Consider the following 453,360-nt stretch of genomic DNA (forward strand, 5'->3'; position numbering starts at 1 on the left):
ACACCCGGTCCCATTCCGAACCCGGTAGTTAAGCCCTTCTGCGCCGATGGTACTGCACTGGTTACGGTGTGGGAGAGTAGGTCGCCGCCGAACTTTACTTCCCTGAAGGGGCTTGTGATGCGGGGCACAACAACAGTGCTCAGATCACAGGCCCCTTTCAGCGTGTCCATAGTAGGAGGAATTGGTGTCTAGGTTCGGGGATCGTCCCGGCGACCGTCAGCGTGGCCAGGGAGACCGACCGCGCCGTTCCGAGGGTGGCCGTCCGGCAGGCGATCGAAAGTTCAGCAGCAACCGCAGCGACAACAAGAGCGGCAACTTCCAGCGCAACGAAGGCTCCGGCGACCGCCCCCAGGGCGGCGACCGCCGAGACGACCGCGGCAGTTCCGGCTCCGGTGACCGCAACTTCCGCGGTGACCGTCGAGACGACAACAACCGCACCGGCTCTCGTAACGAGGGCTCCGGCAGCCGTGGCGGCTACCGCAACGACCGCTCGGGTGACCGTCCCGGTTCCCGCAGCGAAGGTTCCGGCGATCGCGGTGGTTACCGCGGTCAGGGTTCCAGCGACCGTGGCGGCTATCGCGGCCAGGGCTCTAGTGACCGCGGTGGTTACAAGGGTTCGAGTGACCGTGGTGGCTCCAGCGATCGTGGCGGGTTCCGCTCGGACCGTTCGGGTGACCGTCCCGGTTACCGGGGTCAGGGTTCCAGCGATCGTGGTGGGTACCAGCGTTCCGAGGGTTCCGGCGATCGCGGTGGTTACCGTGGCCAGGGCTCTAGCGACCGTGGTGGCTTCCGCTCCGATCGTTCGGGTGACCGTCCCGGTTACCGCGGCCAGGGTTCCAGCGATCGTGGTGGCTACCAGCGTTCCGAGGCTTCCGGCGATCGCGGTGGTTACCAGCGTTCCGAGGGTTCCGGCGATCGCGGTGGTTACCGCGGCCAGAGCTCCAGCGACCGTGGCGGCAGCCGTGGCCAGGGTTCCAGCGACCGTGGCGGGTACCGCGGCGGCGAGCGCTCGGACCGTGGTGGCTACCAGCGTTCCGAAGGTTCTTCCGACCGTGGCGGCTTCCGGTCCGACCGCGGTGATCGCGGCGGCTCAAGCGACCGCGGCGGCTCAAGCGACCGCGGCGGCTCAAGCGACCGCGGCGGCTTCCGCCGTGATGACCGCTCGAGCGACCGCGGTGGCTACAAGGGTTCGAGCGACCGTGGTGGGTCCAGCGATCGTGGCGGCTTCCGCCGTGACGACCGCTCGGGTGACCGTCCCGGTTACCGCGGCCAGGGCTCGGGCGACCGCGCCGGCAGCCGTTCCGAGGGTTCCGGCGACCGCGGTGGCTACCGCGGTCAGGGCTCCAGTGACCGTGGCGGCTTCCGCAGCGACCGCTCGGGTGAGCGTGGTGGCTACCAGCGTTCCGAGGGTTCCGGCGAGCGCCGCGACTCCCGTAGCGGTGACCGTCCCGGCTACCGCAGCGACCGTTCCGGTGAGCGCGGCGGCTACCAGCGTTCCGAGGGGTCGAGCGATCGTGGCGGTTACCGCTCCGACCGCGGTGGCTCCCGCAGCGAGGGTTCCGGCGATCGCGGTGGCTACCGCGGTCAGGGCTCCAGCGACCGTGGCGGCAGCCGTGGCCAGGGTTCCAGCGACCGTGGCGGCTACCGCCGTGACGACCGCTCGAGCGACCGCGGTGGCAACCGCAGTGACCGTGGCGGTTACCAGCGCGACGACCGTGGGACCTCGCGTCCTGCGAACCCGAGCGACGACCGTCGTGACGAGCGCAGCCGCGAGCGTGCGGCGCGCTTCCAGGAGCGGCAGGCCGAGCAGGAGCCCGCGAACCAGAACGACGTCGACGCCGTCGACCAGGATGCGGCTGCCTCTGACGTGACCGCCGCCGGCGAGGGTGCTGCCCCCGCGCGCGCTGGTTACCGTCTGGGTGACGGCGCCGCGGCGACGCGCGCTGCTGCGGCTCGTGGCGAGGATGACGACGCTGACGCCGCCTCCATTGACGAGCAGAGTGCTGACGCCGCCTCCGCTGACGTGCAGAGTGCTGACGCCGACCACGCTGTTGACGCCGACGACTCCGATAACTCGGACGACGAGCGTGACTCCGACGACGAGCGCGACTCGGACGAGGTCCAGAGCGACACCGCGGACGACAGCCAGGCTGTTGCGGCCGGCGACGAGCCCGACGACGCCCCCGCCCCCCGTGGCGGCCGTCCCGAGCTTCCCGAGGAAGCCGACCTCTCGGCGCTCGACCCCGAGATCCGCGCCGAGCTCCGCAGCCTGCCCAAGGGCCTCGCGGAGATCGTCGGCCGGCACCTGGCCGCGGCCGGGCTGCTGATCGACGAGGAGCCGGAGCTGGCGCTCGAGCACGCCCGGTACGCGCGCAGCAAGGCGGCGCGTGTGGGTGTCGTGCGGGAGGCCGCAGGGCTGACCGCTTACTTCGCGGACGAGTGGGCCGAGGCTCTCAGCGAGCTGCGGGCCGCGCGCCGGATGATGACCGGACCGGGCCACCTCGCGATCATGGCGGACTGCGAGCGGGCGCTCGGCCGGCCGGAGCGGGCCATCGACCTGGCCAAGGACCCGGCGGCCAAGGACCTCAGCCAGGAGGACGAGATCGAGCTGCGGATCGTCGCGGCCGGTGCTCGCCGGGACATGGGGCAGCTCGACGCGGCCGTCGTGTCGTTGCAGGGTCCGGATCTCGATCCGGGGCAGCGCACGCCCTACTCCGCGCGGCTCTTCTACGCTTACGCCGACAACCTGGCCGCGGCCGGTCGGATCGAGGAAGCGGTCAAGTGGTTCCTCAACGCCGCCGAGGCTGACGACGAGGGGGAGACGGACGCCGCCGAGCGCGCGTTCGAGCTGACCCAGGAGGAGACCGCGCAGCAGTGAGCGAGACGTTGGTCGACAGGTACGACGCGTTGCTGATCGATCTCGACGGCACCGTGTACCGAGGGTCCGAAGCCGTGCCTGGTGCCGCCGAGGCGATCGCCGAAGCGAGAAAGCACGGCGTCGGGATCCGGTTCGTCACCAACAACGCATCTCGCTCGCCGCAGGCGGTCGCTGATCACCTCGTCGATCTCGGGTTCGAGACGAGCATCGACGAGGTGAGCACGTCGGCGCAGGCAGGTGCGGCCATGGTCGCCGAACGCCTGCCCAAGCGCTCCAAGGTCCTCGTCCTGGGCACGAAAGCGCTCCAGGCCGAGGTGCTCAAGCGCGGCCTCACGCCGACGGACTCGGCAGAAGGCGCTGTGGCGGTGCTGCAGGGCCTGAGCATGGACCTCGGCTGGCGCGAGCTGGCCGAGGCCGCCGTGGCCATCCGCACCGGCGCGCTGTGGGTGGCGTGCAACGTCGACGCCACCCTGCCCACCGAGCGCGGCCTGTTGCCCGGCAACGGGAGCCTGGTCGCGGCGCTGAAGACCGCCACCGACACCGAGCCGCTGGTCGCCGGCAAGCCCGCCACCCCGCTGCTGCAGCAGGCGGCGAAGGAGCTCGGCGCGAACCGGCCGCTCGTCATCGGCGACAGGCTCGACACGGACATCCTGGGCGCGGTCAACGCGGGGATGGACTCGCTGCTTGTGCTCACGGGTGTATCCACCGAAGAAGAGGCGCAAGCGCTTCCGGAAGAGCTCCGGCCCACGTATGTCGGCGCGGACCTGTCGGTACTCCATCGGCTACCGTAAGACCCGTGAGCTATCCCATGCCCGGACCGCCGCCCAACCCGGCTGACGCCATCGATGGCGCGCTGGCGAGGCTCGACGGGCTTGAGAACGTTCCCCTCGACGAGCACGTGGCGCGGTTCGACGCCGTGCACGCGACGCTCACCGACGCACTGTCGAGCATCGACAAGGTGTGATGCACAGTGCCTCGCAGGGTGCGGCTCGATGCCGAACTCGTGCGCAGGGGGCTCGCCAGGTCCCGTGAGCACGCCAGCCAACTCGTCGCGGACGGCCGCGTCACGGTGCGCGGCACCGTCGCGACGAAGCCCGCGACCGCCGTGGAGACCTCCGACGCGGTCGTCGTGAAGGACCTCTCCAACGACCCGAACTGGGCGTCGCGGGGCGCGCACAAGTTGATCGGCGCGCTGGACGGCTTCAAGATCGATCCTGCGGGCCGGCGTTGCCTGGACGCGGGCGCATCCACTGGCGGTTTCACCGACGTGCTCCTCAGGAAGGGCGCACGTCAGGTCGTCGCCGCGGACGTCGGCAGAGGGCTGCTCGACTGGAAGCTGCAGACCGACGACCGGGTCGTCGTGAAGGACAAGACCAACGTCCGCGCCCTCACACCCGAGGACATCGGCGGAAAAGTTGAACTCGTCGTAGCGGATCTTTCGTTTATCTCGTTGAGGCTTGTGCTTCCCGCACTGGCCGCGTGCCTCGACGAGGAAGGCGACCTGCTGCCGATGGTCAAGCCGCAGTTCGAGGTCGGCAAGGAACGTCTCGGCACCGGTGGTGTCGTGCGTGACCCGGAACTGCGCGTCGAAGCCGTGCTCGACGTGACCAAGGCGGCCGGGGAACTGGGTCTGGCGGTGCGGGGCGTCGTCGCGAGCCCGCTGCCCGGCCCGTCCGGCAACGTCGAGTACTTCCTCTGGCTGCGGCGCGGCGAACCCGCTGACGCCGTGGAGATGGTGCGCTCCGCCGTGGCAGAAGGGCCCCAGAATTGAGTCAGCGGGAAATCCTGCTGGTCGTCCACACCGGTCACCAGAGCAACATCGATCTCGCCCGTCAGGTCGCCGGCCGTCTCGCGGTCGGTGGCGTCACGACGAGGGTGCTCGACGACGAGGCGCGTGACCTCGGTCCGCAGTGCTGCACCAAGGTCGTGCCCTTCGACGACAAGGCGGCGGAGGGCACCGAACTCGTGCTGGTGCTGGGCGGTGACGGCACGCTGCTGCGCGGTGCCGAACTCGCCCGCCCGGCGCGGGTGCCGGTGCTCGGCGTGAACCTCGGCCGCGTCGGCTTCCTCGCCGAGGCGGACTCGGACGCGTTGCACGAGGCCGTCGGCCACGTCCTGGAGCAGGACTACTTCGTGGAAGAGCGGATGACGCTCGACCTCATCGCGAAGGTCAACGGCGAGATCGTCGCGGAGACCTGGGCGCTCAACGAGATCACCGTCGAGAAGCTGATCCGCGAACGCATCCTCGACGTCGTGGTCGAGGTCGACGGCCGGCCGGTGTCGGCTTTCGGCTGCGACGGCGTCATCTGTGCGACGCCGACGGGCTCGACGGCGTACGCGTTCTCCGCGGGCGGACCGGTCGTGTGGCCGGACGTGCAGGCGATCCTGGTGGTGCCGAGCAACGCGCACGCGTTGTTCTCGCGGCCGCTGGTCGTCTCGCCGAAGTCGCACGTGGCGTTCGAGATCGATCCGGCGGGCCACCCGGCCGCGCTGTCCGCGGACGGGCGGCGCACGTTCGAGCTGCCGGCCGGCGCGCGGATCGAGATCGTGGAGGGCGAGGTGCCGCTCAGGGTCGTGCGGCTGCGCCAGGCTCCGTTCACCGATCGGCTGGTCGAGAAGTTCGCCCTGCCGGTGAAGGGATGGCGGGGACCATCGGCAGGTTGATCGCGCCGCTCGGTGCGTCGGCACTGGCTCGCTATGGTGCCCGCGGAGAATTGTCGGACCCGACAAGTAAGGTTCGCCCTGTGCTGGCCGAGATGCGCATCAATGGCCTTGGCGTGATCGACGAGGCCACCCTTGAACTCGACCCCGGATTCACCGTAGTCACCGGTGAGACGGGCGCGGGCAAGACCATGGTCGTGACCGGGTTGCACCTGCTCGGCGGTGGCCGTGCGGAGGCATCGCGGGTGCGTACCGGAGCCGACAAGGCTGTCGTGGAGGGCCGTTTTCAGGCCCCTGCGGGCAGCCCGGCCGCGAAGGTGGCCGAGGAGGTCGGCGGCGAGCCGGACGAGGACGGTTCGCTGATCGCGATCCGCACCGTCGGCTCCGACGGTCGTTCGCGTGCCCACGTCGGCGGCCGCTCCGTGCCGGTCGGCGTGCTGTCCGAGCTGGCCGATCAGCTGATCGCCGTGCACGGCCAGAACGACCAGCTGCGCCTCATGCGCCCGACCGAGCAGCGTGCCGTCCTGGACCGCTTCGCGGCGGACGACGTGGCCGAGCCGCTGCGCGAGTACCAGCGCATCCGCGACGAGTGGCTGCGCGTCTCGTCGGAGCTTCGTGAACGCACCGAGCGTTCACGTGAGCTCGCCCGCGAGGCAGACCTGCTGCGGCACGGCCTGGCCGAGATCGACGCCGTCGACCCGAAGCCGGGCGAGGACGTCGAACTGCACGACGAGGCCCGCCGCCTGGCCGACGCCGACCAGCTGCGCGAGGCCGCGTCCGGTGCCCAGTACGCCGTGTCGGGTTCGCTGGAGGGCGACCCGGACAACCCCGGCGCGCTCGGCCTGATCTCCGAGGCCGCCCGGCGCCTCTCCACCTCCGAGGACCCGCGCCTGCGCGAGATGGAACCGCGTCTGGTCGAGGCCGCGACCCTGCTGGCCGACGTCGGCGCCGAGATCTCCGGCTACCTCGACCACCTCGAGGCCGATCCGGGCAGGCTCGAACAGGTGCTGCAGCGTCAGGCCGAGCTGAAGGCCCTGACCCGGAAGTACGCCGCGGACATCGACGGCGTGATCACCTGGGCGAACGACGCCCGCACCCGCCTGGGCGGCCTCGACACCTCCGAGGAAGCCCTGACCGCGCTGGCCACCCGCCGCGACGAGCTGGCGGTCGAGCTGGCCGGCCTGGCCGAACAGGTCACCGCCGCCCGCGTGGAAGCGGCCGCAGACCTGGGAAAGGCGGTGACCGAGGAGCTGGACGGCCTCGCGATGCCGCACGCCTCGGTCGAACTGGCCGTCCGCCCGCGCCACGCCGAGTCCGGCGACGCGCAGGCGCTGCCCGTCGGCCGCTCGGTGCTGCACGCGGGTGCCTCGGGCGTCGACGAGGTGGAACTGCGCCTGATCTCGCACCCCGGCGCCCCCGCGCTGCCGGTGCACAAGGGCGCGTCCGGCGGCGAACTCTCGCGCGTGATGCTCGCCCTCGAAGTCGTGCTGTCCCACTCCGACCCGGTGCCGACCCTCGTCTTCGACGAGGTGGACGCCGGCGTCGGCGGCCGGGCAGCGGTCGAGGTGGGCCGCCGCCTCGCGCGCCTGGCTCGCTCGCACCAGGTGATCGTCGTGACGCACCTGCCCCAGGTGGCTGCGTTCGCGGACCGGCACCTGGTCGTGGACAAGTCCGCGGACGGCACGTTCACGCGGTCCGCGGTGCGGCGCCTGGACGACACGCAGCGCGTGGTCGAGCTGGCCCGCATGCTGGCGGGCATGGACTCGACCGACACGGGCCGCGCGCACGCCGAGGAGTTGCTGGCGGCGGCCAAGTCGGACAAGTCGTCGGCTCCGGTGGTGCGGCGCCGCAAGAAGAAGGCCTGACTGCGCTAATCCGTCCGCCCTCGTCACCGGCATGCCTTGTATGGCTTGATGGTGGTGAGGGCGGCGGCGTGTCTGGTGCTCCTCCTGGCGTGGGTGCGGCGTGGGTGGCGTGACCGGTGCCCTTCCTGGCCTGGGCGCGGCGGGGGGTGGCGGCGTGCCTGATGTTCCTTCTAACGAGGGTGCGGCGGCGTGTCTGGTGCTCCTTCTAGCGTGGGCGTGGCCGGGAGCGGCGGCGTGACCGGTGCCCCTCCTGGCCTGGGCGTGGCGGGGTTTGCGGGCGTGCGCGGCGGAATGCGGCAACACGATCGAGTGATTGCCGTCCTGATCCAGGCCTGGCGGCGTCTGTACAGATGTCCGGATCTCATGGTCATCTCATCCGCAAATATGGAAGCGCGGGGGTGCGGCAGTGTTTGCTGACAACCGGCCCGGCACGCCAGGCGATGCCCGGCGGTGAGCAGGGAAGTCCGCCACGTCCAGCGCCGCTGTAACCGCCCAGGTTCGGCATGATGGGAACGTGACCGAGTCTCGGTCAGCGGACGCACACGGTGGTGCGGTGGAAGGTGGACTGGCTCAGTGACCACGCGCCGGGTGTTCGGGGCGGTGCTGGTGTTCGTCGCGGCCGGGCTGGCGGTGGCGGCGACGTTCTTGGCCGCCTACTCCGTGCAGGCCGATCTCGCGGGGCGGACGCTGCGGTTCGAGGCCACGTCGTGGGACATCGTCGAGGACGACTTCCGCGGTGCGCTGCAGCTCGCGCCGATCGAGTTCGCGGAGCCTGCTGTGGGGGCGGCGCTGGTGATGGCGTTGTCTGCGGCGCTTGCGTTCTGGCAGCCCGCGGCGCGGGTCGGGACGTTGCTCGGGGCCGGGGTGCTGGTGGGCGCGGCCTGGTCGGCGGTCGGGACTTTGCAGGGAACTGTGAAGCGGCTTGCGGGGCTTGAAGTGCCGGTGCCCCTTGACGTCCAGCAGGGGGACGGGGTCACCCTGCTGATCGTGGCGGCCGGGGTGGCGGTCGTGTCCGCTGTGCTGCACCAGGAGTTGCCGCGGGCCGTCAGGCGTGAGGGTGCCGCGGGCGGTGCGGTGATCCACCAGATCGACGACGAGGCGGACAACACCGAGACGCCGCCGTACGGATTTCCTGTGATTGTGGAGCCGAAGAGTGATTGATCGCCGGAAAGTCGCCATGGTCCTGTTGCTGGTGGGGGCCGGGCTGGCGGCCGTCGCGAGTTTTCAGGACACCTACAAGACCGTCTACCGCGACCGCGACTTCGGGCAGGAACAGACGATCTCCACCACGTTGTGGATCATCACGTCGGACATGCCGGCCAACAACGATCGAACCGCCTACTTCGCGGCCGGCTGGCCGGTGATGATCGCCGTCATCGTCATGGTTCTTTCGGTGGTGCTGATCGCGCGGGACAGGACAGCGCATGTCGGCCGTCCCTTGGCCGTGGGGGCGGCGGGGGCGTTGGCGGGGAGCGTGTTGTTCTACGTTCTTCAGCTCGAGCGGGTGAAAGCGATCTTGGCGGAGTGGGGGTCGGTGGGGAGCCAGTCGCAGGAGCTCAACTACCTCACCGGGAGCTACCTGCTGGTCGGGGCGGCGATCATCGGACTGGTCGGTGCCGCGCTCGCGCAGCAGAGGCAACAAGTGCAGCCGGAAGTAGACGATGACGAAGAAGAAGAGGTGGTCGTGCACCAGCTCGGCAACGACGACGACACACCGCCGTTCGGGATCGCGATGCCGCCCCAAGACGAGTACACGCCGCCCCAAGACGAGCTCATCTCGCCCCACGACGAGCCGATCCCGCTGCACGATGAGCTCATCCCCTTGCACGACGAGCAGCCGCCGCTCGACATCGACCAGCCGCTGCTCCCCACCGACCAGCCGCCCCACCCCGAACAGGAGAAGCGGTGATCGGCAGACCAACCGCCGTGGCCCTGATCGCGGCCGGCGTCGTGCTGACCGCGACCGCGATGGTGCTGCCGTGGTACTCGACCGCGTACGCAGGCAACGTCGAGGTCGTGGTCAGGGCCTGGGGCACAGAGGTCCTGAACAAGCCCGGCGACTGGCCCGCGGGGGATCTGTCGCCCTGGTACGGCATCCCCATCGCGGTCACGGCCGCCCTCCTCGTCGCCGGCATCTGGATCACGAGGGCGGCACTGGCCGGAGCCGCGGCCCAGCTCGGCGCGGTCGGCATCACCGCGGCGCTGGTCGTGTCGGAGCGCGGCCACGCGGTCGAGCAGCAGGGCGACTTCGCGATCGGCTTCGGGCTGCTGTTCCTCGCGATCGGCACGCTGATCGCGCTGACCGGCGCCATCGCACTCCAACGGGAGCCGGCATGAAACTCCCCGGCAGGAAACTCCTGAGCGCGGCACTGCTCGTCATCGCCGCCGCGGCCGCGACCACGGCGACGTTCCTCCCCCTGTCGGAACTTCTGATCCGCCTCGCCCCGGACCAGCCGCAGACGGAGTTCGTCACCACCGGCTGGCGCACCCACTTCGGCGCCACGACCGACGAGCACGGGCCGTTGTTCGCGATTCCGATCATCGCGGCCGCGCTGACCGTCCTCATCGGTGTCCGGTGGCGCAAAGTCGCATTCGCCGGAGCGGCGGCGCTTGCGGGCATCACCGGAATGCTGTTCGTCTATTTGCTGAACGCGATCAGCTTCCACAAAGCGGGCAACATCACCATCGATCCCGGCCTCGAAGCCGGGTTCGGCAACGGGATCTGGGTCCTGCTCGCGGCGGTCGTCGCGGCGTTTGGAGCCGTAGTAGTTCACCCCGACGACTGACCAGCGCAAATCGCCCGGCGTGCCTCACCTGTCGCGTGCGCACCGTGAGTCACTATCGGACGTATGAAGCTTTCCGGGTTGCTGAGCCGCACCAACCACGAACTTCCCGGTGTCACGGGCGTCGCGCGGGTCGATCGGCGTGCCAGTGACCTGGTGCGGCGCGTCAGTCCCGGTGACGTCGCCGTTCTCGATCTCGTCGACCTCGACCGGCGGACCGCGGAGGCCTTCGTCGCCGCCGAGGTCGTCGGTGTCGTGAACGCTTCTCCGTCGATTTCCGGCAGGTTTCCCAACCTGGGGCCGGAACTGCTGATCGAGGCGGGCATTCCGCTGATCGACAACGTCGGCGCCGCCGCGCTGCGGGAGATCAAGGAAGGCACCAAGCTCCGGTTGCACGAAGGCGTCGTCTACGCCGGGGAACGCGAGCTCGCGAAAGGGATCGAGCAGAACGCGGAAAGCATCGCCGACGCCATGATCGAGGCGAAGGCCGGCATGTCCGCGCAGCTGGAGGCCTTCTCCGCCAACACCATCGAGTTCCTGCGCCGGGAACGCGCGCTCGTGCTCGACGGCGTTGGGGTGCCCGAGGTGTACGTGCCGATGCGCGACCGGCAGGTGCTGGTCGTCGCGGGTGGACCGTCGCACGCCGAGCAGTTGCGCAAGCTCCGCAAGTACATCCGCGAGTACCGGCCGGTGCTGATCGGTGTCGACACCGGCGCGGACACGCTGCACGACGCCGGGTACAAGCCGGACATCATCGTCGGCGACCCCGACGGCATCGGCACCGCGTCACTGCGTTCGGCCACCGAGGTGGTCGTGCCCGCGCAGACCGACGGGCACGCGCCCGGCCTGCAGCGGATCCAGGACCTCGGGATCGGCGCGGTGACGTTCCCCGCCTCGGGCAACGCGGAGGACCTCGCGTTGCTGCTCGCCGAGGCGCACGGGGCTTCCCTGGTCGTCACGGTGGGGCTGCGCGCGACGTTGCGCGAGTTCCTCGACCGCGGGCACTCCGGTTCCAACCCCTCCACGTTCCTCACCCGGTTGAAGCTCGGCAGCAAACTCGTCGACGGGGAGGCCGTCGCGACCCTGCACCGCAGCCGGGTTTCGCTGGGCGTGATCGTCCTGCTGGTGTCCGCCGCCATCGTCGCCATGGTGGCGGCGCTGGGGGTGTCCGGCGTCGGTCACGTCTACGTCGACATCGTGGTCGACGGCTGGCAATCCGTCGTCAACTGGTTCAAGGGGTTCTTCTCGTGATCACGCTGCGCTACCACATAGTTTCCATCACCGCGGTGTTTCTGGCGCTCGCGGTGGGGGTCGTGCTGGGGTCGACCGCGATCAGCGGGCGGCTGTTGTCCGGGTTGAGCGACGAGCGGAACTCGTTGGCACAGCAGGTGAACGACCTGCAGAACGACCGCAACGCGTTGAACGCCAAGCTGTCCGAGGCGGACAAGTTCGCCGCGTCGGTCGGGCCGCTCGCGGTGAAGGACCGGCTCACCGACCGCACGGTCGTGCTCGTGACCACTTCGGACGCTCGTCCGTCCGATCGGGACGCGCTCACCGGACTGCTGAAGTCCGCGGGAGCGAGCGTCACCGGCGAGATCCAGCTGACCGACGCGTTCGCCGACCCGTCGCGCGGCGACCAGCTGCGCGACCTCGTGGCCCGGCTGCAGCCCGCGGGGTCGCAGCTGCCGACGGCCGGTGACCCCGGCACCCGCGCCGGTGGCCTCTTCGGCACGTTGCTGCTGCTCAACCCGTCCAACAACCAGCCGCAGGCGACCGCGGACGAGGCGGCCTCGGCGCTGGCCGGGCTCTCCAACGCGGGCTTCGTGAAGGCGACGTCCGGCGTGAAGCCCGCGCAGCTCGCGATCGTGCTGACCGGTGGGGCCGCGATCGGTGACTCCGCCGCCGACCGGGCCTCCACCATCGCCCGGTTCGCCACCCAGCTCGACCGCGCGGGTGCCGGTGCCGTGCTGGCCGGCGCGAACGGATCGGCGAACGGCACCGGCGCGATCGGTGTGGTCCGCGCGGACACCAACGCGACGTCCATCTTGTCCACGGTGGACAACTCCGACACCCCGGCAGGCCAGGTCGTCGTGGTGATGGCGCTGCGCGAACAGCTGGAGGGCCGCTCCGGCCGCTACGGCGTCGCGGGCAACGCCGAGGCGTCTTCGCCGGGCACGGCGGGCTAGTCGGTCCGCCACGGGCCGGGGAGCGTCGTCAGCAGGACGTCGAGTGCTTCCCGGCTGCGGGTCCTCGCCCACAGCCAGTCGCGGTGGTCGTCGCGCAGGATGATGTCCGGGCCCGCGAACCAGCGCGTGCCCGGACCGGTCTGCGGGATCGCGACACGGGTGTACCGGGCTTCCAGCGCGATGACGGCGTCGTCGTCGAGCTCCCGGTCGACGGTCTCGTCGCCGGCGAACAGCGACTCGGAGAGCACCAGCTCCGCGCAGGCGGTGGAGAAGCTCGGCAGCCACGGTTGCCAGCCCACGTTCCCCCAGTGCCGGAACACGGCCTCGGGATCGGTGCCGTCGAGCTTCACACCCCAGGACATGACGCCCTGGTTGTCGGTGCGGAACACGAGCACGTCCCCGTCGAGGCTCAACTCCGACGGCGTGAGCAGCCGGTCCTGGTTGCTCGTCAGGTCCGGACGTCTGCCGAACAACGCGTAGGCCTCGCGAAACGCCAGGGGGAGCCGGACGCCGAGCCGGTCCTCCGCGGCATCGAGATCGGCCTGGTTCCAGCCGTCGGCCGCTTCCAGCGGCTCTGCCCACTCGGCCGCGAAACCCTCGATGAAACGCCACGCCGCTGGACGGCCGTGCACAGCGTTCCCTGCCACGTCGAAGGTCACGTGACCACGATTCCTGATGCCGGGCCGTGCCGGGCGAGTTCGGGGAAACCCCTCACTGCGCCGATCGGGTGATGTGATCTGCCGGGTCGTGGTGCGCTGAGTGACCGTCGGCGTGTTAGCGTTATGGCCCGTGGATAGGGGGATTCGGCCCCCACGATTTTCACGGGAGCCCCGTTGGTGCAGCAGGCACGTACGACCAAGCACGTCTTCGTCACCGGAGGCGTCGCCTCCTCGCTCGGCAAGGGCCTGACGGCCTCCAGCCTGGGCCAGCTGCTCACCTCGCGCGGCCTGCGGGTAACGATGCAGAAGCTCGACCCGTACCTGAACGTGGACCCCGGCACGATGAACCCGTTCCAGCACGGCGAGGTCTTCGTGACCGACGACGGCGCGGAGACGGACCTCGACATCGGGCACTACGAGCGGTTCCTCGCGCGGGATCTGAGCGGCGACGCGAACGTCACCACCGGCCAGGTGTACTCCGAGGTCATCGCCAAGGAGCGCCGCGGTGAGTACCTGGGCGACACGGTCCAGGTCATCCCGCACATCACCGACGAGATCAAGCGCCGCATCCGCGCGATGGCCGAGCCGGACGCCGACGGCGTCACCCCGGACGTGGTCATCACCGAGGTCGGCGGCACCGTCGGTGACATCGAGTCGCTGCCGTTCCTCGAGGCGTGCCGCCAGGTCCGCCACGACGTCGGCCGCGACAACGTCTTCTTCCTGCACGTCAGCCTGGTGCCGTACCTGGCGCCGAGCGGCGAGCTGAAGACCAAGCCGACTCAGCACTCGGTCGCGGCGCTGCGCAACATCGGTATCCAGCCGGACGCGATCGTGTGCCGCGCGGACCGGGAGATCCCGGACGCGCTCAAGCGCAAGATCGGCCTGATGTGCGACGTCGACACGGACGCGGTCGTCGCGGCCGTGGACGCGCCGTCGATCTACGACATCCCGAAGGTGCTGCACTCCGAAGGCCTCGACGCCTACGTCGTGCGCCGCCTCGGCCTGCCGTTCCGCGACGTCGACTGGACGGTGTGGGGCGACCTGCTGGACCGGGTGCACAACCCGTCGGAGACGGTGAAGATCGCGCTGGTCGGCAAGTACGTCGACCTGCCGGACGCCTACCTGTCCGTCACCGAGGCGCTGCGTGCGGGCGGTTTCGCGCACCGCGCCAAGGTCGAGATCAAGTGGGTGCCGTCGGACGAGTGCCAGACCCCGGAGGGCGCGGCACGCGCGCTGTCCGGCATGGACGCCGTGCTGATCCCCGGCGGGTTCGGCGTTCGTGGCATCGAAGGCAAGATCGGCGCGCTCAAGTACACCCGCACGCGCGGTGTGCCGACGCTGGGCCTGTGCCTCGGCCTGCAGTGCATGGTCATCGAGGCCGCGCGCAACCTCGCGGGCATCGAGGACGCGAACTCCAGCGAGTTCGAAGAGGGCGGTGCACCGGTCATCTCGACGATGGCCGACCAGGAGGACGTGGTCTCCGGTCAGCGCGACATGGGCGGCACGATGCGCCTCGGCGCGTACATCGCGAAGCTCACGCCGGGTTCGGTGGTCGCTTCGGCGTACGGCTCGACCGAGGTCTCCGAGCGCCACCGCCACCGTTACGAGGTCAACAACGCCTACCGCGGCAAGCTCACCGACGCGGGCCTGGTCTTTTCCGGGGTGTCGCCGGACGGCCGCCTGGTCGAGTTCGTCGAGCTACCGGCCGACGTGCACCCGTTCTACGCGGCCACGCAGGCGCACCCCGAGCTCAAGTCGCGTCCCACGAAGCCGCACCCGCTGTTCGCGGCGTTCGTGAAGGCCGCGATCGACTACCGGATCGCCGACCGCCTCCCGCTGACGGCCGGAGCGTCCAAGTGACGTCCAGGCACGACTTCCGCACGGTCTCCAGCGAGGACGTGCACGTCGGACGGGTCGTGGCGCTGCGGATCGACGACGTCGAGATGCCCGGCGGCGGCACGGCCAAGCGCGAGATCGTCGAGCACATGGGCGCGGTCGCGGTCGTGGCGCTCGACGCCGCGGGCGAGGTCGTGCTGATCCACCAGTACCGGCACGCGCTCGGCAGGCACCTCTGGGAGCTGCCGGCCGGCCTGCTCGACCACGACGGCGAGGAGCCGGTCATCGGCGCGCGCCGGGAGCTGGCCGAAGAGGTCGGGCTCGACGCGGCGCGCTGGGAGACGCTGGTCGACGTGGCCGCGTCGCCTGGCTTTACCGACGAGGTCGTGCGCGTGTTCCTGGCGCGTGACCTGTCCGATGTGGAGCGTGAGGTGCAGAGCGAGGAGGAGGCGGATCTGGAGATCCACCGCTTCCCGCTCGACGAGGCCGTGCGGATGGTGTTCGCCGGCGAGATCGTGAACGCGTCGGCGGTCGCCGGGCTCATCGCGGCCCGCGAGGTGCTCGAAGGCCGGGCAGAGCCGCGGCCGGCCGATGCGCCGTTCCGCGACAAGCCGACCCGGTTCGCCGCGCGCAAGAAGTAAGTTGGACCGATGAAGACGCTGACGGGTGCCCTCGCACGTTTGAGGGCACCTTTCGGCGTTCTTGCCCTGGGCGGGGCGGGTGCTGTGCTGCTGCTGTTCGTCGACCCGAACCAGCCCGGCAACCTGCTGCCGAAGTGCCCGTTCAACTGGCTGACGGGGCTGAACTGCCCGGCCTGCGGTGTCACGCGCATGGTGCACGCACTGCTGCACGGCGATGTGGTCGCGGCGTGGCACTTCAACGCCGTGTTGCTCGCGTTGGGCGTGCCGCTGGCGGTGTGGCTGTTCGCGCGCTGGACGCGGGACAAGTGGACCGGGGAACGGCGATCCGTGCCGAAGTCGGTCGGTGTCGCCGTTCTGGTGATCGCTGCTGTGTGGGGCGTGGGCCGGAACCTCGCGGGGATTTAGTCCCGCAGCTTGCGGCCCTGCGCGTCCGTGCCGCCGTTGACCAGGATGATGATCCCGTCGATCAACGACCAGATGCCGCAGCCGCCGCAGGTCAGCAGCTGGGCGACGGCGATGCCGACGTGGCCGGTGTAGAAGCGGCCGATGCCCAGGTTGCCCAGGAACAGTTGCAACACGCCCGCGGCGATCTTCGACTTGTCCGACAGCGGCACCCCGGTGATCGGGTCGTAGCCGTACGGGGCGGCCGGGTTCGGGTAGCCCATGCCGGGCGGGGCCATGCCGGGCGGGGCCATGCCGGGCGGCGGTGGCGGCATGTACTGCGGGCCGGTGGGCGGCGGCGGGTAGTACGGCTGGGTGGGCTGCGGCGCGAAACCGGGAGGCGGCGGCGGGACGGCCGTGAACGGCACCGACGGCGGCGCGAGGAACGGCGGGTGCGGCTGCGGCAGGTCGCGGAACAGCTCGGCGAGCTCGAAGTAGGACTGCGCGCCGGACGCGCGGTTCACCCGTTCCTGGTACTCGCCGATGTCGAGCCGCGCCATCGCGAAGTGGTCGTTGAGCGCGGTGATCGCCTCTTCGCGCTGCTGGTTGCCGATGCGCTGCTGCTCTGGCCCGAATGCGTCTGACACGACTGCGCACGTTATCCGATGCAGCAGATCGATATCGGGAATACGCTGCGACGATGCTGGTCGGTGTCCCAAAGGAGATCAAGAACCACGAGTACCGCGTCGCGATCACCACGGCCGGAGTGGTCGAGCTGGTCCGCCGCGGGCACGACGTGGTGATCGAGCACGACGCCGGGGCCGGCTCGTCGTTCCCCGACCACGAGTACACAGCGGCGGGCGCGCGGATCGCGGCCACCGCCGACGAGGTGTGGGCGACAGCGGACCTCGTGCTGAAGGTCAAGGAGCCGATCGAGCCCGAGTACCACCGGATGCGCCGCGACCAGGTGCTGTTCACGTACCTGCATCTGGCGGCCAGTCCCGAGTGCACGAAGGCGATCGCTTCGGCGGGGATCACGGCCATCGCATACGAGACGGTGCAGCTGCCGGACGGGTCGCTGCCGTTGCTGGCGCCGATGAGCGAGATCGCCGGCCGGATGGCGGCCCAGGTCGGCGCGCACTGCCTGGAACGCGCCCAAGGTGGCCGCGGCGTGCTGCTGGGCGGCGCTCCCGGTGTGGCGGCCGGCAAGGTCGCGGTGATCGGCGCTGGCGTGGCGGGGATGAACGCGGCCACGATGGCCGTCGGCATGCAGGCCGAGGTCATCGTGCTGGACAACAACGTCAACCGGTTGCGGCAGATCGACTTCACCTACCGCGGGCACCTGCAGACCATCGCGTCGAACGCCTACGAGGTCGAGAAGGCCTGTCGCTGGGCGGACCTGGTGATCGGCGCGGTGCTCGTGCCGGGCGCGAAGGCACCGAAACTCGTCAGCAACGACCTGGTGTCCCGGATGCGGTCCGGCAGCGTGCTCGTGGACATCGCGGTCGACCAGGGCGGGTGCTTCGAGGACACCCGGCCGACCACGCACGACGCCCCGACCTACCGCGTGCACGACTCTGTGTTCTACTGCGTCGCGAACATGCCCGGTGCCGTGCCGAACACGTCGACGTACGCGCTCACGAACGTGACGCTGCCGTACGTCATCGCGTTGGCGGACAAGGGTTTCTCGCGGGCGATCGCGGAGGACCCGGCACTGGCGAAGGGAGTCAACGCCCTTGACGGCGAGATCGTTCTGGAAGGGCTGGCGTGATAGCGGACTTCGTGGCGAGCTATCTCGACCACCTCGCCGTCGAACGCGGCACCGCCCGCAACACGCTCGACTCCTACACCCGCGACCTGCGCCGCTACACCGAGCACCTGGAGGCGCTCGGGATCACCGAGCTCGGCGCGGTGACCGAGGCGCACGTCAGCGAGTTCCTGGCGGCACTGCGGGAGAGCGGGCTGGCCGCGTCGTCGGCGGCGCGGACTTTGGTGGCCGTGCGGGGATTGCACCGGTTCGCGCACCGCGAGGGCGTGGTGCCGCACGACGCCGCGCGCGCCGTGCATCCGCCGTCGCCGCCGAAGAGGCTGCCGAAAGCATTACCCGTCAACGATGTCCTGACGCTGCTCGACACCGTGGTGAATCTGCGGGACAAGGCGTTGCTGGAATTGCTGTATTCGACGGGCGCCCGGATTTCCGAGGTCGTCGGGCTCGACGTCGATGACATCGATGGCACGGAACGCACCGTGCTGCTGGACGGAAAGGGCGGGAAACAGCGGCTGGTCCCAGTTGGACGGCCGGCGCTGGCGGCGGTGGACGCGTACCTGGTCCGGGCGCGGCCTGCGTTGGCGGCCAAGGGACGTGGCACCCCCGCGCTGTTCTTGAACGCGCGCGGTGGACGGCTCTCGCGGCAGAGCGCGTGGACGGTTTTGAAGACCGCCGCGGAGGAGGCCGGAATCACCGCTGTGGTGTCTCCGCACACGTTGCGACATTCGTTCGCCACCCATCTGCTCGAAGGGGGTGCGGACGTTCGGGTGGTGCAAGAACTCCTCGGGCATGCATCGGTTACGACCACTCAGGTGTACACACTGGTAACCGTTACGACTTTGAGGGAGGTATACGCAACTGCACACCCTCGGGCCACTGGAACATGAGGCTTCCACGGGTACGGTGGGTAGGTGCCGAACTTGGACGAGCCGTCCCCACAGGCCATAGATCTAGCCGCAGTGCTGCACGCGCTGAGCGACCCGACAAGGCTCGCGGTCGTTCGCCAGATCCAGTTGAGCGGAGAGAGGCTGTGCGGGGCTTTCGAGGTCGACGTCGCGAAGTCGACTCTCTCCCAGCACCTGCGCGTGTTGCGCGAAGCGGGCATCACACGCACCCGCTGCCGCGGCAACCAGCGCTGGGTGTCGCTGCGCCGCGATGACCTGGATCTTCTGTTCCCGGGCCTGCTGGACGTGATCCTGACAGCCGCCGATAGGCGAACACGGACGGATGTGCCCGCTTAACTCAGTCTTGACAAACACCGGCGAGGCGCGTTGCCGCTCGCACGGGTGCGGCCTAGGCTGCGCCCGGAGAGACGACTACGAGCAGTGAGGGACGCCAGTCATGTCGACACCGGAGCACGCTTTCGCGCCCCGTGCCGATCTGAGCTTGGCACCGCACGCCGCGCCGGTGGACGACGTCGCTCAGGAGCAGGTCGACGGCATCGGCCCCACAGGCCGCCCGCGCCGCCACTTCCCCGATCCGCCGCCGCTGCTGCACCACGGCCCGGCGAAGATCCTCGCGATCTGCAACCAGAAGGGCGGCGTGGGCAAGACGACGTCGACCATCAACCTGGGCGCGGCGCTGGCGGAGTACGGCAGACGGGTGCTGCTGGTCGACTTCGACCCGCAGGGCGCGCTGTCGGTGGGCCTCGGCGTGCACCCGCACCAGCTCGAGACCACGATCTACAACGTGATCATGGAGGGCGACACCAGCGTCCGCGACGTGATCCGCCAGACCGTGGTCGAGGACATGGACCTGCTGCCGAGCAACATCGACCTCTCGGCCGCAGAGATCCAGCTCGTGTCCGAGGTGGGCCGCGAACACACGCTCGTGCGCACCCTTCGTCCCGTCATCGACCACTACGACTACGTGCTGGTCGACTGCCAGCCCTCGCTCGGCCTGCTCACGGTGAACGCCCTCGCGGCCGCGGACGGAGTGCTGATCCCGCTGGAGTGCGAGTTCTTCTCGCTGCGCGGGGTGGCGCTGCTCATCGACACCATCGAGAAGGTCAAGGAACGGTTGAACCCCAAGCTCAACATCACCGGCATCCTCGCCACGATGTACGACCCGCGCACGCTGCACTCGCGCGAGGTCATGGCACGCGTGGTCGAGGCGTTCGGCGACATCGTGTTCGACGCGGTAATCAACCGCACGGTGCGCTTCCCGGAGACCACCGTCGCCGGTGAGCCGATCACCCGCTGGGCGCCGCGCTCCGCCGGTGCCAACGCGTACCGCGCGCTGGCCCGCGAGGTGATCGCCCGGTGAACCGTCGCCCATCGTTGCCGGGCGCGGCCGAGCTGTTCCGGCTGACCTCTGCACCGGCCATCTCCGAAGAGATCGCTCCTGCCGAGGTCTCCACTTCGGACGTCACGCCGCTGCAGCGGCGCGGCTCCGGCCGGACCAAGCACACCACGAAGATCACGGTGTACGTGTCCGACGAGGAGCTGCTGGCCCTGGAACACGCGCGTCTGGCGTTGCGCGCTGATCACGGGCTGGGCGTCGACCGCGGCCGGGTCGTGCGTGAGGCGATCGCCATCGTGCTGGACGACCTCGAGACGCACGGTGACGCATCGTTGCTGGTACGCAGGTTGCGCGAGCAGTGACCGAGGACCCACCAGCTGAGGTCGCTCCGGACGACGGCAAGTTCAAGGTCAAGCTGACGAACTTCGAGGGGCCGTTCGACCTCCTCCTGCAGCTCATCTCGCAGCACACCCTCGACGTGACCGAGGTGGCCCTGCACACGGTCACCGACGACTTCATCGCGCACATCCGCGGCATGGGCGACTCGTGGGACCTCGACGAGACCACCGAGTTCCTGGTCATCGCCGCCACCCTGCTGGACCTGAAGGCGGCCAGGCTGCTGCCCGCCGGCGACGTCGAGGACGAGGACGACCTCGCGCTGCTGGAGGCCAGAGACCTGCTGTTCGCCCGGCTGCTGCAGTACCGCGCCTACAAGCAGGTAGCGGCGCTGTTCGCCGAGCTGGAGCGGGGCGCGTTCCGGCGGTACCCGCGTTCGGTGTCGCTGGAGCCGCGCTTCGAGGGCCTGCTCCCCGAGGTCATGCTCGGCGTCACGCCGCACAAGTTCGCGCTGATCGCGGCGGCCGCGTTCCGGCCGAAGCAGAAGCGCACGCTGTCGGTCGAGCACATCCACCAGCACCGGGTGTCGATTCGCGAGACCGCGGACCTGCTGCGGACGTTGCTGATCGAGCGGGGCACCACGTCGTTCTCGGACATCGTCGCGGACTGCACCGAGACCATGGAGGTCGTCGCGCGGTTCCTGGCGCTGCTGGAGCTGTACCGGGAGAGGTCGCTCGCCTTCGAGCAGGAGGATCCGCTCGGGCCGCTGCAGGTGATCTGGGTCGGCGGGACGTTGGAGGAAGCGCAGGCGCAGGTGCACGCCGGCGACGAGGATGAGGACTACGGCTGATGAGCGAGCCACTGGTTGGGCCGGACTCGGCCGAGGTTTCGAACCCTGGACCCGCGTTTGACGGGGAGGGGGGTGCGGCGGAGGCTGCCGAAACGGCGGAAAGCGATGCGGACCCCACGGGGGTCCCCCCGGTTTCCAGTCTATCGGGCGGCACCGACGAAAACGGCACGTCAGACGGCGGTCCTGTGGACAACTCGGCGGCTGAACCTGGCGCCGACCCCGCGCCGGAGCCCGAGCTGGAGGCCGCCGAGCCCGAGTCCGCAGCCGAGCCCGAGCCCGAGCCCGAGCCCGAGCCCGAGCCCGAGCCCGACCCCGAGCCGGAACCGGACCCCGAACCCACCGACCTAGCCTCAGCCGAAGACGCCGCCACCCTGGAAGCCCACCTCCTGGCAGCAGCCCCCGAAGAGCCGATCGAAGACAGCGGCCTCCCCGACCTGACCGAAGACCAGGAATTCGACGCAGCCCTCGAATCAGTCCTCCTGGTAGTGGACAGCCCGATCGCCGAAGACCAGCTCAGCACCGCCCTGGAGCAGCCGGTGAAGCGGGTCAAGGAGGCACTACGTAGACTCTCCACCCGGTACACCGAGTCCGGCAGCGGTATCGATCTGCGCAGGGCGGGGGACGGCTGGCGGTTCTACACGCGGGACCGGTACGCCCCGTTCGTGGAGAAGTTGCTGCTCGACGGCCAGCGCGCGAAACTCACCCGTGCGGCTCTGGAGACGCTCGCGGTGATCGCCTACCGGCAGCCTGTCACGCGGGCGCGGATCGGGGCGGTGCGCGGCGTCAACGTGGATGGTGTGATCCGGACCCTGGTCGCGCGGGGGCTCATCGAGGAGACGGGCACCGACAGCGACACGGGTGGGATCCTGTACCGCACGACCGAACTGTTCCTGGAGCGGTTGGGGCTCTCGTCGCTCGCCGACCTGCCGCCAATCGCCCCGCTCCTGCCCGAAGTGGATGCGATCGACGATGTCTGAGAACGAGGGCGTGCGCCTGCAGAAGGTGCTCGCGCAGGCGGGTATCGCCTCGCGCCGTGCTTCCGAGGAGCTGATCGAGCAGGGGCGGGTGCAGGTCGACGGCCAGGTCGTGCGTGAGCAGGGCCGCCGGATCGACCCCGAGACCGCCGTGGTCCACGTCGACGGCCTGCGGGTGCAGATCCGCGAGGACGTCGTCACGATCGCGCTGAACAAGCCGTTCGGGATGCTCAGCACGATGGAGGACGACCTCGGCCGTCCGTGCGTCGGCGACCTGGTGCGCAGCCGCAAGGAGCGCCTGTTCCACGTCGGGCGCCTTGACGCCGAGACCGAGGGGCTGCTGCTGCTCACGAACGACGGCGAGCTCGCGCACCGGCTGATGCACCCGAGCTACAACGTCAAGAAGACCTACCTCGCCGAGGTTCCCGGGCCGGTCGAGAAGGGCCTCAACCGGAAGCTCAAGGCGGGCATCGAGCTCGAGGACGGGCCGGTCAAGGTCGACTCGTTCAAGCTCATCAGCACCGTCCCCGGCAAGGCGCTCGTCGAGATCGTCGTGCACGAGGGCCGCAAGCACATCGTGCGCCGGTTGATGGAGCAGGTCGGCTACCCGGTGCAGTCGCTGGTCCGCGTCGCGGTCGGCGAGGTGCTCCTCGGCAACCAGCGTCCCGGCGCGATGCGCGTGCTCAACCGCCAGGAAGTCGGAAGTCTCTACAAGCTCGTCGGTATGTAAGTAGTGTTGGGCCCCTCCGGCCCCGACAACCGGAGGGGCACCCTGGCGATCCCCCGATCACCACCTGCAACGAGAAACGCTACGGCGATGACGTTGTAAGGGGTCGGCAGTGCGCATTGAACAACACGGTGTAGACAATCGGTCTCAGGGGGAGATCGACATGCCACGCACCGAACGTCCACTGGACAGCGAAGACACGGAACTTGGCCGGTTCGCCGCCGATCTGCGCACACTGCGTGAGAAGGCAGGCAAACCCTCCTATCGCGCGCTGGGTTCACGCGCGCATTACTCGGCCGCCACGCTGTCGGACGCCGCGGGCGGCAAGAAACTCCCCAGCCTCGCGGTCACGCTCGCGTACGTCACGGCGTGCGGTGGCGATCCACAGGAATGGGAACAACGGTGGCGCGACATCGCCGCCCCGCCCGAGCCGACCGGTGAAGCCCCGTACGTCGGGCTCAAGGCGTTCCAGAAAGAGGACGCCGACCGCTTCCACGGCCGCGAGAACCTCACCGCGAAGCTGGTCCAGCTCACCACCGGACGCCGCTTCGTCGGCGTGTTCGGCGCGAGTGGCTCCGGCAAGTCGAGTCTGCTGCGCGCGGGCCTGCTCCCGCGGCTCCCGCAGGCCCTGATCTTCACCCCAGGCGTGAACCCGCTCGACGAGTGCGCCGTCCGGCTCGCCCAGCTGACCGGGCACTCCGCGGTGGTCCTGCGCTCGGAGCTCACCGACCCGGAGGCGCTGGGCCTGCTGGTCAAGCAGCACGACGAGCAGCTCGTCCTGGTGATCGACCAGTTCGAGGAGATCTTCACCCTCTGCGGCCAGGAGCAACGCGACTGGTTCGTCAAGGCGCTGACGAGCGCGCCGCACGTGGTCGTCGGCGTGCGCGCGGACTTCTACGGCCACGTCGGCCGCCACCCGGAACTGGTCGAGGCACTGGAAGGCGCCCAGCTCCTCGTCGGCCCGATGACCACCGACGAGTTGCGCCGCGCCATCACCGAACCCGCCCAGCACGTCGGTGCCACCGTCGAAACGGCCCTGGTCACCCGCCTGGTGGCCGACGTGGCGGGCCAGGCGGCGGCGTTGCCGCTGGTCCAGCACGCGCTGGTCGAAACGTGGCACCGCCGGCGCGGCATGACGCTGTCGCTGGCCGGCTACGAGGAGGCCGGTGGCGTCGAGCACGCCATCGCGCGCACCGCCGAGTCCGTGTACGAGCGGCTCACCGAGGAGCAGCAGCAGATCGCGCGCGGGATCTTCCTGCGCCTGATCGCACTGGGCGAGGGCACCGAGGACACCAAACGCCGCGCCACCCGCGAGGACCTCGACGCCGAGGTCCTCGAACACCTCGCGAACGCCCGCCTGGTCACGCTCACCGAGCAGCACGCCGAGCTCACCCACGAGGCGTTGATCCGCTCCTGGCCCCGGCTGCGCGACTGGATCGCGGAGGACCGCGACGCGCTGCGCGTGCACCACCAGCTCACCGAGGCCGCCGCGGCGTGGGACGGCGACCGTGACCTCCTCTACAAGGGCGTGCGCCTGGCCCAGGCCGGGGAGCTGAACCCGGACTCGCTCACCGAACCCGAACGCGACTTCCTCACCGCGAGCCAGGCGGACGGCCGCCGCCGCACCCGTCGTGCCCGCGCGGTGGTCAGCGTGCTGTCGGTGCTGGTCCTGCTGCTCGCCGGCACGGTGGTGTTCGCGGTCGACAGGGCACGGGAAGCGTCGAGGCGTGAGGGCATCGCCGTCGCGGTGTCTGCCGCGACCCAGGCCAGGTCGCTGATGGAGCTGCATCCGGACCAGGCGGTGCGTCTCGCCCTCGCGGTGCACGCGGTGGCGCCGAGCGAGGAGAACCGGGACCTCCTGCTCACCGCCGATGCCGCGGCTCGCCGCAAGAGGCTGGAAATCTCGCCGTACCGCGGGACGTTCTCGAAGATCACCGGTGGCCGGTTCTACGTGGCGTCCGACGGAAGGGACCCGGCCCAGGTGCTGTGGGATCTGCGTTCGAACGCGTCGCGTCCGCACCTGACCCTGTCCGGCACCCCGGTTTTCGCCAGTGACGACGACCGTCGCCTGGTCGTGAGCAGGGACGGGGCCGACGAACTGCTCGACATCTCCGATCCCGGTCAGCCGCGCAAGCTCGCGGAGGTGCCTGCCGCGCTCAAGCCCAGCGAGGCGGACGGGGGGCTGAACACCTTCGCGGGTCTCGTGCCGACCCACGGGGGCAGCAACGTCCAGCCGACGGTCTGGCGGTACGACGGCTCCGGTGGTGTGCGCGAGATCGTCGTGCCCGGCGACAGGCGCGCGCGAGACCTGAGGCTTTCCCGGGACGGTAGAACGCTCGCGGTGGCGCGGGAAGGCAGCGACGGGGTGGAGCTCTGGCAGCTCGACGGGGATGCGCCGCGTCTGGCCGGCAAAGCCTCGGCGAACCCCTCCGGGAACCCGGTCGGGTTCAGCCCTGACGGCAGGTTCCTCCTGATCGCGACGTGGTGGGACGGGTTCGTCCAGGTGTGGGACGTCTCCGATCCGGCACACCCGATGCGGTGGGCGGACCTGCCCCAGCAGCAGAACGCGGGCCTGAGGTTCGAGTTCTCTCCGGACAGCGGCCGAGTGCTGCTCGCGAACGATCGGAGTGCCCGCGTCTGGGATCTGCGGCACAAGAACTCGGCCGAGCAGGTCGCCGCGTTCGAGAACCTCTCCGACGACATCACGGGGATCGACTTCTGGCCTGCTAGCAACGAGTTCGTCGCGCTGCTCAGAAACGACACCCTCTGGCCGTTGCGCACCGATGCCGACCAGGTCGTGCGGGACATGTGCCTCGGCGGCGCCGCTCTGTCGGACCCGGAGTGGCGGAAGTACTTCCCGGACGTGGACCGCGTGCCGGTCTGCTGAGGTGGGGCAGCCGTGGGTGGCGGATGGATGGGCCACCCACGGCCACACCGGCGCCGGTTCGGGGCGAAAGCACCGGGTCTTCCCCGTTGGTCGACGTTAGGGCGAACGGGTTGTTCACGGTCATGTGTTGGCCGCTGAACAAAGTTCTCTGAACAATGGCGGGATGCCGAGACGGGAACGCCCTCTCGACGAGGGCGAGAGCGGCCTCTTGCAGTTCGCGGCGGAATTGCGCCGGCTGCGGGAGCGCGCGGGCAGCCCCACCTACCGGGAGCTGAGCCGGCGGGCGCACTACTCGGCGGCGGCGCTGTCGGAGGCGGCCGGCGGGCGGAAGCTGCCGAGCCTCGCGGTCACGAAGGCGTACGCCAAGGCCTGTGACGCCGACCCGGACGAGTGGGCGCGGCGGTGGCGCGAGGTCGCCGACACGCAACCGCAGCCGGACAACGACAGTCCGTACGTCGGGCTCGCGATGTTCCAGCCCGACGACGCGCCGAGGTTCTTCGGCCGCGACCGGCTCACCGCGGAGCTGCTGACCACCACAAACCGCTGCACCGGAGTGTTCGGCCCGTCCGGCGTGGGCAAGTCGTCGCTGCTCAGGGCCGGTCTCGTCGCCCACACGAAAGAACCGGTCCTGCTCTTCACCCCCGGCACGAACCCGGTGGAGGAGTGCGCTGTCGCGCTCGCCCGGCTGACGGGAGCGGACGCCGTCGAGCTCGCGGACGAATTGCGCGATCCCGCCGTGCTGCACCGCACGCACCGCACCCTCGTGGTCGTCGACCAGTTCGAGGAGCTGTTCACGTTGTGCCGCAGCGAGGAGCTGCGGCATTGGCTCATCACGGCGTTGACGACGTGCGCCAAGGTCGTCATCGGGGTGCGCGCCGACTACTACGGACACTGCGCCCGGTACCCGGAGCTCGTCGAGGCCCTGCAGGGCGGCCAGATCATGGTCGGTGCGATGACACCGGACGAGCTGCGCCTCGCCATCACCGAGCCCGCCGCGCACGCCGGTGCCAAGGTCGAGACGGCGTTGCTGGCCAGGCTGATGGCGGACGCGGTGGGACAGGCCGCGGTGCTGCCGTTGCTGTCGCACGCGCTCAAGGAGACCTGGCAGCACCGCCGCGGCATGACGCTGACACTGGCGGGTTACGAGGAGGTCGGCGGCCTCGACCACGCCGTCGCCCGCACCGCGCAGGAGGTCTTCGACGGCTTCACCAGGAAGCAGCAGGCGCAGGCGAAACGGATCCTGCTGCGGCTCGTCACCGTCGAGGACACGAAACGCCGCGCACGCAAGGACGAGCTGGAGGCCGACGAGGACGTGCTGCAGGCGCTGGCCGCGGCCCGGCTCGTCGTCATCGACCACGACGGCGTCGAGCTCGCGCACGAGGCGTTGATCCGCGGCTGGCCGACGCTGACCGAGTGGATCGACGAGAACCGCGAGAACATCAAGGCGCACCGCGAGCTCACCGATGCCGCGCAGACCTGGGAGTCCCTCGACCGCGACGCGGGCGCGCTGCTGCGCGGCCGCCGGCTGAAGAACGTGCCCACCGGCCTGGTCCTGAACTCCGCCGAACGCACGTTCCTGGCGGCGAGCCTCGCCGCGGAGGAAGAGGTGACGGTCAGCGCGAGAAGACGCACGCGCAGGCAACACCAACTGCTGGCCGCCCTGGTGGCGCTGCTGGTCGTCGCCGCCAGCACGACCGTCTTCGCCTTGCAGGCCACCAAGAACGCCGCCGAGCAACGCATCAACGCCGCCGTTCTGAAGGCCGCGGGGGAGGCGGCGGCGTTGCGTTCCACGAACGCCGCCCTGGCCCAGCAGATCGCGCTCGCCGCGTACCAGCTCGTGCCGTTGCCTCAGGCGCGCAACGGTTTGCGCCAGGAAGACGTGTCCTCCCAGCGGCTGCGCGCCGCCGACACCGAGGTCACCGCCCTGGTGGTGGGCCCGACGCAGCAACAGGTCGCCACCGGCCACCGCGACGGCAGGGTCCTGCTCACCGCACTGGACGACCTGCCGTCGCCGCGCTCCTCCCACGAGGCCACCAGGCACGCCGGTGCCGTCACCGCGCTGGCGATGGACGCGACGGGCGGCCTGGTCGCGTCCGCGGGCGACGACGGCACCGTCCACGTCGTCGACGTCTCCCTCGGCAGGCCCCGCGAACTGGCCATGATCCCGGCGCACGCCACCACGATCGCCTGGCAGGGCACCACTCTCGTCACCGGTGACGACGGGGTGCTGAGCTTCTGGACGGACCTGGGCTTCGACCGCCCCCGCCTGCTCTCCACCGCCCGGTTGGACTTAGGACCGTTGGCGGGCATGGCTTTCCGCCCCGACGGACACGTGCTCGCCGCCGTGACCGCCGGCCGCGCCGTGCACCTCGTCGACGTGACCGAGCCGCACGACGTCAAACCCCTCGCGCTGACCGAGGAGTTCGCCGGCAGCGCCCAGTTCGCCGGCGAGAACCTCCTCCTGACCACCGGCAGCACGTCCGTGCACCTCTGGGACACCACCGACCCGCGCAACCCGGTGTTGCGCGCGGAGATCCCGTCCGGCGGCGGCACCGTGACGAGCGCCCGGCTGAGTGCCGAACGGCTCGCGGTGGCCACGGACGACGGCCTCGTGCGCGTCTGGAAGCTCGACGACGGCGAACCGGTGGAGCAGGCGCTGCTGCGCGGTCACGCCGGCGCGGTCACGGCGGTCGGCCTCACGCCGAAGGGCGACGAGGTCATCACCGGTGGCGCGGACCGGTCCGTGCGGCTGTGGGAGCTCGACCCGCGCGATCCGGCGGTGCGCATCTGCGAGCAGGCCATTCCGCGGATGACCCGGGAGGAGTGGGACCGGTATTTCGGCGGCCTCGACTTCGCCCCGCCGTGCCGCCCCTGAGAAACGAATTAACTGTGCGGGGTTGGTCGATCACCAAGAGGTCATCCAGAAAAAGAGTGATTGGTGGGGTGTTAGACGGAGGGCGAACCTCTGATGGACAATCCCGCCGGGAGGCGGCATGCCACGAGGGGAAAGACCGCTGGGTCCGGAGGACACCACGCTGCTGCAGTTCGCCGGTGACCTGCGACGACTGCGTGACCGGGCAGGCAAACCGAGCTACCGCGAGCTCGCGCGGCGGGCGAACTACTCGCCGACCGCGCTGTCCGACGCGGCCGGTGGGCGCAAGCTGCCCTCGCTGGCGCTGACCCTCGCCTTCGTCAAGGCGTGCGACGGCGACCCGTCCGGGTGGACCAAGCGCTGGCGTGAGCTCGCGGCCGAGCACGCGTTGCCGCCGCAGCCCAACTCCCCGTACCCCGGCGCCGCCCCCTTCACCGAGCACGACGCCAAGCGGTACTTCGGCCGCGAGCACCTGGTCGAGCAGGTGCTCGAGTCGATCGGCTCCAGGCCGTTCACCGCGGTGTTCGGCGCCTCCGGGGCAGGACGCACGTCGCTGCTCCACGCCGGTCTCAAGCCCGCCCTCGACGACGCCGTGGTGATCACCCCCGGCGAGCACCCGCTCGACGACCTCGCCGCCGTCCTCGCGGAGCTCTTCGAGAACACCACACCCGAACAGCTCGCCAGGGAGTTCGCGGCAGACCCGGACCACCTGCGCCTGCGCATCCGGCAGCACCGGCCGGGCCTCGTCCTGCTCGTCGACGACTTCGAGGAAGCGCTGGGCCAGGACGAGTTCGTCAGCGCGCTCACCCGCTGCCCGCACGTGGTGGTCGCGGTCCGCGCGGACTTCCGGCGGCGTTGCCACGAGCGGCTCGCGAAGGTGTTGTCCGGCAACGAGATCACCATCGAGCCGATGAGCGCGGACCAGTTGCGGCGCGCCATCACCGAGCCAGCCGCGAAGATCGGCGCCACCGTCGAGACGGCCGTGCTGACCCGCCTGGTCGCCGACGCGGCGAACCAGCACGCGCTGCCGTTGGTGCAGCAGGCGTTGGTGGAGACGTGGCGGCGCAAGCGCGGCATGACGTTGTCGCTCGCGGGCTACGAGGAGGCGGGCGGTGTCGAGCAGGTCGCCGCGCAGGCCGCGGACGCGTTCTACGCGGGCCTCGACGAGGCAGACCGGAGGACGGTCCGGCAGGTCTTCCTGAGGCTGGTCTCCGTGCAGCGCAACGGGATCGTGCATCGCCAGGGCCGCAGGCTCGACATCGGGCAGGAGCTCGTCGGCCTGCTCGCCAAAGCCAGGCTGGTGACGCTCACCGAGGACGGCGCCGAACTCGCCCACGACGCGGTGCTGCGCTGGCCGCTGCTCACCGGGTGGGTCGCCGAGGAGGGCGAGAACCTCCAGACGCACCAGCAGCTCGTCACCGCGATCGAGCTGTGGGAGGCGAGCGACCGCGACCCGCAGGCGCTGTACCGGGGTGTCCGCCTGCGCAAGGCCAAGGAGCTCGGCGACTTCCTGACGGTGCCGGAACGCCGGTTCGTCGACATCAGCACCAGGCGCGAGACCCGGCGCTCGACCGCGCTGGTCGCGGTGGCGGCCGTGCTGGTCGCGCTGGTGCCGGGCACGGTCGTCTACGCGCTCACCAACGAGCGGAAGATCACCGAGCTGAACGACTGGCAGCTCGGCGGCAGGGCGGTGGCCGAGTCCGAGGCGATGCTGGAGCAGCGCCTGCCGTACGCGGACAAGTTCGCCCTCGTCGGCTACAAGGTCGCGCCGTCGCCGGAAGCCGAGAAGGTGTTGCGGCTGGCCCGCGCGGTGGCGCGCGGAATCCCGTTCACCGGCACGCCGAAGGACGACGCCGCAGTGGTCGTGGCGCCGCGTGGCGAGATGGCCGCGGTTACCGACGAGGACGGCACGGACCGGATGTGGGACCTCGACGAGGACCGCGCGGTGCCCGGCAAGAAGTTCTTCGACCACCACCGGGTGGTCAAGCTCGCCGAGCGGCGCGCGATCACCAAGGACCAGACGACCGGCCGGGAACACCTGTGGGCCGTCAGCAACGCTCAGGACCTCACCTACCTGGCGCCGCTGCCGGACCGGTTCCGGACCCTCGACTTCAGCGCGAACGGCTCACGGGTCGTCGGCAAGGTCGGCGGCCCTGTCGACATCGGCCCGCCGGCGCCGGGCGCGTCGGAGAGCGCGGTGCTGCTCGACCTCGGCATCCCCGCGCAGCCGCGCACGCTGCCGATGCCGGTGCCCCACCCGGAGGCCGTCGCGCTGAGCCAGGACGGCCGTGAGCTCGCCACCGCCGTCTGGGACGCGGCAGCCGGCATCTCGACCGTCGAGTTCTGGCAGATCGGCGGCACGGTCGAACGTGCGGTGGCGTTGCCGCCCCAGCGGGTCTACGTCCGCGGGCTCACCTACAGCGCCAACGGCCGATGGGTCGCCGTCGAGCACTCGGCCGAGTCGATCGTCGACGTGTGGCAGCGCGTGCCCAGCGGCACGCCGGTGCAGCGGGCGCGGCTCGGCAGCGTGGTGCGCGCCGGCGGCGGCGCCAAGGTCACGTTCGCCGACGACGACCGCGTGGCCGTGGTGCGTGACAACGTCTTCGAGGTCCAGCGCCTCCACCCGTCCGACCGGCCCGCGGAGCGGCTCGCGCACGTCGTGGGGCACGGTCGTTCGGCGCCCGCGGTGTACCGGCCGCAGAACCAGGACTTCCTGGTGCGCGGCGGCGGCAGCGATCCCGAACTGTTGCCGTACGACTTCGACACCGGCCGGATCATCAAGAAGATGTGTGAAAAAGACGGCGCCAGGCTCACCGACTCCGAATGGGTGAAGAGCTTCGGCGAAGTGGAGCGCGTAGAGGTCTGCTGATGCGCCGCACAAGTGTGGGAAACAACCTGGAGTTGAGTCAGCACGCATTGTGATTGCGAGATCCACTCTCTAGGGTGACCGAGTGCGTGCGTTCACAAGGGGACTACTCGGCATCGCCGGGTTTCTCGTGCTCTGGGAACTCTTAGGACGCTCGCCGTTCATCCCCGCAGAGGCGCTCCCGCCACCGTCTGTCGTGGCCGGCGAGCTCGTCACGCAACTGACTTCGCCGGACTTCATCAGTCACGTCGTGGCAACGCTGCTGGCAGTGCTGATCGCCATCGTGATCGCCGTCGCCATCGCGGTGCCGAGTGGACTTGTGCTGGGCAGCGTTCCCGCGGTGCGTCACGCGACTCGGGCGATCGTCGAGTTCCTGCGCCCGATTCCTTCCGTGGCACTGATTCCGCTCGCGCTGGTGATGCTCGGCTTCGGACCGGAAACCAAGATCACGCTGGCCGTGTACGCGGCGTTGTGGCCGATCCTCTTCAACACCATTTACGCACTGGACGAACTGGACCCGCTTCTCGTTGACACCGCAAGGGTTTTCGGAACGGGGCGGGCCGGTGTGCTGTTCCTCGTCGCGCTGCCGAGCGCGTTGCCGTTCGTCCTCACCGGAATCAGGCTCGCGGCGACGACCGCGCTGATCGTGATGGTGAGCGTGGAACTGATGGCGGGCAGTCAGATCGGCATCGGCTACTTCATCATGGAGGCCCGCAGCGGGCCAGGCCGGATGGACCAGGTGCTGGTCGGCACCGTGGTAGCGGGCACGATCGGTGTCCTGCTCAACAACGGCCTCGAGCGCGTCCGCCGGCGTTGGGTGGCCTGGTGACCAAGTTCCTGCAGCGGTGGACCGTGTTCGCCGGGCTCGTCGCGGTGTGGCAGTTGCTCGGCTGGCTTGCCGACGACCCGTTCTTCCCGCCGCCGTCGGAGATTCTGACGTCCGCCTACGAGTGGCTGGTGCTCGAACCCGAGAACTTCACCGGCCACGTCGTCCCGTCGGTGGTGCGGCTGCTGTCCGGCTGGGCGATCGCCAGCGTGATCGGTGTGTCCCTGGGGCTCCTGCTCGGCCGGTCCGACCGGGCCATGGAGTACGCGGGACCGCTGCTGGTCTTCCTGCGCTCGATCCCGCCGCCCGCGCTGGTGCCGGTGTTCCTGCTGCTGTTCAGGGGCGGCACGTCGATGCAGCTCGCGACGATCGTGTTCGGCGTCGTCTGGCCGGTGCTGCTGAACAGCGTGGACGGCGCCCGCTCGGTCGACGTGACCAAAGTGGACACTTCCGCGGTATTCCAGATCCCGCGCTGGCAGTGGGTTCTGGGTGTGGTGCTGCCCGCGGCGTCGCCGAAGATCTTCGCCGGCCTGCGGGTCTCGCTGTCGCTCTCGCTGGTGCTGATGGTCATCTCCGAGCTCGTGGGCACGGACAACGGCATCGGCTCGCAGCTCATGCAGGCACAGCGCTCGTTCGACTACACGCGCATGTGGGCCGGGATCGTCCTGTTGGGCGTTCTCGGCTACGGACTCAACACCGCGCTTCTCGCGGTGGAACGCAGGGCGTTGGCCTGGCAACCGAGGAGTCGGGATGAGCAACATGCTTGAGGTGGCCGACCTGGGCCACACCTACGGCGATCACGAGGCGATCGGCGGCTTGTCGTTCACCGTGCGCGCCGGCGAGCTGGTGTGCGTGGTGGGACCGTCCGGCTGTGGCAAGTCCACACTGCTGCGCACGATCTCCGGACTCGTCGCGCCCTCGCGCGGTGACGTGTCCCTGCACGGCTCGCACCTCGCGGTGGTCTTCCAGGACTACTCGCGCTCGCTGTTCCCGTGGCTCTCGGTGCAGGGCAACGTGGAGTTCCCGTTGCGCTCACTGCCACGTGCCGAGCGCCGTTCCCGTGCCGCCGAGGCGCTGGAGTGGGTCGGCCTCGGTGCTGCTGCCCGCAAGCGACCATGGCAGCTCTCCGGCGGCATGCAGCAGCGCGTGGCGATCGCGCGCGCTCTGGCGTACCGGCCGGCGTTGTTGTTGATGGACGAGCCGTTCGCCTCGGTGGACGCGCAGACCCGGTTCGAGCTGGAGGACCTGTTGTTGCGGGTACGTCGTGAGCACGACACGACCGTTCTTGTGGTCACGCACGACATCGACGAGTCGGTGTACCTGGGCGACCGGATCCTGGTGCTGAGCGGTTCTCCCGCGCGCCTGGTGGCCGACCTGGAGGTGCCGCTGCCCGCTGAGCGCGACCAGGTGACGACGCGGACCGACGAGGGCTTCGTGGCGCTGCGGTCGAAGGTCGCGCGGCTGCTGAACGTCGGCAAGCCCACCATGGACGTGGAGAAGTGGGCGGCGGCTGAGCGCGAGTCGCTGAGCGAGACGGTGTCCACCTGACAGACTTTCCGGTGTGCCCGGCTGGAACCTGTTCCTCGTCGTCGACGCCGAGCCCGTAGAGGTGTCCGGCGGGCGCGACCGGGTGGTGCTGCTCGAGGGCAGGCGCCTGCTTGCGTTGCCGGACAACGGGTATCAGCTGCTCGTGGCGTGGGCCGCCGGTCCGCGCCGGGTGGTGCGCACACCTGCGCCGGTGCATCCCGATCAGGACATCATCGATACGTTCGTGAACTCGTACCTGGTGGACGCCGGCGTGCCGCCGCGGCCGCGCGGGTTCGCCTGGTACCTCGACCTGCCGCCCGGCGTCTCCCCGTCGGACGTCTGGGCCGCGGTCGATCCCGGTGGGGCGCACGGGTCTCCGGTGGATCTGCACCGCGTGCGGGAGGCGATGGAGCGGGGTCTGGCGGGGCTCTACCCGTCGGCCTGATCGACGACGCCAGACCAACGACCCCTGATCAACGACGCAGAACAGCCCCGGACACCCGCCGCGGTCCGGGGCTGTTCTGCGTCGCACGAGGGCCGTGCGAATGGGTGCGTGCCTGACCCCACTGGAGGGAGGGCAAAGGCCAGGCACGACGAGGAGGGTGTGCTGGCGCGGCTAGCGGCAGATCAGAGGTGGATGTCCACGTCGTTGCCGTTGCCGACCCCACCGTCGAGCACGTCGATGTCGCCGACGTTGACGTCGCCGACCACCTGGCCGATCGAGTTGTGGATGTCGCCGACCTGCGCGACGTCCTGGACCACGTTGTCGGTCACGTCGGCGACGTCCGCCACGTCGACGTCGGCAACGTCCTTGACCAGCACGTCGGTGTTCTTGACGAGCACGTCGGTGTCCACGAGGTCCTTGACGAGGACGTCGGTGTCGATGTCCTTCACCAGCACGTCGGCGACGTCCTTGACGTCCGCCACGTCGGTCACCTTGGCGACGACGGAGTTGTCCGAGACGTTCGAGACGACGTCGGTGCCCTTCAGAACGGTGGCGTCGAGGGTGTTCGACACGTCGCCCAGGTCGGAGAAGTCCTTGACCAGCGCGGTGATGGTCGAGGGCGCGGCGACGTCGGTGATCGTGGTGACGCCCTCGACGTTGCCCACGATGGCCGTCAGCTGGTCGGCGGCGGTCAGGTCGCCGGTCTCGGCGAGCAGCTGGTCGATGGCGTCGACGTTCACGACGGACGCGGCGTCGAGCACCAGCGGCAGGATGTCGTGGAGGTCGGCGGCGGTGATGTCGCTCAGACCGGCCGCGTCGAGGGTGCCCTCGGGGTCAGCCTGGAACTCCGCCCTGGCGTCCAGGTCGCCGAGCAGGGTGAGGGTGAAGTCGTGCAGCGTGGTCTGGGTGCCCATGGGGACTCAAGCTCCTGTAGGTGGATCGGGGGATGACGGGTTCAACCGTATGGAGGATCGGCATCCCCCGGCATCGGGTGTTGGCCCCAGATCGTGACGAAATGAGATCCCTAGGGGACGCGTGTCACCCGTTAGGGGTGCGGGGTTCTCACCCGCCAGGGTGGTTCTTCGAAGACAAATCAGCCCCGGACCTGAGTGGTCCGGGGCTGATTTGTCAGTGCGAGGTCAGAGGTGCAGACCCAGATCGTTGAGGTTGCCGACGCCGTGGTCCAGCACGTCGAGGTCGCCGACGTTGAGGTCGCCGAGGACGTTGCCGACCGTGTTGTGGACGTCGCCGACCTGGCCGACGTTCTGCACGACGTTGCCGGTCACGTCCGCCACGTTCGAGACGTCGACGTCCGCGACGTCCTTGACCAGGACGTCGGTGCTCTTCACGAGCACGTCGGTGTCGACGACGTCCTTCACGATGCCGGTGGTGTCGAGGTCCTTGACCAGCACGTCGGCGACGTTCTTCACGTCGGCCACGTCGGTCACCTTGGCGAGGACGTCGTTGCCGCCGACGAGGCCGGTGACGTCGGTGACGCCGGAGAGCGCGTCGGTGCCGCCGACGAGGCCGGTAGCGCCGGAGAGCGCGTCGGTACCGCCGACGAGGCCGGTAACGCCGGTGACGCTCGAGAGCGCGTCAGTGCCGCCGACGAGGCCCGTGACGCCGGTGACGCCGGAGAGCACGTCGGTGCCGCCGACGAGGCCCGTGACGCCGGTGACGCTCGAGAGCGCGTCAGTGCCGCCGACGAGGCCCGTGACGCCGGTGACGCCGGAGAGCACGTCGGTGCCGCCAACGAGGTCGGTAGCGCCGGTGACGCCCGAGAGGAGGTCGGTGCCCTGCAGCACGCCGTCGAGGGTGCCCGACACGTCGCCGAGGTCGGAGAAGTCGCCGACCAGGCCGTTGACGGCCGCGGGGGAGGCGATGTCCGTGACGGAGGTGAGGCCGTCGAGGTCCGCGATGGAGGCGGCGTCGAGCACCAGCGGCAGGATCTCCTCGACGTCACCCGCGGTGAGGTCGCCGAGCCCGCAGGAGCCGAGGACACCCTCGGGGTCGAGCTGGAACGCCTCGAGCGCGGCCGGGTCGTTCAGCAGGCCCAGGGCGAACTCGTGCAGCGTGGCCGGCTGGACCTCGACCGGCGCGGCCGGCGGGGTGGCCTGGGGCTCTGCCTGCTGCGGGGCCTGCTGGGCCTGCTGGGGAGCCTGCGGAGCGGCCTGCGCGCTGTCCTGCTGGATCATGAAAACTCGTGCTCCTGTGATGTCGCGGGGGGATGTCGCACCAACCTATTAAGATCGACACCCCCCAGGCATCGGGTGCAAGCCCTAGCTCGTGGCGGACCGAACTCCCTAGGGGCTCGCGTCACCCGTTAGGGGCCCACGTAGTTCTCGGCGAAGGTCGCGCGGTAGGCGGGCGACTCGGCCAGGTGCTCCAGGCGTGCCTGCGCCAACCGTCCGAAGAACGGTGAGCCGACATCGGTGTGGATCATGTTCACCATCCACTGTGAAAATTCCTGTGCGCGCCAGACCCGGCGCAGGCAGTCCTCCGAGTACGTCTTCAGACCGGTCTCGGATCCGGTGGCGTAGAAGGACATCAGCGCACGTCCGAAGGTCACGGCGTCGTTCATCGCGAGGTTCATGCCCTTGGCCCCGACCGGGCTGATGATGTGGGCTGCGTCACCCAGCAGGTAGAGCCGGCCGTACGACATGGGCTCCACGACGTGGCTGCGCATGTCCAGCACCCGCTTCTCGATGATCTTGCCCTCGGTCAGCGACCACGTGGAATCCTGCAGCGCGAACCGCTTGTGGAGTGCTTCCCACACCTGTTCGTCCGACCAATCGGCGGCATTGGTCCCGACCGGTACCTGGAGGTAGAAACGGGACACCGTCGGCGAACGCAACATGTGTCCGGCAAAACCGTCCTCGTGCAGCGCGTAAATGATGGCTTTAGTCGACGGAGGGGCCTCCGCAAGAATGGCGAGCCACTCAATTCCGTGCTGATGCTTGAATTCCGACAGCACCCCTTCGGGAATGGACGGCCGGCTCACCCCGTGGAACCCGTCGCACCCGGCCACGAAGTCACATGAAATTTCCTCGCGTATGCCATCTGCGCTGGTCCAGGCCACGGAGGGCGTGGACGACGTGATGTCCCGCAACTCGACGTCGCTGACCGAGAACCGGATGTCCCCGCCTGCGTCCACGAATGCGGCGATGAGGTCTTTGACCACTTCCTGCTGGGGGTAGACGTAGTGCTGGCGCCCCTCGTACAGATCGCTGTACGCGACCTGGAACGCCTGGCCGTTCACGCGGAATTCACACGTTCCGTGACGGTCTGCTTCCATCAGCAAACGATCTGCGAGTCCGAGCGACTCCAGCATGGTCACGGAGCGATGTTCCAGGACTCCTGCCCGTGGTCGGGTTTCCACGTGGGCACGACTACCTTTTTCGAGCACAAGGCAGTCGATACCTGACTGCTGGATCAGGTTTGCCAAGGTCAGACCGGCCGGCCCGGCGCCGACGACGGCTACAGCGCGCTTCAACTGGGGTTCTCCTAGCCCTAGACCTGCTGTGCTTAGATGCTCACCGCAGGTAGTGGACTGGAACCTGCTCGTGTCGGTCAACTGGGGTCTTTTGGAGCAGCATCACTACTCTGAGTGGTTGACCGTCGCGACCTCCCCGCAACGACGACACCGCTCCGACAGGAGAGTGCTCCCGATGACTCGAAGAGTCCGCCGTATGGCCGTCCGTGGCGTCGCCCTCGCCACGCTGCTCGCCACCGTGGCGAGCTGTGGACTGCTCGGCGGCAAAGAGCCGGCGCCCCCGGCCGATGCGAACGGCACCGGTCCGGTCGAGAAGGCCAAGATCACCCTGGGGGTCCTGCCGATCCTCGACGTGGCTTCCGTCCACGTGGCGATCAAGAAGAACTACTTCAAGGACGAGGGGCTCGAGGTCGAGCTCAAGACGATCCAGGGTGGTGCTCAGGCGATCCCCGGCCTGATCAACAAAGAGCTGGACATGACCTTCGGCAACTGGGTCTCGTTCTTCGCCGCGCAGTCGAAGGACGCCGCCAAGGCGGTCGACGGCATCAAGCTCATCGCCGATGGCTACCAGGCCAAACCCGACATGTTCCTGATCTTGGCCGCGGGTGACTCCGCCATCAAGAGCCCCAAGGACCTCGCGGGTAAGACCATCGCGATCAACACCTTCAAGAACATCGCCGAACTGACCGCGAAGGCGACTCTGGAAGCCGCGAACGTCGACCCGAAGTCGGTCACGTTCAAGGAGATGCCGTTCCCGGACATGCAGGCGGCTGTCCAGAACAAGACCGTCGACGCGGCCTTCATGGTCGAGCCGTTCATCACGCGCGCCCAGCGCGCCGCCGGTCAGATCAAGGTGCTCGACGCGGCGTCCGGCCCCACCGACGGCATTCCGATCGCGGGCTTCGCGACCAGTGGCAAGTTCGCCCAGGAGAACCCGAAGACGGTGGCCGCGTTCCAGCGCGCGATCGCCAAGGGCCAGGCCGACGCCGCCGACCGTCCCACGGTCGAGCCGCTGCTCGTCGAGTACGCCAAGGTCGACAAGGAAACCGCAGGCCTTGTCCACTTCGGCACCTTCCCGACCACGCTCGACGCGACGCGGCTGCAGCGGATCCCGCAGCTGATGCAGCGGTACGGGCTGCTGGACAAGGAGTTCGACGTCAAGCCGATGCTCATCCAGCCTTCCGGTAGTTGACGAACAGCGCGGGTGGCTGTGATCGCGCCGTGATCACAGCCACCCGCGCTGCGTCGTTTCCTCCGGATGAATTATCGGTCAGGGGCCGTTTAGTGGCCCTGGTCGAAAGTTGTTGATTCTCGAACCAGCTGTTTTGTCGTCCAAACGGCGGTATGAGAACCGACTGTTTTACACCAAGATCCACCAGGTTTGCAGCTATTCACGGGGCGGGGAGTGTTGACGGTGCGCGGTCGTGAGGGCCAGCGAGGCATCGACCGGTTCCGCCTACGCAACTGGCGGTTGCGGAGCAAGCTCGCGGTGGTGTTGCTAGTTCCTGCGTTGAGTACCGCGACTCTTGCGGGCCTGCGCCTGAACAACCAGCTCGACGACGTCGAGCTGTTCGGCGCCGTCCAGCGTGAGCTCTCGGTCAGCCATCAGGCGGCGAAGGTGGAGAACGCGCTTCAGGTCGAGCGCGACTGGGCCGTGCAGTGTGTTGCCGCCGGTAGGCAGAACGCGTGCCCTGAGCACGCCGCCCGCACCGGTGCCACCGACACGGAGATCGGGAAGTACCGGGACTCGGGCGCGACGGCCACGTCGCTGAGCGGGCCGCTGCGGGAGTCGTTCGGCAAGTCGCTGCAGTCGCTCGACGGTCTGGCCCCGCTGCGCATCACGTTGCTGAGCACCAAGTACCCGGACATGGCCGTGATCGGTGCGTACAACCAGATCATCGCCTCGCTCAGCCAGGTGCACCGTGCCGCGATCGCCAGCCTGAGCGAGCCGGAGATCGTTCCGCTGGTCGCTGCCGCGCAGGCGCTCTACCTCGCGCAGGAGCAGCTCGGCCAGCAGCACTCGATCCTCACGGCGACCGCGCTGCGCAAGGGTTTCGCGCCCGGTGGTGCGGACGAGCTGCGGTCGGCGCAGTCCCGGCTGGACGCCGCGTTCAACGAGTTCGACGACGTGGTCTCGCCGCAGAACCGGCAGAAGTTCCAGGACATCGTGTCCGGTGCCTCGGTGGACGGCCGCAACCGGCTCGTGAAGCTCGCGCTGGCGCAGGACGCCGACGACAAGCCGGTGACCATCACCGACGCCGAGGTGCTCAAGATCGGCCAGGACACCGCGAACCTCGTGCGCGAGGTGGCCGCGGACATGGAGGGTCAGGCCGACGCGGCGACCACCCGGCTGGCAGGCGAGGCCCGCCAGGCCGCCTGGCGTGACGCCGCACTGGTCGCCGTGTCGCTGCTGATCGCGTTCGGCCTGATGGCGATGGTCGCGCAGTCGATGCTGCGGCCGCTGCGCGTGCTGCGCCGCAGCGCGCTCGACGTCGCCCGCAACCAGCTGCCGGACGCGATTCGCCGAATCCGGTCGCACCGCGACCCCGAGCGTGCCGCCGAAGAGGCGATCGTCCCGGTGCCGCTCAACACGACAGAAGAGGTCGGCCAGGTCGCGCGGGCGTTCGACCTCGTGCAGCGCGAGGCCGTCCGGCTCGCCGTCGAGCAGGTGGCGCTGCGCGCGAACGTCAACGACATGTTCATCAACCTGTCGCGGCGCTCGCAGGCGTTGGTGGAACGCCAGATCAGCGTGATCGACCGGCTGGAGCAGGACGAGCAGGACCCCGACCACCTCGCGTCGTTGTTCGAGCTCGACCACCTCGCCACGCAGATGCGCCGCAACAGCGAGAACCTGCTGGTGCTCTCCGGCACGACCGTCAACCGCCGCGTCACCCGCCCGGTCGCGATCGCCGAGGTGCTCGGTGCCGCGGTGTCCGAGGTGGAGAAGTACGCGCGCGTCCAGATCGCCCCGACGCCGGACATGATGGTGCAGGGCCGCGTGGTCAACGACCTCGCGCACCTCATCGCCGAGCTGCTGGACAACGCGACGGCGTTCTCGAAGCCGACCACCAAGGTCACCGTGCGCACGATCGAGACCCGCAAGGGCGAGATCGCGATCCGCATCCACGACCGCGGCGTCGGCATGCAGGACGCCGACATCGTGGAGGCGAACGCCAAGCTCGCCGAGCCGCCGGAGGTCGACGTCTCGGTGGCCCGCGAGATGGGCCTGTACGTGGTCGGCCAGCTCGCGAAGCGGCACGAGATCCGCGTGACGCTCGGGAACAACGACGACATCGAGGGCGGCGTCACCGCCCAGGTGATCCTGCCGATCACGTTGCTGCACAAGGGCGCGCCGCCCGCACTGCCGTTGCCGAGCGCTGCTCCCGGCGCGACCGCCGTCGAGTCCACCGCGGAAGGCCTCGCGGGCGTGCCGAAGTGGACGCCGGAGTACCCGGTCGCGATGCCGGCCACCGAGTCCGGCGTGGAGGAGCCCTCCGGCCGGCATCGCATCGAGCAGACGTCCGCGGACGGTCTGTTCACCGCGCGGGTGGCGGCGGACGAAACGTCCTCTGAGGACGGTTATTCCTACGAGCCGCCGATCGAGCGTCCCGCGCCCGACCCGGCGACCGAGATCTTCCCGGCGATCCGGGACGAGGACATCTCCGTCGACGACCTGTCGCGGTGGTTCCAGACTCCGGCCGCGGCTGTTCCAGTGCAACCGAGTGCATCCACAGTGGACGTTCCGTCAGCGGAGCCGGAACGTGCGGAAGTAGAAGCAGAAGAAGAACCCGGCACGGTGAACGGCCTGCCCAAGCGGCAGCGTTCGGTGGAGACCGGGAAGACCGAGGCACCAACGGCGGTGCCGCGCGCGGTAGCCGACTACGCCGAGTCCGACTGGGGAGCGGCGGACGACGGCTGGCGCGCCGCCGGCGCGCTGGACAACGACAACGGCGCAGCCGCGCAGACGACGGAGAACGGCCTGCCCAAGCGCGTCCCGAAGGCGCGCCTGGTGCCCGGTTCGCTGCCGAAACCGTCGTCACCGGCACCCCAGCTGGCGACGGCGGGCATCCCCGGCCGGTCCGCCGACCGGCTGCGTCAGCGGTTCGCCACGTACCAGAAGGGTGTCCAGATGGGCCGTGAGTCGCTCTTCGACTCAGGCATCGGAGGCATCCCCGTGATCGCAGAAAGGGAACACCAGTGACGACCGCGACTGAGGAACTGGACAACTTCAGCTGGCTGGTCGAGGACTTCGTCAGCAGGGTCGCCGGTGTGGCGCACGCGATCGTCGTCTCCGCGGACGGTCTGCTGCTCGCTTCGTCGGACCGCCTGCCGCACGACCGTGCCGAACAGCTGGCGGCTGTGTCCTCCGGCCTGGTTTCACTGAACCTCGGCGCGGCGCGTTGCTTCGAGGCAGGTGAGGTGAAGCAGACTGTCGTCGAGATGGAACGAGGCTATCTTTTCCTGATGTCGATCAGCGACGGGTCGTGCCTCGCCGTGCTGGCCGCACCCAACTGCGACATCGGGCTCATCGGTTACGCGATGACCCGCCTGGTGGAGCGGGTCGGTCTCCAGTTGACGCCGGAGATCCGCGCCCAGCTGCACGTTTCCATGCGAGCCTGAGTAGAGAGAAGTTCCCCATGAGCAACGGTGCTCCGGGTCGTCCGGGGTCACCTGGGGTCGACCTGACCGCGATGTCGGCGAAGATCGTCGTCGCGGGCGGGTTCGGCGTCGGCAAAACGACGTTCGTCGGTTCGGTCTCCGAGATCACCCCGCTGACGACCGAGGCCGTCATGACCCAGGCATCGGTCGGCGTCGACGACCTGTCCGCGGTACCGGACAAGGTCACCACGACGGTGGCCATGGACTTCGGCCGCGTGTCGCTCGACAAGGACCTGATCCTGTACCTGTTCGGCACGCCGGGCCAGCACAGGTTCTGGTTCATGTGGGACGACCTGGTGCGGGGCGCGATCGGCGCTGTCGTCATGGTCGACACTCGCCGGATCGACGAGGCGTTCGCGCCCATCGACTTCTTCGAGGACCGCGAACTGCCGTACGTGATCGCGGTGAACTGCTTCGACGGACTGATGCACCACCGGGCCGAAGAGGTGCGGGACGCGCTGACGATCCCGTCGTCCGTGCCGATAATTCCTTGCGACGCGCGGAATCGGCAGTCGACGAAGCAGATCCTGATCGCACTCGTGGAGCACGCGTTACGCCAGCCTTCATTCGCCTGACCGGCGTCCGCGAGTACTACCGGGTTGGTGGTACTCGCGGGCGACGGCCGGATGTGGGTGTACAACGCGGCCAACAGCACCATCAGCCCGGCTTATGACGATTCCCTTTGTCTCCGGCGGATCTGCTCCGCTGACCGGTGCCGGCAACGCAACTCGCTCGTCTGGCGGCGATCTGTTCGTGGCGGAGGACAGCGCCGTTCCTCGTGATTCCCTGTCAGAGCAGCAGAAAGATCTCGGGCTCGACGGCAGTGGGCGGTTTTTCTCCTCGCCCCGCGGCACGTCCGGGAGCAGCAGCGCAGCGATCACCGCCGAAGTCTCTGGACCGTTCCGGTGCTGATTGACACTTGACTCTTCTTGTGCGCCAACGCTGCAGCGATACAGTCGAGGTGCAATTACCCTGCATTGCGAGGAGATTCCTGTGTTCCTGCGCAAAACAATTGCCGTGCTGGCCAGCGTCGCAGCCCTGTCTGTCGGCGTCGCTGGTACCGCTCAAGCGGCCCCGCGCACTCTTACGTACAACTCGAACGCCGTCACCTCCGCTGCCTTGAAGAAGGCCGTCGACGACGGTGCGAACGTGTGGAACACCCAGGTCGCGAACGTCCGCCTGGTCAAGACGACCGGCGCCGCGAACATCACGGTGAGCCAGGACAGCGGATGGCCTCGTGCCTACGTGGCCGGCCTCGGCCGTGGCCGCTGGGTCTTCGGCACTCAGGCGGTCACCGACGGGCACCACGTCGTCCGCATCGCGGCGCACGAGTTCGGGCACCTGCTGAGCCTGCCTGACCGCAGGACCGGTCTGTGCACCGACCTGATGTCCGGCGCCAGCGCCGGCACCAGTTGCAAGAACCCGATTCCGAGCGCCAAGGAGAAGGCCGAGGTCGAGGCTGCCTTCAGTCGCCTCGTCACCGTCGGGCCCAGCACGTTCGTGGATGCTGCCTAGGTAGATCGTGAGTGGTTGTGGTCGCCCCCTGACGGCCACAACCACTCATGACACCACCATGTCCACGCCGAGGGCGCGCAGCTCGTCCGGATCCCCTGGCCCGCCGATCACGTGCACGCCGGCCGACCGCAGCAACGGCACCAGCAGCGCCAACCCCTGCCGCGCCAGCCGTTCGGACGGCGGCTGAGCCAGCCGGACGCCCCAGATCGCGTTCCGGTCCACAGTGGACAGACCGGCGAACCCGCCGCCGAACTCGTGCAGCAGCACGTGCACGCCCATGTCGTGCAGCACTTCGAGGTTTTCCTCGCCGTCCGGCATGGACCGCACGTCCAGCGCCAGGAACAGCGATGAGGCCGGAAACGCGCAGGCCCGCAACGTGGCCCGCACGTGCGTTGCCAGATCCGGGTCCCGCGACTGGTCCTTGGACAGCCGGACCAGCACCGGTTCGCCGCGTGAGCAGGCGTCGTGCAACATCATCTGGCCCACGCGGGCCGCCAGGCCCAGCGCGTCGGCGTAGGCGACGACCTCGGCGTGCCGGGTGACGCCCCACCGCAGCGTCGCCTCGAGAAACGCCTGCCTGCCCGAAACCCACGACACCGGCGAGTACTCCACGGAGATCTCGCCGTTCTCGAAGGCTCCGGGCATCGAAGCGATCCGCGCGAACCTGGCGCGGTCGGCCACGTCCGCCTCGTGGTCGTAGATGCCCCACTGTCTCTTGCCGCCGTGCTCGGCCCGCCGCAACGTCGAATGTGCCCGGCGCAGCACCACCGTCGGATCGACGCCGGGGCCGACGGCGTGCACGAAGCCGATCGACGTCGACACCGCGACGCCCGCGCCCTCCAGGTAGACGGGCTCGGACAGTTCCTCGTCGATCAGCGCGGCCAGTGCGGCGACGTCGGGCGAGCCCTTGATCAGCACCACGAACTCGTCGCCGCCGACCCGTGCCACCACGGCGTCCGGCAGCGCCACCCGCAACCGCCGGGCGACCTCCGTCAGCACCGCGTCACCGGCGCCGTACCCGAGACCGTCGTTCACGATCGTCAGGCTGTCGACGTCCAGGTACCCCAGCGTGTGCGGCTCGCCGGAGGCCAGCGCCGACTCCAGCTTGTCCGTGAACGAGGCCCGGTTCGGCAGCCCGGTCAGCAGGTCCGTCAGCGACTGGTGCCGCAGCCACTCCTGCAGCATCCGCTGCTCGGTCACGTCCTCGATCAGCGCGACGTGGAACTTCGGCAGCCCGTCGGAGCCGCGCAGCACGGACAGCACGACGTTCGCCCACACCGTGTCGCCGTTGTTCCGCGTCAGCTGCCACTCGCGCCGGTTGGTGTCCACAGAGGACGCGAGCATCCGCTTGCACGCCGCCGCAAGCGCGGCCGCGTCCGTCTCGGCGAACAGCTCCTTGGGCATCTCCTCGTGCCCGAGCATCTGCGCCAGCGCGTCGTTCGCCTCCACCACCGCGCCGTGCAGGTCGAAGATCGCGATGCCCACCGTGGTCGACGCGAAGACCTGCGCGAACCTGGCCTCGCTGTCGTGCAGGTCGCGCTGCGCGTCCTCGACGGCCTTCAGCAGCGCGTTCTTGACCTTCTCCTGCTCGGCGAACAGCTGGTCGCGCGTCGCCCGCACGTACCCGGCGGCCAGCCCGCCCAGCACCTCCGCGGGGAACTTCGCCGACAGCACCTCCAGCGTGCGCCGCAACGAGTCCGGCCCGGTGAACCGCTTGCGCACCAGCCACTCGCCGACGCCCTCCGCCGCATCGTGCCCAGCGCGCAGCCGGGCGGCGTGCTCCTCGAGAAGCTGCGTGAGCTTTCGCCGGGACATCGGCGAGTACGCGCTCTCGATCAGAACAGCCGCCCAGCGCTGCGCCAGGGACGAGGTGGCCATCAGGGCTTGAGGCCCACCGCTGCGTAGAGGTTCGCCTTCGACGGATCGGAACCGACGTCCTCGGGCGTCTCCGGCCGCCACTCCGGCGTGAACACGATGCCCGGCTCGACGATCTCCAAGCCTGCCAGCATGTCCGTCACCTGGGCCTTGGTACGAGGCGTGATCGGCTCCGCGGTCTTCGCGAAGATCTCCTTACCGGCCGCCATCGCCGCCGGCATGCTGTCCGCGGTGAAGTGCGACAACGCCAGGTACGAACCGGAAGCCAGCGATTCCACGTAACGGGACAACACGCCCCACGGGTCGTCCGAGTCCGGGATGAACTGCAGGACGCCCACGACCAGCAGGCCGATCGGCTGCGAGAAGTCCAGCGACGCGGAAGCCTGCTGCACCACCTTCTCCGGCTCGCGCAGATCCCCCAGCAACGCGGTCACGTTCGGCTCGCCGGCCAGCATCAGCTCGGCGTGCGTGATCGCGACCGGCTCGAAGTCGACGTACACGACCTTCGAGTCGGGGGCGACCTCGTGCGCCACCTCGTGCACGTTGCCGACCGTCGGGATGCCCGACCCGAGGTCCAGGAACTGCCGGACGCCGAGATCCGCCAGCTCCAGCACGACGCGGCGCAGGTACGCGCGGTTGCGCCGGGCCATGTCCCGCACCGGCAGCACCTTGATCAGGGCCTCGGCTGTAGCGCGGTCGGCTTCGAAGTTGTGCCCGCCGCCGAGCAGGTAGTCGTAGATCCGGGCCGAACTCGGCACGTCTACGTTGACACCTTCCGGAACCCAGCTGACTCGATCGACCACAGCGACACACCTCTCGCGATGCGAATTCTGAGCGTCGATAACCCTACTGGCCGCACATGTAGGCCGAACGAGCGAATTCCAGCATCACTCGAATGGTGAGTCAGAGGATAAACCAATCGGTGCAACCGCTTGCGAACCGGAACTTCACCGGTCCGCGCGGTGCCGAGCCCATCACGAACATCCCCAGTTCATCGACCGCCGCCGTTTCGGCATCACCGTTCGGTGTCACCAGGGTGACCGAGCCGGACGGGGGCATCAGCTGGCCGGTGATCCCCACCGCCGACACCTCCACCTGCAACGACACGCCGTCCGCGTCGAACACCAGCTGACGCGCCGTCGCGGTCGCCCGTGCGCGGGCGAACAGCGTGTCGTCCAGCACGGAGTCGTACGACGTGATCAGCAGCAGTTCCTCGTCGATGTTCCGCCAGGTGAACGCCGCCTTGGCGGCCTCCACGAACTCCGGGGGAACCTCATCCGAAGGTGTGCTCAACGCGTCGCGCAAGGCGTCGAGCAGTACGTCGTCACTGTCCCAGTCGTGCCGCACCCAGCACACCTCCTCTCCTCGCCGGCGCTCCCAGGAACGCTGAGAGCGCTGGGGTTCTGCGCAACTTCTCCAGGCAGCGGATCCGCGTGGGGCCGATGCTGCCGACCGGCATCGCGAGCTCGTCGCTCACGACCTGGTAGCTCGGCGGCGGGTCTGTCATCAGCTTCGTGAGCAACCGCTTGCACTGGTCGGTGAGATCGGCGAACCCGTCCCGCAGCGCCTGCCGCCGCTCTACGGCCAGCAGATCCGACTCCACGTCCGCGTCCGGCTCCGCCGTCTCCAGCGTGTCCGACTCGGTCAACGGGTCGTACAGGTGCGTCCGCTGCTGCACGCGCAGCACGCGAAGACACTCGTTGCGGGTGGTCGTCATGATCCAGCCGGGCAGCGCCTCCGGCTCGCGGAGCCGTCCGATCTGCTCTACGAGCCGCAGCCACAGCGTCTGGTTCACGTCGGCCGCATCCGCGGGGCGCAGCCGGTGCTTGTAGATCACCGACACCACCAGCGGCGTGTAGCGGTCCACGATCTCGTTCCACGCCGACTGATCGCCCTCGGCCGCCGCGCTGACGAGCGCGGCGATCGGGGATCCTGAGGTCACGTCGACTCCTTGCGGTCACAACTTGCGGAGGCCGAGGTTGCTCCCCAGATACAACTATTTGACGAAAACACCGTAGCCGGGATGGAACTCGGCGTCAGCCAGAAGCTTGTCACGAGCCTGAGCTGCGGTGATGCCGTCCGAGGCCATCACGGCGGCGATCCGGCCTGTCACCCAGGGGGCGGAGAACGACGTGCCGGCCCAGTAGGCCCAGAGCGCGAACGGCGTCGCTTCCGTCTCTCCCGGCAGCTGCCACTCGCCCTTCATGTAGGTGGAGGGCCTGTTGCCGACGGCGCAGGCGTCGACCCAGTGGCCGAAGCTCGAGTAGCACGCGGGGATCAGCGTGCCGTCCCGGTTCTGGGCGAGCGCCGCGACGGCCGTGACGCCGCAGAGCGCCGCCGGCCAGCTGGGCCGCTGGTCGCCCCGGTTGCCCGCGGACGCGACCACGACGATGTCGCCCGGCAGGTTCTTGAGCGTGAGCCGCAGGGGCTCGGACGCCGCGTCGTCCTCGGTGTAGCAGCCGAGGGAGAGGTTCAGGATGTTGATCTTCTTCTTGCCCAGCTCCGCGATCTTGCGGCAGAGCGTCTCCTCGTCGCCGAGGCCGTTCGGGTCCAGCGCCACCTCGGGGTCGAACGCGACGCCGGGCGCGGCGCTCTGGATGACACCCGCGACGAACGTGCCGTGCCCGCCCTGCAGCGCGAACAGGTCGCCGCTCGCGTACGCCTTGTCGACGTCGTCGGCCTCCGCCGTGTACCGGTTCTTGAACCACTCGGAGTGGTCGCCCGCGGCGCCCTCGGAGATGCCGGTGTCGACGATGCCGACCCGGATCCCGGCGTGGCGCTCGTCGGCCTTGGGCGCCGAGACCGGGTCCGTCGGCCGCGGCCGGTCGCCGGGGCTGCCCATCACGTTGCCGCCGTGGCCCACGATGATGTGGTGCGGCTGTACCAAAGGCACTCGCTCGTTCGGCCAGTTCCGCTGGTCGCGCAGCAGCCGCACGATGCGAGGAATGTCGTCCGCGTTGTTCGGCAGGATCAACCGCGCGATTCCGGCGAATCCTTCGCCCGGCCGCGCGACGATATTGTTCTGCTTCAGTTTCTCGATCACCCGGTCGCGATCGGCGAGGCCGACCAGCAGCTGCCCGGGCCGATAAAGGAATTCACGCCCGCGTTCGGCGTGGAAGCGGATGTTCTTGTCTTCGGTGATGATCCGCTGAAAAGCCTTTTCGTAAAGCTCAGAACGTTCTGGCGATTTCGACACCACGGCCTCACAAAGCAGCGTTGACGGGCACCCCGACCGAGCTTGATCAAACTACCACACCCGATAAAGTGACGCCGTGACCGACTTTTCTGCGGAGGACGCGCTGGAAGCCAGGCAGCGCAACCCGCGCGAGGCCGTGGAGATGGCTCGCGCGGTGCTCCGCACGACCGAAGATCGTTCGGAATGGGCGATCGCGGAACGGGCGATCGGCCTGGCGCTGCGCGAGCTGAACGACTACAGCGGCTCGATCCGCCACCTCCGCCGCTCGATCGGCATCGCCACCGAGGCCGGCCTGCCCCGGCTGTCCGCTCTGGCCCAGATGAGCCTCGCGTGGGTGCTCGCCTACATCGGCAAGCACCGCGCCGCGCTGCGGGCGCTCGACCTCGCCATGCCGGAGCTCAACGGCGCCGACGCGGTGGTCGCGCTGAAGCAACGCGGCGTCGTCTTCCACTACCTCTGCCACTACGACGAGGCCCAGCGCGACTACACGGCCGCGATCTCGGGTGCCCGGCGGGTGGAGGACAAGCTGACCGAGGCCCGCGCTCTGAACAACCGCGGTCTCGTGCGCGCCTACGTCGGCGACATGCGGGAGGCCTCGGCCGACTTCGATCTCGCGGCGACGTTGCTCGCCGAGCTGGGACAGGACCTCGGCGTCGCGGACGTGCTCTGGAACGCGGGCATCATGGCGACCCGCGGCGGCGACGTCCCCGCGGCGCTGACCCTGTTCGACAAGGCCGACGGCGTCTACCGGAGGCTGGACGTGCCGCGCCCCGCCCTGCTGGTGAACCGGCTGGAGCTGCTGGTCTCCGTGCCGCTGGTGGACGAGGCCCGCGCGGCGGCGGACCGGGCGATCACCGAGCTGAAGGCGTTGAAGAACCCGTTCGCCGTGTCCGAGGCGCTGTACTTCCGCGCCCGCATCGCACTGCTGGACGACGACCTGGACGCGGCGAACTCGTTCGCCGCCGAGGCCCGCCACCGGTTCCGCCGCGAGCACCGCCTGCTGTGGGCCGCCGGCGCGCGTTACCTGGAGCTGCACGCGGCCGTGCTGCGCGGCGACCGCTCCCGGCCGTTGCGGCTGGCGTTGTCGCGCGTCGCCGGTGAGCTGGAGGCGATGGACTGGCGCCTGCCCGCGCTGGAGGCGCGCATCGACGCGGGCAGGGTCGCCGCCGATCTCGGCCACCGCGCCCGCGCGCTCTCCGAGCTCTCCCTGGCCGCCGTCTCCCGGTTGCGCGGCCCTGCCGGTCTGCGCGTGCGTGGCTGGTACGCGGAAGCGTTGCGCCGCAAGCTCTCCGGCGACGTCCGCGGCACGTCGTCGGCGCTGCGCCGCGGCATCGCGCTGCTCGACGAGTACCGGGTGTCCCTGGGGGCGGCCGAACTGCGGGCGATGACCGCCGCGCAGGGCCAGGCGCTGGCGGTGGAGGGCCTGCACCTCGCGATGGCGTCCGGCAACGCGGCCCGCGTGCTGTCGTGGACCGAGAGCTGGCGCGCGGGGGCGTTGCGGATGAAGTCCGTGTCGCCGCCCGACGACCCACGCCTGGAAGACGCTCTCGCGTCGTTGCGCGCGGTCACCTCCGACGTCGAATCCGCTGTGCTGGCCGGGAAACCCGCCGGTGCGTTGCGCGTCAAGCTGGTCCGCGCCGAACAACGCGTCCGCGACCTCACCCGCCAGCTGTCCGGCGGCGTGGCGATGTTCAAGCCACCACCGGTCGCGACGCTGGCCGCGGCGCTGGGTTCGTCCGCGCTGATCGAATTCGTCGAGTACGACAACTCGTTGATGGCGGTGGTGCTGGCGGACGGCCGCGCCTCGCTGCACACGCTGGGGGCGCTGGACGGCGTCGTCCGCGAGATCCGGCTGCTCCGCTTCGCCCTGCACCGCCTGGTGACCCTGCCGCCGCAGCTCCCGAACCTCGCCGTGGCGCGCTCCTCGGCCTCACACGCGGCCTCCTTGCTGACCACGCGGCTTCTGTCGCCGCTGGCCTCCCGCATCGACGGCCGCCCGCTGGTCGTCGTGCCGACCGGTGCGCTGAACGGCCTGCCCTGGGCGGTGCTGGACCGCCAGGTGACCGTCGCGCCGTCGGCCTCGGTCTGGCTGCGGGCGTCGTCGGTTCTCGATGCCTCCGGCGAACCCGTGCTGGCCGCCGGCCCGCGCATGGCCGCGGCCCCCGCCGAGATCAAGGCCATCAGCGCGCACGTGCCGGGCCGCGTTCTCGTTGACGGGGAAGCGACCGTGAGCGCCGTCGCGTCCGCAATGGACGGTGCCTCGCTGGCGCACATCGCGGCGCATGGCTCGTTCCGCGTGGACAACCCGCTGTTCAGCGCCTTGGAGCTGGCGGACGGACCGCTGACCGTTTACGACATCGAGCGGCTGCGCACCCCGCCGACCCTCGTGGTGCTGTCGGCGTGCGACACCGGCCAGTCCGCGGTGCGTCCGGGTGACGAGCTGATGGGCTTCACCGCGGCTCTGCTCGGGCTGGGCACCCGGACGCTGATCGCGCCGGTCGTGCCGGTGCCGACCGACGGGACCGCTCCGGTGATGATCGAGCTGCACCGGAAGCTGGCGGCGGGGATGACGCCCGCGGAGGCGTTGGCCGCGGTGCAGCGAGCCGCGGTCGACGACGCCACTTATGCTGCGGCCGTGGGGTTTGTCTGTTTCGGCGCGGGCTGAGTCACTTCGGCGGTGACTTGTAGAGCGACAGCGCGCTCTCCCCGGAACACCCCAGTTCGCCCGGCTGCACGTGCACCCGCCGCGGGTGCCACGCCGCCACCGTCCCGTTCGCGAGGCGCACCCCGGCCAGGCAGTCGCCGCCACCCTTGGCGACCACGCCGATGTCGCCGTCCCTGACGACGGCGTGGAGGCCCGGCTTGATCCAGGGGAGGCCGGTGGTCTCGTCGACCGGCACCGGTGGCAGCTTCGCGCGCAGTGCCCCGTCGACCTCGTCCGCGGTGGGCGTGGGCGGGAGCTCGGCGAGGATCGTCTTGAAGGCCTCGAGGTAGTTCTCCGGCACGCCGGTGCGCTGGACGGGTGGAGGCGTGATCGGCCTGGCGTCTTCGGGGCAGCGGACGCGTTCGGGGCCGTCGTCCATGACGCCGTAGTAGTTGAAGTCGGCGCGGTAGCACGCGGTGACCGGGTCCTTCTCCCAGAGGCGGAAGGTCGGCGAGGACTCGGAGGTTCCCGGGTCGTAGATGCGGAACACCAGGCTGGCGCGGGCTTTCGCCGCGTCGGTCGTCGGGCTGTCGGTGATCTCGACGATCGCGAAGTACTTCTGGTCGGTGTTGCCTTCCAGTGCGGAGCGGGCGTAGGAGTTGGCGTTCTCGCCGACCGGGTAGCCGATGCGGTCCGCGACCTCCTTGGCCTTCTTGTCGGTGTCGCTGTTGCCGTCCGGGCGCGTGATCACGTACGCCGTCACCCCGGCCGCGAGACCGGCCATTGCCACGCACGCCGTCGCCAGACGTGCGATCCCCCCACGCTTCATGTCGGCGACGCTAGTGGAGCGATCACCGCGAGCGCGCGAGTAGTTGTACTCAGCTCATTCCAGAACGGCGGCGTTTCGCATAGGTTGCTCGGCATGACAACGAGGTCGTGGTGGGGCTGGGGCAACGTCGAGGACGCCGTCACCCCTGATGAACGCCGTGCGCTGGTCGACAGGGTCCGTGCCGTTCTGCCGGACGCGGACCTGACGTTCCACTCGCCGCCGGATCCTGCGTCGCTGGACGTGCCGCCCTCCCGGATCCAGCCGCCCGGCGATCTCTACTCGACCGACGTGATCGACCGGCTCAGCCACGCGCGCGGCCAGGCCTACCGCGACGTCACCCGCAACCTCGCCGGGGACATCGGCTCGCTGCCGGACGCCGTGGCCCGCCCGCGCACCGAGCAGGACGTCGTCGACGTGCTGGACTGGTGCGGCTCGCACGACGTGGCGGTGATTCCCTTTGGCGGCGGCACTTCCGTCGTGGGCAGTGTCGAACCCCGCGACCTCGGCCGCGTGGTGACGCTGGACCTGTCGAGGCTGGACAAGGTGCTGGAGGTCGACGCCACGAGCCGCGCCGCGCGCATCCAGGCGGGTGTGCTGGGGCCGTCGCTGGAGTCGCAGCTCAAGGAGTCCGGGCTGACGTTGCGGCACTTCCCGCAGTCCTTCGAGTTCTCCACCCTCGGCGGCTGGCTCGCGACCCGCGCCGGCGGCCACTACGCCACGCTCTACACGCACATCGACGACCTGACCGAGTCGCTGCGGGTCGTCACGCCGGCCGGGATCTCCGAGTCGCGGCGCCTGCCGGGTTCGGGCGCGGGCCCGTCGCCGGATCGCCTCTTCCTCGGTTCGGAAGGCGCGCTCGGCGTGATCACCGAGGCGTGGATGCGGCTGCAGTCACCGCCAGTCCACCGCGCGGGCGCCTCGGTGCGGTTCGCGTCGTGGGAACGCGCCGTGGAAGCGACCCGGCTGATCGCGCAGTCGGGCCTGAACCCGGCGAACTGCCGGTTGCTCGACCCGGCGGAGGCGTTCCTCAACGCGGGTTCCGCGACCTCCGTGCTGGTCCTGGCCTTCGAGTCGGCCGACCACCCGGTCGACGCGCTGCTGGCCCGCGCGCTGGAGTTGTGCGGCGACGGCGAGGTGGTCGAGGGTGCGGCGCAGCAGTGGCGGAAGTCGTTCCTGCGCATGCCTTACCAGCGTGACGCGATGGCGCAGCACGGGATGATCACCGAGACGTTCGAGACCGCCTGCACCTGGGACCGCTTCTTCGACCTGCACACCGCGGTCGTCGAGGCCGCAACCCGCGTTCTGCAGGAGGTCTGCGGCATCGGCGTCGTCACGTGCCGCTTCACCCACGTCTACCCGGACGGCCCGGCGCCCTACTACGGCATCTACGCGCCAGGCCGGTGGGGCAGTCTCACCGCGCAGTGGGACGAGATCAAGGCCGCCGTGTCCGAGGCGCTGATCGCGGCCGGGGGCACCATCACCCACCACCACGCCGTGGGCCGCGACCACATGCCCTGGTACACGCGCCAACGCCCGGACGTCTTCGGCGCGGCCCTTTCCGGCGCCAAGGCCGCGCTAGACCCTCACGGCCTGCTCAACCCGGGCGTCCTCACGACACGATCGCACGCAGGATGAGCGCCGCGAAGAACACCAGCGTGAACGCCAGGTCCAACCCGAACCCACCGAACCGCACCGGCGGCAACACCCGGCGGACCGGCTCCAGCACGGGCTCGGTGACCGAGTGCGTGACCCGCCGCACCTTGAAGACCCAGTCGCTGCGAGCTTGGAACGTGATGGCCCAGTCCACGATCATCCGGCCGATCATCACGAGGATGAACAGCGTCAGCAGCCAATAGAGCACGAAGCCGATCACGCCGAACAAGGTGGCCTCCTAAATGTCCTGTACGTCCATGAAGCCACACGAATCTGAGAGGCGCCTGGCAACTTGCTGAGACAGTATTCAGCGCGTGGCATACGACGAAGGTTTGGCGCACCGCCTGGGCGAGTCGCTGAGCGGCCTGCCCGGCATCGACGCGAAGAAGATGTTCGGCGGCATCGCGTTCCTCTGGCACGGAAACATGCTGGTAGGAGTGATGGGCGACGACCTCATGGCCCGCGTGGGTCCGGAGGCGCAGGAGGACGCGCTGTCCCAGCCGGGGGCCCGCGTCTTCGACTTCACCGGGCGGCCGATGAAGGGCTGGGTGCTGGTGTCCGGTGAGGCTGTCGCCGAGGACGAGGCCCTGGAGGACTGGATCGGCCGGTGCCGTGAGTTCGTGGAAGAGCTGCCGGCGAAGTGAGCCCGGAGGATCGCGTCCGGGAGGCGTTGGCGGGGTACGGGCCGCTTCGCGAGGTGGAGGTGCCCGGCGGCCTGGTGTTCGAGTGGGACGGCGACCCGCTGGCCCGTGTCGTGGACGGCGAGATCGCCGTGCGCGCCCAGGACGGCTGGGCTGCGCCGGCTGGTGATCTCCAGGACGCGGTGAACCGTGCGGCCGGGATCGTGCTCGCGGAGTGCGTCGCCGGCTGGCACGAGCAGCTCCGCGCGGGTGGCGAGGAGGCGAACCGTGCCATGCTCGCGCTCACCCAGCACGAGCCGGATCGCGAGGCACTGCAACGACTCCTGCTCGCCCGCACCGGCAGCACCGACTTCTGGTTGCGTCAGCTCGCCTTCACCTGTCTCGGCCACGTCAGCAGGTTTGATCGCGCGGTGCTCCCCGAGGTGGTGTCGAGGCTGGAGGAGCTGCTCGAAGTTCCTGAGGTCGCCGAGCTGGCCAAGTTGACGTTGGAGGAAATCGAGATCTTCACCCACCCGTTCCGGCTGTTCCGGCGAGTCATTCCCTGGGTGATCTTCGTGCCGCCCGGCGACGAGGAGGTGCGCAGGCAGCTGGCGCTGGTCGAGGCCGAGGGAGGACTGGTGCAGCGCGTCGACGCCCGCTCTGCCGGCGAGGTTTCCGCCGAGACAGAGCGGGACGTCGTGATCGTCGTCGAAAGCGCGGAGCAGATGCCTTCCCTTCTCGCGTTCGTGCTCAAGCGCTGCGACGAGGCATACGACCGGACGCACATCGAAGAGGAAGACGACGTCTTCCTGCAGGATCCCGATGCGTGCTCAGTACATTTCGTCCTGGAGTTCGATGGCGACATGAGCGCCCTCGTGCCACAGCTGCAGCACGAGGATCTGACGGTCCACCACGAACCGCCGTACGTGCAGATCTGGTGAACCTCAGAACCGCACCAACGGACCACCCGTGAAGAACTCGTAGACGAAGTTCACGAAGAAGAACCCGAAGAACACGACGTTCAACCCCAAGATCACGTAGTGCCACCACCGAGGCCGAGCCGGCCGCGGCAGCCGCGAGTTCAGGTACATCAACGCGAACGGGAACATCAGCGCCCCGAGGTTCGACATGTTCGCCGAGATCTGCACCAGCTCCACCGGCAGCGCCAGGTGGATCGCGCCCGCGATGACCACGAGCACCACCAGCATGAACGGGTAGTAGAACCGCCGCGGGTCGTCCTCGATCCGTTTGCGCAGCCGCGGCGACACGGCGTGCATGGCATCGGTGAAGTTGCGCACCAGCGCCTCGAAGATGCCGAGTTGCGTGGAGAACAGCACGAGCACACCGACGACCAGCATCAGGTAGAACATGCCCTGCCCGTACAGGATCCCGAGCTGGGACGCGGAGAACGTCGGCACGTTCGCCGCGGTCGGCTGCTCGCCGGTCACCGCCACGATGTGGGCCATCAGCACGGTCGGCAGCAGCATGCCGAGCATCGCGCCGACGAAGAACACCGCCCACTGGTCGATCAGCAGCAGCCGGTACCAGCGCCGCCACAGGGACGCGTTCGCCGGGGTGTCCACAAAGGTCACGCCGACCGGTTTCAGCTCCTGCTTGCCGCCGCGCAGCCCCGAGATGAACCCGACCCGGTGGCCCATGCCGTAGCCCTTGTCGCGGTAGTGGTTCATCGCGTACCAGTTCAGCCCGGACGCCAGCGCGGTGAACCCGGCCAGGCCGCCCAGTTGCGTCGCCGTGATCCCGGACGGTGGCGCGGCCGGGGTCAGGAGGCCGCGCACGCCTTCCGCCCACACCGAGAACGGCACGATCGCCAGCGTCACGATGATCAGGACCAGCAGCAGGGCGCCGACCAGCACCCAGTTCGTGAGTTCCAGCGCCCGTGAGACCTTGCGGGCGCCCGCGGTGATCAGGAAGACCACCACCAGCAGGCCGATCGCCAGCAGCCGCACGTACTCGATCTCGTCCGGCCGGTGCACCCGGCCGGTGATCAGCGCGAAGAGTCCCTGTCCGGCGCCCGCCGCCCAGCCGCCGAAGATGAACGCGAAGTAGAAGAGCAGGAGCGAGACCGGCACCCAGAACTTCCAGCCCGGTGGCACGCGGCCCCAGCCGACGATCGGGACTTCGCCGGTCGCGACGACGTAGCGGGCGATCTCCACGTTGTAGAACGTCTGCAGCAGCGCGGACACCGTGATCACCCAGCCGATGCCGACGAAGCCGAACTTGCCGACCGCCTGCGGGCCGAGCAGCCATTCGCCGCTGCCGATCGAGATGCCGAGCGCGATCAGGCTCGGGCCGATGACGAACTGGACCACCTGCAGCGGCCCCAGCTTGCGAACTTTGAAGACTTCCTCGGGTTCGGGCAGGTCCGCCGTGTCCAGCGGTGGCCTGCTCACTCCGATTTGCATCGACGACACTGTCGACCTCCCGACACGTCGGGGATTGGAGCCCTCCACTCTTCCGAGGTGCCGGGGAGCAGGTCAACCAACGGTTGTACGCCGAACGGCTCACTCGGGGTGTCGCGACGACAACCGACTTTCGGACGTGTTGAGTTGGAGATCAACTACGTAGCGTGCCCTGCGGATTCCGAGAGAGGAAACAATCGTGCGAAGAGTTCTGGTGGGCGCAACAGCGCTCGCACTCGCGACCGCGGGCCTGGTCACACCGGCCGCCGCGACGCCGCCCGAGCAGCCCGACCTACAGGTCCAGCAGCAGAGCGACGAGCAGCCGCACGAGCTGGAGCTCAAGCGCCGCGCGCTCAAGCAGCAGGCGCTCGCCGAGGTGCTGACCGGCGAGGTCGCCACCGAGAAGCGCGGTACCAGCACCGTCGCGAAGGTCGGCAAGAAGCAGAGCAAGGACCAGTACGTCGAGCTCAAGCGGGAGAAGACCGACAAGATCTTCGTGATCCTGGCGGAGTTCGGCAACGAGCGGCACCCCGACTTCCCCGACCGCGACACGAACCCGAACACGCCGGGTCCGCAGCGGTTCGACGGACCGGTGCGCAACCAGATCCCCGAGCCGAACCGGGCCGTCGACAACACGACGGTCTGGCGTCCCGACTTCAGCCGCCAGTACTTCCAGGACCTGTACTTCTCGCGGAAGAAGGACGCGAACTCCGTCGCGAACTTCTACGACAAGCAGTCGTCCGGGCGCTACACGGTCGCCGGCACCGTCACCGAGTGGGTGAAGGTGCGCTACAACGAGGCGCGCTACGGCCGCAGCAACGGCTACCCGTGCAACGACAACATCTGCAACAACTCGCGTGAACTGATCAAGGACGCGGTCGACCAGTGGGTCGCCGACCAGCAGGCCGCCGGCAAGACCCCCGCGCAGATCAAGGCCGAGCTGGCCCAGTTCGACGAGTGGGACCGCTACGACTACGACGCCGACGGCGAGTTCAACGAGGCCGACGGTTACATCGACCACTTCCAGATCGTGCACGCCGGCGGTGACCAGGCCGACGGCGACCCGTGGCAGGGCGAGGACGCGCTCTGGAGCCACCGCGGCTACGCGTTCAAGAACTACAAGAACGGGCCGGGCACCAACAAGCTCGGCGGCGCGCAGATCGGCGACACCGGCCTCTGGGTCGGCGACTACACCGTGCAGCCCGAGAACGGCGGCATCGGCGTGTTCGCGCACGAGTTCGGGCACGACCTCGGCCTGCCCGACCACTACGACACCGCGGGCGGCGGCAACGGCGTCAACTGGTGGTCGATCATGGGTCAGAGCCGGGCGAACGCCCCCGGCGAGGCGACCGGTGAGCGGGCCAACGAGTTCTCCGCGTGGGACAAGCTGCAGCTCGGCTGGCTCGACTACGAGGTCGCGGTGGCCGGTCAGGAGCGCGTGTTCGAGCTCGGGCCGCACGAGTACAACACCGCGAAGGCCCAGGGCCTCGTCGTCGTGCTGCCCGACATCTCCAAGTCGTTCGACTACGGCGCGCCCTTCGCGGGCGCCAAGATGTGGTGGAGCGAGAAGGGCAACGACCTCGACCACTCCATGACCGCCCCCGTGGACCTGCGCGGCAAGACCACGGCGTCGCTGTCGTTGAAGGCGCGCTACGACATCGAGGTGGACTACGACTACCTCTACGTCGAAGCGTCCAATGAGGACGGCAGCTGGACGCAGCTCGACGGCACCGCGAACGGCGCACCGTTCCAGCGCGACTCGGCTGACGCGCCCGCGATCAGCGCCTCGTCCGGTGGCCAGTGGGTCGACGTGACCGTGCCGCTGAACGCGTACGCCGGCAAGAACACCAAGCTGCGCCTGGCCTACCGCACCGACGGTGCCCTCGCGCCGCAGGGGTTCTTCGCCGACGAGATCACCGTGACGGCCGACGGCGCCCCGGTGCTGACGGACGGCGGCGAGACCGCCGGCCAGTGGACCACGCGCGGGTTCCGCACGACCGGGGGCAAGGAGACGAAGGCGTTCGACCAGTTCTACGTCGCGTCGAACCGCACCTACGAGTCGTACGGCAAGTACAACAAGACCGGTCCGTACCGCTTCAGCTTCCCGGACAAGCCCGATCTCGTGGAGCACTTCCCGTACCAGGACGGGCTCCTGGTCTCGCTGTGGAACACCTCGTTCCTGGACAACAACGTGAGCGAGCACCCCGGTGAGGGCCTGATCCTGCCGATCGACGCCAACCCGGCCCCGCTGTACAACCTCGAGGGCCAGCGCTGGGCGCCGACGATCGGCGGCTACGACGCGCCGTTCTCGCTGCAGAAGTCGGACTCCTTCACGTTGCACGTCAACGGCAAGGCGTCCTACATCCGCGGTGCCGCGGCCCAGCCGGTGTTCGACGACACCAAGCAGTTCTGGTACGCGGAGCAGCCCAACGCGGGTGTGAAGCTGCCCGCGGCCGGCGTCGGCCTGCGGGTCGTGCGCCAGTCCGGCACGTCGATGACGGTGAAGTTGTACAAGACGAAGTAGCTTGGGCGGTATGACCGCTGCTTCCGACATGCTGGCCGTCGCCGTCGAAGAGGCGCGGATGGGACTCGCCGAAGGCGGAATCCCCATCGGCGCGGCACTCTTCGACGGCGACGGCCGTTTGCTCGGCCGGGGCCACAACCGGCGCGTGCAGGACGGCGACGCCTCGATGCACGCGGAGACCTCGGCCTTCCGCAACGCCGGCCGCCAGCGCAGCTACCGCGGCACCACCATGGTGACCACGCTGTCGCCCTGCTGGTACTGCAGCGGCCTGGTGCGCCAGTTCGGCATCTCGCACGTGCTGATCGGCGAGGCCACCACGTTCTACGGCGGCCACGACTGGCTGGCCGAGCACGGGGTCGGCATCACCATCGTGGACGACGCCAAGTGCATCGAGATGATGACGGACTTCATCGCCGCCAAGCCCGAGCTGTGGTTCGAGGACATCGGCCAGGATTGACCAACCCCGAGTCGTGTTTGGCGCGAAAAGCACGCTCGGGCCATCTAGCGGCACCAACGTCCCGTTCGCGCCATACGCTCCTCCGACACGAACGTGACGTTCAGGCCATCTAGCGGCCCGAACGTGCTTTTCGCGCCAAACCGCACTGGAGCACGCTCCAGGTCGTAGCGTGGCAGGCATGGCTGTAGTGCTGATCACCGGCGCCAACAAGGGGCTGGGCCTCGAAACCGCTCGGCAGCTCGTCGCCGCCGGCCACACGGTTCACGCCGGCACCCGCTCGGTCGCGCGCGGGTCGGCCGCCGAAGAGGTGGGTGCCCTGCCGGTCCAGCTCGACGTCACCGCCGACGCCTCGGTCGCCGCGGCGGCAGCGAGCATCGGGTCGCTGGACGTGCTGGTCAACAACGCCGGCATCGGCCCGGAATGGACACCTTCCGGCGTCATCGGGCCTGGCGAGGTGACCGCCGACCTCATGCGGCAGACCTTCGAGACGAACGTGTTCGGCATGGTCCGCGTGCTGCACGCGTTTCTGCCGCTGCTCCAACGGTCGCCGAACCCGGTCGTGGTCAACGTCAGCAGCCGCCTGGCCTCGCTGTCGTCGGCCGCGACGCCCGGCGCCCCCGGCAGCGGCTACCCCGGCGTCGCGTACCCGGCGTCGAAGGCCGCGGTGAACATGGTCACGGTGCAGTACGCGAAGGCGTTCCCGCGGATGCGGATCAACGCCGTCGAGCCCGGCTTCACCGCGACGGACCTGAACGGCGGGACCGGCAGGCAGACCGTCGAGCAGGGCGCCGAGATCATCGTGCGGATGGCGCAGGTGGGCCAGGACGGACCGACCGGAGGCTACTTCGACGCCTCCGGTGCCCTGCCCTGGTGAAGCCCTCGGTCAGGACGAGTAGCGCTGCACGGCCTCGCTCACCGACGACAGGATCGTGAAGACGGAATCGAGGCCCGTCGCCTCTATCGGGCGCAGGGCGGCGCGGCTGTCCGCGACCACCACGAACTCGACACCGGCACGAGAAGCACGTTGCTGGCCGAGCACGAGCGCCTCCAGCCCGGCGGAGCCCAGGAACTTCACGCCGCCCAGGTCCACGACGACCGCTCGGTTCGCCTCCACCACGTGGAGGTCGAGGGGCTCGGTCAGCTCGCTGCTGCTCGTGGTGTCGAGCTCGCCGGAAACGTGCAGCACTACGACGTCAGGCGCGACGGGGTCGACGGTCACAGACGCCAGTGCGGCGGGGTCGGGCACGCTGTCTCCTTTCGTCAGGCAGATCAGCACCCCACGTTAACGCGGCTCGAAACCGGCATCCAACGACCCCTCAGCGAGGTGCGGCCGGCCAGCAACGACTCGTGGACGTGCTGGGTCAGGCGTGCGTGCAGTTCATGGCACACGGTGAAGCCGAGCCGGATGTCGTCGGGCGGGCACTGCACGGGCAGCAGCTGCGCGAACGGGTCACCGCCGATCGTGTCGACCGCGGTGAGGAAGCCGACCAGGGCACCGACGAGTCGCTGGTGCAGGCCGAACAGGCTCAGGGCGTTCGCCAGCGCCAGGGTGGGCGCAGGCATCTCGTCGACGCTCGTGCCGCAGTCCAGGTCGCGCAACGTCACGGTGAACAGCACCGAGTGCGTCCGCTCGGACCGCGAGCCGTACAGGTCGCCCTGGATGTCGCGCAGCGCCTCGCGCATCTCCCGGCGCGGCCGCCAGAACGCGTGGTGCTGGCGGAGCTCGGTCAGCCCCTCTGCGGCCAGCGGGGCGGGCTGGGTGGACTCGGTCAGCGACCGCAGGCCCTCCTCCCAGCGGGCCTCCAGTGCCGCGTGGAACTGCGCCAGCGCCGGGTGGTCCTCCCACGCCGGGTGCACGTCGTCGAACCCGCGCATGCCCAGCTCGTAGCAGATCCACAACGACAGCTGCAGGTCGTCGTCGAGATAGGTCTCCCTGGTGCCGCCGCTGACGAGCAGAGCGGGTCGCGGCAGCGGGTCCACACGCAGTGCCGCGACTAGTGCGGCGCTCATGTGGCCGCGGGGAGCGGGGAGGCGCATCAGGTTTCCTCACGCGTTCGGGCGATCAGCATGTCCACAAGGGACTCGGGGTCCGGGCAGCGTCGTTGCCGGGCCGCACCGCAGCCGTTGTGGCGCAACCAGTCCATCTGGCGTTCCACAGTAGACAGAGTGCCGCGATCGCGCAGCGCGACCGCGATGTGCTCCAGCAGCTGTTCTGCTCGGTCGAACGCGGGGGAGAGTTTTCCGGTGTGTGGATCGGCGGCCAGTCCGTCGACCCCGTCGCGCGACGCCCGCCAATATGCCGCTCGCAGCACGGAATCGTCCACCCTCTGTTCGGAGGGTTCGGACACGACGAGACCCAGGACCAGTTCCGCGAGGAAGACCACTTCCGTTGCCAGTTGCGGAATGTCCGCGACGCGCACCTCGACCGTCGGATGCTCCGCGGAAGGACGCACGTCCCAGTACACCATCGCCCTGTCCAGCAACGCTTCGGTCGCGATGATGGCGTCGACGGTCTGGTCGTAGTGCTCTGGCCCGTCCCAGTGGGGAGGTGGCCCGCTCACCGGCCACCGCGACCACACCATCGACCGCCAGCTCGCGTACCCGGTCTCCTCTCCCTGATAGATGGGGGAGTTCGCACTCAACGCGAGCAGGGTCGGCAGCCACGCCCGCAGCTTGTTGGATGCCCGAAGCGCCTCCGCCTTGTCGGGGACACCCACGTGAACATGCAGTCCGCACGCACCTTGCCCGATGACGAGTCTTCGGTGGGAGTACTCGATCCGGTGATATCTGGGGTCATCCGTTCCGGGAGGGGGACCGGCCTCGCCGAGCGGCGGCATCCCGGTGGCGACCAACCGGCACCCGGACCGGTCCGCGGCGTCGACGAGGACCCGCCTGCCGAGCCGGACCTGCTCGTCCAGTTCCTCGAAGCTGTGCGTGACGCCGGTGGCGATCTCGATCTGGAACGGCGTGAGCTCACCTTGCACGTCCAGGTCACCGGGTGCGACCGCGTTCTGCTTGACCTGCGGTGCGCGGCTCACCGGCCGCCTGGTGCCAGGGTCCACCAGAAGGAACTCTTGTTCGACCCCAACCGTGTAGTGGTTCATCGGCGGGCGGGTACCCGGATGTCGTGCTGATCAACCGCGGAGTTGCCGCATGAGACTGCGCCGCAGCGACCCGGCAGGACCGGGCTGGACCCGCCGCCGGCACGGCGGCGGTTTCCGCTACCTGGACGCCGCCGGCGAACCGTTGCCCGCGGACGCTGTCGCGCGGATAAAAGCCCTGGTCATACCGCCTGCGTGGCAGGACGTCTGGATCTCGCCCCACCCGAACGGCCACATCCAGGCCGTCGGCGTGGACGACGCGGGCCGCCGCCAGTACCTCTACCACCCGCGGTGGCGCAGCGACCGGGACGCCGAGAAGTTCGACCGCGTGCTGCGACTCGCGCCGAAGCTGCGCCGGTTCCGCCAGCAGGTCGCGACCGACATGAAGAAGCGCGGCCGTCTCCGTCGGCAGGCCATCGCCCTGTCCGTGCTCGACCTCGGGTGCTTCCGGGTCGGCCACGAGGAGTACACCGAGGACAACGGCACGCACGGCGTCGCGACGCTGCTGTGCGGCCAGTTGATCGTGCGCGGGGACCGGGTGCGGTTCCGCTTCCCGGCCAAGAGCGGCGTCGAGGTGGACGAGGAGGTCACCGACCCGGCGCTGGCCCGTGCCGTTCGACCGTTGTTGCGCGGCAAGCAGGTGGACGCGCGCCTCTTCGGTGACCTCACCGCGGACGACCTGAACGAACGGTTCCGCGAACTGGTCGGCGACGAGTTCAGCGTGAAGGACCTGCGGACCTGGCACGCCACGGTGCTGGCCGCCCAGGCGTTCGCCGCCCGGTCGGAGCCGTCGAAAAGGCCGTCGAAAAAGGCGATCAGCGCGGTGATGAAAGAGGTCGCCTCGCAACTGGGCAACACGGCGGCCGTGACGCGGAAGTCCTACGTCGACCCGCGCCTCGTCGAGGCTTTCGAACGGGGTGAGGTGATCGGGCGCGGAGATCCCGAGCGCGCGGTCCTCAGATTGCTGCGGGAGTGACGGGAGTCAGGGCGTCCGGAGCGCGGCCGTCCGGTCGCATTGACGGCACCAGGCCGCACCCTGCGCCGCGGCCAGCGCCGCGAACCCGGCCAGCAGGTGCAGCGCGTTGCTCCCGGGGTTCACGTTCAGGAAGTTGACGACCTGGTCGTCGTACCGGGCGAGTCCGAGGCCGAACAGCACCAGGAACAGCACCGCCACCAGCAGCCCGGTTCCGCTCAGCGCCTTCAGCCGGGGAGCCGACAGCGCCAGTGCGGCACCGAACACGAGGTGGATGGTGTTCTGCAGCGGATTCACCCGCAGCAGCAGAATCGCGGTGTCGGACTCGCCGGCGAAAGACGAGAAGCCGGTCACGAAGAACCCGGCCACGCCCCAGAGCACGAGCAGGGCGCCAGTGCTGATCGCCAGCTTCTGGGGCCACCGCAACCGGTTCATGCGGTCAGTATCGCGAAAAACGGACATTCCCGCTCGTCCATTTCACTCGTCGGCCAGCAGATCGTTGCGCAGCTGCTCGAGGGACTTGGTGAGCAGGCGCGAGACGTGCATCTGGGAGATCCCGACGCGGCGCGCGATCTCCGTCTGGGTCAGCCGGCCGAAGAACCGCAGCACCACGATCGTCCGTTCGCGGCGGGGAAGCCCCCGCAGCATCGGCTGGAGCGCTTCGTGGATCTCGACGCCCTCGAGGGCCGGGTCGTCGACCAGCGAACCCTCGAGGGCGTCCAGCGGCGCGAAGGCGACGTTCTTCTCCACGCGCAGGCCCTCGTAGACGTCGGAGATCGGCACCGCGAGGTGCCGGGCGATCTCGGAGGGAGTGGGAGATCGCCCGGTCTTGTGCGACAACTCGGCGGTGGCCCCGTCGATCGAGTCGCACAGCTCCTTGAGGCGCCTCGGTACCCGCACCGCCCAGCACTGGTCGCGGAAGTGGCGGCGCACCTCTCCGGTGATCGTGGGCACGGCGTAGGACAGGAAGTCCGTCTGCCGGGTCACGTCGTACCGGTCGATGGCGTTGATCAGTCCGACCGCTGCCACCTGGGCGAGGTCTTCCATCGGCTCGCCGCGTTCGCTGAAGCGGCGGGCGATGTGCCGGGCGAGTGGGAGGTACTCGCGCACCAAGCGGTCCCGCAGCGCGTAGTAGCGCGCTGTTTCACGCGAGGTGCGGGCGAGCGTTTCGAAGGCCGCCTGCTGATCTGGGGTCAACGCGCACCCAGGTCAGCCCTGGGGCGGTGGCGTCACGTCGCCCCGCCACGCACCGGTCGCCGCACCGCGGTTCTCGATGAACTCCTTGAACCGCTTGAGGTCGCCTTCGATGCGGTGACCGACGACCCCCAAAGCGGCCCCGGCCTTCTCGGCGAGGGTCTCGGGGTCGTACTCCATCTGGAGATGCACCCGCGTCGTGTCGTTGTCCAGCCGGTGGAACGTCACCACGCCACCCTGCGGCGGCCCGTCGACCGTGGTCCACGCGACCCGCTCGTCGGCGTGCTGCTCGGTGATCTCGGCGTCGAACTCGCGGACGACCCCGCCGATCTTCGTGGTCCAGTGGGTCCTGGTCGGCGTGACCTGGTCGATCTTCTCCACGCCGTCCATGAACGCCGGGAAGGACTCGAACTGGGTCCACTGGTTGTAGGCCGTGCTCACGGGCACGTGGACGTCCACCGACTTCTCAATGGTGGTCACGAAACCTCCTCATCATCGGTTGTCGTCACCACCTGATTACCCAGATCACTCGCCGTTACACATCGCTTACCGGTCCACACTGGACGGTCACGCACCGTGCTGGACCAATCGCCATCTGCGCATCACGAAACCGCCCACAGTAGTCAAAACGCCTGTGATCCAGGTCATAATGATCGGCATTCCTGGGCCTAGGAGGCGCCGGTGCTCGAGGCGAACAACCTTGAGGTTGTCTACGACGACGTGATGCTGGTGCTCCGCGGCGTGAGCCTCAGGGTGCCCAAGGGCAAGATCGTCGCCCTGCTCGGAGCCAACGGAGCTGGGAAAACGACCCTGATGAGGGCGTTCAGCGGACTCCTCGACGTGCACGACGGGAAGGTCACCAAGGGCTCGATCACGCTCGATGGTGAACCGATTCACAAGCTGTCGCCGGCGAGGATCGCCGACCGGGGCATCAAGCAGGCGCTCGAGGGCCGCCGGATCCTCGCCGAGCTGACCGTCGAGGAGAACCTCAAGGTCGGCGGCCACGCCCGGCCCAAGACCCTCAAGAGCAACCTCGACCGCTGCTACGAGCTGTTCCCCCGCCTGCTCGAGCGGCGAAGACAGAGCGCCGGCTACCTGTCCGGCGGTGAGCAGCAGATGCTCTCGATCGGCAGGGCGCTCATGTCGGAACCGGAGTACCTGCTGCTGGACGAGCCCAGCCTCGGCCTCGCGCCGTTGCTCGTGCAGCAGATCCGCGACCTGGTCGTGAAGATCAACGAACAGGGCACCACGGTCCTGCTGGTCGAGCAGAACGCCAGCATGGCGCTCTCCATCGCCGACCACGGGTACGTGCTGGAGACCGGCAAGGTCGTCATGGACAAGCCGGCCGAAGCACTCATGGCCGACGACGACATCCGCGAGTTCTACCTCGGCCTCGGCACCTCCTCGTTCCGTGCGGTCAAGCACTACAAGCGCAGGAAGCGGTGGCTGTCATGAGCGTGCTGGAAGTCGGCAACGTCCGGCTCGCGTTCGACGGGGTGGTCGCCGTCGACGGGGTGTCGTTCACCGTCGAGGAGGGCGAGCTCTTCGCCATCATCGGCCCGAACGGCGCCGGCAAGACGTCCATCTTCAACGTCCTGTCCGGCGTGTACCGGCCGCAGCAGGGCGCCGTGCGGTTCCACGACCAGGACATCATCGGCATGCGCCCGCACCGCATCGCCGCCAGGGGCATGGCCCGCACGTTCCAGAACATCGAGCTGTTCTCGCACCTCACGGTCGTCGACAACCTCATGCTCGGCCGCCACAACCACATGAGGTACGGCGCGCTCTCGGCGTTCCTCTGGCTCGGCAAGGCGCGAAACGAGGAGCTGAAGAACCGGGCCGCGGTCGAGGACGTCATCGACTTCCTGGAACTGGAGCAGTGGCGCCGCTACCCGGTCGGCCTGCTGCCCTACGGCGTGCAGAAGCGCGTCGAACTGGGCAGGGCGCTCGCGATGGAACCGAAGCTGCTCCTGCTCGACGAGCCGGTCGCCGGCATGAACGTCGAGGAGACCGAGGACATGGCCCGGTTCATCCTCGACGTCCGCGAGGAGCTGAACATCGCGATGATCATGGTGGAGCACGACATGGGCCTGGTGATGGACCTCGCCGACCGCGTGATGGTGATGGACTTCGGCCGTCCGATCCGCACCGGCACCCCCGCCGAAGTGCAGGCAGACCCCGACGTCATCCGCGCTTACCTCGGTGAGCAGCACAAGAGCGTGACGTCATGACCACGACCGTCGTCACGCGGGTGAAGAACAGAGCAGTCAACACCCCCGATCAGATCGCGTTGCGCGCCAAGGACTTCGGCATCTGGCAGGAGGTCAACTGGGCCTGCTACTGGGCCAATGTCGAACTGGTCGGGCATGCGCTGCTCGCCCTCGGCCTGCAGCCGGGTGAACGGGTGGCGATCCACTCGGAGAACCGCCGCGAGTGGCTCTACGCCGACCTCGGCACGGTCGCGGCGCGCGGCGTCACGGTCGGGCTGTACCCGACGAACCCGGCCTCGGAGGTCGCGTACCTGCTGTCGCACTCCGGCGCGCGCATCCTCATCGCCGAGGACCAGGAACAGGTCGACAAGGCGTTGCTGGTGCTCGAGGACACCCCGGACCTGGAGTGGATCGTCTACCTGGAACCGCGCGGCATCAAGGGCCGCTACGACAACCAGAAGCTCCTCTCCTGGGACGACTTCCTGGCACTGGGCGCGCGGCACCGGGACGCGTTCGGCGACGAACTGGCCGAGCGGATGGCGCAGACCGAGCCCGACGACGTGATGACGTTGATCTACACGTCCGGAACCACGGGTCCGCCGAAAGGCGCGATGCTCACCGTGTCGAACGTCGAGTTCGCCGTCACGGTCCTGGTGGAGGGCGGTGGCTTCACTTCGCCGCCACCGTCCTCCACCGATGTCACGCTGTCGTACCTGCCGCTGTGCCACGTCGCCGAGCGGATCTTCACCACCTGGTTCAGCGCGGCGAGCGGCGTGCAGGTGCACTTCGCCGAGTCCATCGAGACGGTGCAGGCGAACCTGCGCGAGGTGCAGCCGACGATCCTGTTCGGCGTCCCGCGCATCTGGGAGAAGGTGCTGGCGGGCGTCACGATCGGCGTGTCCAGCGCTTCCTGGCTGAAGCGGACGACCACGAGGTTCTGGCTCAGGAGAGCCGAGACCATCGGCGAAACGCTCGTGCGGACCGGCGGCACGCACACCGCGCAAAGCAGGCTGATCTACGCGCTGGGCTGGCTGTTCTGCTTCCGTGCGCTGAAGGCCAGGATCGGCATGCGGCACGTCCGTTACGCCGCGTCGGGTGCCGCGCCGATCGCGCCGGACGTGCTGAAGTTCTTCATGGGCATCGGGGTGCCGATGCACGAGGTTTACGGCATGACCGAGAACACCGCCGTGGCAACGGGAAACCGGCCGGGCAAGGTCAAGGTCGGCACGGTCGGCGAGCCGCAGCCCGGCATCGAGCTGCGGATCGACGAGGAGACCGGCGAGATCCTCACCAGGCACGGCGGCACGTTCGCGGGCTACTGGAGTGATCCCGAGGCCACGCAACGGGTCGTGCAGGACGGCTGGCTGCACACCGGCGACGTCGGCGAGTGGGTCGACGGCACGCACGTGAAGATCACCGACCGGATGAAGGACATCATCATCACCGCGGGCGGCAAGAACATCGCGCCGTCGGAGCTGGAGAACGCGCTCAAGACCTCCCCGTACATCAAGGAGGCCGTGGTGATCGGCGACCAGCGGGCGTACCTCGTGGCGTTGATCGGCATCGAGCTGGACACGGTCGGGCACTGGGCGCAGCAGCGCAAGATCACCTACACCACCTACCGGGACCTGTCGGAGAAGGCCGAGGTGCTGGAGCTGGTGCAGAAGATCGTGACGGACGTGAACTCGCGGTTCGCGAACGTCGAGCAGATCAAGAAGTTCCGCATGTTCCCCAAGGAGCTCGACCACGAGGACGGCGAACTGACCGCGACGCAGAAGGTGAAGAGATCGGCGCTGGGCAAGATGTTCGACGACCTCGTCGAGTCCATGTACGGGGGAGCGCAGCATGGATGAGTTCCTGCAGTCGTTGATCCGCGGCCTCGGCACCGGGTCGATCTACTCGTTGCTCGCGCTCGGCTTCGTGATCATCTACAAGTCGACGCAGGTGATCAGCTTCGCGCAGCCCGCGTTCATGCTGGCCGGTGCGGTGCTGGTCTCGTACCTCTCACCCGCGGTGTCGTTCTTCGGCGCGGTCGTGGTGGCGGCGGCCGTGATCGCCGTGCTGGCGCTGGGCGTGGAACGCACGGTGCTGCGGCCGATGGTCGGCAAACCGGTGTTCGTCGTCGCGATCATCACCATCGGCGTGGACGTCGTGGTCAGGGTCGTGACGAACGCCTTCATCGGCCTCGACGTGCGCCAGGTCGGTGATCCGTGGGGCCTCACGACGATGTCGTTCTTGGGCGCCGAGGTGCAGCAGCGATACCTGGTGATGATCGGGACCACCGCGGTCGTCACGGTCGCGCTGTTCGCGTTCTTCCGCTACTCGCGGATCGGGCTCGCCATGCGGGCGGTCGCGTACGACCAGGAAGTCGCGCTGGCACAAGGCATCTCGGTCGGTTCGGTGTTCGCGCTGTCGTGGGCGTTGGCCGGTGGTCTCGCCGCGCTGGCCGGTGTGTTCGTGGCGACCGGCGCGGGCGTCGACCAGCAGCTGTGGATCGTGGCGCTGAAAGCGTTGCCCGCGATCATCCTCGGCGGGCTGGACTCGCTCGGCGGCGCGGTCGTCGGCGGGCTCGCGGTCGGTGTCGTCGAGTCGCTTTTCGGTACCTACCAGGGTGATTTCGCGCCGTGGCTCGGGCCCAACTTCGGGCTGGTCGCGCCGTACGCGTTGATGCTGCTGGTTCTTCTGGTCAGACCGTACGGACTATTCGGCAAGAAGGAGGTGGAACGGCTGTGAAGGGTCGTCCTGAGCTGTACACCTCATACGGGCAGGACATGGCGTTCCTGAACACGCGGCCGAAACGCGCGTGGACAGGTGGCCTAGTCGTGCTCGCGCTGGTGGTCCCGTTCCTCATCACCGACGACCTGCTGCAGTTGCTCGCGACCGGGTTCGTGGCCGCGATCGGTGCGATCGGGCTGAACATCGTCACGGGGTACGCGGGCCAGGTCTCGCTGGGGCACGCGTTCTTCCTCGCGATCGGTGCGTACACGGGTGCGGCGCTCTCGGGGCCGGAGGCCGGCCGGGTGATCGGGTTCGGTATCACGTCACTGCCGATCTGGCTGCTGGCCTCGGGTCTGGTGGCCGCGTTCTTCGGTGTGCTGGTGGCACCGGTCGCGGTCCGGCTGCGGGGCCTGTACCTCGCGATCGTCACGCTGGGGCTGGTCTTCCTGGGAGAGCACGTGTTCCGGGAGTGGACCTCGCTGACCGGCGGTCCCGGTGTCGGGCGGCCGGCGGCGATCCCGGAGCTGTTCGGGGTGCGGCTGGACCGCGACAGCGCGTTCTTCACCGCGGCGCAGCAGCTCTACCTGCTGATGTTCGTGCTGCTGGTGATCTTCGGTGTGCTGGCGAGGAACCTGGTGCGCTCTCGGGTGGGGCGGGCGTTCGCCGCCGTGCGCGACCGCGACCTGGCCGCGTCGGTCATCGGCGTGGACCTGACGAAGTACAAGGTGCTCGCGTTCGCGGTGTCCTCGTTCTACGCGGGTGTCGCGGGCGCGTTGTTGTTCGTGGTGAACGGGTTCTTCGATCCTGGCTCGTTCAGCCTTCTGCTGTCAGTGCAGTACATCGCGATGGTGCTCATCGGCGGCGCGGGCACCATCTCCGGAGCGATCATGGGCGCGCTCTTCATCACACTGCTGCCACGCATCACCAGGGAACTGCCCGCGGTGCTGCCGTTCATCAGTGGTGACGCCACCGGTGTGATCACGGTGTTCCAGCTGGAGGCCGTGCTCTACGGAGTGCTCATCATCGTGTTCCTCATCGTCGAGCCACGCGGGTTGTTCGGCATCTGGGTGCGCGTCCGCAACTACTGGCGCACCTGGCCGTTCTCGTACTGAGGAGAATCCCATGTCTGGTAAGCGATTGGCCGCTCTCTTCGTCGGCCTGTTGGCGATCGCCTCGTGCCGGGGCGGGGACGGCGCCGCGCCGCAGGAGGGCGCGGGTGGTGTCAAGGTCGACTTCGGCGTGACGAAGGAGGCGTGCCCGCAGGCCATCGACAAGACCAAGGGCTGCATCTACCTGGGCACGATCTCGGACCTGACCGAGGGTCCGTTCAAGACGCTGGCCGTGCCGATCACGGACGCGCAGAAGGCGTTCTGGAAGCGAGTCAACGACCGCGGCGGCATCGGCGGCTACGAGGTCGACGTCACGAAGTACGTCAAGGACAACAAGTACAACCCGCAGATCCACAACCAGGTCTACCAGGAGATCAAGGGCAACATCCTGGCTCTGACGCAGACCTTGGGCTCACCCACGACCGTCGCGATCCTGCCGGACCTCGAGAACACCCAGATGGTGTCCGTGCCGGCGTCGTGGACCTCGTTGTGGGGCTTCGAGGAGGTCGTGCTCGAGTCGGGCGCGAACTACTGCGTCGAGTCGATGAACTCGGTCGACTACGCCGTGGAGAAGCTCGGCGTGAAGTCCGTGATGGCCGTGCACCTCGCCGGTGACTACGGCGACGACGCGGCCGCGGGAGCGAAGATCGCCGCCGAGAAGCGCGGGCTGACGTTCGAGAACGTGACGACGCAGTCCGGCCAGGACAACCAGGGCGGCGCGATCGACGCCGTGGTGTCGAAGAAGCCCGACCTGGTGGTGCTGACCACCGGTCCGACCGACGCGGCCGTCATCGTCGGCCAGGCTGCCGCCCGCGGTTACAAGGGCAAGTTCATCGGCACCTCGCCGACGTGGAACCCCGGCCTGCTGAAGTCGCCGGCCGCGGCCGCGATCAAGGCCCTGTACCTGCAGTCGGCGCCGTGGAAGGCGTGGGCGACCGAGTCCGTCGGCCACACCGCGATGCGTGCCGCGCTGCCCGGCGTCACGCCGAACGACGGCTACACCGCCGGTTGGGTGTGGGCGTACCCGCTCAAGGCCGCGCTCGACAAGGCGGTCGCGAACAAGGACCTGACGCGCGCCGGACTGCTCGCGTCCGTGCGGCAACTCAGTTCGGTGGACTACGAGGGCATGCTTCCTTCGGGTGCAGGCAATTTCTCCGCTTCGCCCCAGGACGCACTGTTCCGTCAGACACTCATCTACCGGCCCGATGACGCCGCTCCGACCGGAACGACGCTGGTGGAGGAGTTCTTCACCGGTTCGACGGCGAAGGATTTCAAGTTCGAGAAGCCCTGTTACCAGTGAACCGAACGGGTGACGGGCGGCGCTGAGACCCGCGCTCTCTGGCTAGTCTCGCAGGTGAGCTGGTGTAGGAGGGTGTAGCGGTGTTGACGTGCGTCGAGGTTCGCCGTGCCGCCGGAGGCCTCCGATTGTTCGTTCGTCCCCCGGCCGCGTTGCGCTGGAGCGCGCGGCTGGGGTACGAGCGGGTGACGGAGCTGCTGACGGCGATTCGTCAGGCGGAGTCGTGCACGGTGCCGGACGTGGCACTGCGGTACGTGCCCGATCAGCGCACCGGGGAGGCCGTGCTCGCGTGCGCCACCGGGACCGTGGTTCTGGACGCTGACGACGTGTCCGCGTTGCACGACACGCTGCGCGCCCACATGCCCGACCGGATGAGGCCCCTGCCGGTGTAGCTGCCCGTAGGGGCAGCCGATCGTGTCCTCGAGGACGTCGGCGCGCTGGTCGTTCCCGGACGCGGGCCGCGCGATCGTGGACGGTGTGATCCACGAGGTTGACGAGGCTTTGCGCCGCCTGGTCCGCGACGAGGCGCTGCGCGGTTCCGATCTGGACGTCGCGTTCGACGCGCCGACCAAGGACTGGGCGGCGCGGCGCAACGCGCCCACCGTCAACATCTACCTCTACGACATCCGTGAGGACATCCGGCGGCGTCAGCGCGGGCTGCTCAACGAGTACGACGCGCAGGGACAGATCGCGGCACGGCATCTGCCGCCGCGGCACATGAAGCTGTCGTACCTGGTCACGGCGTGGACGCAGCGGCCGGAGGACGAGCACCGGCTGCTGTCGGACCTGCTTCGGGGATTCATGAGGTACGAGGCCGTGCCGCCGGGCCTGCTCAGCGGCACGATCGAGGAACTCGCGCTGCCCGTGCCGATGACCGTGGCGCTGCCGCCGCCGGAGGACCGGGCGTTCGCGGACGTGTGGAGTGCGCTGGGCGGTGAGCTGAAGCCGTCGCTGGACGTGGTGGTGTCGGCGCCGATGTCGTCCGGGCGCCAGTTCGCGGCCGGTCCGCCCGCACGGGAGGGCGTGCAGCTGCACACCGGCGACGACAGGGTGCGGCACAACGTCGACGCCGACGGGGTGTCGATGCGCCGGGCGGCGCCATGATCTTCGAGCGGATGGCGGGGCTGGAGCGGCGGATCCGGGTGGCGGTGGCCGCGCGCCGGGCGACGGATCCGAACCCCGACGACCCGTTTCGCGGGCTCTACCTGTCGGACGAGGTCATCGAGGCGTTGCTGGACAGCGGGAGGGAGCCGTTCGAGCCGTTCACCGAGACGTCGGCGGACGGCAGGCTCGGCAGGCTCGCCCGCAAGGCCCAACTGTCCGAAATGGACGTCGAGCTGCTCCTCGTGGCGCTCGCGCCGGACATCGACAGCAGGTTCGAGCAGTTCTACGGGTATCTGAACGACGACGTGACGCGGCGCAGGGCGACCGTCGGGCTGGCATTGCGGCTGTGCGGGCTCGCGGAGGCCTCGTCGCAGGGCCGGTCGCGGCTCGATCACGGCAGCCCGCTGGTGCGTTGCGGCCTCGTCACCGTGGAGGATCCGGAACGGCCGTTGCTCAGCAGGTCGTTGCGAGTGCCGGACCGGGTCGGCGCTCACCTGCTCGGTGACGACCGGCCCGATCCGTCGCTCACCGATTTCGTGACGCTGCCAGGGGATCCGGTGCCGATGCCGGGAGCCGACCGGCTGGCGCGGGGGATCGAACGCGGGGTGCGGCTCGTCTACCTGCGCGAACATCCCGGTGGTGGCGCGGCGGAACTGGCGGTGACGGCACTGGCGCAGGCGGGTTTCCCGGCGCTGCTGGTGGACGCGGCACGGCTGACCGACGCGCTCGCGGTGACCAGGGAGGCGTTGCTTCGCGGCGCGGGAATCGTCGTCGGGCCGGTGGACTCGGGCTTCACGCTGGATCCGTTGCTGCACGACGAGATCCCGGTGATCGCGTACGGAACCGGGGCGTGGGAGCCGCGCTGGACGCGGATGCCGCCGTTGCAGCACGACGCGGTGCAGGTGCCTTTCGACGTGCGGGTGGGTTTGTGGCGCTCGGAGCTCGACGGCAAGCTGGCGCACGGGATCGACCCCGCCGAGGTGACGGCGCACTTCGTGCTCGGGCCCACCCAGATCAGCAGGGCGGCGAGCGCGGCCACGGTCTCGGCGCTGGCAGACGACGGCCTGATCGACGTCGCGCACCTCAGGGCCGGCGCGCGCAGCCAGAACGCCGGTGGCCTGCAACGCCTGGCACGCCGGATCGAACCGGCGGTGGCGTGGCCGGACCTGGTGCTGCCCACGCCCATCACGGCGCTGCTGCACGAACTGGCCGCCAGGGCGAAGCACCGCGACCGCGTGATCGACGAGTGGCGCATGCGGCCCGGCGGCGGCAGGGGTCGTGGCGTGACGGCGTTGTTCGCGGGCGATTCGGGCACCGGCAAGACGATGTCGGCCGAGGTGATCGCCGCCTCGCTCGGCCTCGACCTCTACACGGTGAACCTGGCGACGGTCGTGGACAAGTACGTCGGCGAGACCGAGAAGAACCTGGAGCGGATCTTCGTGGAGGCGGCCGGGGTGAACGGCGTGCTGTTGTTCGACGAGGCCGACGCGATCTTCGGCAAGCGGTCGGAGGTCCGGGACGCGCACGACCGGTACGCGAACATCGAGAGTGCATACCTGTTGCAGCGCATGGAATCGTTCGACGGCATCGCGGTGCTGGCCACGAACCTGCGGGCGAACCTGGACGACGCCTTCACCCGCCGCATCGACGTGATCGTGGACTTTCCCCTGCCCGACGCGGATCTGCGCCGCGGGCTGTGGGACCGCTGCCTGGGCACCGCGGTGCCGCGATCGTCCGATGTGGACCTCGACTTCATGGCGGCGTCGTTCGAGCTGGCGGGCGGGCACATCCGGTCGGCGGCGGTGACCGCGGCCTACCTGGCCGCCGCGGCCGGGCACGTCGTAGGCATGGTCGAGCTGATCGGTGCCGTCGCGCGCGAGTATCGCAAGCTGGGCCGGCTGGTGGGGGAACGCGAGTTCGGCCGGTATCTCGACCTCGCCACCGAACGGCTGGTCGGCTGACATGAAAGGAGGTTGTGATGCGAGGGCATGAACACGAGCTCGAGACTTCCGACCGCCCCAAGGGTGATCGGCTCCCGCACGAGGAGACCGACCTGATGGGGCGCGCGGCCGTCGCCGGTCGTCCCGACGTGCTCGGGCCTGCGGGCATGCTCGGCCTGCAACGGGCGGTGGGCAACGCGGGCGTCGGCGCTGTGGTGGAGGAGGAACGCTCACCCGTGCACAACGTCATCACGTCCGGCGGGGCGCCGTTGGACACCGGGGTGCGCGAGGACATGGAAGGCCGGTTCGGCCAGGACTTCTCCGACGTGCGGGTGCACACCGGGTCTGAGGCGCACGAGTCGGCGAAGTCGGTGAACGCGCAGGCTTACACCGTCGGGTCGAACATCGTGTTCCAGAGCGACAAGTACAACCCCGGTTCAGACTCCGGCAAGCACATGCTGGCGCACGAGCTGACGCACGTGGTGCAGCAGCGGTCCGGGCCGGTCGAGGGCACCTCCGTTGGCGGCGGTGTGAAGGTCAGTGATCCGTCGGACCGGTTCGAGCGGGAGGCTGTCTCCACCGCGGACCGGGTCATGTCCGCGCCCGCGCCTGCTGTGCAGCGCTGTGAAGACCACGGCAGTCATGGTGACCACGGTGAAGCTGCTGTGCAGCGGGAGGAAGCGCCCGCGGAGGAGGAAGAGACCGCGCAGACGTTCGTGCAGCGGGCCGAGGAAGAGGAAGAAGCCGCCTCCGAGTGAGCCGTCAGCTGATCGGTGCCGGCGAGCCGGCCTCGGGGACCAGGACCGCGGGGGTGCCGGAACCGTCGGCGGGCACGGCCCAGACGTCGTTCAGGCCGTCGTCGCGCTGGATCCCGTAGCCGACGGTGCTGTCGTCGAGCCACGCCGGCTGGTCGTCGACGCTGCGGGTCTCGGCGAGCGGGGTGATCCTGCGCGTGGCCAGGTCGAGCACGGAGATCCGCCAGCCCTGCTGCGGGTCGCCGTTGACGGCGGCCTTGTAGGCGATGCGGGTGCCGTCGGGGGAGAGCGACGGGCATTCGACGTTGTCGATGTCCGTCGAGCGGACTTTGCGGGCCGCGAAGTCGCCCTCCATGAGATAGCGATGGCTGCCGGTGGACATGGTGGCGTAGAAGCGGTTGTCGTCCGCGGTGAACGTGACTCCCCAGAAGTTCGCGTCCACGGGCAGCTGGGGCAGGCCCTCGACGGTGAACTCCTCGAGCGACTCCACCTGCGTTCCGCTCTTGGTGTCCAGGATGCCCGTGCTCGTGGAGAACCCGTTGGCGGCGTAGGAATGCCCGTCGACGAACAGCGTCCACCCCACCATCCGGCCGCTGGCGGACACCCGCGTGCGGTTCGGGAACCCGGTCAGCGGGACCGTGCGCAGTTCCTTCAACTGGCTGTCCAGCACGGCCAGTTCGCCTGCTTTCAGCGCGCCGACCGGCCGCAGGCAGGAGATGGTGCCCGCGGCGGAGTAGACGCGGTCGCAGCGCTGCTCGGTGACCTCCCGCGAGCCGGCCGGATCGGTGCGGGACACGGTGGAGAGCTTGCCGTTGCTGAGCACCATCAGCCGCGGGCCGGTACCCGTGGGGACGGAGTGCGCGGCCTCGCCCGCAGGCGTGCCGGACAACACGGTGTAGGTGATCGCGACGCCGGCCAGCAACGCGGCGGCGATGACGGTGATCAGCAGGCGGTTCTTCATGCTTTGCGACGTCCCAGCAGTGCGGCGGTGCTGATCAGGGCCAGCACCACCGCGACCGCGGCGATCCTGGTGGCGGCTTCGGGGCTCCAGAACTGCCAGGCGACGCCGAACAGCACGGACGAGCCGAGATAGGCGATCGCCTGTCCACTTTGGATCAGCGCGATGCCGGTGGTGCGCAGTCGTTCCGGCAGGACCGGGCCTGCCAGCGCCATCAGCACGCCGTCCGTGGCCGCGTAGAAGACGCCGTAGAGCACCACGACGGCGACCAGCAACGGCCAGCCGCCGATCGGGCCGTGCAGGAGCAGGTAGACGACGGTCAGCGCGCAGTAGCCGCCCAGCATCACCTTGAGCCTGCCGACGCGGTCGGCGAGCGCGCCCAGCGGTGCGGCGAGCAGCAGGTAGACCAGGCTCGTACCGACGGCGAGCAGCGGGAACCAGCCGAAGGCCAGCCCTTCCCGCTTCTGCAGCAACAGGTACACGAACCCGTCGCCGATGGTGACCAGGCCGAGCAGCGCCGCGGCGAACACGATCTTCCGGACGGCCGGGTCCTTGAGCAGGCCGAGCTTCAGCGGTTCCTTGCGCTGGACGGGTTCTGGCCGGTCCCGCACGTAGAGGACCAGGACCAGCACACCGAACACGGCGATGCAGAAGCTGGTGACGAACACGGCGTCGAACGATTGGGCGCTCGCCGCGAGAACGGCCATCGCGACCAGTGGCCCGGCGAAGGCGCCGATGCCGTCCATCGCCCGGTGCACGCCGAACGCCCGTCCCAGGTCACCGCTGGGTGTGGACAACGTGATCAGCGCGTCCCGCGGCGCGGTGCGCAGACCTTTGCCCGCGCGGTCCGCGGTGATCACGAACCCGAGCGCGGTCAGCGAGTTGCCCGCGGCCAGCAGTCCGAGCTTGGCCACGGCGGAGATCCCGTAGCCGAAGCCCGCGACGGTCTTGCGCCGGTTGGTCCGGTCGGCGAGGTAGCCGCCGGCGAGCCGCAGCAAGGTGGTGGCGCCGGTGTAGACGCCGTCGATCAGCCCGTACGCCGCCGGGCTGAGCTGGAGGCCGATGACCAGGTACAGCGGCAGGATCGCAGCCACCATCTCCGACGAGACGTCGGTGATCAGGCTGACGGTGCCGAGCGCGAAGACGTTGCCGCTCAGCCCCTTCCAGGTCGCTGACTTGGGTCGGTCGATCGTTGAAAGGTACAACTCGGCCTCCAGCCAGGCGAGCGCGTCAGTGGCAGTTGGTGGTGCCGCTGTCGGTGTAGGTCTTGCCCGCCTCGGGGACGAACTGCCAGTCGAAGCTGTTGTTGTGCAGCGTCAGCTTCAGCACGCCGCGGGTGCCGGTGTTGCGCGCCTCGCTGTTCGGCTTGATCGTGCCGAAGCCGTAGGCTCCCGCGCCGCCCATGCCCGCGACGAACGTCCGGATGCCGCGTGCGTTGTCCAGCCCGCCGGTGGGGTTCTGCGGGGCGAACCGCTCGTACTGGTGGTTGTGCCCGAAGAGCACCAGGTCCGCGTTGGCGTCGTACAGCGCCTGGAACAACGGCCTGGTGGCCGTCGAAGGTGCGTGGTTGGCGCCGCTGGTGAACAGCGGGTGGTGCCAGTACGCCGCGGTGCACGGCTTCGTGCTCGCCGCGAGGTCGTTGCGCAGCCACTGCTCCTGCGCGCTGCCCGCGGACATGCTGATGTTGGAGTTCAGCGACACGATGTGCCAGTTGCCGATGTCGTAGGAGTAGTAACCCTGCCCCGACGGACCGGCCTGCGCCCCGAAGTAGTTGTAGTACCCGGTGGCGCCACTGGTGTTGTAGTCGTGGTTGCCCGGCGACGGCCGCGTGCGCGCCTTGTGCCGGCCCCAGGTGGGTTGGTAGTAGGAGTTGAACTCCGACGCGGTGCCGTTCGGGTAGACGTTGTCGCCGGTGGTCCAGACGGTGCCCTGGATGTTGTCCAGCAACGCGGCGGTGGCCGTGTCACCGGAACCCGAGTCGGCGATGTCGCCGGCGCCGACCCACACGGGGTCACCGGGCGGCGGCGTCGTGCCGCTGGTGACCACGAGCTGCGGCGCGGTGGCGCCGGACTCGCGCGAGTCGTAGTCGGCGCCGTCCGAACTGCTGGACGTGACACCGATGCTGAAGGTGCCGTTGCCGGTGACGTAGCTGGTCACATCGATCTCGTACCAGGCGTTGCGGGCCACGGCCCCGAGCGAGCCGAGCGTGGCGCCGTCGACGGCGGGCTGGTTGTTCCAGGTGACACCGGTCTCGGTCCAGCTGACGTTGGACATCGACCGGAACGTGCCGCCGTTCGGGCTTTCGGCGCCGGCGACGTCGTCGGTGTGGATGCGCAGCTTGACGCTGCTGACGGTGCCGCTGATTCCGGAGACGGCGAACTTGAGGAACGACCGCTTGACCGACGAGTTGTCGATGCCGAGCTGGCCGGCGGTGCCGTAGTTCGTTCCGGTGGCGGCGTTGTCGACGTAGGTGTCGGCGGTGGGGGTGAACGTGGTGGTGGCAGCCTGAGCTGCGGTGGAGGCGGTGAGTGTGGCCGCCGTGACGATGACGGTGGACAGCACGGCCAGTGGAGCCCTGCGACGTGACATGCCTGTCCTTGTGGTGGTGGGCGGACATGGGCCGTCGTGCAGGCTAGGCGCGCGGAGCATCGCTCTCCAATGATCGTTCGGCGGCAGTTCGATGAACGGTCGGAAAACCCCACCCGGGGGTGACTGCCCTTTCGGGCAGCCACCGGCTCCCTCCAGCACCGTCGCGGGGTCGTGTCGGGTTCGCCGTGATCGCCGCAGCATGTGTCGTACAGGGTTCCGTACGACATGGGAGGCCGTCGATGCCCACCTATCTCTCGCCGGGCGTGTACGTCGAGGAGGTGGAGGCAGGTGCTCGTCCGATCGAGGGCGTGGGCACCGCCGTCGCCGCGTTCGTCGGCTTCGCGGCCAAGGGGGACTACAACACCCCGACGCTGGTGTCGAACTGGGCGCAGTACACCGAGAAGTTCGGCGACTTCGCCGAGGGCTGCTACCTGCCTCTGGCCGTCTACGGCTACTTCCTCAACGGTGGCACCAACTGTTACGTCGTCCGCGTGGGCGGCACGAAGTCCCAGGCCGCGCTGCCCGCCGGCCCGCAGGCTCAGCTGGGCGGTTACAAGGTCTCGGCTCGTGAGCTCGGTGCGGGGACGCTCTCCGTCGAGGTCGGCGACCCGGCGGGGGAGAACCAGCCGGACGACCGCTTCTCGTTGCTGGTCAAGGACAACGGCAAGGTGGTCGAGACGCACCAGGTCTCCGCCAAGCGCGGCAAGGAGCACGTCGTCACCGTCGTGAACGCGGCGTCCAAGCTGATCACCGTGGCGGAGGTCGCCGGGGCTGCGGCAACTCGTCCGGACAAGGCGTCCGTGGCGCTGCGCGAGGCGCCGACGCCGCCGCCCGTGCCGCGCAAGGTCGTCCCGGACGACTACGTGGGCGACGTCGCCGACCGCACCGGTTTCGGTGGCCTGGAAGCCATCGACGAGGTCACGATGGTCTCGGTGCCCGACCTGATGAGCTCCTACCAGCGCGGGCTGATCACGCTGGAGGCCGTGAAGACCGTGCAGGCGGCCATGATCGCGCACTGCGAGCTCATGGGCGACCGCATGGCGATCCTCGACCCGCCGCCGGACCTCTCACCAGACGAGGTGAAGAACTGGAAGCAGGTCGAAGCGGGCTACGACTCGAAGTACGCGACGCTCTACTACCCGTGGATCAAGGTCTACGATCCGTCCACTTCGGACAACATCTACGTGCCGCCGTCGGGCCACATGGCCGGCGTGTGGGCGCGCACCGACGCCACCCGTGGCGTGCACAAGGCGCCGGCGAACGAGACCGTGCGCGGCGCCGTGGAGTTGCAGACCCAGCTGACCAAGGCCGAGCAGGAGCTGCTGAACCCGATCGGCGTGAACTGCATCCGTTCCTTCACGGGGCGGGGAATCCGCGTGTGGGGTGCGCGGACTCTCTCTTCCGACCCGGCGTGGCGCTACCTGAACGTCCGGCGGCTCTTCAACTACCTCGAAGAGTCCATTCTGGACGGTACCCAGTGGGTCGTCTTCGAACCGAACGACGACGCCCTGTGGGCACGCATCCGGCGCACCATCGCGGCCTTCCTGGTCATGGAATGGCGCAAGGGCGCCCTGTTCGGGCTGACGCCCGACGAGGCGTTCTACGTCAAGTGCGACCGCGAGACCAACCCGGCGGAGGGCATCGACCTCGGCCAGGTCGTCTGCGAGGTAGGCATCGCGCCGGTGAAGCCCGCGGAGTTCGTCATCTTCCGGCTAGCCCAGCTGCAGGGCGGCACCAGTCTGGTCAACGAGTAAAGGCGGTTCATCGACATGGCACTCCCCGATCTGGACGCGTCGGTAGGCCACTCGTTCGGCCTCGAGGTCGACGGCATCACGATCAAGCAGATCTCCGAGGTGACCGGCCTGAAGATGGAACAGGACGTCATCGAGCTCAAGCAGAACATGGCCGACGGCAAGTACGTCGTGAAGAAGCTGCCCGGCCGCATCAAGGCGGGCGAGGTCGTCTTCACCCGAGGCCTGACCGGCGACAACTCGTTCGAGAAGTGGGTGAAGGACTCCCGCTTCGGCAAGATGGGCAGCGCCCGCAAGAACGGCGTGGTCGTCGTCTACGACTACGAGGGCCAGGCCATCAAGCGCTACAAGATCGTGCGCTGCTGGCCGAAGTCGCTGGAGATCGGCACCTTGAAGGCCGGCGACACCTCCGTGCTGACCGAGAAGCTCACGGTCACCTACGAGGAGATGGACGTCGAGTGAAACGTTCTGCTGCTGCTGTCTCCATGCAGACCGAGTTCGCGTTCGAGCTGCCCCGCGGCTACGTCGACGACTCGGGCACCGTGCACAAGTCAGGCGTGATGCGGCTGGCAACGGCCCGCGACGAGCTGATCCCGTTGCGGGACGACAGGGTCCGCGAGAACTCGGCGTTCCTGACGGTCGTGCTGCTGGGCCGCGTCGTGGTCCGGATCGGCTCGGTGACCGACGTGCACGCAGGGATCATCGAGAACCTGTTTGCCTCGGATCTGGCTTTCCTGCAGGACATGTACCGCCGCATCAACAGCGAGGGGCACACGCGTTCCGCGGTGGCGTGCCCCTCCTGCGGTCACGGGTTCGAGGTCGACATCTCGGGTGGGCGCCTGGGGGAATCGTGACGTACGCGCCGGACCGGCTCTATTCGGAGGTCGCGTACGTCGCCTACCACTTCCACTGGTCGCTTGACTCCATTTTGGACATGGAGCATTTCGAGCGGGCTCGGTATGTGGAGGAGATCGGTCGCATCAACACGCGGATTTCTGCTGGTTCTGGTTCGGGGTTGGGTTCTGGGTTCGGTTCAGGTTTCGGTTCTGGGTTCGGTTCGGGGAGGTGAGTTCGTTTTGTGGCCCTTTCGACGGCGTCATGCCGATCCTTTGCCCGTTGTCCGGGCCGACTGGCGGGCTCTGCCGCCTATCCAGCGGGTTGTCGCGCCGCATCCGCTGATCAATCCGGTGTCGGGGTTCTCGTCGCGGTTGGCCGCCTGGCAGAACCCGTCTTTTCTTGCGCCCCTTGCGCATGCGGTGGGGCCGGCTGAACCTTCTGGGGCGATCTCGGACGTGGCCGCGCCTGCTGCTGACTCTGCTGGGTCTTCTGGGTCTTCTGGATGGAAGTCGGTGTGGCAGGCGACTCCTGAACCGGTGGTTTCGCGCAGCGTTGAGCCAGTCCAGCCGCTCCCGGTCCAGCCGCTCCCGGTTCAGCCGCTTCCGGTCCCGGCGCCAGCGCCTGAGGTCGTGCCTGTCAGCTCGCCACCAGCGAGTGAGCCGACTCCTGCTGTGCAGCGTTCCGTGCCGGAGGAACAGCCTTCCCCGGCGCCGGTTGCCCGGCCGAGGAGGTTGGGGCTGGGCGAGCCGATCTCCCCGTTGTTGCAGCGATCCGCCGAGCCCGGCGGCTCCACGCCACCTCCTGGTCTCGGCCTGCCTGTCGTCCGGCAAGCCGCCGAGCCCGACCCGGCGCAGTCGGCCCCCGCTTCGGCCCCGGTAGAGGGCTCAGGTGAGGGTGATCCCGGCGAGCCGGCGCCGATCGCGGGCTTCGCCGAGCCGGTACCGATCCTGGATCTGGCCGAGCCGGTCGCGGGCGATGACAGCTCGTCCGGGAGCGTCGGCGAGTCACCGGCCGATGTCGTTCAGCGCTCCGCTGACCTCGGCGGAAACGCGCTGCCGCTGGTGCAGCGATCGGCCGCGGACCAGGCCAAGGCGGCGGGACCGCCGGCGGTTCAGCGGGTTGTCGGTGCCGCAGCCGATACCTCGGCGGCAGCACCTGCCGTCAAGCAGTCCCACCCGCCAACGGAATCGTCCGGGCCCGCCGCACAGCGGCTTGTCGGCGATGCACCCGGCCTGCCGGTCGTGGCGCGACCTGATGCCGCCTCCGCGGAACCGACCGTGGCTGGCTTTGGTGAGCCGGTTGCGCAGCGGCTGGTTGGTGACGGGCCGAGCCTTCCTGTCGTGGCACGCCTCGAGTCAGGTGGTGCCTCGGCCGCGCCGCAGGCAACCACTTTCCAGCCCGTCACCATCACGCAGCCCGCTGCCTCCGGCCAGGCCGCTACGACCGGCCAGGCCGCCACCATCGCCGAGCGCGCGATCTCTGCTCAGGCTGCCATCACCGCCCAGCGCGCTATCGCCGGCGAGTCCGCTGCTACCGGCCAGGCTGCCACCGTCGCCGAGCGCCCGATCACTGCTCAGGCTGCCATCAGCGCCCAGCGCGCCATTACCGGCCAACCAGCCGCTACCGGCCAAGCCGCCACCACCATCCAGCCCGCTCCAGCCCTCGGAATGGCCGGTTCCGAACACGGCGCCGCCACCTTCGAGTCGGCCAGTTCCGACAACACCACGCTCGGGCTGACGGGCATCGACTCCGGGCTCGGGGCGACCGGCGGCACGACGTTCGCGTTGACGAAGGCCGGCTTCGGCGAACCCGTTGCGCAGCGCCTGGTCGGTTCGGCTCCGCCGATGGTCCAGCGGACCGCCGACTTCGGGCCAGCGCTTCCCGGCGTCAGCCAGGCACTTCCCTCCAGCGCCGACCGAACCAGCGAACCCGGCCCCGGCAACGCCCCCGCACTCGGCCTCGGCAGCGTGACCGGCCTCGGCAGCCAATCGGTGGCCCAGCGGACCTACGCCCCCCAAGCCCCGCCGGCCGCACCGCACCGCTCACCCGTGCCACAACTCTCAGCGCCGCCACAGCACGCACCCCTGCTCCAACGCGCAGCCCTGCTCCGACCCTCACCGCCGCCACAACTCTCAGCGCTGCCGCACCACTCACCCCTGCTCCAACCCTCACCCCTGCTGCAACGCACAGCCCAGCCCTCAGCCACGCCAGACCCCCCACCCCTACCGGTGGTGGTGGCGGCCAGAACACCCGACCCCACCCCGCCCCCCACCCCAGAACCCGCAGCCCACCCCCAGCCACCCCAGGTGATCCAGCGAGCCGAAGCCCCCCAACCCGACCCACAACCACAAGCCCCAGCCCAGAGCCAATCCCCAGAAGAGCTGCTCAGAAAACTGTACGACCCGCTGCTACGCCGGCTCAAGGCCGATCTGTGGCTAGACCGTGAGCGTCGCGGGGCGCTCACCGACCTGTGAGGACATGCGATGACCGCACCAGAGGAAGCCGTTGCCGTCTGCTTCAGCGTGCAGGTGGACAAGGACGACCTGGGGTCGTTCAACAGCTGTGAGGGGCTCGGGTGCGAGTTCGTCATCGAGCAGCGGGAAGAGGGCGGCAACAACGGGATGGTGTGGCAGCTGCCCACGCGCATCAAGTTCCCCAACGTGAAGCTCACGCGGCCGGTCACCAGGGACAGCCAGAAGATCACGAACTGGATCGCGGGCATGGCGGCGGGTGTGAAGCGCCGAACTGCGGTCATCGAGGCGAAGACCTTGGAGGGCAAGACGATTGCCAGTTGGTCGTTGGCCGAGGTGATCCCGGTTCGGTGGACGGGGCCGCAGCTCAGTGCGGAGCAGACGAAGGTCGCCACCGAGACGCTTGAGTTGGCGCACCACGGATTTCTGGACGCGCGATGACCGTCACGTTCACGTCGGCCGGGTCGGCGACCACGTCCAAGAAGATGGAGCACGCGTCCCTCACCGTGCACGAGCCGCCCAAGCCGGGCGGGCTGCAGAAGCCGGGGGCTCAGCTCACGGAGATCAAGTTCCAGTTCAACCCCAAGGAGCTCACGCTCGCCAAGAACGCCAAGTGGCAGCGGCAGACCCAGCCCAACGCGGCGAAGGCGGGCGTGCCCGAGTTCAAGGGGGCCGAGCCGGCCAAGCTCACGCTGGAGATCTTCCTCGACTCCACGGACACCATGGGCGACGCGACCATCAAGAAGGTCGAGCAGCTGTTCAACCTGACCGTGCCCACAAAGGACTCGCGGCAGAACGGCAAGGGCAGTCCGCCGTGGGTCATCTTCAAGTGGGGCACTACGACTGGCTTCCCTAGCTACGTCTCCAGCGTCACGGCCAAGTACACGCTCTTCACCCCGGGCGGTATGCCGGTCAGGGCGGTCTGCACGGTCAACCTGGAGGAGGTCAGCGGCGAACCCGGCGGTCAGAACCCGACCAGTGGCGCGCTGGCCGCGCGGGACGCGCGCACGCTCACGGCCGGTGACTCCCTGCAGAGCCTGGCTTACCAGGCTTACGGCAACCCGGAGTTGTGGCGCCACATCGCCGAGGCCAACGACATCGACGACCCGATGCGGCTCAAGCCCGGCACGACCGTCCTCGTTCCGGCGTTGGAGGAGATCCAGCATGGCTAACGAGAGCTTCGCCAACAACCTCGTCGTCGAGGTCGACGGGCAGCCGTTGCCCGCGGACGTCAAGCTGCTGCTGACGTACGCCTACGTCGACGACAGCCGGAACCTGCCGGACATGTTCGTGCTCAGGTTCCGCGACCCCGGCCATGTCGTGCTCACGAAAGGCCGGTTCGTCATCGGTGCCAAGGCGGCGCTCAAGGTGCAGACGGCGGATCCCGGCGCGGCCAAACCGCTGATGAGCGGTGAGATCACGGCGGTCGGCGTCGAGTTGGACGCCCAAGGGACGTTCACCGAGGTACGAGGCTACGACGAGGCGCATCGGCTGTTCCGCGGCAAGCGGGTCGCGGTCTACCCGAACATGACCGTCGGCGACGTCGTCCGCAAGGTCGCCGAACGTGCGCACATCAAGGTCGGCGACATCGACAACGTGCCTGGGTTCGGCGGACGGCCGGACACCCAGCTCAGCCAGGACAACGTCAGCGACTGGGAGTTCCTGAGCCGCCTCGCGCGGACGGTGGGCGCGCAGATCGCGGTCAAGGACGGCAAGCTCGACTTCAAGCTGCCCGAGCCGCCGACGAGCGCGCCGAAACCCAACGCCAAAGCCAAGTCGAACCCGCTCGTGCTCGAGATGCACAGCACGCTGGTGGCGCTGCGCGCCGGCATCACCACCGCGGGCCAGGTGCCCGAGGTTCAGGTCAGGGGCTGGGACTTCGAGAACAAGCAGGAGGTCCTGGCGACGGCGATCCCGAGCACCGCGGGCATCGACGTGCCGCAGGCCAAGCCGGCCGAACTGGCGGCGAAGTTCAAGGCGCCGCCGCACCTGGAAGCCGGTCTGCCGTACCGCACGCACGCCGAAGCCAAGACGGCGGCGGAGGCGCTGGCCGCCCAGCTCGGTGGCTCCTGCGCCGAACTCACCGGCGTGGCAAGGGGAAACCCGGAGCTCAAGGCCGGTACGGCGGTGGCGCTGGCCAACGTCGGCGAGCCGTTCCAGGGCCGCTACACGCTGACCAGCACGCGGCACCTGTTCGCCGAACACACCGGCTACACCACGGAGTTCACCGTCTCGGGCAAGCAGGAACGGTCGCTCTACGGGCTCGTCCACAGCACGAAGGACAAGCCGCTCAACGGACTTGTCCCCGCGGTCGTCACGAACGCCAAGGATCCGCTGCAGATCGGCCGCGTCCAGGTCAGGTTCCCGTGGCTCTCGCCGGACCTCACCAGCGTCTGGGCGAGGACGGTGCAACAAGGGGCCGGCCCGAACCGCGGCACGGTGATCCTGCCCGAGGTCGGCGACGAGGTGCTGGTCGGTTTCGAGCACGGCGACTTCGACGCGCCGTACGTGCTCGGCGGCCTCTACAACGGCAAGGACAAGCCGCCGAAGCTCGGCAAGCCACCGGTCGACGGTGCCAGCGGCGAGATCGCGGCCAGGGGGTTCGTGAGCCGCAAGGGGCACAAGGTCGAGTTCGTCGAGGACGACGGCATCGTGATCTCCAGCGGTGACGGGAAGTTCGTCGTCAAGCTCGACCAGAAGTCGCAGAACGTCGAGATCACCAGCGGCAAGACCATCAACGTCAAGGCGCAGAACGGGATCACCGTCGACGCGGGCACCGGCCCGCTGGAGCTCAAGGGGCAGAAGGTGACCGTCAAGGCGCAGACCGAGCTCAAGGCGGAAGGCGCGCAGGTCAAGATCGCGGGCCAGGCGCAGACCGAGGTCACGTCCGGCGGTGTGCTCACCGTCAAGGGCTCGATCGTCAAGATCAACTGAGGAACGAGAACCATGCCACCCGCAGCGAGAATGGGCGATCTGACCGGGCATCCCGGCGTCGTCACCGGCCCCGGTGTGCCGACCGTGCTCATCGGCGGCAAGCCGGCGGCGGTGGTCGGGGACCTGCACACGTGCTCGTTCCCGCCGCCCGCCGTGCACCCGCCGACGCCGATCATCCCGCCGTGCTGCCCGACCGTGCTGATCGGTGGCAAGCCCGCGGCCCGCGTGGGCGACATGTCCGGCTGTGGCGCGCCGATCCTGCCGCCCGGCTGCCCGACCGTCCTGATCGGAGGGTGAGGAAGTGGACTTCATCGGCAGGGGCGTCAGCTTTCCCGTCCGCACCGACGCGACGGGGTCGGTGGCGCTCGTCGACGGCGACCGCGAGATCGTGGAGAGCATCCGGCTGATCCTCGCGACCGCACCGGGGGAACGCCCGATGCGGCCCGAGTTCGGCTGCGCGATCCACGACCTCGTGTTCGCGCCCGCCGACTCCTCGACCGCCGGGCAGATCGCCTACGAGGTGCGGTTGTCGCTGGAGCGCTGGGAACCGCGCATCGACCTCGTGGACGTGGTCGTCGACTTCGCGGAGGCCGACAACGGCACCTTGCTGATCGACATCCGCTACACCCTCCGCGACGCCAACGATCCGCGCAACCTCGTCTTCCCGTTCTACGTCATTCCGCCCCATGAGGACGGTGCGTGATGCCGCTTCCGTTGCCGAACCTGGACGACAGGCGCTTCCAGCAGCTAGTGGACGAGGCCAAGCGCCGCGTCCAGCAGCACTGTCCTGAGTGGACGGACCACAACGTGTCCGACCCCGGTGTCACGCTGATCGAGGCCTTCGCGCACATGGTCGACGAGCTGATGTACCGGGTCAACCGCGTGCCGCAGCTGCACTACCTGAAGTTCCTCGACCTGATCGGCGTGGAGCTGTTCGCGCCGACCGCCGCACGCGTGGACGTCACCTACTGGCTCTCCGCGCCGCAGCCCGCGCCCGTCGAGGTCCCGAAGGGCAACCAGGTCGCGACCCAGCGCAAGGGCGTCGAGGACCCCGTCGTCTTCACGGTCGACCACCCGCTCACCATCGTGCCCTGCGAGCTCGCCCACCTGGCCACGGCCGCCGCGAACGGCCAGCCCGTCGACCGCACCGACGACCTCAAGGCCGCCAAGGAACCGTACGCGTTCAGCGAGCAGCCCGAACAGGGTGACGCCGTGCTGTTCGGGCTGTCCGCCGCGGTGCCGGGCTGCGCGGTGCTGCTCAGGTTCGACTGCGAGCCGATGGGCTCCGGCATCAACCCGGCCGACCCGCCGTGGGTGTGGGAGGCCTGGACGAGCGAGGGCTGGACGGCCTGCGAGGTCGACAACTTCACCAACGGCGGCTTCAACTCCGCCGGCGACGTCGTGGTGCACGTCCCGCCGGGCCACACCACGTCGATCCTCGTGCGGCAACGCGCGGGCTGGCTTCGGTGCCGCGCCGCCGAACTGTGGCAGGGCCAGCCGTTCTACCAGCGCTCGCCGCGGATTCGCGACGTCACCGCCGCCACCATCGGCGGCACGACCGAGGCCGTGCACGCGGACGTGGTCCAGGGCGAGACCCTCGGCGTCTCGGAAGGCGTTGCCGGGCAAGGGTTCCCGCTCGCCCGCACGCCGGTCGTCGCGGCCGGGCCGATCACCGTCGAGGTGGCGGCCGCGGACGGTTGGGAGGAGTGGACCGAGGTTCCCACGTTCGTCGAGTCGGGCCCGGACGACCGGCACTTCCTGCTCGACAACATCGAGGGCCAGATCATGTTCGGCCCGGCGGTCCGCCAGCAGGACGGGACCCTGCGGCACTACGGCGCGGTGCCCGCGAAGTCGGCGGCGATCCGCGTGCCCGAGTACCGCACGGGCGGTGGGCTCAGGGGCAACGTCGCACGCAACCTCGTGACCGTACAACGGGATCCGGTGCCGTTCGTGAGCACCGTGACGAACCGCAAGCCTGGCCGCGGCGGTGTCGCCGGTGAGTCGGTCGAGGACGCCGCGCTGAGGGGCCCGCTGTCGCTCAGGACGCGAGACCGCGCGGTGACCGCGGAGGACTACGAGATCCTCGCGCGGGAAGCCGCTCCGGAGGTCGCCCGCGTCCGTTGCGCGCCGGGGGACGACGGCGTGCGCGTGCTGGTCGTCCCGGCCGTTCCGGAGCACGAGGAACCGAACTTCGCCGCCTTCCAGGTCGACCAGGAGACCCTCGAACGCATCGCCGCTCACCTCGACGCGCGCCGGTGCGTCGGCGCGCGGGTGAGCGTCGAACCGCCGTTCTACCAGGGCATCACGGTCGTCGCGGACCTCAAGGCCCGCACCGGCACGCCGACCGAGGCGGTGCGCGCCAGGGCGATGGACGCGCTGGGCGACTACCTCGACCCGATCCGCGGTGGCGCGGACGGTGACGGGTGGCCGTTCGGCCGGCCGGTGCACTCGGGTGAGGTCTACGCGGTGCTGCAACGGATTCCGGGCGTCGAGCTGGTCGAGGACGTGCGGCTGTTCGCGGCGAACCTGCTCAGCGGGGAACGCGGTCAGGCGGTGCAGCGGGTGGACCTGCCAGCGAACGGTTTGGCCTTCTCCTTCGGCCACCAGGTCCGCGTGGCGAGGAGTTGAGCATGCGCAGGGTGATCAGGCCGCAGGGCCGAAGGGGGACGGGGAACTGGAATGCGTACGGCGATTGATGACCTCACTTCACCGCATCCGCTCGGCGAGCGCATGCCCGCCGTGTACGTCGACGACGACTTCACCCAGCGCTTCACCCAGGCGCTGGACGAGGTCCTCGCACCCGTCTTCACCGTGCTCGACTGCTTCGCCGCATACCTCGACCCGCGCATCGCGCCCGCGGACTTCGTCGACTGGCTCGCCGGCTGGGTCGCGCTCGACCTCGACGAGAACTGGTCCGCGACGCAACGCCGCGAGCTCGTCGCCCGCGCGGTCCGGCTGCACCGGTTCCGGGGCACCAGAAAGGGCCTGGCCGAGCACGTCTGGCTGCTCACCGGTGGCCGCGTCGACATCGCGGACAGCGGGGGAGTCGCCGTGTCGGCACGGCCGGGCGGGCCGATTCCCGGAAGTTCCCCCGCGCACGTGCTGATCCGCATCAGGGTGACGAACCCGGAGGCGGTCGACCGGGCGCGGATCACCGCGGCGGTGCGCCGGATGGTGCCCGCCCACGTCGCCACGACCATCGAGGTGACCACATGAGCGCACCGAGCAATCACCTGATCGTCTGTCAGACCTGCGGGGAGCACAACGCGCCGAACGCCGAGTTCTGCGGCAACTGCGGTGACTTCCTGAAGTGGACCGGCGCCCAGGTGCAGGCTGGCCCGGTCCGCCCGGACGCCCGGCCGGCGCCCCAGCAGACCCACCGTCCACAACGGACCCTCAAACGCCAGCCCCAGCCCGGCGACCTGATCTGCGGCCAGTGCGGCTCCGGCAACGTGCCGACGAGGAAGTTCTGCGGTGTCTGCGGCTACTCCCTCATCGACGCGGTGACGCAGAAGCAGCCCTGGTGGAAGCGCTGGCTGCCGAGGAAAGGTCCGAAGGTCAGGGAACGCGGCAGCCGCCCGCGCCGGGTCAGCAGGTTCGCGAAGGTCCGGCACGTCGTGGGCAGGGCGTTCCGGTGGGTGCTCGCGCTCGCGGTGCTGCTCTTCGGCCTGCTGTACGGGTTTTCCCAGCCGTTCCGCACGAACGTCAACACACGGGTGATCGACGCCAAGGACACTGTGGCCGGCAAGCTCTTCGAGGACTGGGTGCCGATCAGGCAGAGCTCGATCTCCGCCTCGCAGGAGCAGCCGGAGCACCCGGCGGGGTTCGCCATGGACCTCGACACAGGATCCTTCTGGGCCGCCAAAACCGATCCGAAGACGGCGGCGCTGACCATCCAGTTCGACCGCACGACCGACCTGCGCCGGTTGATCATCCACAGCGGTGATCCCAAGAAGTTCCTGGGTTCCGCGCGGCCGCAGCGCCTGACGCTGGTGTTCGACACCGGCGAGACCGACGACATCACGCTGACCGACACGCGGGAGAAGCAGGAACACGGGATCAAGAACGGCAACGGCGTCAAGCAGGTCCAGATCCTCGTCGCGGGCGTCTACCCGTCCACCGAGAGCACCGACACGGTGATCAGCGAGATCGAACTGTTCGAGAGGGAGGTGAAATGAAGCGTTCACTCACGTTGCTGATCGTCGCGTTGCTGGTGCTACCGGTGCCGACGATCAACGCCCAACCGGCTCCAGAGCCGGCGCCCTACCAGATCGGCTTCACCAGCGCCGAGGACGTGCACACCGTCGACAGCAACGGAAACGCGCGCACCAACCTCACGAACAACCCGCGCCCGCAGAGCGATCCGGCGTTCTCGCTGGACGGCACCAGGCTCGCCTACACCGACGACGGCCGCGTCATGATCGCCAACGCCGACGGGACGAACGCGAGGAGGCTCAACGCGGAACCGTTGCGGCAGATCCAGCCCGCGTGGTCCCCGGACGGCACCATGATGGCGGTCGTGACGCTGTTCCCGAACGGGGACGGCGCGCGCCCGGTCGTGCAGATCTACCGCGTCGCGGACGGCGTGCGCGTCGGCGAGATCACCGTGCCGCAGCACCTGGTCGGCGAGGACACCCAGCCGGACTGGTCCCCGGACGGCAAGACCATCGCGATCACCCGCCGCGCGCACAACTACACCCCGCCGCCACCGCCGATCACCCAGCCCGCCGTCGACCGTCCCGCGCGCCAGGGCAGCACGTTCTCGCTGGAGCAGGTCGTGAGCACCCCGCGCATCCCGCCGAAGCCGGACGTCGTGCTGCTGATCGACATCAGCGGCTCGATGGAGGACGAGCTCGAGGGCGTCAAGGAACAGCTGAGGAAGATCATCGGGCAGGTGCGCGCGGTGCAGCCGGAGACGCGGTTCGGCGTGGCCAGCTACGCCGGCTGGGAGAACACCGGCAAGGTCTTCACCGTGCACGTCCCGCTCACCGAGGACGTGGGCAACGGCGTCGACAAGATCGAGCTGATCCGCAACCAGGAATCGCACGAGGTGTGGGCGCACGCGCTGATCAGGACCGCCACCGACGCCTTCCAGTTCCGCCCCGACTCGAGCCGCGTCGTCGTGGTCATCGGGGATGAGCCGAGCACCGAGTACGAGCCGGAGGAGTCCGACACGATCGCCAACGCCATCACGGCGTTGAAGCGCGCCAACGTCCGGTTCGTCGGCGTCGACAGCGGTACCGACCGGTACGGCCTCGACTCCGGCGGGCAGGCCACCAAGATCAAAGAAGAGACCAAGGGCGCGCTGAAGCAGTACGTGAAGAACGGCGAAGAGGAGATCAGCAAGGCGATCCTGGACGGAATCAAGGACCTCCCGGTCACCGTCACCCCGGTTCCGGTGTGCGACAACGGACTCACGCTGGAGCTCACGCCGAACGCGCCGGTCGAGGTGCCGAGCGGGCACCCGGTGAAGTTCGCCGAGAAGTTCACGGTCTCCCCGAACGCGGTACCGGGCAGCACGTTGCGTTGCACCATCGAGTTCCGGCTCAACAACGAGACCGAACCCCGGCCGGGCCACGTCCAGACCGTCACCGTGCGGGTCACCGACCTGGTGCGGCCGCTGGTGACCGTGGACGACGTCACCGCGCAGGCCGGGAACGGCACCAGCGTGCCGGTCGAGTACCGGGCCACGGCGACCGACAGCCAGGGGCGGTCGCTCACCCCGGTCTGCACGCCCGCGTCCGGCACGAGCTTCCCGATCGGTGTCACGACGGTGACCTGCACCGCGACCGACCAGCAGGGCAACACCGGCAGCGACACCGCGGTGATCACGGTCGTCGCCGCGAACCCGAAAGGCACGCGGATCTGGCTCGTCACCCCGGACGGCGCCACCCAGACCGACCTGTCCGCGCGCGTCGGTGAACCGTGCGTCGGAACCGACGACGAACTGCCCGCGTGGTCACCGGACGGCAAACAGCTCGCCTACAGCCAGGACGACCGGATCTGCGTCGTCGCCGCGGATGGCACAGGCGCCCGCAGGGTCGCCGAGAACGGCAGCCCGGTCATCCGGCCGCGCCACCCGGCGTGGTTGCCCGACGGCTCGCGAATCGTGTTCCAGGCCGGCGATCTGGAGCTTCCGCCGGACCTGTGGACGGTGGCCGCACAGGGCGGTCAACCGGCGCTGCTCACCCGCAACGCGAGCCAGCCTGCCATCCGCCGGCTGCCGAAGATCTCGGTGACCGTGACCGCCACTCCCGCCGAGGTCCCGTTCAACGGCGCCACGACGATCGAGGCCGCTGTCACGAACACCGGCTTCGCGCCGGCACCCGCCACTCTCACCGTGACGCTGCCGCCTGGCCTGCAGGGCAACCCGATCGGTGGCGACCTCGGTCCCATCGCGCCGGGGGAGCGCAAGACCGCGACCGGCCAGGTCACCGGTGTCACCGCGGGCGAGCACGTCGTGACCGCCGCGGTCGGAGCGACCAGCGCCCAGGCGACCGTCAAAGTGCTGGAGCGCACCGGTTCGCTGTCGCTCGCGGTGTCGGCGGTCCCGCAGCCCGCGTTCGTCGGCGGTGACGCCGTGACCGTGCTCTTCAAGCTGCTCAACAGTTCCGGCTCGACCATGACCGACGTGCGGGTCGTCGGGTCCGCGTTCGGCTGCCAGCCGGAGTGCGCGGTCGGCACGATCGGGCCCGACGGGCAGGCCGAGGTGACGTTCACGATCCCCGCCACCGCGGCGGTCGACCGGGAGCTCGTCGGCGTCGTCATCGCCACCGGGCCGGACGAGAACGCGCTGGACAACGTGGCCGCCACCCAGATCGTGATCAAGCAGCCGACGCTGACGCTCGACCAGCAGGCGGGCGATCTCGGCGGTGTGGTCCTGGTGCAGGGCAAGGACTTCCCGCAGGGTGCCAAGCTCAGACTCACCTGGACCGCCGGCATCTCCGAGACACCGGGCGAGGTCGTGGCCACCGACGGGTCGTTCTCCGCGCAGATGCTGGTCTTCGACAACGACACCGAGGGGATCCGCCAGGCCCTCGCCGCTCCGGTCGAAGGCCCCAGGTTCGGCGAGGTCAAGTCACCCGACTTCCTCGCGCTGGCAAGGACTGTACAACCGGCTGACTTCGTCGGGCGCGGCTGACTTCCCCAACGGGCAGGAATGCGCGCACCCGGCCACGCCTCCACCGCCGCTGTGCGGTGACGGGAATCGAAGGAGACTGCTAGTCATGGGAGCAACAGCGACACTGTCCACTTCGGACCTGTCAGTCGCACCGGGCGGGGACGTCACCTGCCAGGTCGTGGTGCGCAACGCGGGCGAGCTGGTGGACCAGTTCACGATCGACGTCGTCGGCGATGCCGCGCCGTGGAGTCAGGCCGAACCGGCGGCCGTGAACCTCAACCCCGGCGAGTCCGCACCGGTGCTGATCAGGTTCGCGCCGCCGCGCGAGTCTGGGGTTTACGCGGGGCCGGTGCCGTTCGGCATCAGGGTCATCTCGCGCGAGGACCCGAACGGCTCGGTCGTCGAAGAGGGCGTCGTCGTAGTCGGTGCCTTCACCGACGTGGCCGCGGAACTGGTGCCCGCCAAGGCGGAGGGCGCCAGGAAGGCCAAGTTCGAGGTCGCGGTGGACAACGTGGGCAACGCGCCCGCGCTGCTGCGGCTGCGGGCGATCGACCCCGAGGACGAGCTGGACTTCCAGCTCGAGCGCACGGAGGTCGCGCTCCCGCCGGGCACCACGGCGTTCGTCCGCATGCAGGCGAAGCCGCGCAAGAAGTTCCTGCGCGGCGAGCCGCAGCGGCGGCCGTTCCAGGTCGAGATCACGCCGGAGCAGGGCGAACCGCTGGTAGCCCAGGGCACCATGGTGCAGCGCCCGTTGCTGCCGAAGTGGTTGCTACCGGTCCTGATCGCGCTGCTGGTGCTCGCGGGAGCACTGGTCGCGCTCTGGTACGCCGTGCTGCGGCCCGCCGTGACGTCCGCGGCCCGCGAGGCGATGCGGCAGGAGAGCGCGGAGATCAAGCAGAAGGCCGATGACGCGGCCAGCGCCGCCGGTGCGGCCAAGGAACAGGCCAAGGAGGCGGGCGCGAACGCGGGACAGGCCCTGGACGCACTGGGCATCAAGCCGGGCGATACCTCGGCGACGCCGACGCTGCCCAAGCCCGCCGCGAAGGGCGAGCCGCTGATCATCAGGCTGGACGCCACCGCGCAGATCGTCGCGAACGCCAGCGCGTTCACCGAGTTCACCTTCACCCACTCGGATCCGGAGAAGAAGACGTTGTACATGACGGATCTGTTCTGGGAGAACTCGAAGGCCGACTCGGGCACCGCCCAGGTCGTCCGGGACGTGAACGGGACGCGCACCACGATCCGGGTGGTCGGGCTCGGGAACGTCCGGGACCGCGACGAGCACTTCCTGGAGCCGCTGCGGATCCGGCCGGGCGAGAAGATCGTGCTTCGGGTGAGCTGCCAGAACCCGCAACCGAAGGGCGCTTGCACGCCCTCGGTCGTCCTCAACGGACGCGCGGAGTGAAGTCGGTTCCGGCCTTCGCCCTAGATGAGCCCTTCACGCAGGGCGAAGGCCACCGCGTGGGCGCGGTTGCGCAGCTGGAACCACCTCAGGCTCGACTCTCATCGGACGGGACTTCGATACAGGGCCTATATGAGCCCTTCACGCAGGGCGAAGGCCACCGCGTGTGCCCGGTTGCGCAGCTGGAACCGGTTGGTGATGTCGTGCAGGATCGACTTCACGGTGCGCTGCGAGTAGCACAGCCGCTCCGCGATCTCGCTGGTCTCCAGGCCGTCGGCGATCATGCGCAGCACCTCGGTCTCCCGGCTGGACATGCCGGCGAGGTTGAGCCCGTTGGGGCGCAACACGTTGCGCTGCAGCTGCGACACCCGGCCGAGCAGCCGGCCGAGCAGATCCGCGGGCAGCGAGCCCTCCCCGGCGTGCGCCGCGCGGATCAGCCGGACCAGCGTGTCCGGGGTGGCCTCGGAGCGGCGCAGCACGGCGGACACCCCGCTGCCGACGACGTCGAGCAGTTCGGAGTCGGCCACGTCCCCCGCGACGAGCACGATGCCGGGGTTCGGCTGGCACTGCAGCTTTCTCAGCAGTTGCAGGACGTTCTCGTCGAGACGTTCCGCGACGACGAGGGCGACGCAGCTCTCCGCGGTCTCCGGCTCGACGAGCCGGATCTCCGGGCGCGAGCGCAGCGCGACGATGACTCCGGCGCGGGTGATCGAATCCGTGGCGTGCAGAACTACGGTGACGGGTTCGGCGTTCATCAGCTCCCCTTCTGATTTCAGCCCATGAATCAACAACTGCCATCATCCTGCCCTGGCTGTCCCGGCCGGTATGGGCAACTATCCCGACCTGTCCCGAAAGAGGTTTAGCGCGAGCCCCAGCCGGCTTCGCGTGCCTTGTGCACGGCCTGTGCGCGATCTGCGACCTGCAACTTGCGGAGGATGTTGGACACGTGGTTGCGCACGGTTTTGGTGCTCAGGAACAACTCCCTGGCGATCGCGGCGTTGCCCTTGCCCGCGGCCATCAGGTTCGCGACCTCGCGTTCGCGCCCGGTCAGCTCCGGGAACGTGCTCGGACGTGGTGCGGTGGCGAAGAAATCGAGCAACCGCGTAGCCACGGCACGGCTGAAGATCGCTTCGCCGGCACCGACCGCGCGGACGGCGTCCACGATCTGCTGCGGCCGCGAGGACTTCACCAGATAGCCACGCGCGCCCGCGCGCATCGCCGCGAAGACCGACTCGTCGTCGTCGAACATGGTCAGCACGAGCACGCGTGCGGACGGCCGCGCGGCCACGATCCGGCGCGTCGCCTCGATCCCGCCGAGGTCCGGCATGTTGAGGTCCATCACGATCACGTCGGGCTGCAGCCGCCCGGCCAGTTCGACGGCGGCGGTGCCACCGGAGGCCTCGTCCACGACGTCGATGCCGTTGTCGATCAGGGCGGCCATCACGCCGCGGCGGAAGAGCGGGTGGTCGTCGACGACCAGCGCGCGCAGGCTCATGAGACGGGTATGGCCGCGGCGAGTCTGGTACCGCCGTCGGCTCCGGGCTCGACGCGACAGGTCCCGCCGAGATCGCCGGCGCGCTGCCGCATGGACGCCAGGCCGACACCGCCAGAGACCTCTGCAGCGGGGCCGACGCCGTCGTCGACCACCTCGACGCGCAGTTCGGCGTCGAACCACAGCCGCACCTGGCACGTCCGCGCGTCGGCGTGCGTCACCACGTTCGTCAGCGCCTCGCGGATGATCCGGTACGCCGCCACGCTCACCGCGTCGGGCAGTGGCGGGAGCTCGCCGAGCACCACGACGTCGATCGTGACGTGCAGCCTGGACCGCAGCGAGGTGACGAACCGCTCGACCGCCCCGGCCAGGCCGAACCTGGTCACCGAGGCAGGGCTGTCGTTCGCGACCAGCGCCTTGATGTCGTCGATCGCCGAGTGCATCTCGTCCTCGAGCAACGCGAGCAGCCTGGCCGCGCCGGCCGGGTCGGCGGTGAGCAGCCGCCGCGCCGAACGCAGCCCGAGGGCCACCGCCGCCAGCGACGGGCCGACGCCGTCGTGGAGGTCGCGCAGCACCGTGCGACGCGCCTCCGCCGCACTCCTGGCGCACGTTTCCGCAGGCAGGATGAATTGGCGGCGCATGCTCCCCTCCCTCCCCGATGATGAGGTCGTCAGCACGTCCACGCCCGTTTCCGGCGTTTCCGATCGTGTGACGACATGTCCCCTGAACGGCCCATTCGACGTCGATGTGGCCGTGGGTGACGATTCCTTTGCTCTCCGATGGAAGCGCTGGCGACCGTGATACAGCCAGATGGAAAAACCAAATGGCCCGGTGAGCGGTACGGATGTATTTGTAGGCCGAACGGCCCCTCCTAACCGGTATGGGAGTCGAGGTCCACGACCCTCGCTGGCTCGCCTTCGTGCCGGGAGCCGAGCTCGTGGTCGGGCTGGACGATGTGGGTGCGTGCGCGGCCGCCGGGCACCGGGTCACGGTGCTGATCGACCTCGTGCCGGACACCGTGCCGGCGCTGAGGGCGATGGCGGCCGAGGCCGTCGGCGAGGGCGCGCGCAAGGTCCGCGTGCGGCCGCACGGGGTGGACCGCGTCGATCTCGTCTACGCGGCCGTGGAGCTGAACCGGATCGCCGAGGACGACGCCGTCGAGGTGCAGTTCGACGTCACCTCGGCCGCGCTGCTGCGGGCGGACCCCGCGGCGTTCGTCCGGGTCGATCCGCTCGTGGTGAAGGCGGACGGGACAGTCGTGCCGATCTGCGCCGGGCTGGAGCGGTTCGCGCTGGGGGAGCTGGGGGACCTGGGGACGATCGACGCGCTGGTCAGGACGTGGGACCAGGAGCCGGTCAGGGACCTGTGCCGGGTCGCGCTGGGCCGCGCGCTCGCCGACACCGGGCCGCTGGTGTCCTGGTACGAGCACCTCACCCGGACAGCAGCCGCGCTGCCGGCCGGGTGTTGATCACCTGGTCCGCCGGGACACCGCACTCCTCCGCCCGCGCGCAGCCGTAGTTCAGCCAGTCCAGCTGGCCGGGCGCGTGCGCGTCGCTGTCGATCGAGAACGTGCAGCCGGCGTCGACCGCGAGGCTCAGCAGCCGGCGCGGGGGATCGAGCCGCTCCGGCCGTGAGTTGATCTCCACCGCGGTGCCGTGCTCGGCGCAGGCCTCGAAGACCCGTGCCGCGTCGAACTGCGACTCCGGGCGACCCTTGCCCACGACCAGCCGGCCGGTGCAGTGGCCGAGGATGTCGACGTGCGGGTTCGCCACCGCGTTGACCATGCGCCGGGTCATCTCGGCGCGCGGCATCTTCAGTTTCGAGTGGACGCTCGCGACCACGACGTCCAGCCGGGCCAGCAGGTCCTCGTCCTGGTCGAGCGAGCCGTCGTCGAGGATGTCGACCTCGATCCCGGTCAGGACCAGGAACGGCGCGAGCTCCACGTTCAGCTCGGCGACCACCTCGAGCTGCTTCTCCAGCCGTTCCCTGGACAGTCCATTCGCGACGGTCAGGCGCGGCGAGTGGTCGGTCAGCACCATGAACTCGTGGCCGAGGTCCCTGGCCGCCTCCGCCATGTCCCTGATCGGGCTGCCGCCGTCGGACCAGTCGGAATGGACGTGGCAGTCGCCTTTCAGCTTCGCGCGCAGCTCCTCGCCGCCGGTGATGTCGACGTGGCGCAGTTTCGCCAGGTACTGCGGTTCGCGGTTCGCGAGCGCGTCCAGCACGACGCCGGCGGTGGACTTGCCGACGCCCTTCAGATCGGTGAGCGTGCCGAGTTTCGCGCGTTTCGCGACGTCGTCCGGGTCCAGGTCGGCGAGAACGGCGGCCGCGTGGCGGAAGGCCTGGACGCGGTAGGTCGGCTCGCCGGCCCGTTCGAGGTGGAATGCCACCTGCTTCAACGCCTTGACCGGATCCATACCTCTTCCTACCCCATCCACCCCGGGTGTGCCTCTGTTTGCAAACCTGATCCGATCCACCAAGATGTTCGCCATGTCCCCACGTCCGGCCGGTGCCGCACCGGCGAACGGAGCCGGCTCGCGCCGCAAGCGGAGCAAGGGCGACCTGACGTCGCAGGCCATTCTGGACACCGCGGAACTGCTGCTCGAGACGAAGTCGCTCGGCGACATCGCGGTCGACGAACTGGCCTCGGGCGCCGGAATCTCCAGATCCACCTTCTACTTCCACTTCGAATCACGCGAAGCGGTGCTGTACGCGTTGTCCGAACGGGTCGCGGAAGGCCTCTACGAGTCCGCGGCGCTGTGGCTGCGGCGCGGCAGCGAACCACCGGAGGACTCGATCCGGCGGGCGATCTCCGGCACCGTCGCGTTGTGGCGGGCGCACGGCCCGGTCCTGCGCGCGGCGGTGCGTGCCCGCGACACGAGCGAGCTCGTGCGCGGGTTCTGGTCGGATGTGGCGCGCAAGTTCGTCGACTCGGCCGCACAGCAGATCGAGATCGAACGGGACGCCGGTATCGCGGTGCAGGGGCCGCCCAACGCGCGTGCGCTCGCCACCGTGCTCGTCTCGATGAACGAGTCCATGTGTTACAGCCTCTCGCTCTCGCGGAAGTCGGCCGCGAAGGACCGCGAGGTGGTCGAAACGCTGACTGCGGTGTGGCTGCGGGCCGTGTACGGGGTTCCCCAGTAGATAAGCGTTGCCAGTTGCTCGCTCGACGCGGTGTCGAATAATTTCGCCACCATGTCGAGCAACCCGTTTTCGCTGGTCGGGCACGTCGCGCTGGTCACCGGCGGCACCCGTGGCATCGGTCTGGAATCGGTGCGTGCGCTGGCCCGCGCGGGGGCGAGCGTCGCCGTGGTCGCGCGCACCGCCGAGACCACCAAGGAGGTCGCGGCGGCCATCGAGCGCGAGTTCGAGGTCGAGGCGCTGCCCGTCGTCGCCGACATCGGCCACGACGACGAGATCCCCGGCATCGTCTCGGCGGTGGCCGACCGGTTCGGCCGGATCGACGTGCTGGTCAACAACGCGGGCGCGGCGCCGCCGTTCGGTCCGCTGATCGACGTGTCCGCCAAGGCGTTCGACAAGATCATGGCCGTCAACGTGCGCGCGCCGCTGGCGCTGACCCGTGCCGCTGTCGCCGCGGGGCTGGGCTCGGGCGGCGGTTCGGTCGTCAACATCGTCTCCGCGGCCGGGCTGAAGGCCGAGCCGTACCTGGGGCTCTACTCCGCGGCGAAGGCGGCGATGATCAGTGCCACTCGGACACTCGCCCGTGAGCTCGGCCCGGCCGGGATCCGGGTGAACGCGGTGGCGCCCGGCGTGATCCGGACCGAATTTTCGGCCGCCATCGTCGGCAACGAGGGAATGCACGCGTCGGTGGTCGCGAAGACCGCCCTGGGACGCGTGGGGGAAGCGTCGGAAGTCGCAGGTGCCGTGGCGTACCTGGCTTCCGCGGCCGCTGCCTACACCACAGGTTCGATCATCGTAGTTGATGGAGGTACGGTCGCATGATGGAGCTGGTGCCGTTGGGAACCATGACGGCTACCCTGCGAAAGCCTTACCTGCTCCCGAAAACGCCAGCCGGTGACCGTTTGATCTACGAGGTCGGGGCCGCGAAGTTCGAGGGCGAGCGCTTGCGCGGCGAGATGCACGGCACGTCGTCGGCCGACTGGCTGACCATCGGGCCGAACGGCATCGCGACGCTGGATGTGCGCTCTGTACTGCGAACTCACGACGACGCGTACGTGTATCTGTACTACTCAGGGCGGGTTGACGTCTCGAATGGCTTCAACGCGCCGTTGTACGCGGCCCCTCTCTTCGAGACCGGTGACGACCGCTATCGCTGGCTGAACAGCATCCAGGCCGTCTCGAAAGGTGTGATCGACGGTCAGGTCCTGACCTACGAGGTGTGCGAAGTGCGGTGAATTTCACCAGACCTTCGGGGGTTCCGATGGGGTCTGCGACTGAGGAAGCGTCTGTCGCAGACCAACACATCGGAGGGGTACGCGTGAGGAAGCGTTGGGGCGCGACGGCTTTGGTCGCTCCGCTGTTCATGTCCCTGGTGGGAGCGGCGCAGGCGCAGGCCGGGCCGCTGGACGAGTACTACACCCAGACCGTCGCGTGGGCCGAGTGCCCGGCCGGCTGGGTGAACCCGTCGACGGGCATCGAGTGCGCCACGGTCATCGTGCCGATGGACTACAAGAACCCGGGCAACGGCAATCTGGAAATCGCGATCTCGCGCCGCAAAGCCACGGATCCGGCCAAGCGCAGAGGCGTGCTGCTGACGAACCCCGGTGGCCCCGGCGGTTCCGGCCTGGGCGCCGTGCACTGGTTCAACGGCCAGACCGACGTGCTGAAGATCTACGACGTCATCGGCATGGACCCGCGCGGTGTCGGCCGTTCCACGCAGCTGCGGTGCATCAGCACCCCGTCGGACGACGAGTTCCCCTCGCGCCCCACGGACTCGCAGCTCGCGAACTGGACCGACTACGCACGGGCCGTCGAGGCCAACTGCGAGCGCGGCGGCGGTGAGATGCGCCGGTTCGTGTCGACGATGAACACCGCCCGCGACATGGACGTCATCCGCGGCGCATTGGGGGAGAAGAAGGTCTCCTTCGTCGGCTACTCGTACGGCACGCAGCTCGGCGCCGTTTTCGGCTCGCTGTTCCCGAAGTCGCTCGACCGCAGCGTGCTGGACTCGGCCCTCGACCCGCTGAAGACGTGGCACGAGCAGGACGTCGACGTCGTGGACGCGATCGTCGACAACCTGAAGAAGTGGACCGAGTGGACGGCCGCGCGCAACAGCACCTACGGCCTGGGCACCACGGCCGCCGCGGTGCGCGGCGAGCTGGACAAGATCGCCGAGAAGCTGAAGGCCGGCCCATACGGCGGCTACCAGGAGGTCTCGTCCTTCGACTACGCCGTCGGCGCCACCCGCTACCGCCGTTCGTGGGCCGCGTTCTCCCGCCACATCGCCTCCATCAAGGCGGGTGCCGCGGACGCCGGTGAGGCTTCGGCGATCGTCGCCGCGCTGAAGAAGGGCGACATCGAGCCGACCTCGGCCGGCACCTACCAGGCCGTCACGTGCGAGTGGGACTGGTTCACCGACGTCAACACCTACTACAACGACATGAAGCGCTGGCGGGACACCAACCCCTACGGTGGCACCGTCGACTACATGGCGCCGACCAACTGCACGTTCCGCGCGTTCAAGCGCCCGGAGAAGATCCCGGCCATCACCCGCAAGTACCCGGCCGGTCTCGTCGTCAACTCCGACGGTGACACCCAGACCCCGCTGGCCAACGGCCGGGTCATGGCCGAGCACCTGAACGTGCCGCTGATCAGCGTGTCCAACGACGGTCAGCACGGCCACTACGCGTTGCGCCGCAACGCATGCGTCGACGCGCTGGTCAACAAGTACCTGGTGTCCGGCATCCTGCCGGCCTCGCGGGTGACCTGTGCGGGCACGGACATCGCGGAGACGGTGCCGCCGGGCGCGGCCGCGTCGCTGTCGGCTCAGTCGTCGGCTCGACCGCTGAGCGACATCCTGGGTGAGATCGCTGCGGAGACGAAGCCTTACTAGCCTGCTGGTTTGGCGCGAAAAGCACGTTGGTGCCGCTAGATGGCCCGAACGTGCTTTTCGCGCCGAAAACGACTTCGGGTGGAATGCTGGGCGCTGTGACGATCACGGTGCGGGCGGCGCTGCCGGGTGACGTGGCCTCGCTCGTCGAGCTGCGGCTGGCGAACGCGCGGGCGCACGTCGAGCTCGACCCGGCCTCGTTCCGGGTGCCCGTAGCCGATGCCGTGCGCCGGTACTTCGAGCACCTCCTGGACGGCTCGACCGTGCTGATCCTCGTCGCGGAGGTGGACGGGGAGGTCGCCGGGATGACCGAGATCGTTCCTGTGCCGCTGCCGCCCGAGCACCAGATCCTGATCGCCGAACCGACCGCTGATGTCCACACCGTTGTGCTCGAACGGTTTCGTGGCCAGGGCATCGGGCGGATCCTGGTGGAGGAGGCCGAGCGCGCCGCGCGGACGTGGGGCGTCAAAGCGCTCAACGCCGTGATCCTGACCCGCAACCGCGATGCCCTGCGCTTCTACGACTCGGCCGGTTATGGGCCGCGGGGAACGTTGCTGCGCAAAGAGCTTTAACGCTGTTGCATCGCGTCCAGCACGCGGGCCAGCTCCAGCCGTGACGACACGTGCAGCTTTGCGTAGATCCGCGAGAGGTAGACCTCGATCGTCCGCGGGCTGTAGTGCAGCGCGGCCGCGATGTCCCTGTTCCGCATCCCCTGCTGCACCAGCCGTGCCACGTTCTCCTCGGCTTCGGTGAGCAGTCCCGGTGCCTTCGAGCGGGCGCGTGGCACCTTGGCGCCCAGCGTCCGCAAGCGATTGCCTGCCTGACGCCGCAACCCGTGCGCGCCAAGCCGTTGGAAGCTCGTGTAGGCCTCGACGAGCACCGGCACCTCATCCGCCGACACCTCGCCCAGGGCGAGCTGCGCGCGAGCCTTCTCGAACTCCAGGCCGCCCAATGCCGCTTCGGACACCGCCTCCCGCAACAACTCCACGTCCTGCCGCACCACGCCGGTCACCCGCCGGATCGTGGTGCGCGACCACGGCGACACACGCGTGGACGATACGGAAGTCAAACGGTCCAACGCCTCCAGGGCCACGTCCTGGCGGCCCCGTTCGAGGTCGAGCTCGATCATCCGCGCGACCAGCACGCAGGAGTACGCGGCCTCCAGGCGAGTGCCGACGGCGCCGCTCAGCAGTGCGTAAGCCTCGTCGACCTCGCCGCGCGCGACCAGGTACTCGGCGAGCGCGGCGGCGTACAGCTTGGAGATGTTGACCGACTGCGGCGCCGGCAGCGCGGCGAGGCGGGCCGCGACGTCCAGCTCACCGCGCCACGTTCGGATCGAGAGCTCGATCGCCTGCAGGACACCCAGCGCCTGATCGGCCTGCGCGGCCTCGACGTCCGCCGTCCAGCGGCCGATGCCGTCCAGGGCCGCGTCCCAGTGGCCGCCCAGCCAGTCCAGGGCCACGCGGGAGGCGGCGCGTTCGGCGCGGAAGCCGTGCGAGCCCACCTGGTCGACCAGTTCCTCGGCGCGGCGCACCCGCCAGGAGGCGTCGTGGACCAGGCCGGCCAGCGCGGTGATCGAGGCGCAGACCGAGAGCGCCTGCAGTTCCAGCATCGGCTGGCCGTCGCTGCACGCCAGGGCCCGGTTCGCGTACTCGACCGTGCGGTCGTGCTGGAAGAGCAGCGACGTGAGCATCGCCAGGTGCTCGAAGACGATCACGCCCTCGGCCGGTGAGCTGATCGGCAACGCCTCGATGCGCGCGACTTCGGAGACGGCGTCGTCGTGGCGGTTGTTGTAGACCAGCAGAACGGCGCGTTGGGCTTCCAAAGAAGCGGGAACCGAACCGCGGGCGACCTCGACATCGGCCAGTTCCATGGCTTCCGCCGTGCGGCCGACCGTGAAGAGCGAGGAGATCACGGCCGTGGCGACGCGCGCGCGTTCGGGGCCGCCGGCCAACGACTCCAGCGCGGCCAGGCCGGGTTCGATCGCCAGCGCCGGACGGGAGGCGCGGGCCAGCACCCGGCACTGCAACGCCAGCAGCTCGGAGCGCTCAGGAGCGTTGCGCGGCAACAACCGCAGCGCCCGGCCGCACAGGGCGGCGGCGGTCTCCGGAGCGGACGAACGGGCCAGCGCGGCCGCCTCGGCCAGCACGGACACCGCCACCCGGTCGCCGGGCGCGGCCGACTCGGCGAGGTGCCACGCGAGCTGCAGCAGGTCCACGGGCAGGCCCTGCGCGCGATCGTCCAGCAGTCGTGCGGAGATCAGCGAGTGCAGGTGACGCCGTTGCGCCGGCCCGACCTCGTGGTAGAGCGCTTCCCCGACCAGCGCGTGCGAGAAGCGGTACCCGCGGTCGTCGTCGTGGACGACGATCTGCGCGCGCAGCAACTCGTCAAAGGCCGCGACGACCGTGCTCTCCGGCAGCGAGGCGACCCGTGCCAGCAACGAGATCTGGTCCAGGCGCACCCGGCGGAACACCGCGACGGCGCGCGCGACCAGCCGGGTGTCGTTCTCCAGCGGTGCGACGCGGCGCAGCACGGCCTCACGCCGGGTCAGGCGGATGGCGTCGGGGGAGACGGCGAGGCGGGCGCGGTTGCCGTCGACCGTCACCAGATCGAGTTCTCTCAGTGAGCGCGCGATCTCGGTGACGAAGAAGGGGTTGCCGTCGGATCGTTGCTGGACCTCGCGGGCAAGGCCCTCGTCGACCGGTGTCTGCAGCACCGATTCGACGATGCGCGCGACGTCCGCGCCGGAGAGCGGGGCGAGGTCGAGGCGCATAACCTCCGCGTGCTGCTCGACGCGGTCCAGCAGGCTTTCACCGGCCGCCGACCGACTCGCGGTGATCAGCACGAGAGGCGCCGCCGACACACGGCGCAGCACCAGGCTCAGCAGGGCGAGGGAGTCGTCGTCGACGTGGTCGAGGTCGTCGATCAGCAACGCGGCAGGTCGCGTCGCCGTCAGCTCGGTGAGCAGCCGCACGACCCGGTCGCAGGCGCGGCCGAACCACGCGCCGGAGTCCTCGGCCACCGAGATCTCCAGCGCCGCCAACGCATCCGAGCGGATCTTGTCCAGCGGCGGCGGCACCGCGGCCGACCGGATCGCGGCTACGACCGCGCCGTACGGGATGCGCTTGCCGAGCACGTCGGACGCCGAGGTCAGCACGCCGCAGTGGCGTTCCCGCAGCCGGCGGGCGATCTCCGCGAGCAGCGAGGTCTTGCCGATGCCCGGTTCCCCGCCGACCCGGACCACGACGAGTCCGGTCGCGGGCGCCTGATCGACGAGGTCGAGCACGGCGCGCAGTTCCGGTTCCCTGCCCCGGAGTTCGAATCCGGGGACGGCGCGGAGCGGAGTGTCGACGATGACGGCCTCCCGGCGAGCTTCGGCAGAGCACCGCTGAGTCTTCCATGTGGGTGTCGCAGAACGGCAAGTGCGGCGTTCCGTACCGGATCAGTCACTCTCAGTAGGACGGTTGCTCCGTGCGGGGCTCAACGCGTTAGCCGCTAAGTGTTCCCTACTGATACGTGGTTTCTCTCAGTGATGGCCTTGGGGCAACCGCTGCTTCCCCCCTTTGAGGAGGGTCAATGTCGATCCAGGGAACCTGCGCTCCACAGTTCGCCGGGGTGCGCACCGAGTTCGAACGCAACTTCGCCGAGCGCGGCGAAGTCGGCGCCTCCGTGCACGTGACCCTCGACGGCGAGCCCGTCGTCGACCTCTGGGGCGGTGCCGCCGACCCCGTCACCGGCCGGCCCTGGTCCGAAGAGACCATCGTCCACGTCTGGTCGTGCACCAAGGCCGCGACCGCGCTCTGCGCGCACATCCTCGCCTCGCGCGGCATGCTCGACCTGAACGCCCCGGTCGCGAAGTACTGGCCCGAGTACGGCGTCGAGGGCAAGGACACCACGCTCGTCCGGCACGTCCTCGCCCACCAGGCCGGCCTGCCCGCGGTCACCGAGTGGCTGCCCGCCGGGGCCTTCTACGACTGGGACCTGGTCACGGCCAAGCTCGCCGCCCAGAAACCGCTGTGGGAACCGGGCACGAGGCACGGCTACCACGGCCTGACGTTCGGCTTCCTGGTCGGCGAGATCGTCCGCCGCGTCACGGGTGTGTCCCTCGGCCAGTTCTTCGAGAAGGAGGTCTCCGGCCCGCTCGGCCTCGACTTCTGGATGGGCCTGCCGGAAGATCTCGAGCCCCACGTCGCCCCCACGATCCCGGTCGACCCGACGCAGCCGGGGATCCTGCTGCCGTCGCTGTTCATCACCGCGATGACGCAGCCAGAGTCGGTGCCCGGCCTGATGCTGCTCAACAACGGCGGCTACATGGCACCCGGCGAGTCCGACTCGCGCGCCGCGCACGCCGCCGAGATGGGCGCGATCGGCGGCATCTCCAACGCCCGCGGCCTCGCCGGCCTGTACCGCCCGCTCGCGCTGGGCGGCGCGTACAACGGCGTCCGGCTCGTGGACGAGGCCCAGCTCCCGCAGATGTCCACCGCCGTCGTGTCCGGGCTCGACGCCGTCGTCGGCGTGCCGTCGCGGTTCGCGCTCGGGTTCCAGAAGCAGATCGACAACACCTACCTGCCGCCCAACGACGCCGAGGGCCTGCTCATGTCCGAGGAGGCGTTCGGGCACAACGGGATGGGCGGCTCGCTCGGGTTCGCCGACCCGAAGGCGCGGATCTCGTTCGGGTACGCGATGAACAAGCAGGGGCCCGGGCTCGGGGCCAACGTGCGCGGGCAGTCCCTTGTGGACGCCGTCTACCGCTCGCTGGGCTACCGGAACACCGGCGGCGGCAGCTGGTTCTGAGCACCGGGCCGCGGCTCCAAGTGCACGCGGGGAGCTTTCGTGCGCTTGGAGCGCACGCGGGGGCCCCGCGTGGCGGCGGGGTGTGAGGCGAGGGCGTGGCTAGACGGGCGGGCCGAAGCGGCCGAGCCGTTTGCGCACGCCTTCCTGCTGGTACCGCGCAACGGTCTCGGCCAGCTGCTCGCACGCACGCTCGATGGCCTGCCTGGCCTCGTTCCGCTCGCTCGTGATGGCGCTGAGGATCAGCCCGGTCAGCGCCACCGACCCGTTGAACGCCTGCAGCACGATCATCGTCGTCAGCAGGCTGGCTTGGGAGAACTGGCCGCTGGCCGCGGACATCACGGCGGCCACCGAGATGATCGCGGCGCACGGGGCGGCGATGGCGTGCTGGAACCGCAGCGCCGCCCAGATCAGCATCGGGAACACGAGGAACAGCAGCCGCAGCTGCGAGGTCGTGACGTAGGAGGCGAGGATCGCCGTGACGACCAGGATCGCCCCCGCCTCTGCGAGCCGCCGGGGCGAGGCGCCCCACTGGCGGGGCAGGGTGAGCAGCAGCGGGGTGAACACCAGCACGCCCATCGCGTCGCCGGTCCACCACACCGCCATCACGGCCGGCAGGTCGTGCCACGGGATGTCGCCGCCGATCTTCAACGCCGCCGTGCCGACCGCCGCGCTGATCAGCATCGCGCCCAGCGCACCGGCGAACACGAGCAGCATCGCGTCCTTCAGGCGGTCCAGCTCCTGCCGGAACCCGAAGCGGGTCAGCAGGTACCAGGCGGCGAGCGGGGCGAGCGTGTTCCCGACGGTGATCATCGCGACCGCGCCCGCATCGGAGTCCAAAGCGACGTTCGCGCCGAACGCGCCGATGGCGATGCCCGGCCAGATCTTGCGGCCTGACATCAGCAGCGCCGCCACGGAGATCCCCGTGGGCAGCCACAACGGGGTGACCTGGCCTTTCACCAGTGCCAGGACCAGGCCCACCTTCGCCGTCGCGTAGTAGGCGATCGCTACCGCGACGATCGTGATGCAGGTGCGGAGAGCGGCGTTCACCGGCACAGCCTGCACCCGAGCACACCACATCGCCATACCTCGCCACGTGGCGTACCCACCTGGACTCGCACCGTTGGTACAGACGTGTTCACCTGCGCCGATCCTTAGTTGTCGTGGAAGCCGCACTACAGCAGGCCGCGCTGTGAACGTGAGATGGACTACATGCGCACAGCCGAGGCGGTCGACGAGATCCGGGTCGAGGACGGCGGGCGGCGCGTGGTGGTGGTCGCCGGCCGCCTGCACCTGCCGGTCTCCGCGGGTGTCACCGACGAGCAGGCGCTGGCACTGGCCAGAGCAGGCACAACGGCGTGGCACCTGCTCCGCACGTGCGCGCATCTCAGGCCGGACGAGTCGATCGTCGTGCACGAGGCCGCGAGCGAGGTCGGCGCGATCGCGGTCCAACTGGCCAGGAGCTTCGCCGCGGGCCGGGTCATCGCCACCGACTCGAGCCAGGCCCGCCGGCGCCGGGCGCTGAAGCTCGGTGCGGATGTCGCGATTGAATCCATTCAGGACGGACTGGCCGAACGCCTGATCGAGGCGAACGAGGGCAAACAGGTCGACGTCGTACTCGATCCAGGTGGCACGCTCAAGGCCTCGCTCGACGCGCTCGCGCCGTTCGGCCGGATCGTCTGCTATGGCGCTGACCAGGACGAATCCGTCAAGCTGACCGGTCTGCTCGGTGGTTCCCAGGCGGTCATCGGGTTCCGCTTCGAGCACACCCTCGAACGGCCGGACATGATCGCCAGGGCTGTCAGTGAGCTGTTCGGGTTGACCTCGGCTGGGCGATTGCGCCCGGTGGCAGGCGACTAGTACCCGTTGGAAGTAAGCCGGATAAGGGGACTCATGAGGACCGTATTCACGACCTGCCCGCTCTGCGAAGCGACGTGCGGGCTGGAGCTGACGGTCGAGGGCGACCGCATCACGAAGGTGCGCGGCGACCGTGAGGACGACTTCAGCAAGGGCTTCATCTGCCCCAAGGGCGCCTCCCTCGGCACGCTCGACGCCGATCCGGACCGCCTGAGCACGCCGCTGATCAAGAGCGACGGCGAGTTCCACGAGGCCACCTGGGACGAGGCCTTCCGCTACATCGACGAACGGCTGAAGGACTTCCCCGACCGCGACACGATCGCGATGTACCTGGGCAACCCGGTCGTCCACTCGCTCGCCGGCGGCCTCTACGCCGGGCCGCTGCGCAAGGCGCTGGGCAGCCGCAACGTCTTCACCGCCAGCACCGTCGACCAGATGCCCAAGCACGTCCAGGTCGGCCACATGTACGGCAGCATCTTCTCGATCCCGGTGCCCGACATCGACCGCACCGACTTCATGCTGGTGCTGGGCGCGGACCCGTTCTCGTCCAACGGCAGCCTGTGGACGGTCCCGGACGCGCCGGGCCGCTTCAAGGCCCTGCAGAAGCGCGGCGGCCGGTTCGTGGTCGTCGACCCGCGGCGCAGCCGCACCGCCCAGGCCGCCGACCAGCACGTCGTGATCCGCCCCGGCACGGACGTCTTCCTGCTGCTGTCGTTGATCCACGAGCTGTTCGCGCAGGACCTGGTCGATCTCAAGGACCTCGCCGCGCACGTCACCGAGCACTCGGGGATCCGCGAGCACGTCGCCGCGTTCACCCCCGAGGCCGTCGCCGAACGGACCGGCATCGACGCGCAGACCATCCGCGACCTCGCCCGGCAGGTCGCTCAGGCCGATCGTGCCGCCGTCTACGGCCGCATCGGCACCACGACCGTCGAGTTCGGCACGATCGCGAGCTGGGCGGTGGACACGCTCAACATCCTCACCGGCAACCTGGACCGGCCGGGCGGCGTGATGTGGCCGCTGCCCGCGCACAGCAAGCGCGGGCCGGGCCGCGGCCAGGGCTTCGGCATCGGCCGCTGGCACAGCCGGGTCAAGGGCCACCCCGAGGTGATGGGGGAGTACCCGGCAGTCACGATGGTCGACGAGATCGAGACGCCCGGTGAGGGCCAGGTGCGGGCGTTGTTCACGATCGGCGGCAACCCCGCCCTGTCGTTGCCGAACTCGACCAGGGTCAGCGACGCACTGTCCTCGTTGGACTTCATGGTGAGCGTCGACCCGTACCTCAACGAGACGACCCGGCACGCGGACGTCATCCTGCCGACGCCGCCACCGTCGCGGCGGGACCACTACGACATCGCCTTCCTCAACAACTCCGTGCGCAACGTCGCGAAGTACTCGCGCGCGGCGATCCCGTTGGAGGAAGGCAGGGTCGACGAGACGGACATCTTCTTCCGGCTCGCCACGATCTTCAGCGGCCTCGGGCCGGAGGCCGACCTCGACGCGCTGGCCGCAATGCAACTCAAGGGCCTCAAGGACAAGCTCGGCGTCGACTTCGAACCCGAGGGCGAGACCCGCGAGGAACGGCTGCTGGACCTCAAGCTCCGCACCGGCCCGTACGGGGTGTCGCTGAGGCAGCTCCTCGACAACCCGCACGGCATCGACCTCGGCCCGCTGACCTCGCGACTGCCGGAGGTCCTGCGCACCCCGTCCGGGAAGATCGAGCTGACCCCGCAACCGATCGTGGACGACCTGCCCAGGGTCAGGGACTCGCTGACGGCCAGGGAGACCGAGCTCGTGCTGGTCGGCCGGAGGCACCTGCGCACCAACAACTCCTGGATGCACAACGTGCCCGCGCTGGTGAAGGGCAAGCCGTTGTGCACGCTGCTGGTGAACCCCGGCGACGCGGCGCGGATCGGCCTCGTCGACGGCGCGACCGCCCAGGTCACCTCGCGCGTCGGCAAGATCGAGGTGCAGGTCGAGGTCACCGGCGACATCGCGCCCGGCGTGGTGTCGATGCCGCACGGCTGGGGCCACGACCAGCCCGGCACACAGCTCAGCGTCGCTCGTGAGCACGCCGGCGTGAACGTCAACCTCCTCACCGACGACCTCCGCATCGACCCGCTCTCGGGCACCGCCGTCCTGAACGGCACCCGCGTGCAGGTCGTGCCTGCCTGAAAATCTCGTCCCCCCGACGCGTAGGAGCCGCCATGACCGCCGGTGTCACCATCCCCAGCGCGGTGCAGACCATCCGCCGGATAGCCGACCTGCCGTTCCTGGCGGAGCAGGCGTACGGCGACGCGGCGGCGTGGCGGTTCAAGCAGAACGGGGAGTGGCGCACGCAGACCTTCGCCGAGGTCTCCGAACAGGTGCTCGATCTGGCGTCCGGGTTCGTCCACGCTGGACTGAAGGCCGGCGAGCGGGTCTGCGTGCTGGCGAACACCCGTCCGGAGTGGACGGCGGTGGAGCTGGCGGTGCTCGCGGCGGGCGGCATCGTCGTGCCGATCTACCCGTCGAGCACGGCGGAGGAGATCGCCTGGGTGGTCGGCGACTCGGGTGCGTCGATCGTGGTGGCCGAGAACGAGTCGCAGTGCGTCAAGGTCGATGTCGTCCGCTCCGAACTTCCTGAAGTGCGAACAGTCTTCACGATCGACCCCGCCGGTGACCGCCCGACGGTGGCCGAGCTGCAGGACACCGGCCGCACCTCGCCGCTGGCCGACGAGCTGGATTCCCGTCGTCACGCGATCAAGCCCGAGGACCCGAGCCTGATCATCTACACCTCCGGCACCACCGGCCCGCCGAAGGGCTGCATCCTGACCAACGCGAACTGGGTCGCGTTGTGCCGGGTCGCGGAGGAAGCCCGCATCGAGGCGATGACCGGCACCGTCTACCTGTTCCTGCCGCTGGCACACGTCTTCGCCCAGATCGTCATGTTCGGCACCATGTACCGCGGCGGCGAGCTCGCGTACTTCGGCGGTGACATGCAGGCGATCGTGCCGGAGCTGGCCGAGGTCCGGCCGACGTTCCTGCCGTCCGTGCCGCGCATCTTCGAGAAGATCTACACGTTCGTCACGTCCGCGGTGCCGCCGGAGCAGCTCTCCCAGGCCGTGACGCTGGGCCTGGAGGTCCGGCGCCGGCGTGCCGTCGGCGAACCGGTGCCGAAGGAGATGGCGGCGGCGTTCGAGCAGGTCGACGCGTTGTTCGCCAAGGTGCGGGCGGTGTTCGGCGGGAAGCTCGTGCAGGCGCTGTCCGGCGCCGCACCGATCTCCCGCGAGGTCCTGCAGTTCTTCCACGCGGCCGGGGTGCCGGTGCTGGAGGGCTACGGCATGACCGAGTCGACCGCGGTCGGCACGATCAACACGATGGAGAAGTTCAAGCTCGGCTCGGTCGGCGCGAGCGGCGTGGCGGGCCTGGAGATGACCGTGGCCGAGGACGGCGAACTGCTGATGCGCGGCCCGCACGTCTTCGCCGGCTACTGGCGCAATCCCGAGGCGACCGCCGCCACGATCCAGGACGGCTGGCTGCACACCGGCGACCTCGGCGAGATCGACGCGGACGGTTTCGTGTCGATCACGGGCCGCAAGAAGGACATCATCATCACCGCGGGCGGCAAGAACATCGCGCCGGCGAACGTGGAGAACGTCCTGCGCCAGTCCCGGTGGATCTCGCACGCGGTCATGTTCGGGGACCTCAAGCCCTACTGTGTGGTGCTGATCACACTCGATGCCGACGAGATCGGGCCGTGGGCGGCCGCGAAAGGGTTGCCCTCTGACATCGAATCGTTGGTGGGTCACCCGGACGTGCGTGCTCTCGTGCAGGAAGTGGTCGACGAGGCGAACACGCACTTCGCGAGCGTTTCGCAGGTGAAGAAGTTCGTTCTGCTGGCCAGGGACCTGTCACAGGAGGACGGCGAGCTCACTCCGACGTTGAAGGTGAAGCGCAACGTGGTGCATCGTCTTCACGCTGGGTTGTACGAAGGCCTCTACGAGTAACCCGTACGTACGAGAAATCCAAAAACAGGTACATCCACCCTGGCGGTTTCTGTCCGGTCAGGGCAGAGTGGGACACCAGCGGCGTTTGGCCCCCTCCCCCCTCGGGTCAGCCGCTTTGCGGCCCCGGCGTACGGCACACTCCCCCCAGGTGCCCTTGCCGGGGCCGCCTTGCTTTTGTGCCATGAGGGTGACCTTCATGGACCTCAGGTCCATGAAGGTCACCCTCATGGCTATTTGCGAGGCGGTGTCGTGGTCCCGCGCACGATCAGTTGCGTCTCCGCCACGATCTGCGGCACCTCGGTGTTGTCCGAGTCGAGCCAGTCCAGCAACAGGTTCACGGCCGTGCGCCCGGCCTGGGCAACGGGCATTGCCACCGTTGTCAGCGCGGGCGAGCACAGCGCCGCGTACGTCAGATCGTCGAACCCGGTCACCGACACGTCGCCCGGCACCGAGATCCCGCGGTCCCGCAGCCGCGCCAGCACGCCCAGCGCCATGATGTCGTTGTAGGCGATGATCGCGGTCGTGTCGGCGGCCACGGCCAGATCAGCCGCCTGCAACCCGCCCTCGTAGCGCGGCGCGAACGGCCCGAGATCGACCAGGTCCACCTTGTGCTGGGCCACCGCCGACAGCAGGCCGCGGCGACGCTCCTGGTTGGACCACGACGTGCGGGGGCCGTTGAGATAAGCGATCCGGTGGTGTCCCAACGCGACGAGGTGGTCGACGATCGCGTGCATTCCACCCGCCGAGTCCATCAACGCGGCCGGCACGCCCGGCAGCCGCCGGTTCAGCAGCACCAGCGACGTCGCGCTCGCCACCTCGTAGACCTGCGAGTCCTCCAGGCCGGGCGCGCACAGCACGACGCCGTCGACCTGCTTGGCCATCGCGTGCACGAGCTTCGCCTCGGCGACCGGGTCCTCGTCGCTGTCCGCCACGAACACCGCGTAGTCGGCCTGCATCGCTCGCGCCTGCACGGCCTTGAGCACGCCCGTGAAGAACGGGTTGTCGAGGTCGGGCACGACGATGCCGATGTTGCCGGTCTTGCCCGTGATCAGGCCGCGGGCCGCCCTGTTGGGCTGGTACCCGAGCTCGGTTGCGGCAGCCAGCACGCGTGATCTGGTCTCCGGGCGCACGAGCTCCGGAGACGTCAGCGCACGCGAAACGGTGGCGACCGATACGTGCGCCCTGCGAGCCACGTCGCGGATGGTGACTGCCACTTGTACCTCACCCTCAACTGCCGGTTGAAACAATCATGACGGGTCAGGCGCTAGGACGGTTCTTTGAGTCTGGTGACCAGCTGGGTCGGGTTCACGAACCGTAGTGCGATCACCAGCAGCAGGAGCATCGACCCGGTGTAGATGACCGCCATCGAGTCGACCATCTGCTGTGGCCGGATGCCCGCCGACGACATCGCCTCGTACAGCGACACGACCAGCGTCTGGCTGGTAGGGCCCGCGGTGAGGAACGTCAGTTCGAACATGCCCACCGTGCGTACCAGCACCAGGATCGACGCCGCCAGAATGCCTGGTACGAGCAGTGGCGCGAGCACCCGCGTGAAGATGGCGAAGGTGTTCGCGCCGCACATCCGGGCCGCCGACTCGATCTTGGTGTCGATCTGCTCGATGAACGGCGTCATGGTCAGCACGACGAACGGCACGGCCGGGACCAGGTTCGCCGCGATCACCCCGAACATGCTGCCCGCCAGCTGGAACTTGTAGAGCACGGTCGCGAGCGGGATGCCGTAGGTCATCGGTGGCATGAGGATCGGCAGCAAGAAGAGAATGTTGAGCAGCTTCTTGCCGGGGAAGTTGCGGCGCGCCAGTGCGTAGGCCGTAGGAACTCCGATTAGGACGGAGATGGCGACGACCGCGATCGCGACCTGGAACGTCACGATCAGCACGTCCAGCAACCGGTAGTCGCGCCACGCCTCGCCGTACCACTTGCCCGTGTAGCCGTCCGGCAGCCACGTGCCGAACCACGTCTCGGCGAACGAGTTGGTGACCACGGCGCCGACGATGCCCACGAGGTTGAGCATGAAGAAGATCAACGCGCCCCAGGTCAGCCACACGACCGGGCGAGCAGTGAGTTTCATCCCTTGCCTCCCGTCGCGCCGCGGTAGAGGGTCGTGCGCCAGATCAGCACCAGGCCGATGACGATGAGCATCACCAGCGCCATCAGCATCGCGATCGCCGAGCCCATCGCGAAGTCGTTGTCCCGCAACGCCGTCTCGTACGCGGCGATCGACATCACGTGGGTCTCACCGGCCGGGTTGCCGACCATCACCGCGCTGGGGAACACGGAGAACGCGAGCACGAACGACAGGCAGAACGTGACCGCGAGCCCCGGTGCCAGCAGCGGCATGGTGATCGTGCGGAAGCGCTGGCGCCGGGACGCTCCCAGCGTGGCCGCCGCCTGCTCCAGCGTCGGGTCGATGCCGGAGAGGTAGGACAGCGTCAGCAGGAACGCGAACGGGAAGCCGGTGATGATCAGGCTGAACAGCACGCCCCAGTAGTTGTGGGTGAGCCGCGCCGGTTCGTCCGCGCCGAGCGCCGTCCAGATGCGGTTGAACCAGCCCGTGGGGCCGAAGAACGCGAGCAGTCCCTCCGCCGTCAGCACGGTGCCGAGGGTGATCGGGACGACCAGCAGGGTGGTGAGCGCTTGCTTGCCGCGGAACCGGCCGCGCATCCGGAACGCGATCGGGATGGACGCCAGCACGTTGAACAGCGCCGCCGGCAGCCCGAGCCGCAGCGTGATCCAGATCGTTTCGGCCAGGTACTCGTCGGAGAAGAACGTGATGTAGTTCTGGAACGGGTTGCCGCCGCCCTTGGGCTGGAACGAGAGCTGCAAGCCGTACAGGAACGGGTAGACGAACAGCAGCACCACGAACACCGCGCCCGGCACCAGCAGCCACAGCACGCGGTCGACGCCCTTCTCGGCGAGCCGGTTCCGCAGCGATGCCTTTTCCAGAACGGCCGTCACGAGAACACCAGCACACGTTCGACAGGCACCTTCAACCAGATGATGTCGCCGGGAGCCAGCCGCGAGTTGGTGCGGACGTGCAGCTGTTCACCGTTGCGGAGCCGGGCCTCTACGGCTTGCTCACGGCCGTGGTACTCGACGATCTCGACGACGGCTTCGAGCGTGTTCTCCCCGGCTTCCGCGACGACCGTGAAGTCCTCCGGCCGCACCGCCGCGACGGCCGTGTCGCCGAGACTCTCCCGTTTGACGCCAACGAGTTCAAAACCAGCTTCGGTGCGGACGGTCGCGCGTTCGTCGTCCTGAGACGTCACGGTCACCGTGATCATGTTGCGGTAGCCCATGAATCCCGCCACGTACCGGTTGACCGGGTGCGCGTAGACCTCCTCCGGTGAGCCGATCTGCTGCACCTCGCCCAGCCGCAGCACGACCAGGCGGTCGGCGAGAGCCAGCGCCTCCTCCTGGTCGTGCGTGACGTAGACGGTGGTGAGCCCGAGCGACTGGTGCAGCCGGCGGATCTCCGTGCGCATCTCCAGCCGCAACGCCGCGTCCAGGTTGGACAGTGGCTCGTCCATCAGCACCAGCGGCGGTTCCAGCACGATCGCGCGGGCGATCGCCACGCGTTGCTGCTGGCCGCCGCTCAGCTGCGCCGGGAACTTGTGCTGGTGGTCCTCGAGCTGGACGAGGCGGACCGCCCGGTCCACCCGGTGGTTGAGCTCCGCCCTGCCCACCTTGCGCATGGACAGGCCGAAGCCGATGTTGCGGCGCACCGACATGTGCGGGAACAGCGCGTAGTTCTGGAACACCATGCCGAACCCGCGCTTCTCCGGCGGCAGGTCGTCGATCCTCTTGCCGTCCACCGTGATCCGCCCGCCGGTGAGCGGCAGCAGGCCGGCGAGACAGTTGAGCGCCGTCGACTTGCCGCACCCGGACGGCCCGAGCAGGGCGACGAACTCGCCGCCCTTGATCGTCAGATCCATGCCCCTGAGCGCCACGGTGTCGCCGAACGCGCGCTGCACGTGGTCCAGGTGCAGCTCGGCAAAACGTTGTCCCGTCACTTTTTGCCGATCTCCCGGTCCCAGCGCTGGAACGCCTTCACCTGCTGCGCCGCCGGGAGTGACTGCTCCTTCGGGTTCTCCTCGATGAGCTTGTCGTACTCGGCCCTGCCGAACTTCGCGATCGCGTCCTTCGACTCCTGCGGCGCCATGTCGAGCGTGACGCCCTTGACCGCGGGGCCGGGGTAGAAGTAGCCCTTGTCGTAGGCCTTCGCCTGCTGCTGGGGCTCCAGCATGAACTTGATCAGTGCGAGGTTCGCCGACAGCACATCGGCCGACACCCCCTTGGGGATCACGGCGTAGTGCGCGTCGGTCACCCAGTGGAAGTCCTTGAACGTCGCGATCTTCATGCCCGCCGGCACCGAGCCGAGCACGCGCGGGTTGATGTCCCAGCCGGTCGTCGAGGCGACCACGTGAGACGTGCCGTTCGCGAGGTTCTTCATGACGTCTGTGGTGCCGCCGGGGTAGTTGTCGACGTACTGCCCGAGGTCCTTCAGGTAGGCCCAGGTCTTCTCCCAGCCGTTCTCCGGGTCCTTCGGGTCCTTGTCGCCCAGCAGGTACGGCAGTCCCATGAGGAACGTCCTACCGGGACCGGAGTTCGCCGGCCGCGCGTACTGGAACTTGCCGGGGTTCGCCTTGGCCCACGCCAGCAGTTCGGCAGGAGAGGTCGGAGGGCTGGGCACCTTCGCCGGGTCGTACTCCAGCAGCGGACCCGCCGGGTAGTAGGTGACGGCGACGCCCTGACCCTGCGCGAGCTTCTGCATCTCCCACGCGGGCGGCAGGTAGGTCTTTTCGAGATCCGGGAGCTTCGGCGAATATTCGGGGAGCAGGGTGTGGACGAGCTTCTGCTCGATCACGCTGGCCAGTCCGTCGGTGCCGGTGAGCACCAGGTGGGTCTGCGAGGTGCCCGAGTTCTGCTCGGCCTTGAGCTTGCCAGGCATGTCCGGCGCGGTGGCCTTGGTGGCGTTCACTTTTGAGACGTAGTCAGGATGACTCTTGACGAACTCGTCGATCATGCCTTGAGTGAGCTGCAGGTTGCCGGCCACGTCGAGCACGTTCAGCTCGACGGGTTTCGACGGCTTGTCCGGGACCGTGGAGGGGGCGTCCTGCGCCTGAGGGGCCTGCGGCGCACCACACGCCGTGACCACCAGCAGAGCGGGGACGACGAGCTGCAACTTCCTTGTCCAGCGCATCTAGTGGCTCCCTAACTGACTCTGGACCTAGCGCTCGAAAACGTTTACGGTTTTTCTGTAACGGTCGAATGCCTACACCTGATCTCGTCAGCGAGTCAACAGGTAGATGAGCACTCCTCCGATGACTGGCCCGCCGCCTGGTCGAACGCACTGCCGCCGCACATCCCATCCCCCGACGAAAGTGGGAGGCTCCTGTGGCACCCCGTTCACGGCGGTTGCCGGCGAGAACCGGCATCCTGGCCATTGCGCTCGCAGTGGCGGTGACCTCGCTCGTTTCCGCGGCGCCTCAGGCGGTCGCCGCGGATGTCTTGCTGTCCCAAGGCAAGCCCACGACCGAGTCGGCTTCCGGTGGCGCGAACTACGTGTCCAAGAACGCCGTCGACGGCAATTCGGCGACGCGCTGGGCCAGCAAGTCGAACACCGATCCGGCGTGGATCCGCGTCGACCTCGGCGCGTCCGCGAACATCAGCCGGGTCCGGCTGCAGTGGGACCTCTCGTGCGCCAAGGCGTACCGGGTCGAGACCTCTGAGAACGACTCGAGCTGGACGTCGATCTACACGACCGCAGACGGCAAGGGCGGCGTCGAGGACCTGACGGTCACCGGGCGGGGCCGTTATGTCCGCATGTTCGGCACGACGCGGTGCCGCACCGGCACGTCGTTCGGCTACTCCCTGCAGGAGTTCCAGGTCTTCGGCAACAGCGGCCCGATCGACGGCGAGCCGCCGTCGGCACCGGCGAACCTCGTCGCCTCCGACATCAAGCCGGACTCCGCGAAGCTGACGTGGCAGGCCTCGACGGACAACATCGCGGTCACCTCGTACGAGATCTACAACCTCGGCCAGTTCGTGAAGTCCGTGCCCGCCACGCCGACCTCCACCACCATGGAGGGCCTGAAGCCGAACACCACCTACGGCTTCTACGTCAACGCGAAGGACGCGGCGGGCAACATCTCGCAGGCGTCCAACACGGCGGAGTTCAAGACCCCGCCGGCGCAGGACGACCCGATCCCGCCGACCGCGCCTAAGAACCTGCGCTCGACCGGCGTCACCGCCAACTCGGTGTCGCTGGCCTGGGACGCGGCGACCGACAACGTCGGCGTGACCCGCTACGAGATCTACACCGGAGCGACGAAGGTCGGTGACTCGACCGGCACGTCCGTCACGATCGGCGGGCGCAGCGCCAACACCGAGTACACCTTCACCGTCAAGGCTTTCGACGCCGTCGGCAACGCCGGCCCCGCGTCCAACGCCGTGACCGTGAAGACCCGCTCCGGTGGTGACCAGGTCGGTGCCGTCACGCAGATCGCGACGGACAACGACGTGCCGTGGGGCCTCACGTTCCTGCCCAACGGCGACGGCATCTACTCGCGCCGCGACGCGCAGGACATCGTGAAGATCACGCCGTCCGGCCAGAAGACCACGCTGGGCAAGGTTCCCGGTGTCTCCGGCACCAACGGCGAGGGCGGCCTGCTCGGCATCGAGCTGTCACCGACGTTCGCGGCCGACGGCCTGATCTACGTCTACCACACGGCTTCCGGCGACAACCGGATCGTGCGCGCGAAGATCGAGGGCAACTCGCTGACCGGCTGGCAGACCCTGCTGACCGGCATCCCGCGCAACAAGTTCCACAACGGCGGCCGCCTGCGCTTCGGTGCGGACGGCAAGCTCTACGCGGGCACCGGTGACGGCCAGAACGGCGACAACGCCCAGAACAAGCAGAACCTGGGCGGCAAGGTGCTGCGCCTGAACGCGGACGGCTCCGCACCGGCGGACAACCCGTTCTTCGGCGAAGGCGGCAACGCGCGGTACGTCTGGACCTACGGCCACCGCAACGTCCAGGGCCTCGCAGTGGACTCGCAGGGCCGCATGTGGCAGGCAGAGCTCGGCAACTCCAACATGGACGAGATCAACCTGCTGCAGAAGGGCGGCAACTTCGGCTGGCCGTCCTGCGAGGGCACCTCGGGTTCGTGCGGTGGCTTCGTCGCGCCGAAGAAGACGTTCTCGACCAGCTCGGCGTCCCCGTCGGGTCTCGCGATCGTCAACGACGTGCTGTTCCTCGCCGCCCTGCGCGGCGAGCGCCTGTACCGCATGCAGATCACCGGCTCGTCGGTCGGCACGACCACGTCGCACTTCCAGGGCACCTACGGCCGGCTGCGGACGCCGGAACCCGCCCCGGACGGTTCGCTGTGGGTCACCACGTCCAACGGTGACAAGGACTCCACCGCGGGCAACAGCAACACGAAGCTGCTCAGGGTCGCGCTGAACTAGCGGCTCAGGCAAAACGGAAGACCCCCGGACGATGCCGTCCGGGGGTCTTCCCACTTCAACATATAGCGCACCGGGGGTCTTGCGGCAAGACCCCGCCCGTGCCGCACACTCTCCGGCCTGAGCTGAATTCGGCGAAAACCTGGGGAGTCGCGAAGTGCGTGTTCTGTTGGCAGGGTGGGGTTCGCGCGGAGACGTCGAACCGCTGATCGCGCTCGCGGTGGCGGTGCGGGCGGCGGGCGCGGAGGCAGTGGTGTGCGTGCGGCCGGACGAGGAGTTCGAGCACAGGCTGGCCCAGTTCGAGGTGCCGTTCGTCCCGTTCGGACAGTCGGTGCGCGACCTGGTGACCGGCGGGCGAGCGGACCCGCCCACCGTCGCGGCCGCGCTGGTCGCCGAGTGGTTCGGCCCGGTCGCTCGCGCGGCGGAGGGATGTGACGTGCTGGTGGCGACCGGCCTGATGCCCGCGGGCGCGCGGACGGTGGCCGAGCACCTGGGCCTGCGCTACGTGCTCGCGGCGTTCCACGACATCTCGCTGCCGTCGCCGCACCGCGCGCCGTCGGGCTGGCCGGGCAAGCCGTTCCCGCCGGGGGAGACCGACAACCGGGTGCTGTGGCGCATCGACGCGGAGAACGTGCAGGCGATGTACGGCGCGCCCCTCAACACCCACCGGGCGGCGCTAGGCCTGCCGCCGGTGGACAACGTCCGCGATCACGTCTACACCGGCACGCTGCTGCTGGCGGCGGATCCGGTGCTCTGGCCGGCGCCGGAACTGACGAACCTCGACGTCACCCAGACCGGTGCGTGGATCGTGCCGGACTCCCGGCCGCTCGAGGCCGGCCTGGTGGCGTTCCTGGAGGCGGGCGAGCCACCGGTGTACGTCGGCTTCGGCAGCATGCCGATGCACACCTCCCGCGACATCGCCCAGGTAGCCGTCGACGCGGTCCGCGCGCAGGGACGCCGGGTGCTTCTCTCGCGTGGCTGGGCCGACCTGGCCCAGATCGACTCCGGCGACGACTGCTTCCTCGTCGGCGAGGTCAACCAGCAGGCGCTGTTCGGCCGGGTCGCCGCGGTCGTGCACCACGGCGGCGGGGGCACCACGACGACCGCGGCCCGCGCCGGTGCGCCTCAGGTGGTGGTGCCGCAGATCGTGGACCAGCCGTACTGGGCGCGCCGGGTCGCGGAGCTGGGCATCGGTGCGGCACACGACGGTCCGACGCCTACGTTCGAGTCGCTGTCCACCGCGCTCAAGACGGCGCTGGCTTCCGAGGTGCGCGACCGTGCTGCCGCGGTGGCGGCCGCTGTTCGCACCGACGGGGCGGCGGTGGCTGCGAAGGTGCTGGAGCAACTCCCTCGGCCGCAGACGAGTAAGTCCTGAGTCCGGGCGTGCGGGTGTCTGTTCAGACCGCCAACATGTCGGTTGCGATCAGCCGGTCCAGCTGAGCGGGTCTCTGTTGCGTTGGTGGGCGGCCGGGTTGCGTTGGCGGGTGGCGGTTGCGTTGGGGCGGCACGGCTTCGCCTTTCGCCGACCCGGCACATGCCCTCCTTCGTCGGGCGTGTGCCGGACCGAATTTCTGTGGTCGGCTTGCGTAGGTGGTTGCGGGGCGTGGTCCCGTGGCGTGCGTTGGCGTCTGGTGCGTGCGTGGTTCATAGGTGCGTGTTGCGTTGTCTAGAGAGAACGGTGCGCACGGTGCCATATGCCGTCTGACCTGGGGTTTCACCCGATCGTGCAATAGAATTCGAACACGTGTTCATGCCACAATGGACGCATGACCACATCAGCGTTGGGGCTTGCTTCCCCGCTTGAGCTCCTCGACGAGCTCAAGCGGAAAGTCCGTGCGCTGCAACAACTCCAGCACCAGGTGTTGACTATCGTCGGCGCGCTCGAACAGCAGGGTGCGGCGGAAACGTTGGGGTACAAGGATCTCGTCGAAGTCTTCAAGCACGTGCTTCGCTGGGATCCGAAGACCACCCGCCGCAAGCTCAAGCAAGCCCAAGCGCTCTGCCCCACGGTTACACCCACCGGTTCGACAATCGAGCCAGCACTACCGGGTGTTGCGGCTGCGATGGCGGCGGGCGAGTTGTCTGAAGACCATGTCGACGTGCTTGCCGAAGCCATGGCGGGGTTGCCCGCGGCGGCGGAGACCCATGTCGTGGAGTACGCGCGGCAGCACGAACCCCGCTCCGCCAAAGCGTTCTGCAAGGAGCTGGCCTACCGGCTCGACCAGGACGGGCCCGAGCCCGCCGAACCCGAACCGGTGCAGCCACGCAACGTGCTGCGGCGCAAGTGGCAGGGCGGCCGGTACCAGTTGTTCGCCGATCTCGATGCGGAGACCGGCGCGAAGCTGGACGCGTTGATCGACCCGCTGGCCAAACCCGAACCCGAGGATCTGCGGTTCGCGCCGGAACGGGAAGGTGACGCGTTCTGTGACGTCGTCGACCTCGCCCTGCGCGCCGAACGGCACCCCGGCTTCCGCAAGCACTGCCACGGCGGCGAACGCGTCCAGCTCACCGTCACGGTCAACTACGACGAACTCCGCAAAGGCATCGGCGCCGCCCGGTTGGACAACGGCAAACGCCTCCCGATGCGGCAGGTCCGCAAGATCGCCTGCGACGCCGGCGTCATCCCGATGCTGCTCGGCTCCCGCTCCCAGATCCACGACGTTGGCCGGAAGACCCGGGCCATCAACGCCGGACTACGCCGCATCCTCGTCGCCAGAGACAGAGGCTGCGCGCATCCCGGCTGCACCAGACCACCCAGTCACTGCGAAGCACACCACATCAAGTCATGGGCCGAGGGAGGCGAGACCAACGCCAAAAACCTCGTGCTCCTGTGCCGCAGACACCACGACCTGCTCCACCACTCCGACTGGCAAGTCCAGATGATCGGCGGAGTGCCCATGTTCCGGCCGCCCGCCTTCATCGACCCCCAGCGAAGACCACGTGAAACCCACTCCACGCCGCATGAGCGGACAGCCGGGAGGACGTGCTCGCTCTGACCGCCGCGATCGGGCACAACCGCGCCAACGGCCGGCCCGTCACCGATCCCTGGTCGCCTACGGCCACTGATCAGTCAGGACCTACTCGGACTAGTGGGCGTTGGGCTCCGGGTTCGTGCCCGGCCGTGACAGGAACTCGAAGTCGCAGCCTTCGTTCGCCTGCGTGATGTGCTCGTAGTAGAGGGCGCCGTACCCGCGTTCGAACTTCGGCGGTGGCGCGGTCCACGCGGTCTTGCGCCGCGCCATCTCCTCGTCGGAGATCTCGACGCGCAGCACCCGTGCCTCGACGTCCAGCGTCACGAGGTCGCCGTCGCGCACCAACGCCAGCGGCCCGCCGACGTGGGCTTCCGGTGCGACGTGCAGAACGCATGCGCCGTAAGAAGTTCCGCTCATGCGCGCGTCCGACACGCGCACCATGTCGCGGACGCCTTCCCGCAGCAGCTTGTCCGGGATCGGCAGCATCCCGTACTCCGGCATGCCGGGCCCGCCCTTCGGACCCCCGCCGGCCAGCACGATCACCGAATCCTTCGTGACCTCCAGCGAAGGTGAGTTGATGCGCGCCTGCAGGTCCTTGTAACCGTGGAAGACCACGGCGGGCCCGGTGTGCTGCCACAACGCCTGATCGGCCGCCACGTACTTGATCACCGCGCCGTCCGGCGCCAGGTTGCCGCGCAGCACCGCCAGCCCGCCCTCGGGCGAGATCGGGTCGTCCACCGCCCGGATCACCGCTGCGTCGTACACCTCGGCGCCTTCGAGGTCCTCGCCGAACGTCCGCCCGGTGACCGTGATCCGCTTCAGGTGCAACGAATCCCGCAGCTGGGACAACAACCCGCGCAGCCCGCCCGCGTAGTAGAAGTCCTCCATCAGGTGTTTGCCGGCGGGCTGGACCGAGGCCAGCACGGGGACTTCCCGTGAGAGCCGGTCGAAGTCGTCCAGCGACAACGGGATCTGCGAACGGCCGGCCATCGCGATCAGGTGGATGTACGAGTTCGTCGAGCCGCCCAACGCCAGCACGGTCCGGATCGCGTCCTCGTAGGCCTCCGGCGACAGCACATCGTTGATGGTCAAGCCTTCCCGGACCATCTCGACGACCCGCATGCCGGACGCGGCCGCCATCCGGTGGTGCGCCGAGTCGACGGCCGGAATCGACGACGCGCCAGGCAACGTGAGGCCCAGCGCCTCGGCGGCGGCGGTCATCGTGGAGGCCGTGCCCATCGTCATGCACGTGCCGGGGGAACGGGCCAGCCCGGACTGGATCTCCGACCAGTCCGCGTCGCTGATCGTCCCGGCGCGCTTCTCGTCCCAGAACCGCCACATGTCGGTGCCGGACGCGAGCTTCTGGCCGCGCCAGTTGCCGCGCAGCATCGGCCCGGCGGGCACGAACACCGCGGGCAGACCTGCCGAAGCCGCGCCCATCAGCAACGCCGGTGTGGTCTTGTCACAGCCACCCATCAGCACCGCGCCGTCGACCGGGTACGAGCGGAGGATCTCCTCCGTCTCCATCGACAGCATGTTGCGGTACAGCATAGGCGTCGGCTTCTGATAGGTCTCCGACAACGTGGAAACGGGGAACTCCAGCGGATAGCCGCCTGCTTCCCAGACACCGCGCTCGACCTGCTTGGCCCGCTCGCGCAGGTGCATGTGGCACGGGTTGATGCCGCTCCACGTGTTCAGGATCGCGATCACGGGCTTGCCGAGGTGCTCGGACGGGTTCAGTCCTAGCTGGCGCATGCGGGCGTTGTGCGAGAACGCCCGCAGCCCTTCGCCTTCGAACCACTCGGCGCTCCGGAGCTTCACAGCAGGCTCCACGAGTTGAGCAGCACACCCACCGCCGACCTGTCGGCCTCACTCAGAACGCTGGCAGGCGGGCGCACGTCCCGGCGGCACAACCCCAGCTGTGCCAAGGCTTCCTTCACCACGGACACGTTGTTCGCCGACTCGTTCGCGGCCCGCAGCTCCTCGAACCTCCGGATGAACTCCCAGAACTCCATCGCCGCACCGAACTCGCCGGCCTTCAGGGCGTTGAACATCTGCACCGACAGCTGCGGCGCGACGTTCGCCAGCCCCGAGGTGAAACCCGTTGCCCCGACGGCGAAGTAGCCGGGCGCGGACAGTTCGGCGAGCCCCGCGACCCAGGTCAGCCGGTCGAGCCCGGCATCACGGGCGACGGAGGCGAACCGGACCGGGTCCGGCACCGCGTACTTCACGCCGACGACGTTCGGGCACGCGTCCGCCAGGGCCGCGATCTGCGCGCCGCCGATCCGCGGGTTCCGCACGTACAGGATCACGCTCAACTCGGGCACCGAGGCGGCGATTGCTCGGTGGTAGCCGACCCAGCCGTCCAGCGACACGTACGGGTGCACCGGCTGGTGGATCATGATGCCCTGAGCGCCGGCCCGATCAGCGAACTTCGCGGCATCGATCGCGCTGTGGAGATCGTGCCCGACGCCGGCGACGATCGCGGCCCGGTCGCCGACGGCGTCCACCGTGATCTGCAGCGCCCGCTCGGTCTCCGCGGCGGACAGCGTGTAGAACTCGCTGGTGTTGCCGTTGGGCGTGACGACCGAGACGCCGCCCTCGACCATCCGGTCCACGATCGCGGCGTAGTTCTTCTCGTCGATCCCGCCGTCCGCGTCGAACGGCGTGACGGTGATCGCCACGACGGAGGCGAGCCGCTCGGAGAGGTCATCGAACGCCATCGGGAAACTCCTCGACTACTCGGTCGGCGAACGTCTGGATGTGGCGGCGGAGGAGCTCGAAGGCGAGGTCGACCTTGCCCTGCACGGCGGCGGCGAGGATCGCGCGGTGCTCGGCGGCCTCGTCGTCCCAGGTGGGGCAGATGCCCCAGCCCGCGACGGTGATCAGTGCGGCCTGGTCGCGCAGGCCGTCCAGGATCTGGATCATCAACGGGTTGCCGCATCCGGCGTAGAGCGCCCGGTGGAAGCGGCGGTTGGCGAGCGAGCGCCGGGCCAGGTCGCCGACGTCCTCCAGCGCGAGCGCGGCCTCGTCGAACGAGGCCCCGAGCAGGACCGAGCGCCGCAGCGCCTCGGGCTCCATAAGCATCCGCACGTCGTAGACGGAGGCGGCCATCCCGGCGTCGACCGTGCGGACCGCGGCACCTTTGTACGGGCTCATCACGACGAGCCCCGATCCGGCAAGCGTCTTGAGCGCCTCGCGCACCGGAGTCTTCGAGACGTTGAGCGCGGCGGCGAGATCTGTTTCCACGAGCGCCTGACCGGGCTTCAGTTTTCCGTTGAGAATCGCTTCTTTGATCGATTCCAGAACAAAGTCCGTTCGGGACGCGGGAGGCGCTTCCGTCCGGTCATACATCATATACGAGACCCTAGGAGCCGCTGATGGCCCAGGTCAACCGTCTTGTGTGGGCTGCGCAACGTACCTGTATCTGAGTTGAACCAACTCCCTCTTGGGCTCGTTTTGAAGGTGTCGGTCGCCGCAACTGCGCGGGACTGGAGAAGGAGAAATGAGTGAGTCGTTCCGCGTAAACCGTGTCCATTGCCGCGTCCGCCAGCGCATGGCACCGAACTTCCTGGACACCAACGAGTTGAACGAGATCGACACATGCTGATGGAAGAAGAACTGCCACCGGAGGCCGCGTTCGACGGCCCTCCGCCGGACGCGGACCACCTGCTGCAGCGCACGCTGGGCACGGTCCGCTCCGAGAGACGCGCGGCCGTGCGTCGCCGAGGGCGCACCACGGCCCTGACATCGACTTTCCTGGTCGCCGCCGTGCTCGCCGGGGGCGTCTGGCTGGGCCAGGGAATGGGGCAGGCCGGCGAGGTCCTGCAGGGTACTTCGGCCGCTGGGGCGCACATGGCCGTGCAGGTCACCGACACCGAGGGCGGACTGCGGCTCGTCGCGACCGTCGACGGCGTGCAGGACGGGGAAGCCTGCTGGCTGGTCGTGCACACGAAGGACGGACGAAGCTTCACCGCCGGCTCCTGGCGAGCCCACGCCGGTGAGGTGACGCTGGCCGGGTCCGCGATGGTGCGGGCCGAGGACGTGGCCGGGGTCAGCGTCGTGAACCACGATCGCCAGCCGCTGGTGACCGCGGGCCAGTGAACAGAGCAGGAGGTCCGGGCCGCTTCAGGAGAGCAGCCCGGGCCTTTTGAGCGTTCAGACCTAAGTTCTAGGTAGCGAAGACCTGCGAGTCGTCGGCGAACGCCTTGACCTCGATGGCGTTGCCCGAAGGGTCGCGGAAGAACATCGTCCACTGCTCGCCGGGCTCCCCGGCGAACCTGCGGTAGGGCGCGATCACGAACTCGGTACCCGCCGCCTGCAGCTTGTCCGCGAGCAACAGGAACGCCTCTACGGTGAGCAGCACGCCGAAGTGCGGCACCGGCACGTCGTGGCCGTCGACGGGGTTGTGCACGTCCTCGGGCCGCGGGCCCTCCACGAGGTGCGTCACGAACTGGTGGCCGTACAGGTTCCAGTCGATCCAGCGGTCGCTCGAGCGGCCCTCCGGACACCCCAGCACGCCTCCGTAGAACGCGCGCGCCTGCGCCAGATCAGTGACGGGCACTGCCAGGTGGAAGCGGGGGATGGTCGGTTGAATGGCTGTCATGTGACGACGTTCCTTCCACTCGACGGACGAATTTGACCCTGCCGTTACGGGAATGTCAACATTCGGACATGTCCACCCCGCCGGTTCGGCCCGTCGCTCGCAAGGGCGTCGCGGGTGAGGCCGCTGACCGGATCAGGGACGCGATCCTCAGCGGTGAACTACCCGCCGGTACCGCTCTGAAGGAAGTCGAACTCGCAGCTCAGCTCGCCGTCAGCCGCGGTTCCGTGCGTGAGGGACTGGTGGTGCTGGAGGGCGAGGGGCTCGTCGTGTCCGAGTGGCACCGCGGCACGTGGGTGCGCTCGCTCGCGCCGGAGGACGTCGACGAGCTGTTCACGTTGAGGACGGCGCTGGACGTTCTCGCGATGCGAACGGCTGCGGCGAGAGGCAAGTCGTTTGACACCATTGACTCGGTGGTCGGCGAAATGCGGCACGCGCGCACGGACGCCGAACGGGTCGCGCTGGACATGCAGTTCCACGACGCCGTGTACGCGGCGACGGGGCATAGGCGGCTGATCGAGGCCTGGCAGGCGATCCGCAGCCAGATCCACCTGTTCCTGCTCGCGCGGATCGTCGGGGACGCCACCTACCAGGACATCGTCGTGCCGGAGCACGCGAACCTGGCGGCGATCCTGCGCTCCGGCGACGTCGAGCGGGCCGGGCAGGCGGCCGAGGAGCACCTGCGCGGTTCCTACACGAAACTCGTCCAGCGGCGCGAAGAGTCGCCGTGATAGTGCCTTTCAGGTGAACTTCGTGCCGCAAAATTGCCCCTTTGGGTCAGATAATCAACCGAACTGAGACGGTGGCCTGTCCCTGATCACCTCCGCTTGGCAAGCTGTGTGCGTGGCCCTGAGCAGACCGAAGACCCTCGCAGTGGCGGCGGTCGCGGTACTCGCGCTGGTGGCCTCCGTCGCCGTGATGTGCCGCGGAACGTCGAACGCGGACCAGTACGTGAGCGACCTCGACCAGGTGCTGAACGAGCCCGAGACGCCCAGCGTCCTCATCGACTGCGGCACCAACGCCGACCGGCACCTCAACGCGGACAACCCCGTGGTCTCGCCGGGCATCCCGTTCGGGGCGCATCACACGCACGAGTACGTGGGCAACAAGTCGGCCGACGCCATGTCGACCAACGCCTCTCTCGCGGCCGCGCCCAGCACGTGCGAGAAGAACGACCTCTCCAGCTACTACTGGCCGGTGCTGCGCCTGACCGACGGCGCGGGCCACGACGCGCACGCCGACGGCGGCGGTCTGCACGGCAACACCGGTGAGGTGCTCCGGCCGAAGAGCGTGGAGATCCGGTACGAGGGCAACCCGGTGAGCGCCGTGCTGCCGATGCCGCGGTTCCTGCGCCTGATCACCGGCGATCCGATGGCGTTCACGAACGGCTACGGCGAGAAGGTCAGGGCCCAGTGGGGTTGTGCGGACCGGCCGGGCCGCTACACGACGAAGTACCCGCTCTGCGGGAACGCGACGACGTTGCGCGGCTACGAGTTCGCCAGTTGCTGGGACGGCAGCAACACCGACAGCGCGTCACACCGCACCCACGTGGTCTTCCCGCTGGCAAGTGGCGGCTGTCCGGCGAAGACGTTCCCGATTCCGCGGCTGCGTGTCACCATCGGCTACGACATCCCGGCCGGCCGTCCCTTCGCGATCGACAGCTTCCCCGAGGAGCTGCGCGACCCGGCGACCGACCACGCGATGTTCATCAACGTCATGCCGGAGGTCTTGATGACCGAGTTGGTCGGGCACCTCAACCGCTCCCGCTAACATGCCCCGATTCTTTCGTTGAAATCTCGTTGAACCGAAGCCCCGGTCCGCTCGTGTGTTGGCTGAGGTCTTGAACAGGACGCCCGCACGAGAGTTCGCGGGCGGGGAGGAGTGGGTGGATGGCGGCTTTGTTCTCCCGCAAACGGGAGACCGCGGCCGACGAGGCACTGATCCGATCGCTCTACGAGGAGCACGGTCGGGCGCTGCTGGCGTACGCGACGCGGTTGACCGGCGATCGGGCCGCTGCCGAGGACGTGGTCCAGGAGACCCTGGTTCGTGCGTGGCGCCACCCCGACGCCCTCGTGAACGGCAAGGGATCGGTGCGCGGTTGGCTGTTGACCGTGGCACGCAACATCGTCACGGACCGGGTGCGCGCCAAAGCCGCGCGTCCGCAGGAAGTGGCCGAGTCTCCGGCGACGCCTCCGATCGAGCGCGACCACGCTGACCAGGTGGTCGACTCGGTGGTGGTGCTGGAGGCACTGGACCAGTTGTCCTCGGACCACCGCGACGTGCTGATGGAGATCTACTTCCGCGGTCGCAGTGTGACGGAGGCGGCAGAGGCGCTCGGGGTACCACCGGGCACGGTTAAATCAAGATCGTATTACGCGTTGCGAGCCCTGAGGGAGACGTTCGTCGGTCAACAGGTCGCACTGAAGGGGGTGGCCGGATGACCACGCAGCACGACCCGCAGCTGCTCGGTGCCTACGTTCTAGGAGCACTGGACGAGCAGGAGGTGCGCTCCGTGGACGAACATTTGGCGTCCTGCCAGGACTGCACGCGTGAACTCGAGGATCTCCGTGCGATGGAGGCCTACCTCGGCGAAGTACCGCCGGAGGCCATGCTCGACGGACCGCCGGAAGGCGGAGATTTGTTGTTGCAGCGCACCTTGCGCCAGGTGCGTTCCGAACGGGGCGGCGTCGTGCGCCGTCGTCAGTTCGCTCTTGGTGCCGCGGCGGCCGTGGTGGCCGCGGTGGTGCTGGGCGCCGGAGTCTTCGTCGGCAAGGCCACGTCGCCGGACGCGGTCGTGGCCACTCCCACGCCGACGGTGGCACCGGACCCGGCCGGTACCAAACTCGCGACCTTCACCGACCCGGTGACCAAGGCGTCGATGACCGTCAAGGTCGTCCCCGCCGCGGGCTGGGTGCGCACGAACATGTCGATCAACGGCATCCCCGAAGGGGAGAAGTGCCGGATCTTCGTCGTGTCGAAGGACGGCAGCCGCCAGGAGGCGGGTTCCTGGGTGGTGTCCAAGAAGGGCGCCACCGAGGGCACGAACCTGGACGGCTCCGCACTCGTCGACCCCAAGGACGTCAAGTCCGTGGTCGTCGAGAACTTCGCGGGCAAGAAGTTCGTCGAGGTACCGGTCCAGGCGTGACCGAGGGGAGAAGGGCCGCTTCCGCACCGGAAGCGGCCCTTCTGCTCGTCACGGCTTGAGCACGACTTTTCCCACCGTGGCGCGGGATTCCAGCGCCTCGTGCGCCTTCGTGGCGTCTTTGAGCGCGAACGCCGGGTTGACCAGCGGCACGAACCGCCCGCTCGCGAGCCCCGCCATCGACTCGTCCTCGAGGACGCGCAGACCGCGCCGCATCAACCCCGGCCCGAGTGCGACAGTGGCGGTGAGGCTGTTGGCGAACAACGCTTCCGTGCTGATCTTCGTCATGGTCCCGGAGGACCAGCCGTAGATGATCTGCCGCCCGCCGGCGCCGAGCGTTCTCAGTGCGGTCTCACCGACCTCGCCCCCGACGCCGTCGAGCACCACGGTCATGTCCTTGATCCCGTCCGCCCACCCCGGCAGGGTGTAGTCGATGGCGGCATCTGCCCCGTTGTCCATGACGTGGTCGAGCTTCTCCCCACTGGCCAGCCCGACGACCTGCGCCCCCACGTTGCGCGCCTCCTGCACGAAGAGCGCGCCCATGCCACCCGCCGCGGACGTCACCAGCACCACGTCGTCCTTGGTGAGCTTGGCCGCGCCGAGCACACCGACCACCGTTCGCCCGGTGCCGATCATCGCCACCGCCGCCTCGAACGACACGTCGTCCGTCAACGCGTGCAACGCGGTCACGTTGGCGACGGCCTGCTCCGCGTAGCCGCCGTTGGCCTGCCCGAGGTGCGCGACGACCCGGCGTCCGAGCCAGTCGGGCGAGACGTCGTCGCCGAGCGCGGTGACGACACCGGCGACCTCACGGCCCGGCGTCATCGGGAAGCCGACCGGGCCGAACCCGCCCTTGCGGATCGTCGTGTCGACGAGGTGGACGCCTGCGGCGGCGACGGTGACGCGCACCTGGCCCACCGCCGGTTCCGGGTCGGGCACCTCTTCGAAGAGCAGCCGTTCCGCCGGACCGAACTCGTACTGCCTGATCGCGAACATGTGTGCGGACGCTATGAGCTCCACTTAACTGGAGGTCAAGGGTTACCGGGGAGCGAGGGCTGATTGTTCACCGCGGCCGACGGCGTCGACGTGGGCGGCGATGTTGAAGGCGTCGCTGAGGGTGGCTCCGCCGTCGAGTTGCCCGATCACCCGCTGCTCGGCGTTCTTGACGGCCAGCGCGGCGTCCAGGAGCGCGCCGGCCCGGCCGGGGTCGACGACGACGAGGCCTTCGTCGTCGGCGAGGACCAGGTCGCCCGGGTTGACGGTGACTCCGCCGCACGTCACTGGAACCTGCAGTTCTCCGAGCTTCGACGCGGTGCCGGCGAGCGGCGTGACGAACCGGCTGTAGACGGGTAGCGGGCAGCCGGACACGTAGGACATGTCCCGGTAGCCGCCGTCCACGACGATGCCGCCGAGGGACCGCACCAGGGCCCCGCGCGCGAACAGCTCCCCGCCGAGAGCGATCTCGCGGGCTCCGCCGTCCACCACGATCACGGCGCCCGGCTCGGCGGACTCGACGGCCCTGAGCACGGCGAGGAAGTCGTCCCGGCAGCGGACGGTGAACGCGGGCCCGAAGATCCGCGGGTTCGCGGACCGCGGGCGGATCGCGCTGTGCAGGACTCGCGTGGACTTGTCCGCGTCGCAGATGGCGGTCGTGTCGACGGCGAGAAACCGCTCGAGCAACTCCTCGTGCACTGGCATGGGTTCGACCATAGTGGTGGCACTTCGCCGTCGAGTACACGGACAAGGCCTGCCCGGCCGCGTATTCGCTGATGGCGCCCGCCCGCCCCGACCTCTACTCGCAGAAGAAGTGGCAGAAGGGCGATCTCTGCCGGTAGCCGTGGTCTCTTCCGACGCTGAAGCGGGAATGCACGATCGTCCCATTCGATCACGCTCATCGGGCAGGAAGCCGGGGTGCGAATTGACCGGCTATTCCCCTCTGCCTAGCGTGTGAAGGTGATGGCCATCGCGTTCGAACAGCGGAAAGTCTGCCATCTTCTGCATGATCGCGCCCATTCCCAGTCGGAAGGTGCCAGCCATGAGCGCAGCCATTGCCCAAATTCCGGGAACTGCGACGGTCCTGCTTTCGGGCCGGGAATTGGCGATGCTTCGTGCCGTCCAAGCCGGACGCGCCACGATCTCCCACAGCCAGGAGCCGGATCTGTTCATCGACGGCGTCTCCTGTGGTGACCAGTTCACCGCGCACCTGCTGGCTCACCGCGGCCTCATCCGGCCCGAACGGCCGGGATCGCGCGGGGAACTGCGGCCGGCTGAACTCACGCCCGCAGGTCAGATCGTGCTGGCAGACGCGGGATGAACAACGGGCCATCACAAGCCCCGGCCTGACTGACTGACAGACGTCGCTCGGCGGCACCCGCGCGGTGCCGCCCACGTTCCAGGCGCACCGCACCGCGCCGCCGCGACCACACTCGGTCTCGAGCGGTCAGCCTTCCCGCACTTGCTGGACCAGGCTCTCCATCTCGACATCGGTGACCGTCCCGACGTGCGAGTAAATCCATTCCTTGTCCCGGATCACCACCAGCGTGGGCACCGAGTTGATGTCGAAGTCGTCCGCGAGTTCCGGCTCGTCCTCGATGTCGACCTTGGCGAACACGATGTCCTGGTAACTCTTGGCGGCGTCGTCGTAGATGTGATCGAAAGCGTCGCAGGCGCCGCAATGGCTGGCCCGGAAGTCGATCAGGACGATGGATTCGCCGGTCAGCACTTCGGCAACATTCGCTGACGTAAGGACAACGACACTCATCAGTACACCGCCTTGGGTCCGTTCCCGTAGATCCAGATTTGTGGTGACGAGTCCTCTTCGCAAGCGCCGACGTCACCGGCTTTTCGGTAGTAACCGGGCCCGCGTGACGACACCGCAGAACTCACATCGTCTCGGCGTCGTCCGCTGCCGGTTACTCAGCGAGCAGTTGCTAGCTCGGCGTGCAGTTGAGCGACACGTCACCGTTCGGCTGCGCGATCAGCGCGGTCGTTCCGGCCGAGGCAGCCTGGCCGGTGCCCGCGTTCTGCTGCACCGCCCAGCCGGTCAACTTGATCTGTACTACGGCCTTGTCCGGTTGCTGAGCCTGACCTGCCTGCTGCGGCTCGTTGGAGCAGACCAGCACCTGCTGGCCCTTCTGGTCGGCCTTGCTGTCCGCATCCGTTCCCGCAGACCCATCGGTGCTGAAGAGGCGGAGCACGCCGTCGACGATGGTGTAGTTGACCTTCACCGTCCCGGACTTCGTCGTGCCGGACCCGGACACACCGTCGGCCGCGATCGTGACGGCGTTGCCGGCCTCCGCTGACTGCCTGTTCCCCTGAGCCGCATCCGAGATCTGCTGCGCATGGGGTCCGGGAGAACCGGCGGCAAGCGGTTGTGGAGCCTGGATGATCCGCGCCGCCTGGGTGCCGGCGGGACTGTCGTTCGCTTGACTCACTCCGACGACCGCGAGTGCGCCGAGAGCGGCGCCCGCAGTCACCAGCATCTTTTTCAGCTGCATGACCCTTCCTCTCAATCTTCTTTTGTGTTCGGCCGGATATTTCTCAACGGCCGACAACCTTGAGCGCCTGCCTGACGTTGCTGGGGCGGGAGTCGACATCGTGATAGGTCTCTGGGTCCTGTGCGTTGAGGCTTTCCGCGTAGTGGAGGAAGGCGGAGGGGCTGTTGAGTCCGGCCACTCCCATGAGCTGACCGTCGCGGAAGTACCCGGTCACCGAACGACCTGGACCCGAGTCCGCACCCAGCGTCCGCCGCTCGGTTCCCAGTACCGGCATGCCCGCCGCCTGGATCCGGCTCCCGTGTTGCTCGGACCAGAACCGGGGGATCGGCATGAACGGCACCGCGGTGGCGCGCCCGGCGAGCAGGTTCTGCGCGGCGACGCGCCCCATCTCGGTCGCGTTGATCCAGTGCTCGACGCGGCGAGCCTCGGTGTCGTACCGGAGGTTGGGCCACTGCGCGACGTCGCCGGCCGCCACCACGTCCTCGACACCTTCCACGTGGCACGTCGGGCCGCAGACGACACCGTCCCGGATCGGAATGCCGCTGCCCCGCAGCCAGGTGACCGACGGCACGCTGCCCACCGCGACCACGACGCAGCACGCGGCGATGGCATCTCCGTTGGACAGTCTGACGCCGACCGAGGAGCCGCCCAGTGCCCACTTGGTGACCGTCGCGCCCAGTGCAAGCTCGACGCCGTTCTCCCGGTGCAGCTCGGTGATCTCCCCGGCCAGTTCGGGCCCGAGAACCTTGCCCATCAAGGTCTTGCCGCGCACGACCAGAATGACCTCGCGGTTCAGCGAGACGAGCGTCGAGGCGATCTCGCACCCGGTGAAGCCCGACCCGATGACGACCACCGGACCCTTGTTGCTGGCGAGATTGCGTTGCAGTGCAACGGAATCGGAGACCCGGCGCATGCTGACGACGCGAGGGTGCCCGTGTTGCCCGTCGCTGAGCCGCCGCGGGTCCACGCCGGTTGCGATGATCAATCCGTCGTAGCGCATCTCTTCCGCGCCGGGAAGGTGCACGATCCGGCGGCGTGGCTGCAGGTGGGTCACCGTGGTGCCCAGCCGCCAGATGACGTCGAGGCTGTCGTAGGTCGAGATCTCCAAGTCGGCCTGGGTCATCGCGCCCTGCAGGAACTGCTTCGACAGGGCGGGCCGGTGGTAGGGCTTGTGCTCTTCCGACCCGATGAGCACGATCTCGCCGTCGAAGTTGAGCTCCCGCAACCGTTCTGCGGCACGCAGCCCGGCCAGCCCGGCCCCGACGATGACGACCCGCTCGCCCGCGCTCACAGTTCGGCCTTCCGGGTCTGCGTCGCCCGAGCCTGGCGTTGATCAGCGACCATCTGGATCGCCTGCGTCGGGCACGCCCGGACGGCCGACCGCACGTCCTGGTTGTGCAGCACCTCGGGGTGCTGCTTGTACTGCAGCCTGCCGTCCTCGAGAAGCTGGAAGACGGCAGGGGCTTCCGCGTGGCAAAAGCCGTAGCGATGGCAACGGACGTTGTCCACGCTCAGCTCGAGCGCCGTGTTCTTGCCGATCTTCTTCTTCTGCACCACAGTGGACTCGGCGTCCAGCAACCCCACGAGGACGAACACCTGTGGCGGCAGAACTCGCAGCACGCACAAGGTGATGGCCGGAGCCGCCGCGGTGATTCCGGCGATCCACACCACCGCGACGTGCCCGTTGGCGTAGGCGCCCAGCCAGGAGTGAATCGCCCCCAACGCGACCGCGGCGTAGGCGAGCTGGTGGAACCTCAGCCAGTTGATGTAGCGGAAGAACCGGTGCATACCCGCGGTGAGAGCGATCGCCAGCATGAGTTCCAGGCTCACGATGCCGAATCCGTGCCGGATGAGGCCGTTGTCCACGAACGGCAGCACCGTCTGAGGCCACGTGAGGACCGTGCCGTCGAGGAATTGGAACGACACCCCGTGGATCACCCCCGTCGCCAAGGTGAACGACGCGAGAATCATGTGTCCGCCGCGCAACGCCTGGTGGCCGGTCAGTCGGCGGACCCAGCCGGTCGCGGTGAGAATTCCCCAGCACACGGTCAACATCATGAAGACGTAGGTGAGGCGTGCTGAGAATGCGGCGATGGCACGCACACCGAGATCGTGATCGTTGGTTACATTGGGAATCTGGGCCAGGTAACCGGCGATGCTCACGGTAACTCTCCCGCTCTTGTGGACTAGGCGTTCTGCGGCCGATTGCTCTGGGGTTTGTTGCTGTAGGAGCCGGTCACCCGCACCATCCCCAGCGTGCCGACCGAGACCAGGCCCGCGATGGCGATACCGAGGATGACGGCGCCGGTCGACAGCGTGTTCTCGCTCGTCGCGGCTGCCGGGCCGGTGTTGGGCACGAGCAGCGACGACGAGTCGACGAGGCCGGTGCTCTCCAGCAGCTGCATGTGCCTGCCCGTGTAATCCATCGCTGTTTGCGCGTAGGCACGGATGACATCGTTCTGCGTGCTCGACCGGACCTTGGCGACGGTGATGTACGAGGACCCGTGCGCCGCGCGTGCGAGATTCGCGTACAGCGAGTCCGCCTGGTCCGGTGGCGCGGAGAGAATCTGCGAGACCCAACCCTGCTGCTGCGGCGTGGCCTGATCCGGCAGGCCGATGGACAGTTCCGCAGCCACCTTGAGAGTCAATGCGTCGAGCTCGTGATGCTCATGTGCGAGTTGCTGAGCGGGAGCCTTGACCTTGGGATTGGTCGTGCGGTTGACCATCTGCGTGCTGATCGGGCCTTCCCAGAGCCCGGCCTGACGCACCTTCATGAGAAGTTCGCGGTCCGCGGCGGTGAGCGGACCGGAGGGAAGAGAGGCGTCCACTACCTGTTCCCTGCCGGCGGTGTCCGCGACCGCGATGGGCAGGAAGGCCAGTCCCAGAATTCCAATGAGCACGAACGTCGCTGTTCCACGGACAGACATGTTCTTCATGGTTTTCTTCTTTGCCTCGGGCGGAGTGCCTCATAACACTGCTTGGCCAGTAGTCAATGGCCTGGCTTCCACAGCGGCAAGTGCCCGCTAGCCGGTCCGCACGGCAGGACATGACCGGGTTGCACCATCGTGCATGAAGGCTTGGCTTTGGTGCAGGCCTGGAGAAGTCTCAGCTGCGAAGGCGAGGACGGGCACCAGCCGGTCGCAAGGTCCGAGTATGGGGACGCTAGGACGGGACAATGGGCGCGAACGACGCGAGTGCAGCGACAGAATCTCCGGAGAGCGGCCGTTTTTTCAGCCAGCCGGCACCCGCCGAGCCTGGCAATTCTGAGCCGGGCAAGGACAGCGGTGCCACGCAGTCGCCCGGTGCAGCAGACGCCCCGCAGCCTTCGCCTGACGTGAGCACTTCGCCGACCGCACCGGATCCCGCGGTGACCGTTCAGAACAAGCCGATCGAGAGCAAGCCGGTCGAGAGCAAGTCGGCCGAGAACAGGCCGGTCGAGAGCAAGCTGGCCGAGAGCAAGTCGGCCGAGAGCAAGCCGGTCGAGAGCAAGCCGAGCCTCGTAGAACTGCCTGCCCGGCCGCAACATCAGGACGACCGTGTCGTACCGAGAAGCCGGCGCAAGACGAAGGCGATCGCCGCGGCCTGCCTGGCGGTCGGGCTCGTCGTCGGTGGCATCGGTGGCTACGCGCTCGTGTCCCGCACGGTCGGCGCCGCGGAATTGCCCTTCTGGGGCCCCAAAACCTCGCAGCCGGCCGCGCCGGACGGTCCTGCCGGCGGCACGATCGAGTCAGCCGCCGCCACGGCCAGCGAGAGCGTCATCGTGCTCCGGGCCACCGGGCCCGGAGGCAGTTCGGTCGAAGGATCCGGCATGGTGATCGGCGCCGACGGCCTGATCCTGACCAACAACCACGTCGTCGAGGTGGCCGTGAAGGGAGCGGGGACGATCTCCGCGACCACCCCCACCGGCCAGACCGCGGCGGCGACCATCGTCGCCCGCGACCCTGCCGCGGACATCGCCGTCGTGCGTGCCAGCGGCCTCAGTGGACTCGTTCCGGTCCGCTTCGCGAAGTCGGACGATCTCCGGGTGGGGCAGACGGTTCTGGCGATCGGCGCGCCGTTCGCCCTCACCAGCACTGTGACATCGGGAATCGTGAGCGCGCTGAGGCGGCCGGTGCGCGCGGGCAGCGCGGGTGGTGCCGAAACGGTGATGAGCGCGATCCAGACCGATGCCGCACTCAACCCGGGCAACTCCGGTGGACCGCTGGTCAACCTGGCAGGCGAGATCGTGGGCATCAACTCGGCGATCTACACGCCGCCTGTTCCGGCGGGCACGGTCGCCAAGGCCGAGCCGAGCGGCATCGGCATCGGGTTCGCGATACCCATCGACCAGGCCAAGCGCATCGCCGACGAGTTGGTCCGAAGTGGAACGTCCACTCAGGCGGTGCTGGGCGCCTCGGCGAGCGACACGTCATCGGGCACGGTGCGGATCGAGGAAGTCCTGCCCGGTGGCCCGGCCGACGCGGCCGGCCTTCGGACCGGTGACGTCGTGACGCGGTTCGGCAACGAACTGATCGGCGGAGCCAACGCACTGCTGGCGGCGGTGCGCAGCCGCCCGGCGGGTGACTCGGTCCAGCTCACCCTCGGGGACAAGCGGGTGATCACCGTTGTGCTCGGCGCAAAAGTGACTCGAGCGGGTGTGTGATGGCCGGCCAATCAGCACAGCCCACCGCTAGCACCGCACCGGTGCGGCATCGACCTCGGCGGCGAATGGAGCAATGGTGATGTCATCTGGGCCCTCGCTTCCATCGGACGAACCACCGCGCCCCCGCAAGGCGCCCTTCGGCGGCTGGGCGGACTACGGGCTGTGGGCGCAACACGACTTCGCCGACCGAAGTCAGTTCGAGGACGCCGAAACCCCGGCGGCAGGCCCCCGCCCCGCTACCGGCAAGCGCCGTCCGATCAGGTTGCCCGCCTCGGGGCCCGGGCACTCGCACGACATGCGCTCGCGGCGTGATCCCTGCCAGGTCCTTCCTGCGGGCGTCGACGAGACCGGTCCGTCCACACAGGACGATGCCCGGCAGCCCGACTGGGCGGTGGTCCGGCCGTACGTGCGCTCCGGTGGGCGGGCATCGGTCGCCGATGAGCTCGCGGTCGAGACCATGATCTCCTCGACCGCGTTCTCCGGGGACGAGCGCACGAACGAACGGATCACCGAGGAGCATCGGCGGATTCGGAAGATGTGCCGAGTCCCGCAGTCGGTCGCCGAGGTGGCCACCCAGATCAACGCCCCGCTCGGGGTGGCGCAGGTGCTCATCAAGGACGCTTGCGAGCTCGGGCTGCTCAAGGTGCACCGCGCTCCGCTCCTCAGTCCGAGCGGGCGGCCCACTCGCGAGGTGCTGAGCAGGATCCAGGCCGGCCTGCGGAAGTTGGCGTGACATGGGTGACGACCACGGTCGCGAATGGCGCGACATGCGTGCGACGGACGTCCATCAGGACTCTGCCGCGGTGGATCCCGAGCCGGTGGGCAAGCGGGGGCCGAGCGTCGCGGGAAAGCTGGCGACCGTTTTTGTGCTGCTCTACGCGGCCATCGCCGGACTGTCGGTCACGGTGTACCTCGATGCCGAGCGGGAGGTAGCCGCCGCGCGAAGCGGAGTTCAGGTCGCCTCGTCGCTGTCGGCCGCGTCGAAGGTGCTGGAGCGGCTCGAGAACGAACGGATCGAAAGCCTCGCCGCCATCACCTCCGGGCGCGACAACGGCGCTTCCGCACTGCCCGATGCGAGGAAGAGCACCGACCAGGCGATCGCGGCGCTGAAGGCTTCGGCATCTCCTTGGCAGGTCATGTCGAGCAGGCTCGAAGAGCTCCCACGACTCCGGACGCGGGTCGACGGGCGTGACGTGACCGCGGATCAGGTGCGCGCCGGGTACACGAATGTGATCCAAGCCGGGCTCGACGAGGCCGCGGCCACTCCGTCGGAGTCCTCTCCCGCCGGTTTCGCCCACCTGCTGGCGGCACGTGAGCAGGTCGCCTTGCTGCAAGCCGACACCGCTCTCGCGCTCCTGGCTCCCCGAACGCCTGGTATCGGCGAAAGCATCGCCTCTGACGTCGTACTGACGACGACGGCTTTCCGCAGGCTCCAGGTCACCGCCTCCAGCGCTTCGTCCACGCCCGTGGAGTTGATCAGTGGCAGCGTGGCGTACACCGACGCGCTGCGGATCGCCGGCGAAGTCAGCAGGCAGGCGCAAGGCGTTGCGCTGCCTGCGTTCGCGGACTGGCGAACCCTCTCGGACACGGTGCTGAAGCAACTGGACGCCATCACGGCGGCCACGGGTGACGAAGTCCGCGGCCTCGCCGAGCAGACTGTCAGTCAGGCGGAGGAAAACCGGATTCGCACCGCGGTGCTGCTTGGCGGTCTTCTGCTCGCCGCCGTCGTTCCGTTCATCGTCATTCGCCGGATCGCCCGCAGGGCGCGGGCCCTGCGAGACGTGACCCAGTCCATTGTGGACGATGGCCTCGACCAGGCGGACCTCGATCATCCACCCGCCCGGTTGACCATGGCCGCGCGCGTGGACGACGAGATCGGGCAGGTGGCCCGGCTGGTGCAGCAGCTCCGTCTCGAGGCGATCCACCTGGCGTACGACCAGCAGGTCATCCGCCGGGGCAACGTCAACGTCCTGGCCAATCTGTCCCGCCGTTGCCAGAGCCTGGTCGGCAGGCAGCTGAGCATCATCGAGCGGTGGGAGAACGAGACCTCGGACTCGGCCGACCTGGAGAACCTCTTCAAGCTCGACCACCTCGCCACCCGGATGCGCCGGATCAACGACAACCTGCTGCTGCTCTCCGGCGGAGACACGCGGCAGGTTCACCAGAAGCCCACCTCGTTGTCCGACGTGCTGCAGGCAGCCATCTCCGAGATCGAGCAGTACAAGCGGGTTTCGGTGCGGCGGCACCCGACGGTGAAGATCAAGGGCGGCCTGGCCGCCGACCTGAGGCGGATGCTCGCCGAGCTGCTCGAGAACGCGGCCGCGTTCTCGTCGCCCGACACCCGCGTGCTGGTGACCTGCCGGATGCTCGAGGACCGGAGTCTGTCGATTTCCGTGCTGGACTCCGGAATCGGGATGACCGACGAGGTCGCGGCAGGGGCCAACGCCCGGTTGTCCGCGGTGGGTTCGATCGACCTCGTCGGCGCCCAGCGGCTGGGCCTGTTCGTGGTCGGCAGGCTTGCGGGCAAACACGGCCTGCCGATCACCCTGCACGCCGGAACCGACATCACCGGGGTCCGCGCGATGATCACGGTTCCACCCACGCAGTTGCTCGACATCGAATCCGTTCCGGATGAGCACGACGTTGTACTGGCCGAAGAGTCCGCGCCGCTGTCCCATCGGAGTGAGGACGTCGAACCTCGCCCGCAGACCCGTCCGGTACGCGACATCGGTCTCACCAGCCGGCCGCGACGTGCGCGCACAGCCCCGAGGTCCGGCGACGGGCTCACCACGAGCCCGTTCTTCCAGCGCAGCCCGCGGGCGAACGCCGCAGAGAATCACGACCTGCCGGAGTCCACCGAACAGGTCGTCAGCTGGACGCCGGAGTCCGATCCTGAATTCGAGCCCGGTTGGTTCAAGTCGGGCAGGCGAGGCCAGAACGGAAGTTCCGGCACAGGCGCGGCGAAATCGTGGAGCTCCGTGGCCGACAGCGACTGGAAGATCGTCGACACGGTGTTCAACCTGGAACCGGAAGAATACGACGAGAACGGGCTGCCACAACGGCGCCAGGGTGCGCGTCTGATCTCAGGTGGTATCGGGGATGCGGGCGACGCGATGTTTCCCCGCGGGCGGACCGTCACTCCGGAAGAGACCAGGGATCGCCTTCGCGGTTTCCGGCAGGGGCTCGCCCGCCAGTCCGAATCATTCCAAGCACCGGAACCACGTCGCCCTGTGCCGGAACCCTCCTCGGAATGGACGATGCTGAGCGACAACGGCTGGGAACGGGCGCAACAGGTTTCGCAGAAGCCGGCGACGACATTCACCGACGACGGACTGCCTCAGCGGGTGAACGGGCAGAACCTGCTACCCGGCAGCGCCAGAACCACATTGCCCTCCACTCCGTCGGCGCCACGTGACCCCGAACGGATCCGAAACCGTGCCGGCAGTTTCCGGAACGGAGTGCTCAGAGCTCGAAGCCAGGATTGATTCGAGAGAACCGAACCCGAGAAGGGCAGCGCGATCATGAGTCAGAGGACGTACGACGAGACCGATCTCGGCTGGCTGATCAACGACTTCGTCGGCCGCGTGCCGGGAGTCGCCCACGGCGTCACCGTGTCAGCGGACGGGCTCCTGCTGACCGCGTCCGACGAACTCCCGGACGACCGTGCCGATCAACTCGCCGCGGTCGCCTGCGGGCTGATCAGCCTCACCGAAGGCGCCGCGAGGTGCTTCGAAGCCGGCGAAGTGAACGACACCATCGTGGAGATGGAAGGGGGGACCCTGGTGCTCATGTCGATCAGCGACGGGTCGAGCCTCGCCGTGCTGGCCGAGCCGAACTGCGACATCGGTCAGATCGCCTACGAGATGGCCAGCCTGGTCAGCCGAGTCGGCGCGGTGCTGACGCCCGAGGTCCGCGACACCCTGCGTGGCCGGATGAGCGGTCTCAAGACCGGGGGCGCGCTGTGAACATGAACTCCGCATCGGTGCTGAACGAAGAGCACGCTCCTCGGCCGCACGCCCGCAATTCAGCCGAAACTTCGGTGATCTCGTCGAAGATCCTCGTTTCCGGGGGCTTCGGGGTGGGCAAGACGACCTTTGTCGGCGCGGTCTCGGACATCAAACCGCTGACCACCGAAGCAGTGATGACCACGGCGAGTCTCGGTACCGACATGACCGACAAGACCCCCAACAAATTCACGACGACCGTGGCCATGGACTTCGGCCGGGTGTCCCTCGCCGATGACCTGATGCTCTACCTCTTCGGCACGCCGGGCCAGGAGCGTTTCTGGTTCATGTGGGACCGGCTGGTCTACGGCGCGATCGGCGCCATTGTGCTCGCGGACACTCGCCGGCTCGCCGATTCGTTCGCGCCGATCGACTTCTTCGAGGACCGGAAAGTGCCCTACATCGTGGGCGTCAATCTGTTCGACGGCGTGCAGCACCACAAGGTGAGGGCAGTCCGGTCGGCGATGTCCCTGTCGCCTTCCGTTCCGCTGGTCTGTTGTGACGCCCGTGACCGCGCATCGGTCAGGCTGGCATTGCTCTCGTTGGTCGACTACGTGATGAAAGAATGGTCAGACGAGTGAGCACCCGCCGAGCTTGCCCTCCGAGAAACACGGATCGGGGTACCTAACGTGCGCACCGTACAACTGCTCCGGCGGCATCGGACGAACCACATCTTCATCCGCGGCACGGGGCAGAGCTGCCCCCTTCGGATTCTGCCTTCGACCACGCGCATCGTGGCCGTGTACATCCCTGGCTCGCGCTGGTCCCTGCGTCGGGGCGCCAGGTCCCCGCAGGCCGTCTCGGTGAGCGCGCAGGCGATCTTCCTGGCCAACGTCGGTGGCGACCGCGCGGCTGCGATCGACGCAGCCGTGCGGGTGCTCCGCGGTGAGGAGGGGCCGCTCAACTTCGACTCGCTGTGGCAGGCGACCCTGGCGCTGATCTACTCAGGACAGGCGACGGTCGCCACCGATCTCTACCTCGACGTCGTGCGCAACGCCGAGTGGGTCCGGTGCGAGCCGCGAGCGAACACGCTCGACATGTTGCTGGCTCGGCTTCGCTCACTCGTCGGCCGTTACGAGGAAGCCTCCCAGTTGCTGAGGTCCATGCTCACAGGCACGCTGTCCAACTCGATGCGGCCGATGGCGGTGGCCTGGCTGACCGAGGCACTGGTCAAGAACGGGAACCTCGCCGAAGCCGACGAACTGTTGCGCCAGAACGGATTCGACGAGGCAATCGACGACATTCCGGACCGGGCACTGGTTCTGGCCGCGCGTGGTGACCTCCGGTTCGCCCAGCACCGCTACCGGGCCGCTCTGGACGACTACCTGACGAGCGGGCGCTGTCTCGACGTGCTCCACGTGACCAATCCCGCGGTGGTGCCCTGGCGTTCGCGTGCCGCGTTCGCGGCCGCCAGACTCGGACACACCCGCGTCGCCGGACGGCTCGCCGTGCGGAATCTGGAACTCGCCCGGCGGTGGGGAAGTCCCAGCACGGTCGGACAGGCGTTGGGCCTGCAGGGGCACCTCGCTGAGGGCGCCGACGGTGACAGGCTGTACGAGGAAGCGATCTCGTTGATCGAGATCGCGCAGGACAACGGTGAGCTCGCCCGGATGCTGATCGACTTCGCTGATCTCCTGCAGGAGCGCGGTCGTACCAGCGAAAGTCAAGCGCGACTGACCCACGCCCGGCGCATCGCCGGGAGGTTGAACAACACCGTGCTCATCGATGAAATCGACCAGGCCGAGCAGCGGCTCGCCGCCGGCGCCACCCCGAAGCTGACCCGGCAGGAAGCCAAGATCGCCAGGCTGGCCGCCGCCGGGTACAGCAACAAGCAGATCGCCGAGCAGTTGTTCGTGACCATCCGCACCGTCGAGTTCCACCTCACCGCGACCTACCGCAAGTTCGACGTCGTCGGCCGCAAGCAGCTGGCGGCACTGGCACACCGGCTCTGAAGCCACGGCGTCACTCGAAGTCGGCGGTGATGCTGTGGAGATCTCGGCGGCCGGTGATGCCGCGCTTGCGATAGACAGCCGAGAGGTGGAACTCCACCGTGCGGAGGGCCAGGAAGAGCTGCTCGGCGATCTCGCGGTTGCCGTAACCCGCACGGGCGAGAGCGGCGACCTTCGCTTCCTGCTTGGTCAGCAGGCTTTCCTTCCTGGGCAGGCCGGTGCGCTGCAACGCGAAGTCCACCCGCTGCGCCCAGTGGTCGTTCCCGGTCGCCCGGGCATGTTGTGCGGCAAGCAGAAAGCGCTCCCGCGCCGCCCCGAAGTCTTCTTCGTCGCACCGCCGGCGCCCGAGTTCGTAGGCCGTGCGAATGATCTCGTTGCGAGCACCGGCCACCTCGAACAGGTCGATGGCCTCCGCGAGTTCGTTGTCTCCCAAGCCTCCGCCGAGCACCAGACCCAGCGCGCGCAGAGCCTCACCGACAGCGCGCGGGGCGCCCCACATCCGCGCTGCCGTCAGTTCCTCCCGGGCAAGGGCCTGGGCGAGGTCCCGGTGCTGGACGGCGAAGGCCGACACCGCCGCGCGTGACCGCCAGGGGAGCACCGCCGGATTGCGAACACCGCTCGCGGACAGCTCGCGGCCGCAGGCGAGGTAGTCCCTCACCGCGCGCTGAGCCTGCCCCGAAGTCGACTGCACGGCCGCCCTCGCGGCGTACAGGAAGGCGCGGCCGGGTAGGTCCTCGTCCACGGTTGCGGCGCAATCATGTTGCAGCAACAGGAGATTGGCCTCTCGTGCCGCGCCGTACTGGAGCAGCTCCTCCACTCCCCACGCCATCGCAAGGCCCACCAGTGAGCCGTGCAGACCGCCGGACAGCATCAAGCCGATGCTGTCGCGGGCGGATGGCGGTTCCCCGGCGAGGAAGCTGATCCGTGAGCGCAGCAGTTGCAGCATCTGCCGGCCGGCGTCCGACCGCTGCCACTCCTGCCTCCGTGTCAGTGTGAGGCAATAGGACTGCGCATCAACAAGGTTGCCCGCGTAGACCAGGGTGAGCACCGAGGTCCACAGATGTCCGGTGTCCACTCCGCACCGGTCGCCGATCATGTCCTGGTGTGCGGCCTGCGCGGCGGCGGTCCGCATCGTGCCGCGATGCGCGAGCTCGAGTGCTTGGGGCGCAGTACAAGCAGATCTGCGCGGCGCCGAGAGTGCGTTGGTGCGGATGACGTCAGATCACACCCGATCGACACGCGTGTGCCACCGCCTGCGTGCGGTTGCGCAGGTTCAGGCGCTTGGTCACCGCCGACACGACCCCCTTCACCGTCCTCTCGGAACAGGACAGCTTCTCCGCGATCTCCGGGGTCTCGGTCCCCTCGGCCAGCATCCGGAGCACTTCGATCTCCCGAGCGGTGAAGCCGAGTCCGTTCGGCCCGTGTGGACCAGAGACCTGCCGCTGCAGGCGTTCGAGATGCCTGAGCAGACCGCCCAGCAGGTCGTTCGGCACGACCGCGCCGCCCGACGCCGAGACCATGACGGCGTGGTGCAGCCTCTCCGCTGTCACCGACCGGCGGCGGAGCACCGCGGCGACGCCCATGTCGACTGCGACGAGGAGATCGTTCTGGTCGATGTCGTTGACCACGAGCACGATGGGCTTGTCCCCGCCGAACGAGTCCTCGCGCAGGTGCCACAGCCTCGCGGAGGTCACCCGGTCGATCGCCGAGACGAGCACGTCGGCCCCGCCGCCGTTCACCTCCTGGACCGCGATGTCGGAGTAGCCCTGCAAGTAATTCGTCACCCCGACTGCGATGATCGGGTCGTTTGCGACGACCGCTACCTGCACACACTCCATGTCATCCTCCGTACCGTCGTACCCCGGCGTGCTGACTCGGCGGGCACTGGCCGGTTTCACAAGGTCAACTCACGTTGCCTGGCCGACGTTAGCCTGCCTGCGGAAGGGGAAACCTGCGGTGCAACGAAACCTGCGGTGCAACCACAGATTGCCCAAGAACTCCGCGATTGACTCGAATGGGTGAGTCCGTCCAGAAGGGACCGTCGTGGCTTGATCAAGAAGCAACGGGATCAAGCCGCGACCGGCTGACCGCCCGCGGTGACCTGCGCGGTCAAATGGCGCCGACGCGAACGGCGTAGGCCACCGCGTGTGGTCGGTTCCGCAGGTTCATGCGCATGCTGATCCCGGAGATGATGGTCTTGACCGTGCGCTCCGAGTAGAACAGCCGATCCGCGATCTCCTGGGTGTCCAGCCCGTCGGCCAGCAACCGGAGCACCTCGATCTCCCGCCGTTCGAACCCGCGGGTCTGCTGCTGCTCCGCCACGGTGAGGTGCCGGAGCCCGCCTGCGTGCGACGGGATGGTCTCCGCGAAGCGGACCCGATCCTGCTTGCCGCCTGCCGCGGCCGCCGCGATCCACCCCGCCAGTTCCTCGCGTGTCATGACCGACCGATCCATGATGCGGACGACACCGATCCGCGCGGCCACCGCGATGACCTCCCTGCTCAGGACGCCGGCGATCACGATGACCGGAACGCCGGGGCTCCGCTGTGCGCCCACCTTCATGAGCGCGGCGACCTCGGCAGGCGAGTCTCCTACGACGAGCACCACCTCGGCGCCGTCGCTCGCACACCACGGCGCCACCACGAACTCGGGGTTCGGCCGGAGGTAGGCGGCCAGCCCGGAGAAGCTCAGCTGGTCGGAAGCGTGGACCGCGACCCGCACTTGACGCATCGAGACCTCCTCAGTCGGTGTCATCCGGGCACGCCAAATACGCCGCCGGATGGCATTTACCAGGGACTTTTAACAAAATTTTGCAAAGATTTTGGCAAGTCTTTACCAGGACGCCCTTACGTTGCGGCGCCTTGAAATGGCTGGTTGCTGATACTGCTAATCGGTCCGGCACCGGCTCGATGATCTCGGGCCTGTGGTCCTCGTTACTTCGTCTATGGAGAACGTAGCAGCGGCGGAGCTTCTTTGGAAGCGTTCCAGTCTAGCTTTTTGGAATAGTTCCAGTTTTCGGCTTCTGTACCGATTCACCCAGGCGTAACAGCAACCGCCAACGCTCGATCTGCCGGTGTGTCGCTGGCCCGTTCTGCTGGTTTGGCTGACAACGACACGGGATGTGCTCGCCTCGGTCAGGGGAGAATTCGTTGAACATTCATTCATCCCGCGTGCGGCGACCCCATCGTGAAAGTTCCAGATGTCCAAGAGGGCAGAGGGTGCTCGTGTCCCCGCCATCGCTGAGTGGCCGGTCCACCATGAGGTCGAAGTCCGGGCGCCACTCCAGAAGAGATGAGAAGGCGATGACTCTTGATGACGAAGTGCTGACCCTCTTCGACCAGATCGTGCACCGCAATCCGGCCGAGATCGAGTTCCACCAAGCAGTGCTCGAAGTCCTCACCGCCATCCGGCCCGCGTTGCGCCGTGATCGGAGCCTGTGCGACGCCGGCCTGCTCGAGCGACTCTGTGAACCTGAACGCCAGACCATGTTCCGCGTCGTCTGGACGGACGACAGGGGGAAGGCGCAGGTCAACCGCGGGTTCCGGGTCGGGTTCAGCTCGGCGCTCGGGCCGTACAAGGGTGGCCTGCGCTTCCACCGGAACGTCACCCTCGGCGTGGTCAAGTTCCTCGCCTTCGAGCAGATCTTCAAGAACGCTCTCACCGGCCTCGGTCTCGGTGCCGGAAAAGGCGGATCGGACTTCGATCCGGCAGGCCGCTCCGATGGTGAGATCATGCGCTTCTGTCAAGCTTTCATGACCGAACTCCATCGTCACATCGGACCGTGCACGGACATTCCGGCGGGCGATGTCGGTGTCGGAGGCCGGGAGCTCGGATATCTGTTCGGTCAGTACAAGAGAATCACCAACCGCTTCGATGCGGGCGTGCTCACCGGAAAGGGTCTTCTGATCGGTGGCAGTCACGTCCGGCCGGAAGCGACGGGATACGGAGCCATCTATTTCCTCGAGTCCATGCTCGAAGCTCGTGGCGAGAAGATCGAGGGCAAGCGCGCGGTTGTCTCCGGTTCGGGGAACGTCGCCTACTACGCGATGGAAAAACTGCAGCAACTCGGTGCGACCGTGGTCGCGTGCTCGGATTCAGGGGGCTATCTGCACGACCCCGCCGGAATCCGCCTCGACCTGCTGCACGAACTGAAGTTCGTACGCCGCCGAAGGTTGAGCACCTACGTGGAGTCCGTGGCCGGGGCGGCATTCATGCCCTTTGAAAAGCCTTGGGACGTCCCTTGCGATCTCGTGGTGCCCTCGGCCACGCAGAACGAGCTGGACGGGGTCGGGGCCAAGTCGCTGGTCAGGAACGGTGTGGTCGCCGTCGTCGAAGGCGCGAACATGCCCTGCACGCCGGATGCCGTCCAGACCTTCCGCGACGCAGGGGTCCCGGTGGCTCCCGGCAAGGCCGCGAACGCGGGCGGCGTCGCGACGTCGGCCTTCGAGATGCAGCAGAACGCGGCACGCGACCAGTGGCAGGCCGTGGACGTCGACCGGCGGCTCCGGGGCACCATGCGGACGATCCACGACACGTGCCTGGCCACGGCCGACGACCACGACCTGCCGGGCGACTACGGTGCCGGCGCGAACATCGCGGCCTTCCACACCGTCGCCGCAGCGATGAACGCGCTCGGCCTGATCTGATCTTCGTCGCAGGTGGCGGCCCCGGCCGGGTCGGCCGGTGCCGCAACCACAGATCCAAAACTGGATTGCCTCAAGTTCTTGACTCTTTCCGCTAACGCTGCTTGCATATCACTTATGGCAAACTCAGCCGAGGCCGATCAAGATCTGCTTCGCCAGCAGCTCAAGGCTTGGGGACTGCGGGTGACCGCCCCGAGGCTGTCGGTGCTGGGGTACGTGCAGCAGCACCCCCACGCGACAGCGGCCGAGGTCGCCGAGGGTGTGCGCAACCAGCTCGGGACGGTCTCGACCCAGGCGATCTACGACGTGCTGAACGCCTGGACCGCCGCCGACCACGTGCGGCGGACCGAATTTGCCGGACACCCCGCCCGTTTCGAGACCCGCATCGGCGACAACCACCATCACGCGGTCTGCCGCAAATGCGGGCGGACCGAGGACGTCGACTGCGCGGTCAACTACACGCCGTGCCTCACGCCTTCGCATGATTGGGGCTTCGATCTCGACGAAGCCGAGGTCATCTACTGGGGCGTGTGCCCTGAATGCCGCAAAGCAGAGCAGAACGCGCCATCGGAATCTGCTTGAGTGCTGCCCCGGCGATGCCAACAGGCATGCCGAGTCAGGTTCACCACCCGATCACCAGCCACCGCCGAGCCGAACAGAGCAAGCACGATCCCCCCATTGCCTCGAATGAGCCTCGCAGCACATGAGGGTAGACCGTGACCTGTTGAACATGCCTCAGTCGCCCGGAATATGAGGCCAGGCGTGCAAGGCGTCGTTTCACTATCGGGCATCCTTCGCCGCGTGCGGCGGTGCTGCCCTGCCTCCAGCAATACGCTGCCCACGAAGAACAACTCAGCGGCAGCGCCCGTGCACCGAAGACATGCGGTTCGCGAGCCGTCTTGCCAGCGGTCAAGGAATTGTCGTCATCCGCCGTCGGCGGAACATGGAGGCTCAAATCATGAGTGACGGACAACAACTTTCTCCCGGTGACGTCGCGCCCGACTTCAGCCTGCTCGACAGCACGCGCAACAAGGTTGCCCTGTCCGACTTCCGCGGGCAGCACGTGATCATCTACTTCTACCCGGCCGCGGGGACTCCTGGCTGCACCACGCAGGCGTGCGACTTCAGGGACAAGCTCAACGAGCTGAACCTCGCCGGGTACCAGGTCCTGGGCATCTCCCCGGACACGCCGGAGCGGCTGGCCGTGTTCGCGGAGCAGAAGGAGGTGACCTTCCCGCTGCTGGCCGATCCTGAGAAGACCGTGCTCATGGCGTGGGCGGCGTTCGGCGAGAGGACGGTCTACGGCCGCGTCGTCCAAAGCGTCATCCGCTCCACCTTCGTGGTCGACCCCGAGGGCACCATCGCCCTGGCCAAGTACAAGGTCCGGGCCACCGGGCACGTGGCGAGGCTGATCAAGGAAATCGGCATCGCCGCCTGATCTGACCAGCGGAAACGCCGACTTCCGAGCTTCTAGTGGGCGATCATCACGTGCTTGACGCGCGTGTAGTCCTCCAGGCCGTGCATCGACAGGTCCTTGCCGTAGCCGGACGCGCCGAACCCGCCGTGCGGCATCTCGGACGCCACCAGACCGTGGGTGTTGACCCACACGATGCCGAAGTCGAGCCGCGTCGTCAGTGCCGTGGCTCGGCCTGTGTCGCGGGTCCAGATCGACGACGCCAGCCCCTGCGGCACACCGTTGGCCAGGGAGATCGCTTCGTCGTCGGAACCGAACGACTGCACGGTGATCACCGGCGCGAACGCTTCCTCCTGCACCAGCTCGTCGTCCTGCGACAGTCCGGAGATGACGGTCGGCTCCAGGTAGAACCCGGTCGAGCCGTGCTGCTTGCCGCCGCAGTGGACGGTCGCACTCGACGGCAGCCGTGAGATCAGCCCGAGCACGCTGGCGAGCTGGTTCTCGCTGTTCAACGGTCCGAAGTCGGTGCCGGGCACGGAGGCGGAGGCCGCCTTGACCAGTGCCGCGACGAACTCGTCGTGGACAGCCGAGTGCACGAGCACGCGCGTGGCGGCCGTGCAGTCCTGGCCGGCGTTGTAGAACGCGGCTCCCACGATTCCCTCGGCCGCCGCGGCCACGTCCACGTCGTCGAACACCAGGACGGGCGCGTTGCCGCCGAGTTCGAGGTGCGTGCGCTTGACCGTGAGGGCCGCGCTGCGGGCGACCTCGATGCCGGCACGGGTGGAACCGGTGATCGACACCATCGCCGGCACCGGGTGCTCGACCAGAAGGCGGCCGGTGTCGCGGTCACCCAGCACGACGTTGAACACGCCCGCGGGCAGCACCTCGGCGGCGAGGGTGGCCAGCAGGACCGTGGAGGACGGCGTGGTGTCGGCGGGCTTCAGCACGACGGTGTTGCCTGCGGCGAGGGCCGGTGCGATCTTCCAGACCGCCATCATCAGCGGGTAGTTCCACGGCGTGATCTGCGCGATCACGCCTACCGGCTCGCGGCGCTGGTACGAGGTGTGGCCGGGGATGTACTCGCCCGCGGCGGCGGTGCCCAGGGCGCGGGCGGCACCGGCGAAGAACCGGATCTGGTCCGCGCACTGCGGGATCTCCTCGTCGAGGACGACCGAGCGGATCTTGCCGGTCTCCCGGATCTCGGCGTCGGCGACTTCACCCGCGTGAGCCTCCAGCAGGTCCGCGAGCTTGAGCAGAGCCTGCTGCCGTTCGCCGGGAGTGGTGCGGGACCACGCGGGGAAAGCCGCCGCGGCGGCCTGGACCGCCGCGTCGACCTCGTCCGCACGAGACACCGCGGCGGAACCGAACTCCAGGCCGGTGGCCGGGTCGACCAGCGGCGAGGTGTCCGCGGCGGCAGCAGGGCCGCCGTTGATGAAGTTCGCGACGATCACGTCTGCTCCAGGTGCGTGGGGGCGAACATGCGCAACACCGCGGGCAGCACGACCACGTGCGGGCCGTCCCCGGCGAACGCCTTGGCGAGATCTTCGCGCAGCGACTCAGGCGTGCTGCGGGTGGCGGGCACGCCGAACGCCTCTGCGAGCGCCACGAAGTCCGGGCGGGCCAGCTCGGTCGCGGTGGCCTGGCCGAACGTGTCGGTCATGTACTCGCGCAGGATGCCGTAGCCGCCGTCGTCGACGATCAGCCACACGACCCGTGCGCCGTGCTGGGCGGCGACGGCCAGCTCCGAGATGCCGTACATGGCGCCGCCGTCACCGGACACGGCCAGCACCGGCCCGTCCACGGCCGCGGCGACTCCCAGCGCGGCGGGGAAGCCGTAGCCGAGGCCGCCGGCGCCCTGGGCCGAGAACTGCGTGCCACCACGCGGATCCCACGCCGACCAGGCCCAGTAGGCGAGGATCGTCATGTCCCAGCAGGTAGGCGTGCCATCGGGAACCGCCGACCGCAAAGCAGCGAGCACCTGCCACTCCAGGTCCAGTTCCTGCGCGGCCAGCCGTTCCCCGACCCGCTCCAGCAGGCCGCGCACGCGTTCTTCGGCGACACCGTCCGCAGCCCGGGCGGTCACCCCGGAAGTCAGGGCGCGCAAGGCGTGCCGCGCGTCGGCGTGGATGCCGAGAGCGGGGTAGTTCGACTCCAGCTTGCCCAGATCGGCCTCGATCTGGATCACCGAACCGCTCGGCCGGAACGTCCGGTAGTTGCTGGACAGCTCGCCCAGCCCGGATCCGACGACCAGCAGCACATCCGCGTCGGCCAGGAACTCGGTGGTGTGCCAGTCCTCCAGCCACGACTGCGCGGAAAGCGGGTGCTCCCAGGGGAAGTTGCCCTTGCCACCGAACGTCGTCACCACCGGTGCGCGCAGCTTCTCGGCCAGCTCCAGCAATTCGTCACAAGCCCGTGCCGCACCGCCGCCGGCCAGGATCACCGGCCGGGCAGCGCCGTCGAGCAGGCGAACGGCCTCGTCGACGAGTTCCGCCCGCGGGTACAGCTCACGCGGCGACCAGGAGATCGAGGTGACGGGCGGGACGGCGGCGGGCCCGAGGAGCACGTCCTGCGGTATCTCCACCCACACCGGCCCGAAAGGCGCGGTCAGCGCGATCTCCCACGCCTCGGCGAGCGCCGACGGGATCTGCGAGGCGTGCCGCACCACGCGGGCGTGCTTCACGACGTCGCGGAACGAGGCCAGCTGGTCGGTCAGCTCGTGCAGGTACCCGCCCCGCACACCACCGAGGCCGGCGGAGGGGATCTGCGACGAGATGCCCAGCACGGGCGCCGACGCGGCAGCCGATTCCTGAAGTCCGGCAAGGGTTTGCAGCGCGCCGGGCCCGGTCGACACCAGCAGCGGCGTCACCGAGCCGGTGATCCGCGCGTGGCCGTCGGCGGCGAACGCGGCGTTGACCTCGGTGCGGCTGCCCACGTAGCGCAGGTCGGAGCGGCGCAGGGCGTCGAAGAGCCCGAGCGCGTGCTGGCCGGGAATGCCGAACACGGTGTGGGCGCCGAGCGCTTCGAGCGTCTCGACGACGACGTCACCGCCGTTGCGGGAACTCACTGACCCTCCTTCAGCGCCAGCAGACTCACCAGGTCGTAAGCCACGTGCGAGGCTGCCACGGAAGTGATGTCCGCGTGGTCGTAGGCGGGTGCCACCTCGACGACGTCCGCCCCCACCAGGTTCAGCCCCCGCAACCCGCGCACGATCTCCAGCAGCTCACGCGAGGTCATGCCACCGGCCTCGGGCGTGCCGGTGCCGGGCGCGTGCGCCGGGTCCAGCACGTCGATGTCGATCGACACGTACAACGGCCGGTCGCCGATCCGCTGCCGCAACGCGTCCACGGTCTCGTCCACGCCCCGCCGCATCACGTCCGACGACGTCACGATGCCGAACCCGAGCCGCCGGTCGTCCTCGAGATCTTTCTTGCCGTACAACGGTCCTCGCGTGCCGACGTGCGAGATCGCCTCCGTGTCGAGGATGCCGTCCTCGACCGCGCGGCGGAACGGCGTCCCGTGCGTGTAGGGCTCACCGAAGTAGGTGTCCCAGGTGTCGAGGTGCGCGTCGAAGTGCAGCAGCGCAACGGGTCCGTGGATCCGCGACACCGCCCGCAGCAACGGCAGTGCGATCGTGTGGTCGCCGCCGATGGTCACCAGCTTCGTGCCGTCGCGCTGCAGATCGGACGCGGCGCCCTCGATCGTCTCGATGGCCTCGCCGATGTGGAACGGGTTGACCGCGATGTCCCCGCCGTCCGCGACCTGGATGCGGTCGAACGGCGCCACGTCCAGCCCCGGGTTGTACGGCCGCAGCAGCCGCGAGGCCTCCCGCACGGCCGAGGGCGCGAACCGCGCACCCGGCCGGTACGAGACACCCGTGTCGAACGGGACTCCCACCACCGCGACGTCCGCGTGCGCCACCTGGTCGAGGCGCGGCAGCCGGGCGAAGGTCGCCGGCCCCGCGTAGCGCGGGACCTTCGAGGAGTCGACGGGGCCGATCATGCGTTCACCAGTTCCGTTTCTTCGTCGGTGCCTTCGCCTGCCACCCGGCGGTCCCAGTTCGCGAGCACGGCCGCGTCCGTGGCCGGGGTGGCGAGGCTGACCACGATGTACGTCACGAACGACGCACCAAGGCTGTAGTAGATGGCTTCGTTCGCGTACACGTCCACGAACACCATGAACCCGATCGCCGTCAGCGACCCGATCGCCATCGACGCCATCGCGCCGAGCCGGGTGCCGCGCTTCCACACCAGACCGCCGATGATCGCGACCAGCAGCCCGCCGACGAGGATGTTGTAGGCGACGGTCAACGCGGCCACGACATCGTTGAGCGCCACCGCGATGGCGATCGCGACGACACCGATCACGAGCGTGAACATCCGGTTGTTGTGGACGTCCGAGTCGGTCTTGCGGCGCCAGATGTCGTTGGACGCCACCGTGGCGCAGGCGATGAGGGCACCGGACGAGGTCGACATCATCGCGGCCAGCGCGGCAGCGAGCACGAGCCCGCGCACGCCGGTCGGCAGCAGGTTCTCCACGATCGTCGCGAACGCCTCGTCCTTGTTCGCGATGTCCGGGTAGAGCGCCTTGCCCGCGAGGCCGATCAACGCACCGGCGACCGCGTAGACGAGGCAGTAGAGGCCGGAGGTGATGCCGCCCCAGGTCGCGACCTTCGGCGACTTCGCGGTGAACACGCGCTGCCAGATGTCCTGGCCGATCAGCAGGCCGAACACGTAGATCAGCAGGTAGGTGATGATCGTGCCGGTGCCGATGTTGCCGACCTCGAACATCGCCGGGTCGTTGAGGCGCTCCTGGATGCCGTCGAAGCCGCCGGCGGAGATCAGGCTGATCGGCAGCAGCAGGAACAGGATGCCGATCGTCTTCACGACGAACTGCACGATGTCGGTGAGCGTGATCGACCACATGCCGCCGAGAACGCTGTACAGCACCACGATGCTGCCGCCGATGATCACGCCGACGGACTTCGGCAGTCCGAAGAGGACGTTGAAGATGGTGGAGTACGCGATCGTGGACGTGACGGTGAGCATCAGCGTGTACGCCGCCATCACCAGGCCGGAGATCATGCTGGAGTTGCCGCCGTACCGGAGATCCAGCATCTGCGAGACGGTGTAGACCTTCAACTTGACGATCCGGCGCGCGAAAAGCGCGCTGAGCAACAGGATGCCGAGGCCGATGGCGAACACCATCCAGGCGCCGGAGATGCCGAACTTGTAGCCGAGCCCGACACCGCCGATGGTCGACGCGCCGCCGAGCACGACGGCCGACATGGTGCCGGAGTACATCGTGAAGCCGAGCCTGCGTCCGGCGACCAGGTACTCGCTCTTGCTGGTGGCGCGGCGCATGCCCCACCAGCCCATGCCGATCATGCCGAGCACGTAGGCGGCGATCACCGCGTAGTCGAGAGCCACTGTCGGACCTCCTTGGGTTGCAGGTCACAGTAGGAACGCGCACTGGCGCTGGTAAGTGGTTGTTCTGCACAATCGTCGGACCATGGTTGTGCAAACCGTCCCACTGCGGGATCTCGTCGCGCGAGTCGATCTCGGGCTGAACGTCCTGTGTGGAGCCGACGCGCTGGACCGGCCGATCCGCTGGGCGCACGTGTCCGAGTTGGAGGACCCGACGCCCTACCTGGTCGGTGAGGAGCTGCTGCTCACGGCCGGCGTGCGGTTCCCGTCCGACGTGCCCGCGTACGTGGCCGGACTGGTCACCTCCGGCGTCTCCGCGATCGGGTTCGGTGTCGAGCCCGAGTTCCCCACGGTGCCGTTGTCGCTGGTGGAGGCCTGTTCGGAGCAGGGGATGCCCTTGCTGGAGGTGCCGCCCTCGACGCCGTTCCTCGCGGTGTCGCAGGCGCTGGGCGCGTTGCTCGCGGAGATCGCTGTGCGGGAGCAGCGGATGCTCGCGGACAGCCAGCGCGCCCTGACCCGAGCCGCCACCCGCGTCCGGCCCGTCGAGTCGGTGCTGACCACGCTGGCCGTGGTGCTGAACTGCCGCGCCGATCTTGTCGACGTGTCGAGTGCGCCCGAGGACGTCGCCTCGCTCGTGGCCCGGGTCGCGTCCGGTACGGGACCTCGTTCGGCCTCCGCCCAGGTGGGTGAGGACCAGGTGACGCTGGACCCGGTCGAGGCCGCGGTTCTGGTGGTGCGCCGGTCGGCCGCGCTGTCTCCTGCCGAACGGGCTGTCGTCGCGGTGGCGCTGGCGTTGCTCGGGCTGTTGCGGCGGGATGTGGAGAGCGAACGGGGGCAGATCGCCCGGCTTGCGGCTTCGGCGTTGCTGCGGTCGCGGGTGTCCGGGCTGGCGGCTGTGCTGGGGCCTGGGCCGTACCGGGTGGTGGCGGGGGAGTCGCGGGCTGACTACGACGTGCTGGCTCAGCGGTACGGGCCGCTGGTGTCGAAGGTGGAGGGCGGGTTTCTGGCGCTGGTGCTGGCGGGGTTCGAGGTGTCGGGGCCGGTCGGGGTGTCGGCAGAGGTCTCCGAGCCCGCCTCCGCCCCAGGGCCCGCCGCAGCGCCGACCTCTGCGCCGACCTCAGCACCGGCCTCTCCGACCAGGTCCGCGATCGACGACGCGGCGGCCGAAGCCCAAGCACTGCTGGCGCGTGCACTGGCCACCGGCGAGCCCGCGTTCCCGGCGTCCGATCTGTCCGCTCTCGTCGACCCCGTAGCGGCCCGCGCCTATGCCCGCCGAGAGCTCGCCGGCCTCCTCAACCGCCCCGAACTGATCGAGACGCTGCGGGCCTGGCTCGGCCAGCACGGCAGCTGGGACCGGGCCGCGGCAGTACTCGGCGTGCACCGCAACAGCGTTCGGCACCGAATTTCTCACGCCGAACGCCTGCTCGGTCATGATCTTGGGACGGCCGACGCGCGGGCCTCGCTGTGGCTCGCGCTGACCTGGCTCGATTAATTCCTTTGCATGACTGCCACGCACTCGGTCATCATTGTTCCATGATTACCGCAGAGGAATGGGCAGGAGCGCCCTCAAGGCTCTGAACAGGCAGTTCTTTTCTTCTAATCTCTGCGAGCATTTGTGTATCAATGCTCGTTCTAGGCGTGTTCGTCCAGTGGTCAGGACGTCGGATTCTCACTCCGGAAACACGGGTTCGATCCCCGTACGCGCTACGTGGCCCGGTCTCCGTGGGGTGGACTGGGCCCGCCCTCCTCGGGGTCAATGTCAGACGGACCCAAAGAATCTTCGAAAACTTCGCCCGAATGGTCTAGGCGCCAGTTACGCTCTGCGAATGGCTGCGGTCCCCGCCTTCGCACGCTACGAGGTCGACGTACGTCGGCCGAACGCCGCGCGGATCCACGACTTCTACCTCGGTGGCGCGCACAACTACGCGCCCGATCGGGCATTCGCCAAGCAGGCCGTCCGGATCGACCCGGAGCTGCCGCTCGTGACCAGGGCGCACCGGGTGTTCCTGCGCCAGGCCGTGCGCCACTGCTGGGCCGCGGGTGTCCGCCAGTTCCTCGACCTCGGTTCGGGCATCCCGACGTGCGGTGCGACGCACCAGACGTTGCCGGATGCCAGGGTCGTGTACGTCGACTCGGACCCGGTGACCGTGGCGTTCGGGCGCGGGCTGTTGCGCGGCGAACCGCGGGCCTGCGCGGTGGAGGCCGATCTGCGCCGTCCCGACCAGGTGCTGAGGCATCCGGGCGTGCTGTCCCACCTCGATCTGCGTGAGCCCTACGCGGTGCTGATGGTGGACGTCCTGCGCTACGTCGACGACGTGACCGGGCCCGGCCGGGTGGTGCGCCGGTACCGGCACGCGTTGCCCGCCGGCGGGTTCCTGGTGGTGTCGCACCCGACGCCGGTCGAGCAGCTCATGGAAGGTCTGTCGATCGAGCCGCCGTACGTCGTGCCGGGGGCCTACGCGGGAATCGGGCGCAAGCCGCAGGCGACGCCGGGCCGTATCTGACCGTTCCGCGGCACCTCCTAGGGAACATGCGGGAAGCCATCCTGTTGCTGTACAAGGACAAGCCGCAGACCGCCCGCGACCGGACTCAGGTGTTGCGACGGACGTGCCGGTTGGCGCACCCGAGTTCTCCTTGAAGGGCAACAGAACCGGACCGCGCACCTCCGCCGAAGGTCAGATGAGGGAAGCCACCCGAGGGGATTTACCCGATGAATCCGACCGATCCACCCACCAGCACCGAACTCTGGGCCGTGCTGCACGTCGACGAGTTCGCGTACCGCCTCGTCAAGCCGTGGAACCTGGACGTGCTCGCGGCCGCCCTGCGCAACGCCGCCGCACGCGGCACCCAGATCGAGGTCCGCGCCTACACCGAGCTCAACGCGGAGGTCACCGTGCTGGTGAACCCGTCGCGGGCACGCGTGGTGCACGTGGCCAAGAGCAACGTCGTCGTGGCCCGCAACGGCATGCCCGTGGTGTCCGCGAACGGTTTGATGGAGGTCAGGACGGGGTAGTCAGCGGGGCGACAAGTACCGAGCCTGGAGGGCGTCATGACCCACCGCGTCACAGTCAAGGTCGCCGGTCTGCAACCGGTGCAGTTGCTGGCTGCGCTGGCCGGTATCGCGTTCATCGTGTTCGGCGTCGTGGGCTTCGTCCGCACCGGCGTGGGCGACTGGTCCGTCCACGCGTTCGTGCTCGGGTTCTCGGTGAACCCGTTGCACAACCTGGTGCACGTGGTCGTCGGCGTGCTCGGTCTGCTCATGGCACTCGGGTCGGGCCTCGCCCGGCTGTACGGGTGGCTGCTGTTCCTCGGCTACGGCGTCACCTTCGTGTGGGGCCTGATGATCACCGGGATCGTCGCGCAGAACCCGGTGTCCGAGTTCGGCAACCCGTTGGCGCTCAACACGAACGACAACTGGCTGCACCTCGGCCTCGCGGTCTTCGGCCTGCTGCTCGCAGTGCTGCCCGCGCGCCGCAAGCTGATCGAGGAGGAGGAGCCGGTGCTGCCGGAGCAGCGCTCGGCGGCCTTCCGGGACGACCGCGACGGACCGATCACCAAGGAGCAGGAGCCGATCACCAAGGAGCAGGCGGTCATCGACCCGAAGACCGACAAGGTGAGCAAGGCCGACCTGAAGGACAAGATCAAGCACTGAGGTACCCCCCGGACGCCCCCTGTCCGGTGACAGGCGCGTCGTGCGAGCCCACATGCGGCTCTCACGGCGCGTCTGTTTCGATGTCGCGATGCCGGAACTGCTGACCGACGAAGTCCTGATCACCTGGGGCACCGCGCTGGCCGCGTTCCTGGCCGTCGCGGTGGGAGGGATCTGGCGGCTCACCCGCAACGTCATCACCATCGCCCACGAAGGCGGCCACGCCCTGCTCGCGGTTCTGACCGGCCGCCGCCTCAGCGGCATCAAGTTGCACTCCGACACCAGCGGCCTCACCGTCTCGCGCGGCAAGCCCCGCGGCCCCGGCATGGTGTTCACCGCCCTCGCCGGTTACATCGCGCCCTCGCTGCTCGGCTTCGGCGCCGCCCTGCTGATCACCAACGAGCACATCCAGCTCATGCTCTGGATCAGCATCGGCTTCCTCGCGGCCATGCTCATCATGATCCGCAACGCCTTCGGCATCCTCTCGATCATCGTCACCGGCGGGATCTTCCTGTTCGTGTCCTTCTACGCCTCGCTCGAGGTCAGGGACGCCGCCGCGTACGTGTTCGCCTGGTTCCTGCTGCTCGGCGGCGTGCGTCCGGTGTGGGAACTGCAGGTCAAGCGGTGGCGCCGGCAGGCCCAGCGCAGCGACGCCGACCAGCTCGCCTGGCTCACCGGCGTGCCCGCGCTCGGCTGGGTGACGTTCTTCGGTGTGGTGAGCCTCGCGGCACTCGTGGGCGGCGGTGCGCTGTTGCTCGGTCGTTGGTGAAATACTGGGACTCTTCAGTCGAACTTCAGGAAGGTGGGTTCAGTGCTGCGTGGGGATGTCGGGCTCGAACTGGGCCAGCGGGTCGCGCGGGCGTTGCGCGCCGCTCTGGACGTGGACATCACCGCCGACGAAGCGCTGATCCGACCGTCCAACCGAGACGGTGCCGACTACCAGTGCAACGTGGCGATGAGCCTCGCGAAGAAGGTCGGCAAGAACCCGCGCGAGGTCGCCGCCCTGATCGTCGAGCACCTGGACGCGGCCGACGCGATCGAGACGCCGGAGATCGCCGGCCCCGGCTTCATCAACCTGAAGCTGCGCCGCGAGTGGCTCGAGGCGCAGACCGCGCACCTGCTGGGCGACGACCGCCTCGGCGTGCCGCGCACCGGGGAACCGCAGCGCATCGCGATCGACTACAGCAGCCCGAACGTCGCCAAGGAGATGCACGTCGGCCACCTGCGCTCGACGATCATCGGTGACGCGTTCTCCCGCCTGCTCACGTTCGCGGGCCACGAGGTCATCCCGCACAACCACCTCGGTGACTGGGGCACGCCGTTCGGCATGCTCATCGAGCACCTCACCGACGAGGGCCAGGGCACGGATCACAAGATCAGCGACCTGAACGCGTTCTACCAGCAGGCAAGGCAGAAGTTCGACAACGAGCCGGGCTTCGCCGACCGCGCGCGCCGCCGGGTGGTGCTGCTGCAGGGCGGTGACGAGGCCACGCTGGCCCTGTGGCACGAGCTGGTGGCCGAGTCGCAGCGGCACTTCAACCAGGTCTACGAGCTGCTCGGCATCGGCCTGAGCGCCGAGGACAACTACGGCGAGAGCTTCTACAACCCGTACCTCGCGGACACGATCACCGAGCTGCAGCAGAAGGGTCTCATCGAGACCAGCGACGGCGCGCTGTGCGTGTTCCCGCCCGGCTTCACCAACCGCGAGGGCGACCGCCTCCCGCTCATCGTCCGCAAGAGCGACGGCGGCTACGGCTACGCCACCACGGACTTCGCGACCGCCCGCTACTGGGTGCGCGACCGCAAGGTCGACCGGCTGATCTACGTGGTCGGCACCCCGCAGGCCCAGCACTTCCAGATGATCTTCGCGACGTCGAAGCAGGCAGGCTGGCTCGACGACGCGCACACCGCCGTGCACACCGGCTTCGGCACGATCCTCGGCTCGGACGGCAAGACCATCCGCACCCGCGCGGGCGGCACCCTCAAGCTCATCGACCTGCTGGACGAGGCGATCGAGAACGCCTACAAGGTGATGCCCGAAACGTCCGAAGTGGAGGGTGCCGAGAAGGACGCGCTCGCCCGCACAATCGGCCTCGGCGCGGTGAAGTACGCGGACCTCTCCAACGACCGCGAAAAGGACTACGTCTTCACCTGGGAGAAGATGCTCGCCACCACCGGCGACACGTCCGTGTACATCCAGTACGCGAACGCCCGCATCCTCTCGATCGGCCGCAAGGTGGGCCGCACGGCGCCGGCGGATGCCCCGCTGGTCCTGCAGGAGCAGGCCGAACGCGACCTCGCCCTGAAGCTGCTCCAGCTGCCCACCGCGATCCAGGCCGCGATCGACGAGCTGGCCCCGCACAAGGTGACGAACTACCTGTTCGAGACGGCCACGGCGTTCTCCACGTTCTACAACAACTGCCCGGTCGCGACGGCGGAGACGCAGGAGCTCCAGGACTCGCGCCTGCACCTGCTCACGCTCACGTCACGCGTGCTCACCCTGGGGCTGTCCCTGCTGGGCATTGGGGCACCCGACCGGCTGTAGGCCACCAACAGGTTTATCCCTGGTCCGCCCACGGGTACGCAGTGATCGCAACTCTTCCGCCCAGCAAGGGAGTCGCGATGACCTGCACGACCCGTCTGCCCAAGCCGGTCACCGACGTGTGGGACTGGCAGATGGAAGGTCTGTGCCGCGGCCAGAACAGCGCGGTCTTCTTCCACCCGGACAACGAACGCGGCTACGCCCGCGTGGCCAGGGAGGAGAAGGCGAAGGCGATCTGCGCGCACTGCCCGGTGCTGGAGATGTGCCGCACCCACGCGCTGGAGGCCCAGGAGCCGTACGGCGTCTGGGGCGGCATGGGGGAGGACGAACGCCGCCAGATCGTCGCGTCGGCCCGCCGCCGGGTCCGCGTCGTCGCCTCGGCGTGAGCCTTGCCAGTGATCCTTCGCCAGTGAGCCTTGCCAGTGAGCTTTTGCGTGTCGCCGCGCCACTGACGCGTGTGCCACCTGCTCGTGGCAGACGCCGGATGCGGTAGCCGGCGGTCAGAACCGCCGGCTACCGCTCCGTTCACTCCTCGAGCACATCCCGCAACTGCCGCAACGTCTTCGCGAGCAACCGCGACACGTGCATCTGCGAGATCCCGACCTTCTGGGCGATCTGCGTCTGGGTCATGTTCCCGAAGAACCGCATGATCACGATCTTGCGCTCGCGCTCGGGCAGCTGCTGCAGCAACGGGTGCAGGGCCTCCCGCTGCTCGATCATCGAGATCTCCGGATCTTCCTCGCCGATCGTGCTGCCCAGCGAGATCGACGAGTCTTCCGACATCAGCATGTCGTCCAAAGACGCGCTCTGGTAAGCGTTTCCGGCCGCGAGTCCTTCGTGGATCTCGTCGCGCGACAGTCCCAGGTGCTCGGCGAGTTCCGACGGCGTGGGCGCTCGCCCGAGCGACTGCGACAGCCGCGAGGTGCCGGCGTTGATCGCGAGATGCAGCTCCTTCAACCGCCGCGGCATCCGCACCGACCAGCTGGAGTCCCGGAAGTACTTCCGGACCTCGCCCATGATCGTGGGCACGGCGAACGACAGGAAGTCGGAGCCGCGATCCGGGTCGAACCTGTCGACCGCGTTGATCAGCCCGACCGTCGCGACCTGCACCAGGTCCTCGTGCGGTTCGCCGCGGTGCCCGAATCTGCGCGCGATGTGCTGGGCGACCGGCAGGTGTTCGGTCACCAACCGGTCGCGCAACGTCTCCCGCGCGGGCCCGGCAGGCGTCACGGCGAGCTCGGCGAAGAGCGGGGCCAGGTGGTCGTAGTCACCGCCCTTGGAGGTTTTCGTCGCCGCTTCTGGCTTGGTCACGCATCCACCGCCCCTGCCGAGGACTTCACCAGGCGGATGTGGACCGTGAACCCTTCGGCCTCGTCCACCGAGGTCTCCACCGAGTCCACGAGCGCGGTCAGCACCCGCCAGCCGAAGCTGTGCTCGTCGGGGCCCGCCGCGGACTTGGCGTTGATCTGCGCGCTGACTCTGACCGCACCACCGCCGTCCACCGCGAAGTGGCAGCTGAGCACCGCGTCGTGGGCCGCGAGCGTGATCAGCGTCGAGCACGTCTCGTCGACGGCGAGCTTGAGGTCCTCGATCGAGTCGAGGTCGAAGTCCTGGCGCATCGCGATGTCCGCCGCGACGGCACGCACGATGGACAGCTGAGTCGGATCAGCGGCCATCCGCAGTTCGACACCTGACAATTGCGTCACACCCACCTCGTAGTCCGTTCTGCTGAAGGCCGGCACATCACTGCCGTACCCGAATCGATTTCGTTTCACACGTGTATTACCGCCGCCCCCAGGGAAATCACCTGCTGGAGGCAAGCGACCCGGGGAGCAGCCCAGAGAGGATGGGGCACAGTGCTCATGCACGAGGACTTCCTGGCCTTCCGCTTCCCCGCGGACGCACACGAGGTGGCCGCCGCACGCCAGCAGCTGCGGTTGTGGCTGCGCTGCAGCGGTTTCGGGGAGGACGAGGTGAGCGACCTCGTCCTGGCGGTCAGCGAGGCGGTCAACAACTCCGTGGAACACGCCTACCCCGGCCCGGCACGCGGCACCGTCGAGGTCCGGGCGAAGGCCGGAACCGACGGCAGTGTCCAGGTCGACGTGATCGACCACGGCCAGTGGCGCGTGCCGCCGCCCGCGCTCACCACGCGCGGCAGGGGACTTCTGCTCATGCGGGAAAGCGTGGACGAAGTCGAGATCCTCCGCTCGGCGGCGGGCACGACCGTGCGCCTCACCCGAACCCGGGCAGCGGTTCCGGTGGCCGCCGATCGGACGCCTTCGTGCGAGGTGCACGTGCACGAGACCTCCTCTGGCGTCCTGGCAGTGGTGGAGGGTGAGGCGCCCGCCTCCGCCGGTCCGTCGCTGCGCCGCATCCTGTCGACGGGCGCCCGAGGCGGCACCGTGCCGCTGACGGTCGACCTCAGCTCGCTGGGAGTGGAGACCGATGGCGTCGTGGACGCGCTGTTCGCCGTCGCGGCGGCGCTCAACTCCGCCGGCAACCGTCTCACCGTGATCGCGCCACGGGGATCGGCCGCCCGCAAGGCAGTCGAGACGTCGGGGTTGCGTTCGGTAGTGGACGTGGCTTAGGCCAGCGCCGAGTCGACCGACTCGTGCAAGTTGAACACCTCGCCGAGGCCAGTGGCCTCCAACGGCCGCGTCACGGCGCGAGCCTTCGCGACGACCTTGAGAGCCGCGTTCTGCTGTTGCGCCAGCCGGGCCGCCTCGACGAGCACGGCCAGTCCGGCGGAACCGAGGAAGGTCACGCCTGTCATGTCGACCACGAAGGTCGAACCGTCCGACAGGCCGGGCATCACCGCGTCGCGCAGCGAAGGCGCGGACACCATGTCGACCTCGCCGGACACGGCGAGCACCGTGACACCGTCCGCCGGCTGACTGGCCGACAGCTCGATCGTCTGCTCCGCACGCGGGTCCTGCACAGTCACTGACGTTCTCCCTTTCGTACGACGAGAGAGCCGCCCTCGCAGCGGTCCCATCACGGCTGCTGGCTCAACCGCTGCGGCCTCACCGTACGGGAGAGGCCGCTACCCAGGACAGGTCGCACTCCTCATACCCCTGCGGTGCACGTCTCAAACGTGTGGAGGTCACACCTTCACGGCCGCCCAGAGCTGCCGCGCGGTGTCGTAGGCGATCTTCGGCGGGAACTTCACGTCGTCCGCCTTGTCCTCCAGTTCGCCGCCGACGACCAGCACGAGCGCGGTCGCCAGGTCCCGCAGTTTCACGTTCGCGTGCTGGCTCGCCCGCACCAGCAGTTCGAACGCGTCGCCGGGCGCGCTCTGCCGCGCGCCCATCAGCAACCCCTTCGCCTGCTCGATGTAGCGCCGGTGCTGCACCATCCGCACCATCTCGTCGGCGCGCATCACCTCGCCCGCGCAGAACTCGACGACGGCGGCCGCGGTCGCGACGAGCGGCTCTATCTCCTCGATCGCCTGGAGATCCGCCATCTGCGGCGGGTGGTCGAGGTACACGGTCAGCACGACCGGCCCGCTGTCGCCCCAGCTGCCCGGCACGGCGACCACGTGCCGGTCACCGACGCGGCCGGACACCTGCCGCTCGTCGCGAGAGGCCTCGACGAGCGGTCCCTCGCCGCTGTCGAGTTGTGCCTGGTCCAGCTCCGCGGCGATCCCGGCGGACCGCAGTTGGACCGCGTCCGGCCACACGCTCAGCCCGACGCCCTCGCACCCCGGCAGCTGCCCGCACAGGTGGTCCATCAAGCGGGAGATCAGTTCTGCACCGAATTTCACCTGGTCCACGTGCTGAGGTTAGGCCCGGCCGATGCACAAGACGAGACGTGCGGTCATCGGCGTGCGACGAACGGTTGCGCAGGCAACGAACCGTTCATCCGTCCCGCTTCGGGCCCGAACAGCTCGGCGCGCCGTTCGATCCAGTTAACGCTTAGGACCCAAACATGACACGTGTTCTGAACCACAGTCGGACAGAATTCGTTTCCAGGGATAACGCCGGAGCCCCGGTGCACGACATCCCTGATGTCACGGAGGGATTGAAATGAGAACCGCCATGGAGACCCAGCCTCAGCAGTCCGCAGAGATGGACACTGCGCTGCCGACCACGCCGTGCAGCGTGGTCTGGAGCCGGGGCCACGCCTACGTGCTCGAGGGTCTCCGCGCTCGCTGGGTCGGCCGGGACGACCGAGGCCGCCCGCACACGATCTCCGGCGCCGAGATGCAGCGCCGAGGCTGGACGCTTTTCAAAACAGCCTGAGCCACACCCCTGCAAAAGGCTCCGCAGAACGCAGAACTCCGCACCACCCGCAACCAGACGCACCGCGTGCCGTGACGCCATCCGGCAGCCCGTGCGCAGTCACTCGTTTAGAGTGCGGGTGTGCGTGATCCGGCTGATCGCCTGCTGACGATTCCGAACCTGCTCAGCGTGTTGCGGCTGGCCGGTGTTCCGCTCTTCCTGTACCTGTTGCTCGGACCCCGCGAAGACGGCTGGGCGCTGCTCGTCCTCGTCTTCGCGGGCTTCTCCGACTGGCTCGACGGCAAGCTCGCCCGCTGGCTCGACCAGACCTCGCGCCTGGGCACGCTGCTCGATCCTGCCGCCGACCGCCTGTACGTGTTCGCCACGCTGCTGGCGTTCGTGATCAGGGACATCGTTCCCCTCTGGGTCGCCCTCGTGCTGGTGGGGCGAGAGGTCGTCGTCGGCATCTGCCTGCTGGTCCTGCGCGGCCGGGGCTGGGGCCCGTTCGAGGTCACCTACCTCGGCAAGGCCGCGACCTTCAACCTGCTGTACGCCTTCCCCCTGCTGCTGCTCGCGCAGGGCGACTCGGCGTGGGCGCAGGCCGCCCTGCCGTTCGCCTACGCGTTCACGGCCTGGGGCGGGGCCCTCTACCTGTGGTCGGCATTTCTGTACGTCTACCAGTTCTTCCTGGCCCTGCGGGTCACTCCCGAAAAGGCCGCGTGAAAAGATCACCCCATACAGGTTCAGCACGAGGAGCGCAGTCAGTTGATTCCCGAGGAGCTTCGTTACACCGAGGAGCACGAGTGGATCGCCAGCACAGGCGAGAACACCGTGCGCGTCGGCATCACCGACTACGCCCAGGAACAGCTCGGTGACGTCGTCTTCGTCCAGCTGCCCGAGGTGGGCCACACCGTCGCGGCCGGTGACACCTTCGGCGAGGTCGAGTCCACGAAGAGCGTGTCCGACCTCTACTCGCCGCTCGACGGCGAGGTGGTCGCCATCAACGACGCTTTGGTGCAGTCGCCCGACGCCGTGAACACCGATCCGTACGGCGAGGGCTGGATGGTCGAGCTGCGGCTGAACGACCCGGAAGCGGTGGAAGGGCTGCTGGACGCGGACGCGTACAAGGCGTTGGTGGAGAAGGAGTGACGTCGATCTTTCGCCGGATCTTCGGCCGGAAGGGGAGCCGCTCCTCGGGTGGCGACCCGAACGCGATAGGTTTTACCGGAAATGACGGATCCAGCAGCAGGAGGAGAGCTCAGGTGAGCACGAACGACGGCCCAGGCGTTCCGCCGGAGCAGTCCCCGGAGCGGACCTCCGTCTTCCGGGCGGACTTCCTCCAAGAAGTCGAAGGCGCGGAGGCGCCCGCTCAGGAGCCGGCAGTTGCCGGTGTCGACGCCCTTCCCGCCGGATCCGCGCTGCTCGTGGTGAAGCGCGGCCCGAACGCCGGTTCCCGGTTCCTGCTGGACCGCGACACGACGAGCGCGGGGCGCCACCCCGACAGCGACATCTTCCTGGACGACGTGACGGTCTCGCGCCGCCACGCCGAGTTCCGCAGGGAGAGCGGCGAGTTCGTCGTCATCGACGTCGGCAGCCTCAACGGCACCTACGTGAACCGTGAGCCGGTCGACCAGGCCGTCCTCGCGAACGGTGACGAGGTCCAGATCGGCAAGTTCCGTCTCGTCTTCCTGACGGGTCCTGGCTCCGCGGGAGCCTGACACGTGACGGCCGGGCGGCCACAACGTGGGGTATTGAGCATCGGGGCGGTGCTCGCGCAGCTCCGCCCCGAGTTCCCCGAGGTCACCATCTCCAAGATCCGCTTCCTGGAAGCGGAGGGGCTGGTCCGCCCGGCACGCACCGCCTCCGGCTACCGCCAGTTCAGCGTGGCGGACGTCGAGAGGCTGCGGTTCGTGCTGTCCGCACAACGCGACAGGTACCTGCCGCTCAAGGTGATCCGCGAGCAGCTCGATGCTGTCGTCGCCGACTCCACTTCGGTGTCGCGGGTCGATCTGCTGACCCAGACCGGAATCGGCGCAGAGCAGCTGTCCCAGCTGGAACGCGACGGTCTGCTGCGTCCCGGCCCCGGTGGCCGGTTCACCACCGAGGACATCACCGCGCTCCGCACGATCCGGACGATGATCGGACTCGGCGTCGAGCGCGAGCACCTGCGCGCGGTTCGCGCGGCAGCGGATCACGAGGTGGTCGTGCTGAAATCTTTCTCAGATCCCGAGACGGTCCGGGAATTGGCTGACCTGTTCACCTCGTTGCACACGTTGTTGGTGAGGGCGGGTTTGCGCCAGTCCGGTTGAGTCTGGTTGATCACGATCTGCCCGCAACGATTGAGCACACGGCCCGCTTGGCGGGTAGCGTCGAACACGTACGCCGGGGGATGCTCGGGTGTGATCCGGGTACTCCCCGAACGGGATAGAGGGAGGCGAGGCCCGATGAGCGAGATGCGCGTCGTCGGCGTGCGGGTGGAGCTGCCCCAGAACCAGCCGATCCTTCTGCTTCGCGAAACCGAGGGTGAGCGGTACCTGCCGATCTGGATCGGGTCCGTCGAGGCCACGGCCATCGCGCTCGAACAACAGGGTGTTCGCCCGGCCCGCCCGCTGACTCACGACCTGCTCAAGGACGTCATCGGGGCATTGGGCCGCAACCTCGAACAGGTGCGGATCACCGACCTGCAGGAGGGCACGTTCTTCGCCGAGCTCGTCTTCGACGGCGACGTGCGGGTGTCCGCGCGGCCCTCGGACTCGGTGGCGCTCGCGTTGCGCGTCGGCGTGCCGATCCACGCGGAGGAGTCCGTGCTGGCCGAGGCGGGTCTCATCATCCCGGACGAGCAGGAGGACGAGGTGGAGAAGTTCCGCGAGTTCCTCGACTCGGTCTCGCCCGAAGACTTCAGGGGCGCCGACACCTGATTTGCAGCGTGTCGCTGTCTGTCTCGTTTGGAACCGTTGTAGCCCGGTGGCTTGTCCCTCGATCGGACTACACATCGTGCGTTTTGGCCGCTAAACAATCACTAAACGTCACTTGAACGTCCTGGTTCGGGTGACGGTGTGACTCTCCACCACAGGTTGAGGGTCGACGCTATCCGCGCGTCGCGTTGACCTGCCCCCACACCGGTCTTACCGTCGAACTCGAGTGGACGTCGCCGGTCCGCGCGAGCTGATCCGGCGGCTTGACGGCCTCGACTTTCGTGGCCGTTCCGAGGGGAGGCAGGCGTGGTCGAGGAAGCGCCCTTGCGGGCCGAATCCGGGCTGCAGGGTGAACTGTTCCCGGACTCCTCGCTGCCGGACGAGCTCGTCGGCTACCGGGGGCCCGCGGCGTGCCAGATCGCGGGCATCACGTACCGGCAGCTCGACTACTGGGCCAGGACCGGACTCGTCGCGCCGACGATAAGGACCGCACACGGGTCGGGCAGCCAGCGGCTGTACTCGTTCAAGGACATCCTGGTTCTGAAGGTCGTCAAGCGACTGCTGGACACCGGCGTCTCGCTGCAGAACATCCGGGTCGCGGTCGACCACCTGCGCCGCCGCGGCGTTCAGGACCTCGCGAAGATCACCCTGTTCTCCGACGGCACGACCGTCTACGAGTGCACCTCGCCGGAAGAGGTCGTCGACCTGCTTCAAGGCGGTCAGGGCGTGTTCGGCATCGCGGTCAGCGGTGCGATGCGGGAGATCAGCGGCACCATCCACGAGTTCCCGGCCGAACGTGCGGACGGCGTCGAGATCGCCCCTATGACCGAGGACGAGCTGACCCGCCGGCGCCGGGAGCGCGCCACCGGCTGAGACCTTGGTCGCGTCCCTGAGGACTGATCAGGGCACCTGCGGGTATTCTTCGCGGGTAGTCGCTGAACTCAGGCGGGAGAGACCGGGTTTCGAACCCGGCGCCGAAGGAGCAAGTTCCTCCCCGGGAACCTCTCAGGCATCCAGGACCGCCCGAGCGAGACGCCTCTGGAAAGTGGACCTCTTGGTCCCGCCGACGGTGAAAGCCTTACCTCCGGGTTCGGTGAACCTCTCAGGCGCCCTTCGGGGTACGGACAGAGCGGGGAGGGCACCAGGACACGTGTGCCCTCAGGCCCCCGGAGGCGTTTGATGACGCAGGACCGCATCCCTCTCGCCGCTCTCGAGCACGGCACCCCGTTCGCCGACCGCCACGTCGGTCCGCGCCCCGCCGAACTCGCGCGCATTCTCGACGTGATCGGCGTCGGGTCGCTGGAGGAGCTGGCGCAGCGCGCGGTGCCTTCGTCCATTCACGAGCGTTCGCTGGTGCTGGACCTGCCGGCGCCGGCCACCGAGACCGAGGCGCTGGCCGAGCTGCGTGAACTGGCTTCGCAGAACCGGCCGATGACGCAGATGATCGGCCTCGGCTACTACGACACCGTGACGCCGGGCGTGATCCTGCGCAACGTGCTGGAGTCGCCCGCCTGGTACACCGCGTACACGCCGTACCAGCCGGAGATCTCGCAGGGCCGCCTCGAGGCGCTGCTGAACTTCCAGACCATGGTCGGCGACCTGACCGGCCTGCCGGTCGCGAACGCGTCCATGCTGGACGAGTCGACCGCCGCCGCCGAGGCGATGACGCTGGTGCGCCGCGGCGGTCGCTCCAAGTCGAACAAGTTCGTCATCGACGCTGACACGCTGCCGCAGACGCTGGCCGTGATCGAGACCCGCGCCGAGCCGCTGGGCATCGAGATCGTCGTCGCGGACCTGTCGCAGGGCATCGAGGGCCTCGGCCTGGGCGGCGACTTCTTCGGCGTTCTCCTGTCCTACCCCGGTGCCTCCGGTGTCGTGCGCGACCAGGCCGCGTTGATCGAGGAGATCCACGCCGCCGGTGCGCAGGCCGTCGTCGTCGCCGACCTGCTCGCGCTGACGCTGCTGCGCGCGCCGGGCGAGATCGGTGCGGACGTCGCCATCGGCACCACGCAGCGCTTCGGCGTGCCGATCGGCTTCGGCGGCCCGCACGCCGGTTACATGGCCGTCCGGTCCGGTTTGGAGCGTCAGCTGCCCGGCCGCCTGGTCGGTGTCTCCGTCGACGCCGACGGTTCCCTGGCCTACCGCCTGGCTCTGCAGACGCGTGAGCAGCACATCCGCCGCGAGAAGGCCACGTCGAACATCTGCACCGCGCAGGTGCTGCTGGCCGTGATCGCGTCCATGTACGCCGTCTACCACGGTCCGGACGGCCTGCGGTCGATCGCGACCCGCGTGCACCGCCTGGCCACCGTGCTCGCCACGGGCCTGTGCGAGGCCGGTCTCGACGTCGTGCACGGCGAGTTCTTCGACACCGTCCAGGTGCGTGTTGAAGGCCAGGCCGCTGCGGTCGTCGCGAAGGCGCGCGAGGCCGGCATCAACCTGCGCCAGGTCGACGCCGACGTCGTCGCAATCGCTTGCGACGAGAAGACCACGCGCGCGCACCTCGTCGCGGTGTGGGAAGCCTTCGGTGTCACCAAGGCCGATGTGGACGCCATCGACGCCGACACTGCCGACGGCATCCCGGCCGACCTGCGCCGCACGTCCGACTACCTGACCCACCCGGTCTTCCACTCGCACCGCTCGGAGACCGCGCTGCTGCGCTACCTGCGTGCGTTGTCGGACAAGGACGTCGCGCTCGACCGCAGCATGATCCCGCTCGGTTCCTGCACGATGAAGCTGAACGCGACCGCGGAGATGGAATCCATCACCTGGCCGGAGTTCTCGACGCTGCACCCGTTCGCGCCTGTCGAGGACGCTGCCGGTCTGCTTCGCATCGTCTCGGATCTCGAGGCCTGGCTCGCCGAGGTCACCGGCTACGACGCGGTCTCCTTGCAGCCCAACGCCGGTTCGCAGGGTGAGTTCGCCGGTCTGCTGGCGATCCGCGCCTACCACCGCGCGAACGGCAACGCCGCCCGCGACGTCTGCCTGATCCCGTCCTCCGCGCACGGCACCAACGCCGCCTCCGCCGTCATGGCCGGCATGCGCGTCGTCGTCGTGAAGTGCGACGACAAGGGCAACATCGACATGGGCCACCTGCGTTCCACGGTCGCCGAGCACGCCGACGACCTCGCCGCGATCATGATCACGTACCCGTCGACGCACGGCGTGTACGAGGACACCGTCACCGAGGTCTGCGGCCTGGTCCACGACGCGGGCGGCCAGGTGTACGTCGACGGCGCGAACCTCAACGCCCTGATCGGCCTGGCCCGCTACGGCAAGTTCGGTTCGGACGTCTCGCACCTGAACCTGCACAAGACGTTCTGCATCCCGCACGGCGGCGGCGGCCCCGGCGTAGGCCCGATCGGCGTCCGCTCGCACCTCGCCCCGTTCCTGCCGAACCACCCGCTGCAGCCCACCGCCGGCCCCGCCACGGGCGTCGGCCCGATCAGCGCGGCTCCCTGGGGCTCCGCGTCGATCCTGCCGATCTCGTGGGCCTACGTGCGGATGATGGGCGGCGACGGCCTGCGCCGCGCGACCCTGACCGCCGTGGCGGCCGCGAACTACGTGGCCCGCCGCCTGGACGAGCACTACCCGGTCCTCTACACCGGCGAGGGCGGCTTCGTGGCCCACGAGTGCATCCTCGACCTGCGCCCGTTGACGAAGGCCACCGGCGTGACGGTGGACGACGTGGCCAAGCGCCTCGCGGACTACGGCCTGCACGCCCCGACGATGTCGTTCCCGGTCGCCGGCACCCTCATGGTCGAGCCGACCGAGTCCGAGGACCTCGCCGAGATCGACAGGTTCATCGACGCCATGATCGCCATCAAGCGCGAGATCGACCGCGTGGGCGCCGGCGAGTGGCCCGTCGAGGACAACCCGCTGCGCAACGCCCCGCACACCGCGGCCTGCGTGACGGTCGGCGAGTGGAACCACCCGTACACCCGCGAGGAGGCCGTCTACCCGGCCGGTACCGGTGCGCCGAAGATCTGGCCGCCGGTCCGTCGCATCGACGGCGCGAAGGGCGACCGCAACCTGGTCTGCTCCTGCCCGCCGCTCTCCGCGTACGGCAGCTGATCGCTCCTGTTTGACCGAGAAGGGTGACATGGTCGCTTCGGCCGTGTCACCCTTCGTCTGTCCGGGTGCCTGGGGGGCGCCAAAGGGGACAGGCAGTGCGCAAACGATCGTGGGTTCTTGCTGTCTCGGTGCTGAGCACCGTGGTGATGGCCCTGGGTGCCGCGCCGGCGTCGGCCGCGGTGGTGGCGAACAGCTTCAAGAACTTCGGGGACAAGAGGTGTCTGGACTACCGCTCCGATGTGGGCTTGTACATCAACAAGTGCAACGGCGGTGACTACCAGAAGTGGATCTGGAACAACCACAACGCCGCGACGCCGATCAAGCACGTCGCCACCGGCAGGTGCCTGTCGCTGACCTGGCGCCTGGGCACGGAGCCGTGCTTCGCGGGTGAGCCGCAGCAGTGGTGGTGGGTCACGCCGCGCAGTGGCGGGCAGATCCCGTTCATCAAGAGCGACTACAACGACATGTGCCTGAGTGCGACCGATGACGACGGCGCCTTGAGCGTCAAGATGGTGCATTGCACGACCGGTGAGAGCAAGCAGCGCTGGCGCATCGTTCAGTGAGGTCCGGCGGGCCTGGCCCAGGTCAGGCCCGCTGTCACACCCCCGCCGGGCACCCCGGATCGCCGCAGTCCTGGTCCTCAGCGAGCTCCGGCTTGCTCAGATCGTGCTCGAAAGCGAAGTGGAAGCACTCGAAGTGCATCCGCTCGAACAGCTCGAAGTCTTCCTGGCTGAGCTCGACCGGCTCGCCACACCGCTGGCACGTCTTCTCGTCGGACACCGCCAGATGGTCTCATCCGCGCCGGGCGAACAGGATCGCCTGGGGCGCCTCGGTCTCCGGATCGTGCAGCCACCGGGCCTCCAGCGTGAACCCGGCGTCACGCAGCCAGGCCACGACCTGGTCCGGTTGCCGCAGGTGCACGTGCACCCGCATCGGATGCCCGCCGTAGCCCTGCTCCTTCACCCGTGTCCCGTCGCCGACGTGGAATCCCAGCAGCAGCAACCCTCCCGGTCGCAACGCCCGGTGGAAGTGCGAGAAGACGGTGGGCACCTCGGCGTCGGGGACGTGGATAAGCGACCACCAGGCGATCAGCCCGGCCATCGAGCCGTCGGCGAGGAACGGCTCCGTCATCGAGCCCACCTCGAACCACAGGCCGGGGTGGGAGCGCCGGGCCAGTTCGATCATCGCGGGGGAGAGGTCGAAGCCGGAGACGTCCACGCCGAGCGAGTGCAGGTGCGCGGTGACCACGCCGGGTCCGCAGCCCACGTCCGCGACCGGGCCGTCGACCTGCTCCGCGAACAACCCGAGTGCCGCGCGCAGAACCGGCTTCTCGGCCAGGCCCCTGCGGGCGTAGCCGGCGTAGCTCACCGCGACTGTGTCGTAGGACTTCCGCGTGTCGGCCAGCCAGTCGCCCATGATCGACCAAGTTACTCGGTGAACAGTTCCGCCCGAGCCGTCCGAACAGGGCAAGCAAAGGGCGCTTCCACCCACGCGAGGTGGATGAAAGCGCCCGATCCGCTCCGGGCGAACAGGAACGCCCGGCGACGTTCACTCAGGTCAGGGCTTGGCCGCGTCCACCAGGGTGACCTGGAGCGGGAGGTTCGACGGCAGCTCGGCGGCCGTCACGGTGACGGAGTGCCTGCCCTTGGTCAACGAGACGCACTGCGAGTACCCGTGGGTGTAGAACGTTCCCGGCTGGGGAGCGACGGAGACGTCCGTCAGCCCACGTCCGTCCACAGAGGACTTGATCTTTGCGGTCGTCTCCGGGTAGCTGACGCCGAACTCGAGCTTCCAGCGCCCGGTCTGGGGCACGGCGACGGAGAACGTCTCCGTGGCGCCCTCGTTGACCCATCCGACGGCGACCTCGGAGGCCACTGTCACGCTGGGAGCGGCCGCTGCCTGTGCCGCCATCCCTGTGGTCAGTGAGCCGAGTCCGATCATGACCGCGGCAACGGACGCCTGAAGGCTCAGCCGCGTGCGACGTGTGAGTTCCATGGTTCTCCTCTTTGTCGTTGGCCACAAAGAGATGCGGCCGCCGACATCTTCTCGGCAGCCGCATGACAACGTCAGACTTGAGATCAACACCGACACTTTTGCGCAAGGCTTTACGTACGTTCGGACATGGCGCTAGGCGCGTTCGGGCAAGGATTTCACTCGGTGAACGGCTCTGGCCGATGCCGTCCGAACAGGGCGAGCGCGGCGATCCAGGTGTCCGGATCACCCTCCCAGTCCAGCGCCTTGATCTGGTCCGCCGACCGCCGTCCGCCGATCGCCCGCATCAGCTCGAACGACGTCGTCCGCAGCGTCCCGGCGGGATCGCCGTGCCCGAGCACGCGATCCCCGTGCTCCAGCGTGATCCGCAGCGCGGGCACCTCGTTCTCCCGCATCCGCTGGTCCAGGTGCTGCAACGGCTTGGTCAGCGCGGCCCGCACCGCCACCGAGTCGCGATCGCCGGGAACCCCCAGCGCCGCGCGGAGATCGTGCTCGTGCGCGATCACCTCGGAGACCAGCACCGGGCCGGTCGGCGTGTCGAACAGGTCCGCGGCCAGCTTGAGGTTCGTGTCCCACTCGGCGAAGGCGTCGGCCAGCGAGTTGTCCCTGCGGTCGCGCACCTGCCGTTCGCCCCACTCGCCGGACTCGACGCCGTCGAACCGGCGGTCCACGAAGTCGCGCAGGCCGCCGGCCAGGTGCGCCACCACGTCCTTGACGGACCATCCCGGCGTCGCCGCGACGGGTGTCTGCGGATCGCGATCCTGCACCAGTTCGGTGATCCGCTGCTTGGCGGCTTCGTAGATGGGGGCGTTGGTCATGGTCAGACCTCGTACTCCAGGGTGTAGGTGCCGCTGCCATCCTCCGCCCAGTCGACCGTCGCCGCACCTCGCGCCCCCGCGAACCGGCCGGTGCCGTCCACGATCTCGATCACGGCCTCGACCGACGTCCGGTACGCGCCGACGTGCCGCAGCACCAGCGTGCCCTCGTCGGCCACGATCTCCTCCAGCGCGGTCGTCCAGCACACGTCGTCCGCGTAGGACATGAGGTATCGGCAGCTGCCCGTACCGGTGACGTCGCCCGCGTACGAGAACTGGACGTGCGCCTCGGTGAGCTTGCGGCCCTCGACCTCCTTGTAGGGGCGGCCGTCCCAGGTCTTCTCGTCCCAGCTCTTCACTTCGATGGTTCCGGTTGCCTTCATGCGGTCCACTCTGCTGGCAGATCCTGACAGTTCGTGTCATGTTTAGAAGGTGAAGTCCAGCCGGCTCATCCAGGTGCTGCTGCTCCTCCAGGCGAGGGGCCGGATGACGGCGGACGAACTGGCCGCGGAACTCGAGGTCTCGCCGCGCACGATCTACCGCGACATCGACGCTCTCTCGGCGGCGGGTATCCCGGTCTACGCCGACCGCGGCCCCACCGGCGGCTACCAGCTGGTCGACGGCTACCGCACCCGCCTGACCGGCCTGACCGGTGCCGAGGCCCAGTCGCTCTTCCTCGCCGGCCTGCCCGGCCCCGCCGAGGAGCTCGGCCTCAAGGAGGTCGCCGCTGCGGCCCAGCTCAAGCTGCTCGCCGCGCTCCCGACCGAGCTGCGCGCCCGCGCCGAGCAGATCCGCCAGCGCTTCCACCTCGACACCCCGACGTGGTTCCGCGGCGACGAACCCACCGAGCACCTCGCCACGATCGCCGACGCCGTCTGGGAACAGCGTCGCGTGCGGATGACCTATCTGCGGTGGGGCAACCAGACCGTGGACCGCGAGGTCGACCCGTACGGGCTCGTGCTGAAGGCGGGCACCTGGTACTTCGTCGGCAGCGGCCGCACCTACCGCGTCTCCCGGGTCCAGTCGCTCCAGGCCACTTCGGACACGTTCGACCGGCCGGACGGTTTCGACCTGGCGCGGTACTGGGCCGAGTGGTCCGAGGAGTTCGAGGCCCGCATGTACGGCGAGCGCATCGCGGTCCGCATGACGCGAGCAGGCCTCGACAAGTCCCAGTACCTGCTCAGCGGCTACCAGGCGCGGGTGATCAGGGAGGCAGCACCGGAACCGGGGCAGGAGTTCGGTTTTCCGACCGAGTCCACCCGTCATGCCGTCGCTGACCTGCTCAAATTCGGTGCGGACGTGGAAGTGTTGGCACCGAACGAGTTGAGACACGAAATCATCGACACGATCAAGGCGATGCACGACGTCTACAACGATGCGAAGCTACCCGCATGGTTCCGCTGACCTCTTTGAACAACGGAGTACGGATCCCTCAACTCGGCTTCGGCGTCTTCCAGGTGCCGGAGGACCAGGTGGCCGGCGCGGTCACGACCGCGATCGAAGCGGGCTACCGCAGCATCGACACGGCGGCCGCCTACCGCAACGAGTCCGGTGTGGGCGACGCGATCGCGGGCGTCCCCGACCTGTTCATCACGACCAAGCTGTGGAACTCCGACCAGGGCTACGACTCGACGCTGCGCGCGTTCGACGAGAGCATGCGTCGCCTGCGCCGCGACGTGCTGGACCTCTACCTCATCCACTGGCCGACGCCGTCGCGCGACCTGTACGCCGAGAGCTGGCGGGCGTTGGAACAGCTCTACGCCGACGGCCGCGTCCGCGCGATCGGTGTCTCGAACTTCCACACAGCACACCTGCAGCGCCTCTTCGACGAGTTCCCGACCACCCCGGCGGTGAACCAGATCGAGCTGCACCCGTTGCTGCAGCAGGAAGAGATGCGCAAGGTCCACGTCACCCACCGCATCGTCACCGAGGCGTGGTCGCCGCTGGCCCAGGGCGCGCTGCTCGGCAAGCCCGACATCACCGCCCTCGCCGACAAGTACGGCAAGACCCCGGCCCAGATCGTGCTGCGCTGGCACGTCCAGCTCGGCAACGTCGTGATCCCCAAGTCCGTCACGCCGTACCGGATCAAGGAGAACATCGACATCTTCGACTTCGAGCTGGCCCAGGACGACATGACCGTCATCGCCGAGCTGGACAACGGCACCCGCACCGGCCCCGACCCGGACCAGTTCAACGTCGCTTGAGCACGTCCTCGACCAACTCCGCCGCCCTGGCCGCGCCACCTGCCGTTTTCAGCTGCCGGCCCAGCTCTTCGGCACGTTTCCGGTGGCGCGGCTCTCCCAGCACCTGATCCACGGCTTTTTTGAGGTACTTCGGCTTCTTCCGGACGATCCCGGCACCCGCGCGCTCGACGCGGTGTGCCACCTGCGGCTTGTCCAGCGCACCCGGCACCACGACCATCGGCACACCGGCCTCGACCGCCGCGAGCACCCCGCCCCACCCGCCGTTGGTGATCATCACGGCGGTCCGCGGCAGCAACAGGTCGTGGGGGATGAACTCCGCCGCACGCACGTTGTCCGGCAACGTCCCCAACGTGTCCGTGGGCGCGCCCCCGGTCGTGCACACCACCAGCACGTCGTGCCCGGCCAGTTCCTCGATCGCGGGCTTCAGCAGATCGTCCGCGCCGGTCTCCAGCGTCCCCTGTGTCACGTGCACGACGGTCCTGCCGTCGAGGTCCGGCCACCACTCGGGCAGGGCCTCGGGCTTCTTGGTCGCGGTGATCAACCGCCCGACGAACCGCACCTGCTCCGGCAGGTCCTTTGTGGTCTCCAGCGCGGAGACCCCTTGCGCCAGAACGAGTTCCGGCGAGTAGAACGCCTCCAGTGCCCCGGACCTGGGTCCGAGCCCGGCCTCCGCGCGCATGCGGTTGAACATCGGACCGGCGAGCACTGCCGAGACCGCCTTGACCAGCGCGCGGCTCGCGACCAGCGGCGTCACCGCGACCGTGACCCACGGCAGCTGCTTTCGTTCGGCGGCCATCGCGGCCCCGAACGCCAGATGATCGGTGACGACCAGGTCGAACTCCGCCTCCAGGACGTCGCGCGCCTGGGCCGCGCCCGTGCCGACGAGCACGTCGCGAACGTTTGCGAAGTTGGCCTTGAGGCCCTTGCCGTCGCCGACGCTCGGGAATGCCCTGCCCAGCTCGGCGTCGTCGAAGTCCGGCGCGTGCTGCCACGGCAACCACTCCGCGCCCTCGAACCGGTGCCGGTATTTGGCGCCGGTGTAGGCGACCACGTCGTGGCCGCGCTTGACCAGTTCTGCTGAGACCGCTGCCAGTGCGCCTACGTGGCCGGCGAACGGCAACGACGCCACCAAGATCCGTGCTTCCCCCATGGAGGGGCAACGAGCTTGGGCTGTTTAGGGTTCCCCTGCATCCGTGGTGTCCGTGGCTGCGCACCCGTGCCAGCGCACCCGTGCCAGCGCACCCGTGGCGACGCACCCGTGCCAGCGCACCCGCGGCCGCGCGCCCGTGCCAGCGCACCCGTGGCGACGCACCACACACACGGCGCCTGCTGGGTTCCCCCAATTTCAATTCTAGGGAGCGGGTCTGACAGCGTCAGGCGCTCGCCGACAATAGTCAGGCGTTCGTCGACACCGGTCAGGCGTTCGTCGACAGCGCCTGGCCGAGCGCCGCCTCGACCCCGTCCACGTTCTCCACGACCGACACCGACCCACCGGTGGTCTGCGCGATGTCCGTCAGCGCCGCCTTGTCGACCTCACCGCCGATCGCGATGAAGCTGACCGCAAGGTCCTTCCCGTGCAGCTGCGACTTCAGCGCCGCCAGGTCGATCCCGCCGTCCGAGGTGCCGTCGGTGATCACCACGACCCGGTTCACCCGCCCGGCCACGAACCCGTCGTGTGCCGCCCCGTAGCAGGCCGCCAGCGCGCTGTAGAGCTGTGAGCCGTCCGCGGTCTTCAGCGAGTCGATCGCCTTGCGCAGCGCCTCGCGCTTGTCCGCCACTGGCCCGGTCCCGACCAGCTGCTTGTGGGGCTTCGACCCGTCGAGGTCCCGCGCGAACTCCCACAGCCCGAACGACCCGGACACCGACCGGTCGACCTGACCGCGCAGCGCGGCCTTCACCTTGTCCAGCCGGGGTTTCATCGACGTCGACACGTCGGCGAGCACCGTCACGACCTGCCCGCCGCGGTCCGCGGAGGCCCACGCCGACGAGATCTGCTGCGTCGTGGTCGCGTCCGCCGCGACCAGGTTCTCCGCCACCGGAGCCCACGCGACGCCGGGCGAGGGGGACGGGCGGTCCTGAGTGGACTCGACGCGCAAACCGCCGCGCGCCAGGATCTTCTGTCGTTCGGGGTCCGTCATGAACTCGCGGAACGACTGCGCCGCACGCACTTCCGCCTCGCCGACCTCCGCGCCGCTCAACGCGACGTACGGGAAGTCCGCGACCGGCGCCGGGCCGGCGGGCAGCACGCCCACGAGTGGCTTCGAGGGGGCTTCCTTGCCCGTGTTGTGCTTGTAGAGGTCCACTTCGGACACCGGCGTGACGCTGAAGCCCGCCGCGTTCACCGTCGCGCTGTCGCCGAGCCTGCGCAACGCCTCACGCGTCGTCGGCGGCACCTCCGGCGGCACCGTGGCGGCGAGCTTCGACAGCAGCGCCTTCGACGCGTCCGAACCCAGCGACTCCGGCGTCACGGGACCCTTGCCGCCGGCCAGCGCCGACTGGATCGCCAGCGCGGTCGCCGTGTTCGCGGACGGGTCGGGCATCGCGACGCTGAACCGGCCCCACGACTGGCCGAACTTGCTCCAGTCCGTGACCTCCGGCATGTCCGACCAGCGGAACTCCTTGAGCACGGGCGCGGCGGCCTCCGGCGCGGCCAGCAGAATCGGCGAGGAGCCGACGGACTTCGGCGCCGAGCCGACCAGCTTCGCGTTGAGCGCGGTCAGCCGGTTCGCCCACAACGTCGAGTCGGGCAGCCACGCGTGCGGCCGCTTGCCGAGCTTCGACTCGTCCCACGTCCCGCTCAACCCGTCCAGCACCGCGGACGAGTCCAGGGAAGTCACTTCGATGGCGATGCAGTGGTCGTACACAACGGGCCGTGTGGCGCTGTACGCGCGCGCGACCTCCGCAACGGCTTCGGCAACGCTCGGCGTCGCGGCGACGCGCAGCACCGACTCGCCCTCGCTGCAGTCCTGGGCCTGCGCCTGAGCACGCCGGTCGAGTACGCCCGCGGCCCACGACCAGGCGAGCCAGCCGAGACCGATCAGCACGACGACGACCACTACGGTGACAGGCCATTTGGCGACGTTGCGCCGCACTTTCGCCCGCAGCGCGCGGTGTCGAGACATCGAATCCTCACTACTACTCAGCGGCCCCCGACGACCGCCAATCACGCTAACAGGTGAACTTCGTCAGCGAAGTGAAGTCACATTAAGTATCGACTGGCACACCATCATGATCCGTTCGCGTAACGGTCGGGCCCGCTCGGCGAACGCCGCCTGCCGCCGCACGTACTCGGACCGCCCCTCGGGCGTCTCGATCGGCACCGGCTCGTAGCCCAGCCCCGCGAGGTCGTACGGTGAGGCCTGCATGTCGAGTTCCCGCACGTCAGCGGCCAGTTCGAAGCAGTCGGCGACCAGCTCGGACGGCGTCGCGGGCTCCAGCTTGTACGCCCACTTGAACAAATCCATGTTCGCGTGAAGGCACCCCGGCTGCTCGTTCAGGAGCTGCTCGTCACGGGTCGGCTGCAGAGCGTTGCGCGGCCGCGCGGGCTGCGTGAAGAACCGGAAAGCGTCGAAGTGCCCGCACTGAATCCGGCTCGACTCGACCACCTGGTCGGTCCCTGAGCTGCCCAAACGCAACGGCCAGGCGTTGTGCCGGACCTCCTCGGGCTGCTGCCGGTAGACCATCGCCCATTCGTGGAGCCCGAAACAGCCCAGCCGCGCCGGTCGTGAGAGCGTGGCCGCGAGCAGCGACTGCACGAACTCCAGCGTCTTCGCCCGCTGCCCGACGAAGCTCTCCACGTCCAGCGTGACGCCGTCGTCAGTGGCCCGGTAGTGCGGAAACTCCAGGTACTCGGCCGCGTCCTCGAGGATGACGCCCGGCCCCGGATGCCACCGTTCGAGCCGCACGGGCCGATGGCTGTAGTACGTGAAAAGGAAGTCCATGACCGGGTGCTTCTCTTTGCGAAGCTTCCGCTCCTGATGAGGCCCGGTGAACCGGCGCATGCGCGCGAGGTGCGAGTCGCGCAATTGGTGCCATTCGGCTCGGGTCAGGACCTCCACGGGCGATTACCGTACGCGCATGGTGAAGAGCAATGCCTCCACGGTCGACCAGTACCTCGGAGAACTGCCTGATGAGCGGCGTGCCGAGGTCGAAGCTGTGCGCGACGTCATCCTCGCCAACCTCCCCGACGGCTACGTCGAGGCCATGGACTGGGGACTGATCACGTACGCGGTGCCGATGGAGGTCAGCGGCCCGACCTACAACAAGAAGCCGCTCCTCTACGTCGCCCTGGGCGCCCAGAAGAACTACTTCTCCGTCTACCTCACCACGGTGATGGAGGAGTTCGAGGAGTCGTTCCGCGCCAGGTGGGCGGGCACCGGCAAGAAGCTCGACATGGGCAAGGCCTGCGTGCGCTTCAAGCGGGCCTCGGACCTGGCCCTGGACATCATCGGAGACGAGGTGGCGCGCCTGTCGGTGCCAGAGTTCCTCGACTGGCACGCCGAGAACCGCGCTAAAGGGGCGGCACGAGCCCGTTGAACGTCCGCGCGCCGCCGCAATGCGGGCACTCCCGCCCGTTGTCGACGGTCCGCGGCGCGCCACCGATGAGCGCGAGTGTGGGCGCCGCGATGTAACTCGCGCCCCCGCACAGGTGACAGACCGTGCGCGGCTCGGGCGTGACGGCGAAGAGGTCGTCCGGGTCTTCCTCGTCCTCGAACTCGTCGTCCTCGGCGAACTCGTCCTCGTCGTCGTCACTCATGGCGATCAACCTACTCGGTCAACCAGGCCGGGACGCACGCGCGCGCTCGACCCAATGCGGCTAAAGGCCACGAGCCGGGCCGCCAACTCTGCCTTCACAGCGCTACCGGCGTGCCTTCGGACCGCGTGAGCGACTCCGCCGTCGCCTCCTCCCCGCAATGCGCACACACGACGCGCGCTTCCAGCACGTGGCCGCACGAGTGCTCCCACACGAGTGGCAACGGCGCCTCTGTCACGTAACTGTCGCCCCACTCCTTGAGCATCAGCAGCAGGTTGTGCAGCGCGCGCCCGGAGTCCGTCAGCAGGTACTCGTGCCGCGGCGGGTGGTCGGAGTACTGGCGCTTCTCCAGCACACCGGCGGCGACCAGCTTCTTCAGCCGTGCGGCGAGCACGTCGCGGGAGGCGCCGGTGTTCGCGGCGATCTGGTCGAAGCGGGTGTTGCCGAAGAAGACCTCGCGCAACGCCAGCAGTGACCAGCGTTCGCCTACGACCTCCAGCGTGTTCGCGATGGAGCAGGTTCGAGCGGTCATGTGACCATCCTAGCAGTGGGTTGGCAAATCCAACTTACCTCGCTAACGTAGGTTGGGAAATCCAACTTAGGAGGTAGCGATGGACTTCAGCGGCGCAGTGGTGCTGGTGACGGGTGCCAACCGGGGTCTTGGCCGCGAGTTCGCCCGCGAGCTGGTGAAGCGCGGAGCGAAGGTCTACGCCGGCGCGCGCAATCCGGCGTCCGTTGTGGACGAAGGAGTCATTCCGGTTCGGTTGGACGTAACCGACGATGCGTCCGTCGCGGCGGCGGCGAAGGAACTCGGTGACGTGTCGATCGTCATCAACAACGCCGGCGTGCTCGTCGCGGGCGAGGATGTTGACAGCATCAAGGCAGAATTCGAGGTCAACTTCTACGGGCTCGTTCGCACGACCGACGCGTTCGCACCCATTCTGAAAACCAATGGCGGCGGCGTGCTCGTCAACGTGCTGAGCATCCTCTCGTTCGTCGGCCGGGCGGCATGGCGCGGTTACGCGGCTTCCAAGGCGGCGGGCTGGTCGTTGACCAAGTCGACGCGGGAAGCGTTGCAGGAACAGGGAACTCACGTCATTGCGGTACACGCCGGTTTCATCGACACCGACATGACGACGGGCGTCGACGCACCGAAGATCACGACCGAGTCCGTCGTTTCCCAAGTGCTGCAAGCGATTCAGAATGGTGATGACGAAGTGCTCGCTGATGAGCGAACCCGTTCGGTGAAAGCTCAACTGGCCTTTTGAGACAGTCGCTCTGCATATCCGAGCAGAACTCGGAACTAGGTGTTGCCCCTGAGCGCCCGGCGTAGGTTCCGCCGCATCCAACCGTTGCGGGAGCGTTCTCATTGTGCGCGTCCGCTTGGGGCGCTTAGGGGAACAGCGATGCTCAACAGACGAGGTGTGCTCGCCGCCGGGGGAATCGCCGCAGGTGTGTTCGGCGTGCCGAAGCTGCTCGTACCGGCCGAGGGGCATGAGAACTCGACGCACGGTAAGCACCCGGTCACGTATCAAGAGTCGAAATCCTTTTCAGGCCCCAAACCGGTGGTCGTGCCGTGGGCACGGCCGATGCCCGTGCCGCCCGTGCTGCGCCCGCTGGTGTCCACGCCGAAGCAGGAGATCTACGAGCTCTCGATCGACGACACGACCGCCGAGATCCTGCCCGGCCTGCAGTCGCCGGTGCTGGGTTTCGGCGGCCAGTTCATCGGCCCGACGATCAGGGCCAAGACGGGTCGCAAGACGCTGATCATGTTCCGCAACAACCTCAAGGAGGGCGCCAACGTCCACCTCCACGGCGGTCACGTGCCGCCAGAGCACGATGGTCACCCGAAGGACATCATTGCGCCCGGCCGCACCCGCCTCTACCTCTACCCGAACACCCAGCAGGGCACGACCCTCTGGTACCACGACCACAGCCACGGCACGGAGGCCCAGCACGTCTACTTAGGACTGCACGGCACCTACATCATCGAGGACGACTCCGAGCGCGGGCTTGGGCTGCCCACCGGCGCCTACGACGTTCCGATCATGCTGCGCGACATCCACTTCGACGACAGCGGCAACATCGTGGTCTTCGACGACCCGGCGAAGCGCACCACCGTGCTGGCCAACGGCATTCCGAAGCCCTACTTCGAGGTCGCCGCCCGCAAGTACCGCTTCCGGCTGGTCAACACGGCGAACCAGCGCCTCTTCAAGCTCAAGCTCACCGGCGACAAGTTCACCCACATCGGCTCCGACGGCGGCCTTTTCGGCGAGTCGAAGGTGGCGGCGGAGCTGACCCTGTCCTCAGCCGAGCGCGCCGACGTCGTCATCGACTTCTCGAAGTACCCGGTCGGCTCGAAGGTCGTCCTGACCGACGACGTGGCGGGCGAGATCCTGCGCTTCGACGTCGTCCGCCGCGCCTCCGACTCGAGCCGCGTGCCCGCCGTCCTGCGCCCGCTTCCCGCGCTGCCACTCTCCACAGTGGACCGCGAGATCGACCTGGCGTTCCTCTTCAAACCCAACCAGCGCCCCGACGGCCTCATCAACGGCAAGGTCTTCGACATGGACCGCGTCGACATCACCGTCAAACGCGGCGCCACCGAGACCTGGCTCATCAAGAGCTCCGACCCCGTCGGCGTCAAGCACAACTTCCACCTGCACCTGGTCCAGTTCCGCGTGCTGGAGCGCAACGGCGGCCCGCCCCTGCCCAGTGACCTGGGCCTCAAGGACACCGTCCCGATCATGGGCGGGGAGACGGTGAAGTTGCAGGCGACCTTCACCGGCTACACCGGCCGCTACGTCTACCACTGCCACTTCCTCGAACACTCGTGGATCGGGATGATGGCGCAGATGGAGATCGTGCCCTAGAAGGTGGTGCGGGGTCTGGCTCTCAGGCCCCGTACTTCACCGCGTACCGCAGGTGCGTGACCGAGGTGCTCTCGATGATCGAGAGCGGTCCCTCCAGCTCGTAACCCTTGCCGGGCGCGAAGAACGGCGTGCCTCCGCCGAGGATCACCGGCACGAGGTCGAGCAGGATCTCGTCCACCAGGCCGGCGTCGATGGCCTGGCGGGCGATCTCGCCGGAGTTCAGGCCGACGCCCTTGCCGCCCGCCTTCGCCTTGGCGATCTCGATCGCCTTCTCGATGCCTTCGCTGCAGAACGTGAAGTGCTCGTTGTCCTCCAACGGCCGGTGCGTCAACACGACCGTGTGCACGCCCATCGGGTGCTGCCCGTCCCAGCCGTTGGTGAAGTCGTAGAGCTTGCGCCCCACCACCAACGCGCCGGTCGCCTGGATCATCCCGCCGAAGTAGGCGGCGCTGGCGGGCGTGAGATGGGACGTCATCGTGCCCGTCGGCATCGTGAACTTCACGTCGCCCGCCTCGTACCAGCGGAACAGCTTGTCGAAGCCGGAGAAGTCCGGACCGGAGACGTAGCCGTCGATCGAGGTGCTCGCGCCCGTGTAGACCTTGCCCATTTTCGGTGCCTCCCTGTGTGCGTCCGTCACCTGTAGGTCGAACCGGCGACGCGGATTTCGACAGGCCCCAGGAGTCACATACCGGCTCAGCCGATGGGCTCGGGCAGCCTCGTCACCTCGTAGGCGCACTCGATGATGTCGCCGGTGGCCGGGTCACGCAGCTCGACGCGCCACTTCGACGCGAACTGCTCCACGCCGTGGTGCATCGGGATGGTGCCGGACAGCAGCACGGTGCCGGGCTTGAGCAGGCCGAGGTCGCGCAGCCGGTCCACCCAGTACTGCGGGGTGAGGAGCTCGGCCAGGGTGCCGCGCTGGATCTCCACACCGTCGGCCCACGCGGTCAGCTCGATCTCGTCGATCCGCTCGGCCACGTCCGACAGCCGCCACGCCTTGCGACCCAGCACGTCCGGGCCCGCGTTCTTGCTCCACGCGACGCCGTGCACCTCCAGCGCGCGGTCGGTGTGGTCGCACGCGACGGTCAGCAGGACGTCTGTACCGGTCACGACCAGCGCCCATTCGGCTTCACCGGACGTCCGGCCGTGCTGGGCGGGCACGGTCGACGTCTGCTGCGCGAGGTACGGCGAGACCGGGTAGAGGCTCGGCGTCACGGACGGCGCCGGTACGCCCAGTTCGGCGAGTTCGCGCACGTGAGCGGCCACGTCGTCCTGGCTGCGACCGGCGTAGCCGCCGTTCAGCAAGGTCGTCACGGCCACCTCGGCGACGGTGCCGTCGGGGAGGTCGAAAGCCAGTGTGCAATCGGTAGACATGCGGTACTCCTTGCGCATACGAGTTGTATACAGGCAGTATTACCGCATGCCGACAGACACAGCAAGGACAGGTGCATCACCGGGCGTGCCCCGTTCGGCCCTGGTACGGGCCTTTGTGGCATCGCTCTCCGGTACCGCGCTCGAGTGGTACGACTTCGCGATTTACAACGTCGCCGCCGCCGTGGTGCTCGGCCCGTTGTTCTTCCCCAGCTCCGAACCGCTCACCGCGACGCTGCTCGCGTTCTCGACGTACGCGGTCGGCTACCTGTCGCGGCCGCTCGGCGGGTTCCTGTTCGGCCGGCTCGGCGACAAGATCGGGCGCAAACGCGTGCTCGTCACGACGTTGCTGATCACGGGTATCGCGACGCTGCTCATCGGTCTGTTGCCGACGCACGCCGCGATCGGTCCCGCGGCCGGTGTGCTGCTCGTGGTGCTGCGGTTCGCGCAGGGCGTCGGGCTCGGCGGTGAGTGGGGCGGCGCCGTGCTGCTGTCCAGCGAGTACGGCAATCCGAAGCAACGAGGTTTCTGGGCGTCGGCCGCTCAGATCGGCCCGCCCGCCGGCAACCTGATGGCGAACGGTGTGCTCGCGCTGCTCGGTGTGGCGTTGTCCGACGAGGCGTTCATGTCGTGGGGCTGGCGCGTCGCGTTCCTGCTGTCCGCGGTGCTCGTGATCTTCGGCCTGTGGATCCGGGTGAAGCTGGAGGAGACCCCGGTCTTCAAGGCGATCGAGGAGCGCGGCGACCGCCCGGTCGCGCCGATCAGCGAGGTGTTCCGCACGCAGACCCGGCCGCTGGTCGCCGCGGTGCTCAGCCGTGTCGGTCCGGACGTGTTGTACGCGCTGCACACCGTGTTCGTGCTGACCTACCTCACGACGGTCCTGAAGCTGCCGCGCAACGTCGGCCTCATCGCGGTGCTGATCGCCTCCGGGTTCCAGCTGTTCCTGATGCCGCTGGCCGGCTGGGTGTCCGACCGGGTGAACCGGCGCGGTCTCTACGCGACGGCCGCGGTGTGCGGCGCGGTGTGGCCGTTCGCGCTGTTCCCGCTGATCGACACCGGTTCACGGGTGCTGATCGTGCTCGGAGTCGTTGTGGGACTTGCGTTCCACGCGTTCATGTACGGGCCGCAGGCGGCGTTCATCTCGGAGCAGTTCACCGAACGCCTGCGCTACACGGGCAGCTCGCTCGCCTACACGCTGGCCGGCGTGATCGGCGGCGCGGTGGCGCCGCTGCTGTTCACCGCGCTGCTGGCCGCGTTCGACACGTGGGTGATCGTCGGCCTCTACGTCAGCCTGGCGTGCGTCGTGACGCTGATCGGTCTGCGCCTGGGCCGCGATCCGGAACCGGAGGATCAGCCGCTGAGCAAGACCTTCAGCGTGGTGTCCAAGTGAGCGGTGATCGCCGCGGTGGCCGCGCCGACGTCCCCGGACTCGAGCGCGGCCACGATCGCGTTGTGCTCGTCGATGACGGCTTGCTGCCGGCCGTGCACCCGGTACAGCGCGACCACACCCGCGCGCACCTGCCGTGCGCGCAACCCCTCGTAGGTCTTCGTCAACAGCTCGTTGCCCGTCGCCGCGACCAACAGCGCGTGGAACTGCCGGTCGACGTCGATGAACTGCCGCGCGTCCTCGACCAGCCACCGCTGCTCTTCGATCAGCTCCTGCATACGCCGCAACGGCACCGTGCCCTCGGACATCGTGCGTTCGGCGGCATACCGCTCAACGACGCCACGCAGCTCCATCAGCTCAGTGATCTGCCGCGACGACAACGGCGCGACGTACGCACCCTTCTTCGGTACGAGCTGCACGAGGTCTTCGGCCGCAAGCAGCAGCAACGCCTCACGAATCGGCGTGCGGGAGACGCCGATCTGGTTGGCGATGTCCTGCTCGCTGATGAACCGCCCCTGCATCTCGGGGTCGGCGAGGATCGTGTCCTTGAGGAACTCGTACGCCTTTTCCCTGCCAGACAAGCTGTCTGCGCCCTGCATACAACATGTATACCAGAGGAGGATCATGCGTATCGCGCTGTGTCAGATCAGCTCCACCGCTGACCCGCAGGAAAATCTCGCCCTGCTCCGCGCCCAGGTGGCAACCGCGGCCGCCGAGGGCGCGCGAATCGTACAGTTCCCGGAAGCCACCCAGTGCCGCTTCGGCGTCCCCCTGACCCCGATGGCCGAACCGCTCGACGGCCCGTGGGCCACCGCGGTCCGCGAGATCGCCGACGAACACGATGTCGTCGTAGTAGCCGGCATGTTCACCCCGGGCGAGGCGGGCCGGGTCACGAACACGACCCTCGTCACCGGCGCCGGCCTGCACCTCGGCTACGCCAAGATCCACCTCTTCGACGCCTTCGGCTTCCGCGAGTCCGACTCGGTGACCCCCGGCGACAAGCCGGTGACCTTCGAGGTGGACGGCACCACCCTCGGCCTGGCCACGTGCTACGACGTGCGCTTCCCCGAACTCTTCCGCGCCCTCGCCGACACCGCCCCGGTCATCCTGCTCGGCGCCTCCTGGGGCGCGGGCCCCGGCAAGGCCGACCAGTGGGACCTCCTGGTCCGCGCCCGAGCCCTGGACGCGACCTCCTGGGTCCTGGCCTGCGGCCAAGCCGACCCCGACGCCGACTACGGTTCCGCCCCAACAGGAATCGGCCGCAGCGCCGTGGTGGACCCGCTCGGCACCGTCCGCGCGCGGCTGGGCGGGGCACCGGGCATGCTGCTGTCCGATGTGGACGTTGCAGCGGTCGAGGAGGCCCGCCGCACGTTGCCCGTGCTGGCGAACCGGAGGTTGTGATGCGCGAAGAACACGAGTTCTTCCCGGTCGACTCGGTCGAGTGGCGCCCGGCGGCCCCCGGCGTCACCGAACGAGTCCTCAGCCGTGACCCGGACACCTCGACCCTGACCCGAATCGCCCGCTGGGCACCGGGCCTGGAGACGTCAGAGGTGATCCGCCACGACTACCACGAGGAGGTCTACCTGCTGGAAGGCGACCTGACCGACCTGACCCTCGGCCAGACCTTCCACGCAGGGCACTTCGCCAGCCGCCGGCCCGGAATGCCCCACGGTCCATATCGGACAGACAGCGGTTGCGTCATGCTGGAGATCCGCACCGCGCCTCGTCCAGCAGGTGCGTGACCCTTCCGATCGAGGTGCCGGCCTGCCCGTGGTCAGGTCTGCTGCGGCCGGCTCATTCCCACGTCGAACACCGCAGGCCGACGGCGGGACGCGTTGCGGTACACGTGCCACGCGATCACCAGGTCCTGCATCGGCAACCCGGCCGGGCTGTACACGGTGACCTGATCGGCGCTGGTCCGCCCGGGGTGCTCGCCGCGCAACACCTCGCCGATCGCGGCGTCCGCGGGAACGTGCGCGAGTTCCGGATCGTCGACCACGACCAGCGCGCCTGCCAGCAGCGCGGGTGCCAGCTCGACCTTGCCGGGCTCGTCGGCGCCGAGGCTCGTGACGTGGGTGCCGGGCGGAACCTGGTGCAACACCGGCGTCCTCGACCAGGTGGCCATCAGGACGATCGCTCCGGTGCCGGAAGGGCCAGCGGCCGACGTTGTGATGCCGAGGCCCTCCGCCCACGCCGAGAACCGCTCCTCCGCCGCGGGGTCCGTGTCCCGGATCTGGACGGAGTCGATCGGCCGGAGTGCGGCCAGCGCCTCCAGCTGGGCGCGGCCCTGGGCTCCGGCGCCGATCACCGTCACGTGGCGGGCGCCGGGGTCGGCCAGCAGATGGGCTCCCAGGGCACCGCCGAGGCCGGTGCGCAGCGCGGTGAGCCGGGCGCTGTCGATCAGCGCCAGCAGGTCGCCGGTCGCCAGGTCGTGCAGGCAGATCACGCCGGTGATGGCGGGGGAGCGGTTCGGGTTCTTGGCATGCACCTTCACCGTGTACGCGGGGATGGTCGGGGCGAGGCCCGGCAGCAGCACCATGGCCGTGATGTCCGGGGTCACCTGCGCGCGCACCCGCTGGCCCGACCCCGTCGGACCGGCCCGCAACGCCGCCGTCAGTTCGTCGGCCAGGCGAGGCAGATCGATCACGACGTCGTCCGCTCCGAGCACGATCGTCATGTCACATCCCGTTCCACGGTCCGGCACTGTAGCCAAACAGGCATGGCCGGACCGGAGGGATCATGCCAAGGTCGCACCACGGCCAGCGCTTTGATCATCGACTTCGGCGGCGTCCTCAGCACCCCCTTCGACGACTCCGCACGCGCGTTCTGCCTACGCGAAGGCCTAGAACCAGACGCCCTGCGCACAACACTTCAGGCCAACGCACAACTGGTCCAAGACGTGGAAAGCGGCAAAGCCACCCAGCAAGGCTTCAACAACGTCATCGCCGCAGCAGAGTCGCCGTGCTGACGAACTCCCTGGGCACTGGAACCGGCCAGCGCCCTGGGCATGACCACCGTGCACGCGACGAGCCCGGAGGTCACGATCAAGGCGCTGGCCGAGTACTTCTAGACCCAGCGCACGTGCGTGCCGTCCCGCACCGTGCCCACGTACTCCTCCAACAGGTCCTCCAGCGCGACCACGCCGAGCAGCGAACCATCGGCGCCCACGGCCCTGGCCAGGTGCGACTGGGCCCGGCGCAACGCCGCCAGAGCCTCGTCCAGCCGGGCGTCGGCGGGCACCTCTGGCAACCCACGCACCCGGTCGCGCGGTACCAAAGTTGCCGCGCCCTCCAGGTCCAGCACGTCCTTGACGTGCAGATACCCGATCAGGCCGGTGGGCGACAGGACCGGGAACCGCGAGAAGCCGGTGGTCGCGACAGCCGCCTCCATCTCACCCACGGTCGGTGAGGCGGACACGGTCGTCAGCCGATCCAACGGCACCAGGACGTCGGCCACCGTGCGCGCGGTGGAGGACAACGTCTGTGCCAGGCGGCGGTGCTCGGAGTCCTCCAGCAAACCCTCGGAGCGGGACTGGCCGATCAGCAGGGCCAGCTCGTCCGGGGTGTAGGCGGACTCGAGCTCGTCCACCTGCTCGACGCCGAACCGGCGCAGCACCCAGCGGCCGACGGCGGTGAACAACGCCAACACGGGCGCGATCATGCGTGAGAACCCGTAGTGCACCGGCACCAGCCACACGGCGGCCCGTTCGGGGCCGGCGATGGCCAGGTTCTTCGGCACCATCTCGCCGAGGATCGTGTGCAGGGCTACGACGATGACCAACGCCACCGCGAACGCCACGCCGTGCACCACGGCCAACGGCAGGCCCACGGCGCTGAGGGGGCCCTCCAGCACTCCTGCCAACGCGGGTTCGGCGATCGCGCCCAGGCCCAGTGAGCACAGGGTGATGCCCAGCTGGGCACCCGCGATCAGCAGTGGCAGCTCCTGCGAGGCCTTGATCGCTGTGCGGGCTCGCGCGGAACCCTTGTCCGCCAAGGCTTCCAGGCGGTCCCGGCGTGCGGTGATCACCGCGAACTCGGCACCGACGAAGAAGGCGTTGCCAGCCAACAGCAAAGCTACGACCAGGAAGTTCATGAGGTCGACACCACCCGCAGCTCGGCCACGCGGTGCCGGTCCATCCGCATGACGGTCACCCGCCAGCCGTCCACCCGGATCTCGTCGCCGACGTCGGGAATCCGTCCCAGTCTGGCGAGCACCAGGCCGGCCAGCGTTTCGTAGTCGCCCTCCGGCATGTGGAACCCGGTCGCCTCGGCCACCTCGTCGTCGCGCAGGAGGCCGGACACGAGCCAGCTGTCCTTGCCGAGCGAACGGACGGGTGCCGCCTCGCCGCGGTCGTGCTCGTCGCGCACGTCGCCGACGATCTCTTCGACCACGTCCTCGAGCGTGACCAGGCCGGCTGTGCCGCCGTATTCGTCCACGACCAGCGCCGACTGCAGGCCGGAGGCTCGCAGCCGGTCGAGCAGCGCGTCGCCCTCGAGGGTTTCCGGCACGGAGTAGACCGGCCGCGTCAACGCCGACAGCGGGGTCGAGGCGCGCAGGGTCGACGGCACCGCGAAGGCCTGCTTCACGTGCACCATCCCGCGCACCTCGTCCAGCGACCCGTCGTGCACCGGGAAGCGCGAGAACCCGGTGTTGCGGGCCTTCATGACCAGGTCGGCGACCGTCGCGTCGGCTCGCAGCGCCTCGACCCGCACGCGCGGCGTCATCAGCTCGCCGGCGGTGCGGTCGCCGAACCGCAGCGAGCGGTCCAGCAGCACCGCGGTGCTCTGGTCCAGCGTGCCGTGTTCGGCCGACGTCCGGACCAGGGCGCCGAGCTCCTCCGGCGAACGGGCGGACGCCAGCTCCTCGACCGGTTCGACGCCGAAGCGCCGGACCAGCCAGTTCGCCGAGTCGTTCATCCCGTTGATCAGCCAGCGGAACACGTTCGAGAACCCGGCCTGGAGCCCGACCACCAGCCGGGCGGTTTCCAGCGGCTTCGCGATCGCCAGGTTCTTCGGCACCAGCTCGCCGAACACCATCGACAACGCCGTGGCGATCGCCAGCGCCAGGGCCAGCGACAGGCCACCGGCCACCGTCGGCGGCACGCCCAGCCCGGTCAGGCCGGGCTCGATCAGCGAGGCGATCGCGGGCTCAGCGATGTAGCCGGTGATCAGCGTGGTCAGCGTGATGGCGAGCTGGGCGCCGGAGAGCTGGAACGAGAGAGAGCGGTGCGCACGGTCGATGACCCGCGCCTTCGTGTCGCCCACCTCGGCGACGTGGCGCTCGACGGTGCTGCGTTCCAGCGCGGTCAGCGAGAACTCCGCCGCCACCGCGATGAAGGTGCCCGCGGTCAGCGCCACGACGGCGAGCAGACCGAGCACGCTCAACAGGATTCCGGTCACCTACGCGCTCCAGAAGAACGGGTGACCGGGTTGGTATGCCAGCCGGGGCCAGTACCCACGGGGACGGCTCAACTCCTCTAACTCAACTTGGACAGCAAGATGAGTCTAATTGTGAGCAGTGCTGGCCCGGAGCACCACCTCGCCGGCAACCCGGACGGTGCGTGCCTCGTCACCACCCGCGTCCAGCACGAGACCTGCGGCGATCTCGCCCATGTGCTCCAGCGGCAACCGCACGGTCGACAGCGCCGGCACCGTGTCGCGCAGGGTCGGGATGTCGTCGAACCCGGCGATGGACATGTCCTCCGGCACCCGCACACCACGCTCGCGCAGCGCCGCCATCGCGCCCATCGCCATCACGTCGGTCACGGCGAACACGCAGGTGGTGCGCGTTTTCGAGCCCAGCAGCTCCATCGCGGCCGCATACCCGCCGTCACGGGTGAACGCCCCGTTGATCACCACGGGCGGTGCGATCCCGGCGTCGGCGAGACCCGCCTTGAACCCGGCCAGCCGGTCGCGGGCGACCACCAGTTCGGAAGGTCCACCCAGAACGGCGAACTTCTTGTGCCCGAGTTCGGCCAGTGCGCGGGCCAGCGCCCGGGCTCCCGCCCGGTTGCCCGGGACGACCGTGTCGGTGCCGAGCTTCGCCTGCGACACGCACGCGACACGCCCACCCTGCTCGGTGAACGCGTCGATCTCCGCGGCCAGCCGGGCCTGCGAGGCGCGGTCGGTCGTGCGCGAACCGGCCAGCACGACCGCGCGGGCCCGATGCGCGCGCAGCGTGGAGAGCAGCTCCACCTCACGCTCCGGCCGGCGCCCGGTCGTCCCGAGCACGACGACGAGCCCGGCCTCCTCTGCCACCCGCGTCACGCCCGCGGCGATGCACGAGAAGTACGGGTCGGTGATGTCGTGGACCACCAGCCCGACGAGCGAGCTCGAGTTGCGGGCGAGTGCCTGCGCGGAGGCGTTCGGCACGTAGCCGAGCTGCTCGGCGGTGCGCAGGACGCGGTCGCTCAGGTCCTCGCTCACCTGCCGCGTGCTGCCGTTGAGCACGCGAGAGGCGGTCGCCAGCGACACTCCCGCCTGCTTCGCCACCTCGGCGAGCGTCACCTGTCGCGCGGACACGACCACCTCCGTCAACGTGCATGTGAGCGCTGAGACTAACTCGCGAGGAGGTTGACGGCCGTCAAGCACCGCGATTAGCGTGGCGGGAAAGCGCTTTCCTGCGCTGTTTCCAGGGTTGTTCACAGACCTGATTCCAGGGAGGTGCGATGGCGGTTCGGACCATCGGGGTCGCGGTCAACGGCGTCACCGGGCGGATGGGATACCGCCAGCACCTGGTCCGTTCCCTGCTGCCGTTGCGCGACGAGGGCGTGCGGTTGCCGGACGGCACGGTGCTGAAGGTGGAGCCGGTCCTGGTGGGCCGCAACGCCGACAAGCTCAAGGAGATCGCCGAACGCCACGACCTCGCGCGCTGGACCACCGACCTCGACGCGGCGCTGGCCGACCCGGCGGTGGAGATCTACTTCGACTCGCAGGTCACGTCCAAGCACGTCGAGTCGATCACCAAGGCCCTGGAGGCCGGCAAGCACGTCTACACCGAGAAGCCGGTCAGCGAGACCGTCGAGGAGGCGCTGCAGCTCGCGCGGCTCGCCGACGAGAGGGGCCTCAGGCACGGCGTCGTGGCCGACAAGCTCTACCTGCCCGGCATCCGCAAGCTGAAGCGGCTGATCGACGGCGGCTTCTTCGGCCGGATCCTGAGCGTGCGCGGCGAGTTCGGCTACTGGGTCTTCGAGGGCGACTGGCAGGCCGCGCAGCGCCCGAGCTGGAACTACCGGCTCGCGGACGGCGGCGGCATCGTCTCGGACATGTTCTGCCACTGGAGCTACCTGCTGCACAACCTCTTCGGCCGGGTCGAGGCGGTCACCGCGAAGGCCGTGACGCACATTCCAGCCCGCTGGGACGAGCAGGGCACCGAGTACGCGGCGACCGCGGACGACGCGGCGTACGGAATCTTCGAGATCGCGGGTGGTGTCATCGCCCAGATCAACTCGTCCTGGTGCGTCCGGGTGCGCCGCGACGAGCTCGTCGAGTTCCAAGTAGACGGCACCGAGGGGAGTGCGGTCGCGGGGCTGCGCGATTGTTTCGTGCAGCCCCGCGCCGTCACGCCGAAACCGGTCTGGAACCCGGATCTCCCCGTCACGCACCCGTTCCGCGACCAGTGGCAGCAGGTGCCGGACAACGAGGAGTTCGGCAACGGCTTCAAGGTGCAGTGGGAGGAGTTCCTGCGGCACGTCTACCAGGGCACACCGTTCCCGCACGACTTCCGCGCCGGGGCCAGGGGAGTCTCGCTCGCGGCGGCCGGGCTGCTGTCCTCTTCGGAGGGTCGCCGGGTGGAGATCCCTGATGTCTGAACGTGTTGTGTTCGCCGCGGCCCACGTCGTGGCGAAGGACGAGCGCACGGTCGACTGGGATGCCACGCTCGCGTTCCGGCACCACCTCTGGTCGCACGGGCTGGGTGTCGCGGAGGCGATGGACACCGCGCAGCGCGGCATGGGCCTCGACTGGCCCACCGCGGCCGAGCTGATCCGCCGCAGCGCCGGGGAGAAGGCCGGGCGGATCTGCGCGGGTGTCGCCACCGACCACCTGACCGGTGAGGTGGGCCTCGACGACGTGGTGAAGGCCTACTCCGAGCAGCTCGACGTCGTGCAGGAGGCGGGCGCACAGCCGGTGCTCATGTGCTCGCGGCAGCTCGCGGCGGTCGCGAAGAGCCCGGAGGACTACGCCGAGGTCTACGGCACGCTGCTCGACCGCGTCAGCGAACCGGTGGTCCTGCACTGGCTCGGCACGGCGTTCGACCCGGCGCTGCGGGGCTACTGGGGTGCCACCGACACCGCCGCCGCCACGGACAACTTCCTGGCGATCATCGCCGAGCGCCCGGACAAGGTCGACGGGGTGAAGGTGTCGCTGCTCGACGCCGACCACGAGATCGACCTGCGGCGCCGGCTCCCGGCCGGCGTGCGCTGCTACACCGGTGACGACTTCAACTACCCGGAGCTGATCGCGGGCGACTCGGAGGGCCACAGCGACGCGTTGCTCGGCATCTTCGACCCGATCGCGCCGGTGGCCGCGAAGGCGTTGAAGAAGCTCGCCGAGGGCGACATCGACGGGTTTCACCGGATCATCGGGCCAACGGTCCCGTTGTCGCGTCACCTGTTCAGCGTGCCGACCTACTACTACAAGACCGGAGTGGTGTTCCTGGCGTGGCTCGCGGGCCACCAGGAACGGTTCGTGCTGCTCGACGGCCTGCAATCCGCGCGCAGCGTCGAGCACCTGGCCGAGGCGAAGCGGCTCGCGGAGATCGCCGGCGTGCTCGACCCGGAGTTCGCGGAGAGGCGGTGGCAGCAGTGGCTCGCCTCTCGCTGAACCAGGCCACCATCAAGCGCGCGACCGTCGTCGAGGCGGTCGAAGGCTGTGCCCGCCACGGCATCGAGTCGATCGGCCTGTGGCGCGAACCGGTCGCGGACCACGGCCTGGAACGCACCGCGAAGCTCGTCGCGGACGCGGGTCTGCGCGTGTCGTCGTTGTGCCGCGGCGGGTTCCTGACGGCGGTCGACAACCGGGCGGCGCTGGACGACAACCGCCGCGCGATCGACGAAGCGGCGGCGTTGCGGACCGGCACGCTGGTGATGGTCGTCGGGGGAGTCGCGGGCGACAAGGATCTGGTCGGCGCACGTCAACGCGTCGCGGACGCCATCGCGGAGTTGTCGGTGTACGCGGGGGAAGCGGGCGTGACGCTGGCTCTGGAACCCATGCACCCGGTGTTCTGTGCCGACCGCGGCGTGCTGTCGACGCTCGCGCAGGCCCTGGATCTCGCCGAGAAACACCGGTCGGTGGGCGTCGTCGTCGATGCCCTGCACGTCTGGTGGGACCCGGATCTCGACGCGCAGATCGCTCGCGCGGGTTCGCTCATCGCGTCGTACCAGGTGTGCGACTGGCTCACGCCGGTGCCGGCGGACGTGTTGCTGGGCCGCGGTTATCCCGGCGATGGCGACATCAATCTGGACCGTCTGACCAGGCATGTTGCCGCGACGGGCTACTCAGGTGACATCGAGGTGGAGATCTTCAACGCCGGCATTTGGGCGGCGGAATTCGATGAGGTGATCAAAGAGGTTTCGCGGCGGTACCACTCCATTGTGGAACCGGCGCTCTAGCGAACAACTGTGTGACCAACGCGGGAAGCCGGTCGTCGACGGCGGCGACGACCGACCCCGGCGTTGGTACGTGTATATCTGAGAACCGGAGCCCGGTGGTCCCGTTTTCAGATAAATCTCAGGAATCAGCCGCCGTTGACGAACCTGTAAACCTTTGCAAGGTGTTTCGGCTTCGTGGTCGTGATCTTGATGACGGCGTCGAACATGGACCGGCCGAGCTCCGCGCGGGCCGCGACGGCCGGGTGCGTGGTGCTGAAGTCGGCGTCGTTGAGCGCCTTGTCACCGTCGAACTGACCGGAGGCGAACATCGAGTAGATGAGGATCGCCCGGTTGTCCTCGCTGAACATGATCCCGGCCTCGTTGCGGCCGTCCTCGAACCAGCCGGCCTTCGTCGCGACGCGCAGCCGCTCGTTGGTCGTCAGCTTGAGCCGCACGCCGTCGGTGAAGCTCGCCGTCGCGCGCAGGATGTTCAGCAGGTACGCCGTCGACGCCGCGGACAGCAGCTGGCCGTCGACCAGCTTCTGCAGCAGCGTGTGCATCTCGCGCGCCGTCGTGGTGCCGAGGAAGAACCGGTTCGGGTTCGCGACCGGCACGACCTGCGTGTGCACGAAGCCCTTGTCCTTGAGGATCTGGTTGATCTCCAGGGCCGGCGCGACCAGGCCGCACAGGCGGACCGCGGTGTTGTCCGAGACGGTGAGCAGGTTCGCCAGCGCGTGGCCGACCGTCACCTTGCTCGGGTACGCGCCGTCGAGCGCGAAGATGCCGTCGGTGTCCTGGATGACGATCGCCGCGGTGACCTCGACCTGGTCGGTGAGTTTGATCAGCCCGCGGTCGACCTTGTCCAGCACGGCGACGGCGACGGCGACCTTGTTGACGCTGTAGGCCTCGACGACCTTGTCAGCGGTCTCGTCGACGGCGGCTTTGGTGTTGCCGTCGAGGTCGGCGACCGTGATCAGCGACGACCAGCTGCCGCGCGCCTTGCGGACCTGCCTGCGGTAGACCTGCGCCACGCGCTTGCGTGACCTGTCGGCGGTGGTCGGAGAGCGTTCGATCTCGACCTCCGCCTCTTCCTGAGCGTGGGCGGCACCGTTGGAGCCGAGCACGGCCGTCGCGGCCGCGACGGTTCCCAGCCCGAACACGGACCTGCGGTTCAAAGTCATGCGCAACATCAAAACAGGCGGCACTGACATCTCTCTGACTAGGGTTCCGTTACATGGAAAACGTCTTCGTGGTGACCGGTGCCTCCCGCGGTATCGGGGCAGCGACCGCAGCGCTCGCCCTCGATGCGGGGTATCGAGTCGTGAGGGCTTCGCGCTCGGCCGAAGAATCTGTCGGAGACCGCGGGTGGGACGCGAAATGTGACGTTTCCTCATGGGATTCCGTGCAGGACCTGATGACCCGAGTGGAATCCCGCTGGGGTCGCATCGACGTGGTTTTCGCGAACGCCGGCGTCTCGGTCGACACTTCGTTCACCACTTCTTCGGGCGCCAAGCCGTCGGAATGGACGGACATGGTCGTGACGAACGTGTGCGGCCCGGCGTTCACGGCGCGCGCGGCGATGCCCGCTTTGGTCCGGTCCGGTGGGCATCTGGTGCTGACCGGGTCGGCGGCCGGGCGCGGGGTCCGGCCGGGGAATCTGTACTCGGCGACGAAGTGGGCGGTGACCGGGCTGGCGCAGGCTATTCGGGCCGAGGCTGTGGGGACCGGGGTGCGGGTCACGGTGGTGCAGCCTGGGCTCGTCGACACGGACGCCATCCCGGCGTCCCGGGCCGACGATCCCAAGCTGGCGCCGGAGGACGTGGGCAGGGCGGTGCTTTACGCCGTCTCGCAACCGTCCACGGTGGACGTGAACGAGATCCTGATCCGGCCCACCGGTCAGGCCGCTCACCGCTGAGCCTCAGGTGGTGACCGCGGGCTTCGCGGGCACGATGTTGTGCCAGAGGTTGAACGCGTTGCCGGGGTCGAACTCAGCCTTGATCGCGGCGAGCCGGTCGTAGTTCTCCCGGCCGTAACCGGCCACGACGCGGTCGGCGCCCTCGTCGCCGATGAAGTTGAGGTAGACCGCGCCCGTGGTCCACGGCGCGAGCACGTCACGCAGGTGGTGCGCCCAGTCCCGCGCCCGCTGGTCGTCCGCGGGGTCCTCCCACAGTCCCAGCGGGTGCGCGATCCAGGGCGTGTCGCGGTTGGCCATCGGCCACTCGGCCGCGTTGCGGGCGACCGCGCCGCCCCACGGGAGCAAGGCGTGCTGGGAGGGCGACGGGCTGATCATCTTTTCGGCGGCGGCGCAGAACTCGTGCACAGCCTCGTCCGGCAACGACCGCAGGTACTCGGCGGACCAGTAGTTCCGGAAGCCGGGCGGATCGTCCAACATGGACTGGAGGTCGGCGTAGGGGATGTCGGTCAGCACAAGTGCGCGCGGTTCCAGCGCCGCCAGCGGGGCGATCAGGCTCTCCAGTTCCGCGGCGTTGCCCATGTACGTGACGAGAACGCCGCAGCAGAGCTTGCCGACGAGCTCGGCGGGCACGAAGTCCTCCGGCGGCCCGGTCAGGTAGATGGCGCCGCCGCCCGTCTCGTCCGGCGCGGTGTCGACGAAGTCGCGGTAGGCGCGGGTCGCGGCTTCGCCGTCCTCGGCGGGCCACAGCATGAGCGCGAAGGAGAACTCCGGCAGCGGGTGCAGCCGGAACGTGAACGACGTGGCCACCCCGAAGTTGCCGCCACCGCCGTGCAACGCCCAGAACAGGTCGGGGTGCTCGGTCTCGCTAGCGGTCACCATCCTGCCGTCGGCGAGCACGAGGTCGACGGCGAGCAGGTTGTCGCACGCCAGCCCGCACTTGCGCTCGAGCCAGCCGGACCCGCCGCCGAGGGTCAGCCCGGCGACGCCCGTGGTGGAGACCCTGCCTCCGGTCGTGGCGGCGCCGAAGGGTTGCGCGGCCCGGTCGAACGCGCTCCACGTGGCTCCGCCGCCCACCACGGCGCTGCGCGCGTCGGGCGAGATCGAGACGGCGTTCATCCGGCGCATGTCCAGCACCAGGCCGTCCTGCACGAGGCTCGCGCCCGCCACGCTGTGGCCGCCGCTGCGCACCGCCACCGGCATCCCGGCACGCTGGGCGAAAGCGAGTGCTTCGCGTACGTCGGCGGTGTTCTCGCATTGGGCGATCACCGCCGGTCTCGTCTCGACGGCGCTGTTGAACACGGCTCGCGCGCCCTCGTACGCCTCGTCGTGCGGGGTGAGCAGGGTTCCGGAGAACGCGTCGTGCAGGCTCCCTAGGTCTGTCATGGCTGAACCTCCCTGAGTGCTGAGTTCACTCAGGTTCCGCCTCCCGCGGCCTACCCGCGCGTCCAGTAAGAATCCCCTAAGAACCGGTCACCCCGCGTTCCCCGGTGACTCCGTTCAGCTCCCGCTGAGCACCTCTGAACACCGCTGAAGCAGCGCGCGCAACTGCGTGCGCTCCTCCGCGCTGAACGCGTCCGCCAGCTTCTGCTCCACCGCGACCGCGCCCTTGTCCGCCTCGCGGAACGTCGCGTAGCCGCTCTCGGTCAGCCGGTTCTCCAGCACGTTGCGCTGCCACTGGTGCGGCGTCCGCTCGACGAGCCCCATCGCGACCAGGTTCTGCAGGATCGTCGTCATCGTCTGCGGTGTGACCAGGCACAACCGCGCCAGCTCCGCAGCGGGCGCGCCGGGGTGGTCGCTCAGCGCCAGCAGCGCCGCGTACTGCGGCACGGTCAGGCCCGCCGGCTTCACCGCCGCCGACTTGGCGGCCATCAGGTCCTGCTCGGCGCGCTTGATGTCGCCACCGATCCGATCGCCGCTGCGCATCCGCCCATCGTAGGAGTGTGGTAAGACTATTGATAGTTATCAGGACTCTGATAACTATCAGGGCTCTAACTGGAGGGAAGCCATGCGCATCGCGTTGGCCATCATGGCCGCGTTGTTGCTGGTCACGGGCACGGCGCAAGCCGCGCCGAAGCACATCTCGGCGAGCGCGCCGTCCCTGCACCCCGAGGGCGTGCAGTGGGATCCGACCCGCGGCCAGTTCCTGGTCGGGTCACTGCGGCACGGCACGGTGTCGCTGGTCAGCCGCGACGGCAAGGTCCGGCCGCTGGTCACCGGCACGAAGATGGTGTCCACGCTGGGCATCCAGGTCGACCGCGGCCGGCTGCTCGTCGCCTACGCGGACATCGGGTTCGGCGAGAAGAAGGATCCCGGCCAGTCCGGGCTGGGGATCTTCGACCTGCGCACCGGCCGGACGCTGCAGTTGGTCGACATTCCCAACGGTGCCAACGACATCGCGGTCGACCCGCAGGGCAACGCCTACGTCACCGGCACTATGGGCGACACCATCTGGAAGGTCGACCGGGCGGGGGTCGTGACGCCGTTCGCACGCGACCCGCGGCTGGGTGGGGCGGCGTTCGGGAACAACGGAATCGTCTGGGATCCAAGGGGATTCCTCGTTACCGGGCACTACACGAACGGCACGTTGTTCAAGGTCACGCGTGATCGCGTGGAGGAGTTGCCCGTGCCCAAGTTGCCTGGGGCGGATGGGCTTGTGTTGACGCCTCGGGGGCTGGTGGTCGTCACGAACAACCTTGCTGCGCCTGGGAAGAATGCGGTGACCACTGTGGACACTCGGACTTGGCGGGTTACGGGGCAGCGTGATTGGGGGACCACTCCTACTACGGCTGCGCGTACGCCCTATGGCACGTATGTGTTGAGCGGGTACATCGATGTGCTGGCTGGGGGTGGGACTTCGGACGAGTTCAGGCTCGACCGCTAGCGCGCGGACAGGCGCAGCCGGTGTTGCTCGCGGTCGATCTCGATGACGACGACCGCGAGCTCCTCGCCGACTTGCGTGGGTTCTGCGGTGAAGTCGTCCTTGTGGACGAATCCGTTGATGCCGTCCGCGACCTCGACGAAGACGCCGAACGGGACGAGCTTCGTCACGCGGCCGCGAAGTTCCTGCCCGACGGTGACGTCATCGGCGAACGCCTGGAAGGGGTCCGGCTGCGTTGCCCGCAACGGCAGCCGGGCCTCCATGTTCCACGTGTCGTATTGAAGGAACTCGGCGGTCACGCGTTGCCCGATCTCCACTGCCTCGGACGTGCTCGAGATCCAGCGCCAGGACAGTTCAGGAGGCGAGATGAACCCGACACCGGGAAAGGACGGGTGGTCAGGACCGTCGTCGAGCTTCACGAACACGCCGAACTGCTCGATCGCCGCGACCGTGCCGGACAACAGCCGCCCCCGCTCCAGCGAAGCCAGGAACGCGTCGAGTTCCGGGTGCTCGTGCGGGTTCACGCGCCACCGACGAACTCGACCAGCAGCCGGTTCACCTCGTCCGGCCGCTCCAGATAACCGATGTGCCCGCACCGGTCGACCTCCGCGTACCGGGCCCCGGGGATCGCGTCCGCCACCTCGCGCGACAGGTGGGGTGGCAGGACGCGGTCGTCGGCGAACCCGATCACCAAAGTAGGCACGGTGATCGCGCGGTAGGCCTCGATGCGCGGGGTGAAGTCGCTGAGGTTCAGCTGGGCTCGTTCGCCGGGGCCGATCGACGAGCCCGCGAACTCGTACATCTGCAGCCAGTCCTGGGCCACGATCGGGTCCGCCAGGGTCGCCGCCGACACGTTCCTGATCAGCGAGGCCGCCGCGTAGAACGACGGGGGCACCTCGACGCCCTTGTCGTGCAGCTCCTTCATGCCGCGCGTCCACGCTTGCTGCACGGGTTCGGGGCGTCCGGCGGTTGCCATCAGCACGGTGCTGCGCACCAGCGAAGGGTGCGCCAGCGCTAGTTCCTGGGTGATCCGGGCGCCCAGGGACGTGCCGATGACGTGTGCGGGGCCGCCCAGGTGGGAGATCAGCGCCGCCGTGTCGGCCACCATGTCGTCCATGGTGAAGCCGGAGGCGCACTCGGACGACGGTTTGATGCCCCGGTTGTCGAAGAACGCCACCCGGTAGCCGGCCTTGACCAGCGCGGGCACCTGGTAGGTGCGCCAGACGCGGCCGGGGCTGCCGGTGCCCATCACGAGCACGACCAGCGGGCCGGAGCCCTCGGTCTGGACGTTCAGCGAGATGCCGTTGAGCGGGACGAGGGCCATTCCGAAGATCCTAGAAGCGGCACAACCCGCGGATCTCCTCGGCGTGAGAGGGATAACGCGCGCACAGGTCGTCCGCGTGCCCGAACGAGACGATCTCGTCGGTGTAGGGCGGCACCACCACCGTGCCGACCAACGACCACTCGCCGGCGGGCGCGCTGCCCTGCCACACGCCCGCGGGCACGACGACCTGCGGATTCAAACCAGACAACAGGGGTGTGGTCACGGAACCGTCCGGGTGCAGCAGCAGCATCTGCAACGGCGAACCGGCGTGGAAGTTGTAGATCTCGAGGTGCGTCAGCACGTGCATGCCCGAGAAGTCGGGCTTGCGCAGCAGGTACGCGATCGCGGACACCTCGGCGGAACGGTGGGTCTGCGCGAAGTACCCGCCCTCGACGGGGAGTTCCTGCATGCCCAGCGAGGAAATCAGCTGCTCAGCGTTCAACTTCTCAGGGGTCACGTCATCTCCGGAAGCGGTGAACCATGCACGACGACCATGCCCTTGCCGAGCCGCTTCGCCGTGTACATCGCGGCGTCCGCGGCACCCAGCACGTCGTCCGCGGTGACGGACGGATCGTACGAAAGCCGTTGCGCCACGCCGATGCTGGCGTGCACGCGATGCACGCGGCCGTGCACCTCGTGCGGGTGCGACAACGCCAGCAGCAGCCGCGAACCGATCTCGTCGGCCTCGCCGCCGTCCACCAGCACGCCGAACTCGTCGCCGCCCAACCGCGCCACGGTGTCCTCCGCGCGCACGCAACCCACCAGCCGTGCGGCGACGTTGCGCAGGACGATGTCGCCCTCGGCGTGGCCGTGGTTGTCGTTGACGGCCTTGAACCCGTCCACGTCGATGAACAGCAGGACCAACGGCCGTGCGCGATCCTGCACCGCCAGTGCTCGATCTAGCCGATCGCGGAACAACGAACGGTTCGCCACCCCGGTCAACGGGTCGTGCGTCGCCTCGTGCCGTAGCTGCTCGCGAGAGACGCGGAGCTGGTCCATCAGCCGGACGTTGTCCATCATCGTCAGCAGCTGCCGCACGATCACGAGACACACGACCAGAAGCCCGACGTAGATCTCCACCGGGTTGAGGCGTCCGCCGGTCGCGGTGTTCCACATGATGAAGAGGCCGGTGATCGCGAGCGGCAGGTACGGCACCAGCAGGTGCAGCAGGTCGGCCATGCGCATGCGGCCGGACGACGGTTCGAGGTTGCGGGTCGGCGCCAGCGCGCTGAGGAGGAAGAACGCCGGGCACAGCATGAACCCGATGTCCGCGGTCGCCGGGATCGCCGTGACGCCCGTCGAGATGTAGTACGCGAACACCCAGCCCGACGACGACTGCGCGATACCGGCCAGTGCCACGAACAGCATCGGCCACTGACGCACGGACTGATGCGTCCACGACATCACCACGATCGCCACGAGCAGCACGAGGTACGTGGCGGGATGTGCGACGACGGTGGCGAAACCGGGACCTTCGGTCGCCCACGCGCGGGTCAGTGACTCCAGCGCGGACACCCACGTCAGCACGAACAGCGAGCCGATCACGATCAGTCCGTCGAGCACGACGACCGTACGGCTGCGGTAGTTCGGCAGCAGGTCGTCGGCACGGCGCGCCGACTGCGCCTTCGCGATGAGCGCGGCCAGGCAGAGGACGGGCACGAGCGTGAACCCGAGCGGCGCGATCGTGCTCGTCGGCAGCTGCACGCCCAGGATCTGCTGACCCCAGATCCACGCCGACAACCCGATGGTCAGGCTCGTCATGGCCGCCGTCATCCAGCGGTTTCGCTGACGTGCGTACGCGATCAACGCCGCGATGGCGAACACGAGCTGCACGATCTTGTCGATTGCCACGCCGATATCGCGGGGTGCGGCGAGGGCGGTGAGGATGGTGACGGTCATGAAGACGCCGACGCACCCAGCCACGAGCCAGAACCGCTTCACCGCATCTCCCGTGATCGAAACCCGACCACCGTAGTAACGGCGACCTCGACTTGTCGAACCGTGTCGGTGCAAGTACCGCTTCGGGGTTGCGGATATGGTTCGAACGAGTGTTCGTTCTTCTGGATCCGGGGAGCTGTTGTGCGGGTGTTCGGGGTCGACCCCGGTCTGACCAGGTGCGGCTTCGGCGTCGTGGACGGCGGGCCTGGCAGGACCGTGCGCATCGTCGCCGTCGACGTCCTGCGCACGCCCGTCGAGGCCGATCTGGCCGTGCGGCTCCACCAGCTGTACCAGGGCGTCTGCGAGTGGCTGGACCGCTACGAGCCGAACGTCGTCGCGATCGAACGGGTCTTCGCGCAGCACAACGTCAGCACCGCGATGGGGGTCGCACAGGCGTCGGGTGTGGTGGCTTTGGCTGCGGCGCAACGGAATCTGCCGGTCGAGTTCCACACACCGTCCGAGGTGAAGGCGGCGGTCACCGGGTCGGGCCGCGCGGACAAGGCGCAGGTGACCGCGATGGTGACCAAGCTGCTCGGGCTGAAGGTCGCGCCGAAGCCGGCGGACGCGGCGGACGCGCTGGCACTGGCGATCTGCCACCACTGGCGCGCGCCGATGCGCGACCGGATGCAGGAGGCGCAGGCGCGGGCTGCTGAGCTCGCTCGCGTCCACAAGGCCCGGTTGGCCGAGGCGGCGCGGCGGAGCGGGTCGTGATGGCTACGTTTCGCGTCGTGGGGGATGCGATGCCGCGAAGGTCGGCTGGTGGCCCGGCTGCCTGGGGCTGCACGGTGGGGCGGGCCGTGATGGCCACGTCTCGCGTCGTGGGGGATGCGATGCCGCGAGGTCGGCTGGTGGCCCGGCTGCCCGGGCTGCACGGGTGGGGCGGGTCGTGATGGCCTCGTTTCGCGCCGTAGGGGAAGCGATACCGCGCAGGTCGGCTGGTGGGCTGCACGGCCCCGCTGCCCAGGGCTTCGCGGCGGAGCGGATCATGATGGCTTCAGCGCGTGCCGAAACTGTCGGTGTCGGCTGGGAGAATGAAAACAAGGGGTCCCCTTCGCGAGGGGACGCCTGCGCGAGCGTGAACCCCGGAGGAACCAGGTGATCTCGTCACTGCGCGGCCAGGTGCAGCACGTCGGCCTCGACCACGCCGTAGTCGAGGTGGGCGGCGTCGGCTTCGCCGTCCAGGCCACGCCCACCACGCTCGCGAGCCTGCGCCGCGGCGAGGAGACCCAGCTCGCCACCACCCTCGTCGTCCGCGAGGACTCGCTGACCCTCTTCGGGTTCGCCGACGCCGACGCCCGCGAGCTCTTCAGCCTTTTGCAGACGGTCAGCGGCATCGGGCCGAGGCTCGCCCTCGCCACCCTCGCGGTGCTGGAACCGGACAAGCTCCGCCACGCCCTCGCCGAAGGCAACATCACGGTGCTGACCCAGGTCCCCGGCATCGGCAAGAAGGGCGCGGAGCGCCTCATCATCGAGCTGCGCGACAAGGTCGGCGCCCTGCCCGCGCCCACGACGCCGGCGCACAGCCAGACGCGTGACCACGTCGTCGAAGCGCTGCTCGGGCTCGGCTTCCCGGCGAAGTCGGCGGAAGCGACGGTCGACGGTGTGCTCGCCGCCAACCCGGACCAGTCCACCAGCGCCGTTCTGCGCCGTGCGCTCGCGACCCTGGGGCGCAAGTGAACGAGGACGAGCTCAGCCCCTTCGCCGTGCCGGCCGAGCGCGACGTCGAGACCACGCTGCGGCCGCGTGACCTGCACGAGTTCGTGGGTCAGCAGCGGGTGCGGGAGCAGCTCGAACTCGTCCTGCAAGGCGCCATGCGTCGTGGCACGGCCCCGGATCACGTCCTGCTCAGCGGCCCTCCCGGCCTGGGCAAGACGAGCCTCGCCATGATCATCGCCAAGGAGCTCAACGCGGCCATCCGCATCACCAGCGGCCCCGCCCTGGAGCGGGCGGGCGACCTCGCGGCGATGCTGTCGAACCTGGTCGAGGGCGACGTGCTGTTCATCGACGAGATCCACCGCATGGCCCGGCCTGCGGAGGAGATGCTGTACCTCGCGATGGAGGACTTCCGCGTCGACGTGGTCGTCGGCAAGGGGCCCGGCGCGACCAGCATCCCGCTCGACATCGCGCCGTTCACGCTGGTGGGCGCCACGACCAGGTCCGGCTCGCTCACCGGGCCGCTGCGCGACCGCTTCGGCTTCACCGGCCACATGGAGTTCTACAGCGCCGAAGAGCTCGACCTGATCGTGCGGCGCAGCGCCAAGATCCTCGGCGTCGACCTGCACGACGACGGCGCCATCGAGATCGCCGGTCGCTCACGGGGGACGCCTCGCATCGCGAACCGGCTGCTGCGCAGGGTCCGCGACTTCGCCGAGGTCAGGGCCGACGGCAGGGTCACGGAAGAGATCGCCAAGCAGGCGCTGGAGGTCTACGACGTCGACCAGCTGGGCCTGGACCGGCTCGACCGGGCGGTGCTGACCGCGCTGGTCAAGAGCTTCAACGGGGGTCCGGTCGGGGTGTCCACGCTCGCGGTCGCTGTCGGTGAGGAACCGACCACCGTGGAAGAGGTGTGCGAACCGTATTTGGTGCGGGCTGGCATGCTGGCCAGGACACCGCGGGGCCGAGTGGCGACGCCGGCCGCGTGGTACCACCTGGGGCTGGAACCGCCCGCCGGTGATCAACTGTGGTGACCTGGCACAATCGGTGAAAGCACCTGGACATATCGGACGTGCCTCGATGCATGTCCACTTGATCGGAGAATGATGGGCAGCCTTGGCAATTTGATGTTCCCGTTGCTTCTGGTTCTGCTGGCGGTGCCGCTGTTCCTCAGCGCGCGCAAGCAGAAGCGAGCAATGGCCGAGCAGAAGAACCTGCAGGACTCGCTCGCCCCCGGCGACAAGGTGATGACGACGTCGGGCCTGTACGGCACCGTCGCCGACGCGAGCCACGACACCACCATCGACATCGAGATCTCCGAGGGTGTCGTGACGCGCTGGCTGCGGGCGGCCATTCGCGAGAAGGTCGCCGACACGGACGAAGCCGTTGTCGAGAAGACCGACGACGACGCCGAGGACGAGGCGCCGGCCACCACCGCACAGGTCGCCGAGCCCCTGGACCACAGCGCCAAGAAGTAACGACATAAGCTCGCACTCCTGGAGTTGGCAACTGTGAACACCGCCGACTCCAGGTAGTGACGCGCAGCTCACGCGGCGCGCGTTACGCTGCGCGCTCGGAAACCATCGCTACTAGGAGACGGACGGATCGTGGCACCTCCGGCCGGGCAAATTCGCCCTGCGAAGTATCTGGCGAGTTTTGTCCTCATCGTGGTCGCTCTTTACGCCCTGGTGTTCTTGACCGGGAACGGTTCGGCCAAACCCAAGCTCGGTATCGACCTCCAGGGCGGCACCATCGTCACGCTGACCGCGCGTCAGGAAGACGGTGCCCAGCCGAGCGAGGACGCGCTGAACCGCGCACGTGACCTCATCGAGGTCCGCGTCAACGGTCTCGGTGTGTCCGGTGCCGAGGTCGTGCGAGACGGCAACAACCTGACGATCACCGTGCCCGGCGCGGACAGCGAAGGTGCGAAGGGCCTCGGCCAGACCGCACGCCTCGCGTTCCGCAAGGTGCTCGGCAACCCGGTCCCCGCCGCCGCCCCGCCGACCGCTCCGGCGCCGTCGTCGAGCACGCCGCCCTCGGGCAGCACCGCTCCGTCGACGCCGAGCCAGACCGCGGGCGCCCCGTCGTCGAGCAACGCCCCGAACGGCCGCCCCGCGCCGAACCTGCAGGCGCAGCCGTCGAGCGCTCCGCCGCCGTCGAGCACCGCGCCGTCCAGCACCGCGCCGAGCACGCCGTCCGCTCCCTCCAACGTCGACCCCAAGGTCGCGAAGGAGATCCAGGAGGCGAAGGCGCTGCGCCAGGCCTCGGAGCAGCAGATCCTGCAGCAGGCGGCGATCATGCTCGACTGCTCGCAGCCGGACCCGCTGCGTGGCAACGACGACCTGGACAAGCCGCTCGTCACCTGTGACGAGAAGGGCGAGTTCAAGTACATCCTCGGCCCGGTGAACCCGTCCCCTGCGGACACGACGACCAAGCCGGACGACTACAGCATGTACTCACGCCTGACCGGTGAGGACATCAGCAACGCCGCCGCGAACGCGAACCCGAACGGCACCGGCTACGTCGTCAACCTCGACTTCAAGTCCGAGGGTGGCACGAAGTGGTCGAAGTTCACCGCGGCCAACGTCCAGCAGGCCGTCGCGGTCGTGCTCGACGGTGAGGTCATGTCCGCGCCGACCATCCAGTCGGCCATCGCGGGCGGCTCGACCGAGATCAGCGGCAAGTTCACGCTGAAGGAGGCGCAGGCCCTCGCGAACACCCTGAAGTACGGCGCGCTGCCGCTGTCCTTCGACGCCTCCGAGGCGCAGACGATCTCCCCGACGCTCGGCCTGCAGTCGCTCAAGGCCGGTCTGATCGCCGGTGGCATCGGCCTCGCGCTGGTGTTCGTCTACTGCATGTTCTACTACCGCCTGCTCGGCATCATGACGATCCTGTCGCTGGGTCTGTCCGGCGTGATCGTCTACGGCGTGCTGGTGCTGCTCGGCCGCTGGATCGGCTTCACCCTCGACCTCGCGGGTATCGCCGGTTTCATCGTCGCCATCGGTATCACGGCGGACTCGTTCATCGTCTTCTTCGAACGTCTGAAAGACGAAGTGCGTGAAGGCCGCTCGTTCCGCTCGGCCGTGCCGCGCGCGTGGGTCCGTTCCCGCCGCACGATCCTCTCTGCCGACGCGGTCTCGTTCATCGCCGCCGCCGTGCTGTACGTGATCGCGGTCGGCCAGGTGAAGGGCTTCGCGTTCACCCTGGGCATGTCGACCGTCCTCGACCTCGTGGTCGTGTTCCTCGTGACGCACCCGCTGGTCGCGATGGCGTCGAAGTCCAAGTTCCTGTCCAACCCGAACCTGTCCGGCCTGGGTGGTGCCGCGCGCGAAGGCGCCACGCACCGCGCGGGCACGCCGGGCAAGACCACCGCCGTGAAGGAGGCCTGACATGAGCAACGTGTTCACGCGCCTCTACGTCGGCAACGGCGCTTTCGACATCGTCGGCAAGCGCACCCGCTGGTACATCACGTCCGGCATCATCCTGCTGGTCTGCATCGGCTCGATGGTCTTCAACGGCTTCAACCTTGGCATCGACTTCAAGGGCGGCACCAAGATCTCGATGCCGTCGGTGTCGGTCAGCGGCCAGACCATCACGACGGGCACCGTCGAGGACGTGTTCTCGAAGGCCCTGCCCGGCAAGAAGCCGAACGCCGTGCAGGCCGTCGGTTCCGGTGCCAGCGCGAGCATCCAGATCAAGTCGCCCGCGCTGACCATCGCCGAGGTCGCGACCCTCAAGACCGCGCTCGCGCAGGGCACCAACCCGAACGGCGGTCAGGGAGCGATCTCCGACTCCGCGGTCTCGGCGTCCTGGGGCGGTGAGATCAGCCTCAAGGCGCTGTGGGCCCTGTTCTGGTTCTTCGTCGTGGTGACGCTGTTCCTGGTGTTCTACTTCGAGTGGCACATGGCCGTCGGCGCGCTCGTCGCCGTGTTCCACGACGTCATCATCACCGCGGGCGTGTACTCGCTCATCGGGTTCGAGGTGACGCCCGCGACGGTCATCGGTCTGCTCACCATCCTCGGCTTCTCCCTGTACGACACGGTCGTCGTGTTCGACAAGGTCAAGGAGAACACCCGAGGCCTGCTGGGCCTGACCCGCCGCACCTACGGCGAGGCCGCGAACCTGGCGCTGAACCAGACCCTGATGCGCTCGATCAACACGTCGCTGATCGCGCTGCTGCCGGTCATCGGCCTGCTGGTCGTCGGCGTCGGCATCCTGGGCGTCGGCACGCTGCAGGACCTGGCGCTGGTGCAGCTCGTCGGTATGTTCATCGGCGCGCTGTCCTCGATCTTCATCGCCACCCCGGTGCTGGTGGACCTGAAGATGCGCGACCCGAAGTACAAGGCACAGGCCAAGCGCGTGGCCACCCGCCGCAGCAAGGCCGCCTCGCCGACCGCTCAGGTCGCCGAGGGCATCGAGTCGGTGGACGAGGACCAGCTGTCCGCGGACCTGCGCCAGGAGGCCGCGTACGCCGCGGCTGCCTCGGTGCCGACCCGCACGGCCAAGGCCGCCGACGCCCGCCGTGGCCGCCCGACCGGAAAGCGTCAGCGTTGAAGTTGGATCGTGCTCTGGGACTGATGCGTGAGGTCCCCGACTTCCCCCAGCCAGGGGTCGTCTTCCGGGACCTCACGCCCGTCCTCGCCGACCCGGACGCCTTGCGCGCCGTGGTCGACGCCTTGCAGGACAAGATCGACGACAGCACCCAGGTGATCGCCGCCATCGAGTCGCGCGGCTTTCTCCTGGGTGCTGCTCTCGGTTACGGCTGGCGCTACGGCGTCGTGCCGCTGCGCAAGCCCGGCAAGCTCCCCGTGGTCGCCGACTCGGTGTCGTACTCGCTCGAGTACGGGGAGGCCTCTCTCGAGCTTCCTGCCGACGCCATCCAGCCCGGCCAACGGGTCGTGGTGGTGGACGACGTGCTCGCCACCGGTGGCACGGCCGAAGCCGCCTGCACGCTCGTGGAGCGGGCCGGCGGCATCGTGACCGGTGTGTCCGTGGTGCTGGAGATCGCCGCGCTGGGCGGACGCTCGCGGCTCGCGGGCCGCGAGGTCAGCGCACTTCTCGCCGTCTGAGCTGAGTTCAGTCGGTGCAGACCGTGCCCGGTGCGGGCAGGACGCGCTCGGTCAGGTACCGGTTGGTGGCGTCACGGACGCACTGCGAGGCGAGGAACATGCTGTAGTCGTCGCCGTCGCGGGTGAGCACCACACTGCCGGGCAGTTGAGCGGCGAACGCGAAGCCCGCGGCGTAGGGGGCCAGCGCCTGGTGGGTCGACTGGGTCACCAACGTCTTGGGGCCGCCCGCGACCGGACCGCCGGCGTCGACCGGATTGGCGGGGACGGGCCAGCCAAGGCATCCGGCGAACGCCTTCCACGACCGCACCGCGCCGCCCAGATGCGGCGACTTCTGGGCCACGAGCCGTTGCAGGCCAGCAAATTCCTCGTACGTGGTCGTCGAACGCGGAGTGTCCAGGCAGGCGGGCGCGAGAGCCTGTACCGGGTCGAGCTGCGTGCCGTCGGGGGTGCGGGTGAAGTAGGCGGCGTCGCCGGCCTGTGCCTTGACGATCGCCTCACCCAGCTCAGGCCAGGTGACGGACGAGAGGTTCAGGTAGTCCTGGGTAGCCAGCCGGATGTCTTCACCGGTGAGCGAGCGTGCACCGTCTCCACCGACCGCGATGGGCGTGCGGTCGGCGCGAGCGATGAGGGCGTCGTACTCGGCGGCGACGTCACGGCCGCGCAACGCGCAGTCCGCCGAGCTGGCGCACCACGCGGCGAAGCGGTTGAACGACTCCTCGGCAGCGTCCATCTCCTGCACGATTCGCGAGATCTGTGAGCCGGTGTCGTCCACCGCCGTGTCGACGACCATGGTGCGCAATCGGTTGGGGAACAGTGCGGCGTAAGTGCGTCCGAGCAAGGCGCTGTAGCGGGTTCCGTACCAGTCGAGCTGCTTCGCACCCAGCCCGATACGAGCTGCTTCGAAGTCCCGCGCGGTGCTGGTCATGTCGACCTTGGTGACAAGGGAACCGTTGCGGCGCAAGCAATCCTGACCGAGCGAGCGGTTGTGCGCGACGAGCGCGTCGAACGCCGCACGGTCGCGGGGGAAGTAGCTGATCCCGGCGGGTTTGACCGGTTGCGTGCAGCGGATGGGGGTGCTGTGCCCGATGCCGCGCGGATCGAGCGCGACGATGTCGAACTTCTTGGTCAGATCGCCTGCGAAGCTGGGAAAGTCGATGCTCATCGCCAGCCGCAGCTGCTCGATCGTCGACGCACCCGGCCCGACGTTGAGCATGAACGTGCCCTGACGCCGTTCATCGGCCGGCCGTTTCACCATCGCCAGACTGAGCTGTCCGGCGCGCGGATTGGCCCAGTCGATCGGTACCTGCATCGTGCCGCACTGCATTCTCTGGAACTCGGCGTCGGTGCAGTTCTTCCAGGTGATCCGGTTCGCCGAGCCCTGCTGGTCGGCTTGGCCTGCCGAGGTGGAGGACAGCACCGCCACGACGGCCAGTCCTACCGCGATGCCTTTCCTTACAAGTGACATGGCTGATCTCCTTGCGCTGCTCGCCTGTGGTCGACGCAGCGAGAGTTCCACCGCCGCGGCCGTGGCCGCGTCGGTGAGAACTACGTAGGTCGACTGGCTGCGCAACGCTCGGGAGCTCGCGCCTTGTCAGTAGCGCGACAGCAACATCATGTACAGGTTCGAGAGCCCGCCCACGATCACGTAGAGCACGAACCACACCGCCAGGTAGATCGGCAGTGTGAGCGGGATCAGCACCCACTGCTGAACGCGGACCTTCATCAGGACCAGCCAGGTGACGGTCGTGGTGATCACCCAGAACACCCCGCCGATCAGCAGCGCGGGCACCAGGTTTCCCCAGCCGGACTGGGTTTTCAGCGTGATGGCGACGAACGCCGCGATGAGTGCGGCGTACCAGATCGATGCGCCTGCCGCGCAGTGCAGGAACGGCGTGCCTTTCCTGACCTGCTGCATGGGCGGTGGCGCGAACGGGCTCGGTTGCATGTGGTCCCCCCAGACCTGTCGATCACTCACAACGAGTGACCAAGCATGTCAGGCGGGCAGCGGTGGCGCTACGAATGCGGCACCGATTGTGACCAGCACCAACGTCACCAGCGAGGCGGGGGCCGTCACGACGGCTATCTCCCACAGTTTTGGTCTGGTGGCGCGGCGTAGCAGGAGCCAGGACAGGGTCGTCGCCATTGCCCACGCCACTGCTGAGCCGGTCAGGGCTCGTGGGTCGAAGTGGCTTGGGTCGTCCAGGGCGAGGTAGGCCATCGTGCCCAGCCAGACGAGGCTCAGGGCTGCGCATTGCACGAGGGTTCTCACTGCGCCGATTCTAGTGGCCTTACGGCTTCGCCGGGCCGGCACATGGCGTGTGCCGGAACGAATTTCTGTGATTGCGTCGCGTAGGTGGTTGCGTATCTAGAGAGAAGAACACGCACGAGCCATATGACATGGCGGGCTTGACCTGCGGGTTCACCTGATCGTGTGGTGCTGTTTGGTAATTCGATCTTCGCGACCGTAATAGGCTCGTGATGTGGAAGTCATCGAGTTTCTGGACGCACTCTCGTATCACGATAAACAGATCACCTATCACCAAGCGCAGCTCATGCGTGCCCTCGCCGATTACGCCATCGCGTGTGAGGGTGAAGAATTCATTGATGCGGAGATCGCCGCTGCGATGCGGTGGACCTCACGCTGGACCGCGGATCAGGTGGCGATGGCCCCGGACCTGGCTTCGAAGTTGACTGCCACGTTGGATGCCTTGGAGAAGGGTGAGATCGACTTCTACAAGGCCCGCGTGCTCTACGACAAAACGATGCCGCTGACCGCTGATTTGGCGGCGCAGGTCGAGGAGCGGGTGCTGGCGAAGGCGCCGGATCTGACCAGTGCGCAGATGCGTCAGCTCACCAACCGCGTGGTGATGCGGGTCGATCCGGAGGGGCAGAGGGAGCGTGCCGAGCAGCGCAAAGCCCAGCGCTGCATGGGAATCGACGCGCTCGAGGACGATGTGGCGCGGGTGTGGGCGTTCCTGCCCGCGCACCTGGCCACGGCCTGCTATGCCCGTGTTGATGCGATCGCTCGTCAGGTGAAGACGCCGTCTGATCCTCGGACGCTGGACCAGATCCGTGCGGATGTGTTCGCGGATCTGTTGCTGGCGACGCCGGACGGGGCCAGCGCGGTCAAGGTCGAGCTGTACGTGGCTATCTCGGCGGCGACGGTGATGGGCCTGGCCGAACAGCCCGGTGAACTCGCCGGGTACGGCGCCCGATCACCGCCGACCTGGCGCGTGAGCTGGCTGGGGATTCGACGTGGCGGCGGCTGTTGACTGAGCCGGTGACCGGGGCGGCGTTGGAGTTCGGCACCAGCACCTATCGGCCGCCGGCTGCGCTGCGCAGGTTCATCTGGGCGCGGGATCGGACGTGTCGTTGTCCGGGGTGCATGTGCCCGGCCCAGAAGTCCGAACTGGACCACACCGAACCGTTTCCGCTTGGCGACACGTCAGAGGCCAACATGGGCCCGTTCTGCAAGAGACACCATCGGGTCAAGCACCGCACCGCCTGGGAAGTCACCCAGCCGACACCCGGGACGTTCTGCTTCCGCAGCCCGGCGGGGAAGACCTACCGACGCGACCCCGAACCAGTCCTCGGCGACCTACCGCCGTTCTAGAGCGTTTTCACCCGAATGAGGCCCTTGGTTGGACCGTGGCCAATCCTTAGCGTCCAGCGCATGACTGCGATCACCTCCACCGCGTACAGCCGGGATCTCGGCGATCAGCTGCGCCGGCTGCGCGAGAAGTTCACCAGCATGAACGGTGCTTCTTTCGCCGAACATCTCGGCTGGGACCCGAGCAAGGTGTCGACGATCGAGCGGGGGAGGGCGCGGGCGAGCGAGATCGACCTCGTGCAGTACCTGATGGCGTGCGGCCGGGACGCCAACTTCTTCGAGGAGTTCCGCAGTCACTACCGCTACGCCTTCGACCCGTACGTGGTGCAGGTGCCCGACAACCTGCGCACGCTGGCGATGACGGAGGCGACGGCGAACAAGATCACGACCTACGACGTTCACACGATTCCGGGCCTCATCCAGACGCCGGAGTACGTGCGAGGGCTGTTCGTCGAAGGCGGCCAGGTGGCGCCGGAGAACATTGAAAAGGGTGTTCGGCTGCGGATGGAACGACAGGCGGTCATGAAGCGGCACAACCGTCCTGAGTGTCACTTCTACGTGCACGAGCTCGCACTGCAGTTGCGAGTCGGTGACGATCGGCTCATGGAAGAGCAGTACCTGCGCATGCTCTTCAAGACGCACGTCCTGCGGATCGTGCCGATGTCGGCAGGAAGTGCCCCGATCAGGCACTCGGCTCGGATGCTCTTCAGCTTCGAGAAGATGGTGCCGGTGGCGTACAGCGAGACCGACTTGGCGCAGGTGTTCTCGCACAATGGCGCCGCAATTGCGCAGAGCAGGGAGTTCTTCAAGTGGTTGGATGCCGTTGCCTTGGATGAGGGACAATCGCGGAGCTTGCTGGCGAACTACGCCAGCGGACTGCGAAGGGGCCTTCATGTTCCGCGAGCGGAGTTGGCGTAAGAGCACCTACAGCAACGACACGATCGAGAGCGCGTGCGTTGAGGTGTCGCTTGCCCAAGACGCTCTCGTGCGTGATTCGAAGGCCACCGACGGTGACGTCCTGGCGTTCTCGATCTCCGCCTGGCAGGCGTTCGTGGCACGCGTAGCCTGATCGGCTCAGCGGAAGTTCGCCTCGCGTTCACCGTGTGAGCTGCACCGCTCGTCGCGCCATCGGAAGTTTCGTCAGGGTAAACGCGTTATCCTCGGTACTCGCGAGACCCGAGGAGCGTGGGGTTGAGTCAAGACACCGAACCCGCTGCGACGGTTGTTCAACCGTCGGCGACCCGGCGTGTGCGCGCCCGCCTTGCGCGGCGCATCACCGCCCAACGTGCGGCCCCGGTGAAGCAGGTCCTCGAACCTCTCGCCGCCGTGCACCGTGACCTCCATCCCAAGGCCGATCTGGCGCTTCTGCAGCACGCATACGACGTCGCCGAGGAGAAGCACCGCCCGCAGCGCCGCAAGTCCGGCGATCCCTACATCACCCACCCGCTCGCCGTGGCGACGATCCTCGCCGAGCTGGGCATGGACACCACGACGCTGGTGGCCGCGCTGCTGCACGACACCGTGGAAGACACCGACTACTCGCTGGGCCAGCTCAAGGACGACTTCGGCGAGGAAGTAGCCCGCCTCGTCGACGGCGTCACGAAGCTGGACAAGGTCAAGCTGGGGGCAGCGGCCGAGGCTGAGACCATCCGCAAGATGGTCATCGCGATGGCGAAGGACCCGCGGGTCCTGGTCATCAAGCTCGCCGACCGGCTGCACAACATGCGCACCATGCGGTTCCTGCCGCCGGAGAAGCAGGCTCGCAAGGCCAGGGAAACGCTCGAAGTGCTCGCGCCGCTGGCCCACCGGCTGGGCATGGCGACCGTGAAGTGGGAGCTGGAGGATCTCGCGTTCGCGATCCTGCAGCCGAAGAAGTACGACGAGATCGTGCGGCTGGTCGCGAAGCGGGCCCCGAGTCGCGACACGTACCTGCGGTCCGTGGTCGACGAGCTGAACTCCCAGCTCGAGGGCGCGCGCATCGTCGCGAAGGTCGAGGGCCGGCCGAAGCACTACTACTCGATCAACCAGAAGATGATCGTCCGCGGTCGCGACTTCGACGACATCCACGACCTGGTGGGCGTGCGGATCCTCGTGGACGAGGTTCGTGACTGCTACGCGGCCATGGGCGTCGTGCACGCGGCCTGGCAGCCCATGCCGGGCCGGTTCAAGGACTACATCGCCCAGCCGCGGTTCGGCGTGTACCAGTCGCTGCACACGACCGTGATCGGCCCGGACGGCAAGCCTCTCGAGGTGCAGATCCGCACGCAGGAGATGCACCAGCGGGCCGAGTACGGCATCGCGGCGCACTGGCGCTACAAGGAGACCAAGGGCACGCACAACGGCAAGTCCGTCGAGATCGACGAGATGGCGTGGATGCGCCAGCTCCTCGACTGGCAGCGGGAAGCCGCGGACCCCGGCGAGTTCCTCGAAGGCCTGCGCTGGGACCTCGCCGCGCGCGAGATCTTCGTGTTCACGCCGAAGGGTGACGTGGAGACGTTGCCGACGGGCTCCACGCCGGTCGACTTCGCCTACTCCGTGCACACCGAGGTCGGTCACCGCTGCATCGGTGCCCGCGTGAACGGCCGGCTCGTCGCACTGGAGCGCAAGCTCGAGAACGGCGAGGTCGTCGAGATCTTCACCTCCAAGGCGGAGGGTGCGGGCCCGTCCCGCGACTGGCTGAGCTTCGTCGCGTCACCGCGTGCCAAGGCGAAGATCAAGCAGTGGTTCGCCAAGGAGCGCAAGGAAGAGGCGATCGAGCAGGGCAAGGACGCGATCACCAAGGAGGTCCGCCGCGTCGGACTTCCGATCCAGCGCCTCGTCTCGGTCGACTCGATGCAGGCTCTCGCCAAGGAACTGCACTACCCGGACATGAGCGCGCTGTACGCGGCCGTCGGCGAGGGGCACACCTCGGCCCGGCACGTCGTGCAACGCCTCGTGGCCCAGCTCGGCGGGGTGGACCACGCCGAGGAGGAGCTGGCCGACCGCGCCACCCCGTCCACGGTCACCCGGCGCCGCCCCACCGGCGACGCGGGCGTGATCGTCAAGGACGCGGGCGACGTCTGGGTGAAGCTCGCCCGTTGCTGCACTCCGGTGCCAGGCGACGACATCCTCGGGTTCGTGACGCGGGGCGGCGGCGTGTCCGTGCACCGCACCGACTGCACGAACGCGGACGAGCTGCTGAAGTCGCCGGAACGCCTGCTCGACGTCGAGTGGGCACCGTCCGCGTCGAGTGTCTTCCTGGTCGCCATCCAGGTGGAGGCGCTCGATCGGCACCGGCTGCTCTCGGACGTCACGAAGGTGCTGGCCGACGAGCGCGTGAACATCCTGTCCGCGTCGGTCACGACGTCGCGGGACCGGGTGGCGGTGTCGCGCTTCTCGTTCGAGATGGGCGACCCGAAGCACCTCGGGCACGTGCTGAAGGCGGTCCGCAGCGTGGAGGGCGTCTACGACGTCTACCGCGTGACGTCCGCTTCCTGATCACAGGCTGATCGAACCGAGCACCGCCGACTCCCGCACGTAGCCGAACGTGCGGGAGTCGTTGCTCGAGGGGTTGTCGCCGCGCACGAGCAGGTGACCAGGGGGAACCACGCCATCGGCCACGGCGGCGCGGAAGTCCTCGGGCACCGGCTCGCCGGCGCGAGCGGCCACCCGTTTGATCATCAGATCGACGAACTCCGCCTGGAACCGGAACACGACGACCGACCCCGTGCGGTACCGGCCGCCCAGCCGGGCGAGCACCCGCGTGTCCGGCCGCAACGCCGGCATCATGCTGTCGCCGCGCACGGTCACCAGCAGATAGTGGCTGCGCAACCACCACACGGCCGCGACGGCCACGATCGGCAGCAGCAACAACATCCACTTCACGGCAGAGCCACCCGTTCGTCCTGGTAGCTGCTCGCCTGCAGGCTGAACAGCCGCGCGTACTCGCCGTCCGAGGTCATCAGCTCGTCGTGCGTGCCCTGCTCCGTGATCACGCCGCCGTTCAGCAGGATGATCCGGTCCGCGTCGCGCAACGCGTTGAGGCGGTGCGAGATCAGCAGGCTCGTCCGGCCGCCGCGCAACGTCCGCAACGTCGTGCTGAGCTGGTGCTCGGCGTCGGCGTCCAGGCCGGAGCTGGGTTCGTCCAAGATCATGAAGTCCGCGTCGCCGCGCATCAGCGACCGGGCGATCGCGAGCCGTTGCCATTGCCCGCCGGAGAAGTTCACGCCGCTGGAGAAGCCTCCGCCGGCCGCGAACGCCTCGAAGTCCACAAAGGATTGGCTGAGCAGGGTCTGGTAACCCTGGGGCAGCGAGCGGATCTTCTCGTCGATCTCCGAGATCTGGGCGACCTGTTCGATCCTGGGCTGGTCGGTCAGACCGCGCAGGTCGCCGACGCCGATGTTCTCGGCGGCGGTGAGGTCGTAGTTCATGAAGTCCTGGAAGACCGCGGCGGTGCGCCGGCGCAACGTCGCGGCGCTCAGCTCGCGGATGTCCGTGCCGTCCCAGTGGATCGAGCCGCGCACCGGGTCGTACATGCGGCACAACAGCTTCACGAGCGTGCTCTTGCCCGCGCCGTTCGCGCCGACCAGCCCGACCGCCGCGCCCGCGGGAATCGTGCAGGTGACGCCTTGCAACACCCACGGCGAGTTCTCGTCGTAGCGGAACCACACGTCGCGCAGCTCGATACCCCGCTGCAGCGCGGGAGTCTCGGCCGTGCCGTCCACTATGTCCTGTCCGTCCTGGCTCAGGTCGACGAAGTGCCGGAACAGCTTCAGCGACTCGACGACCTGACCGAACTGGATGATCAGCATCGTGAAGGCGCCCTGCAGGGACGCGACCGCCGCGATGAACAGCGACACGTCACCGATGGACACCGTGCCGCGCACCGCACTCGCGACGACAACGGCGGTGCCGACCGCCGCGATCACCGCGTTCAGGAGGCTGAAACCCGACTCCACGAACAGGTTCTTGCGCCGCACCGCGAGCTCGGCGCCGGACGAGGTGGCGAGCGCCTCGCGGGACCGTGCGCGGAAGAGGTCGCCCAGCCCGAACAGCCGGATCTCCTTGGCCGCCTGGCTCTCGGTGATGAGCGACCGGTAGTAGGACTGCCTGCGGACGGTGTTCATCATCGTCTCGACCGTCGCAGCGTGCCGTTTCGAGATCGCCAGTTGTGCGAAGAACGCGGGAACCGCGGCGACCACGAGCAGGACACCCATGAACGGCCAGACGGCCATCATCGCGCCGACGAAACCCGCGACCGTCACGACCTTGCGCACCAGTTCGATGCCGAACTCCGTGAGCACGGACGGCGCGCCCTGAGCGCCCTGAGCGGCGAGGCGCAGCCGGTCGTGGAACACCGGGTTCTCGAAGTTCCGCAGGCCGATCAGGTCGTTCACCGAGCGGTTCAGCTCGTCCTCGACGTGCAGGTTCACCGAGCGCTGCACGCGGGCGCCCACGTACGTGCCCGCGTAGGTGAGCACGGCCGCGCAACTGCCGACCAGCGCCGTGCCGAGCGCCAGCGCCACCGCGAGCCGTTCGTCGGCCGCACGACCGCGGGCGATCTCGTCGATCAGCAGTTTGCCGAGCCACGCCGCCACCGGGACGGCCGCGCCGCCGAGCGCCGCGATGACGACGAGCAGCACCGTGCCCGCTCGGGCGGCCTGCCAGGTGAGTCGCAGCCCGGCGACGGCGGCGTGGCCCATCAGTTCGCCACCGGCTCGAGCACGTCCGCGAGCTGAGAGCCGCTGTTGACGACCAGGCCACTTTGCAGGCGTGCGACGGTGGGGTAGCTCGACACGCCGAACGCACTGGTCACGGCGGTGCTCTCGCCGTCGGCGACGATGCTGACCCCGTCCACCCCCGCCACGGCGGCCCTGGTGGCGTCGTCCAGTTCCTCGACCACGACGAGCAGCAGCGGGTCGCCGAGTCGCGGCGCCATCTCCCTGATCGAGGCGACCAGGTCGCGGCACGGTGCGCAGGACGGCGACACGAACGCCACCACGGTCGAGGTCAGGCTTTCCTCGGTGAGGGTCGCACCGGTCGTGGTCGTGGTCTCGAACCGGCGCACCATGGTGCCGACGTTCATCGTCTGCGGGACGAACTGCGGTTGCTGCGGCTGGTCGCGCAGCTTCCGGATCACCGCGAACAGCAGCACGAGGTTGAGCACGGTGAGCGTGACGCAGACCGCCACGGCGGCAGTCAGTACGGCGAGCATGTCTTCCCCCGGTCAGTGGTGGTGGTTGTGGGCGGGCTGGGCGCCATGCCCGCCGCCGAAGAGGAATCGCAGGTCGTCCCAGTGGGCCAGGGCGACCGCGCCGAGCACCGCGGCACTCACGGCCGCGAAGAGCAGACCGAGGTGCGGTGTGGCCGTGGCGTTGGCGGGGGTGAGCCCGGCCAGCGCGACCACGACGAGCACGCCGTTGCGGATCATGTGCTTGCGCCCCATCAGGCCGCCGTCCGCGCCGAAGCAGCGGCAGCGCACCTCGCGGCCGGTCGCCTTCGCGGCCGCGACGGCCGCGGTGAACGCCACGAGCATCATCGCGGCGAGCCCGAGCCCGAGCCGCGGTGCGACGGCCAGCAGCACCACCGTGACGGCCTCGACGGTGATCACGGAGGCGGCGAGCGCGGACCGCACGCGCGTGGAGCGCAGGCCGAAGCTGCCCAGCGACTCGGCGAAGGCGGTCAGTTCCGCGCGGCCGCGCAGCTTGCCGACGACGGCGAGCAGGAACACCAGCCCGACCACCACTCGGCAGCAGATTTCCAGGTACAGCACGAGAATCCCCCGCTGGGTCAGGCCGGGGCCGCCGCGCGGACGGCCCCGGTTTCCGGCTCTAACGTCAGCAGGAGCGGCTGGTCCGGACCGTCCAGCAGTTGTTGCCGTTGATCACACAGCCGCAGTTGCACGTGTAGAAGGCCGAACACCAGAGCTCGACCACGCGGCTGTTCTCACAGCGCGTGCCGACGAGCCGGTTGGCGCACGGGCCGGGGCACACGGTGCAGGCGCCGGCTTCTTCCTTCTTGAGCAACGAACCCAGCAGACGGTCGCCGAGCAGGCTGATCGTCTTGGTCATGTCGGTCATCTCCCTCGTGCGTCGAGGAGGCGACGCAGGAAGGCACGGCGAACAACACCGTTTCCCCAAATGAACGGCGTTCCGTGATCCCCCTATGTACCCCCATGCGCTGCACAACTTAGGTTGGATTTGTAGCTCTGCAACCGAGATGTGCAACTGAGGCGGTACTTGACAGCGACGGCTCTGCCGCCCTCGGCGAAACGACAGCGGACTCTGACATCGTTACGTGCGCAGGGAAGACGCAGGAGCCCCCGGCCTCGTCGGGCCGGGGGCTCCTGCGTTGCGATCATGCCGGGACGCGACCCGGACCTCAGTTGCACAGGTCCGGTGGCCCCGCCGCCTACTTGACGATCGTGGCGGACTCGATCTTGACTTCGTTGTTCGGCTTGCCGCCACCGGGCGACGGGTCCATCGAGCCGTCGTCACCGGCGCGCGCGATGTCGTCGATGATCTTCAGGCCGGCCTCGCCGATGCTGCCGAACACCGTGTAGTCGGGGGAGAGCTCGGCGCTGCCGTAGACGATGAAGAACTGGCTGCCGTTCGTGCCCTTCTTCGGGTCCGTCTTGTCCGGGCCCGCGTTCGCCATCGCGAGGTAGCCGCGGCCGTAGGTCAGCTCCGGCCACACCTCGTTGTCGAACTTGTAGCCGGGGGAGCCGGAACCGGTGCCGCTCGGGTCACCGCACTGCAGCATCTGCAGGCCCTTGGTGGACAGGCGGTGGCACGGCGAGCCGTTGAAGTAGCCCTGCTCGACCAGGCTCGCGAAGCTGTTCGCGGCACACGGGGCAAGTGCGCGGTCCAGCGTGATCGGCACGTCGCCCTGGTTCGTCTTCAGGGTGACGTTGACGGTGCCGGTGGCGGGGATGTCGGCGCCGTTGGGCGCGTTGACCTGCTTCGCGGGCGGCGTCGAGTCGTCCTTGCGGTACTCGCAGGCGACCTTCTCCGCGAGCGGCGTCGGCCGTTTGGCCAGCGGCTTGATCTCGGTCGGGATGTCGACCTTGGGAGGCTCCGACTTGGGGGTCTCCGAGGCGGAGGCGTCACCGTCGGCGAAGTCGTGCGTAGCGAGGAACCACACGCCAGCTCCGACGAGCGCAACAACGACGACCGTCGAGACGACGGCGAGGATGCGACGCTTCTTGGCCCGCTCCTGGCGGTAGACCATTTGACGCTCAAGCTTGCGCTTGGCTGCCGCGCGTCGCTGCTCGTTGGTGGGCACGTGCTCCCTCCCCAGGGACTCATGCGTAAAGGGCGGACGGCTCGGCAGTCTAGGGCCTGCGCATATGGGCTTTGTGTGGTGGTTAGGCTAGCCATGACCAGGGAGGTAATTTTCGTGCTCGTGATCGGGTTCCCCACCGGTGCCCTCCAGGCGAACTGCTACGTCCTGGCGGCCGGTGAGGGTGAGCCCTGCGTGATCATCGACCCCGGTCAGGACGCTGAGGAGCCGATCGAGCAGGCACTGCGGCAGTACCGGCTGGCACCGGTCGCCGTCCTGCTCACGCACGGTCACTTCGACCACACGTTCTCCGTCACCCCGGTCTGCGACGGCAACGACATCCCCGCGTACATCCACCCGGACGACGTGGCGATGCTGTCCGACCCGCTCAAGGGCGTCAGCCGCGAGTCGGCCGCGTTCTTCGGCGGCAACCTGGAGATGCGCGAGCCGAATGAGGTCCGCTCACTGGACGACGGCGCCGAGCTCGACATCGCCGGGCTGAAGATCACCGTCGACCACACGCCGGGCCATACCGGCGGGTCGGTGATGTTCCGCTCCGGCGCGCAGGAAGGGGGTCGCCTGGTGATCTCGGGTGACACGCTCTTCGCCGGTTCCATCGGACGCACCGACCTGCCTGGCGGTGACCACTCGCGCATGCTGTCGTCTCTGCAGGACAAGGTCCTGACCTTGCCCGACGACATGGTGGTGCTGCCCGGCCACGGCCCGTCGACGACCATTGGCCGAGAGCGCGTGACGAACCCTTACCTGGTTCAGTTGCGGGACGCTCCGGCCGCCCCGCACCGAGGACTCTGAGAAACGTGTTTTCCGCTCCCAAAGGCGTTCCCGACTACATCCCGCCGACGTCCGCCGCGTTCACGCACGTCAGGTCCTCCCTGACCCGTGCGGCCGAGCTCGCCGGCTACGGCTACATCGAGCTGCCCGTCTTCGAGGACACCGCGCTGTTCGCGCGTGGCGTCGGCGAGTCGACCGACGTCGTGTCGAAGGAGATGTACACCTTCCTCGACCGCGGCGACCGGTCCATCACGCTGCGCCCGGAGGGCACCGCGGGCGTCATGCGGGCCGTGATCGAGCACAGCCTCGACCGCGGCGCGCTGCCGGTGAAGCTCTACTACGCGGGCCAGTTCTTCCGCGCCGAGGCCCCGCAGGCCGGCCGGTACCGGCAGTTCCACCAGGTCGGCATCGAGGCGATCGGCGTCGACGACCCCGCGCTGGACGCCGAGGTCATCGCGGTCGGTGACGCCGGGTTCCGCGCGCTGGGCCTGACCGGCTACCGCCTGGAGATCACCTCGCTCGGCGACGCGAACTGCCGCCCGGCCTACCGGGAGCTGCTGCAGGCGTTCCTGGCGAAGCTGCCGCTGGACGAGGCGACCCGCCAGCGCGCCGAGCTGAACCCGCTGCGGGTGCTCGACGACAAGCGGCCCAAGGTGCGCGCGCTGGTCGCCGAGGCGCCGCTCATGGTGGATCACCTGTGCGACGACTGCCGCGCGCACTACGAGGCGGTCAAGGGGTACTTGACCGAGCTGGGCGTGAAGTTCGTCGAGAATCCGCGCATGGTCCGCGGCCTCGACTACTACACGAAGACGACGTTCGAGTTCGTCCACGACGGCCTCGGCGCGCAGTCCGGCATCGGCGGCGGCGGCCGCTACGACGGCCTGATGGCGCAGCTCGGCGGCCAGGAGCTCTCCGGCGTCGGCTTCGGCCTGGGCGTCGACCGCGCACTGCTCGCGGCGCAGGCCGAGGGCGTGCTGCCGGAGTTCAGCCGCGTCGACGTGATCGGCGTGCCGCTGGGCGAGGCCGCGCGGTCCCGGCTGGTGGCGATCGCCGGCGAGCTGCGGGCCGCGGGCGTCCGGACGGACCTCGTGTACGGCGGCAAGTCGATGAAGGCCGGTTTCAAGGCGGCCGACAAGTCCGGTGCCCGGCTCGCGCTCGTGCTGGGTGAGCGGGACCTGGAGGCCGGGACCATCGGTGTGAAGACCCTGGCCACGGGCGAGCAGGTCACCGTGGCGCTGAGCGACGTGGTCGAGGCGGTGCGGAAAGCCCTGTGAGCTCCGACGAGAAGCTTCCCCTCGACCTGCTGGACAAGGCGACGGTGCGCAAGCGCGCCCGCATGGTCGCGATCGGCGGCCTGATGGTGGCGCTGGCGTTCGGAGCCATCGTCGGGTTCATCGGCGGCCGGTTCGCCGGGATCATCGCGTTCGTGGTGGTCGGGCTGCCGGTCGTGCTGCTGGCGTTGTCCGAGGCACGCCGCACGGTGTGGCTGGAAGGCACGTCGGTGCACGTCCGGGCGTTCGGCACCCGGACGGTGAACCTGACCACGGCCGAGGGGCTGGATCTGCTCGTCACCGACCTGCGCGGGGCCCGGACCGTGGGGCTGTTCGTGCGGGGCGGCAAGAAGGCCATCAACATCGCGTTGTCGATGTACTCCGGCGTCGGCGGGCGTGAGCTGGGGATCTACCAGCTGCGCCGGCTGGCGGACACGCTGGCCGGGCGTGGGGACACGCCTGGGCTGGTGTTCTCGGAGCTGCTGGTCGCGCAGTTGCGAGCCGAGGCGCGGGGGTTGGCGCCGGCGGAGCGGCCACTGTACCGGCTGGGGTCGCTGGCTCCGGCCGGGCGGATGGCGCAGAAACTCCATCCGGACGCGGTCTCGAAGTTCGTGACCTCTCTGGACTGAGCCGCGGTCAGCTGTCCGCGCGGCGGAACGCCTCGGCCACGTCCAGGGCCACTCGAGCCGCCCGCAGCGCGGCTTCGGTCTGCTTGGTCTTCTTGTCCACCGTCATCTCCTCGTCCCCGAGGTCGCTGACGCACTTGAGCATCGCCCCGTCCACGAACTCCTTGGCACGGAACGCTTCCCAGATCGTGTGCAGCACACCGTGCGCCTCGGTCTCCACGCCGCCGATGTCGGCGGACAGGCCGAGCAGCTCGGCTCGGAGCGCGGATTCCCGCCAGGCGATCACCTTCTCGCCGCTCGCGAAGTCCTTCACGCGCAGTTCGTGCCCGCCCAAAGACGCGTCGAGCCGGCCCCTGGTCTCGAGCCTGGTGACGAGCCGCAGGATCTGCGGGTCGGTCTTGTGCACCTGCGGTCGCAGACCTCCACCCTCCGGCCGGACCTTCTCCGGGCCGTAGTCGAACACCGCCCGCGCGAGCAGCACGTCGCCCAGCGCCACCCCGTGCTCACCGAACCCGCCGCACACCCCGACCAGGAACACCAGGTCCGGCTGGAACCTCGACAGCAGGTCGCGCGTCACCGCCGCCGCGGGCTGGCCGCCCTGGTCGGTGGCCTGCGTGGTGACCACCCGCACCGGTGGCCGGCCCGCGGCAGTCAGCTCGAAGACGTCGTAGTAGCGGCCTTCGTGCTGCAACTCGGTCGTGGCGACACCGCGCTCCTCGAGCACCTGGAACAGCGCCTTGGTCTCCACGGGCACCGCCGTGAGGAGGGCGACGTGGAACTCCTCTGCGGACTTGGGTGCGGTCACTTCGAACCTCGACCTCCGTTGTTCGCGGAACCCGGCGAGCACCGCCTCGGGGTTGCTGGTGAACGACTCGACATCCGCCTGCACGCGCCGCCGCTCCTCCAGCAGCTCCCGTTCGACGGCCAGCGATCCCTCGAAGTGCGGGTTCCCCGGGACACGATCACCGACGAGCTCCACGATGCGGGCGAACACCCGTTCCGCGACGGGCAGGGGGAGCAGACGCAGCTGGATGAGCGGAGGGGAGACCGTCGCCCAGTGCGTGCCCTCGTGCAGGAGCAGCCGGACAACGCCGGGAAGCAGGGATTCGGTGTAGGCCGGGTCGTCGGCCGCGGCGCGCACGACGGCCGCTGCCGCGACACCGCACACGCCCGCGTCGGTGTCCCTGAGCCGCCCGTCCGGCCGCGGGTGCTCGGGGGCGATGACGTACCTGATCAGGTCCGCCCCCGCCTGGCCTGCCCTGGCCAGCCCTTCGAGCGCGGTCGTGCGGTTCGAGTACGCCCCGTCGTCGTGGATCACGCGGACCAGCCAGTTCTTCGACTCCGGCGTGATCGGCCGTCGGGCCACCAGGTCGACAATGGCTCCGCGAAGCGCACGTCCGTGCCGGTCCTTGGCGCTGGATTTCAGCCGGTCGGCGATCTCCATGATCCAGGCCTCGTCGCCGGTGTCGAGGTGGGCGAGGGCGCCCACGGCGGCGCGCCGGGTCTGGTAGGTCTGCCTCGGGTCGCGGATGCAGGCCCGCAGCACTTCTGCGGCCGCCGGGTCGCCCACGTGCCCGAGGGCGTTGGCGCCTGCCCCTCTGGAGCGGCTGTTGGGATCGCTGGTGAGGGCCGTGACGAGTGCGGGGACGGCCTGCGGGTCGCCGATGCGGCCGAGGGCGTAGGACGCGGCCGACCTGGTGAAGCTGTTGGTGTCGCCGGTGAGGGCCGTGACGAGTGCGGGGACGGCCTGCGGGTCGCCGATGCGCCCGAGAGCGTTGGCTGCGGCCGTCCTGCAGTGCTCGTCGGCGTCGTCGGCGAGGGTCGCCGTCAGCGCGGGGACGGCTTGCGGGTCGCCGATGCGGCCGAGGGCGATCGCGGTCGGGGAGCGCACGGTGGCGTTGGTGTCGGCGAGGGCGGTGATGAGAACCGGCACCGCTCGGGGGTCGTGGTTGCGGCCAAGGGCGGTCGCGGCCGCGCTGCGGACGCTGGCCTCGGTGTCGTTGAGGACCGTGATGAGGGCGGGGACGGCCTGGGGGTCGCTGGTGCGGCCGAGGGCGGTCACCGCCGCGCCGCGGACGTTCGCGTCGGTGTCGGTGATGGCGCTGGTGAGTGCTTCGAGGGCGTGGGGGTCGCCGATGAGACCGAGCGCGGTGGCGGCGGCGCCGCGGACGTTGGATTCGCCGTCGGTGATGGCACTGGTGAGTGCTTCGAGGGCGAACGGATCGCCGATCAGGCCGAGGGCGGTGGCGGCGGCGCCGCGGATGCTGGTTTCGGGGTCGGCGAGGACGGTGATCAACGCGGGGACGGCTTGCGGGTCGCCGATGCGGCCGAGGGCGGTGGCACCGGCGCCGCGGATGCTGGTCTCGGGGTCGGCCAGGACGGTGATCAACGCGGGGACGGCTTGCGCGTCGCCGATGCGACCGAGCGCCGTGGCGGCAGCGCCGCGGACGTTGGTCTCGGGGTCGGCGAGGACGGTGATCAGTGCGGGGACGGCTTGCGCGTCGCCGATGAGGCCCAGGGCGTTGGCGGCGGCGCCGCGGACGTTGGTCTCGGGGTCGGCGAGGACCGCGGTGAGGGCGGGGACGGCCAGGGAACTGCCGATGAGGCCGAGCGCGTTGGCGGCGGTGCCGCGGACGTTGGTTCCGGTGTCGGCGAGTACGGCGATGAGGGCGGGGACCGCCAGGCGACTGCCGATGAGGCCGAGGGCGTTGGCGGCCGAGCCCCTGGAGCTGACGTCGCGGTCGATCTCGGTGGCGCGCTGGAGCGCGGGGATGGCCCGGTGCGAGCCGATCCGCCCGAGCGCGGTCGCGGAGGCACCGCGGACCGCCGCGTCCTCGTCTTCGAGCATCGCCGTCACCAGGCCGTCGACGTCCTCCTCGCCGCCGTTGGAGCCCAGCCAGTTCGCGCTCCGGCGGCGCTCGAGTGGATCGGTCTTCTCCCGCAGCCACGTGTGCCGCATCGCGGCGAGGGTCTCGTTGCGGTCGGTTCGCTTCGGCGCCGGCTGCTTCTTGTTGCGCTCGTTGGCTCTGCGCAGCCGCTGGAGGAACTGGGCGTCCAGCGACCCGCTCCACAACGCCGTGAAGATGTCGTCCGCCAGTTCGGGGTCCTTGGCGTTGAGCGCCCGCAGCAGACCGCGCTGGAGTCCGTCGCGCAGCATCGTCGACGGCAGGCCGGCCAGCGCCCCTGCCACGCGGTCACGCGTCTGGCGGCCCAGGACGAGGCAACGGCCGACCTGCCGCCACAGCACCCCGCGCACCTCGTCGCTCAGCACGCCTCGGTTGGACAGGAGAACGTCCACCAGCAACTCGGGAGCCAGCGGCTTGGCGTGGTCGGCGATGAGGTCGAGCACGGCCTTCTCCGGCTCCGGCTGCAGGCCCACCCAGTCGCCCAGGCACTGGTCCATGTACGCGGGGTCGAGCGCGACGGGTGGCGGGCTCGTGCTCTGCCACGCCAGGGCGAGGCCGAAGTCCACGAAGGCCGGGTGGATCAGGCTGTACTGACCGTCCGTCGCGTCACCGATCGGCTCCACCATCTGCGTGTCGAGGAACGCTTTCACCGCGTGGGTCACTTCGTCCCCGTCGTCCCACACCCGGCCGAGCAGCACCTCCACGTCCCTCGCGAGGAAGTCCGCGTTGCCCTTGCCGGTGGTGATCGCGGCCAGTGCCGCCGCGCACAGCGCCGCCTCCATGCTGAGCCCGCGCTTCGCCGCGTCCCGCTCCGCTCTGCCGAACCTGCCCTCGCTGCCCGGCCGCACCACGGTCTCCCGCAACAGGTCCGCGCGGCTGCGCGGGATCTTGCGGTCCTGGACGGACCGCGTGCCGAGCAACCAGTCGGTCAGCAGCGACAGCATGAACGGGTTGGACGCGATCGCCAGCATCTCGCTCGACTTGATCTCGGCCAGCGCGTCGGTCGCGGATCCGTCGCGCATCCCCAGGTAGGCCTCGATGTCCTGCTCGCCCAGCGGCTCGATGGACATGGTCTCGACGTCGCGCTGAATCGTCCGGTCCAGGTCGTCGACCTCGTGGCGGGACGTCGCGAGCACCGTGAAGTCGTGCGCCCCCGCCACCAGTTGCCAGATGAACTTCCACTCGGGGGAGCCCTCGAACTCGCGCTCCAATTCGTTCACCGCGTCGACCAGGAAGATGACGCGCTTCTGCTTGACGTGCGCTTTCCACAACTTCTCGTCGATGTCCGCCGGGCGCAATGTCCTGGCGAATTCCTTGACCGTCAGGCCGCGCACGTCCTGGTTCCTGATTGTGCGGTTGTCGACGAGGACGCAGGGCGTCTCGCGGTCGAGGAGCGCGATCGCGTACTGCAGCACGGCGGTGCTCTTGCCGGTGCCCGCGCCGCCGATCAGCAGCCACGTCTTGGGTTTGGGCTCGGACTTGGACCGGCGCATCGACAACTGGTCCAGCAACGCGTCGAACCGAACGCGCTCCGCGGAATCGTCCGCTGAATTGCGGACGCGGAAAGTGGGGCGCAGATAGTGTTCGACGGTTCTGCCTGCCAACCTGGCGCGCATTGCGCTGTACGGCGAACCGCTCATTCGTCCCTCGTGTCCGTTCCACCCCGACGAACGTGACCCAAGTTACCACGCGTGAACGCGCGGAAATCGGGCTTCGCCGCATGTGGTGCCGCCTCGTCGACAGAGCGGGTGATCATGGCGGAGGATGTGCCGGTCGAGGAGGGGGAGGCATGGCGGAAGGTGACATCAGCGTCGCGAAGCTGCTGACGCTGGAGTACGAGCGCTTGAAGGAAGAGCAGAAGACCCGCATCGGATTCCGCGACAACCTCGTCTACGCGACCCTGGCGTCGATGGCCGCGGTGGTGGCGGCGACGTTGAGCGCGCGCGGGCAGGCGAACCTGGCGTTGCTGCTGCCTCCCGTCGCGCTGCTGCTCGGCTGGACCTACCTGGTCAACGACGAGAAGATCTCGGCGGCCGGCCGCTACATCCGCACCGAGCTCACGCCCCGGCTGGCCGCGCTGCTGCCGCCGGGCACGCCGGTGTTCGGCTGGGAGTCGTTCCACCGGGGCGATCGGCGCCGGCGCACGCGCAAGGTCCTGCAGCTCGCCGTGGATCTCGGGATGTTCTGCCTGGCGCCCGTGGCGGCCCTGGTCGTGTACTGGGCCTCGGGCCCGCGGACCGTCGTCTACATGACCGTCTCCGTCGTGGAGGCGCTGGCCGTCGCCGGGCTGGCCGTGCATCTGGTGCTGTACGCGGATCTCACCAGTCACCGGGACGACGCGGAATCAGGTACCCCAGAGGCCTGACGGCGGCGACGGCGAGAGGGTCGCTGTCACGTCGGTCGTCACGGCCGCCCCACCGATGAACTTCGTCAGCCCCGTGCCGTGTTCGACGCGGCCGGGGAACGGATCTCCGGCCGTGGCCCGCGTCAGTTGCTGCATCGGCAGCCCGTTGTGGCTGGCGAAGATCACGAAGTTGCCGAACCGGCGGCCGCGGAACACGCCCGGCTCGGCCAGCACGCAGACGTGCTCGAACACCGCCCGCACGGTCGCGCTCTGGGCGCGGGCGAACTGCAGGCCGTTGCCGTCGCCGATGTTCGCCGCGTAGATCCCGTCGTCCGCCAGCGCGTCGGACGCCTGCCGCACGTACTCGACCGAGGTCAGGTGCGCGGGGGTGCGGGCGCCGGCGAAGCAGTCGCTGACGACCAGGTCGAACGAACCGGGGCGGGCGCGGGCCAGCACGGCGCGCGCGTCACCTGTGGTGATCTTCACTCGCGGGGGTGGCGGCAGCTCGCGGCGGATGAACGCGATCAGGCCCGCGTCGATCTCGGCCACCTGCTGAGACGCCCGTGGGAGCGTTTCCGCCACATAACGCGCTAGCGTGAGCCCGCCACCACCAAGGTGCAGAACACGGGACGGTGCGGTGAGATCCACGATGTGAGCCAGACGCCGGACGTACTCGAACTCCAGGTAGGACGGGTCGTCCAGGTCCACATGCGACTGTGGGGTTCCGTTGACCCGCAACGTCCACGAGCGACGGCCCCCGATGTCGGGAACCAGTTCCGCGCTGCCGGAGTCGATCGACTCGGTGATCGCCTCGGTATCGGGCCGTTGTCTTCCCACTCGTTTATTGTCTCACCGGCCGTGTCGCTCCTGAGGAGGACCTAAGTGCAGGTTATCGCCAACATCCTGATCGCCCTCGTGGCGCTCATTCACCTCTACATCGTGGTGCTGGAGATGTTCCTCTGGACGACACCGCGCGGCCAGAAGGCGTTCGATCTCACGCCCGAGTTCGCCGAGGAGTCGAAGGCGCTCGCGGCGAACCAGGGCCTCTACAACGGCTTTCTCGCCGCCGGTCTGATCTACGCGGTGATCCGCCAGGACTTCGGCGCGAGCGTGCTGTTCACCGTGTTCGTGATCGTCGCCGGCATCTACGGCACGTTCACGGCGAGTCGGAAGATCTTCTTCGTGCAGGTCGTGCCGGGTTCGCTGGCGCTGCTCTTCGTGCTGCTGGCCGGGTAGCTCCCGGACGTTCCCACGGCCCCTTGCCGGGGTCGTAGCCGGTGTAGAGGTCGCCCTCGAACCGTGTGGGCCGCGGCGGCTCTGGCTTCGCGCGCTTCACGGTCTTGGGCTCGGGTTCAAGTTCCTCGGGCTCGGGCCCCGCGTGGGCGACCTCTTGGCGTACCGCGATGATCGCGGCCAGCGCGGTCGTCACGGGGATGGCCGCGACCAGGCCGATGCTGCCGACCAGCGTGCGCACGATCTCCTGCGCGATCTGCTGCGCGGTCAGGATCTCGCCCATCGACCGCCCGGCCAGCGAGATGGCCAGCAGCAGGGGCAGAGCCGCACCCGCGTACGCCATCACGAGCGTGTTCACCACGGACGACATGTGGTCGCGCCCGATCCGCGACCCCGCCGCGAACAGTTCGCGCCACGTCAGCTTCTCGTTCGCGCGCCGCAGTTCCCAGACCGCGCTGGTCTGCGTGACGGTCACGTCGTCGAGCACGCCGAGCGCGCCGATGAGCGTGCCCGCGAGCAGCAGCCCCCGGGTGTCGATGTCGGTGCCGAGCACGGTGACGAGGTTGATCGTGTCCTCGTCCAGCCCGGTCAGCTTCGCGGCCGCCGAGAACAACGCGCCCAGCACGCCGATCAGCGCGAGGCTGACCAGCGTTCCCAGCACCGCTGTCGACGTTCTCGCGGACACGCCGTGCGTCAGGTAGAGCACCACGAACATGATCAGCCCGGCGCCCACCACCGCCACGAGCAACGGGTTCTGGCCCGCGAGGATCGACGGCAGCACGAACAGCACCAGCACCACGAAGCTCAGCAGCAACGCGCCCAGCGCCGCGAGGCCCTGCCACCGGCCCAGCAGCAGCACGGCGGCGGCGAAGACCAGTCCGAGCAGCAGGAGCGACCAGCCGCGCTGGAAGTCGACGATCTGGTACGACTCGGCGGCCTGCGGCTGGCTGCCCGAATAGGACAGCACGACCTCGTCGCCGACCTGGTAGCGCGGCGATCCCGGCCCCTTGACGCTCGGGATCGCGATGCTCTGCCCGTTCGCGTCACCCTCGGTCATCCGCACGGTCACCGCGGTGCACTTCTCGCCGCAGACGTCGTCCTGCACGCCCGTGACGACCGCGTTCACCGGCTTCTGGTTCAGGCCGACCTCCGCGCCGGTGCGCTGGTCGTGCCCGAACGGGTACAACAGCGCCGCACCGACCACAGTGGCCAGCACCAACGGCACCAGCAGCCACATCAGCAACGTGCGCACGCGCTGCGAAGCGGGTTCTTCCTCTTGCGCGTGCCTATGCCCGTGACCGTGACCCACGCGTGACATCCTGCCTCATCACACGTTCGATCTCCGTCACGGCCGTCGCGTACCTGTTCCCGGTGAGCTTGAGCCACGGGACGCCGCGGCGTGCCAGCTCGCGTTCGAACAGCCCGGTCATCCACTCCCGCAGGTGCTCGCCGTCGCGCCAGCCGTCCTGTTCGAACGGAACGCCCACGTGGTCGGTCAGCAGGTACAGGTGCGGTGCGGTGCCCAGGAAGATGTCCGGCCGGAAACCGAGGTAGCGCTCGCCCCAGACCGTCGCGGCGAACGCGTCGTTGTCCGCGATGACGAGCGGCGCGGTCTCGGCGTTGATGCGGCGTTCTTGTTCGCGCGCCACGTCTTCGAAGTCGCCCACCGTCCACACCAGACTGTCCACGGTGGCGTCTTCGTTGAACGCCTTTGCTGCGGTGAGCTTGTGTTCGGTGTGTTCGCGGCCGTACTCGGGAATCCACGGCGCCTTGAAGTGCTCGGCGAGCTGCTTCGAGAGCGTTGTCGTGCCGGTGCTCTCGGCTCCGATCAGGACGACTTTGCGGCCCAGCCCGCGTTGCGTCGCAGGGGCGAGGTGGTGCCAGTTCGCGACGGGGTCGTCCCGCACGGCGGTGCCCGAGACGGGGTGCGCGAGGCGGTCCAGGTCGACCAGGACGTGCTGGGCGTTGAGGCGTCGCCCCAGTTCCTCGCCGTACTTCTCGCTGGAGAACACGACGTCGACCGGCGCCTTGCCGGGTTCGCCGTCGGCGATGGCGCGCCGGGCGAGCACCGCCTTGGTCAGCTCGACGTGCAGGCTCCAGATCTCGTCGGACTCGAAGTCCATCGGGTGGTCGTCGAGATCGCCGGCGATCCTGATGCTCGGGTCCGGGTGCGTCTCGGCGAGCCAGCGGACCCGGTGTTCGAGCGGGATCAGCTCGGCCGACGACGCGAGCACCGTCACCGTCGTGCGTTCGCTGCGCGCGGCCGCCGTTTCGATGAGGTGGTGGTGCCCGTTGTGCGGTGGGTAGAACTTGCCGAGCACCAGCGCGTGGCCGAACTCCTTCACACGCGCACCTCGTCCTTGATCCACGACCGCAGCCCGATCACGCAGAGCACCATGAACCCCACGTACAACACCGCCGTCAGATACAGCTCCTTGTACGCGTAGAGCGGCACGTAGATCACGTCCGCGGCGATCCACAGCCACCAGCACTCGATCTTCTTGCGCGCCTGGCCCCAGGTGGCGAGCAGCGACAGCACGGTCGTGACCGCGTCCCAGAACGGCACGGTCGACTCGGTGAACGTGATCAGGACCCAGTGCAGCAGCCCGGTGCCGAGCACGCCGGCGACCGCGAGCCAGATCCACTGGGTCGTCGTCGTGCGGCTGACGTGCAGCTTCGTGTGCTGGTCGCCGCCGCGCAGCCACGCCCACCAGCCGTAGACCGCCAGCACGATGTAGACGGCCTGCAGGCCGGAGTCCGCGAACAGCCCGCTACGCCAGAACAGCACGAGGAACGCGATGTTGTTGGCGATCCCGATGGGCCAGTTCCAGGGGTTTTGCCGCGCGACCAGCCACACGCACAGTGCGCCGGTGATGAAGCCTGCAACCTCAACGAGTGACACGTGCTCTCCTTGACCGCCGTTCGAACATGTGTTCGAATCGGTGGGTGCGATGGGACGGACAGAAACTCGAGGCAGAGCCGCAGCAGGCGCTACCGGGGCTACCGGGACTGGTGCGCAGCGTACGAACTCCTGAGTTCGCGGACGTGGTGTTCCACGAGGTCCGCGCCAAATCCGTGCTCAACGGAGTACCGGGGTCGTCGCTGCCCTTCTCGTGGACCGTGAACCCGTATCGGGGCTGCTCACACGCCTGCACCTACTGCATGGCAGGGGACACCCCGATCCTCATGGCGAACGGCCGCACCAAGCCGTTGGCCGACCTTCGAGCCGGTGACGAGATCTACGGCACCGAGCTCGTCGGCAACTACCGCCGCTACAAGCTCACGACCGTTCTCGCGCAGTGGGAAACACGCAAGGTCGCCCACCGGCTGACGCTGGAGGACGGCACGTCGCTGGTCGCGTCCGGCGATCACCGGTTCCTGACCGACCGCGGCTGGAAGCACGTGACGGGCGAGACCGCCGGCACGGGCCGCCGCCCGCACCTCACCACCGGCAACAAACTCATGGGCACGGGGGCTTTCGTCGAGCAGCCCACCGTGAGCGACGACTACCGCCGCGGCTACCTGCGCGGCATGGTCGACGACGAGTTCGAGTTCCGCATCCCCCTGGCCGACATAGAGGCCATGGACCGCACACAGGAGTATCTCGACTACTTCGGTGTGCGAGAAGGGAGGGGATTTCTGCACCAAGTGCGCGAGCTCGCGCACTGGCAGATAGCCCCGAACCCCGACTGGCTCAAGGGTTTCCTGGCCGGTGCGTTCGACTACCTGGGGACCTGTTCGCGCAGCATCCTGCGGATGTCGACGCGCAACGCGACCGTCGTCGAGGCGATCTGCCTGGCGTTGAAGCACTTCGACTTCGACTTCGCGATCGAGGAACTGCGTCGCCGGCGTGGCGTGCGGGTGGTGCGGCTGCGGGGAGGTCTGCGGGAGAACCTGCGTTTCTTCCACCTGGTCGACCCGGCGATCACACGCAAGCGGGACATCGACGGCGTGGCGATCAAGTCGCAGCAGCCGCTGGGTGTCGTCTCCGTCGAGCCGCTCGAGGAGATGACGCTGTACGACATCACCACGGGCACCGGCGACTTCATCGCCAACGGAGTGGTGTCCCACAACTGCTTCGCCCGCAAGACACACTCCTATTTGGACCTCGACACCGGCCACGACTTCGACAGCCAGCTGATCGTCAAGGTCAACGCGGGGGAGGTGCTGTCACGCCAGCTGCGTTCCTCGAAGTGGAAGCAGGAGCACGTCGCGCTGGGCACCAACACCGACCCGTACCAGCGGGCGGAGGGGCGATATGCCCTGATGCCGGGGATCATCGAGGCCCTGACCGCCTCCCGCACACCCTTCTCGATCCTGACGAAGGGCACGCTGCTGGCCCGCGACCTGCCGCTGCTCTCCGCGGCGTCCGAGGTCGTGCCGGTCGGGATCGCGGTGTCGCTGGCGTTGATGGACCGCGACCTGCATCGGTCGCTGGAACCAGGAACCCCGACGCCAGCGGCCCGGCTGGACCTGGTGCGCAAGGTCCGGGAAGCCGGGTTGCCGTGCGGTGTGTTCGTGGCTCCGGTGTTGCCGGAGCTGACGGATTCCGTTGAACAGCTGGACTTCCTGCTGGAGCAGATCGCGGCCGCCGGAGCGACCGGTGTGACGGTGCTGCCGTTGCACCTGCGCCCAGGTGCTCGCGAGTGGTTCGCCACGTGGCTCAAGCGCGAACATCCGGATCTCGTCGAGACCTACCGGTACCTGTACGGCGCGGGGTCCTATGTGGACAAGCGGTACCGCCGCCGGCTGACGGCGCGGGTGGTGCCGTTGATCGAGAAGCACGGCCTGGCACCGCGCGGCCGTTCCACCGACGCGGTCACGGGCGTGCCCGGTGACGACGAAGGTGTGTGGCCCGACGGCAGCCTGCCGGTCGGCGTACCGGCGCCGCGCGTGGATCAGGAACAGCTCACCCTGCTGTGATCTTCGCGAGTTCTGGCTCGGAAAAGTGGAGGACCTCGTAGACACCCTCTTCCCCAGGGTGCTCCTCCCACAGTTCGAAGCGCACGACTTCCCACGTGCGCGGATCAACGCCCACGGCCGCTGAGTGCAGGCCGGGCTTGCTTTCTATCTCGATCTTGCCGACGACGTCGACGGGGTTCGCCTCTGGTGCGAGCCTGGTGATGTGACGCGTCGCGTACTTCGCCGTGGCAGCGTCGCCGCGCAGGAACGCCACACCGGGCCAGTGCTGGACCACGGGCCGCCCGAAGCCGGCGAGGATGTTCTGGAACCCGCCGCCCCGGTAGAGGAACTCGGCCATCGCAGCCGTGGTGTTCCACACGTAGAACGGCGCGCCCCCGGCAGCGTGGTGCGGCTGCCGAGGGCGGGGTTGTGCAAGCTAGGCCCAGCCGCCCTGGATCATCGTCTGGAACTTCCACTCGTTGCCGACCTTCACCAGCAGGTCGCCGTATCGCACGGTCACCCCGTTGATCGTCCCGTCGGTGATCACGAAGGCGAGGTTGTCGTTGATGAAGTGCGGCGTGCGGACCGACTCCATCTGCACGTCCCCGCCCAGCTGCGCCCCCATCTCCTTGATGAACCGCTCCCGGTCCCACGACGCCGCCGAGCCGTCGGTGACCGTGTTGATCGGGAACAGCGACATGTCGGCCATCTTCTCGACGTCATCCGCGACCGCGAGCGCGTCCCAGCGCGCGAACCACTCCAGCACCTCGTCGTACGACATACCGTACATCGTACGGACCAAGTCGCGATTCGTCGAGCCGAGCCTTCGGGGGTGGGGTCAGGCGGGCAGCTGACCCACTGCCGCGGTGGTGTCTTCGCTGGTCACGAGCCTGGCCTGGAGGCCGGCCGCCGTGAAGGCCGTCAGTGCTTCGGGTGCCTGCCGCTCGCTCGTCTCGCTCAGCAGGTGCCCGCCCGGGCGCAGCCAGCGCACTGCCTGCGCGGCCACCCGGCGCATGACTTCGAGGCCGTCCGTGCCGCCGTCCAACGCGACCCGCGCCTCGTAGTCGCGCGCTTCGGCCGGCATGAACTGGATGTCGCCGGTCGGCACGTACGGCACGTTGGCGACCACGACGTCGATGCGGCCTTGTAGTTCGTGCGGCAGGGCGTCGAACAGATCGCCTTCGAAGACGTTCGTGAGGTTCTTACGCGCGCACTTCGTCGCCACCGGGTCGATGTCCGCCGCGTACACCGCGGCCTCCGGAAGCCTGCGTTGCAGCACCGCGCCCACCGCGCCAGATCCGCAGCACATGTCGACGGCGATGTCCGGCTTGAGCTCGGTCGCGAGATCGACGAGCAGCTCGGTGCGGTGACGCGGCACGAACACGCCCGGTTCGACGGTGATCCGCTGCCCGCAGAACTCGGCCCAGCCCACGACGTGCTCCAGCGGCAGGCCGCTGACCCGTTGTGCGACCAGGTCGGCGAGGTGCCGCTCATCGGCTGCGGCCTCGCGCAGCAGGTCGGCCTCCACCTCGGCGAACACACAACCGGCGGCCCTGAGTTGATCGACGATGCTCATCGCCTGTGGACGCTAACAGGCGATACTTACAAGCAGGCTTGACTGTTTGTTTGTGGGCCGCGACACTCGGAGGCGTGGAGACGAGGCAGCGGCAGGCCGACCGCACCCGCGAGACCAAGCGGAAGCTGATGGAGGCAACGGTCGAGTGCCTGGTGGAGCGCGGCTGGTCCGGCACGACGACCACCGAGGTGGCCGAGCGGGCCGGGGTGTCGCGGGGGGCTCAGCTGCACCACTTCCGGACCCGCGGTGAGCTGGTGGCCGCCGCCGTCGAGCACGTGGGTGCGGAGAGCGTCGAGGTGCTCAAGCGGCGTGCGGAGAGCGCGGAGAAGACCACGCACGCGGTGGTCGAGCTGATCGCGGACTTCCACGCCAGCGATCTGTTCACCGCGGCGCTGGAGTTGTGGGTCGCCGCGCGGACGGATCCGGAGCTGCGGGAGCAGGTGCTGGAGCTGCAGGCGCGGCTCGGTCGTGAGGTGTACGGGCTGGCGTTGGAGTTGCTCGACGTCGACGACACCGAACCGGGCGTGAAGGACGCCGTGCAGGCGACCCTGGATCTCGTGCGCGGGCTGGCGCTGGCCAACCAGCTCGCTGACGACGCGAAGCGCCGGGCGCACGTTGTGCGTTATTGGGCGCGGATGTTGGAGGAGCAGCTGTGATCACGGAACTGCTGGCCGATCTCGACGCCGAGTCGCGGGAGCTCGACGAGCTGGTCGCCGGTGCCGGTGACTGGTCGCTGCCCACGCCTGCCGAGGGGTGGACCATCGGGCACCAGATCGGCCATCTCATGTGGACGGACCGGGCCGCGGTCCTCGCCATGACCGATCCCGAGGCGTTCCAGGCGCAGCCGCTGACCGGGGACGTGGTCGACCGGACCGCGGCCGAGGCGGCGGTGCTGCCGGACCTGCTGGAGTTGTGGCGGGACAGCCGCAAGGCCGTGCAGGAACACCTCAGGCAGGCCAGCGGCAAGATCGTGTGGTTCGGGCCGCCGATGAGTCCCGCGTCGATGGCCACCGCGCGGTTGATGGAGACGTGGGCGCACGGGCAGGACGTCGCGGACGCGCTCGGCGTCGAGAGGGTGCCTACCAAGCGGATTCGGCACGTGTGTCACATCGGGGTGCGGACTATCGGGTTCGCGTTCCTGCTCAACGGGCTGGCCGTGCCGGACACGGAGATCCGGGTCGAGCTGACCGGGCCTGACGGCGAGGTGTGGACGTGGGGGCCGGAGGGGGCGGAGGAGCGGATCACCGGGCCGGCGCTGGACTTCGCGTTCCTGGTGACGCAGCGGCGCAACCGCAAGGAGCTCGCGATCGAGGCCACCGGTGACACGGCCGAGCGGTGGGTGCCGATCGCGCAGGCCTTCGCGGGGCCTCCCGGAGGTGGCCGGTGATCAGGATCGGCAACGCGTCCGGGTTCTACGGGGATCGGTTGTCCGCCATGCGGGAGCAGCTCGAGGGCGGGCACCTCGACGTGCTGACCGGCGACTACCTCGCCGAGTTGACCATGCTGATCCTCGGCCGCGACCGGATGAAGGACCAGAACCTCGGGTATGCCAAGACTTTCCTCCGTCAGATGGAGGACTGCCTGGCCCTCGCGCTCGACAAGGGCGTCAAGATCGTCACCAACGCCGGCGGGCTCAACCCCGAAGGGCTGGCACGCAAGCTCGGCGCGAAGGTCGGGTACGTCACGGGCGATGATCTCAAGGAACGGTTCCCGGAAGCGTTGACCGCCAACGCCTACCTGGGGGCGTGGGAGATCGCGGAGTGCCTCAACCAGGGCGCGCAGGTCGTGGTCACCGGGCGCGTGACGGACGCGAGTCTGGTCGTCGGGCCCGCCGCGGCGCACCACAACTGGGCGCGCACGGACTGGGACAGGCTCGCCGGTGCCACGGTCGCCGGGCACGTGCTGGAGTGCGGAACGCAGGCCACGGGCGGGAACTACTCGTTCTTCACCGAGATCGACGCGACCAGGCCGGGGTTTCCGATCGCGGAGATCCACGAGGACGGGTCGAGCCTGATCACCAAGCACGACGGCACGGGTGGGGCGGTGACGATCGACACCGTTACGGCGCAACTGTTGTACGAGATCGGGGCGCCGGAATACCTGGGGCCGGACGTCACGACGCACTTCGACACGATCAAGCTCGAAGAGCACGAGCGCGGCGTCAGGATCAGCGGCACCAAGGGCAGTCCGCCGCCGGAGACGCTCAAGGTGTGCCTGAACACGTTGGGCGGCTTCCGGAACGCCACGACGTTCGTCCTCACCGGACTCGACGTCGAAGCCAAGGCGGAACTCGTGCAGAAGCAACTTCACGACGCCATCGGTGACGAAGGCCTGACGTGGACGCTGGCGAGGACCGACCACCAGGACGCCGACACCGAGGAACGCGCCAGCGCGCTGCTGCACGTGGCGATCAAGACCGCGGATCCCAAGCGCGCCAAGGCGTTCTCCAGGGCCGCGATCGAGCTGGCGCTGGCGAGCTATCCCGGTTTCCACGTGACGGCACCGCCCGGCGATGGCACGCCGTTCGGGGAGTACAGGGCGGCTTACGTGTCAAGGGAAGACGTCAGCGCGAAGGCGGTGCTGCTGTGAAGAGGCCGCTGGGAACCATTGCCGGAGCACGTAGTGGCGACAAGGGCGGGGACGCGAACCTCGGTGTGTGGGTGCGGACCGACGAAGCCTACGAGTGGCTCAACGGCTTCCTGACGACCGAGAAGCTCAAGGAACTGCTGCCGGAAGCACAAGAGGTCAGCAGGTACGAGCTGAAGAACCTCAGGGCGCTCAACTTCGTGCTGCACGGACTGCTGGGCGACGGCGTCGCCAGCAGCACGCGGTTCGACCCGCAGGCGAAGGCGCTGGGCGAGTGGTTGCGCAGCAGGGAAGTCGAGATCCCGGAGGAGCTCCTGTGATCACGAAGGATCTGTACGAGCGGACAGAGCTCAGGCAGCTCGTCCGCGACTTCACGCGCAAGGAGATCGCGCCGCACCTCGGCCAGTGGGAACGCGACGGCGAGGTTCCGCGTGAGCTGCACAAGAAAGCCGCGGAACTCGACCTGCTCGGCATCGGGTTCGAGCACGGCGACCTGATCGACTCGGTCGTGCTGGCCGAGGAGATCATCCAGAACGGCGGCTCGTCCGGCCTGATGGCGGCGCTGTTCACGCTCGGCATCGCCATCCCGCACATCTGGCAGACGGGGAACGAGGACCTGATCGACCGGTTCGCGAAGCCGGCCATCCGGGGCGAGAAGATCGGCAGCCTGGCCGTCACCGAGCCCGGCGCCGGATCGGATGTCGCGGCCATCAGGACCACGGCTGTCAGAGACGGCGACCACTACGTCGTCAACGGCGAGAAGACGTTCATCACCTCGGGCTACCGGGCGGACTTCGTCACGACCGCGGTGCGGACCGGTGAGAAGGGCTACAAGGGCATCTCGCTGCTCGTCATCGAGGACGGGTTCACCCGCCGCAAGCTCGACAAGATGGGCTGGCACTGCTCGGACACCGCGGAACTGCATTTCGACAACGTCCGGGTGCCCGCGAAGAACCTGGTGGGCGAGGAGAACCAGGGGTTCGCGCAGATCATGCGGCAGTTCCAGGTCGAGCGCGTCACGATGGCGGTCGAGGCCTACGCGACGGCGCAACGCGCGCTCGACCTCACCGTCGAGTGGACCAGGAACCGCGAGACGTTCGGCAAGCCGTTGATCAAGAACCAGGTGGTGAGCCACAAGCTCACCGAGATGGCGCAACGGACCGACCTCGCGCGGACCTACGTACGAGAAGTGGCGGCACGCATCGACCGGGGCGAGGACTGCGTCACGGAAGTCTGCTTCGCCAAGAACGCCGCGGTCGACGCGTGCTCGGCGGTGGTCGACGCGGCGGTGCAGTTGCACGGCGGCATGGGGTACATGCGCGAGTCCGAAGTGGAGCGTCACTACCGGGACGCCCGCATCCTCGGCATCGGGGGCGGGGCGAGTGAAGTGATGACCGAGCTCGCGGCACGACGATTGGGGTTCGCCTGATGGGCAACAGGGAGGCGCTGCTCGCGAAGATCGCGCAGCTGGACGCCGAGCACGCCAAAGCGCTCGCGGGAGGTGGGCCCAAATACGTCGAGCGGCACCACAAGCGCGGGAAGCTCCTCGCCCGTGAACGGGTCGAGCTGCTCATCGACGAGGACAGCCCGTTCCTGGAGCTGTCGCCGCTGGCCGCGTGGGGTACGGACTTCCCGGTCGGGGCGTCGGTGGTCACCGGCATCGGGAGGATCGAGGGCGTCGAGTGCGTGATCGTCGCGAACGACCCGACCGTGCGCGGCGGCTCGAGCAACCCGTACACCCTGCGGAAGTCGCTGCGGGCCAACGACATCGCGTTGCAGAACCGGCTGCCGCTGGTCAGCCTGGTCGAGTCGGGTGGAGCGGACCTGCCGACGCAGAGCGAGATCTTCATCCCCGGCGGCCGGGCGTTCCGCGACCTCACCCGGTTGAGCGCGGCCGGAATCCCCACGATCACGGCGGTGTTCGGCAACGCGACGGCCGGCGGTGCGTACGTGCCGGGCATGTCGGACTACGTGATCATGATCAAGGACCGGTCGAAGGTGTTCCTCGGCGGTCCGCCGCTGGTCAAGATGGCGACCGGTGAGGACGCGGACGACGAGTCGCTGGGCGGTGCCACGATGCACGGCGCCACGTCCGGCCTCGCGGACTTCGTCGCGGAGGACGAGACCGACGCGATCAGGCTCGCGCGACGGGTCGTCGCCAGGCTGAACTGGCGCAAACTCGGTCCGCAGCCACAAGAGATCGAAGAACCGAAGTTCGACGCCGACAGCATCCTGGACATCGTGTCCGAGGACCAGCGCGTGCCGTTCGACCCCAGGGACGTCATCGCCCGGCTCGTCGACGGGTCGCATTTCGACGAGTTCAAACCGTTGTACGGCAACAGCCTCGTCACCGGGTGGGCGCGGATCCACGGCTACCCGGTCGGCATCCTCGCCAACGCGCGCGGCGTGCTGTTCAGCGAGGAGTCGCAGAAGGCCACGCAGTTCATCCAGCTCGCGAACCAGAGCGACACCCCGCTGGTCTTCCTGCAGAACACCACCGGCTACATGGTCGGCGCGCAGTACGAGCAGGGCGGCATCGTCAAGCACGGCTCGATGATGATCAACGCGGTGTCCAACAGCCGCGTACCGCACCTGACGATCACGATGGGCGCCTCGTACGGTGCGGGCAACTACGGCATGTGCGGCCGGGCGTACGACCCGCGGTTCCTGTTCACCTGGCCGAACGCCAAGTCAGCCGTGATGGGGCCCGCGCAGCTAGCTGGTGTGCTGTCGATCGTCGGGCGGCAAGCGGCCATGGCGAAGGGGCAGGAGTACAACGAGGAGCACGACGCCGCCATGCGCAAGATGGTGGAGGCGCAGATCGAGGAGCAGTCGCTCGCGCCGTTCCTGTCCGGGAAGCTCTACGACGACGGCGTGATCGACCCCCGCGATACCAGGACCGTGCTCGCCCTCTGCCTCTCCGCTGTCCACAGCGGACCGATCAAGGGCGCCGACGGCTTCGGCGTCTTCCGGATGTGATGAACCAGTGATCACCACTCTGCTGATCGCCAACCGCGGCGAGATCGCCCGCCGGATCATCCGCACCTGCAAGACGCTGGGGATCCGCACGGTCGCTGTCTTCTCGGACCCGGACGCCGACGCTCCGCACGTCGGGGAAGCCGACTTCGCGGTGAGGCTCCCGGGTGCCTCGCCCGCCGAGACCTACCTGCGTGCCGACCTGCTCGTCGAAGCGGCGGTCAAGGCGGGAGCGAACGCTCTGCACCCCGGCTACGGCTTCCTGTCCGAGAACGCCGACTTCGCGCTCGCCGTCGGCGCGGCCGGCCTCATCTGGGTCGGGCCGGCACCGGATGCCATCGAGGCGATGGGATCCAAGATCGCGGCCAAGAAGCGGATGGCGGCCGCGGGCGTGCCGGTGCTGCCTGAGCTCGACCCGGAGACCGTCACCGAGTTCCCGGTGCTGATCAAGGCTTCCGCGGGCGGTGGCGGACGGGGCATGCGCGTCGTCCGCGAGAAGACCGAGTTCGCGGACGCCTTGGCCAGCGCCAGAAGAGAAGCCGAGTCGGCGTTCGGCGACGCGACGGTGTTCTGCGAGCCGCTGCTGGAGCACGCGCGGCACGTCGAGGTCCAGATCCTCGCCGACATGCACGGCACGGTGTGGGCGCTGGGCGAACGCGAGTGCTCGATCCAGCGCAGGCACCAGAAGATCGTCGAGGAGTCGCCGAGCCCGGCGGTCGGCGACGAGGTCCGCAAGCGCTTGTTCGCCGCCGCGGTCGCCGCCGCCGAGTCGATCGACTACGTCGGCGCGGGCACTGTCGAGTTCATGCTGAAGGGCGAGGACTTCCACTTCCTGGAGGTCAACACCCGGCTGCAGGTCGAACACCCGGTCACCGAGCTGGTGTACGGCGTCGACCTGGTCGAGTGGCAGCTCAGGATCGCCGAGGCCGCCGCACTGCCGGTGGAGCCGCCGCAACCGCGTGGCCACGCCATCGAGGTCCGTCTCTACGCCGAGGACCCCGAGCACGACTGGCGGCCGGTGAGCGGCACCCTGCACCGGTTCGAGGTTCCCGGCGACGTGCGGCTCGACAGCGGTGTCGAGGACGGCTCTGTCGTGTCCGTGCACTACGACCCCATGCTGGCCAAGGTGATCGCGCACGCACCGACGCGCGTGGCCGCCGCCCGCAAGCTCTCCACCGCGCTGGCGAGCTCGAAGATCCACGGCCTGGTCACCAACCGGGCGTTGCTCGTCGAGATCCTGCGCCACGACGCCTTCCTCGCCGGGGACACGCACACCGGGTTCCTGACCGAGCACGAGTTCGGGCGAATCGTTGATCCGCAACCGTTTGCGCTGGCCGCCGCACTCGCTCAGGCCGCGACCCGCGGGATAAGGCACCTGCCGTTGGGCTGGCGCAACGTGCGGTCGCAGCAGCCGAAGGCGAAGTTCCTGGTCGGCGAGGAGCTCGTCGAGGTCGAGTACGACCCCGCGCAGGCCACTCCCGATGTGGTCACGCTGGACCTGAACGGCGTGCGCACGCCGTTTCACGTTGCCCGCTACGGCGATCTGGTCGAGGTCGACTCACCGCACGGCTCGGTGTCGTTGAGGGTCGTGCCGCGGTTCCCCGAACCGGAGACCAGGCTCGCGCCGGGCGCGACCGTCGCGCCGATGCCCGGCACGGTCGTCAGGGTCAGCGTGAACCAGGGCGACCAGGTCGAGGCGGGACAAGAACTCCTGGTGCTGGAAGCCATGAAGATGGAACACCGCGTGCTCGCCACCAATGCGGGCACCGTCACCGAACTCCTCGTCGAAAAGGCGCAGCAGGTCAACGCTGGAGACGTCCTGGCAGTAGTGGAGGAACAGTGAACTTCGTCGAGTCCGAAGAGCGGATCGCGCTGCGCAAGGCCGTCAGCGAGTTCGGCGCCAAGTTCGGCTACGAGTACTTCATCGCCAAGGCCAGGTCGGGGGAGAAGACCACCGAGCTGTGGGACGAAGCCGGTAAGCTCGGCTACCTCGGCGTGGCAGTGCCCGAGGAGTACGGCGGCGGTGGCGGCGGCATCGGCGACCTCGCGGCGGTGTGCGAGGAGCTGGCCGCGGCGGGCTGTCCGTTGCTGCTCATGGTGGTCTCGCCGGCGATCTGCGCCACGGTGATCGCCCGGTTCGGCACGGAGGAGCAGAAGTCCCAGTGGCTGCCCGGTTTCGCGGACGGCACGCTGAAGATGGCGTTCGCGATCACCGAGCCGGACGCGGGTTCCAACGCGCACCAGTTGAAGACGCACGTCCGCCGTGACGGCGACGACTGGATCCTCAACGGCAGCAAGACGTTCATCTCCGGCATCGACGAGGTGGACGCGGTGCTGGTGGTCGCGATCCAGAAGACCGGGCCGGTGCTCGTGGTCGTTCCCACGAACGCCGAGGGCTTCACCTGGCACCAGATCGAGATGGACCTGGTCGCGCCGGAGAAGCAGTTCACGCTGTTCTTCGACGACGTCCGGCTGCCCGCGGACGCCGTGGTGGGCTCACCGGACCAGGGGCTGCTGCAGGTCTTCGCCGGGCTCAACCCCGAACGGATCATGGGCGCGAGCATGGCGACCGGTTCCGCACGCCTGGCCGTCGGCAAGGCCGTCACCTACGCCCAGCAGCGCAAGGTCTGGGACAGCCCGATCGGGGCGCACCAGGGCCTCTCGCACCCGCTGGCGCGGATTTCCATCGAGATCGAGCTGGCCAGGCTGATGACGCAGAAGGCGGCCGCGCTCTACGACGCGGGCCGCGACAAGGACGCCGGCGAGGCGGCGAACATGGCCAAGTACGCGGCGGGCGAGGCGATCGCGGCGGCGGTGGACCAGGCGATCCAGACCCACGGCGGCAACGGGCTGACCGCGGAGTTCGGGCTGGCGGCGATGCTCGGCATGTCCCGGCTGTCCCGCATCGCGCCCGTGTCGCGGGAGATGGTCCTCAACTTCGTCGCGCAGAACTCGCTGAAACTGCCTCGCTCGTACTGACAGACTGCCCCGCATGGGGACCTTCAAGACATTCGACGGCGTCGGCCTCGCGTACCACGGCGAGGCCGGCGATCCGCTGATCTGCCTGCCGGGCGGGCCGATGCAGGCGTCGTCCTACCTGGGCGGCCTGCCGCTCGGGAACACCGTGAAGCTCGACCTGCGCGGCACTGGTGAGTCCGAGGTGGCGCCGAGGGAGACCTATCGGGTGGATCGGCAGGTCGACGACGTCGAGGCGCTGCGCCGGCACCTCGGCCTCGACACGATCAGGCTGCTCGGCCACAGCGCGGGCGGCACCCTGGCGATTCTTTACGCGACGCGATTTCCGCAGCACGTCAAGGAACTCGTGCTCGTCGCGCCGAGTCCGCGGGTCGTCGGCATCGACGTCACCGACGCCGATCGCCGGGCCGTCGCCGAACAACGGGCAGGGGAACCCTGGTTCGAGGAGGCGTTCGCGGCGTTCGAGGACATCTGGGCCGGCAACATGACAGGGGAGAACTTCCAGAAGATCGCGCCGTTCTTCTACGGCCGCTGGGACGACGCCGCGCGGGCGCTCGACGACCACCCGACCAACGACGAGGCCGCGCGGGAGTACTACAGCGAGGGGGCGTTCGACCCCGAGCAGATCCGGAAGGCCCTCCACATCCTCGACGTGCCAACACTTTTCATCGCCGGTGAGTTCGACGTGTCGCTACCGCCGAACCGCGCGCGGGAGTACGTGGAGCTGATCCCGGCAGCCGAGTTCGTCCTGCAGCCCGGCGCCGGTCACTTCCCCTGGCTCGACGACCCCGTGGCGTTCGCCGGCGCGGTCCAGCGCATCCCGTAGAGGCCGGGCCCGAAGTCGAGGGCGGCGGCGTGCGCGTAACCCCAGGCGTCGACCGGGGCCGGGCGTGCGCCGCCGAACATTTCCGTTCCCGCCTGGCCGGACGCGAATTGCTCGCAGGAAGCGGGTGGGGAGGCGGCCGGGAATTTGATCTCCAGCACGTAGTCGTGCACGCGTTCGGCGAACCGGCGGAAATGCGTGTGCTCGACCGTCGGATGTGGATAGATCAATTCGTACTCGATCGCGACCGAGTCACCGGGAGAGATCGGTTCGTCGAACAACAACTCCGCCACGAGCACGCCGTTGGTCCGCTCGCGGGCGATCCGGCCGACCCGGCACGAGCGCACCGCGGTCAGCGCGGGCTGCGCCGAACCCGTTTCCTGGCACAGGATCCAGCGGTCCACGTTGGACGACGTCGCCTGCATGACCTGACGTGACCGGACCCCGCGCACGCCGCCGCACGGCGCCACGTCCACCCGGTCCGTCTGCGCGGTCAGCACCAGCCCGGAGCCGTCCCACGGCGCCCGTGCCGACAGCTCCCGCCTGCGGGAACGGCCACGCGGCCGCGGTGGTCCGAGCAGCCGGGACAGCGCCGTCTCCGGCAGTCCGAGCACGTCTTCCAGGTGAGCGAGCGCCATGAGCGACTCCGGGCGTTCGGGTCTGCGGCGACCGGACTGCCAGTAGCTCAGCGCCGTCACGCTGATCGGGGCGCCCCGCACGCGCAGGCGGTGCTGCAGCCGTTCCAGACTGAGACCGCGCACCTGGATCGCCAGCCGCAACGCGTCCGCGAACGGGCCCGTCACGAGAAGATCGGCGAGCTCCTCGCGCGGTGGGTAAATCGTCAGCATCACCCCTCCGTTTCGTGGGGTCAAGGTCGAGAGGCTATCGGCAGCAAAGGGAACGCGGTACAGCCGATCGGCGGTTTTGCGCCCGTTGGAAACTCGGCAAGTTCAGATCTCGGGTCTATTACGCCGCCAATAGTCTCGATTGGGTTCCTGATCACCCCTGCGACGAACAGGACGACGCAATGCGCAAGACAGCAACCCTGCTGGGATCGGCGGTCATGGTGGCCGCGTTCGCCGCTCCCGCGACCGCCGCCGTCGGTGAGATCACCTCGTCCGCCGGCGAGAACATCGCCGGCAGCTTCATCGTGAAGCTCAAGGACGACCGCGTCACCGCGAGCGCGCAGACCCTCGGCTCGCGGTTCGGCGGCCAGGTCGGATTCGTGTACGACACAGTCTTCAAGGGCTTCTCGGTCAAGATGACAGACACCCAGGCGCGCAGATTAGCCGCTGACTCCTCGGTCGAGTACGTGGAACGCGACCAGGTCGTCAGCATCCAGGCCACCCAGGTCAACCCGCCGTCGTGGGGTCTGGACCGCATCGACCAGCGCAACCTGCCGCTCGACCAGCGCTACACGTACAACAGGAACGGTGCGGGCGTGAACGCCTACATCATCGACACCGGTGTCCGGATCTCGCACCGCGACTTCGGCGGCCGGGCCCGCAACGGCCGTGACTTCGTGGACAACGACGCCGTCGCGCAGGACGGCAACGGCCACGGCACGCACGTCGCCGGCACCGTCGCGGGCACGCTGCACGGTGTCGCGAAGGGCGCCACGATCCACGCCGTCCGCGTGCTGAACAACCAGGGCTCCGGCACCATCGCCGGTGTCATCGCGGGCGTCAACTGGGTGGCCGCCAACCACGTCAAGCCGGCCGTGGCGAACATGTCGCTCGGCGGTGGCGCCAACACCTCGCTCGACAACGCCGTCTCGGGCGCGATCCTGCGCGGCGTGACGTTCGCGGTCGCCGCGGGCAACGCGAACACCAACGCCGCCAACACCTCGCCCGCACGCGTGGGGTCGGCGCTGACGGTCGGCTCGACCGACCGAACGGACGCGCGGTCGTCGTTCTCCAACTTCGGCCCGGTCGTCGACGTCTTCGCGCCCGGCGGTGGCATCACGTCCGCGTGGAACACCAGTGACACGGCCACGAACACGATCTCGGGCACCTCGATGGCGGCGCCGCACGTCGCCGGTGTCGCGGCACGATTCCTGCAGGGCGGCGCCACCGTGACGCCCGCGCAGGTCGCGGCCGCGATCACCTCCAACGCCACCAACGGCAAGGTCACCAACCCCGGTCCCAGCACCACGTCCAGGCTCCTGCACTGGCCGACGACCGGCTGATCAACCCCGATGTGCGGCCCCGGTTCCCTGCGAGCCGGGGCCGTTTCCTTCCCCAATTTTTGGGCAGACGAAAGGAAGTTCGCAAGTGAGAGCCCTGCTGACAGTCGCCGCCCTGGCGGCAGCGGTCGTGGTCGCCCCGGCGTCCGCGGCCACATCGTCCTACATCGTCGTGCTTCGCGAGGGAACCGTGTCGTCGTTCAGCGGCGCGGTGGAGCACCGGTACACCGACGTTCTCAACGGGTTCAGCGCCCGGCTGACCTCGAAGCAGCTGCGCGAGGTGAAGGCAGACCCGAACGTGTCCTATGTGGAACGTGACGGGATCGCCCACGCCAACGGCACCCAGCTCAACCCGCCCTGGGGGCTGGACCGGATCGACCAGCGCGCCCTGCCGCTGGACCAGCGGTACGAGTACACGAGCACCGGCGCCGGCGTGAACATCTACGTGATCGACACCGGCATCCGGGTCTCGCACACGGACTTCGGCGGCCGCGCGAGGAACGGCTGGGACACCGTCGACAACGACGCGATCGCCCAGGACGACAACGGTCACGGCACGCACGTCGCGGGCATCGCCGCCGGTACCCGGTACGGCGCGGCCAAGCGCGCGACCGTCTGGGGCGTCCGGGTGCTGAACGGCCAGGGGTCCGGCACGATCTCCGGCGTGATCGCGGGCGTCGACTGGGTGACCCGCAACGCGGTGAAGCCCGCGGTGGCGAACATGTCGTTGGGCGGCACCGCTTCCGCGGCGCTGGACGACGCTGTTCGGCGTTCGATCGCGTCCGGCGTCTCGTACACGGTCGCGGCGGGCGGCAGCAACACCGACCCCTCGAACTCCTCTCCGCAACGGGTTTCCCAGGCGATCTGCGTGGGCGCATTGACGCAGACCGACACCAAGGCGTCGTCGTCGAACTTCGGCCCGCTGGTCGACATCTACGCGCCGGGCGTCAGCATTCCCTCTGCCTGGAACACCACCGACACGGCTGTTCAGACTTTGAGCGGAACCTCGATGGCCGCACCGCACGCGGCCGGTGTCGCCGCCAGGTACCTGCAGTTCAACCGTGCCGCCACGCCCGCGCAGGTGGAGCGCGCACTGGTTACCACCGGCACTCCGGGAACGCCACCCGTCACTCGTATCCTTTACTGGCCGCCTTCTCTGTGAAAGGTGAATTGACAGGTAATGCAAGCGCGTCTTAATCCTTGGACGCCCTTGGCAGGAACCGGATCTCTCCATAGCGTCGAAAGCGTTCGTTCCCCTGCAAAGAACGGAATGCTCATCATGACGCGAAAGATCCGGTTCCTGGCCGGTGCCGGCGCGGCGACCCTCGCCATGTCGGTTCTGATGGTCCCCTCGGCGTCCGCGGCCGAAGGCGAAGTGCTGTCGCTCAACGCGCCCGAGAAGATCGCCGGCAGCTTCATCGTGAAGCTGAAGGAAGGCAAGGCCAACTCGCACGCCCTCGCATCGCGTTTCGGCGCCAAGGTGGAGCGCGACTACACCAGCTTCGGCGGCTTCAACGTGAAGCTGACCGAGAAGCAGGCCAAGCGCCTCGCCGCCGACCCGTCCGTCGAGTTCGTCGAGGCGGACCAGGTCGTGCACGCGCAGGCCACGCAGCCGAACCCGCCGTCGTGGGGTCTCGACCGCATCGACCAGCGCAACCTGCCGCTCAACCAGTCGTACAGCTACACCTCGACCGGCTCGGGCGTGACCGCGTACGTCATCGACACCGGCGTGCGCATCAGCCACTCCACGTTCGGTGGCCGCGCCACCAACGGCCGTGACTTCGTTGACAACGATGCCGTCGCGCAGGACGGCAACGGTCACGGCACGCACGTCGCCGGCACCATCGCGGGCTCACAGTACGGCGTCGCGAAGGCCGCTCGGATCGTCGCCGTCCGCGTGCTCGACAACAACGGCTCCGGCACCCTCGCGGGCGTCGCGGCCGGCATCGACTGGGTGGGTACCAACGCGGTCAAGCCGGCCGTCGCGAACCTCTCGCTCGGCGGCGGCGCCAACGCCACCCTCGACACGGCCGTGCGCAACGCCATCGCCAAGGGCGTCACGTTCGCCGTGGCGGCGGGCAACTCCAACGCCAACGCGTCCACGACCTCCCCGGCCCGCGTGGCCGAGGCGATCACCGTGGGCGCCACCGAGCGCACCGACGCCCGCGCGTCGTACTCGAACTACGGTGCGGTGCTGGACATCTTCGGGCCGGGCTCGGCCATCACGTCGGCCTGGAACACCAACGACACCGCCACCAACACGATTTCGGGCACCTCGATGGCCACCCCGCACGTCGCTGGGGCCGCGGCTCGTTACCTCTCTACCAACCGCACGGCCACGCCTGCCCAGGTTGCTTCGTACCTGGTCTCGCAGTCGACGCCGTCCAAGGTGACCAACCCCGGTACCGGGTCGCCGAACCGTCTGCTTTACCTCGCGCCTACTGCGTGAGTCAGCTCTTTGTTCGGAAAGGCCGCGGCGTGTGCCGTGGCCTTTCCTATTGTTGGGTCCATGTTGAAGGGCCTTGAAGCCGTTGCGTGGCACGAGATCGACCACGCTTACGGCATCGCGCTGGACACCCCGGGTCATCTCAGGGCACTGCTGTCCGATGATCCGGAAGTGGTCGCCCAGGCCGTGGCGGACCTGGACAAGACCGTTTACGAGTTGGGTGGGTTCGTGTGCCCGGCGGCTACGGCCGTTCTGCCGTTCCTCGTCGAGGTCCTGCCCGCGTTGTCGGACGAACCCCGGGCCGCGGTGCTCGACCTGATCAAGCGGCTCGCTGACGACGGGGAGAACGCGGAGCAGGTCGACCCCGGCTGGCCTGGCGCGTGGGCGGTCGCGAAGCCTCAGCTAGAGGACCTTCTCCGCGATTGAGAGCGACACGAGATAGAGGACGACAGTGAGCCCGGCACCGATCCACGGCGCGTAGGCGCGGGGCTGCTGCAACGCGCGGAACCACGTCGCGAACGTCGCGGACAGCCCGATCACGATCGTGCCGACCAAGGTGATCATGAGTGGGGCATGGCACGCGCCAGTGCACGGCGTGGTCGGTGTGAACCCGAGGATGCCGATGAACAGCACGCCGACGGCCACCACGAACATCACGAGCATCCCCACCAGGGCCACCACGATCCGCATGCCAGAACGTTAGTGGCGTGGCTCAGAAGGTGGGCGGGTAATTCACGCTCAGCAGGGCGCCTCGCGGCACCGCCCCCACGCCCCCATACGGTCCAGTATGAGGACGTGGGGGCGGCACCACGATGCACCCGTCTGACCGCGAATTACCCGGCAACCTTCTGAGCCACGCCACTGGCCAAGGGAGATCGTCTTCGCCCCCGAAAGCCCTGCGTGAAAATGTGTCGGTGGGTCCGGCTAGCCTTGACGCCAAAGCTGACTTCATCTACAAGGAGCCACCACCGTGTTGCGCACGCACGAGGCCGGGTCACTCCGGGCCGAGCACGCCGGGCAGTCCGTCACCCTCACCGGGTGGGTCGCTCGCCGGCGTGATCACGGCGGTGTCATCTTCATCGACCTCCGCGACGCGTCCGGTGTGGCCCAGGTCGTGTTCCGCGAAGGCGAGATGGCCGAGCGCGCGCACAAGCTGCGCAGCGAGTACGTCATCAAGGTCGTCGGTGACGTCAGCAAGCGCCCGGAAGGCAGCGAGAACCCCGACCTCAGCACCGGTGCGATCGAGGTCTACGTGACCGAGCTCGAGGTGCTGAACGAGGCGGCGCCGCTGCCGTTCCAGGTCGAGGGCGACGGTGAGATCGGCGAGGAGGCCCGTCTCAAGCACCGCTACCTCGACCTGCGCCGCAACGGGCCGGCCAAGGCCATCCGGCTGCGCAGCGAGGTCAGCCGGATCGCCCGCGAGGTGCTGCACGGCGAGAAGTTCGTCGAGGTCGAGACGCCGACGCTGACCCGGTCCACGCCCGAGGGCGCGCGTGACTTCCTGGTGCCGGCGCGGCTGCGTCCCGGCTCCTGGTACGCGCTGCCGCAGTCGCCGCAGCTGTTCAAGCAGCTGCTGATGGTCGGTGGCCTGGAGCGCTACTACCAGATCGCGCGCTGCTACCGGGACGAGGACTTCCGCGCCGACCGCCAGCCGGAGTTCACCCAGCTCGACGTCGAGATGAGCTTCGTCGAGCAGGACGACGTCATCGCGCTCACCGAGAAGCTCCTCTCCACCATCTGGAAGGAGCTCGCGGACGTCGAGCTGCCGCTGCCGTTCCGCCGCATCTCCTACGCGGACGCGATGTCGAAGTACGGCTCGGACAAGCCGGACCTGCGCTTCGAGCTCGAGCTCACCGAGCTGACCGAGTACTTCAAGGACACGACGTTCCGCGTGTTCCAGGCGCCGTACGTCGGTGCCGTCGTCATGCCGGGCGGTGCGTCGCAGCCGCGTCGCACGCTCGACGCGTGGCAGGAGTTCGCCAAGCAGCGCGGCCACAAGGGCCTCGCCTACGTGCTGGTCCAGGAGGACGGCACGCTGGGCGGCCCGGTCGCCAAGAACCTCACCGACGCCGAGCGCGACGGGCTGGCCAAGGCCGTCGGCGCCAACGCCGGCGACTGCATCTTCTTCGGTGCGGGCGAGGCTCGTGACGCGCGCGCCCTGCTGGGTGCGGCCCGCGTCGAGATCGCGCACCGGGTCGGCCTGATCGACGAGAACGCCTGGGCGTTCGCGTGGGTCGTCGACTTCCCGATGTTCGAGTCCGTCGAGAAGCTCGCGGCGGGCGACGTCGCGGTCGGCGGCGGCAAGTGGACCGCGCTGCACCACGCGTTCACCTCGCCGACGCCGGAGTGGATCGACAACTTCGAGGAAGACCCGGGCAACGCCCTGGCCTACGCCTACGACGTGATCCTCAACGGCAACGAGCTCGGCGGTGGCTCGATTCGTATCCACCGCGCGGACGTGCAGCAGCGCGCGTTCAACGTGATGGGCATCGGCGCCGAGGAGGCGCAGGAGAAGTTCGGCTTCCTGCTCGACGCGTTCAAGTACGGCGCGCCGCCGCACGGCGGCATCGCGCTCGGCTGGGACCGTCTGTGCATGCTGCTCGCGGGCGTCGACTCGATCCGCGAGGTCATCGCGTTCCCGAAGAGCGGTGGCGGCTACGACCCGCTGACCGCGGCTCCGGCGCCGATCACGGTGCAGCAGCGCAAGGAAGCCGGCGTCGACGCGAAGCCCCAGGAAAAGGCCTGACGATCTTTTTCGCGCGCGGGGGCAACCCACCTGGTGCCCCCGCGCGTCCCAGAACATGAGACCGGTTCGCCCGATCGAGGGCCTACTTGATCGGTATTGAGGTGTGCGGCGCGATCCGTGGCATTGATCCGCGCGTAGTGGGCAACGGAAGGTGTTTGCACACGTCCACACCTCTGAGGGGTGTTACGGGAACTGGGCGAGCCGTTATCAACGAGTGGTGGTGGTCGCAGCCTGTGCGGATTAGCGTCGGTCGGGCTCACGGACATGGGGAGTAGGGTCGGAGGGGATGAGCGTGGAGATCACCGCGGGCCCTCCCGAGACGACTTCACCAGAGATTGCTGAAGCTGTCGGGGCGGCCGAGCGGGTACTGACCAGGCGACTGGGCGCACAGGTGCGCCTCGCGGACCCCGAGCCTCTCGGGGGTACCGGTCGTTCCGTCGTGATCCGCGTGAGGGTTGCCGCCTCACCGTTCTCCATGCCCCGCACGCTGGTCGTGAAGCGCTATCCGGCCGGTACGGGCGACCGTGATCCGTGGGCGCACGAGGCGGTCAGCCACCAGCTGCTGACGGCACTGCCCGCGGAGGAACGCGCCACGCCGGAACTGTTCGCGCACGACGCGGCGTCGCGTCTCGTCGTGCTGGAAGACCTGGGCCGTGCGCCGCGTCTGTCCGAGAAGCTGCACGCGAAGGACGCGCGCGCCGCGGAACGCGGGCTGCTGTCGTGGGCACACGCCATGGGCCGCCTGCACGCCACGACAGCGGGCCGTGACGCGGACTTCGACGCCTTGATGCGGCGGGCCGGGGCGCAGTGCTGCCAGGACCCGATCGCCGTCGACGTGCACGCGGCCATCGCCGGGTTACCGGGACTGCTCGAGTCCACGTTGGGCATTGAGACGTCGCCGCACGCCACCGACTTCGCGGCCGATGCCGCACGAGCGTTCAGCACCTCGCGCCGGCGTGCGTTCAGCCCGTCGACGTCCTGTCCGGACAACCACCTGGTCACCTCGCGCGGTGTGCGGTTCGTCGACTTCGAGGGCGGCTGCGTCCGCGACATCGTGTTCGACGCCGCGGCACTGCGCGTGCCGTTCCCGTCCTGCTGGTGCGGCTGGGGCCTGCCGCCGGGCATGTCCGAGGCGATGGTCGCCGCGTGGCGGGCCGAGGTCGGTTCGGTGTGGCCGGAGATGGACGACGACGCGGTGCTCTTACCGCGTCTGCTGGAGGCGCAGCTGCTGTGGGTGTGGCTCGCGACGTGGCGAGCGCTCTCCAAGCCCATGCCCAACGTTGTCAACGCGCCGCCGCGCAGCGTCGTGCTCGCGGGCCGGTGGGTGCGGCTGCGGTCGGACGCGCTGATCCTGGGCGAGAAGACGGTCGCGTCCCACGCGGACGCGGTGATCGGCGCGCTGGCCGACCGCTACGGCGCCGAGGTGCTCGAACTCCCGCTTTACCCAGCATTTCGCTGAACCGTTCCCGCACGGTCATTCCTGGATCACCGGGCCAGCTGATCCTGATCTGCGTGCTGGTGTTACTCGGTGACTCGACAGCGGTCGGAATCGGTGACCTCGTTCCCGGCGGCTGGCGCGGCTTCGGCCCCATCCTCTCGTCCGCGTTCGAGGACAACGGCTATCGCAACTACGCCGCTTCCGGCGCGCGGCTGGCCGATGTCAGACGTGTTCAGCTCCCGCAGGCCCTGCGGGACAAGCCCACCGCCGCCGTGGTCATCGCGGGCGTCAACGACACGCTGCGGTCGGACTTCTCCGTGCGGAAGATGCACGAGGACCTCGACACCGTCTGCCGCGAGCTGACCGCCGCGGGCGCGTCCGTCGTCACCGTGCGGTTCCACGACCAGGGCCGCGTGTTCAAGCTGCCCGGCAGGTTGCGACGGGTGCTGAAGGAGCGCATCGACGAGTTCAACCGCGTGATCGACGTGGTGGTGGCGCGGCACGGCGTGCGCTGCGTCGACCTCCACACGATGCCGGGCGCGTACGAGCTGGAGACGTGGGCGGTCGACCGGCTGCACCCGTCCGAGCGCGGCCACCGCCTGCTGGCCAAGGCGTTCGCCACCGAGTTGCGTGCGGTCGGGCATTCGGTCGACGAGGTCAGCCTGGAGTGCTCCGGTGGCCGCGAACTGACGGTGTGGCACCACATCGCGTGGCTGCTGCTGAAGGGGATTCCGTGGCTGTGGCGGCGGGGCGCCGACCTGCTGCCGCTGATGTGGGAGCCGTCAGGAGATCCGCAGCGAGACGGTGAACGTGGTCTTGCCTGGGACGCTCTGCACGGACACCTCGCCATCGTGCGCGCCGACGACGGCGGCCACGATGGACAGCCCCAGCCCCGTGCTGCCGGCGGCGCGTGACCGCGAGTTGTCACCGCGGGCGAACCGCTCGAACACCTCCAGCCCTTCGGGGATGCCCGGTCCGTCGTCGGTGACGGTGAGATCGACGCGTCCATTGTGGACTATGACACCGGTCGTGACCGTGGTGCCGGGCGGGGTGTGCGTGCGGGCGTTGGACAGCAGGTTGCCGAGAACCTGGTGCAGCCTTTGCTCGTCGCCGGGCAAGGTCACGGGCTCCTCCGGCAGTTCGATCCGCCAGCCGTGGTCCGGCGCGGAGATCCGCGCGTCCCCGACCACGTCGAGCACCAGCCTGGACAGGTCGACCTCGGCGCGTTCCAGCGGGCGGCCGTCGTCGAGCCTGGCCAGCAGCAACATGTCCTCGACCAGTGACGTCATCCGGACGGCCTCGGACTCGACCCGGCTCATCGCGTGCGCGATCTGCGGTGGCACGGCCTCTTCGGAGCGGCGGGTCAGCTCGGCGTACCCGCGGATGGCGGCCAGGGGCGTGCGCAGCTCGTGGGAGGCGTCGGCGACGAACCTGCGGACGCGGGTTTCGCTGTCGTGCCTGGCTTTCAGGGCGTCGCCGATGTGACCGAGCATGCGGTTGAGCGCGAGGCCCACCTTGCCGACCTCGGTGTCCGGGTCGGTGTCCGGCACGCGATCGGCCAGCGCGACGTCACCCTCGTGCAGCGGGAGTTCGGAGACGCGGGCAGCCGTGTCGGCGACCCGGTCGAGCGGAACGAGACTCCGGCGGATGATCCGCCGGCCGATGAGTGCCGCCACCGCGACGCCGGCCGCGGTGATGGCGACGAGCAGCCAGAACATCCGCCACATGACCTGGGTGACCGGTCCGGACGGCAGGCCCTTGATCCGCTCCTGGTCGACGCTGACGCGGAAGAAGCCCTGCGGGCCCATGTCCACCGAGTGGTTGCCCTGCCCGAGATCCGCCAGCACCGCGAGCTGCTTGTCGCTCAGCGGGCGGGTCTTCGTGTACGGCAGCTCGATCGTGCCCTCGACCTTGCCGTCCGCGATGCGCGCGTTGATGCCCGGTGCCCGCTGGCCGACCGGTGGCTGCACCAGCTGGTCGATCTGGCGGTCGAGGTCGTGGGTGAGGAACCCGTGCAGCGCCAGCAGCGCGACCCCGCCGGTGAGCACGGACAGCGCCAGCAGCACGGCGATCTGGCCGGTGATCAGCTTGGCGCGCAGGGTCTTAGGTCGCAGGTTTGAGGACATAACCCGCGCCTCGCATGGTGTGGATCATCGGTGCGCGTCCGGCGTCGATCTTCTTGCGCAGGTACGAGATGTACAGCTCGACGATGTTCGCCTGGCCGCCGAAGTCGTAGCTCCAGACGCGGTCGAGGATCTGGGCCTTGCTCAGCACCCGCTTCGGGTTGCTCATCAGGTAGCGCAGCAGGTCGAACTCCGTCGCGGTGAGCGAGATCTGCTCACCGCCACGCGACACCTCGCGAGTGTCTTCGTTGAGTGCGAGATCGCCGACGACGAGGCGTGCGCCCGCGTCCTCCTCCGTGACGCCGGTGCGCCGCATGAGTGCACGCAGGCGCAGCACGACCTCCTCAAGAGAGAAGGGCTTCGTCACGTAGTCGTCGCCGCCCGCGGTGAGGCCGGCGATGCGGTCTTCCACGGCGTCCCGCGCGGTCAGGAACAGCACGGGCAGCTTCGGCTGTTCCGCGCGCATGCGGCGGAGCACCTCGTAGCCGTCGAAGTCGGGCAGCATCACGTCCAGCACGACCGCGTCCGGCCGGAACTCGCGCGCGGTGCGGACGGCGCTGGTTCCGTCGAGGGCGGAGCGGACGTCCCACTTCTCCATGCGCAGAGCCATCGTCATCAGCTCGGCCAGAGTGGACTCGTCGTCCACCACGAGCACCCGCACCGGCTGCCCGTCAGGCCTGCGGAGTTCGGCTTTCATCGCGCACATGGCTCCCATCGTGACCGCTGATCCTGTGTACCAGCTGTGCGCGCTGTCCACCGTTCGGACGAGCGGCGGTTACGTCAAGTGTGAGCGGCTATGTTCAAGTTTGGGACCCGACGACAGCCGGAGGTGAGCGTCCTGCGCACGTTCACGCTGACTGTGATGGGCACCACTGACCTGCACGGCAATCTCTTCAACTGGGACTACTACCGGGACCGCGAGTTCGACGACTTCGCGCACAACGACATCGGCCTGGCCAAGATCTCGACCTTGGTGACGTCCATCCGTTCGGCCGTGGGCCGGCATCGGACGTTGCTGCTGGACGCCGGCGACACCATCCAGGGCACACCGCTCGCGTACTACTACGCGAAGGTCGAGCCGATCACCCGTGCGCACGTGCACCCGATGGCGGCGGCGATGAACGCCATCGGCTACACGGCCGCCGCGCTGGGCAACCACGAGTTCAACTACGGGCTCGAGGTGCTGCGGATGTTCGAGCGGCAGCTGGACTTCCCGCTGCTCGCGGCCAACGCGCTGGACGTCAGCACCGGCATGCCCGCGTTTCCGCCGTACGTGATCAAGACGGTGTGGCGCACGGGCGGTCCGCCGTTGCGGGTGGGCATCCTGGGGCTGACCAATCCCGGCATCGCGGTGTGGGACAGGGCCTACGTCGAGGGCGTGCTGACCTTTCCCGGCCTCGTCGAGCAGGCGTTGCACTGGGTGCCGGAGCTGCGCAACCAGTCCGATCTCGTCGTGGTGGTGGCGCATTCGGGCGCGGACCTGTCGTCGTCGCTGGGCGACCAGGTGCCGTTCCCGGAGAACTGCGCCGAACTGCTGGCCGAGACCGTGCCGGGCATCGACGCCGTGCTGGTCGGGCACGCGCACGTGGAGATCGCCGAGCGGATCGTGACGAACAAGGTCACCGGGCGGCCGGTGCTGCTGACCGAGCCGTTGTACTGGGGCAAGCGACTGTCGCTGATGGAGTTCGACCTGGAGTACGACCAGCGCTGGCAGCTCGTGGCGTCGCGGTCCTCGGTGCTGAGCACGGCCTCGGTGGACGAGGACCCGCGGATCGTGCGGCTGCTGCGGCACGACCACGAGAAGGTCGTCACGTACGTCAACGGCCGGATCGGCACGTGCCTCGGGGCGATGTCGGCGTCGAGGTCGCGGTTCGAGGACACGCCCGCGCTGGGGTTCATCAACCACGTGCAGGCGTTGGAGGTGAAGAAGTCCACGTCGCTGCCGGTGGTGTCGTTGTGCGCGCCGTTCAACCGCGGCGCGGCGATTCCGTCCGGGGAAGTGTCCATCCGGGACGTCGCCGGGCTCTACATCTTCGACAACACGCTGGTGGGCGTGCGGCTGACCGGGGCGCAGCTGCGCGACTTCCTGGAGGAGTCGGCGCGGTACTTCCTGCAGGTGTCCTCGGCAGGCCCGTTCACCGCGGCCGAGGTGTCCGCGGACGTGCCGGACTACAACTTCGACATCGCCTACGGCCTCGACGCGCCGCTGACCTACGACATCGACATCGCGCAGCCCGTGGGTTCGCGGATCGTGGGGCTCGCCTACGACGGCGTGCCGGTGCCGGACTCGTTCGAGTTCGCGGTGGCCGTGAACAACTACCGCCAGGCAGGCGGTGGCGACTTCCCGCACATCGCCACGGCGCCGGTGCTGCACAACCAGCAGCAGGAGATCCGCCAGCTCCTGATCGAGTGGGTCAGGTCCGCCGGCGTGCTGGATCCCGCCGCTTTCGTGCGCTCCGACTGGCGCCTGGTGGCGTCCGGCGAACCCGTGGTGATCACCACGAACGAGTGAATTCGGGCGTGTTGTCCTGGGCGTTTTACGCCAGGCGGTGGCATGTGGTCGGCCAGATGAGATAGGTCAGGCCCGTGCAGTTACCGCAGCGCGTCGTAGTCGGCGCTCTCGTAGTACCGGCGCTGCTTGCCTCAGTGGGCATGGCCGTGCGCCCGACCCCGGAGATCGCCCCCGGCCACCTCGTGTTCGCCGTGCGCGATCTGGAGATCGTGCTGGCCGGCACCGCGGGCTCCGCCGTCGAGCGCCAGGAGGTCGTGGACGCCGTGCGCGTGCTGACCGCCTCCCACCGCATCACCGACATGATCACCCCCCACGCGGGCGAACGCATGCCGGTCTCCTCCGTCGTGGCCGCCTCGCTGCTGGCCGCCGTGCTGGACCAGGGCGTCACGGACTTCACCGGCGTCGTCCACAAAGGACACCTCACCGCCTCGGCCCGCGTCGCGGACCCCGAGCGCGCGGGCGCGCTGAGCGACGCCCTGCGCGCCGCCGTCCCCGGACTGCGGGTCGACGAGGACTTCACGACTACGGACTAGGAGCGTTCGTTGCTCGGGTTCTTCATCCAGATGTTCCTGCTGTGCGCGGGCGCGTTCCTCGCGGGCGTCCTGCTGACCTGGCTCACCATGCGCTCGCGCACCGGGGATGCCGTTGCGCCTGTTGCCGTCCGGCCTTTGTCGATCATGGAGGAGCCGGTGGTGGTGCCTCCCGCGATCAAGGCGAACTCGCGGACGATGATGTTCCACACGCCGGAGTCGCCCTACTACCGGCGGATGAAGGGAGACGCGTTCTTCCACTCGCCGGAGGATGCTCGGCGGGCCGGGTACACGATGTGGACGCCTCGGCCTCGGGTGCCTGTCGCGTCCCTGCCCTAGCTGTTGCTGTTGGCTTTGTGGAGCCAGGTGTCGAGTTCCAGGTAGTCGGCGTCGGTCAGGCCGTGGCGCGGGTTGACGCGGTGCAGCAGGGCCTTCGCGCCGTGGTTCTTGTGGACCCAGTCCCGGTCCTTGTCGGTGAGTTCGTCGTCGACCCAGATGAACGGTCTGCCCGCTGCGTGGGCTACGAGGCCGCGGGTCTTCCAGTGCAGGCCTTCCCGTGCGTCCTGGTCTTCGGTGGACGGGTCGTCCGGCCAGGTGGCGACGGGCAGCCTCGGCAGGCCGAGCAGGGGTGCGAGGAGCTCGTTCGCGTCGTCCATCCAGGTCGTGGCCCAGACGAGCTCGCACGGCAGGGCGGCGAGCCACGGGCCGTGCAGCGGGTCGAGGCGGGACAGCAGCGGGTTGTCGTGCTGGGGGCCGCGGTGGGCGATGCCGTCGCCGAACGGGAGCAGCGGGCCGTCGACGTCGAGGAAGAGGAGCGGGAGCGCGACCACCGCGTCACCGTACCCACGCCCACCTCGTAGGCTCTGCCACGTGATTCCCGACGTGCTCGAACCGGGCCTGGACGTCCTCTTCTGCGGCATCAACCCGGGACTGCTGTCGGAGGCGACCGGCCACCACTTCGCCCGGCCGGGAAACCGGTTCTGGCCCGCCCTGCATTTGTCCGGTTTCACGCCGCGCCAGTTCGCGCCCGCCGAGCAGCGGGAGCTCCTCGAACTCGGGCTCGGCATCACGAACGTCGTCGCCCGGCCGTCGGCCAAGGCCGACGAATTAACAATTGACGAACTCAAAGCAGGCGGCGTCATCCTCACCGAAAAGGTCGAGCGCTATTCACCGAAGGTTCTCGCGGTGCTGGGTGTGACGGTGTACCGGGCGGCCTTCAATCGCAAGAAGGCGCAGGTCGGGCCGCAGCAGGACACTGTGGGAGGCGCCAGGGTGTGGGTGCTGCCCAATCCGAGCGGGTTGAACGCGCACTGGCAGCTGCCCGCGCTGGCCGAGGAGTTCGCGAGGCTCAAAGCAAGCGTCTGAACTGGAACAAAAGTTCACATTCATACCCACAGAAAGTGGGCTGGACGGAGTGGAGCCTGGTCTGGTTGCATCCAGATCTGCGTCCATTCGAGTGGCCTTCACCCGGAAGTGGAACCACGTACGCCGGGCTGCGTCAGAATTTGGCAATGCCGCGCACAAATCGGTGAATCTTCAACACTGGTGGGGGCACAGTGGAGGTCAGGATTCTCGGGCCGGTCGAGCCTTCAGTGCCGCCGAAGCCCGCGCAGATCCTAGCTGTCTTGGCCGTCGAATGCGGGAAGATCGTGCCCGTCGAACGGCTCATCGATCTCATTTGGGGTGAGGAGCCTCCGCCGCAGGCCCGCAAGTCGCTGCAGGTGCACATCTCCAGCCTGCGCCGGACCGGGCTGCCGGTCGAGCACCGGGCCGCGGGGTACGTGCTCAACGCCGATCCCGAGAGCGTCGACCTCCACGCGTTCCGCAAGCGTGTCGCGCAGGCCGCCGACGAGGCCGATCTCAAGGTCAGGGCCGAGACGTTGAACGAGGCGTTGCAGCTCTGGCGCGGCACTCCGGTGGTGTTCGCGCAGACTCTTGACGTGCAACGGCTCGCGGCCGCGGAGCAGTGGGTCGACGCCGAGCTCGCGCTGGGGCGGCACGCCGAGCTCATCGACCGGCTCGGCTCGTTCGTCGCCGAGTACCCGCTGGCGGAACGGCTTCGCGGTCAGCTGATGACGGCGCTGGCCAGGGCCGGGCGGCGGGCCGATGCCATGCGGGTGTTCCGGGAGACGCGCAAGGTGCTCGTCGACGAGCTGGGGGTGGAGCCCGGCGAGCAGCTTCAGCAGCTGTACCGGGACGTGCTGGAGGGTGCGCGCGACAGCCGGCGCAACTACCTGCCGCGCGACGCCGGCGACTTCACCGGGCGCGACAAGGAACTGAGCAGGTTGCTCGACAGCGACGGTGGCGTGTGGTGGATCGAGGGGCCGGCGGGCGTGGGCAAGTCGGCGTTGGCCGTGCACGCGGCGCATCGGCTCGCGGACCGGTACCCGGACGGGCAGCTGTTCGTGGACCTGCACACGCCGTCCGGGGCGCTGGACGCGTTGCTGCGCGCGATGGACGTGCCGAGCGAGCGGATTCCCGAGTCGCCGGAGGAACGGGCGGCGCTGTGGCGGGCGACGGTCGGCGGGCGGCGGGTGGTGATCGTGCTGGACGGCGTCACCAGCGTGGCTCAGGTCCGGCCGCTGCTGCCGGGCAGTCCCGGGTGCCTGACACTGATCACGAGCCGCAGCCGGTTGTGCGGGCTCGAAGGTGTGCGGCGCATTCCGCTGGACGTGTTGAGCAGCGACGAGGCCGTCACGCTGCTCAAGCGCATCCTCGGTGATGACCGGGTCGCCACGGAACCGGACCAGGCCAACGAGGTGGCGCGGCTGTGCGGCTATCTGCCGCTCGCGGTGCGGATCACCGGCGCGCGGCTGGCCGGGCGTGCGCACTGGCCGGTGTCCAAGCTGGTGCGCCGCCTCTCCGACGAACGTTCGAGGCTCGACGAGCTGGTCGCCGATGACCTCGCCGTGCGGTCCAGCCTGGAGCTGACGTACCGGGCGCTGGACGACAACGTCCGGGCCGCGTACCGGATCTTCGGGTTCCTCGGGCTGCCCGAGGTGCCGAGCTACCTGTGGATGCACCTGCTCGACGAGGACGTGCTCGACCAGCTCGTCGACGCGCGGCTGCTCGACGTCATCGGCAGCGCGCGGTACCGGATGCACGAGCTGGTGCGGCTGCACGCCCGTGAACTGGCCGAAGCCGAAGACCCGCAACAGGATCGCGAAGATCTGGTGCGCCGCGCCGTGGTCGCCGCGCTGTCCACTGTGGACGGCCTGACCGAGCAGCTGTTCCTGGCCGTGCCGCGCATGCAGGACTCGCTGGGGATCGTCACGACGGCGGCGCGCCCCGCAGACAAGGACGCCTGGTTCGCCCGCGAGGAGTCGTTGCTGGTCAAGCTCGTGGAACGGGCGGCGGAGCTCGGCCTCGCGGAGATCGCGTCGCAGCTCGCCGAGGTGCTGGTGTTCGCCTGGTTCGGGCTCAGAAACCGGTACGAGGCCTGGGAACGAACACACACAGCGGCGCTGGAAGCCGTGTGGCGGACCGGAGATCTGCGGCTGGAGGCGGTGCTGCGGTGCAGCCTCGGCCAGATGCACTACAAGCGCGACAACCTGGCCGACGCGCGGGCGTGGTTCGAGACGGCCAAGACGTTGTTCGTGAACCTGGGCGACAAGCACGGCGAGGCCGTCTCGATGAACGGCATCGGCATGGTCTGCCGCGACCTCGGCGAGTACCCGTGCGCGCTGGAGGCGCTCGGCCGGGCCCGCGAGCTGCTCGAGGCGACAGACCCGGAGGGTGTCGCGCACGCACTCTATGGAATTGGCTCTGTGGAACGAGAACTCGGCGACGACGAGGGCGCTCTGGCCACCCTCGGCCTGGCCGAGGCCGCCTACCGCGAGGCGAGGAGCAGAAGGGGCGAGGCCCTGGCGGCGCGCGGTATCGGTCTCGTGCACCGCGCCCGCGGCGAGCTGGACCTCGCTGAGGAGCACATCGTGCGCGCCCACGAGATGGTCGCGGGCACCGGCGACGAGCTGCTCGGCTGCTACACCGCCCAGGCGTGGGCGAAAGTGTTGCTGCGCAAGGGTTCTTTCGATCCGGCGGAGAAGCTGCTGCACGCCGCGCTGTACGGCTGCCGCGACGTCGGCGACCGGTTCGGCGAGGCGTTGGTGTGGCGCACGCTGGGGGAGTGGCGGCTCGCGTCCGGCGACTACTCCGGCGCGCTGGTCGTGCTGACCGACGCGCTGGCGTCGTGGACCGACCTGGGCCTGCCGCTGTGGCGGGCGCGCACCCTGCGCGACCTCGGCGCGGTCCACGCCTGCCGGGGGGATGGGCCAGGCGCGGACCGCTGCTGGGACGAGGCCGCCGGACTGTTCGCCCGGCTGGGCACCCGTGAGTCGGGGGAGGTGCTCCAGTGGCCGGCTCAATGGCCTTCGGTGGGCGGCCTCGCGATCAGCTGATCAGCCGCTGATCTTGTTGTACTTCCACGGCGCGTAACCACCGCTCTTCAGCGTCGCGAGCGTCACGGTCTCGTGGTCCATGTCGGTCGAGGTGCTGCCCTCCTCGTAGATCCACACGGAGGTGTGCGCGGTGTTGGCCCACTTCTCGAACAGCTTCACGTGGCCGTTGCGCAGGATCATGTCGCCCGGCTTGAGGTTCGCCCACGCGATCTTCGTGGCGACCTCGTCCAAAGTGGACGTGGTGCGGCTGGTGGTCAGCTTCCACGCCATGGAGACGAAGCCGGAGCAGTCCGTGCGGTACTGCTTGCCGTGGTTGACGTCCCACGCGTAGGCGGTCTGGCTGTACGGAACCTTGCGGTCCCACCAGTTCTTGGCCCGGCTGATGACCTCGGTGCGGGTGATCGTGCCGCCGTAACTCGCGGCCGCCGCGTCGACCTGCTGGATACCGACGGGCTCCTGCTCGCTGCCCTCCGGTGCGGCCTGAGCGATGCCCGTGATGCCGGACAGCAGCCCGAGCGAGAGTGCGGTCGCCGCGACGGCGTGGCGAATGCGCATCGTTGTAACTCCGATCGACTTGGTGTTGACGACCGGGACAGTTCACGACCGCGCCAAAGATCGGCCAAAGGCCGGTTTAGGCGTCTCTTTACCGCTCCTTCCTAGCTTCTGCGCGCACCTTGCTTCGGGCATAAGGAGAGAGAGCATGTTCGTTCGCACGATCGCAGCTGTGATCGCGATGTTCGCCGCTCTGCTGATGGGCGCGTCGGTCGCGTCTGCGGCCCCGGCCAAGTACACCCACGCGCAGGCGACCGCGCAGCTGCGCGCGGCCGGCATCACCTGGTCCTCCAGCGGCGGTTGCAGCGACCGCAACCGCCCGAACTGCACGTCGTTCGAGCAGGTGAACCAGGCGACCATCGCGGGAGCCAAGACTTTCAAGAGCGCCTCCGGCTGCGCGCTGAACATCTCGGGCGGCACCGAGACCGGCCACGCGTCGGGCGAGTACTCGCACTGGAACGGCTACAAGCTGGACTACTCGCTGTCCACCTGCGTGTCCAACTACATCACCCGGACGTTCACTTCCATCGGCGGCAACAAGTGGAGGTCGGGCTCGGGCAACATCTACTTCCGCGAGTCGAACCACTGGGACGTGACGTACTACAACTGCGGCGGTTGCTGAACTGAGGCTGCGGCCGGTAGTACTGGACGGGTGACCACACTCGGCGCTGTCTACCGGCCCCAGCTCCCGCCCGAGAACCTGCGTTCCGTCGTGCTCGCCGCCGAGGAGTCCGGTTTGGACTCGTTGTGGCTGTGGGAGGACTGCTTCCTGGAGAGCGGCATCGCGTGCGCCTCCGCCGCGCTTGCCTGGACCTCGCGGCTGAAGGTCGGCGTCGGACTGCTGCCGGTCCCGCTGCGCAACGTCGCGCTGACCGCGATGGAGGCCGCGACGCTCGAGCGGCTGTTCCCCGGCCGCGTGACGATCGGCGTCGGGCACGGGCTGCAGTCGTGGATGGGCCAGGTCGGCGCACGAGTGTCGTCGCCGCTGACCTTGCTGCGCGAGTACACCGACGCGTTGCGGGCGTTGCTGTCGGGCGAGCGCGTCACCTGTTCCGGCCGGTACGTGTCCCTGGACGCGGTGGCCCTGGACTGGCCGCCCGCCGCGCCGATGCCGATCTACGTGGGCGGGCTGGGCCCGCGCACTCTTGATCTCGCCGGTGAGATCGGCGACGGCACGATCCTGGACGCGTCAGCCGGTCTCGCGCGGGTGCGCGAGACGCGTGCGTCGCGCAAGCACCCCATCGTCGTCTACGTGGAGACGGACTCGCGCGACCGTGCGTTCGTCACAGACCTGGTGGCATCGGTGGCCGATGCGGGCGCTACCAGCGTGATCCTGCAGCAGTCGGCAACGTGCGAAGACCCCGAAGGATTCGTTCGATTTGTGGGTTCACTCGATGGAGTGAGTGCCTAGCGCGACAGATAACGACGGATACCTCCTTGCGATGGAACGGTCGTAGGCCTTTCGTCCTGTTCGGGGAGGTAAGCATGCTCGGGCGCAAGAACCGCCGGATTGCTGAGCTGGAGCGGGCCGTGGAGGGCCTGCAGGAGCTGCTCGCCCGAATCGGTGACGCCCGAACAGCGCAAACCGTGGCGCTGGAGGAGGTCGACCGCGCCGGCGCCGAACTGGTGGCACTGCGGCACCGGATCAAGAACGCGCGCGCCGAGCTCCAGCCGTTGAAGGAAGAACTGACCTTCCAGCGGGCCGGCGTCTTCCGGACCGAGCACTCCGTGGACCACCAGGCGCAGATCGAGCTGGTGCACGACGAGATGAAGACGCTGATCAAGAACGGCACCGCGGTCGAGGGTGGCGGAGAGGTCACCTACAACGGGTCCGAGGCCACCGGCCAGCGGCTCGTCGAGGACTGGTCGGCGCTGATGCTCCGCTCGTACAACTGCGAGGCCGAGAACTGCCTGCGCATGCTGAGGGCCGGTGGCCTGGACGCGGCCCGCCGGCGGCTGGATCGCGCGACGTCGGCGATCGAGCGGCTGAGCGGGACGTTCTCCCTCCGGATCTCGCCGCGCTACCAGGCGTTGCGGATGTACGAGCTGGAGCTCACCGCCGACCACCTGCAGCGCAAGGCGGACAGTCGCCGGACGCGGCGGATTGCGTCGTGATCTGAGGGGTACCTCCTCAGCGTGGCTGAGGTTTCGCTGGACATCGACGCGTCCATCGCCGACGTGTGGAACGTGCTCGCCGACGGCTGGTCCTACGCGGGCTGGGTGGTGGGCGCGTCCCACATCCGCGCCGTCGACACCGGCTGGCCGAAACCCGGCACGCGGATCCACCACAGCGTGGGCCCGTGGCCGTTGGTCATCCAGGACACCACCGAGGTGGTTCGCTGCGAGGCGCCGGGCCTGCTCGAACTGGACGCCAGGCTGTGGCCGGTGGGGGCCGCGCGGATCGCGTTCACGCTCCGGGCCAGGTCAGAAGCGGTGACCGCGTTGCGGATGACGGAGACCGTGGTGCGCGGTCCTTCGGCGTACCTGCCGCAGTTCGCCCAGGACCTGCTGCTCATTCCACGCAACAGGGAATCGTTGCAACGCCTTGCCGCGCTGGCCGGCGGTCGAGCCTGAACCACCCTTTCACTAGGTAACTAGTGAAAGGGTGTAGGGTGTCCTCATGCGACAGAAGGAAGACGCGCCGGTCGTGGCGGAGGACCTGGGGAAGAAGTACTCGCGGGGCTGGGCCCTGCAGGACTGCCGGCTCGACATCCCGGCAGGCCGAATTGTGGCGCTCGTCGGGCCGAACGGCGCCGGCAAGAGCACGCTGATGGGCATGATCACCGGGCTGCTCCGGCCCACGTCGGGCCGGATCGCGGTGTTCGGCGACGAGCCGAACGGGCGCGGCATCCACCGCTCGGTGTCGTTCCTGACTCAGCAGAAGCCGCTGTACCCGCAGTTCACGGTGGCCGAGACGTTGCGGTACGGCAAGCACGCCAATCCTGGCTGGGATCAGGCGTACGCCGAGGCGCTGGTGCAGCGCGCGCAGGTGCCGTTCACGGCGAAAGTCGGCACCTTGTCAGGTGGTCAGCGCACGCGGGTCGCGCTCGCGCTGGCGCTGGGGAAGCGGCCCCGGTTGCTGATGCTGGACGAGCCGCTCGCCGACCTCGATCCGCTCGCGCGGGAGGCCGTGCTGCGCACGCTCGTGGAGGAATGCCGCACCCAGGGCATCACGGTGCTGTTGTCCTCGCACGTGCTCGCCGAGCTGGAGAACGTGTGCGACCACCTGGTGCTGCTGACCGACGGCCGGGTCCGGCTCGCCGGTGACACCGTCGACCTGCTGCGCGAGCACGTCGTCCTGGTCGGCCAGCCCGGCCTGCCGTGCCCTGCCGCGCCTGGTTCGATCATCGACGCGCAGTCGGTCAACGGGATGCAGGCGGTACTCGTGCCCGCCCATGCCGCCGGTGCTCAGCTCGGCTGGCAACCGCATCGGCCGCGGCTCGGTCAGCTCGCACTCGCTTACATGCGCGGCAACGGTTCTTCGGAGGTGGCGGCATGACCTGGATCGTGTGGCGTCAGCAGCGCCCGGTGTTCATCACGCTCCTCGTGGCGCTCGTCGCCGGTGTGGCGGCCGTGTTGTTGTGGCGCGCCGGGATGATCGCGGACATCGCCGCTCGTGGCATCGCCGGCTGCGTGACCGGTGGCGTGGAAGGCTGTGGTGGCCGGACCGCGATGGAGTTCCAGAACGCCTGGTTCGACAAGATGCACATCGCGCAGGGGCTGGTGCTCGCACTGCCCGCGCTGGTCGGCGTCTTCATCGGCGCGCCGCTGTTCGCGCGCGAGTTCGAGCAGGGCACGCACGCGCTGGCGTTCACCCAGTCGGTGAGCCGGACCCGTTGGCTCGCGACGAAGTTCGTCGTCGCAGCTGTCCCCGCGCTCGTCGTTGTAGTGGTGCTGCAGGTCGTCGTGCACAGCTGGCTGGACGCGGCGGGGAAGCTCGGGCCGCTGGCGTCCGGGCCGTTCTACTTCACCACCTTCGAGGCCGCCGGGGTGTCGCCGATCGCGTACACGCTGTTCGCCTACACGTTCGGCATGTTCGCCGGGGCGTTGTTCAAGCGGACGCTCGTGGCGATGTCGTTGACGCTCGGCGTTTTCGTCGTGCTTCGCTTCGTGCTCAACGGAACGCGGGAGTTCCTGCTCACGCCGGAGCGGGTGGTGTCGGCCGACCCGACGAAGCCGGCGGTCGCCGACCGCGGCCCGCTCGTCGTCGAGTCGGGCTTCCTGGACTCGTCGGGTGGCGTGGTGACCGACGCGGTGCCGAAGATGAACTGCGGTTCGCGGGGCAACGAGCCCGTGGTGACGGACCTGGTGGCCTGCTACCAGCAGAACGGGCTCGCGAAGTCGTACGCGGACGTGATCCCGGCTGCTCAGGCGAGCACGCTGCACCTGGCCGAAGCGTCGATCTTCGCCGGGCTGGCGGTGCTGTTCGTCCTCGGCTCGGTGTGGGCCGTGCGCAGGCAGATGTGACCGGAGGCGGCGGGGCGAGGGCCGGTGGACACCTATGCTGAGCGGCGTGATCGAGTTTCGCATCGATCGGCACTCCGGGGTGTCCACCTACCTCCAGATCGCCGCGCAGGTCAAGCAGGCGATGCGGATGGGGTTGCTGGGGCCGGGAGACAAGTTGCCGACGGCACGTGAGGTGGTCGAGGCCACCAGGGTCAACCCCAACACCGTGCTGAAGGCGTACCGCGAACTCGAGCACGAGGGTCTCGTGGAAGGCAGGCGGGGCATGGGCACGTTCATCACGGCCTCGCTCGCGACCGACGCGGCGAAGGCGGGCGCGCCGTTGCGCGAGGACCTCGAGCAGTGGATGGGCAGGGCCGTGGACGAGGGACTGTCGGCCGTCGAGGTCGACGCGATCTACACGGACGTGCGGGAGACGCACTACCCTGCGTCCATTGTGGACATGAAGTGAGTGGGGCAGCATGAACCGGAGCCCGGTCAGGGTCGAGGGCGTGGCGAAGCACTTCGGCCGGGTGAAAGCCTTGGACGGTTGCACCTTCACGGTGCCGGAGGGCAGCGTGACCGGGCTGGTCGGGCCGAACGGCGCCGGCAAGAGCACGTTGCTGTCGTTGATCGCGGGTCTGGCGAAGCCCACCCGCGGTGAGATCAGCGTGTACGGCACGCCGGTGCGCGGCCGGATGCATCCCGATGTCGCGTTGCTGACCCAGCGCCGTCCGCTCTACGAGCAGTTCACCGTGCGCGAGATGATGAGGTCCGGCGCGGCGATGAACGACCGCTGGTCGGCGGAGCGCGCGGACGAGGTGCTCGACCTGCTGGCGGGCGTGGACAAGGACGCGAAGGTGCGCACGTTGTCCGCCGGTGCGCGCACCCAGGTCGCGATCGCGCTGGCGCTGGGCCGGTTGCCCAAGGTGCTGCTGCTCGACGAGCCGCTGTCCGACCTGGACCCGCTGGCGCGCGACGAGACGTTGCGGATCGTCATGACCGAGGTCGCGGAACGGGGCACCACGGTGCTGCTGTCGTCGCACCTGCTCACCGATCTCGGGGACGTCTGCGACCACCTGCTGCTCCTCGACGAAGGCCGGGTGCAGGTGACGGGGGACATCGACGAGATCCTCGCCGAGCACCAGGTGGTCGTCGGGCCGGTCGGCGGTCTCCCGGCGGAGGGCGTCGTCGTCGACTCCTCGCAGACGGCCCGGCTCACCACCGCTCTGGTGCGCGGCGGCACCGTGCCCGAGGGCTGGCAGGCGACGCAGCCCGACCTGGAGTCGTTGGTGCTCGGCTACCTGCGGGCGTCACGCACCCGCAAGCTCACGCGCCAGTAGCTCAGTAGAGCGCGCGGTGGGCGCCCTGGATCAGCGCCCGGTACAGCTCACCGGCCGCGCCCCAGCGCGCCAGCGCCGCCCGAGCCGCGTTGGCCCCGGCCGCCCCGTGCACACCGCCGCCCGGCCACGCCGACGACCCCGCGAGGTACAGCCGGTCGAACGGCGTGTCCGCGCGGCCGAGACCGGGCACCGGCCGGAACACCAGCTGCTGGTGGATCGCCGCCGTGCCACCGTTGACAGAGCCGATGTCCGCGGGACCGAGCACCGACCGCTTGATGATCCGGGAGCGGAAACCAGGTGCGCGTTCCTCGATCATCAGCTCCAGGCGGTCGGCCCGGCGCTTCAGCCGGTCCGGGGTCCAGCCTCCGTGCAGCGGCACGTGGGTGTACGCCCAGGCCGCTTCCGTTCCGGCGGGGGAACGTGACGGGTCGGTCGTCGTCATCTGGCCCATGACCATGAACGGCGTGCGCGGCACCTTGCCGCACGCCAGCTCGTGTGCGACACCGGCCAGCCCGTTCACGTCGCCACCGAGGTGCACCGTGCCCGCCTGCGCGGCTTCGGGGTTGCTCCACGGGATGGGGCCGGACAACGCCCAGTCGACCTTGATCGTGTCGCCGTCCCACTGGAACTTCTTCAGGTCCTCGGCGAGCTTGCCGGGCAGCGCGTTGCCACCGATCAGGTCCAGGTAGAGATTCGGTGCGGGCACGTCTGCCAGAACAGCACGCCGTGCGCGCACAACAGATCCATCTGCCAACCGCACGCCAACGGCGACACCGCGCGCGTGCAGCACCTCGGTCACCCGTGCATTGGTCTCGATGTGTCCACCGAACCGGCGGACGAGGGAAGCGGCCAGCTCGGCGGCACCACCGCGTGGCACCGGGTTGCCGATCTCCTGCCCGAGCATCGACAGCAGCCAGCCGAAGCCGGCGCCACCGGCCTGGTCCGGGCCGAGGTCCGTGTGCATCGTGTTGCCCGATAACAACACTCGGGCGCCCTCGCCGGCGAAGAGCTCCTCGCCGAGGCGGCGTGCGGGCAGGGTCAGCATCCGCGTCAGCCGCAGCGCGCCGCCAAGGCCTGCCGTGCGCAGCAACGACAATCCGCCGCGCACCGGCGGGAACGGGCGCAGCAACGACTCCAGCACAGCGGATCGCACGGTCTGGAAGCGCGCGAACTCCGCCTGCCACGCCTCGGCGTCAGCGTGCGCGAACGAGCCCACCGACTTCGCGGTGATGTTCACATCGCGTGACAACAGCGCCACACGGTCGTCTTGCAGAACGTGTGCCAGCACGGCTGGTGCGTGCTGCCACTGCACGTCGAGGTTCAACGCGCCCAGGACAGGCGAGCCGAGCCCGAGCGGGTAGAACGCGCTGTAGAGGTCGTTGGTGAAGCCCGGCGCGGTGATCTCGGCCGACGCGACGGCGCCGCCGGGCACGGCGCGCTGCTCGAGCACCAGCACGTCCCAGCCCGCGTCCGCCAGCAGGTTCGCCGCGACCAGGCCGTTCGGGCCAGAGCCGATGACGACCGCGTCAACGTCGTTCACACGCGCCTCCTGAGGTCGGGAATGCCCCAAACCTTGGCAGAAAAAACGAGCGGAACGTGTATCTCATTTCGTTCGGTACCGAAGAGCTAGCACACTGCGTAGTCGAGCGGTAGTCACATGAACCTAACGATCCTGTGTCACGTACCACATAGAGAGGAATTATGTGAGGCCTCAACGAATACTGAGCTACCGCTTAGTATGCCCAGCTTCGTTTGGTTAAGGACTTCTGCATGCCCCTCCGCCGCCGCGTACTACCCACCGCCTTAGCGCTCGCCGTCCTCGTGGCCGGCTGTGGCGCCGGGGATGAAAAGCCCAAGGTGAGGACTGGGCCGGGAGTCACGGACGACACGATCTCGCTCGGCATCCTCACCGACATGACGGGGCCGTACAAGGCATCCGCGTTGACGCGGATGAAGGGTTACGAGCTGTACTTGAAGCAGGTCAACGACCGCGGGGGCATCTGCGGTCGCAAGGTCGAGCTCAAGACGAAGGACCACGCGTACGACGTCCAGAAGGCGCTCGACGCCTACTTCGACCTGGAACCGCAGATCCTCGGGCTCCTGGAGCTCGCGGGCACCCCGATGACCGCGGCGATCGAGCCCGACATCATGCAGACCCGCACGCTGACCGCGCCCGTCGCGTGGTCCGCGTCGCTGCTCGGCAACCCGCACATGATGGTCGTGGGTACCACCTATGACCTCGACGTCATCAACGGACTTGATCACTACAAGCGTCGTGGTGTGATCAAGGACGGCGACACCGTCGGCCACGTCTACGTCCAGGGCAGCTACGGCGACAACGCGGTGGAGGGCAGCCGGTTCGTCGGCCAGCAGTGGAACATGAAGATCGCCGAGCAGCCGATCGGCGAGACCACGGCAGATCTGGCCCAGCAGATCGGCGCCCTGAAGGCCGCCGGCGCGAAGGCCGTCATGCTGAGCACCACCCCCGCCCAGACCGCCGCCGCGGTGGGCGTCGCCGCGGCGATGAAGTGGGAGGTGCCGTTCATGTCCAACGTGGTCGGCTACGACTCCGCGATCCTCGACTCGCCCGTCGGCCCCGCGGTGCAGAAGCAGCTGTCCGTGGTGACGTCGGTGTCGCCTTTCAGCGGCACCCAGACCGGCCCGCGTGAGGTGGCGGCGGCGTTCAACAAGGCGTACCCCAACGACAAGCCCGCGATCTACGTCGACCACGGGTACACCGTCGCGATGGTGTTCCTCGCGGTCGTCGAGAAGGCCTGCAAGAACGGCGACCTCACCCGTGATGGTGTGCTCAAGGCGTTCCACGACACCAACGGGCTGGACACCAGGGGTCTGACCGCGCCGCTGCACTACTCGCTGGTGGGGCGGCCTTCTGCCACGCAGTCGTACATCACCAAGGTGGACGCTTCGGCTCCCGGTGGTCTCACGACGGTCGAGGAGCTCTTCGAGTCCGAGCTCGTGAAGGCCAAGGGCACGCGCGCCAAGTAGTCCGGCAAAAGAGGGTTCGCAGGTTTCCGGCCTGCGAACCCTTTTTTGATCAGGTGATCGTCAGGACCAAGGTGGATTGCATCCCGTCGAGCTTTCCCAGCCCCGCTGTGCACAGCAGGAGATCGGTGGCCGGGGCCGTGATTTGCTGCACCACGGTTTTGCCCGCGAATCGGCCGGCGGTGACGGAGCCGGTGAAGGTGACCGTGTAGACGGCGCCGACGACGTTCACGACCCGATTGACCGAAACGGTGCTGGACGTGCCGTCGTTCCAGATGATCGTCTCTGTCCCGGAACTGGTGGTGAGGAGATCCAGGCACGTCCGGCTGCGGACGGAGGTGATGCTCTGGTATCCCGTCAGACCGGGCGCGGAGAGCGACACGCACGGGCCGTACCGGGTCGTGTTGACGCCGGTGCTCTCCTTCGGTTCCAGCTCCACCGGTGGGGTGTAGGTCGCGGTGTGGCTGCCGACGCAGCTGATGTCCAGTACCTCGGCCGACGCCGAAGCGGCAGGGGTCAGGGGCAGTGCGGCTGCCGCAAGGGCGAGCACGCCGAGGAGCGTGGTGATCCGATTTCTGATCATGGCAGGGTTTCCTTTCATGACGCGACTTCGGGATCCTTCCCAATTGACGCGCGGATGGTCGCACCCGCTGTCAATGCACGCCACTGCAAACCGCAAAAGCAACCCAATCGGGCGTGCTCGGAACACTCTTGGTAGCAAATAGCCGAGTAGGCCTCATAAATGGCCGTCCGCGCAACCGGAAGAGCTCACCGAATCAATGCGATCAAGTTATCATTTGATGCTCCGTCGTTCACGGCCTGTCCCGAAGGGATACGCGTGGAAGTCTCTTCTTTGCGCACTTCGACTGCCTTGGACACCGCGGACCGTCTCAACGCCGTGCTCGGCGACGATTCATTGACGGTCGAGAGTGTCGCTCGTATTTCGCGCGCGGTCGCGAACGCGTCTGTCGCGGTCGATCCGGTGGCAAGGCAAGCCATGCGGGAGTCTGTCGTCGTCCGCAACGACATGATCGCCACGCGGCGGCCCGTCTACGGAGTGACCACCGGCTTCGGTGACAGCGCCCAGTTCCACCTGAGTCCCGCGAAGGCGGCCGAGCTGCAGCGGAACATGGTGAAGTACCACCTCACCGGCACGGGACCGATCGCGGCGGCCGACGCGGTGCGGGCGACGATGCTGGTGCGGGCCAACTGTCTGGCGAGGGGCTTCTCCGGGGTCCGCCCCGAGGTGGTCGATCTGCTCGTCGCCTGTCTGCTCAACGACATCACGCCGCTCATCCCCGAGCGCGGCTCGGTGGGCGCGAGCGGTGACCTGGTTCCGTTGTGCTACCTGGCCGACATGCTCACCGGCGGCGGAGACGTCCTGCACGACGGCGCCAGAGTGACCGCGCGGGAGGCTTTTCGCGCGTGTGGGCTGGAACCGGTGGTGCTGCAGCCGAAGGAAGGTCTCGCGCTGATCAACGGCACCTCCTTCATGTCGGGCATCGGCACACTCGCCGCCCACGACGCCAGGGAGCTCGCCTGGGCGGCGGACGTGTGCACGGCTCTCGCCGTCGAGGCACTGATCGGCAACCGTGACCACTTCCACCCCCTGATCCACCGGCAGAAGCCCCACCCGGGACAGCTCGTCTCCGCCAGGCGCATCCGGGCACTGCTGTCCGGATCGGGCCTGTGCCTGGGCAACGCCGAGGCGCTGCAAGCCCGCCCCGACGTCGACGACCAGGGCCTGATCGAGCTGGGCAAGCCGGTTCAGGACCGGTATTCGGTGCGGTGCGCGCCCCACGTCGTCGGTGTCCTGCTCGACACGCTGGAGTGGATCGACCGCTGGCTGAACGTGGAGATCAACTCGACCAACGACAATCCGCTCTTCGACCCGGCGTCGGGCGAGGTGTACAACGGCGGCAACTTCTACGGCGGCCACGTCGGTCAGGCCATGGACGCGCTCAAGGTCGCGGTCGCGAGCGTGGGGGACCTGCTCGATCGCCAGCTCGCCCTGCTGGTCGACTCGAAGTTCAGCAACGGTCTACCGCCCAATCTCGCCCCGTCGCCGCGGTTCGGCGGCGACGAGGCCGGGCTGCACCACGGGTTCAAGGGCGCGCAGATCACGTCGTCGGCCTTGGCCGCGGAGGCGCTGAAGCTGACGAATCCGGCCACCGCGTTCTCGCGGTCGACCGAGGCCCACAACCAGGACAAGGTCAGCATGGGCACCATCGCGGCCCGTGACGCCCGCACCACCGTGGAACTCGGGCAACAGATCGTGGCGATCCATCTGCTGGCGGTGTGCCAGGCGGCCGACCTGCGTGGACCGCATCTGCTCGGCCGGGGCACGCGGGCCGCTTTCGACCTCGTTCGTGCGCGCGTGCCGTTCCTGGACCGGGACCGCCGGCTGGACCACGACATCGCCGCGGTGGTGGAACTGATCAAGTCCGGCACGGTGAGAGACGCGGTAGAACCACTCCTGAGCGAGGCGTCATGATCGCGACCACCAAGCTGATGAGCCGCGAGTTCATGCGCGATCCTTACCCCGCGTTGCGGCAGATTCAGCGCGAGCGCGCGGCCGTACCGGTGGAGAACGGCGGCTTCCGGATGTGGGTCGTGACCCGCTACGCCGACGCCCGGCGGATACTCGCCGACCCCACGCTCCAGCGGGATCTCGTCAAGCACCGCCGGGCGATCGTCGCGCAGAACCTGGTGGACGACGAGCGACGACCGAAGCTGCCTCGAGAGCTGCGCCGCAGCATGCTCGACCAGGACGGCGCGGACCATCTGCGGCTGCGCCGCCTCGTGAGCGCGTTCTTCAGCCCGCAACGGCTCGCCGCGCTCCGCCCGGCAATCGCGGCGGAAGCCGGCGACCTGCTGGACGCACTCCCGACGAACGTGCCCGTCGACGTGATCTCGAACTACGCACGTCCACTTGCGGCCACGTGCCTGGGCGATCTGCTCGGCGTTCCGCCGGATGCGCGGCGGGAGTTCCCGGACTGGGAAACGGCCATCCTCACCGCACCGTCCAGACAGGAGGTGGAGCAGGCGGGACGGAGCCTGGCGTCGTTCGCCGGGGTGATGATCGAGGAGAAACGGGCCCGCCCCCGAGACGACCTGTTCAGCGAGCTGGTCCAGGACGCCGAGCGCGGCGTGATGGACCACGACGAGCTGATCTCGATGATCACGCTGCTGCTGATCGCGGGTATGGAGCCGACGAGCGCCGTCGGCAGTGGCGTGCTGACCCTGCTCGACCACCCCGGTCAGCTGGCCGCGGTGCTGGCCAGGCCGGACGGCTTTCCGGAGTGCGTCGAAGAGGTCCTGAGGTTCGAGACGCCCTTCCGCATGCTCACCCCCCGCTACCTCGACCATCCCCTGGAGCTCGACGGGGTGACGATCCCGGCGGGTGAGCTCATCCTGGTGTCCACCGGCGCCGCCAACCGGGACCCCGACCGGTTCGACGACCCCGACGAGTTCAGGGCCGATCGCTGCCCACGCGGCCACCTGGGATTCAGCCACGGTGCCCACCGCTGCCTGGGAGCGCAGCTCGGCAGGCTGGAGACCACCATCGCCCTGGAGGCGCTGTTCACCCGCTTCCCCCGGACACGGTCGGCGGGCGCGTCCGACGGGGCTCGCTGGCGTCCGGGCATGTTCATGCGGCGGCTGGACTCCCTGCCGGTGGTGCTGGCGTGAGCGGTCGGGTCGTCCGGGTCACCCAGCCCGACGGGCTTCTGGTCTGGATGGTCCGCGGCTACGACTCGGTTCGAGCGCTGCTCAACGACCCCTCGTTGTCGAGCGACACCAGAGCCGCCGGCTCCAAGGGTCTCCTGTCGGATCTTCCGCCGGATCTCCGCGAGGTGCTGGCACTGGACCTGTTCAGCAACGATCCGCCCACGCACACCGAGCTGCGGCGACTGCTGACGCCTGCGTTCACCGCGCACCAGGCCCGAGAACTTCGCCCGATGATGAGAGAAGTGGCGCACGAGCTGCTGGACGCGTGCGAAGGGCGGCCGGTGGTCGATCTGGTGGCCGACTACGCCGATCGACTTCCCACCGCGGTGCTGTGCACTCTCATCGGGATACCCCGCGAGGACGGCCCCATGATCCGCCACTGGGCGGACACGTTCGTGTCGCAACCGGTCGAGCCAGGCGGTGTGCGGCCGCAGATGATCACCGCGCTGATCACGTACGCCAGGGCGCTGGTGAAACGCAGACGAGCAGGGCAGGACAGCGGGGATCTGCTCTCCCGCCTCCTCAGGTCCGGGTTGGACGACGACCACATCGTCGCCCTGGTGCTCGACCTGGTGATCGCCGGTCAGACCGCGCCCGCCCAGTTGATCGCCAAGAGCATGCGCCTGCTGCTGGCTTCCCCCGCCCAGCTCGCTCTGGTCCGCGCTGATCCGTCGTTGCTGCCCGGCGCGATCGACGAGTGCCTGCGACTGGATCCGCCGCTCAAGATCTCCATCTTCCGCCGGGCCACGCGGCCGCTGATGGTGGAGGGCGTGCACATCCAGGCCGGCGAGATCGTGTCCTTCTCCTTCCAGGACGCGAATCGTGACGACACCTGCTTCGCCGACCCCGAACGCTTCGACGTGCGTCGAACGGACAACCAGCATCTCGGGTTCGGCTACGGAATCCACCGCTGTGTGGGCGCGAACCTGGGGAAGGTGGCGACCGAGACCGCGATCGAGGTCCTGCTCGAACGGTTTCCCGTCATCGAACTGGTGGGATCTCCCGAGGATCTCCCCTGGAAGGAGACCGCGATCATGCACAAACTGGTGGCGCTGCCACTGCGTCTCGCCCGCCGGCCCGTCACCGCGACGCGCTGAGGATCACGGGGGCGTTGATGAAGTTGTTCCGCAGGTCCTTGTCGACGTCGGTGTTGTTGTCCGGTGCGCGCATGAAGATCGCCTGGAACGACACCCGGAATCCGCCTGGGACGCCTTCCGCCATGACCAACGGCAGTTGAACGGCCACCTCGGTGCTGTCCAGCCCCGGGGGAATGATGCAGGTGGCCACCTCGGGCACGGTGGGATCCGGATTGGACAGGATCTTGGTGCAACCGGCCGGCAGGCCATCGCCGAAGTTCACGTAGAACGGCGTGATGTAGGTGAGCCGCATGTCTCCCTTCGTCACGGAGCCACGGTTTCCCACGCGCAGAGTGTTCATCCGGCCGTGGTTCGGACTGAGTTCCGGGCTGTCAGGCCACATGTAGGTGTTGATCTCGTTTTCGCCGGTGACGTCCTCGCCCGACGCCGGGCTTTCGCTCACGTTGATGCCGTACGGGGAGTCGTTGTTGCTCAGCGACGATTCCCGGTCGGGTGATTCCGGTACCGGAGTGGCGATCGCGCGCCCGACCACGAAGGCGACCGGCACCCTGGACGTGATGAGCAGCGGGAATTCGATCGTTCTGCGTGCTTGTGGCTCCAGCTTTTCCGTGATGCGGCAGTCCGCGATGTTCGGGATGTCCGGGTCCGGGTTCGCTATCAGCAGCGTGCACCCGTCCGGCAGCGCGTTCGCATCGGCGTTGACGAACAGCGGGGTGACCACCTTCAGCGTGACGTCGCCGGACGTGGCGGAACTGCCTTCGTTCGTCACCGTGAAAGAAATCTTGACGGCGTCATTGGCGTGGCCGGAGGTGTTGGTGGTGGTGACGGAGAGATCTACCGGGTTGTTCGCAGCGAAAGCAGAACCAGCACTCGACGGTGTCAACATGACAGCGACAACGACAGCGCACGTGGCCGAGCCAGCGATTTTGATCATCGTCAGAACCTTCCGCTGCGCGATTCGATCAGATCGACCGTAATCGCCGGAAGAACCGCGGCCACCCGGCTCACACCAACGTGGAGGATGAAGCCTCGGTCGTGTGAAGGTGGAGCCCGAGGTGATTCCTCGGGCTCCACGTCACCGTCCGCTTACTTGCCGAACCCCGCCTTGCGCAGTGCGTCGGCCATCGAGCCGCTCGCCGGAGGCGCCGAGGGCTGCCGGCGATCCTGCTGCCCACCGCCGCGCTGCGGCCGGCGATCCCGGCCGCCACCGCCACCGCCACCGCCGTGCTGCTTGGGAGCGGGCTTACCCGGCTCGTCGGTGAGGCGCAGCGTCAGCCCGATGCGCTTGCGCGCCTCGTCGACCTCCAGCACCTTCACGCGCACCACGTCACCGGACTTCACGACGTCGCGCGGGTCCTTCACGTAGGTGTTGGACAGGGCCGAGATGTGCACGAGGCCGTCCTGGTGCACGCCGATGTCCACGAACGCGCCGAACGCGGCCACGTTCGTCACGACGCCCTCCAGCACCATGCCGGGCTTGAGGTCGGCGATCTTCTCGACACCGTCGGCGAAGGTCGCGGTCTTGAACGCCGGACGCGGGTCGCGGCCCGGCTTCTCCAGCTCCTTCAGGATGTCCGTGACGGTCGGCAGACCGAACTGCTCGTCGACGAACTTCTCCGGCCGCAGCTTCGTGAGCACCGCGGTGTTGCCGATCAGCTCGGCGCCAGCCTCGGTCTGCATCCTGCGCACCACCGGGTACGCCTCGGGGTGCACCGACGACGCGTCCAGCGGCTCGTCGCCGCCGCGGATCTTGAGGAAGCCCGCGCACTGCTCGAACGCCTTCGGGCCGAGCCGTGCCACGTCCTTGAGCGCCTTGCGGGTCTTGAACGGGCCGTTGGCGTCGCGGTGCAGCACGATGTTCTCCGCGAGCCCGGCGGTGATGCCGGAGACGCGGGTCAGCAGCGGCACCGAGGCGGTGTTCAGGTCGACGCCGACCGCGTTCACGCAGTCCTCGACCACCGCGTCGAGCGACCGCGACAGCTTCGACTCGGCCAGGTCGTGCTGGTACTGGCCGACACCGATGGACTTCGGGTCGATCTTCACCAGCTCGGCCAGCGGGTCCTGCAGACGCCGTGCGATCGACACCGCGCCGCGGATCGACACGTCGAGACCCGGCAGCTCCGACGACGCGTAGGCCGACGCCGAGTAGACCGAGGCGCCCGCCTCGGACACCACGATCTTGGTGAGGTTGAGCTCCGGGTGGCGCTTGATCAGGTCAGCGGCCAGCTTGTCCGTCTCGCGCGACGCCGTGCCGTTGCCGATCGCGATCAGGTCGACGTTGTGCTGCTTGGCCCACACCGCGAGCTTCGCGATCGACTCGTCCCACCGGTTCGCGGGCACGTGCGGCTGGATGACGCCGTGCGCGACGACCTTGCCGGTGGCGTCGACGATCGCGACCTTCACGCCCGTGCGGAAGCCGGGGTCGAGGCCCATCGTCGCGCGCGTGCCGGCCGGGGCGGCCAGCAGCAGGTCGCGCAGGTTCGAGGCGAACACCTTCACGGCCTCGTCCTCGGCGAACTGGCGCAGGCGGCCACGCAGGTCGATGCCCAGGTGCACGAGGATCCGCGTCCGCCAGGCCCAGCGCACCGTGTCGGTGAGCCACTTGTCGCCGGGACGGCCCTGGTCGTCGATGCCGAAGCGCGAGGCGATGCGCACCTCGAACGACGAGGGACCCTCCTCGTTCGGCGCCTCCGGCTCCAGGACGAGGTCGAGGACCTCCTCCTTCTCGCCGCGGAACAGCGCCAGGATGCGGTGCGACGGCAGCTTCGAGAACGGCTCGTCGAACGTGAAGTAGTCGGAGAACTTGGCGCCCTCGGTCTCCTTGCCCTCGCGGACCTTGGAGACGACGCGGCCGCGCGTCCACATCTGCTCGCGCAGCTCGCCGATCAGGTCGCCGTCCTCGCCGAACCGCTCGACCAGGATGGCCCGCGCGCCCTGCAGCGCCGCCGCGGCGTCCGCGACCTCCTTGGTGGGGTCGACGAACTTCGCGGCCTCTTCCTGGGGGTTCAGCATCGGGTCGCCGAGCAGCGCGTCGGCCAGCGGTTCGAGACCGGCCTCTTTCGCGATCTGGGCCTTCGTGCGGCGCTTCTGCTTGTACGGCAGGTAGAGGTCCTCAAGCCGCGCCTTCGAGTCGGCGGCGAGGATCTGCGCTTCCAGGGCGTCGTTGAGCTTGCCCTGTTCACGGATCGAGTTGAGGACGGCCGCGCGGCGCTCCTCCAGCTCGCGCAGGTAGCCGAGGCGTTCCTCGAGCGTGCGCAGCTGGGCGTCGTCGAGACCGCCGGTCGCCTCCTTGCGGTAGCGGGCGACGAACGGGACGGTCGCGCCACCGTCGAGGAGTTCGACAGCAGAGCTGACCTGGCCCGTGGCCACGCCGAGCTCGTCAGCGATCTTCTGGTGGATGAGCGTTGTCACAACGCGCCATTGTGCCCGCTGCCCGATTCGGCGTGGCACTGTGGCCTCGTGTCCATCGCCGAGATAGTCCCGTCGCTGCTGGCGGGCCTGGACGTTCCGGGTGCCGACAACACCCTCGGGCTGCCGCAGGCCCGGCGTGTCTGCCTGCTGCTGGTCGACGGCCTGGGCCACGAACTGCTGCGCGAGCACGGCGAGCACGCACCGTTCCTGTCCTCGCTGGCAGACCGCTCGATCGACGCAGGCTTCCCGTCGACGACGGCCACGAGCCTCGCCTCGATCGGCACCGGCCTGCTCTCCGGCGAGCACGGCATAGTCGGCTTCACGTTCGAGGTGGCGGACGAGGTCCTCAACGCCCTGACCTGGTCCCGCGCCGGCGATCACCGCCACGACCTGCGCAAGACGCTGGTCCCCGAGGTCGTGCAGCCACACCCGACCGTGTTCGAGCGCGCGGCGGCGGCCGGCGTGGCGGTCAGCGCGGTCGCCCCGCGCGACCAGCGCGGCAGCGGCCTGACCCGAGCGGTCCTGCGAGGCTCCTGGTTCCGCGGCGTCGCGGGCTTCGGCGACCTCGCCCTGGCCGCGGTAGCGGCACTCACGCCGGACCGCGCGTTCTGCTACGCCTACCACGCGGATCTCGACACCATCGGGCACTTCTACGGGCCCGGTTCCGACGAGTGGTTGCTCCAGCTGTCGTTCGTGGACTCGCTGGCCTCGCACATCGCCGCGCGGATGCCACCCGATTCGCTGCTGGTGGTCACGGCCGACCACGGGATGATCACCGGTGGTGAGCGGATCGACTTCGACACCGAACCCTTGCTGTGGCAGGGAGTTCGGGTGATCGCCGGTGAGCCTCGGGTGCGGTATCTGCACACCGAGAGCGATGAGGTGCTGGACGTGTGGCGGGAGTTTCTCGGGGCTCGTGCTGATGTGTTGTCGCGGGAGGAAGCCGTCTCGGCTGGGTGGTTCGGGCCGATCAGTCCGCTGGCTCATGATCGGATCGGGGACGTGGTCGTGGCCATGAAGGGGTCGGCTGTGCTTGTTCGGGGGCAGGCTGAGCCCTTGTTCAGCTCGTTGAAGGGGTTTCACGGGGCTCGGACTCGGGCGGAGCTGGCGATTCCGTTGCTCTGCTCAGTGGCTTCAGTGTAGGTCGAAGGGTTTGCTCGCCCTCCCGGTGAAGCCAGCTGTTTCCGGTGGCGCGCCTTAAGATCACCGGACGTGACGATCGAACTGCCAGGACCCATCGGCTTCGTGCTGGGCGGCGGCGGAAGCCTCGGCGCCTCGCAGGTCGGCATGCTGCGCGCCCTGCGCGAACACGGCGTGCGCCCGGACCTCGTCGTCGGCACCTCCGTCGGCTCGGTGAACGGCTCCCTGCTCGCCCTGGACCCGGACAAGGCCGCCGAACGCCTGGCCGTGCTGTGGGAGGGCATGACGCGCCAGCGCGTGTTCCCCGGCGGCCCGATCGCGCAGCTGAGGTCGCTGCGCACCAACAAGACCTACCTGTTCCCGAACGACGGCCTGGCCTCCGTGCTGGCCGGCGGCCTCGACGGCTGCGCGGACTTCGCGAGCCTGGCCCTGCCGTTCGGCGCGGTGTCGGTGGACTGCGTGACCGGGGAGGCGGTCAACATCACCGAGGGCGAGCTGATCCCCGCGATCCTCGCCAGCGCGGCCATTCCCGGGGTGTACCCGCCGGTCCGCATCGGCGAGCACGTGCTGTACGACGGCGGCGTGCTGGCCAACGTGCCGATCCGGCAGGCGCTGGCGATGGGCGCGAAGTCGTTGGTGGTGCTGGACTGCGCGTTCCCCGGCCACCTGCCCACGGTGCCGGAGACGCTGGCCGAGACCCTCCTGTTCTGGGCGACCCTCGGCATGCGCAACCAGGCGGTGCTGGAGGTCGAGCTCGCCTCGCAGCACGCGCCCGTGCTGTACCTGCCGGGGCCGCCCGTGCAGGCCGTGACGCCGCTCGACTTCTCGCACACCGCCGAGCTGGTCGAGACCTCGTACCAGGCTTCTGCCTCCTTCCTGACGTCGCTGGAGATCGCCGGTGCCGGGCTGTACGGGCATCCGTCGCACGGCTGAGCCCTCTCCTGCTTCACGCGGGACGACCGTTAGACATCGGCTCATTTGGAGCCTTTATCGATTCGGAAACCCGTGTAACGTCATCACACCTCCGATGACCTCTTGAAGAGCGGCCACCACCTGGCGTAAACCTTTGCGCGGTAACACCGAGCACGTCTTCCTCCCGCCGCAGGAGGCGTCCACCAGGAGGCTGGCTCGTGCGCAAAACGTTGCGTCGTCTCGGCGTGTTGATGACCGCCGCTCTACTCGTTGTCGGCGTGAGCTCTCCGGCGCACGCCGAGGTGCTGCATCCGCGGCAGGACTGGCTGCGGGCCTCCACCGCGGGGTTGTTCCTGCACTGGGGAATGCGGACGAACCCGGGCTACACCAATTGCGGTGCATGGGAAGCGGCCGTCACCAACGGTGGGTGGTCCGCGAAGTACTGGGTCGACGAGGCGAAGAAGTTGCACGCGCAGTACCTGGTGCTGGCGTCGTTCCACAGCAGGCTCGGCTACGCGAAGGCCTGGCCCTCCAGCATTCCCGGCACCTGCTCGACGAAGCGCGACTTCCTCGGCGAGCTGATCGAGGCCGCCGAGGCCGAGGGCTTGAAGGTCATCAACTACATGACGGACGACCCGCAGTGGCACAACGAGGGCGGTACCGAGTGGACCGACTCGGCCGCGTACTCGAAGTACAAGGGCAAGAACGTCAACCTGACGACGCGCGACGGGTTCGGGGAGTACAGCTACGACCTGTTCGTCGAGGTGATGCAGCGGTATCCGAAGCTCGCCGGGTTCTGGATCGACAACGACAACGCCTACTGGGAGCGCAACGGGCTGTACGAGCGGATTCGGCGTGATCGGCCGCATTACGTCCTCAGCAACAACAACGAGGACACGGCGATCATGGACACGATCAGCAACGAGCAGAAGACCGGCATGACGCCGAGTTACGACTACCCGCAGGCGGTCTACACGGCGGCGCCGCGGTTGATCGAGGCGTGCTTCAAGCTGCCCAGCTCCGGCGCGTGGTGGTACAGCGGCAGCAACTCGGCCGTCGACTACAAGTTGACGCTGGGCCGGCTGATCACCAACGCGGGCAGTGACGTCAAGGCGTTGATGGCCGAGACCGCGATGGTCAACGGCAAGTTCCCGTCGAACCAGGCGACCTTCAACAACTTCACGAACACCTACCTGAACGAGATCTGGGAGTCGATCGGCGGCACGTACGGTGGCGGCTACCTCAACGGTGGCCTCAAGCCCGGGTTCTGGAACGACGGCGCGCACGGCGTCACGACGGTGTCCAAGACCAACCCGAACCAGCACTACGTGCACGTGATCACCAGGCCGTCCGGCAGCACTTTGAAGGTGCGGGACAACGGTTACAAGGTGTCGCGCGTGACGAACCTGCGCACCGGCGCCGCGGTGCAGTGGACTCAGTCGGGTGGCACGATCACCCTCAGCGGGATCTCGAACTGGGATCAGTACGACACGGTGTTCAAGGTCGAGACGGCCGGGCGCGAGGGCATCATTCCCGCGTCGTCGTACACGATGAGCGCGTCCGCTTCCGGAAGTGGCCACCCGGCCTCGCACGCGGCCGATGGCAACTACCAGACCTATTGGGACGCAACGGGTGCGGGCACCGTGTCGCTGCGGTTCGACCTCGGTTCGGCGAAGAAGGTCTCGTACGTCGCGCTGAACCAGCGAGAGGACTCGACCACGCATCCCGCCTCGGGTTCCGCGCGGGTCAAGAACTACAACGTCTTCACGTCCAACGACGGTTCCAATTGGACGAACGTGAAGTCCGGGTCGCTCGCCAACCACCGCGGTGTGCAGTTCATCGACCTGCCGGCGGGGACGACCGCGCGCCACATCCGCGTGGAGAAGACGTCCACGCAGGGGAAGGCGCAGCTGCGGATCGACGAGGCGTGGCTCGGGTCGGGGTATCCGGGCGCGGGCGCGCCGCCGGTCGAGAACCGGTACGAGGCCGAGAGCGGGACGCTGACCCAGGGGGTCGTCGAGTCGAACCACGCGGGGTTCTCCGGCAGCGGGTTCGTCAACTATGACAACGTCGCGGGCTCCGCGGTCGAGTTCAAGGTCTCCAGTGACGTCGCCGGGCCGCGGCAGGTGACGCTGCGGTTCGCCAACGGCACGGCGGTGAACCGGCCGCTGGACATCTCGGTCAACGGGTCGCCGGCGGTGGACGAGCAGGCGTTCGCGGGCACCGGGGCGTGGACCACCTGGCAGACCGTGACGGTCACGCTGAACCTTCTGGCCGGGGAGAACACGGTTCGCGCGGCGGCGACCACGGGCAACGGCGGGCCGAACCTGGACTATCTGGAGATCTAGAGGTCGCCGACGACGAGCTGCTGAACCACGCCGCGCTGGAGGCGGGCAACGACTGAGGTAGCGGCCCGTACCGTGAGCCCATGCAGGGCGGGAGCATAACCGCGGTGTGGGTGGCCAGCACGACCCAGCTCTGCCACGACAGCACCGCGCCGGGACCATTCGCCCTCCGTTGATCTCGTTGTCCGGTTACCTTCTGCACCGGCGCGAGGAGGGGATCGTGGAGTTTCGGCTGCTTGGCCCGGTCGAGGCGTGGGTGGGCAACGCACGGGTTCCGCTCGGCGGAACGAAGCCGCGCACCCTGCTGGCCGCGCTGCTGCTCGAGCACGACCGTGTCGTGCCTGCGACCCGGCTGGTCGACCTCATCTGGGGTGACGCTCCACCGGAGACCGCGCGGGCCCTGATCCAGACGTATGTGTCCGTGCTGCGGCGGTCGTTCGCGCGCTTCGGCGTCCTGGATCTCATCGCCACCCGGTCGCCCGGCTACGTCGTCCGGATACCACCGGACGCGCTCGATCGCGATCTTTTCGAACGCCGGCTCGCCGCGGGGCTCGAGCACATGGCGAACGGTGACCCCGAGGAGGCGATCGACCTGCTGCGCGCGGCATCCGCGTTGTGGCGTGGCCCCGCTCTGGCCGGACTCGAACACTGCCTGCTCGCCGGTGAGGCGAACCGGCTGAACGAACTGCGGCTGACCGTACTGGTGGAGCGCATCGAGGCCGAGTTGTCCCTGGGACGACTGGATCATCTGGTGGCCGAGCTGACCGGGCTGATCGACCGGCACCCCACCCACGAACGGTTGCGCGGGCAGCTCATGGTGGCACTGAGCTGGCTCGGCAGACAGGCCGACGCGCTCGCCGTCTACCACGACGCCCGTGCGGTGCTCGCCGACGAGCTCGGCGTGGAGCCCGGTGCCGAGCTCACCGCCGTGCACCAGTCGATCCTGTGCGGAGACCTGCCGCGAGCCCGGCCCAAGGCGCCGTCCGTCCCGGCGCAGCTGCCGCAGGTTCCCGCCGACTTCACCGGGCGGCGTGCGGAGATCGAGGCACTGACACGCGCCGCACCGCAGGGCTGCCTGGTCATCGCGGGACGCGCGGGCAGCGGCAAGTCCACCCTCGCCGTCCGGGTGGCACACCAGCTCGCGGAGTCCTATCCGGACGGACAGCTGCACGCCGCGTTGCGGGGGATGAGCGATGTGCCCGTCGCGCCGGGCGAGGTACTGGGGCGATTCCTGCGTGCACTCGGTGTCGATGCTGCCAAGGTGCCGGAGTACGACGACGAACGCGGTGAGCTCTACCGGACGATGCTGGCCGGGCGCCGGTTGGTGATCGTGCTGGACGACGCGCGGGACGAGCGGCATGTCCGGGAGTTGCTGCCGGGTACCGCGAACTGCGTCGTCGTCATCACGTCACGCGAGTGCCTCGCGGGCCTGCCCGGCGTGTCGCTCACCGAGCTGGACGTCCTCGATCCGGCCGAGGCCGTCGAGCTGCTGGGCCGGGTGGTCGGTCAGGAACGGATCCGCGCCGACCGTGAGTCGGCGATCCGGATCGTCGAGCACTGTGGCCGGCTACCACTCGCGATTCGCATCGCAGGTGCCCGGCTGTCGTCGAGGAAACGCCTGCCGCCGAGCTGGCTCGCCGACCGCCTTGCCGACGAAAGCCACCGACTCAACGAGTTGTCGCCGGGTGATCTGGGTGTGCGGGCCAGCATCGGCCTCAGCTATGACCGGCTGGATGACCGGAACCGGACGGCGCTGCGCAGGCTCGGCTACTTCGGTGTGCCCGACTTCGCCCCGTGGCTCGTCGCCTGGCTGACGGGGATGCCGGACGCGGACGTGGAGCCGCTCGTCGACGCCCAGCTGGTGGAGTTCGTCGGTGTCGATCGGCTCGGCAACCTGCGCTACCGCCTGCACGACCTGGTCCGGCTGTATGCCCGTGAACGGGCCGAACAGGAGGAGTCCCGCGCCGACCTTGACGGCGCGGTCGCCATGGCGCTCGGCGGCTGGTTGTCCATGATCAGGCGCCACGCGGCCATGACGCCACCGGACGACATCTCGAGCTACCGCACGTTGGTCGACCTGCCGGAGGTGGCCACTCCGACCCCGACCGACCCCTGGGCGTGGTTCGAAGCGGAGCAACCGGCACTGGTCGCCGGGGTCGAGCGCGCAGCCGCGTTGGGCCTGCACGACCTGGCCTGCGCGTTCGGCGGCGAGCAGTACTCTGTGGTGCTCGGCGGCGCCAACCGGTTCCAGCTGCGCGGACGGATCATCGAAGCCGGGCTGGAGGCCGCGCGCCGGGTAGGCGATCTGCGCAGCGAGGCCGCCATGCTCACCGACAAAGGGCAACTGCGGTACATGCAAGACCGTTTCGCGGACGCCCGCCTGCTCTACCGCGAGGCGTTGAGCAAGTTCCGCGATCTCGGCGACCGGCGGGGGCAGGCCGTGACGCTCGCCGGCTTGGGCGCCGCCTGCCGGGAACCAGGTCGCCTGACCGAGGCCGTGCACTTCCTCGACCAGGCCGTCGTGTCACTGACCCAACTGCGCGACGACACCGGTGTCGGGTACGCGGCGCGGCTTGCGGGCTCAGCGCGGCTGGAGTTGGGCGACTACGACGGTGCGTGGTCGAACCTCGACAACGCGCTCGCGGCGTATCGGCGGGCGGGTAGCCGTCGAGGCGAAGGTTTGACCTTGCGGACGCTCGCGCTGTGGCACCGAGCCCTCGGCGAGTTCGAGCGGTCGGCCGAGCTGTGCGTGGAGTCCAGGGCGATCTTCCGCGAGCTGGGTGACGAGTTCCTCGAGGCGTACGCGGTGCGGGCGCTGGCCAAGGCCCACGTTCGTCTCGGCCGCCACGACGAAGCCCTCGCTCCACTCGAGTGGGCGCTGTCGGTCTGCCGCATGATGCACGACCGCTGGGGACAGGCTGCGACCCTGCGGGGACTCGGTGAACTGCACCTCGCTGCCGGACAGCTGGACCTCGCGGAGGCTTGTCTCAACGCGGCGATGGAGGGGTGGGCCACGATGGAAGCGCCGTTGTCGGCGGCGCGCACCGAACGTGATCTCGCACAGGTCTACGCCGCCCGAGGGGACGCGGAACGGGCCGCGACGGTTCTTCGGCGTGCCCTGAAGGTGTTCCACGACCACGGCGCGCGGGAGTACGACGAGCTCAGGGCGGCCCTGTAACACCGAGTAGAGCGGCTTACAGAAAAGTTCCAGCAGGTCCGCTGACCCTTCCCGGTGTCAGAACCACAGCGTCATCACCGGAGGAACCCGTGAAGACTCTCGACATCGGCCGGCGGACGTCCCGCACGCTCACCGTTCTCGTCGTCGCCGCACTCGGCCTGGCCACCGCCACGATCTCGACTGTGGTCGCCCCGGCGACCGCTCATGCCTCCACCGCGGGCGGCCAGATCACCAGATCGGAAGTGTTGCAACGCGCTCGGCACTGGTACGCCCAGGATCCAGCCCGCTACGACGGACCTGACACCAGCCAGTGGCTCGCCGACATCGAGGGCGATCACACGTACCGGCGGGACTGCTCCGGCTTGGTGTCCATGGCTTTGCACCTGACGTCGAGCCCCAGCTCGTTCAGCCTCGCCACCTCGACCTACGGCGTGCCCATCAACTGGCAGGACCTGAGGCCGGGCGACTACCTCACGGTCGACGACGGCGTCGTCGGCGACTGGCAGGACGGCCACGTGGTCCTGTTCGAGGGATGGGCGCCCGCGTACCCGAAGTTCGACTACTACGGGTTCGGTGGAACCGACGGTCAGCGCAACAGCCTGCGGCACCGCATCGGTGACTTCTCCGGCGCGGCCGTGACCACGGCCTACGGCGACGACGGGAAGAACGGCGCCGGCGTGCTCGACGGTCACGCGACGAGCAAGTACAAGGCGTTCCGGTACAAGAACATCGTCGAGGACGCCGTGACTTCCGCGCCCACCTCGTCGGCCGCGGTGCGCACACCCGGCGGGGCTATCGAGGTCTTCGCTCGAGGCGCTGACAACCATCTCGTCGAGTTCTGGGAGAACCCCGGCAGCCCGTGGCAGTCGTCCGACATGGGGGGCGACTTCACCGGCACCCCGGTGACCTTCACCAACCCCGCCACCGGTGCGATCGAGGTGTTCGCGCGTTCCGGCAGCGGCGACCTCGTGCACAAGTGGTACGACACCGCCGGATGGCACGCCGAGACCGTCGGCGGTCCCATCACGGGGAACCCCAGCGCGTTCTACGAGCCGCACACCGGATCCATCGAGGTCTTCGCCACGCACGGCACCACCAACCACCTGATGGAGTTCTGGAAGCGCCCGCAGGCCGCGTGGCAGTGGTCTGACAAGGGTGGCTTCGTGGTCGGTTCCCCGCTCGCGTTCGCCCTGCCCGGCGGCGGCATCCAGGTCGTCGTGCGAGGCAGCGACAACGGTCTGTGGGAACAGAGCTACACGCCGACGGGCGGCTGGGACGGGTTCGGTGGACTGGGCGGCTCGATCGCGTCGAGCCCGACCGGGTTCCGCCATCCGGACACCGGTGCCATCGAGGTCTACGCCCGCGCGTCGGACGGGAGCCTGTCCGAGTTCTGGAAGAACGTCGGCAGCGAGTGGAAGTCCACGACCCTGGGCGGGGCGATCACCGGCACCCCGCTCGCGTTCGCCACGCGCAGCGGCGGCATCGAGATCTTCGCCCGCTCGTCGAACGGCACGCTGGCCGAGTTCTACTACAGCGCCGCCAACGGATGGCGGAACGGGAGTCTGGGCGGTGCCATCAGCGGCAGCCCGGTCGGCTACCTCTACGACCCGGCGACCGACCGGATCGACGCCTTCGCACACGGCGCCAACGGCCACCTCACGCAGTTCAAGTACACGCCGAGCGCGGGCTGGAGCACCAGCGACCGCGGCGGCTCACTCGCGCTCGACGGCTGATGTCCGGTGAGTCCATGGTCGACCTGCGCGCCATCGACGCGTTGCGCGTGCAACCCGGTCCGGCCGCGGTTCTGGTGAGGGTGGGCGTGGTGGACCGGCTGATCACGGCGCAGACGTTGCTCCCCCCGGAGCTCCGGCTGCTGATCGGCAGGCCCGCCTGCCCACCCGGCAGTCTTCCGCACCTCACGGGTGAAGCCGTCGACCTGAGCCTGTGCCGAGTGGACGGCTCGGAGCCGCTCGTTTCGGCCGCCAGCCACCGGCTGCTGCTCGGTGAGGTGCTCGGTGCGGTCGACCTGGTGACTCACACCGAGTGGTGGCACTGGTCCTTGTCGTCGAAGTGAGGGAACCGGAAGAGGCCGTCGACATGACGGCCTCCTCTGCGTTTGTGCTTCGATGTGTGCATCCCGGAATGTCCCGATGGACAGCCTGAACTGCATCTCAACGTTGATCCTCGCGGGTGGGGTCACGTCGCAGAGGTGGCTCCACTCCTAGATGACTGATTCCGTGAAGTTTGGTCCGTGGCCGTAGGCGACCAGTGACCGCTTACTGGTGATGCCGGTGGTCCAGTTGTGCCAGATGCCCGCGGCCGTGGCGAGCAGGACAAGGTTCACTCGGTCGAGTGAGGCTGCGCGCGACACTGGTGCCAACACCAACCGGGCGGGCGGACACGAAGAGGTATGACAACCGAAGACCCTGACGACCGCGCGCTGTGGTCGCAGGCCGCTGGGGGCGGTCCGCGCGCCTTCGGGGTGCTGTTCGACCGGCACGCCAAGGCGGTCTACAACCACTGTTTCCGGCTGACGGCGTCCTGGGCCGAGGCGGAGGACCACCTGCAGGCCACGTTTCTGCTGGCCTGGCGCAAGCGTGGCGAGGTGCGGCTGGAGCGCGAGTCGGCGTTGCCGTGGTTGCTCACCGTGGCGACGAACGTGGTGCGCAACGACCAGCGGTCCGTGCTGCGCCGGCTGAGGAACCTGCGGCGGGTCGGCGAGGAGCGGGCTGTGCCTGATCACGCTGATCAGGTGGCTGAGCGGCTGGACGACCAGCGGCGGATGAAGGAGTTGCTCGGGGCGGTGGCGAAGCTGCCTCGCAACGAACGGGAGGCGCTCGCCCTCTGCGTGTGGTCGGAGGTGTCGTACGCCGATGCGGCTGCGGTGCTCGGGATCACCGAGGGCAGCGTGCGGGCTCGGGTCAGCAAGGCGAAGTCCAGGCTCCAGCAGCAGCACCGCGAGCTCGTGCACACCGGGGAGGACCGATGACCAGCATGCTTCCGCCCACCCGCGACCTGCCGCCCGGCCGCCAGGCACGCATCCGCGCCGAGCTCGAGAGCGAGGTCGCCGGTCGGCGGTCGCTGCGGTTCGTCGTGCCTGTGCTCGCCGGGGTGGCTGCGGTGGCCGCCGTGGTCACGAGTGTCGTGATGCTCAGGCCGGCCCCGGCACCGGGGCCGACGCCGGCCGTCCACATCACCTCCGCGCCGCCGACGTCGGGCTTCGGGGTTCCGCCCGAGGCGGTCGCGGCCTTCGAGGAGGGTTGCGCGCAGTCGGCCGGTGTTGGGAAGGCGAAGATGCGCCAGTTGCTGAACGAGGAGACCGACTGGGCGTTGCTCTACACCGAACGTGAGGCGCTGACCTGCAGTCTTGGGGTGGGAGGCCACAAGTACAACGCGGGGTTCGGGCAGGCCGCGATCAAGTGGCTGCCGGGGCACTTCTCGATCGACTATTCCGGTGCCAGCGCCGGTGGTGCGGCGGACGGGCAGCCTGATGTGCCCGGTTTTCGGACGGTTGTCGGGCGCGTCAGTGAGAGAGTCGCGAAGGTGACGGTCACGGCTGACGACAGGACCGTCGAGGCCAAGGTCGCGAACGGCACGTATGCCGCTCGGATGTACTACCCGTCCAGCTGGGTGATCCAGAGCAGCGACATGAGGCCCACGATCGTGCGGGCCTACGACGCGGCGGGCACGTTGCTCGGCGACAACGCGGGGCCGATCGAGGTCTGCTACTACGACCCGCAGAGCCTTGAGGTCGTCTACGGCACGCGGACTCGGCCGTACAAGGAGTGTCAGGCCGCTACGCCCTGGCGGTGACGGGGGCTACCGACCGGTTGGTCTTACCGACATACTGGTTGGTATGACGACGGTGGCGAACTTCGGCGGCACGAGTCAGTACGTGGATCTCGACGGGCCCGTGCACTGGGTCGACTTCGGTGGGCCGGAGGACGGTCCGCGGGTCGTTCTCGTGCACGGGCTCGGCGGATCGCACCTGAACTGGGCGCTGCTGGCGCCGTTGCTCGCGAAGAAGGCGCGCGTCGTCGCCGTCGACCTCGCGGGACACGGGCTGACGATGCCCGAGGGCCGCAAGACCACCGTCCAGGCCAACACCGGGCTCCTGGGCCGGTTCATCAAGCAGGTCGTCGGCGAGCCGGTGATCCTGGTCGGCAACTCGATGGGCGGCCTGATCTCGCTGTTCCACACCGCCTACAACCCGGACGTGGTCACAGGGCTGGTGCTGGTCGACCCGGCGCTGCCGATGGTGCTCGGGACGCGGCCGGACCCGACGATGCTCAGCACGTTCTTCCTGTACTCGGTGCCGGGCCTCGGCGAGCGCTTCCTGGCCAAGTCGAAGACCGCTCCCGCCCGCAGGCAGGTCGAACGGGTGCTGGAACTGGTCTGCGCGGACCCCGGGGTCATCCCCGAAGAGCTCAAGCAGGCGAGCGAGCACCTGATCGGCGAGCGGGCCAAGGTCGACGGGCTGGACGCGGCGTTCCTGGCGGCCGCGCGCAGCGTCGTGTTCACGACGTCGAAGCGCGGCGCCTACTTCGCCGCGATGGGCAAGATCCGCGTCCCGGTGTTCCTGATGAGCGGCGACCGGGACCGGCTGGTCAACGTCGCCGCCGCCCGGTACGTGGCCAGGAAGCACCCGCACTGGCGTTACGACGAGTACGCGGGCATCGGTCACGTGCCCCAGATGGAGATCCCCGAGGTCGTGTCCGAGCGGGTCTTGGCCTGGATGGACGCCAACCGCTTGAGCACGTCCGCGAGCTGACTGAGCGTGAGCCGCTCCCTCAGCACGGGAGCGGCTCCGGTCAGCACGAAGTGGTCGTCGAACTGTTCGACGCCGGTCAGCCGGATGCCGCGCGGCAGCTCCGGCACCGCGAAGACGCGCGCCGGCAGCCATTTGTGCAGGCGCACGTGCAGCTCCGAGCCGACCAACCGGACGGTCAGCGGAAACCAACTGACCGGTTGCAACTCCGGGATGTCGGCGTGTGCCACCTCCACGCGGAACTCCACCGGTGACGACACCAGGGTCGCGGGCGGATTCACGTGCACGTCGCGGCACACGACGGTCGCGCGGCGAGCCCGCCAGCGCGACCAGCGCACGTCCTCCAGCTCGATGCGGACGTCGTCGACCTGGCCGAGCGCCACACCGAGGGCGCCCAGCCGTGCGTCGAGTCCTACTACGGTCAGGTGCAGGTCGTGTTCACCTGCTTGAACCGTCAGATCGTGTCTCAGGCCGTGGTCTCCGGCTTCACTCCGTTCGTCGCCGCCTTCGCGGTCGACTTCACGGCCCTCGGCTTGGGAGCAGGCTTGGCCGCGACTGGCTTGGCAGCAGGCTTGGCCACCGCGGGCTTTGTAGCAGGCTTGGCCGCGGCAAGTGCAGCGGCTTCTGCCTTCTCGGTGGCTTCAGCGGCCAGTGCGACCATCTCGTCGAAACCGGCGCGGATGCCGTCGGCGAGCAGCTGGACGTCCGGCACGCCGTCGAAGTCCGCGTTGATGCCGAACGTGAACTTGTCCAGGTAGGAGAAGATGCCGACGGTGATCCGGATCGTCGAGGCGACCGGCACGTACGGGAACATCTCCACCAGCGGGCGGCCGAGCATGTAGAGCGGGATGCGCGGGCCGGGCACGTTCGTGGTGACGGTCTGCAAGATCTGCTGCGGGAACCGCATCGCGGTCCGCGAGCCCAGCGCCATCAACGTCGGCGCGGCGAAGTTCGAGAGGTTCGTGATCACGTCCGCACCGGCGGCCTGACGCGAGCTCTTCAGGTCGTCCATCTGCGCGCGGATCGACGCCAGGCGCTCGACCGGGTTCGCCTCGCCCACGGGCAGGTTCACCAGCACGGCGCTGACGCGGTTGTTCAGCTCGTTGTGCTGGTCGGCCTTGCGCATCGACACGGGCACCATGGTCCGCACGACCATGCCCTCGGTCAGCTCGCCGCGCTTCTCCAGCAGATCCCGGAAACCACGCGTGATGGCCGTGAGGATGACGTCGTTCACAGTGCCGCCGGCGACCGTCCGGATCTGTTTGATCTCAGCCAGGTTCGCGCGCGCCCACACCCAACGGCGGTGTGGCCCGATAGGACCGTTCAACGACGTGGCGGCGCGCGTGACGAGACGGCGCGCGGTGCTGGGCAGGCTGCTGAGCACGGTCTTGCCGAAATCCACGATCTCGTTGAACGACCGCAGGTTCCGCGCGAGAGCAGGCAACGCGGAGAGGTGCTGCACCGGCGTCACCACGGCGTCGCGCACACCGTCGACCACGAGGTCGAGCGTCGAAGGAGTCGGCGTGGCCTTCCACTCCTTCGGCTCCGGCAGCGCGGTCTCCTTCTTGAAGTCCAGCAGGAGCTGCAGCATGTCCGTTCCGGACACTCCGTCGATCATGCAGTGGTGCACCTTGGAGATGATGGCCCAGCGGCCACCCTCCAGGCCCTCCACGAGCCAGGCCTCCCACAGCGGCTTCTTGTCGTCGAGCTTCTGCGCGAAGATCCGGCCCGCGAGGTTGCGCAGCTGGTCCTCACCACCCGGCGTCGGCACCGCTGTGTGCCGCACGTGGTAGAGGATGTTGAAGTGGTCGTCGTCGACCCAGACCGGGCGGCCGACGTGGAACGGCAGGGCTTTCACCTTCTGCCGGTAGCGGGGGACCTGGTCCAGCCGCGACACGAAGAGGCGGATCACGTCGCCGTACGACGGGGCCGGCCCGTCGAAAACCAGCACGGAACCGACGTGCATGGGCACGTTCTCGTCCTCGATGAAGTAGAAGCCTGCGTCCAAAGAGCTCATCCGATCCACTCGAAAAATGGTAGAGGACGCGAGCTTCTGAATCGACGTCCATGCAGGTGAGAGGCACTGCACACGTGTGAGGTTGCCAACGTGTTACCTGGAGGTGGCGAATCGAGACTCGAAAGTACTGGCGAAAAGATCGTTCACGAAACATCATGGACTCACTGGGCAACGTGGCCCAGGGCGCCGGCTCGGGGTTGTCGACGTGTGGGGAGGCTCCTATGTCTGCCGTACCTTCAGACGAAGTCTTCGATGTTCCTGTGTCTCCCCTGCACCTGGTCAGAGGATCTGCGCCGGGTCTGTTCTGGTACCTCACCGAACCCACCCGCTGCGCGCTCGACGTCAGCGAGTTCGTCGCCACCCGTTCGATGCTGCGCGGTGCGCCATCGGGTGACGGTCACCCCGTCCTCGTGTTCCCCGGTCTCGGAGCCACCGACTCGTCCACGGTCATGCTGCGCCGGTTTCTGTCCGGTTTGGGCTATCAGGTGCACCCGTGGGGACTGGGCCGCAACATCGGACCTACCCGCCGCTCCGTCGACGGCATGCACGCGCTGGTGAAGAAGGCGTCCGACGAGTGCGGGCCGGTCTCCATCGTCGGCTGGTCGCTCGGCGGGATCTTCGCGCGCGAGATGGCGCGCGACCACCCGCACCGGGTGCGTCAGGTGATCACGCTCGGGTCGCCGTACAACATGAGCGATCCCGTGCAGTCACGGGCGATGCCGGCCTTCTCGTTGTTCTCGCGGCTGCACATCCCGCGCGAGGAGTTCCCGCCGCTGGAGTCGACGCGGCCACCGATCCCGGTGCCCGCCACGTCGATCTACTCCAAGACGGACGGGATCGTCTCGTGGGAGTCGTGCGTCGAGGAACCGGGACACCGCAGGGAAAACGTCCAGGTGTCGTCCTCGCACCTGGGATACGGGTTCAACTCCACCGTGCTGTGGGTGGTGGCTGACCGGCTGGCGCAGGCGGAGGGTACGTGGGCACCCTTCGCCGCGCCGCCCGGAATGGCCCGCATGTACCCGCGGGCCGCGTAGGCCTACTGCTGAGCCTTACTGGGTCATCGGCTTGCCGTTCGCGGTGACGTTGGTGAACTTCAGGCCGTCCACGTTGTTGACGGTGTTGGTGGTGGAGCTGACGGTGAACTTGGAGTCCCGCAGCTCCAGCCCCTTCACGTGCTCCTGCGCGAGCCCGGACACGTCGAGGACCTTGGAAGCCTTGCTGCTGCTGCAGTTCGAGACGTAGAACGGCCCGAACTTCGGCACGTGGCTGCCGGTCTGCGAGTTGTAGGTCGTCGTCACGTAGATGAACGCGCGCCCGAACACGCCGGACACGCTGTCCAGGTTGATGTTCTGCGAGAAGCCGCCGCGTTTGGTGTTCGACTTGACGTAGAGGGCGAATTTGGTGGCGTTCACGCAGTCGAGCTTGTAGCCGTAGACGTTGCGGATGCCGCCGGTCTGCTCGGACCCGCACGTGATGGCGCCCCAGTTGCCGTTCATGCGGCAGTTGACGACGACGAGGTTCTGGCACGGCACGTTGATCCGCCGGCCGTCCTCGTCGCGGCCCGACTTGATGGCCACGTTGTCGTCGTGGGCGCCGAGATCGCTGTTGGAGATCACCACGTGGTCGCACGACTCCGGGTCGCACGCGTCGGTGTTGTTAGCGGCCGTTGACGGGTCGGTGTGCACGTCGTCGACCGTGACGTTCTTGCAGAGCGTGGGGTGGATCTGCCAGAACTTGGGGTTCTTCAGCGTGACGCCCTGGATGAGCACGGTGTCGCACGAGTAGGGCTCGATGAACGTCGAGCGCATGTTCTTGCCGGAACCGGGAACCACCCGCTTCTCCGGCGGGGTTCCCTTGGCCACCAGCGACTCCAGGTACGAGCGGTCGCTGCCCTTGTTCCAGCTCCCGGTGGCGCCCGCGTCGAGCGTGCCCTTGCCGGTGATCGCGATGTTGGTCTGCTTGTACGCGTAGACCATGGGGGAGCGGTTCATGCACTCGATGCCCTCGTAGCGCGTGAGCACGACCGGGAACTTCGAGCCGTCACTGGAGAACTTGAGCAGCACGCCGTCTTCGAGGTGGAAGTCGACGTTGCTCAGCAAGTGGATCGCGCCGGTGATGTAGGTGCCTTTCGGCACGATCACGTGGCCGCCGCCGGCCGCGTTGCAGGCGGCGATGGCCTTCTTGAAGGCTTCGGTGTTGTCGGTCTTGTTGTCACCCTTGGCGCCATAGGCCGTCGCGTCGAAGTTCTTGTCGGGGAACGACGGGAGCTTCGTGTTGCGGACGATCTCGTTCGCGGCGGGCCAGGGCAGGGTGGGGACCGCGGCTGTGAGCGTGACTGCGAGTGCGGTGGGTGCCAGCGCAGGCGTGGCGACCGCGGCCACGACGGTTGACTTGATCAGCAGTCGACGGGTGATCCTGCCGTCCATTCGACGTCCCTCTTCCACGGTGAAGGCAACGTGATCGGCGGCGGCGTTACAGAAAGACTGTAAACGTTTGCGGCCCGCTCGTCGAGGTCGTCAGCTGTAGATCGTCACCGTCAGACGAGGGTTCGTCCGGAAGTCGATCGGCTCGTACGACACCCGCGCCAGCGGCATCGACCCGGCCGCCGCGGTCAGCGTCGTCTCGATCTCGTGGCGCTCGTCCTCGGTCAGGTACGGCCAGAACGAGCTGTGCCAGATCACCGTGTACGTGCCGCGTTCCTCTGGCGGCACGAGGTTCTCCCGCAGCCAGCGCCCGGCGGGGGAGCGGTCGACCTTCACGCCGACCTTGGCCGCCAGTTCGACGGCGTCGTCGAGGTCCCAGCGCAACGCGTCGTGCTCGGGCGGGATGAACGAGTGCAGGATCATCGCGTGCTTCGGGTCGGCGGGGTCGCGGGGCTGCAGGTCGCAGCCGGCCCTGCCGACGATCTCCAGGTCGGGCGGGCGCGGCCCGGCGGCGGCCAGGCGCACGGAGGAGTCCTTGTCGCCCCACTCCCAGCCGAGGCCGAACCAGCGGTAGTGGTCCAGGATCAGGTTCAGGCCCGCGCAGGCACCGAGTTCGAGGAGCCGGACCTTGGGCGCGCCGATCATCGTGAGGCCCCGCAACAGGAATCCCGCCGTCTTCGGCTGGTGCTGCTGCACCGTGCGGTCCAGTGCCGCGAGGATCTCGCCGGCGTTCTCGACGATTGCGCGGCGGGCCGCCAGCCACGCGAGCAACGCGGTCGAGTCGGACTCGCCGGCCATCGCGGCGGCGTGCGCGCTGGCGAAGCGCTGGCTCAGTTCCGGTGCTTTTCCCGACAGCATCAGCAGTCGCACGCCGGCGAGCGCCTGGATGCCGAAGAGGGGACTGTGCACGGCACTGTGCGAGCAGAGCAGGTCGGCCACCGGGCCGCCGCGGTCGAGTTCACTGGCGAGTTCCGAGAGGATGCGCGCGGAGACCGGTGCGCTGGTCCGCAACCGCACTGCGAACGTCCGCAGAGTGGCAGCACCGATGCTGGCGGCGGTCACACACCCCTCCCTTCTTCGGCAAGGGACTTTACAAGCACGTGAACGCATTCTTCCCATATGAGACCGGGCGTGCCGCCAGAACGCGGTCGGTATCGTGCGGCCTGTGAGCGAGTTCCTGGAGCTGTCCGCGGCCGGTCCGGTCGCCACGTTGACGATCAACCGCCCGGCCAAGCGCAACGCGATGAGCTACGAGATGTGGTCGGCGCTGCCGGGCATCATGGCGAGCGTTTCCGCTGATGAAACCGTGCGGGTACTGGTTATCCGGGGTGGGGACCAGTTCTCCGCCGGTGCCGACATCGCCGAGTTCTCGACCTTGCGGCGCGGTGCTGCCGGCGCCGCGCACTACGGCGAGGCGGTACACAACGGGGAGCGCGCGATTGTCCAGCTGGACAAGCCGACGATTGCCGCGATTTCCGGTTTCTGTGTCGGCGGTGGGTGCGAGATCGCCCTGGCTTGCGACATTCGGGTGGCATCTTTGGATGCACGATTCGGGATCACGCCCGCGAAACTCGGCATCGTTTACAACTTCACGTCCACCAAGCAGCTCGTGGACGCGGTCGGTCCCGCGTGGGCGAAGCAGATCCTGTTCTCGGCCGATTTGATCGATGCCGCGACGGCGCTGCGGATCGGGCTCGTGAACGAGGTGGTGGACTCGCTTGACGCGCGCGTCAAGGAATTGTCCGAACAGATCGCGGCTCGGGCGCAGGTCAGCGTGCGGGGAGCGAAGAAGATCATCAACTCGATCACCGACGGTGGGCACGAGGACGACTTCGTCCGGGAGCTGTACGCGGAGGCCGCGTCCAGTGCCGACTACGCCGAGGGCGTGTCGGCGTTCCTGGAGAAGCGGCCGCCGAGGTTCTGATGACTTCTCCGATGCCGCAGCCGTCTTCGCGTGAGCCGCTGCAACCGATGCCGCGCAAGGTGATCGCTCTCGTCGCAGCCGGGATCGCGCTCGTCACCATCGGGCTGGTCCTGGCGTTGTGGTGGTGGGGCACGGCCGGGTTGACGGGCAAGGAACTGGTGACCGCTCGGCTGGACGCACTGCGGACCGGGCTGAGCATCGGCATCGGCGGTGGCGGCGTCTTCGCGCTGTACCTGGCGTGGCGGCGTCAGCACGCCACCGAGGTCGGCCTGGTGCAGAAGGAACGCGATCAGGCCGACGTGACGCGTGCCTACGAGCTCCAGCGCGATGTCGCCGCCGCCACCGAGAGGGATGCCGCCGACCGGCGGGTCACCGATCTCTACACCAAGGCGAGCGAGCAGCTCGGGTCCGACAAGGCGCCGGTCCGGCTGGCCGGGATCTACGCGTTGGAGCGGCTGGCGCAGGACAACCCCGAGCAACGCCAGACGATCGTCAACCTGCTGTGCGCCTACCTGCGGATGCCCTACCTACCGCCCGGCGACGACGCCGATGCCGACCACCGCGAGCGGGTGCAGGAGGGGCAGGTCCGTCGCACCGCCCAGCAGGTCCTCGCGTCCCACCTGCGGCCCGATGCCGGCGTGAAGTTCTGGGCCGAGGCGCTGAACGTGAACCTCGGCGGGGCCACCTTGCTGGAGGCGGACTTTCACGGTTGCCGCTTCGGTGAGGCCGACTTCGGCAAGGCTGTGTTCGTCGGCGACACGAAGTTCTGGAATGCCGAGTTCTCCACGCGGGCCGGCTTCTCCGAGGCCACCTTCCACGGCGTCGGCTTCATGGAAGCCGAATTCGGTGACGTCGCGGACTTCCAGGAAGCCAAGTTCCGCGCGGCTGTGCGTGATCCGTTCGATGTCGCGCATCACCAGCCCTACAGCTACGCGCTTCCTGGCGACTCTTTCGCCGCCACCACGTTCAACGCAGGTGGGAACTTCGAGGGAGCGGTGTTCGACGCCGGAGTCGACTTCAGCGAGGCCACCGGTCAGTCGCTGCAGTTCGGCGGGGCCGGCTTCAGGGGTGTCTCCTGGTTCAAGGACACCGAGAACCACGCGTTGTGCGAGAAGAACTCCGCTGCCTACGTTCCGGCCATCGCCACGATCGACGCCGCCTCCGAGCACTCGATCTGGCCTGAGTACTGGGTGATCTCGGAGGACGGCGTGATCGGAGAACGGCTGGGCTAGAACCAGCCGCTTCTAGAACCAGCCGCTTCTAGAACACTTCCGCGGCGATCGTGGTGTCCGGGCCGTGGCCCGTGTGCACCACGGTCTCGCGGGGTAGCTCGAAAAGCTTCTCCCTGATGGACCTCTCGATCGTCGGCCGATCCGAGAACGACCGCCCGGTCGCACCCGGCCCGCCCTGGAACAACGTGTCGCCGGTGAACACGGCACCCAGTGACGGCACGTAGAAGCACACGGCCCCGGGCGAGTGCCCTGGCGTGTGCAGCACGTGGATCTCCTCGCCGGCCACCGTGAGAATCTGGCCGTCTTCCAAGACCTGGTGCGGGATCACGCCGGTGTGCGTCAGGCTCCACACGACGTGGTCGTCCTGGTGCAGGGCGAGAGGTGCACCCGTGGCGTGCGCGAGATCCGGTGCCACGCGGACGTGGTCGTCGTGCGCGTGCGTGAGCAGGATCGCCACGACGCGGCGGCCATCCACGACTTTGAGGATCGCGTCGACGTCGTGCGGCGCATCGATGACGACGCATTCGGACGAGTCGCCGATGACCCAGACGTTGTTGTCGACGTCGAAGGTCTCGCCGTCCAGCGAGAACGTGCCGGACGTGATGGTGTGGCCGACGCGGAGCATCAGAACACCACGACCGATCGCAGCACGTCGCCGTGGTGCATCTTCTCGAAGGCGGCCTCCACGCCGTCCAGCGCGATCTCCTCGCTGACGAACGCGTCCAGGTCGAAGCGGCCCTGCTGGTACAGGTCGACGAGCATCGGGAAGTCACGTGTGGGCAGGCAGTCGCCGTACCACGAGGACTTCAGCGAGCCGCCGCGCGAGAAGAAGTCGATCATCGGCATCTCGAGCGTCATGTCGGGCGTCGGGACGCCCACGAGCACCACGGTGCCGGCCAGGTCGCGGGCGTAGAAGGCCTGCTTCCACGTCTCCGGGCGGCCGACCGCGTCGATCACGACGTCCGCGCCGAACGAGTCGGTCAGGCGCTGGATCTCGGTGACCACGTCGTCGACGTCGCGGACGTTGATGGTGTGCGTAGCGCCGAAACCCTTGGCCCACTCCAGCTTCCGCGGGTCGGTGTCGACGGCGATGATCTTCGCGGCGCCGGCGATGCGGGCGCCCGCGATGGCGCCGTCACCTACACCGCCGCAGCCGATCACGGCCACCGAGTCGCCGCGGGTGACGCCGCCCGTGTTGATGGCCGCGCCCACACCCGCCATGACGCCGCAGCCCAGCAGGCCGACGGCCGCCGCGCGGGCGGACGGATCGACCTTTGTGCACTGTCCTGAGTGGACAAGGGTCTTCTCCGCGAACGCGCCGATGCCCAGCGCGGGGGACAGCTTGGTGCCGTCCGTCAGCGTCATGGGCTGCGAGGCGTTGAAGGTCGAGAAGCAGTACCAGGGCTTGCCGCGGCGACACGCACGGCAGGTGCCGCAGACGGCCCGCCAGTTCAGCACGACGAAGTCGCCGGGCTCCAGGTCGGTGACGCCGGCACCGACCGATTCCACGACTCCCGCGGCCTCGTGGCCCAGCAGGAACGGGAACTCGTCGTTGATGCCGCCCTCGCGGTAGTGCAGGTCCGTGTGGCAGACGCCGCAGGCCTGGACCTTCACCACGGCCTCGCCGGGACCGGGGTCGGGCACCAGCACCGAGGTCAGCTCGACGGGTAGACCTTTGCCACGGGCGACGATGCCCTTGACCTCTTGCGCCACGCTGTGACTCCGATCGTCGGTCAGTTGATCAACGTCTCGCCTTCGAACAACCCGAGTTCTTCCCGGTAGAACTCAATCCCTACACCGTTGGGGTCGCGGATGTACAGGCTGTCCTCGACGCCCCGGTCGGGGCCCAGGTACTCGATGCCCGCCTCGTCCAGCTTCGCCTTGATCTCGTCGAACCGCTCGGGGGAGGTGGACAGCGCCAGGTGCTGCACCGCGCCGATGGTCTCGGAGAACGCCGGGTGGTCGTGGCCGGGGAAGTCGAAGAACCCCAGCAGGTTCTTGCTGCCCAGGTCGAAGAAGAAGTGGCTGGAGCCCTTGTAGTCGCGGTTCTCCACGAGCTCCACCAGCGGGAAGCCGAGGAACTCCTGGTAGAAGCGGATGGTCTCCTCGACGTCCTTGCAGATCAACGCGATGTGGTGGACGCCCCTGGTGGGTGAGCCACCGCGGTCCGCAAGCGGTCGTACGTACTGTTTGCGCAGCTCATCGCGTTTGGCCCTGATCGCGTCGAGCTCGGCACCTTCTGGCTGTGGCATGCGACGTAGAATAGTTGAGCTTTCAAACTTCCGCAGGGGCCAGCGCGGTTTCAGCCGGTGACGCCCTCGAACTCGACCGCGCGTTCCTCGTGCAGCAGCGCGGCCTGCAGGTACGCGACGCTGGTCTCGCGGTCCAGCCGGGTGTCGCACTCGAAGCGCGCCCGGGAAAGATCACCCGGTTGGCGCGCGTAGACCCGCAGCGACGCCACGTCGGGCAGCCCGAACCCGTCGTCGACGCCCCACTGCGCGAGGTTCTCGGCGCTCATCAGCTCGGCGGCGTCGTCCAGCGACGGCGCGGAGAAGAACAGCCGCCCGTGCACGTAGACCCCGCGGGCTCCGCTCGGCGCGATGATCGTGACCGGGCTGCCCGTGCGGCAGGCGAGGAAGTGGAACGCGATGCCGCCGCCGCGCGAGCCGATCACGGTGGCCGCGGTCAGGCCGCTCCACGTCACCGGGCGCTTCGCGAACGCCTCGGCCTGGCCGAGCAGGAACTCGCGGTAGGTCTGCTGGTTGAGGTCCTGCAGGTAGTTCCACATCCGGAAGACGTGGTGGTAGCCGAGCTTGCCGGCGAGCTCCAGCGCGGCGCGGAACGCGAGCCGCCCGGCGTAGGTGTGCTCGTCGCACGGCGGGATCCGTCCGGCGCAGAACAGGTATTCGCCGTCGTGGGCGTAGGCGATCGCCTTGTGCTCGCCGGATTCCACGGTGCGCGAGCTCGTCCAGACCTCCGTGAACCCGTGCCGTTCGTCGTCGGTCAGGTGCACTGTCAGTTCCGGGTGCCCGTCGCGGAGCACGGGGTTGAACGACGTGCCGGAGAACCGCACCGCCCCCAGCCGGGAGCGGGCCGGGTCGTCCGGCACGGCGCAGAGCGGCTCGAACCTCGAGGACAGCGCACCAGCCCGCAGCTGACGAGTCATCACAGGCCCTTTCGCAGGCGACCGAGTCAGGTTAGGTCGCCATGCGATTGGTGTGTACCTCTGCGTCTCGTTTGGCCCGTTCGTCCCGGACCGTCCCGCGTGGACTCAATCCTCTTCGTCGCCGGGCCATTTCCCGGTGAGCTTCTGGAAACCCTTGGCGCCGCCGCGGTCGATCGCGGCCTTCACCAGGCCGAAGATGGCCCCCTGCAACGCCGCTGCCAGCAACACCTCGCGCCAGCTGCGGTTGCGCATGGTGGCGCTCGGCGCTTCTTGGTCGTTCCCGACGACTTTCCACACCTGGCCGAAGATCGCCGTGGCGACGAGTCCTCCCAGCGCGCCGAGCAACATTCCCAGTGGGCGGTAAAGGAACTTCATGCGTTCCTCCTGGAAAGCTTCCAGATCAGGAAGACCAGCGCGATGAGCACCGCGCCGATGGCGGCGGGATGCCGGCGCGCCTTCTCGACCTGGCCGGCCACGGGTTCGGGCAGCGAGGCGACCGCGGCGTTGGTGGCCTCGGTCATCTTCACGACGGTCTCGTGCGCCTGCTCCTTCACCCGTCCGGGCACATCAGCCTTGTGCGCCAACGCTTCCACGGTCTCGCCGAGCTCGCGGCGAGTGCGTTCCACGTCCTTTTGCAGCTGTTCCTTGGGGTCGCTCATCGGTGCGCACTCTCCTTGATGGTCGCGATGTCCTGCTGGACGTTGTCCATCGCCTGCCTGGGTACCGGCGGGGTGGCCTGCTTGACCTGTCCGCGGCCCACGAGCGCGAAGATGCCCGCGAACAGCAGAAGGGCGGCCGCGACGATCAACGCGGCCGCCCACGGCGGTAGTACCAGTGCCAGCAACAGGATCAGGCCCGCGACCACGCTGAGTCCGCCCCACCACGCGAACACGCCGGCCGCGCCGAACATCCCGGCGCCGACACCGGCGTGCTTGCCCTTCTCCTTCAGCTCCGCGACCGCGAGACGGATCTCATCGCGCGCGAGCCTGCTCACCTGTTCCGACAGCTGGTTCACCAGCTGCGCGGTCGACGTGTCGGTCTTCATGCCGGTCGGCTACCCAAAGCCGACCTGCACGAACCACCTGCTCAGCCCTGCTGGGCCTGGGCTTCCTTCACCTTCGCGTGAACCTCTTCCATGTTCACCTCACGCGCCTGCTCGATCAGGCTGTCCAGTGCGTTCCCCGGCAGCGCTCCCGGCTGCGAGAACAGCACGACGCCCTCACGCACGATCATCAGCGTCGGGATGGAACGGATTCCGAAGGTGGCCGCGAGCTCCTGCTGGGCCTCCGTGTCGACCTTGCCGAACACGAGGTCTTCGTGCTTGTCGGACGCGGCCTCGTACGTGGGCGCGAACGCGCGGCACGGGCCGCACCATTCGGCCCAGAAGTCGACCAGGACGATGCCGGATCCGCCGACCACATCGTCGAAGTTCTCGGTGGTCAGCTCGACCGTCGCCATAGGTCCTCCTCGTGTTTCTGGGGGTAACCCGTCCAACGAAGCGGGTGCCGATGGAATTCCCGCCGTGCTCGCGGTCACCCGTCAGCCTTCAACTTTTTGTGGACGTCTTCAACTGAGCGTTGTACGGTCCCGCCATGATGCCGCGCCTGTTCGTGACCTCGCTGCTCGTCCTGGGGCTCGCCGCCTGCGGGTCCGCGTCTGACAACGCGCAGACGACCACGCCCCCGTCGTCCGACCTCTCCTCGGTCAAGAAGGACGACGCGCTCGCCGCGATGCTGCCGCCTGCGATCGCGTCGGCCGGCAAGCTCAAGGTCGGGTCCAACATCCAGAACCCGCCGAACAACTTCTACGCCGAGGACGGCAAGACCCCGATGGGCTCGGAGGTCGACCTGATCAAGGTGATCGCCGCGAAGCTCGGTCTCACCGTCGAGCACAGCGACATGGCGTTCAGCTCGCTGATCACCAGCCTGGAGACCAGCCGCGTCGACGTGACGATGGCCGCGATGAACGACACGGCCGAGCGCCAGCAGAAGATCGACTTCGTCGACTACTTCACGTCCGGCATCACGATCATGGTGCAGAAGGGCAACCCGCAGCAGGTCAAGGGCCCGGAGGACCTGTGCGGCAAGGGCATCGCGGTCAACCTCGGCAGCTCGCAGGAGCAGTTCGCCAAGGAGCAGAGCCAGAAGTGCCTCGACCAGCGCAAGCCCGAGGTCCAGCTCAGCGTGACCGACAGCGACACCGGCAACCAGAACCAGCTGCGCACCGGCCGCGTCGCCGCGATCCTCAACGACCTGCCGACCGCCGTCTACGTCTCGAAGACCGCAGGTGACGGCTCGTTCTTCGAGGTCGTGCCGCTGGCGCCGATCAACGGTGGCCCGTACGGGATCGGCGTGAACAAGCAGAACCCGCAGCTCTCGGCCGCGATCAAGGCCGCGCTGCAGGCGCTGATCGACGACGGCACCTACAGCAAGATCCTCACCGTCTGGGACATCAAGCAGGGTGCGATCACCAAGGCCGCGATCAATGGCAAGTGATCTTGAAGTAGTGCCGCTGCGCCACCCGTGGCGGTGGATCAGCGGCGGGGTCGTCGTCCTGGTCGTCGTGGGTGTCACGTGGGCGATGGCCGAGGCGCAGATCCAGTGGGAGGACGTGCCGGGGTTCTTCACGCACCCCGTGATGCTGGAGGGCCTGCTCAACACGATCGTGCTCGCGCTCGCCGCGCAGGGCGGCGCGATCGTGCTCGGCGTGGTGATCGCGTTGATGCGGCTGTCGGCGAACCCCGTCGCACGCTGGTTCGCCGTCGGCTACATCTGGTTGTTCCGCGGCCTGCCGGTGCTGCTGCAGATCCTGATCTGGTTCAACCTCGCGCTGGTGTTCCAGAAGATCAGCATCCCGCTGCTCTTCTCCGTGCCCACCAACGTGGTCATGACCGCGTTCGTGGCGGCACTGCTGGGTCTGGGGCTCAACGAGAGCGCCTACATGGCCGAGATCGTCCGCGCGGGCCTGACCAGCGTCGACCCCGGTCAGACCGAGGCGGCCAAGTCGATCGGCATGACGCCGCTGACGACGTTGCGCCGAGTCGTGCTGCCGCAGGCGATGCGCGTGATCATCCCGCCGACCGGCAACAACTTCATCAACATGATCAAGGGCACCTCGATGGCGTCGGTGATCGCCTTCCTGGAGCTCATCCACGCCGCGAACAACATCTCCTCGCGCAACCTGGAGATCATGGAAACCCTGTTCGCCGCCGCGGCCTGGTACCTGGTCATGGTGTCGCTCGCGTCGATCGGTCAGCACTACCTGGAGCGTGCTTATGGCCCTCGTTGAGACCATTGGGGTCCGCAAGTCGTTCGGCCACACCGAGGTGCTGCGCGGGATCGACATGACCGTCGAGCGCGGCGAAGTGGTGTGCCTGCTCGGGCCGTCCGGTGCGGGCAAGAGCACGTTTCTGCGCTGCGTGAACCACCTGGAGACGATCGACGCCGGCCGGATCTGGGTGGACGGCGTGCCGGTCGGGTTCCGCGCGGCCGGCGGAAAGCTCTACGAACTGCGGGAACGCGACGTGGCCCGGCAACGCTGCGACGTCGGGATGGTGTTCCAGCGGTTCAACCTGTTCCCGCACCGCACGGCGCTCGAGAACGTGATGGAGGGCCCGATCCAGGTGCTGGGCCGGGATCGTGCCGAGGTGCGCGCGGAGGCGCTGGCGCTGCTGGACCGGGTCGGGCTGGCGGAGAAGGCCTCGGCCTACCCGGCCGCGCTGTCGGGTGGTCAGCAGCAACGTGTTGCGATCGCACGCGCTCTGGCGATGAAGCCGAAGCTGATGCTGTTCGACGAGCCCACGTCCGCGTTGGACCCGGAGCTGGTCGGCGAGGTGCTCGACGTGATGACCTCGCTGGCCCGCGACGGCATGACGATGATCGTGGTGACCCACGAGATCGGCTTCGCCCGCTCGGTCGCCGACCGCGTGGTGTTCCTCGTCGACGGCGCCGTCGTGGAGAGCGGCACACCGGCCGACGTGCTGGACAATCCGCAACAGCCGCGCACGCAACAGTTCCTCGCAAAGGTGCTCTAAGTTGATCGACGCCTCGTACCTCGCCCAGTTCCGCGAACCGGAGGGGTACCTCGACTTCGCCCGCTTCGGCCCGCCGTCTGTTCCAGTCGTGGCGGCCACCTCGCGTCTGATGGAGCAGTCCTCGCTGGCCGGTCCATCCACAGTGGACACACTGATGCGCGAGGAACAGCGGGTGAAGGCGGCTGTGGCCCGGTTGTGCCGCACCGACACCGACCACGTGGCGCTGGTCCCGAACACGTCGATGGGCCTGTTCCAGGCGGCGTTCGGGTTGTCCGGCACGGTGATGTACTCGGCGTCGGAGTTCCCGTCGAACACCTATCCGTGGGTGCGCGCGGGCCTCCCGTCAGTGGTGCTCGACGGACCAGTGGATCCTGCTGCGGCCGCTGTTGGGTTGACGGCAGAGGTTTCCGCGCTGTCGGTGTCCGCTGTGGACTTCCGCACCGGCTACCGCGCGGATCTGGCGGCACTGCGGGAAGTCGTGGGCGACCGCTTGCTGATCGTGGACGGCATCCAGGGCTTCGGCGTGGTCGACGAGCCGTGGGAGGTGGCCGACGTGCTCGTGGTCGGCGGCCAGAAGTGGTTGCGGGCCGGGTGGAGCACCGGCTTCGTGGTGCTGTCGGACCGGGCGCTGGAACGGTTGTCGCCGGTGCTGTCCGGGTGGACCGGCGCGGTGGACGCGGGCCTGTTCGACAACTCCGTGCACTCTCCGGCTGGGGATGCCGCTGCCTGGAACATCACGAACCTCTCGCCGGTGGTGTCCGGTGCCTTCGCCGAGGCGTTGGAACTGGTCGAGCTCGCGGGCGTTTCTTCTTTGGACGCCACGGTTTCCTCGACGGTCGCCGAGCTGGAAGAGATCGTGCTGTCGTGCGGCGGCGAGATCGTCTCCGAACGTGCGCGGCGCGGCGGAATCCTGGCGTTCACCATGCCCGAGGCCGCGTCGGTGGTGGGGGAGGCGCTGAACTCCTTCGGCGTGACCGCGACCGTGAGGCCCGAGCACGTCCGGTTGTCGCCGCACGCCACGACTTCGCGCGGCACGCTGGAGCGGGTGCGGGCGGCTTTGCAGTCGCTGGCAGGAACTTCGGTCTCCGCGGTGCCGGCTGCCTTGTCGGCGTTGATGCCGACGGTGGACAGCCTGGCTTCTGCGTTGGGGCCGGATACCGAGGTCGTGTTGCACGATCTGGCGCGGTTGCCCAACTCGATCGTCGCTATCGCCGGGTCGTTGACCGGGCGGCAGGTTGGGGGGCCGATGACTGATCTGCTGCTGGGGCTGGTGCGGCGGGGGACGACCACTGACATGCCCGGGTATGAGACCTATGCGCCGGATGGGCGGGCTATCTGGTCGTCTACCACCTTTGTGCGTGACGCTTTGGGGGTTGCGGTGGGGTGTTTGTGCGTCAACAAGTTGGGGACGCATGAGGCTGCTGGGCCCGTTGAGTCTTTTCCACAGGACGTGGACACGTTGCAGCGGGTGTTGGTGGAGAAGGCGATCTCGGATGTCGGGGTGCCGGTCGAGCTGATGAAGAAGGTGCACAAGTCTCAGGTTGTCCGGGTGCTGGATGAGGCTGGGTTCTTCCTCATCCGGGACTCGGTCGACCACCTCGCCGGGGTTCTGGAGGTCACCCGGTACACGATCTACAACTATCTCAACGAGAACCGAGCCAGTTGAGCAGGTTTTGCCAGGCTGGGGACGAGAACGCGAGGGTGTCGCCGCTCGCGTTCTTCGAGTCACGCACGAGGGTGTTGTGGGCCAGCGAGACCTCGACGCACTCGCCCTCTTCCGTGCCGTCGCTGTGGCTGCTCTTACGCCAGGTGCGGTCCTGAGTCATCGAGGTCCTCTCGCGGTCGGCTGACGTACTTCGCCAGCTTGCTCCGCGATTGTTCCGCACTCAAGGCGACCTGATCCAAGCGGTCGAAGAGGAGCCTGGTCCGTGCGATGGCACCTGGATCCTGCACGAACACCTTCGCGAGGTTGGTCTCGCTGAAGACGATCGGCCTCACCTTCTCGTATTCCCAGAGCACACAGCCGGATGCGGCCATTGGTGCGTCAGCGGGCACGATCCGGACCGCGTGGGTTCTGAACAACAACCGGGTGTACTGGGCTTCCATGACCTGGTGGCTTCCGGCCTGCAGCCGCAGCGCATGCTCATGGATGTAGAACAAGCAAGTCGGCCGATCGTGGCGGCGCAGGATCGACTGGCGGTCGGTCCGGAACTGGACCAGCGTCGGGATGCGGTCCTCGGGCACGATCCCGGTCATCCGGTAGATGCCGTCCGCGTACTCCGGTGTCTGGAGAAGACCAGGTATTGCTTGAGGTGAGTAGCTGGTGATCGTCTTTGCGGTAGATTCGGCCATCGCGACCGTGCGCAGTTCGCCCGACACCTGAACCACGTACTCGTCGAACGCGTACTGGTACCGGCGCTTGAAGTTCTCGTAGAAGTCGACGTCCTTGCCACACGTGGTGAGGTACTGCACGAGGTCGATCTCGCTGGCGCGCGCCTTCCCGTGCTCGATGGTCGACACCTTGCTCGGATCCCAGCCGAGCTTCTCGGCGAGTTTGTGGCCGCTCAGCCCGGTGCAGGTCTCCCGCAGCCTGCGCAGCTCGTCACCTAGGTCCCTGCTGTAGGCAGTGGATGGGGTCATGGCTAGACGCTATGGCTTGGATTCGATTCACGAATCTGCTCGTTCGGGTGAAAACGGTATCGCGTCCCGGTTCGCATTCCGGTGGAGTCCCGGACCTTTCCTGAAACTTACGTCTTCCCTTCGACGTCATCTCATGTTTACCGTTCAAGGTGTGAGAGCGCTCTCAAAGGCGAGATGGCAGGCCGTTGTGGCCGCCGCAGCGTTTGTCCTGTCGTCATTGGTGTCGTCCAGTGCCGCGTCCGCGGCCGAGGACTACACCCAGAACGTGACGGCGATCGATGCCAGTCAGGCGAGGATCAACTTCACGCCGACGACCCCTGCCCTGTACGTCGACGTGCACTACCTGATCTCTGGTACTCCGCAGCAGAACTTCCGCATGACCAACAACGCCGGGACGTGGCAGAAGACCGTCGGTTCCCTGTCCGCCGGCACGGTGATCGACTACTGGTTCACCTACGAGAAGGGCGGCCCTCAGTACGACACGCCGCACTTCAGCTACACCCACAACAGCGCGCCGGCACCGGTTGCGACGCCGACTTTCAGTCCGCCGGGTGGCACGTATCCGAGCACGCAGACCGTGACGATCTCCACGGCCACCTCCGGTGCGACCATCAGGTACACGGTCGACGGCTCTACGCCGACGGCGAGTTCGCCGCTGTACAGCGGGCCGATCTCGGTGCCCAGCAGCAGGACCGTCAACGCCATCGGCATCAAGGCCGGTCAGCCCAACTCGGCGGTCGGATCGGCCGCGTACGTGATCGGTACGCCGGTCGCGACGCCGACGTTCAGTCCACCCGGTGGGGCATACGCGTCCGCGCAGACAGTGACGATCTCCACCGCTACCTCCGGTTCGACGATCCGGTACACAGTGGACGGTTCTACGCCGACGGCGAGTTCGCCGCTGTACAGCGGGCCGATCTCGGTGCCCACCAGCAGGACCGTCAACGCGATCGGGATCAAGGCCGGTCTCGCCAACTCTGCCGTGGCGAGCGCGACCTACACGATCGGCACCAGCCCGGGGTGTGTGCAGCCGGACAGCCCGAGCTTCGGGCCCAACACCCGGATCTTCGACCCGGGCATGTCCGCGCAGGCGATCCAGACGCAGCTCGACGCGGACTTCAACATGCAGAAGGACACGCTGACCGCGCAGATGGCGCCGCGGCGGGTCGCGCACCTGTTCAAGCCCGGCACGTACAACGTCCACGACGACGTCGGTTACTACACGTCGGTCGCTGGTCTGGGGCGCAACCCCGGTGACGTCGTGATCAACGGCGACATCACCGTGGACGCGTTCAACGAGTCGGACAAGGGCGTGGCGCTGCAGAACTTCTGGCGCTCCGCCGAGAACATGGCGGTCAACCCGAGCAACGGCACCAACCGGTGGGCGGTGGCGCAGGCCGCGCCGTTCCGGCGGATGGACATCCGCGGCAACCTGGCGCTCTACCCGGCCAGTTACGGGTTCGCCAGCGGTGGCTACACGGCCGACTCGCGGGTGTCGGGGCAGACCGCCTCGATCTCGCAGCAGCAGTGGTACACCAGGGACACGAACTACGGCAGCTGGGCCGGTGGCGTGTGGAACATGGTGTTCTCCGGTACGCCGGGTGCGCCTGCGAACACGTTCCCGAACCCGCCGGAGACGACGCTCGCGACGACGCCTGTCTCGCGTGACGTGCCGTACCTGTACTTCGAGAACAACGCGTACCGCGTGTTCCTGCCTTCGTTGCGCACCAACGCATCCGGTGCGTCGTGGATCAACGGTGGCACGCCGGGCACGTCGTTGCCGATGAACCAGTTCTACGTGGTCAAGGCGGGCGACACCGCCTCGACGATCAACGCGGCGCTGGCGAGCGGGTGCAACCTGTTCTTCACGCCGGGCATCTACCACGTCAACCAGACGATCAACGTGACCAGGCCGAACACCGTGGTGCTCGGCATCGGTTACCCGACGATCATTCCGGACAACGGCGTCAACGCCATGCAGGTCGCCGACGTCGACGGGGTGCGGATCAAGGGCATCCTGTTCGACGCGGGCACGACGATGTCGCAGGCGCTGCTGACCGTGGGGCCGGCCGGTTCGTCGGCGGCGCACGCGGCCAACCCGACGACGTTGCAGGACGTGTTCTTCCGCGTCGGCGGCGCGATCGCGGGCAAGGTGAAGGACAGCCTGATCGTCAACAGCCACAACACGATCATCGACCACACCTGGGCCTGGCGCGCCGACCACGGCAACGCCGGCACCTGGGGGTGGAACGAAGCGGTCGCTGACACGGGCGTGATCGTGAACGGCAACAACGTGCTGGCGACCGGCCTGTTCGTCGAGCACTACCAGAAGTACCAGGTGATCTGGAACGGCAACGGCGGGCGGACGATCTTCTTCCAGAACGAGATGCCGTACGACGTGCCGAACCAGGCTTCCTGGATGAGTCCGAACGGGCTGGCGGGGTACGCGGCCTACAAGGTCGGCGACAACGTCACCACGCACGAGGCGTGGGGGCTCGGCAGTTACTGCTTCTTCAACGTCAACCCATCGGTGCGGGCCGAGCACGCGTTCGAAGTGCCGAACCGGTCTGGCGTGCGGTTGCACAACCTGCTGACCGTCTCGCTGAACTACATGGGAACCATCACGCACGTGGTGAATGACGTGGGGGCTGTGACGCCGCCGGGCACTGTGCCGGTGAACGTCGTCAACTACCCGTAGCGTCTGTTGATACGGCCCGTCACCGAGGGTGGCGGGCCGTATGTTCTCTTCGAGTGATGCGATGATGCGTGCCATGTCGATCGACCGGGGCGACGAGTTCGCCGAGTTCTGGACGGAGCGGCATCTCTGCACGCTCTCGACCGTCCGTCCTGATGGGACCCCGCACGTGGTTCCCGTCGGGGTCACGCTCGATCGGGAGAACGGCGTCGCACGCGTCATCACGCACGGCGCGTCGTGGAAGGTCAAGCACGTCCGCAAGGCCGGGTACGCGGCTGTGTGCCAGGTGGACGGTCGCCGGTGGTCCTCGTTGGAGGGTCCCGCGACGGTTCGCGAGGACGCGGCGTCGGTGGACGAGGCCGTGCGGCGTTATGCCCTGCGGTACAAGCAGCCTCGGGTGAATCCGGAGCGCGTGGTCATCGAGATCCAGGTGCAGCGTGTCACAGGCACAGTCTGACGTGGTCGTCGTCGGCGTCGGGGCCGACGGGTGGGACGGGCTGTCGCCTGCGGCGCAGCGGGCCGTTCGCGGGTCGAAGGTGTTGATGGGCAGTCAGCGGCAGCTCGACCTGGTGCCCGGCGACTTCGAGCGGATCGCGTGGCCGTCGCCGCTGGTCCCGGCGTTGCCCGGGTTGTTCGAGAAGTACCGGGACGTGTGCGTGCTGGCCAGCGGCGATCCGATGTTCCACGGCATCGGCACGACCCTCGTGCGGCTGCTGGGCGGGCGGGTGACCGTGATCCCGCACCCCTCGTCGGTGTCGCTGGCGGCGGCGCGGCTCGGGTGGGCGTTGAACGAGGTCGAGGTCGTGTCGCTGGTCGGGCGGTCGCCGGACCTGCTGCGGGCCGCGTTGACGCCGGGGCGGCGGGTGCTGGTGCTGGGCGGTGATCCTGCGACCGTTGCCGCGCTGGCCGGGCCGGTCACCGTGCTGGAGCAGCTGGGCGGGCCGGACGAGCGGGTCTACCAGTGGTCGGGGCAGGTCTCGGATCCGTTGAGCGTCATCGCGATCGAGTACGGCGGGAGCGCCTTCTCGCGGGCGCCGGGGCTGCCGGACGACGCGTACGAGTCCGACGGGCAGTTGACCAAGCGTGAGGTGCGGGCGCTCTCGGTGTCGACGCTGGCGCCGCTGCCGGGGCAGTTGTTGTGGGACGTCGGCGCGGGGGCGGGGTCCATCGCGATCGAGTGGGCGCGGACGCATCCGTCGTGCCGGGCGATCGCGGTCGAGCAGTCCGCCGAGCGGGCCGAACGGATCGGGCGCAACGCCGCCGCGCTCGGCGTGCCGGGGATCGAGGTCAGGACCGGGCGGGCGCCGGAGGCGCTGGCGGGGCTGGAGACGCCGGACGCGATCTTCATCGGTGGCGGGCTGACGGTGCCGGGGGTGGTGCAGAGCTGCTGGGACGCGTTGCCTTCCGGCGGGCGGCTCGTGGTGAACGCGGTGACGCTGGAGTCCGAGGCCGTGGTGGCGCAGTGGTACGCGAAGGTCGGTGGTGATCTGGTGCGGATCGCGGTGAACCGCGGTTCGGCCGTCGGCGGGTTCACCGGGTGGCGGCCGCACCTGCCGGTGACGACGTGGAGTGTGACCAGGTGACCGTGCATTTCATCGGTGCGGGGCCCGGCGCGGCCGACCTGATCACGGTGCGGGGGCGGGATCTGATCGCCGCTTCGCCGGTGTGCCTGTACGCCGGGGCGTTGGTGCCGGTGGAGCTGCTGGACTTCTGTCCGGAGGGCGCGCGCAAGGTCGACACGGCGTCGTTGACGCTGGACGAGATCGTCGCGGAGCTTGCCGCCGCCGCTGAGCAGGGGCTTGACGTGGCGCGGCTGCACTCCGGGGATCCGGCGGTGTTCAGCGCGATGGCCGAGCAGATGCGGCGGCTGGACGCGTTGGGGATCGCCTACGACGTGACGCCGGGGGTGCCGGCGTTCGCGGCCGCGGCGGCGTCGTTGCAGCGCGAGCTGACGGTGCCGGGGGTGGGGCAGACCGTGATCTTGACCCGGACCTCGAAGCAGGCCACGCCGATGCCTGCCGGGGAGGACCTCGACACGCTGGGGCGCAGTCACGCGACGTTGGTGCTGCACCTGGCGGTGCAGCGGATCGGCGAGGTCGTCGCGGAGCTGGTGCCGAACTACGGTGCGGACTGCCCGGTCGCGGTGGTGGCCTACGCGTCGCGAGCGGACGAAGTGGTGCTGCGCGGGACGTTGGACGACATCGCGGCGCAGGTCCGGGCGGCCGGGATCAAGCGGACCGCGGTGATCATCGTGGGGCAGGTGCTGGGGGCGACGCAGTTCCCGGACAGCCATCTCTACTCGGCGACCCGAATCCGATGATCCTGATCCTCGGCGGCACCGGGGAGGCTCGGGAACTGGCTCGGAGGGTTCCCGCGATTTCTTCGTTGGCGGGGCGGGTCAGCAATCCGGCGCTGCCAGTCGGCGAGGTGCGGGTCGGCGGGTTCGGCGGGGTGGACGGGCTCGCGCAGTGGTTGCGGGACAACGACATCCACGCCGTGGTCGACGCCACGCATCCGTTCGCGCGCCAGATCACCGCGAACGCTTTCGAGGCGTGCCAACGGGTCGGCGTGTCGTTCCTGATCCTGCGCAGGCCGGGCTTCGAGCCGCAGGACGGGTGGACCTGGGTCGACAGCGTTGCCGAGGCGGCGCTTTCGCTTCCTGGCTCGCGGGTCTTCCTCACGACCGGGCGGCAGGACCTGGCGGAGTTCGCGGGGTGCCCGCAGTGGTTCCTGGCGCGGATGGTCGAGCCGCCGGAGCCGCCGATGCCCGCGCGGATCGAGGTGCTGCTGTCGCGCGGTCCGTTCACAGTGGACGGTGAGCTGGAGCTGATGCGGTCGCGCCGGATCGACGTGCTGGTCACCAAGGACAGCGGCGGTGCCATGACGTCGGCCAAGCTGGAGGCCGCGCGTCAGCTCGGGATACCGGTCGTGATCGTGCGGCGGCCACCGCTTCCACCCGCGGAAACGGTGGCCACCGTGGACGAGGCCGTCAGCTGGTTGGGTACCGCCGGGGCGTGAAGACCACCCCGGCCGGCGTCGCCACGGTCTGCGACGAGCCGATGATCAGCAGGCAGCGCATGTCGATGGTCGCCGGGTCGAGGGCGCCGAGCGTGAGCACGCGGATCTCTTCCTCGGGGCCGCCGACATCGCGTCCGACGACGATCGGTGTGTCTGCGGAACGGTGCTGCAGCAACACTTCCCGCATGTCCGCGACCTGGTGCGTGCGCGCCTTCGAGGCCGGATTGTAGATCGCGATCACCAGGTCGGCCTTGGCGGTGGCCTCGAGGCGTTCGGCGATGACGTCCCACGGCTTGAGCCGGTCGCTGAGTGAGATCACCGCGTAATCGTGGCCGAGCGGGGCTCCGGCCTTGGCGGCGACGGCGTTCGCCGCGGTCACCCCGGGGATGATCCGCACCGGCACGTCCTGGTGCTCGGCGGCGACCTCCAGCACGGCCGTGGCCATGGCGAAGACACCCGGATCGCCGGACGACACGACCGCGACGCGCGCGCCCTTGCGGGCCAGGTCCAGGGCGAACGCGGCGCGTTCCGACTCGACCTGGTTGTGGGAGGCGTGGCGTATCTGGCCGGGGCGCTGCGGGACGCGGTTGAGGTAGGTGGTGTAGCCGACGAGCTCGTCGGCGGCTTCGAGTTCCTGCCGGGCTTCGGGGGTGAGCCAGGCCTTCGCGCCCGGTCCGAGGCCGATGACCACGACCTCGCCCTTGGGTTTGGCGGGCTTGGAGTGGCTGGGGAGCAGGGCCAGCGAGAAGTACGGGACCGAGTCGGGGTCGACGTCGGCGAGCTTCTCCGTGCGCTGGCGGCCGGTGGTGGCGCGTTCGACGTACCAGGCGCCGTCGAGCCGGCCGGACTCCTCCAGCGCGTGCCGCACGTTGCCGAAAGTGCGGCCCAGCTTGAGGATCGCGGCCGAGTCGGTGTCGGCGAGGCGCGCCGCGAGCTCCTCGGGCGGCAGGGTGCCGGGCAGGATCGTGAGGACCTCGTCGCGTTCGACGAGCGGCGTGCCCAGGACGGCACTCGCGCCGCTCACGGACGTCACGCCCGGCACGACCTCCCACTCGTAGCGGTCGGCGAGGCGTTTGTGCATGTGCATGTAGGAGCCGTAGAAGAACGGGTCTCCCGCGGCGAGCACCACGACGTCGCGGCCGGCGTCGAGGTGCGCGGCGAGGCGGGCGGCGGCCTCCTCGTAGAACTGGTCGATCTCGCCCTGGTAGTCGTCGGTGTCCTCGGTCGTGACCGGGTAGACCAGCTGCTCCTGGATCTGGCCCTCGCGGAAGTACGGCTGCGCAATGGTCTTCGCGACGCTGCGGCCGTGCCGGGCGCTGTGGAACGCGACCACGTCCGCCGCGGTGATGAGCCGCGCGGCCTTGACCGTCACGAGTTCCGGGTCGCCAGGACCCAGGCCGACGCCGTAGAGCTTGCCCGTCATTCTTCCTCGCTCGCGATCGCGTTGATGGCTGCCGCCGTCATGGCGCTGCCGCCCCGGCGTCCGCGCACCACCAGGTGCTCCAGATCCGTTGCGGCCAAAGCTTCTTTCGACTCTTGCGCGCCGATGAAACCGACCGGGATGCCGAGCACCGCCGCTGGTCGCGGGGCACCGGCGTTGATGAGGTCGATCAGGTGGAACAGGGCGGTCGGGGCGTTGCCGATCGCGATCACCGCGCCGCCGAAGCGGTCCGTGAGGAGTTCAAGGGCGGCGGCGCTGCGGGTGTTGCCGATGCGTTGTGCCAGTTCAGGTGTGCGCGGGTCCTGCAGGTAGCAGAGGACCTCGTTGTCCTTCGGCAGCCGGCGGCGGGTGACGCCGGACGCGACCATGTTGGCGTCGCACAGGATCGGGGCGCCGTCTCGGAGTGCTTGCCGGGCGTTCCGCACGACGTCGGGGGAGTAGGCGATGTCCTGCGGGAGGTCGGTCATCCCACACGAGTGGATCATCCGCACGACGACCCTGGCGACGTCCTCGGGGAACCTGGTGAGGTCCGATTCCGCGCGAATGGTGGCGAAGGACCGGCGGTAGATCTCCGCGCCGTCCTTGATGTACTGCGTCACCCGATCTCCTCGTCACCGGCTGAGCCGGTAATGCGGCGGTAGCCGTCGCCGGTCGCGACGAACTCGATCACATCGCCGGCGGGGCGGCCGCAGCGGCGTGCACATCCTGACCAGTGCACCTGGCCGGGGGTGTCGGGCCTGGCTAGGCCTGGGGCGTCGGGCCTGGTGGTCAGGCCGGGGGCGTCGGGGCTGGTGGTCAGGCCGGGGGTGTCGGGGCTGGTGGTCAGGCCGGGGGTGTCGGGCCTGGTGGCTAGGATCGAAATTGGGGGTACCCGGCCGGGTGCGTGTGTGTGGTGTGGTGCATCGACCCATGCGCGCGCGTCTGCCCGTACGTCGGAGAGCGAGTTCGCGCAGCCGGGGCGGCCGGTGCAGGCGCTGACGCCGTGCCACGGGGAGGCCGGGTCGGTGATCAGGCCGGTGGTGTCGGTGCCCGGCGGCACGACGAGGCTGCGCCACGGTGTCAGGCGGACCGGGATGCCGGGGAGTCGGTGGGCGTCGAGGCGGCCCAGCGGTACGCCTGGGGTCACCGGTGAGGGAGTGACCGGGGTTACAGCGGGAGTGATTCTGGGGGCGTTCGAGGCGCCGAAGTGTTCGGTGATCTTCCGCACAGCGTCGTCCACTTCGGACAGGCGCCAGGCGGTGCCGCGGAGCTGCTGGAAGAGGCGGGCGGCCACGATGACGGCGTCGACCGGGTCGGTGACTCGGATGCCGGTGTCCTGGCCTGCGAGGAGGAGGACGGTTTCGGTTGGGGCGGCGTTGTGGCTGCTCAGCGTGTCGTCGACCGGGCCGAGCCCGCCCACGGGAGCGCTGACCAGGCCGAAGTCACCGCCCAGCCCACTCACCGCAGCCCCGACCGTGACCAGGAAACGCCCTGGCAGCGACGCCAGCGCCGGATCCGCGCACAACGCCAGATCCAGCGCGTCGACCAGCGCCTGGTTGTCCTCCAACGGCGCCGCGATGATGTTGCGGATGCGCTCGTGCGAATCGGAAGGCAGCAGCCCGGCGGCGCGCAGCCGCGCACCCAGCTCCACGCCGTCCGCGAGGCCCCTGATCTGGAGGTTCGCCCGCGAGGTCAGCTCCACCGACCCGGATCCCAGCTCCAGCGCCGCCACCCGCACGACGTCCCACTGCGCGGCCGACAGCGTGCCGCCCGGCACCCGGATGCGCGCGAGGCCGCCGTCGGCCGCGGGGTGCAGCTCGACGGCGCCTGGGCAGGCATCCGGGTGAGTACGCATAGGTCGGACTGTAACCCGCCGGTTAGGGTGAGCCCGAACGACGAAGCGCAGGAGGAAGCCGGTGTGAATCCGGCGCGGTCCCGCCACTGTGACCAGCGAACAAATCCGCTGGGAGTCAGGAACTCCGCTTCGCCCGTTGCCCGCAACCTGGGGCGAGGACCCCACGAGGGATGGAGCCTGCGTGATCCTGCTGCTGTCGACCTCTGACACCGATCTGCTGTCTGCGCGCGCCTGTGGCGCCGAGTACCGGCTCGGCAACCCCGCGCGACTCACCACCGACGATCTGCCGGCCCTGGTCGACGGGGTCAGCCTCGTGGTGGTGCGCATTCTCGGCGGACGCCGGATGTGGGAGGAAGGGCTGGACTGGTTGCTCGCCAGCGGGCTGCCGGTGGTCGTGCTCGGTGGTGAGCAGCAGCCGGACGCCGCGTTGATGGAGCTGTCCACGGTGCCTGGCGGTGTCTGCGCGGAGGCGCACCTCTACCTCGCGCACGGTGGGCCGGCGAACCTCACCGAGCTGCACAAGTTCCTCGAGGACACGATCCTGCTGACCGGGCACGGGTTCGCGCCGCCCGCGGCCACCCCCACGTGGGGTGTGCTGGAACGGGAAAGCACGCAGCAGGGCCCGACGGTCGCGGTGCTCTACTACCGCGCGCACCACGTTGCGGGGAACACGGCGTTCGTGCACGCGCTGTGCGACGCGATCGAGGCCAAGGGCGGCAAGGCTCTGCCGGTTTTCTGCTCGTCGCTGCGCACGGCCGAGCCCGAGCTGCTGGACACCCTGCGCCAGGCCGACGCGCTGGTCGTGACGGTGCTCGCGGCCGGTGGCACGAATCCGGCGAAGGCGTCTGCCGGTGGTGACGACGACGCGTGGGACGTCGGTGCGCTGGCCGCGCTCGATGTGCCGATCCTGCAGGGGTTGTGCCTGACGTCGAGCCGCGCGTCGTGGGACGAGAACGACGACGGACTGTCTCCTTTGGACACCGCGACCCAGGTCGCGATCCCCGAGTTCGACGGCCGGATCATCACGGTTCCGTTCTCGTTCAAGGAGATCGACGAGGACGGGCTCACCGTGTACGTCGCCGATCCCGAACGGGCGCTGCGCGTCGCCGGCATCGCGGTCCGGCACGCAAGGTTGCGGCACATCCCGGTCGGCGAGCGCAAGATCGCGGTGATGCTGTCGGCGTACCCGACGAAGCACTCCCGCATCGGCAACGCGGTCGGGCTCGACACGCCCGCGTCGACCGTGCGGCTGCTGAAAGCCATGCAGGAGCACGGCTACGACATCGGCACCGAGCTGCCGGGCGTCGAGGAGTTGAACGGCGACGCGTTGATCCACGCGCTGATCGCGGCCGGTGGCCAGGACGCGGACTGGCTGACGCAGGAGCAGTTCGAGAGCAACCCCGTGCGCATCGCGGCGGCGGACTACCGGGAGTTCTACGAGACGCTGCCCGACGACTTCCGCGAGTCGATGCAGGAACACTGGGGTGACGCGCCCGGCTCGTTGTTCGTCGACCACTCGAAGTCCAAGGACGGCGAGATCGTGCTGGCGGCGCTGCAGTCGGGCAACGTCGTCGTCATCGTGCAGCCGCCGCGCGGGTTCGGCGAGAACCCGATCGCGATCTACCACGACCCCGACCTGCCGCCGTCGCACCACTACCTCGCGGCGTACCGGTGGATCGAGGCCCAGTTCGGCGCGGACGCGGTCGTGCACGTCGGCAAGCACGGCAACCTGGAGTGGTTGCCCGGCAAGACCGTTGGCATGTCGGCATCCTGCGGCACGGACGCCGCGCTCGGCGATCTGCCGCTGGTCTACCCGTTCCTCGTCAACGACCCCGGTGAGGGCACGCAGGCCAAGCGCCGCGCGCACGCCACGCTGGTCGACCACCTGGTGCCGCCGATGGCCCGCGCGGACAGCTACGGCGACATCGCGCGGCTGGAGCAACTGCTCGACGAGTACGGCAACATCTCCGCGATGGACCCGGCCAAGCTGCCGGCGGCCCGCGCGCAGATCTGGACGTTGATCCAGGCCGCGAAGCTCGACCACGACCTCGGTCTCGAGGACCGGCCGCACGAGGCGGAGTTCGACGAGTTCATCCTGCACGTCGACGGCTGGCTGTGCGAGGTCAAGGACGTCCAGATCCGCGACGGCCTGCACATCCTGGGCGAGGCACCGACCGGCAGCGTGCGCGTCAACCTCGTGCTCGCGATGCTGCAGGCACGGCAGATGTGGGGCGGCCAGGTCGCCGCGCTGCCCGGCCTGCGGGAAGCGCTGGGGCTCACGACCACGTCGCGCGAAGACACCGACGCCATCGAGGAAGAGGCGCGCGGTCTCGTCCAGGCCATGGAAGACGCCGGCTGGGACGCCGAAGTCGCCAAGACCCTGCACGAATCCGTTGACGTGCAGAAGATCCTCGAGTTCGCCGCGCTGGAAGTGGTTCCACGGCTTGCCCGCACCACGGACGAGATGACGAACGTGCTGCACGCGCTGGACGGCGGCTACATCCCGGCCGGCCCGTCCGGTTCGCCGTTGCGCGGCCTGGTGAACGTGCTGCCGACCGGCCGCAACTTCTACTCGGTCGACCCGAAGGCCATCCCGTCGCGCCTCGCGTGGGAGACCGGCCAGGCCATGGCCGACTCGCTGCTGGAGCGGTACCGCGCGGACAACGACGGCGAATGGCCGCCGTCCGTCGGCCTCTCGGTGTGGGGAACGTCCGCGATGCGCACGGCCGGTGACGACATCGCCGAGGTGTTCGCGCTGCTGGGTGTGCGGCCGGTGTGGGACGACCAGTCCCGCCGGGTCACGGGCCTCGAAGTGATCCCGCTGCCGGAGCTGGAGAGGCCGCGCATCGACGTGACGGTCCGGATCTCCGGGTTCTTCCGCGACGCGTTCCCGCACGTCGTGTCCATGTTGGACGATGCCGTGCAGCTCGTGGCCGCGCTGGACGAGCCCGCGGACCAGAACTTCGTGCGGGCACACATGCTCAAGGACCTCGAAGAGCACGGTGACCAGCGCCGGGCCACGCTGCGGATCTTCGGTTCGAAGCCGGGTGCGTACGGTGCGGGTGTGCTGCCGTTGATCGACAGCCGCAACTGGCGAGACTCCTCCGACATCGCCGAGGTCTACGCGGTGTGGGGCGGTTACGCGTACGGCCGCGGAGTCGACGGCATCGCGGCGCGCGAGGACATGGAGTCGTCGTACCGGCGGATCGCGGTGGCGGCCAAGAACATCGACACCCGCGAGCACGACATCGCCGACTCGGACGACTACTTCCAGTACCACGGCGGCATGGTCACCATGGTGAAGGCGTTGACCGGCAAGGCGCCCGCCGCGTACGTCGGTGACAGCACGCGGCCGGAGGCGGTCCGCACGCGCACGCTGACGGAGGAGACCTCACGGATCTTCCGCGCCCGCGTGGTGAACCCGCGCTGGATCGGCGCGATGCGGCAGCACGGGTACAAGGGTGCGTTCGAGCTGCAGGCGACGGTCGAGTACCTGTTCGGGTACGACGCCACCACCGGCGTTGTCGCGGACTGGATGTACGAGAAGCTGACCGAGTCGTACGTGCTGGACCCGGAGACCCGGAAGTTCCTGCAGGCCTCGAACCCGTGGGCGTTGCACGGCATCGCCGAGCGGCTGCTGGAGGCGGCCGAGCGCAAGATGTGGGAGCACCCGGAGCCGTCCACTTTGGACGCTCTCCGTGCCGCCTACCTCGAGACCGAGGGTGACTTGGAGGACGGCGCCTAGCGCGCCGGCAGTATCCGGACGTCGAAGGACTCCGCCTTCGGGAACGCGAAGGCCAGCAACGCCTGGCCTTCCTTCTCGAGCGTTCCCAGGTCCTTGCCCGACACCTTGGTGAACGGCTCGACGACGAGCGTGCAGGCCTTCTTCTCCTTGTCCACGCGCCAAATTCCCTGGAGCATGCCGCCGATCAGGAGATTGCCGCGCAGCACACCTCCGCGCACGGTCATCAGCAGCCCGTATTTGCGACACCACTGGGCGAAGGACAGGCCCTCCGGGATGATCCGTTCCCGGTTGGCGTGAGAGAGGAACACGTTGTCGTACTCGGGCAGGTACCTGGGCGGCGCGGTGATCCCCGGATCGGGCAGCTCGGCTTCCGGCAGGTCGAACAGCTCCTTGCCGGCCTGGTCCAGGTACACCTTCAGTTCGGGTCGCATCCGGTCCACGACCTCGGCCAGCTTGGTCAGCCCGCACCACGCCTGCACGTCGCGCACACTCGCCGGTCCGAACGCCGCCAGGTACCGCCGGATCATCCGCTCCATCGACTGAGGTTCCTCGGCCGGTTCGCCGAGCCACGTCCGCGCCGACGCGTGGACTGTGCGGCCGGCCTTGTTCCACGTGCCACGCGGCGGAATCTGCACCAGCGCGGCCAGGTTGCGCACCGCGTAGGCGAGCGTCTCCGGCTTGCGGTCCGGCCAGCGCTCGTGCAGGGCCTTGCCGAGTTCGCTCGGCGTCCGCGGCTGTTCGTCCAGCAAGGTCAGGCCTGCTTTGACGACCGCGTCCACGTCGAGGCCCCGCAGCACGGTTGCGTGGCTGGCGTTGGTGTGGAGGTCGCGGTCCAGCACCTGTTGCACCAACGGCCGCAGCGTCAGGCAGTCCTGCGGCGTCACCAGGTGGATCGTCGACCGCATCAGGGCGGTGCGCACCAGCTCGCGTTGTTCGACCATCGTGGACAGTTGCTCCGGCCGGTAGCGGCGCAGTCTCGACCACAGCGCGACGTACGGGCCCACCGGGATCTGCGCGTGCAGGCCCACCAGGTGATCGACCACGTCGCGCTCCGGCAGATCCTGCCGGCGCAGCAGGTACTGCCGGGAGAGCAGTGCCCGGTTGAGCGCGCGGGCGTTCAGACGCGTGGTTGCCACCGCGTCAAGCCTGGTCGAGGCGTACGCAGCAGTGACCAGGGGCGGGGTCCAGGTTAGCGGTGTGACCGGTCTCCTTGATTCCGTCCAGCAGCCCGCTGATCAAGCAGAGGTTCATCCCGCACACCAGCTCGGTGTGCCGCTGCGCCAGGCTGTGGAACGGGCAGTTGCCCAGCAGGATCGAGCCACCGTCCTGACGGGGCTCGAAGCCGAAGGACTCCAGGGCCTCGACGACCTCGCCACCCGCCGACCCGGCCAGGTCCGAGCCCCACTCGTAGGCCCGCCGGTTCAGGATCTCGCGCGGCGGCTCGCCCGTGGTCTGCGCCTCCAGCAACGCGTCCGTCAGCAGATGGCTGGCCGCCTCGTACCGCCGATCCGGCAGCGACACCTCGATCTGCCCGGACGAGCGCAGGTAGAGCTTGGCCGGCCGCCCGGCACCGGGACCGGTGCGGCCCGACCGTCGTTCGTGGACCACGTCGAGCAGGCCCATCTCGACCAGTTTGTCGAGGTGGAAGGCCGCGGTCGTGCGCGGCACGTCGACCGCCACCGAAGCCTCGTCCTTGCTGACGGGTGCGGCCTGGCGCGCCACGAAGTCGTAGAGCCTGCGCCGGTTCGGCTCGTCTAGGGCCGCGACGGCGGCGACGTGGTCGGCCATCTCTAAAACCTACTTCTGTTGACTAAAATCCGCCAGTGGTTCTAACGTTAACCAACGTTGTCTTTAGAAGGAGGACGCATGGCTCTCCTCACCCGCACCGAGCCCACCCAGCAGGCCTTCCTGCTGCTCCGCACGGTCTTCACCGTGGCGCCGATCCTGTTCGGGCTGGACAAGTTCTTCAACCTGCTCACCGACTGGCCGGTCTACCTCGCGCCGTGGATCGACTCGATCGTGCCGGGCACCCCGCAGACCGCGATGTACATCGTCGGCGTGATCGAGATCGCGGCCGGTGTCCTGGTCGCGCTGCGGCCGAAGTGGGGCGGGCTCGTCGTCGCCGCCTGGCTGCTGGGCATCATCGTCAACCTGCTGACCCTGTCCGGCTACTACGACGTGGCACTGCGCGACTTCGGCCTGCTGGTCGCCGCACTGGCGTTGTCCAGGCTGGCCAGCCGATGACCGATCCGATCGACGTCGAGGCGGCGCGGCAGGCGGTGACCGAACTGCTGAAGGCGCTCGGCAAGGACCCGTTCTCGGAGCACCTGGCCGACACGCCGCGCCGCGTCGCCGAGGCGTATGCGGAACTCCTGACGCCCAGGGCTTTCAACCTGACGACGTTCCCGAACGACGAGGGCTACGACGAGCTCGTGCTCGCGCGGGGGATTCCCGTGCAGTCGTTGTGCGAGCACCACATGCTGCCGTTTCACGGTGTCGCGCACGTCGGCTACCTGCCGGGCGCCAGGATTCTCGGGTTGTCGAAGCTCGCGCGGGTCGTGGAGATGTTCGCCCGCGACTTGCAGGTGCAGGAGCGGCTAACCAAGCAGGTCGCCGACTGGTTGCAGGAACACCTGCAGCCCAAGGGAGTCGGCGTCGTGATCGAGGCCGAGCACATGTGCATGACGCTGAGAGGCGTGCGGGTCAACGGATCCCGCACCGTCACGTCGGCGCTGCAGGGCGTGTTGCGGTCAGATCCCGCGTCACGTCAAGAGTTCTTCACCCTGGTGCATGCCTAGACAGGTCCGAAGACGTAGGTGCCGGCGGCGTCCGCGTTGTCGCCGGCCCAGAACTCCAGCCACAGCTCGGCGAACTCCGTGCGCGACAGCCTGCCGTCACCGTCCGCGTCCAGCTGCGGGAAGTTCGTGGCGCCGTTGTGCCCGAGCCAGGCGGTGATCATCGTCTGGTACTCGTCCTGCGAGATGTAGTCGTCGTGGTTCTCGTCCACGGCACCGAACATCGCGTCCGCGGTGGACGTGACGGCCTCGGGCGCCTTCGGCAGCGACCTCACGATGTTCAGGACGTCGTCCACCGACACCCGGTCCTGGCCGGCGGCCGCCTGCAGGGTCGCCCACCAGCCCATCATCACCTGGGACAGCAGCTCCTCGTCGCCCCCGCGCAACGACACCCAGCGCGCGGTGAGCGCACGGAAGTCGCTCTCGTCCAGGTAGCCGTCACCGTCGGCGTCCATCGCGCCGAACACCACTGACACCTTGCGTCGCTGCAGGTCGCTGGCCATGCGCAGGACGATAGGCCGAACGTCGCAACCGAATCTAGCGGCCGATCGGGTCCGAACCACCCACGTCGAGTGCCTCCGCCAGCTGCAACCGCCCGGAGACGCCGAGCTTGCGGTAGGTCCCGCACAGCACGCCCTCGACGGTGTCCGCGGGCATGAGCAACATCGCCGCGATCTCCTCGTTGGAACGCCCGCGTGCGGCCAGGGCAGCGATCTGGTGCTCGGTCGGCGTCAGCGCGGTGGGCCCGGTCTGTCGCATCCGCCGCGGCGCGAAACCGGTCGCCACCAGCTCGGAGTGCGCCCGCGCGGCCATCGCCGCCGAGCCGCACTTCTGGGACAGGTCCAGCGCCTCACGCAGGCACGCGCGCGCAGCAGTGGTGTCGCCCTGACGGCGCATCACCACGCCGAGGTCGACCAACGCGCGGGCCAGCTCCAGGCGGGCGGGGGAGGTCCGCAACACCCGCACGGCCTCTTCCAGCAGCGTCCTCCCGGCCGTTCCGGCGGTCACCCGCCCGGCGGCCCGCAGCGCCATGCCCAACGCGCGCGGCGCGCCCCAGACGCGGGCCAGCGCGACCTCCTCGTCGGCGAACCGGCGGGCGAGTTCGCCGTCACCCACCGCCGCGTAGGCCAGCGCGGCGCCGGACCGCCACGCGAGCGGCGCGGGGTTGCGATAGGGCCAGGCCTCGCAGTGCCGGCCGGCGGCGAGAAACGACTCCAGTGCCTCTCGGTCTTCGCCCCGCGCGGTCAGGATTCGGCCGCGGACGGTCAGAAGGCCGCCGTACGACCACGTTCGGCGCGCGTCCTCGGTCGAGGCCTCCGCGATCAGCACGTCGGCCTCGTCCAGGCGGCCCTCTTCGAGCAGGACGTCGGCGAGCAGCGCGGCTTGCCACGTCGAGACCGCGTGCCAGCGCCGGTCCTGCCGCAGGTGGTCGTCGGCCAGGGTCAGCTCGGCGCGGGCGGAGAGGAGATCTCCCTTGCGGCGCTGGACGTTCGCGCGCATCACGCACGTCAGCGCTCGCAGCGCCGGTGCCTGCGCGCGGTCGACCTCGTCCAGCACGGCCAGTGCCTCGTCCAGCTGGTCGGCCAGGTTCAGGGTCATCGCGGAGGCCAGCGACGACATGGCGCTGTCGGTGGACAGCCGCCGCACCGCGTCGGCCGTGCTGATGTCACCGACCATCACGTGGTGCAGCACCCCGGCCGGGGTGTCGAGGGAGACCGTCGACGGCACGGCTTCCTGCCACGCCAGGCCGTGCATCGCCAGATGCGCCTGCGCCCACGGCGAGCCGGTCGACCGCAGCACGGCCGTCAGCTCCGCGGGCTTTCCGTCGGCGTGCAGGGCGTAGGACAGGGCCACGGCGGATTCCACGTCGTCCACATCAGACTGGAGTGCTTCCCGCAGCCGGGCCGTCGCGCCGGGCAGGTTGCCGACCAGTTCGGCGACTCCCAGCAGCCGCAGGGCTCGCGACGGGTTCGCCACCGGTTCCCGCAACGCCCGCCACAGCAGCCGTGCGGCGAGAGGCGTGTCGCCCCGGTTCACCGCTTCCTGCGCGGCCCGGTCCAGCACCTCGCCCGCCCACGGTTCGAGTCCCGGCGAGGTCTCCAGCAACTGCTCGGCCACGACCCGGTCCGACGCGCCATGCGCGCGCAACGACTGTGCGGCCCGAAGATGCAGGGCGGCTCGCGGGCCGGCGGGCATGTCGTCGAGCACCGCGGGGCCGGTCACGCCGAGCAGCTCCACGGTGCGCACGGCTTCCGCCAGCTCGACGGGGCTGAGCCCGGTCAGCTCGGCCAGGACGCCGGGATGCGGGGCCGGCCCGAGCACCGCCGTGCAGTGCGCCACCGTGACGACCGCGGCCGGTCGGCGCCGCAGCCGGGCCACCACGACCTCGCCGGAGACCTCCGCGCCGCGTTGCGTGACTCGCCACGCGGTTTCGGCGGTCGGCGGCACCCCGTCCTCGGCCAGCGCTGCGATCAAACGCGTCGTGAGCAGCGGGTTTCCGCGCGTCACCGTCTGGCACTCGGCCACGAACTCGGGGGCGGGCGGCGCGCCGAGCGCGGCCGCCAGCAGGTCGGCGGTGTCGGACGCGGTCAGGTTGTCCAGCACCACCCGGCGGCACACCGCCATGATCTCGCCGTAGGACGGGTCGTCGCAGCGCTCGTCGGTGCCCACGGTCAGCACGAGGGCGATCGGCAGGCCCTGCACCCGCAACGCCAGGTAGGCGAACCAGCGCAGCGACGCCGCGTCGGCCCAGTGCGCGTCGTCCACGACGATGAGCAGCCCTGTCGTGCCCGCCAGGGTGGTGGCCAGCCGGTACACGCGGTGCAGCACGGCGAAATCGGCTGGCTGGCCGGGGTCGATCGTGTCGAAGAGCTGGGCAACGATCCCGAACGGCAGATCGCAGTCCAACGCACTGCCGCGCGCTCGCACGACGTGCCGGCCACCGGCTTCCCAGCGTGCGGCGAGGTCGTCCAGCGCGGCGGTCTTGCCGGTGCCGGGAGCGCCTTCCACGACCGTGGTCGTGCCCGCCGTCACCTGGTCGCTGATTCCGGCACACCACGCTTTTAGCCGGTTTTCCAAGATCTCTCCACAATCCGTGGGTGAAAGGATCAGCAGGAATTGATGCTACTGAAAGAGCGCCACTTGCTCAGGTAAAGGTAGATACGCTATGGGCGTCTCAACAGGGTGGCGGCCCGTATGATCCGCCGGGCAACTACTCGAATGGGTAGCGGCAGCTGGTGAGCAGCTTCACATGGTCATCCCAACGGCCTAGGGATGCTGCCTCGGGGCTGGTCGCGGCGCGGGTCGTTGTGGTATTGCAGCGGTTGTTCTCCGTCGCCGCGGAGCGAAAGGAAAATGTGTGTCGGGGAATCGGGACGGGGTGTTCCGCGGCCGCGAGGGAGAACGTGAGCTCCTGAGCGGGATGCTGGATGCGGGCACCGGCGTGGTCTTGGTGGACGGCGCGGCGGGCACCGGCAAGACGCGGTTGCTGGCCGAGATCGCCGTTGTCGCCGCACGCCGTGGTTTCGAGGTCGCGACGGCGCAGGACGAACTGGAACAGCCTTTCTTGCTGGCCCGTCTGGCCGAACGCGAACCGGACGGTCCGACGCTCGTCGTGCTGGATGATCTTCACCTCGCCGAGCCCGCGACGCTGGCCGCGTTACGCGCATTGCTACCCGCCTCCACCCACGAGAAGGTCGTCTGGCTGCTCGCTCGTCGCCGCGGCGAGGGTTCGGATCGCTTGTTCGCGGCCGCGGCCGCCCGCGGCGCATTGCGCATCGAGCTGCGGCCGTTGCCGGACAGCGTGGTCGCCGAGCTCGTCGCCGATCTCGCCGGCGGAATTCCCGATCATGATCTTCGAGCGCTGGCGTCGACCGCGCAAGGAAATCCCGCGGCGTTGAACAGTCTTTTCCACGCCCTTCGCGAAGACGGTCAGATCGAGGTCGCCGCCGAGCACGCCTCGTTGCGCACCGACCGTTCGCCCCGCTGGACCGAGGCGCTGCTGCGCGACCGCTTCACTTCGTTGAGCGGCAAGGCGAGGCACCTGTTGCAGGTCGCTTCCGTGCTCGGGCCGCGGTTCGAACCCGGTGACCTCGCGGAGATGCTGGCGTCCAGCACGGCGATCCTGTTGCCCGCCATGGACGAGGTCATCGGCGCCGGCGTGGTGACGTCGCTGGAGGATCGGCTGGCGTTCCGGCACGAGCTGCTCTGGCGGCTGGTCGCGGACTCGGTGCCGCCACCCGTGCGCCGCGCGCTGCACCGCGAGGCCGGCGAGATGTTGCTGGGACGCGGGGATTCCGCGGTCACGGCCGCCCAGCACCTGTTGCACGGCGCCCAGCGCGGTGACGTGCGGTCGATCGACGGACTGGCCACGGCGGCGAAAGCCGTGCTGTGGAACGCACCGGACGCCGCGGCCGAACTCGCGGTGCGCGCGCTCGAGCTGACCGACCAGGCATCGTCCTCACTGGTGTACCGCACGGTCATGGCGGTGCGGGCACTGGTCGCGGCCGGAAAGATCACGGCGGCCCAGGCGTTGGCGCAGGATGCCTTGTCCCGTCAGGTTTCCCCGGTGCCCGCGGCGAAACTGCGGCACTGCGTCGCCACGACGATGCTGCTGGGCGCGCAGCACGCCGAGTCGGTGGAGATCTCCGAAGCGCTGCTGGCGGAACCGGACCTGTCGTCCGAACTCGCGCCGTGGGTGGAGATCACCAGGATGATGGCGTTGCTCGGCCACGATCGCCGCCGCGCGGAAGAGGTGGCCGAGACGGTCGTGCGCACCCACCACGGCGCACCGGACGACGTGCTGGCCACCGCGCTGGCGGTGCTGGCGGCGATCGCCCGTGACACCGGACAGCCCGGCGCGGCTCTGGACCTGGCGCGGGAGGCCGCCCAGTCCGTCACGTCCCACGACCTCGGTGCGTATCCGCAGCTGTTGCTGGCCACGATCTTCTCAGGTCTGCGCGAGTTCGGCGACGCCGACAGCGTGGTGCGGCGGGTGCGCAGCGGACCGTCCGCGGTGGTCACGAAACAGGCCATGACCGCGGTCGTGCAGGCGCGGATCCTGTTGCAGGCAGGGCGAATCGAGGAAGCCGCCATCGAGGCGCGCGGGGCACTGGCGACCTCGGAGGAGACCGGGCACGTGGCGTTGCTGGCACCGGCGCTGGCCGTGCTGGCGATGGTCGCGATCCACACCGGTGACCTGCCCGCCGCGACCGAGCACGTCGAGCGCTACCGCGGCCACGTCCCGGTCGACGGCATCATCTTCTCGCGCGCCTACTACCAGTGGGTCGACGTGCTGGTCTCGTACGTCGGGCTGGGGCTGGACAAGGCACTCGCGCTGCTCACCGACGAGTATCCGGGGCTGGTGTCGTCGGGGTTGTTCGCGGAGGAACCCCGCGCGGCCGGGTGGTTCGTGCGCCGGGCCGTGGAGGCGGGGGACGAACGGCTGGCCAAGGCCGTCGTGGATCGCGTCGAGCGGCTGGCCGAGGAGCACCCCGAATTCCGCGCGGTGGCGGCTGCCGCCTTGCACGCGCGGGGTATCTACGACGGCGATGCCGCGTTGCTGGAGCTGGCCTCCCAGCAGCACCGCGACCTGTGGGCGCGGGCGAACGCGGCCGAGGACCTCGGTGTGCTGCTGACCGGGGCGACCGATCGGGCGGCGTCGGTGAAGGCGCTGGAGAACGCGCTCGGGCTGTACCGGGAGATCGGCGCCTCACGGGACAGCGCGCGGGTGCTGGGACGGTTGCGCAAGCTCGGCCGGCGGCGGAGGGCGGCGCCGGTGCGTCCCGCGTCCGGATGGTCCAGTTTGGACGACACCGAACGGGCGATCGCGAACCTGGTCGCCAAGGGGCAGACGAACCGGCAGATCTCCACTCAGCTCTTCATGTCGCCGCACACGGTGAACTTCCACCTGCGCAAGATCTTCCGGAAGCTCGGGATCAGTTCTCGCGTCGAACTGGTCATGAGGTCCAGGGACGATCAGTGAGCGTCGGGTCAGTTCTCGCGTCGGGCCGGCGTTCCAGGTGACGGAGTCGCGGGACGGCTGATAGCAGCGGTGGATCGCTTGGCCTGCCTGCGCAGTTGCAGGATGCGGGCCGCGCCCACGATCGCGACGAGGAGCGCTCCGCCGATCGCCCCGAACAGCAGGGCAACGCCGAGCGGAAGGCTGAACTCGCCCCACAGGAAGTGGATGGTCGCGTTGCCGCCGTTCTGCAGGATGAAGACGAGCAGGAAGATCAGCACGACGATCGCGACCAGCACGGCGATCCAGGTACCGCTGATCCGGGTGGGCCGCAGCTTCTTCGGTGCGGCGCTGCTGGTCGGAGCGGTCGGGATCGGCTCGGTGACCGGCGTCTTCGGGGTCTCGTCGTTCGGGTTCGCCACGATCCACATTATCGGCGTCCTGGCGTGATCCCGCGCGCTGGCAAAAGGGTTACATGCGGCGCAGGCCTGCCAGAACGCGTTCGAGCAGCGCCAGGTTGGGCTTGTCGCCCGGCTCGTGCACGGCGACCAGGCCGAGCGTGATCAGGTCGCTCAGCAGCACCCGCGTGACACCCAGCGGGATCTTCATGAGCGCGGAGATCTCGGCGACCGACCGCGGCTGCAGGCACAGCCGCATCATCGCCGCCTGGTCGTTGTTCGCGCGGTACAGCTTGTCCTCATCCGTGGAGAGGAGCGTTTCCAGGCGCAGGTCGTGACGGGCCGCCGTGCGGCCGCCAGTGCGGGCGTACGGACGGACCAACGCGCTGTCACGCGCGCTGGGAGCCTGCGGTCGTTCTTCTTCCTGCATCGGCCACTCCGGAGGCGGTTCCGGCGGGCGTTGGCGCAACGGTTGCTGACGAGGCAGTTGCTGCGTCTCCGCACCGTTCGACTCTTCTGATCGTTCGGCGCGTAGTCGTCTACGGGTCGCCGGGGACCCGAAACGCGCCCCCGTGTAACCGATTTCCGTCGCTTCCTCGTCGTGCACGTGCCCAAGCTATAACGAAGACGGCCAAATGTATGTCGATCACGTTGCCTTTTTGTCACCCAGATCGAATCTGACCTGGATTGCAGTCCCCGACGACGTCGTTTGGGTGCGCACGAGGTCGGCCAAACGGTTGACCAGCAACAGACCGCGACCGCCTGGATCGTTTGCGTGAACGGGCGTGCGTCCGGCCAGCACATCGGTGATGTGACCGTTGTCGTTGACTTGGCAAACAATGCTCTGGTTGTCCGTCCACACCCGAACCGTGCTCTCGCCGCCGCCGTGCCGGACGCTGTTCGTCGCCAGCTCGGTGACGGCGAGCGCGAAGTCGTCGACTCTGTCGGCCCCCAGCCCGAACTTGACGGCCTGCTCACGCGCGAACGCCCGCACCGCCGCCATCGCGCCGGCGCCGGCCGACGTGCTCGCCGCGTCCACCGGTGCGGGCAGCGGCAGCGAGTGCGCCGCGACGACGACCCGTGCGGGGTGGAAGTGGTCGCTGGGACGGTGGCCGCTCGCGTCGATCACGACCGGGTGGGTCTTCTCGGCGTCGGCGAGGACGTCGTGGCTGAGGTTCACGGTGTCGTAGGGGCAGAGAATGCTGAGGTCACGGCCGCTGAAGGCGTAGTTGACCAACGCCTCGTGCAGCGCGCACGCGGGGTACTCGACAGCGGTGCGGTGGTCCCACACCGGTTCGCTGATGATCCGCACGGGCCCGCGGTGCCGGTCGGCGAACGCGCGGAGCTCGGGGATGATCCGGCCGGGGTTGCGGCCGGTGTCCGCCATGTCGATGAAGGTGACGAGGTGGGAGAAGCCGCTCAGCGCCTCCTTGAGAAGCACCAGGTTCCGGCTGGGCACCGCCACGGTGACCGGTTCGGCGTTCGCCAGACCCTCGACCACGAACGGAACGGTTCCGTCGATGTAGGAGTCCTCATCGGAGTAGAACAGCGCCGGATGCGCGAACGTCATCGTGCCACCTCTCGGTCAACGCCCCAGGGTGCGCACTGCGGGCGAAGCTCAAACCATCATTTCTTGACCCTGACACCGTGTCAGCCCCTACACAGGAGCAGTCATGTTCACCATCGGAGACTTCGCCCATCTGGGGCGCGTGTCGGTGCGGATGCTGCGCCACTACGACGCGGTCGGGTTGCTGCCACCGGCGCAGGTCGACCCGTCCACCGGCTACCGCTTCTACACCGCCGCCCAGCTGCACCGGCTCAACCGCCTGGTCGCGTTGAAAGACCTCGGTCTCACGCTCGACCAGGTGAAGGTCGTGCTCGACGAGAAACTTTCCGTCGAGCAGTTGCACGGCATGCTTTCGTTGCGGCGTGCCGAGCTTCGTCAGCAGATTCTTGCGGACGAGTCGCGGCTGCGGCGGGTTGAGGCACGTCTCCGCGCTATTGAAACGGAAGGCGCCATGCCTACTGATGACGTTGTTGTGAAGCCTGTTCCGTCCGTCCGCGTCGCGCGGTTGTCGGATGTCGCCGCTTCCTACGGGCCGGAGGACATCGGTCCGATCATCCAGCCGCTGTACCCGGAACTCTTGGCGCGCTTGGAACGTGCCGGGGTCGCCATCGCCGGGTACGGCATCGCCACCTACGAACCTGTTGAGGGCGACAAGGTGCGTGTGCACGCCGGAGTCACGGTGGCTGTTGAGCCTTCTGCGGCCTACGACTTCGAGGTGTTGTCGTTGCCTGCGCTGGCGGAGGCGGCGACGATCGTGCATCGCGGGGCTATGGATGATGTCGATCGCACCTATCAGGCTGTGGCGGCTTGGATTGAGGCTAACGGGTATCGGCAGAACGGGTTCGCTCGTGAGGTCTACCTGAACTACGGGGATGGGGACCCGGCTGACTGGGTCACCGAGTTGCAGTTGGAGATCGTCAAGCCCTGAGTTCGGCGCGCACGACATTGGCGTCGGGGTGGTTGAGGCGTTCGTAGATCTCGGCTGCGAGCAGCCATGCTCCACGGGCGCTTTCCGCGTTTCCCGCACTGCGATGAGCACCACCCAGGCGGGTCAGGGTGCCTGCTTCGTAGAACTGGTTGCCGAGTTGCCGCCAGAGCACGAGTGCTTGTTCGTAGTGCGTGATCGCCTCGCGGTGATAGCCGAGGCGGTGGAGGGCGAAGGCCAAGCTGTCCACCGCACTCGCTTCACCTTGGTGGTCTGGAATGGACAGTTCGCGGAACAGCCGGATTGCTTCTCGGCCGAGTGTCAGGGCTTCCTCGTATCGGCCGAGTTCGGCATTGCATCTCACCAATGTGTGGAGGGATCGGGCCTCGCCGTTCCGGTTGCCGGCTTTCTGGAACTGCGTCCGCGCGATCTCGGCGTGAGCAAGTGCCTCCTCGTAGCTCTTGGTGATCTGCAACAGCATGCTCAGGCCCCGGTGCGTTCGAGCCATGCCTTCGATGTCGTCCAGAGCCTCGTTGATCTCCAGCGCCCTGCGGTAGTGCATCATCGCCTGCTGATGTCTTCCAAGAGACGTGAGCGCGCGGCCCAGGTAACGGAACGTTCTGCCGATGGTCTGCTGATCGCCTTTCTCGATTGCGGACTCCAGAGCGACGGAGAGCGCCTGATCGTTGTCCATCCAGTGGCTGTGTCGTTCGAAATAGGTGACAAGACTCCACGGCAACAGCCACGCATGCGCGTGAAATCCCTCGTCGCGAGCCTGCCGGACGGTGGCTAGCAGGACGGTGTGCTCCGCCGTGAACCAGGCGACTGCGGCCTGGTAGCTCGTAGGTGCGGCGACTGCAGTGCCGGGTGCCGGAGACGGGAGCTCTATCACCTCCCGGTAGGCGTAGACGAGTCGCTCGGCCGCCCAACTGGAGTGGACGTAGTGGTCGAACAGCCGACGCAGTGCTGAGGTGCGGCCGGCGTTGTCGCCCGCGTCCGCCTGCTCGCCTGCGTACAAGCGCAGCAGGTCGTGCATCCGGAACCGGCGCGGCACGTGTTCCTCGACGAGGTGTGCCGCTGCGAGCCGGCCGAGCCTCCTGCGTGCCTCCTGCACCGGCACGCCGAAGAGGCTGGCCGCGCCGAGATCACTGATGTCAGGGCCGAGATGCAGGCCGAGCAGCCGGAACGCCGCCTGATCCGCTGAGGCCAAGGCTCGGTATGACCACGAGAAGACCGCGCGGAGGTCCAGATCTACCTCGCCGAGATCGAGTGCGTCCAGGAATCCGTTCTCGTCGCCCAGTTCCTCGACGAGTTCCGCGAGCCGCGCACCGGGATGGTTCGCCACTCGTGCGGCCGCGATGCTCAACGCCAGCGGCAGGCGAGCACATCGGCCGACGAGTTCGATCGCGTTCTCGGGTTCCTCGGCGACTCGGGCGCGGCCGACCCGCCTCTCCAGCAGCGCAAGCGAGTCATCAGCGGTGAGCAGGCCCAGTGAGTGGGAATGCGCGCCCTCCCGCGCGCCCAGGCTGTCCAGCCGGTTCCTGCTGGTGACCAGTACGACGCAGCCGGGACCGCCGGGTAGTAGCGGACGCACGTGTTCGGTGTCTCTGGCGTTGTCGAGTACCACCAGCAGGTGACGTTCGTTCATCAGGCTGCGGTACAAGCCGGCTCTTGCATCGGGGTCGGTCGGCACGATCTCGGGGCCGACACCGAGCGATGTGAGAAAGCTGTGCAACGCCTGCGAACACGTCATCGGTTCCTGTGCGCCGAAGCCGCGCAGATCGATATAGAGCTGGCCGTCGGGAAATCGGTGCTTGGAGCGATGAGCCCAGCTGAGTGCCAGGGCGGTCTTGCCGATACCCGCGGCGCCGCTGAGGACGGTGATCGTGACCGCGCCCTGGTCCACTGTCGTGTGTTCGTCCAGCCAGTCAAGCTCGTTCGTCCGGCCGACGAACGCGGATGTGTGTGCGGGCAGTTGGGTCGGGACGACGCGTGAGCTGCTGCGATCCACGAGCGTGATGTCACCGTGGATGTCACGGGCTTGGACGATCGACCCGCCCACCACGGCGGACGTGCTGTTGCGCGTCTTGCCCTCGCGATGGCGCGGTGGCTCATCGTCCATCAAGCCAGTGTGTCGCACCTGGTGTGCGGATCCACCGGCCAACTGGGCGGTTGCGACGGCCGGGTCGCCGGGCGCTGAGTGCGACGCCTTGCGGCGAGCCGGCACATGCCCTCCTTCGTCGGGCGTGCGCCGGAACGGATTTCTGTGGTTGCGTTGCGAAGGTGGTTGCGGGCGTGGTCCGTTTGCTTAGTTCGGGTGCCGATTGCGTTTGTGGTAGCTAGTGGTTGCGTGTCTAGAGAGAAGAACACGCACGAGTCCTATGGCGGGCTTGACCTGCGCGTTCACCTGATCGTGTGGCGGTGTTTGGTAATTCGATCTTGGGGGACGTAATAGGCTCGTGATGTGGAAGTCATCGAGTTTCTGGACGCTCTGGCGTATCACGATAAACAGATTGCCTATCATCAAGCGCAGCTGATGCGCACCCTCGCCGATTACGCCATCGCGTGTGAGGGTGAAGAATTCTTTGATGCCGAGATCGCGGCGGCGATGCGGTGGACCTCACGCTGGACCGCGGATCAGGTGGCGATGGCCCTGGACCTCGCCAGCAAGCTGCCTTCGACGTTGGATGCCTTGGAGAAGGGTGAGATCGACCTCTACAAGGCGCGCGTGTTGTACGACAAGACGATGCCACTGACCGCGGACTTGGCGGCGCAGGTCGAGGAGCGGGTGCTGGCGAAGGCGCCGGATCTGACCAGTGCGCAGATGCGTCAGCTCACCAACCGCGTGGTCATGCGGGTCGATCCGGAGGGGCAGAGGGAGCGGGCCGAGCAGCGCAAAGCCCAGCGCTGCATGGGAATCGACGCGCTCGAGGATGACGTGGCGCGGGTGTGGGCGTTCCTGCCCGCGCACCTGGCCACGGCCTGCTACGCCCGTGTTGATGCGATCGCTCGTCAGGTGAAGACGCCGTCTGATCCTCGGACGTTGGACCAGATCCGGGCCGACGTGTTCGCGGACCTGCTGCTGGCCACGCCGGACGGGGCCAGCGCGGTGAAGGTCGAGCTGTACGTGGCTATTTCGGCCGCGACGGTGATGGGTCTGTCCGAGCAGCCCGGTGAACTCGCCGGCTACGGCCCGATCACCGCCGACCTGGCCCGCGAGCTCGCCGGAGACTCGACGTGGCGGCGGTTGCTGACCGAGCCGGTGACCGGTGCGGCGTTGGAGTTCGGCACCAGCACCTACCGCCCTCCCGCCGCACTGCGAAGGTTCATCTGGGCCCGCGACCGCACCTGCCGCCACCCAGGCTGCATGCGCCCGGCCCAGAAGTCCGAACTGGACCACACCGAACCGTTCCCACTCGGCAATACCTCCGAAGCCAACATGGGCCCCTTCTGCAAACAACACCACCGCGTCAAACACCGCACCGCCTGGGAAGTCACCCAGCCGACACCCGGCACGTTCTGCTTCCGCAGCCCGGCCGGCAAGACCTACCGGCGCGACCCCGAACCGGTGCTCGGCGACCTGCCGCCGTTCTAGTGGTCGTCCTGGTGGATGCGGCGGTGCAGCGATTCCATCCGCTCGTCCAGCTGGGCCGCGATCATCGCCGAGGACTTCAGCTCGTCCACGAAGTCCGCGGGTGGGCTGTCGTCGTACTTGTAGAACAGCTTGTGCTCCAACGTCGCCCAGAAGTCCATGGCGATGGTGCGGAGCTGCACCTCGACCTTCACGTGCTCGACCCGATCCGAGAGGAACACCGGGATCTGCACGATGAGGTGCAGGCTGCGGTACCCGTTCGGCTTCGGGGAGGCGACGTAGTCCTTGGTGCGCAGGATCTCCACGTCGTGCTGGCGGGCGAGCATCGCGGACACCCGGTACACGTCCGAGACGAACGGGCAGATCACGCGTACGCCCGCGATGTCGTCCAGGAAGTCGCCGATGCGCTCGACGTCGAGCGGCAAGCCCTTGCGCCGCAGCTTCTCCAGGATGCCTTCTGGTTTCTTGACGCGGTTCGTGATGTGTTCGATCGGGTCGTGCTGATGGACGTAGTCGAACTCCTCGCTGAGGATCCGGAGCTTCGTCATCAGCTCCTCGATCGCGAACTTGTAGACGAGCAACCGCCGTTCGAGGTCGCGAAGCAAGCTGAGGTCGTCGGCCAAGTCGGTCACAACACCAGGGTACTGATCACGATGACTCCACCTCGCAGCGGTCACGCAGAGCTACCCCAAAGGGGTGGCCATGGCCCAGGCGTTACGTTCGGTCAGCTTTTGCCTTCGTGGGCGACGTGGTCAGCTGCGCCAGCCAGTCGTCGTTCTGGCGGGCGATCACCTGTTCGCAGCCCGTCACGAACGCGTCCTGCGCCGCCGGTTCCGGCTGGTCGGGCAGCGTGCGCTGCAGGTCCTCCAGGTCGATCACGGTGCGGCGGTACCTGGCGACCAGGCGGTCGTAGCCCGCCTGCGCGATGTGTGCGGTCACGGCGCCGGCGATGGTCGTGAGCAGGCCCGCCCACACCGCCAGCTGGTAGCCCTGCACGGCGCCGACTGCGGCCAGTGCGGCGGCCATGCCCTGGAAGACGTACTCGGCCATGCGCAGTCGTTGCAGGGTGCGTTGCAGGCGTTTGGCGGTCGCGCGGTGGTAGGTGATCTGTTCGCGCACCCGGTTGTCCACATAGGAGCGGAGGTCGTAGATCAACGGGGTGCTAGTGGCCAGCTCGTGCATCTTCTCGTGGCGTTCGATGCGGTCGATGTTCTGCTTGAGCAGCAGCACTGCTCTGGGATCGCGGTACGGGGCCGCGCCGGCGAGGTACTTGCACACCTCGGCCTTCACCTGCTCGGCGATCATCCTGGCGTACGTCCACCGCTCGCGCTCCGCCGGTTCCTTGACGGCGCGGAACCAGATGCCGGCCACGACCAGGGCGGCGGTGAGCACGGCTACCGCGATGCTGGTGACGGGCAGCCACATCGGGTTGAACTGGGCGGCGGCCACGGTGAGGACGGCGCTGCCCGCGAGTGTGCCGAGCACGCCCATCCGGTAGCGCAGCGCGCGTTCCTTGTAGTGGTCGGCTGTTCGTGACCACGCCTCGTTCTTGCCCCACATCGCGCGGGCCGTGGCCTCGTCCACCGGTGGTCGCGCGGCGGGTTTCGGTGCTGTGAGTGGTTCGTTCCTGGCTGACGCGATGCCCTGTCCGGCCAGCCAGCGGCGGCTGACCGCGGTGTCGAAACCGGTGTATCCCTTGGCGCGCTGGGCTTGTACGAGAGTGGCCACGAACGGGTCCGGTGCGGTCGCCCTGTCCTCGATCCAGGCGCAGATCTGCTCGTGCCACGCGTTGCCGTCGAGGTGCCCGGCCAGCTCGTGGAACCGCAGGAGTCGTTGCGGCAACGGGCCGTCGCCGTGCACCAGGTCGAGCATCGCGGGTTCCGGCCAGATGATCTGGTTCAAGCGCGGCTCCGGGGTGTGCGGTAGCTCGATGACGGTGGTCGGGGTGTCGTCGACCTCGACCTCCACGTCGTTCGTGGCTGCCGGCACGAACACCGGGACGTCGACCCGTGCCTGGTGGAGCTGGGCGAGCAGCTCCTCGGCCCGTTTGGTGGCCCAGTCGGTCGGGCGGGGCTCCTCGCGGACGTCGACCCGGATCCTGCCGTCCTGGACGCCGAGGTCCTGGACCGGCCGGGCCGGCAGGAAGATCAGCCGCGGCAGGTTCGGCTGGTGTGCGTCGTTCTGCTCGTAGGTCGAGAACGTCCACTCGCGGTCCGGCAGCAGGGTGCGCAGCGCCCACACCACGGACAGCTCCTGCCCGGCCGGTACGCCGATCACGCTGTACGTGCTGCTGGGCCTCGCCACCGCCAGCGCGAGGATCGGCACGAGCAGCGGGTCGTCCAGCTCCGGCGGCCGGGTGGCGAGATCGAACTCCTCGATCTCCACGTCCGGCAACCGGTTGCTGATGGGCCGCTCGCCTAGCCACTTCAGCCAGCACGTCGCCATCGCGGGCACCAGCGCGGCAACGGTGTTCCGCTCGCCCACCAGCGCGTGCGCGACGTTGCGGCCGACATCGCCTGGACGGGCCGATCGCCGCAGCAGCGCGGCGGTGCCGTCGGGGAACGAGAGGTGGCTGAACGACGAGCTGGGTGCGGCCGCTCCGCCGGTCTCGTTCAGCAACCGGGTGTGCGGGCGCAGCTTCTCGTTCCAGCCGTCCCACGCCTTCGAGTCGTGACTGGGGAACGACGCCGCCACCAGCGCCATGCCCTTGACCTCGCTCACCGCGAAGAGCAACTGGTCCAGCCGCTTCATCTGCCCACCTCCGCGGCCTGCGGGTGCTCGATCAGCCCGCACATGGCCAGCAGCGCGAGCAACGGCCGCAGCACGCGGGCCGGCCGGACCCCGCGCGGGAACAGGCTGTTGCCGTCGGCCTCGGCACCCGTGGCCGACACGACGTGCAACGTGCTGCGGTGGAACCGTTCGAAGACGTCCAGCATCGGCCGGGCCTCGTACCTGTCGAGGAACGCGTACACGTCTCTGCTCTCCGCCCGGAACGCGGCCGCGTCCACCGGGTCGCGCAGGTCGTCGCGCCGGATCCAGTGGTCGACCGGGTGCTGGTAGCGCAGCTCGTCGGCCTTGGTCAGCACCACCGCGACCGGTAGGTCCTTCAAGTCGTCGCGCCGCGCCATGCGTTGCAGCGCACCGGCGAACGCCGGGTTGCTGTCGAGCTCCCTGGCGCCGAGCAGGGCCGGCAGAGCGCTCTGCGGATCGTCCACGAACATCAGGGCGGACGCGCCGAGCACGAACTGGCCGCCCAGCGAGTGCGGCCCCGACTGCACGAAGTCCTCACCGGCCACGTCGAAGAACACGATCGGCCGGGCCGTTCCCTCCGCGGTGCGCACCAGCAGGTAGGTGGTGAAGTCCTCCTTGAGCTCCTTCGTGGCGAACAACTGGTTGCCACGCATCAGCTGCTCGATCTCGCGCTGGAACGCCGCGTGCTTCAGCTCGTCGGCCGGTTCGAAGGTCAGCCCGTGATGGCGAAGGTCGCCGCGCAACGCCTCGTGGATCATCGCGGTCAGCAGGTGGGTCTTGCCGGACATGTGCCTGCCCACCAGGCCGATCACGATCGGATCGCCGTGGTCGCGGTGCGAGACCGGCAGGTAGTGCTCGCTGTTCTCCTTGCTGGGGTTGGGGCACTTCACGTAGCAGCGGGCTCGCCGGTCCTTGCGGGTGACCGGGTTGTTGAAACCGGAGAGGTCGGCCTTCGTCCAGCGGGCGCCGTTGCTGTCGACCGTCCACCGGTACAGCTCGTCCTCCCGCCACGTGAAGAACTGGAGGCAGATCGGGCACTGCACGCGCGGGTTGTCGGATGTCGTCACGAGAACATCGCCACCAGGGTCGCGATCGTCGCCACGGCCAGGAAGAACACCACTGCCAGCGGCACCAGCGGTAGCTGCCTGGGCTTCGGCGTCACGCGCGGTGCCGGCCGCGGCACGGTCGGCCGCAGGACGGTGTGCGCCAACGGTTTCGGTGGGCGCAGCTCGTCGAACCGGTCGTAGCCGGGCCGCATCGCCGCCGTGACGTCCACCGGCTTGGGCAGCGGAACCCGGTCGTTCAGCCGTTGCAGCACCTGCGCTGCCGTCGGGCGGTGCCGCGGATCCGGCTCGAACACCCCGCGCAGCAACGACGCCAGCACTTCCGGCTGTGAGGCCAGGTCGGGGGTGTCGCCGAGCTCGACGTGCTTGCCGGTGAACAGCTCGTAAACGACCCGGCCGGCGGCGCGCACGTCGTGGCCGGGATGTGCCGCGGTTCCGTTGCGGGACAAGCGTTGTGTCTCTCCCGTGTGGACCGCGTGCTCGAGGTCGACCAGCTGGGTCGTCGCGCCGTCCCAGCACAGCGAGGACAGGCCGACCGAGCCGTGCACCAGGTCCACCGCGTCGAGCTGGGCCAGCGCTCGGAAGAGCCCGATCATGAACCGGCGGCGTTCGTCGATCAGCAACGTCCGCAGCCCGCCGTCGACGCACTTGCCGGCCGGAGGTTCCAGCAGCAGGAACGGATCCGCGGAGTCGAAGTCGTAGCCGACGATCCGCGGCAGCTCCGGCACCGGCTCGGGGTAGCGGGCGTGCAGGCGGGTCAGTGCGCGGATCTCGTTGTCCAGCAGCACTTCTGCGAGCGCCTGGTCGGCCGGGGTGGTGGGCAGCGACTTGCGCACCAGGGTGCGGCCGTCGTCGGTTTGGACGTGCCCGGAGTCGGTGACCCGCACCAGCCAGGACGCGTCGCGGCCGGCCGGATCACGCCCGGTGAGCGTGCTGTAGTCCGTGGTGGTCAACTGAGATCTCCTTGAGCATGCACTTCGTGTGAGACGTGGCGCGCGCTGTGTGTCACCGGGGGTCTCCCTGGGCGTGCACCTCGCGGTAGATGTGTCGTTCGATGTGGCGCGCGCTGTGTGTCACCGCGGGTCTCCCTCGGCGTTCTGGGCGTGCACCTCTCGTTCGACGTACCGCGCCAGGATCGGGGTCAGCCGCAGAGCACCGACCGCGTCCCCCTTGGTGCGGATGACCTCGCCGTCGACCGGCGGCAGATCCATGTCGGCGGACGCGAAGTGCACGACCCGCGCCCCGTCCGCCTGCAGCAGCCGGACGTCCTCGGCCGCGCACAGCTGCGTGAGCCGGCTGCGTTCGGTGAGCTGCAGGATCCGCCGCGACGACGCCGAGCTCTGCCACAGCGTCGCGGCGAGCCGGCGGCGTGGGCCGTCGTCGGTGACGAACGCCGGCAGCTCGCGCAGACCGGCGTGCTCGAGGTGGTCGTGGTAGTCGGCCACGAGTTCCTTCGCGCGCACCAGGGAGCGGTGCGAGTCGCCGGACAGCGGCAGCCGGGAGGCGATCGCGTCGAACGACGGCCGCAGCACCTCCAGGGTGATCGCCACCAGGTCGTGGTGCAGCACGTCGGCGAGTCCGATCGAGCGGTCGCCGCCGAACGTGTGCTCGCTGTCGGCGTCCTTGACCTGCTCGATCACGTCGGTGAACACCTCGACGACCGCGTCGGCCCCGCCCGCCACCACCAGCAGCGCGTCGGCCAGCCGGCGACTGCGGTCGGCGGGCGACCAGCGGTGTTCGATCGTCCTCGACACCTGGTCGGACAGCCGCTTGTTGGCCGACACGGCTTTGCGCAACGGGATCGTGTGCCGCCAGCGGTCGACGACGTTGCGCCACACCAGGTAGGCGGCCAGCGCCGACACGATCACCAGCAACGCCAGCACACCGAGGCTGATCGGCGCGCCGAGTCCCAGCCCGGCCGGATATCGCAGCCCGATGGCGGCGCCCACGACCGACGAGAACGCCATCGTGCCGAACACCAGGCCGAGATCGACGTCCACCGGGGAGTTGGCCGACAGCAACGCGATCAGGCCGGTCCACAGCGGCAGCATCAGCAGCAACGGCCACGCGCCCAGGCCGGGCAGCGCGGTGGCCAGCAGGCAGGTCAGGAACATCACCGGCAGCAGGTAGGTGACCGGCGCCGGCCAGACCTTCACCGGCGGCGGCGAGATCAGCCCGCGGGCCCACGTCTCCAGGTCGGCCGCCGAGTCCTGCTCGGTGATCGCGAGGCTGCGCGCGGCACCGAGCTGGTTGCCCAGCCGGCGCGCCTGCTCCGCGATGCCCGGCAGCGTGCGCCCGCCGATCAGCTCGGTCGTCACGGCCTTGCGCACCGCCTCGGCCATCTCCTCGGAGTTGACCGGCGCGGGGGAGAGGAGTCCCTGCTCGACGAGCTCCGACGGCGGCGGATAGCCCTCGGCGAGGCTCGAGTCCACGTCCTCCAACGCCCTGCGCGCCACGCGGTGGTGCCGCAGCAGCGCCTCCCCGGCCACGGCGAGCCGGCCCAGCACCACCTGATGGGCCTTGGTCAGGCCAAGCATCCCTCGCCACGTCCGCCACCGGTCGACTGCCCGCGACGCTGCCTGCAGCTCGCGTTGCGCGGTCGCCATGGCCTCGTACAGCGGCGATCCCTGCCGCACCGACGTCGCGTCGCCCTCGGTGGCCGACCGCACCACGGACGTCAGTTCGGTCGACTCGCGGTCGTGCAGCCTGGCCGCCACACCGGTGGCCACGAGCTGCCGCAACGCCCGCAGTTTCAGCGCCCGCATCATGGCGGGCTCGACCGTCGCGTAGTCGACGGCCAGCCCCGGACTGGCCGCCTGGTGCGGCATCACGCCGACGTCCGCGAACACCCGGTCGAACACCTTGGGCAGCCGCAGCGCGGCCAGCAGATCGTCCACTGTGGACTCGGCTTGGCCGGCGCCCGGCCGTTGCGAACCACCCTCCCACGGCACACCGGGACCCTCACCGACCCACAGCGTCACACCGACACCCGCCAGCGCGGACGGCGTGCGCAGCGTCGGCCCGGCGCCGTTCACGCTGATGCCACCGACCGCCACCAGCACCACGCCGGTGACCTGCGGCAGGCGCGCGAGCCGTTCGAAATACTCGTGGTGCTCGCTCAACGCTTCGGTGGTGTCGACCACCAGCACGCGGCTCGACAGGCCGGGCTCGCGGCGGTGGAGGCTTTGCGCTTGTGCCCGGCCTTCCGCCGTGCGGAGGTCCAGTGTCATCACCGGGTCAGCGTTCACGGCCGCAGCCATTCCGGGTCGCGGGCGACCCACTCCCGCAGGTCCTGCAGGTTGTCCTGCAACGGGTTGTTGACGCCGCGGAACGGCAGCCGCAGCGCGCCCGGCAGGGTGTCCTCCCAGAACTCGCGCAACGCGTGCAGGCGCCGCGTGCCGCTCTCGCCGGTGCGCTGACCCAGCTCCGCGGCGATTCGGGTGAGCTCGCCCGCGGCCAGGCCGGCGATCCGGTCGAAGAGCTGGGAAGGCTTGTCCGGCCGCTGGTCCACGCCGTGCGGGGTCGTCGCGATGAGCTTGGCGCAGAAGTCGCGGCGGATCTGCTCGTCGTCGGTGAGCACCCACGCCTCGTACGCGGACAGCAGGCTGGCCCAGCTGGACATCCGGCCGAACGGTTCCAGCGGCAGACGCATGCTGGCCTGCGCTCCGTCGCCGAGCCGCACGATGATCGCCGACGGCGAGTCCTCGTCGCCCACCACGGCGATCTGGTCGTTCCACGCCGCGCACAGCAGGTGGTGCAGGATCCGTTCGCGGTGCTCGGGAATCGTGGCCAGGTAACCGAAGTCGTAGCCGAGGCGCTGCCGCCAGCGCAGGAAGTCCTGCTGCTCCTCGTTCTTCAGCGCGTCCGACCAGTGCTTGAGCACCTCGCGGACCTCCGGCACCTCGGTCAGGCCCATCGAGCTGCGGAACAGCACCACGGTGATCGACTCGGCCGCGATCGGCCGGAACTCCACCACCGCGTCCTGCCGCGGCAGCGACACCTCGTTGCGCAGGAACTTCTCCAGCTCGGTGTCCTTGGCCGACGCGGGATAGCTGAACAGGATCCGCAACCGGCCGGTGCCGCTGGGCGCGAACCCGCCGGGCACCAGTCCGGCGAGCTTCTCCCGGAACTGCGCCAGCTCGTCGTCACCGACCCGCACGCCCGGCTTGCCCGCCGCGGCCGCCAGCAGGTCCTGCAACGCGGGCAGCAACGGCCGGTGCTGCCCGTCGCGGTAGGAGAAGAGCCGTTTCACGGCCTGCTTCAGCCTGTCCTTGACGTGGGCCACGGCCATCGCCGGGCCGCGGCCGTCCAGCACCATGTCGTAGGCGTGCTTCCAGCCCTCCTCGCCGAGGATCTCGGTGACGAGGTCGCCCGGCGTCGCCGTCGGCCTCAGCTTGCCGCCCTGATGCACGTAGTAGTCCACGAACCGGCGCACCACGGCCTGGTAGAACGGTTCGAGATCACCCTGGCGCGGCAACAGGTACGTGACGCCGACCCGCTGCTGGTACAGCTCGCGGGCGCGGGCGGTGAACCGGCGCTCGCTCTGCCGCGCGTGGTCCTCGAAGGCGTTCACCAGCGAAAGCACCTGCTGCTGCACGGCTTTCAGCTTGAGGTCCCAGCGCACCGCCTGGTCGTTCCACGCGGCGTGCCAGACCCGCTTCGCCCGCCACTCGTACCAGTCGTTCTGCCGCGCCAGCGCCGCTCGCACGGCGGGATCGGAGAACTGCAGCTTGCGCAGGAACTTCCCCTTGATCCCGGCCGAGGCCGGCGGGTTCAGCGTCAGGCCGGGTGGGGCCGCCGGCTCGCCGCGGCGCAGCTCCAGGATCTTGGCGAACCCGAGCGCACTGGGCTCGTCGGTGAGGCCGTCGTGGCCGTTGAGGACGCGCCGGAGCCGGAACAGATCGATCTCGCCGAGCAGCGACTTCACCGCGCGGCCGGCGTCGAACGTCTGCACCATGTCCGGGATCTGCCGGGCGAGCTGCTGGTCGAGTGTGCGCAGGCCGGACTCCATCGTGCGGGCCCGCGTGGCGAGCGCGCGGGCGATGGCCTCCGCGCCGGTGACCGCCGCGACCTCGTTGATCGGCACGGGTTGTCGCAGCCGCAACGGGTCCAGATTGGACTCGGTGAAGAACCGCTCGATCAGCGGCGAGTTGTTCTCCGCCTGGCCGGTGCCCGGTTCGTCGAGCTCGGTGACCGCGGCCGCCAGCAGCCGGGAGCTGATGATGTCCGCGATGTCGTCCACCGGCACGGTCATCGACGCGACCGAACTCGTGGACACACCGCGGTTGCCGATCCCGGTCGCGGCGGGCACCTCCCGTTCGACCGCGCTGTTGATGAACGAGTCGGCGAAGCTCATGTAGGTCTGCGCCACGGCCTGGCGGCCGCCGTCGCCCTCGGTGCCGAGATCGGTGCCGATCAACGACAGCACCAGCGACACGATCGACCGGTGCAGGTCCTCGCGCTGCACGCCGGCGCCCTTGCCGAACAGGAACGCGGTCTGCACGGTGGCGGCGCGCAGCCGGATCTCCTCGCGGTCCGGGTACTTCACCGACAGCGTGCCGCTTATGCCGGAGCTGTCCAGCTCGGTGCCCGCGACCTGGGCGTTCTGATCGTCCACCAGCCGGAAGAGGTCCAGCAGCGAGCGACCCGCGTTGAGCCGCGCCGCCCGTCCGCCGCCCAGACCCTCGTCGAACGCGGACGGCATGAGCACCAGCGGGAAGATCCGCGCTCGGTAGTCCTGGTGCGCGAAGACATCGCCGATCAGGTGCAGGAAGTCGAAGAAGATGCCGCTGCCCGTGCCGCCCGCGACCGAGAACGCCACAAAGACGTCGCACGACAACGCCCGGTGGCCGCCACCGAGCAGGGCCAGCTCGCCCAGCGAGTTGTTGATCGCGCCGATCGCCTTGCGCAGCGGGGCCTGCGCGGCCGACGTGCCGCCGCGGAACGTCTCGAACAACGCCGCGCGGCCCACGGTCGGCAGCTGGCCGGCACCGCGGGCGAGCGGGCCGATCCGCGGTTCACCGCTGGGCGGCGGCAGCCACGAGTCGATGTACTTCGGCGCGGCCAGGCGCAGGCTGCGGGCCACCTCGGGATAGGTGTCGTGGTGCGGCACGAGTTCGCGCACGAGATGCATCGTGCGTTCGGCGGCGGGCAGGTACTCGGGATCGGGCACGACCCGGCGTTCGAGCGCGCCGAACTCGTCCTCGCTCAGATCGGCGTAGACGAACTGGAGGCACGAGGGCAGCTGGTACGGCAGGAAGTTCTTGCCCTGCATGCTGTTCTGGAGCTCGGTGCCGTCAGGGCCGCACATCTCCTCGCGCAGCCTGCGTTCCAGCTCGGCCCCGACGCGACAGCCGGTGCCACCCAGTCCGACGTACAGCATGGGCTGGTAGATCTGCATCGTTGCCCTTCTAAAGCAGGTGGTGGTTGCCCGATGGCCGGTCCGCTGCCGGGAGCGGGTCCTGGTGGTCGTCGGGGAACTCGACGGGGGCGTGTTCGTCCTGCACCTCGATGGACAGGTCGCCGTGCACCGGCACGCGCTCGCCCAGGTGGAGGTCGTACGAGTCACCGAGAGGCGCGCGCAACCGCAGCTGCCCGCCGTTGCGGCTCAGCTCGTAGCTGTCCTCACCACCCGCCGAGTGCGCGAGTTGCGGCACCCCCGTCTGGACCTCGCCGAGGTGGAAGCGGAACACCGAGGACGGCTGCTCCGGCGCAGCCAGGTCACCGCGCGACCGGTAGCCGTCGTACAGGTAGACGACGAGCCCGCGCACGTCGCGCCGCCGGCGCCGGAGCAGGAGGAGGACCAGTGCCGTGGTGAGCACGGCCGCGATGCCGATGGCGATCGCGATCTCCGGCAGCGGCGGTGGTTGCGCGACGTTCGCGGTGATCCGCCACTCGTAGATCACGTCGTCGGGGTTCGCGTCGTCGACGACCTTGAGCGTCAACGCGTTGGCGCCCTCGGCGGTGTTGCCGGCGAAGGCGAGGCCGAAGTCGAACGTGCTGGTGCCCGACGGCGGCACGTCGAGCACGGTCTGGTCACCGGGGATGCTCGCGACCGTGCCCGGCGCGACGTCGGCGACGATGATCCTGGCCTTGCGGGCGCGGCCGGAGTTGTTCGTGACGGTGACCGTGCCCTGGACCGTGTCGCCCGGCGCCACCTCCCAGTCGGTGTTGCCGAACGTCGTCGACGCGGCGAGCGGCCGTGGCCCGGAAACCAGTGCCGCGTCCACGGTTCTGGTGTCGCCGCTGATGCCGATGCCCGCGACCGTGCCGGTGAACTTGACGGTGCCCTTCGCCTGATCCGGGATGACGATCTTGCCGGAGTAGACCCCGTCCTGCCCGCGGCTGTCCCCGTTGTTCGCGTCGTCGTTGAGCGGAATCGGTGTGGTGAAGCCATCTCCGGCGATGTCGGCGGTGAAGGCGAGATCCTTCAGCGCGCCGGGGTCGGTGATCGACCGGCTTCTGGTCTGCAGGCTCAGAGCGACCGTGACCTCCTGGCCCGCCTGTGGCGCCGGCGGGTTCACGGTCATGCTCGACCGCACCGCGCCCTGGTACATCACGACAGTGCTGACGTCCAGCGGCGGCACGCCCGGCGCGGACGTGATCTTCACGGTCCACGTGCCCGGCAACGGGTTCACGATCCGCAGGCCCTCGACGGTGCCGTTCTCACCGCTGACCTGGAACGTGGATTCGCCCTGCTGCCCGGACTTCGGCACGGTCCTGCCCTCGGGGTCCACATAGGACACCGAGATGCGCGAGTCGTGCTTCGTGACCAGGATCGAGCCGTCCGTGGCGATCACCGGGATGGTGACCTGGGCCTCCGCCGTGCCGCCGCTGCTCACCGGCGTGCGCTGGATGTCGCCCGCGCCCGCGCACCTGGCCGCCTGGAACGCCCTGATGAGGGCCTGCGCGACGTCCGCGCTGCTGCTGACGACGGTGGCGGCCGGCGTCGGAGACTTGACGCCGCACTGACCCTGGAACGAGCCCTTCGCGAACCGGTCGAGCTGGCCCGCGTCGACGGTGCCGAAACCCAGCGGCCAGACCTGCACCTTCTCCTTGTTCGCCTGCTGCAGCAACGTGCCGATGAGCTCGGAGGCGGTGCGGTTGCGCTGGTCGCCGATGTTGTCCGGGCCGTACCTCGGGCTGTCGGTGACGTCGAGCTTGCCGTCGGTGAGGATGAAGACCAGCTTGGGGCCGTTCTTGTCGCCCTGCAGGTAGCTCAGCGCCTGCTGGAGAGCAGCCGCGTGGTCGGTGCCGTCGCCCTGCCCGATCGGGCGGCTCTTCAGGGCGCGCGTGCAGTCGCTGAGCCGCTGCCGGTCCTGCGCGGTCGCGACCGCGCTCGGCGGGCACACCACGTCGACCGGCGACTGCCCGCCGTTGTCACTGCCGAAGCCGACCACCGCGATGGTGCTCGACGGCGCGAACTCGCCGAGCGCGATCAACGCGGCGGCCTCCCGCTCCCGGTCCATGTCCTGCGCGCCGATGCTGCTGGACTCGTCGACGAGAACCACGATGTTCGCCGGCGTGATGACGGGTTCGGGCTGCTGTGCCGCGCCTGGTAAGGGCACCATCAGCAGCACGGCTACTGCTGTCGAGGCGAGCACTGAGAGACGCATGAGTCAATTCACCCACTGACGGTGGCGGAATGGAGCACTGGCGGGTCGCGGTATTTCGATCGCGTGCGCGCGTTGGCTCGTTACCGCACGATTTCCGTCGTCGGTGAGGCAAATAAGCGCTGGTCAGCGTATTCCAGCGCGTGTGGATTCGATGAAGAACAGACCTGCATGGGCGCGATTATGCCCGGTCATTTGGGTAAAAATCATGGACAAAACCTGGTCAATAGGTGACCGAATGAGTGCGGTTATGAGAAACCGCTATCAGAACTGGGCGACGGCTTCCGGCGCATAGCCGTAGAAACCGGGGAGACCACCCGTGTGGAGGAACACGACCGGCACGTCCAGCGTCGGAGCGAGTCGCCGGAACGCCACCGCGGCCTTGCCCGTGTAGACCGGGTCGAGTACCACGCCCTCCGTCTCGCCGAAGAGCTTCAGCACGCTCCACATGTCCTCGGTGGGCACGCCGTAGCCGGGGCCGATCGTGTCGTCCGTGATCGTGACGTGGGCGAGCTTCGGTGCCGGGACGTTCAGCAGGGCCGCGGCGTCGCCGGCGAGGGTGTGGAGCTCCTGCTCGGCGTCTGCCTTGGAGTGCGAGACGCTCGGCGCGTGCACGGTGCCGGACCAGCCCAGCAGTTCGGTGCCGAGCGCGATTCCCGCGGCCGTGGCGCCGCTGCCCAGGGGCACGACGATGCACGCGTTGTCGATTCCCCGGTCGTTGAGCTGCCCGACCAGTTCGACGGCCGCCGCGACGTACCCGAGCGTGCCGAGGCCGTTCGAACCGCCGACGGGCAGCGTGACGGCCTTGTCGTGGTTCACGCGCTCATAGGCCTGCGCGGTCTCCTCGGCGTCCGCGCAGATGTGCACGTTCGCGCCGAACATGTGGTCCAGCACGATGTTGCCGGACCGCTCGTACGCGTCGCCCTTCATCGGCACCTTGGCCGTGAGCACGAGCTCGCACCTGAGCCCGAGCTTCGCGCACGCTGCCGCGGTCTGCCTGCCGTGGTTGGTCTGCAGCGCGCCGAACGTGATGATCGTGTCCGCGCCCTGCTCGATGGCCTGGCCGAGCAGGAACTCGAGCTTGCGCAGCTTGTTGCCGCCGGCGCCGAGCCCGTTCACGTCGTCGCGCTTGATCAGGACCGGCGGGCTGCCGAGCGCGGTCGCGAGCCTCGGGGCGTCGTCCAGCGGGGTCGGCCAGCTGCCCAGTGCGACTCGGGGGAACGCGCTCAGGTCAATCATGGTTCGAGCTTAAAGGCTTCTCCGGTGTCCGGAGCGGGGCCGATGCCGTGCAGGACGTGGGCCAGAACCTCGATGCCGCGCACCACCCGCGGGCCGGGGCGGTTGTAGTAGGCCGGACCGTCCAGCACCCACATTTCGGGGAACTGCTGGTCGGGGAGTTCTTTGAGCGTGCGTTCCGGTGGGAAGCCGCACGGCATCAGCAACACCACGTCCGGTTCGGCGTCGTGGACGGTCTGCCAGTCGATCGGCTTGGTGTGCTCACCCTTCTCGGCGATGAGCGGGATGCCACCGGCGATCGCGATCTGCTCCGGTACCCAGTGTCCAGCGGGCCAGACCGGGTCGAGCCACTCGATGGCGGCGACTCTCGGGCGCTGCTTGTTCCTGGTCTGCTGCTCGACGTGGTCGATGCGCTGCCGGAGTGCGGTGATCCTGTCCGTGCTGTCGACGCCGAGCGTGTCGCCGACGGTCTTGAGGCAGTCCAGCACCTCGTCCAGGGTGGAGGGTTCGAGGCTGAGGACCTTCGGGCCGACGTCCATCAGGCGTACCGCCGCCGAGACGCTCTCGTAGGAGATCGCGCAGACGTCGCACAGGTCCTGAGTGAGGATCACGTCCGGCTTGAGGTCGTTGAGCAGGTCGGTGTCCAACCCGTACAGCGAAGAGCCGTGGTGGACGGTTGCCGAGATCTCCCGGCTGCTCAACGCGTCCTGGTCGATGCCGGTGCTGGTGACGATCGGGACGGTCGCGACCTCGGCCGGCCAGTCGCACTCGTGGGTGCGGCCGACCAGGTGCTCGATCAGGCCGAGCTCGGCGACGATGTCGGTCGCGGCGGGCAGCAGCGAGACGATCCGCATCTAGCGCGCCCTCCCGAACTCGGCGTAGTGCGTGGAACCGCTCTCAAGCGCCTCCAGCGCGAGGGTGAGCCGGCGGTGCAGCGACGGGTAGATCTTCGGCTTCGCCTCGTCGAGCGTCAGGTAGACCACGCCCGCCAGTTCGTCGTCGTGCGCCACGGCACCGTCGACGACCCCGCCGTCGAACACGAACTGGTGGCAGTCGCGCCACACGCCGTTGCGCGGCGTCCAGTCCACCACCAGCAACGGCCCGAGCTCGACTTCGATGCCGAGCTCCTCGCGGATCTCGCGGATCGTCGCCGCCTTCGGTGACTCGTCCTCCTCGGTCATGCCGCCGGGGATGTCCAGCACCGCCTTGTACGTGGGCACGACGAAGAGGACTCGTCCGGTGGAATCCCGGATCAACGCCCCGCCCGCGCACGACTTGGTGGGCCTTCTCCCCGCGATCCCCGGCACGAACTCGGGCTCGGCCGGACCCTCGTCGAGAACATCGGCGGCGAATGAAGCGGGGTCTCCCGCGTGCAGTGCGGACACGGGTTGATGATCACACCACAGGGTGAATCCCGCACCCTCCCCAGGCACGTTCGTGCCTGGTAGGCAGTTCGGCCGAAGATGACGGAACGCAACCAAACGACCAGGGAGTACGCTTGGACCTGTAACTCCGTGCGATCAATCGCCGATGTCCACGACAACATCGGTGGAGGTGACGCCAATGGGGGCAACCGGTGCCGCCAAGCGAAGACGCGACGGACGATCGGCCCCGTGGTCGGTGGTCGGACTGACCGTCGTGTTCGTGGTGGTGGCTCAGGTCCAGTTCGCCATCGCCATCGCGGAGGCGGTCCTGTGGCCGGTCGCGATCGGCGTGCTGCTGCTGGCCGCCGCGGTCGCGTTCGTGAAGACGGCGCGCAGGCTGCGTTGGGAAGACAGCGACCCGTACGAGGCACCGCCCGAGGTGGCCATGCCGCTTCCGGCCGAGTACGAGGCCCACGTCGACGCCGACGGCAGTCTTGCTCGTGCAGTCGGCGACGTGGTCCACGCGTCCAGGCGTTGGAGGGCCTGACAGCCTCATAGAGCGGAGACCGGGCCAGTCAGGGTGGGTCCGGTCATTTCGCCGTGGCGGGAGCCTCAGGTGTCCGGCCGGCAGGTGACAATGGTGGGGTGCCGACGTCCGAAGAGTGGCTAGAGGTCCGTGCCCACCTGGGTGAACACCGCCATGCGCTGGCCCTCAAGGCCGCCGGCGAGTACCCGTCCCTGCCCAAGGTCGCGGGCACACCACTGCTCACAGCCGCGCACTGGATGCCCGCCGCGCCGATTCCGTTGAACGACCTCTCGCTGTCGTCGCAGGCTTCTCCGTCGTTCGACATCGGTCAGGATTCGTTGCTGCCCGAGGGTTTTCGCAGCTACTCGGCCGCGATGGCGGCGCTGGCCGCGCCGACCGTGTTCCAGAACCGGGAGACCTACCGGCTGCTCGGCTTCACCGGCAAGCACCTGACGTTCGGCATCGGCTCGTACTTCGACGGCATCGACGTGGGGGAGGCCTGCGCCCACGAGTTCGCGGCGCGCGAACTCGGGCAGACCGACTCGTTGCGGCTGCGCACCTCGGTCGGTGATCCGTGCGATCCGGCGCGGCGCCCGACGAACGTCGCCGTCAGCACCCTCACGATCCGCGACGACCCCGGCGGTGCGACGTTCTTCCTGCACTGGCGCGATCCGAAGCGCGTCGGCCACGCCGGCGGCCTGTACCAGGTGCTGCCGGTCGGCGTCTTCCAAGGCTCGCAGGACAGCGACTTCTCGTTGTGGCACTGCATGATCCGCGAGTTCGCCGAGGAACTGCTGGGCATGCCGGAAGATCAGGCCGTCAATCCGGCGTTCGCTCACAGGCTGACGTCGGCGGCACGCGTCTCGTACCTCGGCATGGGCGTGGACCCGCTGACGTTCGCGACCGACATGCTGACCGTCGCGGTGATCGAGGCCGGGACGTTCGACGAGCTGTTCGGCGATCTCGTGTCGCACAACGAGGAAGGCCGTGTCCTCGCCGGAATCCCGTTCACCGCCGAGAACATCGAACGCTTCGTGCACCACGAACCGACGCAGGCGGCCGGCGCGGCCCTGCTGTCGCTGGCCTGGCAGCATCGCGAGGTCCTGCTGTGCGGCTGATCTTCGCGACGATGGCGGCGCACGGTCACACGTACCCGTCTGTGCCTTTGGCTTTGGCTGCTCAGCGGATGGGCCATGATGTGGTCTTCGCGGCCGGGGAGGAGTTCGTGCCGCGGTTGCGTGCGGCCGGGTTGAACGCGGTTGCGGCGGGGATGAGCCTGCCTGCGGCGTTGGCCGCGGTGGATCTCCCGCATGGTCCTGAGCGGGTTGGGCGTGCCTTGGGTGACGTGATGACCCGGCGGCTGGCGGACGACCTGGCGCCGTTGGGTGCTGACCTGATCGTCCACGACATCACCACGTACGGGGCGGCGCTGGCCGGGTTGCGGGCTGGGATTCCGACTGTGGCGCACACGTTCGGGCGGGTTGATCCTGGTGAGATGTGGCAGGCGGCGATCTCGGTGGCGGCCTCGGTGGGGGTGGTGATCGGGAGGACGGTCGACATCTGCCCGGAGTCGTTGCAGGCACCGGGTTTTCTCGCTGCCGCGGACCGCGTGCCGTTGCGTCCGGTGGCGTGGTCACCGCCTGGTGCGGGGCTGGGGCTGCCGGACGGCGTGTCCGCTGGGCGTGGTGTGCCGGAAATCGTGTCCGCTGGGCGCGGATTGCCGCCGGACGCCGTGCCCGCTCGCCGCGACCGCCCTCTCGTCTACCTCACCCTCGGCACCGCCTTCGCCACCGCCGACGTCCTGCACCGCTGCATCACCGGCCTGGCCACCCTCCCGGTGGACGTCCTCGTCGCCACCGGCCCCGCGGTCGAAGCCCTGGGCGACGTGCCCCCAGGTGTCCGCGTCGAACCCTGGGTCTCGCAGGCCGACCTCCTGCCGCACGTGGACCTCGTCGTTCACCACGGCGGCAGCGGCACCACCCTGGGTGCGCTGGCCGCCGCCCGTCCGCAGCTGGTCGTGCCGCAGGGCGCCGACGGGTTCGGCAACGCGGACGCCGTGGTGGCCGCGGGTGCGGGGACCAGGCTGCTGCCTGACGAACTGACCAGCGAGTCCGTTGCCGATCATGCTCGTGCTCTGCTCGCCGACGAGGCTGTGCGCGCCGCTGCCCGGCGGGTGGCCGGCGAGATCGCGGCCATGCCGTCGCCGGACGAGGTCATTTCGTTGCTGTGCAGCTGAAAACGCCGTGGGCGGACATCGGTGCGTGCCATCCTGGGGTGCGTGAAGCGCATTCCTCAGTTCCCGGCCGAACTGATCGCCATGAAGGGCGGAGTGGTGGCCGCGGCGGACGCGTACGGGTCGTGGCTGCGGTCGTACTACGACGTCAGGGCGAAGTGGCACCGGCGGTTCTACCGGCTCAGCGGCATGCTGGTGATCTTCGTTGGCGCGGCGCTGCCTTTGCTCACCAGCCTCGACTACCCCAGCAAGACGGTGACGATCTCGGTGGCGGGCGTCGTCGTGGCCGGGCTGACGGGACTGCGTGCGTTCTACCGCTGGGACCAGTCGTGGATCCTGTTGCGCAACTCCGAGATGGCTGTGACCGCCGCCTACCTGGCGTGGAAGACGACGCCGGGCAACTGCCCCGCCGCCGACGCGCAGGCGCCGACGCCTGAGCAGGAGAAGGCCGCCAACGTGTTCATCGAGAAGCTCGTCGAGTTGCGGCAGCACGAGTCCACGAGTTACTTCAAGAACATGGCGTTCCCCGCAGTCAACGGAACCCAGGCCTGAATGTGACTTGAGTCACTGCTGGGCCCTGTTTCTGTGACCCGATGCAAGCCTCGCCGGTCTCCGTTCATGTACGGGAATCGGTCGGCGAGGTGAGGGTGTGGTCGTGACGGGTCGGGAGTGGCTTGGGCAGGTGGACGTGGCGCAGGTGGCCGCGGCACGGGCCGGTGACCGGGAGGCGCTCGACGCGATCGTCGCGGCCGGGCTGCCCCTCGTTTACAACATCGCCGGTCGCGCGCTGTCCTCTGACGCCGACGTCGACGACGTCGTGCAGGAGACCATGGTCCGGGTCATCCGCGGCATCGAGTCGCTGCGGGAGCCGGAGCGCGTCCGGTCTTGGCTGGTCGCGGTCACGATCAACCAGATCCGCGAGCACCACCGGCGCCGTGACGCCGCGCCCGCCTCGTTGGAGGAGTACGACCGGCCGGATCCCGGCGCCGAGTTCGTCGAGGTCGCGCTGTCCCGATTACACCTCGCCGAGCAGCGGCGGGAGATCGACGAAGCGGCGCGGTGGCTCGATCCCGCGGACAGCGAGCTGCTGGCGTTGTGGACGCTGGAACGGGCCGGGCAGCTCACCCGCGCGGAGGTGGCGGAGGCGCTGCACCTCGGGGCGCACGCCGTCACGGTGCGGGTCAGCAGGCTGAAGAGCCGGCTGGAGACCATTCGCGTGCTGGTGCGGGCGTTGTCCGCCGACCCGCGCTGTGCCGGCCTCGACCGGGCGGCGGAGGGCTGGTCCGGGCGGCCTGAGCCGTTGTGGCGCAAGCGGTTGCTGCGGCACGTCGACGAGTGCGGGTGGTGCCGGCGCGGTGACGCCGACCGGATGCCCGTCGAGCGGATCCTGACCGGTGCGGCGCTGCTCACGGTGCCCGCGGGCTATCTGCCGCACCTGCTGAAGAGCATCGAGCCCGTCGCCGCGGTGGGCCTGTTCGGGCGGATCGCGCACGTCGCCGCCGCCAAGCCGGTGCTCGCGACGACCGGTGCGGCCCTCGTGTGTGCCGCGGTCGGTGTGGTCGCCGCCGTCGTGCTGTCTCCGGCGGACCGCCCGGCCGCTGCGCGGGTCGCGGAAACCAGCACGTCCAACACAGTCACGTCGAACACTGTCACGTCCAGCACCGTCACGACGGTGCCGCCGAGCTCCGTCACGTCGTCAAGCCCGAGCAGCACGCCGCCGCCTTCGTCGTCCACCTCCGTTGCCCCGCCTCCGCCGCCGAAGCCCGCGACGCCGGAGGAACGCGTGCTCGCGCTGATCAACTCCAGCCGCGCGGAGGCCGGCCTGCCGCCGCTGAAGCTGGACCCGACGCTCGTGACCGCGGCGGACCGGCACAACAAGGCGATGATCGACGGGTGCGGGTTGTCGCACCAGTGCCCAGGCGAGTCCGGGCTCGGCGAGCGCGCCTCCGCCGCGGGCACCAAGTGGCGCACCGTGGGCGAGAACGTCGGCATGGCCGGGCCGGTGCCCAACGCGGTCGAGCCGATCTCGCAGAAGGCGCTCGGCCTGACGCAGAGCATGCTGGACGAGAAGCCGCCGGACGACGGGCACCGCCGCAACATCCTCAGCAAGTCGTTCGACCGGGTCGGGATCGTCGTCACCCGTGACGCCAAGGGCACCGTCTGGATCACCCACGACTTCGCGGGTTAGAACGGGTTGGGCAGGAGTGCCCAGGCCGTCGTCGCCGGGTCGAGGCGCATCAACGTCAGCGGTTTGGCCGGGATCGGCTCGTGGAGCAACGCGAGCCGATCCGGCGTGTCCGGGACCGACTTGGCCACCACGTCCCAGAGCTCCCGGTCCGGCGCGTCCAGCGCGGTGATCAGGCCGGTCAGCGCGGTCGCGAAGAACGTGGCGAACGTCTTGGTGCGCAAGCCTTCCGCGGTCGTGTGGAGGCGTTCGGGCAGGTCGGCACGTGGGCTGACGCGGATGTCGGCGAGGTCGCGGTAGACCAACCGGCGCGGCCTTCCGTTCACGAGCCCCACCAGCAGGTTTTGCTCGTGTGCCTCCAACGCCACGCCGCGCGCGAGCAGCGTCATCAACGGCGGCACCGCCAGCTCCGCGAACTCGCGCAGCCACTCCACCGGGTCACCGAGTCCGCGGATCGGCGGGGGACCGCCGTCGACCGGGCGTGCGGTCAGCGCGGCCACCGGCAGCAGGGTCTCGTTCTCCCGCGGCACGGGTTTGTCCCGCAGGATCACGCCCAGCTCCCGGTTCGGCTCGCCGTTCGTGAGCACCGCGGCGGAGGCCCGGTTGTGCTGCAGCTCGATCCCCTCGACGACGCCGTCGAGGAAGTCGGAGACCGCGACCGCGGTGGCGATCGAGCCGCCGGAGATGTCGCGCACCGCCGAGGTGATCTGCGCGCTCAGCGTGGTCTTCACGTGCCACGGGCCGGCCGACAGGGTCCGCAGCGCCATCAGCGGCGCGGCGTCCAGCGTGCCGACCGTGCTGATCTGCAGCTTGTCGGCCTGCCACGGGTGTACCGGGAGCAGGATCGCGGTGCCGTCGCGCAGCTCGTCCGGCCAGTCGCCGAACACCACGTGGTCGCGGGCGGGATGCAGGCGCAGGGCGACGGTCGGCCGGTGCTCGGGGCCGTAGGCGAGGTGGTCGAGTGCGGTGAAACCGGTGCGGTTGCGGCAGCACGGGTGCAGTGGATGGCCGTCGACCACGCTCTGCTCGTGTTCCTCCAGCGAGCGTTCGAGGAACGGCGTGGTCAGCGGTGCCGTCGTGCGGGAGAGCGCCAGACCCGCGACGCTGTGCGCGACCTCACCGACCAGGTTCTCCGAGTGGGGCCAGCGCAGCGCGGTGAGGAGGTCGACCGGGTGCTCGTACCGGGCCGGATCGACGGTGATCTGCGGCAACGGCTCGATCGCCAGGCCGCGCCGCAGCCGTGCCAGGACGGCCGCGCGGGCCCCCGGCAGCGCCGCGCGGAACCGCTCGGCACGCGCATCGTCCAGCGCGGTCGTGAATTCCGTCTCTACCGGCGTTTGCGTGAGAATGATCTGATCCTGACACATCGTCAGAGGGAAAGCGGACACCGGTGGAAGCGATCACTGATCCCGACGGCATCACGTCGACCGCCCTGCTGAACTGCCTGCGCCGCGAGGTCGGGCAGAGCGGCAGCGATGGCACCATCCGCCTGCCCCGCACAGAAGTCCTGCTCCGCGCACGGCAGGGCCGCTGGCTGTCCGACCCCGAGCTGTTCGCCGGCGCCTGGCAGCCCGTCACGTGGCACGAGCTGGCCGTGCTGATCAGCAAGGAGCTCGGCGATCCGCCGGTCGGTTTCCTCGACGAGATCGCGGCCTCCCGCTCCGCCATCGCGGCCATCCTGCAGGCGCGTCCCGCCCCACCGGCCGACCTCTACCAGCGTTCCGAGCAGGCGCTGATCGCCGGTCACCGCTACCACCCGGCGCCGAAGGGCCGCGGCAACCTGCCCGCGTCGCAATGGCTGCCGTACGCACCCGAGACGCACGCGCGGTTCTCGTTGGCGCATCTGGGAGGCACGTTCATCGAGGACGGTGACGTCTCGTCGTTGCCGTCCGGCGTCCTGCTCGCGCACCCGCTTCAGCTGTCCCTGCTGGGCATCTCCGCGGCCGTCGCGGACCACGAGGTCTGGCCGACGTCGTCGGTGCGCACGGTCTACGATCCGGCCGCCGACCTGTTCTACAAGTTCAGCCTCGACGTGCAGATCACGAACGACGTGCGCCGCCTCTGGGCCGGCGATCTGCGGTGGGTCCCGCCGCTCGCCCGCGTGCTGAAACCGGCGTTCGAGGACATCGCCGCCACGTATCCCGGCACCGCCTTCCTGATCGACCGGGGCTACCGGACGTCGGCGGAATCCTTTGAGGGACTTGCGGTCGTGGTGCGCGACGGCGTGCGGCGGCACACGTTGCCCGGCGTGACACCGTTGCTCGCGGCCGGGATCAGCGAGGGCTTCGACGGCAACCCGCTGGACGGGCTGAGCCGGGAGGAGGCGTTGCGCTGGTTCTCCAGGTACGTCTCGGTCGTCGTTCCGCCTGTGCTGCATGCGTTTTTCGCGCACGGTGTGGTGATGGAGTGCCACCTGCAGAACGTTCTGGTGGGTGTGGACGTTTCGGGCATACCGGTGCAGGCGTTCTACCGCGACCACGAAGGCATGCGGCTGGTGCTGCCGCGCTTCGCCACCCTGGTGTCCGAAGTGGATGGAGAAGGGTCGCGCGGGGTGAGTGAGACCAAGGGCTGGGAACGGCTCCAGTACTGCCTCGTGGTGAACCACCTGACGGAGATCGCCGGAGCGGTGCAGGCCCGGCATCCCGGTCTGGACGTCTGGTCGGCGGCTCGATCGGTTTTCGTTGCCTACGCTCAGGATCACGGTTCCCCGTCGCTCCTGACCTCGTTGCTGGAGAATCCGTCCGTGCCGGCGAAGGCGAATCTGCTGCTGCGCTGGAGGCGCGCGGAGGGTGCCGCGAGCACATATGTGAACTTCCCGAACCCGTTGTACCGGAACTGACTTCTTTCGTTGACGGGAGTTTCCCGGCGCGCCTAGCGTCGGCGGACATGAGACGCCTGCTGCTGCCTTTGGTGCTGCTGTCAGCGATGTTCGTTGGTACACCGACGGCTTCGGCGTACGAGCCACCGGTGGCGCGTCAGCAGGTCGGTCTCGACGCGGGCTGGAGGTTCCTGCGCGCGGACGCGGCGGGCGCCGAGGCGCCGGGCTTCAACGACTCGGCGTGGACGCAGGTGACCGTGCCGCACACGTGGAACGCGGCGGACGGCCAGGACGGCGGCTCGAACTACTACCGGGGAATCGGCTGGTACCGCAAGCACTTCACGCCGTCCGCGGCGTTGGCGGGCAAGCGGTTGTGGCTGCAGTTCGACGGGGTGAACCAGGTCGCGGACGTCTGGGTGAACGGCGTGCGGCTCGGGCAGCACCGCGGCGGCTTCGCGGCGTTCCGATTCGACGCGACCAGTGCGCTGAAGCTGGGGCAGGACAACGTGATCGCGGTGAAGGCCGACAACGCCGCGAAGCCCGACATCGCGCCGATCTCCGCGGACTTCACGTTCTTCGGCGGCATTTACCGCAACGTCCGCCTCACGGTGGTGGACCCGCTCGGCGTCCGCATGGGCGACTACGGCGGCCCCGGCGTGTACCTGCGGCAGCGCGCGCTCTCCGATGCCTCGGCGCAGGTCGAGGTGACGACCAAAGCGTGGAACAACAACACGACCGTCAAACGGGTCAAGGTCCGCACGGTCGTGGCCGACCACGCGGGCGTCATCGTCGGTGAGACCACCGCGGCGACCCGTGCGGTCAACGCCGCCACCGGTTTCGACACCGTGCAGACCGTCACGATCCCACGACCGCATCGCTGGCAGGGCAAGGCGGATCCGTACCTGTACCGGACGAGCGTCGAGATCATCGACGCGGACACGAACCGGGTCGCCGACGTCATCACCGAACCGCTCGGCCTGCGCACGACCGCGGTCGACGCCAACACCGGGTTCGCGCTGAACGGCCGATCGGTCCGTCTGCACGGCGTGAACGCGCACCAGGACCGGCTCAACCACGGCTGGGCCACCACCCCCGCGCAGCAGCGCCAGGACTTCGACCTGATGGACGAGATGGGCGTCAACGCCTACCGCACCGCCCACTACCAGCAGTCCGAGCTGGTGTACGACCTCGCCGACCAGCGCGGTTACGTGGTGTGGACGGAGATCCCGCTGGTCAACGAGATCACCGACAGCGCGGCGTTCCGGGCGAACGCCCAGCAGCAGCTGCTGGAGATGATGCGGCAGAACTTCAACCACCCGTCGATCGTGTTCTGGGGCATCGGCAACGAGCAGAAGACCAGCAACACCGCGACCAACAACACGCTGCGAGACCTCGCCGCGGCCGTGCGGGCGGAGGACTCCGGGCGGCACTCGACGTACGCGAGCCACATCGCCGACCTGGACCCGGTGTCGAGCCACGCCGAACTGGCCGCCTACAACAAGTACTTCGGCTGGTACGACAACAGCAGCACCGGTCCCGGCGGCTGGGCGGACCGGCTGCACGCCCGCGACCCCGCGCGCAAGATCGCGCTGAGCGAGTACGGCGCCGGCGGCAGCGTGGTGCAGCACGAGGAGAACCCGAGCCCGCCCGTGACGACCGCGCGCTGGCATCCGGAGGAGTACCAGACCCTCGTGCACGAGAACTCGTGGGCACAGCTGAAGACGCGTGAGTTCCTGTGGGGCACGTTCGTCTGGAACATGTTCGACTTCGCCGTGGACAGCCGCTCCGAGGGCGACACGTTGGGGCGCAACGACAAGGGCCTGGTCACCTACGACCGTGCGGTGCGCAAGGACGCCTTCTACCTCTACAAGGCGAGCTGGACCGACACGCCGTTCGTTCACCTGAACAGCGCCCGCTGGACCCAGCGCACGGTCGCGACGACCACGGTCCGGGCGTACGGCACCACCGACACCGTGCAGCTGACGCTGAACGGCCAGGCGGTCGGCGCGCCGAAACCGCCTGCGGCAGACCACATCTACACGTGGCCGATCACCCTGCGGCCGGGCGCCAACACCGTGACGATCACCGGCGTCCGCGATGGCCGTGCCTACACCGACACGGCCACCTGGACGCTCGGCTAACCGTTGTAACCGGCGAAGATCCGGGCGAACTCGTAGGGCTGCTGCGCGATGTTCGTGCAGCGGTACAAGGCACCGTTGCACGCGTTGGCATCACGGCCCTGCTCCCAGAACGAGAGCATGCCGAGGTGCACCTGGCTGGCGAAGCTCACCAGCGCGCGGGCGTCCTTCTGGTAGAAGATCTCGTTCTGGGAGTCGTTGACGCCGATCATCGGCGTGACCCCGATCTTCTTCCAGGCGGCCGCGTCGCTCAGCCCGTAGACCGCCTTCACCTGGGCCTGCGTGGCCCTGGCCGCCGCGATCGCCTTGGCGCCCTGGTCACCGGGACCCTGGTAGTAGTCCATCGCCATGATGTTGACCAGGTCGAGGTTCACGCCGGCGTTCTTGGCCTGCTGCACCACGTTGACGCCGTCCTGGGTCAGCCCGGAGGGCAGCACCGGCAGGGTCAGCGAGATCTTCAGGCCGGGATTGCGGTCCTGCAGGATCTTCAGCGCCTGGGACCGGCGCTGGATGGTCGTGGGGTCGGCGACGCCGGCCCCTTCGATGTCGAAGTCGACGTACTTGAGCGAGTACGCCTTGACCACGGCGTCGTACTCGTTGGCCAGCGTGGTCGGCGTGGTGCAGAAGTAGGCGAGCTCGATCCCGGACGCGCCGCCGAAGGAGATCTTCACGTCGCCGCCGGCAGCCCGGAGCTTGGCGATCTCCTCCTTCTGCCAGCCCGACCTGGGGTCGTAGGCACCGAACCAGCTGGCCTTGCAGCCGTACGAGGTGACGAAGCCGAGCGTGAAGCTCTTCACGCCGCCCCGGCTGGCCATGGTGGACAAAACGGGCGTCGGCCACGCACCCATGTCCACGTAGGGCGCGACCGAGGACAGCGTTGCTGCCTGACTTGTGCCGATGGGCAGGGCGGTGGCCGCCAGAACGGTGATCAGACCTAGTTTGAGCAGCTTGTTCAGCATGATGAGCCTCCTCGAAGACAGGGCGTGAGGTGGGTCACCATTGGTATAGACCATAAGTGCGACTCTGGCCAGAGCCTGGTCTCGTCAACGCATCGGTTGACGGACTCGCTCGTCAACGGATACGTTGACGTGGTGATCGAGTCGAACGAGGCTTTCAAGGCGCTGGGGATGATGCCCTGGGCCCGTGAGGCGGTCGAGCGGGCCGAGCGGGTGCTGATCGAATCTGTGCTGGACAGCGGCTTCACATGGGAACAGCTGGGCGCGGTCTACGGCGAACGCTCCAAGCAGGCGATGCAGCAGCACTACAAACGCCGTGGCGGGGAACGGAGCTGGCCCGCCTCACGGCGCCCGGACGCGGATCCGCCGGACGTGCCGGCGGTCCGCGACGCGATCACCAGGCTGCTGCTGAACTTCCGCGCCACCGACGAGGCACTGACCCGCACGTTGCGCGACGCGTCCTGGAACAAGGGCGATCCCGAGACGGAGAAGTACCTGCGCCGGTCGTGGGTCGAGCAGCTGGACGACGGCATGGACGGGTTGCGCGACTTCGTCGACAACCGGATGGAGGAGGGGCAGGCCGCGGAGGTCGTTGAATGGCTTGAGCGGCACCGTGACGGTCTCGATGCGGTGATCGACGAGGTGCGTCGCCGGGTCTGAGCTCGTCAGGCCTCGAGGGCCCAGCGCACGTGGCGGCTCGTCGGCGTGAACCCGGCCTTCGCGAAGATCCCGGGCGCCCCGGAAAGGCTCGCCGAGTCCACGCTCAGGATGGCCCGGTCGTACCCCTGCTCGGCAACGGCTCGCAACGCGTGCGCGATCAACGCACTGGCGACACCTCGCCGCCGGTGCTCCGGCAGCGTGCCGATGATCATGAAGTGCGCGTCGCGGACACCGGTCGCCTCGGTGTCGGCCTCCCAGTTCATCGTCACCAGTGCCCCCGCCGGAGCGCCGTCCGCGTTCCTGAGCAGGAAGCTCGCCGCGGGCCGGAACGTCTGGTTGGTGACCTTGTTCTGCCAGTGGTCCACGGGCATCGGCGCCGCGCCCCAGTAGTCCTGGAACGACTCGTTCCTGACGAACCTGAAGTCCTCGTCGTTCTGTTCGGACCACGGCTCGATGCCCGTGCCGCCGGGAATCGGCATGTCGCCGAGCGGGTGCACCATGCGCTGGAAGTACCGGATCGGTGCAAAGCCTTGGGGGCGCAGGAGTTCAGGGATGCCGGCGATGTGCTCGGCCTTGTGGACGTCGATGACGAGCCTGCTTGCCGGGTGGTGCAACGCGTGCACCACCTTCGCGGCCTCCACGCCGGCCCGCACGAGTGCGGTGCCGATGCCCCGGCGGCGGTGACCGGGGTGGACCCCGCCGTCCAGGAAGACCCGGTGGACCTCCTCCGCGGACGGCTTGAAGCGGACCTTCATGAAGCCGGCCATCTCGTCGCCGTCGAAGACGCCGAGGCTCGCGCGCTCCAGGTCCGCTTACGGGTCGACCAACTCCTGGAGGGTGTCCTCCTCGGTGTAGTTCTCGCCGATCTTGTCGACGGTCTCGATCGCGTTGAGGAGGTCGGCCGACGCCCTGGCGTCCTCGCAGGTGAGCGGGCGCCAGGTCAGAGGTCCTTTGTGCACCCGGCCGACGGTATTGCCCGCGGGTGCGGCCTGTCGTCCGGATTTCTGGGCCGTCAGCCCGACGCCTGCTCCTCCTGCTGCCCGGTCGTGGCGTTCTTGCGCTCCGGACGGCGGGTCAGCACCAGCGGGCCGTCCTCGGTGATGGCGACGGAGTGCTCGGAGTGGGCGGTGCGGGAGCCGTCGGCGGAGCGCAGCGTCCAGCCGTCGTCGTCGAACACGATCTCGTCGGTCGTCGCGGCCAGCCACGGCTCGATCGCGATGGTGAGACCGGGCTTGAGCTTCATGCCGTGGTTGCGCCTGCCGTTGTTCGGCACGTGCGGCCCCTCGTGCATGGTGCGGCCGAGGCCGTGGCCGCCGAACTCCAGGTTGCACGAGTAGCCGAACTCTGCGGCGACCTCGCCGATCGACGCGGAGATGTCGCCGAGACGGTTGCCCGGTTGCGCCGCCTCGATCGCGGCCTCCAGGGCGACCTCGGTGGCGCGGATCAGGTGCACGTCCTCGTCGCGCGGCGTGCCCACGATGATCGACAGCGCGGAGTCGGCCACCCAGCCGTCGATGCTGACGGCGATGTCCATGGTCAGCAGGTCGCTGTCCTGCAACACGTAGCTCTTCGGCAGGCCGTGCAGCACGGCGTCGTTGACCGAGAGGCAGATGACGTTGCGGAACGGGCCGCGGCCGAACGAGGGCGAGTAGTCCCAGTAGCAGGACTCCGCGCCGCGCGCCTCGAGCATGCCGCGGGCGTGCAGTTCCAGGTCGAGCAGGTTGACGCCGACCGCGGCGACGGAGGAGAGCTCGTCGAGCACCTCCCCGATGAAGCGGCCGGTGACGTGCATCTTCTCGATCTCGGCGGGGGTCTTGAGCTCGATCAACGTTTTCCTCCAGTGGGCGGTCCGGTATAACTATACCGTTCCCTGGAAGTCACGCGTTGAGGAACCTCGCGATCGGCCACGCACCCTCCGGCGTGTTCCCGATGACCGTGCGGGTCGTGCCCGTTTCGGGCTCGTGCACGGTCTTGAACGACACGCCCGCGTCCCAGCCGACCAGCTCGACCGCCGTGGTCGTCAGGTTCAGCCGGATGCCGAGGCCGTACCGCAACTCCTCCTCCGGCACCACGCTGCGCGGCCGCACCATCTCGGCAACCCAGTCCGGTGACACGATCCGTCCGGCGAAGAACGCCTGCCACAACGCGCGGACGTCCGCGGCGGTGGTGTAGATCCCGCCGTCCCCGCCACCGCGGATCGGCAGGTGGAACACGTTGGTCCGCCACTCGCCGTCGATCTTCAGGTACCCGACCGCCATGCGTTCCCCGAGCGAGTCCGACCTCAGGAACTCGGTGTCCGCGAGACCCGCCGGCTTGCAGACCCGCTCCAGCACGAGGTCGTGGAACGGCACCCCGCTCACCCGTTCCGCGATCAGGGCCAGCACGACGAACCCGCCGTTGCAGTACTCGAACCGCGTGCCGGGCGCGAACTTCTGCGGGAACCCGCCGAGCACCGCCAGGTACTGCTCGATGTCGCGCAGGTGCTGCACCGGGACGGGCAGCACGTAGTCGGAGATGTCCTTGATGACCTCTTCGTCGAAGTAGTCGCCGATCCCGGACCGGTGCGACAACAGCTGCTCGACGGTGACGGCGTCGTCGATCAGCGGGAGGTCGTCGCCGAGCACCTCGCGCACGTTCGTCGACAGGCTCAGCAGACCCTGCTCGATCAGGCTCACCACGGTCAGCGCGGTGAAACCCTTGCAACCGCTGGCGATTCCGAAGCGGGTGTCCATCGTGTTCGGGACGCCGAACCCACGATGGGCCATCCCGTACGCCTTCTCGAACACCTGCCCGTCGCGGTCGACCCTGACCACGCCGGAGAAGTCGGTGGTGCGGGCGATCTCGTCCAGCTTCTCTTCCATCTGGCCACGGTGGCACGGCCAGGCGCGTTCGGCCTCGTCAATTTCCGAATGCCATGATCGATCGCATGACCAGTGGCTACGACAGCATCGCCGAGGCCTACAGCGCCGAGAACGAGACCAGCCTCAGCAACGCCTACTACGAGCGCCCCGCGATGCTGGAGCTCGCCGGTGACGTGGCCGGACGGCGAATTCTCGACGCGGGCTGCGGCTCGGGCCCGTTGTCCCTCGCGCTGCGGGACCGGGGCGCCGTCGTCTCCGGCTTCGACCAGAGCACCGGCATGCTGGAGCAGGCCCGCCGGCGCCTCGGCCCCGACGTGGATCTTCGCGTGGCCGACCTCGCCGACCCGCTGCCGTACCCCGACCACGCGTTCGACGACGTCGTGGCCTCCCTCGTCCTGCATTACCTGAAGGACTGGGAACCCGCGCTCACCGAACTGCACCGCGTGCTCAGGCCCGGCGGCCGCCTCCTGGCCTCCGTCAACCACCCCACCGCCGAGTACTGCATGGAGCGCATGGCCGGCCGCAGGCCCGACTACTTCTCCATCTACAGCACGACCGAGGAGTGGACCTTGGGTGGGCAGACCGCCCAGCTGACCTTCTGGCAGCGGCCGCTGCACGCGATGGCCGACGCCTTCACCTCGGCCGGGTTCCGGATCTCCGTCATCAGCGAGCCCCCGCCGGCGGAGGCTGCCAGGGAGGCGTTTCCCGAGGACTTCTTCCTGCTGTCGACGGCGCCGTCCTTCCTGTTCTTCGTGCTGCAGGCCGAGTAACGCCGAAAGTCCAAAATGGCGTGAGCGGCCCGATACGATGACGGCAATGCCGGGGTCGTAGCGCAGAGGCAGTCGCACCGGACTCCACATCCAGCACACGCCGGTTCGAATCCGGCCGCCCCGGCAGGCTTGGTCCCGTAGCGCAGAGGCAGGCGCATCACCTTGTCAGGGTGGAACACGCCGGTTCGAATCCGGCCGGGACCGCGCGATGAACGACAGCACGATCACCGAAGCCGAGCTCGCGACGTTCCACGAGACCGTCGCGCGGTTGCGCGCGCTTCCGGCCGACGACCCGGTGCGGCTCAAGGCCGAGCGGGTCGCCGAGTCGTTCGCCCGTGAGGGCAGGCGCAGCCGCAAGACGGTGCGCACCGCCGAACAGGCCCGGGCCGACGCCGCCGTCGACGCTGCGACCGCGACAGGCGCGTTGGATCGCCGCGAGGACGCTCCGCTGCCGCCTGTCCAGGAAGCGGCCGCCCGCCCGTTGTCCCGGGCACGGTGTTGCTACGTGTGCAAGGAGTCCTACGACCTCGCCGACGCGTTCTACCACCGGCTCTGCCCATCGTGCGCGCGGGAGAACACCGAACGCCGCGGCGCGAGCACCGACCTGGCGGGGCGCCGCGCGTTGCTCACCGGTGGGCGGGTGAAGATCGGTTTCCAGCTGGCGCTGATGCTGTTGCGGGATGGGGCCGAGTTGCTCGTCACGACCCGTTTCCCGTGCGACGCCCAGCGCCGCTTCGAGGAGGCGCCCGGCAGTGCGGAGTGGCTGGACCGGCTGACGATCGTCGGCATCGACCTGCGTGATCCACGTCAGGTGCTCGGCCTCACCGAGTCGCTGCGCGAGGACGGCCGGCCGTTGGACATCCTCGTCAACAACGCGGCCCAGACCGTGCGCCGCCCGCCCGAGTCCTACGCGGCGCTGATCGCCGGCGAGACCGGTCGGTCGAACGCGTTGCTGGCACCGGGTTTCAGCCCCATGCTCGCGCTCGGGCAGAGTCACGGCGCACTGGCGCTCGCCGAGATCGACGAGGCCGGGCTGCTGCCGGACACCGCGCCGGTCAACTCGTGGTCGGCGCGCGTCGGTGAGCTCGACGCGGCGGAGGTGTTGGAGACGCAGCTGGTCAACGCGCTCGCGCCGACCTTGCTGTGCGACCGGCTGCTGCCGTTGTTGCTGGCCTCACCGCACCCGCGCCGCTACGTGGTGAACGTGACCGCCGTCGAGGGCCGGTTCGCCGTGCGGAACAAGACCTCCGGCCATCCGCACACGAACATGGCCAAGGCGGCGCTCAACATGCTGACCCGCACCAGCGGGCCCGAGCTCGCCGAGCAGGGCGTCTACATGTGCTCGGTCGACACCGGCTGGATCACCGACGAGAACCCGGCACCGAAGAAGGCGCGGATCGCCGGGGCCGGCTTCCGCACGCCGCTGGACGTCGTGGACGGTGCGGCACGGGTGTACGACCCGATCGTGCGGGGCGAAGCGGGCGCGCCGATCGCCGGGGTGTTCCTCAAGGACTACCGGGAGGCGGCGTGGTGAGCGGGCTCGAACCGTTGCTGGCCTGGCTGCGCACGGGCACGACCGCGGGGGAACGGCTGGACTTCCCGACCGGCACCGCACTTCCCGACGGCAGGCTCGACCTGTGCAAGCAGGCGCTCGGGCCGGACGGCGCGGCACAGGTGGCGCAGGCGTTGCGCCCCGGCGTGGTCAAGCACCTGCTCCTCGGCACAGACGGTCTCGGCGACGGCGCGGCCGAGGTCGCGGGGGAGGCGGTCGAGCGCGAGGTCGAGACGCTCTACCTGGGCTGCAACGGAATCACCGCGGGCGGCGTCTGCCGCATCGCGGACAACCTGCGGATGTCACCGCAGGCGAGCAAGGTGACCGGCATCTGGCTCAAGCGCAACCCGGTCGGTGACGGCGAGGCGGCGGCCGGACTCATCGAGTCGGCACGGTCGTTGCGCACGCTCGACCTCGTCCAGACCGGCCTCGACGCCACCGGGGTGGAGGCGGTGGTGTCCGCCGTCCTCACGGCGACCACCGCGGGCCGGCGCATCGAACGGCTTTACCTCGGCGGCAACCCGCTCGGCCCGGCGGGCGCGACCCACCTGGCCGCGCTGCTGGCCGCCGACGCGGTGAGCGAGCTGTACGTGTCCGCGGCCCAGCTGGGCGACGAGGGCGCGAACACCATCGCCGACGCGCTCGTCACCGGCAGGCTGCGCCGGATCTCGGTGGCCAGCAACGGAATCGGCCCGCAGGCGGCGGCCAGGCTGGTGACCGCGGCCGCTCGCGCCGGTGCCGAGGTGTGCGATCTCGGGCGGGTGAAGGCGGCCGGGGTCCTCGGCGCCGAGGAGAACCGGCTGGACGAGGCATCCGCGACGGCCATCGCCCAGGTGCTCGCGGAACGGCCACATCGGTTGCGGCACCTCGTGCTGAGCAACACCGGGCTGGGCAGCAGGGCCGCCCACCGGCTGCTGGACGGCGCACAGCGAGCGGCCACCCCCACCCGTTTCGTGCTGGGCAAGGGAGTCGCCGGCAGCATCAGGCGGCGGCTCGACGCACTGAGCGCCGCGATCCCCGCACAGCCGCCGGTGCACGCCGACGTGACAGCGATCCAGAGCGTGCACCGCCAGCCGCCTCCAGAGGTGCGTTAGCGCGGCATCTTCGCGAACACCTCGACCCAGAACCGCTGCCGTTCCTCGGTCACGCCGACAAGATAGGTGGCCCGCAGTTTGGGCGGCAGCAACGCGACGAGCCGCGTGACCACCTTGCGGTGCCTGCGCAACTGGGACAATTCCGCGTTCGCCAGCACCTGGTGCACAACGTCGCCGTCGTTGCCGCCCTCGGCCGACCCAGACTCGGCCCGCAGCCGCTCCTCCCACAGGCTCACCTGCCTGGACAGCTCACCGAGCCCGGTCACCTGCCGGTTGGCCAGCCTGTCGATCAACGCGGTCAACGGCACGGGCGCGTACTCGCCGTCGCCGAGGTAGATCGTGGCCAGCTCCAGCGACAGGCCGCGCTCGTGCAGCTTCACGAGCCGTTCGATGGTGCGCTTGGTGATCCACTCCCTGCCCTCGTCGTCGATGTCGTGCTTCCACCACTCCAGCACGGTCTCCGCCACGCCGCCGTACTTGCGGATCAGCCACTCGTTCGCCGGGATGTCGGCCGGCTCGACCACGAGCGACGCGGTGAAGCGGGTCGCCTGCGCGATGTTGTTGCGTGCCACCAGGAGCTTGCGGCCGAGGTGGTAGGGCGGGTTCTGGATCGCGACCTGAGCCCGCAGGTTCTCGATCGGCTGGCCGGCGAGCGACCACTCCTGGGTGATCTCCATCAGCCGGGCGAACGCGGCCTTGTCCTTGGGGCGGTTGTACTCGTCCCACATGATGGCCTTCGGCTCCCGGCCGGTGAACGGCCGCGCCATCAGGTTCTCCAGCGTGCCGTCCGATGTCGGCAACGGCGCGCAGAGGTCCTCGACGTTGGTCACCGGCAACGAGAAGTACAGCGGGTCGCGACCGAGCTCAGCCCGGATCGTCTCGCGCACCAGCTCGGTCTTGCCGCAACCGGGCGGTCCCTGCAGCAGCACGCTCCAGCGGTTGCGCAGCGCGGCTTTCAGGACCTGGCGCACCGGATCCGGGACGGTGGCGGGATTGCGCACGCCGAGCGCGGTGGCCAGCCGGTCGAGGATCTCGGTGGTGCGGTCCACGTCCTTCTTGCCGCGCGTCTCCTCCAGCCGCAGCCGCTCGCCGTTGACCAGCGGAAGTGCCCAGCGCAACGGGAAACCCTCGCGGGCGTTGGCCAGGACGTGCTCCATCGTGCGGGGCGACAACGACTCCCGCAGCTGCGGGCCGAGCGAGTTCCACACGCCGAAGAACTCGCGCAGGTCCCACTCGCGGTACCGCGCCGCGAGTTTGGTGCGCCACGCGGTGTCGTTCGCGGTCATCCGCACGGTGACCATGCGGTCGAGGATCGCGAGATCGCTGCGGCGCGCCGAGGTCTCGGCGAGCGACTCGTTGTCGGTCAGGAACACGCCGACGCACCCGAGCTCGCGCAGGTCGAACTCGCCCAGCGTCCAGTTGCACGCGATCTGCATGAGCTGCGACTGGATCGTCTCGCCCGCCTGCAACGAGTCGTCGATCAAGAGCACGAACTTCTTGCCCGGCCGCAGCTGGCTCATCACCAGCTGCCGCAGCACGAGCTCGCCGTCCTCCCGCACGGGTGCGTTGATCAGCAGGTCGTCCGGCGTGAGGTTGGCCGCCGGCACGAACACCAGCTCGGTGTCCGGATGCGCCTCGGCGATGTGGGAGAAGAAGGTCGCGGTCTTGCCGATGCCGTGCGAGCCGAAGATCTGCCCGGTCTGGCCGATGTCGATCATCGCGTCGATGAACGCGGCCAGGTTCGACCTCGTGGTGGTCTTGGTCATCGGCTTGGTCATCGGCTTCTTCCGGTGATGGGCCGCACTCGGTGGCAGGCCATGGGTGGTGTGTGCGCGTCGGGCCAGTCGTCGCCGCCCTCGGTGATCAGCCAGATCCACTTGTCCGGCTCGGCCGGCGTCACGTGCGGGGCGAGGCCGTCGGTGAGCATGACGACGGCGTCCGGGCGTTCCTCGAAGTGCAGACCCTCCACTGTGGACCTTCCTTCGACGTAGTCGACGACGGCCTGGAAGCTGGTCCCGCCACCGCCGAGCACGGGCTCGCCGGGCCGGAACGGCATCACCACGCCGTCGAACGCCAGCCAGTGCGCCTGCACGCCGTCGATCCCGCCGACCAGGTGGGTCATCCACTCCACCACGCTCGCCGACATCGACCCGGACGTGTCGTAGGCGATGACCAGCACCTTGTCCCGCACCGGCCCTCGCCGCGACAGCAACGGGTCGTGGCCGAGCGCGGCCAGCACGGCGCCGCGCTTCTTCGGGTACACCAGCCGCTCGCCCTCGCGCAGCTTCGACCCGAGCACGTCGACCAGCCACCGCTGCCACCAGTCGACCTTGCCGGTCCGCGCCGTCGTGCCCCGCAGCGCACCTGCGCCGAGGTTTCCCCAGATCCGGCTCGCCACGTCCTCGGTACGCCCCATCAGGTCGAGCAGCTCCGACTCGGCGTTGCCGTTGCCGCGGCGTGCCGCCAGCAGTGAGTTCAGCAACGTCGACGACGCGACCGCGTCGACCGCCTCCTGATCGAGCGGGAGCCGATGCGTCACGTGAACGCACAGCGGTGCGGGCACCGGCGGGTTCTTCATCCGCTTGAGCTCGGTGTAGACGGTCATGTCGGTGTCGACGAAGTCGTTGTACACCAACGGAGCCAACCCCTGCGAGGTGAGATCCTCCCGGTACGCCGCATGGATCCCCGCCGGGTCGATGCCGACCGGTTTCCCCGCCAGCACCGGAAGCCCCCGCCCCAGCCGCGCCATCGCGACGTGGTTGATCACCACCTCGGCCGCGGTCGTGAACACGGGATCGTCCCGCAGTTCCTCGTCGACGAACAGGTGCCGGTGCACCAGGTGCCGTGCCTCGTGGAACAGCACGAACTTGACGCCGTCCAATCCGACGCCGACGAAGAAGTCCGGGTTGAACAGCAGCAGGCACGTGCCATCGCCGGACGCGACGACCGCCGCGGTGTCGATCGCCGTAGTGGCGATCTGGTGCCGGCACTTGGAGAACAGCCACGAGCCGACCACGGACTCGCTGAGTCCGAAGTCGAGCAGCGCGGCCTCCTTGAGCCGCTCCGCCTCGGCGATGACCGAGGGCGCGGCAGGACGCCACTGCGCCAACGCGCGCCGGTCGGTCAGGTCGATGACCGGCAACCGCTTCTGGTAACCCATTTTCCCACCAGTAAGATCCGTGCCGACGGGTCGTAGCGCAGCGGCAGACGCGCCACCGTGCAATGGTGGAGCACGCTGGTTCGAATCCAGCCGCCCGTCACCTCATGCAGAGGCGATGGCGCCGCTGGTGCTCACCAGCTCCGGCACCGTGCCGGAGAAAGTCGGCAGCAGCTGCGCCAGCACCGCCCACGCATCCGGGTTCGCGCCGATTTCGGTGCGCACCAACGGAGTCAGCAGCGCGGCTGCCTCGGCGACGCGATGCGGGAACAGCGGGGCACCGAACTGGAACAGCCCCAGCACGTTCTGCGGCCGCCGACCTCGCTCGACGTACTCCCGCAGCTCGACGATGCCCGCCGTCCGCAGCCGATGGGTGAACTTGGGATGCGAACCGAACTGCGCCCGCACCTCCGGCGGACAGTCGATCCGCACGGTCAGCGCCCACCGCACGTAGCCGGGCAACGGCTCCGCCCGATCCGCCTCGGCGACATCGGACCAGTCGCGCCTGCTGACGGCCTCCACCGCCATCCGCGCGGACCCCATCGTCCGCGCCTCGCGCAGCCCGCCGATGACGCCGCGCTCGCTGATCTGGATCTTCGGTTCCTCGTGCGAACAGAACCGCACGCTGCAACGAGTGGGCACCGGCAGCGATCCGGCCGCGGCTCCGAACGGCACGCCGCGCAGGATGTCGCGCTTGACCGCGTCGGCAACGCCGACGTGGTGGAACACCAGCTGGTTCGTCGCCGGGTCGTCCCGCTCGAGCATCCACAGCAGTGCCGACCGAGGCGCGTCGAGCCGCGCGAGCTCCCGCGCCGCTCGGTCGGCGGGGTACTGCTCCGGCCGGCCGATCCCCAGCCGCCGCCGCACCGCGGCCGCGTCCTGCGGGTCGATCAGCGAGAGCAGGAAGTGCACCCCCGGTAAGTCGTTCCCCCTGTTCACGGCAGGAGTATCGCAGAGGGCACGGCGCGACCGCGCTGGATTTCCGCAGCCTTCCACGGTGTGGATTCAGGGCCGGCTCATGACCTGGCCCGCGGGGCACATCGGTGCACCGCGGGCCACTTGGGTCACCTAGTGGATGTGTTCGACGTAGCCGACCTGCGTTTCGCTCATGTCAGGACGCTTTGCGATCAACAGGCCGAGGTTCCTGGCGGGGTCGCGGAAGGTGAGGCACTCCTTGAACTCGTGCCGGCTCATCTTGTGGCCGTAGGCGGTCTTCGGAGTCCCGGCCAGGTTGTCGAACCTGCCGATGCACTGGAACGAGTTGGGGTCGTTGAACGGCACCTTGTAGACCCGGGACGTACCTGAGGAGATCCGGCCGGTGCACTGGGTCGTCACGTCCGTCTGCACGCAGACGGTGGTGATGCGTCCGGCGAAGTTGCTGAGCCGGAAGTCCCAGCTCTGCTGGGCTGAGGCGGTGCCGGTGGGCAGTAGAACTCCTGCGGTGACCATTCCGAGAGCGCCGACGGCAACGAGGGCTCGCTTGGCCTTTTGTGCGATCATGATCATTTCTTGACCTCCTGAACAGATGCGGCTTGAGCTTTTAGGAGAGAAGCATTCGGCCGCGCACGTCCTCGGTTCCGTTCGGACGCTTTGCGATCACGTAGGCGTAGTGGTCGTCATTGCCGATGAAGTTGAGGCACTCCTTGAACTCGTGTCGGCTCATCGTGCGGCCGTAAACGGTCTTCTGGCTGCCCCAGTCGTCGAACCTGCCGATGCACTGGAAGCTGTTGGGGTCGTTGAACGGCACCTTGTAAACCCGCGACGTTCCCGAGGGGACCCGGCCGGTGCACTGGGTCGTCACGTCCGTCTTCACGCAAACGGTGGAGATGACGCCGGAGAAGCTGCTGAGCCGGAAGTCCCAGCTCTGCTGGGCCGAGGCGGTGCCGGTGGGCAGCAGAACTCCTGCGGTGACCATTCCGAGTGCTCCGGTGGCAACGATGGCCCGCTTCGCTTTTTGTGCGATCCTGAACATTTCTCGACCTCCTGAACGACCTTGCGGGTTTCTTCGCTTCGAACAAAACCGTATGGCCCGTTGCGGGAAGTCGAGTGAATGCGAGAGCATTCCCTCGCCAGCTGCTCGTGAGGGAAAACCCTCCGGAGCCTGTCCAGGTCCTTTGTGGCATCGATTTGGGGACCTTCGGACGTCTCGTCCCGGGTAGTTTGGGTGCGTTGAACCACTCGCGGTGAAAGGGACTTGAGTGCGCGTTCTGGAATACATCGGTCCGGGTCAGCTGCAGTGGCGGGACACTCCGGACGTCGAGCTGGTCGAGCCGTCCGACGCGGTGGTGCGTCCGGTCACGGCCACCACGTGTGACCTGGATCGGGCGATCATCGCCGGGCGCACGCCGATCCGCGGGACCATCGCGATCGGGCACGAGTGCGTGGCGGAGGTCGTCGCGCTGGGCTCGGAGACGCCGGGGCTCGCGGTCGGTGACATCGTTGTGGTGCCCTGGCACATCTCTTGTGGCACCTGCAAGACGTGTGTGGCCGGCGCGCCCACCAGGTGTCAGGCCGTCGCGCGGAATGCCATGTTCGGGCTGCCGACGGGCGGACAGTGGGGCGGGCTGTTCTCGGAGCTGGTGCGGGTGCCGTGGGCGAGCGCCAACCTGGTCCGGGTGCCGGAGGGTGTCAGCCCGGAGGCCGTGGCGTCGGCGTCGGACAACCTCACCGACGCCTACCGCAGTGTCCTCTTGGGACAGTCGTGCTCGCCGGGGGCACCGCTGCTGATCCTCGGGGGTACAAGCATCGGCTTGTACGCCTGCGCTTTCGCTCGCGCCATGGGGAGCGAGCGGGTCGTCTACGTCGACGCGAACGAGCGACGGCGCGGGATCGCTGCCGCGTACGGCGCCGATTCCGCGTCGTCTGTCGCCGAGCTCGATCGTGCGGAGTTCCCGCTCACCTTCGACGCCGCCGCTGATCCTGCCGGGCTGAGGGCCGCGCTGACGGCGACCGAGCCTGGCGGTCACTGCCACAGCGCGGGGATCTACTTCGCGGATGTGTCGCTGCCGACCAACGCGATGTACATGAACTCCGTGACGCTGACTACCGGGCGCCCGGACATCACCCCGCACCTGCCCGCGGTGCTGCAGCTCGTGGCGGACGGCAAGGTGGATCCCACGCCGGTGTTCAGCGACCGGATCACGTTCGACTCCCTGCCGGAGTCCTTGCCGTTGCTGCCGGAGAAGCCGCTCGTCGTGCACTGAGCGCCGTTGCGACGCGGGTCGACCGTTGGGGCCGACCCGCGTCGACCTGGGCCAGGGCCGCCGTGCCGATCAACTCCCGGCTCGTGCGAAAGAAGAGCGACGTCGTCAACACGATCAGGGCGGCCAGTCCCGCCGTCGCGGCGAGGCGAATTGTTGGTGAGCCGCAGTGGCCTCCGCAGGTAGCGCCGCGCGACCACCCTGTGGAGCCGCGGTCGGTGCAGGTCAGCGGTGAGGGCGGCAGGTGTCGTCACGTGGCCGATGTCTCGCGGGTCCCCGCAGATGACCATGGTTCCCGTCGATAGAGGTTGTGCATCGGGACGGGGTGAAAGTGTCGTGGAGACCCTTCAGGTGGGGATGTTCTCGGCGGATCCGCTGACGGCGCGCGGGCTCAGCAGTGCGTTGGGCACTTTTCCCGAGGTCGAGATCATCGAGGGTCTGCACCAGTCACGGGTGGACGTGCGGGTGGTGGCGGCCGATGCGCTGACGCCCGACGTCCTGGCTGTGCTGCGGCGCGCCGCGGCCAACGGGCAGGTTCCGGTGGTGCTGGTGGTGGGCCCGCTGGTGGAGTCGGAACTGCTGGCCGCGATCGAGTGCCGGGTGGTGGCGGTGCTGCCCAGGGCGATGGCCACCCCCGATCGCCTCATGCACAGCGTGCGGGCGGCGGCGACCGGCGGCGGGGTGCTGCCGCCGGCGATGCTGGGGGAGCTGTTGCAGCACGTCGAGCGTCTGCAGCGGGAACTGTTGAGCCCCAAGGGGATGAACGCGACCGGGTTGAGCACGCGCGAGGTGGAGGTGCTGCGGCTGATGGCTGACGGCCTGGACACCGTGGAGATCGCCGGAAAGCTCTGCTACTCGGCGCGGACGGTCAAGGGCGTGGTCTCCGGTCTGACCCAGCGGCTCAACCTGCGGAACCGGCCGCACGCGGTGGCGTACGCCCTGCGCGCAGGAATGATCTGATCTGCCCGCGTTCCGAGTCACGCCACCAGCTTCACGCCGATACCGCGGACCGTGTGCAGATAGGTCGGGTTCGCCGCCGTCTCACCGAGCTTGCGCCGCAGCCACGACAGATGGACGTTGAGGGTCTGGCTGCCCGCCCCGTCCGACGCGCCCCAGACGTCGTTGATCAGGTCGTCCCTGCTCACCACCTGGTTCGCCCGCTCGGCGAGGTAGGCGAGGAGATCGAACTCCCGGCGCGTGAGCTTGAGCGGTGCGCCGTGCAGCGATGCCGCTCGCGCTGGCTGGTCGATGTGGAGCGCGCCGGCGGTGACGCGGCGTTTTTCCCGGGTTGCCGTGCGCCGCAACAACGTTCGCACGCGCGCGACCAGGTACGCCCTGGAGATCGGCTTCAGCAGGTAGTCGTCAGCGCCGGCCTGGAACAGCCGGACGATCGCCTTCTCGTCGTCGCGTGCGGGCACGACGATCACCGGCACCGAGCTGATCTCGCGGATCATGCGCAACGCGGCGGTGCCGTCGACGTCGGGCAGCTCGAGATCGAGCAACACCAGATCGGCCGCGGTTTCTCGCAGCGCTTCGGCCCCAGTGGCCACCGCGGTCACCGCGAACCCGGCTGCGGTCAGCGTGCGGTGCAACGACGCGCGAATAGCGGGGTCATTCTCAACAATCAGGACGGAGTACATCCGGCCTCATGTGGCGGTGTGTCTGCGCGAACTCTCATAGCACCAGATGATGCCTGACGCCGGGGCTCAGGGAATGAAGAAGGAATGGTCGGCAGACCTAGGTGCAGCTGATTTCGACCGAATGGGCGACGATCAGATCGTGTGCTCGCCGATTCGCTGCGCGAGCTCCCGCCGTCCATTGATGCCGAGTTTGCGGTACACGCTCGAGAGGTGGAACTCCACCGTGCGGCGCGTCACCGCGAGTTCGTCGGCGATCTCGGCGTTGGTGCGGCCCTGCGTCACCAGACGGGCGATCCTGCTTTCCTGAGGGGTGAGCGCGGGGCTGTCGGCTGCCGGGCGTGGCACCGGTAGCTCCGCGAGCAGCGTGGCGCCGCACTGCCGGGCGAGTTCGCGTGCCTGGGCCAGTTCCTTGGCCGCTTCTTCCTCGCGGCCGAGGTCGCGGAGTGTGGCGCTGAGGCAGTGGCGGGTCTCCGCCTCGGAGAGCTTGGCCCCGCACTCGCGGAACAGCGCGGCCGAGTCGGCGAGCAGCTCGGCGCGGTGGGGGCCGTCGGTGGTCAACGCGAGTGCGTGCGCGGCGAACGCTTTGGCGCGCGGGCTGCCCCACGCCTGCGCGGCCACGCGCTCGGCTTCGGCCAGCGCGACGGCGTCGTCGTCCCGGCCGAGGCGCAGCAGGAGGTACACGGCCTCGAGTCGCCACGGCATGAACTCGTTGTTCAGCTCGGCCCAGGCGATGACCACGCGTCCGCAGTCGAGCTGATCGCTCAGCGCCCGCTCGATGTCGCCGGTCGCCGCCGACACCATGGACCGGCCGCGCAGCAGGCACATGGAGATCCCGGTGTGGCCGATGTCGCTGAGCAGGTCGTGTTCGGCGAGAACGTCGCGGGCCCGCTCGACCTCGCCGGTGCGCACGAGCGCCTCGGCGAGATTGGCGGCGGCCGTGGCGATGATCGCGTGGTTGAGCTGAAGACCGAACGCCTTGCAGCCGGCGAGCACCCGCTCCAGTGCCGCGATCGCGCCCCGCAGGTCGCCCTGACGGCGGAAGAGGTAGCCGCGGAGCAGGTCGCAGCCGGCCCGCTGGATCTCGGCGCCGGACGTGGGCAGGGTGGCGTCGAGCTTGCGGCACGCCTCCAGCGCGATCTCGTCCGCACCGGCGATGAGCAGTGCCGACAACGCCATCCAGCAGGCGTCCCACTCCTGACGTCCGTTCGCGATGTCGAGCACCGACGTGGCGAGTTCGACGGCGTTGCCGCCACCACGCTCGTGCAGCGCGGCCAGACACGCACGGGTCGCCATGAGGGCGCGGTCGACTGTGTCATCGGTGGGCTCCGCCGCGACGAGCCACCTCTCGAGCTTCTTCAGCAGCGTCGGCCCCTCCGGCCGATAAACGCTGAAGGACGCCCGAGTCACCTGGAGCCGGAGGGCCTGGCAGGGGCTGTGCCGGTAGAGGTGGTCGGCCGCCTCCTCGAAGAGGCGCGAGATGTCGGGCGTGTTGGGCAACCAGGTCGCGAGACGCCGCAGCACACTCGTCAGCTGCACGACAGGCACCTGGGCGTCACGCAGACGCAGTTCGTGCAGCAGGCACGTGACGGCCGCGCGGGGGTCGTGTTCGGCGAGCACCATGGCCAGCTGGCGGGAGATCTTCATCCGCTGCGGTGGCGGGATGTGCTCGTTGAGGGCGTGGCGGAGGTAGTCCGCGGCCCTTTGCCAGTTCCCGCTGTCCATCGCCTGCATGGCCGCCGTGGACAACGCCTCGGGTGCCCAGTCCAGCCCGATCGCCCCGATGTGGATCAGCTGGCCGGCGAGGCGTTCCGCGGCACCGGGGATACCGCGGAGCTGCTCGGCGGCGCGCAACCGCATCGGGATCGCCAGCGGCACCGACAACTCGCTCAGCACCTGCTCGGCCGTGCGCTCCTCGCGGAACGACAACGGCATGGTGTTGGCCACCAGCCCGGCGCTCGTCAGCAGGCTGACCGCGGCCAGGGTGTCGTCCAGGCTCAGATCGGCGACGTGCGCGATCCGGGACAGCTGGGCATCCGGCCCGAGCACGGCGATCGAGGCCAGCACGGCACCGGCGTGCGGACCGAGCCCCTCGAAACCGGGCAGCATCGGGGGACCGTCCTCGTCCTGCGCCGACGGCTCGGCCGCCACCGCGCGCAGCGCCCTGACGTTGAGTCCTGACCACTGGGGCCCGGAAGTGCTGGCCACGTCGTAACTCCTGCCCGCGGCTCGATTCGGTCTCTGCACGACCGTAGCCGAGCAGCCCCCCTGCGCATCCACCCCCCAATGGGATGGTGCGGTGATGAGCATCGTGGGTGGCCCGGTTCCCCGCATCCGCAGGATTGCTCAGCGCGGCGTTTGACATGTCAAATCGAGTCGATCACGCTCGGGCGCATGACTTCCGGTGAGACCAGCCTCCGGGCCGATGAGCTGCGGGTGTGGCGTGGGTTTCTGCGCTGGAGCGAACGCGTGACCGTGGCCGTGGCCCAGAGCCTGGGCACCACCGGGCTATCCCAGCCCGACTACGAGGTGCTGAAGAGGCTAGAGGAGGCCGGCGGCACGCTGTCCCGCCAGGAGCTGGAACAGGGCCTGGCCTGGTCGCCCTCACGGCTGTCCCACCAGCTGCGCCGGATGGAGGAACGCGGTCTCGTCGGCCGTGCCGACGCCGGTTACGGCAGGCTGGTCCTGGTCGGTATCAGCGAGCGGGGCCGGGCGCAGGTGGTCGTCGCCGACGAGGCGCACGCGGCCGCGGTGCGTGCGCACCTGCTCGACTCCCTGCCCGGCGACATGCGGGCTTTCCTGCTGAACGAGCGTGATCAGACGAACTGCTGAGCGGCGAAGAAATGCGCGACGCCCTTCGCCATCGTCGGGATGTGCTCGCGCATCAACTGCTGGAATAGCGGTGCCGTCGAATTGCGGTGGTCCGCGTGGAATTCGCCGGCCAGTGAGAACCAGGTGACGGGAATCGCGCCCGCCTGCACCATCCGCTGCACGGCGACCTGGTGCGTCTCCTGGGTGAGGCTGGCCGTCGCGTCCACCACCAGGTACACCTCGTAGTCCGCGCGCAACGCGCCGAGCACGGTCTGCAGCACGCACCCCTCGGTCGAAACACCGGAGATCGCCAGCTTCCTGCGCCCGGTGGCACGCACGGCGGCGGCGAAGTTCTCGTCCTCGAAGCTGTTGAGGCTGCCGGGTCGTTCGATCACCGGGTGATCGCCGATGATCTCGAGCAGCTCCTGGTGCAACGGACCGGAAGGCTTGTCGGGCAGCCCGTTGGTCACCACCAGGCCGCTTTGGAAACCGACCGCGGTCTTGGCCAGCCCGAGGACGTTGTTCAGGTGCGTCGACAGGTCGTGTGAACGCAGGACGTTGGCGAAACCCACCGCGTGATCGACCAATACGACGGTCGTGTTGGCCGGAGTGAGCGGTTCGACGTTCATCAGAACTCCCTTTTCTCAGGTTGCCCACTCGAACTTACGCATTCATGACTTGACACGTCAACACGCGCACTCGTGATGGCCACCACGCCAGGCTCCCACGCCAGGACACCGTTCTCGGGCGGGCCCGCACCGCTTCCGGTGAGTCCTAGCCGGCGGCGACGATCGTGTGCGAGTCGTTGATCGTTTCGAAGCGCACGGCCTTGCCGTCCTCGATGTGCCAGACGTGAGCGAACCGCGCCACGACCGACTTCCGCGTCACGCGGTGCGTTCCGCGGTAGTGGCCGAGGGCCAGAACCGTGTGCTGCGCGCCGTAGATCTGCGCGGGGACGACCTGGAAGTCGTCCCACACGTCGGCGTACCCGGCGAACAGGCCGGCCACGGCCTCCGGTCCGATGTAGACACCGCCCTGCGGGAGCCCGGCCGCGACGGTCCACTCGACGTTGTTCGCGAGCCTGCCGAGGAAAGCCGCGAAGTCACCGCCGGCCAACGCCTCGTAGATGTCCCGCACGACCTCCTGTGCCTGCGTCGTCCCGCTCTCGTCGATCGTCCTCGACTCCACTTTGTCCTCCTGTTGGTCGTCAGGCTTCAGCTCGGCGACCCACGGCCCCCGGCAAGCGCGCCAATGCTCGCCGCGGGGGTCGGAGGAGACATCGTCCGACTGACGATGTTGTTCTTCACGCCCCGTTGAGCAGCAACAACGGGGTTCTGTGGTGGGACGACCTGTGGCTCCGCAGGGCCGGTGAGCGCTAGGGCTTCGCGGCGCGGCTCTCGAACACGATCCTGGCGATGTCGACCCGGCCGCTGGCGCCGAGCTTGCCGAGGATGTGCGAGATGTAGGTCTGCACGGTCCGCCGTGACAGGAACAGACTCGCGGCGATGGCGGGGGTCGACCGGCCCTCGGCGACGAGCTCGGCGATGCGGACCTCGGTCGGGGTGAGCGAACCCCAGCCGCTGACGTCCCGCTGCTCGCGTGGACCGCGCACGCCCCGGCGGACGCCGAGCTCGCGGAGGCGGCGATCGGCGCGCAGGACGTCCCACTCCGCGCCGAAGTCCGCGTACCGGGTGACCGCCTCGTGCAGGGCGTCCTTCGCCTCGGCCTGCTCACCGCGACTCGCGCACACGGCGGCCAGATCCTCGAGCGCGCCGGCCAGTTCGACCGGCGGGCCGGCGGTCCGGTAGTGCTCCACCGCGTCTCGCAACGGTGCCGGGTCCTGCTGGGCCAGCCCCTCGCAGCGCCACAGGGCCGCGGTCGCACGGGCAGGCCCGGAATCCGACGCGGTCTCGGCTTCGGCCTCGGCCTGGGCTTGCGTCAACGCCGCCTGCACGACCTCCTGATCACCGACGTCGAGCGCCAGCCGGACCAGATCAGGCAACCACTGATGGGTGAGGGTCATCTCCCCGGGCAGGCGGTTCAGCGCGGTGTCCGCGAGCACGGTCATGGCGCGCTGGGCGTCACCTTCCTGTTCGAACAGGACGCTCGACGCCGCCATCAGGAAGTCCTGGTTCTCGCGCTCACCGATGGTGCTGATCGGCACCACGGATCCCGCCCCGATGCGAGCGGCGGCGAGGTCGCGTTCATCCCGGCGGGCCGCGATCAGCGCACCGACGCCGTGCAGCAGCTGGGTCGGGCCGGGTTCGCGCAGGCCGGCGTAGCTGCAGCTCGCCTGCCAGAAGTGATCGCTGTCGAACTCGGCCAGCGCGTCGTCCCAACTCCCCAGCCAGTACAGCAGCACCGCGGCGGTCACTCCGCGACGCAGGCCGGCCGGTCGCAGTCCGCCGCCGTCCCGTTCCTCGCGCAACGCGGCGGCCGCGTCGTCCCACCGGGCGAGGTTCTGCAGCGTGAAGATCCGCGCGTCCTGGGCCAGCGCCAGCAGATCCGAGTGTTCGGGGCCGGCGCTCAGCACCTCCAGGGAACGATCCACGAAGGCCAGTGCCGCCTGGTGGTCGCGACGGACCGAGTGGGTCGTCCACAGCACGGTCAGCGCGTACGCGATCGCGAAGGTGTCTCGCACGCTCTCCGCCAGGTGCAGCGCCTGCTTCCCGGTCGCCTCGGCGGTCTCCAGGTCGCCCTCGCCGGCCCGCTGGTACATCGCCAGCGGCACCAGAAGCCGCGCCCGCCAGACGAACGACAGGTCGGTGCGCGACAGCGCCCGCCGGGCCGCCTCGACCGCCTCGGTGTTGCGCCCCAGGCTGAACAGCGACCGCACCAGCACGAAGTACATCTCCGCGCGGCGCGTGCTCAGCGTGACGACCGCCAGCCCCTGCCTTGCTCTGGCCACCGCCTCGTCGTACCGCCCGACCCCGAGCAACACCCACGCGAGCGTCGCGATCAGGACCTCGGCCTCGCCGCCCGCCTGGCTGTGATCGGCCTCCCTGCTCAGCAGTTCCGCCACGATCTCCGGCGCGTGTGCCGCCAGCGCGGTCGCGTTCTCCGCCAGCCACCGCCGCGTCCACATGCCACCGGGCTCGTCCGAGGCCAGCAGCTGCTCGGCGACGCGCAGCGCGCCACTGCCCGACTCCGCCAGTGCCTGGGCGGCCTCGCGATGCCGCGCGGCGCGCAGGGCCAGCGGCATCTCCTCGTACAACGCCTGCCGGATCAGGGGATGACGGAACGCCAGCTGGCCACCGGAGTCGACGACGATGTCGGCCGCGAACGCCTCCTGCAGGCCCAGCACCACGTCCGCCGCCGGTTGTGCGGTCAGCACGACGAGCTCGGCGACGACGAACCGGCTGCCCAGCAAGGCAGCGGCGCGCAACACCTCCACCGCTCCTGCCGGGACAACGCGCAACCGTCCCCACAACGCCTCCGCGAAGGAGGTCGGCAGCTGACCGCCGTCGCGCAGCGTTCCGTCCCTGCGGGCCGCATCGGCGAGTTCCCGCAGGTAGAGGGGATTGCCCGCGGCGAGGCTGCGCAGCGCACCCCGCACGTCCTCGGACAGCTCCGCAGCGAGTGCGTCCAGCAACTGTGCCGCCTCGGCCTCGGCCAGCGGCTCCAGCACGAGGAGCGGGTGGCCGCGCCGTTCGAACACGGCTCGGAGATCGTCGGTCTCCCGCCGCTGCGGCGCCGGTCGCGCGGTCGTGATCAGCAGCAGCGGCAGCTGGTCGACCGCGGCGACCAGCCGGTGCCACAGCAGGAACGACGTCTCGTCGAGGTGCTGCAGATCGTCGACGGCGAGGACCACCGGCCCGGCGGTGCACAGCTCGTCCACCAGCCCGGCCAGCAGCTCGATGTCCGTTCCCGGCACGTCCGCCGTCTCCAGCAGGCCGAACCGCCGCTCGGACAGGAGCCGGGCGATCTCGTGCCGCCGCGGGTCGGGGGAGCGGGGCCACACCTGCAGCAGATCCAGCATCACGTGCAACGGCGAGCGTTGGGAGATCGAGTCCGCGGCGCCGACGAGCACCTCGCACCCGGCCGCCTTCGCCTCGTCCACCGCCTTGCGGACCAACGCCGACTTGCCGATTCCCGGCTCGCCCTCGACCCACACCGCGGACCCGACCCCGAGGCTGAGCCGTTCGACGGCCTGCCGCAGCACCGCGAGCTCCGGCTCGCGACCGACCCACGCGTCCGGTGCGGCTCCGAGATCCATACCCAGCAACTTACGTCGTCGCTGTGGCACCGCCCAGCTGAGGCTCACCTGGGGTGAGACGCGACTCCGCAGGCCGCCCTCCGCAGGTCGCTGTTGAGACGCACGTATTCGCAGTTCAGAGCACTTGCGGCGGCGATGTCGTCAGGTGGTCGGTGTCTTCCCGGCCCGCAGCCGCGACTGTGGTGTCCACTCAGGACGGTCAATGTCGATCGGGGGACGAGAATGCGGTTGCGCGGCAGACAGACTCAGCTCGCCGCCCTGCTCGGGCTGGCACCGCGTGCGGGACGGCGAGGACGGCTGGTCCTGGTGCGAGGCCTGCCAGGCAGCGGGCGCTCGGCGGTGCTGGGGGCCGCCGTGACCTCCTGGCGGGCCACAGGGCTGAGGGCGGTTCCGGCTCCGTTGGGCAGGCCCTCGATCCACGTCGTGCCGCCCGCGGTGCTCGTGGCGGACGAGCCGGCGGCGACGGCGGAGGACCTGCTGGCCCGCGTGCGGCCCGGCTGCCTGGTAGTGGCCGCGGGTGGGCCCGGAGACGTCGAACTGCTGGACATCGCCGATGAGGTGGTGGACTTGCCGTCCCTGGACGAGGAGAGCGCCGTCGCGGTCCTGCACGACCGCGCGGCGCTGGATGACGCCGCGGTGGACGCCCTGCGGACGGCGCTCGGCTCCTGGTTCGGCAACCCGGGCACGCTGCTTTCCGTGGCGGAGCACCTGATCGCGACCGCTCGCCTGGTGCGGGTGCACGACCGGTTCTGCCTGGCGGACCCCGCCGAGCCGATCGGGTTGCCCGCGGACCACGTGACGGTGCGACACGCGACTGGTTTGGGCGGCCACGCTCGCACGGTTCTGGAGGCGGCCGCGGTTCTCGGGGGCGTGAGCCTGTCCGACCTGCCGGTGCTCGCAGCCGAGGATCCGGACGCCGCAGGGCGTTGCGCTGATGCGTTGGTGATGTGCGGGATTCTCGTCGTGGACGGTGACGGCCGGTTGCGGTGCTGCTGTCCCGCGCTGGCGGCGACTGCCGTGGACCAGGCGGGGCCGCACGCGGTGCGGGAGATCCACCTGCGGTTCGCCCGGCACCTGCTGGATCGTTGGCACCGCGGGCTGCCGATCGAGCAGGCCGCGCTTGCTGACCACGTCGCCGCGGCTGGATCGCAGCTCGCCGACCACGTCATCGCGGCTGGACCGCAGCTCGCCGACCAGGTCACCGCGGCCGGCCCCCGACTCGTCGATTTCGCTGGCGGGCTGGCGGACCAGGCGGCCGCGGCCGGACCCCGACTCGTCGATCTCGCTGGCTGGCTGGCCGACCACGCGGCCGAGGCCGAGCACCGTGACCCCGAACGGGCAGCGCGGTGGTCCGCCGCGGCCAGGCGGCTCGGGGCGGACGCATGCCCGTTGCGACCGGCCCTGCGGACCGGCCAGCACCACCTGCTGGACGAGGTGCTCGCCGAACCGAACGCCCTCACGGATCCCGCCGCGCGGTGGGACCTGGCCGTGGTCGCGATGCTCGCCGAGCTGGACGGCGGCGCCCCCGCGCCCGCCCTCGCCGAGGAGCCGCCGTGCAGGCTGGCGGCGTGGTGGCTGGGACGGCGCCCGTCCTGGACCCCGGTGCCGCCACGCGACGACGACGCCGAACGGCTGATGTCCACGGCGGAACTCAACGCGGTGTACCAAGCGCTGCGCGGCGCGCGTGCCGGACGGCTGGACGATCTCGTCGAGGCGGGCACGGCAGCTGATCTCGCGTCGGTTTTGGAAACAGTGCTCGGGCCGCGCTACCGCAGCGCCGAAACCGGTCTGCTGCGCCAATACCAGCGCGTCGTGCGTGCGTTCGCCGCCGCCGACTGGCCGGCGGCGCTGCAGGCCGCCCGGCAACTGGAGCTGCTCGGCGACGGCACGAACCCCGCCCACCACCTGGCGCGGCTGTACGTCGCGGCGATCCGCGGCGAGTTCCGGCAGGCCGAGCCCACTTCGTTGTCCGACTACGAACTGCGCCTCGTCGAGCAGATCAGGGCAGGTCTGACCAACCGGCAGATCGCCACCGCGCATCGCGTCAGCAAGAAGACCGTGGAGAACCACCTGACCCGGTTGTTCGCGCGGACGGGTTGCCGCTCGCGCGTCGAGCTGGCGGTGGCCAGTCTCGACGGCAGACTGCCGGCGGTGTCCTGATGAGCGAGCTCATCGACCGTGTGGTGCGGTCGGTCCTGTCCGGCAAGCCCGGTCTGACGCTGATCTCCGGGCCTGCGGGCGCCGGGCGCAGCACCGTGCTGGCTCACGTGCGGGACGCGCTCGAGAAGGCGGTCAGCACGATTCACATCCCGGTGTTGCGCAAGGACTTCGGCTTGCGCGAACGCGTGACGGCACAGCTCGCACTGGCCCCTTCGGCGGTCCTGTTGCTCGACGACCTCGACCGCGCGGACAGGGAGACGTTGTGCGCGCTCGCCCGGTTGCCCGTGACGGCGGTGGGCACCTACCGCACCCCGGTCCGGCCAGACCACGCCGCGCTGACCCACGTGCCCCGCGAAGTGGTCAGGCTGCGGCCTCTGCGGCACGCCGACGCCGAACGGGTGCTCACCGACCTGCTCCAGGCCACACCGGTACCCGCGCTGCTGGAGACCCTGTACCGCGGCAGCCGCGGCAATCCCGCGGTGCTGCGCCTGGCGCTGGACGGCCACCGCGCCGGCGGTTCGCTGCGGATCGTCGACCGCACCGCACACCTGATCCCCGCTTGCTCGCCTGCTGCGCCGGTGACGCATCCAGTGCTGCAACGACTGCGGTGGCACCACGAACCTGACTGGACCGTGCTCAAGGCTCTAGCGGTGCTGCATCCGCTGGGGGCAGCGGCAGAGGCCCTCGTGGCGGAGGCGACGGGATTGCCGTCCGACGAGCTCCGCGCGGCGTTCGACCGGCTGGGGCCCCACCTCACGCGCACCGGGCAGACGTGGCGCTTCCGGGCGCCGCTGCTCGCGTCCTGCCTGAGGCAAGGGTTGGGCCCGTGGGAACGTCAGGAGCTGTCGCGGCTGGCCGTCGCAGCGCTGCGGAACGGCACAGCGACCTGCCCCGACCCCGCCTACCTGCCAGAGCGCCTGATGGACGCGGCCGGTTCGATCGACGCCGAGTACGCGGGCCGTGAACTCCTCGAAGCCGGATCGCGCGTGCTGACACTCGACCACCACCACGCACGACGGTGGCTATGGGCTGCGGCGCAACGGCTCACAGCTCCCCGCCAGCGCGCCCAGGCACTGTTCCTGCACGTGGTGGTCTGCGGCCTCCACCTGGACCACACCGCCGCGCTCACCAGCGCCGATCTCGTGTTGCGCGAGCACATCGACGACCTGCCGATCACCGCGGTCACGGAGATCCAGGTCATCCGCCTCGTGGGGCTCGCTGCTTCCGGCGACCGCGCCGCGTTGCACGAGATCGCCGAACACGGCTCGCTGCCCGGCGGACCGGCCCGCGCCATCGTCGGCCAGGCCGTGGCCCTGTGCCTGACCGCGCAGTGGGAGAAGGCGTTCCACCTGCTGCACAACACCCGTGCCACGTGGTCCTCCGCCGACGCGGCCACGGCCACGTTCGGCGAGTTGTGCGGCATGCAGGCAGGGGTTCTGCTCGGGCGGCTGGCCGACTTCCACCGGATCGCCGCCGATCCGGGACTGCTGCCGTTGTTTCACCAGCCGCGCAACAGGATTGCGCTGCAGTCCGCGATCAACCAGACTCTGCTGGCCCTCGGTGAGACGGACTGCGCTCAACCTTCCACCGTTGAGAAAGCGCTTGTGGCCGTGCAGGAGGACCGATGGGACATGGTCCTCGTGTACGGCCGACTGGCGTTGACCACCAGGGCCACCGTCGGACAAGTGTTGCCCCACACCGTTCTGTGCCAGAAGCTCGCGACGATCCACCTTGCGCGCGCCCAACTCGCCCGCGCCCGCGCCGTGATCGACCAAGAGGCCCCGTACTGCCTCCCGCACGTGATGGACCTGGTGGAAGCCGATCTGGCCCTGTTGTTCGACGGCCGCGAGGCGCTGTCGTTGCTGAACCGGGGATTGGCCGCTGCCGAACAGCAGGGACTGGTGTTCGGCACCGACGAACTGTGGTTGCGGCTGCTCGTGCTGCGTCCTGACCGTGCGCAGGAGATCGCGGGCAGGCTCGACCGGATCGCCCGCACGGTCGGCACCGGTCGCGCCCACCGCAACCACCTGCTCGCCCAGGCGATCGTCCACCGGGACGCCGGCGAGGAGGTGATCCGGCTCGTCCGGCACCGCGGCCGACCGTGGGAGATCGCGGAAACACTGGAGTTGCTGGCAGTCCACGGCCGCGGCAACGTACGGCTTCTCCGTGAGGCATACGACCTCTACGGCGACCTCGACGCCCTGCTGCCGCGAGCCCGGCTGCGCCACCTGATGCGCGAACGGGACCTGTCGGTGCCCGGCCGCGCAACCACCGTGGCGGAGAACGAACTTCTGCTCACTACCCTCGTCACGGAGGGCCTGACCAACCGCGAGCTCGCCAGAGTGCTGGGCGCGTCCGAGAAGAGTGTCGAAAGCCGGCTCACCCGGTTGTTCCAGCGCGCCGGCCACCGGTCCCGCGTCGAACTGGCGACCGCCATGCTCACCGCACGGTGAGACCGACGCGTCACGGTCCGCGTTGTACCAAGCCGATGCACGAGGTTCCTACGGTCGCAACGACATCAAGTCGACCTCACGGAGGAACCATGAACATCAGGAGAGCCGCGATCGCACTGGCCGCTCCGGCGCTCGGCCTCGCGCTGCTGGCCGCGCCGGCAACCGCGGCGCCCGCGGCGGACAAGGACAAGACGGCCGCCGGGACCGTCAGCGCCGCAGGGCCGTACTGCAGCGCCGGGAACCACTGCGTGTTCATCACCGGCCTCGGCAGTGCATCGCGCCCCTACTTCAACAGCGACAACGACTTCACGAACGACACGTTCTCGGACGGCTCCGTCGTGAACGACAACGTGTGGTCTGCCAGCAACTCCAGCACGGGCAACTACGAGAGCCACTACTACTACAACATCGGCTACGGCGGCGGGCTGGTCTTCTGCGTCAACCCCGGCAGCTCGGTGAACTACGACCAGCTGACCGACGACAACATCGACGGCAACGGCTACGGCCAGCGCGACGAGATCAGCTCGCTGCGGCTGCGCCCGCGCACGTCGGTCCGATGCTTCTGAACGACAAGCCCGCACGCCCCGGCGGCCACAAGCTGCCGGGGTTCGCGGTGCGGGCGGCCGTCGCGTTCGCCGTCGCCTCGACCCTCGTCGCCGCAGCACCCCAGGCCCTACCGGCACCGGCAACGGAGCCGCCGATCTACTCGATGGTCTACCGCACGTCCGCCGCAGTCGAGCGGATCTCCGCCGCGCACAACGGTTTGGTGGCGGACTGCATGGCCAGGCTCGGCTTCGCCTACACGGTGACGCAGCAAACGGGCACGGAGGACCGCCCGGCCCCGTTCGGCCTGGAGTCGGTGGACGCGCCACCGGAGACCGGGTTCGCCGAAGATCCAGAGCGGGCAACCGACGCGTACATGCGCGCCCTCTACGGCGCACCGAACGACCGCGTCGCCGCCAAAGGCAAGCGCATCACCGTGAGCCGCCCAGCGAACGGGTGCGTCGCCGACGCCGAACGACACCTGCTCGGCGACGGCCGCGTGCGGTGGATCCAGCTGCGAATCCTGCTGTTCGAGGCCGAAGAGGACGCCCTGAAACGGCTCGACCAGGACCACGGCTTCACCGAACTGAACTCGCGCTGGCACCAGTGCATGCGGCAGGCGGGCTTCGACTGGCCGGATCCGCTGCGCCTGCTGGACGACCTCCCGAAAGACACCGACATCCGCACTCACCCGGCCACGAACGCGGACGTCCGCTGCAAGCACGAGACCGCCTACCTCACGACCGCGTACGCACGACTTTCCGTTATGCAGCAGGAAGTACTGGACGAAGATCCCAGCCTCGTCGCGGACTGGACGACGCTGTTCACCCGTCAGGACAACGCTGCTAGTGCTTCGTCACCGCGCAAGATCCCCTGATGGAGCCGTTGCAACTCGGGGCCGGGCTCGATGCCGAGCTCGGCACGCAACAGCGCACGACCGTGCCGGTAGATCGCCAGCGCCTCGGCCCGGCACCCGCTGCGATACAACGCGAGCATGAGCTTGGCACGCAACCCTTCCCGATACGGATGCTGCCGCACCAACGGAGCCAGCTCAGGCACCAGCGCAACATGCCGGCCCAACAGCAACCCGGCGTCAGCCGACCACTCGGCCGCACACAGCCGCACCTGCTCGAGGTCGGTAGCCGCATACGCCAACGCCGGACAATCGAGAAAACCGTCGAACGCCGCCCCACGCCAGAGGCCGAGCGCGGCACCAAGCACACGCCCGGCCCCCGCAACGTCGCCGACGGCCAGTGCCGCATCACCTTCCGCCGTCAGCCGCCGGAACCGCACGGCGTCCACGACATCGGCCACAACCGCATACCCATCACCTTGGCGCACAAGCACATCAGCGCCAAGCGCGGCCCGAAGCTGCTGCACGTACTGCTGCAGATTCCGCCGAGCCGACCGCGGCGGCCGCGCACCCCACACCGCCTCGACCAGGGCGTCGGCCGAGGCGGCATGAGGCGCGCGCGACGCGAGGATCGCGAGAACGAGCCGGGGTTTGCGTCCGGTTCGGACGTACACCGGTGCACCGTCACGCAACACGTTCAGTGGTCCCAGCACGAGAATGTCCACCGTTCCATGCTGAGACGCACCAACCGCCAGGGCCCTAGCCTCGAGACCAGTGAACGGGCGCAGTTCGCGCAGGAACCTCCCGGTCGCCGGTGATGCCCCAGCACAGGCGATCCAGTGAATCCGGCTCGTGAACCGACTTCCTGAACCGGACGTGGTTGAGCTGGCGGAGCAACACCAGTTCGGACGGCACCTCCGGCACACCCGGCAAAAGCACGGGTACCACGGGAATCTCTTCGACCGTGCACCGTTCGACGAACGCGAGGATCTCCAGCCGCTGCCACCGCCCGGCGCCACGAGGACCGAGGAACACCGCGGCGGCCCGGCTCGCCCGAACGGCCGCCTGGATCGCGTCCTGCACCCACGTGCCGGGCCTGACCTGCTCCACGTCGATCCACGGCCGGATACCGCGCAGGCGCAGTGCACCGCTGATCTCGAGCACTTCCGCAAGGTCGCTGGTGTTGTACACGAGGAAGACGTCGAACCGGTTGGCCGCAGCAACGGCGCGCGCGTGCGAGGTGCGGCTGGTGAGCGCATCGTCGAAGCTGGGCAGTGCAGGTGCGCCGGTGGCGCGTAACGACGCCTTCATGTGCTCCTCCTGCTCATGGCTGAGGTGTTTTGCGAAGTGAAGGCGAACCAGGTCCGGGACGGAAGTGGCCGGGCACAGGTCGGAGGTCGTGCACACCGACGACATCGCCTGGAACCACGCGTACTTCGACTGGGGAGACCTGATGGCCGAGAACGTGCTGGCGGTGACTCCGCCGCCCAACGACGGCACGTCGCTGCATGGCTGGCGGAGGACCTGCCGTTCATGCTCCGCGAACAGCCGTGGCGGAAGGCGACGATCGTCGTGGCCGGCACGACCGAACTTCTATACGACGCCAATACAGAGATCGTCGTCGCGGATAGCACGTCGCAGGGTCGCGGCAGGTTCGTTCAGCGTTGAGCGAACGGGCTTTACCTCCTGCAAACTAGAGGTTCGAAGCTTGTCCGCATGACGAAGACGATCAAATACATCAACGTTGTCGTGCGCGTGCTGTTCGGTGCGCTGTTCACGTTCTCCGGTTTCACCGGGCTGTTCGGGATCGGATCCCAGTCCACCGACGGCATGTCGGCCGAGGCGGTGGCGTTCGCCACCGCGCTCGGCGAAAGCGGGTTCATCATGCCCGTCACCAAGGTCGTCGAGCTGGTGGCCGGGATCATGTTGCTGGTCAACAGGTTCGCGCCGCTCGCACTGGCACTGCTGGCGCCGTTGGTGGTCGGGATCTTCGGGTTCCACGTGCTGCTGGAGCCCAGTGGCGCGGGGATGGCCGTGGTGCTCGCGGTGATCGAGATCTACCTGGCGTGGGTCTACCGGCAGGCGTTCGTGCCGATGTTGCGGCCTACCTACCTGAAGACGATCGCCGCGTAGCCCAGATCGCTGCCAGCTGTCTGCGCCGGTACGGGCGGCACCTCGCGTAGCCCGGTGCTCCCGACGGAGTCATTTGGGCCGATACCCACGTTTTCCGGTTACGAAACCTCTGCTGCGACGACGTCCTTGGCGGGCGCACCGTGCGCCTGCACAAGGCTTGTCTCGGATGAGAGGGGCGTTTGTGAAAACCTCGGGCAGACACGTCATACGGCGTGCGCTTGTAGGGATCGTGGTGGCCGCGACCGGGTTGTCGACGGGCGTGGCAACGGCCTCGGCGGCAGAAGGGGTCGTCATCGCCGCACCGGCGGGGAAGGCGATCGCGGACCAGTACGTGGTCGTGCTCCGCAACGGCGTGGCGGCGGCGAGCGCGGGCTCGCTGGCCAAGCAGTACAACGGGACGGTGACCGCGAGCTGGCAGCACGCGCTGCAGGGGTTCGCGGTCAACGCCAAGGCGGCGAACGCCAAGGCACTGGCCCGTGATCCGCGCGTGGCGGCGGTGTACCAGGACGCGGTGGTCAAGGCTGACTCCGTTCAGGTCAACCCGCCGTCGTGGGGACTGGACCGGATCGACCAGCGCAACCTGCCGCTGGACCAGCGCTACAACTACGGGCCGACCGCAGCAGGCGTCCGCGCCTACGTGATCGACACGGGCATCCGCGTATCCCACACGACCTTCGGCGGACGCGCGAGCTGGGGCACCAACACCACAGGGGACGGCAACGACACCGACTGCAACGGCCACGGCACGCACGTGGCAGGCACGATCGGCGGCCAGGAATACGGCGTGGCCAAGGCGGTGCGGCTCGTCGCCGTCAAGGTGCTGAACTGCGGCGGCAGCGGCAGCTTCGCCGGCGTGATCAGCGGAGTGGACTGGGTGACCGCCAACGCGGTCAGGCCGGCGGTGGCGAACATGAGCCTGGGCGGTGGCGCGTTCGACCCGCTGGACACCGCGATCCGCAACTCGATCGCCTCGGGCATCACCTACGCCGTGGCGTCGGGCAACTCCAACACCGACGCCTGCCAGACCTCGCCTGCCAGGGTCGCGCAGGCCCTGACAGTGAATGCCACGGCGATCAACGACGCCAGGGCGTCGTTCTCGAACTTCGGTACCTGCACCGACCTGTTCGCGCCGGGCGTCGGCATCACGTCGTCGTGGAACACCAGTGACACGGCGACCAGCTCGATCAGCGGCACCTCGATGGCCACCCCGCACGTGGCCGGCGTGGCGGCGCTGTACCTCCAACGGCATCCGGCGGCCCCTGCCCAGCGAGTGCACGACGCCATCGTCCGCAACGCGACGGCCGGCGTGGTCGGCGGTCCCGGCGCGGGATCGCCGAACCGGCTGCTGTACTCGCTGTTCACCCAGTGGGGTCCGGAAGGCGACTACAACGGTGACGGGACGACGGACCTGACGGTCTGGCGGCCGTGGGAGGGCAACTGGTACGTGCGCGGGATCAGCACCACGCAGTGGGGAATCGGCGCCGACATCCCGGTTCCGGGTGACTACAACGGCGACGGCGTGACCGATTTCGCCGTGTGGCGTCCTTCTGAAGGCAACTGGTATGTGCGAGGCATCGGCACAGTCCAGTGGGGCGTCGGTGGCGACATCCCGGTTCCGGGTGACTACAACGGTGATGGCGTAACGGACTTCGCTGTGTGGCGTCCTTCTGAAGGCAACTGGTACGTGCGTGGGATCAGCACGACTCAGTGGGGTGTTGGCGGTGACATCCCCGTTGCGGCTGACTACAACGGCGATGGCATCACGGATCTGGCTGTGTGGCGGCCTTCCGAAGGTAACTGGTACGTGCGTGGGATCAGCACGACCCAGTGGGGCGTTGGCGGCGATATCCCTGTTGTGGGCGACTACAACGGCGATGGCATCGCGGATCTGGCTGTGTGGCGTCCTTCTGAGGGCAACTGGTACGTGCGTGGCATCAGCACCACGCAGTGGGGCGTCGGCGGGGACATCCCGGTTCCCGGCGACTTCAACGGCGACGGCGTGACCGATCTCGCCGTGTGGCGGCCGTGGGAAGGCAACTGGTACGTCCGCGGCCAGTTCACCACCCAGTGGGGCGTCGGAGGTGACATCCCGCTCGCCTCGTAGCACTGAGGCTGGATGAGGCCAGAAGCCCGGCCGGGCTTCTGGCCTCATCCACGGTCAGTCCGGCCATTCCCAACCGATGCCGATCACGCCGGACGTCATCCCGATCGTCGTCACGTGTACCGCGTGGTGGGCGTTCAGGGACAGGTCGTGCAGCCTGTGTTTGTCAACGTAGAGATCGGCGCGGAAGTAATCGTGCACCCGCGACGGCAGCGCGTCCGGGTGAAACCGCACCTCCAACAGGCAGGTGCCCTCGGGCCGGCGGAAGGCGTGCGCGAAGTCGTTTCCGGCCTTCGAAGCGGTGTGGTCGTGCAGTTCGTACTCCCACACCCACGTGTCGCCCGCCTGAAGTCGTTGGCCGAAAAGCAGTTCAGCGGCCAGCACCCGACCTTCGGGGTGGCGCAGCAGCCGCCCGACCGCACAGTTGCGCACCGGCACGACACGAACACGATCGATCGCACAACCCGGTGCGCCGAAGTAACGCAGCACCACTCTGTCGACGTCGTCGCGGCGAGCACGAGCAAGGCGCCGCGCCGTGATGCGCGACCGGCCGCGGTGCGCGTCAACGTGCGCGACGTGTTCGGAGGTGATCACCTCCAGCGCCCAGTCCCGCGAACCGGGCAGCGCGTCGAGCAGTTCGCTCATCGGGCCGTGGTACTCGTCCACGCCCTGCTGCGGCCGGAACGGAGTCAGGTGGTGAGTGGCGAGCAGGCCGGTCAGCGCGTGGCGAGGCAGATCGAGGATCTCTTCCAGCACGGCGATGGCGCGCAACGAGTTCGGCCGCCGCGGCCACGCCCGGCCGTGCTGCCAGTCGCTGAGGCTGGCGAGCCCGACGCGGATGCCGCGCTCGGCCAGTCGCGACCGCAGCCGGTCGAGCGGCAGCCCGCGCTCGCGGATCGCCGTGCGCAACACGAGATGAAATGGTCCGGTCATCAAGCTCCTCGCCGGCCCACCCTACGGCGGCGCACGACAAGAGGTCCAGACCATCAACGCGGGCGACACATCGTATTCAGAAGCGGCGCGGGCGGTTAGCCCATCCGCAGCACCGAACTTTCGGACTTAGATCCGGTGATTTCGGCCGTTGGACCCTTCAGGGAATTCTCCTTCGACCCATCGAACGCGAGGCTCCCATGCGAGGACTGGTCAAGGGCCTGCTGGCGGCGATCGCCGCCCTGACCCTGGCGGGATCGGCGGTCACGTCAGCGACGGCACAGGAACAACCCGATCCGCTGACCCCGAACATCATCGGTGGCGTCGACGCCACCGAGAACTACAGCTTCATGGCCTCCATGCAGGGCAACTCCGGCGGCCACTTCTGCGGCGGGGCCCTGATCCGGCCCACCTGGGTGCTGACGGCCGAGCACTGCATGGCAGGCGAAGAGCCGAGCGGTGTGCAGATCCGGATCGGCAGCAACAACCGCAACTCCGGCGGCACGGTGGCCAGGGTCAGGCGCTGGGTGAACCACAGCAACGCGGACACCTCACTCGTCGAACTGACCGCGCCGGTGACCCAACAGCCGATCTCCATCGCACCGGTCGTCGCACCCGGCTCGAACGTGCGGCTGCTCGGCTGGGGCGCCACGACGTGCACGCCCAGCTGCGGTGGCGCACCCGTCAACCTGAAGCAGGTAGAGGTTCCCGTGCTGCCCGACAGCGCGTGCGGCACCGGACAGTGGGAGATCTGCCTGGACAACAAGGACGGCAAGAGCGCCTGCTACGGCGACTCCGGCGGTCCGCTCCTGGTTGGCACGCCCGGCAACTGGCGGCTAGGCGGTGACACGTCCGGCGGTCCGGGTGTCTGCGGCACCGGGCGCTTCTTCTACGCCGAGCTCCAGGGCAGCGTGAACACGTGGATCAACAGCATCGCCGGCCCTGACGGTGGCCCCCCGCCCGGCAACAATCTCGCACTGAACAAGCCCGCCACCGGCTCGGCCGCTTGCAACGCCAACGAGGGCCCCGCGAAGGCCGTGAACGGCAGCGTCTCCGGTGGCAACACCGACAAGTGGTGCTCGGTCGCCGCAACGAAGACGCTGCAGGTCGACCTCGGCTCCAGCCACGCGCTGAAGAAACTGGTCGTCAAGCACGCGAGTGCCGGCGGTGAGTCCGCAACCTTCAACACCAGGGACTTCGACCTGGCCGTGTCGGCCGACGGCACCACCTGGGCAACGGTGGCGACGGTCCGCGGCAACACCAGCGGTACCTCCGAACACGCGATCAACAACAGCGCCAGGCACGTCCGCCTCACGGTGGTCACGGGTGCGCAGTCCGGCGGGAATGTTGCTCGCGTCTACGAGTTCGAGGCGTACGCGTAACGGCCTCACCTGAAGCCGATCGGGGCGGGGAGCGGCGGCCCCGTCCCGATCTGGCGTCGCCACGGCAGCCGGCTCGACCACGCACCTGTCGGTGCCGCAGTGGCAGCAGGTGCCTGTGGCCTTACGATCGTGTGCGGCATCGCCGTCGGAGTAGTCGGCGGTATGGCGGCGTACGCGGTGCAGAACGCCGGAACGTCGAGCTGGTCGCGGAGGGGGTTCGTCATGTCCGGCATCACCGGCGGCGTTCTCGGCGGCTTCGGGCGAATCTGGGCGGGCGCACAGACCTCGGCGAAGCTCCTCAACAACGGCTGGCACGGCATCAAGCAGTCCACACAGGTCACGCTGACCATGGCCAGAGTGGTTCCGTTCATGAGGAGGAAGTTGTCTCACCACACGCGGGCGTGGGCGCACGTGCTCTCAAGGTTCCGGCGGTACTGATGGAACAGCCCGCCTTCAGAGATCGAGTTCGCGGCGTCGTGAGCGGCGTCCTCACCAGGCCCGCCCGACTCGCCATCATCGTTGGCCTCGTCACCCTGGGCGCGGTGGCGGACAACCTGTTGAACTCGTCGCCGTTCGTCCTGCTCCTGATGAGCGTGGGTGTCAGTTCGGCTCTGGTCACGAGATGGTCTTTTGCCGAGCTGGGCTTCAAGAAGAAGGATTGACGCTGGAGTGACCCGATGGCGCCCGTGGCTGTGGAAGCCGCGGGCGCCATTGGTTTCTGCTGCCTTAAAAGGGGAGAATGGAGATCGATGAGAGTGCAGCCCGAAATAGGGCCGAAAGGCCTTCAGTCAGCAGCGATGGTGTGCGCACAGGCAGTGACTCACGTCGATGGAGCGAAACAAAAGGTGCGGTTCGACCGATTAATGGACAAGGGGGATAACCAGGAGGGGCGCCGCCATGGAGTGTCAACTACTAGGCGCCGTGGAGGCATGGGAACAAAAGCTGCAGCTTGATCTCGGTCCGTGCAAACAACGCTTCGCGTTCGCGATACTGGCGTTGCACGCGAACCAGTTCGTGCCCGTGGGGCGGCTCGTCGACCTGACGTGGCCAGCGCAGCCGCCGCGCACCGCGCAGCACGCGATCCACGTCCGGGTCTCACGGCTGCGCCGGGCGATCGCGGAAGCGCGGTCCGGCCAGAACGACGCGGACATCGTCACGCGTGGCTCGGCCTACATGCTGAAGGTCAACCCGCTGTCGATCGACGTGCACCGGTTCCGCGCGGTGGTCACGGGTGCCCGGCAGGAGACCGATGACGCGGTGAAGGTGTCGTTGCTGCGGCACGCGCTGTCGATGTGGCACGGTCCGGCGCTGGCCGACGTGACGACTCCCGATGCCGCCGCTGTGTTGTGTCAGGGGCTCGAGGAGGCGCGGCTGGCCGCGCTGGAGGAGTGCCTCGACGCCGAACTGCGGCTGGGCAGGCACGCGGCGGTGGTGGACGAGCTGACCGACATCGTGGCGCAGCATCCGCACCGGCAACGTCTGCAGGCGCTGCTGATGCTCGCGTTGTACCGGTGCGGCCGGGTTACCGACGCGCTCGCCGCGTACCGCGCCGCTCGTGCCCGGCTCGCCGACGAGCAGGCGCTCGAACCCGAGTCGCGGCTGAGCGACCTGCAACGCGCGATTCTGTGCGCCGACCCTGCCCTCGACGCGCCGGTCGCTCGATCGCCAGCGCGGACCCGGCTGCCACACGAGATCTGGGCTTTCACCCGCGCCGACCGGGTGGCCGGCGAGGTCGCCGTGGAGGCGCGCGACCTGTCCAAGTGCTACGGCTCCACTTGGGCCGTGGACGGCGTCAGTCTCACCGCGCGCAAGGGCGAGGTGCTCGGCCTGCTCGGCCCCAACGGCGCCGGCAAGACGACGATCTTGCGCATGCTGTCCACTGTGGTCACGCCGACCGGTGGCCGGTTCTCCGTCGCGGGCGTGCCGGGCACCAGGCCCGGCGAGATCCGCAAGCTGATCGGTGTGCTGCCCGAGGATGCCGGATATCCCGGCCACCAAACGGGATTGGAGTTCCTGACCTACCACGCTCGGCTCTTCGGTGTTTCCCGCGGCGATGCACGCGAACGCGCGGCTCGGCTGCTCGCCCAGGTCGGGTTGAACGACCGCGGCGGCATGCGCGTCGCCACGTACAGCCGAGGCATGCGGCAGCGTCTCGGCCTGGCCCGCGCGCTGGTGAACAACCCGGCGGTGGTGCTGCTCGACGAACCTATGATCGGGCTGGATCCGCACGGTCAGCTGGACCTCCTCACCGTTGTCCGCACGATCGCCGAGGCGCGTGGCATCACGGTCGTGCTGACCGCGCACGCGTTGCCCGAGGTCGAGCGGATCTGCACCGGGGTGCTGACACTGGAACGAGGCAGACTCGTGTCCGATCAGGTGACGAAATGACCCTGGGACGGGCTCGGCTGTGTGGTGTTCAGTGGCAGGTGGCGGCTCCGGAGTCGGCGAACGGAGTGAGTGGATCGGCGGCGAACTCCCAGTCGTAGCCGGTCGGGCGCAGCGTGAGCTTCAGCGCGCCGAAGACGTTCGCCTTGCGCACCAAGCTGTTCGGCAAGGCGGCGGCGAATCCCGTGAAGAAGGACCCGCCCGTGCCGACGACGAACTCCTGGATGCCGGTGGCGTTGTCCAGCGCGCCGGACGGGGTCTGCGCTGCGAAGCGCTCGTAGCTGTGTGCGTGCCCGGCGAGCAGGAGGTCGACGCCCGCCGCGTACATCGTGTCGATGAGCGGTGCGGTGTCCGCGGAGCCGAAGCTGTTCGAGCTCCACCGGGGCTTGTGCAGGAGCGCGGCGGTGCAGGCCGCGGGGTGCGCCGCGAGATCAGCGGTGAGCCACTGTTGTTGCGGTGACCCGAGTGCGCACCCGGTGCCACCGCTGATGCGCGCACACTCGGAGTTCAGCACGACCACGTGCCACGTGCCGATGTCGAAGCTGTACCAGCCTTCGCAGTTCCTCACGCATCCCGGCTGCCGTGGTGTCGCGGCGTCGCCGAAGTAGGTGAAGTAGCCGCCCGCGCCGGTGGTGCCGTACTCGTGGTTGCCGATGACCGGCCGGGTGATGGACTTCATCCTTCCCCACGTCGGGTCGTAGCTCGCCTGGAAGTTGGCCAGCTGGCCGCCGTTGTACTGGGCGTCGCCGACCATGAACACCGCGGTGGGCGACGCGGCCAGGGCAACGTCGGACACCGCCTTCATGCGGCACTTGGTCGAGGTTCCGAGGCCGCCGTTGTAGTTGGGGTCGTCGGGAGCGCAGGCGGCGTCACCGGCGACCATCACGACCGGTGTGCCCGGCGGGGGAGGCGGGGGCGCGTCCTCGAACACCAGCTCGGGCTCGTTCGAGCCCTCACGGCTGTCGATGGTCCGTGAGGACGTGCTCGTGGTCGTGATGGCGAACGAGTGCTTCCCGTTGGCGCGCACCGCGGTCGTGACGTCGAATGACACCCAGGTGTCCGCCGCGAGCGAGCCGGATGACGCGAGCCAGTTGCCGGTCGGTGGCGCGTTCGCGTACGTGATCCCGGTTTCGTGCCAGCTGGTGTCGGGAACGAAGTACAGGTCGAGGCCGGTGGTGCCGGAGGTGCGGTTGAACACCCGCAGCGTCGCCTTGAACGGAGGCACGCTCAGCCCGGTGACGTCGAACCTCAGGTAGGCGCTCGTGGCTGGTGACGCGTCGACCCGGAGGATGGTCGCGGTGCCGAAGTTGGAGCTCGGCTGGTCCGCCTGCACGTACGCGTCCGCCGGTCCTGGCGCGGGTGGGGGAGCGGTGTCCTCCACGACGAGCTGCGGCGGGTTGACGCTCTCCCGGCTGTCGAACGTGCGCGACGAGCTGCTCGTCGTGGTGAGGGCGAACGAATACGAGCCGTTGGCACTCACCCGTGTCGTCACGTCGTAGGACACCCAGGTGCCTGCAGTGAGTGCACCGGACGCGCCCAGTGCTGCGCCGACCGCGGGCGCGTTCGAGTAGGTGAGACCGCTCTCGGTCCACACACCGTCCACAGCGGACAGCGTGACGCCCGTGCTGCCACTGGTGTTCACGAACACGCGCAGCTTCACGTTGAACGGTGGTGCGCTCAGGCCGGTCACGTCGAACCTGAGGTAGGCGGTGGAGACGGGCGATCCGTCGACTCGCAACCCGATCGCGGTGCCGTAGTTCGTGCCCGGCTGGTCCGCCTGCACGTGCGCGTCGGCGGACGCGGTGATCGTCGTGGTCGTCGCGTGCACCGGGGCGGTGAGCAGGGCGAGTCCCAGTGCGGACGTGGCGAGCACGAGGAGTGGCTTCTTCATCGTTCCTCCCCGTGCAACATCTCGTCGAGGTGGTGCAGAGCGTCGGCGCGTTCGGTGGTGCCCTCGTCGATGAGCCGCCGCATGGCGGCGTAGTCACCGGTGAGGCAAGACCGCCCGGCCCGGTGGAACTGCTCGATGCCCGCGGTCACCGGACCCTCGAGCGCGGCCACCGGGATGCGCTGGTAGGTCTGCAACTTCCGCGACACGACGGTCAGCCGGGTGCAGACCGCTGTGGCGTGCCGGGACGGGCCGGCGAGGCCGCGTGCCGCCTGGAGTGCGTTGTTGAGCTCGATCTGCATGGCCTCCCGCTTCAGGAACCACCGCTGGACAGCGGGGTCCTCACCCGGGATCACGGTCTGTGCGGCCGCTGGGGCCTGTGCTGCCGGCCGGGAGGCCGTGGCCACCGCGGCGCAGCACAGAACGGTGAACACCGCGGCCGCGATTCTGGTCCTGATCATGTGACCGAACACCTCCCAGTGCCGGAATCCGCTGCCTGCGCACCGGCTTCGGCGACGAACTGCCAGTCGTAGCCGTCCGGTCGCAGCGTCATGCCGAGCACCCCGTACACGCCCTGGATCCGGCTTTCGCTGCCGTTCGCGGCGGGCGTGCGGATGCGGTAGTGGCTGTTGCCGCCGGTGCCGACGACGAACTGGCGCATGCCCCGTTCGTCGGCCACACCGTCGGGGGACAGCGGGGCGAAGCGCTCGTAGTCGTGGTCGTGCCCGGTGAGCACGACGTCCACGCCCGCGTCGTACAGTGCGCGCCAGAACGCGTCGTAGTCCCTGTTGCTGCCGTGCGTTCCCGACGAGAACCTCGGCCGGTGCAGGTACGCGAGCGTGCAGGTCGCGGGATGCGCGGCCAGGTCGGCGCGCAGCCACAGCTCCTGTGGCGATCCGCCGCTGCAGCCGCCGATCCGCTCGCACTCGGAGTTCAGCGCGACCACGTGCCACGTACCGAGCTCGTAGCTGTAGTAGCCCGCGTCGCGGTCGCCCGCGGCGGCGCCGAAGTAGTCGAAGTACCCCCTCGCCCCCGAAGTGCCGTACTCGTGGTTGCCCGGCACCGGGTACGTGATGTCCTTGAACCGGCCCCAGGTCCGGTCGTACCCGTCCCGGAACCGCTTCAGGCTGCCGTTCGGGTACTGGTGGTCGCCCAACGTGAGCACGGCGTCCGGTGCGAGCGAGGCGACGAGATCGGCTGTGACGTGTTCCCGGCACGGTCTCGGCTGCTCGCGCTCCTCCTTGCTCAGCCCGTCTCGGTCCGGCGCGCACGCGATGTCGCCCGCGGCCGCGATGGTGACCGCGTCCGCCGACCGCGCCGGCTTGCGACCGAGGTGGTACTGCGTCTGCTGTCCGTGGTTCATCTGGCCGGACTGTGCGCCCTGCCCGCCGGTCGAGTCCGAGGCGAGCGTGCCGACCATGCACGACGCGGTGACCACGCCGGTGAGGCCGATGACCGCAACCCGCGTGCGCTTGCGCACCAGGAGGAACACCGTCAGCGCGAGCAGCGAGCCGCCGCCGAGGACGCCCAGAACGAGCGCACCGCTGGGACCGCTCGCGCCGGCGGCGCTGGAGTCCTCGGCGAGCGGGCCGAGTTCGGGCACGGCGTTCGACCTGAGCTGACCCAGCACGGTCAGGTACCGGTCACCGTGGTTGACGCTCGGTTCGACGTGCGAGTTCTCGCTGAACTCGTTCCAGCTGATCAGGCCGAGGGCGTCGGGGGACGAGCTGAGCGCGATGTCGTAGAGGCCCCGCAACGTCGCACCATCGTGCCGTTCGACCACTCGGGTACCGCCGAGCAGCCGCGCGTCGAACCCCGGTGCGAACGGCGCGATCCACAGGCCGTGGTGGCGGTGCACGGCCGCGCTCATCGCGGCGAGCTTGTCCGCGGCGTTCGTGTCGCGCAGCGGGTCGACCGACGACCAGTAGTAGGCGTTGCCGTCCACCACCTGCGCGATGCGCTCGTAGTCCTCGGCGTTCTTCTCCGATCCCAGCACGAGCACCTTGTCCCGCACCGGCCCCGCCGCCCGGGAGATCTGGTCGACGGAGAACTCCCAGCTGCCGGACCAGATCACGACCGGCTTGCCGAAGAGCGCGAACACCGGGTCGGTGCCGTGACGGGTCCGGAACAGCGCGAGATCCGCCGCCACCTTCTCCAGCGGCAACGGGTTGCGGTAGAAGTCCAGCCCCTCGTAGATGATCGCCAGCCGGAAGTCCTCCGCCCGCGCGATGTTCACCAGCGTCTGCAGCCGCCGGTCGAGCGCGGGCGTCGACTTCCAGCTCACGATGAACCCGGTGATGCCGGCGCTCTTCGCCCGCGTGACGTGCTCGCGCATGATCCGCGAGTCGTCGCTGGAGTAGTCGCCCAGCGCCGGGTGGTCGGACTTCGCCCGGTTCCACGAGCTGTCCTCGTACCAGATGTAGTAGTACGCGAACAGCGGGTACGGTTCCTGCGCCACCGCCGTACGTGGCGGCAGCACGAGCAGCAGCATCACGGCTGTGAGGAACACCCCGAGCAACTTGGTCATGACCGCGCCACCCTTCGCCTGCCGAAGAGGAACAGGCCGGAGACCACCAGAGCCGCCAGCACGACGACGACCACCATGTCCACATAGGACAGGACCCTGATGTCGACGTACTGGCCCCGCGACAGCGCGAGCTCCTGCGGCGCCGAGTACCCGGCGGCCGACACCGCGACGCGGTAGTTGCCGCGTGCCAGGTTCTCCACCGCGAGGTTCCCGTCCGAACCGGCGTCGAGGCTTTCGGTTCGGCCGTCCGGGTAGGTCAGCACGACCCCTGCCGGCACGGCGCCGCCGAACAGCAGATCCCGCACCTGGAATCGGACCGAGCGCAGCAGCACCACGAACGTCGCCGTCGACGTGTGGTTCGGCACCACCCGCTGCTCGCCGGTGTTGACGACGTTCGCCCCGTCGATCACGACGCTCTGCAGGTAGTAGGTGACCTCCTTGCTGACCACCGTGCCGCCGTGCTGCACCGGCCGCAGCGCGGTGAGCGGTACTTCCGTCGCACCGCGCAAGGTGTGCGTCTGCCCGGAGTCGCTGCGCAGCGTGAGTGAGGTGATCCGCGACACCGGCACCGGGTTGCGCGCCTGGTCGACGAAGTCGTACCGCACCTTCCTGGTCGACTGGAACGCCGCCTGCAGCTTGCGGTTGTGCTTCATCGCGAGGTCGGTGAGCACCGGCGTGAAGCCCTGGTCGCTCTCGCCGTGACCGAACCAGCGCACGAAGTCGACGGACTCAGCGGGTTGGTCGAGTCGCGGTGTGGTGAGCTCGAGCCTGTGCGCGTCGTTGTTGCGCGGCAGGGACAGTCTGATGACGCCCCGCTCGTCGGGCACGAGCTCCTGGCCGTCCAGCACGAAGCGCGCCGACGGCAACGCGGGGACGGTGGTGATCTCCAGTGTGCGAGTGGAAGGCGCCGCGGTGGCGGGCTGCGGCACGAGGCCGAGCACCGTCAGCACGGTGATCACCGCCGGCACCGTGAGCGCTCTCATGTTCTCCACCTGCGCCGAACTCGTTGTGCGGCAAGACAGCCGGCCGCAACCAGCACGGCGATGCCGTACGAGAAGTACACGACGGCCGACTTTGAACCGACCCGTGCGGCGGACTCCAGCGTTCCGACCAGTTCCGGTGGCCGCGGCGGCCCCGTGAAGTCGAACGCGCTGAACAGGTTCGCGGATCGCGCGTCCCGCGTGCCCAGCGTCTCCAGCCCCCAGTTGGCCTCGATGAACCTGAGCACCGCCGTGTGGTCGGCCTCGGTGTGGTCGACGTGACCGCGCCGGGAGTAGGCGCTCATCAGCAGGGCGGGCACCCGGAACCCGAAGCCGTCCTGGTCGACCTGCGGCGGCGGCACGTGGTCGTAGAAGCCACCCGGCCCGTCCCACGTCACCATGAACGCCGAGTTGGGCCAGTACCGGCTGCGCGCGAGCGAGCTCGTCATGGACTGTGCCAGCTCCTGGCCGGCCTGGATGCGGCTGGGCGGGTTCTCACTGGAGCCCGACGACACGACGTAGGCCACCGAGGGCAACGTGCCCGCGCTCAGATCGCGGTAGTACTCGCTGAGGTCGACGATCCGGCCCGCCAGCTTCGGGTCCTCGACGAAGCGCCGGAAGCTCAGCAGTGGAACGCGTGCCTTCTCGCCCTTGGCGTAGTTCTCGACGTAGAACCGCCACGACACACCCTTCGCCTCGAGCCGGTCGAAGATCGTCGGGATGTCGTCTCCGGCCTCGGTCCGCCCTGGCGCGGCCACGCCGGCGACCCAGTAGAAGAGGTTGCGGCCGCGCGCGGAGCTGAAGAACCGGTCGAACAGCGTGAACCGATCCGCGAAGTTCCAGTAGAACGGCAGCTCCGCGCGGTCGTAGTAGCCCATGGCGTTGGTGCCGTCGCGGCCGCGCTTGCGATAGGCCTCGACGAAACCGTCCATCTTGCCGGCGTTGTACTGCGCCCGTTGGGTCGAGGAGAGGTGATCGAGGTCGGACGGGGACTGGGCGCCGAGCCGGAACGGCTTCACGCACCGGTCCGAGCTCGGGTTGTCGCTGTTGTGCGGCATGCACACGTCGGCGGGAATGCCGTCGGCACCGGGGTAGGTGCCGAAGTAGTTGTCGAACGAGTGATTCGACTGCATCAGCACGACGAAGTGATCGATCGGCGTCGTGGGCGAGGCGGCGACGACGACCGGTTGCGGGAACAGCAGTCCCAGCACGAGCAGGAGCCTCATCATGGCCGCACCTCGTAGACCATGATCACCGAGGTGCGCCGGTCACCGACGTCGAGCTCCTCGGTGTGCAGCAGGACACCCCGGTACCGGTGGACGTAGGTCATCAGCTGCTGGGAGTAGAACGGCGTCCGGCTGGCCGAGTAGGTGTCCCACACGACGTAGTTCAGCTCACCCTGCCGCAGCTGCCGGTCCGGGTTGTCGATCGGCACGTACGAGGGGTTGCGCCGCAACGGGTTCGTGCTCACCGCCAACGCGTAGGACTTGCGGTTGCCGTAGAAGCGGACGAGGTTGGCCATCGACGGGCCGATCGTCATCACCGCCGCGCCCTCGGGCAGGTTGGCCCTCATCCACTGCCCGGCCTCGCGTCCCTTGGGCACGCCACCTGCGCCGGCGAGGAACGCCGCGGAGGGTGGTGCGGTGATCGCGAGCCAGCTCGGGATCGCCAGTGACAGCACCGCGGTCACCGTCACGATCGCACGCACCGGCGGCCAGGCAGGGAAGGCGTGCACCGCTGTGCGCGCGGCGAGGAGTGTCAGTGCCGGCGCGATCACGACGAGGTACTGGTAGCCCTTCACCGGCCACAGTTCGAAGAACGTCAGCGGCACCAGGATCCAGCACAGCAGGAACGTCTCGCGCCAGGTACCCCTGCTGCGCAGCAGCCACATCCCCGCGGTCGCGAGCAGGAGCACGGCGGGCCCGATCGCGAGCGGAACCGTTTCGAGGTAGAACGCCAGACCGTGGTTGGGCCTGCGGAAGAGCTGCCACCACAGGTAGTTCTGCCCGGTGCCGCCACGGCCGGCGAGCGTGAGGGACAGCGGGTAGGCGGCCATGATCGCCACCGAGACGGCCGCGCTGGTCGCCGCGGTCCGCCAGGGCACGTGGATGTCGCGCCGCAGCAGGAAGAACACCACGATCGCGGCAGCGAGGACGACCGCGATCTCCTTGGTCAGCACCGCGAGCCCGAGCGCGGCGCCCGCCAGATGCAGCCAGCGGCGTCCGCCGTCGAGGCAGAACCGTGTCACGCAGTAGGCGGTGAGCACGGCGGAGAACGTCAACGGCCCGTCGAGCAGCACCTGCCGCGTCACGACGACGTGGTAGGGCATGACCGCGAGGAGAGCCGCGGCTACGAGCCCGGCCCGCGGCCCGTACATCCGCTTGCCGAGCAGGTACGTCAGCACCACCGTGCCCAGCCCGAACGCGACGGGCAGCAGCCGCGCGCCGACGTCCGACACACCGCCGAGGAACATCAGCGACAGGGTGGTCTGGAACAGCAGTGGATGCGCGCGGAACACCGGGAACAGCGGCGTGAGCACGTCGTCACCGGCGATGCTCGCCGCCTGCCCGGCGTAGACCGCCTCGTCGCTGTTGAACCCGACCGCGCCGAGCGCCCAGAGCCGCAGGAGGGCTCCGGCGGCGAGGATCAGGACGAGCGTGCGCACCGCTTTGCGTGCGGGCCGATCGCGGGGATGTTGGTCCGTTGTGGTTTCGACGGCGGCGGCCGCCGTCATACCCAGCCTCTCGCGGTGGCGGCGTCGTCGACGAGCGCCGGAATCCGGTCGGCCCACGAGAAGTCCGATGTGGACAGCCATCGGGACCGCATGCGGCCCAGTGCGGACTGCAGGATGAGCCGCTCCTTGCGGCGCAGCACCAGGTGGTCGTCCTCGCCGATCACGATGGACGGCGCGAGCTGACGGAACGGCGGGAACTGGTAGGCGTCCTCGGTGTTCTCGAGCAGCGTCGCGGTGGCCTCTTCCTCGGACAGCTCACCCGAGCCGAGCTCGCCGCGCGCGATGACGAACAGGTCACTGATCTTGCTCTCGGGCACGATCTCGCACGGCAGCAGCCGGTCGACCGCGTACTTCGGCGGCGGCACGATGCGCTGGGTGAGCGCGTTGACCCCCATGATCGGCAGGTTGAGCTGGCTGAGCAGCAACGCGAACTCCCTGCCCTCCTTGGAGTGCAGCCTGCTCTGCAGCCGCAGCCACCGCCACTCCCTCGGAGAGAGCTCGTGCGACCGCACCGCGCGCAGCGTGTGGTGGCTGATGGTCAGCGGCTTGGGAAAGCAGCCGACGCGCCCGTCCGGATAGAGAATGGTCATGTCGTCGGCGAGGAACTTGGCGTTGTGCTCACGGACCAGGCGCAGCACGGTGCCCGTCTTGCCGGTGTCGGTGCGGGCCGAGATGAGCACGCCGACGCCGTGCAGCTCCACGCACGCCGAGTGCAGCAGCATCGCGCCACGGGAGACGGCGACGAAGCGGAGCAACGCCTCGAGGATGTTCGTGTACACCACGTGCGGTGAATGGGCGAGCGCCGCCGAGACGACCACGGTGATCGGGTCGCCGAGCCGCACCCGGAAGTTCGCGCCGAGCCTGCCGAGGTGTTCGCGGTAGCCGAGTACCTGCGCGGACTGCGTGAACACCGCCCGTGGCAACGGCCTGCGGTCGCCGACCACGCCCACCCGCACCTGGATCTCGGTGTCGTGGCTGAGCCACTGCGAGCGGAAGTAGTCGAGCTCCGGCAGCTCGATCTGGGAACCGATGGTCGCGAGTCCCGGCACGGCGTACCGGTAGGGCAGGTACCTGGCCGGTGCCGCGGGACGGTGGCCGTTGCGTGGCAAGGGGATCTCGGGGACCTCGTCGTTCAGGTCGACCAGCACCCTGATCGGTTCGCGCGGAGGCTCGTCGCAGGACGGCTCGCCCTTGCCGTAGATCGCCGAGTCGGCCACGACGAACCGTGCGAGGAAGAGCAGCGCGAGCGTCAGCGCGTTCGCGACGAGGACCTCGACGTGCATGCCGTCCACGAGCAACGCGAGCAGTGGCAGGCGCACCAGCAATGCGATGAGGTTCAACAGGGAGAACCGGATGCAGCGCGACCGCACCGTGCCCGGCTTGTCCTTGCGGTACAACAGGGTCTCGGTCAGCACGAAGAGCCACACCGTCGAGACCCCGGTCGCCAGCGCGGCGGCGAGCAGGTAGTGCACCCGCAGGACTTCCAGGTGCAGCAACCACAGCACCGCGGTGTTCACCACCAGACCGGACAGCCCGATGAGCCCGAACCCGAACGCACGCAGCAGCCACCCCCGCACCGACGCCCGCGCGGACCGCGTCGTCTGCTGTGCCAGCAGCGACATCCGCAGCCGCATCAGGTGGCCGGCGAACGTCAGCCCCCTTCGCACGACGCCCAGCACGCCACCGGTGGGGTGGGTGGGCTTGTGGTACGCCACCTGGGCCATGCGCAGGCGCGGCTGCCGGACCAGCAGCTCCATCAGCACCCGGAAGCCGCCTGGCCGGATGCGGTCCAGGTCGACGGCGTCCCGGCGGACAGCGAAGAAGGTGCTCGTCGGGTCGACCGGCTGGCCGAGCCTCCTGGGGAACACCAGCTTGGCGAGCGCGTTCTTGGCGTTCGGCTCACCGGTCCGTGACGCGATCACGAGGTCGACGTCACGGGACTCGCCGAGCCGGGCGAGCCGCACCGCCGACTCGCCGGGTTGCGCGACCCCGTCCATCACGACGACCCACTGGCCGGTCGCTCTCCGCATCGCCGCGAGCACGGCGGCGACACTGCGGTCCTCGGCGGCGACGACCTCGACGTTGCGGTGGCTCAGAAGGGCGATCGCGCTGTGGAACTCGTCGCAGAGCGGAGTCACCACGGTGATGGAACTGCCCACGGCAACTCCTCGCAGACCGTCGAAGGTGTACGGACGGTGAACTTCATGGAGTAGCTTGCGGAATCGTGCGGCCTCGTCGCATCGTCAACCTTGATAGGGGCTATAGGCCCTACTTGCTGCGTAACGCGGTCAGTCGCCCTGTCGATTACCTGAACATCAGATGAATCGCAGCGCGATGTATGAGCCGCCACATGCAACTGTCCGTATTCGCCTGGAGTCACAACGCAGAGCGACGCATGACCCGCGCGCTCGCCGAGACCGGCGTGGCCGCGGCCGTGCTCGCTCTGCTGTGGTGGCACGGAGACCGGCTCGACCACCTGTGGCCCGTGCGACCCGCGGGCGACGTCTTCGTCCTGCTGACGCTGGCCGCCTCCGTGGTCGCCACGGCAGCCACGATCGTCACGCGGATCGTCCCCGACACGGTCGACCGGGCGATTCGGCGGTTGACGAGCGCGCTCTTGCTGTACGGCCTGGTCATCATTCCCGTTGGCATCTACCACCTGCCGGGAGCGTTCGAGCCCGCGCTGGCCATCGGCGGATTCGTCGCGAGCACGGCGTTTCTCGCCCTGATGGTGTGGGCGTTGCGGCCCCGGCTGTTCGCGTGGACGCGCGTCCGCTGGCCCGCGGCGGTGGCGATCGGCGTCGTGCTGAGCTTCGGAGCCGGGCTCGTCGCACAACTCGTCGCGGAGACATCGGATCCGAAGGTGCCCACGCTCGCGACGGTGGCCGTCGTGCTGGGCTGGTTCGTGGTCGCGTCTTCGTTCGTGGTGGCAGGCGCGCGTCGACGGCAGCGGGTCACCTGGTGGGTGGGTTTCGGGCTGGCGGCCGTCGCGCTCGCGCACCTGGACGAGCTCATCCTGCGGCCGGAGCTGACGAGGCCCGACATCGACTTCGCCGCACTGCGGTTGGTCGGCCTGCTCGTCGTGTTCGGTGCACTCGTGCGTCCCGCGGTACGAGCCCTGCGCGAGGCCGGGCAGCGCAGCCGTGACCTCGCCGACCGGGCGCTGGCGGCCGAACGTGTGGCGAACGAGCTGGCAACCGACGCGGTGGAACGCGAACACGAGATCCGCAACCTGGTGACCGGCCTGTCCGGGGTGACCTATCTGCTCGCCGACCGCGAACCGCTGACCTCGGCGGTCCAGGCGGAGCTGGACCGGTTGCGCTACCTGCTCGGCCACGCGGCATCGCACGACGACACGGTGGTCCTCGCGCCGCTGCTCACCAGGCTCGTCGCGTTGCGCCGCGCCAGGGGCACGGAGATCGACCTCATCGTCGGTCCGGGTGTGCGCACCACGATGCCCGCGGCCGAGCTCGCGCAGGTGATCACCAACCTGCTGGTGAACTGCGAGCGGCACGCCCCCGGCTCGCCGGTACGGGTGCGGGCGCACCAGCACGACAGCACGATCTGGATCGAGATCTCCGACTTCGGTCCCGGCTTCCCGAGCGGTGTCCACCGGGGCATCGGCCTCCGGGTGACCGAGCGATTGCTCACCGAGCACGGCGGCTCGTTCTGCATCGGGACCAATCGCCACTACGCGCGCGGGTGCTCGGCGCTCGTGCTCGTGCCGGCGGCGATGCAGGCAGGTGACCGGGCACCCGAGGAGGTCTGATGCGGAGCCGGACGGTGCTGGTGGTCGACGATCACCAGCTGGTGCGCACCACACTCGTGCTCGCGCTGCGCGCGCAGGGGTTCGACGCCAACTACGTGTCAGCCACTCGCAAGGAGGACATCCTCATCGAGGCACGCGAACACGTACCGGGCCTCGTCCTGCTCGACCTCGACCTCGGCAGCGAGGTGGCGGGAGGCGAGCAGCTGGTCCGTCCACTGCGCGCCGCAGGCTGGTCCGTGCTGATCGTCACCGCGGGACACGACGCTCTCGCCCTCGCCCGGTCGGTTGCCGACGGCGCACGCGGCTGGGTGCACAAGAGCGAGTCGTTCGAGCACCTGCTCCGAGCCGTGGTCGCCGCCGCCGAAGGACGCGAGGTGCTGTCCGTCGCCGCGCGGGCGGAGTTCGTCCGGTTCCACCAATGCCACGCCGGCAGGAAGCAGGACCTCACGAAGAGGTTCGACCGGTTGAGCTTGCGGGAGCGCGAGGTGCTCGACCGGCTGGCGGAGGGCAGGCAGGCCGTCGTGATCGCCGGCGAGTTCGGCGTGTCGCTCGCGACCGTGCGCGCACACATCCGTTCGGTGCTGACGAAGCTGCAGGTCGGGAGCCAGTTGGCTGCCGTTGCACTGGTCAACGAGGCCAGCCGGTCTTGATGCCCTGACTCCGGGCGATCGGCTCGGTCGGGCAGGCCTTTCCGCCCGACCGAGAACTTGAGTTCCTCGATCACCTGCGGGGTGAGGACGGCACTGGAGCGGTTGGCGAACATCGCGCTGCGGTCGTTCCGGCATGTTAAGCACGCGGAGTTGCTCCCAATCTGCTCCCACGCCGTGCTCCCAAGGCCAATCAGCTCTGTCTTGTCTGAGGCTTCGCGTGCATGCCCAGTGGCATGAACGGATGGAGGCCGACGTTGGTGGTGGCGTCCCCGCACGGATCACCCGCTGCCTGACTGCTGGCTTGGTCGTGGTGGTGGTTCGCGGTCACTTTTCTGAGTGTCTGCAAGTCGGTCTTGCAGTGTGGCGTGACGGAACTGGTAGATCGGGCCCACCGTCCGCAACAGGTGACGCGATCGCGCGTCTTCCAGGAAGCGCATCAGGCGGAGCGGCGTGCGATGTCGAACTGAGAGGTACGCCTGAGCCACAACAGCCTGACCGCTGTCCAAGCCCTGCAGGCCGGCTCCAAGACCAAACGCGACCCCAGCTGCGAGCCCATACACGAGCCCGGTCTCGAACCCATATAGGAGCCCGGCTCCGACGCCAAAGGTCAGCCCGACCATAAGTCCGGCGACGGACCCGGTGATGAGCCCAGCCAGCAGGTCGTCTCGCCAGGCTTCTGCCGGGCTGGCAGATCGTGTAGGTACTGATCGAGGCTCGGCCATGAGCCTGGTCGTGAGCCAGATTGTCAGCCCTGCCACGAGGCTCAGCACCAGTCCGGCCACGAGCCCGAATATAGGACCGGAGACGAAGCCGGCCACAAGGCCGAGGATGAGTCCGAACAAGAGCCCCAGCTTGGCAGCCGACTTGAACGCGGATAGGCCGGGTGCCGCAACACCTAGCCGCCAGGTCGAGCGATCAAGTTGCAGCCGCCTCGGTCCCGAACTGCTGGTAAACCCTGCTACGAGGCCAGCTCCGATTGCGAACACGAGCCCGAGCGCGAGCCCAAACCAAAGACCGAATGTGAGCCCAAACGCGAGCCCGTACACGAGCCCGGCCCCCAGACCGAAGACCGCCGTCATGAGCGGCTTGCGGGGTACCCATGTGGCGATGGTCCACCAGGCGAGGTCACGGGTGTTGTGGCCGCTTAGCTGCTGGGCAATAGACGCAAGGGTGTGTTGGGCAGTGCTGAGGGCGTAGCGCGGCGCGGGACGTCCGGGCCGCCGCGTGTACGCGGCGATGACAGCGCGATCAAGTAGGTGGCCGATGATGGTGTCGTGGTCAGGGAAGCGATCCCTTTCAAGCAGCTCGTCCACCGGGGCGTTTGCGGTATAGACATCGCGGAGTAGCCCTACAGCCAGCGGCCTGGTGAAGGCTTGGGCTGCGGGGCAACTGGGATCTTCGATGAGAGCGGTAGTGAGTTTCTGCCAGGCGTGAGGCGCAGGTTCGGTTAGCGGTCGCAGCAGGTAGTTGGCGACGTCCGTTGGGTGCGGCGGGAGCAGTTCGAGGGCGATCGCCCCGTCCAGCCCGTGGTGTGCGGCGACTGCGACAAGTTCGTCAGTGCGGGTGAGTAACACCAGGCGGAACGTGGCCTGCGCGCTTAGGGCCCGCAGCGTGGAAAGTCGTGTCTGTTCCGGAATCTCGTCGAGTCCGTCCAGGAAAACCGCGATCTGCTTCGCGTGGATCAGACTGCGGGCATGGTTAGCGCCGCGGCGTGCGCCCAACGTTTGGTTCTCAGTGAGCTTGCCAGTCAACCATTCCTCGACCGAGGTCGTGTCAGGATCCCATCCAGCGAGGGTGAACATCACGGGGACTGGCACCTGGGGGCGCTGTGCGGGATCGAGTTGATCGCGGTAGCGCAAGGCGTCGAGGAGCAGCAACAGCGCAGCCGATGACTTCCCAGTGCCAGGTCCGCCGACCACAACCAGCCGGCCTGAGCCCAGCCCGCCGTAGACCCGGTGCAAGTCTCTCCGAGTCCCTTTCAGCAGCGAATCGGGAGCAACTTGGCCCATGCCAGGGAGGGGATCGAACGGCGCATGCCCGTCCTCGTCGATTGTTGCCGCGCTCATTGGGCCAGCCACCCGTGCGGTGCAGCGCCGCCACCGGATGGGCAGAGGTATTGGCTGCAAGAGACCCCGATCAACGGCAGCCTGCTCCCACTGGTTCCGCATCGCTTCCGCCAGGTCGTCCGCGAGTTGGTCAACGTCTGGCGGGGTGGCAGACGTGAACGCCTTCACGACCATGTCGCCAAGCATGATCACTAGCCCGACGGCGGCGAGGACGAATTGGCCGTATCCGCTGGCTTCGGCCCGGCTGGGAGTCGCGAGCATGGTCACCTGCAGGACCCACCAGCTAACGCCTGCGGTCACCAACAGCCATGCAAGGACTACCAACCAACGCCTCACTTCGCCACCCTCCCGCTCACCGTCCGCGTCGCGGTACCGGCATTCGGGGTTACTGTGTGCGTGAACCACCGAGCGTTGAGGAACACTGCCCTGACCCACAAACAGGGTGCTTTGCGGACATCGCAGTTGAGGTCGGTTCCAGGACTCCTTCTGTGTGAAATATGGTTCGAAAGTCGCGCTGACCTGCGAAAATTAGACTCCTGCAGATCGGCGCGGTTCCGCTCAGGTCCATTAAGGACGGTTCGGGGCAGCGGCGACCGAGGATGACCACGGAGTTGCCGTGACGCGGCATACACCTACTCCGCCGGCCCGCCCCGGTGTGGATCAGAGGACCGGTCCCCATCTGCGATGGCTTTGTTCATGGCTTAGGCGAGTTCTGGATGCCGGCTGGTGATCCACGCACCGCAGCTGCCGTGAACGCCGACGCGTGATCAGGTTCGGATGAACCTCTGGGCGGTGAACAGCGTGGACTGTCGGCATGGAACTACTGCTGCGAAGCTGTTCGTCGCCCGCGCTGACAGTGCATCACGACGACGGGGTGCCCGTGATCGCGGTGACCGGTGATGTGGACATGGCCACAGACAACGCGATCAGCGTCGAGATCGGCGACCAGTTCGCCATGCGGCCGCGTGCACTGATCATCGACATGACCGAGGTGACGTTCCTCGGCCTGGCGGGAGTCACCCTGCTCGTCGCCGCTGCCACCATGGCGCAACGATGTGGCGTGCGGCTTGCTGTCGTGACCAGCCGCCGGGCGGTACTACGCGTACTCGAGCTCACCAACGTGAACCGGCTCCTCGACCTCCATCGCACCCTCCCTGATGCGTTGGTGCAGTTACGGCCACCAGCGGACCCAAGGGACTTGGGCACGGGCGTAGGTGTTGTACCCGTTGACCTCGTTTCGTAACGCGGTCTGTCACGCAACCCTCACGGGCTTCTCCCGATGCCCCGCAACGGCTCTCCCGAAAACCTGATGAAGGCCGGAACAGACATGCGTTGAGGGGCGAGCAATGACGAGCGGAACGCTGGAGAGAAACGACGACGTGATCATGCGTGAGCTGCTCGACAGCCACGGTGTGGCGTTGGAGCGGTACGTGACGAAGCTGCTGGACGGCGACCGGCACACCGCGGCCGACATCGTGCAGGAGACGGCGCTGCGGGTGTGGCAGAAGGTCGACGAGCTCGACTTGAGTGGCCCGACTTTTCGCCGGTGGCTGCTGAAGGTGGCGCGGCGCCAGGTCATCGACCGCTACCGGATGCGGATGAACCGGCCGGCCGAGATAGGTGGGGACGCACCGGACTGGGCCGTGCGGGTGAGCGATTCCATCGAGCAGAGCATGGCGGCGATGGTCGTGTCCGACGTACTGCGCGTCCTGTCCGACAATCATCGAGATGTGATCACGGAGCTCTACTTCCGTGGCAGTAGCGTTGGAGATGCGGCCGCGAACCTCGGTGTGCCGGTCGGCACGATCAAGTCACGCCGGTTCTACGCCATGCGCGTCCTGCGGGAGGCGTTGGCGAAGCGTGGCCTGACTAGTCCTTTGTAGACAGAGAAGATCACCGCTCGGTCACGCGGTATTGCCTCACTCCAGCGGGACCGGTATGACATGACGAACGCTCATACATGTCAACCGGTGACTGAGGAGCAGGAGGTTGATGTCCGCGGCGGGGGAGCGGTGCGAGGTGTGCGGGGAGGTTCTGTTCAGGCAGCGCTCGGGCCGGCCCGCCCGCTTCTGCTCGAACGCGTGTCGTCAGCGTGCCTACCGCCGGCGCGGTGACCCGGTCGCAAACGGCCCAGTCACCGTGCGTCCGCCAGAGTTACCCGCGCCGCTGGACAGTTTCGTTGGCCGGGAAGGGGACCTGGCCGAACTGGAGTCGCTGCTGGGACGCCACCGGCTGGTGACGCTGCTCGGGCCGGGGGGTGCGGGCAAGACCAGGTTGTCGATCGAGCTGGCCAGGCGCGTCGCCGGGCGGTACACCGGCGGCGTGCACGTGGTGGAGCTGGCCTCGCTGACCACTCCGGCGTTGGTCGCGCACAGTGTCGCGGACGTCCTTGGTGTCAGTGAGGACGTCGGGCGTCCGGTCGTCGACACGGTCGCAGACGCGTTGTCACGGGCGCCCGTCCTGCTGGTGCTCGACAACTGTGAACATCTCGTGGCCGACGCGGCCCGGCTGGCCGCGCAGCTGCTGCGGCGCTGCGCGTCGCTGACCGTGCTGACGACCAGCCGTGAGTCCCTTGAGCTACCGGGCGAAGTGGTCTTCCGGGTGGGGCCACTGCCCGCCGCGTCCGACGCGGTGAGGTTATTCGTCGAACGTGCCGTCCCCACCAGCCCGGAGTTCGAGCTCACCGAGGACGACGCCGCCCACGTCGCGGCGATCTGCGCCGAGCTCGACGGCCTTCCGCTCGCCATCGAGCTGGCCGCCCGGCGGGTGCGGTTGTTCGGTGTGGCGGAGATCCGGTCCCGGCTCGCCGACCGGTTCCAGCTGCTCAGTGCCGGGCCGAGGACCTCGGCCCGGCGCCACCGCGACCTCCGCACGACCATCGAATGGAGCTACGACCTGCTCGATCCGCTCGAACAGGTCGTGTTCCGGCGCTTGTCGGTGCTCGTCGGTGGTTTCAGTCTGGCCATCGCGGCTGCTGTGTCCGATGTGGACGACGCGCTGGAGTCGGTGTCCTCACTGGAGTTGAGGTCGCTCGTCGTGGCGGGCGGACGGCTGCACCAACTGGAGTCCATCCGGCTCTACGGGCTCGACCGGTTGCGTACCGCCGGTGAAGAGGATGAGACCTACGACCGGCTCGCCGACTATCTGCTCACGCTCGCCCACCCGATCGTAGGTGACGGCATGCTGCACTGCTACGAGGAACTGGAACCGCTCGACGTCGAACGGACCAACCTGCTCGCGGTGCTGGAGTGGGCCACGCGGCGGGGCGATCACCGGCGGTTGGCGCTCGCCGCCGCACTGGGACGGTGCTGGCGACAGCACGGGCACGTGTCCGACGGATCCGCGATGCTGCTCGCGGCGATCGATGCCGCGGGCCCTGATCACCAGGACCGGCCGTCGGCGCTCGTCGTCGCGGCCAGCCTCGCGATCGTCGGCGGAAACCACGCGCTCGCCGCCGAACTGGCGAGCGAGGCCGTGCGGCTCGAGGAGATCACCGGGCATCCGGTGCGGATGGTGAAAGCGCTGAGCATGCTGTCCTCCGTGCACGTCGGCGGTGGGCGGCGGGAGCTCGCGTACGAGGCGGCTCAGCGCGCGCTGGAGCTGGCACCGCTGCTCACCGATCCGCTGGACCTGGCGGTGTGCCTGCACAACCAGGCCTACCACCTGCTGCAGACCGGGGACGCCGAACGGGCCACCGATCTGATGGAGCGCTGCCTTCCGTTGTACCGCAAGCACTCCCGGCATCCGGTTCCGCCGGAATGGCTGCACTCGGCGGGCATGCTCGCTCTGGCCCGTGCCGACGTGCCTGCCGCCGACCGGCACTTCCGTGAAGCGCTCCAGCGTTGTCAACGCGACCGTGCCGCCGACGCTCTGACGATCAGCGCGATCGACTCCTTCGAAGGGCTGGCGGCGGTGGCCGCGCGGCGGCGGCAGTTCGTGCGCGCCCTGCGCCTGAACACCATCGCGGAGGCCGCGCGACACGACCGGAAACTGCGGCGCGAGGCCACCATCGAACGTCAGCGGGACGAGACTCTGGCACTCGCGCACGCCGCCGTCACCCCGTTGCAGGCACGCCAGGCGGAGCAGGACGGCCTGGCGCTCGCCGAGCGCGGCGCCGTGGAGTACGCGATCACCGATGTGCTGCCCGAGCGTGCGGACACCGCGTCCCCCTTGTCCGACCAGGGAATCGCGGTCGCCCAGCTGGTCGCCGCCGGGCACACCAACCGGCAGATCGCGACGCGGTTGCGGATGACCGAGCGGGCGGTGGAGTCGACGCTGCGGGACATCCGCGCGACGTTGCGGCTGCGGTCCCGTGCCCAGCTCGCGGCCTGGAGTGCCGAGCACCTGGGCGAGCCGTGAGCGTGCCGGTGGCACTCGACCGGCTCATCGGCAGGGAACGAGAGCTGGCCCGGCTGAGCGAGTTGCGCCGCACCGCCAGGCTGATCACCGTGCGCGGTCCGGGCGGAGCCGGAAAGACGAGGCTGGCGCAGGAGTACGCGGCGCTGGCGCGGGGTGCGTACTGGGTGGAGCTCGCCGCGCTGACCGATCCCGCGCTGCTGGCGCCCGCGATCGCTGCGGCGGTGGGTGTGTCCGAGCAGGCCGGCAGGCTGCTGCTCGACACCGTCGCGACGGCGCTGTCCGGACGACGGGCGCTGCTGGTGCTGGACAACTGCGAGCACCTGGTCGACGCCGTGGCCCGGCTGGTCGGCGCGCTGCTGGCCAGGTGTGCCGACCTGACCGTGCTCACGACCAGCAGGGAGGCACTCGACGTGCCGGGCGAGTTCGTGCTCCCGCTCGGCGCCCTGTCATCGTCCGATGCGACCCGCCTGTTCGCCGAACGGGCAAGTGCCGCAGGCAGTTTCACCCTCACCGATGACAACACGCCGATCGTCGCCGACATCTGCCACCGGCTCGATGGGCATCCGTTGTCCATCGAGCTGGCCGCGCGCCGGATTCGCATACTCGGCGCATCCGGCATCCGCCGGCTTCTCGACGACAGGTTCCGGTTGCTGGCGAGTCACCGCGGCCACGACCGGCACCGCGATCTGCGCACCGCTATCGGCTGGAGTTACGACCTCCTCGATGCCGAGGAGCAGGCCGTGTTCCGGCGGCTTTCCGTGCTGTCCGGAGGTTTCGGCCTGGCGGCCGCGTCGGCGGCGGCGGGCTTCGACGTGCTCGACCTGGTCAATGCCTTGGAGGCCAAGTCACTTCTGGTCGCCACTGGACCGGGACGCTTCCGGCAGCTCGAGTCGATCCGGTTGTTCGCCCACGACCATCTCGTGGAGGCGGGCGAGCTGAGCGCGACCAGGCGACGCGTGCTCGACTGGTTGACCGGTCTCGCGGACCGCTACGCGCGTCAGGTGTTCCCGACCATGGACGTGCTCGGCAGTCTCGATGCCGAGCGTGACACCCTGATGTCCACACTGGACTGGCAGCGTGATCGGAAGTTGTTGCTGAGCACGGCATTGGCGGCGTGCTGGCGGGAACGCGGCCAGTTCGGTCCCGGCCGCGTACTGCTCGACACCGCGTTGGACGCCGCTTCCCCAGCTGAGCACCGCAGCACCGCCCTCGCCCAGGCGGCCGTACTGGCGACCGACGTCGGGGACGGCGTCCGCGCACGAGAACTGGCCACAGAAGCCGTTGTACTCGACCAAACGCAGCCGACCCGCCTGGTGCGCTCGACGAGCAGACTGGCGGGTGCCTGCCTGACTGCCGGAGACGCGGAGTCCGCCACCGCGCACGCACGTGACGCCCTGGCGTTGGCGAGACTCCACGGAACCCCGTTCGACATCGCGGTGTGCCTGCACAACGTGGCCTACATCGTCCTGCACGCGGGCGAACCGGCCGAGGCGGCGGACCTGCTCGCCGAGTGCTTGCCGGTCTGCCGGGCCCGGCCGGAACCGTGGCTGCGTGTCGGCGCGTTGCACAGCGCGGGCACGCTTGCCCTGGTGCAGCACAACCTGGACGAGGCCGAAGCGTACTTCCGCGAAGCACTGCAATTCGCGACCAACCACGCCGCCCGCAAGATCCACTCGATCGAAGGCCTGGCCGTGGTCGCCGCACACCGCGCGGACACGGGACGGGCACTGCGCCTGGCTGCCGCGAGCTCGGAACTACGGCGGCAATGGGGCATGGACGCGCGAGACGACCCCTGGGACCACCGCGTCAGCACGGCGATCAGTCAGGCTCGCGCGGACACAACACGAAGCGCCGCGGCCCGTGCCGAAACCGAAGGCGCCGCAATGGACGCAGAACAGCTGATGGCTTACGTCCTGTCGGATGGCACGGACAGTCCGCTGACCCTTCGCGAGCGCGAGGTCGTCCAACTGGTGGCCGGAGGCGATTCGACGAGACAGATCGCGGTACGGCTGAGGATCGCGGAACGCACTGTCGAGGCACACCTGGACAACGTCCGTGACAAGCTCGATCTGAGGACCAGGACCGAGCTCGCCGCGTGGTGGGCACGACACCACTGAGCCGTCGGTGAGGCGGTACTCGAGGGTGGCGTACCGCCATGCGGTGAAGCTGAAGCCGACGACTCAGACACCAAGAATGCGGCCCGCCAATCGCACGCCGGTCCGAGCGCTTCGACGGTTTCCACTTCAGCCCAGTTGATGGCACGCAGGTGCCCGAAGGGGATTCAGGGTTACCAGGGGGCTGGGCAGACACGGTTTCAACACGCGTTGCGGTGCTGGTGAGCGCTTAGGTGGTGGCGAAGAGGTCACCGGCAGTCCAATGGGCGTCGATTCGCTGACCTGCGAATTCGCGAATCTTGCTTGCAAGACTTCACGCAGATCTCGCGGGTTGGGGAGGAGTTCTGCTCCCAATTTGCTCCCAGACAACGCAAACGGCCTGTCGATGAAAATCATCGACAGGCCGTTTGACCTGGTAAAACACACTATGGGCGATACTGGGATCGAACCAGTGACCTCTTCGGTGTGAACGAAGCGCTCTCCCGCTGAGCTAAACGCCCGTGTTCTGTTGTGTTGCCCCGCTCTCGCGGTGTGGCCATAGCCTACAACATCATCAACGAGAACCAAAAATCGGGCTCTGCAACCAGCTCCACTCGAGGCCGAACCAGCCGCCGACCAGCGCGAACACGTTGAGGAAGTAGCAGGTGACCAGCACGATGGCGCAGACGCCCGCCATCACCAGGCCGCGGACCCAGGAGGGCTGGCGCTTGAGCCACGCGACCCAGCGGTCGTAGTAGCGCTTGGCGAACTTGAGGACGCGGCCCGCCCACTCGAACTCCGTCGAGAGGATCGCCAGGCCCGCGAAGACCACCAGCCAGCCGGGGCCGGGGTACGGGATCATGACGATGCCCGCGATCAGCACGAGGCCGCCGATCACGCCCACGCCGATGCGGTAGGCCATGTTCAGCGCCGGGTTGCGGTGGAACCAGTGGCGCCAACCCTTGTGCTCGTCGGGCTTCACGTCGGGCTTGGTCATGTGTTGATCATCCTGTTGGGACTCAGGCGGGTGTGACCTGGCCCAGCGCCAGGACCTCCGACGGGCTCGTCGGGGCTTGGCGGCCGGGTTCCAGTGACACCGCGAACGTCGTGTGCTTGTGCGCGTCGGCCGTCCAGGCGAGCAGTTGTGGATCGGTCGAGCCCGCGCGCACGTCGAACACCGCCAACGGTACCGGCGCTTTCGTACTTGCACCCCAAACTACGTAAACGTGACCTGAGTCGTTCGGTTTGAGGTTCATCGGCATCACCGCGCCGGATGACGGGTTCGACAGCACCACGGCCACTTCTTCGCCGGAGCCGGCTCCCGTGCGCAGGACCGCGCGGTTCGTCGACGGGTCGGCGGCCAGGGTCAGGGCCTTGTTCAGCTCCTCGGTGCGGGCCTGGGAGGCCGCCATCTCGCCCGACAGCTGGTTCACGCGGACGCCCAGGTAGCCGCCGCCTGCGAGGACCGCCATCGCTGCCGCGGCGGCCAGCAGGACGCGGCCGGTGCGGCGGCTGTGTTGCGGGCGCAGGGGAGTCGGGGCCGCGTGGCGCGGGATGTGTGTGGCCGGCACGTCCTGAGGGGTGTGCTCGATCTGTTCCATCAGCCTCGCGCGCAGGCGGGGTGGTGGCTGTTCCTGGCGGACGGCGCCGCCTATGCCCGCCAGCACCTCCTGCGTCGACCTGACCGTGCGCTGGCACGTCGTGCAGGTCGGCAGGTGGTCGCGGACCACTGCTTCCTCGTCTGGCTCCAAGGAGTGCATCGCCCAGCCGACGGCGAGCTCCTCGTGAGCGCACAACTCGCCGTTCACCGGTGGACTCCTGTCGTCTCGCCGGTCTCGCCGGCCCACAAGCTCCCCAACGTGCCTCTCAGGCGTCTGATCGCCGCGAACGTGCGCGATTTCACAGTCCCGAGTGGCACGCCCATCAGTTTGGCGACTTCGCACTGCGTGTAGCCGCCAAGGTAGGCCAGTGCGATGACTTGTCGCTGCTCTTCGGGCAACGTCCGCAGTGCTGCCCTGACCTCGGCACTCACCACGCTCACCAACGCTTCGTGTTCGGAACCTTCGACCGGAGGTGATACGTCGTCGGTGAGGGGAACAGTACGACGACGCTGAGTGTTCTCTTTACGTACGGCGTCCACCGCGCGGTGGTGCACCAAGGTCATCAGCCAGGTGCCGAAACTTCCGCGTGTGGGGTCGAACCTGGCGGGGTGCCGCCAGAGTGCGAGGAAGGCTTCCTGGACGACGTCCTCGGCCAGGTCCGGGTCCACGCAGATGCGTCTGGCCAGCGAATATGCTGGTGTGCAGTACCTGTCGTACAGCTCACCGAACGCTGACCGATCGCCCTGTGCGAGCCTCTGCACGAGCTCGAAATCGGTCGGCCGGCCGTCGCGTGACGCGGCGGATGGGCCGGGCGAGTCAGCCACCAGAGATGTCCTCACGTCCAACATTCGCGCAACAGCCGGTACCGGGTTCAGGTTAGACCCAGCAAGATGGGAGTGGCTGTACACGAGCTAACAGGCGAGGAGGATACGGAGCGCGCCCAGGCGGTCGCCGTGCGGAGTCGAGCTGACCCGATGGGGTGATATGCACCCGATTCTCGAGCGTTCCTCGCCACATGCACGTCACAACTAAGGTGCTCGGTCGTTTTGATGACCGGGAAGGGAGAAGAGGGTAACGACGATGCGCAACGACCACGTGACGCTCCGCTCGACAGCGGTCTTCGACCTGCTGGCGCCGAGGACCCCTGCGGTCCCGGTTCAGGTGGAGCTGCGATACGACACGAAGGACCCGTACGCGGTCGTCGCCGCGTTCCGCACCGGTCGCGCCGGTTGGGTCGAGTGGGTGTTCGCCCGCGATCTGCTCGCGGACGGCCTCATCGCCGACGCCGGCGACGGTGACGTCCGGATCCGGCCCGCCGCGGACGACCCCGAGGTCGTCGTGATCGAGCTGAGCTCGCCTTCCGGGCACGCCATGTTCGAGGCGTCCGCCCAGGAACTCGCAGACTTCCTCGACCGGACCTACGACGTCGTCGTACCGGGCAACGAGCACCTTTGGGTCAACGTCGACGAGGCGCTCACGCACCTCATCTCGAACGACCTCAGCTGAATCATCCGAGGTAGGGGGCCCGTGCAGGCGGTGCGGGTACCCCCGGTGAAACCCGCTTGAACCGCTCGTATAAGGTTTGTTTCAACATCACGAACGCAGTGATGTACGCGGATGTAGCGCAGTTGGTAGCGCATCACCTTGCCAAGGTGAGGGTCGCGAGTTCGAGTCTCGTCATCCGCTCTGTGGGTCCCCCAGTGGTTGATACTGTGGACTCATAACTCCTGGCGGAGTGGCCGAGTGGCTTAGGCAAGGGCCTGCAAAGCCCTGTACACGGGTTCGATTCCCGTCTCCGCCTCGGACGATTAGCTCAGCGGGAGAGCACTACCTTGACACGGTAGGGGTCACAGGTTCAATCCCTGTATCGTCCATATCCGATCACCAGTGGGGCCAGGCGCACATCGTGCCTGGCCCCACTGTCGTTCTGCGGCCTTGCCGGCATCCCCGCCCGCGCTCAAGATCAGCCGATTTGGAAGTTCAGGGGAGCGTCGGATAAAGTTCGTCTCGCACCACGGGAAACCGAGGGGCAACGCGGATGTAGCGCAGTTGGTAGCGCATCACCTTGCCAAGGTGAGGGTCGCGAGTTCGAGTCTCGTCATCCGCTCGGACGATTAGCTCAGCGGGAGAGCACTACCTTGACACGGTAGGGGTCACAGGTTCAATCCCTGTATCGTCCACCAGCGCGAAGAAGCCCCTCGATCTGTGAAGATCGAGGGGCTTCTTCCTGTTTCGGCACTCATTCGGTGAATGCCCCCGTTCGCTTTCTGCGCGACTTCAAGAAATACGCCCGACCACTTCTACGAGGAACTGGAAGTGTGCACGGCCCGGCGCGGCTCGTACCAGGTCTCGCCCGCCGGTTCGCCCGCCATGTTCCACGCCCACGACACGGTCGGCGTGATCCGGCAGTAGATGCCCGGCCCGACGAGGCCCACGCGTTCCACCGGGTCGTCGGCCACGCCGTAGACGCGGATCGCGCGCGCCACGAACGGGTCGAAGGAGACCAGGTCGTCGACCACCAGGGACACCTTGCGGCGGCCGGCGGCGATGTTGCGGAACTTGCGGGTCGCCAGGACCTGCCTGCCCACGCCGCCGACCCAGAAGCAGGAGCCGTCGTACTCGAACGACAGCGGCACCACGTCGGGCTGGTCCTCCTCGCCGAGCGTCGCCAGGCGGGCTACCGGCTGCGAACGCAGGTACGCGATCTCTTCGTCGGTGAACATGCCCCTTATACGAACAGGAACCCGCGTTTTCGACTACTTGGCGTCGTTGTTGAACGTGAACAGGCACCAGCCGTCGGACTCCTTCTTCAGGAACCCGCCTGCCCTGGTCTCGGTGCCGTTGAGCACGTACCACATGCGGACCTGGCCGGAGTCCTCCGCTTTCGTGGTGGTCACCTTGTCGTGCAGGCGCAATGTGCCTCCCGCGGCGATGGCCTTCTCAGCCCACGTGTTGACCGCGCGGGCTGACGCGCACATGTAGAGGCGAGCGGCGGCGATGTCCTTGTCGTTGACCGCTTTCGCGAACGCCTGCATGCGGCCGGTCGGGCTGGCGGGGTCCGGGTCCGGTGGCGGTTCCTGGGATTCGGCGACCGGCACGAAGCCCATTTCGCAGACGACGTACTTGTTGTCCTCCTGGAAGAGCGCGAGCACGCCGCGCTGCTTTTCCAGCCCGCTGTCCTTGGGGTACTCGACGGACATGATCGCGACGGTCGCGTCCTTGTTCTCGTCGCGGTAGACCGGGTCGCTGGGCTTGATCTTGCGGACCTCGTCGACCTTGAAGACCGGCTGGACGTCGCTTTTGCTCTTCGGGTCGAACGCCTTGATGTCGCGGTAGAGGATCTCCTCGGCGAGCGTGATGTCCTTGTTCTCGGCCTTGTTGCGGCCGTCCTTGCACACCAGCACGTTCAGGAACTGATCGAGGTCGCGCCGGTTGAGCGCTTCCTCCACGGCCTTGGCGGCGCTTTCCGGTGTGGACTGGTCGACCGGGGCGGAGATGGTCTTCGCGGACTTCATCCAGCCCGGCCAGAGCAGGCCGGTGCCGAGGACACCGGCCGTGCCGAGCAGCACGACCATGATGCCGACCAGGACGAAGACGACCGGCGAGGTCTTCTTCGGTGCAGGGGGAGGGGGCGGGGGCATGGCGGGCTGGCCCCAGGGCTGCTGGGGAGGTCCGTACTGGTAGGGCGGCTGCGTCACGGGAGTCCTATGCGGCTGGCCAGCCCGGCGGGGGCGGCGGGTAGTACGGCGGTTGCTGGGCCCTGCGGCGGTTCGATCGGCGGACGAGCACGACGATGAGGGTGATCAGGCCGCCGGCGAACAGCAGGAACACCACGACGCCCACGATCACCCACGTGATGATCACCGTCCCCACGTCGCTGTCACCGTCGGGCTTCTCCGTGACCTGGCGGTCGCCGAACGCCGCGCGGAGGTCGTCCTCGGTGTAGCCCTCGGTCACCCCGTTGAGCGTGATCGACACCTGGTCGACGTGCTCGGGGTAGGTGTCCCAGAGGATCTCCGCGATCTCCTCGGCGGAGGACGCCGGGTCCGCGGACGACGCCGTGACCCGCACGCGGTCGGTGCCGTTGATCGACTCGTGGTAGGACGTGATGTCGGTGTAGCCGACGTCCTTGAGGCGGTTCTGCAGTGCGCCGAGGTCGGCGATCACGCCGCAGCCCACCAGCGTGGCGCTCAGCAGGAGGAGCAGCGCTAGACGTCTCATTGAGAGGAGATTAGGGAAGAAGGACGCCGCCCGCCCGGCAAATGGCACAAGGGGGAGATCTTGTCGCCTGGTGGCGCAAGCTCCGCATCTGGCTCGACCCGCTGCGCGGGGGCCAGTTGAGACGGCTGGCCGAGGACACCGGCGCCGAGCTCGCCTGGGCCATCGGGCCAACACCGAGATCGCGCCCGCGCGCAGGGACGCCTTCGTCTACAAGCGACGGCATCTGACCACGCGGCTCATCCACGTGGATCCCGGCACGGGGATCACGGCGCGGCATCTGAGTGAAGCTCGGGAAGCACTCTCCGGCAACCTCTAGCTCGCCGAGAATTCACGGTTGGAGTCGAGAAGGTCTCAACCGGCGCGCCCGGCTTGACAACGAAAGCATCCCGCGCGAATCCTCCGGCTGTGCTGAAGCGAGGGAACGTCACCACGAAGTTGATTGGTGTGGGTGCGTTGGTGCTGGCGGTGGCTGCCTGTGGCGCCCCGCCCGCCAAGGACACTCCGGCCGGTGCCGCCGGGACCGCGAAGTCCGCCCAGGAACTCGGCGGCATGGACAAGCTGGTCGAGGCTGCCAAGAAGGAGGGCAAGCTCAACGTCATCGCGCTGCCCCCGGACTGGGCGAACTACGGCGAGATCATCAAGGCCTTCGAGGCCAAGTACAGCATCAAGGTCGACTCCGCCCAGCCCGACGCGAGCAGCCAGGAGGAGATCAACGCCGCCAAGCAGCTCAAGGGCAACGACCGCGCGCCGGACGTCTTCGACCTCGGGCTGAACGTGGCGCTGGCGAACAAGGACCTGTTCGCGCCGTACAAGGTCAGCACGTGGGAGGACATCCCCGCGGAGCTCAAGGACGCGGACGGTGCCTACTACGGCGACTACGGCGGCTTCATGTCGATCGGGTTCGACGCCGCGAAGGTGCCGGCGCCGACGAGCGTGAAGGACCTGCTCAAGCCCGAGTACAAGGGCAAGGTCGCGCTCAACGGCGACCCGACGCAGGCCGGTGCCGCGTTCTCCGGCGTGATGATGGCCGCGCTGGGCAACGGTGGTTCCGCCGACGACATCGCGCCCGGTGTCGAGTTCTTCAAGCAGCTCAAGCAGGCCGGCAACTTCCAACCGGTCGACCCGTCGCCCGCGACGATCGAGTCCGGCCAGACGCCCGTCGTGATCGACTGGGACTACACCAACGCCGCCCAGACCGAGAAGCTCAAGGGCAAGCTCGACTGGAAGGTCGTCGTCCCGGCCGAGGCGCAGATCGGCGCCTACTACAACCAGGCGATCAGCAAGGACGCGCCGCACCCCGCGGCCGCGCGCCTCTGGCAGGAGTTCATCTACTCCGACGAGGGCCAGAACCTGTACCTGAAGGGCATGTCCCGCCCGGTTCGCCTGGACAAGATGGGTGACAAGGCGGACAAGGCGGCGAAGGACAAGCTGCCCAAGACCGACGGCAAGCAGGTGTTCCAGACGCAGCAGCAGGCCGACAAGGCCAAGGCGGTCCTGACGGCGACCTGGGCGCAGGCCATCGGATGACCTCTGTCGCTCCCGTAGCGGCGGCCCCCGGCGGTCCCACCAAGAAGGGTGGGGCCGCCGGTCGGCCATCTGCGGCCGCCTGGCTCGTCGCGGTGCCGTTCCTCGCGTTCGTCGGCATCTTCCTCGTCTACCCCACGTTCCTCGTGCTCGCCGGTGCCTTCCAGGACAGCAACGGTGCGTTCACGCTCGACAACCTCACGACGCTGTTCAAGGGCGTCGTCTTCGACGCGTTCGTGCGCAGCATCGAGCTGTCCGCGCTCACCGCGGTGATCGGCGCGATCTTCGGCGCGCTGCTCACGTGGGCGATCGCGGTCGGCAACCCCGAAGGCATGTTGCGCAGGACCGTCGTCGCGGCGTCCGGCGTGCTCGCCCAGTTCGGTGGCGTGCCGCTCGCGTTCGCGTTCCTCGCGACGATCGGCTTCGAGGGTCTCGTCACGAAGTTCCTGCGTGACAACGTTGGCATCGACCTGTTCGCCGGTAGCGCGTGGCTGTTCGAGCTGCCCGGCCTGACGCTCGTCTACACGTTCTTCCAGATCCCGCTGATGGTCATCGTGTTCCTGCCGGCACTGGACGGCCTGCGGCCGCAGTGGCGTGAGGCCAACGCGAGCCTCGGCGGCACCAGCTGGACGTTCTGGCGGCACGTCGGCGGCCCGATCCTCACGCCGCCGTTCCTCGGCGCGCTGCTGTTGTTGTTCGCCAACGCCTTCAGCGCCTACGCCACGGCCGCCGCGCTCGTCTCGCAGGGCAGCCCGATCGTGCCGTTGCAGATCCGCGGCTTCCTCACCGGTGAGGTCGTGCTCGGCCAGGAGAACCTGGGCAAGGCGCTCGGCCTGGGCATGGTGATCGTCGTCAGCATCGCGATGGGCGTGAACGTGCTGCTGCAGCGGAGGGTGGCCAAGTGGGTTCGCTAGTGAAGCAACGCGTGCTGCGCACGATCATCCTGCTGGTCCTGGGCATCTACTTCATCCTGCCGCTGATCGCGATGGCGGAGTTCTCCACGCGTGGCAAGGCGGGCCAGCGCAGCCTGGAGTCGTGGACGTCGATCGTCGACGACGACGGCCTGATGGAAGCGCTCACCAACTCGCTGCTGCTGTCCGTCACGAGCGCGGTGCTGATGCTGGTGCTGCTCGTGCCGACGATGGCGTGGATCCGGCTGCGGCTCCCGCAGCTGCAGCGGCTCGTGGAGTTCCTGTGCCTGCTGCCGCTCGCGATCCCGGCGATCGTCCTGGTGGTCGGCATGGCGCCGCTCTACGCGTGGGTGAACTACTTCTTCGGCGACTCGGCGCTGACGCTCACCTTCGCCTACACGATCCTGGTGCTGCCGTTCGCCTACCGCGCGGTCGACGCCGGTCTCGCCGCGATCGACCTGAAGACGCTGGCCGAAGCCGCGCGCAGTCTCGGCGCGTCGTGGTTCACCGTGCTGTGGAAGGTCGTCGTGCCGAACATCCGCGTCGCGCTCATCGGTGCGTCGCTGCTGTCGGTGGCACTGGTGCTCGGTGAATTCACCATCGCGTCGCTGCTCAACTTCGACACGTTGCAGGTGCAGGTCAACCTGCTGGGCAAGCGCAACGCGGGTGTGTCCATCGCGGTGTCGCTGCTGTGCCTGATCTTCGCGTTCGTCCTCCTGTTCGCACTTTCCTACGTCGGCCAGCGGCGCCGTCAGACCGTGGTCGAGGAGTAGCACACATGGGTCACCTGGAACTCAAGGGACTGCGCAAGTCCTTCGGCGGCAACACCGCGCTGGACGGTCTCGACCTCGAACTCGCCGAGGGCGAACTGGTCAGCCTGCTCGGCCCGTCGGGCTGCGGCAAGACGACGGCGCTGCGCATCGTCGCGGGCTTCGAGACCTCCGATTCCGGCACGGTCACCGTGGGCGGCAAGGACATCACGAAGGTCCCGGCCAACAAGCGGGACATGGGCATGGTCTTCCAGGCCTACAGCCTCTTCCCGAACATGACCGCGGCGCAGAACGTCGCGTTCGGACTCAAGCTGCGCAAGGACGGCAACCCCAAGCGCACCGGCGAACTGCTGGAGCTGGTCGGCCTCGCCCACCTGGGCGGCCGCTACCCGCACCAGATGTCGGGCGGTCAGCAGCAACGCATCGCACTGGCGCGCGCACTCGCGATCCAGCCGCGCGTGCTGCTGCTGGACGAGCCGCTGTCCGCATTGGACGCCAAGGTCCGCGTCTCGCTGCGGGACGAGATCCGTCGCATCCAGACGGAACTCGGCATGACGACGCTGTTCGTCACGCACGACCAGGAGGAGGCGCTCGCTGTCTCCGACCGGGTCGGCGTCATGTCACACGGCCGGCTGGAGCAGCTGGACACGCCGTCCGTGGTGTACCGGCAGCCCGCGACGGCGTTCGTGGCGCAGTTCGTCGGCGTCACGAACTCCGTGGAGGCCAAGGCGGAGGGCCAGACCGTCGTGATCAACGGCGTCACCCTCCCCGCCACGCACGACCAACCGTCCGGAAGCGACGTTCGCGTGATCGTCAGGCCCGAGGACATCGGGGTCTCGACGCATGACGGAACGCAGGGCAAGATCGTCGGCGACGTGCTGACCCAGTCGTTCCTCGGGCCGGTCACGCGGATCTCCGTCAAGGTGGGCGAGCAGATCCTGCGGGTCGACCAGCCGTCCAACACGGCGGCGGCCTACCAGCCCGGCACGCAGGTCGCACTCGACCTCAGCGAATCAAGGATCATGGTGGTAGCTGGATGATCAGGAAGCTCCTCGCGCGCGACACGGCGGAGACCCACCGGGTCGCGACGCCGTTGGAGCTGTTGTTCGACCTGAGCTTCGTGGTGGCGGTCGCCCAGGCCGCCGCCTCGTTGCACCACGCCGTGTCCGAGAACCACGCGGGGGCCGGCCTGCTGGCGTTCTGCATGGCGTTCTTCGCGCTGTGGTTGCCGTGGCTCAACTTCACCTGGTTCGCCAGCGCGTTCGACAACGACGACACGCTGTACCGGATCATCACGATGGTCCAGATCGCGGGTGTGCTGGTGATCGCGGCGGGCATCCCGGCCGTCTTCGAGCGCCAGGACTACCGGATCGTCGTCAGCGGGTACGTCGTCATCCGGCTCGCGATGGTCGTGCACTGGCTGCGGGCGGCGCGGGACAACCCGTCGCACCGGAACTGCGCGCGCCGCTACGCCATCGGTATCGCCGGCATGCAGGTGCTCTGGGTGCTGTGGGTGGTCGTCGCGCCGACTAGCCTTCAGCTGCCGCTGTTCGTGCTCTTCATGATCGGCGAGCTGCTGGTGCCGATCTGGGCCGAGCGCGCCGAGGCCACGACGTGGCACCCGCACCACATCGCGGAACGGCACGGGCTCTTCACGCTGATCGTGCTCGGCGAGTCGATCCTGTCGACCACGATGGCGTTCCAGAAGGGCTTCGACAGCGGCGTCAACCTCGTCTCGCTCGCCGTGGCCAGCCTGATCATCGTGTTCTCGCTGTGGTGGATCTACTTCGAGGCGCCGACCCACCTGCTCTCGATGAAGACGGCGTTCCTCTGGGGTTACGCGCACTTCTTCATCCTCGGGTCGATCGCGGCGCTCGGTGCCGGCCTCGCGGCCAGCGTCGACTACGACCTGCACCTAGCGCACGCGCCGGGGATCGCCATCGCGCCGTTCACGACGGTGCCGCTCGCGATCTTCTTCCTCTGCGTCTGGTACGTGCAGGACTGCCCCCGCCAGGCCGGGCCGCGCAAGTACCTGCTGCCGCTCGGGTCGGTCGCGGTGCTCGCCGCGACGTTCGGGCCGGCGCCGATCCACGTGACCGCGGGGATCACCCTGGTTGTCGTGATCCTCACACGGCTGGTGCGATGATCGTCGTATGACCGGTGTTCGTGAACTCCGTCTAGTCGTCACCGCGGCCGACTACGACGAGGCCCTGCGCTTCTACCGCGACGTGCTCGGCCTCGAACAACGGGCGGCGTTCGCGTCGGACGGCGGGAGGGTGACGATCCTCGAGGCAGGCCGGGCCACGCTGGAGATCACCGACCCGCCGCACGCGGAGTTCATCGACCAGGTCGAGGTGGGCAAGCGCGTCGCCGGGCACATCCGGGTCGCGTTCGAGGTCGACGACTCGGCGGCGACCACGCGTGAGCTGGAAGCGGCGGGAGCCGAGGTGATCGCGGAACCCACGCGCACGCCGTGGAACTCGCTGAACGCCCGGCTCGAGGCGCCCGCGGGGTTGCAGCTGACGTTGTTCCAGGAGCTGGGCGAGTGACGATCTCCGCTGCCGGCTATCGCGACCTCGCGAACCGGGACGTGCTCGCGTGCGCCGTGGTCACGGTCGCCGCGAAGTTACCGATGTCGATGACGCCGCTGATGATGGTGTTCCTGACCAGGGGCCTGCCCGGCGGCTACGTGCTCGCGGCGTCGCTGGTGGCCGTCTACGTGCTGGGGGAGCTCCTCGGTGCGGCGCTGCTCGGGCTGCTGCTCGACCCGTCCCGGATGCGCGGTCAGCTCAGCGTCGGGCTGGTGATCGGCGCCGGTGCGTTCGCGACGCTGGCGTTGACGACGAACGTCACGGTGCTGGCGATCGCGGCGTTCGTCGCGGGTGCCGGGCCGTCGACGACACCGGGCGGGCTGCGCGCGATGCTGCTCGGCCTGGTGCCGGACTCGCTGGTGCCCAAGGCGATGGGCTTCGACGCCATGATCACGCAGGTGGTGTGGGCGGTGGCGCCCGCGTTGGTCACCGTGCTGGCGTTGAGCGTCGACCGCCGGGCGCCCGTCGTGGTGTCGGTGTCGCTGATCGTCGTGGCGGCCTGGCTGGTGTTCATCCTGCCGCGCGGGCACGTGACCTCCCGCTCCGGCACGGCCAAGGCGCACGTGGTCGCGTCGGCGTGGCCGATCTACCTGGTCAGCGCGGCGGCGCTGGCACAGCTGGCGGTCGCCGAGCTCGTGTTGCCGGCGTTGCTGGAGCACCGGGGGATCGGCATCGGCTGGATCGGGCCGCTGCTCACGGGTTTCGCGGCGTGCAGCGCGCTGGGCGCGGTGCTGTACGGGCTGCGGCCGTGGCCGGGAACGTTGCGCACCCAGGGCCTCGTGCTGCTGGTGGTGACGGCGACCTGTGTCGGTGCCCTGGCGTTCTTCCCGAACCTGCCGGGCATCGCGGCCGCGATGCTCGCGGCCGGCCTCTTCCAGTCCGGTGTGCTCGTGACCCGCAGTCTCGTGCTGCGCGAACGGCTTCCGGTCGGCGCGCACGCGGCGGGGTTCTCGATGATGTACGCGGTGACCGGCGCGGGTTACGGGCTGACGGCCGTCGTCGCCGCGTGGGCGCTGGACGTCGGCTCGCCGATCTGGGCGGTTTTCGGCGGTGTCGCGGTGACCCTGGTCCTGACAGCAGTCAGCGCGGCTGCCGAGAAACGACAGCCGCGCTGATCAGAGGAAACGACTACCCGCGGTAGAAGTTGCCCTGGGTCTGCACGTTGAGCTCGTCCGTGCGGAAGAACTTCGCCGCGAACGTGCGCGGGTCGCGCATGTCGATCACGTCGAAGCCGCGGCCCATCTCCGAGGAGTAGATGTAGCCGTTGTACCAGTACGTGGACCACGTACCGCCGCCCGCCTTGTTCGGCATCGGGCCGCGCTCGAAGAAGCCGATCTCACGCGGCTTGTTCGAGTTGGTGAAGTCCCACACCGAGACGCCGCCCTGGTACCAGGACTGGACCATGATGTCCTTGCCGGGCACCGGGATCAGCGATCCGTTGTGCGCGACGCAGTTCTCCGAGTCGCCCTGCATGCGCGGGATCTTGTAGTAGGACTTGAACACCAGCTTGCGGTTCTTGCCCTTGCCCTCGATGTCGTAGATGCCGTTGGCACCACGCGTCGGGCCGATCTTCTCGTTGCACGTCGCCGCGCCACCGCCACCGAGCTCATCGGTGAAGATGACCTTGGTGCCGCTGTTGTTGAAGGTCGCCGAGTGCCAGAACGCGAAGTGCTTGTCGTCCTGGACGCGGTTGATCTCCACCAGGTTCTCCCGGTTGGAGATGTCCCAGAGGACACCGTCACCCATGCAGGCACCGGCCGCGAGGTCGAGCTGCGGGTACACCGTGATGTCGTGGCAACCGGAGGTGGCCGAGGTGTAGCCGGTCTCGATCGTGCCGGGGGTACCGGCGTTACCGCCGTCCGGGAACAGCACCGGCGCCTTGAGCAGGGACGCCTGGGCCGGAGCCTTCAGCGGCACCTTGACGATCGAGATCTTGTCGTGCGGCGGCTGGCAGTCCGGGAACGTGGCGTTGGGCGAGTAGGACGAGATGTAGAGGTACACGTCCTTCTTGTTCTTGCCCGGCACCAGCGTGTGGGTGTGCGAACCGCAGTCGGTCTCGACGGCAGCGACGTACTTCGGGGCCGCCTTGTCGCTGATGTCGAAGACCTTGATGCCCTCCCACGACGACTTCTCGGTCGCCGGCTGCGGAGTGCTGTTGCACGAGTTGTCGTTGCGCGACGAGTCGGTCGACAGGAACAGCAGGTTCCCGTACACCGAGACGTCGTTCTGCGAGCCCGGGCAGAGCACCGAGCTCTTGATGGTCGGCTTCTTCGGGTTGCGGATGTCGTAGATCGTGAAGCCGTTGTAGTTGCCGACGAACGCGTAGTTGCCCTGGAACGCGATGTCGGTCTGCGTCTGGTCGAGCGGAGCCTGCTTGTCCAGGTGGGCGACCAGCACCATGTTGCGGCTGCGGCTGATCTCGTTCTCACCCGGAATGCCGTCGACCGCTTCCGCCTGCGCCTCGAGCTGAGCCTCGCTCAGCCCCGCGCCATCGGCGGGAAGGTCGGGCGCGGCGATCGCGGGAGCCGTCAACGTCGACAGCGTCAGCGCGAGCGCCCCCAGAACCGCCAGCGGCGTTCTGCGCCGGCGGGCCGTTGCGCGTGAAGTCACAGCTGTACCCCCTCAGTACGGGTTGGTGAGGGGGAGTATCACCCTTTCGCCTTGCTAAAGGCCAGCGTCTTTCGGAGGGTATTCTCCTCCGCATGCGTTCTGGGGTTGCGGCGATCGTGCTGGTACTGGCCTTGTCGGGCTGCACTTCGGCACCGGAGGCGGCGCCGGTCATCGCGCCGGACACGCCTGGCGGTTCGGCGCCGACGGTGGCGCCCTCGGACTTGAGCGGCGTGATCCCGCCGCCGCCGAACGACGCCGACCGCAAGTACGTGGCGATGATGATCGGCCACCACGAGCAGGCGCTCGCGATGACGAGGTTCGCCCCCGAGCGCGCCCAGAACGAGACCGTGAAGGGGCTGGCTGACCGCATTCGGTACAGCCAGGAACCCGAGATCGGCGCCATGAAGCAGTGGCAGCGCACGTTCAACGACTCCGGATCGCACGGTGACCACAGCACGATGCCGGGCATGGCCACGCAGGAGCAGTTGAACGCGCTGGGCGCCGCGCGCGGCAAGGACTTCGACCGGATGTTCCTCGAGTTGATGATCAAGCATCACGAGGGCGCGCTGAAGATGGCGACGGACGTGCGCGGTGCCGGCACGAACGTCCAGGTCGAGGAGATGGCGGACGACGTGATCGCCACGCAGACCGACGAGATCAACCGGATGAAGGCCCTGCTGCCCACGCTATGAGACAGCAGGGCTGCGCTCTCACGCCTCAGTTCGTTGCTGGGGCAGGACCATGTCCTCTGCGTGCTGGAAGGTCTCGACTGCGTTGCCCGTCACGTGCCTCGCGATGCCGCGGTTGCGCTTGTGCGCCTCGCGGAACGAGTCGGACGCGACCCAGGCGCGGAAGTGCTCCTCGGACTCGAACTCGTTGACCGACACGTACGGCTGGTCGTCCTTCGTCGGCTTGAGCAGCGTGCTGCGCAGCAGGCCGGGGACGCCGGGCAGGAACGTGCGCATGTTGTCGCGGAAGTGGTCCTCGAACTCAGCTGCCCGCTCGGCAGGGACGAACAGGCGGTTCGTCGCGATGAACATGTGGGCCCTCCCCGTTTCCGACGCTCTGTCGGGAACTATTCCAACTCCCCGTCGGGAAAGCAAGCGCGATACGATCCCGATGTGCCGAGGATCAGCGCCGATACCGTTGCGGAGCACCGCGCCAACCGATTGCGCGCCCTGCTGGACGCCGGGCGGGACATCGTGGCGACCGAGGGAGCGGAGGCGCTGACGCTCGCGTCGCTGGCCAGACGCGTGGGGTTGTCCCGGCCGAGCCTCTACGAGTACTTCCGGTCGCGCGAGGAACTGGTCGCCGCGATCGTGTCCGACGCCTTGCCGGAGTGGGCGGACAAGCTGGAGGACGCGGTCAACAGCGCCTCGTCCGTGCCCGAGAAGATCGAGGCGTACCTGCGCACCGAGCTCGCGATCATCACCGACGGGAGCCACGGGGCGGTGGTAGCCCTGTCCGCGCACACTTTGCCGGACTCGTCGCGCGAGCAGATCAGGGCGGAGCACGAACGGCTGCTGGCGCCGCTGGTCGGGGTGTTCAAGACCGCCGGGGTGCAGCGCGCGCCGCTGCGGGCGATGCTCGTGCACGCGATGGTGGAGGCCACGTCCCGGATGATCACCCCGGGGCGCACCGAGCACAACGAGGCGGTCATCCAGACGTTGCTCGACCAGGTCGTGCACGGGCTGGACCAGCGCATCAGCTGAACGGGACCACCTCGCCGAAGCGGACCAGCTCGCCGTACTGCTCCGGCTTGACCGGGTCGAACGCCATGTCCAGCAACCCGATCGCGGCCTGGGCCGGGGTGGGCGCGGCGCTGACGTCCCACCACAGCGCGGACGTCGGCGTGTTCATCATTCCCGGGCACACCGAGGCGATCAGGATTCCGTGCTCGAGGTCGTGCGCACGGCGTTGCCCGGCGAGGATGCGGACGGCGGCGACCTGGCCGATCTTGGACGGGATGTTGATGAACGCGGGCCACGCGCTGGTGCGGCGTTCCAGCACCGCGTCGCGCCAGATCTCGATCTGCTCGTCGAGCTCGTCCAATGAGGACGGTTCGGTGAACCGCTTGTGCAGCACCGGTGCCAGGTGGTGGAGGGTGCCGAGCGAGCTGGCGACCACGAGCAGTCTGCCGTTGTCCCGCAACAACGGCGCGAACGCGCGCAGCAGCCTGGTGGTGCCGAAGTTGTTGACCTCGGCGTATTTCTCGATGATCGCGTGGGGGTCGTCGTCGGGGCCCATGCGCATCACGGCGTTGCCGAACACGATGTCGACACCGCCGTGCCGTTCGGTCAGCTGTTTCGCGAACCGGTTGACAGAGCCGGGATCCGAGACGTCCAGCAGCTCGCCGCGGACCTGGGCGCCGCTACCGGGCATGGCTTGGACGGCGGCGGTGACCCGGTCGATGTAGCGGCCGGTGAGGTAGACGGTGTCGGTGGGTTCCAGGCGCTGGGCGAGGCCTTCGACGAGCGCGAGGCCGAGGCCCTGGGTGGCGCCGGTGACGAGTGCGACAGTCATGGGATCAGGCCTTCGCGAGGAGGGTTTCGGAGTAGGACCACAGGCGCGCGGCGTTGTCCGGGTCGAGTGCGTAGCGGGCAACCCCGTGCAGCGGCGGCGCTTCCCCGCGGCGGTCGACGGTCGGCGCCTCGTTGCAGTCGTTGAAGTAGCGGCCGCCGATGCCTTCCAACAGCGGTGAGGTGGCCGGCAGGACCGAGGTCGCGGCGCCCTGCCCGGTCGTCTTGATCAGGGCCGGGTCGACCGTGCCGCTGCCTTGACCTGCAGTGTGGCGCTGCACGTTCGTGTAGATGGCGCCGGGCATGGCCGCGTTCGCGGTGATGCCGTCCTGCGCCCAGCGGCGGGACGCCTCGACCGCGAACAGCACGTTGGCCGTCTTGCTCTGGCCGTAGGCGAGCCACGGGTCGTAGCGGCGGAACGCGAAGTTGACGTCGTCGAAGATCACCGGCGAGAGCATGTGCCCGGTGGAGCTGACCACGACGATGCGCGCGCCTTCCGCCTTGAGCGCGTCGTGCAGGCCGGTGGCCAGCGCGAAGTGGCCGAGGTGGTTGGTCGCGAACTGCCACTCCCAGCCCTGCTCGGTGTACTGCTCGGGGTGGCCATCACGCCGGCGTTGTTGATCAGCACGTGCAGCGGGCCGCGCCAGGAGGCGGTGAAGGCGTCGATGGACGCGAGGTCGGTGAGGTCCAGCTGCGCGACCCGGCCGATGCCTGCTTTCTCGCCTGCGGCTGTGTCGCGGACGGCGAGGGTGACCTCGGCGCCGGCGTCGGCCAGTGCTCGCGCGGTCTCGACGCCGATGCCGGAGGACGCGCCGGTCACGACGATTCGGCGGCCGGTGAGGTCGATGCCTTGGGCGACTTCGGCCGCGGTGCTGCTGAACCCGAACGGAGTTTTGATCACGCTTCGACGCTAGGCCGGTCTCGATCATGCGGGTAGCGAAAGTCTCTCAACCAGGGTATGCGTAAACGTCATGGCCTTCACGGACGCGTCACTGGTCGCCCTGCGGGTGTTCCGCGAGGTGGCCGAGCGGGGCACGCTCACGGCGGCCGCCTCGGCGCTCGGCTACACGCAGTCCGCGGTGTCGCGGCAGATCGCGACCCTGGAACGGGCGGCGGGTGCAACGTTGCTCGAGCGACGCCACGACGGTGTGCGGCTCACCGCTGCTGGACGGCTCGTGTTGCGCCGCGCCGCCATCGTGGTGGACCAGGTCGACGCCACCGCGCGGGAACTGGCCGGGCTGCCGGACGAGGACGAGAGCACGATCAGGCTCGGCTGGTTCGCCACCGCCGGGGCCTGGCTGGTGCCCCAGGCGGTCGTGGCGCTGGGCCGGACGCATCCTTCGATCACCGTGGTCACGCGTGAGGGCAGCACACCGGCGTTGGTGCGCGCGTTGCGTGCAGGCACGTTGGACGTGGCACTGATCGCGTCGTCACCACCGTTCCGCGCGCCCGACGACGAGACGCCTGCGCTGGAGATCGAGACTCTGGTCGAACGGAGTCTGCAGGTCGCCGTTCCCGCATCGCACCCGTTGGCGCGCAACGACTTTGTGGACATCGCCGATCTGCGTGGGCAGAGCTGGATCGCCGGTCCCGGTGACCAGCTGGTGATGGGGGTGTGGCCGGGGCTGGACGAACGGCCAGTTGTCGCGCACACCGCGCGTGACTGGCTGGCGAAGTTGCAGCTGGTCGCCGCGGGACTGGGCATCACGACGGTGCCGGCCGCGCTCGTGACCGCGTTGCCTGCCGGGGTGCGGATTCTGCCGGTGCGTGGCGGGCCTGCCGAGCAGCGCCGGATTCTGCTGGCACGGCTGCCCGGGCCGGTGCCGGAACCGGTCGCGCGTCTGGCCGCCGCTGTGCGGGCCGCGGTTATTTCGGCAGAGTAGCCGCCCGCAGTTCGGTGATCTCCGGGCGATGAGAGGCCGCTCGTTTCGAGGACTTCGGGGCGACGTGCCGGGCCTGGTGGTGGTCAGGCCCGGTGGCGCCGCAGTCCCCCGCGGCGGGATCACTTCGGGTTGATCCCGCCGCCTGCGGCAACTCCCCCTTGCCACTCCCTCACCCCTCGCGTTGTAGGAACTCCCGCCAGTCCCCGAGATACGAGATGTCCCGAATGTCACCCGATCGGAGTAGCTCCGAGTCCAGTACGGCATCGCGCAGCACGGTGGCCAGCGCGGCGCTGCCGTCCTCCAGCTCGATGACCCCGATCTCGAGCTCCGGCGGCTCGGCCGGCACCAGGTGGTCGCGCAGGACCTTCAGCGGCAGGTCGTACAGCTCACCGACCACCTGCGCCGTCCCCGACTCGTGCATGGCCGGGAATCTCCCCCGCACCGAGAAGTACCGGTATTTGGGCGCACTGCGCGCCCGGCAGACCATCGGCGTGCCCTGGAGCTGTTCGTGCAACGGTCCGCCCCGCATGCCGCCGCCGTTGAGGAAAATCAGTGCCATGGTTCTCCTGATCTGAGGGTCGGTGGATGGGCGAGGACAACACGGTCAGCGGCAGGCCTGTGCCGCCGTGCCGCAGGGCTACGAGCTCGGCCGCGATCGACACCGCCGTTTCCTCGGGGCTGCGGCCGCCCAGGTCGAGGCCGATCGGGGAACGCAGGCGGGCCAGTGCGGCCTCGGGCACCCCTTCCGCGCGGAGCCGGTCGAGGCGTTCGGCGTGCGTTCGGCGGGAGCCCAGGGCGCCCACGAAGGCCAACGGCCGGGCGAGAGCTTCAGCCAGCACTGGGATGTCGAACTTCGGGTCGTGGGTCAGTACGACCACCATGGTGGTCGAGTCGGTAAAAGTCTTGGCGAGGTAGCGGTGTGGCCAGTCGACGACGACCTCGTGTGCCGCGGGGAACCGTTCAGGGGTGCAGAAGATCGGGCGCGCGTCGCACACCGTGACGTGGTAGCCGAGGAAGCGGCCGATCTCGGCCACGGCGGCGGCGTGGTCGATGGCGCCGAAGACCAGCAGGCGTGGCGGTGGCAGCCACGACTCGGTGAACACCTGGCCCGAAGCAGAGAATCGCACCGACACGGGGTAACCGTCCACTGTGGCCTGGAGGGCAGCGCGCAACGACGGGGTGTCGCGCTGCACCAGGACGTCCAGGGAGCCGCCGCACGTGAGGCCGACCGCGAAGGCCGTGTCGTCGGAGTAGCCGAACGTGGCCAGCGCAGACCGGCCACTCGAAAGCACCGTGCACGCCAGGTCGTAGACCTCGGCCTCCACGCAGCCGCCGGACACGCTGCCGATCACCTCGCCGGAGGGGCCGACCGCCATCGCGGCGCCCACCGGGCGGGGTGCGCTGCCGCGCACGGCCACCACCGAGGCGACCGCGAATCGGTCCCACGACAGCAAAGTCGACGCCAGGTCGCGCATCAAGCCCTCCAGGTAAGGGGCTCGGCCGGGTGGCCGCCCGGCCGAGCCGCGGTCACTTGCCGCTGATCAGATCCACGCCGAAGTACACGGCGAACATCAGGGCGAGGCCGGTCATCAGCCACCCCGGCCAGCGGCCCTTGCAGATGCGCAGCACCACGTAGGACACCAGGCCGGCACCGATCCCGTTCGTGATCGAGTAGGTGAACGGGATGACGGCCACGGTCAGGAACACCGGGATCGTGAAGTCGGTGTCCTGCCAGGGGATTCGGCGGATCTGGGTCATCATCAGGCCGCCGATCACCACCAGCGCCGGGGCCGCCGCCTGGGCCGGCACGACGGTCGCCAGCGGGGTGAAGAGCAGGGCGACCATGAACAGGCCGCCGGTCACCACCGAGGCCAGGCCGGTTCGGGCGCCTTCGCCAACGCCCGCTGCCGACTCCAGGAACACGGTGTTCGGTGCCGAACCCGTGACGCCACCGGCGATCGCGCCGGCACCGTCGACCATCAGGATCTTGCCCATGCCCTCGACCTTGCCGTCACGGGTCAGGCCCGCCTCGTCGGACACCGAGGTGATGGTGCCCATGGCGTCGAAGAAGCCGGACAGGACGAGAGTGAAGAGGAAGATCGTCGCGGCGATCACGCCGGCCGAGACGAAGCCGCCGAAGAGATCGACGCGTCCGAACAGGCCGAAGTCCGGTGAGCCGACGATCGACGACGGCAGCGTGGGCGAGACCAGGCCCCAGTTCTCGATCGTGAACACCGAGTTCACGACGACGGCGACGACCGTGGCCACCACGATGCTGATCAGGACCGCGCCGGGGACGCCGCGCGCCATCAGGACGATCATCAGCAGCAGGCCGAGGCAGAAGATCGCGATCGGCCAGCCGCTCAGGTGGCCGTCGATGCCCATCCGCACCGGCACCGTGGAGTGGGCCGCGTCCGGCGTGCGGGTCACGAAACCGGCGGAAACCAGTCCCACCAAAGCGATGTAGAGGCCGATGCCGACGGTGATGGCGATCTTCAACGGCTCGGGGATCGCGTTGATGATCCGCTCACGGACGCCGGAGGCGGCCATGATCACGATGCACACGCCCTCGAGCACCACCAGACCGAAGGCCTGCGCCCACGTCATGGTCGGCGCCATCTGGAAGGCCACCACACCGTTCACGCCCAGCCCGGCGGCGATGGCCAGCGGGGCGTTGCCCACCAGTCCCATGAGGATGGTCATCACGCCGGCGGCGAGTGCTGTCGCCGTGGTGATCTCGGCGATCGTGAGCTTGGCGCCGGTGATGTCGGCGGATGCGCCGAGGATCAGCGGGTTCAGCAGCACGATGTACGACATCGCGACGAATGTTGTTATGCCGCCCCGAACTTCACGGCCTAACGAGCTGCCGCGTTCGGTGATGCGGAAGAACTGGTCGAGGGCCGACGTCGATTGTCGGCTCCGCAGTTGAGTCATGGAGGACGGCCTTTCCCATGCCGGTGGGCGCGTTCCAACGCCGGAACGCGTTTAGCTACAGCCCCGGTCAGCAATTCAGGCTTGTGGCCCCTATTGCGCGGCCAGCGCTTCCTTCGGGCGCACGCCGCTCATGAACTGGTTACTCGCGAATCAACACAGTCGTCAGTAATCGATACGAGATGCGAGGGACATCCACGCGGTAAACGGGGCGTTGTCCTCGCCTGTGGAGATCTGGTCGACAGGCAGGTCCCACTCGGAACGGGACTTGCTGAAGAGTTCGTAGAACTCGCGGTCGTCGAACCCGGCAGCCGCGGCGTCGTCGCGGTCGGCGGCGTAGATCACGCGGTCCACCCGAGCCCAGAGCGCGGCGGACAGGCACAAGGGGCACGGCTCGCAGGAGGAAATCAAGGTGCAGCCGGTCAAACGGAAGTCACCGAGAACCTGGCAGGCCGCGCGAATCGCGACCACCTCGGCATGCGCAGTCGGGTCCAAGGTAGGCGTTACCTGGTTCACGCCCGTGGCGATGACCTGGCCGTCACGGACGATCATCGCGCCGAACGGGCCCCCTCCGGAGGCCACGTTGCGGGTGGCCAGGTCGATGGTGGCGAGCAGATGTGCGTTCACGGCAAAAACTCCAGGAGGATCAGGTACCGGTGAGGTGTTCCGGGCGGACCGGGACGCGGGTGAGCGCCAGGCCGGTCGCCGCGCGGATCGCCGCCACGATCGCCGGGGTCGACGAGATGGTGGGCGGTTCGCCGACGCCGCGCAGGCCGTAGGGGGCGTGCGGGTCGGCGAGCTCGAGCACGTCGATGCTCATCGGCGGCATGTCGAGCACGGTGGGGATGAGGTAGTCGGTGAACGACGGGTTGCGCACCTTGCCGCCGGAGGTCTGGATCTCCTCCATCACCGCGAGGCCGAGGCCCTGGGCGGAGCCGCCCTGGATCTGGCCGATCACGGCCTGCGGGTTCAGCGCCTTCCCGACGTCCTGGGCGCAGTCCAGCGCGACCACGCGCACCAGACCGAGATCGACGTCCACGTCCACGACGGCGCGGTGTGCCGCGAAGCCGTACTGGACGTGCGCGTTGCCTTGCCCGGTAACGGGATCGAGCGACTCGGTCGCGCGGTGCCGCCACTCGACGGTCTCGTCGATCACGTCCGAACCGATGTCGGTGCGACCGGCCAGACGCCCGCGCACCGCGGCACAGGCGGCCTTCACCGCGCCACCGGTCACGTAGGTCTGGCGCGAGGCCGAGGTCGAGCCGCCGTTGCCGATCGAGGTGTCCATCGGCAGCACGGTGACCAGCTCGATCCCGAGCTCGGTCCGCACGATCTGCTGCATGATCGTCACCAGGCCCTGGCCGACCTCGCAGGCGGCGGTGTGCACCGCGGCGGCCAGCGAGCCGTTGACCATCGACACCCGGACGCGAGCGGTCGAGTAGTCGTCGTAGCCCTCGGAGAAGCAGATGTTCTTGATACCAACGGCATAGCCGACACCGCGCACGACACCCTCGCCGTGCGTGGTGTTCGAGACGCCACCGGGCAGTTCGCGGATGTCCGTAGAAGTGCCCGCAGGCAACGGCTTGTCCTGCACCAGCTTCAGCAGCTGCGCGACGGGCGCGGCCGAGTCGACGACCTGACCGGTCGGCATCACAGAACCCTCGGTCATCGCGTTGCGCACCCGTACGTCGACGGGTGACATCCCCAATGCCTCGGCCAGTTTG

The 453,360-nt window shown here is 68.8% G+C and carries 423 protein-coding genes, 10 tRNA genes, 1 rRNA gene, 6 pseudogenes and 2 riboswitches (1 of these 442 only partly in view); of the genes and pseudogenes, 255 read left to right on the forward strand and 185 right to left on the reverse strand.

Annotated features, from left to right (window positions below; genetic code table 11):
• The 13 genes from rrf to ACIA8G_RS28650 form a co-directional block, all read left to right on the forward strand.
• Positions 1-93, forward strand: a 5S ribosomal RNA gene (gene rrf, locus ACIA8G_RS28590); the annotation flags it as partial.
• Positions 94-184: 91 nt separating this feature from the next.
• Complete coding sequence (locus ACIA8G_RS28595) at positions 185-2,878, forward strand: hypothetical protein (protein ID WP_396421773.1); 2,694 nt, start codon at positions 185-187, stop codon at positions 2,876-2,878.
• Entirely contained in the window at positions 2,875-3,669 is a 795-nt protein-coding gene (locus ACIA8G_RS28600) for an HAD-IIA family hydrolase (protein ID WP_396421774.1), read from the forward strand. Before ACIA8G_RS28595 ends, ACIA8G_RS28600 begins: the two co-directional genes overlap by 4 nt.
• A 5-nt stretch (positions 3,670-3,674) precedes the next feature.
• The gene (locus tag ACIA8G_RS28605; RefSeq protein WP_396421775.1) at positions 3,675-3,842 is read left to right on the forward strand and encodes a hypothetical protein; all 168 of its coding nucleotides are present in this window, start codon (positions 3,675-3,677) and stop codon (positions 3,840-3,842) included.
• A gap of 6 nt (positions 3,843-3,848) precedes the next feature.
• A complete protein-coding gene (locus ACIA8G_RS28610; protein ID WP_396421776.1) occupies positions 3,849-4,649 on the forward strand; it encodes a TlyA family RNA methyltransferase in 801 nt (266 codons plus the stop codon).
• Positions 4,646-5,542 (forward strand): NAD kinase, encoded by an 897-nt coding sequence (locus tag ACIA8G_RS28615; protein ID WP_396421777.1) that lies wholly within the window; start codon positions 4,646-4,648, stop codon positions 5,540-5,542. The genes ACIA8G_RS28610 and ACIA8G_RS28615 overlap by 4 nt, the downstream gene beginning before the upstream one ends.
• Before the next feature lie 80 nt (positions 5,543-5,622).
• A complete protein-coding gene (gene recN, locus ACIA8G_RS28620) occupies positions 5,623-7,404 on the forward strand; it encodes a DNA repair protein RecN (RefSeq protein WP_396421778.1) in 1,782 nt (593 codons plus the stop codon).
• A 573-nt stretch (positions 7,405-7,977) separates the two neighbouring features.
• Complete coding sequence (locus tag ACIA8G_RS28625) at positions 7,978-8,565, forward strand: hypothetical protein (RefSeq protein ID WP_396421779.1); 588 nt, start codon at positions 7,978-7,980, stop codon at positions 8,563-8,565.
• Positions 8,558-9,313: a hypothetical protein gene (locus ACIA8G_RS28630; protein WP_396421780.1), complete on the forward strand. Its 756-nt coding sequence runs from the start codon at positions 8,558-8,560 to the stop codon at positions 9,311-9,313. Before ACIA8G_RS28625 ends, ACIA8G_RS28630 begins: the two co-directional genes overlap by 8 nt.
• Positions 9,310-9,741 (forward strand): hypothetical protein, encoded by a 432-nt coding sequence (locus ACIA8G_RS28635; protein ID WP_396421781.1) that lies wholly within the window; start codon positions 9,310-9,312, stop codon positions 9,739-9,741. Before ACIA8G_RS28630 ends, ACIA8G_RS28635 begins: the two co-directional genes overlap by 4 nt.
• Positions 9,738-10,190, forward strand: a complete 453-nt coding sequence (locus ACIA8G_RS28640) for a hypothetical protein (protein ID WP_396421782.1) — start codon at positions 9,738-9,740, stop codon at positions 10,188-10,190. Before ACIA8G_RS28635 ends, ACIA8G_RS28640 begins: the two co-directional genes overlap by 4 nt.
• 63 nt (positions 10,191-10,253) lie before the next feature.
• Positions 10,254-11,438 (forward strand): putative cytokinetic ring protein SteA, encoded by a 1,185-nt coding sequence (gene steA, locus ACIA8G_RS28645; protein WP_396421783.1) that lies wholly within the window; start codon positions 10,254-10,256, stop codon positions 11,436-11,438.
• Positions 11,435-12,373: a copper transporter gene (locus ACIA8G_RS28650; RefSeq protein ID WP_396421784.1), complete on the forward strand. Its 939-nt coding sequence runs from the start codon at positions 11,435-11,437 to the stop codon at positions 12,371-12,373. The genes steA and ACIA8G_RS28650 overlap by 4 nt, the downstream gene beginning before the upstream one ends.
• On the opposite strand, the gene ACIA8G_RS28655 is transcribed toward ACIA8G_RS28650, so the two are convergent.
• Entirely contained in the window at positions 12,370-13,032 is a 663-nt protein-coding gene (locus ACIA8G_RS28655) for a hypothetical protein (protein WP_396421785.1), read from the reverse strand. The genes ACIA8G_RS28650 and ACIA8G_RS28655 overlap by 4 nt on opposite strands.
• A gap of 177 nt (positions 13,033-13,209) precedes the next feature.
• Here ACIA8G_RS28655 and ACIA8G_RS28660 point away from each other — a divergent pair, with 177 nt between their 5' ends.
• From ACIA8G_RS28660 to ACIA8G_RS28670, 3 genes are read left to right on the forward strand one after another with little or no spacing between them, the layout of a single operon-like run.
• Positions 13,210-14,892: a CTP synthase gene (locus tag ACIA8G_RS28660; protein ID WP_396421786.1), complete on the forward strand. Its 1,683-nt coding sequence runs from the start codon at positions 13,210-13,212 to the stop codon at positions 14,890-14,892.
• Positions 14,889-15,509, forward strand: a complete 621-nt coding sequence (locus ACIA8G_RS28665) for an NUDIX domain-containing protein (RefSeq protein WP_396421787.1) — start codon at positions 14,889-14,891, stop codon at positions 15,507-15,509. Before ACIA8G_RS28660 ends, ACIA8G_RS28665 begins: the two co-directional genes overlap by 4 nt.
• 9 nt (positions 15,510-15,518) lie before the next feature.
• A complete protein-coding gene (locus tag ACIA8G_RS28670; protein WP_396421788.1) occupies positions 15,519-15,914 on the forward strand; it encodes a DUF2752 domain-containing protein in 396 nt (131 codons plus the stop codon).
• Here ACIA8G_RS28670 and ACIA8G_RS28675 read toward each other — a convergent pair.
• On the reverse strand, positions 15,911-16,537 hold the full coding sequence (locus ACIA8G_RS28675) for an NINE protein (RefSeq protein ID WP_396421789.1): 627 nt from the start codon (positions 16,535-16,537) through the stop codon (positions 15,911-15,913). The genes ACIA8G_RS28670 and ACIA8G_RS28675 overlap by 4 nt on opposite strands.
• Before the next feature lie 53 nt (positions 16,538-16,590).
• Here ACIA8G_RS28675 and ald point away from each other — a divergent pair, with 53 nt between their 5' ends.
• The 15 genes from ald (at position 16,591) to ACIA8G_RS28750 (ending at position 34,209) form a co-directional block, all read left to right on the forward strand.
• Entirely contained in the window at positions 16,591-17,661 is a 1,071-nt protein-coding gene (ald, locus tag ACIA8G_RS28680) for an alanine dehydrogenase (protein WP_396421790.1), read from the forward strand.
• On the forward strand, positions 17,658-18,545 hold the full coding sequence (xerD, locus tag ACIA8G_RS28685) for a site-specific tyrosine recombinase XerD (protein ID WP_396421791.1): 888 nt from the start codon (positions 17,658-17,660) through the stop codon (positions 18,543-18,545). The genes ald and xerD overlap by 4 nt, the downstream gene beginning before the upstream one ends.
• A gap of 24 nt (positions 18,546-18,569) precedes the next feature.
• On the forward strand, positions 18,570-18,899 hold the full coding sequence (locus ACIA8G_RS28690) for an ArsR/SmtB family transcription factor (RefSeq protein WP_396421792.1): 330 nt from the start codon (positions 18,570-18,572) through the stop codon (positions 18,897-18,899).
• 100 nt (positions 18,900-18,999) lie between these two features.
• Entirely contained in the window at positions 19,000-19,923 is a 924-nt protein-coding gene (locus ACIA8G_RS28695) for a ParA family protein (protein WP_396421793.1), read from the forward strand.
• Positions 19,920-20,261: a hypothetical protein gene (locus tag ACIA8G_RS28700; RefSeq protein ID WP_396421794.1), complete on the forward strand. Its 342-nt coding sequence runs from the start codon at positions 19,920-19,922 to the stop codon at positions 20,259-20,261. Before ACIA8G_RS28695 ends, ACIA8G_RS28700 begins: the two co-directional genes overlap by 4 nt.
• Positions 20,258-21,085 carry a segregation and condensation protein A gene (locus ACIA8G_RS28705; protein WP_396421795.1) on the forward strand — a complete coding sequence of 276 codons (828 nt, stop codon included), beginning with the start codon at positions 20,258-20,260 and terminating at the stop codon, positions 21,083-21,085. The genes ACIA8G_RS28700 and ACIA8G_RS28705 overlap by 4 nt, the downstream gene beginning before the upstream one ends.
• On the forward strand, positions 21,085-22,062 hold the full coding sequence (gene scpB, locus ACIA8G_RS28710) for an SMC-Scp complex subunit ScpB (RefSeq protein ID WP_396421796.1): 978 nt from the start codon (positions 21,085-21,087) through the stop codon (positions 22,060-22,062). The genes ACIA8G_RS28705 and scpB overlap by 1 nt, the downstream gene beginning before the upstream one ends.
• On the forward strand, positions 22,055-22,789 hold the full coding sequence (locus ACIA8G_RS28715) for a pseudouridine synthase (RefSeq protein ID WP_396421797.1): 735 nt from the start codon (positions 22,055-22,057) through the stop codon (positions 22,787-22,789). The genes scpB and ACIA8G_RS28715 overlap by 8 nt, the downstream gene beginning before the upstream one ends.
• Positions 22,790-22,949: 160 nt before the next feature.
• Complete coding sequence (locus tag ACIA8G_RS28720) at positions 22,950-25,673, forward strand: hypothetical protein (protein WP_396421798.1); 2,724 nt, start codon at positions 22,950-22,952, stop codon at positions 25,671-25,673.
• Positions 25,674-25,836: 163 nt separating this feature from the next.
• A complete protein-coding gene (locus ACIA8G_RS28725; RefSeq protein ID WP_396421799.1) occupies positions 25,837-28,548 on the forward strand; it encodes a helix-turn-helix domain-containing protein in 2,712 nt (903 codons plus the stop codon).
• A gap of 118 nt (positions 28,549-28,666) precedes the next feature.
• Positions 28,667-31,414: a helix-turn-helix domain-containing protein gene (locus ACIA8G_RS28730; RefSeq protein WP_396421800.1), complete on the forward strand. Its 2,748-nt coding sequence runs from the start codon at positions 28,667-28,669 to the stop codon at positions 31,412-31,414.
• Between the two features lie 82 nt (positions 31,415-31,496).
• A complete protein-coding gene (locus tag ACIA8G_RS28735) occupies positions 31,497-32,240 on the forward strand; it encodes an ABC transporter permease (protein ID WP_396421801.1) in 744 nt (247 codons plus the stop codon).
• Positions 32,237-33,004: an ABC transporter permease gene (locus ACIA8G_RS28740; protein WP_396421802.1), complete on the forward strand. Its 768-nt coding sequence runs from the start codon at positions 32,237-32,239 to the stop codon at positions 33,002-33,004. Before ACIA8G_RS28735 ends, ACIA8G_RS28740 begins: the two co-directional genes overlap by 4 nt.
• On the forward strand, positions 32,988-33,785 hold the full coding sequence (locus ACIA8G_RS28745; protein ID WP_396421803.1) for an ABC transporter ATP-binding protein: 798 nt from the start codon (positions 32,988-32,990) through the stop codon (positions 33,783-33,785). Before ACIA8G_RS28740 ends, ACIA8G_RS28745 begins: the two co-directional genes overlap by 17 nt.
• Before the next feature lie 13 nt (positions 33,786-33,798).
• Positions 33,799-34,209, forward strand: a complete 411-nt coding sequence (locus ACIA8G_RS28750) for a DUF5956 family protein (protein ID WP_396421804.1) — start codon at positions 33,799-33,801, stop codon at positions 34,207-34,209.
• A 182-nt stretch (positions 34,210-34,391) separates the two neighbouring features.
• Here ACIA8G_RS28750 and ACIA8G_RS28755 read toward each other — a convergent pair whose 3' ends face one another.
• The 3 genes from ACIA8G_RS28755 to ACIA8G_RS28765 all read right to left on the reverse strand — a co-directional run bounded on the left by ACIA8G_RS28755 (position 34,392) and on the right by ACIA8G_RS28765 (position 37,702).
• On the reverse strand, positions 34,392-35,123 hold the full coding sequence (locus ACIA8G_RS28755; protein ID WP_396421805.1) for an IniB N-terminal domain-containing protein: 732 nt from the start codon (positions 35,121-35,123) through the stop codon (positions 34,392-34,394).
• Between the two features lie 225 nt (positions 35,124-35,348).
• Positions 35,349-36,404, reverse strand: a complete 1,056-nt coding sequence (locus tag ACIA8G_RS28760; RefSeq protein WP_396421806.1) for an IniB N-terminal domain-containing protein — start codon at positions 36,402-36,404, stop codon at positions 35,349-35,351.
• Positions 36,405-36,532: 128 nt separating this feature from the next.
• The gene (locus ACIA8G_RS28765) at positions 36,533-37,702 is read right to left on the reverse strand and encodes a 4-hydroxybenzoate 3-monooxygenase (RefSeq protein WP_396421807.1); all 1,170 of its coding nucleotides are present in this window, start codon (positions 37,700-37,702) and stop codon (positions 36,533-36,535) included.
• Between the two features lie 196 nt (positions 37,703-37,898).
• On the opposite strand from ACIA8G_RS28765, the gene ACIA8G_RS28770 reads away from it, so the two are divergent.
• From ACIA8G_RS28770 to ACIA8G_RS28790, 5 genes are all read left to right on the forward strand, one after another.
• Positions 37,899-38,894: an ABC transporter substrate-binding protein gene (locus ACIA8G_RS28770; protein WP_396421808.1), complete on the forward strand. Its 996-nt coding sequence runs from the start codon at positions 37,899-37,901 to the stop codon at positions 38,892-38,894.
• A 222-nt stretch (positions 38,895-39,116) separates the two neighbouring features.
• Positions 39,117-41,903 (forward strand): nitrate- and nitrite sensing domain-containing protein, encoded by a 2,787-nt coding sequence (locus ACIA8G_RS28775; protein WP_396421809.1) that lies wholly within the window; start codon positions 39,117-39,119, stop codon positions 41,901-41,903.
• A complete protein-coding gene (locus ACIA8G_RS28780; RefSeq protein ID WP_030468876.1) occupies positions 41,900-42,322 on the forward strand; it encodes a roadblock/LC7 domain-containing protein in 423 nt (140 codons plus the stop codon). The genes ACIA8G_RS28775 and ACIA8G_RS28780 overlap by 4 nt, the downstream gene beginning before the upstream one ends.
• A 17-nt stretch (positions 42,323-42,339) precedes the next feature.
• A complete protein-coding gene (locus ACIA8G_RS28785; protein WP_396421811.1) occupies positions 42,340-42,936 on the forward strand; it encodes a GTP-binding protein in 597 nt (198 codons plus the stop codon).
• A gap of 418 nt (positions 42,937-43,354) precedes the next feature.
• Positions 43,355-43,876, forward strand: a complete 522-nt coding sequence (locus ACIA8G_RS28790; protein WP_396421812.1) for a snapalysin family zinc-dependent metalloprotease — start codon at positions 43,355-43,357, stop codon at positions 43,874-43,876.
• Between the two features lie 45 nt (positions 43,877-43,921).
• Here the strand turns inward: ACIA8G_RS28790 and ACIA8G_RS28795 are convergent, their stop codons facing one another.
• From ACIA8G_RS28795 to ACIA8G_RS28815, 5 genes are all read right to left on the reverse strand, one after another.
• Positions 43,922-45,754, reverse strand: a complete 1,833-nt coding sequence (locus ACIA8G_RS28795; RefSeq protein WP_396421814.1) for a diguanylate cyclase domain-containing protein — start codon at positions 45,752-45,754, stop codon at positions 43,922-43,924.
• Complete coding sequence (locus ACIA8G_RS28800) at positions 45,754-46,554, reverse strand: SAM-dependent methyltransferase (protein ID WP_396421815.1); 801 nt, start codon at positions 46,552-46,554, stop codon at positions 45,754-45,756. The genes ACIA8G_RS28795 and ACIA8G_RS28800 overlap by 1 nt, the downstream gene beginning before the upstream one ends.
• A 100-nt stretch (positions 46,555-46,654) precedes the next feature.
• Positions 46,655-47,098 carry a hypothetical protein gene (locus tag ACIA8G_RS28805; RefSeq protein ID WP_396421816.1) on the reverse strand — a complete coding sequence of 148 codons (444 nt, stop codon included), beginning with the start codon at positions 47,096-47,098 and terminating at the stop codon, positions 46,655-46,657.
• A complete protein-coding gene (locus tag ACIA8G_RS28810) occupies positions 47,076-47,693 on the reverse strand; it encodes an RNA polymerase sigma factor (protein ID WP_396421817.1) in 618 nt (205 codons plus the stop codon). The genes ACIA8G_RS28805 and ACIA8G_RS28810 overlap by 23 nt, the downstream gene beginning before the upstream one ends.
• Before the next feature lie 54 nt (positions 47,694-47,747).
• The gene (locus ACIA8G_RS28815; RefSeq protein ID WP_396421818.1) at positions 47,748-48,644 is read right to left on the reverse strand and encodes a S8 family peptidase; all 897 of its coding nucleotides are present in this window, start codon (positions 48,642-48,644) and stop codon (positions 47,748-47,750) included.
• Between ACIA8G_RS28815 and ACIA8G_RS28820 the strand changes: the two genes are divergently transcribed.
• Together ACIA8G_RS28820 and ACIA8G_RS28825 are read left to right on the forward strand one after the other, a co-directional pair.
• On the forward strand, positions 48,624-48,971 hold the full coding sequence (locus ACIA8G_RS28820; RefSeq protein ID WP_396421819.1) for a hypothetical protein: 348 nt from the start codon (positions 48,624-48,626) through the stop codon (positions 48,969-48,971). The two genes, ACIA8G_RS28815 and ACIA8G_RS28820, sit on opposite strands and share 21 nt — an antisense overlap.
• A 52-nt stretch (positions 48,972-49,023) precedes the next feature.
• A complete protein-coding gene (locus tag ACIA8G_RS28825; RefSeq protein ID WP_396421820.1) occupies positions 49,024-51,612 on the forward strand; it encodes a CHAT domain-containing protein in 2,589 nt (862 codons plus the stop codon).
• A 1-nt stretch (position 51,613) separates the two neighbouring features.
• Here the strand turns inward: ACIA8G_RS28825 and ACIA8G_RS28830 are convergent, their stop codons facing one another.
• A complete protein-coding gene (locus ACIA8G_RS28830) occupies positions 51,614-52,420 on the reverse strand; it encodes a hypothetical protein (RefSeq protein ID WP_396421821.1) in 807 nt (268 codons plus the stop codon).
• A 93-nt stretch (positions 52,421-52,513) separates the two neighbouring features.
• On the opposite strand from ACIA8G_RS28830, the gene ACIA8G_RS28835 reads away from it, so the two are divergent.
• On the forward strand, positions 52,514-54,055 hold the full coding sequence (locus ACIA8G_RS28835; protein ID WP_396421822.1) for an FAD-binding oxidoreductase: 1,542 nt from the start codon (positions 52,514-52,516) through the stop codon (positions 54,053-54,055).
• Here the strand turns inward: ACIA8G_RS28835 and ACIA8G_RS28840 are convergent.
• Positions 54,030-54,293, reverse strand: a complete 264-nt coding sequence (locus ACIA8G_RS28840) for a YggT family protein (protein ID WP_396421823.1) — start codon at positions 54,291-54,293, stop codon at positions 54,030-54,032. The two genes, ACIA8G_RS28835 and ACIA8G_RS28840, sit on opposite strands and share 26 nt — an antisense overlap.
• Before the next feature lie 94 nt (positions 54,294-54,387).
• Here ACIA8G_RS28840 and ACIA8G_RS28845 point away from each other — a divergent pair, with 94 nt between their 5' ends.
• Together ACIA8G_RS28845 and ACIA8G_RS28850 are read left to right on the forward strand one after the other, a co-directional pair.
• Positions 54,388-54,717, forward strand: a complete 330-nt coding sequence (locus tag ACIA8G_RS28845) for a TfoX/Sxy family protein (RefSeq protein ID WP_396421825.1) — start codon at positions 54,388-54,390, stop codon at positions 54,715-54,717.
• Entirely contained in the window at positions 54,714-55,634 is a 921-nt protein-coding gene (locus tag ACIA8G_RS28850; RefSeq protein WP_396421826.1) for a hypothetical protein, read from the forward strand. The genes ACIA8G_RS28845 and ACIA8G_RS28850 overlap by 4 nt, the downstream gene beginning before the upstream one ends.
• Before the next feature lie 3 nt (positions 55,635-55,637).
• On the opposite strand, the gene ACIA8G_RS28855 is transcribed toward ACIA8G_RS28850, so the two are convergent.
• Positions 55,638-57,116, reverse strand: a complete 1,479-nt coding sequence (locus ACIA8G_RS28855) for an Nramp family divalent metal transporter (RefSeq protein ID WP_396421827.1) — start codon at positions 57,114-57,116, stop codon at positions 55,638-55,640.
• Between the two features lie 196 nt (positions 57,117-57,312).
• On the opposite strand from ACIA8G_RS28855, the gene ACIA8G_RS28860 reads away from it, so the two are divergent.
• The 3 genes from ACIA8G_RS28860 to ACIA8G_RS28870 all read left to right on the forward strand — a co-directional run bounded on the left by ACIA8G_RS28860 (position 57,313) and on the right by ACIA8G_RS28870 (position 60,968).
• On the forward strand, positions 57,313-59,637 hold the full coding sequence (locus tag ACIA8G_RS28860; protein WP_396421828.1) for an immune inhibitor A domain-containing protein: 2,325 nt from the start codon (positions 57,313-57,315) through the stop codon (positions 59,635-59,637).
• 10 nt (positions 59,638-59,647) lie between these two features.
• Positions 59,648-60,094, forward strand: coding sequence for a nucleoside deaminase (locus tag ACIA8G_RS28865; RefSeq protein ID WP_396421829.1), 447 nt, complete (start codon positions 59,648-59,650; stop codon positions 60,092-60,094).
• 178 nt (positions 60,095-60,272) lie between these two features.
• Entirely contained in the window at positions 60,273-60,968 is a 696-nt protein-coding gene (locus tag ACIA8G_RS28870; protein WP_396421830.1) for an SDR family NAD(P)-dependent oxidoreductase, read from the forward strand.
• Positions 60,969-60,977: 9 nt separating this feature from the next.
• Here the strand turns inward: ACIA8G_RS28870 and ACIA8G_RS28875 are convergent, their stop codons facing one another.
• Genes ACIA8G_RS28875 through ACIA8G_RS28885 form a run of 3 tightly spaced genes read right to left on the reverse strand, consistent with a single transcriptional unit; the run spans position 60,978 to position 63,198 of the window.
• Positions 60,978-61,340, reverse strand: a complete 363-nt coding sequence (locus ACIA8G_RS28875; RefSeq protein WP_396421831.1) for an STAS domain-containing protein — start codon at positions 61,338-61,340, stop codon at positions 60,978-60,980.
• Positions 61,341-61,363: 23 nt separating this feature from the next.
• Entirely contained in the window at positions 61,364-62,131 is a 768-nt protein-coding gene (locus tag ACIA8G_RS28880; protein ID WP_396421832.1) for an iron-containing redox enzyme family protein, read from the reverse strand.
• Positions 62,131-63,198, reverse strand: a complete 1,068-nt coding sequence (locus ACIA8G_RS28885) for a glutamate--cysteine ligase (protein WP_396421833.1) — start codon at positions 63,196-63,198, stop codon at positions 62,131-62,133. Before ACIA8G_RS28885 ends, ACIA8G_RS28880 begins: the two co-directional genes overlap by 1 nt.
• Positions 63,199-63,247: 49 nt before the next feature.
• Here ACIA8G_RS28885 and ACIA8G_RS28890 point away from each other — a divergent pair, with 49 nt between their 5' ends.
• The gene (locus ACIA8G_RS28890; RefSeq protein ID WP_396421834.1) at positions 63,248-64,171 is read left to right on the forward strand and encodes a DNA topoisomerase IB; all 924 of its coding nucleotides are present in this window, start codon (positions 63,248-63,250) and stop codon (positions 64,169-64,171) included.
• A gap of 6 nt (positions 64,172-64,177) precedes the next feature.
• On the opposite strand, the gene ACIA8G_RS28895 is transcribed toward ACIA8G_RS28890, so the two are convergent.
• From ACIA8G_RS28895 to ACIA8G_RS28905, 3 genes are read right to left on the reverse strand one after another with little or no spacing between them, the layout of a single operon-like run.
• Entirely contained in the window at positions 64,178-64,603 is a 426-nt protein-coding gene (locus ACIA8G_RS28895) for a DUF4383 domain-containing protein (RefSeq protein ID WP_396421835.1), read from the reverse strand.
• A 42-nt stretch (positions 64,604-64,645) separates the two neighbouring features.
• The gene (locus ACIA8G_RS28900) at positions 64,646-65,365 is read right to left on the reverse strand and encodes a SigB/SigF/SigG family RNA polymerase sigma factor (protein WP_396421836.1); all 720 of its coding nucleotides are present in this window, start codon (positions 65,363-65,365) and stop codon (positions 64,646-64,648) included.
• 12 nt (positions 65,366-65,377) lie between these two features.
• Positions 65,378-65,842 carry an SRPBCC family protein gene (locus tag ACIA8G_RS28905; RefSeq protein WP_396421837.1) on the reverse strand — a complete coding sequence of 155 codons (465 nt, stop codon included), beginning with the start codon at positions 65,840-65,842 and terminating at the stop codon, positions 65,378-65,380.
• 201 nt (positions 65,843-66,043) lie between these two features.
• Here ACIA8G_RS28905 and ACIA8G_RS28910 point away from each other — a divergent pair, with 201 nt between their 5' ends.
• The 10 genes from ACIA8G_RS28910 to ACIA8G_RS28955 all read left to right on the forward strand — a co-directional run bounded on the left by ACIA8G_RS28910 (position 66,044) and on the right by ACIA8G_RS28955 (position 76,498).
• The gene (locus ACIA8G_RS28910) at positions 66,044-66,817 is read left to right on the forward strand and encodes an ABC transporter ATP-binding protein (RefSeq protein WP_396421838.1); all 774 of its coding nucleotides are present in this window, start codon (positions 66,044-66,046) and stop codon (positions 66,815-66,817) included.
• Positions 66,814-67,593, forward strand: coding sequence for an ABC transporter ATP-binding protein (locus tag ACIA8G_RS28915; protein WP_396421839.1), 780 nt, complete (start codon positions 66,814-66,816; stop codon positions 67,591-67,593). Before ACIA8G_RS28910 ends, ACIA8G_RS28915 begins: the two co-directional genes overlap by 4 nt.
• Positions 67,590-69,425: an AMP-dependent synthetase/ligase gene (locus ACIA8G_RS28920; protein WP_396421840.1), complete on the forward strand. Its 1,836-nt coding sequence runs from the start codon at positions 67,590-67,592 to the stop codon at positions 69,423-69,425. The genes ACIA8G_RS28915 and ACIA8G_RS28920 overlap by 4 nt, the downstream gene beginning before the upstream one ends.
• The gene (locus tag ACIA8G_RS28925) at positions 69,418-70,305 is read left to right on the forward strand and encodes a branched-chain amino acid ABC transporter permease (protein WP_396421841.1); all 888 of its coding nucleotides are present in this window, start codon (positions 69,418-69,420) and stop codon (positions 70,303-70,305) included. Before ACIA8G_RS28920 ends, ACIA8G_RS28925 begins: the two co-directional genes overlap by 8 nt.
• On the forward strand, positions 70,302-71,402 hold the full coding sequence (locus ACIA8G_RS28930; protein ID WP_396421842.1) for a branched-chain amino acid ABC transporter permease: 1,101 nt from the start codon (positions 70,302-70,304) through the stop codon (positions 71,400-71,402). Before ACIA8G_RS28925 ends, ACIA8G_RS28930 begins: the two co-directional genes overlap by 4 nt.
• Before the next feature lie 10 nt (positions 71,403-71,412).
• Positions 71,413-72,699, forward strand: coding sequence for an ABC transporter substrate-binding protein (locus ACIA8G_RS28935; RefSeq protein WP_396421843.1), 1,287 nt, complete (start codon positions 71,413-71,415; stop codon positions 72,697-72,699).
• Positions 72,700-72,824: 125 nt separating this feature from the next.
• Complete coding sequence (locus ACIA8G_RS28940) at positions 72,825-73,088, forward strand: hypothetical protein (protein ID WP_396421844.1); 264 nt, start codon at positions 72,825-72,827, stop codon at positions 73,086-73,088.
• 85 nt (positions 73,089-73,173) lie between these two features.
• Complete coding sequence (locus ACIA8G_RS28945; RefSeq protein ID WP_396422341.1) at positions 73,174-73,800, forward strand: DUF4255 domain-containing protein; 627 nt, start codon at positions 73,174-73,176, stop codon at positions 73,798-73,800.
• Positions 73,797-75,761, forward strand: coding sequence for an ATP-binding protein (locus tag ACIA8G_RS28950; RefSeq protein WP_396421845.1), 1,965 nt, complete (start codon positions 73,797-73,799; stop codon positions 75,759-75,761). The genes ACIA8G_RS28945 and ACIA8G_RS28950 overlap by 4 nt, the downstream gene beginning before the upstream one ends.
• Positions 75,762-75,778: 17 nt before the next feature.
• Positions 75,779-76,498, forward strand: a complete 720-nt coding sequence (locus tag ACIA8G_RS28955) for a DUF4157 domain-containing protein (RefSeq protein ID WP_396421846.1) — start codon at positions 75,779-75,781, stop codon at positions 76,496-76,498.
• Positions 76,499-76,502: 4 nt separating this feature from the next.
• On the opposite strand, the gene ACIA8G_RS28960 is transcribed toward ACIA8G_RS28955, so the two are convergent.
• From ACIA8G_RS28960 to ACIA8G_RS28970, 3 genes are read right to left on the reverse strand one after another with little or no spacing between them, the layout of a single operon-like run.
• Positions 76,503-77,456, reverse strand: a complete 954-nt coding sequence (locus ACIA8G_RS28960; RefSeq protein ID WP_396421847.1) for a TolB family protein — start codon at positions 77,454-77,456, stop codon at positions 76,503-76,505.
• The gene (locus tag ACIA8G_RS28965) at positions 77,453-78,658 is read right to left on the reverse strand and encodes an MFS transporter (protein WP_396421848.1); all 1,206 of its coding nucleotides are present in this window, start codon (positions 78,656-78,658) and stop codon (positions 77,453-77,455) included. The genes ACIA8G_RS28960 and ACIA8G_RS28965 overlap by 4 nt, the downstream gene beginning before the upstream one ends.
• Positions 78,659-78,683: 25 nt before the next feature.
• A complete protein-coding gene (locus ACIA8G_RS28970) occupies positions 78,684-80,042 on the reverse strand; it encodes a DNRLRE domain-containing protein (RefSeq protein WP_396421849.1) in 1,359 nt (452 codons plus the stop codon).
• 239 nt (positions 80,043-80,281) lie between these two features.
• Here ACIA8G_RS28970 and ACIA8G_RS28975 point away from each other — a divergent pair, with 239 nt between their 5' ends.
• From ACIA8G_RS28975 to ACIA8G_RS29045, 15 genes and pseudogenes are all read left to right on the forward strand, one after another.
• The gene (locus tag ACIA8G_RS28975) at positions 80,282-81,796 is read left to right on the forward strand and encodes a phage tail sheath family protein (protein ID WP_396421850.1); all 1,515 of its coding nucleotides are present in this window, start codon (positions 80,282-80,284) and stop codon (positions 81,794-81,796) included.
• Between the two features lie 15 nt (positions 81,797-81,811).
• Positions 81,812-82,255 carry a phage tail protein gene (locus ACIA8G_RS28980; RefSeq protein ID WP_396421851.1) on the forward strand — a complete coding sequence of 148 codons (444 nt, stop codon included), beginning with the start codon at positions 81,812-81,814 and terminating at the stop codon, positions 82,253-82,255.
• 23 nt (positions 82,256-82,278) lie between these two features.
• Entirely contained in the window at positions 82,279-82,647 is a 369-nt protein-coding gene (locus ACIA8G_RS28985; RefSeq protein ID WP_396422342.1) for a hypothetical protein, read from the forward strand.
• Positions 82,644-82,796: pseudogene (locus ACIA8G_RS28990) on the forward strand (DUF6760 family protein); the annotation flags it as partial. The gene ACIA8G_RS28985 and the pseudogene ACIA8G_RS28990, both read left to right, overlap by 4 nt.
• Positions 82,797-83,313: 517 nt before the next feature.
• Positions 83,314-85,104 (forward strand): hypothetical protein, encoded by a 1,791-nt coding sequence (locus tag ACIA8G_RS28995; protein ID WP_396421852.1) that lies wholly within the window; start codon positions 83,314-83,316, stop codon positions 85,102-85,104.
• Between the two features lie 9 nt (positions 85,105-85,113).
• The gene (locus ACIA8G_RS29000) at positions 85,114-85,542 is read left to right on the forward strand and encodes a phage tail protein (protein WP_396421853.1); all 429 of its coding nucleotides are present in this window, start codon (positions 85,114-85,116) and stop codon (positions 85,540-85,542) included.
• Complete coding sequence (locus ACIA8G_RS29005; RefSeq protein WP_396421854.1) at positions 85,539-86,273, forward strand: peptidase M23; 735 nt, start codon at positions 85,539-85,541, stop codon at positions 86,271-86,273. The genes ACIA8G_RS29000 and ACIA8G_RS29005 overlap by 4 nt, the downstream gene beginning before the upstream one ends.
• The gene (locus ACIA8G_RS29010) at positions 86,266-88,035 is read left to right on the forward strand and encodes a VgrG-related protein (RefSeq protein WP_396421855.1); all 1,770 of its coding nucleotides are present in this window, start codon (positions 86,266-86,268) and stop codon (positions 88,033-88,035) included. Before ACIA8G_RS29005 ends, ACIA8G_RS29010 begins: the two co-directional genes overlap by 8 nt.
• A gap of 12 nt (positions 88,036-88,047) precedes the next feature.
• A complete protein-coding gene (locus tag ACIA8G_RS29015) occupies positions 88,048-88,332 on the forward strand; it encodes a PAAR domain-containing protein (RefSeq protein WP_396421856.1) in 285 nt (94 codons plus the stop codon).
• A 4-nt stretch (positions 88,333-88,336) separates the two neighbouring features.
• Positions 88,337-88,738: a GPW/gp25 family protein gene (locus ACIA8G_RS29020; protein WP_396421857.1), complete on the forward strand. Its 402-nt coding sequence runs from the start codon at positions 88,337-88,339 to the stop codon at positions 88,736-88,738.
• On the forward strand, positions 88,738-90,663 hold the full coding sequence (locus ACIA8G_RS29025; RefSeq protein WP_396421858.1) for a putative baseplate assembly protein: 1,926 nt from the start codon (positions 88,738-88,740) through the stop codon (positions 90,661-90,663). The genes ACIA8G_RS29020 and ACIA8G_RS29025 overlap by 1 nt, the downstream gene beginning before the upstream one ends.
• Positions 90,664-90,714: 51 nt before the next feature.
• A complete protein-coding gene (locus tag ACIA8G_RS29030) occupies positions 90,715-91,251 on the forward strand; it encodes a phage tail protein (protein ID WP_396421859.1) in 537 nt (178 codons plus the stop codon).
• Positions 91,248-92,213, forward strand: a complete 966-nt coding sequence (locus ACIA8G_RS29035; protein ID WP_396421860.1) for an NADase-type glycan-binding domain-containing protein — start codon at positions 91,248-91,250, stop codon at positions 92,211-92,213. The genes ACIA8G_RS29030 and ACIA8G_RS29035 overlap by 4 nt, the downstream gene beginning before the upstream one ends.
• Complete coding sequence (locus ACIA8G_RS29040) at positions 92,210-95,176, forward strand: VWA domain-containing protein (RefSeq protein WP_396421861.1); 2,967 nt, start codon at positions 92,210-92,212, stop codon at positions 95,174-95,176. Before ACIA8G_RS29035 ends, ACIA8G_RS29040 begins: the two co-directional genes overlap by 4 nt.
• A gap of 85 nt (positions 95,177-95,261) precedes the next feature.
• Complete coding sequence (locus tag ACIA8G_RS29045; RefSeq protein ID WP_396421862.1) at positions 95,262-96,560, forward strand: hypothetical protein; 1,299 nt, start codon at positions 95,262-95,264, stop codon at positions 96,558-96,560.
• 125 nt (positions 96,561-96,685) lie between these two features.
• Here the strand turns inward: ACIA8G_RS29045 and ACIA8G_RS29050 are convergent, their stop codons facing one another.
• The 3 genes from ACIA8G_RS29050 to ACIA8G_RS29060 all read right to left on the reverse strand — a co-directional run bounded on the left by ACIA8G_RS29050 (position 96,686) and on the right by ACIA8G_RS29060 (position 98,690).
• A complete protein-coding gene (locus tag ACIA8G_RS29050) occupies positions 96,686-97,312 on the reverse strand; it encodes a response regulator transcription factor (protein WP_396421863.1) in 627 nt (208 codons plus the stop codon).
• Positions 97,313-97,416: 104 nt separating this feature from the next.
• On the reverse strand, positions 97,417-98,052 hold the full coding sequence (locus tag ACIA8G_RS29055) for a response regulator (RefSeq protein WP_396421864.1): 636 nt from the start codon (positions 98,050-98,052) through the stop codon (positions 97,417-97,419).
• Complete coding sequence (locus ACIA8G_RS29060; RefSeq protein WP_396421865.1) at positions 98,049-98,690, reverse strand: sensor histidine kinase; 642 nt, start codon at positions 98,688-98,690, stop codon at positions 98,049-98,051. The genes ACIA8G_RS29055 and ACIA8G_RS29060 overlap by 4 nt, the downstream gene beginning before the upstream one ends.
• A 239-nt stretch (positions 98,691-98,929) precedes the next feature.
• Here ACIA8G_RS29060 and ACIA8G_RS29065 point away from each other — a divergent pair, with 239 nt between their 5' ends.
• A complete protein-coding gene (locus tag ACIA8G_RS29065) occupies positions 98,930-99,517 on the forward strand; it encodes a hypothetical protein (RefSeq protein WP_396421866.1) in 588 nt (195 codons plus the stop codon).
• Here ACIA8G_RS29065 and ACIA8G_RS29070 read toward each other — a convergent pair.
• Positions 99,480-100,466 carry a PHP domain-containing protein gene (locus ACIA8G_RS29070; protein WP_396421867.1) on the reverse strand — a complete coding sequence of 329 codons (987 nt, stop codon included), beginning with the start codon at positions 100,464-100,466 and terminating at the stop codon, positions 99,480-99,482. The two genes, ACIA8G_RS29065 and ACIA8G_RS29070, sit on opposite strands and share 38 nt — an antisense overlap.
• A 73-nt stretch (positions 100,467-100,539) precedes the next feature.
• Here ACIA8G_RS29070 and ACIA8G_RS29075 point away from each other — a divergent pair, with 73 nt between their 5' ends.
• The 5 genes from ACIA8G_RS29075 (at position 100,540) to ACIA8G_RS29095 (ending at position 104,652) form a co-directional block, all read left to right on the forward strand.
• Complete coding sequence (locus ACIA8G_RS29075) at positions 100,540-101,193, forward strand: TetR/AcrR family transcriptional regulator (RefSeq protein WP_396421868.1); 654 nt, start codon at positions 100,540-100,542, stop codon at positions 101,191-101,193.
• Positions 101,194-101,244: 51 nt separating this feature from the next.
• The gene (locus ACIA8G_RS29080) at positions 101,245-102,012 is read left to right on the forward strand and encodes an SDR family NAD(P)-dependent oxidoreductase (RefSeq protein WP_396421869.1); all 768 of its coding nucleotides are present in this window, start codon (positions 101,245-101,247) and stop codon (positions 102,010-102,012) included.
• Positions 102,009-102,425, forward strand: a complete 417-nt coding sequence (locus ACIA8G_RS29085) for a DUF3237 domain-containing protein (RefSeq protein WP_396421870.1) — start codon at positions 102,009-102,011, stop codon at positions 102,423-102,425. The genes ACIA8G_RS29080 and ACIA8G_RS29085 overlap by 4 nt, the downstream gene beginning before the upstream one ends.
• 83 nt (positions 102,426-102,508) lie before the next feature.
• Positions 102,509-104,083, forward strand: a complete 1,575-nt coding sequence (locus ACIA8G_RS29090; RefSeq protein WP_396421871.1) for an alpha/beta fold hydrolase — start codon at positions 102,509-102,511, stop codon at positions 104,081-104,083.
• A gap of 95 nt (positions 104,084-104,178) precedes the next feature.
• Entirely contained in the window at positions 104,179-104,652 is a 474-nt protein-coding gene (locus tag ACIA8G_RS29095; protein WP_396421872.1) for a GNAT family N-acetyltransferase, read from the forward strand.
• On the opposite strand, the gene ACIA8G_RS29100 is transcribed toward ACIA8G_RS29095, so the two are convergent.
• Positions 104,649-107,435, reverse strand: coding sequence for an ATP-binding protein (locus ACIA8G_RS29100; protein WP_396422343.1), 2,787 nt, complete (start codon positions 107,433-107,435; stop codon positions 104,649-104,651). The two genes, ACIA8G_RS29095 and ACIA8G_RS29100, sit on opposite strands and share 4 nt — an antisense overlap.
• A 221-nt stretch (positions 107,436-107,656) precedes the next feature.
• On the opposite strand from ACIA8G_RS29100, the gene ACIA8G_RS29105 reads away from it, so the two are divergent.
• On the forward strand, positions 107,657-108,874 hold the full coding sequence (locus ACIA8G_RS29105) for a serine hydrolase domain-containing protein (protein ID WP_396421873.1): 1,218 nt from the start codon (positions 107,657-107,659) through the stop codon (positions 108,872-108,874).
• Positions 108,875-108,973: 99 nt separating this feature from the next.
• On the opposite strand, the gene ACIA8G_RS29110 is transcribed toward ACIA8G_RS29105, so the two are convergent.
• Positions 108,974-109,921 carry an MASE1 domain-containing protein gene (locus ACIA8G_RS29110; RefSeq protein ID WP_396421874.1) on the reverse strand — a complete coding sequence of 316 codons (948 nt, stop codon included), beginning with the start codon at positions 109,919-109,921 and terminating at the stop codon, positions 108,974-108,976.
• Between the two features lie 162 nt (positions 109,922-110,083).
• Between ACIA8G_RS29110 and ACIA8G_RS29115 the strand changes: the two genes are divergently transcribed.
• From ACIA8G_RS29115 to ACIA8G_RS29125, 3 genes are read left to right on the forward strand one after another with little or no spacing between them, the layout of a single operon-like run.
• Positions 110,084-110,731, forward strand: a complete 648-nt coding sequence (locus ACIA8G_RS29115; protein WP_396421875.1) for a zinc-binding alcohol dehydrogenase family protein — start codon at positions 110,084-110,086, stop codon at positions 110,729-110,731.
• Positions 110,732-110,764: 33 nt separating this feature from the next.
• Entirely contained in the window at positions 110,765-112,903 is a 2,139-nt protein-coding gene (locus ACIA8G_RS29120) for a molybdopterin oxidoreductase family protein (protein WP_396421876.1), read from the forward strand.
• A gap of 32 nt (positions 112,904-112,935) precedes the next feature.
• Entirely contained in the window at positions 112,936-114,717 is a 1,782-nt protein-coding gene (locus ACIA8G_RS29125; protein ID WP_396421877.1) for an AMP-dependent synthetase/ligase, read from the forward strand.
• Between the two features lie 230 nt (positions 114,718-114,947).
• Here the strand turns inward: ACIA8G_RS29125 and ACIA8G_RS29130 are convergent, their stop codons facing one another.
• Genes ACIA8G_RS29130 through ACIA8G_RS29150 form a run of 5 tightly spaced genes read right to left on the reverse strand, consistent with a single transcriptional unit; the run spans position 114,948 to position 119,938 of the window.
• A complete protein-coding gene (locus ACIA8G_RS29130) occupies positions 114,948-115,931 on the reverse strand; it encodes a LacI family DNA-binding transcriptional regulator (protein ID WP_396421878.1) in 984 nt (327 codons plus the stop codon).
• A 50-nt stretch (positions 115,932-115,981) separates the two neighbouring features.
• Positions 115,982-116,806, reverse strand: coding sequence for an ABC transporter permease (locus ACIA8G_RS29135; RefSeq protein WP_396421879.1), 825 nt, complete (start codon positions 116,804-116,806; stop codon positions 115,982-115,984).
• Positions 116,803-117,693, reverse strand: coding sequence for an ABC transporter permease (locus tag ACIA8G_RS29140; RefSeq protein ID WP_396421880.1), 891 nt, complete (start codon positions 117,691-117,693; stop codon positions 116,803-116,805). The genes ACIA8G_RS29135 and ACIA8G_RS29140 overlap by 4 nt, the downstream gene beginning before the upstream one ends.
• Positions 117,690-118,748, reverse strand: a complete 1,059-nt coding sequence (locus ACIA8G_RS29145; RefSeq protein ID WP_396421881.1) for an ABC transporter ATP-binding protein — start codon at positions 118,746-118,748, stop codon at positions 117,690-117,692. Before ACIA8G_RS29145 ends, ACIA8G_RS29140 begins: the two co-directional genes overlap by 4 nt.
• Positions 118,745-119,938: an extracellular solute-binding protein gene (locus tag ACIA8G_RS29150; RefSeq protein ID WP_396421882.1), complete on the reverse strand. Its 1,194-nt coding sequence runs from the start codon at positions 119,936-119,938 to the stop codon at positions 118,745-118,747. Before ACIA8G_RS29150 ends, ACIA8G_RS29145 begins: the two co-directional genes overlap by 4 nt.
• A gap of 194 nt (positions 119,939-120,132) precedes the next feature.
• On the opposite strand from ACIA8G_RS29150, the gene ACIA8G_RS29155 reads away from it, so the two are divergent.
• From ACIA8G_RS29155 to ACIA8G_RS29165, 3 genes are all read left to right on the forward strand, one after another.
• Entirely contained in the window at positions 120,133-122,205 is a 2,073-nt protein-coding gene (locus ACIA8G_RS29155) for a PQQ-dependent sugar dehydrogenase (protein ID WP_396421883.1), read from the forward strand.
• Positions 122,206-122,359: 154 nt separating this feature from the next.
• Positions 122,360-123,577 carry a glycosyltransferase gene (locus ACIA8G_RS29160; RefSeq protein WP_396421884.1) on the forward strand — a complete coding sequence of 406 codons (1,218 nt, stop codon included), beginning with the start codon at positions 122,360-122,362 and terminating at the stop codon, positions 123,575-123,577.
• Positions 123,578-123,968: 391 nt separating this feature from the next.
• The gene (locus tag ACIA8G_RS29165) at positions 123,969-125,198 is read left to right on the forward strand and encodes a DUF222 domain-containing protein (RefSeq protein WP_396421885.1); all 1,230 of its coding nucleotides are present in this window, start codon (positions 123,969-123,971) and stop codon (positions 125,196-125,198) included.
• Between the two features lie 90 nt (positions 125,199-125,288).
• On the opposite strand, the gene araD is transcribed toward ACIA8G_RS29165, so the two are convergent.
• From araD to ACIA8G_RS29180, 3 genes are read right to left on the reverse strand one after another with little or no spacing between them, the layout of a single operon-like run.
• Positions 125,289-127,007: an L-arabinonate dehydratase gene (gene araD, locus ACIA8G_RS29170; RefSeq protein ID WP_396421886.1), complete on the reverse strand. Its 1,719-nt coding sequence runs from the start codon at positions 127,005-127,007 to the stop codon at positions 125,289-125,291.
• Complete coding sequence (locus ACIA8G_RS29175) at positions 126,992-127,897, reverse strand: dihydrodipicolinate synthase family protein (RefSeq protein ID WP_396421887.1); 906 nt, start codon at positions 127,895-127,897, stop codon at positions 126,992-126,994. Before ACIA8G_RS29175 ends, araD begins: the two co-directional genes overlap by 16 nt.
• Entirely contained in the window at positions 127,884-128,528 is a 645-nt protein-coding gene (locus ACIA8G_RS29180) for a GntR family transcriptional regulator (RefSeq protein WP_396422344.1), read from the reverse strand. Before ACIA8G_RS29180 ends, ACIA8G_RS29175 begins: the two co-directional genes overlap by 14 nt.
• A 249-nt stretch (positions 128,529-128,777) precedes the next feature.
• Between ACIA8G_RS29180 and ACIA8G_RS29185 the strand changes: the two genes are divergently transcribed.
• Positions 128,778-129,278, forward strand: a complete 501-nt coding sequence (locus ACIA8G_RS29185; RefSeq protein ID WP_396421888.1) for an anti-sigma factor — start codon at positions 128,778-128,780, stop codon at positions 129,276-129,278.
• A gap of 67 nt (positions 129,279-129,345) precedes the next feature.
• Here ACIA8G_RS29185 and ACIA8G_RS29190 read toward each other — a convergent pair whose 3' ends face one another.
• A complete protein-coding gene (locus tag ACIA8G_RS29190) occupies positions 129,346-129,780 on the reverse strand; it encodes a VOC family protein (protein ID WP_396421889.1) in 435 nt (144 codons plus the stop codon).
• Between the two features lie 68 nt (positions 129,781-129,848).
• On the opposite strand from ACIA8G_RS29190, the gene ACIA8G_RS29195 reads away from it, so the two are divergent.
• The 4 genes from ACIA8G_RS29195 (at position 129,849) to ACIA8G_RS29210 (ending at position 132,922) form a co-directional block, all read left to right on the forward strand.
• Positions 129,849-130,508, forward strand: a complete 660-nt coding sequence (locus ACIA8G_RS29195) for a GntR family transcriptional regulator (protein ID WP_396421890.1) — start codon at positions 129,849-129,851, stop codon at positions 130,506-130,508.
• A 112-nt stretch (positions 130,509-130,620) separates the two neighbouring features.
• Positions 130,621-131,547 (forward strand): DUF1996 domain-containing protein, encoded by a 927-nt coding sequence (locus ACIA8G_RS29200; RefSeq protein ID WP_396421891.1) that lies wholly within the window; start codon positions 130,621-130,623, stop codon positions 131,545-131,547.
• Positions 131,548-131,666: 119 nt separating this feature from the next.
• Positions 131,667-132,218 carry a sigma-70 family RNA polymerase sigma factor gene (locus ACIA8G_RS29205; RefSeq protein WP_396421892.1) on the forward strand — a complete coding sequence of 184 codons (552 nt, stop codon included), beginning with the start codon at positions 131,667-131,669 and terminating at the stop codon, positions 132,216-132,218.
• Positions 132,215-132,922, forward strand: a complete 708-nt coding sequence (locus ACIA8G_RS29210; RefSeq protein WP_396421893.1) for an anti-sigma factor family protein — start codon at positions 132,215-132,217, stop codon at positions 132,920-132,922. The genes ACIA8G_RS29205 and ACIA8G_RS29210 overlap by 4 nt, the downstream gene beginning before the upstream one ends.
• Before the next feature lie 48 nt (positions 132,923-132,970).
• On the opposite strand, the gene ACIA8G_RS29215 is transcribed toward ACIA8G_RS29210, so the two are convergent.
• The gene (locus ACIA8G_RS29215; protein WP_396421894.1) at positions 132,971-133,915 is read right to left on the reverse strand and encodes a zinc-binding dehydrogenase; all 945 of its coding nucleotides are present in this window, start codon (positions 133,913-133,915) and stop codon (positions 132,971-132,973) included.
• Between the two features lie 42 nt (positions 133,916-133,957).
• Entirely contained in the window at positions 133,958-134,617 is a 660-nt protein-coding gene (locus ACIA8G_RS29220; RefSeq protein ID WP_396421895.1) for an RraA family protein, read from the reverse strand.
• A 337-nt stretch (positions 134,618-134,954) separates the two neighbouring features.
• On the opposite strand from ACIA8G_RS29220, the gene ACIA8G_RS29225 reads away from it, so the two are divergent.
• A complete protein-coding gene (locus ACIA8G_RS29225) occupies positions 134,955-135,233 on the forward strand; it encodes a hypothetical protein (protein WP_396421896.1) in 279 nt (92 codons plus the stop codon).
• Positions 135,234-135,359: 126 nt separating this feature from the next.
• Here ACIA8G_RS29225 and ACIA8G_RS29230 read toward each other — a convergent pair whose 3' ends face one another.
• The 5 genes from ACIA8G_RS29230 to ACIA8G_RS29250 form a co-directional block, all read right to left on the reverse strand.
• On the reverse strand, positions 135,360-135,680 hold the full coding sequence (locus ACIA8G_RS29230) for a thioredoxin family protein (protein ID WP_396421897.1): 321 nt from the start codon (positions 135,678-135,680) through the stop codon (positions 135,360-135,362).
• Positions 135,681-135,849: 169 nt separating this feature from the next.
• Positions 135,850-136,416 (reverse strand): hypothetical protein, encoded by a 567-nt coding sequence (locus ACIA8G_RS29235; protein ID WP_396421898.1) that lies wholly within the window; start codon positions 136,414-136,416, stop codon positions 135,850-135,852.
• Positions 136,417-136,459: 43 nt separating this feature from the next.
• On the reverse strand, positions 136,460-137,707 hold the full coding sequence (locus ACIA8G_RS29240; RefSeq protein ID WP_396421899.1) for an NAD(P)/FAD-dependent oxidoreductase: 1,248 nt from the start codon (positions 137,705-137,707) through the stop codon (positions 136,460-136,462).
• A complete protein-coding gene (locus tag ACIA8G_RS29245) occupies positions 137,704-138,579 on the reverse strand; it encodes a 4Fe-4S domain-containing protein (protein ID WP_396421900.1) in 876 nt (291 codons plus the stop codon). The genes ACIA8G_RS29240 and ACIA8G_RS29245 overlap by 4 nt, the downstream gene beginning before the upstream one ends.
• A 23-nt stretch (positions 138,580-138,602) precedes the next feature.
• A complete protein-coding gene (locus ACIA8G_RS29250; RefSeq protein WP_396421901.1) occupies positions 138,603-139,343 on the reverse strand; it encodes a DUF4142 domain-containing protein in 741 nt (246 codons plus the stop codon).
• Positions 139,344-139,750: 407 nt separating this feature from the next.
• On the opposite strand from ACIA8G_RS29250, the gene ACIA8G_RS29255 reads away from it, so the two are divergent.
• The 6 genes from ACIA8G_RS29255 to ACIA8G_RS29280 all read left to right on the forward strand — a co-directional run bounded on the left by ACIA8G_RS29255 (position 139,751) and on the right by ACIA8G_RS29280 (position 147,014).
• On the forward strand, positions 139,751-141,058 hold the full coding sequence (locus ACIA8G_RS29255; RefSeq protein ID WP_396421902.1) for a S1C family serine protease: 1,308 nt from the start codon (positions 139,751-139,753) through the stop codon (positions 141,056-141,058).
• Positions 141,059-141,137: 79 nt separating this feature from the next.
• Positions 141,138-141,791 (forward strand): DUF742 domain-containing protein, encoded by a 654-nt coding sequence (locus ACIA8G_RS29260; RefSeq protein ID WP_396421903.1) that lies wholly within the window; start codon positions 141,138-141,140, stop codon positions 141,789-141,791.
• A 1-nt stretch (position 141,792) separates the two neighbouring features.
• The gene (locus ACIA8G_RS29265; protein WP_396421904.1) at positions 141,793-144,543 is read left to right on the forward strand and encodes a nitrate- and nitrite sensing domain-containing protein; all 2,751 of its coding nucleotides are present in this window, start codon (positions 141,793-141,795) and stop codon (positions 144,541-144,543) included.
• 36 nt (positions 144,544-144,579) lie between these two features.
• Positions 144,580-145,023 (forward strand): roadblock/LC7 domain-containing protein, encoded by a 444-nt coding sequence (locus tag ACIA8G_RS29270; RefSeq protein ID WP_396421905.1) that lies wholly within the window; start codon positions 144,580-144,582, stop codon positions 145,021-145,023.
• Positions 145,024-145,097: 74 nt separating this feature from the next.
• A complete protein-coding gene (locus tag ACIA8G_RS29275) occupies positions 145,098-145,643 on the forward strand; it encodes a GTP-binding protein (RefSeq protein WP_396422345.1) in 546 nt (181 codons plus the stop codon).
• 153 nt (positions 145,644-145,796) lie between these two features.
• The gene (locus ACIA8G_RS29280) at positions 145,797-147,014 is read left to right on the forward strand and encodes a LuxR C-terminal-related transcriptional regulator (RefSeq protein ID WP_396421906.1); all 1,218 of its coding nucleotides are present in this window, start codon (positions 145,797-145,799) and stop codon (positions 147,012-147,014) included.
• Between the two features lie 10 nt (positions 147,015-147,024).
• Here ACIA8G_RS29280 and ACIA8G_RS29285 read toward each other — a convergent pair whose 3' ends face one another.
• The 3 genes from ACIA8G_RS29285 to ACIA8G_RS29295 form a co-directional block, all read right to left on the reverse strand.
• Positions 147,025-148,143, reverse strand: coding sequence for a LuxR C-terminal-related transcriptional regulator (locus ACIA8G_RS29285; protein ID WP_396421907.1), 1,119 nt, complete (start codon positions 148,141-148,143; stop codon positions 147,025-147,027).
• Between the two features lie 85 nt (positions 148,144-148,228).
• A complete protein-coding gene (locus ACIA8G_RS29290) occupies positions 148,229-148,849 on the reverse strand; it encodes a LuxR C-terminal-related transcriptional regulator (protein ID WP_396421908.1) in 621 nt (206 codons plus the stop codon).
• Positions 148,850-149,120: 271 nt separating this feature from the next.
• Positions 149,121-149,741, reverse strand: coding sequence for a LuxR C-terminal-related transcriptional regulator (locus ACIA8G_RS29295; RefSeq protein WP_396421909.1), 621 nt, complete (start codon positions 149,739-149,741; stop codon positions 149,121-149,123).
• A 572-nt stretch (positions 149,742-150,313) separates the two neighbouring features.
• Between ACIA8G_RS29295 and gdhA the strand changes: the two genes are divergently transcribed.
• The 3 genes from gdhA (at position 150,314) to bcp (ending at position 153,092) form a co-directional block, all read left to right on the forward strand.
• Positions 150,314-151,657, forward strand: a complete 1,344-nt coding sequence (gene gdhA / locus ACIA8G_RS29300) for an NADP-specific glutamate dehydrogenase (RefSeq protein WP_396421910.1) — start codon at positions 150,314-150,316, stop codon at positions 151,655-151,657.
• A gap of 114 nt (positions 151,658-151,771) precedes the next feature.
• Positions 151,772-152,236, forward strand: a complete 465-nt coding sequence (locus ACIA8G_RS29305) for a Fur family transcriptional regulator (RefSeq protein WP_396421911.1) — start codon at positions 151,772-151,774, stop codon at positions 152,234-152,236.
• Between the two features lie 376 nt (positions 152,237-152,612).
• Positions 152,613-153,092, forward strand: coding sequence for a thioredoxin-dependent thiol peroxidase (gene bcp / locus ACIA8G_RS29310; protein ID WP_396421912.1), 480 nt, complete (start codon positions 152,613-152,615; stop codon positions 153,090-153,092).
• Positions 153,093-153,124: 32 nt separating this feature from the next.
• Here the strand turns inward: bcp and ACIA8G_RS29315 are convergent, their stop codons facing one another.
• From ACIA8G_RS29315 to ACIA8G_RS29330, 4 genes are read right to left on the reverse strand one after another with little or no spacing between them, the layout of a single operon-like run.
• Positions 153,125-154,519 (reverse strand): aminobutyraldehyde dehydrogenase, encoded by a 1,395-nt coding sequence (locus tag ACIA8G_RS29315; RefSeq protein WP_396421913.1) that lies wholly within the window; start codon positions 154,517-154,519, stop codon positions 153,125-153,127.
• The gene (locus ACIA8G_RS29320; protein ID WP_396421914.1) at positions 154,516-156,132 is read right to left on the reverse strand and encodes a thiamine pyrophosphate-binding protein; all 1,617 of its coding nucleotides are present in this window, start codon (positions 156,130-156,132) and stop codon (positions 154,516-154,518) included. The genes ACIA8G_RS29315 and ACIA8G_RS29320 overlap by 4 nt, the downstream gene beginning before the upstream one ends.
• The gene (gene speB / locus ACIA8G_RS29325; RefSeq protein WP_396421915.1) at positions 156,129-157,067 is read right to left on the reverse strand and encodes an agmatinase; all 939 of its coding nucleotides are present in this window, start codon (positions 157,065-157,067) and stop codon (positions 156,129-156,131) included. The genes ACIA8G_RS29320 and speB overlap by 4 nt, the downstream gene beginning before the upstream one ends.
• Positions 157,064-158,494 (reverse strand): sodium:solute symporter, encoded by a 1,431-nt coding sequence (locus ACIA8G_RS29330; RefSeq protein ID WP_396421916.1) that lies wholly within the window; start codon positions 158,492-158,494, stop codon positions 157,064-157,066. Before ACIA8G_RS29330 ends, speB begins: the two co-directional genes overlap by 4 nt.
• A gap of 82 nt (positions 158,495-158,576) precedes the next feature.
• Here ACIA8G_RS29330 and ACIA8G_RS29335 point away from each other — a divergent pair, with 82 nt between their 5' ends.
• The 8 genes from ACIA8G_RS29335 to ACIA8G_RS29370 all read left to right on the forward strand — a co-directional run bounded on the left by ACIA8G_RS29335 (position 158,577) and on the right by ACIA8G_RS29370 (position 165,068).
• Positions 158,577-159,983: a PucR family transcriptional regulator gene (locus ACIA8G_RS29335; protein WP_396421917.1), complete on the forward strand. Its 1,407-nt coding sequence runs from the start codon at positions 158,577-158,579 to the stop codon at positions 159,981-159,983.
• A gap of 143 nt (positions 159,984-160,126) precedes the next feature.
• Positions 160,127-160,198 (forward strand) — tRNA-Glu (locus ACIA8G_RS29340).
• 119 nt (positions 160,199-160,317) lie between these two features.
• On the forward strand, positions 160,318-160,995 hold the full coding sequence (locus tag ACIA8G_RS29345) for an SAM-dependent methyltransferase (RefSeq protein ID WP_396421918.1): 678 nt from the start codon (positions 160,318-160,320) through the stop codon (positions 160,993-160,995).
• A gap of 206 nt (positions 160,996-161,201) precedes the next feature.
• Positions 161,202-161,504: a hypothetical protein gene (locus ACIA8G_RS29350; RefSeq protein ID WP_396421919.1), complete on the forward strand. Its 303-nt coding sequence runs from the start codon at positions 161,202-161,204 to the stop codon at positions 161,502-161,504.
• 36 nt (positions 161,505-161,540) lie between these two features.
• The gene (locus ACIA8G_RS29355; RefSeq protein ID WP_396421920.1) at positions 161,541-162,143 is read left to right on the forward strand and encodes a DUF4383 domain-containing protein; all 603 of its coding nucleotides are present in this window, start codon (positions 161,541-161,543) and stop codon (positions 162,141-162,143) included.
• Positions 162,144-162,231: 88 nt separating this feature from the next.
• Positions 162,232-162,909, forward strand: a complete 678-nt coding sequence (locus ACIA8G_RS29360; protein WP_396421921.1) for a M50 family metallopeptidase — start codon at positions 162,232-162,234, stop codon at positions 162,907-162,909.
• A gap of 42 nt (positions 162,910-162,951) precedes the next feature.
• Complete coding sequence (gene argS / locus ACIA8G_RS29365; protein ID WP_396421922.1) at positions 162,952-164,685, forward strand: arginine--tRNA ligase; 1,734 nt, start codon at positions 162,952-162,954, stop codon at positions 164,683-164,685.
• Between the two features lie 77 nt (positions 164,686-164,762).
• Positions 164,763-165,068: a WhiB family transcriptional regulator gene (locus tag ACIA8G_RS29370; protein WP_396421923.1), complete on the forward strand. Its 306-nt coding sequence runs from the start codon at positions 164,763-164,765 to the stop codon at positions 165,066-165,068.
• Positions 165,069-165,207: 139 nt separating this feature from the next.
• Here ACIA8G_RS29370 and ACIA8G_RS29375 read toward each other — a convergent pair whose 3' ends face one another.
• Positions 165,208-165,993, reverse strand: coding sequence for a SigB/SigF/SigG family RNA polymerase sigma factor (locus tag ACIA8G_RS29375; RefSeq protein ID WP_396421924.1), 786 nt, complete (start codon positions 165,991-165,993; stop codon positions 165,208-165,210).
• Positions 165,990-166,388 (reverse strand): ATP-binding protein, encoded by a 399-nt coding sequence (locus ACIA8G_RS29380; protein ID WP_396421925.1) that lies wholly within the window; start codon positions 166,386-166,388, stop codon positions 165,990-165,992. Before ACIA8G_RS29380 ends, ACIA8G_RS29375 begins: the two co-directional genes overlap by 4 nt.
• A 156-nt stretch (positions 166,389-166,544) precedes the next feature.
• On the opposite strand from ACIA8G_RS29380, the gene ACIA8G_RS29385 reads away from it, so the two are divergent.
• Complete coding sequence (locus ACIA8G_RS29385) at positions 166,545-167,270, forward strand: ATP-binding protein (protein ID WP_396422346.1); 726 nt, start codon at positions 166,545-166,547, stop codon at positions 167,268-167,270.
• On the opposite strand, the gene ACIA8G_RS29390 is transcribed toward ACIA8G_RS29385, so the two are convergent.
• Positions 167,267-167,626 (reverse strand): STAS domain-containing protein, encoded by a 360-nt coding sequence (locus tag ACIA8G_RS29390; RefSeq protein WP_396421926.1) that lies wholly within the window; start codon positions 167,624-167,626, stop codon positions 167,267-167,269. The two genes, ACIA8G_RS29385 and ACIA8G_RS29390, sit on opposite strands and share 4 nt — an antisense overlap.
• A gap of 159 nt (positions 167,627-167,785) precedes the next feature.
• Positions 167,786-168,454 carry an ANTAR domain-containing protein gene (locus tag ACIA8G_RS29395; RefSeq protein WP_396421927.1) on the reverse strand — a complete coding sequence of 223 codons (669 nt, stop codon included), beginning with the start codon at positions 168,452-168,454 and terminating at the stop codon, positions 167,786-167,788.
• A gap of 253 nt (positions 168,455-168,707) precedes the next feature.
• Here ACIA8G_RS29395 and ACIA8G_RS29400 point away from each other — a divergent pair, with 253 nt between their 5' ends.
• The 9 genes from ACIA8G_RS29400 (at position 168,708) to ACIA8G_RS29440 (ending at position 176,451) form a co-directional block, all read left to right on the forward strand.
• On the forward strand, positions 168,708-168,923 hold the full coding sequence (locus ACIA8G_RS29400; RefSeq protein ID WP_396421928.1) for a hypothetical protein: 216 nt from the start codon (positions 168,708-168,710) through the stop codon (positions 168,921-168,923).
• A 120-nt stretch (positions 168,924-169,043) separates the two neighbouring features.
• Entirely contained in the window at positions 169,044-169,625 is a 582-nt protein-coding gene (locus tag ACIA8G_RS29405) for a CDP-alcohol phosphatidyltransferase family protein (RefSeq protein ID WP_396421929.1), read from the forward strand.
• A 42-nt stretch (positions 169,626-169,667) separates the two neighbouring features.
• On the forward strand, positions 169,668-170,051 hold the full coding sequence (gene gcvH, locus ACIA8G_RS29410; protein WP_396421930.1) for a glycine cleavage system protein GcvH: 384 nt from the start codon (positions 169,668-169,670) through the stop codon (positions 170,049-170,051).
• Between the two features lie 113 nt (positions 170,052-170,164).
• Positions 170,165-170,620, forward strand: a complete 456-nt coding sequence (gene garA / locus ACIA8G_RS29415; protein ID WP_396421931.1) for a glycogen accumulation regulator GarA — start codon at positions 170,165-170,167, stop codon at positions 170,618-170,620.
• A gap of 33 nt (positions 170,621-170,653) precedes the next feature.
• Positions 170,654-171,211, forward strand: a complete 558-nt coding sequence (locus ACIA8G_RS29420) for a MerR family transcriptional regulator (RefSeq protein WP_396421932.1) — start codon at positions 170,654-170,656, stop codon at positions 171,209-171,211.
• A gap of 135 nt (positions 171,212-171,346) precedes the next feature.
• Positions 171,347-171,820, forward strand: a complete 474-nt coding sequence (locus tag ACIA8G_RS29425; protein ID WP_030468959.1) for a bifunctional nuclease family protein — start codon at positions 171,347-171,349, stop codon at positions 171,818-171,820.
• A gap of 303 nt (positions 171,821-172,123) precedes the next feature.
• Positions 172,124-172,690: a MerR family transcriptional regulator gene (locus tag ACIA8G_RS29430; protein ID WP_396421933.1), complete on the forward strand. Its 567-nt coding sequence runs from the start codon at positions 172,124-172,126 to the stop codon at positions 172,688-172,690.
• Between the two features lie 63 nt (positions 172,691-172,753).
• Positions 172,754-172,849: riboswitch (glycine riboswitch) on the forward strand.
• A gap of 147 nt (positions 172,850-172,996) precedes the next feature.
• On the forward strand, positions 172,997-175,888 hold the full coding sequence (gene gcvP / locus ACIA8G_RS29435) for an aminomethyl-transferring glycine dehydrogenase (RefSeq protein WP_396421934.1): 2,892 nt from the start codon (positions 172,997-172,999) through the stop codon (positions 175,886-175,888).
• Positions 175,889-175,983: 95 nt separating this feature from the next.
• The gene (locus ACIA8G_RS29440) at positions 175,984-176,451 is read left to right on the forward strand and encodes an RICIN domain-containing protein (protein ID WP_396421935.1); all 468 of its coding nucleotides are present in this window, start codon (positions 175,984-175,986) and stop codon (positions 176,449-176,451) included.
• Positions 176,452-176,485: 34 nt separating this feature from the next.
• Here ACIA8G_RS29440 and ACIA8G_RS29445 read toward each other — a convergent pair whose 3' ends face one another.
• The 5 genes from ACIA8G_RS29445 to ACIA8G_RS29465 form a co-directional block, all read right to left on the reverse strand.
• A complete protein-coding gene (locus ACIA8G_RS29445) occupies positions 176,486-176,668 on the reverse strand; it encodes a hypothetical protein (RefSeq protein WP_396421936.1) in 183 nt (60 codons plus the stop codon).
• A gap of 12 nt (positions 176,669-176,680) precedes the next feature.
• Positions 176,681-177,304 carry a class I SAM-dependent DNA methyltransferase gene (locus ACIA8G_RS29450; RefSeq protein WP_396421937.1) on the reverse strand — a complete coding sequence of 208 codons (624 nt, stop codon included), beginning with the start codon at positions 177,302-177,304 and terminating at the stop codon, positions 176,681-176,683.
• Between the two features lie 141 nt (positions 177,305-177,445).
• Positions 177,446-177,883, reverse strand: a complete 438-nt coding sequence (locus tag ACIA8G_RS29455; protein WP_396421938.1) for a hypothetical protein — start codon at positions 177,881-177,883, stop codon at positions 177,446-177,448.
• Between the two features lie 155 nt (positions 177,884-178,038).
• Positions 178,039-178,698: a maleylpyruvate isomerase family mycothiol-dependent enzyme gene (locus ACIA8G_RS29460; protein ID WP_396421939.1), complete on the reverse strand. Its 660-nt coding sequence runs from the start codon at positions 178,696-178,698 to the stop codon at positions 178,039-178,041.
• Between the two features lie 2 nt (positions 178,699-178,700).
• The gene (locus ACIA8G_RS29465) at positions 178,701-179,078 is read right to left on the reverse strand and encodes a DUF3224 domain-containing protein (RefSeq protein ID WP_396421940.1); all 378 of its coding nucleotides are present in this window, start codon (positions 179,076-179,078) and stop codon (positions 178,701-178,703) included.
• Between the two features lie 49 nt (positions 179,079-179,127).
• Here ACIA8G_RS29465 and ACIA8G_RS29470 point away from each other — a divergent pair, with 49 nt between their 5' ends.
• Positions 179,128-180,099: a helix-turn-helix transcriptional regulator gene (locus ACIA8G_RS29470; RefSeq protein WP_396421941.1), complete on the forward strand. Its 972-nt coding sequence runs from the start codon at positions 179,128-179,130 to the stop codon at positions 180,097-180,099.
• A complete protein-coding gene (locus tag ACIA8G_RS29475; protein ID WP_396421942.1) occupies positions 180,087-180,899 on the forward strand; it encodes an aldo/keto reductase in 813 nt (270 codons plus the stop codon). The genes ACIA8G_RS29470 and ACIA8G_RS29475 overlap by 13 nt, the downstream gene beginning before the upstream one ends.
• On the opposite strand, the gene ACIA8G_RS29480 is transcribed toward ACIA8G_RS29475, so the two are convergent.
• From ACIA8G_RS29480 to ACIA8G_RS29490, 3 genes are all read right to left on the reverse strand, one after another.
• The gene (locus tag ACIA8G_RS29480; protein WP_396421943.1) at positions 180,886-182,049 is read right to left on the reverse strand and encodes a glycosyltransferase; all 1,164 of its coding nucleotides are present in this window, start codon (positions 182,047-182,049) and stop codon (positions 180,886-180,888) included. The two genes, ACIA8G_RS29475 and ACIA8G_RS29480, sit on opposite strands and share 14 nt — an antisense overlap.
• Positions 182,050-182,314: 265 nt before the next feature.
• The gene (locus tag ACIA8G_RS29485) at positions 182,315-184,021 is read right to left on the reverse strand and encodes a substrate-binding domain-containing protein (protein WP_396421944.1); all 1,707 of its coding nucleotides are present in this window, start codon (positions 184,019-184,021) and stop codon (positions 182,315-182,317) included.
• Between the two features lie 63 nt (positions 184,022-184,084).
• Complete coding sequence (locus ACIA8G_RS29490; protein ID WP_396422347.1) at positions 184,085-184,900, reverse strand: 3-methyladenine DNA glycosylase; 816 nt, start codon at positions 184,898-184,900, stop codon at positions 184,085-184,087.
• Positions 184,901-184,976: 76 nt separating this feature from the next.
• Here ACIA8G_RS29490 and ACIA8G_RS29495 point away from each other — a divergent pair, with 76 nt between their 5' ends.
• Positions 184,977-185,435 carry a DUF1801 domain-containing protein gene (locus ACIA8G_RS29495; protein WP_396421945.1) on the forward strand — a complete coding sequence of 153 codons (459 nt, stop codon included), beginning with the start codon at positions 184,977-184,979 and terminating at the stop codon, positions 185,433-185,435.
• On the opposite strand, the gene ACIA8G_RS29500 is transcribed toward ACIA8G_RS29495, so the two are convergent.
• Together ACIA8G_RS29500 and ACIA8G_RS29505 are read right to left on the reverse strand one after the other, a co-directional pair.
• Complete coding sequence (locus tag ACIA8G_RS29500; protein WP_396421946.1) at positions 185,410-185,655, reverse strand: hypothetical protein; 246 nt, start codon at positions 185,653-185,655, stop codon at positions 185,410-185,412. The two genes, ACIA8G_RS29495 and ACIA8G_RS29500, sit on opposite strands and share 26 nt — an antisense overlap.
• Positions 185,656-185,749: 94 nt before the next feature.
• The gene (locus tag ACIA8G_RS29505) at positions 185,750-186,184 is read right to left on the reverse strand and encodes a winged helix-turn-helix transcriptional regulator (protein ID WP_396421947.1); all 435 of its coding nucleotides are present in this window, start codon (positions 186,182-186,184) and stop codon (positions 185,750-185,752) included.
• A 79-nt stretch (positions 186,185-186,263) separates the two neighbouring features.
• Between ACIA8G_RS29505 and ACIA8G_RS29510 the strand changes: the two genes are divergently transcribed.
• Positions 186,264-186,920: an SDR family oxidoreductase gene (locus ACIA8G_RS29510; protein ID WP_396421948.1), complete on the forward strand. Its 657-nt coding sequence runs from the start codon at positions 186,264-186,266 to the stop codon at positions 186,918-186,920.
• A 138-nt stretch (positions 186,921-187,058) separates the two neighbouring features.
• Entirely contained in the window at positions 187,059-188,522 is a 1,464-nt protein-coding gene (locus ACIA8G_RS29515; RefSeq protein ID WP_396421949.1) for a multicopper oxidase family protein, read from the forward strand.
• 22 nt (positions 188,523-188,544) lie between these two features.
• Here the strand turns inward: ACIA8G_RS29515 and ACIA8G_RS29520 are convergent, their stop codons facing one another.
• Positions 188,545-189,129: a dihydrofolate reductase family protein gene (locus ACIA8G_RS29520; protein ID WP_396421950.1), complete on the reverse strand. Its 585-nt coding sequence runs from the start codon at positions 189,127-189,129 to the stop codon at positions 188,545-188,547.
• Positions 189,130-189,215: 86 nt separating this feature from the next.
• On the reverse strand, positions 189,216-189,896 hold the full coding sequence (locus tag ACIA8G_RS29525) for a DUF2848 domain-containing protein (RefSeq protein WP_396421951.1): 681 nt from the start codon (positions 189,894-189,896) through the stop codon (positions 189,216-189,218).
• A 46-nt stretch (positions 189,897-189,942) separates the two neighbouring features.
• On the opposite strand from ACIA8G_RS29525, the gene ACIA8G_RS29530 reads away from it, so the two are divergent.
• Complete coding sequence (locus tag ACIA8G_RS29530; RefSeq protein ID WP_396421952.1) at positions 189,943-191,283, forward strand: MFS transporter; 1,341 nt, start codon at positions 189,943-189,945, stop codon at positions 191,281-191,283.
• Here ACIA8G_RS29530 and ACIA8G_RS29535 read toward each other — a convergent pair.
• A complete protein-coding gene (locus ACIA8G_RS29535; RefSeq protein ID WP_396421953.1) occupies positions 191,244-191,861 on the reverse strand; it encodes a GntR family transcriptional regulator in 618 nt (205 codons plus the stop codon). The genes ACIA8G_RS29530 and ACIA8G_RS29535 overlap by 40 nt on opposite strands.
• A gap of 40 nt (positions 191,862-191,901) precedes the next feature.
• Here ACIA8G_RS29535 and ACIA8G_RS29540 point away from each other — a divergent pair, with 40 nt between their 5' ends.
• Both ACIA8G_RS29540 and ACIA8G_RS29545 read left to right on the forward strand, forming a co-directional pair.
• Positions 191,902-192,681, forward strand: coding sequence for a carbon-nitrogen hydrolase family protein (locus tag ACIA8G_RS29540; protein WP_396422348.1), 780 nt, complete (start codon positions 191,902-191,904; stop codon positions 192,679-192,681).
• Complete coding sequence (locus ACIA8G_RS29545) at positions 192,681-193,022, forward strand: cupin domain-containing protein (RefSeq protein ID WP_396421954.1); 342 nt, start codon at positions 192,681-192,683, stop codon at positions 193,020-193,022. The genes ACIA8G_RS29540 and ACIA8G_RS29545 overlap by 1 nt, the downstream gene beginning before the upstream one ends.
• A gap of 32 nt (positions 193,023-193,054) precedes the next feature.
• On the opposite strand, the gene ACIA8G_RS29550 is transcribed toward ACIA8G_RS29545, so the two are convergent.
• The gene (locus ACIA8G_RS29550) at positions 193,055-193,957 is read right to left on the reverse strand and encodes an ornithine cyclodeaminase family protein (RefSeq protein ID WP_396421955.1); all 903 of its coding nucleotides are present in this window, start codon (positions 193,955-193,957) and stop codon (positions 193,055-193,057) included.
• A 90-nt stretch (positions 193,958-194,047) separates the two neighbouring features.
• Between ACIA8G_RS29550 and ACIA8G_RS29555 the strand changes: the two genes are divergently transcribed.
• Positions 194,048-194,248: a hypothetical protein gene (locus ACIA8G_RS29555; protein WP_396421956.1), complete on the forward strand. Its 201-nt coding sequence runs from the start codon at positions 194,048-194,050 to the stop codon at positions 194,246-194,248.
• 98 nt (positions 194,249-194,346) lie between these two features.
• Here ACIA8G_RS29555 and ACIA8G_RS29560 read toward each other — a convergent pair whose 3' ends face one another.
• From ACIA8G_RS29560 to ACIA8G_RS29570, 3 genes are all read right to left on the reverse strand, one after another.
• A complete protein-coding gene (locus ACIA8G_RS29560) occupies positions 194,347-195,372 on the reverse strand; it encodes a hemolysin family protein (RefSeq protein ID WP_396421957.1) in 1,026 nt (341 codons plus the stop codon).
• Positions 195,369-196,679, reverse strand: coding sequence for a hemolysin family protein (locus tag ACIA8G_RS29565; protein ID WP_396421958.1), 1,311 nt, complete (start codon positions 196,677-196,679; stop codon positions 195,369-195,371). Before ACIA8G_RS29565 ends, ACIA8G_RS29560 begins: the two co-directional genes overlap by 4 nt.
• Positions 196,680-196,784: 105 nt before the next feature.
• The gene (locus ACIA8G_RS29570; RefSeq protein WP_396421959.1) at positions 196,785-197,801 is read right to left on the reverse strand and encodes a LacI family DNA-binding transcriptional regulator; all 1,017 of its coding nucleotides are present in this window, start codon (positions 197,799-197,801) and stop codon (positions 196,785-196,787) included.
• A 146-nt stretch (positions 197,802-197,947) separates the two neighbouring features.
• Between ACIA8G_RS29570 and ACIA8G_RS29575 the strand changes: the two genes are divergently transcribed.
• The 3 genes from ACIA8G_RS29575 to ACIA8G_RS29585 are packed head-to-tail and all read left to right on the forward strand — an operon-like array spanning position 197,948 to position 200,890.
• Positions 197,948-199,090 carry a Gfo/Idh/MocA family protein gene (locus ACIA8G_RS29575; protein WP_396421960.1) on the forward strand — a complete coding sequence of 381 codons (1,143 nt, stop codon included), beginning with the start codon at positions 197,948-197,950 and terminating at the stop codon, positions 199,088-199,090.
• Complete coding sequence (locus ACIA8G_RS29580; protein ID WP_396421961.1) at positions 199,083-200,102, forward strand: dihydrodipicolinate synthase family protein; 1,020 nt, start codon at positions 199,083-199,085, stop codon at positions 200,100-200,102. The genes ACIA8G_RS29575 and ACIA8G_RS29580 overlap by 8 nt, the downstream gene beginning before the upstream one ends.
• Positions 200,084-200,890, forward strand: coding sequence for a sugar phosphate isomerase/epimerase family protein (locus tag ACIA8G_RS29585; RefSeq protein WP_396422349.1), 807 nt, complete (start codon positions 200,084-200,086; stop codon positions 200,888-200,890). Before ACIA8G_RS29580 ends, ACIA8G_RS29585 begins: the two co-directional genes overlap by 19 nt.
• 125 nt (positions 200,891-201,015) lie before the next feature.
• Here the strand turns inward: ACIA8G_RS29585 and ACIA8G_RS29590 are convergent, their stop codons facing one another.
• Positions 201,016-202,050, reverse strand: a complete 1,035-nt coding sequence (locus ACIA8G_RS29590) for a serine hydrolase (protein WP_396421962.1) — start codon at positions 202,048-202,050, stop codon at positions 201,016-201,018.
• A 53-nt stretch (positions 202,051-202,103) separates the two neighbouring features.
• Here ACIA8G_RS29590 and ACIA8G_RS29595 point away from each other — a divergent pair, with 53 nt between their 5' ends.
• Complete coding sequence (locus tag ACIA8G_RS29595) at positions 202,104-202,784, forward strand: SDR family oxidoreductase (RefSeq protein ID WP_396421963.1); 681 nt, start codon at positions 202,104-202,106, stop codon at positions 202,782-202,784.
• Positions 202,785-202,787: 3 nt separating this feature from the next.
• Here ACIA8G_RS29595 and ACIA8G_RS29600 read toward each other — a convergent pair whose 3' ends face one another.
• Positions 202,788-204,167, reverse strand: a complete 1,380-nt coding sequence (locus ACIA8G_RS29600; protein ID WP_396421964.1) for an FAD-binding oxidoreductase — start codon at positions 204,165-204,167, stop codon at positions 202,788-202,790.
• Between the two features lie 114 nt (positions 204,168-204,281).
• The gene (locus ACIA8G_RS29605; RefSeq protein ID WP_396421965.1) at positions 204,282-204,707 is read right to left on the reverse strand and encodes a MarR family winged helix-turn-helix transcriptional regulator; all 426 of its coding nucleotides are present in this window, start codon (positions 204,705-204,707) and stop codon (positions 204,282-204,284) included.
• Between the two features lie 82 nt (positions 204,708-204,789).
• On the opposite strand from ACIA8G_RS29605, the gene ACIA8G_RS29610 reads away from it, so the two are divergent.
• Complete coding sequence (locus ACIA8G_RS29610; RefSeq protein ID WP_396421966.1) at positions 204,790-205,665, forward strand: SBBP repeat-containing protein; 876 nt, start codon at positions 204,790-204,792, stop codon at positions 205,663-205,665.
• Here the strand turns inward: ACIA8G_RS29610 and ACIA8G_RS29615 are convergent.
• From ACIA8G_RS29615 to ACIA8G_RS29630, 4 genes are read right to left on the reverse strand one after another with little or no spacing between them, the layout of a single operon-like run.
• Complete coding sequence (locus tag ACIA8G_RS29615; protein WP_396421967.1) at positions 205,662-206,186, reverse strand: S1 RNA-binding domain-containing protein; 525 nt, start codon at positions 206,184-206,186, stop codon at positions 205,662-205,664. The two genes, ACIA8G_RS29610 and ACIA8G_RS29615, sit on opposite strands and share 4 nt — an antisense overlap.
• Positions 206,183-206,986, reverse strand: a complete 804-nt coding sequence (locus tag ACIA8G_RS29620; RefSeq protein WP_396421968.1) for an alpha/beta fold hydrolase — start codon at positions 206,984-206,986, stop codon at positions 206,183-206,185. Before ACIA8G_RS29620 ends, ACIA8G_RS29615 begins: the two co-directional genes overlap by 4 nt.
• Before the next feature lie 10 nt (positions 206,987-206,996).
• Complete coding sequence (locus tag ACIA8G_RS29625) at positions 206,997-207,443, reverse strand: cupin domain-containing protein (protein WP_396421969.1); 447 nt, start codon at positions 207,441-207,443, stop codon at positions 206,997-206,999.
• The gene (locus ACIA8G_RS29630) at positions 207,440-208,927 is read right to left on the reverse strand and encodes a diguanylate cyclase domain-containing protein (RefSeq protein ID WP_396421970.1); all 1,488 of its coding nucleotides are present in this window, start codon (positions 208,925-208,927) and stop codon (positions 207,440-207,442) included. The genes ACIA8G_RS29625 and ACIA8G_RS29630 overlap by 4 nt, the downstream gene beginning before the upstream one ends.
• A gap of 138 nt (positions 208,928-209,065) precedes the next feature.
• Between ACIA8G_RS29630 and ruvC the strand changes: the two genes are divergently transcribed.
• From ruvC to ACIA8G_RS29665, 7 genes are all read left to right on the forward strand, one after another.
• Complete coding sequence (ruvC, locus tag ACIA8G_RS29635; RefSeq protein WP_396421971.1) at positions 209,066-209,635, forward strand: crossover junction endodeoxyribonuclease RuvC; 570 nt, start codon at positions 209,066-209,068, stop codon at positions 209,633-209,635.
• Between the two features lie 384 nt (positions 209,636-210,019).
• Positions 210,020-210,601: a Holliday junction branch migration protein RuvA gene (gene ruvA / locus ACIA8G_RS29640; protein ID WP_396421972.1), complete on the forward strand. Its 582-nt coding sequence runs from the start codon at positions 210,020-210,022 to the stop codon at positions 210,599-210,601.
• Positions 210,598-211,611, forward strand: a complete 1,014-nt coding sequence (gene ruvB / locus ACIA8G_RS29645; protein ID WP_396421973.1) for a Holliday junction branch migration DNA helicase RuvB — start codon at positions 210,598-210,600, stop codon at positions 211,609-211,611. Before ruvA ends, ruvB begins: the two co-directional genes overlap by 4 nt.
• A gap of 93 nt (positions 211,612-211,704) precedes the next feature.
• A complete protein-coding gene (gene yajC / locus ACIA8G_RS29650) occupies positions 211,705-212,055 on the forward strand; it encodes a preprotein translocase subunit YajC (protein WP_396421974.1) in 351 nt (116 codons plus the stop codon).
• A gap of 129 nt (positions 212,056-212,184) precedes the next feature.
• A complete protein-coding gene (gene secD, locus ACIA8G_RS29655) occupies positions 212,185-213,966 on the forward strand; it encodes a protein translocase subunit SecD (protein WP_396421975.1) in 1,782 nt (593 codons plus the stop codon).
• Between the two features lies 1 nt (position 213,967).
• Complete coding sequence (gene secF, locus ACIA8G_RS29660) at positions 213,968-215,131, forward strand: protein translocase subunit SecF (RefSeq protein ID WP_396421976.1); 1,164 nt, start codon at positions 213,968-213,970, stop codon at positions 215,129-215,131.
• Between the two features lie 23 nt (positions 215,132-215,154).
• Positions 215,155-215,646 carry an adenine phosphoribosyltransferase gene (locus ACIA8G_RS29665; RefSeq protein ID WP_396421977.1) on the forward strand — a complete coding sequence of 164 codons (492 nt, stop codon included), beginning with the start codon at positions 215,155-215,157 and terminating at the stop codon, positions 215,644-215,646.
• Positions 215,647-215,653: 7 nt separating this feature from the next.
• On the opposite strand, the gene ACIA8G_RS29670 is transcribed toward ACIA8G_RS29665, so the two are convergent.
• The 3 genes from ACIA8G_RS29670 to ACIA8G_RS29680 all read right to left on the reverse strand — a co-directional run bounded on the left by ACIA8G_RS29670 (position 215,654) and on the right by ACIA8G_RS29680 (position 217,915).
• Positions 215,654-217,111, reverse strand: a complete 1,458-nt coding sequence (locus ACIA8G_RS29670) for an alpha/beta fold hydrolase (protein WP_396421978.1) — start codon at positions 217,109-217,111, stop codon at positions 215,654-215,656.
• Positions 217,112-217,237: 126 nt separating this feature from the next.
• Complete coding sequence (locus ACIA8G_RS29675) at positions 217,238-217,591, reverse strand: hypothetical protein (RefSeq protein ID WP_396421979.1); 354 nt, start codon at positions 217,589-217,591, stop codon at positions 217,238-217,240.
• 48 nt (positions 217,592-217,639) lie between these two features.
• A complete protein-coding gene (locus ACIA8G_RS29680; protein ID WP_396421980.1) occupies positions 217,640-217,915 on the reverse strand; it encodes a hypothetical protein in 276 nt (91 codons plus the stop codon).
• 211 nt (positions 217,916-218,126) lie between these two features.
• Between ACIA8G_RS29680 and ACIA8G_RS29685 the strand changes: the two genes are divergently transcribed.
• From ACIA8G_RS29685 to ACIA8G_RS29700, 4 genes are all read left to right on the forward strand, one after another.
• Complete coding sequence (locus ACIA8G_RS29685) at positions 218,127-218,918, forward strand: DUF222 domain-containing protein (protein ID WP_396421981.1); 792 nt, start codon at positions 218,127-218,129, stop codon at positions 218,916-218,918.
• A gap of 401 nt (positions 218,919-219,319) precedes the next feature.
• Positions 219,320-220,174, forward strand: coding sequence for a helix-turn-helix domain-containing protein (locus tag ACIA8G_RS29690; protein ID WP_396421982.1), 855 nt, complete (start codon positions 219,320-219,322; stop codon positions 220,172-220,174).
• Complete coding sequence (locus ACIA8G_RS29695) at positions 220,149-220,325, forward strand: DUF397 domain-containing protein (protein WP_396421983.1); 177 nt, start codon at positions 220,149-220,151, stop codon at positions 220,323-220,325. The genes ACIA8G_RS29690 and ACIA8G_RS29695 overlap by 26 nt, the downstream gene beginning before the upstream one ends.
• A 122-nt stretch (positions 220,326-220,447) precedes the next feature.
• A complete protein-coding gene (locus ACIA8G_RS29700) occupies positions 220,448-222,733 on the forward strand; it encodes a RelA/SpoT family protein (protein WP_396421984.1) in 2,286 nt (761 codons plus the stop codon).
• On the opposite strand, the gene ACIA8G_RS29705 is transcribed toward ACIA8G_RS29700, so the two are convergent.
• From ACIA8G_RS29705 to ACIA8G_RS29730, 6 genes are all read right to left on the reverse strand, one after another.
• Positions 222,734-223,111, reverse strand: coding sequence for a S26 family signal peptidase (locus tag ACIA8G_RS29705; protein WP_396422350.1), 378 nt, complete (start codon positions 223,109-223,111; stop codon positions 222,734-222,736). It abuts the gene before it with no gap.
• Positions 223,112-223,116: 5 nt separating this feature from the next.
• Positions 223,117-224,937 carry an ABC transporter ATP-binding protein gene (locus ACIA8G_RS29710; RefSeq protein ID WP_396421985.1) on the reverse strand — a complete coding sequence of 607 codons (1,821 nt, stop codon included), beginning with the start codon at positions 224,935-224,937 and terminating at the stop codon, positions 223,117-223,119.
• Positions 224,937-225,449 carry a hypothetical protein gene (locus ACIA8G_RS29715; protein ID WP_396421986.1) on the reverse strand — a complete coding sequence of 171 codons (513 nt, stop codon included), beginning with the start codon at positions 225,447-225,449 and terminating at the stop codon, positions 224,937-224,939. The genes ACIA8G_RS29710 and ACIA8G_RS29715 overlap by 1 nt, the downstream gene beginning before the upstream one ends.
• A 12-nt stretch (positions 225,450-225,461) precedes the next feature.
• Positions 225,462-226,007: a MauE/DoxX family redox-associated membrane protein gene (locus ACIA8G_RS29720; RefSeq protein ID WP_396421987.1), complete on the reverse strand. Its 546-nt coding sequence runs from the start codon at positions 226,005-226,007 to the stop codon at positions 225,462-225,464.
• Positions 226,008-226,071: 64 nt separating this feature from the next.
• Positions 226,072-226,305 carry a hypothetical protein gene (locus tag ACIA8G_RS29725; RefSeq protein WP_396421988.1) on the reverse strand — a complete coding sequence of 78 codons (234 nt, stop codon included), beginning with the start codon at positions 226,303-226,305 and terminating at the stop codon, positions 226,072-226,074.
• A 340-nt stretch (positions 226,306-226,645) separates the two neighbouring features.
• A complete protein-coding gene (locus ACIA8G_RS29730) occupies positions 226,646-227,518 on the reverse strand; it encodes a peptidylprolyl isomerase (RefSeq protein ID WP_396421989.1) in 873 nt (290 codons plus the stop codon).
• A 114-nt stretch (positions 227,519-227,632) separates the two neighbouring features.
• Between ACIA8G_RS29730 and ACIA8G_RS29735 the strand changes: the two genes are divergently transcribed.
• Genes ACIA8G_RS29735 through ACIA8G_RS29745 form a run of 3 tightly spaced genes read left to right on the forward strand, consistent with a single transcriptional unit; the run spans position 227,633 to position 230,207 of the window.
• Positions 227,633-228,328 (forward strand): MBL fold metallo-hydrolase, encoded by a 696-nt coding sequence (locus ACIA8G_RS29735; protein ID WP_396422351.1) that lies wholly within the window; start codon positions 227,633-227,635, stop codon positions 228,326-228,328.
• Positions 228,325-229,581 (forward strand): histidine--tRNA ligase, encoded by a 1,257-nt coding sequence (gene hisS / locus ACIA8G_RS29740; RefSeq protein WP_396422352.1) that lies wholly within the window; start codon positions 228,325-228,327, stop codon positions 229,579-229,581. Before ACIA8G_RS29735 ends, hisS begins: the two co-directional genes overlap by 4 nt.
• Entirely contained in the window at positions 229,578-230,207 is a 630-nt protein-coding gene (locus tag ACIA8G_RS29745) for a hypothetical protein (RefSeq protein WP_396421990.1), read from the forward strand. Before hisS ends, ACIA8G_RS29745 begins: the two co-directional genes overlap by 4 nt.
• Before the next feature lie 7 nt (positions 230,208-230,214).
• On the opposite strand, the gene ACIA8G_RS29750 is transcribed toward ACIA8G_RS29745, so the two are convergent.
• Complete coding sequence (locus ACIA8G_RS29750) at positions 230,215-234,621, reverse strand: HEAT repeat domain-containing protein (RefSeq protein WP_396421991.1); 4,407 nt, start codon at positions 234,619-234,621, stop codon at positions 230,215-230,217.
• Positions 234,622-234,899: 278 nt separating this feature from the next.
• Here ACIA8G_RS29750 and ACIA8G_RS29755 point away from each other — a divergent pair, with 278 nt between their 5' ends.
• Positions 234,900-235,475: a hypothetical protein gene (locus ACIA8G_RS29755; protein WP_396421992.1), complete on the forward strand. Its 576-nt coding sequence runs from the start codon at positions 234,900-234,902 to the stop codon at positions 235,473-235,475.
• Here the strand turns inward: ACIA8G_RS29755 and ACIA8G_RS29760 are convergent.
• Complete coding sequence (locus tag ACIA8G_RS29760) at positions 235,455-236,291, reverse strand: spermidine synthase (protein ID WP_396421993.1); 837 nt, start codon at positions 236,289-236,291, stop codon at positions 235,455-235,457. The genes ACIA8G_RS29755 and ACIA8G_RS29760 overlap by 21 nt on opposite strands.
• A gap of 45 nt (positions 236,292-236,336) precedes the next feature.
• Between ACIA8G_RS29760 and ACIA8G_RS29765 the strand changes: the two genes are divergently transcribed.
• Complete coding sequence (locus ACIA8G_RS29765; RefSeq protein WP_396421994.1) at positions 236,337-236,690, forward strand: DUF1304 domain-containing protein; 354 nt, start codon at positions 236,337-236,339, stop codon at positions 236,688-236,690.
• Here ACIA8G_RS29765 and ACIA8G_RS29770 read toward each other — a convergent pair.
• From ACIA8G_RS29770 to pnuC, 3 genes are read right to left on the reverse strand one after another with little or no spacing between them, the layout of a single operon-like run.
• The gene (locus ACIA8G_RS29770) at positions 236,611-237,939 is read right to left on the reverse strand and encodes a YibE/F family protein (protein WP_396421995.1); all 1,329 of its coding nucleotides are present in this window, start codon (positions 237,937-237,939) and stop codon (positions 236,611-236,613) included. The two genes, ACIA8G_RS29765 and ACIA8G_RS29770, sit on opposite strands and share 80 nt — an antisense overlap.
• 34 nt (positions 237,940-237,973) lie before the next feature.
• Positions 237,974-239,032, reverse strand: coding sequence for an AAA family ATPase (locus ACIA8G_RS29775; protein WP_396421996.1), 1,059 nt, complete (start codon positions 239,030-239,032; stop codon positions 237,974-237,976).
• On the reverse strand, positions 239,029-239,589 hold the full coding sequence (pnuC, locus tag ACIA8G_RS29780; protein WP_396421997.1) for a nicotinamide riboside transporter PnuC: 561 nt from the start codon (positions 239,587-239,589) through the stop codon (positions 239,029-239,031). The genes ACIA8G_RS29775 and pnuC overlap by 4 nt, the downstream gene beginning before the upstream one ends.
• A gap of 26 nt (positions 239,590-239,615) precedes the next feature.
• On the opposite strand from pnuC, the gene ACIA8G_RS29785 reads away from it, so the two are divergent.
• Positions 239,616-241,610 carry an intein-containing Rv2578c family radical SAM protein gene (locus tag ACIA8G_RS29785; RefSeq protein ID WP_396421998.1) on the forward strand — a complete coding sequence of 665 codons (1,995 nt, stop codon included), beginning with the start codon at positions 239,616-239,618 and terminating at the stop codon, positions 241,608-241,610.
• On the opposite strand, the gene ACIA8G_RS29790 is transcribed toward ACIA8G_RS29785, so the two are convergent.
• From ACIA8G_RS29790 to ACIA8G_RS29800, 3 genes are read right to left on the reverse strand one after another with little or no spacing between them, the layout of a single operon-like run.
• Positions 241,597-241,968 carry a DUF4865 family protein gene (locus ACIA8G_RS29790; protein ID WP_396421999.1) on the reverse strand — a complete coding sequence of 124 codons (372 nt, stop codon included), beginning with the start codon at positions 241,966-241,968 and terminating at the stop codon, positions 241,597-241,599. The two genes, ACIA8G_RS29785 and ACIA8G_RS29790, sit on opposite strands and share 14 nt — an antisense overlap.
• 57 nt (positions 241,969-242,025) lie before the next feature.
• A complete protein-coding gene (locus ACIA8G_RS29795; protein ID WP_396422000.1) occupies positions 242,026-242,370 on the reverse strand; it encodes a nuclear transport factor 2 family protein in 345 nt (114 codons plus the stop codon).
• 57 nt (positions 242,371-242,427) lie between these two features.
• Positions 242,428-243,165, reverse strand: coding sequence for a putative protein N(5)-glutamine methyltransferase (locus ACIA8G_RS29800; protein WP_396422001.1), 738 nt, complete (start codon positions 243,163-243,165; stop codon positions 242,428-242,430).
• A gap of 128 nt (positions 243,166-243,293) precedes the next feature.
• On the opposite strand from ACIA8G_RS29800, the gene ACIA8G_RS29805 reads away from it, so the two are divergent.
• From ACIA8G_RS29805 to ACIA8G_RS29840, 8 genes and pseudogenes are all read left to right on the forward strand, one after another.
• Positions 243,294-243,821, forward strand: coding sequence for a TetR/AcrR family transcriptional regulator (locus tag ACIA8G_RS29805; protein ID WP_396422353.1), 528 nt, complete (start codon positions 243,294-243,296; stop codon positions 243,819-243,821).
• Positions 243,818-244,552: a TIGR03084 family metal-binding protein gene (locus tag ACIA8G_RS29810; RefSeq protein ID WP_396422002.1), complete on the forward strand. Its 735-nt coding sequence runs from the start codon at positions 243,818-243,820 to the stop codon at positions 244,550-244,552. The genes ACIA8G_RS29805 and ACIA8G_RS29810 overlap by 4 nt, the downstream gene beginning before the upstream one ends.
• A gap of 47 nt (positions 244,553-244,599) precedes the next feature.
• A pseudogene (locus ACIA8G_RS29815) lies at positions 244,600-246,071 on the forward strand (acyclic terpene utilization AtuA family protein).
• Positions 246,068-247,180, forward strand: coding sequence for an acyl-CoA dehydrogenase family protein (locus tag ACIA8G_RS29820; RefSeq protein WP_396422003.1), 1,113 nt, complete (start codon positions 246,068-246,070; stop codon positions 247,178-247,180). Before ACIA8G_RS29815 ends, ACIA8G_RS29820 begins: the two are co-directional and overlap by 4 nt.
• Positions 247,180-248,730: an acyl-CoA carboxylase subunit beta gene (locus ACIA8G_RS29825; protein WP_396422004.1), complete on the forward strand. Its 1,551-nt coding sequence runs from the start codon at positions 247,180-247,182 to the stop codon at positions 248,728-248,730. The genes ACIA8G_RS29820 and ACIA8G_RS29825 overlap by 1 nt, the downstream gene beginning before the upstream one ends.
• A gap of 7 nt (positions 248,731-248,737) precedes the next feature.
• The gene (locus ACIA8G_RS29830) at positions 248,738-250,570 is read left to right on the forward strand and encodes a biotin carboxylase N-terminal domain-containing protein (RefSeq protein ID WP_396422005.1); all 1,833 of its coding nucleotides are present in this window, start codon (positions 248,738-248,740) and stop codon (positions 250,568-250,570) included.
• The gene (locus ACIA8G_RS29835; RefSeq protein WP_396422006.1) at positions 250,567-251,706 is read left to right on the forward strand and encodes an acyl-CoA dehydrogenase family protein; all 1,140 of its coding nucleotides are present in this window, start codon (positions 250,567-250,569) and stop codon (positions 251,704-251,706) included. The genes ACIA8G_RS29830 and ACIA8G_RS29835 overlap by 4 nt, the downstream gene beginning before the upstream one ends.
• Positions 251,707-251,719: 13 nt before the next feature.
• Positions 251,720-252,529: an alpha/beta fold hydrolase gene (locus tag ACIA8G_RS29840; RefSeq protein ID WP_396422007.1), complete on the forward strand. Its 810-nt coding sequence runs from the start codon at positions 251,720-251,722 to the stop codon at positions 252,527-252,529.
• Here the strand turns inward: ACIA8G_RS29840 and ACIA8G_RS29845 are convergent.
• The gene (locus ACIA8G_RS29845) at positions 252,469-253,374 is read right to left on the reverse strand and encodes a hypothetical protein (RefSeq protein ID WP_396422008.1); all 906 of its coding nucleotides are present in this window, start codon (positions 253,372-253,374) and stop codon (positions 252,469-252,471) included. The genes ACIA8G_RS29840 and ACIA8G_RS29845 overlap by 61 nt on opposite strands.
• A 179-nt stretch (positions 253,375-253,553) precedes the next feature.
• On the opposite strand from ACIA8G_RS29845, the gene ACIA8G_RS29850 reads away from it, so the two are divergent.
• The 4 genes from ACIA8G_RS29850 to ACIA8G_RS29865 all read left to right on the forward strand — a co-directional run bounded on the left by ACIA8G_RS29850 (position 253,554) and on the right by ACIA8G_RS29865 (position 257,583).
• Positions 253,554-254,714, forward strand: coding sequence for a S8 family peptidase (locus ACIA8G_RS29850; RefSeq protein ID WP_396422009.1), 1,161 nt, complete (start codon positions 253,554-253,556; stop codon positions 254,712-254,714).
• Between the two features lie 85 nt (positions 254,715-254,799).
• Positions 254,800-255,873, forward strand: coding sequence for a S8 family peptidase (locus tag ACIA8G_RS29855; RefSeq protein ID WP_396422010.1), 1,074 nt, complete (start codon positions 254,800-254,802; stop codon positions 255,871-255,873).
• 117 nt (positions 255,874-255,990) lie between these two features.
• A complete protein-coding gene (locus tag ACIA8G_RS29860) occupies positions 255,991-257,160 on the forward strand; it encodes a S8 family peptidase (RefSeq protein WP_396422011.1) in 1,170 nt (389 codons plus the stop codon).
• 60 nt (positions 257,161-257,220) lie between these two features.
• Complete coding sequence (locus ACIA8G_RS29865) at positions 257,221-257,583, forward strand: hypothetical protein (RefSeq protein ID WP_396422012.1); 363 nt, start codon at positions 257,221-257,223, stop codon at positions 257,581-257,583.
• On the opposite strand, the gene ACIA8G_RS29870 is transcribed toward ACIA8G_RS29865, so the two are convergent.
• Positions 257,560-257,847 carry a hypothetical protein gene (locus ACIA8G_RS29870; RefSeq protein ID WP_396422013.1) on the reverse strand — a complete coding sequence of 96 codons (288 nt, stop codon included), beginning with the start codon at positions 257,845-257,847 and terminating at the stop codon, positions 257,560-257,562. The genes ACIA8G_RS29865 and ACIA8G_RS29870 overlap by 24 nt on opposite strands.
• 280 nt (positions 257,848-258,127) lie before the next feature.
• On the opposite strand from ACIA8G_RS29870, the gene aspS reads away from it, so the two are divergent.
• The 3 genes and pseudogenes from aspS to ACIA8G_RS29885 form a co-directional block, all read left to right on the forward strand.
• Complete coding sequence (aspS, locus tag ACIA8G_RS29875; protein ID WP_396422014.1) at positions 258,128-259,903, forward strand: aspartate--tRNA ligase; 1,776 nt, start codon at positions 258,128-258,130, stop codon at positions 259,901-259,903.
• A gap of 286 nt (positions 259,904-260,189) precedes the next feature.
• Complete coding sequence (locus ACIA8G_RS29880) at positions 260,190-261,362, forward strand: hypothetical protein (protein ID WP_396422015.1); 1,173 nt, start codon at positions 260,190-260,192, stop codon at positions 261,360-261,362.
• Positions 261,363-261,421: 59 nt separating this feature from the next.
• Positions 261,422-261,946 (forward strand): annotated as a pseudogene (locus ACIA8G_RS29885) (SGNH/GDSL hydrolase family protein); the annotation flags it as partial.
• Between the two features lie 177 nt (positions 261,947-262,123).
• On the opposite strand, the gene ACIA8G_RS29890 reads toward ACIA8G_RS29885, so the two are convergent.
• Both ACIA8G_RS29890 and ACIA8G_RS29895 read right to left on the reverse strand, forming a co-directional pair.
• Positions 262,124-263,467: a sensor histidine kinase gene (locus tag ACIA8G_RS29890; RefSeq protein ID WP_396422016.1), complete on the reverse strand. Its 1,344-nt coding sequence runs from the start codon at positions 263,465-263,467 to the stop codon at positions 262,124-262,126.
• Complete coding sequence (locus ACIA8G_RS29895; RefSeq protein ID WP_396422017.1) at positions 263,445-264,170, reverse strand: response regulator transcription factor; 726 nt, start codon at positions 264,168-264,170, stop codon at positions 263,445-263,447. Before ACIA8G_RS29895 ends, ACIA8G_RS29890 begins: the two co-directional genes overlap by 23 nt.
• 156 nt (positions 264,171-264,326) lie before the next feature.
• Between ACIA8G_RS29895 and ACIA8G_RS29900 the strand changes: the two genes are divergently transcribed.
• The 3 genes from ACIA8G_RS29900 (at position 264,327) to ACIA8G_RS29910 (ending at position 266,845) form a co-directional block, all read left to right on the forward strand.
• Positions 264,327-265,976 carry a bifunctional metallophosphatase/5'-nucleotidase gene (locus ACIA8G_RS29900; RefSeq protein ID WP_396422018.1) on the forward strand — a complete coding sequence of 550 codons (1,650 nt, stop codon included), beginning with the start codon at positions 264,327-264,329 and terminating at the stop codon, positions 265,974-265,976.
• Between the two features lie 74 nt (positions 265,977-266,050).
• The gene (locus ACIA8G_RS29905) at positions 266,051-266,509 is read left to right on the forward strand and encodes a hypothetical protein (protein WP_396422019.1); all 459 of its coding nucleotides are present in this window, start codon (positions 266,051-266,053) and stop codon (positions 266,507-266,509) included.
• A 9-nt stretch (positions 266,510-266,518) separates the two neighbouring features.
• Positions 266,519-266,845, forward strand: a complete 327-nt coding sequence (locus ACIA8G_RS29910) for a hypothetical protein (RefSeq protein ID WP_396422020.1) — start codon at positions 266,519-266,521, stop codon at positions 266,843-266,845.
• Here ACIA8G_RS29910 and ACIA8G_RS29915 read toward each other — a convergent pair.
• Positions 266,842-267,336: an HAD domain-containing protein gene (locus tag ACIA8G_RS29915; protein WP_396422021.1), complete on the reverse strand. Its 495-nt coding sequence runs from the start codon at positions 267,334-267,336 to the stop codon at positions 266,842-266,844. The genes ACIA8G_RS29910 and ACIA8G_RS29915 overlap by 4 nt on opposite strands.
• Positions 267,337-267,376: 40 nt before the next feature.
• Between ACIA8G_RS29915 and mug the strand changes: the two genes are divergently transcribed.
• Both mug and ACIA8G_RS29925 read left to right on the forward strand, forming a co-directional pair.
• Positions 267,377-267,871, forward strand: coding sequence for a G/U mismatch-specific DNA glycosylase (gene mug / locus ACIA8G_RS29920; protein WP_396422022.1), 495 nt, complete (start codon positions 267,377-267,379; stop codon positions 267,869-267,871).
• A 227-nt stretch (positions 267,872-268,098) separates the two neighbouring features.
• Positions 268,099-270,903, forward strand: coding sequence for a BTAD domain-containing putative transcriptional regulator (locus tag ACIA8G_RS29925; protein WP_396422354.1), 2,805 nt, complete (start codon positions 268,099-268,101; stop codon positions 270,901-270,903).
• On the opposite strand, the gene ACIA8G_RS29930 is transcribed toward ACIA8G_RS29925, so the two are convergent.
• On the reverse strand, positions 270,904-271,458 hold the full coding sequence (locus ACIA8G_RS29930; RefSeq protein WP_396422023.1) for a hypothetical protein: 555 nt from the start codon (positions 271,456-271,458) through the stop codon (positions 270,904-270,906).
• Between the two features lie 145 nt (positions 271,459-271,603).
• On the opposite strand from ACIA8G_RS29930, the gene ACIA8G_RS29935 reads away from it, so the two are divergent.
• The 8 genes and pseudogenes from ACIA8G_RS29935 to ACIA8G_RS29970 all read left to right on the forward strand — a co-directional run bounded on the left by ACIA8G_RS29935 (position 271,604) and on the right by ACIA8G_RS29970 (position 277,241).
• Positions 271,604-272,077, forward strand: coding sequence for a hypothetical protein (locus ACIA8G_RS29935; RefSeq protein ID WP_396422024.1), 474 nt, complete (start codon positions 271,604-271,606; stop codon positions 272,075-272,077).
• Positions 272,078-272,107: 30 nt separating this feature from the next.
• Positions 272,108-272,866 (forward strand): LLM class flavin-dependent oxidoreductase, encoded by a 759-nt coding sequence (locus tag ACIA8G_RS29940; protein ID WP_396422025.1) that lies wholly within the window; start codon positions 272,108-272,110, stop codon positions 272,864-272,866.
• A gap of 74 nt (positions 272,867-272,940) precedes the next feature.
• Positions 272,941-273,570 (forward strand): DUF4041 domain-containing protein, encoded by a 630-nt coding sequence (locus ACIA8G_RS29945; RefSeq protein WP_396422026.1) that lies wholly within the window; start codon positions 272,941-272,943, stop codon positions 273,568-273,570.
• Positions 273,571-273,591: 21 nt separating this feature from the next.
• Positions 273,592-274,029 (forward strand): SRPBCC family protein, encoded by a 438-nt coding sequence (locus tag ACIA8G_RS29950; protein WP_396422027.1) that lies wholly within the window; start codon positions 273,592-273,594, stop codon positions 274,027-274,029.
• A 46-nt stretch (positions 274,030-274,075) separates the two neighbouring features.
• Positions 274,076-274,582: pseudogene (locus ACIA8G_RS29955) on the forward strand (ATP-binding cassette domain-containing protein); the annotation flags it as partial.
• Positions 274,583-274,950: 368 nt separating this feature from the next.
• The gene (locus ACIA8G_RS29960) at positions 274,951-275,922 is read left to right on the forward strand and encodes an ABC transporter permease subunit (protein ID WP_396422028.1); all 972 of its coding nucleotides are present in this window, start codon (positions 274,951-274,953) and stop codon (positions 275,920-275,922) included.
• 46 nt (positions 275,923-275,968) lie between these two features.
• Positions 275,969-276,370 (forward strand): GntR family transcriptional regulator, encoded by a 402-nt coding sequence (locus tag ACIA8G_RS29965; RefSeq protein ID WP_396422029.1) that lies wholly within the window; start codon positions 275,969-275,971, stop codon positions 276,368-276,370.
• Between the two features lie 10 nt (positions 276,371-276,380).
• Positions 276,381-277,241 carry an ABC transporter ATP-binding protein gene (locus tag ACIA8G_RS29970; RefSeq protein WP_396422030.1) on the forward strand — a complete coding sequence of 287 codons (861 nt, stop codon included), beginning with the start codon at positions 276,381-276,383 and terminating at the stop codon, positions 277,239-277,241.
• 1 nt (position 277,242) lies between these two features.
• On the opposite strand, the gene ACIA8G_RS29975 is transcribed toward ACIA8G_RS29970, so the two are convergent.
• Positions 277,243-278,781, reverse strand: a complete 1,539-nt coding sequence (locus tag ACIA8G_RS29975; protein ID WP_396422031.1) for a phytoene desaturase family protein — start codon at positions 278,779-278,781, stop codon at positions 277,243-277,245.
• Between the two features lie 230 nt (positions 278,782-279,011).
• On the opposite strand from ACIA8G_RS29975, the gene ACIA8G_RS29980 reads away from it, so the two are divergent.
• Positions 279,012-280,247 carry an ABC transporter substrate-binding protein gene (locus ACIA8G_RS29980; RefSeq protein WP_396422032.1) on the forward strand — a complete coding sequence of 412 codons (1,236 nt, stop codon included), beginning with the start codon at positions 279,012-279,014 and terminating at the stop codon, positions 280,245-280,247.
• Positions 280,248-280,296: 49 nt separating this feature from the next.
• Here the strand turns inward: ACIA8G_RS29980 and ACIA8G_RS29985 are convergent, their stop codons facing one another.
• The gene (locus ACIA8G_RS29985) at positions 280,297-280,827 is read right to left on the reverse strand and encodes a hypothetical protein (RefSeq protein ID WP_396422033.1); all 531 of its coding nucleotides are present in this window, start codon (positions 280,825-280,827) and stop codon (positions 280,297-280,299) included.
• Positions 280,828-281,097: 270 nt separating this feature from the next.
• Here ACIA8G_RS29985 and hutH point away from each other — a divergent pair, with 270 nt between their 5' ends.
• The 3 genes from hutH to ACIA8G_RS30000 are packed head-to-tail and all read left to right on the forward strand — an operon-like array spanning position 281,098 to position 285,070.
• Entirely contained in the window at positions 281,098-282,738 is a 1,641-nt protein-coding gene (gene hutH, locus ACIA8G_RS29990) for a histidine ammonia-lyase (RefSeq protein WP_396422034.1), read from the forward strand.
• On the forward strand, positions 282,735-283,934 hold the full coding sequence (locus tag ACIA8G_RS29995; protein ID WP_396422035.1) for a cytochrome P450: 1,200 nt from the start codon (positions 282,735-282,737) through the stop codon (positions 283,932-283,934). The genes hutH and ACIA8G_RS29995 overlap by 4 nt, the downstream gene beginning before the upstream one ends.
• Positions 283,931-285,070, forward strand: a complete 1,140-nt coding sequence (locus ACIA8G_RS30000) for a cytochrome P450 (RefSeq protein WP_396422036.1) — start codon at positions 283,931-283,933, stop codon at positions 285,068-285,070. Before ACIA8G_RS29995 ends, ACIA8G_RS30000 begins: the two co-directional genes overlap by 4 nt.
• Here the strand turns inward: ACIA8G_RS30000 and ACIA8G_RS30005 are convergent.
• Both ACIA8G_RS30005 and ACIA8G_RS30010 read right to left on the reverse strand, forming a co-directional pair.
• Positions 285,054-286,004 carry a hypothetical protein gene (locus ACIA8G_RS30005; RefSeq protein ID WP_396422037.1) on the reverse strand — a complete coding sequence of 317 codons (951 nt, stop codon included), beginning with the start codon at positions 286,002-286,004 and terminating at the stop codon, positions 285,054-285,056. The genes ACIA8G_RS30000 and ACIA8G_RS30005 overlap by 17 nt on opposite strands.
• Positions 286,005-286,156: 152 nt before the next feature.
• Entirely contained in the window at positions 286,157-288,481 is a 2,325-nt protein-coding gene (locus ACIA8G_RS30010) for a Tex family protein (RefSeq protein WP_396422038.1), read from the reverse strand.
• A gap of 48 nt (positions 288,482-288,529) precedes the next feature.
• On the opposite strand from ACIA8G_RS30010, the gene ACIA8G_RS30015 reads away from it, so the two are divergent.
• The 9 genes from ACIA8G_RS30015 (at position 288,530) to ACIA8G_RS30055 (ending at position 300,827) form a co-directional block, all read left to right on the forward strand.
• Positions 288,530-289,624 carry an alkaline phosphatase family protein gene (locus tag ACIA8G_RS30015; protein ID WP_396422039.1) on the forward strand — a complete coding sequence of 365 codons (1,095 nt, stop codon included), beginning with the start codon at positions 288,530-288,532 and terminating at the stop codon, positions 289,622-289,624.
• Between the two features lie 69 nt (positions 289,625-289,693).
• Entirely contained in the window at positions 289,694-290,554 is an 861-nt protein-coding gene (locus ACIA8G_RS30020; RefSeq protein WP_396422040.1) for a patatin-like phospholipase family protein, read from the forward strand.
• 197 nt (positions 290,555-290,751) lie between these two features.
• Positions 290,752-292,881 carry a discoidin domain-containing protein gene (locus ACIA8G_RS30025; protein ID WP_396422041.1) on the forward strand — a complete coding sequence of 710 codons (2,130 nt, stop codon included), beginning with the start codon at positions 290,752-290,754 and terminating at the stop codon, positions 292,879-292,881.
• A gap of 217 nt (positions 292,882-293,098) precedes the next feature.
• A complete protein-coding gene (locus ACIA8G_RS30030; RefSeq protein ID WP_396422042.1) occupies positions 293,099-296,056 on the forward strand; it encodes a BTAD domain-containing putative transcriptional regulator in 2,958 nt (985 codons plus the stop codon).
• A gap of 89 nt (positions 296,057-296,145) precedes the next feature.
• Entirely contained in the window at positions 296,146-297,789 is a 1,644-nt protein-coding gene (locus ACIA8G_RS30035) for a hypothetical protein (protein ID WP_396422043.1), read from the forward strand.
• Positions 297,789-298,130 (forward strand): hypothetical protein, encoded by a 342-nt coding sequence (locus tag ACIA8G_RS30040; protein WP_396422044.1) that lies wholly within the window; start codon positions 297,789-297,791, stop codon positions 298,128-298,130. The genes ACIA8G_RS30035 and ACIA8G_RS30040 overlap by 1 nt, the downstream gene beginning before the upstream one ends.
• 336 nt (positions 298,131-298,466) lie before the next feature.
• A complete protein-coding gene (locus ACIA8G_RS30045) occupies positions 298,467-299,045 on the forward strand; it encodes an RNA polymerase sigma factor (protein WP_396422045.1) in 579 nt (192 codons plus the stop codon).
• Entirely contained in the window at positions 299,042-299,869 is an 828-nt protein-coding gene (locus ACIA8G_RS30050) for a hypothetical protein (protein WP_396422046.1), read from the forward strand. The genes ACIA8G_RS30045 and ACIA8G_RS30050 overlap by 4 nt, the downstream gene beginning before the upstream one ends.
• A 43-nt stretch (positions 299,870-299,912) precedes the next feature.
• Entirely contained in the window at positions 299,913-300,827 is a 915-nt protein-coding gene (locus ACIA8G_RS30055) for an alpha/beta fold hydrolase (protein WP_396422047.1), read from the forward strand.
• Here the strand turns inward: ACIA8G_RS30055 and ACIA8G_RS30060 are convergent.
• Together ACIA8G_RS30060 and ACIA8G_RS30065 are read right to left on the reverse strand one after the other, a co-directional pair.
• Positions 300,737-301,207, reverse strand: coding sequence for a hypothetical protein (locus ACIA8G_RS30060; protein ID WP_396422048.1), 471 nt, complete (start codon positions 301,205-301,207; stop codon positions 300,737-300,739). The two genes, ACIA8G_RS30055 and ACIA8G_RS30060, sit on opposite strands and share 91 nt — an antisense overlap.
• A gap of 83 nt (positions 301,208-301,290) precedes the next feature.
• A complete protein-coding gene (locus tag ACIA8G_RS30065) occupies positions 301,291-302,841 on the reverse strand; it encodes a wax ester/triacylglycerol synthase family O-acyltransferase (RefSeq protein WP_396422355.1) in 1,551 nt (516 codons plus the stop codon).
• Positions 302,842-303,101: 260 nt separating this feature from the next.
• Between ACIA8G_RS30065 and ACIA8G_RS30070 the strand changes: the two genes are divergently transcribed.
• Positions 303,102-303,875 (forward strand): esterase/lipase family protein, encoded by a 774-nt coding sequence (locus ACIA8G_RS30070; protein WP_396422049.1) that lies wholly within the window; start codon positions 303,102-303,104, stop codon positions 303,873-303,875.
• A gap of 15 nt (positions 303,876-303,890) precedes the next feature.
• On the opposite strand, the gene ACIA8G_RS30075 is transcribed toward ACIA8G_RS30070, so the two are convergent.
• Both ACIA8G_RS30075 and ACIA8G_RS30080 read right to left on the reverse strand, forming a co-directional pair.
• Positions 303,891-305,267 (reverse strand): glycoside hydrolase family 28 protein, encoded by a 1,377-nt coding sequence (locus ACIA8G_RS30075; RefSeq protein ID WP_396422050.1) that lies wholly within the window; start codon positions 305,265-305,267, stop codon positions 303,891-303,893.
• 90 nt (positions 305,268-305,357) lie between these two features.
• Complete coding sequence (locus ACIA8G_RS30080) at positions 305,358-306,326, reverse strand: DUF2332 family protein (RefSeq protein ID WP_396422051.1); 969 nt, start codon at positions 306,324-306,326, stop codon at positions 305,358-305,360.
• A 103-nt stretch (positions 306,327-306,429) separates the two neighbouring features.
• Between ACIA8G_RS30080 and ACIA8G_RS30085 the strand changes: the two genes are divergently transcribed.
• Together ACIA8G_RS30085 and ACIA8G_RS30090 are read left to right on the forward strand one after the other, a co-directional pair.
• A complete protein-coding gene (locus ACIA8G_RS30085; RefSeq protein ID WP_396422052.1) occupies positions 306,430-307,188 on the forward strand; it encodes an enoyl-CoA hydratase/isomerase family protein in 759 nt (252 codons plus the stop codon).
• Positions 307,188-308,420 (forward strand): pentapeptide repeat-containing protein, encoded by a 1,233-nt coding sequence (locus ACIA8G_RS30090; RefSeq protein ID WP_396422053.1) that lies wholly within the window; start codon positions 307,188-307,190, stop codon positions 308,418-308,420. Before ACIA8G_RS30085 ends, ACIA8G_RS30090 begins: the two co-directional genes overlap by 1 nt.
• Before the next feature lie 28 nt (positions 308,421-308,448).
• Here ACIA8G_RS30090 and ACIA8G_RS30095 read toward each other — a convergent pair whose 3' ends face one another.
• The 8 genes from ACIA8G_RS30095 to trxA form a co-directional block, all read right to left on the reverse strand.
• Positions 308,449-309,045, reverse strand: a complete 597-nt coding sequence (locus ACIA8G_RS30095; RefSeq protein ID WP_396422054.1) for an MBL fold metallo-hydrolase — start codon at positions 309,043-309,045, stop codon at positions 308,449-308,451.
• Positions 309,045-310,133 (reverse strand): S-(hydroxymethyl)mycothiol dehydrogenase, encoded by a 1,089-nt coding sequence (locus ACIA8G_RS30100; protein ID WP_396422055.1) that lies wholly within the window; start codon positions 310,131-310,133, stop codon positions 309,045-309,047. Before ACIA8G_RS30100 ends, ACIA8G_RS30095 begins: the two co-directional genes overlap by 1 nt.
• A 20-nt stretch (positions 310,134-310,153) precedes the next feature.
• Positions 310,154-310,672: a VOC family protein gene (locus ACIA8G_RS30105; RefSeq protein ID WP_396422056.1), complete on the reverse strand. Its 519-nt coding sequence runs from the start codon at positions 310,670-310,672 to the stop codon at positions 310,154-310,156.
• Positions 310,673-310,722: 50 nt separating this feature from the next.
• Positions 310,723-311,586 carry a hypothetical protein gene (locus ACIA8G_RS30110; protein ID WP_396422057.1) on the reverse strand — a complete coding sequence of 288 codons (864 nt, stop codon included), beginning with the start codon at positions 311,584-311,586 and terminating at the stop codon, positions 310,723-310,725.
• Between the two features lie 105 nt (positions 311,587-311,691).
• The gene (locus tag ACIA8G_RS30115; protein ID WP_396422058.1) at positions 311,692-311,961 is read right to left on the reverse strand and encodes a DUF4235 domain-containing protein; all 270 of its coding nucleotides are present in this window, start codon (positions 311,959-311,961) and stop codon (positions 311,692-311,694) included.
• Positions 311,958-312,245: a DUF3618 domain-containing protein gene (locus ACIA8G_RS30120; protein WP_396422059.1), complete on the reverse strand. Its 288-nt coding sequence runs from the start codon at positions 312,243-312,245 to the stop codon at positions 311,958-311,960. Before ACIA8G_RS30120 ends, ACIA8G_RS30115 begins: the two co-directional genes overlap by 4 nt.
• Positions 312,242-312,631 (reverse strand): phage holin family protein, encoded by a 390-nt coding sequence (locus tag ACIA8G_RS30125; protein WP_396422060.1) that lies wholly within the window; start codon positions 312,629-312,631, stop codon positions 312,242-312,244. The genes ACIA8G_RS30120 and ACIA8G_RS30125 overlap by 4 nt, the downstream gene beginning before the upstream one ends.
• Before the next feature lie 41 nt (positions 312,632-312,672).
• Positions 312,673-313,044, reverse strand: coding sequence for a thioredoxin (gene trxA, locus ACIA8G_RS30130; RefSeq protein ID WP_396422061.1), 372 nt, complete (start codon positions 313,042-313,044; stop codon positions 312,673-312,675).
• Positions 313,045-313,178: 134 nt separating this feature from the next.
• Here trxA and ACIA8G_RS30135 point away from each other — a divergent pair, with 134 nt between their 5' ends.
• From ACIA8G_RS30135 to ACIA8G_RS30150, 4 genes are read left to right on the forward strand one after another with little or no spacing between them, the layout of a single operon-like run.
• Positions 313,179-314,081 carry an ABC transporter substrate-binding protein gene (locus tag ACIA8G_RS30135; RefSeq protein ID WP_396422062.1) on the forward strand — a complete coding sequence of 301 codons (903 nt, stop codon included), beginning with the start codon at positions 313,179-313,181 and terminating at the stop codon, positions 314,079-314,081.
• Complete coding sequence (locus ACIA8G_RS30140) at positions 314,071-314,874, forward strand: amino acid ABC transporter permease (RefSeq protein ID WP_396422063.1); 804 nt, start codon at positions 314,071-314,073, stop codon at positions 314,872-314,874. The genes ACIA8G_RS30135 and ACIA8G_RS30140 overlap by 11 nt, the downstream gene beginning before the upstream one ends.
• A complete protein-coding gene (locus ACIA8G_RS30145; protein WP_396422064.1) occupies positions 314,861-315,619 on the forward strand; it encodes an amino acid ABC transporter ATP-binding protein in 759 nt (252 codons plus the stop codon). The genes ACIA8G_RS30140 and ACIA8G_RS30145 overlap by 14 nt, the downstream gene beginning before the upstream one ends.
• 1 nt (position 315,620) lies before the next feature.
• On the forward strand, positions 315,621-317,285 hold the full coding sequence (locus tag ACIA8G_RS30150) for a PAS domain-containing protein (protein ID WP_396422065.1): 1,665 nt from the start codon (positions 315,621-315,623) through the stop codon (positions 317,283-317,285).
• Here the strand turns inward: ACIA8G_RS30150 and ACIA8G_RS30155 are convergent.
• Together ACIA8G_RS30155 and ACIA8G_RS30160 are read right to left on the reverse strand one after the other, a co-directional pair.
• Positions 317,263-317,445: a DUF397 domain-containing protein gene (locus ACIA8G_RS30155; protein ID WP_396422066.1), complete on the reverse strand. Its 183-nt coding sequence runs from the start codon at positions 317,443-317,445 to the stop codon at positions 317,263-317,265. The two genes, ACIA8G_RS30150 and ACIA8G_RS30155, sit on opposite strands and share 23 nt — an antisense overlap.
• Positions 317,420-318,259, reverse strand: a complete 840-nt coding sequence (locus ACIA8G_RS30160; protein ID WP_396422067.1) for a helix-turn-helix domain-containing protein — start codon at positions 318,257-318,259, stop codon at positions 317,420-317,422. Before ACIA8G_RS30160 ends, ACIA8G_RS30155 begins: the two co-directional genes overlap by 26 nt.
• A 220-nt stretch (positions 318,260-318,479) precedes the next feature.
• Between ACIA8G_RS30160 and ACIA8G_RS30165 the strand changes: the two genes are divergently transcribed.
• From ACIA8G_RS30165 to ACIA8G_RS30185, 5 genes are all read left to right on the forward strand, one after another.
• Positions 318,480-320,957: a chitobiase/beta-hexosaminidase C-terminal domain-containing protein gene (locus ACIA8G_RS30165; RefSeq protein WP_396422356.1), complete on the forward strand. Its 2,478-nt coding sequence runs from the start codon at positions 318,480-318,482 to the stop codon at positions 320,955-320,957.
• A 64-nt stretch (positions 320,958-321,021) separates the two neighbouring features.
• Positions 321,022-321,411, forward strand: a complete 390-nt coding sequence (locus ACIA8G_RS30170; RefSeq protein ID WP_396422357.1) for a PPOX class F420-dependent oxidoreductase — start codon at positions 321,022-321,024, stop codon at positions 321,409-321,411.
• Positions 321,392-322,537, forward strand: a complete 1,146-nt coding sequence (gene cbiE / locus ACIA8G_RS30175; RefSeq protein WP_396422068.1) for a precorrin-6y C5,15-methyltransferase (decarboxylating) subunit CbiE — start codon at positions 321,392-321,394, stop codon at positions 322,535-322,537. Before ACIA8G_RS30170 ends, cbiE begins: the two co-directional genes overlap by 20 nt.
• Positions 322,534-323,274, forward strand: a complete 741-nt coding sequence (gene cobM / locus ACIA8G_RS30180; protein ID WP_396422069.1) for a precorrin-4 C(11)-methyltransferase — start codon at positions 322,534-322,536, stop codon at positions 323,272-323,274. Before cbiE ends, cobM begins: the two co-directional genes overlap by 4 nt.
• Positions 323,271-323,972, forward strand: coding sequence for a cobalt-precorrin-6A reductase (locus ACIA8G_RS30185; RefSeq protein ID WP_396422070.1), 702 nt, complete (start codon positions 323,271-323,273; stop codon positions 323,970-323,972). The genes cobM and ACIA8G_RS30185 overlap by 4 nt, the downstream gene beginning before the upstream one ends.
• On the opposite strand, the gene ACIA8G_RS30190 is transcribed toward ACIA8G_RS30185, so the two are convergent.
• Genes ACIA8G_RS30190 through ACIA8G_RS30200 form a run of 3 tightly spaced genes read right to left on the reverse strand, consistent with a single transcriptional unit; the run spans position 323,944 to position 327,247 of the window.
• A complete protein-coding gene (locus ACIA8G_RS30190; RefSeq protein ID WP_396422071.1) occupies positions 323,944-325,395 on the reverse strand; it encodes a precorrin-2 C(20)-methyltransferase in 1,452 nt (483 codons plus the stop codon). The genes ACIA8G_RS30185 and ACIA8G_RS30190 overlap by 29 nt on opposite strands.
• Entirely contained in the window at positions 325,392-326,012 is a 621-nt protein-coding gene (locus ACIA8G_RS30195) for a precorrin-8X methylmutase (RefSeq protein WP_396422072.1), read from the reverse strand. The genes ACIA8G_RS30190 and ACIA8G_RS30195 overlap by 4 nt, the downstream gene beginning before the upstream one ends.
• On the reverse strand, positions 326,009-327,247 hold the full coding sequence (locus ACIA8G_RS30200; protein WP_396422073.1) for a hypothetical protein: 1,239 nt from the start codon (positions 327,245-327,247) through the stop codon (positions 326,009-326,011). Before ACIA8G_RS30200 ends, ACIA8G_RS30195 begins: the two co-directional genes overlap by 4 nt.
• Positions 327,248-327,255: 8 nt before the next feature.
• Positions 327,256-327,394: riboswitch (cobalamin riboswitch) on the forward strand.
• Between the two features lie 34 nt (positions 327,395-327,428).
• Between ACIA8G_RS30200 and cobN the strand changes: the two genes are divergently transcribed.
• The gene (gene cobN, locus ACIA8G_RS30205; protein WP_396422074.1) at positions 327,429-330,992 is read left to right on the forward strand and encodes a cobaltochelatase subunit CobN; all 3,564 of its coding nucleotides are present in this window, start codon (positions 327,429-327,431) and stop codon (positions 330,990-330,992) included.
• Here the strand turns inward: cobN and ACIA8G_RS30210 are convergent.
• Positions 330,989-332,128 (reverse strand): winged helix DNA-binding domain-containing protein, encoded by a 1,140-nt coding sequence (locus ACIA8G_RS30210; protein WP_396422075.1) that lies wholly within the window; start codon positions 332,126-332,128, stop codon positions 330,989-330,991. The two genes, cobN and ACIA8G_RS30210, sit on opposite strands and share 4 nt — an antisense overlap.
• A 4-nt stretch (positions 332,129-332,132) precedes the next feature.
• Positions 332,133-332,780 carry a helix-turn-helix transcriptional regulator gene (locus tag ACIA8G_RS30215; protein WP_396422076.1) on the reverse strand — a complete coding sequence of 216 codons (648 nt, stop codon included), beginning with the start codon at positions 332,778-332,780 and terminating at the stop codon, positions 332,133-332,135.
• A gap of 78 nt (positions 332,781-332,858) precedes the next feature.
• Between ACIA8G_RS30215 and ACIA8G_RS30220 the strand changes: the two genes are divergently transcribed.
• Positions 332,859-333,236, forward strand: coding sequence for a hypothetical protein (locus ACIA8G_RS30220; RefSeq protein ID WP_396422077.1), 378 nt, complete (start codon positions 332,859-332,861; stop codon positions 333,234-333,236).
• On the forward strand, positions 333,233-333,790 hold the full coding sequence (folE, locus tag ACIA8G_RS30225; protein WP_396422078.1) for a GTP cyclohydrolase I FolE: 558 nt from the start codon (positions 333,233-333,235) through the stop codon (positions 333,788-333,790). The genes ACIA8G_RS30220 and folE overlap by 4 nt, the downstream gene beginning before the upstream one ends.
• On the opposite strand, the gene ACIA8G_RS30230 is transcribed toward folE, so the two are convergent.
• Together ACIA8G_RS30230 and ACIA8G_RS30235 are read right to left on the reverse strand one after the other, a co-directional pair.
• Positions 333,787-334,290: an EF-hand domain-containing protein gene (locus ACIA8G_RS30230; protein WP_396422079.1), complete on the reverse strand. Its 504-nt coding sequence runs from the start codon at positions 334,288-334,290 to the stop codon at positions 333,787-333,789. The two genes, folE and ACIA8G_RS30230, sit on opposite strands and share 4 nt — an antisense overlap.
• Positions 334,291-334,324: 34 nt before the next feature.
• Positions 334,325-336,865, reverse strand: a complete 2,541-nt coding sequence (locus tag ACIA8G_RS30235) for an AAA family ATPase (protein WP_396422080.1) — start codon at positions 336,863-336,865, stop codon at positions 334,325-334,327.
• Between the two features lie 280 nt (positions 336,866-337,145).
• Here ACIA8G_RS30235 and ACIA8G_RS30240 point away from each other — a divergent pair, with 280 nt between their 5' ends.
• Positions 337,146-339,770, forward strand: a complete 2,625-nt coding sequence (locus ACIA8G_RS30240; RefSeq protein WP_396422081.1) for a LuxR C-terminal-related transcriptional regulator — start codon at positions 337,146-337,148, stop codon at positions 339,768-339,770.
• 8 nt (positions 339,771-339,778) lie between these two features.
• On the opposite strand, the gene ACIA8G_RS30245 is transcribed toward ACIA8G_RS30240, so the two are convergent.
• From ACIA8G_RS30245 to ACIA8G_RS30255, 3 genes are all read right to left on the reverse strand, one after another.
• Positions 339,779-340,168 carry a lipopolysaccharide assembly protein LapA domain-containing protein gene (locus ACIA8G_RS30245; RefSeq protein ID WP_396422082.1) on the reverse strand — a complete coding sequence of 130 codons (390 nt, stop codon included), beginning with the start codon at positions 340,166-340,168 and terminating at the stop codon, positions 339,779-339,781.
• A gap of 49 nt (positions 340,169-340,217) precedes the next feature.
• A complete protein-coding gene (locus ACIA8G_RS30250; RefSeq protein WP_396422083.1) occupies positions 340,218-340,574 on the reverse strand; it encodes a DUF742 domain-containing protein in 357 nt (118 codons plus the stop codon).
• A 216-nt stretch (positions 340,575-340,790) separates the two neighbouring features.
• A complete protein-coding gene (locus tag ACIA8G_RS30255; RefSeq protein ID WP_396422084.1) occupies positions 340,791-341,714 on the reverse strand; it encodes an anti-sigma factor RsbA family regulatory protein in 924 nt (307 codons plus the stop codon).
• 103 nt (positions 341,715-341,817) lie between these two features.
• On the opposite strand from ACIA8G_RS30255, the gene ACIA8G_RS30260 reads away from it, so the two are divergent.
• Positions 341,818-342,639 carry a MerR family transcriptional regulator gene (locus ACIA8G_RS30260; protein WP_396422085.1) on the forward strand — a complete coding sequence of 274 codons (822 nt, stop codon included), beginning with the start codon at positions 341,818-341,820 and terminating at the stop codon, positions 342,637-342,639.
• Here ACIA8G_RS30260 and ACIA8G_RS30265 read toward each other — a convergent pair.
• Positions 342,629-344,758, reverse strand: a complete 2,130-nt coding sequence (locus ACIA8G_RS30265; protein WP_396422086.1) for an ATP-binding protein — start codon at positions 344,756-344,758, stop codon at positions 342,629-342,631. The genes ACIA8G_RS30260 and ACIA8G_RS30265 overlap by 11 nt on opposite strands.
• Before the next feature lie 342 nt (positions 344,759-345,100).
• On the opposite strand from ACIA8G_RS30265, the gene ACIA8G_RS30270 reads away from it, so the two are divergent.
• Positions 345,101-346,231: a DUF222 domain-containing protein gene (locus ACIA8G_RS30270; protein ID WP_396422087.1), complete on the forward strand. Its 1,131-nt coding sequence runs from the start codon at positions 345,101-345,103 to the stop codon at positions 346,229-346,231.
• Here the strand turns inward: ACIA8G_RS30270 and ACIA8G_RS30275 are convergent.
• The 10 genes from ACIA8G_RS30275 to ACIA8G_RS30320 form a co-directional block, all read right to left on the reverse strand.
• Complete coding sequence (locus ACIA8G_RS30275; RefSeq protein WP_396422088.1) at positions 346,228-346,860, reverse strand: GTP pyrophosphokinase family protein; 633 nt, start codon at positions 346,858-346,860, stop codon at positions 346,228-346,230. The genes ACIA8G_RS30270 and ACIA8G_RS30275 overlap by 4 nt on opposite strands.
• An 82-nt stretch (positions 346,861-346,942) precedes the next feature.
• Positions 346,943-348,979, reverse strand: a complete 2,037-nt coding sequence (locus ACIA8G_RS30280; RefSeq protein ID WP_396422089.1) for a DUF4231 domain-containing protein — start codon at positions 348,977-348,979, stop codon at positions 346,943-346,945.
• Positions 348,976-350,046, reverse strand: coding sequence for a hypothetical protein (locus ACIA8G_RS30285; RefSeq protein ID WP_396422090.1), 1,071 nt, complete (start codon positions 350,044-350,046; stop codon positions 348,976-348,978). Before ACIA8G_RS30285 ends, ACIA8G_RS30280 begins: the two co-directional genes overlap by 4 nt.
• Complete coding sequence (locus tag ACIA8G_RS30290; RefSeq protein ID WP_396422091.1) at positions 350,043-350,996, reverse strand: hypothetical protein; 954 nt, start codon at positions 350,994-350,996, stop codon at positions 350,043-350,045. Before ACIA8G_RS30290 ends, ACIA8G_RS30285 begins: the two co-directional genes overlap by 4 nt.
• 120 nt (positions 350,997-351,116) lie before the next feature.
• Entirely contained in the window at positions 351,117-353,276 is a 2,160-nt protein-coding gene (locus tag ACIA8G_RS30295) for a hypothetical protein (protein ID WP_396422092.1), read from the reverse strand.
• 11 nt (positions 353,277-353,287) lie between these two features.
• Positions 353,288-356,443: a tubulin-like doman-containing protein gene (locus ACIA8G_RS30300; RefSeq protein WP_396422093.1), complete on the reverse strand. Its 3,156-nt coding sequence runs from the start codon at positions 356,441-356,443 to the stop codon at positions 353,288-353,290.
• A gap of 10 nt (positions 356,444-356,453) precedes the next feature.
• Positions 356,454-358,658: a VWA domain-containing protein gene (locus ACIA8G_RS30305; protein ID WP_396422094.1), complete on the reverse strand. Its 2,205-nt coding sequence runs from the start codon at positions 358,656-358,658 to the stop codon at positions 356,454-356,456.
• A 261-nt stretch (positions 358,659-358,919) separates the two neighbouring features.
• Positions 358,920-359,894 carry a D-cysteine desulfhydrase family protein gene (locus ACIA8G_RS30310; RefSeq protein WP_396422095.1) on the reverse strand — a complete coding sequence of 325 codons (975 nt, stop codon included), beginning with the start codon at positions 359,892-359,894 and terminating at the stop codon, positions 358,920-358,922.
• Positions 359,891-360,745: a cobalamin-binding protein gene (locus ACIA8G_RS30315; RefSeq protein ID WP_396422096.1), complete on the reverse strand. Its 855-nt coding sequence runs from the start codon at positions 360,743-360,745 to the stop codon at positions 359,891-359,893. The genes ACIA8G_RS30310 and ACIA8G_RS30315 overlap by 4 nt, the downstream gene beginning before the upstream one ends.
• Positions 360,746-361,276, reverse strand: coding sequence for an NUDIX domain-containing protein (locus tag ACIA8G_RS30320; RefSeq protein ID WP_396422097.1), 531 nt, complete (start codon positions 361,274-361,276; stop codon positions 360,746-360,748).
• A 178-nt stretch (positions 361,277-361,454) separates the two neighbouring features.
• Between ACIA8G_RS30320 and ACIA8G_RS30325 the strand changes: the two genes are divergently transcribed.
• The 5 genes from ACIA8G_RS30325 to ACIA8G_RS30345 all read left to right on the forward strand — a co-directional run bounded on the left by ACIA8G_RS30325 (position 361,455) and on the right by ACIA8G_RS30345 (position 366,202).
• Entirely contained in the window at positions 361,455-361,802 is a 348-nt protein-coding gene (locus ACIA8G_RS30325; RefSeq protein WP_396422098.1) for a hypothetical protein, read from the forward strand.
• A 98-nt stretch (positions 361,803-361,900) separates the two neighbouring features.
• Complete coding sequence (locus tag ACIA8G_RS30330; protein ID WP_396422099.1) at positions 361,901-362,899, forward strand: hypothetical protein; 999 nt, start codon at positions 361,901-361,903, stop codon at positions 362,897-362,899.
• On the forward strand, positions 362,890-364,017 hold the full coding sequence (locus ACIA8G_RS30335; RefSeq protein ID WP_396422100.1) for a glycosyltransferase: 1,128 nt from the start codon (positions 362,890-362,892) through the stop codon (positions 364,015-364,017). The genes ACIA8G_RS30330 and ACIA8G_RS30335 overlap by 10 nt, the downstream gene beginning before the upstream one ends.
• Positions 364,018-364,059: 42 nt before the next feature.
• Complete coding sequence (locus ACIA8G_RS30340) at positions 364,060-364,566, forward strand: DUF4231 domain-containing protein (RefSeq protein WP_396422101.1); 507 nt, start codon at positions 364,060-364,062, stop codon at positions 364,564-364,566.
• Between the two features lie 103 nt (positions 364,567-364,669).
• Positions 364,670-366,202, forward strand: a complete 1,533-nt coding sequence (locus ACIA8G_RS30345; RefSeq protein ID WP_396422102.1) for a sigma-70 family RNA polymerase sigma factor — start codon at positions 364,670-364,672, stop codon at positions 366,200-366,202.
• Here ACIA8G_RS30345 and ACIA8G_RS30350 read toward each other — a convergent pair.
• The gene (locus ACIA8G_RS30350) at positions 366,199-367,566 is read right to left on the reverse strand and encodes an IucA/IucC family protein (RefSeq protein WP_396422103.1); all 1,368 of its coding nucleotides are present in this window, start codon (positions 367,564-367,566) and stop codon (positions 366,199-366,201) included. The two genes, ACIA8G_RS30345 and ACIA8G_RS30350, sit on opposite strands and share 4 nt — an antisense overlap.
• 23 nt (positions 367,567-367,589) lie before the next feature.
• Between ACIA8G_RS30350 and ACIA8G_RS30355 the strand changes: the two genes are divergently transcribed.
• Both ACIA8G_RS30355 and ACIA8G_RS30360 read left to right on the forward strand, forming a co-directional pair.
• Positions 367,590-369,038, forward strand: coding sequence for an IucA/IucC family C-terminal-domain containing protein (locus ACIA8G_RS30355; protein ID WP_396422104.1), 1,449 nt, complete (start codon positions 367,590-367,592; stop codon positions 369,036-369,038).
• A gap of 47 nt (positions 369,039-369,085) precedes the next feature.
• Positions 369,086-371,158, forward strand: a complete 2,073-nt coding sequence (locus tag ACIA8G_RS30360; RefSeq protein WP_396422105.1) for a glycoside hydrolase family 2 protein — start codon at positions 369,086-369,088, stop codon at positions 371,156-371,158.
• Here ACIA8G_RS30360 and ACIA8G_RS30365 read toward each other — a convergent pair.
• Positions 371,155-372,114: a chitinase gene (locus tag ACIA8G_RS30365; RefSeq protein ID WP_396422106.1), complete on the reverse strand. Its 960-nt coding sequence runs from the start codon at positions 372,112-372,114 to the stop codon at positions 371,155-371,157. The two genes, ACIA8G_RS30360 and ACIA8G_RS30365, sit on opposite strands and share 4 nt — an antisense overlap.
• A 132-nt stretch (positions 372,115-372,246) precedes the next feature.
• Here ACIA8G_RS30365 and ACIA8G_RS30370 point away from each other — a divergent pair, with 132 nt between their 5' ends.
• On the forward strand, positions 372,247-372,771 hold the full coding sequence (locus ACIA8G_RS30370; RefSeq protein ID WP_396422107.1) for a hypothetical protein: 525 nt from the start codon (positions 372,247-372,249) through the stop codon (positions 372,769-372,771).
• Between the two features lie 5 nt (positions 372,772-372,776).
• Here ACIA8G_RS30370 and ACIA8G_RS30375 read toward each other — a convergent pair whose 3' ends face one another.
• Genes ACIA8G_RS30375 through ACIA8G_RS30390 form a run of 4 tightly spaced genes read right to left on the reverse strand, consistent with a single transcriptional unit; the run spans position 372,777 to position 375,632 of the window.
• A complete protein-coding gene (locus ACIA8G_RS30375; protein ID WP_396422358.1) occupies positions 372,777-373,577 on the reverse strand; it encodes a GNAT family N-acetyltransferase in 801 nt (266 codons plus the stop codon).
• A gap of 6 nt (positions 373,578-373,583) precedes the next feature.
• Complete coding sequence (locus ACIA8G_RS30380) at positions 373,584-373,730, reverse strand: hypothetical protein (protein ID WP_396422108.1); 147 nt, start codon at positions 373,728-373,730, stop codon at positions 373,584-373,586.
• Between the two features lie 53 nt (positions 373,731-373,783).
• The gene (gene map / locus ACIA8G_RS30385; protein ID WP_396422109.1) at positions 373,784-374,599 is read right to left on the reverse strand and encodes a type I methionyl aminopeptidase; all 816 of its coding nucleotides are present in this window, start codon (positions 374,597-374,599) and stop codon (positions 373,784-373,786) included.
• A gap of 49 nt (positions 374,600-374,648) precedes the next feature.
• Positions 374,649-375,632, reverse strand: a complete 984-nt coding sequence (locus tag ACIA8G_RS30390) for a serine hydrolase domain-containing protein (RefSeq protein WP_396422110.1) — start codon at positions 375,630-375,632, stop codon at positions 374,649-374,651.
• Between the two features lie 65 nt (positions 375,633-375,697).
• Between ACIA8G_RS30390 and ACIA8G_RS30395 the strand changes: the two genes are divergently transcribed.
• From ACIA8G_RS30395 to ACIA8G_RS30415, 5 genes are all read left to right on the forward strand, one after another.
• The gene (locus ACIA8G_RS30395) at positions 375,698-376,402 is read left to right on the forward strand and encodes a class I SAM-dependent methyltransferase (protein WP_396422111.1); all 705 of its coding nucleotides are present in this window, start codon (positions 375,698-375,700) and stop codon (positions 376,400-376,402) included.
• Positions 376,403-376,452: 50 nt separating this feature from the next.
• Positions 376,453-376,526 (forward strand) — tRNA-Trp (locus tag ACIA8G_RS30400).
• Positions 376,527-376,533: 7 nt separating this feature from the next.
• A tRNA-Asp gene (locus ACIA8G_RS30405) sits at positions 376,534-376,606 on the forward strand.
• A 4-nt stretch (positions 376,607-376,610) separates the two neighbouring features.
• Complete coding sequence (locus ACIA8G_RS30410) at positions 376,611-377,936, forward strand: SDR family NAD(P)-dependent oxidoreductase (RefSeq protein ID WP_396422112.1); 1,326 nt, start codon at positions 376,611-376,613, stop codon at positions 377,934-377,936.
• Positions 377,933-379,048, forward strand: a complete 1,116-nt coding sequence (locus tag ACIA8G_RS30415; RefSeq protein WP_396422113.1) for a ribonuclease inhibitor — start codon at positions 377,933-377,935, stop codon at positions 379,046-379,048. Before ACIA8G_RS30410 ends, ACIA8G_RS30415 begins: the two co-directional genes overlap by 4 nt.
• Here the strand turns inward: ACIA8G_RS30415 and ACIA8G_RS30420 are convergent.
• Together ACIA8G_RS30420 and ACIA8G_RS30425 are read right to left on the reverse strand one after the other, a co-directional pair.
• Positions 379,045-380,826 carry an AAA family ATPase gene (locus ACIA8G_RS30420; RefSeq protein WP_396422114.1) on the reverse strand — a complete coding sequence of 594 codons (1,782 nt, stop codon included), beginning with the start codon at positions 380,824-380,826 and terminating at the stop codon, positions 379,045-379,047. The two genes, ACIA8G_RS30415 and ACIA8G_RS30420, sit on opposite strands and share 4 nt — an antisense overlap.
• Complete coding sequence (locus ACIA8G_RS30425) at positions 380,823-382,208, reverse strand: hypothetical protein (protein ID WP_396422115.1); 1,386 nt, start codon at positions 382,206-382,208, stop codon at positions 380,823-380,825. Before ACIA8G_RS30425 ends, ACIA8G_RS30420 begins: the two co-directional genes overlap by 4 nt.
• A 24-nt stretch (positions 382,209-382,232) precedes the next feature.
• Between ACIA8G_RS30425 and ACIA8G_RS30430 the strand changes: the two genes are divergently transcribed.
• Positions 382,233-382,308: transfer RNA gene (locus ACIA8G_RS30430), tRNA-Cys, on the forward strand.
• Between the two features lie 2 nt (positions 382,309-382,310).
• Here the strand turns inward: ACIA8G_RS30430 and ACIA8G_RS30435 are convergent.
• From ACIA8G_RS30435 to ACIA8G_RS30445, 3 genes are all read right to left on the reverse strand, one after another.
• The gene (locus ACIA8G_RS30435; protein ID WP_396422116.1) at positions 382,311-383,144 is read right to left on the reverse strand and encodes a hypothetical protein; all 834 of its coding nucleotides are present in this window, start codon (positions 383,142-383,144) and stop codon (positions 382,311-382,313) included.
• 129 nt (positions 383,145-383,273) lie between these two features.
• The gene (locus tag ACIA8G_RS30440; RefSeq protein WP_396422117.1) at positions 383,274-383,705 is read right to left on the reverse strand and encodes a hypothetical protein; all 432 of its coding nucleotides are present in this window, start codon (positions 383,703-383,705) and stop codon (positions 383,274-383,276) included.
• A gap of 40 nt (positions 383,706-383,745) precedes the next feature.
• On the reverse strand, positions 383,746-384,177 hold the full coding sequence (locus tag ACIA8G_RS30445) for a hypothetical protein (protein WP_396422118.1): 432 nt from the start codon (positions 384,175-384,177) through the stop codon (positions 383,746-383,748).
• 226 nt (positions 384,178-384,403) lie between these two features.
• Between ACIA8G_RS30445 and ACIA8G_RS30450 the strand changes: the two genes are divergently transcribed.
• Both ACIA8G_RS30450 and ACIA8G_RS30455 read left to right on the forward strand, forming a co-directional pair.
• Positions 384,404-385,408 carry a zinc-binding dehydrogenase gene (locus tag ACIA8G_RS30450; RefSeq protein ID WP_396422119.1) on the forward strand — a complete coding sequence of 335 codons (1,005 nt, stop codon included), beginning with the start codon at positions 384,404-384,406 and terminating at the stop codon, positions 385,406-385,408.
• 354 nt (positions 385,409-385,762) lie between these two features.
• Entirely contained in the window at positions 385,763-386,365 is a 603-nt protein-coding gene (locus tag ACIA8G_RS30455) for a response regulator transcription factor (RefSeq protein WP_396422359.1), read from the forward strand.
• A gap of 17 nt (positions 386,366-386,382) precedes the next feature.
• On the opposite strand, the gene ACIA8G_RS30460 is transcribed toward ACIA8G_RS30455, so the two are convergent.
• Together ACIA8G_RS30460 and ACIA8G_RS30465 are read right to left on the reverse strand one after the other, a co-directional pair.
• On the reverse strand, positions 386,383-387,045 hold the full coding sequence (locus ACIA8G_RS30460) for a response regulator transcription factor (protein ID WP_396422120.1): 663 nt from the start codon (positions 387,043-387,045) through the stop codon (positions 386,383-386,385).
• 132 nt (positions 387,046-387,177) lie between these two features.
• Positions 387,178-389,250, reverse strand: coding sequence for a response regulator transcription factor (locus ACIA8G_RS30465; RefSeq protein ID WP_396422121.1), 2,073 nt, complete (start codon positions 389,248-389,250; stop codon positions 387,178-387,180).
• Between the two features lie 186 nt (positions 389,251-389,436).
• Here ACIA8G_RS30465 and ACIA8G_RS30470 point away from each other — a divergent pair, with 186 nt between their 5' ends.
• Positions 389,437-389,874: a MarR family winged helix-turn-helix transcriptional regulator gene (locus ACIA8G_RS30470; RefSeq protein WP_396422122.1), complete on the forward strand. Its 438-nt coding sequence runs from the start codon at positions 389,437-389,439 to the stop codon at positions 389,872-389,874.
• On the opposite strand, the gene ACIA8G_RS30475 is transcribed toward ACIA8G_RS30470, so the two are convergent.
• The 3 genes from ACIA8G_RS30475 to ACIA8G_RS30485 form a co-directional block, all read right to left on the reverse strand.
• Entirely contained in the window at positions 389,859-390,482 is a 624-nt protein-coding gene (locus ACIA8G_RS30475; RefSeq protein ID WP_396422123.1) for an isochorismatase family protein, read from the reverse strand. The two genes, ACIA8G_RS30470 and ACIA8G_RS30475, sit on opposite strands and share 16 nt — an antisense overlap.
• 145 nt (positions 390,483-390,627) lie before the next feature.
• Positions 390,628-391,041, reverse strand: coding sequence for a nuclear transport factor 2 family protein (locus tag ACIA8G_RS30480; protein WP_396422124.1), 414 nt, complete (start codon positions 391,039-391,041; stop codon positions 390,628-390,630).
• A gap of 187 nt (positions 391,042-391,228) precedes the next feature.
• Positions 391,229-394,069 carry a helix-turn-helix transcriptional regulator gene (locus ACIA8G_RS30485; protein ID WP_396422125.1) on the reverse strand — a complete coding sequence of 947 codons (2,841 nt, stop codon included), beginning with the start codon at positions 394,067-394,069 and terminating at the stop codon, positions 391,229-391,231.
• Between the two features lie 228 nt (positions 394,070-394,297).
• Here ACIA8G_RS30485 and ACIA8G_RS30490 point away from each other — a divergent pair, with 228 nt between their 5' ends.
• From ACIA8G_RS30490 to ACIA8G_RS30505, 4 genes are all read left to right on the forward strand, one after another.
• Positions 394,298-396,229 carry a LuxR C-terminal-related transcriptional regulator gene (locus ACIA8G_RS30490; RefSeq protein ID WP_396422126.1) on the forward strand — a complete coding sequence of 644 codons (1,932 nt, stop codon included), beginning with the start codon at positions 394,298-394,300 and terminating at the stop codon, positions 396,227-396,229.
• Positions 396,229-398,682, forward strand: a complete 2,454-nt coding sequence (locus tag ACIA8G_RS30495) for a LuxR C-terminal-related transcriptional regulator (RefSeq protein WP_396422127.1) — start codon at positions 396,229-396,231, stop codon at positions 398,680-398,682. The genes ACIA8G_RS30490 and ACIA8G_RS30495 overlap by 1 nt, the downstream gene beginning before the upstream one ends.
• An 89-nt stretch (positions 398,683-398,771) precedes the next feature.
• Positions 398,772-399,248: a hypothetical protein gene (locus ACIA8G_RS30500; protein WP_396422128.1), complete on the forward strand. Its 477-nt coding sequence runs from the start codon at positions 398,772-398,774 to the stop codon at positions 399,246-399,248.
• On the forward strand, positions 399,239-400,102 hold the full coding sequence (locus ACIA8G_RS30505; RefSeq protein ID WP_396422129.1) for a hypothetical protein: 864 nt from the start codon (positions 399,239-399,241) through the stop codon (positions 400,100-400,102). Before ACIA8G_RS30500 ends, ACIA8G_RS30505 begins: the two co-directional genes overlap by 10 nt.
• Here ACIA8G_RS30505 and ACIA8G_RS30510 read toward each other — a convergent pair.
• Positions 400,057-400,803, reverse strand: a complete 747-nt coding sequence (locus tag ACIA8G_RS30510) for a BTAD domain-containing putative transcriptional regulator (protein ID WP_396422130.1) — start codon at positions 400,801-400,803, stop codon at positions 400,057-400,059. The genes ACIA8G_RS30505 and ACIA8G_RS30510 overlap by 46 nt on opposite strands.
• 34 nt (positions 400,804-400,837) lie before the next feature.
• Positions 400,838-401,578 (reverse strand): toll/interleukin-1 receptor domain-containing protein, encoded by a 741-nt coding sequence (locus ACIA8G_RS30515; RefSeq protein WP_396422131.1) that lies wholly within the window; start codon positions 401,576-401,578, stop codon positions 400,838-400,840.
• A gap of 216 nt (positions 401,579-401,794) precedes the next feature.
• Between ACIA8G_RS30515 and ACIA8G_RS30520 the strand changes: the two genes are divergently transcribed.
• Both ACIA8G_RS30520 and ACIA8G_RS30525 read left to right on the forward strand, forming a co-directional pair.
• On the forward strand, positions 401,795-402,211 hold the full coding sequence (locus tag ACIA8G_RS30520) for a DoxX family membrane protein (RefSeq protein WP_396422132.1): 417 nt from the start codon (positions 401,795-401,797) through the stop codon (positions 402,209-402,211).
• 232 nt (positions 402,212-402,443) lie between these two features.
• On the forward strand, positions 402,444-404,315 hold the full coding sequence (locus ACIA8G_RS30525; protein ID WP_396422133.1) for a S8 family serine peptidase: 1,872 nt from the start codon (positions 402,444-402,446) through the stop codon (positions 404,313-404,315).
• A 54-nt stretch (positions 404,316-404,369) separates the two neighbouring features.
• On the opposite strand, the gene ACIA8G_RS30530 is transcribed toward ACIA8G_RS30525, so the two are convergent.
• Positions 404,370-405,245, reverse strand: coding sequence for a hypothetical protein (locus tag ACIA8G_RS30530; protein ID WP_396422134.1), 876 nt, complete (start codon positions 405,243-405,245; stop codon positions 404,370-404,372).
• 197 nt (positions 405,246-405,442) lie between these two features.
• Here ACIA8G_RS30530 and ACIA8G_RS30535 point away from each other — a divergent pair, with 197 nt between their 5' ends.
• From ACIA8G_RS30535 to ACIA8G_RS30550, 4 genes are all read left to right on the forward strand, one after another.
• Positions 405,443-406,624, forward strand: coding sequence for a trypsin-like serine protease (locus ACIA8G_RS30535; RefSeq protein WP_396422135.1), 1,182 nt, complete (start codon positions 405,443-405,445; stop codon positions 406,622-406,624).
• A gap of 129 nt (positions 406,625-406,753) precedes the next feature.
• Positions 406,754-407,062 (forward strand): hypothetical protein, encoded by a 309-nt coding sequence (locus tag ACIA8G_RS30540; protein ID WP_396422136.1) that lies wholly within the window; start codon positions 406,754-406,756, stop codon positions 407,060-407,062.
• Entirely contained in the window at positions 407,062-407,286 is a 225-nt protein-coding gene (locus tag ACIA8G_RS30545) for a hypothetical protein (protein WP_396422137.1), read from the forward strand. Before ACIA8G_RS30540 ends, ACIA8G_RS30545 begins: the two co-directional genes overlap by 1 nt.
• A gap of 259 nt (positions 407,287-407,545) precedes the next feature.
• A complete protein-coding gene (locus ACIA8G_RS30550; RefSeq protein WP_396422138.1) occupies positions 407,546-409,012 on the forward strand; it encodes a BTAD domain-containing putative transcriptional regulator in 1,467 nt (488 codons plus the stop codon).
• A gap of 28 nt (positions 409,013-409,040) precedes the next feature.
• On the opposite strand, the gene ACIA8G_RS30555 is transcribed toward ACIA8G_RS30550, so the two are convergent.
• From ACIA8G_RS30555 to ACIA8G_RS30585, 7 genes are all read right to left on the reverse strand, one after another.
• Positions 409,041-410,900 carry a DNRLRE domain-containing protein gene (locus ACIA8G_RS30555; RefSeq protein ID WP_396422139.1) on the reverse strand — a complete coding sequence of 620 codons (1,860 nt, stop codon included), beginning with the start codon at positions 410,898-410,900 and terminating at the stop codon, positions 409,041-409,043.
• Complete coding sequence (locus tag ACIA8G_RS30560) at positions 410,897-411,358, reverse strand: hypothetical protein (RefSeq protein ID WP_396422140.1); 462 nt, start codon at positions 411,356-411,358, stop codon at positions 410,897-410,899. Before ACIA8G_RS30560 ends, ACIA8G_RS30555 begins: the two co-directional genes overlap by 4 nt.
• Positions 411,355-413,424, reverse strand: coding sequence for a metallophosphoesterase (locus ACIA8G_RS30565; protein ID WP_396422141.1), 2,070 nt, complete (start codon positions 413,422-413,424; stop codon positions 411,355-411,357). Before ACIA8G_RS30565 ends, ACIA8G_RS30560 begins: the two co-directional genes overlap by 4 nt.
• Positions 413,421-414,407, reverse strand: a complete 987-nt coding sequence (locus ACIA8G_RS30570; RefSeq protein WP_396422142.1) for a hypothetical protein — start codon at positions 414,405-414,407, stop codon at positions 413,421-413,423. Before ACIA8G_RS30570 ends, ACIA8G_RS30565 begins: the two co-directional genes overlap by 4 nt.
• Positions 414,404-415,633, reverse strand: a complete 1,230-nt coding sequence (locus tag ACIA8G_RS30575; RefSeq protein WP_396422143.1) for an alkaline phosphatase family protein — start codon at positions 415,631-415,633, stop codon at positions 414,404-414,406. Before ACIA8G_RS30575 ends, ACIA8G_RS30570 begins: the two co-directional genes overlap by 4 nt.
• Positions 415,630-417,069 (reverse strand): ArnT family glycosyltransferase, encoded by a 1,440-nt coding sequence (locus ACIA8G_RS30580; RefSeq protein ID WP_396422144.1) that lies wholly within the window; start codon positions 417,067-417,069, stop codon positions 415,630-415,632. The genes ACIA8G_RS30575 and ACIA8G_RS30580 overlap by 4 nt, the downstream gene beginning before the upstream one ends.
• Positions 417,070-417,134: 65 nt before the next feature.
• Positions 417,135-419,297, reverse strand: coding sequence for a GtrA family protein (locus tag ACIA8G_RS30585; protein ID WP_396422145.1), 2,163 nt, complete (start codon positions 419,295-419,297; stop codon positions 417,135-417,137).
• Between the two features lie 236 nt (positions 419,298-419,533).
• On the opposite strand from ACIA8G_RS30585, the gene ACIA8G_RS30590 reads away from it, so the two are divergent.
• Entirely contained in the window at positions 419,534-420,907 is a 1,374-nt protein-coding gene (locus ACIA8G_RS30590) for a sensor histidine kinase (protein ID WP_396422146.1), read from the forward strand.
• The gene (locus ACIA8G_RS30595; protein ID WP_396422147.1) at positions 420,907-421,557 is read left to right on the forward strand and encodes a response regulator; all 651 of its coding nucleotides are present in this window, start codon (positions 420,907-420,909) and stop codon (positions 421,555-421,557) included. The genes ACIA8G_RS30590 and ACIA8G_RS30595 overlap by 1 nt, the downstream gene beginning before the upstream one ends.
• Positions 421,558-421,835: 278 nt before the next feature.
• Here ACIA8G_RS30595 and ACIA8G_RS30600 read toward each other — a convergent pair whose 3' ends face one another.
• On the reverse strand, positions 421,836-423,890 hold the full coding sequence (locus ACIA8G_RS30600) for a hypothetical protein (protein WP_396422148.1): 2,055 nt from the start codon (positions 423,888-423,890) through the stop codon (positions 421,836-421,838).
• A 547-nt stretch (positions 423,891-424,437) separates the two neighbouring features.
• Between ACIA8G_RS30600 and ACIA8G_RS30605 the strand changes: the two genes are divergently transcribed.
• The 4 genes from ACIA8G_RS30605 (at position 424,438) to ACIA8G_RS30620 (ending at position 430,099) form a co-directional block, all read left to right on the forward strand.
• Positions 424,438-424,866, forward strand: coding sequence for an STAS domain-containing protein (locus tag ACIA8G_RS30605; protein ID WP_396422149.1), 429 nt, complete (start codon positions 424,438-424,440; stop codon positions 424,864-424,866).
• Between the two features lie 103 nt (positions 424,867-424,969).
• Positions 424,970-425,506, forward strand: a complete 537-nt coding sequence (locus ACIA8G_RS30610) for a sigma-70 family RNA polymerase sigma factor (protein ID WP_396422150.1) — start codon at positions 424,970-424,972, stop codon at positions 425,504-425,506.
• Between the two features lie 256 nt (positions 425,507-425,762).
• On the forward strand, positions 425,763-427,982 hold the full coding sequence (locus ACIA8G_RS30615) for an ATP-binding protein (protein ID WP_396422151.1): 2,220 nt from the start codon (positions 425,763-425,765) through the stop codon (positions 427,980-427,982).
• A complete protein-coding gene (locus tag ACIA8G_RS30620) occupies positions 427,979-430,099 on the forward strand; it encodes an ATP-binding protein (RefSeq protein WP_396422152.1) in 2,121 nt (706 codons plus the stop codon). The genes ACIA8G_RS30615 and ACIA8G_RS30620 overlap by 4 nt, the downstream gene beginning before the upstream one ends.
• 425 nt (positions 430,100-430,524) lie before the next feature.
• Here the strand turns inward: ACIA8G_RS30620 and ACIA8G_RS30625 are convergent.
• The 4 genes from ACIA8G_RS30625 to ACIA8G_RS30640 form a co-directional block, all read right to left on the reverse strand.
• A tRNA-Val gene (locus ACIA8G_RS30625) sits at positions 430,525-430,596 on the reverse strand.
• A 53-nt stretch (positions 430,597-430,649) separates the two neighbouring features.
• Positions 430,650-431,072, reverse strand: coding sequence for a TIGR02611 family protein (locus ACIA8G_RS30630; protein WP_396422153.1), 423 nt, complete (start codon positions 431,070-431,072; stop codon positions 430,650-430,652).
• 22 nt (positions 431,073-431,094) lie between these two features.
• Complete coding sequence (locus tag ACIA8G_RS30635) at positions 431,095-431,883, reverse strand: anti-sigma factor domain-containing protein (protein ID WP_396422154.1); 789 nt, start codon at positions 431,881-431,883, stop codon at positions 431,095-431,097.
• Positions 431,880-432,500, reverse strand: a complete 621-nt coding sequence (locus ACIA8G_RS30640) for an RNA polymerase sigma factor (RefSeq protein ID WP_396422155.1) — start codon at positions 432,498-432,500, stop codon at positions 431,880-431,882. Before ACIA8G_RS30640 ends, ACIA8G_RS30635 begins: the two co-directional genes overlap by 4 nt.
• 256 nt (positions 432,501-432,756) lie before the next feature.
• Here ACIA8G_RS30640 and ACIA8G_RS30645 point away from each other — a divergent pair, with 256 nt between their 5' ends.
• From ACIA8G_RS30645 to ACIA8G_RS30670, 6 genes are all read left to right on the forward strand, one after another.
• Positions 432,757-433,182 (forward strand): SsgA family sporulation/cell division regulator, encoded by a 426-nt coding sequence (locus ACIA8G_RS30645; RefSeq protein ID WP_030466274.1) that lies wholly within the window; start codon positions 432,757-432,759, stop codon positions 433,180-433,182.
• Positions 433,183-433,289: 107 nt separating this feature from the next.
• A tRNA-Gly gene (locus tag ACIA8G_RS30650) sits at positions 433,290-433,362 on the forward strand.
• 43 nt (positions 433,363-433,405) lie between these two features.
• Positions 433,406-433,477: transfer RNA gene (locus ACIA8G_RS30655), tRNA-Cys, on the forward strand.
• Between the two features lies 1 nt (position 433,478).
• Positions 433,479-433,550 (forward strand) — tRNA-Val (locus ACIA8G_RS30660).
• A gap of 160 nt (positions 433,551-433,710) precedes the next feature.
• Positions 433,711-433,783, forward strand: a tRNA-Gly gene (locus ACIA8G_RS30665).
• A 1-nt stretch (position 433,784) separates the two neighbouring features.
• A tRNA-Val gene (locus ACIA8G_RS30670) sits at positions 433,785-433,859 on the forward strand.
• Positions 433,860-433,976: 117 nt separating this feature from the next.
• Here ACIA8G_RS30670 and ACIA8G_RS30675 read toward each other — a convergent pair.
• The 3 genes from ACIA8G_RS30675 to ACIA8G_RS30685 are packed head-to-tail and all read right to left on the reverse strand — an operon-like array spanning position 433,977 to position 435,897.
• The gene (locus tag ACIA8G_RS30675) at positions 433,977-434,399 is read right to left on the reverse strand and encodes a PPOX class F420-dependent oxidoreductase (protein ID WP_396422156.1); all 423 of its coding nucleotides are present in this window, start codon (positions 434,397-434,399) and stop codon (positions 433,977-433,979) included.
• A gap of 33 nt (positions 434,400-434,432) precedes the next feature.
• The gene (locus ACIA8G_RS30680) at positions 434,433-435,374 is read right to left on the reverse strand and encodes a hypothetical protein (RefSeq protein ID WP_396422157.1); all 942 of its coding nucleotides are present in this window, start codon (positions 435,372-435,374) and stop codon (positions 434,433-434,435) included.
• A 7-nt stretch (positions 435,375-435,381) separates the two neighbouring features.
• On the reverse strand, positions 435,382-435,897 hold the full coding sequence (locus ACIA8G_RS30685; protein WP_396422158.1) for a hypothetical protein: 516 nt from the start codon (positions 435,895-435,897) through the stop codon (positions 435,382-435,384).
• Between the two features lie 405 nt (positions 435,898-436,302).
• Here ACIA8G_RS30685 and ACIA8G_RS30690 point away from each other — a divergent pair, with 405 nt between their 5' ends.
• From ACIA8G_RS30690 to ACIA8G_RS30720, 7 genes are read left to right on the forward strand one after another with little or no spacing between them, the layout of a single operon-like run.
• The gene (locus ACIA8G_RS30690) at positions 436,303-437,424 is read left to right on the forward strand and encodes an ABC transporter substrate-binding protein (RefSeq protein ID WP_396422159.1); all 1,122 of its coding nucleotides are present in this window, start codon (positions 436,303-436,305) and stop codon (positions 437,422-437,424) included.
• Positions 437,421-438,335 carry an ABC transporter permease gene (locus ACIA8G_RS30695; RefSeq protein ID WP_396422160.1) on the forward strand — a complete coding sequence of 305 codons (915 nt, stop codon included), beginning with the start codon at positions 437,421-437,423 and terminating at the stop codon, positions 438,333-438,335. Before ACIA8G_RS30690 ends, ACIA8G_RS30695 begins: the two co-directional genes overlap by 4 nt.
• Positions 438,323-439,105 carry an ABC transporter permease gene (locus ACIA8G_RS30700; RefSeq protein WP_396422161.1) on the forward strand — a complete coding sequence of 261 codons (783 nt, stop codon included), beginning with the start codon at positions 438,323-438,325 and terminating at the stop codon, positions 439,103-439,105. The genes ACIA8G_RS30695 and ACIA8G_RS30700 overlap by 13 nt, the downstream gene beginning before the upstream one ends.
• Before the next feature lie 5 nt (positions 439,106-439,110).
• The gene (locus ACIA8G_RS30705) at positions 439,111-440,142 is read left to right on the forward strand and encodes an ABC transporter ATP-binding protein (protein WP_396422162.1); all 1,032 of its coding nucleotides are present in this window, start codon (positions 439,111-439,113) and stop codon (positions 440,140-440,142) included.
• Entirely contained in the window at positions 440,139-441,248 is a 1,110-nt protein-coding gene (locus ACIA8G_RS30710; RefSeq protein ID WP_396422163.1) for a low temperature requirement protein A, read from the forward strand. The genes ACIA8G_RS30705 and ACIA8G_RS30710 overlap by 4 nt, the downstream gene beginning before the upstream one ends.
• A 7-nt stretch (positions 441,249-441,255) precedes the next feature.
• On the forward strand, positions 441,256-441,651 hold the full coding sequence (locus tag ACIA8G_RS30715) for a VOC family protein (protein ID WP_396422164.1): 396 nt from the start codon (positions 441,256-441,258) through the stop codon (positions 441,649-441,651).
• Positions 441,648-442,808, forward strand: a complete 1,161-nt coding sequence (locus ACIA8G_RS30720) for an MFS transporter (protein ID WP_396422165.1) — start codon at positions 441,648-441,650, stop codon at positions 442,806-442,808. Before ACIA8G_RS30715 ends, ACIA8G_RS30720 begins: the two co-directional genes overlap by 4 nt.
• Before the next feature lie 13 nt (positions 442,809-442,821).
• Here ACIA8G_RS30720 and ACIA8G_RS30725 read toward each other — a convergent pair whose 3' ends face one another.
• Positions 442,822-444,303 carry an LVIVD repeat-containing protein gene (locus tag ACIA8G_RS30725; protein ID WP_396422166.1) on the reverse strand — a complete coding sequence of 494 codons (1,482 nt, stop codon included), beginning with the start codon at positions 444,301-444,303 and terminating at the stop codon, positions 442,822-442,824.
• A 92-nt stretch (positions 444,304-444,395) separates the two neighbouring features.
• On the opposite strand from ACIA8G_RS30725, the gene ACIA8G_RS30730 reads away from it, so the two are divergent.
• Complete coding sequence (locus tag ACIA8G_RS30730; protein WP_396422167.1) at positions 444,396-444,995, forward strand: DUF305 domain-containing protein; 600 nt, start codon at positions 444,396-444,398, stop codon at positions 444,993-444,995.
• An 18-nt stretch (positions 444,996-445,013) separates the two neighbouring features.
• Here ACIA8G_RS30730 and ACIA8G_RS30735 read toward each other — a convergent pair whose 3' ends face one another.
• Complete coding sequence (locus ACIA8G_RS30735) at positions 445,014-445,343, reverse strand: antibiotic biosynthesis monooxygenase family protein (protein ID WP_396422168.1); 330 nt, start codon at positions 445,341-445,343, stop codon at positions 445,014-445,016.
• An 81-nt stretch (positions 445,344-445,424) separates the two neighbouring features.
• On the opposite strand from ACIA8G_RS30735, the gene ACIA8G_RS30740 reads away from it, so the two are divergent.
• Positions 445,425-446,015 carry a TetR/AcrR family transcriptional regulator gene (locus tag ACIA8G_RS30740; RefSeq protein WP_396422169.1) on the forward strand — a complete coding sequence of 197 codons (591 nt, stop codon included), beginning with the start codon at positions 445,425-445,427 and terminating at the stop codon, positions 446,013-446,015.
• Here ACIA8G_RS30740 and ACIA8G_RS30745 read toward each other — a convergent pair.
• From ACIA8G_RS30745 to ACIA8G_RS30755, 3 genes and pseudogenes are all read right to left on the reverse strand, one after another.
• Positions 446,008-446,826, reverse strand: coding sequence for an SDR family NAD(P)-dependent oxidoreductase (locus tag ACIA8G_RS30745; RefSeq protein WP_396422170.1), 819 nt, complete (start codon positions 446,824-446,826; stop codon positions 446,008-446,010). The genes ACIA8G_RS30740 and ACIA8G_RS30745 overlap by 8 nt on opposite strands.
• A 4-nt stretch (positions 446,827-446,830) precedes the next feature.
• Positions 446,831-447,469, reverse strand: coding sequence for an SDR family NAD(P)-dependent oxidoreductase (locus tag ACIA8G_RS30750; RefSeq protein ID WP_396422360.1), 639 nt, complete (start codon positions 447,467-447,469; stop codon positions 446,831-446,833).
• Positions 447,470-447,477: 8 nt separating this feature from the next.
• Positions 447,478-447,723 (reverse strand): annotated as a pseudogene (locus ACIA8G_RS30755) (SDR family NAD(P)-dependent oxidoreductase); the annotation flags it as partial.
• A gap of 70 nt (positions 447,724-447,793) precedes the next feature.
• On the opposite strand from ACIA8G_RS30755, the gene ACIA8G_RS30760 reads away from it, so the two are divergent.
• Positions 447,794-448,705, forward strand: coding sequence for a LysR family transcriptional regulator (locus tag ACIA8G_RS30760; RefSeq protein WP_396422171.1), 912 nt, complete (start codon positions 447,794-447,796; stop codon positions 448,703-448,705).
• A 169-nt stretch (positions 448,706-448,874) separates the two neighbouring features.
• Here the strand turns inward: ACIA8G_RS30760 and ACIA8G_RS30765 are convergent.
• The 5 genes and pseudogenes from ACIA8G_RS30765 to ACIA8G_RS30785 all read right to left on the reverse strand — a co-directional run.
• A pseudogene (locus ACIA8G_RS30765) lies at positions 448,875-449,195 on the reverse strand (gamma-glutamylcyclotransferase); the annotation flags it as partial.
• Positions 449,092-450,180 (reverse strand): XdhC family protein, encoded by a 1,089-nt coding sequence (locus ACIA8G_RS30770; RefSeq protein WP_396422172.1) that lies wholly within the window; start codon positions 450,178-450,180, stop codon positions 449,092-449,094. The gene ACIA8G_RS30770 and the pseudogene ACIA8G_RS30765, both read right to left, overlap by 104 nt.
• A gap of 52 nt (positions 450,181-450,232) precedes the next feature.
• Positions 450,233-451,639: an NCS2 family permease gene (locus tag ACIA8G_RS30775; RefSeq protein WP_396422173.1), complete on the reverse strand. Its 1,407-nt coding sequence runs from the start codon at positions 451,637-451,639 to the stop codon at positions 450,233-450,235.
• A 162-nt stretch (positions 451,640-451,801) separates the two neighbouring features.
• The gene (locus ACIA8G_RS30780) at positions 451,802-452,263 is read right to left on the reverse strand and encodes a nucleoside deaminase (RefSeq protein WP_396422174.1); all 462 of its coding nucleotides are present in this window, start codon (positions 452,261-452,263) and stop codon (positions 451,802-451,804) included.
• Positions 452,264-452,282: 19 nt separating this feature from the next.
• Positions 452,283-453,360: the final stretch of a molybdopterin cofactor-binding domain-containing protein gene (locus ACIA8G_RS30785; RefSeq protein ID WP_396422175.1), read on the reverse strand. It continues 1,109 nt past the right edge of the window; only the last 1,078 of its 2,187 coding nucleotides appear in the window; the start codon falls outside the window, past its right edge; it ends in the stop codon at positions 452,283-452,285.

This window comes from Lentzea sp. NPDC051213 (assembly GCF_044455585.1).
Classification (GTDB): Bacteria; Actinomycetota; Actinomycetes; order Mycobacteriales; family Pseudonocardiaceae; genus Lentzea.

What these genes read in the sequence shown, in the direction of transcription:
- ACIA8G_RS28640 (WP_396421782.1), top strand. Translation starts at nt 9,738, where the DNA reads ATGAAACTCCCCGGCAGGAAACTCCTGAGCGCGGCACTGCTCGTCATC.
- steA (WP_396421783.1), top strand. Translation starts at nt 10,254, where the DNA reads ATGAAGCTTTCCGGGTTGCTGAGCCGCACCAACCACGAACTTCCCGGT.
- ACIA8G_RS28670 (WP_396421788.1), top strand. Translation starts at nt 15,519, where the DNA reads ATGAAGACGCTGACGGGTGCCCTCGCACGTTTGAGGGCACCTTTCGGC.
- ald (WP_396421790.1), top strand. Translation starts at nt 16,591, where the DNA reads ATGCTGGTCGGTGTCCCAAAGGAGATCAAGAACCACGAGTACCGCGTC.
- ACIA8G_RS28695 (WP_396421793.1), top strand. Translation starts at nt 19,000, where the DNA reads ATGTCGACACCGGAGCACGCTTTCGCGCCCCGTGCCGATCTGAGCTTG.
- scpB (WP_396421796.1), top strand. Translation starts at nt 21,085, where the DNA reads ATGAGCGAGCCACTGGTTGGGCCGGACTCGGCCGAGGTTTCGAACCCT.
- ACIA8G_RS28715 (WP_396421797.1), top strand. Translation starts at nt 22,055, where the DNA reads ATGTCTGAGAACGAGGGCGTGCGCCTGCAGAAGGTGCTCGCGCAGGCG.
- ACIA8G_RS28720 (WP_396421798.1), top strand. Translation starts at nt 22,950, where the DNA reads ATGCCACGCACCGAACGTCCACTGGACAGCGAAGACACGGAACTTGGC.
- ACIA8G_RS28725 (WP_396421799.1), top strand. Translation starts at nt 25,837, where the DNA reads ATGCCGAGACGGGAACGCCCTCTCGACGAGGGCGAGAGCGGCCTCTTG.
- ACIA8G_RS28730 (WP_396421800.1), top strand. Translation starts at nt 28,667, where the DNA reads ATGCCACGAGGGGAAAGACCGCTGGGTCCGGAGGACACCACGCTGCTG.
- ACIA8G_RS28745 (WP_396421803.1), top strand. Translation starts at nt 32,988, where the DNA reads ATGAGCAACATGCTTGAGGTGGCCGACCTGGGCCACACCTACGGCGAT.
- ACIA8G_RS28755 (WP_396421805.1), bottom strand. Translation starts at nt 35,123, where the DNA reads ATGGGCACCCAGACCACGCTGCACGACTTCACCCTCACCCTGCTCGGC.
- ACIA8G_RS28760 (WP_396421806.1), bottom strand. Translation starts at nt 36,404, where the DNA reads ATGATCCAGCAGGACAGCGCGCAGGCCGCTCCGCAGGCTCCCCAGCAG.
- ACIA8G_RS28770 (WP_396421808.1), top strand. Translation starts at nt 37,899, where the DNA reads ATGGCCGTCCGTGGCGTCGCCCTCGCCACGCTGCTCGCCACCGTGGCG.
- ACIA8G_RS28785 (WP_396421811.1), top strand. Translation starts at nt 42,340, where the DNA reads ATGAGCAACGGTGCTCCGGGTCGTCCGGGGTCACCTGGGGTCGACCTG.
- ACIA8G_RS28795 (WP_396421814.1), bottom strand. Translation starts at nt 45,754, where the DNA reads ATGGCCACCTCGTCCCTGGCGCAGCGCTGGGCGGCTGTTCTGATCGAG.
- ACIA8G_RS28830 (WP_396421821.1), bottom strand. Translation starts at nt 52,420, where the DNA reads ATGAAGCGTGGGGGGATCGCACGTCTGGCGACGGCGTGCGTGGCAATG.
- ACIA8G_RS28835 (WP_396421822.1), top strand. Translation starts at nt 52,514, where the DNA reads ATGACAACGAGGTCGTGGTGGGGCTGGGGCAACGTCGAGGACGCCGTC.
- ACIA8G_RS28855 (WP_396421827.1), bottom strand. Translation starts at nt 57,116, where the DNA reads ATGCAAATCGGAGTGAGCAGGCCACCGCTGGACACGGCGGACCTGCCC.
- ACIA8G_RS28865 (WP_396421829.1), top strand. Translation starts at nt 59,648, where the DNA reads ATGACCGCTGCTTCCGACATGCTGGCCGTCGCCGTCGAAGAGGCGCGG.
- ACIA8G_RS28870 (WP_396421830.1), top strand. Translation starts at nt 60,273, where the DNA reads ATGGCTGTAGTGCTGATCACCGGCGCCAACAAGGGGCTGGGCCTCGAA.
- ACIA8G_RS28880 (WP_396421832.1), bottom strand. Translation starts at nt 62,131, where the DNA reads ATGCGCCTCCCCGCTCCCCGCGGCCACATGAGCGCCGCACTAGTCGCG.
- ACIA8G_RS28885 (WP_396421833.1), bottom strand. Translation starts at nt 63,198, where the DNA reads ATGAACCACTACACGGTTGGGGTCGAACAAGAGTTCCTTCTGGTGGAC.
- ACIA8G_RS28890 (WP_396421834.1), top strand. Translation starts at nt 63,248, where the DNA reads ATGAGACTGCGCCGCAGCGACCCGGCAGGACCGGGCTGGACCCGCCGC.
- ACIA8G_RS28895 (WP_396421835.1), bottom strand. Translation starts at nt 64,603, where the DNA reads ATGAACCGGTTGCGGTGGCCCCAGAAGCTGGCGATCAGCACTGGCGCC.
- ACIA8G_RS28915 (WP_396421839.1), top strand. Translation starts at nt 66,814, where the DNA reads ATGAGCGTGCTGGAAGTCGGCAACGTCCGGCTCGCGTTCGACGGGGTG.
- ACIA8G_RS28920 (WP_396421840.1), top strand. Translation starts at nt 67,590, where the DNA reads ATGACCACGACCGTCGTCACGCGGGTGAAGAACAGAGCAGTCAACACC.
- ACIA8G_RS28925 (WP_396421841.1), top strand. Translation starts at nt 69,418, where the DNA reads ATGGATGAGTTCCTGCAGTCGTTGATCCGCGGCCTCGGCACCGGGTCG.
- ACIA8G_RS28935 (WP_396421843.1), top strand. Translation starts at nt 71,413, where the DNA reads ATGTCTGGTAAGCGATTGGCCGCTCTCTTCGTCGGCCTGTTGGCGATC.
- ACIA8G_RS28950 (WP_396421845.1), top strand. Translation starts at nt 73,797, where the DNA reads ATGATCTTCGAGCGGATGGCGGGGCTGGAGCGGCGGATCCGGGTGGCG.
- ACIA8G_RS28955 (WP_396421846.1), top strand. Translation starts at nt 75,779, where the DNA reads ATGCGAGGGCATGAACACGAGCTCGAGACTTCCGACCGCCCCAAGGGT.
- ACIA8G_RS28960 (WP_396421847.1), bottom strand. Translation starts at nt 77,456, where the DNA reads ATGAAGAACCGCCTGCTGATCACCGTCATCGCCGCCGCGTTGCTGGCC.
- ACIA8G_RS28970 (WP_396421849.1), bottom strand. Translation starts at nt 80,042, where the DNA reads ATGTCACGTCGCAGGGCTCCACTGGCCGTGCTGTCCACCGTCATCGTC.
- ACIA8G_RS28975 (WP_396421850.1), top strand. Translation starts at nt 80,282, where the DNA reads ATGCCCACCTATCTCTCGCCGGGCGTGTACGTCGAGGAGGTGGAGGCA.
- ACIA8G_RS28980 (WP_396421851.1), top strand. Translation starts at nt 81,812, where the DNA reads ATGGCACTCCCCGATCTGGACGCGTCGGTAGGCCACTCGTTCGGCCTC.
- ACIA8G_RS28985 (WP_396422342.1), top strand. Translation starts at nt 82,279, where the DNA reads ATGCAGACCGAGTTCGCGTTCGAGCTGCCCCGCGGCTACGTCGACGAC.
- ACIA8G_RS29000 (WP_396421853.1), top strand. Translation starts at nt 85,114, where the DNA reads ATGACCGCACCAGAGGAAGCCGTTGCCGTCTGCTTCAGCGTGCAGGTG.
- ACIA8G_RS29005 (WP_396421854.1), top strand. Translation starts at nt 85,539, where the DNA reads ATGACCGTCACGTTCACGTCGGCCGGGTCGGCGACCACGTCCAAGAAG.
- ACIA8G_RS29010 (WP_396421855.1), top strand. Translation starts at nt 86,266, where the DNA reads ATGGCTAACGAGAGCTTCGCCAACAACCTCGTCGTCGAGGTCGACGGG.
- ACIA8G_RS29015 (WP_396421856.1), top strand. Translation starts at nt 88,048, where the DNA reads ATGCCACCCGCAGCGAGAATGGGCGATCTGACCGGGCATCCCGGCGTC.
- ACIA8G_RS29025 (WP_396421858.1), top strand. Translation starts at nt 88,738, where the DNA reads ATGCCGCTTCCGTTGCCGAACCTGGACGACAGGCGCTTCCAGCAGCTA.
- ACIA8G_RS29030 (WP_396421859.1), top strand. Translation starts at nt 90,715, where the DNA reads ATGCGTACGGCGATTGATGACCTCACTTCACCGCATCCGCTCGGCGAG.
- ACIA8G_RS29035 (WP_396421860.1), top strand. Translation starts at nt 91,248, where the DNA reads ATGAGCGCACCGAGCAATCACCTGATCGTCTGTCAGACCTGCGGGGAG.
- ACIA8G_RS29040 (WP_396421861.1), top strand. Translation starts at nt 92,210, where the DNA reads ATGAAGCGTTCACTCACGTTGCTGATCGTCGCGTTGCTGGTGCTACCG.
- ACIA8G_RS29045 (WP_396421862.1), top strand. Translation starts at nt 95,262, where the DNA reads ATGGGAGCAACAGCGACACTGTCCACTTCGGACCTGTCAGTCGCACCG.
- ACIA8G_RS29050 (WP_396421863.1), bottom strand. Translation starts at nt 97,312, where the DNA reads ATGAACGCCGAACCCGTCACCGTAGTTCTGCACGCCACGGATTCGATC.
- ACIA8G_RS29055 (WP_396421864.1), bottom strand. Translation starts at nt 98,052, where the DNA reads ATGAGCCTGCGCGCGCTGGTCGTCGACGACCACCCGCTCTTCCGCCGC.
- ACIA8G_RS29060 (WP_396421865.1), bottom strand. Translation starts at nt 98,690, where the DNA reads ATGCGCCGCCAATTCATCCTGCCTGCGGAAACGTGCGCCAGGAGTGCG.
- ACIA8G_RS29065 (WP_396421866.1), top strand. Translation starts at nt 98,930, where the DNA reads ATGGGAGTCGAGGTCCACGACCCTCGCTGGCTCGCCTTCGTGCCGGGA.
- ACIA8G_RS29070 (WP_396421867.1), bottom strand. Translation starts at nt 100,466, where the DNA reads ATGGATCCGGTCAAGGCGTTGAAGCAGGTGGCATTCCACCTCGAACGG.
- ACIA8G_RS29075 (WP_396421868.1), top strand. Translation starts at nt 100,540, where the DNA reads ATGTCCCCACGTCCGGCCGGTGCCGCACCGGCGAACGGAGCCGGCTCG.
- ACIA8G_RS29080 (WP_396421869.1), top strand. Translation starts at nt 101,245, where the DNA reads ATGTCGAGCAACCCGTTTTCGCTGGTCGGGCACGTCGCGCTGGTCACC.
- ACIA8G_RS29085 (WP_396421870.1), top strand. Translation starts at nt 102,009, where the DNA reads ATGATGGAGCTGGTGCCGTTGGGAACCATGACGGCTACCCTGCGAAAG.
- ACIA8G_RS29105 (WP_396421873.1), top strand. Translation starts at nt 107,657, where the DNA reads ATGTCGATCCAGGGAACCTGCGCTCCACAGTTCGCCGGGGTGCGCACC.
- ACIA8G_RS29115 (WP_396421875.1), top strand. Translation starts at nt 110,084, where the DNA reads ATGCGCACAGCCGAGGCGGTCGACGAGATCCGGGTCGAGGACGGCGGG.
- ACIA8G_RS29120 (WP_396421876.1), top strand. Translation starts at nt 110,765, where the DNA reads ATGAGGACCGTATTCACGACCTGCCCGCTCTGCGAAGCGACGTGCGGG.
- ACIA8G_RS29125 (WP_396421877.1), top strand. Translation starts at nt 112,936, where the DNA reads ATGACCGCCGGTGTCACCATCCCCAGCGCGGTGCAGACCATCCGCCGG.
- ACIA8G_RS29135 (WP_396421879.1), bottom strand. Translation starts at nt 116,806, where the DNA reads ATGAAACTCACTGCTCGCCCGGTCGTGTGGCTGACCTGGGGCGCGTTG.
- ACIA8G_RS29150 (WP_396421882.1), bottom strand. Translation starts at nt 119,938, where the DNA reads ATGCGCTGGACAAGGAAGTTGCAGCTCGTCGTCCCCGCTCTGCTGGTG.
- ACIA8G_RS29165 (WP_396421885.1), top strand. Translation starts at nt 123,969, where the DNA reads ATGACCACATCAGCGTTGGGGCTTGCTTCCCCGCTTGAGCTCCTCGAC.
- ACIA8G_RS29175 (WP_396421887.1), bottom strand. Translation starts at nt 127,897, where the DNA reads ATGGCGTTCGATGACCTCTCCGAGCGGCTCGCCTCCGTCGTGGCGATC.
- ACIA8G_RS29180 (WP_396422344.1), bottom strand. Translation starts at nt 128,528, where the DNA reads ATGTATGACCGGACGGAAGCGCCTCCCGCGTCCCGAACGGACTTTGTT.
- ACIA8G_RS29185 (WP_396421888.1), top strand. Translation starts at nt 128,778, where the DNA reads ATGCTGATGGAAGAAGAACTGCCACCGGAGGCCGCGTTCGACGGCCCT.
- ACIA8G_RS29190 (WP_396421889.1), bottom strand. Translation starts at nt 129,780, where the DNA reads ATGACAGCCATTCAACCGACCATCCCCCGCTTCCACCTGGCAGTGCCC.
- ACIA8G_RS29195 (WP_396421890.1), top strand. Translation starts at nt 129,849, where the DNA reads ATGTCCACCCCGCCGGTTCGGCCCGTCGCTCGCAAGGGCGTCGCGGGT.
- ACIA8G_RS29205 (WP_396421892.1), top strand. Translation starts at nt 131,667, where the DNA reads ATGGCGGCTTTGTTCTCCCGCAAACGGGAGACCGCGGCCGACGAGGCA.
- ACIA8G_RS29210 (WP_396421893.1), top strand. Translation starts at nt 132,215, where the DNA reads ATGACCACGCAGCACGACCCGCAGCTGCTCGGTGCCTACGTTCTAGGA.
- ACIA8G_RS29215 (WP_396421894.1), bottom strand. Translation starts at nt 133,915, where the DNA reads ATGTTCGCGATCAGGCAGTACGAGTTCGGTCCGGCGGAACGGCTGCTC.
- ACIA8G_RS29220 (WP_396421895.1), bottom strand. Translation starts at nt 134,617, where the DNA reads ATGCCAGTGCACGAGGAGTTGCTCGAGCGGTTTCTCGCCGTCGACACG.
- ACIA8G_RS29225 (WP_396421896.1), top strand. Translation starts at nt 134,955, where the DNA reads ATGAGCGCAGCCATTGCCCAAATTCCGGGAACTGCGACGGTCCTGCTT.
- ACIA8G_RS29230 (WP_396421897.1), bottom strand. Translation starts at nt 135,680, where the DNA reads ATGAGTGTCGTTGTCCTTACGTCAGCGAATGTTGCCGAAGTGCTGACC.
- ACIA8G_RS29235 (WP_396421898.1), bottom strand. Translation starts at nt 136,416, where the DNA reads ATGCAGCTGAAAAAGATGCTGGTGACTGCGGGCGCCGCTCTCGGCGCA.
- ACIA8G_RS29250 (WP_396421901.1), bottom strand. Translation starts at nt 139,343, where the DNA reads ATGTCTGTCCGTGGAACAGCGACGTTCGTGCTCATTGGAATTCTGGGA.
- ACIA8G_RS29260 (WP_396421903.1), top strand. Translation starts at nt 141,138, where the DNA reads ATGTCATCTGGGCCCTCGCTTCCATCGGACGAACCACCGCGCCCCCGC.
- ACIA8G_RS29265 (WP_396421904.1), top strand. Translation starts at nt 141,793, where the DNA reads ATGGGTGACGACCACGGTCGCGAATGGCGCGACATGCGTGCGACGGAC.
- ACIA8G_RS29270 (WP_396421905.1), top strand. Translation starts at nt 144,580, where the DNA reads ATGAGTCAGAGGACGTACGACGAGACCGATCTCGGCTGGCTGATCAAC.
- ACIA8G_RS29285 (WP_396421907.1), bottom strand. Translation starts at nt 148,143, where the DNA reads ATGCGGACCGCCGCCGCGCAGGCCGCACACCAGGACATGATCGGCGAC.
- ACIA8G_RS29290 (WP_396421908.1), bottom strand. Translation starts at nt 148,849, where the DNA reads ATGGAGTGTGTGCAGGTAGCGGTCGTCGCAAACGACCCGATCATCGCA.
- ACIA8G_RS29295 (WP_396421909.1), bottom strand. Translation starts at nt 149,741, where the DNA reads ATGCGTCAAGTGCGGGTCGCGGTCCACGCTTCCGACCAGCTGAGCTTC.
- gdhA (WP_396421910.1), top strand. Translation starts at nt 150,314, where the DNA reads ATGACTCTTGATGACGAAGTGCTGACCCTCTTCGACCAGATCGTGCAC.
- ACIA8G_RS29305 (WP_396421911.1), top strand. Translation starts at nt 151,772, where the DNA reads ATGGCAAACTCAGCCGAGGCCGATCAAGATCTGCTTCGCCAGCAGCTC.
- bcp (WP_396421912.1), top strand. Translation starts at nt 152,613, where the DNA reads ATGAGTGACGGACAACAACTTTCTCCCGGTGACGTCGCGCCCGACTTC.
- speB (WP_396421915.1), bottom strand. Translation starts at nt 157,067, where the DNA reads ATGATCGGCCCCGTCGACTCCTCGAAGGTCCCGCGCTACGCGGGGCCG.
- ACIA8G_RS29335 (WP_396421917.1), top strand. Translation starts at nt 158,577, where the DNA reads ATGGTTGTGCAAACCGTCCCACTGCGGGATCTCGTCGCGCGAGTCGAT.
- ACIA8G_RS29345 (WP_396421918.1), top strand. Translation starts at nt 160,318, where the DNA reads ATGGCTGCGGTCCCCGCCTTCGCACGCTACGAGGTCGACGTACGTCGG.
- ACIA8G_RS29350 (WP_396421919.1), top strand. Translation starts at nt 161,202, where the DNA reads ATGAATCCGACCGATCCACCCACCAGCACCGAACTCTGGGCCGTGCTG.
- ACIA8G_RS29355 (WP_396421920.1), top strand. Translation starts at nt 161,541, where the DNA reads ATGACCCACCGCGTCACAGTCAAGGTCGCCGGTCTGCAACCGGTGCAG.
- ACIA8G_RS29360 (WP_396421921.1), top strand. Translation starts at nt 162,232, where the DNA reads ATGCCGGAACTGCTGACCGACGAAGTCCTGATCACCTGGGGCACCGCG.
- ACIA8G_RS29370 (WP_396421923.1), top strand. Translation starts at nt 164,763, where the DNA reads ATGACCTGCACGACCCGTCTGCCCAAGCCGGTCACCGACGTGTGGGAC.
- ACIA8G_RS29385 (WP_396422346.1), top strand. Translation starts at nt 166,545, where the DNA reads ATGCACGAGGACTTCCTGGCCTTCCGCTTCCCCGCGGACGCACACGAG.
- ACIA8G_RS29400 (WP_396421928.1), top strand. Translation starts at nt 168,708, where the DNA reads ATGAGAACCGCCATGGAGACCCAGCCTCAGCAGTCCGCAGAGATGGAC.
- ACIA8G_RS29425 (WP_030468959.1), top strand. Translation starts at nt 171,347, where the DNA reads ATGAGCGAGATGCGCGTCGTCGGCGTGCGGGTGGAGCTGCCCCAGAAC.
- gcvP (WP_396421934.1), top strand. Translation starts at nt 172,997, where the DNA reads ATGACGCAGGACCGCATCCCTCTCGCCGCTCTCGAGCACGGCACCCCG.
- ACIA8G_RS29450 (WP_396421937.1), bottom strand. Translation starts at nt 177,304, where the DNA reads ATGGGCGACTGGCTGGCCGACACGCGGAAGTCCTACGACACAGTCGCG.
- ACIA8G_RS29455 (WP_396421938.1), bottom strand. Translation starts at nt 177,883, where the DNA reads ATGGAACTCACACGTCGCACGCGGCTGAGCCTTCAGGCGTCCGTTGCC.
- ACIA8G_RS29460 (WP_396421939.1), bottom strand. Translation starts at nt 178,698, where the DNA reads ATGACCAACGCCCCCATCTACGAAGCCGCCAAGCAGCGGATCACCGAA.
- ACIA8G_RS29465 (WP_396421940.1), bottom strand. Translation starts at nt 179,078, where the DNA reads ATGAAGGCAACCGGAACCATCGAAGTGAAGAGCTGGGACGAGAAGACC.
- ACIA8G_RS29475 (WP_396421942.1), top strand. Translation starts at nt 180,087, where the DNA reads ATGGTTCCGCTGACCTCTTTGAACAACGGAGTACGGATCCCTCAACTC.
- ACIA8G_RS29480 (WP_396421943.1), bottom strand. Translation starts at nt 182,049, where the DNA reads ATGGGGGAAGCACGGATCTTGGTGGCGTCGTTGCCGTTCGCCGGCCAC.
- ACIA8G_RS29485 (WP_396421944.1), bottom strand. Translation starts at nt 184,021, where the DNA reads ATGTCTCGACACCGCGCGCTGCGGGCGAAAGTGCGGCGCAACGTCGCC.
- ACIA8G_RS29490 (WP_396422347.1), bottom strand. Translation starts at nt 184,900, where the DNA reads ATGCGCCGGTTCACCGGGCCTCATCAGGAGCGGAAGCTTCGCAAAGAG.
- ACIA8G_RS29495 (WP_396421945.1), top strand. Translation starts at nt 184,977, where the DNA reads ATGGTGAAGAGCAATGCCTCCACGGTCGACCAGTACCTCGGAGAACTG.
- ACIA8G_RS29500 (WP_396421946.1), bottom strand. Translation starts at nt 185,655, where the DNA reads ATGAGTGACGACGACGAGGACGAGTTCGCCGAGGACGACGAGTTCGAG.
- ACIA8G_RS29505 (WP_396421947.1), bottom strand. Translation starts at nt 186,184, where the DNA reads ATGACCGCTCGAACCTGCTCCATCGCGAACACGCTGGAGGTCGTAGGC.
- ACIA8G_RS29510 (WP_396421948.1), top strand. Translation starts at nt 186,264, where the DNA reads ATGGACTTCAGCGGCGCAGTGGTGCTGGTGACGGGTGCCAACCGGGGT.
- ACIA8G_RS29515 (WP_396421949.1), top strand. Translation starts at nt 187,059, where the DNA reads ATGCTCAACAGACGAGGTGTGCTCGCCGCCGGGGGAATCGCCGCAGGT.
- ACIA8G_RS29520 (WP_396421950.1), bottom strand. Translation starts at nt 189,129, where the DNA reads ATGGGCAAGGTCTACACGGGCGCGAGCACCTCGATCGACGGCTACGTC.
- ACIA8G_RS29525 (WP_396421951.1), bottom strand. Translation starts at nt 189,896, where the DNA reads ATGTCTACCGATTGCACACTGGCTTTCGACCTCCCCGACGGCACCGTC.
- ACIA8G_RS29530 (WP_396421952.1), top strand. Translation starts at nt 189,943, where the DNA reads ATGCCGACAGACACAGCAAGGACAGGTGCATCACCGGGCGTGCCCCGT.
- ACIA8G_RS29545 (WP_396421954.1), top strand. Translation starts at nt 192,681, where the DNA reads ATGCGCGAAGAACACGAGTTCTTCCCGGTCGACTCGGTCGAGTGGCGC.
- ACIA8G_RS29550 (WP_396421955.1), bottom strand. Translation starts at nt 193,957, where the DNA reads ATGACGATCGTGCTCGGAGCGGACGACGTCGTGATCGATCTGCCTCGC.
- ACIA8G_RS29560 (WP_396421957.1), bottom strand. Translation starts at nt 195,372, where the DNA reads ATGAACTTCCTGGTCGTAGCTTTGCTGTTGGCTGGCAACGCCTTCTTC.
- ACIA8G_RS29575 (WP_396421960.1), top strand. Translation starts at nt 197,948, where the DNA reads ATGGCGGTTCGGACCATCGGGGTCGCGGTCAACGGCGTCACCGGGCGG.
- ACIA8G_RS29580 (WP_396421961.1), top strand. Translation starts at nt 199,083, where the DNA reads ATGTCTGAACGTGTTGTGTTCGCCGCGGCCCACGTCGTGGCGAAGGAC.
- ACIA8G_RS29590 (WP_396421962.1), bottom strand. Translation starts at nt 202,050, where the DNA reads ATGACTTTGAACCGCAGGTCCGTGTTCGGGCTGGGAACCGTCGCGGCC.
- ACIA8G_RS29595 (WP_396421963.1), top strand. Translation starts at nt 202,104, where the DNA reads ATGGAAAACGTCTTCGTGGTGACCGGTGCCTCCCGCGGTATCGGGGCA.
- ACIA8G_RS29600 (WP_396421964.1), bottom strand. Translation starts at nt 204,167, where the DNA reads ATGACAGACCTAGGGAGCCTGCACGACGCGTTCTCCGGAACCCTGCTC.
- ACIA8G_RS29605 (WP_396421965.1), bottom strand. Translation starts at nt 204,707, where the DNA reads ATGCGCAGCGGCGATCGGATCGGTGGCGACATCAAGCGCGCCGAGCAG.
- ACIA8G_RS29610 (WP_396421966.1), top strand. Translation starts at nt 204,790, where the DNA reads ATGCGCATCGCGTTGGCCATCATGGCCGCGTTGTTGCTGGTCACGGGC.
- ACIA8G_RS29620 (WP_396421968.1), bottom strand. Translation starts at nt 206,986, where the DNA reads ATGGCCCTCGTCCCGCTCAACGGCATCTCGCTGAACGTCCAGACCGAG.
- yajC (WP_396421974.1), top strand. Translation starts at nt 211,705, where the DNA reads ATGTTCCCGTTGCTTCTGGTTCTGCTGGCGGTGCCGCTGTTCCTCAGC.
- secF (WP_396421976.1), top strand. Translation starts at nt 213,968, where the DNA reads ATGAGCAACGTGTTCACGCGCCTCTACGTCGGCAACGGCGCTTTCGAC.
- ACIA8G_RS29665 (WP_396421977.1), top strand. Translation starts at nt 215,155, where the DNA reads ATGCGTGAGGTCCCCGACTTCCCCCAGCCAGGGGTCGTCTTCCGGGAC.
- ACIA8G_RS29670 (WP_396421978.1), bottom strand. Translation starts at nt 217,111, where the DNA reads ATGTCACTTGTAAGGAAAGGCATCGCGGTAGGACTGGCCGTCGTGGCG.
- ACIA8G_RS29675 (WP_396421979.1), bottom strand. Translation starts at nt 217,591, where the DNA reads ATGCAACCGAGCCCGTTCGCGCCACCGCCCATGCAGCAGGTCAGGAAA.
- ACIA8G_RS29690 (WP_396421982.1), top strand. Translation starts at nt 219,320, where the DNA reads ATGACTGCGATCACCTCCACCGCGTACAGCCGGGATCTCGGCGATCAG.
- ACIA8G_RS29695 (WP_396421983.1), top strand. Translation starts at nt 220,149, where the DNA reads ATGTTCCGCGAGCGGAGTTGGCGTAAGAGCACCTACAGCAACGACACG.
- ACIA8G_RS29705 (WP_396422350.1), bottom strand. Translation starts at nt 223,111, where the DNA reads ATGTTGTTGCTGCTGCCGATCGTGGCCGTCGCGGCCGTGTGGTGGTTG.
- ACIA8G_RS29710 (WP_396421985.1), bottom strand. Translation starts at nt 224,937, where the DNA reads ATGGGCCACGCCGCCGTCGCCGGGCTGCGACTCACCTGGCAGGCCGCC.
- ACIA8G_RS29715 (WP_396421986.1), bottom strand. Translation starts at nt 225,449, where the DNA reads ATGCTCGCCGTACTGACTGCCGCCGTGGCGGTCTGCGTCACGCTCACC.
- ACIA8G_RS29725 (WP_396421988.1), bottom strand. Translation starts at nt 226,305, where the DNA reads ATGACCAAGACGATCAGCCTGCTCGGCGACCGTCTGCTGGGTTCGTTG.
- ACIA8G_RS29755 (WP_396421992.1), top strand. Translation starts at nt 234,900, where the DNA reads ATGGCGGAAGGTGACATCAGCGTCGCGAAGCTGCTGACGCTGGAGTAC.
- ACIA8G_RS29785 (WP_396421998.1), top strand. Translation starts at nt 239,616, where the DNA reads ATGTGTTCGAATCGGTGGGTGCGATGGGACGGACAGAAACTCGAGGCA.
- ACIA8G_RS29795 (WP_396422000.1), bottom strand. Translation starts at nt 242,370, where the DNA reads ATGTCGTACGACGAGGTGCTGGAGTGGTTCGCGCGCTGGGACGCGCTC.
- ACIA8G_RS29800 (WP_396422001.1), bottom strand. Translation starts at nt 243,165, where the DNA reads ATGAGCATCGTCGATCAACTCAGGGCCGCCGGTTGTGTGTTCGCCGAG.
- ACIA8G_RS29805 (WP_396422353.1), top strand. Translation starts at nt 243,294, where the DNA reads ATGGAGGCAACGGTCGAGTGCCTGGTGGAGCGCGGCTGGTCCGGCACG.
- ACIA8G_RS29825 (WP_396422004.1), top strand. Translation starts at nt 247,180, where the DNA reads ATGGGCAACAGGGAGGCGCTGCTCGCGAAGATCGCGCAGCTGGACGCC.
- ACIA8G_RS29840 (WP_396422007.1), top strand. Translation starts at nt 251,720, where the DNA reads ATGGGGACCTTCAAGACATTCGACGGCGTCGGCCTCGCGTACCACGGC.
- ACIA8G_RS29845 (WP_396422008.1), bottom strand. Translation starts at nt 253,374, where the DNA reads ATGCTGACGATTTACCCACCGCGCGAGGAGCTCGCCGATCTTCTCGTG.
- ACIA8G_RS29850 (WP_396422009.1), top strand. Translation starts at nt 253,554, where the DNA reads ATGCGCAAGACAGCAACCCTGCTGGGATCGGCGGTCATGGTGGCCGCG.
- ACIA8G_RS29860 (WP_396422011.1), top strand. Translation starts at nt 255,991, where the DNA reads ATGACGCGAAAGATCCGGTTCCTGGCCGGTGCCGGCGCGGCGACCCTC.
- ACIA8G_RS29865 (WP_396422012.1), top strand. Translation starts at nt 257,221, where the DNA reads ATGTTGAAGGGCCTTGAAGCCGTTGCGTGGCACGAGATCGACCACGCT.
- ACIA8G_RS29870 (WP_396422013.1), bottom strand. Translation starts at nt 257,847, where the DNA reads ATGCGGATCGTGGTGGCCCTGGTGGGGATGCTCGTGATGTTCGTGGTG.
- ACIA8G_RS29880 (WP_396422015.1), top strand. Translation starts at nt 260,190, where the DNA reads ATGAGCGTGGAGATCACCGCGGGCCCTCCCGAGACGACTTCACCAGAG.
- ACIA8G_RS29890 (WP_396422016.1), bottom strand. Translation starts at nt 263,467, where the DNA reads ATGTCCTCAAACCTGCGACCTAAGACCCTGCGCGCCAAGCTGATCACC.
- ACIA8G_RS29895 (WP_396422017.1), bottom strand. Translation starts at nt 264,170, where the DNA reads ATGTGCGCGATGAAAGCCGAACTCCGCAGGCCTGACGGGCAGCCGGTG.
- ACIA8G_RS29900 (WP_396422018.1), top strand. Translation starts at nt 264,327, where the DNA reads ATGGGCACCACTGACCTGCACGGCAATCTCTTCAACTGGGACTACTAC.
- ACIA8G_RS29930 (WP_396422023.1), bottom strand. Translation starts at nt 271,458, where the DNA reads ATGCGCATTCGCCACGCCGTCGCGGCGACCGCACTCTCGCTCGGGCTG.
- ACIA8G_RS29935 (WP_396422024.1), top strand. Translation starts at nt 271,604, where the DNA reads ATGTTCGTTCGCACGATCGCAGCTGTGATCGCGATGTTCGCCGCTCTG.
- ACIA8G_RS29945 (WP_396422026.1), top strand. Translation starts at nt 272,941, where the DNA reads ATGCTCGGGCGCAAGAACCGCCGGATTGCTGAGCTGGAGCGGGCCGTG.
- ACIA8G_RS29960 (WP_396422028.1), top strand. Translation starts at nt 274,951, where the DNA reads ATGACCTGGATCGTGTGGCGTCAGCAGCGCCCGGTGTTCATCACGCTC.
- ACIA8G_RS29970 (WP_396422030.1), top strand. Translation starts at nt 276,381, where the DNA reads ATGAACCGGAGCCCGGTCAGGGTCGAGGGCGTGGCGAAGCACTTCGGC.
- ACIA8G_RS29980 (WP_396422032.1), top strand. Translation starts at nt 279,012, where the DNA reads ATGCCCCTCCGCCGCCGCGTACTACCCACCGCCTTAGCGCTCGCCGTC.
- ACIA8G_RS29985 (WP_396422033.1), bottom strand. Translation starts at nt 280,827, where the DNA reads ATGATCAGAAATCGGATCACCACGCTCCTCGGCGTGCTCGCCCTTGCG.
- ACIA8G_RS29995 (WP_396422035.1), top strand. Translation starts at nt 282,735, where the DNA reads ATGATCGCGACCACCAAGCTGATGAGCCGCGAGTTCATGCGCGATCCT.
- ACIA8G_RS30005 (WP_396422037.1), bottom strand. Translation starts at nt 286,004, where the DNA reads ATGATCAAAATCGCTGGCTCGGCCACGTGCGCTGTCGTTGTCGCTGTC.
- ACIA8G_RS30040 (WP_396422044.1), top strand. Translation starts at nt 297,789, where the DNA reads ATGTCCGGTGAGTCCATGGTCGACCTGCGCGCCATCGACGCGTTGCGC.
- ACIA8G_RS30045 (WP_396422045.1), top strand. Translation starts at nt 298,467, where the DNA reads ATGACAACCGAAGACCCTGACGACCGCGCGCTGTGGTCGCAGGCCGCT.
- ACIA8G_RS30050 (WP_396422046.1), top strand. Translation starts at nt 299,042, where the DNA reads ATGACCAGCATGCTTCCGCCCACCCGCGACCTGCCGCCCGGCCGCCAG.
- ACIA8G_RS30055 (WP_396422047.1), top strand. Translation starts at nt 299,913, where the DNA reads ATGACGACGGTGGCGAACTTCGGCGGCACGAGTCAGTACGTGGATCTC.
- ACIA8G_RS30065 (WP_396422355.1), bottom strand. Translation starts at nt 302,841, where the DNA reads ATGAGCTCTTTGGACGCAGGCTTCTACTTCATCGAGGACGAGAACGTG.
- ACIA8G_RS30075 (WP_396422050.1), bottom strand. Translation starts at nt 305,267, where the DNA reads ATGGACGGCAGGATCACCCGTCGACTGCTGATCAAGTCAACCGTCGTG.
- ACIA8G_RS30090 (WP_396422053.1), top strand. Translation starts at nt 307,188, where the DNA reads ATGACTTCTCCGATGCCGCAGCCGTCTTCGCGTGAGCCGCTGCAACCG.
- ACIA8G_RS30095 (WP_396422054.1), bottom strand. Translation starts at nt 309,045, where the DNA reads ATGCTCCGCGTCGGCCACACCATCACGTCCGGCACGTTCTCGCTGGAC.
- ACIA8G_RS30105 (WP_396422056.1), bottom strand. Translation starts at nt 310,672, where the DNA reads ATGCCACAGCCAGAAGGTGCCGAGCTCGACGCGATCAGGGCCAAACGC.
- ACIA8G_RS30110 (WP_396422057.1), bottom strand. Translation starts at nt 311,586, where the DNA reads ATGACTCGTCAGCTGCGGGCTGGTGCGCTGTCCTCGAGGTTCGAGCCG.
- ACIA8G_RS30115 (WP_396422058.1), bottom strand. Translation starts at nt 311,961, where the DNA reads ATGAAGTTCCTTTACCGCCCACTGGGAATGTTGCTCGGCGCGCTGGGA.
- ACIA8G_RS30120 (WP_396422059.1), bottom strand. Translation starts at nt 312,245, where the DNA reads ATGAGCGACCCCAAGGAACAGCTGCAAAAGGACGTGGAACGCACTCGC.
- ACIA8G_RS30125 (WP_396422060.1), bottom strand. Translation starts at nt 312,631, where the DNA reads ATGAAGACCGACACGTCGACCGCGCAGCTGGTGAACCAGCTGTCGGAA.
- trxA (WP_396422061.1), bottom strand. Translation starts at nt 313,044, where the DNA reads ATGGCGACGGTCGAGCTGACCACCGAGAACTTCGACGATGTGGTCGGC.
- ACIA8G_RS30135 (WP_396422062.1), top strand. Translation starts at nt 313,179, where the DNA reads ATGATGCCGCGCCTGTTCGTGACCTCGCTGCTCGTCCTGGGGCTCGCC.
- ACIA8G_RS30140 (WP_396422063.1), top strand. Translation starts at nt 314,071, where the DNA reads ATGGCAAGTGATCTTGAAGTAGTGCCGCTGCGCCACCCGTGGCGGTGG.
- ACIA8G_RS30145 (WP_396422064.1), top strand. Translation starts at nt 314,861, where the DNA reads ATGGCCCTCGTTGAGACCATTGGGGTCCGCAAGTCGTTCGGCCACACC.
- ACIA8G_RS30155 (WP_396422066.1), bottom strand. Translation starts at nt 317,445, where the DNA reads ATGACTCAGGACCGCACCTGGCGTAAGAGCAGCCACAGCGACGGCACG.
- ACIA8G_RS30160 (WP_396422067.1), bottom strand. Translation starts at nt 318,259, where the DNA reads ATGACCCCATCCACTGCCTACAGCAGGGACCTAGGTGACGAGCTGCGC.
- ACIA8G_RS30170 (WP_396422357.1), top strand. Translation starts at nt 321,022, where the DNA reads ATGCGTGCCATGTCGATCGACCGGGGCGACGAGTTCGCCGAGTTCTGG.
- ACIA8G_RS30185 (WP_396422070.1), top strand. Translation starts at nt 323,271, where the DNA reads ATGATCCTGATCCTCGGCGGCACCGGGGAGGCTCGGGAACTGGCTCGG.
- ACIA8G_RS30190 (WP_396422071.1), bottom strand. Translation starts at nt 325,395, where the DNA reads ATGACGGGCAAGCTCTACGGCGTCGGCCTGGGTCCTGGCGACCCGGAA.
- ACIA8G_RS30200 (WP_396422073.1), bottom strand. Translation starts at nt 327,247, where the DNA reads ATGCGTACTCACCCGGATGCCTGCCCAGGCGCCGTCGAGCTGCACCCC.
- ACIA8G_RS30215 (WP_396422076.1), bottom strand. Translation starts at nt 332,780, where the DNA reads ATGGCCGACCACGTCGCCGCCGTCGCGGCCCTAGACGAGCCGAACCGG.
- ACIA8G_RS30220 (WP_396422077.1), top strand. Translation starts at nt 332,859, where the DNA reads ATGGCTCTCCTCACCCGCACCGAGCCCACCCAGCAGGCCTTCCTGCTG.
- folE (WP_396422078.1), top strand. Translation starts at nt 333,233, where the DNA reads ATGACCGATCCGATCGACGTCGAGGCGGCGCGGCAGGCGGTGACCGAA.
- ACIA8G_RS30230 (WP_396422079.1), bottom strand. Translation starts at nt 334,290, where the DNA reads ATGGCCAGCGACCTGCAGCGACGCAAGGTGTCAGTGGTGTTCGGCGCG.
- ACIA8G_RS30250 (WP_396422083.1), bottom strand. Translation starts at nt 340,574, where the DNA reads ATGCAGGAAGAAGAACGACCGCAGGCTCCCAGCGCGCGTGACAGCGCG.
- ACIA8G_RS30255 (WP_396422084.1), bottom strand. Translation starts at nt 341,714, where the DNA reads ATGACGTTCGCGCATCCGGCGCTGTTCTACTCCGATGAGGACTCCTAC.
- ACIA8G_RS30260 (WP_396422085.1), top strand. Translation starts at nt 341,818, where the DNA reads ATGTTCACCATCGGAGACTTCGCCCATCTGGGGCGCGTGTCGGTGCGG.
- ACIA8G_RS30265 (WP_396422086.1), bottom strand. Translation starts at nt 344,758, where the DNA reads ATGGACGATGAGCCACCGCGCCATCGCGAGGGCAAGACGCGCAACAGC.
- ACIA8G_RS30280 (WP_396422089.1), bottom strand. Translation starts at nt 348,979, where the DNA reads ATGAAGCGGCTGGACCAGTTGCTCTTCGCGGTGAGCGAGGTCAAGGGC.
- ACIA8G_RS30300 (WP_396422093.1), bottom strand. Translation starts at nt 356,443, where the DNA reads ATGCAGATCTACCAGCCCATGCTGTACGTCGGACTGGGTGGCACCGGC.
- ACIA8G_RS30305 (WP_396422094.1), bottom strand. Translation starts at nt 358,658, where the DNA reads ATGCGTCTCTCAGTGCTCGCCTCGACAGCAGTAGCCGTGCTGCTGATG.
- ACIA8G_RS30310 (WP_396422095.1), bottom strand. Translation starts at nt 359,894, where the DNA reads ATGATTGACCTGAGCGCGTTCCCCCGAGTCGCACTGGGCAGCTGGCCG.
- ACIA8G_RS30315 (WP_396422096.1), bottom strand. Translation starts at nt 360,745, where the DNA reads ATGCGGATCGTCTCGCTGCTGCCCGCCGCGACCGACATCGTCGCCGAG.
- ACIA8G_RS30325 (WP_396422098.1), top strand. Translation starts at nt 361,455, where the DNA reads ATGGGGGCAACCGGTGCCGCCAAGCGAAGACGCGACGGACGATCGGCC.
- ACIA8G_RS30350 (WP_396422103.1), bottom strand. Translation starts at nt 367,566, where the DNA reads ATGTGTCAGGATCAGATCATTCTCACGCAAACGCCGGTAGAGACGGAA.
- ACIA8G_RS30360 (WP_396422105.1), top strand. Translation starts at nt 369,086, where the DNA reads ATGAGACGCCTGCTGCTGCCTTTGGTGCTGCTGTCAGCGATGTTCGTT.
- ACIA8G_RS30365 (WP_396422106.1), bottom strand. Translation starts at nt 372,114, where the DNA reads ATGCTGAACAAGCTGCTCAAACTAGGTCTGATCACCGTTCTGGCGGCC.
- ACIA8G_RS30390 (WP_396422110.1), bottom strand. Translation starts at nt 375,632, where the DNA reads ATGGAAGAGAAGCTGGACGAGATCGCCCGCACCACCGACTTCTCCGGC.
- ACIA8G_RS30395 (WP_396422111.1), top strand. Translation starts at nt 375,698, where the DNA reads ATGACCAGTGGCTACGACAGCATCGCCGAGGCCTACAGCGCCGAGAAC.
- ACIA8G_RS30410 (WP_396422112.1), top strand. Translation starts at nt 376,611, where the DNA reads ATGAACGACAGCACGATCACCGAAGCCGAGCTCGCGACGTTCCACGAG.
- ACIA8G_RS30420 (WP_396422114.1), bottom strand. Translation starts at nt 380,826, where the DNA reads ATGACCAAGCCGATGACCAAGACCACCACGAGGTCGAACCTGGCCGCG.
- ACIA8G_RS30425 (WP_396422115.1), bottom strand. Translation starts at nt 382,208, where the DNA reads ATGGGTTACCAGAAGCGGTTGCCGGTCATCGACCTGACCGACCGGCGC.
- ACIA8G_RS30440 (WP_396422117.1), bottom strand. Translation starts at nt 383,705, where the DNA reads ATGATCGCACAAAAGGCCAAGCGAGCCCTCGTTGCCGTCGGCGCTCTC.
- ACIA8G_RS30445 (WP_396422118.1), bottom strand. Translation starts at nt 384,177, where the DNA reads ATGTTCAGGATCGCACAAAAAGCGAAGCGGGCCATCGTTGCCACCGGA.
- ACIA8G_RS30455 (WP_396422359.1), top strand. Translation starts at nt 385,763, where the DNA reads ATGTTCTCGGCGGATCCGCTGACGGCGCGCGGGCTCAGCAGTGCGTTG.
- ACIA8G_RS30460 (WP_396422120.1), bottom strand. Translation starts at nt 387,045, where the DNA reads ATGTACTCCGTCCTGATTGTTGAGAATGACCCCGCTATTCGCGCGTCG.
- ACIA8G_RS30470 (WP_396422122.1), top strand. Translation starts at nt 389,437, where the DNA reads ATGACTTCCGGTGAGACCAGCCTCCGGGCCGATGAGCTGCGGGTGTGG.
- ACIA8G_RS30475 (WP_396422123.1), bottom strand. Translation starts at nt 390,482, where the DNA reads ATGAACGTCGAACCGCTCACTCCGGCCAACACGACCGTCGTATTGGTC.
- ACIA8G_RS30485 (WP_396422125.1), bottom strand. Translation starts at nt 394,069, where the DNA reads ATGGATCTCGGAGCCGCACCGGACGCGTGGGTCGGTCGCGAGCCGGAG.
- ACIA8G_RS30495 (WP_396422127.1), top strand. Translation starts at nt 396,229, where the DNA reads ATGAGCGAGCTCATCGACCGTGTGGTGCGGTCGGTCCTGTCCGGCAAG.
- ACIA8G_RS30500 (WP_396422128.1), top strand. Translation starts at nt 398,772, where the DNA reads ATGAACATCAGGAGAGCCGCGATCGCACTGGCCGCTCCGGCGCTCGGC.
- ACIA8G_RS30505 (WP_396422129.1), top strand. Translation starts at nt 399,239, where the DNA reads ATGCTTCTGAACGACAAGCCCGCACGCCCCGGCGGCCACAAGCTGCCG.
- ACIA8G_RS30520 (WP_396422132.1), top strand. Translation starts at nt 401,795, where the DNA reads ATGACGAAGACGATCAAATACATCAACGTTGTCGTGCGCGTGCTGTTC.
- ACIA8G_RS30530 (WP_396422134.1), bottom strand. Translation starts at nt 405,245, where the DNA reads ATGACCGGACCATTTCATCTCGTGTTGCGCACGGCGATCCGCGAGCGC.
- ACIA8G_RS30535 (WP_396422135.1), top strand. Translation starts at nt 405,443, where the DNA reads ATGCGAGGACTGGTCAAGGGCCTGCTGGCGGCGATCGCCGCCCTGACC.
- ACIA8G_RS30545 (WP_396422137.1), top strand. Translation starts at nt 407,062, where the DNA reads ATGGAACAGCCCGCCTTCAGAGATCGAGTTCGCGGCGTCGTGAGCGGC.
- ACIA8G_RS30555 (WP_396422139.1), bottom strand. Translation starts at nt 410,900, where the DNA reads ATGAAGAAGCCACTCCTCGTGCTCGCCACGTCCGCACTGGGACTCGCC.
- ACIA8G_RS30560 (WP_396422140.1), bottom strand. Translation starts at nt 411,358, where the DNA reads ATGATCAGGACCAGAATCGCGGCCGCGGTGTTCACCGTTCTGTGCTGC.
- ACIA8G_RS30565 (WP_396422141.1), bottom strand. Translation starts at nt 413,424, where the DNA reads ATGACCAAGTTGCTCGGGGTGTTCCTCACAGCCGTGATGCTGCTGCTC.
- ACIA8G_RS30570 (WP_396422142.1), bottom strand. Translation starts at nt 414,407, where the DNA reads ATGAGAGCGCTCACGGTGCCGGCGGTGATCACCGTGCTGACGGTGCTC.
- ACIA8G_RS30575 (WP_396422143.1), bottom strand. Translation starts at nt 415,633, where the DNA reads ATGATGAGGCTCCTGCTCGTGCTGGGACTGCTGTTCCCGCAACCGGTC.
- ACIA8G_RS30590 (WP_396422146.1), top strand. Translation starts at nt 419,534, where the DNA reads ATGACCCGCGCGCTCGCCGAGACCGGCGTGGCCGCGGCCGTGCTCGCT.
- ACIA8G_RS30595 (WP_396422147.1), top strand. Translation starts at nt 420,907, where the DNA reads ATGCGGAGCCGGACGGTGCTGGTGGTCGACGATCACCAGCTGGTGCGC.
- ACIA8G_RS30605 (WP_396422149.1), top strand. Translation starts at nt 424,438, where the DNA reads ATGGAACTACTGCTGCGAAGCTGTTCGTCGCCCGCGCTGACAGTGCAT.
- ACIA8G_RS30610 (WP_396422150.1), top strand. Translation starts at nt 424,970, where the DNA reads ATGACGAGCGGAACGCTGGAGAGAAACGACGACGTGATCATGCGTGAG.
- ACIA8G_RS30630 (WP_396422153.1), bottom strand. Translation starts at nt 431,072, where the DNA reads ATGACCAAGCCCGACGTGAAGCCCGACGAGCACAAGGGTTGGCGCCAC.
- ACIA8G_RS30645 (WP_030466274.1), top strand. Translation starts at nt 432,757, where the DNA reads ATGCGCAACGACCACGTGACGCTCCGCTCGACAGCGGTCTTCGACCTG.
- ACIA8G_RS30675 (WP_396422156.1), bottom strand. Translation starts at nt 434,399, where the DNA reads ATGTTCACCGACGAAGAGATCGCGTACCTGCGTTCGCAGCCGGTAGCC.
- ACIA8G_RS30685 (WP_396422158.1), bottom strand. Translation starts at nt 435,897, where the DNA reads ATGAGACGTCTAGCGCTGCTCCTCCTGCTGAGCGCCACGCTGGTGGGC.
- ACIA8G_RS30695 (WP_396422160.1), top strand. Translation starts at nt 437,421, where the DNA reads ATGACCTCTGTCGCTCCCGTAGCGGCGGCCCCCGGCGGTCCCACCAAG.
- ACIA8G_RS30705 (WP_396422162.1), top strand. Translation starts at nt 439,111, where the DNA reads ATGGGTCACCTGGAACTCAAGGGACTGCGCAAGTCCTTCGGCGGCAAC.
- ACIA8G_RS30710 (WP_396422163.1), top strand. Translation starts at nt 440,139, where the DNA reads ATGATCAGGAAGCTCCTCGCGCGCGACACGGCGGAGACCCACCGGGTC.
- ACIA8G_RS30715 (WP_396422164.1), top strand. Translation starts at nt 441,256, where the DNA reads ATGACCGGTGTTCGTGAACTCCGTCTAGTCGTCACCGCGGCCGACTAC.
- ACIA8G_RS30730 (WP_396422167.1), top strand. Translation starts at nt 444,396, where the DNA reads ATGCGTTCTGGGGTTGCGGCGATCGTGCTGGTACTGGCCTTGTCGGGC.
- ACIA8G_RS30735 (WP_396422168.1), bottom strand. Translation starts at nt 445,343, where the DNA reads ATGTTCATCGCGACGAACCGCCTGTTCGTCCCTGCCGAGCGGGCAGCT.
- ACIA8G_RS30745 (WP_396422170.1), bottom strand. Translation starts at nt 446,826, where the DNA reads ATGACTGTCGCACTCGTCACCGGCGCCACCCAGGGCCTCGGCCTCGCG.
- ACIA8G_RS30760 (WP_396422171.1), top strand. Translation starts at nt 447,794, where the DNA reads ATGGCCTTCACGGACGCGTCACTGGTCGCCCTGCGGGTGTTCCGCGAG.
- ACIA8G_RS30770 (WP_396422172.1), bottom strand. Translation starts at nt 450,180, where the DNA reads ATGCGCGACCTGGCGTCGACTTTGCTGTCGTGGGACCGATTCGCGGTC.
- ACIA8G_RS30775 (WP_396422173.1), bottom strand. Translation starts at nt 451,639, where the DNA reads ATGACTCAACTGCGGAGCCGACAATCGACGTCGGCCCTCGACCAGTTC.